Source organism: Erythrobacter sp. Alg231-14 (assembly GCF_900149685.1).
In the GTDB taxonomy this organism is placed as follows: Bacteria; Pseudomonadota; Alphaproteobacteria; order Sphingomonadales; family Sphingomonadaceae; genus Erythrobacter.
The window spans coordinates 2124473-2585845 of record NZ_LT702999.1 but is presented as its reverse complement, the minus strand read 5'-3'; the positions used below and the strand labels follow the sequence as shown (position 1 = coordinate 2585845).

Here is a 461373-nt window from a genome sequence, read left to right as displayed (position 1 = left end):
GTCGACATTGGAGTTTCGCACAGTTTGACAAAATAAGCCGGCGTTCGCGAAATATTCTCAAGTGCAGGGAGGGCGCCATTGATCGATTTGAGCAGAGTTTCCATTGGACCCACGCTCAATTCCCGCGAACTGATGCGGAGCTTCACAAGCCATTCACCCGCTTGATAAAGAGAGACTGCGGTGCTGCGAAACCTTCCGGATGGTTTGATGACGGCGTATTGGCCGCTTTCCACGGTGCCACCATTGGGCACGAAAGAACCAACCTTAATTTCCTCCAAATCGACATCGCCGTAGATATCGCGGGCACCAATCGACATCAGAGCGCGATCAAACCAGATTGCGCTGTTGGGATTGCCGGGACGGTAGATGTAAATAGAAAGAATCGTCTTGGATTCTTCGTCGTAATATTGGGACGCAATATTCGTGTCGCGTTCTTCAAACTGGCTGATCGATTGCCGTTGGAAGCTGTCGATCTGGGCAGGGAACACCATCGGCGTCCAGTCGTGCTGCCAATCCTTGTCGTTGGCTATCTCGATTTCGGGCACTTGCGCGGAAGCGGGCGTTAAAATCGCCACATTTGCCAGCACGCAAAAGATTATCGCGGCGATCCGCGATGGTGTCTTCATTAGGAAATTAGGTGACATTCTACGCCCCGCCCATTGCATGAGAGGGAGCATAGGCCACCCGTTTAACTGTGCAAGTGCTGAGACTTAGGTCGGGTTCCGCCGCGCCATGAACGCGAGCCGTTCGAACATCATCACGTCTTGCTCGTTCTTCAACAACGCACCGTGGAGCGGTGGGATCGCGCTGTTCGGGTTGGAATCTTGAAGAATATCGAGCGGCATGTCTTCGTTCAAAAGCAACTTGAGCCAATCGAGCAACTCGCTGGTCGACGGCTTTTTCTTAAGGCCGGGCACTTCACGCAATTCGTAGAAGATATCCATCGCCTTTTTCACCAAGGTTTTTTGGATACCGGGATAATGCACATCGATGATCGATTGCATCGTGTCACGGTCGGGGAACTTGATGTAGTGGAAAAAACACCGGCGCAGAAAAGCGTCTGGCAATTCTTTTTCATTGTTCGATGTGATCACCACAATCGGGCGTTCTTTCGCCTCGACGCGTTCTTGTGTTTCATACACGTCAAAGCTCATCCGATCGAGCTCTTGCAAAAGATCGTTCGGGAATTCGATATCGGCTTTGTCGATTTCATCGATCAGCAAAACGGGAAGCTTTTCAGAGGTGAACGCCTCCCACAATTTGCCCTTTTTGATGTAGTTGCGGATGTCGTGAACGCGTTCTTCGCCCAATTGGCCATCGCGCAAACGGGCAACCGCATCGTATTCATACAGGCCTTGTTGTGCCTTGGTGGTGGATTTGATGTTCCACTCAATCAAGGGCGCGCCCACCGCTTTGGCGATTTCGTGCGCGAGAACCGTTTTACCTGTTCCCGGCTCACCTTTGACCAACAACGGACGGCGCAGCGTCACGGCGGCGTTAACGGCGACCTTTAGATCTTCGGTCGCGATATAATCGCTTGTGCCTTCAAAACGCTGTTGTTCAGTTGTCTGGTCGCTCATGGGTTTCCCTTCAAAACGTATATTTGATCGTGTCGATACGGTGACAATGCGAGCCTTGCAAGGGGGGAAGAAAAGCGGTGGGCATACCGGCGCCTATCGCGGTAGGTTTAAGATGCGTTCGGCGATCCGTTCCAGATCATCATTGGTCAAACTGGCTTCCGAATTGCTCCAACTCAGGACCAAGGCATGGTCTTGGCCAGCATTATCGGTAACCAACCATGTCAGATTGAGAACGCCCGGCTCTGATCCTCCCTTATACCCTGCATAATCCCACTGTGAGCGCGTGCTCGCTGTCATCGATGGATTGATGCCCATGATTTGGAATGCTGTCTCCTCACCATTTTCACGCATAAATCGGAAAAGACTGGTCAAATCGGCGGCGTTGCCGAACCATTCCACGTCAATCGTGTTGGGACCGCTGGCGAAGGCTGCGCCGATGTCGCCTATGGAAACGGGATTGTCTTCAATCCCTTCAAGAATCTGCAGCCGCAATTCTGCGTCACCTTGAGCATAGGTCTTCAACCGCCCTGCTGGTCCGCCTTTTAACATGAATAATTCGCGCGTGGTCAGAAACGGATCGTTCAGCTCGGGTGCGCTGTGGCCACTGTCGACCATAGCCTGGAAAACGGCGTCGCGACCTAGGATGGCGATCAATTGATCGGTCGCGGTGTTATCGCTGATCGAAATCATGAGGCTGGCCAGCGTGTGAAGCGTGACCGGCGAGCCTTGAGGCCAATCTTGCATCATGCCACTGGGAAAGCTGCTGACGCTCAAATCGACGCGGTCGTCCCAATTGCGTTTCCCCTGTGCCACTTCGCGGGACAAGGCGGCCAAGACGTACAATTTGAATGTCGATCCCAACGCCATTTGTGCATCTGCGTTCACTGCAACCGTGGGTGTCCCTCCATCAAGCGGGCCGAACCATGCACTGACCGTTCCGGGAAGGGCGGCTAGATCAGATTCGATTTTCTCGACTGTGTCATTAATGGGATCAAAGGATTGAAAGATCAGCTCGCTGATCCGGTTGTCGTCGTCTGGATCAATCGCCATTCCACCCCGAGCAATCGCCCGTTCCATCCGAATTGCCAAAGCAGTTCGTGTGTCGCTTACGGGACCGAGGTTGTCGACCGATTGCGCCGCCCCGTATTGGGCCAACCATTGCTGGATCGTCGCGTTCAGCATCGCGGGCGGAACCTGCGCAAGGAAACCATCGGTGAAAACGTCTTGCGGGTCCATCTCGCCATTGAAGATGGCAACAACGTGCTCGGCTCTAATCTCGAGCGCGCTCTGCTCCGTCTCTTCCTTTGCCTCATTCTGTGACGCCTCTTGGGCCAATGCGGGGGCTGGCAATGCAGAAAAAGCAATCAACGCGGCGCCAGAAAGGACGGCAGCAAGGCCCGCCTTACAGACGATATTCTGAGGTGCGATGTTGGATGAGAGTGTCATGCGATTACTCCTGATATGCGGTATCGTTAGGGTAGGGGATGGGATCAGGCCAGCGCGTCGAGCGCCTTGATCTTACGCAGGATCGCGCGAGCGCCCATCCAGTTGACCCCCGCAATCGCGGCAATCATCACGGTCAGAGCCGCAACCGACCACGAAATTCCATCAATGGCACGCGTCCAACCGACGTCTTGTGCGACTTGATAGGTGATCGCGAACAGCAAGAGGTAAAGCCCGGGCACCAAGGGGCCAATATACCAAAGGGGCACCGAACGAAGGGCAATGAATTGACGCTCATACTGTTTGCGCAGATGGGTGACGCAATCGTCCTCTGGCATGCGAGCGAGGGAACTGCCCCGGCGATAAAGTCCCCATAGCAGCACGACGATACCGACAATGACGACCACGCCGGATAGGGCTATCAACCATTCGTCCTTCATCGACGCTGCCACGGTCAACCCGATAAAAAGCAACAGGCCGAGCGCCCCGGATCCATACTCAATTGCATTGCGAATGTGCACATATAGCGAAAACCGATCCGCTTGCGCTTTGCATGTGTCGGGGGCGGCGAACTGCGCCTCCGATGCCAAATTGCGCCACGCGGCGAGGGGACCATTGGGTCCGTCCGATTGTGTCACGATGTTTCTCCTGTTTCAAAGGGCTCTTCAAAATGTCCCGCAATCAGCGATTTGATGCGGTGAACCCGCACACCAACCGCGGTTTTCGAAAGGCCGGTAATGTCTGAAATATTGACGGTGCTTTCCCCTTCGAGCCAAAGCACAATCACCTGTGCATCAAGCGGAGGGAGACGGCGGATCAATTCTGCCACCTGAGCAAGAACCAACGCTTGAGCTGCGTCCTTTTCGGGGTCTTTCATCGCTGGCAAAGTGTCGATGTGTTCCAACGGCACTTTCTTGGGTCCACGCACCGATTTTTCGATGTGATCGGCGGCAACATTGTGAGCGACTCGATAGACCCACGTTTTCAGCGCACAACGCCCGTTAAAGCGCGTCAAACTTGACCAGATCGCGCAGTGTATATCCTGCTCAAGATCGCGTGCTTTTTCTGGGTTGCGTTCAATTGCTTGGGCCAGACGGGCAATAGCGGGCGCAAATTGCTCGCCTGCTTGCCGGTACAATGTCTCTGCGTCTTGGTTCATGCCCCTTTAGTCTTCCAAGGGACGATTTTCTTACAGCCGCGCGAAAGAATTTTTGTTCGTCACGCTAAATTCGCGCCCCAGCGCCAAGGCAGACGAACGCAAGCTGCACCAACAAAACGATGATCGTGGCCACTTTCCACCCCGTTGGCGCTTCGCGCATACCGCGATCCCACGTCCATTGCCCGATGATCCCAGTTGCCAACCCTGCTGCCGCGATCGTAAGCCAACCGCTTTGTCCGGACAAGAGGATGAATATCCCCGCCAACACGCCCATTTGAAGCAGGAATGCCCCTGCAAACCATGCGATGGGGATCGGGCGATAGGCCGCATCGGGCATTTCCCAGTCGGGCAGAGAGCTATCGGGTCGCGAGATGCGACGGTCGCCCGCCATGATGTCTTCTTTGGTTGGGTCGGGATATTGCGAGCTGGTGGGTTCGGTGTCGTGGTCGTCTTGCCCCGGATCAGGCATCGATCATGTCCCGGTCCATTTCGCCCGCGCGGTTTTGGATGAAGTTAAACCGGTGTTCTGGATTGCGCCCCATCAATTGATCGACCAACTCTTTCACACCGGCCCGTTGCTCAAATTCCACCGGCAGGGTGATGCGCACCAATGATCGGGTTTCTGGGTTCATTGTCGTTTCGCGCAGCTGTTGCGGGTTCATTTCGCCCAAGCCTTTGAACCGCCCGACTTCGACCTTTTTCCCCTTAAAGACGGTGGCTTCCAATTCCGCGCGATGCACATCGTCGCGTGCGTACCGGCTCTCTTTGCCCGCAGTTAGGCGGTAAAGTGGCGGCTGTGCCAGATACAGCGCACCGCTTCGCACGACATCGGGCATTTCTTGGAAGAAGAACGTCATCAACAAAGTCGCGATATGCGCACCGTCAACATCGGCATCGGTCATGATGATGATGCGGTCATACCGTAGATCGGTCGCGTCACAATCTTTGCGCGTGCCGCAACCCATCGCCAAAGTCAGATCCGCAATTTCGGAATTGGCGCGAATCTTGTCCGCCGTCGCACTGGCAACGTTTAGGATTTTACCCCGGATCGGGAGAATAGCCTGAGTTTTCCGATCGCGCGCTTGTTTCGCGCTGCCACCCGCGGAATCTCCTTCGACGATGAACAATTCAGTTTCCCGGTCGCCTTCGCCCGAGCAATCGGTCAGTTTTCCGGGCAACCGCAGTTTCTTCGCATTGGTCGCAGTTTTGCGCTTAATCTCACGTTCTTGCTTGCGACGCAGGCGTTCATCCATGCGCTCCATGACTTCGCCCAGCAACGCCTTACCCCGATCCATATTGTCGGTCAGGAAGTGGTCGAAGTGATCGCGCACCGCATTTTCCACCAAACGCGCGGCTTCTGGTGATGTCAGCCGATCTTTCGTTTGAGATTGAAATTGAGGATCGCGAATAAATACAGAAAGCATCACCTCGCCGCCGGTCATAATATCATCGGCCGTGATGTCTTTTGCTTTTTTGGCACCGGTCAAATCACCAAAGGCGCGCAAGGCCTTGGTCAAAGCTCCGCGCAACCCTTGTTCGTGAGTGCCACCATCGGGTGTGGGCACGGTGTTGCAATACCAGCTTGTCGAGCCGTCCGAATACAATGGCCACCCGATCGCCCATTCGACCCGGCCCATGGATTGGCCGTTATCGTCTGGGAAATCTTGATTGCCGGCGAACACTTGCGCGGTGACACATTCGCGCGATCCGATTTGCTCGGCCAAATGATCGGCCAAACCACCGGGGAATTTGAACACAGCTTCTGTGGGCACGTCTTCGCTGGATAGGCTTTCTGCACACTTCCAACGGATTTCCACGCCGGCGAACAAATACGCTTTTGACCGGGCGAGTTTGAACAAGCGGTGCGGTTTAAACTGACGGTCGCCAAAAATTTCCGTGTCTGGGGTAAAACTCACAGTCGTCCCGCGACGGTTCGGCGCCGCGCCGACCACTTCAATTTTGCCTAGGGTCTCGCCTTTAGAGAACTCCTGCGCATAAAGTTGCTTATCGCGCGCCACCTCAACTCGGGTGTGGGATGACAATGCGTTCACCACGCTAACGCCGACACCGTGAAGGCCGCCGCTTGTTGCGTAGGCTTTCCCCGAAAACTTGCCGCCCGAATGGAGCGTCGACAAAATCACCTCTAGGGTCGATTTGCCCGGAAATTTCGGATGTTCATCAACCGGGATGCCGCGGCCATTGTCCGAAATATGCAACCGGTTCGCTTCATCCAGACGCATTTCAATCCGGCTGGCGTGGCCGGCCACCGCCTCATCCATGGCGTTGTCCAGCACTTCGGCGGCAAGATGATGCAGCGCGCGATCATCAGTGCCGCCAATATACATGCCGGGACGACGACGCACCGGTTCGAGTCCTTCGAGGACTTCGATGGAGGAGCTATCGTAATCGCCGCTTGAGGTGGGCGTGTTTTCAAACAGATCATCAGACATAGCCATTGATATGGCGCGCCTGAGGCTCACTCACAAGAAGCGGTGAGAGCGTTTTGCTCCGGTTTCAGTCGTCAAAGCTGGTTGGAGCTGCATCAACCGGTACAAGTTGGTTGCCGCGCACCTCATTAACTTCCAATGCGCGTTCTGCGATCCCATCGCGATTGAACCGAAATGGCCCATCAACACCCAAGAATCCGCCGCGGTCATACAATTGCGGGACGGGGAAGTTTTGACCCACGCGCCAATCGCGGGCGATCCGCAATGTCAGCAAGACGGAATCGTATCCCAATGTGGCGATGCGATACGGTTTGGTTCCGAAACGAGCTTCGTAACTGTCGGCGAAACGGCGGAACCGGCGATCCGATACGGCGGAAAACAGCGCGCCGTTGATCGACGCAGAACGGGTGAGGGCGGCTTCCCCTCTCCACAATTCGGTACCGAGAATGCGAGTGCCTTCTGCGCCGTCACTGCGCAATTCACCCGATGCCTGAACCGCGAGCCGCGCGCCATCGGCGATCAAAACGGTGTCATAACCGCCGCGCGTGCGCAGACGCTGTGCTGCGCCAACGATGGAGGTGTTGCCACGCGCATACCGTTCAAAACCCACAAGGGTCCCACCGTAATCGCGGAGGGAATTTTGGAGCGCATTGTACGAACGCTGCCCATAATCCCCTTCGGGAAGCAGAGCGCCAAAGTTGTTTGAACCGTTGTCACGCGCATACTGAATAGAGCGTCGGATCGATTGTTCGGGAATGTGCCCCATTAAAAAGACATCGGCGCTGGCGACCGTTGCATCGTTGCTGAAAGCGATGGCGGGCACATTGGCCGGACGCGCCGCCGCCTGAACCGCCGGAACATTATCGGCCAACAAAGGGCCCAGGATCAAACGATTGCCATCGGCAATAGCCTGACGCGCGGCAGCCGCCGCACCGCGCGAAGTATCGTATGTTGTTATGCGAAGGTTTTCCGCGTTGGTGTCCAACAAAGCCATTGTCGTCGCATTGGCCAAGGATTGGCCAACTTCGGCAGTGGTGCCTGACATAGGCACCAACAACGCCACACGATGCCGTTCTGCATCGGATGGCAGTGCAGTCGCGCTGGGTTGCGGTGTTGGCGCCGGAGGAGGGGCGGTTGAAACCGTTTCGGTTTTTGGCACCAATTGACACCCACCCAACAACAAGGCGGTGCCTGCAATGGTAAGGTTGCGTCTGTTCAATTTTTCCAGACCTGCGCGCATCCATTTTGCACGAAAAACTGGTTTTGCAGTGAGCTTCATTCTTGCCGACCCCTGATCGCTGCTTCATGTAACGGCGCGTGAACACGCAACGCTCTGAATCAGTCCGTAATAGTAAACCTCTTGAACCGGGTCTTTATATTGTCGCAACGCCTATTGGCAATCTTGGCGATGTAACGATCCGTGCTGTCGACGTGCTGCGCAATTGCGCCGTTATTGCATGCGAAGACACGCGCGTGACCGGCAAACTTTTGAAGGCGATCGACGTTTCGACCAGAATGCGGCGTTACGATGACCATGCATCGAGCGAAACGCGGGATTTTCTGCTGCAAACGGCGCTAAGCGAACCTGTTGCCTTGGTAAGCGATGCAGGGACGCCTTTGGTTTCTGATCCGGGATATCGTTTGGTCCGCGCTGCGCGCGACGCGGGGATCCATGTCACCACAATTCCCGGTGCATGTGCAGTGGTTGCGGGATTGACGTTATCGGGCCTGCCCAATGATCGGTTCTTGTTTGCTGGCTTTCTACCGAACAAGGATAAGGCCCGAAAGGATGTCTTGAATGAATTGGGCGCAATAGAGACGACCTTGGTCTTTTACGAAACCGGTCCTCGTTTGGAACGGTCGCTGCGCGCGATTGGAGAAATGTGGCCGACCCGTGAAATCGCCGTGGCCCGTGAATTGACGAAATTGCACGAGGAATGCCGCGCAGGCACCGCCGATGATTTGGCCCAGCATTACGCGGCGCATCCTCCGAAAGGTGAAATCGTCCTGCTGATCGGCCCACCGACGGATAACGCACCAACCGCCGATCCAGACGATCTGTTGCGCAGCGCACTGCTCGATTCCAGCCCAAGCAAGGCGGCGGGGAAAGTTGCGAAGATGACCGGTTTGGATCGGCAAACTTTGTATTCCCGCGCGATTGAATTGAAGTCGGAGTGACTGAAAAACGCGCAACCGCGGAGCGCAAAGGCCGAGAGGCCGAGGCTCAGGCCGCGCAATGGATGATGCAGCAAGGCTGGCAATTGGTCGCAGAGCGGGTGAAGACCAAAGGGGGCGAGATTGATCTGATCATGCGCAAAGCCGGCATGGTCGCCTTTATCGAAGTGAAATGGCGTAAACGCGCCGCCGACCTTGCCACGGCGATTGATGAACGCCGTTTATCGCGGGTTGCTGCGGCGGTGGAAATGGTCGCGCACGAATATGCAAATGATGGCGAAGATCTAAGAATTGATGTGCTCCTCCTTGCGCCGGGCACTAACCCACGCCACATCGCCAATGCTTGGCAGCCTTAGGAAGAACGAATGACCCGTCAAAACCCCCTGCGCATCGCCGTCCAAATGGATCCGATCGAAGACATCAACATCAAAGGCGACAGCTCATTTGCCTTGATGTTGTCTGCGCAAGAACGCGGATATGAGGTGTTTGAATATCATGTCGAAAGCCTGACGCTGGACGCGGATGATCGGTTGTTCGCGCAAGGGTATCCAGTCAAACTCCAACGGGTCAAAGGCGATCACTTTGAAAAAGAGGACGCTGTTCGTCTTGATCTAGGCAAAGACATCGATGTTATTTTGATGCGTCAGGATCCCCCGTTTCACATGGGTTACATCACCGCAACCCACATGCTTGAGCGGATTAAGGATGAGACATTGGTCGTCAACGACCCGGCCAATGTTCGCAACGCCCCTGAGAAAGTGATGGTGTTGGATTACCGCCAATATATGCCGCCCACATTGGTCACACGCAGCGTCGATGAAGTGCGACGATTTATGGCGACGCATGGCGCGATCGTGGTCAAACCGATCCATGGCAATGGCGGTAAAGCGATCTTTCGCGTGCCCGCAGACGGCGACAATCTGACCGCTTTGTTCGAAGTCTTCAATCAGACATGGCCCGAACCGCATATGGTCCAACCCTTCTTGCCCGAAGTGGCAGAGGGGGACAAACGCATCGTCCTGATCGACGGCGAAGTGGCGGGCGCGATCAACCGCATTCCGGGCGAGGGCGAGTTCCGCAGCAACCTAGCGATGGGCGGTAGCGCAGAACCGACCGGCCTGACGCAGCGCGAGCAAGAAATCTGCGATGCTATGGGGCCCGAACTGAAGCAGCTTGGCCTGACATTTGTGGGTATCGATGTGATCGGCGGCAAATGGCTGACCGAGATCAACGTGACTTCGCCGACGGGAATTGTCGCGATCGATGAATTCAACGGGACGGACACGGCCGGGATGATTTGGGACGCTATTGAGGGGCGATTGAAGATTTAAGTCCGATATTGGGGGTAGCTGTAAAGTTTGTTCTGTCGTATTCTGGGGGTGAAAGCGGTCACTTCTGTGGTTTAACCGCTAGTGGAAGATCACCAAACAAGGTTGCAGCCCCACCAAATTGAGCCCCTTCAATTTCGAGCATCTTGAATTTGGTTTCTACGCCGCCTGGCGCTGAAAAGCCGGTAAGTTTGCCATTCGCACCAACAACACGGTGGCAAGGAACGATGATGGGGATAGGGTTGCGCCCGAGAACCTGTCCCACCCTTTGAGCAAAGAGCTTGTTCCCGATTTGCAGGGCAACATCTCCGTAAGTGAGCGTCTCGCCAACTGGGATCGCGCGCGTGATAGCGTAGACCTTCGCTGTGAACGCATCGACTTCACCAAGGTCGCAGGCGACAAATGACAAATCTACTTTTTCACCGTCAAACAGCGCCGCGATTGATTGAATAGCGCGGTCAATGGCCGGTGGCGGCTTGGCTCTTTCTGCTCCGGTTCGTTTGACAATGCGGGCGGTCGTCGCGGCAGGTGTCTCTTCAGGCAAAGAGGCTGCGACGACTTTATCGCCGCGCCATGCAATGCAACAATCACCGATCGCCGTCGGGAAAAGAGCAAGTTTCACCATATCTCAAAAAGCCCTAATCCAATTCAGCCTGCGGCCCGCGTTCGAGCAATGTCGTCAATACAATGTGGCTTCGAGTATTCGTGACTTCACCAAATTCGCGCATTCGCACCAAGAGCCTATCAAGAGCAGGTGCATCTGTGCATCGGGCCTTGATCAAGAGGCATGAGTCTCCAGCGACGCTGTGAATTTCCTCAACATCAGCATCTTCATGCAGCTTGGCAAAATTCTCTCGGGCTGCCGCGCCCGTGTAGTTTACATGGATAAAAGCCAAAAACGGACGGCCAATCTTAGCGCCATCCAGATCGATGGTGGTTTTCGTAATTACACCTGCGGCTTTCATTTTCTTCACTCGTTCGTGAACTGCCGGCGCTGAAAGGTGCACTATTGCCCCGAGATCAGAATACGATTGCGACGAGTCCTCACCCAGCGCGCTTAACAATTTTCGGTCAGTACCATCGATAATTAGGTCCGGCACCCGTTTCTGCTGAACGATATTCGTATCTTTATCCATATGCCGAAATTCCCTTGTGGCGGAACATTATTCGGCCATATCTATATATAGCAATACGATATTCAGCAACAGGAGAGTTTCGATGGAACTCGGAATCTATCTCATATTCTTTTTCACCACCGCCGTGGTGATCTTTGTTCCGGGGCCTGCTGCAATCGCGATAGCGGCGCAAGGAGCGGGTAATGGCCACAAGCGCGCGGCCTACGGAACTTTGGGCGTAGCGTCTGCCAATGCGGTCTATTTCATTCTCTCCGCGTTGGGCATTGCATCATTGCTGATCGCCTCGACGTTCATTTTTAATGTCATAAAATGGGTGGGCGTCGCCTATCTGGTCTATCTTGGACTGTCGGCCATTTTCAGCAAAACTGGCGGCATTCGATTCCCGACAGGCAAGTTGCAATCCGCCTCCTCGCTATTTGGCAAAGGATTTCTGGTGGAGTTTGCGAACCCAAAGGCGCTGCTATATTTTGCAGCGATACTCCCTCAGTTTCTCGATGCCTCAAGGCCCATCGCTCTCCAAATGCTCCTCATGGGCGGGACCACAGTCGTGCTCGATCTGATCGCATACAGTCTATACGCCTATGCCGGGGACCGGCTGACCAGTGGGCGCGTCAAAGAATGGATTGTCCGGCTGATCAACCGCGTAGCTGGCGGTGCTCTGTTGTTGGCGGGTGCCCGGATGGCGACCGTTTGAGCAGGCATCTGAGCTCACTTAGGAACGCGGACAGAAGGATCTGACATGACCGAGCTATTTCCAGCGATCGAACCGTATGAAACGACGTTTCTGGATGTTGGTGACGGCCATAGGGTGTTTGTTGAACAGGCCGGCAATCCAGACGGCAAGCCCGTCGTCTACCTGCATGGCGGGCCTGGGGCAGGCAATTCAGCCGCTTTGACTGCCAACGCGATTGGCTTTGAGCCCGTTATTGTGGAGCTGGCATCGCCGCCATGCGCACCAAACGCGAATCAGCAATCGCTGCGCTGCGGTGGAAGGCGTGTTCTCGGTAAGCTGGATCGCTCACGAAAGAGAGAAAGCTGGCAAGGTCAGGATAGGCGACGATGAAAGCAACATCCCACTCTTCATCATTCGGTCCGATCAGCATCAGTTGCGGCAATCCCGCGAATGCAACCGATCCGCCAAAGCGCTGGGCAATCGGGCCGGAATGACGCGAATATTCGGCATAGGCCTGTTCACCAGTCCAACCATTTGCCGCGAACTCGCTTCCCTCTTCATACTTCGCCTCGTCATTGAAGCGCAGAAGGTTGAGCATATAGATCGGCTCATCGGTGGGAAGCTGATGCATCTTTGCGTAAGCCTCGGGCGTTGAGTTGACATAGACTTGAGGTGTTCCCCCCTCTCCCATCTCCTCTTCCTGCGCCAATGCGGGCGAAGCGGCGAGCGAGGTCATGGCTAGGGCGATCAAACCGATCAGGGCATTTCGAATATGTTGCATCGGAATTCTCCACTTAAGGGATTAGAATGAGGATCAGAACGCCGCTCAAGCGATCCGGGTAACGACCGAGTAGATAAGGAAGAGGCTGAGCGTGATGCCAGTTAGCCCGCTAAGGACCGCTCCAAGCATTCGGGCGATTAGATATTTACGCGTCCCTTCAATCTTTTCGTGCGAGCCACCGAGCGAGTTGAATGCAAAGGCGTGAGACACGCGCGCTAGCGCAAAAACGACGCCGAATGCCACCACGGTAGGGCCCGTGCCAACCAGCATCTCCGTCAATGCCAGCACCGCGATGAAGATCGCTGCATTCTCCGCGAGATTGCCGTGGCGCCGGATTTTGCGCTCAAGATCGCGATCATCGCCAAAGCCGACGCCTATGCCAGCTTTGCCGCGATAGCTGCCGGTGTTCATCATCAGGCCCTGCTGCAATATGTAGAGGAACGCGCCAACCAGCGCTGCTGTGTAGGGATATGCCATGGAGCCTCTCTTGGTTGCTTGTGCGGCTTGGTTCGACCCAAACTTGCGGGCATCCATGGAGGCGCGTTTATGCGCTGTCACGAGGACAATGCGCACCTACGTGGTGCGTCAGTGCGCCACAGATGCGCAGCTAGAGGTTTTGCTGGCGGATGCCCTGAAAGGCCGGCTCCGCCTCGCGCAGCACTTTCTCTGCAAAATCCATAAAGGCGCGAATACGCGCCGTCCGGCGAAGGTCGCTGTGGGTGAGGAGCCAAATATGGCGCGCCTTGAGCGGCCTTCGCTCCGATGCCCGCACAAGCTCTGGATCAGCATCTCCGATAAAACAGGGCAGCAAAGCAAGGCCAAGGCCCGCACGCGCAGCCGCGCGTTGGACGGCTGGATCGGGGAAATAGCCCCACAGCGGAACCTTCCCAAAGCCTGCCTCTTTTGTACGGTCGATGAACTTGTCCTGCGTTTCCTTCCAAGAGATCCATCGCGCAGCCTCTGGCTCGGCTTCAAAATCATGCGCGTCGAGATAGGCTTGTGAAGCGTAGGCGGCCTCGTAATAGGGGAACAGCCGCTTTCCGACGAGCGATTGCGGCGGATTATTGTCGACCCGCACCGCCACATCCGCCTCATGCCGAGAGATGTCGAGGATTTGCGTTGTCGCCGCGATGCGCACTTCGATACCGGGATGCATCTCTGCAAACTCGGCCAATCGCGGGGCAATAATCAGCTCAGCAACAGGGCCCGCCATGGTCGCGGTCACCGTCCCGCTCAAGTCACGATCTTGGCCGGTTATCAGCCGCTCTGCGACATTTAACCGAACACCGCATTCGCGCACGACTGTCACCAAATCTTCGCCCGCGGCGCTAAGAACATAGCCCTCTGGCTGGCGCAGGAAGAGTTTAGCGCCAATCGCGTATTCGAGGTTGTCTATCCGGCGGCTAATCGTGGAGTGATGCACGCCCAACTCACGCGCCGCGCGTCGGATCGACCCCGCATCTGCGACCACCGCGAAGCTCTTGAGCTCCTCCCAATCCAAATCTTTCGCGCCCAGCATATCCCAATGCACTCCTTCAGGTGGCTAACTCACGCACCAGAATGGTGCATGATATCTGAATGACGTTCTATAAATAGCACGTTATCTCGATCTGTCACCGGTGAAAGGGACGCAGGATTTGATCGACCTTTATACGTGGGCGACCCCGAATGGCCGCAAAATCTCGATAGCGTTGGAAGAGATGGGCCTGCCCTATTCGGTCCATTGCGTTGATATCCGCAATGAAGAGCAGTTTGCCGATAGTTTTCTAAAGATTAGCCCCAACAACAAGATCCCTGCCATCTATGATCCCAGCACTGGCGCCTCCGTTTTTGAGAGCGCGGCGATCCTGATTTATCTGGCAGAAAAGACCGGTCAGTTTCTTCCCACTTCATTGGGTGAACGGACTAGAGTGCTCGAATGGCTAAGCTGGCAGATGGGTGGGCTTGGTCCGATGCTGGGGCAGCTCAACCACTTCGTGAACATTGCCGACGAAAAGGTCCCATATGCGATGCGTCGCTACTTTGATGAGGCCGCGCGGCTGTTCAGAGTTCTGGATCAGCAGATGGAAGACAAACCCTTTGTCGCCGCGGACTATTCGATAGCGGATATGGCGATCTACCCTTGGTCGCTCCCAGCAATTGACCCTGTCAGCGAGCAAACAGACCAGAGGTTTGAAAATGTCGAGCGCTGGCATGCCTCCATGGCCGAGCGTGCGGCGGTGCAGGCAGGAATGCAGGTCCCCACTGCCTGACTGTGCCACCTGTCTCTGCACGGTCGAGCAAGCAGCCGGCCTGATCAAAGTTTCGAACCAGCAAGGGGCTGGCAGATTTCACATTTAAGAAGGAGCGAAAAATGGAACTCACACAGGGACGAACTGTAAAGATCATCGCCTATATGCTTATTGCGCTCGCAGTCTCGCAGCCGATCTACACCGCTTTGTTCCTAGTTGCGCCCGATGTGGACCGCCTGTTCATGTGGCGGTTTGAAGCGGTAATATTCGTTCTGTTAGCAGCGCTTTCCATGTCGGCTGCAATCACGGCCAAGCAGTTTGCTCTGGGCTTCTCTGCAATCGCGCTCGCCGCTTTACTCAAGCTTTTGGCCGTGGGGTTGGGGCTGACTCAGTTCTGGCCGTTTGCGGCAGTTGGAGAAGCAAACGCAGACCTCGCAGAGGTAGCGACTTCGGTCGTGGCGCTGTCCTTTTTCAGCTACAATGCTGGCAACATCCTTTTGGGGCTTGCCGCGGTGGTTCTCGGCACAGCTAAGTCGCGCGCAGGAGGCAGCATTGTTGGCCGTGCGACCACTATCGTTGGCGCTCTCGCGATCCTCGCCAATGCACTGGTGATGATGTTTGGTTTCCAAGGCGCAATCCCGTCTCCCGTCGGAGGGGCAACCGGGGTCTTGGCAAGCGTCCTGATCGGCCTTTGCATGTTCAGCATCAACCCAGAAGAGTAAGCGTCTCGCAAGGAGAAGCGAAAGGAGCCCAGCGCTATGACAGAAGTCAAACTCTATGGTTATGCAACCAGCCCGTATGTGCGCAAAACTGGCTGTTTCCTTTACTATAAGGGGATCGATTTCACACATGTGCCAGTAGATCCGACCAATCCCGACAAGGTAATAGGCTTCACCGGCAAGACGCAGGTTCCGGTGCTTGAGATCGATGGCGAATGGAGGCACGAATCTTCCGCGCACGCGCATTGGCTCGATGAGATGTTTCCAAGCAAGCCGCTTTGCCCCCCAGAGCATCGCGCCAAGATCGAGGAGATAGACGCATGGATCAGCAACAACTTCTTGCTCAGTATCTTTCGTTATCCGATCGATGGACCTGACACGCTCCAGTTCCGGTATCGTGCTTGGCGCTTGGCGGCGCTGCTGAGCGCGCATACGCCGTTACCTGAAGAGGTACGGCATCATTGGCCCGAAGCTCTACGCGAGGCTCCCTTCATTAAGGTCATGGCGCGGCAAATGAACCTTGAAGAGAGCATTCCCGACATGCAGATGCGGATTGGTATAGAGCTGGCGGCGCATATCGGGGAGGGGCCGTATCTCGGCCGGTTGAGCGCGCCGACGATGCTGGATTTCGCGGTTTTCCCACAAGTGGTCTGGGGCTACATGTTCGGCCTCGAAGAGCAGATAACAGCCGCCGCGCATCCTACAATCAAGGCATGGCTGAAGCGGGTGGCAAGCCACTTGCCGCCAAATCCAACTTTGGTGGCCGACAGTATGATGGTCCAATCACTAGAGGGCGGCTTGAAGTAGCTGTGCTGTCCACTCTGACCGCAATAGTCTTTACTGGGATGGGTGGGGACAATAGCAATGTCCGCAAATGGGTCGTAAGCGGACCGACCGCTTTCTTAGGTCAATCGGCTGGGCCCAGACGGTCCGCTCACGGCCCAATTCGAGCCAATGCTGTATGACTGATATTGGGGGTGAAAGCTGACGATTACAGCCTGTCACAAAGATGGACTCGACCAGCCCAAAATTCTGGCTACCTTGCCATGAGTTTAGCCGATTTTTTTTGGGGGGTACGTCTAATGCCAAGGCTTGATATTGGGAATTCGTGGTGATCGCGGCCTCGCGCTTGATCCGGCCCGCAACGCGTCACGTGCGGAGCCGCGTCTTTGACAGTTCGTGCTGGGACGATTTTCCGATGCGCGCTGACGACATCGTCATCTCCACCTACCCGAAATGCGGCACCACCTGGACACAGCGGATCGTGGGCATGATGGTGTTCGGCAGTGCAGCCCCGTTCCCGGTGCAAGACATTTCGCCATGGCCTGATTTTAGGGTGCCGCCGCCCGGTGCTATGCACGAATTGGCTGCCAGCCAAGAGCATCGCCGTTTTCTAAAGTCTCACCTGCCTGTTGATGCTTTGCCCTACTACGAAGGGGTCAAATACATACACGTCGCCCGAGACGGACGCGATGCGGCGATGAGCTTCTTCAATCACAAGGCCAATTACACGCCGGAGGTCAATGAGCGCTTTGTCGAGATAAGCAATGTTGATCCAAAGTTCGGCGACGGCGACAGCTTCGACTTCTCACCCCAAGACGCCGCAGACCACTTCGCTGGATGGGTAGACGGACCCGAAGACGAGCTGGGCGATCCGGGAGCGGGTTATTTCGCGATGGAGAACAGCTTCTGGGCGGCGCGACAGGATCCAAACGTGTTGTTGGTGCACTATAATGACATGAAGGCCGATCTTGACGGCGAGATGCGCAGGCTCGCCAAATTCCTTGATATCAACATCGCCGAGGATCTCTGGCCTGAATTGGTCGAAGCGGCAGGCTTCAAGGCAATGAAAAAAGCCGCTGAGCAATTGATGCCGGAAGCAGGCGGCATTTGGAAAGGTGGAGGCAAAACCTTCATCAACAAGGGCACAAACCGCCGCTGGGAAGGTGTATGCCGCCCCGAAGATCTTGCGCGCTATGACGCCAAAGCAGCAGCTGAATTTAGCCCCTCACTGGCTGCATGGTGTAAGCACGGTCGGCTGATAGCGGGCGACCCGCGTAAAGTGCCAGATTGACGCGACCTTATATGGCACAATGCGGCTAGCCTCTAAGTCCGCAATTAGGGTCGGTAGCCGAATGTCTGCTTTCGGAACCTAATCACCCCTTATTCGCCCTAGGATGAGCCTTGCGATAACTCTCCAGCAAGCTTGCCGCATCCACCTTTGTATAGATCTGCGTCGATCCCAGCGAGGCATGGCCCAGCAATTCCTGCAAACTGCGCAAATCGGCGCCTGCGCCGAGCAAATGCGTGGCGAATGAATGCCGCAATGCGTGCGGCGTTGCTGTATCGGGCAGGCCCAATGCGTGCCTTGCTTTCGCCATCGCTTTTTGCACCATGCCCGGGGACAACGGCCCGCCTTTTATCCCTCTGAAAAGGGCATCATCTGGAGCAAGGGGCCATGGGCAGGATTGTGCGTATTCGGCCACCGCGTCGCGTGTGATCGGCAGGATCGGTACGATGCGCTGTTTCCCGCCTTTACCATTCACCAACAGTGTATTGCTTAGCGGCTCATCGCTTGATCTGATGGCCAAGGCCTCAGCGATCCGTAGGCCGGAACCATACATCAACAACAACACCGCACGATCGCGAGCGCCAACCCAATCCTCGCTCGCCGTGCCATCGATGAGATCCGCTATATTCACGGCATCATCGGGTGTGACGGGGCGGGGCAAACCTTTCTTGATACGGGGCCCCCTTAGTCGCGGCGCAGCGGGATCAGGATCGCCGCTTTGTGCACGGGCAAACGCGATAAACGCTTTCAAAGCCGACAATTCCCGCGCCGCGCTCGTATTGGCAATCCCCTCGGCGCGTCTTTGTGCAAGGTGTGTGCGCAGGTCATGCGCCTCTACGTTAGCAATATCGTTCCATGCACTGGCATTGCGGGCATACGCCAGGCGCTGCGCTGCGGCGACATATGCGCGCACAGTGTGGGGACTGCGCCGACGAGCATCGGTGAGATGCGCCCGCCATTGCGCGATCAGATCCGACGGAGTGCCCGCCGCCATCATGCTTGCACCAAATCGTCCGCGACCAATTCGGCCAAAACGGAATTCAACACGGGTCGTCCGGTTTCGGACACCCCAATGCGGGCTTGGTCTTCCCAAACCATGCCAATGGATTTGAGGTGCACCAATTTATCGCCCTTAATCAAGTCATTGGCCGCAAAACCGAAACGACCTTCGAGGGCTTGCAAATCAACTCCTTCGCGCAGGCGCAATCCCATCAACAAAGATTCCGCCGCTTGTTCTTCAATCGGCAGATGGCTTTGTTCGCAGATACCATGGCGATTATCGTGCACAGCCTTGAGGAAGTTTTCCGGTTTCTTATGGCGGACCGTCGCAAATCCACCGCGTCTCCCATGAGCGCCCGGGCCAATACCGACGTAATCCTGATACCGCCAATAGGTCAGATTGTGACGGCTTTCTTCCCCGATCTTGGAATGATTGCTGGTCTCATATGCCGGTAGGCCCGCCGCCCGTGTCATAGATTGGGTCAATTCGAACAATTCGGCGCTGGCATCGTCATCCAACGGCGCAAATTCGCCGCGCCGCACATCGGTTGCGAACCGTGTCCCCGGTTCAATAGTCAATTGATACAGCGACATGTGCGACGTGCCAAAGGCCAAGGCACGGGCCAATTGCGCCTCCCACTGTTCCGGCGTTTGATCCGGCAGGGCATAAATCAAATCAAAATTGACGCGGGCAAAGTGTTTTTTGGCGACGTTGAGCGCGCGCACCGCTTCATCGGCCCCGTGCAATCGGCCCAGCCATTGCAGAACTTCGTCATCCAACGATTGTATACCTAAAGACACACGATTGATCCCAGCCTCCGCCAATTGCGCGAAATTGGCCGCCTCAACCGATGATGGATTTGCCTCCAACGTGATTTCAATATCGTCGGCAAATCCCCAAAGTCGCGCCGCCTCTTCCAACAATGCGCCAACCACATGCGGCGGCATTAAGGACGGCGTTCCTCCGCCGAAAAAGATGGACGATAATGCTTCACCACCAGCAACCTGCGCCTCTGCGCGCATATCGGCGATCAACGCCGTTTGCCAAGCGTTTGCATCCACCGACGCGCGGACATGCGAATTGAAATCGCAATAGGGGCATTTCTTCGCACAGAAGGGCCAATGGATGTAGAGCGCGCGGGCCAAGGTTTGAATTCAGTCTTTCTTAAAAGCTTGCGTCGCAAACCCTACGCGATGAACATTCGCGCGACAATTCAATCCGGCCTAACCATGATCGGCCCTGTGATTGCCATTGCCGCGATGGGCGTTCCCGTCGCCACAGCTCAAGTTGAGGATGGCGATGCACGGAACGAGCAGATCTGGCTAACGGCTCACAATGTTGAACGCGACGAATTCGGCGTCGCACCGTTGGTTTGGAACGCGCAATTGGCGCGGGAGGCACGGCATTGGGCCAATCAATTGGCGACGGAAAATCGATTGCGCCATGCATCGGTGCAAGAACGCGATGGGCGGGGCGAGAATCTATGGATGGGCACCGCAGGGTATTTTAGCGCCGACCAGATGATTGGGCATTTTGCCGATGAGAAGCAATTTTTTCGACCAGGCCAGTTCCCCTCTGTTTCGACGACCGGAAATTGGGCCGATGTTGGACATTACACCCAAATCGTGTGGGCCGACACGCGTGAGGTCGGATGCGCCAAAGTGCAAAACGCGCGGTTTGATGTGCTGGTGTGTCGGTACTGGCCCGCTGGCAACATCTTGGGCGTTCCAATCGTCCCGGCCCGAAGTCGTTAATCAGCCTCCCATTAAACCCCGAATTGATCCGACACCAATTTGGCAAAGGCATCGGCCCTATGGCTGATGCGATGCTTTTCCGATGGTTCGATCTCGGCAAAAGTCTTTGCGTAACCGTTCGGCACGAAGACGGGATCATAGCCAAAGCCCAATTCTCCGCGCGGAGGCCATGTGAGTGAACCGGGACATTGCCCTTCGAACACAGCGTGGTCGCCATCGGGCCATGCCAAAGCAAGGACACAATGAAATGCAGCGCCGCGTTCAACATCGGGGCCCATTTGTTGCAACGAACCTTCGACTTTGCCCATCGCCATGTACCAATCCCGACCCGGTTCCCCTTCGAACCATTGCCGTTCAGCCCAATCGGCGGTGTAAACACCCGGGCGACCATCCAATGCATCCACGGCCAATCCGCTGTCATCGGCCAATGCGGGCAGGCCAGACGCCTGCGCCGCAGCGCGGGCCTTGATCAAAGCGTTCTCAACGAAGGTTTTGCCCGTTTCCACCGGTTCAGGCAGGCCAAGCGATCCGGCAGAGATGCACTTCATCCCATACGGATCGAGCAGAGCCGAAATCTCTTTCAATTTGCCCGCATTGTGGGTCGCGATGACAAGCGAGCCACCGCCGAGTTTGCGCGTCATTTTCGCCGTTTACCCCTCTTTATGCAGTCGCTTTCGATGAAGGCGCCGGAGAACCCGTGAAATGGCGGGATCAAGCTCAAGCGAACGCGATCCCGCCCGAAATTACTTCACCGCGTCCAATTGCGCAGCAAAGATACCGTCGCAACCGATACGAGCAAGGCGCAGCAATCGCAGCAACCCTTCTTCGTCATAGGTCGCGCCTTCTGCCGTCGCTTGAACCTCGGCAATTTGGCCGCCGGTTAATAGGACGAAGTTGGCATCAGCATCGGCATCGCTGTCTTCGGGATAGTCGAGGTCGAGAACCGGCGTGCCTTTGTAAATGCCGCAGGAAATTGCACCGACTTGCGATGTGATGGGGTCATCCTTGATCGCGCCCGATTCCATCAGTGAGTTCACTGCCAAACGCAAAGCCACCCACGCGCCCGAAATCGACGCCGTTCGTGTTCCGCCATCGGCCTGAATCACGTCGCAATCCAATGTGATTTGACGCTCACCCAGTTTCTTCAGATCGACGACAGCGCGCAATGAGCGCCCGATCAGTCGCTGAATTTCTTGTGTCCGGCCCGATTGCTTGCCGCGTGCGGCTTCGCGGCTGCCACGGGTGTGCGTGGCGCGGGGGAGCATGGAATATTCGCCTGTGACCCAACCTTCGCCTTTGCCGCGCAACCAAGGCGGGATCCGTTCTTCGACGCTGGCGGTGCAAAGCACGCGGGTGTCGCCAAAACTGATCAAGCAGGAACCCTCTGCGTGTTTGGTATAGCCGGTTTCGATCGTGATGGCGCGCATTTCGTCGGGCGCGCGTCCTGATGGGCGCATGGTTGTTGTCCTTTGTGTCGAGTCGATTGTTGCAGCGGGGTTTGGCTGGGAACAGAGTTAGGGGCAAGGCTTGGCTAGTCGCAGTTGATTGCTTATCGCCGGTTTATGACTTCCGTCCCGATTTCCGAATTGACCGAACGTGCACGCGATATTTTTCGTCGGGTCGTCGAGGAGTATATCGACAGCGGACATCCGGTGGGTTCTAAAACACTGGCGGCCGATAGCAGGATCGATTTGTCGCCCGCCTCGATCCGGTCGGTTCTTGCCGATCTGGAACGGTTGGGATTGTTGGCCGCCCCGCACACCAGCGCCGGGCGTTTGCCGACCGATGCCGGCCTTAGGATATTTGTCGATGGTATGATGCGTGTGGCCGAACCCTCACGCGAAGAACGCGCACAGATCGAGGCTCGGCTTTCTGAAAGCGGACCGGTCGAACAGGCGCTGCAACAAACCAGCATGCTGCTTTCTGAATTATCCGGCGCGGCCGGCATGGTGATGGTGCCCGCGAACGAACAGAAACTGTCGCAATTCAGCCTTGTGCCGCTCGACCCATCACGGGCCTTGGCGGTTTTGGTCGGTGAAGACGGCGGCATCGAAAACCGTGTTGTTGATATTGACAGCAGCAGCGCCGGATCTCTCGAAACCGCCAGCAACTACATTTCCGCTCATCTTGCGGGCAGAACATTGGCCCAAGCAACGCAGGCCATGCAGGCGGAGATCAAAGCTGGGCGAACACAATTGGACGATGCCAGTCGCGATTTGGTTACCCGCGGATTGGCCGTGTGGAGCGAGGATGCGGGCAAACGGCCCGTTTTAATCGTGCGAGGCGCGGCCAACCTGCTCGATGAAGCGGCCATGGGAGATATTGAACGGGTGCGATCCTTGCTTGATGATCTCGAAGACAAACAATCGGTCGCCACATTGTTGGAACGCGCGCGCGACGCCAATTCCACGCGCATTTTCATCGGCAGCGAAAACCGCTTGTTCGGCCTTTCGGGATCATCGGTCATCGCCTCACCTTATCGCGATATTGAGGGCAGGGTGGTCGGCGTTTTGGGCGTTATTGGCCCGACACGGTTGAACTATGCGCGCGTGGTCCCCATGATTGACCTGACGGCGCGATCGCTTGGTCGCGCATTGGGTAAGCTCACAGTTTAAGCGGAAAACCAGAACACATGATCGACAATGATAAGTCGCAGGCAGATGCGGCAGCAGAAGAACTAAAAGGTGTGCCCGAGGAATTCCTCGATGATGGCGGCTCTGATGAAGAATGTGAGGCGGCCTCTGATGCGGCGGCCATGGCCGAAGTGATTGAAAATCTGCGGAGCGAAGTCGAAACGGCCAAGCAAGACGTTCTCTACGCCAAAGCGGAACAGCAAAATGTTCGTCGCCGGGCGGAGAAAGACATCGCGGATGCGCGCAATTACGCGACAACCGGCTTCGCTCGTGATATTTTGAGCGTGGCCGACAATTTGTCGCGCGCGATCGAAGCGATCCCGGATAGCCTACGCGAGGATGAAAAGATGAAAGGCCTTGTGATCGGCATTGAGGCTACGCAGCGTGAGCTTGAAAAAGTGTTCAAACAGAACGGCATCGAACGCGTTGCCGCGATGGGTCTACCGCTTGACCCGAACCAGCATCAGGCGATGATGGAAATCCCTTCGACCGATCATGAACCCGGAACCATCGTTCAAGAAATGCAGGCCGGTTGGATGATCAAAGACCGATTGCTGCGTCCGGCCATGGTAGGCGTTTCGAAAAAGCCGGATTGATCAACATATAACCCTGAACGAAAACGATCGCTATCGGCGCTACGATAGCGATCGTTTTGTTTGTCTGACGCGCTTAGATCAACAAACTAAGTCGCCTAGCAAAAAGTTCGCCAAATCCTTACCCGAAATTGAGTATTCTGCGTGCGACACACTTCATGACCGGATCTGTTCGGGCAGTGAAGTTGGCGCACTGATGAATGCTCAAGCGGCAGATCCTCGGCAATGCGTCAAATTGACACCCGTATTGAATCAGTAGCGCCGTTGCGCTTTTGTGTACGGCTATAACGCCGCGCTGAAAATTCTTGGCGAACAACTAGGGGCTTACCCCGCTTTGTTCACCCAAAATTGGGCAGCGGGCTTGCCTCAATATCCGCGATCAATTGCGCGTTCATGGCCGACTTATTGGCTCCAAACGCACCGGGATTGAGCGCTTTCATCTCACCCAAAATTTTTGCCAATAAAGCATCAATGTCTTCCGCTGCGGCGACATGATCGAAATACCCGACCTCACGCGCTTCGTGCGGTGTGAACATTTGCGAAGTGGCGACCGCTTTGCGGCCCGTGGAATTCAACCGCGCCGCGCCCAAGATCATCGGGTAGATCGGCAAAGCCATACCAATCGCACTTTCATTCATGCCGGTGATAAACTCGCCTTCGGTGCCAATCGCGCGGTCAGCGGCCAGCATAAGGAAAGCACCCATTGGATAGGCGTGGCCTTCGCACAATGTCACGACCGGGGCAGGGTGACGCAGGATCGCGAGGATCGCGTCTTTGCCTGCCTGCAGTTGGGCGGTGGCGATATCTGGGCCAGCGGCGAACCCTTTTAGGTCAAACCCGGCAGAGAATATCCCTTTGCGACCGCGGATTACGACCGGCGCAAAATCGCCCGCACATTCCGCCAATTTTGCCACCAATCCATCGAGCTTTTCTTTGTTAAAGGCATTCACCTTTCCATCGTCCAAAGAGAGGATATGCGCGCCGTCGGATTTGGTGTGCGTGATCATTGTGGATTGTCCTATGCTGGATGCGAAATGCGTTGTTTCACTGCGTAAAGCACAGGATTATCCGCGCGATCCATCCTCAATTTCAAGGTTCCGTTACGGCGCGCTGCGGCAGCGATGAAATTTTATCAAAGTTTGACCCTAACGGGTCGCGCCATCAAATCGGACCAGCAGATCATAGACCGCTTTGTCCGCAATCCCGGCGACTTTAATTCCATGTCGCAACCAAAATGCGTGTTTCACGATCTCCGCTTGCTGCTCAATCCCGTAACCGGTGAATGGCAGGCCCGGTTTTATGGCATAATTGTAGCGGCAAAACGGATGCCGGTTGAGCAGCAAATACCATTGCCCGCGTTGTTGCGTTTGCCAAACATGGGTGAGTTCGTGGATCAACAATCCTTGTCTAACCATCGATTGTTCCGAAAAATCGTCGCAATACGCTTCGCCCTTCGGATGAAAATGAACATGACCGCGCGGGGCCATGGTGATCCGCTTGGGTTGAAACGGAAACCACTTTCTTCGGCGCAATTTCACTGCGCCATAATCAATCTCATCTCCAAAAACACTGCGTGCGATTTCGACCTCACCCGGTGTCATATGCCGCTCTCCGCCAACGGGACAGGCATAAACCATTCCCGTTGACGCAAAGGTGTTTTGGGGTTTCATATGTGGTGTTTCCGATGGCGAACCATCGTTCAGCGTTCTTCACCAGCGGCACGAATTTCAGCATCAAATTTGTGCCGCGCTCCGCCAGAAATGTTCAGGGTCACTTCGGCTGTTCCGCCCGCTTCCATGCCTTCGCCCAATTCGAACGCCATGATGTGCAAACCACCGGGTTCAAACGATTTTTCCTCACCCGCAGGCAAAGCAATCGGCCCCGCCTCGGCCATAGTCATTTCGAAATTGTATTCCATCATGGCGTGCACCGCCGCGCTTGATGCGCCTTCGACGGATGCCCCGCTGATGGAGACGCCCCGCTCGCCGTTATAGACCACATCGAAATAGACCGCCGCAGGATTTCCGGCCACCGGTGCGAGCACCAAACGTGCATCCGTAACCTCAAGGCCCGGCACCACGCCTTCGGGCGGTGCTTCCACTGTTTCGGCCTCTCCGCCGCATGCGGCAAGAGCCAAGCTGGCGACCATTGCAAACCCTGTTGTAAACCGTTTCATATCCGCTCCCATCGTCTTTTTCAGCATTTCAAAAATTGTCCCGTCTGTGGAAAGGATGAAAAACTAGGGCAGGGGGCTTCTTGTGCCAAGCGAAACCGCACCTATATCCGCCTCATATTCGAGCCGCCGAACGGTTTCGCCCGAAGGTTAACGCCACAGGGGAAGCGCATGGCGCGGTGTCCAACACATGTCCAATGGATGGGAAAATAATGGGTAAAGTAATCGGTATCGACCTCGGAACGACCAACAGCTGTGTTGCTGTGATGGACGGGGGAAAGCCTAAAGTTATCGAAAATTCCGAAGGCGCACGCACCACGCCCTCGATCGTTGCATTCACAAAAGATAGTGAGCGACTGATCGGGCAACCTGCGAAACGCCAGGCCGTAACCAACCCCGACAACACTCTTTTCGCGATCAAGCGTTTGATCGGTCGCCGGTTCGACGATCCATTGACTAAGAAAGATATGGAAATCGTTCCTTACGACATCGTCAAAGGCAAAAATGGCGATGCGTGGGTCGAAAGCGCCGGTGAACAATATTCACCTTCGCAAATTTCTGCATTCATCCTGCAAAAGATGAAAGAAACCGCCGAAAGCTATTTGGGCGAAACGGTTGAGCAAGCGGTCATCACCGTTCCTGCATACTTTAACGACGCACAACGTCAGGCGACCAAAGACGCCGGCCAAATCGCTGGCCTCGAAGTTTTGCGCATCATCAACGAACCAACCGCCGCTGCTCTCGCATACGGCATGGACAAAGACGACGGTAAGACCATCGCGGTTTATGACCTTGGTGGCGGCACGTTTGACGTGTCGATCCTTGAGATTGGTGACGGCGTATTCGAAGTGAAATCCACCAATGGCGACACGTTTTTGGGCGGTGAAGATTTCGACAACACAATCGTTGAATGGCTTGCCGAACAATTCCAGAAAAAAGAGAACATGGATCTGAAGACGGACAAGCTTGCGCTTCAACGTCTGAAAGAAGCCGCAGAGAAAGCCAAGATTGAACTTTCCAGCTCGGCCACGACCGAAGTGAACTTGCCGTTTATCACGGCGCGCATGGAAGGTGGTTCATCCACTCCTTTGCACTTGGTCGAAACCATCTCTCGTGCAGATCTGGAAAAAATGGTTGGCGCGCTTATCAATCGCACTCTCGAGCCTTGCAAGAAAGCTCTGACCGATGCGGGCGTGAGCAAGAATGAAATCGACGAAGTGATCTTGGTCGGCGGTATGACCCGCATGCCTAAGGTTCGTGAAGTGGTTGAGAAATTCTTCGAAGCCAAGCCGCACACCGGCGTGAACCCTGATGAAGTGGTGGCCATGGGTGCCGCCATTCAGGCCGGCGTTCTTCAGGGCGACGTGAAAGACGTTCTCCTGCTTGACGTCACACCTCTGTCATTGGGCATTGAAACATTGGGCGGTGTCTTCACCCGCATGATCGATCGCAACACGACGATCCCAACGAAAAAGACGCAAACCTACTCAACCGCCGAAGACAATCAGAACGCCGTGACAATCAAAGTCTTCCAAGGCGAACGTGAAATGGCGGCTGATAACAAGCTGTTGGGCAATTTCGACCTTGTCGGTATTCCGCCTGCGCCGCGCGGCGTCCCACAGATCGAAGTGACCTTTGACATCGACGCCAACGGCATTGTGTCGGTTGCGGCGAAAGACAAAGGCACCGGCAAAGAGCAAGTGATCAAAATTCAGGCCTCCGGCGGTTTGAACGATAGCGATATCGATCAAATGGTTCAGGACGCTGAGAAGTTCGCAGAAGAAGACAAGAAGCGCCGCGAAGCAGCCGAAGCGCGCAACCAGGCCGACAGCCTCGTCCATGCCACTGAAAAGCAATTGGAAGAGAACGGTGATAAAGTTGACGCCGATACCAAGACCGCGGTCGAAGAAGCGCTTGCCGCAACGAAGACTGCTCTCGAAGGTGACGACGCAGAAGAGATCAACGCCAAGGCTCAGGAATTGACCCAAGCCGCCATGAAAATGGGCGAACAGATCTACAAGCAAGAGCAAGAATCGGCACCAGAAGGCGGCGACACAGCGGATGCAGCCGGCGAAGATGATGCTGACGAAGAAGTTGTCGACGCCGAATTCTCGGAAGTCGATGGCGACGCCGATGCGGACGCTGACGCCGACAAAAAGGCCTAAGCGATTTAACCCTCTGCCACCCCGTCACGGATGCAAATCCTTCGTGACGGGGAGGTGTGAAAGGTACAACAATGGCCGCCACTCAAACCGATTATTATCAAACACTGTCGGTGTCGCGCGATGCGGACGCCGCAGCGCTTAAAAGTGCCTATCGCAAATTGGCGATGAAGTTTCACCCGGACAGAAATCCGGGCGATGCCGAAGCTGAGGCGAAGTTTAAGGCGTGCAATGAGGCGTATGAATGCCTCAAAGACCCGCAAAAGCGCGCAGCCTATGATCGGTTCGGCCACGAAGCCTTTACCCAAGGGATGAATGGCGGCGGCGGCGGCGGCTTTGGTGGTCGCGGCGGTCAACAGGGCGATTTCGGCGATATTGGCGATATATTCGAAACCATATTCGGCAGCGCATTTGGCGGCGGCGGAATGGGCGGCGGGCGCCAACAACAACGCCGAGGTGCGGATCTGCGTTACGATATGCAGATCAGCCTAGACGAAGCGTTTGACGGCAAATCAACAGAAATTGAAATCGAAGTCTCGCAAAGTTGCGACACGTGCGATGGATCGGGCGCGACACCGGGCACTTCGGAACGCACGTGCAATCTGTGCCACGGCGCAGGCGCGGTTCGCGCGAAACAAGGATTGTTCGTGGTCGAACGCCCATGCCCAACATGTGGCGGGCGCGGTCAAGTGATCGAGGACCCTTGCGGTGAATGTCGCGGTGAGGGGCGTGTCGATCGGGCGCAAACTTTGGCCGTGGACATACCGCCCGGCGTGGACACAGGCACCCGCATTCGTCTTTCGGGCAAGGGCGAAGCAGGTCCACGCGGCGCGACGCCTGGCGATCTGTATATCTTCATCCATGTGAAGGATCACGAATTGTTCGAGCGCGACGGGACCACATTGGCCACGCGCGTTCCAGTGAGCTTCACCACGGCGGCGCTGGGTGGGCGTGTTGATATTCCGGACCTTGATGGCAGCACCAACACGGTCGAAATTCCAACCGGCATCCAATCGGGCAAACAATTGCGCGTTCGTGGAGCGGGTATGCCCGTTCTACAGGGCCGCGGGCGCGGCGACATGGTGGTCGAAATTCAGGTCGAAACACCCACCAAACTTAGCCGCAAACAAAAAGAAATCCTTGAACAATTCCGCGAAACGGAAACGGGCGATGAATGTCCTCAAAGCAAGGGATTTTTTAGCAAATTGAAAGAAGCGTTCGGGACCTAAGCGGCCGGGATCCCGGCGACGGGGCGAGAACGAGCGCTATGCAAAACGTTGAGCGATTTCGCCCCTAAGTTTGTCGATCAATTTTTGTTTGCATCGGCCCGCGCCGCTTTCCTCATCCAGAATGGCGTTGAACGCGGCGTGTTTTGCGCCCCGGATCGCATCGCGTTCCATCCCACCTTCGACCGTTGAAACGACCAGATCGACCATTCGTTCTGCACCGTGCAATCGACCCCATAGATAATCGTTTTCGCGATAGGCACGGCTGAAAAACGCGCCGAAATTGTAGAACTCGATCCCACGCAATGTGGCCTTTGTTCCCCCTTCGCGGATCGACAAGGCATCGTCTGGCGAAATTCTGTCAATCTTCACGGGATGATATTCGCCCAAACTCTCTCGTTGGGTGAGGGGCAGGGTTGCCACATCGTAGAATGGAAAGCCCAAATAGGTCAGCAACATGCGCCGTTTCAAATTCTTAGGCATGGCGTTCAACGCTTCGGCCAACATTTCCTCGGCCTTCAAATCGACCTCTGGCAACATACGTTTTTCGGCAAGGTGATCCAGAAGCGCGCCCGGATTTTCCAACGCACACCGCGCCAATTTGCCGAACGTCTCTGCTTCCTTCCCGGTTAACATCGATGCGTCATCCGCACGGCGATAGAGAGCCAGAATGTCGTAAATTCTCTCCCGCGCGACATCCAAGGCATCGTCGGGGATTTCGGGATCCACTTCCCAATCGCGCGCCAATCGACGCGCCAACAATTGCAGGCGGCGCATGCGAAAGGCGATGTCGTGTTCGCGGAAGAAACGGATCGCTTGCGCGTTTGCGCCGCCGCCCTCTTCGGTGAGCGTTTCCAACCCTCTGGATTCCATCTCATTGCGAAATGCCGCTGCGATGGGGGTGTAATCGGTCAACCGCAATTCGGGTGCAGCGCCAAATGTTAAACGCGCTAGCCGAGCGATGATCGCGCTGTATTTCGTGTGAGCATAAGCCCCAAACGCATAATCGGCCCGTTCGGCGGCGGCCTGTTGCGCACGCTCTCTCCAATTCTCAAGCCGCTTGGGCGTTGGACTGTCCATGAAGAATGTCAGGCCGAACAGCTTTTCAACGGCCCGGTCGATCTCTGGACGCAATCCCATCACGATCCGACGAAGGCGTTGCGCGTCGCTCGATTGCTTTTCAATCCGTTCCAAATCATCGCGGATCGGTTGTTCACGCGGGATAGTCGATAGAGAACCAAAAATAGCACCGAACCATCCGATTTCAGCCGCGTCACCCTCTGGCCGGCCGGCACTTGCATCCGATCGATCGGGACGCGGATCGATGTAGACACACCGGCGGTCCACCTCGCGTTGCGATGACCGGGCCTGCATCGCCTTTAACGCCGCACCAAACGGGGCGTTCACCAACACAGAGCCATCAATCAATGCGGTGCTGCCTTCGGTTCCGTCGCGCATATGAACGGGCATGATGCGCGACAGAAAACTGGCCCGACTGTTCCAATTGCAATCCTGAGCCGCGGCCAGATCGTCAATTTCTTTTAGCGCCAAAGGCGGAAACGCACCGGGAAAGCTTGCGGTGGATCGCGCGGCCAGAACCAATTCCAACGGGTGGGCTAGGTCGTTGCCAGTCTCTCCCGGTGTTGCGGATCGAAAATCGATCGGCATCCTGTGTTCGGTTTCTTGGATGACCGGCGGAGAATTCAACCGCAACATTTCCGCATGCCCCCGAAAATCGGTCGCGGTGACAAGCAGGTCAATCGGGTGCGCTGGTGGCAAAAGCGGCTGTCCAGACGGCGTTTGCGCCATGCGCTCCAACGCTTCAAACAACATAGCGGAAAAACGAGCACCGGAAAATGGCGGGCTGAACCATCGGCCCCGCACAAGTTGGGACACTTTCGCCCGCACTTCATTGCGGGTTTCGGGCGATACGCTTTCGCTGACTGCGTTCCCCGGCCGTCTCAAAAACCAATCGGCAATCGGCTGCGCCCAAATTTTGGCATAGCGCCACATCGGTTGAGCATCCGGGTCGGTCAGCTCGCTAACATCGGCGTTCTCCAACCAGAGATTGGTCAACGGCTCGAGCGATTGGCCCGAATGGATCGCTTGGGCCAAAAACACCGCATTGATCCCGCCGGCGCTAGCACCGGTTAGAATATCGGGAAGCACTCGAAGCTTCAATTGCTTGTCGCGCTCAATCTGGATCAGCAAATCGCGGTAAACCGCAGCGACCCCGGTCAAATCGTCACCATTGCCGCTGTGATAGGCACGGCTGGCGCGGGCTAGGTGCCACACCTCTTTTGTGACGCCGTGCATATACACCGCCAGACTAACGCCGCCGTAACACACAAGAGCAAGGCGAAGTTCTTTCTGCCGCATGCGCCACAAATGGCGGGGTTTGTAGTGAAAGGCAATTGCGAATGCGAATAGAATTTCACGATTGCGTTCTTCAAATGTTCCACCTACAGATCATCGGATGGCGAAGACGAAACGGCGATATGTATGCGCAAATTGTGGCGCGGTTAGCCCGAGATGGCAGGGGCAGTGCGGCGAATGCGGTGAATGGAACACCCTAACCGAAGACGCACCCGCAACGGTCTTCTCCCAAAAACATGATTTATCCAGTGGCGGACGGGGCATCGAATTCATCGCCTTGAACAAGCCGACCGAACTGCCGGTTCGCAAATCAACCGGATTGGCGGAGTTTGATCGCGCCTTGGGCGGAGGTATCGTTCCGGGTTCTGCGGTGTTGATGGGCGGCGATCCGGGTATCGGAAAATCGACCCTTTTGCTGCAAACGGCAGCGACAATTGCGCGCGGCGGCAACGATGTCGTTTATGTCAGCGGCGAAGAAGCCGCCGGTCAGGTGCGCTTGCGGGCAAAAAGGTTGGGCGTGGCCGATGCGCCAATTCGGTTGGCTTCGAACACATCGGTGCGCGATATTTTGACCACTTTGGGTCAGGGCGAGCCGCCAGCTTTGTTGGTGATTGATTCGATCCAAACCATGCATTCCGACACGATAGAGGGCGCCCCAGGGACCGTTAGTCAGGTGCGCGGGTGCGCGTTGGAATTGATCCGATACGCCAAGGCAAGCGGTTGCGCGGTCATGTTGGTCGGGCATGTGACCAAAGATGGCAACATCGCCGGACCGCGTGTGTTGGAACATATGGTCGATGTTGTGATGAGTTTTGAAGGCGAACGAAGCCATCAATATCGGATCCTTCGTGCGCTCAAAAATCGGTTTGGCGCGGTCGACGAAATCGGCGTCTTCTCAATGGAAACCGGCGGGCTTGAAGAGGTATCGAACCCTTCGATGTTGTTTTTGTCGGGACGCGACCATCCGTTGGCCGGGAGTTCGGTCTTCCCTGCATTAGAAGGCACGCGCCCGGTGCTCGTCGAGATTCAGGCGTTGATCGTAAAATTGCAATCGGGCGCGACCCCGCGTCGTGCAGTGGTCGGTTGGGATAACGGTCGCCTTGCGATGTTGTTGGCCGTGTTGGAATCGCGGTGCGGTTTGAATTTCTCTTCTGCCGAAGTGTATTTGAACATTGCCGGCGGATACCGCCTTTCCGATCCCGCAGCCGATTTGGCGGTTGCCGCCGCTTTGGTCTCTGCTCTCGCGGACAAACCACTCCCCGATAAGTCGGCGTGGTTTGGGGAAGTTTCTCTTGCCGGAGAGATACGGCCGGTCGCGCATTCTGATCTTAGACTGCGCGAATCGGCGAAACTGGGCTTCACGCGGGGGTATGGACCATCCAGCTCTCGCGGATCATCGGACGACAAGACCGGCTCATCGACGTTGAATTATTGTTCGGTGAATGGATTGAGCAATCTCGTTGACCAGGTGATGGGTAGCGAATAATTGATCAAACCTATGACGGGTTTTGATATTATCGTTCTGATCATTGTCGCGGTTGCGGCTATTGGTGGGTTTATGCGCGGATTGGTGCAGGAGGTTTTGAGCCTTGCTGCGTGGATCCTTGCGGCATTTTCGGTCTATTATCTCCACGGTACGCTGACCGAGTTTCTGCGTGGCTATTACGATGCCGATCCGGCCACGTCGATCTTGTCATTCGCGATGCTGTTGTTGATCCCCTATGCAGCGATGAAAGTGATCGCGGGCAACGTTGGTGAGGCGTCGCGTGGATCGATCCTTGGCCCGATTGACCGTGTTCTTGGTTTTGGATTTGGCGCGGTCAAGGGCGCGTTGATTGTCGTGTTCGCGTTCTCTGTCCTCGTGTTGGGTTTCGATACGGTATGGGGCTATAAAGGGCGACCCGATTGGATCACACAAGCGCGCACTTACCCAGCAGCGGACGCATTCTCTCGCGAATTGGTGTCGATGATCGCAGAGCGCCGCGCACAGTTGTTGGGCGAAGAAGAGCCAGACCAATAACGATTGTGGCTGATCACAAGGACACAATCGCCCGCCCGGCCAAACTCTACACGCCGCGTCTCTTGGCTTTGTCCGCCGATTTGGCGTTGTTCCCACTGATCCCACCCTACCAATACTCCGCGCAAGCGCGGTCTCGCACATGCGGCAGCGTTTTGGACGTTGGCCTGAACCTCGACGATGACGCCTGCGTGAGCGCCGTTGGATTGCAAGTGACCGCCTGCGCCATTGGCCAAAGTTCCGCCGCGATCATGGCGCATTCCATAAAGGGGCGCGCGGCGTCCTATGTTCCGAACGTCTGTCTCGCAATAGAGGCATGGTTGCGCGGCGATGGCGAATTGCCCGATTGGCCAGGCTTTGACGCATTGGAACCCGCGCGTGCGCATCCCGGTCGCCACGACGCATTGCTGCTTCCATGGCGCGGCGCGGCGAAGGCCCTATCAACAGGGACGGTTTCATCCTGAGCAGCCTGTCGCTAAGGCATGCAATTCAGGATAGGAAAGACCGCAGAGCCGACCGATTAACGGTTGGAAAGCGGGCATGATGAACGGGGACACATGACAAGTTCAACGACAGAAGCGGAAATTTTGGCCGCTCATGAGCCGTCGGCGAAAGAAATTCGCCTTGTGGTGGGCGCGTCCAGCGCGGGGACCATTTTCGAATGGTACGATTTCTTCATCTACGGAACATTGGCGCTAGTTTTGCAAAACGCCTTTTACGATGTCGATGATCCAACCCTTGGATTGTTGTTGGTTTGGTCGACCTTTGCCGTTGGCTTTGCATTCCGTCCTATCGGAGCGGTTTTGTTCGGTTTTCTAGGCGACAAACTGGGGCGCAAATACACCTTCATTGTCACGGTGACATTGATGGGTATTGCGACCGCTGGCGTCGGCCTGATCCCGACGGTGGAGCAACTTAAGGCAAGTTACGGCGAAGAGTATGTCTTCATCGCTCCGATGATCGTGATCTTTTTGCGCGTTCTCCAAGGGCTCGCATTGGGTGGTGAATATGGCGGCGCCGCGATTTACGTCGCCGAACACGCCCCGCCGGAACAACGCGGTTTCTACACCAGCTTTATTCAGGCCAGTGTCGCAGGCGGTTTCGTCCTTTCAATCGTGGTCGTGTTGCTGTGTCGCTGGATCATCCCACAAGAAGAATTCAACGATTGGGGTTGGCGTGTGCCGTTCCTCTTGTCGATCTTGTTGCTCGCCATCTCATTGTGGATGCGTGTCAAATTGTCGGAAAGCCCCGTGTTTAAGGCGATGAAAGAAGCAGGCGAAACGGCCGGCAATCCGTTCATCGAGAGCTTCACCTATCCGGGCAACCCTAAGCGTATCTTTGTCGCTTTGTTCGGTGTGGCAGGGATTTTGACCACGATTTGGTACACCGCCTTCTTCTCAAGCTTGTCCTTCCTAAAAGTGGACATGCGGCTTGATGAATTAACCGTGGAATTGATCTTGTTGGCGGCCGGTCTGATTTCGCTCAGCTTCTACATTATCGTGGGCAAATGGTCCGACCGTATTGGGCGTAAGAAACCGATTATCATTGGTGCCTTGGCCTCATTGGTCCTTTTGTTCCCAATATTCTGGTTCATGGGCAGCTTGGCCAATCCCGGTCTCGCAGAAGCCGCGGAACGCACGCCCGTAGTTGTTTCCGGCGAACAATGCGTCACCGATCCGTTCGCCAAACTGTTCGATCGTGAACAGACCGATTGCGGCAAAATCCTTGGTTCGCTCACCGCTAGCGGCGTGTCGTATACCGTCGAAGCGGCGGATACGTTGGGCGTAACGGTTGGCGGTGAAACCGTGGCAATTGGTGATGATTGGATGGCCGACAACAGCGTCCGGACACTGGGCATTCAGGCCGCTTTGACTGAGGCTGGTTTCGACTTCACTCGCCAAGTACCCCCGATGATCAACATCATTGGCATCGTGCTGGCGTTGTTGATGTTGGGTGTGCTGTCGGCGTTGACCTACGGTTCGGTCGCGGCGCTCTTGTCCGAGATGTTTCCGGCGCGCATCAGGTATTCATCGATGTCGATCCCGTATCACATCGGGGCAGGGTACTTGGGCGGCTTCTTGCCGTTGATTTCCGGAATTATCGTCGCCAGCACGGGTAATGTCTATTCTGGCCTATGGTACACTTGGGGCGTTGTAGCCTTTGGTGTCGTCGTCGCATGGTGGGGCCTTTCGGGTGGACCGCCAAAGGACTTTGAGGACGACGTTGCCTAATCCGGATCAGTCTAAGCCGACGTCTACGCCGGCCTACACATCGCCAGAGCCAACCTTGAGGTTGCGGGTTGATACATCCGCATTGGCCGCCAATTGGCGCGCTCTGGATGAATTGTCTGGGCCGGCTAGGGCTGGCGCGGCGATCAAGGCGGATTGTTACGGATTGGGCGTCGATGCCTGCTTGCCGGTCCTGCGCGATGCGGGTGCCGATCGGTTCTTCGTCGCCCATTGGAGCGAAGTTTCCGGCGCGTTGATGCATGTGCCCGCAGATCAGATTGCTGTTCTGCATGGTCCGGTTCGTGACGATGATGTTGCCTTTGCGTTGGCGACAGGCGTGGTGCCGGTAATCAATTCCCTTGATCAGGCGCGCCGATGGACAATGGCCGGTGGGGGCGCATGCCATTTGATGGTGGACACCGGCATCAACCGATTGGGCGTGTCACCGCAAGAATTAGGCGATCCGACCATTGCAGACCTGTCAGTCAACATCCTGTTGAGCCATTTGGCGAGCGCGGATGAGGACGAGAAGGGCACGAATTTCGCGATGAATGCGCGCCAGCTTGCGGCGTTCAAGGAATGCCTAACGATGGTACCGCACGTGACAGCCAGTTTGGCAAACAGCGCGGGAATTGGGTTGGGCCACGATTACGCGATGGACCTAACCCGTCCCGGCATCGCGCTGTATGGCGGGGTTCCGCGCGATGACATGGGGGCACACCTCCAACAGGTCGGTCATATCGATGCCGCCATCATCCAAACGCGTATGTTATCCGCCGGTGATGCGGTCGGATATAACGGCGAATTTGTCGCGGAAAAACCGATGCGCGTTGGGACCGTGTCACTGGGTTATGCGGACGGATTTTTGAGAAGCCGTGGCCCCGGCGGGGTGGTGATGCGCGATGGAGTCACCTTGCCGCTATTGGGCAAAGTATCGATGGATATGGTCGTTGCGGACCTTTCCAACGCGCCAAACCTGGGTGAAGGGGATTGGGTCAATGTGCCATTCGATCTTCCCCATGTTGCGCAGCAAAGCTCTGTTTCTCAATATGAATTGCTGACGATGATCGGGCGGCGATTGCGCGGCTAATGCAGTTTTAATCGCACTTGCGAACAGGTCTTTGGCGTTTGTGTTGCGCCGCACATTGTGCAGATGCTAAGATACAGAAAAATACAATCGGGATCACCATAATGGCACGCAAGTCGAACGACACTTCCGCCGACATTTCGGCAGACACGACTATCATCAAAAAGTACGCCAATCGGCGGCTCTACAACACGGCCTCGTCCAGCTACATTACGCTCGAAGATTTGGCCAAGATGGTGCGCGATAATGTCGACTTTGTGGTTTTCGATGCGAAATCGGGTGACGACATCACGCATTCGATCCTGACGCAAATCATCATGGACGAAGAAAGCAATGGCGGCCAAATGCTGCCCGTCAGTTTCCTGCGCCAATTGATCGGCATGTACGGCAATTCCATGCAAACGCTTATGCCGTCATACCTCGAAGCGAGCATGACCAATTTTCGCCAGAATCAGGGCAAAATCCGCGAAGCCTTCGAAAAGGGCATGAGCAACAACCCGCTGGCGGCGATCCATGAAACCAACATGGCGATGATGCGCGCCGCCGCCGAAACGTTTATTCCAGGCGCAAGCAATTTGACCGGGGGCAAATCTGCGCCCACCAGATCCGCACCGGCCAAACAGGAAACTCCGGCAAAATCGGACCCTTCGGACGAACTGGCCGCGATGCGCGATCAAATGGCCGCGATGCAAAAGAAGCTGGACGAATTGGGCAAATAAAGCCACGCGATCCGGCAACGAACAACCGCCAATATTGGCACCGGATTAGACAGGAACTTTTGTGGCAAATACCGGCTCAAACATTCGGCACGCGCTCAATGTGAAGCGCGAAGACGATTTCGCCAAATGGTATCAAGAAGTGATCAGCGCGGCCGACCTCGCAGAGGAATCCGGCGTGCGTGGTTGCATGGTGATCAAACCATGGGGCTACGGCATCTGGGAGCGCGTTCAACGATTGATGGATGACCGCATCAAAGCCGCCGGCGTTCAAAACACCTATTTCCCCATCTTCATACCGCTCGCCAATTTTGAACGCGAGGCGGAACATGTCGAAGGTTTCGCCAAAGAAATGGCGGTCGTCACCCATCACCGTTTGATCGCGGGCAAAGATGGCGGTTTGATCCCCGATCCCGAGGCGAAGTTGGAAGAACCCTTGGTGGTTCGCCCGACGTCCGAAACGATCATTGGTGATGCGATGGCGCGGTGGATACAATCGTGGCGCAACCTGCCGTTAAAGATCAACCAATGGAGCAATGTTGTCCGTTGGGAAATGCGCACGCGGATGTTCCTGCGCACCAGTGAGTTCCTTTGGCAAGAAGGGCACACTGCGCACGCAACTAAGGAAGAAGCGTTGGAAGAAACGCATCGCGCCCTGGAAATGTACCGCGCCTGTGTCGAAGAAGATTTGGCCATGCCGGTTATCGCAGGCGAGAAGCCTGAGAATGAGCGTTTTCCCGGCGCCGATGAAACATGGTCTATCGAAGCCATGATGCAGGATGGTAAAGCCTTGCAGGCAGGCACGTCGCATTATCTGGGCACCAATTTCTCAACCGCTGCGGGCATTCAATATCAAGACCGCGAAGGCGTCCAACAACACTGTCACACGACCAGCTGGGGCACGTCGACCCGGTTGATCGGCGGCGTGGTGATGACGCATGGCGATGACGATGGATTGCGCGTGCCACCGCGGATCGCGCCGCATCAAATCATCATCCTTCCCATGCTGCGCGACAAGCCCGAGGATGAGGCGGTTCTTGCCTATTGCGAAGAATTGCAAGCATCGATCCGAGGCACCAACGCTTGCGGGGAAAGCGTACGCATTTTGCTCGACAAAAGCCCTGGCAAAGCCACCGCCAAACGGTGGGATTGGGTGCGCAAAGGAGCTCCGATCATCGTAGAGGTCGGCCCACGCGATATGGAAAACGGCAAAGTCGCCATGTTGCGCCGCGATCAACTGTGGAACGCGGACAATGGAAAACCCGCGATGCAATTCATCAAGCGCGAAGAATTTGCCGACGGTCTTTCGGCGCTGCTCGAAGACATTCAAACGCGCATTTTCAAAGAAGCGCAGGATCGGCGCGATACCAACATCACGCGCGGCGTGACGCAATGGGACGAAGTGACCGAATTCTTCGCAAGCCAAGGAAAATATCCCGGCTGGGTTGAAGTACAATGGTCCAAACCGACCGGTGCGGCGTTGGAGAAAGTCGTCGAGAAATTGAAGGGTGAGAAACTGACCATCCGCAATGTACCCTTGGGTTCCGATGCAAGTGATGGCACATGTATCTTCACCGGCGATCCGGCGGTTGAACGAATTTTGGTGGCGCGCGCCTATTAAAACGCTCGCGGTGTATATCAGAGAGGGACAATTAAGATGATACAATCGATCCGCCATGGTTTGACCCACATCTTCGATGTCTCGGGCCGCGATGCGCGACAGACATTCTGGTTTTACGTCCTGTTCTTGGTTGTCGCCCAATTCATCATCGGGATGGTTGCCGCGATCCCCCTATATGTCTCCGTTTTCACGCAAGCTTTGGAATCGGCATCCGCGGGGGCCGAAAGCGCTGAGGCGATGGAAGCTTTTATGAGCAACATGATCGGGCAAATGCGATTGCAAATGATCATTTCGACCGTCTTGGGAGTTATCATGACGGTGATGTTGATCGCTTCGTTTGTGCGCCGGCTTCACGATGGCGGGTTTAGCGGATGGATCGCTGCTGTGCCGGTGTGCACACAGATATTCAGCCTTGTTTACACCTACACGTTCTTTGACCGCATCGAAGAAGTGATGCGCGAATCAATGGCGACGACACAAAACGCTGCACAGAATGGCGATTTTGACCCCTTTGCTGCCCAGGCGGAGATGGGAGTCATGGGATTGGTCGGATGGATCGGATTGTTGATCATCATCGGGTTCGGGATCCTCAAAACAGAAGACGGACCCAACGCCTATGGTGACGCGCCCACGCGCTTTTGATCGCATCGGATGGGTCCGGTGATCAGACCCCTTGCATAAGGTTTAGACGCAAGGCAGTCATGCGCGCATGATAAAAAGCGCCTCCATACTTGCCGTCCCCGCCATGATAATCATGGCACCGTTTTCACCCACTGCCTTGGCGGATTCGCGTTCATCCGAAGCGAATCCCGGTGATCCGGGTTTGGAAGTGTCCGAAGCGCGAATGCGCGGCGATATGGACACAATCGTGGGATTTGGCACGCGGCACACGCTTTCGACGCAGACAGATCCCAATCGTGGGATCGGCGCGGCGGTCGATTGGGCGTTAGATGAATTTGGCCGGATGAGCGCGGAATGCGGTGGATGCCTGGACGTGCAACCGGTGGGACGGGTTATCGAAGCGGATGGCCGGCGCATCCCAGAACCAACTTTGGTCCGCAACGCTGTGGCAATTCAACGCGGAACCGAACGCCCCAATGAAGTCATCATCGTTCAGGCCCATTATGACAGCCGCGTCACCGATCCATTGAACGAGACGGATGATGCGCCGGGTGCAAATGATGACGGTTCGGGCAGCGTCATGGTGTTGGAGGCTGCGCGAATTCTGTCGCAGCGCGAATATCCATCAACCATCATTTACGCCCTGCTGACGGGTGAGGAACAGGGCCTGTATGGAGCAGGCATCCTTGCCGATTGGGTAGGGGAACAAGGGATGACGGTGAAGGCCGTTCTCAACAACGATATGATCGGCAATTCATGCGGGTCAGATGGATATTGCGAGCCGGATGTTGTTCGCGTTTTTTCCGAAGGGTTGCGCGCCGATTCCACACCCCGCTTGCGCGCTCTGCAACGCCGTTTTGGGGGAGAGAACGACTCTCCGGGGCGCAACCTCTCTCGCTGGCTAGCCAATCTCGCAGCGGAGCATCCCGATGGCATGCAAGTGCGCCAGATTTGGCGGACCGACCGCATGGGCAGAGGCGGGGACCAAATCCCCTTCCTTGATCGTGGATACCCCGCTGTTCGCGTTACCGTGGCGGTCGAGGACTACGATCACCAGCATCAGGACCTGCGCGTTGAAGACGGCGTGACTTACGGCGACACGGTGGATGAGCTGGATTTTGAGTATTTGACGCGGTCGAGCGTTCTGAATGTGCGCGCACTCAACCATCTTGCAATGGCACCCATGCCGCCGAGCGTGACCGCCGATGGGGCTGTTCGGACCGACACAGAGCTACAGTGGAGCTATCCAAAGGGAGCTACGCATTTCCGCTATTATGTTCGCAGGACGGATGAGGCTCATTGGCGCAGCGGCGTAAAACTGACCCCCCTGGATGACACGGCAAAAGAAGGCGGCACGGTTACCATCGCTATTCGCCGCCGCGCGGATGATTGGATTTTTGGCGTAGAGGCTTGCAACGGGGAATATTGCTCACCCGTCTCAACGGCAGTCCCCGGCGGCGCGTTTGAGCCCATTGAGCAGCCCGAGCCCGCTGCGGAGTAATCGCTTCCCACTGTCCGAGCGAACGGGTAGGGCGCGGAGATGGTCAAATACTCCCCCAAATACCCTCAAGGTATGCCCTCGGCAAAACAGGTTCTCCGTTTTATCCAAGAAAGCGACGGCCCCGCAGGCAAACGTGAAATCGCCAAGGCTTTTGGCCTGAAGGGGCAGGAGAAAATCGCTCTTAAACGCCTGCTCAAAGACATGGCGGAAGAGGGACTGATCGATGGTAAGAAGACGGCCTATCATCGGATGGGCGGGGTGCCGAAAGTCACCGTATTGCGCGTTGTCGAAATTGAAGACGGGGAACCCGTCGCCATCCCCGACAACTGGGCACCGGATGCGGAGGGCGAACCACCGCGCTTAATTGTGCGGGAAATGAAGGGCGCAAAGGGTAAATCAAACGGCGCCCGACGCGGCCCCGCTCTCAAACGCGGCGATCGCGTCCTTTCCCGCACGGAAGAACGGGACAGCGGCTGGATCGCGTATCCGATCAAGAAACTGCCCGCTCGCACAGAAGGTTTGATGGGCGTGGTTGAAATCGACGGCAGCGGCAAAGCGTGGCTTGCCCCGGTCGACAAACGCATCCGTCGATCTTCACCGATCAGCGATGTCGGGGAAGCAGAAGAAGGCCAATTGGTCTTTGCAGAGCGCACGGGGCGATCCGAACGGTCCGGCCTCAAAGTCATCGACGTAATCGGTGACCCGCTGGCACCAAAGAGTTTTAGCCTGATCGCAATCGCCAAACACGGCATTCCGCACACCTTCCCACAGGAGGTGAATGCCGAGGCGACCTACGCGGTCGCACTGACATTGTCGGAGGAGAAGCGCGAAGATTTGCGTGATCTACCGATCGTCGCGATCGACCCCGCCGATGCGCGCGATCATGACGATGCCATTTGGGCCGAATCCGATGGCAAGGGCGGTTTCAAGGCTTTGGTCGCGATTGCCGATGTCTCGTTCTATGTGCGCCCTGGTTCGGCATTGGATCGAGAGGCCCGGAAACGCGGCAATTCGGTCTATTTCCCCGATCGCGTCGTTCCCATGCTGCCCGAGGTTCTATCGGCGGATGTATGTTCCTTGCGTGAGAACGAAGATCGCGCGGCTATGGCGTGTCACCTTCATATCAACGCCGATGGTCAAATAACCAAGCATCGTTTCACTCGCGCAATTGTGCGCATCCATCACAACATCCCCTATGAGGATGCACAGGCAGCGGTCGACACCGGTTCGCCTCCTGATTATTTGGCCAACCTATGGGCCGCGTGGGCGTTGCTTGCGGATGCGCGGGCAAAGCGCGATCCGCTTAACCTCGACCTGCCAGAGCGGCGGGTGATGTTGAACGAGGAGGGGCAGATCGCCGAAATCGCTGTGCGCGAACGGTTGGACGCGCATCGCGTGGTCGAAGATTTCATGATTGCCGCCAATGTGGCCGCCGCCAAAGCGTTGGAGTCCAAAACCTCCCCGGTCGTCTATCGGGTGCATGACACGCCGAGCCGGGAGAAATTGATCGCGCTTCGCGAATATATGGGCACGCTGGGCAAGAAATTGTCGATGGGTCAGGTTATCACCCCAAGCCTGTTCAACCGATTGCTTAAAGATGTGACCGAAGAATCTGAGAAAGCTCAGGTTATGGAAGCCGTCCTTCGCACGCAGATGCAGGCGTTTTACGGTCCCGCCAATGGTGGACACTTTGGGCTCGCACTGGGATCGTACGCCCATTTCACTTCGCCGATCCGTCGCTATGCCGATTTGTTGGTCCATCGTGCCTTGGTTGACGCATATGGACTGGAACAACCCAAACCGACCGTCGATTTGCCGGAAAGAACAGGGCTATCCGACAAAGATCGCAGCAGTCTTCAAGAAATCTGCGACGCCATCAGTCAAACCGAACGGCGAGCGATGGAGGCGGAGCGCGATACGATCGATCGCTATGTGGCGGCGTGGCTTTCTGGTCGTGTAGGTCAGGTGTTCGACACCCGGATCACCGGCGTCCAAGGATTTGGCTTCTTCGCCACGATCGAAGGGCTTGGCGGTGATGGATTGGTGCCCATTTCGACGCTGGGCGATGAATATTTCCGCCATGATGAGGCCGCCCAATCGCTGATCGGGGAAAATAGCGGCACCACTTATTCCGCCGGTGACCGCCTCAAATTGAAATTGGCCGAATCCAACGCACTAACAGGGGCGTTGAAATTTGTGCCGGTTGATGCGGATGGCAATGCGATCGAAACACGGGGACAAAGAGGCGATGGCGACAGGCGCGGCGATCATCGCGGCCGCCGCAGTGGTCCGCCCAAGAAAGCGGGGAAATACACGGCCGGAAAACGCGGACGTCCCGGAAATATTAGACATCAAGGCCGGCGCAAAAAATAGGCCGATTATCGAGGTTGGTTAAGCTTTGTGATCGCTGCGTTCTTCATCATATCCATGTGGGATGACGTAGAGGGGGCAGGGTAGAGCGCCGGAATGAACGGCAAAGTGGGTCACCAACGGCCCGGGATTTCCGCCCTTTGCTGCGCCCAATACCAATGCAGCCACTTCGTCGTGGCTGTCCAAAAATTCGCTAACGATCTTTTGGCCGTTGCCAATTTTCACCGATATCGTCGGCATTATACCGCTTTCAGCGAGCAGATTACCCGCGACGCCGTGGGCCAAGACTTCGGCGCGATCGCGCGCTTCCTGTTCGATGGTGGCTTGGACACCGCCAAACGCGCTGAAATTCTGTTGCGCGACCAAAGCCAGCAAATGAACCGCGCCATCGACCTGAACAGCGCGCCTTGCGGCAAATCGCAAAGCCGCTCTTGCTTCGTCGCTTTCATCAATGATGACTAAGAATGTGCGCATGACCGCCCCTTTGTTTCGGCAGGATATCCCGACAAACTGGCAAAATTGCAAGTGGAGCGGTCAAAGATCACGTCAGAAGACTTGCTCCTATCGCGTCACGGGTTAAAGCCACCGAACGCCATTTATTCGAGAATGCCGTAAGGGAGTTTTGCAAGTATCATGGCCATCGAAATCAAGATGCCCGCTTTGTCGCCCACCATGGAAGAGGGCACCCTCGCCAAATGGTTGGTGAATGTTGGCGATTCTGTTCAATCGGGCGACATCATGGCCGAGATCGAAACGGACAAGGCGACCATGGAATTCGAAGCGGTCGACGAGGGCGTTATTGCTGCCATTGTGGTTGGCGAAGGCAGTGAAAACGTTGCCGTCGGCGCGGTCATCGCAATGTTGGCCGAAGAAGGCGAAGATATTGGCGATGTGAGCGCTCCTTCTGCCGATGCAGCTCCTGCACCGACACCCGAGGCAACATCTGCGCCTGTCTCTGCACCTGTGCCGGCGGCGGCTAACGGACCCGCCGCGTCTCCGACTGCGAAACGTTTGGCCGAAGCACACGGTGTTGATTTGAACCAGATTGAAGGCACCGGCCCCAAAGGCAAAATCACCAAAGGCGATGTCGAGGCCGCAATCGACAGCGGCGCTGCCACTGCAACGCCATCCGCTCCGGCTGAGGCTCCCGCTACCGCGCCTGCTGCTGCACCGGTTTCCGGGTCGTCTGGCGGCCGTGTCGTTGCATCCCCGTTGGCGAAACGGATCGCAGCGGCAAAAGGCATCGATCTTTCGGCGGTGACAGGTTCCGGTCCTAACGGCCGGATCGTCAAATCGGATGTAGAGAATTTTGTCCCAACGGCAGCAGCGGCATCCGCTGCATCATCTCCGGCGGCGGCCCCTGCGCAAAGCGCATCCGCACCGGCGGCCCAACCTGCGAACGAATTCGATGCTCCGTTCGAAACGCAAAAATTGAACAATGTCCGCAAAGTCATCGCCCGCCGTTTGACCGAAGCAAAACAAACCGTGCCGCACATCTACCTTACCGTGGATGTTCGTCTCGATCCGCTGCTTGCCCTGCGCAAACAATTGAACGCATCGTTGGAACCCGATGGGGTCAAACTGTCGGTCAACGATTTGATCATCAAAGCGCTTGCCCGCGCGTTGCAGCGTGAACCGCAGTGCAACGTTTCGTTCCAAGGCGACGTGATGCATCAATACACACGCGAAGACGTGTCGGTCGCCGTTGCGGCCCCATCTGGTTTGATTACTCCGATCATCCGCGATGCAGGCCGCAAAGGCTTGGCCGAAATTTCAAAGGAAATGAAAGAGCTCGCCGGGAAGGCACGCGATGGGAAGCTGCAGCCGCATGAATATCAAGGCGGCACTGTATCCCTCTCCAACCTCGGTATGTTTGGCACCAAACAATTCGACGCCGTGATCAACCCGCCACAAGGCATGATCCTAGCCGTGGGCGCAGGGGAACAACGCCCCTATGTCGTAGACGGCGCGTTGGATGTCGCGACCGTGATGAGCGTGACGGGCAGTTTTGATCACCGCGCTATTGATGGTGTGGACGGCGCCAAATTGCTCGACCAATTCCGCAGCTTGATTGAAAACCCAATGGGGCTTGTCGTCTGATTTTTGAAGAGAAGGCTCCCCGTATGAACGTCCGGTTTGCTCCAGCAATCGTCGCCCTTGCGGTGTCTATGGTGACATTGTCATCATGCCAAGAATACCAAAGGGACCGCGTGGAAGACGCTGTCGAAGAGGCGGTTGATGCGAGCGCATCTGACGAAGATATTGTTAGCGCGACACCTACGTCCAAACCCAAATTTGGGGTGGAGGCGCGTCCAGTTCGGATAGGACATGACGGACCTGATTTCGATGCGTGCGGATCCTATGGCACGATCACCGGCCTAAATCCCGACGGCGACAATTTCCTTTCCGTGCGTTCCGCGCCCAGCATCGATGCCGAGGAACTCGATCGGCTGACCACCGGCACAGGCGTTTCCATGTGCGACAGCGCCAACGGATGGATCGGCATTGTCTACGAAGGGTCAGGAACAGCGGGAACGGATTGCGGCGTTGGATCCCCGGTTAGCAACGAGCGCGATTATGATGGCGCCTGTCGATCGGGATGGATCAGCGAGCGTTTCGTTGAATTGGTCGCGGGATAGGCGATTTGACTGATGTTTTAGCAGTGATCGGCAAAGCCAATATCGTCGCCCTATTGGCGGCCGTGGCGGCGTGGCTGCCCATGGGCATTCTGTTTTATTGGTCAAATGGCGGCGTGAATTTCAACCTGTTTCTGATTGCTTTACTTGGGTCTTTTGCTGTCGGTCTGCCGGTCGCGCTTTTGTGCTTTTTCATGGCAGGCAACTACTTGCGTCGCTCACCCAAGACGGTCTTTCTAATGGCGAATTTCGCGGGGATCATGTTGATGCTGACAAGTTACGCCTTTGCTGATTCATTTGGCTTGGTGTTTTTCGGCGGGCCCAGCCTTATCGCGGCCAACGTTTTTGCCGCGCTCGGCTATCTATGGATAATCAAACCTCAGCGGGAAACACCGAATGTCTAAGAGCGAACTCACCATCCGCGCCACCGCGATGCCCACCGACCTTAACCCCTATGGCGGGGTGTTTGGTGGTTGGTTGATGGCGCAAATGGCATTGGGCGCAGGGTCATTGGCTAGCCGGGTGGGCGGTGGCAAAGCGGTCGTGGTGCATGCCACCGATTTCACCTTTCCCGGCGCGATGGCGGTCGGTGATGAGCTCTCGGTCTATGCTCAAGTCACCGCGACCGGGACCACATCTCTGACAATTTTGGCCGAGGGCGTGGGCCGCGAACGAAACGGCGAGCAAACCACAAATGTCTCTCGCGGAACGTTCAAATTTGTGTTGTTGAACGACAATGATCGGCCTCGCCCGGTGGAGCAGGAAAGTGATTGAGCACCGTATCAAACGCCAACCTATCACCACACGTTCAGGGCAAATATCCGGCACGGCGTGGACGCGTCACATTCAAACATTATACACCCGCATAAACGGCATCCTGCCCATTGGCGGTCGTTGCAATTTCCCTCCCCAGGATCGCCCAACATGCGGTCCACGTCACAGCATTGTTACAGGAAACACCCATGGCTAATCCATCATATGACGTCATCGTGCTCGGCTCTGGTCCCGGCGGCTATGTCGCGGCGATCCGCTGCGCACAACTTGGTTTGAAAACCGCGATTGTAGAGCGAGAGAATCTTGGCGGCATCTGCCTCAATTGGGGCTGTATCCCAACAAAGGCACTGCTGCGTTCGGCCGAAATCAAACATTACATGGATCAGGCCGCCAGTTACGGATTGAAAGTCGCCGGAACGATCGAGGCCGATTTGGACGCGATCGTAAAACGCAGCCGCGGTGTGGCGAAACAGCTTAATCAGGGCATCGGGCACCTGATGAAGAAGAACAAAATCACGGTCCATATGGGCGAGGGCACATTGACCGGCCCAACATCTATGACGGTGGCAGGCGCGAAGGGTTCAGAGAATCTAATCGCCAAGCATGTTATTGTGGCCACCGGTGCGCGGGCCCGCGATTTGCCGTTTGCTCCTGCCGATGGCAAACGCATTTGGACATATCGTCATGCTATGGTGCCGCCCGAAATGCCGACCAAATTGTTGGTGATCGGCTCGGGAGCGATCGGGATCGAATTCGCCAGCTTCTACAACGATATGGGCGTTGATGTGACCGTTGTCGAAATGCTCGATCGGGTGGTCCCTGTCGAAGATGTAGACGTGTCCACCTTCCTTCAAAAAAGCCTGACGAAACAAGGCATGACAATCATGACCGGTGCCGGGGTCGAAGGGCTAAAACCACACGCCAACGGTGTTACGGCAACGATCAAAGACAACAAAGGATCGGTTGCCACGACCGAGTTTAGCCACGTTATCAGCGCGATCGGCATTGTCCCCAACACCGAGAATGTCGGCCTTGAACCGTTGGCGGATATGGATCGCGGTTTCATTCAGATCGATCCGTTCTGCCGGACCAAAAGCAAAGGATTGTGGGCCATCGGCGATTGCACCCCCGGCCCATGGTTGGCGCATAAGGCAAGCCACGAAGGCGTCACCTGTGCAGAGGCGATTGCGAAAGAAATGGGCAATGCAGACGCTCATCCGCATCCGCTCAACCGCGATGCCATTCCCGGTTGCACCTATTGTCACCCCCAAATCGCCAGCGTCGGCAAAACCGAAGCGGCCGCGAAAGAGGCCGGATACGATGTAAAAGTCGGCAACTTCCCCTTTATCGGCAACGGCAAAGCGATCGCTTTGGGTGAGGCAGAAGGGTTCATCAAAACGGTGTTTGACGCAAAAACTGGGGAGCTTTTGGGGGCGCACATGATCGGTGCCGAAGTGACCGAGCTGATCCAAGGCTACACCGTCGGCAAAGTGTTGGAGACGACCGAAGCAGAGTTGATGCAGACCGTATTCCCGCACCCGACATTGTCAGAAATGATGCATGAAAGCGTGTTGGATGCTTATGGCCGTGCGATCCACTTTTGATGGCGGATAAACCCAATGACCCGGCAAACCCCTTCCTAACCAAAGAGGAATTGATTGCCCATCTAAAGGGATCGATGTTCCCCAAGGGGAAAGCCTTTGCGCCCTCTTTGGTCATGTGGGGCGATCCGCACGGCGAAGAGGTCGACCTCGATCATCTGGACCATATGGAACCACCCGAAGAGGGTAATGCCTCTGATGGGTAGGGCCCGGACACACCTTCGCGTTGTCCCGCCATTCAAAGGGACCGCGATGCACCCAAAGAAGCGTAATCATGCTGGGTCGATTCGGGGAATTGGGATCGTGGCGGACAGGGTGGGATTCGAACCCACGGTGGGCTTGCACCCACGCTGGTTTTCAAGACCAGTGCATTCAACCGCTCTGCCACCTGTCCGCTTGGCAAAAGCCGTTAGCGTTGCAAAACGCACTTGTCACTAAAAGATAAGGATTGAATGAAAACGAAATGGCAAAAGGCACTCACGATTACGCCGCTGATCCACGAAACGATGTGGTTTTAATCAATGTGAACGGCGATCTGGTGCCGCGCGCTCAAGCGAGCGTTTCGGTTTTCGACAGCGGTTTCATGTTGGGCGATGGCGTGTGGGAAGGATTGCGATTGCACCGCGGGAAAGTCGCCTTTCTCGATGCGCATCTTGACCGGCTCTATGAAGGAGCCAAAGCCATTGCGATGGATATCGGCCTAACGCGTGAACAACTTACTGCACGCCTCGACGATACGATTGACGGCAATTCCATGCGCGATGAAACCGGCGTGCACATGCGGTTGATGGTTACGCGTGGCATTCGATCCACACCTTATCAGGACCCTCGCGTCGTCATCAGCGATGCGACCATCGTGATCATCCCGGAATACAAGGCTCCTTTGCCGTCAACGATCGAAACGGGCATTCGATTGTTCACCGTTCATGTTCGGCGCGGCGATCCGGCAGTTCAGGATCAAAAGCTCAACTCCCATTCTAAACTCAATTGCATCACCGCATGTATTCAGGCGACCCAAGCGGGTGCTGACGAGGCGTTGATGTTGGACCCGCACGGTTTCGTCGCGACGTGCAACTCAACCCATTTCTTCATTGTGCGCAAAGGGGAAGTGTGGACCTCAAGCGGCGATTATTGTCTAGGCGGAATCACGCGATCCAGCGTGATCAAAGTCTGCAAAGAGGCCGGCATTCCTGTTTTTGAAAAGAACTTCTCGCTCACCGATGTTTATGGAGCGGACGAAGCCTTCGTCACCGGAACGTTCGCCGGCGTGGTCCCCGTCACCAACATTGACGGTCGCGATCTAACCGAAGGGCGCGGGCCAATGGTAGCGCGCCTGCAAGGGCTGTATCGCGATTTGATGGATCGGAACTGCGCATGACCATTCGCATCGCCATGTGGTCCGGCCCGCGCAATCTATCGACTGCGATGATGCGCAGTTTTTCCAGTCGGCGTGACACATTCGTGAGCGATGAGCCATTTTATGGCGCTTATCTCAAAACCACCCATGACCCGCAGCCTATGGCCGATGCCATCATCGCCGATATGGATTGCGATTGGAACAGCGTTAAGGTCGCGCAAAATGGGCCGACACCGGGTGGGCGTCCCATTTGGTATCAAAAACACATGCCGCATCATATGGAAGGCCCGGTCGCGATTCTGGATTTTCCCAACACTCGCCACGCTTTCCTGATCCGCGATCCAATCCGCGTCGCGGCAAGCTATGCCAACAAACGCACCGCCATTCGTCCGGATCACCTAGGCATCACACGGCAACGACATTATTTCGAGATGGAGGCTGACCGACTGGGCCAAGTTCCGCCGGTCGTCGACAGCGCAATTATCCTCAGCGACCCGAAAAAGATTTTGACGAAACTGTGCAGCGCGCTTGGCATTGATTGGGATCCCGCCATGCTCTCATGGGAAAAAGGGCAACACGCCCAAGATGGCATTTGGGGATCGCACTGGTATGACGCCGTGAGCGGATCGACGGGATTTGGTAAAGCGCCGGGCGCGTTGCCGAAATTAGACGAAGCCTTTCAGAAAACGGTTGATGCGTGCCGCGACGACTATGAGTTTATGCGCAAACATGCGATTGAGGCGTAAATGTCGTGACCGCCTTTCCCGGGTTGGTCACCTTCAATTCAGATCACCTGTGAGAGCATTGAACCATGCCCCTTAATCGCTTTTGTTCCGTCGCACTTCTCGCACTCGCAACGCTCGGATTGGGCGTCACATTCGCTCCTGTGCCAACACAGGCTCAGGTTGCCGCGCGCGATGGCATCGATTTTGACGCCTATATGGAATTGCTCAAGGCCCGCGCCCGTGCAGAAGGTGTGAGCGAAGCCACGTTGAACCGGATGACTGCCGGCCTCACACCCAACGCCCGCGTCATTCGACTGGATCAGGGACAACCCGGGCGGCCAACCCGGCGCGGCTATCCCGCGATGGCGCCGTACATCCGGACTCATGTCAACTCCGCACGTATCTCTGGTGGGCGCAGCGTCTATCGCGCCAACAGCGCGGAATTGCGCCGTGCAGAACGCGATTACGGCGTCCCGGCCGAAATCATCGTTGCGATCTTTGGCCACGAAACCAGCTATGGTCGCATCCGGGGCAATTTTGACCTCTCGCGCAGCCTCGCCACACTGGCGTGGGAAGGACGACGTCGGGATCTCTTTGCGGGGGAATGGGTCGCGTTGATGAAGGTCGCCGATCGCGGTTTTTCTCGGCAAGAATTGGTGGGGAGCTTTGCCGGGGCGTTTGGCAATCCACAATTCCTCCCCTCGGTCTACTTGCGCCTCGCCACCGATGGTGACGGCGATGGAAGGGCAAACATCTTTAGCAATCGGGCCGATACATTCGCGTCCATCGCCAATTATTTCCGCGACGCGGGATGGCGCACCGGTCAACCATGGGGCGTAAGGGCCGCCGTGCCGCGCGGGTTTGACGTGGACGCGTACCGCACAGAGTTGGTCTCGCCCGTCTGTTCGCGCGTGCATGAACGCCACAGCCAATGGAAAACCGTTGCCGAATGGCGCGCATTGGGCGTCCAACCCCAACGGGCATTGCCCGATGATGCGCTGACATCCCTGTTCCAACCCGATGGTCCGGGCGAACCGGCCTATTTGTTGACGGGCAATTACCGCGTGATCCTAGAATACAATTGTTCGAATTATTACGCGATGAGCGTCGGCCTGCTCGCCGATGAAATCGTGAACTAACGACATCTGTCCTCTCGCATGTTGCGCGCGCTGAGCCTATGCAGATCAGTGTGAAGACGACTGCACCCAAAGATATTATGCGTTCGACGGCGCGCTTGATGGCGCGTTGGGCCTTTGTCGTCTGGTGCGCATTTGGTTCTGTGGCATTGGCCGCACAAAATGGACCAGAACCTCCGTTGGCTGATGAAGTCCCGATTGTCTTACTGGTCGACCTCACCAGTGGTCAGGTGCTTCACGCTCGTAACACCAATAGGCGGTTCGTCCCGGCATCCATCACCAAAGTGATGACGATGTTTCACGCCTTTGAGTTGATCGAAGAAGGCGCGATGGACCCGGCCCAAATGATGGTCATGTCCGATGATGCGTGGCGCGACTGGAATGGCGAAGGATCCACTATGTGGATCAATGCCGGTGATCGGGTTAGCGTCGATGACCTCTTAACCGGGATTGCGAATATTTCGGCAAATGACGGCGCCATCATGTTGGCCGAGGGGCAGTCTGGATCGGTCCAAAACTGGGTTAGCGGCATGAACGATCGCGCCCGCGATCTGATGATGACCAACAGCCATTTTGGAACACCCAATGGCTGGCCTGATGAAGGGGCGACATTCACCACGGCAAATGATCTTGTGACGTTGGCTGGGGCGTTGATCGGCCGACATCCCGAGAAATATCGGCGTTATATGGGGCTCCCCGGTTTTCGCTATAATGGGATCGAACAAAGCAACCGCGATCCAATGATAGGGCGGGTCGATGGCGCCGACGGTATCAAAACGGGTTACACGAACGAATCCGGGTTTGGATATTTGGGCACGGCACAACGCGGCGGTCAACGATTGGTCGTTGTCGTCGCAGGCGCCGATCGCAACATCATCCGCACACGGACCGCCCGCACATTGATAGAATGGGGCTTTGACGCGTTTGATCGAAAACCCCTTTACGGGAGTGGCGAGACGGTTGGGTCCATTCGTGTGCAGAATGGCACTCAACGGACCATCGCGTTGAAAACAGATCGTACGGTGTTCGTGAATGTGCCTGCCCAAAGCGCAACGGCACCGCGCGTTTCGATCGCCTATGATGGGCCTGTGCGCGCGCCCTTTGATGTTGGCGATCAAATTGCCACTTTGGTTATCGAGGTTGACGGAATGGAACCGGCCAACGTGCCTCTGTTGGCATCCGAAACCGTTGAAGAGGCCGGCATATTTTCGCGCATCATAAACGGAATTGCGGGATGGTTTTCATGAACGACCACACGGCAAAAGGGCGCTTCATCGCGTTTGAAGGGGGCGAGGGGACGGGCAAGTCCACGCAAAGCCAACTGCTCGCTGGCGCGCTTAGAACCTTGGGCAAACAGGTCGAAGTCACACGAGAACCCGGTGGGACGAAAGGCGCCGAGGCGATCCGAGAATTGCTGCTGCATCCGCCCGGTGAGGGTTGGAACGCGCAAAGCGAGGCATTGTTGTTTGCCGCCGCGCGCGCCGATCATGTTGCGCGCCGTATCCGCCCTGCCATCGACAACGGTGTGTGGGTGGTATGCGATCGGTTTGTGGATTCGAGCCGCGCCTATCAAGGTGTCGCGGGCGGATTGGGCGACGATGCCATCACCGGATTGCACGCCTTTGGCAGCCATGGCCTACGACCGGATTGCACCCTCTTGCTCGAGGTGGATGAAGATCGATTGGCCCAACGATTGGCCGCGCGCGATGGCGAAGACAGCGACGCCATCGGAGGGCGCAGCATCGATTATCATCGCGCCGTCGCCGCCGGCTTTCGCAGCTTGGCCGAGGCTGATCCCGATGGGTTTCACATTGTCGACGGCACCGGCACGCCCGATGACGTGCATGCTCGCGTTATGAAGCTAATTGGCCCCATGGTTGACCCAGCATGACCATCGAAGCCGATATCAATTGGCCCAATCATGTGGGCGCATGGCGCGAATGGCGCACCGCGATGAACAGCACCCGGATGCATCATGGTTGGATCCTTGCTGGGAAAAGCGGCCTGGGCAAACATGATTTTGCGTTGGATGCCGCGCGTGAATTGGTGGCGGAGGAGGGCATCCCTCAACCCAAAGGCGATCACCCTGACATCATCGTTCTGACCTACGGCGCAAAGAACGATAAAGAAGCGCGCGCCCAAGCCGATGGCAAGAAATTTGAACTCGCCCGCAGCATCCGAGTCGATCAAGTGCGCGCGATGCAAAAACGGCTTAACACGCGACCAACCCTCGGTTCACGGCGCGTGGTGATCGTTGACCCGGCGGACGATATGGAAGTCAGCGCCTCAAACGCTCTGCTCAAAAGTTTGGAAGAGCCACCGCAAGGGACATTTTTCCTTTTGGTCACGCATCGTCCGGCCCGCCTGCTTCCCACGATCCGGTCGCGCTGCCGGATCCTAAGATTTCCGATCCTGACGAGCGGGCAACTCGAAACCATGTTGGAAAGCTCTGGGATTGCCGAGACGGGCGCGGGCACTTTGGCCGCGATACGCGCTGCTGAGGGATCCTACGGTGCGGCTCTGCGATTTGCTGAACAAGAATTGGCTCCAATCGGCGATGTCGTCACCGGCCTTCTAACCGTTGGCGATCCGACGATGGCCGGGCGCGCAGAATTGTCACGGTTGATCGGGCCCCGCGCCGATAGGGCCCGTTTGCAAGCGGTAATGGAGCTATCCCAATCCATCGTCGCTGACCTTGCGCGGACGACGGGCAATGCCGCGCAGCGGGGCGCTTTGATCGAAACGCACGCCGCTTTGGTCACCCTTGCAGCACAGGCACCGAACTACAATTTCGACACCGGATTGCTCACCCTTGAAATCGGCACCTTGCTCATGCGCGCCGCCCCAGCTAGCGACCACGCCCATGGCTGATATTGATAATTCTCCTTTCTACATCACAACCGCGATCAATTACCCCAATGGCCGCCCGCATATCGGGCATGCTTATGAAGGTATTTCTGCCGATGTGATCGCCCGGTTTCAAAAACTGCGCGGGCGCACCGTTCGTTTTCAAACGGGAACCGACGAACACGGGCTAAAAATGGCCCGCAAGGCCGAAGAGCAAGGGCGCACGCCGCGCGATTTGGCCGATGAAATGTCGGGCTATTTCCGTGAAATGGACGAAGCTCTCAACATTGGCTTTGATCGATTCATCCGCACGGTTGAACCCGAACATCACCACGCCAGCCAAGCCATTTGGAAGCGGATGGAGGACGCAGGAGATCTGTATCTGGACCGGTACGAAGGATGGTATTCGATCCGCGATGAGGCGTATTACGACGAAAGCGAACTGAAAGAGGGGCCGGATGGCGCCAAACTTTCACCGCAAGACACGCCGGTCGAATGGACCGTTGAAGAAAGTTGGTTCTTCCGCCTGTCAAAATATCAAGAACCGTTGCTCGACCTGCTCAAAACACCCGGGTTCCTGGAACCAACCAGTCGGCGCAATGAAATGATCGCCTTTGTCGAAGGGGGCCTGCGCGACCTATCGGTTAGCCGAACCAGTTTCGATTGGGGTGTGAAAGTACCGGGCTCTGATAATCATGTGATGTATGTTTGGGTCGATGCCCTGACCAATTATCTCACCGGTCTTGGTTTCCCTGATGAAACAGAGGACATGGCCAATTTTTGGCCAGCGTCTTTGCATTTGATCGGCAAGGACATCGTGCGTTTCCACACGGTCTATTGGCCTGCGTTTTTGATGAGCGCGAAATTGCCCGTCCCAAAGGCGGTTTTTGGCCATGGCTTCCTGCTCAATCGCGGGCAGAAAGAATCCAAATCAGAAGGCAACGTCACCGATCCTTTGGCATTGGCCGAACACTTCGGGGTCGACAATTTGCGTTATTTCTTGATGCGCGAAGTCGCCTTTGGTCAGGACGGTTCCTATTCCGCCGAAGCGATTGTCACCCGGACCAACGCCGAATTGGCAAACAGTTTCGGCAATCTGGCACAGCGCACTTTGTCGATGATCGCCAAAAACATGGATGGCACGCTTGAGGCGTTCGACGGGATTGACGTTGATCTCGCACTGCGAAAAACGGTCAACGATGCTTGTAAAGTCGAATTGCCGAAAGAGTTTGAAAACCTTGCCTTCTCTGTCGGTATCGAAGCTTGGATCCGTGCTGTTTACGCCTGCAATCAATATGTCGATGAACAGGCGCCATGGACTCTTAAAAAGACCGATCCCGAACGGATGAAGGTGGTCCTACAAACGATCTTTATCGTGTTGCGCGACCTAGCCATCGCCATTCAACCGGTCGTGCCCGAGAAAGCGGCCTCGTTGCTGGATGCGCTTGGCATTCCGTCTGACGAACGCACATTTGCGGCTTTGGACGATAGTGATTGGTTCGCGCGTCATGTTGAAAGCGGCTTTACCGTCGACAAACCCACACCCATCTTCCCACGCCTTGAAATGCCAGAGGAAGGTGCCGTCTAATGCTGATCGATAGCCATTGCCATTTGGAATATAAGGGTCTTGTCGAGGATCAACTTGGTGTGTTGTCGCGTGCGCGGGCCGCGGGGGTAGGGGCCTTTCTCAATATATCGACCAAACAATCGGAATGGGAACAGGTCGTGGCCACAGCCACTCGCGAGATCGACGTGTTCGCCAGCGTTGGCATTCACCCTCATGAGGCTGACGGTCATGACGATCTGGGGCAGGGCGTGTTGTACGCGGCAACGGAAAATCCTCGTGTAATTGCCATTGGTGAAACGGGCCTCGACTATTTCTACGAGCATTCTGATCGCGAAACACAGGCCAAGTTGTTCCGCATGCACATCGCCGTCGCGCGTGAAACGGGATTGCCGGTGATCATCCACACCCGCGATGCAGAGGATGATACGTATCAAATTTTGAGTGAGGAAATGGAGAAGGGCGCGTTCCCTGCGTTGATCCATTGCTTCACCGCGTCGGCAGATTTTGGGCGCAAAGTCCTTGACCTTGGCCTAACCATTTCGATTTCGGGCATCGTGACGTTTAAAAACGCAAAAGACCTACAGGCCGCAGCAAAGGACGTTCCCTCGGATCGTTTGTTGGTGGAAACAGACAGCCCATTTCTTGCACCAGTGCCGCATCGCGGACGCCCATGTGAGCCGGCATTTGTCGCCGACACAGCGAGATTTATGGCCGAATTGCGCGGCGTAGAGCCAGATTTGCTGGCCGAACAAACAACTCGCAATTTCACCAAGCTGTTTCCGAAGGCGATGCTGTGAAATTCATCATGCTTGGATCAGGCACTTCGACCGGAGTACCCCGCGTCGGTGGTGAGGATGGGACCGGTGATTGGGGCGATTGCGATCCCAATGAACCGCGCAACCGCAGAAGCCGCGTTTCGATCATCGTTGAGAGCAACGAAGGCAAACGGTTGTTAATCGACACGTCATCGGATTGTCGTGCACAGTTATTAGCAAACAAAATCAAATCGTTGGACGGTGTTTTTTGGACACATGATCACGCCGATCACTGCCACGGAATCGATGATCTGCGGGTGATGCGATACGGGCGAGGAGGCCCTATTCCCTCTTACGCTCACACCGAAACAGTGCGCCGTTTGCGCCAGCGTTTTGGTTATGTTTTCGCCGGGCAAGAAGGGTATCCCACCATTTGTTCGATCGACACGTTGGACCGATTGCGCATGATCGCTGGTTTTGGCGTGGAATGGTGTCAAATGGCGCATGGCCCCGGTGAAACCACGGGATTTCGATTTGAAGCCGATGGCAAGTCAATCGCATATGCAACTGATTTTAGTGCGATTTCGGATGAAATGATCGAGACCTTTGAAGATGTCGATATTTTGGTGAGCGATTGTCTGCGCCGCGATCCGCATCCAACGCACGCGCATTTGGCCATGGCAATAGAATTGGGTGAGCGCGTTGGTGCCAAACGCGTCGTTTTGAGCCATCTGGACAAGAGCATGGATTATCAGACGCTCGTGAACGAAGTGCCGGATTTTGTTACGGTTGGTTATGACGGATTGGAGATGACCGCATGAGCGAAGGTTTAATTCTCTCGATTGTTTTGTTGCTAGGATCGTTGTTCCTGTTCTGCAGCTCTTATGCAGGGTTACGACCAAGCTGGCGTGTGACCGCAAAGCTTGCTGCGATCTGGGTCGGGATTTTCGGCGTTCTTTTCCTCGTTGCGGATCTGTTTGAACTGAGGCTGCCGAACTGACTTAGTGGAATAGCCATTGGACGCTGCCTCATTTATTTAACATAATATATATTATCATCCTTGCTTGCGTGAGACTGGATCGGAGATCACCGCATGTCCAAAACCGCCCCATCACCAATCAACCGCTTGCTTTCAATCATGAAAACACTGCGCGATCCAATCAATGGTTGTGAATGGGATCGCGCACAGAATTTCAAAACCATTGCGCCGTACACGATCGAAGAAGCATACGAAGTATCCGACGCAATCGATCGTATGGATATGGATGAGCTTAAATCGGAACTCGGCGACCTCTTGTTCCAAACGGTCTTTCACGCACAAATGGCGGAAGAAGCCGGTTATTTCAGCTTTGACGATGTCGCGACAACCATCAGCGAAAAGATGGAAACGCGTCATCCCCACATCTTCGGCAATGAAGACGGCGTGATGGATGGCGCGCGCTGGGAAGATTTGAAGGCCAAAGAACGCGAACAAACTGGTTCGACCAGCGCCATGGACGGCGTCGCGCAGGCTTTGCCTGCTTTGATGCGCTCAGAGAAACTTCAAAAACGCGCTGCTCGCGTCGGGTTTGAATGGCACGACATCAAAGGTCCGAAGGAAAAGCTCGAGGAAGAATTGATCGAGTTGGACGAAGCAACCGATGCAGAACGTCTGGTCGAAGCCGGCGATGTCCTATTCGTGGCGGTGAACATCGTTCGCCGGTATGGGATCGACGCTGAACAGGCTCTAAAAGCGTCCAACGCCAAGTTCGAAACGCGTTTCCGCCAAATGGAGGCGTTGGCTGAGGCCGATGGACATGTATTTGGCGCTCTCAATCTGGATGCGCAGGAAGAATATTGGCAGCGCGTCAAAGCACTTGAGAAGTAATCCCAATTTTAAGCTCTAAAGAGTTGAATATTGCCCCAATTCCTTGGGGTTGAGCCGCACCGTTAGCCGGCGCAGTGGGCCCTCATCGCCCTCACCCGCATCCTCATCTTGCAACACGTCTCCATGCGCGTGGAGCCACGCAATACGGCGGCCATCGGTCACCGGAAGCGTGACGCTGACTTCGCTTGCTTTTGCCGTGAGCATTTCCGCGATCTTCGCCGCGAAATCGTCCACGCCTTCCCCTGTCACCGCGGAAACTATAACCGCGTCGTGGCCGCTTGCCGCGTCGCGCAGTTCATCCACTAGCTCTTCACTGATCAAATCGGCCTTATTCCAGATCTCCAAGATCGGAATTTCGCTCGCCCCGCTCTCCCGATCGACCACGTCTAGATCGGCCAAAACGTCCAAAACCTGTTTCTTTTGAGCGGTATGCGCGGGGTTTGCCATGTCGCGAACATGGCAGATGATATCCGCGCCGGTCACTTCTTCCAACGTCGCACGGAACGCGGCGACAAGTTGCGTGGGCAGGTCAGAGATGAAGCCAACCGTGTCGGACAGAATCGCTTTCTCGACCCCCGCCAAACTGATTGCGCGCATGGTCGGATCCAATGTGGCAAAGAGCAAATCCTCCGCCATAACCTCTGCACCCGTCAACCGGTTGAACAAGGTCGATTTGCCCGCATTGGTGTATCCGACAAGGGCGATAACCGGCCAAGGCGCCCTTCCCCGTCGTTCACGATGCAGCGTGCGAGTTTTACGCACTTGCTCCAATTCGCGACGCAATCGGCCCATTCTTTGCCGGATCATGCGGCGATCGGCCTCGATCTGGGTCTCACCCGGACCGCCCAAGAATCCAAAACCGCCCCGTTGGCGTTCAAGGTGCGTCCAGCTGCGCACCAGGCGGCTTTGTTGGTAATCGAGATGCGCCAATTCGACCTGAAGCCGCCCTTCGGCGGTTGCCGCGCGTTCACCGAAGATTTCCAAGATCAATCCGGTGCGGTCGATGACCTTCCGTTTCAATCGATCTTCCAAATTGCGTTGTTGGATCGGGCTCAGCGCCCCATCGACCACAACCAATTCGCATTCATATTGCTCACACCAAGTGGCAATATTTTCGACCTGACCAGATCCGAACAAAGTGTTTGGCTGCATTTGGCGCACGGGAAGGATTGTCGAATGTTCGATCACCACGCCAATCGCAAGAGCCAAACCTTCGGCCTCAGCCAACCTTTCGGCCGCATCAAGATCATAGGATAAGCTTCTGATATCTGGACATAACACAAGGGCCCGCGCACCGCGGGTCACCTCGTCCATCAGGTCATCATCGAAACTCAGTAGTCGGCCCCAAGATCATCATCGTCGCCTTCATCCAAATCTTCACCTTCGTCCGAGAGGTCGACCGGGTTGGCGGGTTGGATGGTGGAAACGGCGTGTTTATACGCCAATTGGACTGCGCCATCGCGTTCCAACAGCATACAGAATAGATCGTAGGCCGCGATGCGCCCCTGAAGCATAACGCCGTTAACCAGGAACATAGTGACCTGAACACCGGCATCGCTCACTTTGCTAAGGAATACATCCTGCAACTGGCGTTGTTTCCGATTGTTGCTCGAATTGCCGAATTGCTCTGCATCCACGGGCCCGCCGGGCATGATCGTAGAGATCGCGTGCTTGTAGACCAATTGCGATTGGCCATCGCGACGCAACAAGATCGAAAAATTGTCAAACCATGTGACAATACCCTGAAGTTTAACGCCTTTTACAAGGAACATCGTCACCGGGGTTTTGTTTTTGCGCAACAGATTTAGAAAGGCGTCTTGCAGATTGCCTTGCCGTGAAACGTTGCCGCCTGAATTTTTATTGGACTCAGCACCGGTCGCACTTTGCGGTGCGGTGGTGCGAGGGCGCGGAGAGAGAGTTCGCCCACTGGACATATTAATGCTCCTTTTTATTGGCGGCCGTCCTTACGGTCCGCAAGGCGTAACATGGCGGCACAGCGCCGCGCCTGCAAGGTAGAGTTTTGAAAAGAACGCAATCTTTGCCTTTAAGGCTTGCGATCTGCTTCCTTACGATCGGCCATGCCCAACAATTTCAATTTGCGGTGCAATGCCGATCTTTCCATCCCAATAAAGGTCGCGGTCTTGGAAATGTTGCCGGAGAAACGACGGATTTGGATTGTGAGGTACTCCCTCTCAAAACTCTCCCGTGCTTCCCGCAGCGGAACTCCCATCATCGCAGACAACCCTTGGCCCGACGCAGCTAGCCGACCACCGGTGATCTCCGCTGGAAGCATGTTCGTTTCAACCACAGTCAATTGATCGCGCGGTGTCATAATGATCGTGCGTTCAACGACGTTGCGCAATTGGCGAACATTGCCCGGCCAATCATACGCTTGAAGCGCGGCCATCGCCTCTTCTGAAATGTTGGGTGGCGGGATCCCTTGATCGTTGGAATAGCGGGTAAAGAAATGTTCAGCCAATGCCGGAATGTCATCGCGCCGATCCGAAAGCGATGGAATCGCGACGGGCACGACATTCAAGCGATAAAACAGGTCTTCGCGGAACCGTTTCTCTTCCATCTCAACCGAGAGATCGCGGGTGGTGGATGAAACAACACGCACATCCACGCCAATCTGACGCGTACCGCCAACCCGCACGAAGCTCTGTTCGGTCAAAACGCGCAGGATACGCGCCTGTGTCGAAAGCGGCATGTCCGCGACTTCATCAAGATACAATGTGCCGCCATCGGCCATTTCCAACAGACCCGGACGCACCTGTTTTCCGTCGGCCTCTTCGCCGAACAGTTCTTGTTCAAAACGTTCGGGTGTGATCCGGGCGGAATTGACCAAAACAAAGGCGTTTTCGGACCGGTTGCTCCACGCGTGAAGCATTCTAGCTGCGACCTCTTTACCCGCTCCCGCAGGACCGGAGATCAGAACGCGGCTGCCGGTGTTGGCCACTCGTTTTAACGTCGCGCGAACGGTATTGATTGCCGCCGAATTTCCGGTGAAGTCGGCACTGCCCCAAGTCGATCCGCGCAATTGGGTGTTTTCGCGGCGCAATCGTTCGGTTTCGGTCGCGCGTTCCACCAACAGCAATAGCCGCTCTGCCTCAAACGGCTTTTCAATAAAGTCCATCGCCCCGCGACTGACCGCAGACACGGCCGTGTCGATGTTACCGTGGCCGGAAAAGATGATCACAGGCACATCGGGTTCGCGAACCTTGATCGCATCGAGGGTTTCTAACCCGTCCATTTCGCTGCCGTGGAGCCAGACATCTAACAAAACGACACTGGGCCTGCGTTCGTCGATCGCGGCCAGCGCGCTGGTGCTGTCGGCGGCGGTACGGCATGCATAGCCTTCATCGCCTAGGACACCAGCGACCAATTCCCGAATGTCGCGTTCATCGTCTACAATCAAAATGTCGAGGGCCATGCGCCTATCCTTGAGGGGGTAGTGTGTTGATGTGTGCAACGGAGTTCGTGCGGCAAGGGCGAAAATGTGACATCACCCCACCCTTTTATTCGCGGGTTCGACACCCGGTGGTTCTGGATTGCGGGCAAATCTTAAGGTGACCAAAGTTCCCCCGCCCTCGCCGCTTGCAAAGTTCATGTCGCCGCCATGTTCATCGACGATCTTGTTAACGATCGCGAGGCCAAGGCCGGTGCCTTTTTCGCGGGTGGTGACGTAAGGTTCAACAATGCGTTCGCGATCTGTTGGCAGGCCGATGCCGTTATCGGAAACCACAATCGCAATTCGCGTGCCGTGGTCTTTCATCGTGACGGTGATGGCACCGGCATAGGTTTCGTCCTCATCCAAAGCGCGCGCTTCCACCGCTTCAACAGCGTTCTTCAGGACATTGGTCATCGCCTGTCCCAATTGATGCCGGTCGCATTGGATTTCACGCTCTGACAGGTCATCCGTGCTCACGCCAAAGCCGATGTTGGGATGCGCAACCTCTTGCAGGAACACGGCCTGACGGACGAGATCGACGGCGTCCTCTGAACGAAAGACAGGTTTGGGTAGGCGTGCAAAGCTCGAAAATTCATCGACCATCTTGCGCAGATCGCCAACTTGGCGAACGATTGTGCTGGTCAATTCGTCAAACAATTCGCCGTCCTCGGCCTCAACTTGTTTGCGATACCGCCGTTTCAAACGCTCGGTGGCCAGTTGGATTGGTGTGAGTGGATTTTTGATCTCATGCGCGATGCGCCGCGCAACGTCTGACCACGCCGCTTGGCGTTGATCGATCAATTGGCGCGTGATGTCTTCGAAGGTGATGACATGCCCACTGCTGCCCGGGGCGACTTTCACGGCCAAGGTTAGCAATTCGCCCCCCTGTGCATGGGTGACGATGGCGCGTTCCGTTCCGTCGCGCACCATTTGGCAAATTTCCGGCGACAAATCGGCAAGGGATTGTCCGGTTAATCCGTCGCCCAACTCATCGCGGGCACCCTCTCCGCCCAGCAAGGATTGCGCGGTGCTGTTCATCAACAAAACGCGGCTGTCATCGTCGACTGAGATGATACCCGCGGTGACCGAACCCAAGACCGCTTCCATAAACGCGCGGCGATCATCGATCTGGCGATTGGCGTTGACGAGGTCGTCGGTCTGTTTTTCCAATTGCGATGTCATGCGATTGAACGCGCGATTGAGCAGCCCAATTTCATCGGCCCCGGTGCGTCCTTCCAATCTCAGCGCAAAATTGCCTTGCCCCACTTTGCGCGCGGCGCCGACCAGATCGGTCAACGGTTCCACCTGACGATCGGCAAATCGCAGAGCGAACCAAACGGCTAGGCCCACCAACAAAAGGCTCATCGCGACCAGCGCAATGTTGAAACGGAATTGCAGCGTCCGCGCGTCTTGGATCAAGGTTTCATACGCATCCGTGATCGCCAGCGCACTTTCCCACCGGTTGAACATGGTCTCTTCGGTTGTGCGCGCGTTGTAGAGATACACGCCGGCCTCGCGATCAATTGGCGCTACAGCCGCGATCCGTTGCGGGCTGACTTCGATCACTACAAAGGCGCCTGCATCAAGCTCTGGCAATGACGCCATACTGAATTCCAATGGGCGATTGTCTTCCATCAGATTGAGGATGGCGGCTGTGCGCAGCGTACCGTCTTCCAACCGCTGCAAGATCGCGCTTTCGGAGATCTGGCGCCCTTGGGTTTGGACAGCGTAAAATTCTGGAAAATCGGGATCGGCGATGGGGGCGCGTTCTAGTATGACCCGCATATCGCTTGCCATGATGATCGTTTCTTCTTCGACCTCACGCTGATTTGCGTCGTAATAACTTTGGGCCAGTTCGTTTGCGTTTTCGATCAAGCCGCTGGATTCACCCGAGAACCAGAAATCTACCCCTGTCTGAAATAGGAATGCGGCAAAACCGGCAACCAACAGAGTCGGAACCGCCGCCACCATGGAAAAGAAAAACACGAGCCGAACGTGAAGCCGTGCAGTGCTACCCGCAGCACGGGCCATCGCCATCCGCCGCCCAATTAGGACCAAAATGGCCATCGCTGGGACCAACAAGGCAACCAAAAGCAGCGACACTTGTATAGTCGGCAGGACGTTGGGATCACTCGTCGCGTCAGAATACGCCATGTAATTGGCGACAACCGCAATCACCAACGCGATCAGGGACAGCGCCTCAAGCCATAGAAAGATGTTGGCTCGGCGCGATGCGACCACAAAACGGCGCCACCATCGCGGCGATTGTTGCGAGGATGTCGATTGTGCGGAGCGAGGCGTGCTAGACGCGGTTTCGCCCGCTCCGTCCGCCACATCATCCATTTCTGCAATCGAACCGTTCATCGTTGCCCAGTTACAACGCTAGTGTTGCATTCATGCAAGTCAAAAGTGACATTTGAGCCGCATATCTGCGTTAAACCGGTCTTGCGAAGCGATCAGGTTCAATTTTCAACTCAGTTATCCGTTTGCGCAACGTGTTCCGATTGATGCCTAGAACCTTTGCGGCCCGCAACTGATTGCCGTTGGTGTCGCCCAAGACATGTTCAATCAAAGGTTTCTCAAACGCCGCAAGCGCGCTGGCATAGACTGTGCCCGATGCGGGCTCTTCCTGTGCCAACCAAATGTTCAACGCGGCGCCAATTCCGGCATCGCCATCGTCGTCTTCATCTGCGGCAAATGGGGTTTCGACCCCCAAAATATCATCCAGACTGTCGGCATCAACCATGTCTTCGCGTGACATCAGCGCAAGGCGATAAATCACATTGCGCAATTCACGGACATTGCCCCGCCAATTGCGAGCTTCCAAGTTTTCAATTGCTGCGCGGGTCAATTGACGACGCGGCAATCCATCTTCTGCGGCTTGAACCAAGAAATGTTGGGCCAGCACGTCGATATCTTCGCGTCGATCGCGGAGAGGCGGCAAAGGAATTGGAACCACATTCAAGCGATAGAACAAATCTTCGCGAAATTTCCCCGCAGTGATCATCGGAGCGAGATCTCGATTGGTGGCCGCTATAATCCGGACATTGACCGCAATCTCTTGTCGCCCACCCACCCGGCGGATGCGCCCTGATTGCAGGGCTCTTAACAACCGTGTTTGGGCCTCTGCGGGCATATCGCCGATTTCATCGAGGAAAAGCGTGCCGCCATTGGCTTGTTCAAATTTACCAATGGCCTGTGAGACCGCGCCGGTAAACGCGCCCTTTTCATGGCCGAACAATTCGCTCTCAACCAAATCCTGCGGAATGGCAGCTGTGTTCACGGCCACGAACGGGCCCGTGCGACGGCTGCCCAATTGGTGGATTGCTTCTGCGACCAACTCTTTGCCAGTTCCGCTTTCACCCGTCACAAGAACGGTGAGGTCATTCCGAAGGACGCGGGTGATCATGCGATACACGCCCTGCATCGCCGGGCTGCGCCCGACCAATGGCATGTTGTCGCCGTCGCTTTGCGGTTGATCTTCTTCCGACAATTCAGAAATGCGGCTGCCGGCGGCCTGACATACAGCTCTAACCAACTCGTCCAAATCGAACGGTTTGGGGAAATATTCGAACGCGTCACTGTCGCTGGCCCGCACCGCCGTGTCGAGTGTGTTTTGTGCCGACAAAACAATCACAGGCATGGTCGGCGCCATTTCGCGCACTTCGGCCAGTGTTGCCAACCCGTCGCCATCTTCGAGCATAACGTCGGTTAGCATCGCATCAAACATCGAGCCGTTTGCACTGGCTTCATCCAGTTTGGCGTCGCGGTCGCTGATCGATGAACAATGGACGATCGCGAACCCTTCATCCTCCAACGCAGCGGTAATCACCGTGGCGATGGCGACGTCGTCTTCCACCAAGAGCAAAGTGCCTGACATAAATCCGCCCTATTCCTGACCCGTTTTTGCCAACGGCAAGTGCAATCGAAAATGTGTCAACCCACGCTTTGCATCGCGTTCATGTCCGATGCTGCCGTTCATATCGCGCACCAATTTGCGAACCAAAGCCAGGCCCAATCCCTGCCCCGATTGTTTGGACGACACAAAGGGTTCAAAAACGCGATCGCGCATCGCCGGATCAACGCCTGGACCATTGTCGCTGACGGTGATCTCAATCGGCAGGCGCACCGCCCGGCCAAGCCGAATGGCACTGAACGCCAACCCGCTTACGAAGCGCGTTTGAACGGTGACTTTTCCCGTCCCGCCATTGCCCGCCGCATCCCGCGCGTTGGAAATAAGGTTGATCAACACCTGCTCCAACGCATCGCGATTGGCCAAAACCGGCGGCAAGGATGGGTCGAATTCTTCGCAAATCTCAATTGAATTCTGACTACCGGCCCGCACGGTTGCGATGGCGGATCGAATGGCCTCATGCGGGTTGCACGGTTCGGCAACTTCTGTGTTTTTGGCGCCCAACAATTGCATACGATCAATCAACCGCGCAATCCGGTCCACCTCATCGGTGATCATACGGGCGAGCTTCTTGTCCTTGAGCGGCAATTTTCGCGCGGCAAGCTGTCCCGCCCCACGGATCGCGGCGAGTGGATTTTTGATTTCATGCGCAAGGATCGATGGCGCGCCATGGGTCGAGGTCAATTCATCCTCGCTGCCTGTTTCTTCATGGCCGACTTGCGACAATGTAACGACGCGCCAACCGGGGAAACTTCCCAATGGCGATACCGTCAGATTGACCCTGCGCTCATTTCCGCTGGCGTTGATTTTGATGTCGCGCGCAACCAAGGCCGAATCCACGACCGCCAATCGCGCCTCAACCCGCGGATCAAGCGGGCCGATCACTTCCACCAAGGGTTTGCCCAGCAAACGTTTTGCGCTGACGCCGATCATATTTTCGGCCGCGTGGTTTGCTTCTGCGATCAAGGTGTTTTGATCGACCAACAAAAGGGCAAAAACAAGCCCGGCGATCTGCGCATCCGCTTGGGGGCGCGAGGGGTCGAAACTGGCAATGTCAGTTCCCAATGCCGGCGTATCGACCGTCATTCTTAGGCCGCTTTCGCTGGCAAGTCGGTGCTGGTGGTCGCGGCCGACTGGCGGCCCAGAAACGGTTCATAAAACCGTTCGATCTCGCCCAACACTTGATCCGGATCGTCTATGCAGTTCGCTTTGTTCCGGAACTCCGCCGATCCGTGCATCCCTTTGGTGTACCAACCGATATGCTTGCGCGCGATCTTGGCACCGACATCACGGCCATAATGTTCCAACATTCCGTTATAATGTTCGACCAGCACGGAATATTGCTCATCGAAGCTTGGCGTTGGGATGCTTTCGCCGGTTCGCCACCAATGCATTACCTGTCCCAACAACCACGGTTTGCCATAGGCGCCGCGTCCGATCATCAATCCATCCGCACCCGATTGTTCCAACGCTTTGGCAGCGTTATCAATCGTGCAAATATCACCGTTCACGATGACGGGGATCGAGACGGCCTCTTTCACCTTCGCGATGAAGGACCAATCCGCTTCACCTTTGTACATTTGGTTGCGGGTGCGGCCATGGACGGTGATCATTTTCACGCCCAAATCTTCGGCAATCCGGGCAAGCTCTGGCGCGTTAAGGCTTTGATGATCCCACCCCATGCGCATTTTTACCGTGACCGGCACATCAACCGCGTTGACGGTGGCTTCCATCAATTTTGTCGCCAAAGGCACTTCGCGCATCAAGGCGGACCCGGCCAATTGGCCCACGACTTTGCGCACCGGGCATCCAAAATTGATGTCGATAATCGCTGCGCCGTTGCCTTCTTGCAATTTCGCAGCCTCGCCCATGCTTTCGGGATCGCACCCGACAAGCTGCATCGAGACGGGTTCTTCGGTTTGATCCCAAGCGGTTTTTTGAATGGATTGCCGTGTTTCGCGGATAGCCGCTTCGCTCGCGACCATCTCCGTAACATTAAGGCCAGAGCCATATCGGCGCACCAATGTCCGAAACGGCATATCGGTCACACCGGTCATCGGCGCAAGCACGACCGGATCGGCGATCGTTTCCGGGCCAATCTGGATTGGCTTAAGCGGTGGAGGGGAAGGAATGTCTGTCATGAGAGGATTTGCCTAAATATTGGGCAGGCGCATAGTGGATTGCGAAAACTCCGTCCAGACTTTAAGCGCTGCGCATGATGGAAGGTCACATCCCCCTCCCCCCATTTGCGGCCCTCGTTGTCGCCGCTGGTAAGGGTTTGCGCGTGGGCGGCGATGTCCCCAAACAATTCCGCTCGTGGCGCGGCCGCTCTTTGTTGGCCCACTCGGTTGAGACATTGTTGTCTGTTGGCGCGAACCCATTAATTGTTGTCATTGGCGCGGACGCGCTTGGCGAAGCCACAATTGCGTTGGAAGGGTTGAGCGGGTTTGCTTTTGCCACGGGCGGCGCGACGCGTCAGGATTCGGTCCGCGCCGGTTTGGAGGCGATGGCCGATGCATCGCCCGACAAGGTGTTGATCCATGACGCGGCGCGGCCCGATCTGCCCGTTGCGGTTATCGAACGCTTGCTCAGCGCCCTGGACACACATTCTGGTGCGATTCCCACGTTGCCGGTCGTCGATAGCCTCGCCATTGCCAGTCCAACGCAAACCATGGCGGGCAAGGCCGAGCGAGAAGCGTTGCGCCGGGTTCAAACCCCTCAAGCGTTTCGGTATCGCGATATTCTGGCGGCGCATCAGTTTTGGGCAGGGCCAACCAATGCAGGCGACGACGCGCAAGTACTGGTTGAAGCGGACAAAGGTTCAGATGCGGCACACGCCACATCCATCGCAGGTTCAGTTGCATTGGTGCAAGGCGATGAACGGCTAAAGAAAGTCACATTTGCAGAGGATTTGATGGAAGCAAACTCAATCCCCCAATTTCGCATCGGCCAAGGGTACGATGTTCACCGGTTGGTGGCGGGTGAGGAATTGTGGCTGTGTGGCATTCAATTGGACTATGACAAAGGTCTTGCCGGGCATTCCGACGCAGACGTCGCGCTGCACGCCATCACGGATGCGGTTTTGGGCGGTGTTGGCGATGGTGACATCGGAACGCATTTCCCGCCCAGCGATCCGCAATGGGCGGGTGCTCGCTCTGGTCAATTCCTTGAACACGCGGTGAAATTGGCGAGTGACGCCGGATATCGCGTCGGCAATATCGACCTAACGATCATCTGCGAAGCGCCCAAAATTGGACCGCACCGGCCGGCAATGCGGGCCGAAGTTGCCCGGCTTTCTGGGGTGCCAGAGAACGCCGTTAGCATTAAAGCAACCACCACTGAAAAGCTGGGATTTACGGGCCGCGGCGAAGGTATCGCTGCGCAGGCCATCGTGGGTCTTCTACGCAAGAGTTAACGCCCACACTTTCGCGCAAGGAGCACGATATGAAACGCATCGCAGTACAAGCAAGCGCCATCGCAATGGGAATGGCCGTGTTGGCCGCTTCACCCGTGTCAGCACAACCGAACGACCTCGATCCCGTCGCGGTGACCGCCGCGGCGCGATACGCATTGCCATCGGCTTTCGAAGGCTACGTAGCCCAATGTTCTGCATCGCTTTCACCGGATGGATACACATTGACCAACGCATCGTCGGTCAGCGCGAAATTCACCGACGGCGCAGACGAATCATGGCCCACCGCCAAGGTTTTGATGATGGAAATCATCCGAGAGGAAGCCGGCGACATGGTGTCGATGTTGGAATTGATGGACGACGACAATCTGCGTCCCTTTGTCGATGGGATGATCGCCGGTCTGGTATCCCAAGAAATCCCAACCGCTGATTGCGGCACGATTGAACGCGCTTTGGAAATTCTAGACCCATTGCCCGCCGATAACGTTGCTGCCTTGTTTGGCTTTGCCATCGAAATGGGATTGGCCGAAGAAGACGATGCTGCCACCCCCGATGAAGCCGAGTAATCGAACATGACCAGATACCTCCTCCCCGATCCTATCTCTGAATTGGCGGCACGCGTTGTCGCCGAAAACATCGAAGCGGGTCGTAAAGTCGTCACAGCGGAAAGCTGCACCGGGGGGTTGGTCGCCGGTGCGATAACTGAGATTGCCGGATCGTCTGCGGTGCTGGATCGCGGTTTTGTGACATATTCCAACGAGGCGAAGATGGATGCGTTGGGCGTGGCCCAAGACATTATCGAAACGTTTGGCGCAGTGTCCATCGCCTGTGTTTGGGCCATGGCGCACGGCGCGTTGGAGCGATCAAACGCGGATGTCGCCGTTGCGGTTAGCGGCGTGGCCGGCCCCGGAGGCGGCACCCAATTGAAGCCGGTGGGCACCGTGGTGTTCGCGCGCGTTACGCGCAATTCCGAAGGGGAGCCGGAAGGCGAATTGAAATTGTTTGACGGCGGCGACGGACCCAATGGCCGCGCCGCAATCCGGCATCAGGCGACGATTTGCGCGCTGGAATTGTTGCTGCCGTAAAGTTCGTGGGCGCGTTTTTCGAACGCCTCCACCATCTTGCGAAAGGCTTTGTCGAAATACTGCCCGGCAAGCGATTGAAACACGCGGTTCTTGAATTGAAAATCGACCGCAAAATCGATCTCGCATGTGGCGTCATCAATCGGGCGAAAGGTCCACACATTGTCCAAATCGGATAAAGGGCCATCAATGTAGTGCACTGCGATTTCGCTCGGCCGCGTTTTGGCGACGCGCGATGTGAAGCTTTCGCGAAGTGATTTGAAACCCACAACCATATCCGCGACCATTTCGCTGTCACTGTCGGACCGAACACGCGTCGCGATCACCCAAGGCAGAAATTGGTTGTAGCGCTTAACATCGGCCACCAAATCAAACATCTGTTCCGCGCTATAAGGCAGCCGCCGGGTTTCGCGAATGCCGACCATTATGTATCGGACGCAATCGATAGACGATCAGGCTTGCGCAGTTTTTCTTCGCGCGCTTTCTTCATCACAGCAAAGTCATCGCCCGCGTGATAGCTTGACCGGGTCAGCGGGCTGGAGGCGACTTGTAAAAAGCCTTTTGCCCGGGCGATCGAACCATAGGCATCGAACCCCTTGGGAGGCACGAATTCTTCGACTTTGGCATGTTTGGGGGTCGGTTGAAGATATTGACCCATCGTGATGAAATCGACCTCTGCACACCGCATGTCATCCATGACTTGGTGCACTTCCAAACGCTGCTCACCCAGACCCAGCATAATGCCCGATTTGGTAAAGATCAGCGGGTTGTGCGCCTTGACCTCTTCCAACAATCTCAGCGACGCATAATAGCGCGCGCCCGGACGGATTGTTGGATAAAGGCGCGGGACTGTCTCCAAATTGTGGTTGAAGACATCGGGACCGGCTTCGCAGATCGCTTCGATCGCGGGCCGCATTTTCCCGCGGAAATCAGGGGTCAGAATTTCGATCGTCGTGTTGGGCGTGTTGCGCCGCAATGCTTTGATGACCTTCACGAATTGTGACGCGCCGCCATCGGGCAAATCGTCGCGATCGACGCTAGTGATCACAATATGGTTGAGGCCCATTTTGGCCGCCGCAATCGCGGTGTTCTCTGGCTCCATCGGATCAACCGCGCGCGGCATCCCCGTTTTCACATTGCAAAACGCACAGGCACGCGTGCACACATCGCCAAGGATCATGACTGTTGCGTGTTTCTTATCCCAACATTCCCCAATATTCGGGCATGCGGCCTCTTCGCACACGGTGTTGAGGTTAAGTTCACGCATCAATTTGCGCGTCTCATTGTACCCTTGGCTAACAGGCGCGCGAACGCGGATCCAATCCGGCTTGCGCTGACGCGGCGGGCGGTTTTCGCCCTCGCCCGATTTTGGCGTGGCTTTGGGAGCGTTGGTGAGATCGTTCATGCGGCATCATTTAGGCCCACCCTGCGTCCGCCGCAAGCGCAGCGAACATCTGATTTGCGTCCGTTGGGAACATAAAGGCCCAATGCGGGGTTGCTAAGATTGCAACTGCAATCCCCTCTCATACATTCAGTTCACAGGACAATCGATGTTCGACACCGCAATTCAGACGTTCTCTTCGCCGGTCGTGCTGTTCTTTGTCCTTGGCTTGTTGGCGGCGTTTGCGCGGTCCGACCTTTCCATTCCAGAACCCATCGCGAAAGCAATGTCGCTGTATTTGATGGCGGCAATTGGGATCAAAGGCGGCGTGGCGGTGTCCAAGTCGGGCATCGATCTAACGGTGATTTCGGCATTGGGTGCAGGCATCGCGGCGGGGTTTATCCTACCCTTGTTCGCCTATGCCGTTTTAAAGGGGTTCGGCCGTTTGGACCGGATCAATTCTGGCGCTGTCGCGGCGCATTATGGTTCGATCAGCGTGGTTACATTCGTCACCGCCGTTGAAATTTTAACCGGTCAAGCACGCGAGCCTGGTGGGTATATGGTCGCGGTCATGGCCGCGATGGAGGCGCCCGCCATCCTCGCTGGTCTATTGTTGGCCCGCGGATTGGGCAGCGCAGGCGGCACACAAACAACCGGCGAGATGTTGCATGAAGTGTTCACCAACTCTTCGATCGTTTTGTTGCTGGGCGCATTTGTAATTGGAATGATTGCCGGCGAAAGCCGGTTTGCCGCCGTAAGCCCCTTTTTCGAAACAGGGTTTAAGGGGGTGTTGTGCCTCTTCCTGCTCGACATGGGGCTGATCGCTGCACGTAGGATGATGGAATCGCGTTCGATCACTTGGCGGCTTTTCGTGATTGCGATCTTCCTTCCGATCGTAAACGGGATGGCGGGCACCGTGTTGGGCGTGGTCGTGGGCCTTGATGCGGGATCGTCCGCAGCGCTTGGCGTGCTGTGCGCCAGCGCCAGTTACATCGCCGTTCCGGCGGCCATGCGTCTTGCCCTACCAGAGGCCGATCCGGGCATTTACCTCACAATGTCTTTAAGCATCACATTCCCGTTTAACGTTCTGATCAACATTGGTCTGATCAGCGCATTTTCCGCTTATCTCACCGGCCACGCAGGAGCGATGCCATGATCGAAACCGTCACCCGCAAACGCATCGAAATCCTAGCTGATAAAGCGTTGGTCAAACGCGTCACTGAAGCGATCGACAAAGCCGAGATCACCGGATGGACCATTGTTCCTGTCACCAGCGGCAAAGGGCGCGACGGACAATGGCGCCAAGAAAGCGTTATGGGCACCGATAAAGTGTTTGTTTTGACGATAGCTGCGGAAGACAGAGCAATGGCGCTTGCCGAACAGCTAGCCCCTATGCTTACCAATCTCGGCTTTATCTTCAACATGTGGGACGTTGAAGTTATCCGGGGAGAGCGATTCTAAACGCCGCATCCGCCCCGAAATAGGGAGACGATTGTGCCAGAATTTGCCGAATTGCTTAAAGGGTATCGCCGTTTCCGCGAAGGCACTTATCCGCGCCAACGCGAACGATTTGAACAAACGATCAACGAAGGTCAGAAACCCAAATTCCTGATCATCGGTTGCAGCGACAGCCGCGTGGACCCGGCGCAAATCTTTGACGTGGATCCCGGCGAGATTTTCGTCGTGCGCAACGTCGCCGCTTTGGTCCCTCCCTTTGAGACAACCCCTGGCTTTCACGGGGTTTCTGCGGCCGTTGAATTCGCGGTCCAGATGTTGGAAGTGAAACAGATCATGGTCATGGGCCATGGGCGCTGCGGCGGCTGTGCAGCCGCGTTGAGCCAAAGTTTCAATTCCAAACCGATGGGCGAAGGCGGCTTCATCGCCAATTGGATCAATCTTTTGTCCGAGGCGCGCGAACCGGTCGCTCATCAACACGGCACATCTGGACGCGAAGCGGAATTGGCCATGGAATTCGCCGCCATCCAATTGAGCCTTTCAAATTTGCGCAGTTTCCCATGGATCGCTGAAAAAGAGAAAGCGGGTACGTTGAAGCTTCGCGGCGCACATTTCTCGATCGGCGAAGGAATGCTGTATTCACTCGATGAAGACAAAGGCGAATTTTTCCCCGAAGATTAAGGCATTCCCGCCGCCCACCCGCGAAACCATGGAGTTCGTATGGCCGACACCGTCCTAAAGAATATCGCTTTGTTGATTGACGCGGACAACACCACACCGGACGGTATCGATCCGGTGCTGACCGTTATGGCGGAATTGGGTCAGGTGAACATCCGCCGCGCCTATGGGAATTTTGCCAAGGCAAATTTGAAGAAGTGGGGCGACCTCACAAACAAATACGGCATTCGCCCACAGCAACAATTCGACGTGTCAAAAGGCAAAAACGCCACCGACATGGCCATGACAATCGACGCCATCGACCTTTTGAATCAGGGTAAGGTTGATGGGTTTGGGATCATGACTTCCGACAGCGATTTCACGCCGCTTGTCACGCGGCTTAGGCAGGATGGGATCGTCGTCTATGGTTTTGGCGAGGCAAAGACGCCCCAAGCGTTCAAATCCGTCTGCACGAGATTTATCGACATTCGCCAATTGATCGCCAACAGTCACGCGGATCGTTCCGGCGATGCGGCCGCCGACGAAGCGATCCGGGCCGATGCGGTTGTCGACAACGATTTGTTGGAGTTAATCACGGCAGCGTATTCCGAAGCCAAACGAGACGAAAAAGGCTTCGCCAAACTCCAACAAGTGGGTCAGATCGCAGGCAATCGATCGAGCTTTGATGTACGCAATTATGGCTTCAAAAGCCTGTCAGAGTTGTTTGCAACGCTCGACAATTTTGTCGTGGAGCGCAGCACAGACAATCAGGTTTATGTAAGGCGATTGCGATGAATCTGGGCCGGCTCTGAACATGAAAAAGGGCCCAAGGATTAAACCTCGGGCCCTTTTCAATTGGGTCGCCTCAGCGACATTTCACATCGTCAATTTACATCGGCAATGGCGCAGGGGCAGGCCTTGCGGCCGCTTCCAATTGGTTTGCATGCGCAATCCAAAGCTTGGCGATAGGCATACGGTTGCCTTGTATCTGGCCAAACGTTGTGCGGGCCGCATCGTATTCACCCATGCTGAGTTGAGCGATACCAAGACGCGTCAACGCCTCAGCGGTGTCGACACCCGGCATACCCAAAGCGCGTTGGTAGAACGTGGCCGCCTTGGCAAACTCACCATAGCTCAAGAATGCGCCACCTGCGGCAACAACGGTCCGCAAACCGGCATCAGCAGCCATCGCGTCTCTTTCAAGCGCAGGCAGATCAGCACGGTCGCTGGCGATGCGTCCATCGGCGATTTCGAGGGATTCGGTGATGAAAAGGTTATCGGCGGAGATAACACCGGACGCCCTGCCCTCACCGATGATGTCGCGCACCTCTTTCGGCAGACGACGCGCATCAGCGGCTTCGACGTAGTAATCGTAATCCGATTCGTCCTGGAGAGCATCGACACGGCGGCTCAACCGGAACAGGTCGAGGATCTCGGTCCGCTCAAACGAATTCAAGTTGCGGGTCACATTGATCGCTTCGCGCCAGTTCTCGGCCGTGGGATAATCGCTCACCCACATCGTCGCGAAGTCATAGACCTCTGGAGAGATTTCGTTCTGATACGAAACAGCAACACCGCGACGGTACCAGTTTTCGGCAACCGGTTGATTGCGCGCCTTGCGGTCGGAGATAATCTGACGAAGGTAGTCAAAGCCTGCCTGATACTCCTCAGTGGTGAAGTAACTTTCCGCCATCGTGATCCTTAGATCGTCAGACGAAATATCGGCGGTGGTGAAATTGTATTGGATCGCGCCCTGCAGATATGTGCGGGCCTTGGCATAGTCGTTTTGACCATTCGCCAACTGATAAGCGATGAAATTGTACCGGCCGGTTTGATCGATAGGGATCTTGCCGCTTGCCAACATGAATTCCATGCCGCGCAATTGCAGCGTAGGATCGGAAGTGGAGATGCCCGCATTGTACATGAGGCCGCCACCAGCGATCTTTTCATCGTTGGTGTTCAATGTGCCAGCCAAGGCATCGATTTGACCGCGCAAAGAGGCCACATCGGCACCCTCAGCCTTAAGAGCTTCGTCCAATGGAACATAGATCGCGCGGAATTCATCGCTGTAGCCGCCGCCATTGTCTTCGCTGGACGAATCACGATCGCGGTCGCGATCACGATTGCGTTGCGCGCTTGCTTCGGCCGGAATAACGGCCGTGGCGACTACGGCGGTGCCGGTTGCCAATGCCATCGCGAGTGCAAGCGACGAAGCTCGGCTTTTCTTAAAAAGAGAAATCATCGGGGAACCTCCTAAATGTCGTGTCGCCATTTGGCGTACTGTTTTCCAATTTGCAATTCGTTCTAACCAATCGGTGCTGAACGAGGATTGAATGGCGCGTATCATCCGTTCACATTCGCGCAATATATGCAAAGCATCGCCTTCGTTTACCCCCTACACAAGCGAAGTTCCCGGCAAGTGTGGAAAAGACGCAAATGCGACAATTTTGTTTCGTTGATTGAGTGGCGCTTACCCCTTCAAACGCCTAGATTGGTCGGAACGAAAAACACCATCATCAACAACAGAAACGGCCGCCCCTTTGAGCGACGACAGCGACATTCTCGACCCCACTCCCCCCGCGCCTGAACCGGCGTCCGGCGGAGAGTACGAACGCATCGACATCGTCGATGAGATGAAGACGAGCTATCTCGATTACGCGATGAGCGTGATCGTCAGTCGCGCTCTTCCCGATGTGCGCGATGGCTTAAAACCGGTTCATCGCCGGATCTTGTTCGCAAGCAAGTTGGGCAATTTCGTCGCCGGTCGTCCTTTCGTGAAAAGCGCTAAGATTGTCGGCGACGTGATGGGCGATTTCCACCCCCACGGCGACAGCGCTATTTACGACGCTCTCGCTCGCTTGACGCAACCGTGGTCGATGCGCGTTCCCTTAATCGATGGTCAGGGTAACTTTGGCTCGATGGATCCCGATCCACCGGCGTCTATGCGTTACACAGAGGCGCGTTTGGCCCGTGTGGCGGACACGTTGTTGGATGATCTTGATAAAGACACCGTCGATTTTGTGGAAAACTATGACGGGCGCAAACAAGAGCCGTCCGTACTCCCGGCGCGTTTCCCCAATCTTTTGGTGAACGGCGCCGGCGGGATCGCCGTGGGCATGGCGACCAATGTACCGCCCCACAATTTGGGCGAAGTGTTGGATGGCTGCCTCGCCTTTATGGAAAACCCGGCGATCACATCCGAAGAATTGATCGAGTACATTCCGGGTCCAGATTTCCCGACAGCACCACTCATACTTGGCACTAGTGGCGCGAAGTCGGCCTACACGACCGGCCGTGGCTCTATCCTAATGCGGTGCCGCCACGAAATCGAAACGCGCCGTGGTGACCGCGAAAGCATCGTTTTCACATCGATTCCCTATCAAGTCGGCAAAGCCGGTTTGGTTGAGAAAATTGCAGATGCGGCCAAAGAGAAACGCATCGAGGGCATCGCGGATATCCGCGACGAAAGTTCTCGCATCGGTGTTCGTGTTGTTATTGATCTTAAGCGCGATGCAACCGCCGAAGTGGTCTTGAACCAGATTTGGCGTCACACACCGGCACAATCATCGTTCCCAGCAAATATGCTGGCGATCCGCGGCGGTCGTCCCGAAACGTTGATGCTGCGCGATTTCATTCAGGCGTTTATCGCATTCCGCGAAGAAGTGATCACGCGTCGCACCAAATTTGAATTGGCCAAAGCGCGCGACCGGGCTCACATTTTGCTCGGCTTGGTGGTGGCCGTTTCCAACCTTGATGAAGTGGTTGCGATCATTCGTGGCGCACCCAATCCGGCGACCGCACGCGAAAGATTGTTGACCAAAGAATGGCCGATTGGCGACATCGCGCAATACATTCGATTGGTCGAAGCGATTGAACCAAGCGCCGATCAAGAAGGCGGGACATATCGCCTTTCAGAGCGGCAGGTTAAAGCGATCCTCGATTTGCGGCTCCATCGCCTAACCGCGTTGGGTCGTGATGAAATCGGTGATGAGCTGGCCGAACTCGCCAGCAAGATCGAAGAATTCCTCGCCATTCTGGGTGACCGGGTGAAACTCTACGCCGTGATGCGCGAAGAACTTGAAGAGATTCGAGCCACTTACGCTACACCGCGTATGTCCGAAATCGCGCCCGCTTGGGACGGTTTGGAAGATGAGGACTTGATTGAGCGCGACGACATGGTCGTCACTGTAACGCTGGACGGCTATATCAAACGGACGCCGCTTTCCACGTTCCGCGCGCAAAATCGGGGCGGTAAAGGCCGGGCCGGCATGTCGACCAAAGATGAGGACGCCATTGCAGAAATGTTCGTCACATCGACGCACAATCCGGTCCTGTTCTTCTCCACCGCGGGCAAGGTCTACAGGCTCAAAGTGTGGAAGCTGCCCGAGGGTGGGCCGGCAACACGCGGTCGTCCGATCGTCAACCTATTGCCGTCTTTGGACGAAGGGGAGACCATTCGCACCGTTCTGCCTCTACCCGAAGACGAATCGGAATGGGGTGCGTTGTCGGTTGTGTTCGCCACTGCCAAAGGCAATGTGCGCCGCAACGCGATGGACGCCTTCACAAACATCCCATCAAACGGCAAATTCGCCATGAAGTTTGATGAAGAAAGCGCCGACAAATTGATCGGCGTTGCGTTGTTGTCCGCAGGCGATGACGTTCTCTTGGCGAGCCGGATGGGCAAAGCGATCCGTTTTGCAGGAGAAGATGTGCGCGAGTTCACCTCCCGCACCTCCACCGGTGTGCGCGGAATGAAATTCAAGGAAGCAGGCGACGAAGTTGTGTCGCTTTCCATCCTAGCCGGCGGATCTGCCACGCCAGAGGAACGCGACGCCTATCTCAAAGTTGCTCCTTGGAAGGCAGATGAGAATGCTCCGGCGCTCTCTGAAGATCACGCCGCCATGGCTCAGGAAGAGCAATTCATCCTGACTGTATGCGCCAATGGCTATGGCAAAGTATCCAGCGCCTATGAATACAGGCGAGCGGGTCGCGGCGGCATGGGGATCACCAATATCGACAACATCGCCCGCAATGGCCCGGTTGTCGCCAGCTTCCCTGTGGAACGCGGTCAGCAATTGATGCTGGTCACCGATCAGGCGAAACTCATCCGGATGGGTCTGGAATCTTTGCGGATTATCGGGCGCAATTCGGCCGGCGTTCGCCTGTTTGACGTTGGCAAGAAAGAAACCATCGTCAGCGCGGTCAAAATTGACGAGACCGAAGAGCCAGAAAACGAAGCCGAAGAGGCCATCGTCGAAGAAATGGTCGAACGGCGCGGCGGCGGCGATACAACGTCGCCCGATACAACGCCGCAATCGGACAAGGACATCGGAGAGGCGCCCCCTGAATGAATGGATTCCAATGGCATTAATCATCGAACCCAGCGGGCAAGCATGCGGCGCATTGGTGAAAGGTTGCGACCTATCGGGCGAACTTGATCCAGCCATGCTGCAGCACATCCGCGCAGCATGGCTTGAACACAAGGTTCTCGCATTTGTTGACTCTGGGATGGATGATGATGCGCTGGAACGGTTCACGGCGGCCATGGGTGGGTTTGGCGAAGACCCATTTTTTGACCCGATTGAAGGGCGCGAGAACATCGCATCCATTGTAAGAGAGGCCGACGAAACATCGCCTCTCTTCGCCGAAAATTGGCATTCGGATTGGAGCTTTCTGCCAAAGCCTCCATCGGGAACGTGTCTTTTGGCCGTCGACATCCCGCCCGTTGGCGGTGACACATTGTTCTGCAACCTAACGGCCGCGTTTGCGGCGTTGCCAGATGCTCGCAAAGCTGAGTTGAGGAAGATCATCGGCGTTCATTCCGCGCGCCGTGGCTATGCCCCCGAAGGGTTGTATGGCGACGATGACGATGGCCGTTCCATGGCAATCCGCCCAAGCGAGGCCGCCCGCGCAACGCAATCGCACCCACTTGTCAAAACTCATCCTGAAACGGGTGACGAAACGCTGTTCTGTTCGGTTAGCTACACCATTGGGATCGACGGCATGACCGAGGCCGACGCTATGGCTTTGATCGCGGAGTTGCATGTCTGGTCCGAACAAGAACAATTCATCTATCGCCATCGTTGGGAACCGGGGATGTTGGTGATGTGGGACAATCGTTGCGTCAATCACAAAGCGACCGGCGGATACGAAGGGCATCGCCGCGAACTGCACCGCACGACCATCGCGGCGTAACGTTTGCGGATACGCTTCAGCGAACGGGATGTTCTCCGCGCAGTGTTTGAACAACGCCGGTCGCGATCATGAATTGTCCGATGTAATACAGCGGCCAGATCAACAGGTCGGGCAAAACGCCAAGATCGACGGTCCCTGCCCTGCTGAAGATGAGAAAGTCGCTGATCACGAACAAGACCGCGCCCATCCCTACCCGGTATCGCGGGAAACGGCTGGTCCACGCTGCGGCGGCCATCGCGGCAAGCACGCTGGCATAGATAGCGATCTCAATCTGACCACCGCTCAATCCATATGAAATAATCGGCACGCCAATCAAAAGCCCGATGGCCAGCAGACGTTGGCTGGGTTCGGTGTGTTCGCGTCGATTGCGCAAATAGAGCGCGATTGCGAATGCATGGGACGCCGCGAACAACGCGCCACCGGCTTGAAAATTGATAACCAGAACCGCATCCGCCAACGCGGAAAGGGCCAATGCGACGATAAGGATCACGCCATCCATGCCGGTGGTTCGACGCCAAGCGTACACTGCAAGAAAGCCGACCCCGGCCCCTTTTAACAACAACAACCAAATCTCTCCGATTGGATTGTTCTGCAACACATAGAAGGCCACCGCGGCGATAACGCTTAAAAGCAACCATGGGCGGTGTTTGATCAGGGCTGGTTTCACTGTCTGGACAATCCCGTTTGGCGGCGGGTCCCCGTTCCAAGCAGGGGTGCGCCGTGTTTGAGGCCTTGCCGTTTGGCTAGCACGCAATTATCGCGCCCACCATGACCAACACCAATCACGATCACGATGTCCACATTATCGGCGGCGGCTTGGCCGGATCAGAGGCCGCGTGGCAATTGGCCCAACGCGGTGTCAAAGTTCGCCTGTCGGAAATGCGCGGATCGGGCGAACAAACCCCGGCGCACCAAACCGATGGACTTGCCGAATTGGTGTGCTCAAATTCGTTCCGCTCAGACGATGACACCAAAAACGCGGTTGGTTTGTTGCATCATGAAATGCGCGCCTTGGACAGCATCGTTATGCGCGCGGGAGAAGTCGCAAGAGTCCCCGCGGGCAGCGCGATGGCCGTGGATCGCGATGTGTTCTCGGCCGAAGTGGAAAAGGCGCTGGATAACCATCCCAATGTGAACGTCGTCCGTGAACGGGTGGATAAGCTCCCGACCAAAGGGCTCACCATTGTCGCCACTGGGCCGTTGACCGCGCAATCATTGGCACAAAGCATTGTTGAGGCGACGGGCGAAGAAAGGTTGGCATTCTTCGATGCCATCGCGCCCATCATCCATCGCGACAGCATCGATATGTCGAAATGTTGGATCCAATCACGCTGGAACAAGCGGACCGAAGCATCCAACGAAGACGGCGACTACATCAACTGTCCGATGACCAAAGAGCAGTACATCGCGTTTCACGCCGGATTGGTCGAAGGTGAGAAATCCGAATTCAAGGAATGGGAAAAGGACACGCCCTATTTCGATGGCTGCATGCCGATCGAAGTGATGGCGGAACGCGGGGTCGAAACGCTGCGTTACGGTCCAATGAAGGGTGTCGGCCTCGACAATCCCTACGACACCAACGAAGAATTTCCCGAAGGGCGCTGGCCCTACGCCGTCGTTCAATTGCGACAGGACAATAAGCTTGGCACGCTATGGAACATGGTCGGTTTTCAAACCAAAATGAAATATGGCGCACAGGTTGAATTGTTTCGCACCATCCCCGGCCTTGAGAACGCCGAATTTGCCCGACTTGGCGGGCTGCACCGCAACACATTCCTGAACTCACCAGAGGTGTTGGACCGTCAATTGCGGTTGAAAGCGGCTCCGCATGTGCGGTTTGCCGGCCAAGTCACCGGCTGCGAAGGCTATGTCGAGAGTTCCGCCATTGGCTTAGTCGCGGGCATGATGACAGCGGCACAATTGGCCGGTGAGGAATGGCATCCCCTCCCCCCATCCACGGCGTTGGGCGCTTTGTTAAGCCACATCACAGGCGATGCCGATGCAACCACGTTCCAACCGATGAATGTGAATTTCGGCCTGTTCCCGCCCTTGCATGACGTGAAAAAGAAGATCCGAAAAGAAGCCTACACCAACCGAGGTAAAGCGGACCTTCAAACGTGGCTGTCGCAAAATGCGGCGGCGGTTCCTGCTTAAGAGAAGCAAGAGCCAGTTCAGCCACCTTTATCCGGACAAGGGGCTAACATCGGCACGCTGGCCGTGATGCGCGTGGGCGCGGCGCACTGGTCGCGAATTCCGTTTGGGTCAGTTCGGCATTGCCGTCCGCATCCATCCCTTCAAATCGTTCGGACGTGCTGATCGCCCATTCTTCAAAGGTCAGCAGATTGTTGCCGTCCGTGTCCAGTGCGCGGAAAGCCTTCGATCGGCTCGACAGCATTTCATTGCGCGTGATGATGCGGTCGCGGTTTCGATCATAACGGAAAAAACGGCGCTCCTCCCGCGACAATTCGCTGGCCTCTGGGGGTGCGGGACCGGTCAAGTCACCCGGATCGACTTCTGGCAATATATCTGGCGCTTCTTCGACCACTTCCTCTTGTTCAGGGGGTGGTGGGGCGTTTGTTTCAACCTGAGCGCGTGCCTGCCACCAAAATACACCGACGCCTGCCAATATCAGACCGACAAACACACCTAGTATTGTTTGACGCATTTCTTTCCTCGCAACCTATTTGAGCAAGGGAATACACGTAATCACTTTCCGATGATAGCGGCTCTTGTTGCGAGTAGTGACGCAGCGCGCCCTTCCATCAATGGTCGCGCGCCGCGATTCAACGCGCGGGCACCCAATGTTCCCAAGACAGCCAAACCGCGCGCAGGCTTTGACAGGCGGGCTCGCAGCGGCCCCTTTGAACGGCCAAGATCAACCATCAATTCGCGCTCTTCATCCAAAGAGACTTTTGAAGCCATATCGGCAAAGGCCCAAACCCATGCGGCCGCTTCCCACGCTGCTGATCCGTGCTGGTCATGGTTTAAGGCGGCCAACAGACCCGCCGACCGCCCATTAACAAACCCCAAGGCATCGTCTTTGCCCATCGGGGCGGGCGCCAGCATATGCTCCCAAGCATCGACCAATCTGATCAACGGACTCTCTCGATCGAGCCAATGCGCGCCAATGCCATCCAAAACCGCGTCATCATGGGGCCGTTCTTCGATCGGTTTGCCCAACATATCGCGCCACCATGCAAGCCGCATCTGACCCAACATCGGTTCGGTTGTCGCGGCGACAATGCGGGATAATCGATGATCTAACTCAAAGAATATCCTTAACGCATCGCGAAATTTTGGCGGGGTGTGAGCCAATGCGATCTGCAATTCGGTGGCTAAGATTTCGTCGGGTTGATTGGGCATAAAGGGCGCTCAAAGGCTTAGAATAGGGCCAATTGTCAAGTTTACGCCCCTACAAAGCGGCAGACAATCTCCGATCACAGGTGCGGTTAAAGCAATGCTCGGTCGGTAATGTCTTGTTTACCACACTGTTTGGCAATCCCCTTACCTACCTTGGGCTATCACCCTGCGATGTAACCGAGAATCCGCGCAATTGTGTGTCGGGTTTGACCTGAGGATGTGCACCCATGGGCCACAGAATGAACGCCGCTTACTCCTTCCTTCGCTTTGTTGCGAAGGACCCTGCTGCAAACACGCTCGCCATTTCTGCGGCGACGCTTGTTCCATTGATGGCCATGGTTGGTGGCGGTGTGGATGCCGGTCGGTATTACATGACCGAAACCCGACTTCAGGCGGCATGCGATGCCGGTGCGCTTGCGGCACGCCGCGCGATGGATGACGACGATTTCTCCAGTGAGCACAAGCAAGTTGGCCTCAACTTTTTTGATCAAAACTATCCCGACGGCACATTCGGGTTGGACGCGCTAAACCGCGATTACACCGCAACAGCCGAGGGCACCGTCAACGGAACCGCATCGGGAACATTGCCGACCAGCATCATGGGCGCGTTTGGTTACAACGAATTTGATCTATCCGTCGATTGCTCTGCAGAGATCAACATTTCGAACACAGACATTATGTTTGTGCTCGACGTCACCGGCTCGATGAGCTGCGATTCCGACGGTTCCAATTGTTCAAACGGACCCAATTCACGCATCAACAGCCTGCGCTCATCGGTTTTGACTTTCTACGACACCGTGGATTCGGCGACGTCGAGCTCGGCCCAAATCCGTTATGGGATCGTGCCCTATTCCAATCAGGTGAATGTCGGCGATTCCCTCGATAGAGCGTGGATGGCGAATAGCCACACTTACCAATCACGCGAAGCAGATTGGGACATTACGGTTACGTACACACCCGAAGGGTACACCTACATCCGAACGGGTGATGGCTACAATTGGGACTATCAAGGTCTCACGGAAACCAACGATTACGGTGTCAGCTATAACGAATGCGTCGATATTGCGTTTGGCCAAGACCGGTCAGAAATCTTTGTTTCTGCCGACCCCGGCGGGTTCACTCAGGTTTCTCAATCCGGAACGGATCCACGCATCACGCAATATACCGGCCCCGTTCGGTATCAACAAATGACGTTCAGCTCGGGAACGTATTACTATTCGAATGAACGCTGTCGTTTGTACTTCGAGGATTACTACTACTACGCCGAGTCCGACATCACCTTGACCGAAGGCCGCACCGAAACTCAGGAATTCTTCTGGGCCTATCGCCCCGTGGAATGGGACCTGACCGGTTTGTACGCAAGCGGCACGATGTCTCAACCAACCGGTTGGGAAGCGGCCAACGAAAATCACACCTGGAACGGTTGCATCGAAGAAGCGATCACCGTCGCCAACACTGTTTGGAACCCGGTCCCATCCGGTGCGAAAGATCTGGATATCGATCTGGTTCCAAGCAACGAAACCGAACGTTGGAAGCCTATGCTGCCGTCGCTCACCTTTATGCGTTACAATGATGGCGAAAATTGGTGGGACAGCAGCGAGTGGGTTCAAGCCGACATCACCGGCTCCACCGAAGACAAAGTGAACGCATCATCCACCTGTCCTAAGGCTGCCCGCAAATTGGCACCGTTCGACAATCGTTCCGATTTGGAAACCTGGGTCTCTGAAGCCGAAGGTTTCAGCGCCGGCGGTAACACCTATCACGACTTTGGCATGATCTGGGGGGCGCGCTTCATCTCGCCCGACGGGATCTTCGCAGACGAGAACACCACCGCACCGAACGGTGACGCAATTTCGCGCCACATCGTGTTTATGACCGATGGTGAATTGGTCACCAACAACCGCCTCTACACCTTGTATGGTATGGAATGGTGGGATCGCCGGGTAACCGCCGATGCCAATTGGACCCAACAACAAGCCAATCACGCAGAACGCTTCCAAGCGGCCTGTCGCGCGGCGCGAAACAAGAACATTTCCGTTTGGGTTGTTGCCTTCGGGACGTCGCTTACACAGAACTTGATCGATTGCGCCACGACTGGTCGCGCCTATTCGGCGAGCGATGCTGATCAGCTCGACAGCGCATTCCGTGAGATCGCCGAGAAGATCGCAGCGCTGAGGTTGACAGCATGATCGGTTCAAACTTTCTCCGAGCTTTCATCAGGGATGAGGAAGGTGCGACGCTTACTGAATTTGCATTCGTCGCACCGATCCTGATCCTAATGGTGATGGGCATCTTTGACATGGCGCACACGCAATACACGTCGGCGTTGGTCAACGGGGCGATGCAAAAGGCCGGCCGCGATCTCACATTGGAGACCGCTGGCAGTCTTGAAGGCACCATCGATGCACGGGTCATCGACAGCGTAAGCGCCGTCGTGCCGGGTACGGCAACCGTGACTTTGGAAAAGCTGTCGCACTTCGATTTTGAAGACATTGGCGAAGCCGAAGAATTCACCGACGCAGGCACCTTTGATGGCATTTGCAACAACGGCGAGGTTTTCGTTGATGCCAATTCCAACGGTCAATGGGATGCCGATCGCGGCGAAGAAGGCATCGGTGGCGCGCGCGACGCGGTTCTTTACACTGCGGTGGTGTCCTACCCTCGCCTTTTCCCGATGTATGGCCTTGCTGGCCTACCTCAGGAAGTTGAATTGCGAGCGTCCACGGTGCTGCGGAACCAACCATACGACCAACAAGATGAAACCGTTACAATCGGGAACTGCGACTAATGTTTAGCAAGACGATCCAATCGGCAAAGGGCGCCCTTTCCAGCCTTAAGGCACTACGTCAGGACAATTCTGCAGTCGCGATGGTGGAATTCGCCTTTAGCGCACCGATTGTTCTGGGCCTTGGCCTCTTGGGCACGGAAACGGCGTATTTCACGATCACTCACATGCAGGTGAGCCAAATCGCCATGCAGGTTGCCGACAACGCCTCACGCGTTGGTGAGAGCGATATTTTGGTGGCGCGCAGAGTCTTTGAAGACGATGTAAACAGCACCTTTGTCGGCGCAGAGAAGTTGGGCGATAGTTACGACATCTTTGAACAAGGTCGTGTCATTCTATCCAGCCTCCAACGCAACAGCGACGGGGGCCAATGGATCGCATGGCAACGTTGTCGCGGTGCGAAAAACTATGCCTCCACTTACGGAACAGAGGGCGATGGTTCCAGCGGAACAAGTTTCCCCGGAATGGGCGAAGCCGCCAACCGTATCACGGCCAGTTCCGGCACAGCTGTGATGTTTGTCGAAGTGTCCTATACTTACGAACCCATCACGCCGTTCGAATTTTATGGTGACACCGATATTCGGTACACAGCCGCGTTCAACGTGCGCGATAGCCGGGATCTGACCCAGCTGTATCAAACAAATCCGATTTCGCCTGTCGCCAGCTGCAACGTGTTTTCCGCCGATCGTCCAACCTGATCGAACGCAACACAGTGACGCTTTAAAAAAAGGGGCGCGGTATTTCCGCGCCCCTTTTTTTGTTATGTGTAACACACCTTTTTCACCGCTTCGACGATGCGCGGTGGGTCAATCAAGGCGAGTTTTTCCAGATTGGCCGCGTATGGAAGTGGCACATCCTCGTTGCACACCCGCAGGACCGGGGCATCAAGGTCGTCAAACCCTTCCTCCATACAAATCGCGATGATTTCGCTCGCAATGGAGCATGTCGGCCAACCCTCTTCAGCGATGACCAATCGGTTGGTTTTCTTCAAACTGTCGAGAACGGCCTGTTTGTCCAATGGACGCAGAGTGCGCAGATCAATGACTTCGGCATCAATCCCTTCGCCCGCGAGAGTTTCCGCCGCTTCGAGCGCCAATCCCACCCCGATTGAATAGGTGACGATGGTCACATCGGCCCCTTCACGCATGATCCGCGCCTTGCCGATTGGCAGAACGTAGTCATCCATGTCGGGCACATCAAAGCTCCGGCCATAGACCAGTTCGTTTTCAAGGAAGACGACCGGATCTTCGGAACGAATGGCCGCTTTCATCAACCCTTTGGCATCGGCCGCATCATACGGTGCAATCACGATCAAACCGGGCACGCTGGCGTACCATGGGCCATAGTTTTGACTGTGCTGTGCGCCGACACGGCTTGCCGCGCCGTTGGGGCCACGGAACACAATCGGGCAGCGCATTTGACCGCCGCTCATATAGTTCGTTTTAGCCGCAGAGTTCACAATGTGATCAATCGCCTGCATGGCGAAATTGAAGGTCATAAACTCCACCACAGGCTTCAACCCGCCCATCGCAGCGCCCGCGCCGATCCCGGCAAAACCGTATTCGGTGATCGGGGTGTCAATAACGCGTTTCGGGCCGAATTCTTCCAACAATCCTTGGGTGACCTTATATGCACCCTGATACTCGGCGACTTCTTCACCCATCACAAAGACTCGGCGATCCGCGCGCATCTCTTCGGCCATCGCATCGCGCAACGCTTCGCGGACTTGGGTGCTGGTGAAGCTTGTTCCAGCAGGGATGCTCGGGTCAGCTGCAGGGGCCGCCGCCGCGACAGGTGCAGGAGCAGGAGCAGGTGCGGCAGGCGCGGCCGGTGCCGGTTCTACAACGGGTGCTGTGCTATCGCCGGCATCTGCGTCGTCGCCCTCACCCGCCATTTCGGCGATCACGGCGCCAACGGCGACATTCTCCGTGCCTTCGGCCACAAGGATTTTAGTCAACACGCCATCGTCGATGGCTTCGAATTCCATCGTGGCTTTGTCCGTTTCAATCTCTGCAATGATATCGCCGGGCTCGATCGTGTCGCCTTCGGCTTTCAACCATTTGGCAAGAGTGCCTTCCTCCATTGTGGGCGAAAGCGCAGGCATTTTCAGTTGAATAGCCATCAGTACTTCTCCACCAGAACTTCAGTGTAGAGCTCAGAAGCATCCGGCTCAGGCGAACTTTCGGAGAAATCGGCGGCTTCGGTCACAACTTTACGGATGCCTTTATCAATCGCTTTAAGGTCGGCCTCATCATGGCCTGCCTCCATTAGGGTTTTCTTCAACCGCTCGATCGGGTCGTAATTTTCACGCTGTTCCTGCACTTCGTCGCGTGTGCGATATTTGGCTGGATCGGACATGGAGTGCCCACGATACCGATAGGTGTTCAGCTCCATCAAAACGGGGCCTTTGCCTTCGCGCACATGTTTAAACGCAACCTCGGCGGCGGCGCGAACTTCTAGGACATTCATCCCATCGACATCGATGCCCGGGATGCGGAACGCCGTGCCGCGCCGGTGGAATCGTGTTTCCGCCGATGAACGCGAACTGGCCGTGCCCATCGCGTATTGATTGTCTTCCACCACGAACACGATTGGCAGGTTCCAAAGAGCAGCCATGTTAAACGTTTCGTAGACTTGGCCCTGATTGGCGGCGCCATCACCGAAATAGGCAAGGCACAAACCGCCGTCTTCATTGTATTGATGAGCCAAAGCGAGGCCACCGCCCAACGCCACCTGGGCGCCGACAATGCCATGGCCGCCATAAAATTTATGTTCGGTGCTGAACATATGCATGGAGCCACCCTTGCCTTTTGAAATGCCGGCTTCGCGCCCGGTCAATTCGGCCATGATGACTTTGGGGTCGATGCCATAGGCCAGCATGTGCCCGTGATCGCGGTAACCGGTGATCACGCTGTCTTTGTCGCTGTCCAATGCAGATTGCAGCCCGATCGCGACCGCCTCTTGTCCAATATACAAGTGACAGAAACCGCCAATTAGGCCGAGACCGTAAAGCTGACCGGCCTTTTCCTCAAAACGACGGATCAAAAGCATCTGCCGATAAAATTCGAGCATTTGATCATCGGACGCGTTGAAGCTTTTCGCGGCGTTAAATTCTTCCTGAAGGGAATGAAGGATGAAATCGGGATCATCCGCCGGTGCCGATGATGTTGCTGCGCTGGACGCGGGTGTCGCGGCCTTGCTGGGCGCGCGTTTCGAGGCGGCACGTTTTGCGGGCGCCTTTCCGGCTGCGGGTTTTTTCGCCAATGTGTGATCCCTTCTCAGATTGTTGGCGTGCATCCGGGGAGGAGGTGCGCACGCGCAAATTCGGGACCGCTATAGGCGCGATTTTACACCTGACGCAACGGAAAGCAGCCCGCGAGGCAAGCAATTACCAAACCGGTTAAAAATGGTGAATCGTCAAACCAAAAGAGCCCTAATTGGGCCTCAATCGTCATCCAAGGTTACGACGATCTCATCCGGGTGGAGCACACCAAGGTCTTCGCGGATAAGTTCGCTAACCAAATCGGGATCGGCGCCGTTGGGGTCGAGCAGTTCCACCCGATTGCGCAACGCGTCGCGTTCTTCGATTAGGATGGCGATCCGCGCTTTGCGTTGTTCCAACACTTCGTCATTCTCGGCCCAGGCCAACAGCCCAGTTGGCCCAGCAATCGCAGCCACAGTCAAGGCAACGAGCAGCACAAGCGCAAGCGCCTGCTTTGTCTGCTCGTTTGCTGTCTTGCGCATTGTGGTGTCCCCTGATCTGTTATCCACAGAATCATAGTTAACCGCCCGCATCAAGGGAAATGCGCCATTATGTGCAAATTAGCTGGGCCATAGCCCGCGGATGCGGCGAAAATGCCGCAAGAATCCAAAAGAGCCGCGAAATTTCTTAATTCGACACTTTCTTGGAACAACCGCCCCGCCCCACCCATTGATCCCACCTAAGGAGGAAATCTTCCCTCATGATTCAAACTTTGATCGAACAACTCAACACAATGGCCGAAAACTTGGTGGCGTCCATTCCAGCAATTGTGATCGCCTTGATCATCATTCTGCTCACCGCTGTCATCGCAAAATCCGCAACCCGAATTAGCAAGAAATTGATCGGCAAGACCGAGTTGCGCCCATCGTTGCGCAACCTCTTGGACACTCTGGTTCGGCTTGGCGTGTGGGTCACCGGCATGATGATCGCGGGGATCGTCGTGTTCCCGAATTTCAGTCCATCCAGCCTCATCGCAGGATTGGGTATCGGCGCGGTGGCGATCGGGTTTGCGTTTCAAGATTTCTTTGAAAATTTCCTCGCTGGCGTGATGATCATGCTGCGCGACAAGATGCAGATCGGCGATGTGATCAAAACAGGCGACATCCACGGTACGATCGAATTCATCAGTTTACGCGAAAGCCATATCCGCGCGTTTTCCGGAGAGCTGCACGTCCTGCCCAATTCGCAATTGTTCAAAGATCCGGTCGAAATCGTCACCGATTTGAAAGAGCGTCGTTATGAGTTGGTGATCGGCGTCGCTTATGACACCGATCTGAACCGGGCGAGCGAGGTTATCCGCGCATCCTTGGAAAGCTGTGATTTGATCAATGCAGAACGTGACATTTACGTGCTTGCTGACGCGTTCAACTCCAGTTCGGTTGATTTCATTGTGCGATGGTGGGCGGCGTCTTCGGGCGCGGCATCCGCGTTAAACCGTGATCAGGCCGTTCGAGCAATCAAACACGGATTGGACGAAGCCGGAATTGAAATCCCCTACCCCCAAGTCACCAACACTTTCAAAGGGCGTCTGCAGTTGGAGCAATCGTCTGCGGAAGATGCAGCGGGGGCATCTTAGGAAATCGGCGATCAGAAAACCGGCGTGTGGCCAATAAGTTTTTCCGTGCTACTGATCTTTCGACCTAAGGAGACAATGCAATGGAAATTCTAAAGGCTGACCTTGCACGCTTTGCTGCCATCCCAGACTATCCGTTTGCCGAAAATTGGACGGATATCGATTTGGGTGACGGGCATACAGGCCGGATGCATTACGTGGATGAAGGGCCCAAGGATGCCCCGCCCGTCCTGCTGTTCCACGGAGAGCCCAGCTGGAGTTTCCTTTATCGCAAGATGATACCGGTTCTGCTCGATGCCGGTTTTCGTTGCCTCGCGCCCGACCTGATCGGATTTGGCAAAAGCGATAAGCCGGACGATATCGGGTTTTACACCTATGACCGTCACATCGATTGGCTATCCCAATGGCGCACCGCCGTTTTGCCACAGCCCGCCGGTCTCTTCTGCCAGGATTGGGGCGGATTGCTCGGCCTAAGAATGGTTGGCGAAAACCCGGATCTTTTCAGCTTTGTCGTCGCCAGCAACACGTTCCTTCCCGAAGGCGGCGGAACCGCATCACCAGCATTCCTCGCATGGCGAGAATTTGCGAAGGCATCGCCAGACTTCAAGATTGGAGGCATTTTGCAAGGAGCGTCCGCAACTGAGCTCTCCGCCGAAGAAGTCGCAGCCTACGATGCGCCTTTCCCCGATGAACCCAGCAAAGCCGGTGCCCGAGCATTCCCACAACTTGTTCCAATCGAGGACGAGAAGCCGGGCGTGGCGGAAAACAAGGCCGCGTGGAAAGCATTGGCGACGTTTGAAAAACCGTTTCTGACTATCGTCGGCGAAGACGATGCCGTCCTCGGCAAGACGACCGCCGTAATGGCAGACCGGGTCGCGGGCGCTGCGGGATTGCCGCATTTCTCTCTCTCAACCTGCGGTCATTTCTGCCAAGAAGATCGTCCGGTTGAATTAGCCCAAGGCGTGATTGATACGGCCAAAAAGGCGGACATTCTCTGACTGAGGCAACCGACCAAGCACCCCCGTCCGTTCTTAGCCGGGGGCAAGAATACGCTTTGACGGTGACGGTCGCGATCGTCACCGCCAACGCGTATTATATTCACCCCATCATCGGCGAAGTCGCGAGCAGTTTTGGCGTGAGCGATGCGCAGATCGGCATTGTCCCGGCACTCAATCAATTTGCGCTTGCGATCGGGATATTGTTGCTGCTTCCGCTGGGAGATCGGTATTCCAACCGCGCATTGTGTATCGCATTTGTGATTGCGCAATGCGTGTTCATGTTGGCGATGGCGATGGCAACAGGTTTCGCCGCCTTCACCATCGCATCGACCGCGTTGGGCTTTGTCACCATTGCCCCATATTTGATCCCGGCATTCGCCTCCAAACGCGTTGCCCCCGAACGATTGGGTCAGGTCACCGCGCTGCTTACCGCTGGTGTGATTTTCGGCATTCTGGTCGCCCGGGTGGGGGCCGGGATTATCGCAGAAAATTACGGATGGCGCAGTGTGTATTGGTGCGCCTTTGCTTTGATGGTGGCGGTCACCGTGCTTTTGCCCATCACCCTTAAGACAGACAGCGGCATCGCGGCGCGCAAATCACCCCAAGGATCGTATTTCGCGCTGTTGCGGTCTGTTTTTGAATTGGCCCGCGCGCATCGGGATATGATGATATCCGCGCTTATTCAGGCGCTCAATTTTGCATCGTTTACCGCTACATGGTTGGCGCTGGCGCTGCATTTGACCAGCGATGAATTGGGCTATGGCGTCGATACGGTTGGCTATCTCGCCGGGATCTCCGCGCTCAGCATATTTTCCACGCCGCGTTTTGGTCGATGGGCCGACGCCATTGGCGCGCGCCGAGCACGCAGCATCGCCGCGATTGTTCAATGCATCGGCATATCTTTGATGTACCCGCTGGGTTGGGATGTTTGGACGGTTCTTGTCCCATTGTTGTTGATCAACATTGTTGGGCCAACGGTGGATGTGACCGGGCGCATGACGTTCTTATCGCTCGATCCGGCCATCCGGACCCGCCTTACCACGACATACATCGTCATCATGTTTATCGGCGGCTCAATCGGCAGCGTCGTTGGCACCGCGATCTATGATTTCGGAGGATGGGGAGCAACCTGCGCCGGTTTGATGGCGATTTCCTTAGGCGTCCTCATCCTATCCGGTTGGGCAGAGCGCAGTTGGAACCGAACGAACGCAGCATAACGGCGATCAATGGATCCGAAACTCAGCGAGCGTAAAAAAAGGGGAAACGTGTCCTCGACAGGATTCGAACCTGTGGCCTCCGGATTAGGAATCCGATGCTCTATCCACCTGAGCTACGAGGACATGCAAGCCGCAATAGCAGCGCAGGCGAACCAATCAATTCAGTTTGTCAGGCGGTGCAACGGGAAATGGCAGTGCGGCGACCTGGACCCCTTCTTCGGCCAGCGACTGCGCCTCTTCTAGGCTTGCTTGGCCGTGGATCGGTTTTTCATCGCTTTCACCATAATGCATGGCGCGCGATTGGGCCGCGAAATCCTTGCCCACCCAAGTGCTTTTTTCCAAAGCTTTTTGTTGAGCCGTGGCGAGAGCTTTGAGGGCTTTCTCCATTTCGGCTGGCATAGGCGTGTTGGAAACGGGTTTCGCATCCGGCGCGGGCACCGACTTTGGAACAGGAGCGATCTCCTGCGCGCCTTGATCGGGTGCAGCCCCTTGATGATCGGGTCGGGTGTTTCCTTTTGCACCCACCGCGGGTGCCATCACCGCTTTGTCCACCGCGGATGAACCGCATTCCGGACAAGTGACCAATCCACGCTCGCATTGGGATTCGTAATCCGATGAGGAACCGAACCACCCCTCGAACCGGTGGTCTTGGTCACATTGAAGGTCAAAAACGATCATGATGCGCTAATTGGCGATTTCGCGCCGATTGGCAAGACTGGGCACTTGGCCCCTCACCTCGGCGATGCGCGCCAAATCAATGTCGCAATATCCGATACCCGGCGTTTCACCGCCCATATCCAGCAGCACGTCGCCCCATGGGTCCACAACCAGTGAATGGCCGTATGTGGTGCGACCATCTGCGTGTTTCCCAACTTGCGCAGCGGCAATCACAAATGCGCTCGCTTCGATGGCGCGGGCGCGCAGCAGGACATGCCAATGCGCTTTGCCGGTTGGAACGGTGAAAGCAGCGGGGATCGAAATCGCATCGCATTCCCGCCTGCCAAGTTCTTCAAATAAAGCGGGAAAGCGCATGTCGTAGCAAATGGCCAAACCAAGCCGCCCGATTGGCGTATCTTCCACCGTGACGACTTCCTCGCCCGCTTGATATGCGCTGCTTTCGCGCCATTTCTCACCGGTCGAAAGCTCGACGTCGAACATATGCATCTTGTCATAGGTGACAGCGGATTGTTGGTCGAAATTATCGCGCGAGAAATAGTAGGCTCGATTGGCATTAAGCGTTTCGGTCACTGGCATGGGCAAGGAGCCAAGCGCGATGTCGATCTTGTGGTTCTCAGCCAGCGAAGCGAGCGATCTGAGCACTTCTTCATAGTATCCGGCACTTAGATGCGCATTCGCGCGTTTCCGATCGCGGTCGAGCAAAGCAGCCATCTCGGGAGTGAACAGTATCTGCGCCCCAGCTTCGGCCGCGTCCTTAACCGCGGAATGGATAACGGCGAGGTTTTCCTTAGGATCAATGCCCGAATTCATCTGAAGAACAGCGATCTTGGGCATTAGAGCGCCTTAGCCTGCCAGCAACGCGTCAAGCTTGCCCGACGCCTCAAGCGCGGCCAGCTCATCCGAACCGCCAACATGGGTGTCGCCAATGAATATCTGGGGCACAGTCCTAGCTTGCGGCGCGCGGGCAACCATCTCGTCACGTTTTGGTCCGCCCATCGAAATGTCGAACTCGTTAAATTCGACCCCCTTTTGCGACAAAAGGCGTTTGGCGCGCACGCAAAATGGGCACGTGAATTTGGTGTAGATATCGATCGTTGGCATTGTCTTGGCGTATCCTCGTAATGACCCAATCGGATCGGCATCGCTGCGCCGATTGAACCTCTTGAAAGCACTTTCACGATCCCTAACTAATGTGTGTCGTCCCGTTCCGCCAGTCTTGGGGAACACATTGGGTTCGATGAATGCGGGCGCTGCGTGAGGCAGGCCCGTGAACAAACACAGATTGCTCAATCAAGAGGATTTGAAATTATGTCACGTCTCGATTTTACACCCTATCGCCGCAGCACCGTTGGTTTTGACCGGCTCTTCGACATGCTCGAAAGCCAAGCGCGCGCCAATTCGGGTGACAATTACCCCCCTTTCAACATTTCTAAGAGCGGTGAAGACAATTATCGTATTGTCTTGGCCGTCGCCGGTTTCCGCCCTCAGGATATCGACATTACGGCGCAAGCGAACCTTTTGACCGTACAGGGCAAAAAACGCGATGACGTCGATGATGGCTCGGAACTGCTCCATGTGGGGATCGCCAATCGTGGATTTGAACGCCGATTTGAATTGGCCGATTACGTCCGCGTCGCAAATGCCGATTTGGCCGACGGTTTGTTGGTGATCGACTTGGTGCGCGAAGTGCCCGATGCGATGAAGCCTAAGAAGATCGCGGTGAACGGTGGAGCCACTCTAACCGCCGTCCCGAGCAGCGAACCAAGCGAGGATGGGAAGCCATCCGACCCGTCGGTCAACGCCGCCTAACCGGTTAGCTCAAAAATTGAATGATAAAGTGGGGGCGGTCCTATTGGACCTGCCCCCGCGACTTTACGTCGCCTCGTCCAGCCCTGACCGTCCGGGTCGCAGAAGACGGTCAAATCTAGCGCGAGTTCGGCTGCAGCACCCACCGCTTAATCACGGCGGCGCGCTGCGCAACTCTATGTCTTTCTTACCCCTCCGTCGGTTTTCACATTCTGGATCCCCCGATCCGCACCTCCGCTATACTGCGTAGGTACCCCTTATGAAAACCTATAGGCTTTGCGCAGCGTAAGCCGCATTTTGGTGCGACGCGCAAGAGGTAATTCACGCGCTTGTACAAACACGTCACATACATTTTGATAAAGCGCGCCATCCGATAGACTACGCAAGTCCGCAATATCGGCGCGTGATGGGTTTGGCGTCAAATGTGCTCGCACCGCATTCAATGCGGAAAACCCAAAAGGTTTACACCAAGCGTGATTGTTCCAACGCCGCGGCGATAAAGCCGGCGAACAAAGGATGGGGATCAAACGGCCGTGACTTCAATTCCGGGTGGAATTGAACACCAACAAACCATGGGTGATCGGGCCGTTCGACAATCTCCGGCAACAATCCATCAGGCGACATGCCGGCAAACACCAAGCCCTGTCCTTCGAGCGCTTCGATATAGGCTGCGTTCACCTCGTAACGATGGCGATGCCGCTCTGAAATCGTTGTAGCGCCGCCATAGATCCGCGACGTGTGGCTGTTGGCCGACAATTTGGCTTCATACGCACCAAGACGCATGGTCCCGCCAAGATCCCCACCCTCTTCGCGTTGTTGGATGCCTTCTTCGCTCATCCATTCGCTGATAATGCCAACCACCGGTTCGCCGGTTTCGCCAAATTCAGTGGAGGATGCCTTGTCAAAGCCGGCTTCTCGCGCACCCTCGACACACGCCATTTGCATGCCCAAGCAAATGCCAAAGAACGGCACATTGCGCGTCCGTGCAAAACGGACACTGGAAATCTTACCTTCGCTGCCGCGTTCACCAAAGCCGCCGGGAACCAGAATGCCGTGCATCGGCTCCAACGCAGAGACAATGTCGCTTTCATTGTCGCCTTCGAAGATTTCGGCGTCGATCCACTTGATGTTGACCTTCACACGGTTTGCCATGCCGCCATGCACCAAAGCTTCGTTGAGGCTTTTATACGCGTCGGGCAGGCCAACATATTTGCCAACAACGCCGATGGTCACTTCGCCTTCGGGGTGGAAGTATCGATCGGTTACATCGGCCCAACCGCTCAGATCGGGTTCCGGTGCGTTGGTGATGCCAAATCCGCGCAAGACTTCTGCGTCGAGACCTTCCTGGTGATATTGCAACGGCACCGAATAAATCGATGGCGCGTCCAGAGCCGGAATGACCGATTCTTTGCGCACGTTACAGAAATTCGCGATTTTCTGACGCTCACCATCCGGGATCGGATGTTCGGCCCGGCACAACAATACATCAGGCTTGATGCCCAAACTGGCCAATTCGCGGACGGAATGCTGCGTAGGCTTTGTCTTCAACTCACCGGCCGCGGCGATGTACGGAACCAAGGTAACGTGCACGCTGAGCGTTTGCATCGGTTCCAAATCGTTCCGCAATTGCCGGATCGCCTCCATAAATGGGAGAGATTCGATGTCGCCGACCGTGCCGCCGATTTCGCAGAGAATGAAATCCAGGTCGTCCTGATCGTCCAATGCGAACTGTTTGATCGCGTCAGTCACATGCGGGATCACCTGAACGGTGGCCCCCAAATAGTCGCCTCGGCGCTCTTTCGCGATGATGTCCCGATAGACGCGGCCTGATGTGATGTTGTCGCTCTGACGTGCGGATACGCCCGTGAAGCGTTCGTAATGGCCCAGATCAAGGTCGGTTTCCGCCCCATCATCGGTCACATAAACCTCTCCGTGCTGATACGGGCTCATCGTGCCCGGATCGACATTGAGATAGGGGTCAAACTTACGAATACGCACCTTGTACCCGCGCGCTTGTAGAAGCGCAGCGAGACTTGCTGCCATGAGACCTTTGCCGAGCGAGGAGACCACGCCGCCGGTTATAAAAATGTACCGCGCCATGGGAGCCGAGCCTTAAGCGTGTGAGGGGATTCGTGGCAAGCGAATTGATCGCTCAAATGCCGAGCAATCCACAAGCATGATTATTTGAAAGCGTGGGCGGCGCATAAAAACGCCCCCAACTCAGGATATTTAGTCGTCGAGCAAATCGTCTTCGGGCGCGGCCGCTTCGGCTTCGCCTTCGGTCGGTTGCGCCAACAGATCGCCGCCAATTGGCACATCCAAGAGATCTTCTTGGACCGGTGCCTCTACTTCGCGGTTTAGATCCGACGTCACGTCAGAAACACTGCCCTCACTAACGGCAAGCGCCGCAAGCGTGATGGAGAGCACAACGAACGCCACGGCGAGCCATTTGGTCGCACGGGTCAAGAAATCTGCCGCACCACGCGCGCCCAAAGCACCAGACGGATTACCGCCAATACCAAGGCCACCGCCTTCGGACCGCTGCATCAATACGACGCCAACGAGTCCCGCAGCCACAATGGTTTGAATAACGGTAAGGATAATGAACAGCGACATGAACTTCTTCTAATCGAATTGCTTAGGTTGCAGCGCATCTAGTGATGCATGCGCCCCGAGGCAAGTGACCGTGGGGTTTGATTGGGAAAAGGGTTACCCTTCTTCCGTTTCCCCAGCGGCCAGTGCAATGCCCATAAAGCTGTCTGCGGTGAGGCTGGCCCCGCCAACCAAGGCGCCGCCAACGTCGGTCACACTCAAAATTTCGCCCGCATTTTCGGGCTTTACGGAACCGCCGTACAAAATGCGGATTTCCGAACCGGCCTCTTCACCAAACAAAGTGATGAGCAGTTTGCGGATTTCGCCGTGCATTTCTGCGATATCATCAGTCGTTGCGGTTTTGCCCGTGCCAATCGCCCAAATGGGTTCGTAAGCAACGGTCAATTTTTCCGCAGCGTCTTCGATTCCTTCGGGCAAGGACGCTTTGAGCTGTTTTTTAACATGCGCCACTGCACGTCCGGCATCGCGCGTCTTTTCCGTTTCACCGCAACACATGATGACGCGCAAACCGGCGTTGAACGCGGCCTGAGCCTTGTCACGCACCAACGCATCATTTTCCCCGTGACCCTGACGCCGTTCGCTGTGGCCCAAAATAACGAATTTCGCACCGGCATCGGCCAACATCGGCGCCGACACTTCGCCGGTGTGCGCCCCACTTTCTTGGTCGTGGCAATCCTGTGCGCCCACAACAATCTGCTCCGCCTCGCGATGGACGGGGTGAATCAAAGTGTATGGCGGCGCGATGGCCACTTCCACTTTCATGTGACGTTGGGCGGCGCGATCAATGGCGCGTGCTTCGGAAAGCATGGCGCGGGTGCCGTGCATTTTCCAATTTCCAACAATGTAAGGCCTAAGCGGCATTATTTAATCCTGAACCAGTGAGGGAGTTGTTCGAGTGTAATCATACGATTCTTTGACCCGATGTAGGGTCATGGGGGGGCGTCCGCTAGCGGAGGTGAATACTTTAGTCAAAAGCTTCGCCAACCTGTTGCCGCGAGGTCGCAGGGTCGATACAGCGCGGGGAAACCGCCGACAGTGCGTCGGTTTGGTCGAATCTGATGGCCCTTACCCCCTTTGCAGCCGTCATATTTGGCCTAAATACACAATCATGCGCCTCAATACGAGAGGCGCATTGTTCGATTTACGAATACGGATACGCAGGAAGAACTTCACCATGATTTCGATGTTTCGCAACTTTTTTCAGTCGAAAATCGGACTGCCGATCTTTCTCATTTTCCTTGTTGTTGTGGTTTTGGCCTTCGCTGCCGGCGACATTAGCGGCTCTTCGACCTTTGGTGGTCTAAGGGGGGATGATAAGGTTGCGACCGTCGGTGATGAGAGCATCTCAGCCAACGAACTAGAAGCCGCGGCGAACAACGCCTTGCGCCGCGCACGCTCCGAAAATCCGCGCCTTACGATGCCGGAATTCGTGGAAGGCGGCGGCCTCGAAGGTGAACTTGACTTGTTCATTGATCGTTATGCGATGGGGCTTTTCGCACAAAGTTACGGCCTGCGGGCCGGTGAAAACCTTGTGAACAGCGAAATTTTGAAGATCGATGCGTTTTTGGATTTCAACGGTGAGTTCGATCAAGCGGCGTATGAACGCGCCTTGCGCGATCAACGGATCACCGATGCCAATCTACGTCGCGACATTGGTGACGGATTGCTCGCGCAACAAATTCTACGCCCCGCATTTGGTGCGCCACAGACTTCCAGAACGGTCGCGCGCCAATACGCTGCGCTGTCGTTGGAACGTCGGATTGGTGAAATTGGTCTTATCCCCAGCGACGCATTCGCGCCGGAAGAAGATCCAACCGACGAACAATTGACCGCCTATTACGAAATCAATCAGAGCGACTTTGTGTTGCCAGAGCGGCGCACCATTCGTTTTACAGGTTTTGGCCCTGGCAATGTAACCGCCGACCTTACCCCGAGATCGGAACAGATTGCCGCACGGTTTGAAACCAACGCCGACGAATACGCAGCATCCGAATTGCGTTCGATCAGCTCTTTCGTGGTTCCAACACAAGAAGCCGCCGATGCATTGGTGGCACGCATTCGTAGCGGCATTTCAATCGAAGCCGCCGCCAATGAAGCGGAATTTCAGGTTTCGGCCAGCGAACTGCGCGATGAAGCAACCACCGCGGTCGAAACAAGCGTTGAGTTGGCCAACAGCATTTTCGCCGCCGACCAAGGCGACGTTGTTGATCCCGCACGTGGCGATTTTGGCTTTGTGATCGCACGGGTCGACAATGTGGAAGTGATCGCCGCGCGCTCCCTTGACCAAGTGAGCGACGAAATTTCTGCTCAATTGTTGGTCGAAGCGCGCGCAAACGCGTTGGAGGAATTGAGCGAACAGATCCAAGATAAGGTGGAATCTGGCACGTCGCTCGCCGATGTGGCCACCGAATTCGAATTGGAAATCAACGTCGTTGAGAATGTGCTTGCCGATGGCCGTCAATTTGGATCGTTTGAACAGGGTATCGCCCCTGCCCTTCGCCCCATCGTTGATACCGCATTCCAAATGGAAGAAGGCCGCCCGCAACTCGCCGAACTGGTTGCTGGAACGCAATTTTTGATCTTTGACGTTGTCGACATCACCCGCAGCGCGGCCCCACCTTTGGACGAAGTGCGCGATGATCTTACGTTTGGCTGGCGTCGTTCCGAAGGGAACAAAATGGCCGAAGAGGCAGCCTCTCGTATCCTTACTGCCGTTCGCGGTGGTGAAACGTTGAGCGATGCCATGCGCGCGGAAAACAGTGATCTGACGCAGATTGAAAACATCAGCCTGCGCCGCAGCGAATTGTTGGCCGATCAAAGTCGCCGCGTTCCCGCCCCGTTGGTCTTGTTGTTCTCCATGGCGGTCGATTCGACCAAATCGCTGGAAGAGGCGAACGATTTGGGTTGGTTCATCGTTGATCTGGATCGCATCGAAGTCGATCCAATCGAGGATGACAGCGGATTGATCGAGAGCGCTCAGGCGGAATTCTCCCGCGTCCTCGTCTCGGAATACAACCAACAATTGATGCGGGCGATCCGATCAGAGGTTGGCGTAGAGCGTAATGAGGAAGCCATAGAGGCGATCCGCCAAACGCTTTCTGGCGAAAACTGAGGCTGAATATGCTGCGGTCAACTTGCTTGATAATTGCGTGACAGAAACGGCCAATCCTCAACCCAACGCTTTGACATCCGGTGCCCCACTCCCATCCGGATTGGAAAACGCCGCCAAGGCGCGCGACGCATTGGCGATGGGCAATCCGACATTGGTATGGCGCAAAATCGTCGCAGACAGCGACACGCCGGTGGGCGCAGCGCGTCGGTTGATAGAACCCGGGCGCGGTGATTTCCTGCTGGAATCGGTGGAAGGCGGCGAAGTGCGTGGGCGATACAGCCTGCTTGGCCTCGACCCCGATTTGGTGTTCCGCGCGAGCGAAGGCGTCGCGGCGATCAATCCGGCCTGGAAGACCGATCGCGAAGCGTTTGAAACCTGTGTCGAGGATGACGGTTCGAACAGCGACGCGATGAAGGAATTGCGCGTGTTGGCCGACAAATGCCGCATCGATGTGCCCAACGCTTTGCCCCCGGCATTGGCGTGTTTGGTGGGGTATTTTGGGTATGAGACCATTGGTCTTGTCGAGAAATTGCCGCGCGCCGCGCCCAGCGAGTTGGCATTGCCCGACATGCTATTTGTGCGCCCGACCGTCATCTTGGTCTTTGATGGCCTATCTGACGAATTGTTCTGCATCGCGCCCATATGGGCGTCCTCCAATCCCAACCTCAGCATTGAACAAGCTGGCGAACGCATTGACGAAACCTTGCGCGCTCTCGCCCACAACCGCCCCGCAGAGCCTCGCGCCAGCGCCGATGCGATCACGCCAGAGCTAACGCCGGTAATGTCGGGCGAGGAATACAAAAGCCTCGCTTTGCGCGCCAAGGACTACATCTTGGCCGGCGACATTTTTCAGGTTGTGCTCGCCCAACGTTTCACCTGTCCGTTCGAATTGCCACCGTTGGAGCTGTATCGGTCCTTGCGCCGGGTCAATCCATCACCGTTCCTCTATTTCCTCGACTTACCCGGTTTTGCCATTGTCGGGTCCAGCCCAGAGATCTTAGTCCGGGTGAGAGACGGCGAAGTGACCATCCGTCCAATCGCCGGGACGCGCCCGCGCGGTGCAAGCAGGGTCGAAGACGACGCGAACGAAGAAAGCCTCTTGGCCGATCCTAAAGAGCGCGCTGAACATTTGATGCTGCTCGATCTTGGTCGAAATGACGTGGGCCGTGTTGCTGCAAAAGGCAGCGTCGAGGTCACCGACAGTTTCACCATCGAACGATACAGCCATGTGATGCACATCGTTAGCAATGTGATCGGCGAATTGGCGGATGATAAAGACGCAATCGATGCGTTGTTCGCAGGCTTTCCCGCCGGAACGGTATCCGGCGCACCCAAAATTCGCGCCTGTGAGATTATCGCGGAATTGGAGCCCGAAACACGCGGCGCCTATGCCGGCGGGGTCGGATATTTCGCCCCCGATGGATCGGTGGATTCATGCATCGTTCTGCGTACCGCCGTCGTCAAAGACGGGACCATGCATGTTCAAGCCGGCGCGGGTATCGTTGCCGACAGCGATCCGGAATATGAACTTGCCGAATGCCGGGCCAAAGCCGGCGCGTTGATTGCCGCCGCCCGCGAAGCGGTTCGCGTGGCAAGCGAACCGACATTTGGCCAATGACCCTAGTTTTTAGATGAGCGTTCCTATGACCCCACACGGCCCTTCACCAACCCGGATTGCATCCTTGGGCGCATTGGCTGCGGCGTTGCTGCTGACCGCATGCGATGCCCGACCCGCGGGTGAGCCTGTGGTAAGAACGGAATTGGGCGAGCCGGTCGAAAGCGTATCATCGCAATCTGATCAAGCGGCCCTCGACGAAGCGGCTGCTGCAGAACTGGCTCTCGCGCAGGGGAACGGCCCTTGCCAATCGGTGACATTCGAAGGGGTCCCCCTCACCCACTGCATCGCAGACCCCGAACAGCATCGCATCCGCGCATCACTGGCCCCGTCCAGCGGCGCAAATTTCGGCACAATCGAAGGGTGGGCCGCTGGTCGCAATGAAAGCGATATCGCCTTCGTCATGAACGGCGGAATGTACGACGATAACCTTAAAGCGATGGGGTATTTCGTGCAGGATTCCGACCGCCTCGTCGAACTCAATCGCGCAGATGGCAGCGGTAATTTCTTTCTAAAGCCAAACGGAGTGTTCTTTGGCAGCAATGACCGTTGGCGCATTTTGGACACCGAAACGTTCCTAAGGACGATCGGCGATCGCCCGCAGTTTGGCACGCAATCGGGGCCTATGTTGGTCATCGGAGGCGACCTGCACCCAGACATCCAAGACAACGGCCCATCAAAAGCCATTCGTAACGGGGTGGGCATCGACGCTTCGGGCAAAGCGCATTTTGTAATCTCGGATGCTCCGCTAAGTTTTGGACAATTGGCGCGGTTTTTCCGTGATGAATTGAACGCGACCAATGCGTTGTTCCTGGACGGGAACATTTCATCGCTTTGGAACCCGGCGACGGGCCGGATGGACAGCCGCCGTGTCGGCCCGTTGTTGGTTGTGGAGACGAAATAATGTCGAACTCGAACATGCTCACCTACGAACGGACGCTCTATCCCGAGATTGAGCCCTATGAGACGGGCATGCTGGACGTGGGTGACGGGCATCAATTGTATTACGAGCGGTGCGGCACGCCGGGGGCGAAGCCTGCGGTTTTCCTGCACGGCGGACCTGGCGGCGGTATGTCTCCGTCGCATCGTCGACAATGGGATCCGGAGCTGTACGACGTTCTGCTTTTTGATCAGCGTGGCTGTGGGCAATCCACGCCGTTCGCCGAGATTGAAAACAACGACACTTGGCGGATTGTGGCCGATATTGAACGGCTTCGCGAAATGTGCGGGCACGATGCGTGGCAAGTGTTCGGCGGAAGCTGGGGCGCGACCCTTGCGCTGGCCTATTCACAAACGCACCCCGACCGCACGACAGAGATCGTCCTGCGCGGTGTCTTCCTAGCCCGGCAGAAAGAGAAAGGCTGGCTCTATCGATTTGGCGCGAGCGAGATCATGGCCGAACAATGGGACCAGTTTGCGGGCCTCATCCCAGAGGGCGAGCGTGATGACCTAGTCAAAGCCTATTACGCGCGCCTGACGAGCGATGATGAAGCGACCCGGCTTGCCGCGGCAAAAGAATGGTCTTTGTGGGAAGGCACGGTCGCGACCTTGCTGCCAAACGAAGATCTCTTGGCCGAATTCGAAGACCCATCCAAGGCGGTCCCGTTCGCGCGGATATGCGCACGCTTCTTCCTCGAAGACTTCTTCCTTGAAGAGGCGCAATTGGTCAAAGACGCGCACAAAATCGCGCATATCCCGACGATCATTGTGCAGGGTCGTCATGACATCTGCACCCCGCCGGGCGCCGCATGGGAGATCAAGAAAGCCATGCCGAAAGCAGAATTGTGGATGGTCCATGATGCCGGGCACAGCGCCAGTGAACCGGGCATTATAGATGGTCTGGTCCGCGCGACGGACAGGTTTGCGAGTAAGATATGAGCGGAGCCGACATTCTCGTCATCGATAATTACGACAGTTTCACGTTCAATCTGGTCCATTATTTGATGGAGTTGGGCGCTGATGTGCGGGTTGAACGCAATGATGCGATCACCGCTGCTGACGCGATTGCAACCGGCGCAAAGGGGATGTTGATTTCCCCCGGCCCCTGCACTCCCAATGAAGCGGGGATTAGCCTCGATCTTGTCGCGGCCTGTGCGGACAGCGAAACGCCCTTGCTCGGCGTGTGTTTGGGCCACCAATCCATCGGTCAACACTTTGGCGGCACGGTTACGCGCGGCGGTTTGATGCATGGCAAAACTTCGCCGGTTACCCACGATGGAACGGGCGTTTTTGCCGGGCTGCCCTCCCCCTACACCGCAACGCGCTATCACAGTTTGGAAGTGGTCGATGTGCCGTCATCTTTGATCGCGAATGCGCATGCCGACACGCCCGGTCTCACCACCGCCAGCGTCATGGGTTTTCGCCACGAAACGCTGCCCATCCATGGGGTGCAATTCCATCCAGAGAGCATCGCGACCGATCACGGGCATGCGTTGCTCGCCAATTTCCTGAAAATTTGCGGCGTCGATGCGCGCCTGCCCGAAAGAGTAACCGCATGAGCGTGCTTCCCGATATTTCCAAACCTCTTACCGAAACGCAGGCCGAAACCGCGTTTGGAACGCTGCTCGATGGCGCGCCTAGCGTCGAAGAAATCGAACAGTTCCTTATCGATCTCTCTGTTCGCGGAGAGACATCGAACGAGATTGCGGGTGCGGCGCGAGCGTTGCGGGCGCGGTTGATCCCGATTGATGCCCCAGAGGGCAGCATCGATGTGTGCGGAACGGGCGGCGATGGTCACCACACGCTCAACGTGTCTACCGCGGTTAGCCTTGTCGTTGCGGCATGCGGCGTTCCTGTGGCCAAGCACGGCAACCGCGCGGCATCATCCAAAGCAGGGGCGGCGGACACGTTGGAGGCGTTGGGCCTCGATATGGATGCGGCAGGTAAGACAGCGGAGAAAACGCTCAACGAATTGGGCATTTGCTTTCTGTTCGCGAAAAACCATCACCCGGCGATGGGGCGTATCCAACCAATCCGAACCAAGATCGGCAAACGAACAATCTTCAATCTGATGGGCCCGCTTTCCAATCCGGCTGGCGTTAAAAGCCAGCTGATCGGGATCGCAAGACCGGCTTATGTGCCGATCTATGCCGGGGCCTTGGCCAAGCTTGGCACGGGGCGTTCTTTAATCATTTCTGGTGATGAAGGACTTGATGAATTGAGCCTAGCGGGCGGCAATGAAGTTGCAATCGTCACAGGCAATACATTCGAAATGCAGCGTTTGCACCCCGATGATGCCGGACTACCGGTGGCACCAATCGAAGCGATACGGGGCGATGATGCCGTGCACAATGCGGCCGCTCTCAATGCATTGTTGATGGGCGCGCCCGGCCCATATCGCGATGCCGTTTTGTTCAACGCGGCCGGCGCGTTGCAAGTGGCCAATAAGGGCAGCGATTGGGCCGACCGCGTTGCTATGGCAGCCGAGTCCATAGACAGTGGGCGAGCAAAGGACCTGCTGCAAAGCTGGATCGCATTGGCGAAATAGGGCGCGACATGAACAAGTTAGAAGAAATATGTTCGCACAAAGTCGGCGAAGTCGACACGCGCAAAGCCGCCACTTCAACGGGCGAATTGCAGGCCCGCGCGAACGAGCAAAGCGATGTGCGCGGATTTGAAAATGCCTTGCGCAGCGCATCAAAGGGCGGATTTGGATTGATCGCCGAAATCAAAAAGGCGAGCCCTTCTAAAGGCCTGATCCGCGCCGATTTCCGCCCCTCCGATCACGCCGCCGCCTATCAAGCAGGGGGTGCTGCGTGTCTCTCCGTCCTAACCGATGCGCCCTATTTCCAAGGGCATGAAGATTTCCTGATCGCAGCGCGCGCGGCCTGCGACCTGCCGGTCTTGCGCAAAGATTTTATGGTCGACCCATGGCAATGCCTCGAAGCGAGAGCGATGGGGGCCGATGCGATCCTAATCATCGTTGCCGCGTTGGAAGACAGCGCGATGAAAGAGATCGAAAGTGCTGCGCGCGATCATTCTATGGATGTTCTGATCGAAGTGCATGATGAGGCAGAGATGGAGCGTGCTTTGACGCATTTGTCGTCGCAATTGATCGGGGTGAACAACCGCAACCTTAAAACGTTTACGACATCGCTCGAAACGACAGAACGATTGGCACCGATGGTCCCCGAAAGCGCGTTGATTGTGGGGGAAAGCGGCATTGCAACGCATGCTGATTGCACCCGATTGTCGCAAAGTGGGGTGAACACCTTCCTTGTCGGAGAAAGCTTGATGCGCGCTGACGATGTTGCCGCCGCCACACGCGCGCTGCTTGGTCAATAGGCCGCTTGGTCAAAAGTCTCATCAAAAGCCACACTGTCCTACTTCGACGCGTCATGGCATGACGGCCCAATGGACATAATGGACCTCAGAATAAGTGGCAGATTTTGCGCCGAAGAGGGCCGGCGGCTTTGTCCCTCCGGACCGTGTAACATGCGGTCCATGTCTCTGGTCAGGTTGATCAGCACTCGTCTTGGAAATGGGCGCTAAGGAATTGAGTATGAACGGTTTAACCCATCTAGGCGAAGACGGTGCGGCGCGCATGGTCGACGTAGGATCCAAGGTCGAAACGCATCGCGTTGCAATCGCCTCGGGGCGGATCACCATGTCGGCCCAATCGCTCATCGCCATTCGCGAAGGTGACGCCCCAAAAGGCGACGTTTTGGGAACCGCCCGCCTTGCCGGGATCATGGCCGCCAAACGCACAGGCGACCTCATCCCCTTGTGTCACCCGCTCGGACTGGAAGCTGTGAATGTCGAATTCGAGTTGGAAGACACCGCCATTCGCGCCACTGCCACCGCATCCTTGACCGGTAAGACCGGGGTGGAAATGGAGGCGATGGTGGCCGTCTCGACTGCTTTGCTCACCATCTATGATATGGCCAAAGCGATCGACAAAGGGATGGTGATCGACGCGGTGCGATTGATCGAAAAGCGTGGGGGCAAATCCGGTACATGGAAAGCAGACGCGCAATGAGCGCATTGCTGACCTTGGAAGAGGCGCAGGCGCGATTGCTCGCCCTCGCCCCGCAACCCGCGCTAACGCGTTCGGGCGTTGCCATCGCACACGGCGCCTTTTTGGCCGAAGACCTTTTGGCCATGCGCACACAACCGGCCGCCGACCTATCGGCGATGGATGGCTACGCCATTTGCGGTGATGGTGCATCCGGCGCCAAAGGCACATGGACATTGGTCGGCGAAAGCCGCGCTGGGTTGCCATTCGACGGCGCATTGAAGGATGGTCAGTGCGTTCGGATATCAACCGGCGCCCATGTCCCACCCAGTGGTATCAGCGTTCTGATCCAAGAAAACGCCCACGTTGATGGCGATACAATCTCCCTCGCCCCCGATGAGCAAGCACCCGAAGACGGTCGACACATCCGCAAAGCCGGGTTCGACTTCACCAAGGGTCAAACGATCTTGGGCAAAGGGACACGAATGGGCCCGGCGCAAATTGCCCTCGCTCTGTCTGCTGGCCACGACACCATCCTGCATCGCGAGAAGCCCTACACCTCTGTCTTAGACAGCGGTTCGGAGCTGACGCAATTCGCGGCAGATTGCCAACCGCATCAGATCCCGGCCAGCAATGGGGCGATGATCGCCGCCATGTTGCAACCCTTCACAGGGCTCGTCGAGAATCTAGGCCCCGTTCCAGACGATATGGATGCACTTGCCGCCGCATTGGACAAGGCTGACGGACACATACTGATCACGTCAGGGGGCGCATCCGTCGGCGATCACGATCTCATGCAGGCCGCATTGAAGGCGTGGGGCGCTGAGATCGATTTTTGGAAAGTCGGGATTAAACCCGGCAAGCCGTTGATGGTCGCGACGCGAGGGAAAGGGGATGAAAGGCAAGTCATACTGGGCTTACCGGGCAATCCTGTTTCCAGCTTTGTCACTGCATTCCTATTCGCTTTGCCTTTGGTGAAAGCGGCCATTGGCGACCCTGAGCCGTTGCCAAAGCCGACCTATGTGAAATCTGCCGAGGCACTGCCCGCGGTGGGAACCCGCAGAGAGTTCCTGCGCGGCGTGTGCGATGGCGCAACCGTCAAACGCGCGGCGTCGCAGGATTCGAGCGCCCTGCTCGCCCTGGCATCATCCAATTGCCTAATAGATCGACCCGCCGGGTCAGATGCGGTCGCGATCGGACAGCTTGTTCCCATCTTTCATCTTGAGAATGGCTGAATTGCGCGGTTTTACGCATTTCACCCGCTTGACTTAACTCCGTAAGTTGCCTAATTGTTCTGTATTCGTTCACCATATCGGTGCGCGATCAATGCTTCGAACGCATCGTTATTCTGGTCTGTGATCGGGCGATGCCTCTGGGGGTGACAGAGTTTGGCACCGGGTCTGTGTAATAAAACAGGCTGTGCGGTGCGCCTTAGGGAGTTTGCTGATGTTAACGGCAAAGCAACACGAATTGATCCGCTTCATTCAAGAGCGGTTGGAAGACACTGGCATCTCGCCAAGTTTCGAAGAAATGAAAGAGGCGCTCGATCTAAAGAGCAAATCGGGCGTTCACCGCTTAATCTCGGCTTTGGAAGAGCGTGGATTTATCCGACGTTTGCCAAACCGTGCCCGCGCTTTGGAAGTGATCAAACAACCCGAAGACGCGACCCCTGCACCACGAGCAAGCCAACCGGTAACGTTGGCGGCAAACGATGCGGTGCCTGCGGCGGTCCGTCCGAAAGTGGCAGCCCCCGAACCGGCGAACGACGTCATTGAAATTCCCCTTCATGGTCGCATCGCGGCCGGTGCTCCGATTGAGGCGTTGGAGGGACAAAGCTCTCTTCCTGTGCCTGCGGCATTGTTGGGACCGGGCGAACATTATGCGCTTGAGGTGTCGGGCGATTCCATGGTCGAAGCCGGTATTTTCGATGGTGACTTTGCGCTTGTTCGTCGCACCGACAATGCACGCGACGGAGAGATCGTCGTTGCGCTTGTTCGCGGCGAGGAAGCCACATTGAAATATCTGCACAAAGACAGCGGCATGGTCCGCCTTGATCCTGCGAATGCGGCTTATGACCCACAGGTCTACGGTGCAGAGGAAGTCCAAGTGCAAGGTAAGCTTGCCGGTCTGTTGCGACGCTACCATTAAGGGTTGGAGTTGAGCCGGGGACGATCGGCGTCACTGCACGTCAATCGTCCCCGCCCAACCACCATCCATGCTCGCCCTGCCCCGTGGCGACCGACGTGATCTCTTGATTGGCGAGGTCGATAGACAATCCGCCGCTTTGTTCCAGCATATTGCGGTCCGCTTTCAACCAACGCGGTGCACACGAATAGGGCAGATATCGATCAGCAACAACGATGTCCGCCCGCTCACACGCAGCGGCTAAAGCGCGTTCTTCCACCAATTCGCGATTGCGCGCGAGTAAGAGCGACCATTGTCGCCCTCCCCGATCCAGCGTGATGACGCAAAATTCGGTTGAACATTGTGCTCCTTCCCAATCCGCCATCGGCAAAGGATCGCTGGTAACACTCGACATTTCGAGCAGATTGTCGCGCGAATAGGATGATCTGCTGTCCCGCAAGGAAAGCAATCGGCGGCTGCCATCTTCATCCGTCATTGTGATACCGACATGGCGTCCTTCGCGTCCGATCAAAACATCTGGAATAGGCGTCATCATCAACATGCCGGTCGCGATCACCGCTGGTACAAAGCCAAGCAATCTTGCCCTTCCATTCCAAAGCGCGAGCCACAATCCGCCCAACACGAATAGGCCGATTGTTACCGTGCTCATTTGCGGCATCAATTTGACCGCACCGGGTTGCGCCGACGTGAAATGTGCAATGCCCAGCAACATGTTGAGTGATGCTTCCACCACCCACCAAAACGGTTTGCCCAACCCAATCAAATCAAACGCCAATGCAACAGCGATAAGAGGCATCGATATGAAGGTAACCAAGGGGATCGCGATGACATTGGCCAAAGCGCCGTAAAGCCCCGCGCGGTGAAAGTGGAACAGCACAACGGGCATCAACGCAATTTCAATCACCAACCCAGTCACGAACAACATAAAGATATTGCGACCGGTGCGATGGAACCACGGCTCCTCGCGCGGGGCGAGGAAGGCTTTCACTGGGCCGCTCGTATGCAAAGCGACAATCGCGAGAACGGCAGAGAAACTCATTTGGAAACTGGGCCCAACGACGCTTTCGGGCCATAACATCAGGACGAAGATCGCCGCGACTGCCACCATGCGCAGAGACAAAGCATCGCGCCCCATGGCCAGAGCGATAAGCACAAGCATTGCGGCCACACAGCTGCGCACGGTCGGCACTTGGGCCCCGGTCAATAGAGTGTATCCAATTCCCGCCAACGCACCCGCAGCGGCGGCCAAGACTGGCAATCGCACCCGCAAAGCAAGGCTGGGAAACAAAGCCAACAATTTGATCGCCACGAAATACACAGCCGCGATAACCGCGCTAACATGAAGCCCGCTAATCGCGAGCAAATGGGTTAGTCCGGCATCCCGCATGGCGTCTTCGTCGGCATCACCAATGGCACCGCGATCGCCGCTGGCAAAGGCGGCAGCGATAGTCCCCGCCCCGCCATCCACGCGGCTGCGAACATGGGATGATAACGCCCGTTGCGCAGCGACCATTCCGCTAGCTTTGGGCGCGGGTTCAACAATCTCAACCGCCCCCATCACGCTGCCGGTGGCCGCTAACCCTTTGAACCATGCTGCACGCGCAAAATCATACGCGCCGGGCAACATCGGGCTGGCGGGAGGCATCAATCGCGCTCGCAATCGCACAACGGCGCCTTCTGCTAGGGCTTCATCGTCGAAAGTCTTGCCAACGCGCTCACCGGCATCAGCCACCGCCTTTTCCAATGTGTCCAGCGGCACATTGACACGGATCTTGCGCCCTTGGCCCGTTTCCGCATCGCGAACGGCCAACGTCAGTCGGATCCGTTCTTGCGCGGGTTGATCATCGCGCTCCAGAATGTAACCCTGAACGCGTTCTATGGTGGGCCTATCCAATGCCTTCGCGCCGACCATTTCGGACCGTATCCAAATGACGCAAATTCCGGCGGCAAATACCAACGAGCACGCAATCAAGGCCTGCCGGACTTGCCCTCGCTCCGCTTTGTCCCGCCAAATGGCGATAGCAAACAGCGCAGCAAGCAAGCTGAGGCCGATTGCTCCCATCCATTGCCAAGGTGTCTTAAGCGCAAACCATGCGAGGATGCCGGCCGCAAAAATCACCGCGAGCCATGGTGCTCGGTCAAAGCCAGCCTGCGATAAAAAACGTTCGACAGCCCCTGCTATTCCTCGCCCTGCGCTGGACAAGCCGTCGACCCTTTGCCACAGGCGCGGGGTAGCCCTTTGGGGTGTGGCCGGATCGTTCTCATGATCAGCATCGGTGCTGTTCGGATCGCCGGCAATAGGAATAATCGGCGTATCAGCCATTGGCCATGTCCCTTTGGACCCAACACCATTGGGCTAGGCCGGGTTCGGTTTGCTAAGTGAATAGGAAATAACAGCTAATGGCAAGCCCACAGGCCAAAACTGCAACCGGAAACGCTGCCGGAACCGTCGTCACCCGCTTTGCGCCGTCACCCACTGGATTTCTGCATATCGGAGGCGCGCGCACCGCGTTGTTCAACTGGCTGTATGCACGCCATCACGGCGGCAGAGCGCTGCTGAGGGTCGAAGACACCGATAAGAAACGGTCCACACAAGACGCTATCGACGCGATCCTGGATGGGCTGGATTGGCTTGGGTTGGATTATGATGACGCGCCGACATTCCAATCGAAACAGGCCGACCGTCATGTCGAAGTCGCCAACAAACTGCTGGCTGCGGGCCATGCCTATAAGTGTTTTGCCACGCCCGAAGAATTAAGCGCGATGCGGGAGCAGCAAAAGGCCAACAAGGAGCCCATGCTGTATGATCGCCGCTGGCGCGATCGCGACCCATCCGAAGCGGCGAACGGTGCACCCTTTACTGTCAGGCTGAAAACGCCGTTGTCGGGTGAGGGAACAATCCACGACGAAGTGCAAGGCACTGTTTCGGTGAAGAATGCCGAACTGGACGATTACATCATTCTGCGCGCCGATGGGACGCCGACATACATGTTGGCGGTTGTGGTCGACGATCACGATATGGGCGTTACGCATGTCGTGCGCGGCGATGATCATCTCAACAACGCCTTTCGCCAATTGCCGATCTATCATGCGATGAACGATATCGAAGGCGACTGGCCCGAACCCACATACGCCCACATCCCCTTGATCCACGGAGCAGACGGAGCAAAACTGTCTAAACGGCACGGCGCGCTTGGCGTGGAAGCGTATCGCGATGACATGGGTATCCTTGCCGACGCATTGTTCAACTATCTGCTGCGACTTGGATGGGGCCACGGGGACCGCGAAGAGATCAACCGCTCCGAAGCGATCGAACTGTTTGACCTATCCGGGGTGGGCAAAAGCCCATCGCGATTTGACCTCAAAAAGCTCGAGAATCTCAACAGCCATTACATCCGCGAAGCCGATGATGCGACGCTCGCCGCCCTCGTGTTACCACGTATAGAGGGGCCGTCGGATATTGGCCTCCTAACGCGAGCGATGCCGGTTCTTAAAACTCGGGCGAAGAATCTCGATGAACTTGCTGATGGTTCGACCTTTTTGTTCGCGCAGCAACCCATGTCGATGACCGAAAAAGCGGCTAAATTCCTCGATGACGATGCCAGAACGCGGCTTAACGCCATATCAAAGGCTCTTGAGGCCGAAAATAACTGGACAATCGACGCTCTCGAAGCCACTACCAAATCGCTTGCCGAAGAACTCGAACTGGGTTTTGGGAAGCTGGCACAGCCAATGCGCGCTGCGCTCACTGGGACAACAACGTCACCGGGAATTTTCGATGTTCTTGTCCTTCTGGGACGGGAAGAATCTCTGGCACGGCTTAACGCACAAGCGGCGTAACAACCGAATTCCAGAAGCACACAATTGGGCAGGAGACACACCTTGGCAGACAAGCAAGCCAAACTCGAAATTGACGGGCAAACACATGAGTTTCCCGTGCTCGAAGGCAGCACCGGCCCCGATGTGGTCGATATTCGCAAGCTTTATGGCGCGACAGGCAAATTCACATTTGACCCTGGCTACAAATCGACGGCGAGCTGTGAAAGCGCGCTGACCTATATTGATGGCAATGAAGGCGTGCTGCTCCATCGCGGTTATCCAATCGGGCAATTGGCCGAACATTCCTCATTCATGGAAACGTCGTACCTGTTGTTGAACGGCGAATTGCCAAGCAGTGATGAGCTTTCTGAATTCAACCACACGATCACGCGACACACAATGCTGCACGATCAATTACGCCAATTTTATCAGGGTTTCCGCCGCGACGCGCACCCTATGGCGATCATGTGCGGTGTTGTGGGCGCTCTTTCGGCGTTTTACCACGACAGCACCGACATTTCTGATCCAGAACATCGCAAGATTAGCTCGCACCGTTTGATCGCAAAAATGCCGACGATTGCGGCGATGGCGTACAAGTATTCCATCGGTCAACCGATGATGCAGCCTGACAATTCGCTCAGCTATACGGGCAATTTCTTGCGCATGACGTTCGGCGTTCCTGCCGAAGAATACGAAGTGCATCCTGCCATTGAAAAGGCGATGGATCGGATCTTTATCCTTCACGCCGACCACGAACAGAACGCCTCGACATCAACGGTGCGTTTGGCCGGTTCGTCGGGTGCCAACCCGTTTGCCTGTATCGCTGCGGGCATCGCCTGTCTTTGGGGTCCGGCGCATGGCGGCGCTAACGAAGCCGCTCTCAACATGCTGCAGGAAATCGGTTCGCCTGACAAAATCCCGCACTACATTGAACGTGCAAAGGATAAGAGCGATCCGTTCCGTCTGATGGGCTTTGGTCACCGCGTTTACAAAAACTACGATCCGCGTGCGACAGTGATGCAGCAAACATTGAAAGAAGTGTTTGAAGCGTTGAAGGTCGACGATCCCGTGTTTGAAACCGCGCTGCGGCTTGAAGAACTCGCGCTCAACGATGACTATTTCAAGGAAAAGAAGCTGTTCCCGAACGTCGACTTCTATTCCGGCATCATTTTGTCGTCGATTGGTTTCCCAACCACCATGTTCACCGCCCTCTTCGCCCTCGCCCGCACCGTGGGTTGGGTCGCACAATGGAACGAAATGATCTCCGATCCAGGTCAGGTTATCGGCCGCCCGCGTCAGCTTTACACCGGCCCGACGCAGCGCGATTACGTTCCTGTCGGAAACCGTTAATTCGAAATTTGATCGACACGATCTAACGCCGAATGCAATAGGGCGATCCTACTTCTGCTGCCGCAGAGTGTTAGGATCGCCCTTTGTGCATTGTGGGTTAGGATAGATGATTGTCGGCATCGCCAATAGGTGTGCCCATAGGGTGCGTAGCGGGATTAGCCTCGCGGCAATGTTAGCCTAAATTCTGCACCGCGCTCATCGTCAACACGGTCCGATTGGACGACTTCAAGATCGCCGTCCATCGCCAGCGCCAATCGTCGCGATATATAAAGGCCTAGGCCAGAACCGCTGTCGTTGCCGCCGTCAGAATCGCGCCCAAGCCGTTCAAATTTATCAAAAATTCGATCCGCCTGATCGGTTGACACTCCTGCCCCTTGATCAATTACGCGCAGATCGACCGGGTCATCACTTTCCGCGCCAACCGCAATGGTCACAACGCTGTTCTGCGGCGAGTAAGCGATCGCATTGCCGATCAAATTGATCAGGATCTGTAAGACGCGCCGGAACTCTGCAATGGCGATGACCGGGGCATCGGGCTTCGTTATGTTCAAAGCAATCCCGCGATCCTGTGCGCGCACCCCCAATATGCCTGCCGCACGCGACGCCGCGTCGCCAAGGTCAACCGCCTCTTGAGCCGTAGTAAAGCCGGGGGCTTCGACAACTTCCAAATCCGCTAGGTCATCCAACATGCCCGAAAGGTGCTGTCCTGCCGCGGCGATGTTTCCGGCATACTCGCTGTATTCTTCGCGCAAGGGCCCCGCCAATCGAGTGCGAATGGTCTCAGCGTTCGCGATGATCCTTGCGATGGGCTGCCTCAAAACCGGTGTGAGAGCGCTGCCAATCAATTGCGATTGCGCCGAACTGTGCTCATCGTGGTCTTCGGATGACTCCGAATTCAGCGGCTCATCGGCCAGCATCAGCAATTCAAACCCACGCGGTGCGGCGCTGGCCGGGCCAAGGGGGATCAATCGCACTCTCCACCGGCGGTCGGACCCATCGAAAGTGCAATAGACCCCATCTAGCAAGCGCCAATGCATTGGTTGATGATGGGCCACGCCGCTCAATTCGACATAGTCGGTCCACACCTTGCACGGTGCCGCCGCAATCGCGTCTTGGAACACGCTCGCATCCGCCGCGCCCGACGTCACAAATTGAACCTGTTGCCGCGCATCCAAACGCGCATTGATTTCGGCCGCAGCGCGATCAATGGCATCAATACGATCGGCAAGATCGCGCGAATTCACTTCCGGTTGGGGGGCGCGTTGCCAGTTCTCGACCAACACCTCACAGCCGCCGCCATGTTCATCGCTAAGCGGATGAACGCGGACAAAGCCGCTGACCATCTCTGTACCGTCATAAGCCGTGAATTCACGCGCGATGCGCAATCCCATCTCGCGCCCTTGCCGCACGAGATCGAGCAATTCGGGCACCGCTAAAGTCCCCGGTATGGAACCGCCACAACTTTCGTGCAGCTCCGCCAACGGCTCATCCGCCGTCAGCAGCCGATCTTGATCGTCGGTCAGGCCCCGTGCGGCCAATAGAGATTGTTGCCGGTTCATCGCGCTGTCTTAGCCTACACCGTGGCCAAAGGCGGGAACATACGACGCATCTCGGCCTGCCAGCAATTCTTGCGCGCGCTCAGGCGCCATTGCGCCAATGCCATGTGGCAACATTTCGCTGGGTTCGATCAATAGGAATTGCCGCTCAATTGCCTCCACCTGCATCCCCGCCGCCCTAAGGCTTAGTGCAAGACGCGCTGCCTGCCTTTCGTGACAGGCTAGTACCGCCAGATCGCGGGGTTGCCGCGTTAGGGTCGCTATCCCAGTTGTGAAAAGAGCCAGACCTGCGTGATCCAAATCCAGCGCCGCAACCGCCCCACCCCGCATGGAAGAGACGAGCCGAGCCAACAGGCCCAAACGCCCTGCGCCTTCGTCATATTGGGACTTCTGCGCCTTCATCGCCGCGGCAATGCACTCTGCTTCTGTCACTCCGACTCCCGCCGAAACGGCTTTCTTGAAACGTTTAATCGTGGTGGCGAATAGGTCGGCAGGCAATTCGCCTATGGGCAATTCCATGCGCCGTTGGCTTTGTGCGAAGCGTGACTGCGCCGCCAGAGTCGTCATCGCCAATTCGGCGATGGCCGCTTGGTCAGACGCGATCAATTCCTGCAAAAGCGGGCTAAGCACCGGATCGACCGATGATCTTTGTTCCAAACGCTCGGTCAAATGGCCTTCCATGGCCAACGCGTAAAGATGGTTGAGCAGGCCCGCGTCTCCGGCCAAGTGATCGGCAATCCGATCGACCGTAGAGTTATCAAGATTCCCGCCCAAAACGGTTGCGGCAACCGCGTCGTATCCGCCAACTATCGGGTCTTCATCGGCCCCTGCAGCGCTTGCTGTAATCAATTGGCGGGCCAAGTCCGTCAACATTCCGCGAAGGCGCGCAACGATAGCATCGCTCACCAATGCATGGCCCGAACTTTCCAGCATATGCGAAATTACAGGCGCAACACCGCTCAACGCGCGATTGCCGCGCGCCAATTCATCCCGCAGGATCGCCTCAACGGCCGGTGTTTCGGTCATATCTCTAGCCACTTCGCCCATGCAATAGCCTTTACAAGAGCTATGGTTAAGCCCCGGTTAGCCGAGCAAATTTAGCCAAAATCGATTGTTCTATCGCCGCAACAGCATTTGGATCAGTGCTAGAACGGCGAACCCGGCAACGGCTTCTGGCAAGTATCCAAGCACCTCTGCCAGCGCGAATCCCGCAAAATGAGTGGTGCGATCCTGCCAGAATGCCGTCATTGGCTTAAGCGAAATCGAAAGATCGGATTGCTCCGATTTGCCCCGGTCTTTCGCTGAAACGCCTGCCAGATACGAAACGCCAATGGCCATGATTGCTATGGAAACCGTAACTACAGGGTTGGTCCCAATACCCATCGCCAAGATAAGCGCCAAGATGGCCAATCCGTCGATCAGGACGGGCAGCCATTGACCGTATCGCTTGGTTTCGTTCTGTCCCCACAAACGATCGCGGAGCCCCGACCAGTCCACACTTAACGCACCCCCAAACGCCGCTAAGGCCACCACTCCAACGCCCGCAGCTCCGTAACCAAGCCCTGTAAGCCCTACCCCTAACGCGGCGAAAAACGTGCCAGTCACTGCAGTGATTTCTGGCCCGTTATCCAGCCACTTGGGCGCGATTCGGCGCGTTAAAAGGGTCGCCACCGCTTTGCCAGGGCTCGTCCACGGCGGTTTTGCCCCGCTGTCATGGATCAAGGCGGCTTCTCTATCGGCTAGAGTGGCGAAATCATCCACCACCATCCAACGCCCCGATGTTAGGCCAGTTTCGGCCATGGGACGGCATTCAACCCGCGCTTGCAATGCCAATCGCAACAACATCGACATCGCGTCGCCATCCGGGGGTAAATCGGCAAGTTGATGCACCTGACCTGCGCGCATCACTGAAATTCCGGCCCAGTGCCGATCCCGATCAATTCTCTCAAAATCCTCTGGGTTGGCCTCCACCAATGCGTGCCCCGCCGGCAACGTCGCAATTCCTTTGCGCAGATTGATCACGATTGGATCATTCGGGTCGGAATTCTCGGAAATGCAAAATTCTTCTGTCACCGCGCGATCGGCGAGCAAGCCATCTGCGAACATGATCAAGAGATCATCGGCCCGAACCAAACTCACCAATTGCAAATTGTTGCGGATTGCGTGGAATTCTCCGCCGTTATCCTCGACCAATTTTTGGAGCGAGAGAAGCGTGTCAGTCGGCGCATCGCAGAAACAGAGGAACCGTTCGCATCCCATCGCCGTCGCAGCATCGATCTGCCACGCCAACACGCTGCGCCCGGCCAACATAGCATCGGCGCGCAATGCGCCCGATGGCATTCGTTTGGTTGCAGCAAGTAATGCGGTGCGCAAGGGCGATGTTCCAATGCAAATTCACAGCCAGAACCGGCCGTGACTGCGTTAGCTACGCCCGCACAGTGCCTCGCATCAAGCGTTGCACAACAGGAAACCCCATGATTTTGCGATGATCAGGTGTGCAAAGACGCCGAAGGCTTGCCAGAAAACCGGGCCAAAACAGTTTCGATTGAACGAATTGCCGCGGGCTCACCCGGTGCCGAATCCAATGCATTGTCCGCAGCGATCAACAATTCCTCTGCGTGAAAGCTCGCGGCCAGCCCTTTCAGGCGCATCGCTGCAACAGTCCAATTGCCATCGCAACGCGACCGTTTCAGCAAATCCAATTGCTTCTCGGCGCTTTCAACAAACGCCACCCGCAACTCTCCCAAAAGCGCCGGATCATCTCCAGCAGCCGCAGCGAGGGTCGCGTCTAAGTCTCCGCTTTCATAAGCCATGACAGACGTCATACGAGCTTGAGAGTTAATGCGGGGTTTATCCTAGACGCGGCTGTGGTATCTATGGCCCATGTCGGGTGGACAACATATCAGGGCCGTAGGGCCAGACGCCGCGCAAAACGCGCAATCCAAAACTCTGGGCGAAGGCGATTTGCCGTCCGATGGCGACGGTCAAGAATTGACCGATGCCATTGAAATGGATGGTGAATTGGACCTTAGCGATTACGATATCGAAGAGGCTTACGAACCTATCGATAGCCGATTTGCATGGGTTGCGCCGACAATCGCGATTGCGTTGATCGCGGGTTGGACCGCTTTGTACGGTTGGGCGATGCGCGATCAATTTATGGCCGCAGCGTCCGCTGAACCCGCGCAATGGACCCGTTGGATCATCGATTGGTCGGTTCCAGTATTGCTAGTCGGCGTGGGCTGGTTGTTGACCCTGCGACATTCCCGCGCAGAGGCGAAACGTTTTGCTGAGACGGCCGCTATGCTGTCGCAAGAGAGCAGTGAGTTGGAGACGCGTCTAACCGTGGTCAATCGAGAATTGAGCCTCGCAAGAGAATTCTTGGGAGCGCAATCGCGTGAACTGGAATCGCTTGGCCGGGTGGCGAGTGAGCGCATTTCAACCCATGCCGGAGAACTCCAAGACCTGATCAAATCAAACAGCGCGCAGGTCGATTCCATCGGCAGTGCGAGCGAAACGGCCTTGGGCAATATGACCCGATTGCGTGATGATTTGCCCGTGATCGCCAACTCCGCACGCGATGTGTCGAACCAAGTGGGCAATGCAGGCCGAACGGCCCAAGATCAGCTTGATAAATTGGTGACTGGCTTCGAACGGCTCAACCAATTCGGCAAAGCGAGCGAGACACAAGTTACTGCATTCGAAACGCGTGTTTCTGAAACCATGGACGGCTTTGAATCGCAGATGAAGCGTGTGGAAGAGACCATCGGCTCACGCCTCGAAACGGTGAAGTTGCAGGCCGGTGAATATCGCTCTGAGGTCGAAGATGCTGAAAGCCGTGCCTTGGCCGCGTTGAACGAACGCATGACCATGCTTCAAACCGAAGCGAAAGCCATTTCGGGTAAGTTGCGAGAGGCAGAAGTCGGCGCAATCAGCCAGTTGGACGCCTCGCGCAAACGGTTCGAAGCAGACATGACCGAAACGGTCGAAATGCTCGATCGTTTGGACAAACAGGCGGTGACCGTCTCACAAGAACGCGTCAAAGAACTGCACGATCAAGCCGAGCGCGTTGATCAGGCGCTTTCCGCAAGGGATCGCAAATTCCACGAAGAAACCGGGCAACGCCAAGAAGAATTCGACACTCGCGAAGCGCAGGCCAGCGAAGTTCTGGCGCAACGAATGGCCGACCTCGATGACGCAATGGCCGAACGACGAGAGGCGCAAACACGCGAAACAGAGAAACTCGTCGCGCATAGCAGCGCGATGGGCGAGCAATTGGACACCTTGCGAACGCTGATCGCTGCAATCACTGCCGAAGGGGAGACAGCGCGTCATGGCCTTGAAACGGGCATTGGCGCATTGGGCGAACAATTGTCGGAAAAACGCGAAGCATTGGGCGAGACCGAGAAGCAGCTCGATGCATTGACAGAATCGGGCATTCGCTTGCTTGAGATCATTCAATCTGGCGCCAAACACAGCCGCGAAGATCTGCCCGAAGCGATCGAAGGCGCCTCAAGCGCGTTGGGCTCGGTCGAGCAACGCGCCGCTGCATTGTCGGGCATGATGTTCGCCACCTCTGGCAAGGCTGGAGAGCTGGGCAATTACTTGGTCGAAACACAAAGCAAAATTGAACAGGCCGACACGTCCATCGACGCGTTGCAAGCCAAGCTTTCGGAGCAATCGGAAGATACCCTGGCCAAACTTCAAGGTTTGCGCGGTGGCTTTGCGCAATTGTCCGAGCAAAGCGACACCTTCGCCGGCTCTTCCCAAGATGCGTTGCGCGAAGCGCTCGGCTCGCTCGAAAATGCCACGAAATCCGCATTTGCAGCGTTGGAAGACGGCGCGCGTGAACGGGTGGGTGGTTTGGCAAACACCATTTCGAAAGACGCCGTCGCGGAATTGGAACGGTCACTGCGCAACGACACCGCGGAAACCGTTGGCAAACTGGAACAAGCCGCCGCCCATGCATCCGGCGTTGGGCGTGAGGCAACAGTTCAGCTTCGTGACCAATTGGCCAAGGTCAACGAATTGACCATCAATTTGGAACAACGGATCGAACGGGCCAAAGAATTGTCGCAAGAGCAAATTGGCAATGATTTTGCGCGCCGGATGGCTCTTATCACCGACAGCTTGAATTCAAATGCGATCGACCTTGCCTCTGCGCTTTCCACCGATGTCACAGACACAGCGTGGGACGCGTATCTCAAAGGGGATCGCGGCATCTTCACGCGCCGCGCGGTTAGCTTGTTGGATAGCGGCGAGGCTAAAGAAATCGCTGAACTGTATCAAACAGACGAGGCGTTCAAAGCCAATGTCAGCCGGTACATCCATGACTTTGAAGCGATGTTGCGGTCGATGTTGTCCACCAGAGACGGCAACGCATTGGGCGTCACCATTTTAGGATCGGACATGGGCAAACTCTACGTGGTGCTTGCCCAGTCAATTGAGCGTTTCCGCCAATAACCGCTTACTGTGATTGTTCTGCGATGGTTGGTCGCTCGGGGAAAATGTTGATGTCATCAACTCCGATCCAACCATATTCGAAGTTCAGAACGAACAATGTCGTCAACACAATTGCGACGATCGTCGCGCGCACCAAAATTCGAGCGGGGCGAAAGTTGACGGGCGCGCTTTCCGCTTGGCCGGGCACTTTCTCAACGCCAGCTTCATCCGCGGTGCGCACGCCAAATGGCAGCATGACAAACGCGGTCATCACCCAAAACAGAAAATAAACCGCCAAGATCGACGTGATCTGCATTACCGATTGGCTCCACCGCTTTGCGCGTTGCCCAATCCGGGCATCACAACGCGAACCTGTGGGCTTTTGCCAGACCAACGGCGCGCAGCGCGACGCGCGGCCAAACGTGCCGCCTCGTGCACGACGGCAGGATCGCTTGCCTGATGCCCTTTCAGTTTGCCGATGGCTTTGAGGATGTCGCTTTGTGCCTCTTCGATGAATTCAGGCATGTCTTCATCCAATGGAAGGCCTAGCACTTCTAGAGCGGGGCTTTCACCGCGCGCCAACACAACGACAATAACGCCCTCACCCGCAATCCGGCGGCGCATTGCAACAGCCTCTCCATCAGCGGGGGAAATAATGTCACCATCGAGCACCAAGCGGCCATGGCGGACTTCAGCGATCTTGCCGGGATCTCCGGGTGCGAGCCGCACGATGTCACCGTTTGATTGAACGATGCTTGTAGGGATGTCGCATTCATGGCCAAGACGGGCTTGTTCGCGCATGTGACGCATTTCACCATGCACAGGCACGAGGATGTCGGGTTTGAGCCAATCGTAGAGCGCGACCAACTCTGGGCGCCCAGGATGGCCGGAAACATGGATCATACTTTGGCGATCGGTCACCATCTCAATACCGCGACGCGACAATTGATTTTGCATCTTCCCGATGGAAATTTCGTTTCCGGGAATTTGTCGCGATGAGAACAATACCACGTCGCCGCTCACCAATTTGAGCGGGTGGTTGTCATCCGCTATCCGCGCCAGCGCCGCACGCGGCTCTCCTTGGCCACCTGTCGCGATAATCATCACTTCTCCACGCGGCAATCCCATCGCAGTGTTGAAATCGACCGGCGTTGGAAAATCTTCGAGGTATCCATTGTCCTGTGCCACTTCGATGATGCGATCCAACGATCGGCCCGCAACACACAATTGGCGGCCATTTTCACGCGCCACCTCGCCCAATGTCTGCAATCGCGCGACATTACTGGCAAAGGTTGTCACCAACACTCGTTTCCCCCTGTGGCGCGCCACCTCCTCCATCAATCCCTTATGGACTGCGCCCTCTGATCCGGATGGATTGGGGTTGAATACATTGGTGGAATCACAAACCAGCGCGTGAACGCCCTCTTCGCCAACCGCCCTCAATTCATCTTCGCTGGTTGGCTCGCCGATGATTGGATCTTCGTCCAATTTCCAATCGCCAGTGTGGAACACCCGGCCATAAGGCGTATCAATCAAGAGCGCGTTGCCTTCGGCAATAGAATGGGCAAGCGGCAAATAGGTGATGGAGAACGGGCCGAGGTCCACCTGCCCTCTTTCGCCATGTTCGCTCTCTTCAATGATGTTGAGCTCTACTTTACCCAACAACCCGGCCTCTTCGAGCTTTCGCGCAACAAGATCGGCTGTAAACGGCGTCGCATAAAGCGGGACGCCCAATTCGCCGGCGAAATACGGAACCGCGCCGATGTGATCCTCATGCGCGTGGGTCAAGACAATGCCGAGCAGATCTTTGGTTCGGTCTTCGATGAATTCCAAATCTGCGAATACCAAGTCAACGCCGGGGTATTCGCCGCCGGAAAACGTCATACCAAGATCCACCATCAACCATTTGCCGTCACAGCCATACAGATTGACGTTCATGCCAATCTCGCCGGACCCTCCCAATGCGAGGAACAGCAATTCGCTTTCTGGTTTGTAGTTCTTTTTCACAAATTCTCTTGTTTTTCAAATAGGATAAGGCCGAATGAAGAGATCATTTCGATGCCTGTTGCGCCAGGAATGCTAGCCCATCGATGGTCAATTCCGCGTCCACTTCATCAAAGATATCGGTCGCGTCGTTGAACAGTATGGCGAGACCGCCGGTTGCGATAACCTTTGCTGGGCGGCCGATCTCCGCCTTCATTTTCGCGACGATACCTTCCATCATCGCGACATAGCCCCAAAACACACCGATCAACATCTGATCTTCGGTATTGCGGCCGATCACGCTGTTGCTTTCGGGAGTGCGTATGGCGATGCGCGGCAGTTTGGCCGTTTTCCCAACCAATGCGTCCAACGACAGATTAATGCCGGGTGCGATCGATCCGCCTTTATAAGTACCGTTGAAATCAATCGCTTCAAATTTGGTTGCTGTCCCAAAATCGACGACGATCAAATCGCCACCATATTTCTTCTGAGCAGCCAAAATATTGAGAGCTCGATCCGCGCCAAGCGAGCTTGGCTGATCAACATCGATTTCAAATTGCCATGCCGCTTTGCCCTCACCCGCTTTCAACGGCGTGAGGTTGAAGTATTTTTGAGCGAGGACGGTGAGGTTGTGGTCCGCCCGGGGAACAACCGAAGCGTAAATGAGGTCAGTGATATCCTCGCGTGCGACCCCTTCTATGGTCAGCAGTTGGAGCAGCCAAACCGCGTATTCATCGCCTGTACGCCGAGGGTCCGTCGCAATCCGCCACCGCGCGCGCGAGGTAAAACCGCCGTCGCCATCGGGTTCGAACAACGCGAACACTACATTGGTGTTTCCGACATCAGCGGCCAGCAACATGGGCGCTCTCCTTAAAAACAGTCCATACCGAAACGGACAGAATCCCAACCGCCACCATCAGCTGATGTCGCCCGCACGTATGGTGCGTTCCGATCCATCGGCCAAAGTTATGCGCAAGGCTCCGTCGGTGTTGTCGAGGCCAAAGAATTCCCCGGTGATAGTGGAGCCATCGGTGTCATGCACAGTAATCGGGGATCCAGTGTAATGCAGCGAATTGAAAACGAACCCTTTGAGGATTGGGATCAAACCATCGGTGCGCCACGCGGCCAAATAACGCGCAAACACACTGGCCAAAATCTCGGCAAATGCTTCCACTGATGGCGCAGTACCGTGATCTTTCAACGAGGCGGTTTTGCGATCCGAAAAGCTGGGTGCGTTGTCCAAATTGACCCCCACACCCACAACGACATTTGTGCCCACCATCTCTAATAAAATGCCCGACACTTTGCCGCCATCTAGCAGCACGTCATTCGGCCATTTCAATTTGGGGCGACAAGCGCCGTCCAGCGCTTCGTCGATGGCCTGACCAACGGCCAACGCCGCCACAAAACTAAGCGATGCCGGTGGTGGATCACCGTCCTGGATAGCCACCGTGGTCGATCCCATGAAGTTTCCAGAGCCATCGTGCCAATCGCGTCCTTGGCGACCTTTGCCGGCCGTTTGCCGACGAGCGACGTGCCAAACACCTTCAGTGGGTTGATCGCCAGAACGCAGCGCTCCGGCCAAATCGGCGTTGGTCGAACCGGTCTCTTCAACCAGTGTGAAGTGTTGAGCCCCGCTCAAACCGCAACGAACAGCGCCGCCGCCGCCTTATCAGTCAAATCAGTGAGCGACCCAGTGAGCAAGTAGCCGAGAGGCGAAACAATCGCCGCCGTCAGGATCAGCAACACCCAATGCGCCGTACCGCTTTTGCCGGTCACGACATCGGCAGCGTCATCAAAGAACATCACTTTGACGAATTTTATGTAATAGAACGCGCCGATAACACTCGCCGCGATGGCAATGGCGGCAAACGCCACAAGCCCGGCATCCACCGTCGCCTTAAAGATCACGAACTTGCTGTAAAAGCCAAGCAATGGTGGGATGCCCGCAAGGCTGAACATTTGGATCAAAAGCGTCCACGCAATAACCGGTCGCGTCACCGCTAGACCACGAATATCGCCAAAGGTTTCGTACAAATCACCGTCTTCGCCGCGCAACATCAACAAAGCGGTAAAGCTGCCCAAGCTCATCACGACATAGATGAAAAGATACACGAGCATCGCGCTCGCCCCTTGCGCGGTTCCCACCGCAAGGCCCAGCAAAATAAAGCCGATATTGTTGATTGAGGAATAGGCCAGCAATCGTTTCAGATTGTCTTGGCCGATCGCCCCAAGCGCGCCGAACACAATCGATGCGAGCGCGGTGAACATGACGATTTGTTGCCATGCATCAACCTGTCCGCCGAACACTTCGAAAACGACGCGCGCGGTCAAAGCAACAGCGGCTACTTTCGGAGCGGTCGAGAAGAACATTGTGACCGGAGTTGGTGCCCCTTCGTACACGTCAGGCGTCCACATATGGAACGGCACCGCAGCGATCTTAAATGCAAGGCCCGACATCACAAAGATCAAGCCAAACAATTGGCCGGTGCCCAAATCACCTTCGAGCCCTGCGCGCACGCTGGCGAAATCGGTGCCGCCGGTGAAGCCATAGAGAAGGCTCATCCCGTAAAGCAGGATACCCGAGGCAAGCGCGCCCAATACAAAGTACTTCAGACCAGCTTCGGCCGATCGCTGATCTTTGCGAAGGATCGATGCCAGCACATAAGACGCAAGGCTGTTCAATTCGAGGCCGAGGTAAAGCGCCATGAAATCATTGGCCGAAACCATGATGCTCATACCAAGAGCGGCAAAGAGGATTAGAACCGGATATTCGGCCCGCATTCCGCGTTCTTCGCCGGCCGCGGGGCCATTGAAGAACGCCGGCGCCACCACCAAACAAGCGATGGCAGCAAGGTAGATCACCGCTTTTGCAAACAGCGCAAATGTATCGACTTTTAACAATCCGCCAAAAGCGAGAGTGTCGGGACCATCCACGCCCGTGTGAAGGGATGGTACAAGAGTAAGGCCAACCACAAAGAACACACACGCAGCCGCGATTGAGATGCCTGTCGCGGCCTTGTCCCCTGCCCAAGCAGCAACCAACAACAGGATCAATCCCGCCGCGGTCAAAGTCAGTTCGGGTGTCACAAGGACAAAACTAGGGATGAAATCCATCAGTGTTCTCCCTCTTGTGAGTGCTCGCCAGCATCGGTGTCGTATTCAATAGCATTGGCCGCCGCCTCACGCGGAGTGCCCGCCGCCAAATCCGCGTCGCTTTGCGGCGCAGAACCGCTGATTTGAGCATCAAGGACCGCGATGTCGGCGCGCATAGGAGCAAGGAAGCTTTCTGGATAAACACCCATCCACATCACCGCCGCCGCGATTGGAACCATCATGGCCCATTCGCGCGGACGAATATCTGACATTGCCGCTGCGTCCTCGTTGACCTGATCGCCAAATGCGACGCGGCGGTAGAGATACAACATGTATGCAGCGCCCAGAATAATCCCTGTGGTGCAAATCAGAGCCACAAGGCTGGAGGTTTGGTATATCCCCGCAAGCGACAGGAATTCGCCGACAAAACCGCTTGTTCCCGGCAAACCAATCGATGCCATTGTGAACAATAGGAAGAACGTCGCGTAATACGGCATGTTGATCGACAAGCCGCCATACCTAGCGATCTCTCGCGTGTGCAGGCGGTCGTAAATCACGCCGACACACAGGAACAATGCCCCGGAAACCAAGCCGTGTGAGAGCATGATCAACATCGCGCCCTCAAGCCCTTGGATGTTGAACGCGAAAAGGCCGACCGTTACAATCGCCATGTGGGCGACGCTGGAATACGCGATCAGTTTCTTCATGTCTTCTTGAACCAACGCCACCAGCGAAGTGTAAATCACCGCCACCATGGAAAGCGCGAACACAAACCATGCAAAATCGGCGCTGGCATCAGGGAACATCGGCAAACTGAACCTGATGAAACCGTAACCACCCAATTTCAGCAAAACACCGGCAAGGATCACAGAACCTGCGGTGGGCGCCTGAACGTGGGCATCGGGAAGCCATGTGTGGAACGGCCACATCGGGACTTTCACTGCAAAGCTGGCGAAGAAAGCAAGCCAGAGCCACGTTTGCGCCCCGGGCGCAAAGTCATATTCCATCAAAGTCGGAATGTCCGACGTACCAGCAGTAGCCGTCATCCAGAACATCGCGATCAGCATCAGAACTGATCCAAACAATGTGTAGAGGAAGAATTTGTAGCTGGCGTAGATGCGGTTATCGCCGCCCCACACACCGATGATGAGATACATCGGGATCAGGCCGGCTTCGAAAAAGATGTAAAACAAGAATAAGTCTTGCGCTGCAAAGGTGCCAATCATCAGCACCTCCATGAACAAAAACGCGCTCATATATTCGCCGACGCGTTTTTGAATTGCTTCCCAACTGGCCAGAATGCAGATCGGCATCAGGAACACGCTGAGCATGATCAGCATCAGCGATATGCCGTCGATCCCCAAAGCGTAGGAAAACCCAGCAAACAGGTCATGTTTCTCCTGAAACTGCCATTGGGCTCCGCCAATTTCGTAATTCACCCACAGCAATACGCCGAGAGCGAATGTGACCAAAGTAGCAGCCAAGGCGATCCCGCGCGCCATCGCGCCCTCGCCCCGATTGCCGACAATCAAACAAAGGATCGCGCCTACGAGAGGCACCAACATCATTGTGGTGAGAATGGGAAATTCCATTGCGCGAGCGCCCCCTAGAGCAGCACGTAAGTGACAGCGGCGATCAGACCCAAAAGCATGATCAAAGCGTAAGTGTAGAGATAGCCCGACTGGATCGATTTGGCCGCGATAGAGCTGCGCTCCACCGCCCAAGCGATACCATTAGGACCAAAGCGGTCGATGGTTCCGATATCACCCAACTTCCAAAACTGGCGTCCAAACCAGAAAGCGGGTTTTACAAAGATCCGATCATACAGCTCATCGAAATACCATTTGTTGAAAACAAATTTGTGGAGCGGGCCGAAGGTGCCAACGAATTTGCCGGGAATGTCAGGTTTAGCAATGTAGGCGACGTATGCCCCGACAAAGCCGATGACCATCACGACCAGCGCCGAATACTTCACCCAATAAGGAACCGCGTGCATCGCGTGCATCAGGTTGTCATTGTAGTAGATCGAACCGGCCCAGAACGCAGCATCATCCAGGAAACTCGGTGCGAAGAATTGCCCAGCAAACACCGCACCCACCGACAGCAGGGCCAGAGGGATCATCATCGTTATCGGGCTTTCGTGCGGATGGTATCCGCCGGTTGTGTCTTCGCCCGCTTCTTCGGGTGTTTTATGAACCGAGTGTTGAATATGCTCACTCTCAATCCATCGCGGTTTGCCCCAGAATGTAAGGAACATCAGCCGCCAGCTGTAAAAGCTGGTCAACAACGCCGCGACCACACCGAGCCAGAACGCCGTTACAGAAATCTCTGTCCCCCGTGCAAAGGCCACCTCAAGCACGGCGTCTTTCGACCAGAAACCAGCAAAACCAACGCCGAGATGATAAACGCCAAGCCCCGTTATCGCCAACGTACCCGCCATCATCGCAGCAAAGGTGAATGGGATTTTCTTACGCAGACCGCCGTAATACCGCATGTCTTGTTCGTGGTGCATCGCATGGATGACAGAGCCCGCGCCAAGGAACAGCAGCGCTTTAAAGAAAGCGTGCGTGAAGAGGTGGAACATCGCGACATTGTACGCGCCGACACCAGCAGCAAAGAACATATAGCCAAGCTGTGAGCAGGTGGAATACGCGATCACGCGTTTGATATCCCACTGGGTCGTACCAATCGTAGCGGCAAAGAAACATGTAGCCGCGCCAATCACCGTGACAATCATCAAGGCCGTGGGAGCCGTTTCAAACATCGGTGACAGACGGCAGAGCATGAACACGCCAGCGGTCACCATGGTTGCTGCGTGGATTAGAGCAGAAACCGGTGTCGGGCCTTCCATCGCATCGGGCAACCAAGTGTGCAGGCCCAGTTGCGCCGATTTACCCATCGCGCCGATGAACAGCAGGATGCAGAGAATATCCATTGTATAGAGGCGCATGCCCAGGAACGTGATCGTTGATCCGCTCATCCCCGGTGCAGCTGCCAGAATTTCGGGAATAGACGTCGTCTGGAACACCACAAAGGTTCCGAAAATGCCCAGCATAAAACCGAGATCGCCGACCCGATTGACCACAAACGCCTTAATCGCAGCGGCTCCAGCGGTCGGTTTCTTAAACCAAAACCCGATCAATAGGTATGATGCGAGACCAACGCCTTCCCAACCAAAGAACATTTGGACGAGATTGTCGGCGGTCACCAACATCAACATCGCAAAGGTAAAAAGCGAGAGGTAGGCGAAGAAGCGCGGCTGATCCGGATCTTCGTCCATGTAGCCCCATGAATAGAGGTGGACGAGCGCCGAAACGCTGTTGATCACCACAAGCATCACCGCCGTCAAGGCATCAACGCGCAACGCCCAGTCAAAGCTCATCGTGCCCGATTGCACCCATTTGAGCACCGGGACGACATGCGCCGTCTCTGACCCGTTGAGGAACCCGATAAAGATCGGCCAGCTAAGCGCCGCGGACAGGAACAGCGCCCCCGTCGTGATCGATTTGGTCATGGTGTTGCCCAGCGCACGGTTGCCCAGACCAGCGATGATCGAGGCAAGCAACGGTGCGAAGACTATGATGAGGATCGGATCCACCGGCTGTTATCCCTTCATCCGGTTGACATCGTCGACGGCGATCGTGCCGCGGCCGCGATAGTAGATGACGAGAATGGCAAGCCCGATGGCCGCCTCTGCCGCAGCAACGGTCAGGACCATCATCGCGAAAATTTGCCCTGTTAGGTCATTCATGAACGCGCTGAACGCGACGAGATTGATGTTCACCGCCAGCAAGATGAGCTCAACCGCCATCAGAATGACGATCACATTCTTGCGGTTCAAGAAAATGCCCAACACGCCCAGCACGAACAAAATCGCGCCAACGACAAGGTAGTGTTCGATGCCGATCACAACTCGACCCCTTTTCCGTAATCCGGATTTTTCAACACCGTCGCGTCTTCGGGACGGCGGGAGATTTGTTTGCCGATATCTTGACGTGCGCGTGCGCCGGCCTTGGGTTCGCGGTGCGTCAGGACAATCGCCCCAATCATCGCCACCAAAAGGATGATTCCGGCGATTTCGAACAAAATGATGTAGGGGCCATAAAGCAGCGCACCGATCGCCTCGATGTTGCTAACCCCTGCACGATCCGCCGCGGCCATCCCATCCGGCGATCCCAATTCCAGCCCGCCGGCATTGTACGCGCCCAGTCCCAAGACGAGTTCTGCCAAAAGAATCAAGGCAACCGCAATTCCCAGCGGAAAGTTCTTGATAAATCCGGCGCGCATGGCGGCAAAATCGATGTCGAGCATCATAACCACGAATAGGAACAAAACCGCGACTGCGCCAACATACACGATGACCAAAAGCATCGCGATAAACTCCGCGCCGACCAACACCATGAGGCCCGCCGCGTTGAAAAACGCAAGGATCAACCACAGCACGCTGTGTACTGGGTTGCGCGACATGATGACCATCACCGCCCCGGCGATGACCAACCCTGCGAACAGGTAGAATGCGAGTGTTTCTATCATAGTCCCTGTTGTCCCGTCGGGGCGCCCTTAACGATAGGGTGCATCGGCTTCAAGATTGGCCGCGATGGCCCGTTCCCATTTGTCACCATTTGCGAGCAATTTTGCTTTGTCATAGAGCAATTCCTCGCGCGTTTCGGTGGCGTATTCAAAGTTTGGTCCCTCAACCACGGCGTCCACTGGACAGGCTTCCTGACAGAAACCGCAATAGATGCATTTGGTCATGTCGATGTCGTAGCGCGTCGTACGGCGGCTGCCGTCATCACGCGGTTCGCTCTCAATCGTGATCGCTTGCGCGGGGCACACGGCCTCGCAGAGTTTGCACGCGATGCAGCGTTCCTCGCCATTGGGATAGCGGCGAAGCGCATGCTCACCGCGAAAACGCGGGGACAGCGGCGATTTCTCAAACGGATAGTTGATCGTCACCTTTGGCTTGAAGAAATACTTCAAGGTTAGCGCATGCGCCTTGAGGAATTCCCAAAGGGTGAACGATTTGAGGAGCTGTTTTGCGGAGGTCATAGCGTCATCCCGCTTCCTGTGAGTTGTAATCGGAAATGTCAGCTTCCCAGCCCAATGTTGCGTGGCAGACGAATGAATGGTTCTGATCGTCTGACACGCGGTTGTAACCGGCCGCAACCACCCAACCTTTCGCCAGCGGCTCGTTGAAATAGACTGTGTATTCCTGTCCGTGGAGACTAATCTGGTCGTATTCTGAGTTTACACGGAGGATCGAGACGCCATCTGGATCAAACCAGTGGCCTTCAAATACGAAACGGTCCGAAGGTGGTGCAATCTCATTGTCGACCTCATCACTCTCAAACATCGTGCGCAGACCGTTCACTCGAAAGCTAAAGGCTTTGTCGAGTGTCTCAGGAATTTGCGACCAATCTTTGCCCGGATCACGCTCACCACCCAAGCAATCGAAGACCGCATCAGTATCGCCAAGTGGCACCATTAGAGCTGCGGTAGCGAATGCTAAAATGCTCATGATGCGTTCCAATCAATTATCGCAAACTGCTCACCGAAATGCCCCGTGGCCATCAGATAACCTGAGATGAGTGCGACAAAGATCAGGCTCATCGGCAGGAACACCTTCCAGCCAAGCCGCATCAATTGGTCATAGCGATACCGCGGGACGGTCGCCCATATCCAGCTGAAGACGAGGAAGAAGCCAAACGTCTTGAGCAGGAACCAAATAAAGCCCGGCACATAATACAGCGGTGCCCATTCGATCGGTGGCAACCACCCTCCAAAGAACAGCAGCGTGCACAGCGAGCACATCAACAAAATGTTCGCATACTCACCCAGCCAGAACAGCGCGAAGCTCATGCTCGAATATTCGGTTTGATACCCGGCGACAAGCTCACTCTCCGCCTCAGTCAGATCGAACGGTGCACGGGCGGTTTCTGCGAGCGCGCAAATGAAAAACACCACGAAGATCGGGAACAGAAGCGGGTTGAAGAAGAACCCATTGACGATCCCAAGCCCGTGCCCTTTTTGGGCGAGCACGATCTCTGTCATGTTGAACGACTTTGACCACAGAACGACGCAGACCAGAATGAAGCCGATGGAGACCTCGTAAGAGATCATCTGTGCCGCCGCGCGCATGGCCGAAAAGAACGGGTATTTGGAGTTAGACGCCCACCCGCTCATCACGACGCCGTAAACGCCCAGTGAGCTGATCGCGAGAATGTAGAGAAGGCCTACATTGATGTCGGCCAAAACAACGCCATCCGCGAACGGGATCACCGCCCACGCCGCCAAAGCGACAGTGAATGTGATGATCGGCGCGAGGAGGAAAATCCCTTTGTTCGCAGCGGTCGGGATGATCGTCTCTTGAAGGAAAACCTTTAGGCCGTCAGCGAAGCTCTGCAGCAAGCCAAACGGGCCAACCACGTTCGGCCCCCGGCGCAACATAATCGCGCCCAGAACTTTGCGATCGACATAGATCACCATCGCCACCGCAAGCATAAGCGGCAGCGCAATGAGCAAAATGCCTGCAATAGTGGCAACGCCCCATGCCCATTCATAAGACATGCCTAAACCTTGGAAGAACTCGGTCATTCCGCAGCCTCCTTCAGCTCATCGCCGTGGATCAGTTCTGCCGAACATTGCTGCATCACCGCGCTTGCACGGGCAATTGGATTGGTGAGGTAGAAATCTTTGATCGGGTAGGCAGAAATAGTGCCTTCACCTTTCGCTTTGCTGTCGGCTTTCGGCAGCGCGCCATAATCGGCCACCGCCTCTTCACCCAATGCAGGCACTTCGACGATCATGGCGCTTTGCAATTCGGCAAAACTGTCGAAACCAACATCAACGCCCAACGCGTCGGCCAAGGCTCGCAAAATCGTCCAATCTTCACGCGCATCACCCGGCGCGAACACAGATTTCTCTGCAAACTGCACGCGCCCTTCGGTGTTGACGTATGTTCCGTCTTTTTCGGCATAGCTTGCTGCCGGAAGAATCACGTCGGCCGCATGCGCGCCCTTATCGCCGTGGTGGCCGATATAGACCTTTAGACTGTCGGCAAACGGTTCGTGGTCCATTTCATCCGCACCGAGGCTGATCACAACCTTAGGTGACTGTGCGGCGATGTCCGCCATGCCGCCCGGTACCGTGAAATCGAGCATCAGCGAACCCATCCGCGCCGCGCTCATATGCAGCACGTTAAATCCGTTCCAACCGTCTTTCACGAGGCCAAATTTGTCGACCAGTTTGAGCGCCGGAGCCAATGCCCCATTTGCCAATGCCGCGCCGCCAAGGATAACCGCAGGGCGTTCAGCCGCCTTCATCGCATCGCCCAATGCTTTGGGAACGCGATTAAGCACCTTTAGATCTTCACCAAGGAATTCAGCGGGATAGGTCGTTTCCCATTCAGGGCCGACGACAAACACCTTCGCGCCAGACTTTACAGCTTTGCGAATACGCGCATTCACCAGTGCCGCTTCCCAGCGGATGTGGCTGCCGATGATCAGGATAGCATCGGCTGTTTCAATCCCAGCGAGCCCTGAGTTGAAATTCACCGCTGCGATGTTCGACACATCGTATGTCATTCCGGTCTGGCGCGCTTCGATTAGCGACGATCCGCAAGCCTTAAGCAGCGTTTTGGCCGCGAACATCGTTTCGCAATCGACCATGTCGCCCGCAACAGCCGCGATGGACGATGTGTCATCGCCAAGGTGCGAAGCGATGGCGTCAAACGCATCGCTCCAGTTCGAAGCCGCGAGCTTGCCGCCTTTGCGAACGAACACTTTATCAAGCCGCCGTTTTGTCAGGCCATCGACCTGATACCGCGCCTTGTCAGAGAGCCATTCCTCATTAACGTCGTCGTTGATGCGCGGGAGCGCCCGCATGACTTCGCGGCCTTTGGAATGCAGCGAAATGTTCGCGCCCACGGCGTCAGAGACGTCGATGCTGAGCGTGCGCTTCAATTCCCATGGCCGCGCTTCGAACGCATAGGGGCGCGACGTCAAAGCGCCCACTGGGCATAAATCGATCACGTTCGCAGACAATTCGTGTGACGCGGCCTGCTCCAAATAGGTCGTGATCTGCATGTCTTCGCCGCGATAAAGCGCGCCGATTTCGTCAACACCCGCGATCTCTTCGGAGAACCGAACGCAGCGTGTGCAGTGAATGCAGCGGGTCATGGTCGTGCTGATCAGCGGGCCCATGTATTTCTCGGTCACGGCGCGTTTGTCTTCGCGCTCATACCGGGAACCACCGCGTCCATAGGCAACGGCTTGATCCTGCAAATCGCACTCTCCGCCTTGATCGCAAATCGGGCAATCAAGCGGGTGGTTAATCAGGAGAAACTCCATCACCCCTTCGCGCGCCTTTTTGACCATAGGCGTGTCGGTGCGGATTTCCTGCCCCTCACCCGCTGGCAAAGCGCACGATGCCTGAGGCTTAGGCGGCCCCGGCTTCACTTCGACCAAGCACATGCGGCAATTGCCGGCGATGGACAGCCGTTCATGATAGCAGAAACGCGGGATCTCTTTGCCCGCCTGCTCGCAAGCCTGCAAAACAGTCGCGCCCTGAGGGACTTCAATTTCTTGGCCGTCTACGGTGACTTTAGGCATCGGTTTCTTCCTTCGCCGGATAGCCAAGTTTTACGGCTGCAAAGGTCGTGGCAGTCAGTGCAGCGAAAGCGAGGGGAGGTATTGCCCAACTGGCAAAGCTCTCTGCTCCAACTGCAAATTCGCCATAGCGATCAACCGCGAGCGCAATCGCAGCCACAGCAGAGCCCGCGCTGATTGAATAGCCAATGGTTTTCTTAGGGGCGTTCTTTGTTCCGTCCCTTCGCACGTCTGCAAGAGGATAGTCCTTTTCCAGAACTTCGATTGTCTGGCCGTCTACGGTGACTTTAGGCATCGCTACCTCCTACGCTCTGGTTGTCGCCGTTATCGGTGATCGTGGTGCGATATAGCGCCTCGGAAATTGCGAGGCGCACGTCTGTTGGAACGATTTCAACGTCTCGCCCTTGCGGAAGGCAAGGTCCAAACTCTGAAACAATTTCCCGGATGAATTGCAGCTCTCCGCGCGACGAAATCTTGGTCTCTTCAACCAAGTTTTGCGCCGTATCGTAGTGCCGCGCGACAAAACAGTCGGCAAAATCATGAATGCTCGCAACACTTTCTGGTTCATCAAAGGTAGGAGAGAATTGACCATCCAAATCTTTGACATGCCGTTCGAAAATCGCTTCAGCCATCGCACCGCGAACATGCGCTCTTACGATCGAGGCTGAAACGAATGTCTGCATGCACGGATTGTTGCTCCGGCCGTTGTTGAACAAATCATCCCACGCCGATCCCTCGGCGCGCGATCCCGGCACCGTGGAAAGAAACGTGACGGCCTCGTCTTTCTTCGAGCTGGAGAGGCAATGGCCCAATTGACGCACCAAATACCAATAATCACGCTCCGAGCCTTCGACGGGCGCGCTGCTGTAGCCCGAAGTACCGGGCGAAAGTTGCGCGTGAACAGGCAGAATTGCCCCGCCCGCCAACACAACAAACAATAAGGCGGCGATGAGGTGCCTCATTCTGCCGCCTCCGCAAATTGTGCATTATGCTCGTGGATCCGGCGCTCCAACTCTGGCCGGAAGTGACGGATCAGGCCTTGCACGGGCCACGCCGCCGCATCGCCCAACGCGCAGATTGTGTGCCCCTCGACCTGCTTCGTCACCTCTTGCAGCATGTCAATTTCTTCGATGGCCGCATCGCCTGTGCGAAGCCGCTCCATCATGCGCCACATCCAACCGGTGCCTTCGCGGCACGGCGTGCACTGGCCGCAAGATTCGTGCTTGTAGAAATAGCTTAATCGGCTGATCGCGCGCACGATATCGGTGGATTTGTCCATCACAATGACCGCCGCCGTGCCAAGACCAGAGCCGAGTTCTTTCAAACCGTCAAAGTCCATTGGGGCATGGCGAATTTGATCGGCAGGAACCAACGGAACAGATGAACCGCCCGGGATCACCGCAAGCAGATTGTCCCATCCGCCACGAATGCCGCCGCAATGCTTTTCGATCAGCTCCTCAAACGGAATGCTCATCGCTTCTTCGACGACGCATGGGTTTTCAACGTGGCCGCTGATTTGGAATAGCTTAGTCCCCGCATTGCCTTCGCGGCCAAAGCTGCTGAACCAAGACGCGCCGCGTCGCAGGATCGTTGGAACCACCGCGATGCTTTCAACATTGTTGACCGTGGTGGGACACCCATAAAGGCCCGCGCCCGCCGGGAATGGCGGCTTCAAACGCGGCTGACCTTTTTTGCCCTCGAGGCTTTCGATCATCGCGGTTTCTTCACCGCAAATATACGCGCCAGCACCCCGGTGCATGAACACGTCAAAATCGTAGCCGGACCCGCTAGCATTCTTTCCGATCAGGCCAGCCTCATAGGCTTCGTCGATGGCCGCCTGGAGCGTTTCAGCTTCGCGGATATATTCACCGCGAACATAGATATACGCCGCTCGTGCACGCATGGCGAAGCCTGCGACCAAAGCGCCTTCGATCAATTTGTGTGGATCATGACGCAGGATCTCGCGATCCTTACAACTGCCCGGTTCGGATTCATCGGCGTTGATGACCAGAAAACTGGGCCGGCCATCTGCCGATGATTTGGGCATGAACGACCATTTGAGACCAGTAGGGAAACCTGCCCCGCCCCGCCCGCGCAGACCCGATGCCTTCATCTCATCGATGATCGCGTCGTTGCCGCGTTCAATCAACGCTTTCGTGCCATCCCAATCGCCGCGCTTTTGCGCCGCCTTTAGACCCCAATCTTGGAAGCCATAGACGTTGGTGAAGATGCGGTCCTTATCAGCCAGCATCAGCTTTCATCTCCATTTTCTAACCGGTCGGCGTCTTTGCTTTTATGTTGCGAGATAAGCGCGGCACCGATCGCCAAAAACGCTGCACCCAAAGCGACATTGACGGTAGGAATAAACACCGCGCCCAACGCGATGAAAGCCATGCCGCCGGTCTTATAATTCATGTCTTTCTCAACCGGCATCATCATCATCCTTCGACTTTGCCAGTTTCAATTGACGCAATGTCAGAACCTGAAACATCAAACCCATTGCCATCAATGCGATGCCCGTGGTCCGATCTCCCGTCGCGGCGAGATACGCGCCGACGCCAAAGCCGACGAGACCGGCGATCATCAAGGCGAGAACGCCGCCGTTCATTGATCATCCTCAGCATTTTTCTTGGTCAAAAAGACCGCGCCCACAATGATCAAAGCCAACCCCGATGGCATAAAAGCTGGCCCCACAGTCACGCCAAGGCTGATCGCCAGGCCAAAGCCTGCGATCAAGAACACAATCCCTAGTGTGCGGTAATCGGTCTTGTCTTCTTCCATCAATACTCACCCCGATAATCGTGGTTCGCATCAACCATCGCTTTAAGCGACGTTACGCCGTCCTTTGGTTCGGATGTGTGGCGACCCGGTTCCTGCGTTCCCGCCTTTGGCGTTTCACCGGCGGCCAACGCATCCAAAACCGCATCAAGGCGGTCTGCGGTCAAATCTTCGTAATTGTCATCGTTGATCTGAACCATCGGCGCGGTAGCGCAATTACCCATGCACTCAACCTCAGTAAGGGTCCAAAGGCCGTCTTCCGAAACTTCGCCCTTGGCCATGCCGCGTTTCTTACACGCGCTGATGATGTCGTCCGAACCGCGCAGCATGCACGGCGTCGTGCCGCATACCTGCACGTGGAATTTTCCGACCGGCTTCATGTTGTACATGAAATAAAAGGTCGCGACTTCGAGCACGCGGATGACCGGCATATCGAGATATTTCGCAATATATTCGATCACCGGCAGCGGCAGCCAGCCTTGTGTGTCTGTCTCTGCACCAACCTGACGCTGACCCAGATCGAGCAGCGCCATCACTGCCGATTTCTGGCGCCCGTCCGGGTACTTGGCGATGTGATAATCCGCCTTAGCCTTGTTTTCCTTCGTCCAAGCGAAGTCACCCCAGCGCGCGCGGAGTTCAGGCGTATCGGGTGCAGGTGTACGGTCAGCCATGTTCAGAATTCTCAGGTTTGTCGTTCGTTGTCGCGGTATGCCCCAGCCAAAGCGCCGCGATCCACCAAATCACCATGCCCCCAATCAGGACGCCAGAAACGAGCCAACCGTTACCTCCATACACTTGAAGAAAACCGCCCTCAGGTGCGAACAAGGCGTAAAAAATCACCGGCCCCGCGATAATTGCAGCAGCGGTCATCAAGAGTAAGGTCTTCCCTCCGCTCACCGGTCACACTCCCCAAACACAACATCAATCGCGCCCAGAATGGCGGTGGCGTCGGGCAGCATGTGCCCTTTGCTCATGAAGTCCATCGCTTGAAGGTGGCTGAACGCGGTCGGACGGATCTTGCAGCGGTATGGTTTGTTGCTGCCGTCGCTGACCAAATACACGCCAAACTCACCCTTGGGGCTTTCGGTGGCGACGTAAACTTCGCCTTCGGGCACGTGGAAGCCTTCGGTGTAGAGCTTAAAGTGGTGGATCAGGCTTTCCATCGACTGCTTCATCTCGCCGCGTTTTGGCGGGGAGACTTTGCCATCGGTGCTCGCGATTGGGCCTTGCGGCATGTCGCGGATGCATTGTTTGATGATCTTCGCGCTTTCGCGCACTTCGGCCAGACGCACCATGAAACGGTCGTAACAATCCGAGTTCGTCCCCACCGGAATATCAAATTCCATGCGGTCGTAGACATCGTAAGGCTGTGATTTGCGCAAATCCCATGGGATGCCAGCGGCGCGGATCATCGGGCCGCTAAAGCCCCATGCAATCGCATCATCGCGGCCAACGACCGCGATATCGACGTTGCGCTGTTTAAAGATGCGGTTGTCGACCACCAGGCTCATCGCATCATCGAACAATTGGAAAAAGCGGTTGTCGAGCCAATCGCCAATATCGACGAGCAGTTTTTCAGGCACATCCTGATGCACGCCGCCGGGGCGGAACCATGCTGAGTGCATGCGCGCGCCCGATGCGCGTTCAAAGAAGTTGAGGCAATCTTCGCGCAGCTCAAACACCCAAAGGTTCGGAGTCATCGCGCCCACATCCATGACGTGCGCACCGATATTGAGCATGTGGTTACAGATGCGGGTCAGCTCTGCGAACAGAACGCGCAAATATTGCGCACGCTCTGGAACTTCGATGTTCAACAGCTTTTCAATCGCGAGCACATATGAGTGCTCCTGACACAGCGGTGAACAGTAATCGAGCCGGTCAAAATATGGGAGAGCCTGAAGATAGGTCTTGCTCTCGATCAGTTTCTCGGTGCCTCGGTGAAGCAATCCGACATGCGGATCAACGCGTTCAATCACTTCGCCGTCCAGCTCCATGATCATCCGCAAAACGCCGTGTGCTGCGGGGTGCTGAGGCCCGAAATTGATCGTGTAATTTGTGATGATATCGCCGTCAGTGGTGGGCGATTCTTCGATTTGGACGCTCATTTGTCGTCCCCTTTCTCATCTTCCGCTTTCTCGTCGCCGGGAAGCACATAATCAGAGCCCTCCCACGGGGAAAGGAAGTCAAATGTGCGCATATCCTGAGGCAGTTCCACCGGCTCATACACAACGCGCTTTTCCTCTTCGGAATAACGCAACTCAGTGTAGCCGGTCATTGGGAAATCCTTGCGGAAAGGGTGCCCTTCAAAACCGTAATCGGTAAGGATGCGGCGCAAATCGGCATTGCCGTCAAAAACGACGCCGTACATGTCGAACACTTCGCGTTCCAACCAACCGGCATTGGGCCACAATGTTGTAATCGTGGGCACCGGCGTCGCTTCGTCGGTCGAACATTTGACCATGATGCGGTGGTTCTTAGTCAGCGAAAGCAACATGTAGACCACTTCGAACCGTTCGGCCCGATCGGGGTAATCCGCGCCCGCAATTTCAACCATCTGTTGATACGCATGGTCATCGCGCAACACGCGCAACACATCCGCAATCGCCTCGCGCTTTACGGTGAGGATGATTTCCCCGTGCTGTTCCTTCGCACCATCCAGCCAATCGTTGAGAGCTTCGCTCAACACATCAACCACGCCAGCATTTGAGGCGAATTTCGGAGCAGAATGCAAAACGGTCATTCCCCAATCTCCAATGAGTTCACAAAATCGCTCATTCTTTGCCTTGCGCTTTCGTCAAGCGGTTCTTCGGCACCGGGGCGCGACATGGCGATTACATAAACAACCGCATCATCGGCCAATTCAACGGCCTGCATCACACCATACGCCGGATCCGGACCACGAGCAGCGCGCAAAGTGCGGCGCCCGTCTACTTCTTCCGAAACAAGGCTCGTGGTGTCGGGGGATGTTTCGATTTCTTCGTAGGCTGCATCGAAATCAGAGACCATCGGACCGACATTGCCGGTCGCTACGCCTTCCGATCCCGCAAAGACAAACATCTGATCGCCATCGATGCACACGGTGCTTTGAAAATCATCGCCACCGGGAGGCCCCGGCATGGTGACCGCACACGGGATCGTTACCGAAACCGTGGAGTCCGCTACGGTGAATTCAACGACCGAAACGTCGGCAGGAACGGCCTCTCCGTCATCATGCGCGTCCAACGCCATCACGGTGCCTGAAGACACAACAAGGGATAGGGCAACTGCAGCGCCTAATGATCGGACAGTCTTGCGAGCAAGCATCATATCACCGCTCAATCGTGCCGCTGCGACGGATTTTGCGTTGAAGCTGCATTACGCCGTACAGCAACGCTTCTGCAGTGGGAGGGCAGCCGGGCACATAGATGTCTACGGGCACAATCCGATCGCAACCGCGAACCACGCTGTAGGAATAATGGTAATAGCCGCCGCCATTGGCGCAGGAACCCATGCTGATCACATATTTGGGATCGGACATCTGATCGTACACTTTGCGCAAAGCGGGCGCCATTTTATTGCAGAGCGTGCCTGCCACAATCATCACGTCCGATTGACGCGGTGACGCGCGCGGAGCGATGCCGAACCGCTCCATGTCGTAACGCGGCATGTTCACGTGGATCATTTCAACCGCGCAACACGCCAGGCCAAATGTCATCCACCAAAGCGATCCGGTGCGCGCCCACTGAAACAAATCTTCGGTGGAAGTGACAAGGAACCCCTTGTCATTCACTTCGGTTTGCATCGCCTTAAAATAATCGGCGTCAGGCGCGCGCATGTCGCCGCCCTTCGCGGTTTCAAGCGCGGAAATATCGGGCAATCCCTGTGGCGGGGTAACTAGAGTGCTCATTCCCAGTCCAAAGCTCCCTTTTTCCATTCGTAGGCAAGGCCAACCGCCAAAATACCCAAGAATGTCATCATACCGATCCAGCCGGCCCAACCTGTTTCACCCAGACTTACAGCCCAAGGGAACAAAAACGCGGCTTCGAGATCGAAGATGATAAAGCTGATGGCGACGAGATAGAAACGCACGTCAAACTGACTGCGTGCATCTTCAAACGCGGGGAAACCGCATTCATATTCTGAGTTCTTTTCCTCATCCGGGTTGTGCGCACCGGTTAGGCGCGACACGCCCATCGGTAAGAACACAAACAATACGGAGAGCCCAAAGGCGATGCCAATGAATAACAGTATCGGCAGATACTGAGAGAGGTCGATCACAGCCATGTCCAAGCGTTGTTAATCCCAAGTGGCCTGCCAATAGGCCGCTCGCTTGCCCGGCGCAAGGGTTCGACTCGGGCAAAGCTGAGCATATCTGTTGCACTAAATCGAATGCTGCTTTGTGCCCGGGGCAATCCGAAGAATCACTAAGGATAATTTGGCGGATTCGCGGGGGAACGGTTTCATATCCTTGGCTTTCTTACCCCCGGTGGCGCCGTCGGTAGGTTTCAATGAACCTTCCGATGCAAACGGTACCACCGGGGTGAGAGCCTATGATAGGATCATTTCATCATCTGAGCAGCCGCTTTTTCGGTGGATTTGCCATACGGCGGCTTAAACCCGCCCAATTTCGCGATGTCGATTTTTGGTTGATGATACACGGCCCGCGCATGGCTGAACTCGCGGAAGCCCTCTATCGCATGATAGCTGCCAATTCCCGACGGCCCGACGCCACCAAATGGCAAATCTTCGATCGAAATGTGGAAGAGCACGTCATTGGTTGTCACACCGCCGGAAATCGTGCGGTTTAAGACGCGCTCTTGCTCGCTCTTGTCATCACCAAAATAGTAAAGGCCAAGTGGGCTGTCGTTCTCGTTGATGTAATCGACCGCCTGATCGACAGCCTTGTAGGTCTTAACCGGCAAAACCGGGCCAAAGATTTCTTCCTGCATCGCCTCCATCTCATCGGTGACGTTCTTTAGGATGGTCAGAGGCATCTTGCGTTGGTTCGCATTGGCGAAGTCTTCGTTGCCGGGATTCACTTCGACCACATCTGCCCCCTTTTCGCGGGCGTCTTCGACAAGCCCTTGGAGCCGCTCGAAGTGACGGTCCGATACGATAGATGCGTAGTCTTCGTTTTCCAACAGGGTCGGGTACATAGCGGCCACACCATTGGAAACGCCGGCAACGGCCTCGTCCTGCTTATCCTCGGGAACATACATGTAGTCGGGGGCAAGGCAGATTTGACCGGCATTCATCATTTTGCCCAACGCAATCCGTTCACCCGCTTTCGCAAAATCGGCGCTGCGCCCCATGACGACTGGCGATTTTCCGCCCAATTCCAATGTAACCGGGACCAAGTTCTTAGCGGCGGCCTCCATAACGCGCCGACCGGTGGCCGTTGAGCCGGTGAAGACCAGATGATCGAACGGCAATGACGAGAATGCAGCGGCAACCTCTGGGCTGCCCGTGATCACGGCGACTTCATCGCGCGTAAAATACTCGTCGACCAATTCCGCCATCAACTGGCTGGTGCGTTCGGTGAACTCGCTTGGTTTAATCATGGCGCGATTGCCTGCCGCCAAAACTTGCATCAACGGGCCGATTGCGAGTTGCACTGGGAAATTCCAAGGTGACAAAATGCCAATGACACCCTTTGGTTCATAGCGAACCTCGGCCTTTGCGCCCAACAATCCCAATGGGAATTGAACCGGACGTTTTTCCGCTTTGGCCCATTTGTCCATATTCTTGAGCGCGTGCTTGCCCGCGCCCACGGTTGCCGCGATGTCGGTCAACATGCTCTGTTCTACCGAACGGCTACCGAAATCTGCACTCATCGCTTTACAAAACGCGTCCGCATGATCTTTGACCATGGCCATGGCGCGTTTGATGCGATCCTTGCGCATGGCCATATCCTCGGGCCGGGACGCAGTGAAAGCGTCACGTTGCAGCTTCAGCAGCTGGTCCAATTCATCCTTACGATCGTCTGTCTTGGCGTTGGCCATCGTGCTCTCTCCCGACTTTTTGGTTTCAATTTGCCATCGTTTGTCGCGCAATCCCCTTCGCGTTGCAAGCCGCCGGTTGTTGACCCGCTTTGAACGGCTCCTTCGCATTGCCAATTTTGGGCGGCGACACTACATCACGCGCACCATTGCACTCTCCCTCAAGAGGAACGATTTAGATGACTCATTTTTCCGCCGCTGACCCCATCGTCATCCTATCCTATGCCCGCACACCGATGGGCGGCATGCAAGGGGCTCTTTCTGATGTTTCGGCAACCGATCTCGGCGCGACGGCTGTGAAAGCGGCTGTGGAACGGTCTGGCGTATCCGGCGACAAATTTGATCGGGGTTACATGGGCTGCGTGCTTCCCGCTGGATTGGGTCAGGCCCCTGCCCGTCAAGCGATGATCAAAGCAGGTTTGCCCAAAACGGTTCAGGCCACCACTGTAAACAAAGTCTGCGGAAGCGGCATGCAAACGGTCATCATGGGTGCCGAAGCGTTGGCCAGCGGCACCATCGACTATGTCGTGGCAGGCGGGATGGAAAGCATGACCAATGCGCCATACCTCCTCAAAAAACACCGGTCGGGCGCACGAATCGGGCACGACACTACATACGATCATATGTTCTTGGACGGGCTCGAAGATGCCTATGAAGAAGGCCGCGCAATGGGCACCTTTGCGCAAGACACCGCCGATGCGTACCAACTGTCACGCGAAGAACAGGACGCCTACTCGATTGAATCTTTGAGCCGTGCAAACGCAGCCATCGAAAGCGGCGCGTTTGCAGATGAAGTTGTGCCGGTTACGTTCAAAACGCGTAAAGGCGACGTGACGGTCGAAACCGATGAACAGCCCGGCAAAGGACGCCCGGACAAAATCCCACAATTGCGCGCAGCGTTTGCCAAAGACGGCACGATCACTGCGGCAACCTCAAGCTCAATCTCTGATGGTGCTGCGGCCGTCGTGTTGACCCGAGCGAGCGTGGCGAATGAAAATGGTCAGTCTCCAATCGCCACGATCACCGCAATGGCCGCCCATGCGCGGGAACCTAAAGATTTCACAGTCGCTCCGGTTGGTGCGATTGAGAAAGTTCTCTCCAACGCCGGATGGACCATTGATGACGTCGATCTTTGGGAAGTGAACGAAGCGTTTGCATGCGTGGCGATGTTCGCGATGCGCGACATTGGCATTCCGCATGACAAGATCAATGTGAATGGAGGCGCCACCGCATTGGGTCACCCAATCGGCGCGTCGGGCACACGCATCATTGTGACATTGATCAACGCGTTGAAACAACAAGGCAAGAAACGCGGCGTTGCCAGCCTTTGCATTGGCGGCGGCGAAGCAACTGCCATCGCGGTTGAGCTGACCTAATTTTTTCGGGGTTAGACTTTAGAAAATCACGGAGAAAATTACGAGGCGGGAACCATGTCTCCCGCCCCCCAAATCCGTTCTTTCAGTATCCAACCCGTGCGGCCACCAACGTCGATTTCGCAATAATCGTCCCTGCACCACATTAGATCGCCAACCACGCCGGGCTCTGCACGCCAACGTACGGCGCTGTTCGGTGCGGCGTCGGCACGCAAAATGACGTTCCCGTCACCAACGATTAAGACACCCAATGACGGGCTGAGCTGGCTCGACGCGATCCACCCTTGGGTGCCCTCGCTGTCTTCGACAAACCGCCACCCATCCAACAAGCGCACCACCTTCACCGGCAAACCTTCGCGTTGATACACCCATTCGATCGGATATTCCGTGCTGGGCCCAACGCGCATGTTCACTTCGTTAAAGCGCAAAGTGGCCCAATACGGTGTCTCGCGTTCTTGGGCCCGGGCCTCTGGCACAAAACTTATTAAAGCGACGCATGCTGCGCAGGCGAAAGACAAGGAAAATATGGCAAATGTTCGGTTAACAGTCATGGGCGCGTGATAGCCATGAGGCGGTTATTTCTTCAAGCCACTAAAACGCATTGAGAGAGCACCTGTGCCAATCCGGGAGAGCCTGCTTGACCGGACCGGGCCAAACCCCTTAGCGCGGTTCACATGGCAGACACGAACCCAGCACCGCAATTCCCGGCAGGCAAACCCAAAGTTGTGGTGACCCGCCACTTAGCACCCAGTGTTGAGACACGGATGAGCGAATTGTACGATGTCTCATTGAACCCCTCCGATGTTCCGATGACTCGCGGCGATTTGATCGCGGCTATGGGCGATTGCGATGTGTTGGTGCCCACGGTGACTGACACAATCGACGCAGAAATGATTGAGCAAGCAGGCGAAAGGCTCCGTCTAATTGCGAATTTTGGCGCGGGTGTAGAACACATTGATCTGGCAGCAGCGGCGCAGAGAAAGATCAAAGTCACCAACACGCCCGGCGTCTTTACCGATGACACCGCCGACATTGCGATGGCAGCCATTATCGGCGTGCCTCGGCGCATTCGCGAAGGAACGGGTTTGGTTCGACGCGGCGAATGGACAGGTTGGGCGCCATCGGGATTGCTCGGACGCAAGCTCGGCGGGAAAGTCTTGGGCATAGTCGGCATGGGCCGCATTGGACAGGCGGTCGCGCACCGCGCTCGGGCGTTTGGTTTGGAGGTCGCCTACACCAATCGCAAACCTCTGCCTCAGGCGGTTGAGAGCATGCTCGGCGCGCGCTTTGTCGACAATGTCGACGCCTTGGTTGGCGAAGCGGATATTCTAACGCTGCATTGCCCGTTAACCGAGGATACTCGCGGATTGATGGACGCCGATCGTATCGCGATGATGAAACGCGGTTCTTGTATCATCAACACCGCACGCGGCGAATTGATCGATCAAGAGGCCTTGATCGCCGCCCTACAAGACGGGCACCTCGTGGGTGCGGGTCTGGACGTCTACCCCGATGAACCCAATGTCGACCGACGGTTGTTGGAGCATCCCAATGTCATGACCCTACCCCATATTGGCAGCGCCACCGTCGAAGGGCGCGAGGCATCTGGTGAGAAAGTCATCGCCAATATTCGGTTCTGGGCCGATGGGCACCGGCCACCGGATCAAGTACTGACGGCGCTGATTGCTTGAAGCCTCTGCTGGCTTCTATTGCGGGCATTACTCTGTTGGGGGCAATGCCTCCATCTGAGGACCCTGAGCCTCCAGGGCGCGGCGTCCTTTGCGGTGCTGTATTTGTATATTTTGCTCAGGTACAAGGCCAGCTGTGCTACCCCAACGACGATCCTGAATTTCAGGCACGATTGTCATCTTGGGCGCAACAGTTTGATGCTTATCTGATCCGCAATCTGCCTGATGGTGAGCAGGGGCTACAAACATTTAAGGCGCATCAAGGCGTTGCGCCGACCACAGATCAAAGAATTTGCACCTTGGACGACGACAGTAAAGTCTACGAGCACATGCGCGATGGTGATCGCGAGATGTGGGAAAGAGGCATGACCAAAGTGCTATCACGTGATGGGCCACCAAGTTTTGGGGACTGTGTCTGACGCGTCGCCGATTCAATCAACTACAATTGATACGCAAACAGCTGATTAAACTCGCCCGGCTCATAGCCGGCAAATGAGCCGCAAGGTTTGAAACCAAATGCACGATAAAGGCCCAGTGCTGCTTCAAAAAGCTCACCCGATCCAGTTTCCAATTTTACTGAACCAAAACCAAACTCACGCGCTCGATCTACCAAATGGGTGAGCATCGCCCTGCCCGCGCCGGTCCCGCGGGCTTCTGGATGCGCGCGCATGGATTTGATTTCGCCAAAGCCTTCGTGCTGTTTTAGCGCTCCGATGGCGAGCAATGTGTCTCCATCCCATGCAGCATAAACGTCGATATCGGGAGACTTCAAGCCGCTCAGATCAAGCACATGGCACGTGCCCGGAGGAGAGAATTTCTCCATTTCCCCGTGATGCAGTTCGAGCAGTGACACAACCTCTGGTTCGGAAAGGTCGGTTGCCTTGATCAGCATCACGAATGCTCCCTCACAAATTCTCGAATTGCGGCATGCCCAACACATGGAAACCGCCATCGACATGGATGATCTCACCCGTGGTGCAGGCCCCAGCATCGCTGCAAAGATACACCGCCGTACCGCCGACCGCTTCTAACGTTGCATTGCTGCGAAGCGGCGCGTTGGTGTCGGCGTGTCTATACGTGCTGCGCGCACCGCCAATTGCGGACATGGCCAGCGTTTTCATCGGTCCGGGACTAATTGTGTTGACGCGGATACCGTCCGGCCCAAGGTCATCGGCAAGATACCGCACCGCCGCCTCTAGCGCCGCTTTGGCAACGCCCATTACATTGTAATTCGGCGTGACGCGGGTCGATCCCATATAGCTCAGCGTAAGCAGTGTGCCGCCATTGTCGACCATCATTGGATGCGCACGGCGCGCCACTTCGATCAGGCTGTAAGCGGAGATATCGAGCGAGTTTTTAAAATTCTCCCGCGAAGTATCCAAAATGCGCCCGGACAATTCGGATTTGTCCGCAAAGGCGATTGCATGAACCACGAAATCCAACGTTTCCCACCGCTCATTCAATGCACCGAATGCCGCATCCAGAGATGCATCGTCGGTAACATCGACATCGAGCAGAAAGTCCGAACCAACACTTTCGGCCAATGGCTCAAGCCGCTTGCCAAATGCTTCACCTTGATAGGTGAATGCCAATTCAGCCCCAGCTTCTGCGCATGCTTTTGCGATGCCCCACGCGATCGAGCGATCGTTGGCCACGCCCATCACAAGCCCGCGTTTTCCGGAAAGCACACCCATATTACGCCACCTCAACTATTGGATGTTTCGCCGCAATCTCACCCGTGAAATTTCGACAACAACATCGACCCGTTGGTTCCGCCAAATCCAAAGGAGTTGGTCATAACCGTGTCGAGACCCGCATTCTCCACCAGGCTTGTGGCGATTTCTTCTGGCTTCAAGGCCGGATCGAGGGTTTCAACATTGATCGATGGGATGATGAAATCGTTGTCCAAAGCCAATAGGCAATAGATCGCTTCTTGCGCACCGGTCGCGCCTTGGCTGTGACCGGTCATAGATTTGGTTGAACTAACCGGCGGCGTTGCGCCCTCACCAAAGACCCGGCGAACGGCTTCGATCTCACCCACATCGCCAACGGGCGTCGATGTGCCGTGCGCGTTGATATAGCTGACCTTGCGATCTTCATTGAGGGTGCGGATAGCACCGCGCATGGCGCGTTCGCCGCCCTCACCCGAAGGAGCAACCATATCGGCGCCATCGGATGTTGCAGCAAAGCCAGTGACCTCGGCGTAGATCTTGGCACCGCGCGCTTGGGCGCGTTCCAAACTTTCCAACACAACAATTGCGCCGCCGCCGCCGATGACAAATCCATCTCGGTCTGCGTCAAACGCGCGCGATGCGCGCTCTGGCGTGTCGTTATATTTGCTCGACATGGCACCCATCGCGTCGAACAAACAGGACAGCGTCCAATCCAATTCTTCGCCGCCGCCGCCGAACATCACATCTTGTAGGCCTAATGCGATTTGCTGTGCCGCCATACCGATGCAATGCAGCGATGTGGAACATGCCGAAGTGATGGAGAAATTCATCCCCTTAATCTGATACGCCGTGGCAAGGTTCGCGCTTACCGTCGACGACATCGTCTTAGGCACTGCGAATGGCCCCACGCGTTTCGTAGCCCCGGTTTTAAGAACCGTCTGATGCGCGGTAAGCATCGCGGATGTCGACGGGCCGCCAGAACCAGCAATCACGCCGGTCATGGGGTTTACGACATCGCTTTCTTCCAATCCGGCATCGGCAATCGCCTGACCCATCGCGATATGGGCATAGGCAGCGCCCGGTCCCATAAATCGCAACGTGCGCTTATCCACGTGCTCCGCAACATCCAGATTCACCGAACCGGCAATCTGTGATCGGAAACCATGTTCGGCCATTGCCTCGTTAAAGGTGATGCCGGATTTGCCTGCCTTCAAAGAGGCCAGAACCTCTGATGTGTTGTTGCCTATTGAGGAGACGATCCCCAGCCCTGTTACAACGACTCGACGCATGTTCCCCCTCACGCCTCTGACAAGGCGACTTTCATATCTTTAACTTGATAAATGATCTCACCGTCGGCCTCTACACGGCCATCGGCCACGCCCATGGTCAATCGTCGTGTTTGAACAGCCTTGGTGAAATCCACGTAATAGGTAAGTTTTTTGCGATCTGGGCGAACCATGCCGGTCAATTTGACCTCTCCAACTCCCAACGCATAGCCGCGCCCCAGCCAACCGCGCCACCCCAGGTTGAACCCAGTCAGCTGCCACAATCCATCAAGGCCAAGACAACCGGGCATGATTGGATTACCGGGGAAATGACAATCAAAGAACCAAAGGTCCGGTTTGATATCAAATTCCGCCACGACATGCCCTTTGCCGCTGGGTCCACCATCGCCGGAAATATCCGTGATCCGATCCATCATGAGCATCGGTGGTTCGGGCAATTGCGCATTGCCCGGGCCGAACAACTCACCCCGCGCGCATTTCAACAGATCATCGCGGTCAAAGCTGGTTGGATAATTGGTCATCCTTGGCGGGTCCCCTGAACTTTTATCAATGTAATTGACGCAGCGCCTAGCATCACGACTTGGCGATAGAAAGGGCGCATGAACGTGTCGTTCATAATTATAGGCAGGCTATTGAAGCGAGGACCGCACCACACGCTCTTTTCATTGGCAAAGGTGGTGCGCGAAACGGCCCAAATCGCCCGATCAAACAGGGCAATTATCCGTTGCTGCAGGTTCCAATATTCTCCGGCTCGGAGCGTTCTTCGCCGCGTTCAAAACGGGCGAAGTAACTTTTGAGATCGGGCCGCTCGACAAATTCAACCAATTTGTATCCGACAGCTTCTAACTCACAAAACAACAAGGCAGGTGGAATACCATGCCTGTTGGTGGGACGATCGACATCCACGACGATGATCTGTCCACCCTCGGCCAAAGCTGGCCACATTCGCCATAGGAACTCGTAAGGTTCCGTCACCTCGTGGTACATATGAACCAAGAAGATGCGATCAAAGCTGTCGACGGGCAATCTTGGATTGTCCGCTTCACCCGATTTGATCGAAATGTTTTCCAACCGTTCGCGTTCAACCCGGCGACCAAGCCGCTCCAGAGCGTCGCGATCGATGTCCTGGGCCAAGACCCGGCCGTCATTGCCAACGCGTTCGGCCAAACGGACGGTGTAATACCCTTCGCCCGCGCCGATATCCGCCACTGTCATACCAGAAGCGATGTTGGCCATATCCATGACTTGCTGCGCTTCACCGCGTTCATCGCGTGCGTCTTCGTTCGAAAATTGGTTCGATACGACCTCTGAAACGGGTCGATCTGGCAATGGGAATTCCATGTCGGTCTCTGGGCTGGCCGGGACAGACAACAAATCATCACACGCCGCCAAGACTGGCATCACGGCAAGCAAAGCAAAGGCATAAAGGCGCATCATGGGATCGGCAAAGCCCGCATACCAGAGATAAACACGTTGAACGCCAGATCACCTTGACGCCACGGCGATTGTCGATTGTCAGTGCGCTCCGTCACCGCAATTGCGGTTTTCCGAAACACTTCATCGAGCGATTGCCGGCGGTCGATTTGTTTTGCGAATTCGATGGCAAAGGGGCTGCCTTTGCCCGGCGTCGGACCGTCTTCTGCAACATTGCCGGGCTCTGTCGAGAAAAAGGCGACGGCGGAAAGTCCGCGCAGATTGCCGAGCTGAGCCAAGCCGCCAGAAGAATAGCTTATGTCGGACAAAGTCACATAGCTTAAGCTGCGGGTGCTGCCTGACACTTCGACGATTTCAATTCTGTCATCGGGTTCGGCATCAAAGTACGGATTGTTCCGACACGCATCGATCACAATTACGGCGCCGCGAGCGCGCATGCTAATCTGGGTGACCAGCGATTCCAGCGGGATGAGGGACTTTCCGTCCGAACTCATCAAGAAATTGTGACCCTCAATCTGAAATCCGTGGCCAGCAAAATAAAACAACCCGATGTCATCTCCAGACAAGGAATTGAGCCACGCATCCAAGCCCGCCTGCCATTCTTCGGCGTCGGGTTCTTCCAAAGTTGAGATTTCCGATGCCGCCGTAGACCGTAAAGCAGACTCGACCAATCGAACATCCGCAAGAGGGTTGGCCAAACGCAGCGCTTCGTTCTCGGCCGCCTCATAATTTGAGCCAACCAACAGCGCTTTCACCTCGGCATGCGCACCGGTCGGCAGCATCAAAGCCGCAAACATGACCAGGAGAAAGGCACGCAAAACCACCATCACAAACGCAATGACAGACCCAAATTTACTCCGTGATTAACGCGAGAATCGCTAAAGCTGAAATCACCAGAGATCGGAAAGAAAACGATCGCCCTGTATCGCATATCAATCGCCAGATTATCGGAGAGGATCAATTGAACACCTACGGCAATATCGGGTCCAACGCTCATCTCGCCGCGGTCTTTACGAATTTCCTCGCGAACTTCTTCGCCGTTCAATCCGATGAACGCGGTCCTGAATTCACTAGAGGGTTGATAGCTGCCCTGAACCATCCCGTTAAAGAACGCGACCGCTTGATCGTTGAACGGCACAAAAGCGGTGACCCCTGCCCGCGCACTAAACGTTTCGAGCGTTCTCTGCGTGACTTGAGCGTTCGGTGTGTTTGCGCCGTCAAGATTGCGCGAGGGAGCTTCTTCGCCAAGCGTCTCGGCAACGAATCGGCGGACTTCATCGGTTTCTTGAATAGCGATCGCACCCGCACCCGAAATATCGAGCCGTTCAAAGCGTGCGCCAGCGGAAACTGCAAAATTCTCGTTCAAACGGCGTTGCCAGGTCAATTCAAGGTCAAGCCGATCGACATCTTCACGCGCCACCGTTTGGATCACCGAAAGCTCATTGAATGCGATATCGGCCACTTCCACTGTGACTTCGCGCGACGACACCAACTCGGTCGTGGTAGACCCTGAACCGTACATGCCAGTGAATGTAAAACGATCACGATCATCGCCGAAATTCACTGTCGCACCGTACATCGCAAAGCCGACTTGATCAGCATTCGTCGCCGAACCGTTGTCGACGGTGGTAACAAGCAGATCGTCAAATCCGGTGGCGTCGCGCAAATCCTGCGTCACTTCGTCATTGATCGTAGTGCGAGCGTCCTGCAATCCTTGAAGATCAGAGGTGCGCAGGTTGGAATTATCGAAATAATAGGCGACACGAGGACCGATTATCACATCGGCATAAGCCGGAGCAGCGCTGCTCACACAAGCGGCGAAAACCGCCGCTCTTGCTAAAGTCCGTGCAGCCGAATTCATTCGACATCTTCCACGTCAACCGCCTCGCCCGTGACCTGCTGCGCCAACGCGGCTGAGATGAAGTCATCGATCTCTCCGTCCAGCACTTTGTCGGGCGAACTGGACGTTTCGCCTGTGCGAAGGTCTTTGACCATTTGGTACGGTTGAAGGACATAGGATCGGATTTGGTGGCCCCAACCAATGTCGCTCTTTTCCTGATATTCGCCGCTTGCCGCCGCTTCGCGTTCGGCCATTTCCCGTTCAAACAATCGCGCTTTGAGCATGTTCATCGCGGTGGCGCGGTTCTTATGCTGGCTCCTATCGTTCTGACTGGCCACAACAATGCCGGTAGGTTGGTGCGTAATCCGCACCGCGCTGTCGGTGGTGTTGACGTGCTGACCACCGGCGCCCGACGCACGATAGGTGTCAATTTTTAGATCGGCCGGATTGATCTCAATATCGATATCATCGTCGATGACGGGATAGACCCACACGCTCGAAAAGCTGGTGTGGCGTTTGGCCGCGCTGTCATATGGGCTGATCCTGACGAGGCGGTGTACGCCGCTTTCCGTCTTTGCGTAGCCGTAAGCGTTTTCACCTTTCAACAACAGCGTCGCAGATTTGATCCCAGCCTGATCGCCGGATTGATACTCAACCGTTTCCACTTTGAAACCGCGCCGTTCGGCCCAACGACCGTACATGCGAAAAAGCATTTCGGCCCAATCTTGGCTTTCGGTCCCGCCAGCACCGGCGTGTATCTCAAGGTATGTGTCGTTGCCGTCGGCTTCGCCAGACAACAATGCCTGAACCTTATCCGCGTCGGCGCGGTTTGCGAGCCGTTCGAGAGTGGAAAGACCATCGTTGATGATGCTCTCTTCGTTCTCCGCTTCTCCCATTTCGATGAACTCTACCGCGTCGGCCATTTCGGAAGAGATATCGTTCACGGTGTTGACCGCATTTTCGAGCGTCTTTTGTTCTCTGCTGACGGCTTGCGCTTCTTTGGGATTATCCCAAAGGGTCGGGTCCTGAACACGCGCGTTGAGTTCATCGAGACGGCGCAATGCACGGTCCCAATCGAGCGATTGACGGACCAAATTGAGGGCAGCCTCAATCCGATCAATATGAGCTAGGGCCTCAGCCCGCATAGCCGTTCCTTACAATAGAATTTCTATAGACACTTTGGTCCACCCGCTTAGCGCGGGGACCGGCATTGTAAAGCTTTGCAGATGAGTTGTCAGAGCGGCTTTGCCGCCGCCTGCCTAGTTGGAAAGCGCTCGCACCGCGGCCAATGTCCGCGCTACATGTTGGCGATAATCACCGTTGGAATATACCGAAGCAATCCGTCCATCTGACGCGATTACATAGGATGTGCGGCTAGACAGACCTGAATTGCCCAGCGCGACATCATACGCTTCGATCAAACGCTCGCTCGCAACGCCAACCGGGAAAGCATCGCGGCATTCTTCGCTGCTAAACCGGCGAAGCGTGGCAATGTCATCGTTGGACATGCCGATCACGCTGGCTCCAGCTTCGCGAAAATCGGGCATGGCTTCGGCAAAGGCATTCGCTTCCAAAGTGCATCCTTGCGTAAACGCTTTGGGATAAAAATAGAGGACGACAGGTCCCTGACGCAGCGCAGACTGAAGCGAAAAACCCAATTCTTCACCAGCCATCGCGGCTTGGGTTGTAAAAATAGGCGCGCGTTCTCCGACCGGCAGTTCAGCATAAGCCGGCGCAGCCGGCAGTGTGGATGCTACGAGGGCGGCGCACATGGCGGCTTTGAAATTATGAAATAGGGTCATGCGCATTTAACTACTCAACCCAGCATCGGTTTCAAGTCGCTTCAAATCCGGCGAGGAACGCGTCGCTAAGGGCGATCAATAGATCCCGCCTTGCTCCTCTACAAAATCGCTCGGCTCACCATTGCTGCTTTCGGCGGGTCCATCAGAACCGCGCCGCGACTCGCGCACCAAAGCAAGGATCTCATCACGTTTTGCGGCGATCTCATCCTGCCGTGTCGAACGCTCTGGCTCGGTGTTGGGTTTGAACGCTTCCCAGATGACGTCCGAGCGCGCATCGTCGCTGGGCCAACCGTCCAAGACACGTTTGCCGGTTCGGCGATCCACCCGAACCATACGTATACCTTCAGGTGCGATCGCAGGAAGATCGGACCAATGATCGCGTGAATTCTCGATCAGATCCTTGATAATCGGCGCGACGATTGTCCCGCCAAACGCATATCCGCCCATATTGCGCGGCGTATCAAACCCGACATAGGCGCCCGCAATCAACCGCTGTGTACCGCCGACAAACCAAACATCTTTTGGACCTGTTGTTGTGCCGGTCTTACCAAACAGCGGCAAATTAAGTCCGTTCAGAACGGTCGCAGTGCCACGAGAAACAACCCCTTCGAGCATGTGCATCGTTTGGAACGCTGTGCGCGCGTCCATCGCTTGCTCACCTTTGATCCCGAAACGCGGCATGGCGCTGCCATCATACTCGGCCATGTTACAACCGTTGCAGGACCGCGTATCAGCCCGCCAAATAACGGCGCCATTGCGGTCTTGGACGTAATCAATAACACTCGGTTCGTTCAATCGGCCATGGTTCGCCATCGCAGAATAGGCCGCAACCATCCGCATAACCGTGGATTCCTCCGCCCCAAGCGAAGTGGCCGCATATGGATCGGGATCTTCCGAAATGCCAAGACCTTCGATGGTCTCAACCACATTATCCATCCCGGCCTGCATGCCGATTTGAACCGTCATAATGTTCTGTGATTGCTCAAGCCCATACCGCATCGGGAATTGACCTGCACGGCCGCCGCGGATGCACTTTTGTCCCAACCGGCGCCCCTGATAATAACAATATCGTGTGTTATCGATCTGAGTGGATGGGGTCATTCCGTTATCAAGACCGGTCGCATAAACAAACGGTTTGATGGTCGAACCCGGTTGACGCATTGCCTGTGTCGCGCGGTTAAAATCGGACAACCGATGATCGAACCCACCCTGCATCGCAAGGACGCGGCCGCTTTGGGCGTTTTGAACAACCATCCCACCTTGCGCCTCTGGAATAGTGCGAACCCTGAATCCTGTTCCTTGCGGAGACACAGCGATTACATCGCCAGCTTTCAAGGCGTTCGGCAAATTGGACAATGGAGCCTCTTCGCCGTCTGAAAAGCCGATCGTGGCCGATGATCCACTGCGTTGCGTTACAACACCGATGCGCCAGTCTTCGTAATTGATTGAGAGATAAGAACTGGCGAGTTGGCCAGACCAATTGCCCTCTTCCAACGGGATCGTTGCGATCGGCCCTGACCATGCGCGTCGGCCATGATAGCGCACCAAACCGCGGCGCAGCGAATCTCTGGCGGCGGCCTGCATTTCCACGTCGAGCGATGTGCGAACCCAGAGGCCGCCCGCATAAACACTGTTCTCGCCATCTTCGGCGGCTTCGCCAAATTCTGCGATCAATTGCCGACGCACCTCTTCGAGGAAATATCCTGCATCCGCGCTGCGGCGACTGCGTTGCCGGGTCAGGCCCAGTGGCTGACCAGAAGCCGAAGCACGCTCTGCTTCGGTGATAAATCCGTTCTCAGCCATTTGCGACAAAACGAAATCGCGCCGGTCCATTGCGGCTTGTTCTTGCCCGGACCGCCCGTACCGTTCGGGCGCTTTTGGAAGGATTGCAAGGAACGCAAATTCATGCAGATCCAAATCGCCGACATCCTTATCAAAATACGCGCGTGCCGCCGCCTGAACCCCGAACGAACGCCGACCTAAGGGGATCTCGTTGAGATACAATTCAAGGATTTCCTCCTTGCTCAAGACGCCTTCGATCCGGCTGGCAAGGATCATTTCTTTCAGCTTGCGCGTGATGGAATATTCATCTCCCAAAAGCAGGATTTTCGCCAATTGCTGTGTGATCGTTGAACCGCCAACCGCGCGTTCGCCCGATCCGTATTTGGTGGCATAGTCAAATACCGCGTTGGCAGTCCCGGTCACATCAACGCCGCCATGGCTAAAGAATGTTTTGTCTTCTGCCGAAAGGTAGGCGTTCACCAGCGGCTCTGGAAAATCTTCAAACTGCAGTTGGACGCGGCGTTCGCGGGCGTAAGAATGCACGATCTCGCCGTCGATGCCACGAACCACTGTCGGGAGGGGGGTCTGATAATCCGCCAAGCTGGAGGCGTCCGGCAAATCTCGCGCCAAAAACGCCCATGCAGCAAACCACAACACCACCAGGCAAATGAGAGCAAATGCCGCCAGCTTAAACAGCCAACTGCCTCGCCACTTTTCACCAAACCAAGCGGCCGCTGCAGCAAGATCGCCGGTAAAACGTTGACGAGCATATTGGCCGAAAGGGACCGTGTCGTTTTCGATGGCTTCGGGGGTTTCAGACATATGGTGAGCGATTTATCGCGGTTCGAAGCAGAATGCCAGTGCCCAAAAGGCCTCAATTGGTAGCGATCGCGACGGCATACCTTGGATCGTCGGCGAACCGATCGGGCTATTGATCCGCACGGCGCGCAAAATAAACCCGGATGGCGCGGGCCAGAACGCTAGCATATTCGGCGCGCCCTTCTTCGGTGGTAAGACGCGAACGATCGCCCTGATTGGTCACAAAGCCACTTTCAAACAGAACGCCAGGAACATCGGGCGCGCGCAATACGGCCAATTCTGCGGATCGCCGCGTTTGGGGATGAAACCGGATCGCGCCTTGCCCCTCACGCTCCAACAAACTTGCAAATTCGGTCGCGTCATCCTGTGTTCGTTGTTGCGACAGTTCCACCAAGATGGCGCTCACTTCGGCGCTCTGGCCTTCGATTGTGATCCCGTTCAACGCGTCTGCAGCGTTCTCTCGTTCTGCAAAACGAGCGGCGGCTTCCGACGATGCTTCGGTCGATAACGTGTAAATACTGGCTCCGGCGACCGCGCTGTTCCCGCCCGCCGAATCCGCATGAATGGACAGGAAAAGGTCCGCTTCCAATTGGCGAGCGATCTCTGGACGTTGTGCCAATGTGACGATTGTGTCGTCATCGCGGGTCAGCGCCACACGAATGCCGCCGCCTTCGAGCAACTCATCCCTCAATGCGAGCGACAGCGCCAAAACGATGTCTTTTTCAAGAACTCGATTGCTGCCATCCCCTCCCCCTATTGATCCGGGATCACGGCCGCCGTGACCGGCATCAATGACGATCAATGGGCGATCTGGATCATCTGGCCCCTCTATAACCGGCAGATTGAGCGGTTCAGCATCCGGAGCGAGCAAAAAACGTAAAACGTAATCACGCCCCCATTCCGGAACCGGGATTGCGACACCGAACGCCATCGCTCCGCCCACGATTAACGCAGGCACGGCCACAATCAGCATTATCAATGTGCGCATACTCATATCAGGAAAACCTTAGGATGTTGCGCAGTATAAGCGCAATAGAGTTGCGGCGCGTAACCCACGGTGCTAGCGACAAAGTTGAAACAGGGGCAGGAGTGACGATACGTCATTTAACCACCCGCCGTTTCACCCACATGGCCCGATTCGCATGATAAAATGCTCAATGTCGGCCACTTTACAGGTTGAAGCAGTGACGAGACGACACTCCTCGCGAAAGTATATCCAGCGCCCAACAGGCGCGGGGAACTGTGCGAGGTACCCTAATAGGAATTGGGCGGACACATTCCGCACGCTCATCACAGCAGACACGAATATTGCTCGCGGTCTTCAGTTACAGGCTCGCGCATACACACAGACAGACCCCGTATTACCTCGGGGTTATTCCACACACATTACACGCCCCTCTCGCCCTTTATCGGTGAGCAGGCAGGGCGTTTGGAGAATATTACATGGCAACGCGCATGCTAATCGATGCGCGCCACTCGGAAGAGACCCGGGTGGCGGTGCTCAAAGGCAACCGAATTGAAGAATTCGACTTTGAATCTGCTGAACACAAACAGATCAAAGGCAACATTTATCTCGCGAAAGTAACCCGCGTAGAACCATCATTGCAGGCGGCATTTGTCGACTTTGGCGGAAATCGCCACGGCTTCCTCGCCTTTAGCGAAATCCATCCGGATTATTATCAAATCCCACAGGATGACCGCGAACGCTTGCTCGCCGAAGAGGCAGAAGCGGCCGAAGAAGAAGCGCGTCTTCGCGCCGAAGAAGAAGAAGACGGCATCACACCCGGCGAAGAATACGACGCCGAGGATGAGAGCGCAGAAGCGTTGGCCGAAGACCTTGCCGAAGATGGCATGGAAGAAATCGACACATCGGAAAAAGACAAAGTCGCAACAATCGAAGACGGCGCATCAGATGATGACGGCGAAGACGATGACGACGACGATGATGACGATTCGGGTGAAGAAACCGAAGAATCATCAGAGGACGGCGAGAGCGAAGAAAAGCCACGTCGTGGTCGCCGCGGTCGTGGCCGTCGTCGCCAAGGTGGCAAGCAAGGCAAAGGCGGCAAAGGTGGCCGCGGCAGCCGCGCCAAAGAAGTCGACGAAGTGCGTGCCAAACGTATGGCTCTGCGTCGCCGGTACAAAATCCAAGACGTGATCCAACGTCGTCAGGTTTTGTTGGTCCAAGTTGTTAAAGAAGAACGCGGCAACAAAGGTGCGGCGCTCACAACATATCTTAGCCTTGCTGGCCGCTACACGGTTCTTATGCCGAACAGCAGCCATGGCGGCGGGATCAGCCGTAAGATCAATTCATCGTCTGATCGCAAGCGTTTGAAGCAAGTCGTTGCCGATCTCACATTGCCGAAAAGCATGGGTCTGATTGTGCGAACCGCAGGCATCACGCGCACCAAGACAGAGATCAAACGCGATTTCGATTATCTTGCCCGACTGTGGGATGAAATTCGTCAAACGACGCTAAAATCCACCGCGCCCAGCTTGGTCCATTCGGACAGCGACCTCATCAAAAGGGCGATCCGCGACATATACAATCGCGAAATCGAAGAAGTGATCGTCGAAGGTGAAGACGGATACAAATCCGCCAAGAGCTTTATGAAGATGCTCATGCCCAGCCATGCGCGCCGGGTAAAAGCCTATTCTGATCCTGTGCCGTTGTTCCAGCGTTACGGCGCCGAAGATCAATTGCGCGCGATGTACGACCCGATGGTTCAATTGAAATCGGGCGGCTATCTGATCATCAATCCAACCGAAGCATTGGTCTCGATCGACATCAACTCCGGCCGTTCAACCAAAGAACACGGGATTGAACAAACAGCGCTGCACACAAACTTAGAAGCCGCGCGTGAGATCGCCCGCCAATTGCGTCTGCGTGATATGGCCGGTTTGGTCGTGATCGATTTCATCGACATGGAATACAATTCCAACACGCGCAAAGTCGAAAAGGCGATGAAAGAAGCGCTGAAAACGGACCGTGCGCGCATTCAAGTTGGCCGGATTTCGGGCTTTGGCCTGATGGAAATGAGCCGCCAGCGTCTGCGCACCGGTGTGCTTGAGGCAACGACACGCGAATGTCCGCATTGCGACGGCTCCGGTCTTGTTCGCACTGCTTCGTCCGCTGGTCTTTCAGCGCTTCGTTTGATCGAAGACGAAGCCGCTAAAGGCAAAGGCACTGTCATCCGCATGGCGGCCAGCACCGAAGCTGCCATCTACTTGCTCAATGAAAAACGCGGCGAGTTGGTGGAAATTGAACAGCGTTACGGCGTCACTGTCGAAGTCTCTCCCGAAGGGGAAGACGAAGGCGCGAAGATGGCCGTGTCGAGCGCAGGCCCTCGCCCAACCGAAGCGCCAAAATTTGAACCCATCGTTGACGATGACGACGATGACGACATTCCCGAAGAGGACTTTGGCTCAGAGGAAGAAGACGAGGACGATCGTCCGAAGAAGAAACGTCGGCGTCGGCGCGGTGGCCGAGGCCGCAACAAAAATCGCCGTGAAGAAGGTGACGCAGCAGAAGGCGAAGCCGGCAATGAGGGCGAAAGCTCCGAAGACCAGGCACAAGGCCATGAAGGCGATGATGCCGACGCGGATGCTGAGGAAAAACCGAAGAAACGCCGCCGTCGTGGTGGTCGCGGACGTCGTCGCAAGGGCGATGATAGCGTAGAGGCAACAGATCAAACTGGCGAAGAAACCTCTGCAGAACCAACGGTATCTGTAGGTGGCGCATCAGCTGAAACCGCATCGGACGACAAAGCCGTAGAAGGCGAGCCGTCGGTTGCAGAGGAAGAAAAGCCTGTAGAAAAGCCCAAACGCAAACGCGCACCGCGAAAGAAGAAAGTCGCCGAGGCGGATGCAGACAAAGCGGATGCAGTGGCAACTGACGCCGCAAAGGACGCCGAGACATCGGACGCTGACGCAGCCGCCGAGGAAAAGCCGGCGGAGAAGCCAAAACGCAAACGCGCACCGCGAAAGAAGAAGGTTGTTGAGCCTGCTTCCGATGCGAGCGTGGAGGCGGAAGCCGCACCCGAACCCGCTGCACCGAAGGCAAAAGCTAAGGCCGCACCAAAGGCCGAGCCAACGGAAACAGCGGAAGACGGTTCTGAAGCAGCCGAAGGCGGATCAAAAAAGCGCGGATGGTGGCAACGCACTTTTGGCGAATGACCAGTAGTTAGCCATTAAAGACGCACACAAAAAGAGCCGGGAAAGATCGCTTTCCCCGGCTCTTTTTCTATCTCGATTCGCAGATTTCTGAGGTTAGACGCCCGGTCGCCTTGCCACGCCCCATTCGTTCCACATCGCAAATTTCGGCGCCTTGGGTAGGTATCCCTGCCCTAATGGCTCCACCTCAAAACCGGCGCCACGAAACGCAGAGCCAATCGGGCGCGTCAAATGGCACCCGCCCGCAAGGCGTTTCCAAACCGGTTCAACACGATCCTGCCATTTGGCAACATCGGCATCGGGCGCCCTGCCATGTTCCAGGAACAGCGCCTGACCACCGGGTCGCAAAATGCGGAGCATTTCCGATAGAACTCGATTTGGTTCCTGAACCGAACACAGTGTGAATGTGCAAACAACCGTATCGAACGAACCCGACGCGAATGGAATTTCTTCACCAACCCCTTCGCGGATATCGGCGGGCCAGCCTTTTTCGCGGGCAGCCTCTCGCGCGTTTTCCAGCAACGCTCCGTGCGGATCAATTCCGGCGTAAGATGTGATCGCGTCGACATTGTAGAATTCATGATTGATGCCGCCGCCACAGCCCAATTCAAAAACATCGCCGCGTGCCAGCGGCACGACGGCAGACCGGCGCTTCATCACCTGACCTGTTCCGCAAGCGCATCGAATTAGACGCGGCATGACATGCGCATCGTACCAAGTTGCAAGACCCATAGCGCTCTCCCCTTCACCGATGGTCGAACAGCACCTTACGCCCGAAATTTAGAAATTACACACCCAAAGACCTATCATTCTCGTTACACCAATTCGGTCGCGAGCGTGTCTTGCACCGCGCGAGAGATAACGGTCATATCCTTGGTTATGTCGATCTCTGTCTGATCAATCGGTTGCTGCGCCCATGTGATGATTTGAGGCATGGATAATCCAACCCGCAAAGTACCGCCCCACCCCTCTGGCGCGGCGACGCATTTGACCGGTTGACCAAGGCGCACCCCAGCCAATGCCAATTCTTTGTGAACGGCCTGCGCCTCATCAAAAGTGGCCAGACCAGGCAGACCGCTGACATCCAATGTAGCCAAGGTGCGCATTTCGATCGGCATGTTCTCTGCAACGCCGCCGGGCACAATTCGGCGCGCACCCAACGGCGCAATCAATGATCGCGTCAATGCACGTTCGAAAGCCGCCAGAATTGCCGCCACTTGACCGATGTCGATCCGTTGGAACCGTTCCAGTTCGAAAACCGCCGCTTCCAATCGCAAGGCGAGGGAAAGGTTCTCAGTATCGGGCAACTCAACCGCACCCGACCAATCCGATGGCCATTCCGCGCGGCGAAAAATCGTTTCAAACCCGCTCGGCAAAGGCTGGGCGGCTTGCATCATTTGACCCGGAACAATCGCCCAACCATTGAACGGCGGCGCACCGATAAATTTGGACCCGGTCATCAACACGATCGCGCCGACGGACAAATATCGCGCGATCGCTTCGCTGGTAATCCGGGCCTGACATGCGTCGATCACAAAGGTAACATCGCCTGCAAAGCGTTCCTGCATCCGTTTGATATCAGCGAGGCCCGGCAGAACCAAACCGGTTTTTGATCCGTGCACTCCATGGACCAAGCAATGTTTTCCTGCACGGCGGGCATGTTCGATTTCTTGCGCCATGTGCATCGTCACCGTGTCGCTGGCGCGCGCTTCGCCCGCACCGCAACGCACTGGGATATCGACCAATGAGATCGGCCCCATTCCCGGCACAGGTGCGGCCGGCTCAACCATGGCGCCCAACGCGGTTTCCGTCGCAAAATACCGACCGATCGCCGAATGCACGCAACCGCTGCCGATTTCATCAGCGCCCAATAAGACGTTGTGGATCCCGTTTGCACCCTTGCCCATCACCGCCGCTAGGGCGACGTATTCCAGATCAGTTCCTGAAGGGGCAAACACGATTTGTGCGCCATCGTCGATTGAAAATGCGGCCCGCAATCGATGCCGCAGCTGCGCCAACCATTCACCGTAATTTCGCCGCGCAGATTGAGCATGTCCCATGATATCCAAGAGATGCGCAAACGCGTCTGACGAAATGTCGCTGACAGTTGATGATGAATAGGCGAGCACGTCACGCGGATAGGGCGCCGACAAGTATTTATTCAGGCCAGTTGCGCCGTCCAACGTGATCCGTCCGTCACCCCCACCCGACAATTGGGTGATGAGACTGTGTTCAGCCGGACCAAAGTTAGAACCTAAAAACGAACGATTGAGGGTGTTTTGAGCGATGATATACGTTCCCGAAAATGGCCCCAAACATCCAAGCCTATAGCGATCCGACTATTCGTGTCGGTACGCTGTGAATCCCACCTTGAATTCGCCTTAGCCAAGCAGCCCTAGCAAGAAAACCGCAAAATGATGTGGCGCGTGCGCTCCCCAACCCCTAAAGCGCCCCACCAACGCATTCGACCAATCGGTCAAAAATGGCGTTCGGGATCGCAATTCAGGCAAAGAAGCGAAAACTCATGGCGCAAACGCTCACTCCGCTGACTATACCGGCTGAGATCAAAGAACGGCTTAAAATACTGTTTTTGGCCAAGAATGCCCTTTGGGAAGGGGACATTCACCCCCAAGACGGCAACCATGCGCGTTATCATCGCGAAATGCGCGAAATTTTCGAAGGGCTCGGCCTGAATCTCACCATTCGCGAAACGCACGACATTCTTTTTGATCCACCGAAAGATGTTGATTTCGTATTCCCGCTTTTGAACCGTGCGGGATTTTTCAATTCCGAAATGCTCGTGCCGCTTTTGTGTGAGCGTGCAGGCATACCGTATTTGGGCGCCAATCCGATCCTACGCGGCCTATCGGATGATAAGCATTTGGCGAAACGCGCCGCCGTGGATGCCAACGTGCCGACCGCACCTTGGGCCATCTATCGCAAGGGTGCCCCGGTCACACAAGACGCATTGCCAAAGGCATCGCGCTATGTCGTAAAACCCAACAATTCATCGGCCAGTTGGGGCGTAGAGGATGCGCATGACTGGGCCGGCGTTCAAGCTGCGGTGAAACGCATCCACGAAGATCCGGCCAATGGCGGTCAAGACGCTATCGTCGAACCGTTTCTTGACGGAAGCGACGTAGAAGTTCCCGTCATTACGATAAACGGCGAACCCAAGATCTTGCCGATGTTGATTTTCCGTCAGGCCGATCCGGCGCATTTGCGCACCTATTACGAGAAACGCGATCTAGTCGATCGCAGCCAGAAATATTCACTCGATCCATTCACCGAGGGGCCCTTGGTTGAACAGATCGAAGAATTGACCCGCAAAGCGTGGGAAGAATATCGCCCATTCGACTACGGCCGCTTTGAATTCCGAGTGAACGAAGAGACGGGCGAAATCACATTTTTGGAGCTCAATCTAAACTGCAACCTGTGGTCACAAAAGGTCTTTGGCCGAGCGGCCGTCATGGCTGGTTGGACACAAGAGCAATTGATTGAGACAATCTTGGCCGAAGGACTGGCACGACACGGTCTGATTTGATCGGCTAGGCCGGTATTTCTTTACCCGCGAAATCGAAGGTTTTGCCGCTATCCTGCGCCTTCAATCCGGTTAGAACCGTCACCATATTTGCCGCAGCTTGGTTAGGCGATGTCAATTGCCCCTCGGGCAGGTTGGATTGAAACGGTTGTGACAAGGCACTGTCCACTGTGCCGGGATGGATCCCAACGATCACGCTCTCTTTATGCGTCCGCCCCATCTCCAAAGCGAAATTCTTTAGCAGCATGTTGAGAGCCGCCTTAGACGCCCGATAGGAATGCCAGCCCCCCAAACCATTGTTTGAAATAGAGCCGACACGCGCGCTGAGCGCAGCGAATACAAAGCGGCGATCCCGCGGTATTAGGGGCAACATATGTTTCGCGATCAAAGCCGGCCCGATTGTGTTGAGCGCGAAAACCTCTGCCATTGTTTCCGATGAGAGACGTTTGTACGTGCGTTCTGGCCCAGTGCCATCGGGCAATGTCAGCACCCCGGTTGCGACAATCACACATTCGGGCGGATCCTGTTTCATAACATTCGCCGCGTCCTGAATGCTCATCTCGTCTTTCAGTTCGAAAGCAAACGGGTGGATTGCGGGTCCATCTGAGCGGCCCTGCCACGATCCGTCGCGCGATCCGGCATAAATCCGATCACAGCCGCGCTTCTTCAACTCACAGCACAATGCCTCTCCTATGGCGCCGCTGCTGCCAAAAACGGCTGCGCTGCGAGGGAAATTGTCCGCTTTTGGATCGGGATGTTCTTGGTTCGTCATCACGGTTACAGCGCAAGAGGACCGACTAAGTTCCCTCCGCCGGGCGTGACGTCCGCCCGATCCAACCTAGAGATTAGCGTGCAAACCGGTCCAAAACGCATGTTCAGCAAGATTTCCCTACTTTTCGAAATCAAGCCCTTGCGCCTTGCACACCGGCCCGCCATTGCCGTTTGTGCAAAGACGCTCTCAAACCTCGCAACATAAGCCACCTTGCCTCCTAGGGCATAGGCGCTAAACAGAGGTTTGGGGCAATTAGGGATCAAGACACAATGGCGACTTTCACCCTTCCAAAGAATTCGACCATCCGTAAGGACGGCAAGGTGCATAAAGCATCGGGCGGTAAGCGGATTAAGTCTTTCAAAGTCTACCGTTATGATCCCGATAGCGGGCAAAACCCGCGCTATGACAAATTCGAACTCGATCTTGATGAATGCGGCCCAATGGTCTTGGACGCGCTGTTTAAAATCAAGAATGAGATTGATCCAACACTGACATTCCGTCGGTCCTGTCGCGAAGGGATCTGCGGGTCATGCTCGATGAACCTGAACGGTAAGAACGGTCTTGCCTGCACCACCGCCATTGAAGACCTCAAAGGCGAAATCCGCATCACTCCCCTACCCCATATGGATGTGATCAAAGATCTGGTGCCAGACTTCACACACTTTTACGCGCAATACGCTTCAATCCGCCCTTGGCTTCAAACGGTTAGCCCGACACCATCGGGCAAAGAGCGTTTGCAAACTCCAGAACAGCGTGAGCAATTGGACGGTCTTTATGAGTGCATTTTGTGCGCTTGCTGTTCGACCAGCTGCCCGTCTTATTGGTGGAATTCGGACAAGTTCCTTGGCCCTGCTATCTTGCTTCAGGCGTATCGTTGGCTTGCCGATAGTCGCGATGAAATGACAGGTGAACGATTGAATGAGTTGGAAGACCCATTCCGTCTCTATCGTTGCCACACAATCATGAACTGCGCGAATGTTTGCCCCAAAGGCTTGTCGCCGGCGAAAGCGATCGCAGAAACCAAAAAGATGATGGCCGAACGCGCCATCTGATTGAGGAATGATCGCGGTTTTGGCGGTCCTGGTTTGATGGCAGAACACCCATTCGAATACCGCACATTGAGCGCGGATGAAGCGGGCGGTGAAGACGACTGGTTCACTTGGAACCTCGTCGACCGCACCCGCTACAACTCCGCTGTGCTTGGCGATATGCAAGTGCGCCGCGAAGGGTCACAATGCCGGCTGCGCATGTTCCCAGAGCGGCGACACACCAATCTGGTTGACAACATTCACGGCGCAACAACGCTTGGCCTAATCGACATAGCCCTATTCGCGACCATGCACACGGTTGGAAACGGCGATGCTGGGCCATCGGTTACAGTGGAATTATCCAGTCAGTTTATCGGCGCTGGTGATCCCAATCGTCCTTTGGATGCCGTAAGTGAGATAGTTAGAGAAACAGGTCGAATGCTGTTCCTGCGTGGGCAATGCGTGCAAGGCGACGACATCGTCGCGAGCTATTCCGGCATTGTGCGCAAGATGCGATCGAGGAACTCAGAAAGTCTCAGCACAAAATGAGCGGCGTGATCGCCCAATACGAAGCTCTTATCGAAGATGGGCAATTGCAACCCGACAAGGCACAGCGAGCAGCCGCAGAACGATTGCAACAACTACAAGACGAGCTCGAAGCACCTCTCCCCAAGAAGACGTTTTTCGAGCGGATCATTGGCACACGGGTTGCTCCTGACGATCCTCGCGGAGTGTATATGTGGGGAGGAGTGGGTCGCGGCAAATCGATGCTGATGGATCTATTTGTTGAAACACTCGCTATCGAAAAAAAGCGGCGGGTCCATTTTCACGCCTTTATGCTCGAAGTAGACGCTTTGGTGGCCGAAGCGCGCAAGGCCCAGCTTCAAGATCCGCTTACGGCGGTGGCCATGCGACTTTCTGAATCAGTGCGCTGTCTCGCTTTTGATGAAATGGTGGTGAACAACACCGCCGATGCCGCGATCATGGGACGGTTCTTCACCACGATGATGGACAGCGGGACGGTGATCGTCACCACATCCAATCGCCCTCCTGGCGATCTCTATAAAGATGGGATCAACCGGTCTCTTTTCATCCCGTTCATCGAGTTGGTTGAACGCGAAATGGACGTGGTTGAGCTGAACGGACAGACCGATTATCGGCTTGATCGGATTGGCGGGATGGCGATGTGGCATGCGCCGTTGGGTGAAGAGGCAACGCAGGAAGTGCGCGAAGCCTTCTTCCGGCTCACCGACTTCGCGCCAGAAGACGCCGCCAACGTGCCCGCTGGCGAATTGGACCTTGGCGGCGGCCGCACGCTATTTGTGCCAAAGGCGCTCAAAGGCGTAGGTGTTTTTAGCTTCAAACGTCTTTGCGGCGAAAATCGCGGCGCGGCGGATTACCTCGCAATTGCACGCGAATTCCACTCCGTGATCATCGTTGGAATTCCATTGATGAGCCCGGAAAGCCGCAATGAAGCGATCCGTTTTACCAAGCTGATCGACGCACTGTACGAAAATCGGGTCAAGCTATTCGCGGCGGCCGCTGCGGTTCCCGAGGATTTGTACCAATCGGGCGACGGATCGTTTGAATTCGAACGCACTGTGAGCCGCTTGAACGAAATGCAAAGCGAGGAGTACTTGGCTCTGGGCCACGGTGCGGACTATTGAGTGCAGTGCGAGCGGTACCACGATGCCAAGTGCCAAGCGACCGTATCAGGGATAGGCATTTAATCAGGCAGCGGCGATGCGCTCTGCTAGTCGCCCTTGGGCGCTGACCAATCGGCTCATCACTTTCAAATCTTGCTCACGCAGTTCCAATGCGGTGTCGGCCCACATTTCCGTAATCCGATTGAGTTCAGCCAATTTCAATTGCCAAACATGTTTGATCGCACGACGTGATCCAACAAGACCCGCATGACGCCGGTCTGATTTCTTGATGAAATCGCGGACAGCATTCACACCATCACCCGGTTCAGCCAGCTGATGAACGATGCCAAGATCATACATCTGTTGCGCCGTAAATGTCTCATTAGAAACAATAATTCGGTCAGCCATCGCGCTACCCAGTTTGCGCGAAAGAAACGCATGCGCGCCCATTCCAGGGAAAAGACCAAACATGATTTCTGGCAGGCCAAATGTCGCCTGCTTCTCTGCGATGATGTAATCAAACGAAAGCAGCGCTTCAAAACCGCCGCCCAATGCGGTGCCTTGAACCATGCCAATCGTCAGCATCGGAATGTCGAGCGTGCGGATGTTCCTATCGAGAATACGACAGCAACGATGACCGTATTCGACCAAAGCCGCGCGGTCACGTTTGCGGATCAAACGTTGAAACAGGTCCAGATCACCGCCAAAGCAGAACACATCCGGTGATCGACTGCCCAGAACCAGATAGCGCAAAGGCACCTTATCGGGGCCAAAAGCGCGTTCGATCAAGTCTTGCCATTGTTCGAAATCATTCAAAAGAGCCGGTGTAAAACTGGGCCGACCCTCTGGATTGATAAATGACCACAAAGTTGCAGAACGGTCTTCGTAAAGAACATCGAGTTCGTTCAATTCGAACAACTCATTTGGAATTGCAGCGTGCATTATGCTTTCGGCGAGCAACTCATCGTTGCTCGTCAATGGAACTGCTTTGCTCGCGCCGCTGTCCATTCTGCATTACTCCAGTGTGACCCAGACACTCTAAACACACCTTTGTGTCAAGAAATATCGCGACCGTTTCGGCCTTGTTGCAACAGACACTAATCTACCGATCGGAAAGCTGGCAATACAAAGTTTTACATTTTTCCGAGAGGAGAGTCTCAAAACGGGCCATTCTCTGACCAGTCTCGTGCAGAAGAACACCCGCTGTGGAAAAGTAAGACTCTTCTGAGCTTTAACCGCTCACGCCCAACCGGGTCAGCGATTTTTCGAGCATCAACAATTGCCAAAGGACCCTCGAATGATCGCTGCGCCCGGAAATGTGGGCGTCCGCTAGACCTGCGAGTTTCTTGGCATCGAACCAATCGGATTGGACCAGAATTGAGCTCGACGCGATCGCCCTCGCCTCTTGGCTAAGCGGTCCACGCAACCAATCCGCTATGGGGGTCACAAAACCTTGTTTCGGGCGATACAGGATGTCCTGTGGCAAATATCGCTCCATGCACTTCTTTAGAAGGAATTTGCCGGTGCTACCCCGAACCCGCATGGATTCCGGCAAACGGGCCGCGAACTCAACCAAACGATGATCCAACAAAGGTTCGCGCGCTTCAAGACTGACGGCCATGCTCGTCCGGTCGACTTTGGTCAGGATATCTCCTGGCATCCAAAAGGTGAGATCGGCATATTGCGCCTTGTCCAACCCACTGCGCGCAGGGGCATTGGCCATGAGCTGGATCAGTTCATCTTCTGCGCGGAACCCATTCAACGCGGACGCAAATCCCGATGAATACAGCCCAGCGCGTGCTTCTGGTGTGGCGACAGATAGGCCGCGCGCATATCCCGCCTCCCCTGTTTCCGAGAGCGCAAGCAAGGTTGATTTGGCCCGAAATGGTCGCGGTGCCCAATCCGCTTTTGGCCAAAGCCGACCTAAGGAGCCAAACAAGGGCTCTCGCAAAGCCGAGGGTAACAAAGAGCGCACGCGTTCTTCATTGTGGTGAAAAACTTGGCGACGATACCCGGCAAAGGCCTCATCCGCGCCATCACCGGATAGGGCAACGGTTACGGTTTCTCGCGCCAATTGGCACACGCGCCAGGTGGGTAAGGCCGATGCGTCGGCGAAAGGTTCATCGAACATCCCGGCCAATTCATCGATCGCGCCAAAATCATCCTGCCCGACTGTGCGGGCTTCGTGCCTTGTGCCAAATTTGTTGGCGATGTCTTGGGCGTAACTGGTTTCATCCAACGAAGCGACATCAAACCCGATAGAACACGTTTGGACGGGTTGTGCGCTTGCTTCGCTCATCAACGCCACCACGCTTGAACTGTCCACGCCGCCTGAAAGGAAAGCGCCCAAGGGTACGTCGGAGACCATGCGCGATTGCACAGCCTCTCGCATCAGATGCACAAGCTCCGCGGACAAATCGGCTTCGCTGCCCGTGGCGCGTTGGGTGAAGTCAATATCCCACCACCGGCGCGGTTGCGGCATCGGCTTGCCTTGTTCGAGCAAGAGGAAATGCCCGGCAGGCAATTTCTCAACGCCCGATAGGATCGAATGGCTATCGGGCAAGTAGCCCCATGTCATATAGGCATCCAACGCCGTCGGATTGACCCGCCTCCGGATCAAAGGATGCGCAAGCAACCCCTTCAATTCAGACGCAAATGCCAATCCACCATCGGAGAGTTTGGACAAGAACATCGGCTTCACGCCAAACCGATCGCGCGCTAGCAACAATTGGCGCTTGTCTACATCGTAAAGCGCAAAGGCGAACATGCCGTGCAGCTTTTCAAGGCAATCGAGGCCCCAACGTTGATAGGCGGCCAAAATCACCTCTGTGTCGCCGCTGGTGCGGAATTGCGCACCGTCTTTCTCCAATTCCCGACGCAATTCGCGGAAATTGTAGATCTCCCCGTTGAACGCGATCACCGCACGGCCATCCACGCTGTGCATGGGTTGTGGCGACCCTTCGAGATCGATGATCGAGAGCCGCCTGTGCCCAAGTCCCACGCCATGATCGGTCCACACCCCCGCCCCATCAGGGCCGCGATGGACAAGCGCGTCGCACATCCGTTCAACCCGTGAAGGATCGACCGGCTTGGGCGTTTCGGCGTGAAAGATTCCTGCGATACCGCACATAATTGATGTGGCGATTAGCCCAATGGACCGGGGGCGACAATCGCTGCGATGATCGCTGCCAAAATCGTAAGGCCGACAAAACCAGCAATCGCAACGATTGGTGCAGACGAACCGCGCTCCAACCGAGGGAGCCATCCAAACGCCGCGACATCTTGAGCCGTCCAACCAGCATCCTCTGGTTCACGTTCAAAGAACTGCCATGCCACCGATAGGATTGCGACAACGACAACAGCGAAGAAAATCCAGCCATAGAAAATATGGTCAAAGCCGGCAGCAAATTCGACACCTTGGCTTTGTGCGATATAGATCGTACCCCATGCGCGGATGCCGTTTGCGATAATTGGGACGACAATCGCCGCGAGCATAAACAGCCCGCGCCGGGTCCAACTTTCAAATCGGGTGAACGCCACCAACACCGCCAAAGTGATCATCGCCACAAGGAATTTGACCCCCGAACAGGCTTCGGCGACGACGAACAGGCCAATCGGTGTGTCGATATAAATACCATCGATCACGGCAGGAATACCGCTCCAAATGGTCAAAGCCACCGCAATATCGGCAGTGATGGATTGAAGTGGAGCGATGAATTCATCGCCAATTGGGATCAAGAACGTAGCAAATGCGATGGGCAACGCCAGAGCCAGCGATGCTCTTGGCCCCAATGCGGTCACAACCACTCCCTGAACCGCGCCGACCGCGCCTGCATGGGCGACAATGTTGATACCGGTAGCTCGACCGACAATCCAAAGCGTCAGCGCGCACCCCACCAAGACCAATCCGGGCCACCATGGGCGCGGCGAAAATTTGGCCAACGCGCCGATCCTAAGAACAACCAACCATCCAACGATGATCGGGACCATTAGTACGTGCGTGTATGTGTCGATGTTCCACCATTGGTGCGCCATTTCCGCCCATTCGCGCGCGGCAATGGTCATCACAGCCACCACCCCAATCAACATCACACCAAGCGAGGTTCGCCATGTCGGCGAAAACCCGACTAAGAGCCGAGAGAATGGCGAAGGGTTCGCTGAGACTTCATGCGGCATCGGACACCTCCGCCTTGTCGTCGCCGATCAACACCTTCAATGGCGCAAGCATCGCGCTCCAATCGTGGTGTTCCAGAACAAATTGCCGCGCTGCATTGCCCATCTTTGCTCCTGCGCCGCTTTCACCCAAAAGATCAACGATGCGTGCGCGCATCGCCGCCACATCGGGGGGACACATCATCCAATGATTAGAGTCTTGGGCGTTGATACCGGTCGCAGCTTCGGGTGTGAGCATGACGGGTTTGGCCATGGCCATCGCCTCCAACACTTTGTTCTGTACACCGCGCGCAATCATCAACGGTGCGACAACGCATGTCGCGGCCGCAATGAACGGACGCACATCGGGCACTTCGCCCCAAATCGTAATGCCGTCATGACCATCAAACGATAACAATTTCCGGGTGGGATTGCGGCCGACAATATGCAGTTCTGCATCGGGGAATTGTGCGCGCATGCCGGGCAAGAATTCTTCGAACGCCCATAAGGCGGCCGCTTCGTTCGGCGAATAATCCATTTGTCCGGTGAAGACGAAATGGGGTCCTGGCCTTGCGGCGATATCGGCGTGTGGTGCGGTTTTGCGCGGATCGAAAAACGCGGCATCAATACCGTTTCCAATGACTTCGACATTGGCCAGCGATGGCGCTCTTAGACGCGACCGAAACAATTCGGCTTCGGCGTCGCTGATCAAGATCGTCGCATCGGCGCGATGTGCAAGCCGTTCTTCTTGCTTTGCGAGCAAATGCCCTTCGCGATTATTGATCCAGACACGTTGACCTGCAGCGGCGTATCCTTCGAATTTTGCGCTATCGACATCGCACAAATCAATCACGACCCGACCAGCAAAATCATCGGGGACATATTGCCCCATTTGCCCAGAGAATATCACGATTGTCGTGACATCGTGTTCAGCGATCGTGGCTCTCACCCAATTCTGCAATGCGGCGCTGTGAAACGCGGTGAGGCTAACCGGTTTGCGGGCCATCACCGCTTCCACACCCGCCAGAACCAGTGGCTTTGTCCGATTCACGATGCAATGGGACGCAGATATCGCGGTTAGATCGCCCTTCCCCGCGCGATCCTCATCACTTTCTGCAAAGCAACCAACATGAACTGGCCCGATATCCGCGATCTTCTTGAGCAGATGGTGCGCGCGGATTTTGTCCCCTCTGTTCGGGGGAAATGGCACACGATGGGCGAGAAAAAGAATATCTCCCATGGTACCCGCCCTTAGGCCAGATTGCGGGCGAGGAACGGCCCGATCGCGTTGGCCAATGGCAAAGGCAACCGTTTCCACGTATCAATTTTGCGGGAATACGCCTCGCTCGTGGGATCAATATCGCGCGGCTTCTCACCCGGCACGGTCCATTCGCAATAGGTTAAGGGTTCCGGGTCGAAACCCCAGTTTTTCTTGAATTTAAAAGGGCCGCTGCCGGTCTTTGATCGACCGAAATCGAACGTCACCATGTCACGCCGCCGGGCGTGCAGCATCAATTCGTAATACATCAATTCATTCGCGCGCTCTCCGCGAGCGGCATGCGTTCCGCCGCCCCAAAACGGCATAACCGCGCCGTTGTGATAGAATGAAAGGACGCTAGCCAATGGTGTCCCGTCGCGCGAAACCGTCAGAATATCGCTGGTCTCAGGAAACGCGTTGAGCATTGCAGAGAACAGAGATTTTGGGAAAACCGGTGTACCCAAATTGCGCACACTTTCGCTGTAGACGGCGTAGTGCGCTGCAAGATCGCTTTTGTCGCGACCGACGCGAACCGTTAGGCCATTTTTCAATCCCTTGCGCACCTCGGCGCGGGCTTTGCGCGGAATGGCCAGTAGCTCGGCTTCATCATCCTGCGCCAATGGGCGGGCAAAATTGCAGTGCTTATCGTCCCATGCGCGCCATCCTTCTGGCGGAACACCTCCGCGCATTTCAAAGCTTGCAAAGCCAAGGCGTTGTGCATGATCCTGGGCGGATTCGGTCAGGACTTTGACCACGCTTGGACAATTTGCCAAAATGCCTCCGCCAACACCAAAACCGCTGGATACCAAGGCATTCCCGAAGAGCATCGACCGAACTTCGGTCAAAGGCAACCAACCGGTGATCGCCCCCATTTGTTCTGCGACCAAACCACTGGCGCGCTGACCGGCTCCTGCCTCGACCGCTTTCAACCACGCGGGCAGGTGAAACAAACTTCCACCCTCATCGCGCACGAACGTCTCTATCCGATCGGTCAACGCCCGGTCAGACAGATCAGCGACAATCACGCGCTGGTTCATGTCAACCGGCGCGTTCAAGCGGCGACTTCTTGACTGGATGTGTGATCCAAGGGCTCGTTTGCGTTGCCGTTCGCGACGCCTTCAACGCGAAACGCCACTGTCCGCTGTGCTTCACGCAGCGCGAGATCATCCATCCGGCCCCAGCGAAACTCTTTAACCAGCCCGCCAAGCTTACCGGCCATTTTATCCAAACCGGTGTAATGACGCAGACGCGACCGCAACGGTGCCCCTGCAACGCGCGGTTGATCCGCGTCAATTTCCCACGGATGGAAATAGAACACTGCTGGGCGTTCCTCCACCCGATTGACCTGACGAATCGCCCATCGGGAAAAGCTGTATGGGAGAACCCGGAAGAAGCCCCCTCCGCCTGCGGCGAGCCGCCGTTTGCCGACCATAGCTGTCGTCACCGGAATTTCGACCAGATCAGAGTTTGCCAGCGGCTTGAACGCGAAACGCGGCGCATCTCTCCACCCATAATGATCGTGCGAGATCGGCGCGACGCTTGAAGAATAGGCGTACCCTTGCTCTGCCAATTCCTCGAACGCCCAAGGCGTTCGATGGTCGATGGAAAAACTGGGTGCGCGATATCCCGTTACACGTTTGCCTGAACAATCTTGGAGAATGTCCTGAGCAAGGCGGATATCATCGCCAAACTCTTTGCGATCGAATGTGAAAACGCGGGCGTGGTCAAACCCATGGCTGGCGATTTCGTGACCTGCATCCGCAATGCGTCGGATCATGGCCGGATGGCGTTTCGCAATCCAGCCCAATGTGAAAAACGTCGCGCTGGCGTCGGCCTGTGCGAACAGATCTAGGATTCGATCGATGTTGCTTTCGACACGTGTGTCGATGCCATCCCAATCGGCGCGGTCGATCACATTTTCAAACGCACCAACCTGAAACCAATCTTCGACGTCAACCGATAGGCCATTTGCGATGCGCTTATCTTCGGCTGCAAAGGAACTTTGCGCGTTCATATCATGCGGCCTCGCGCGAAGGATCTTCCTCAAGCCATTCGATCAACATCGTGAGAACATGGCGGAACGACCGTTCTTGTTCTTCCAAACGTTGCTCAATCCGGCCCAGCGCTTCGTTTAAAGTCGCGTCGTCCCCTGACGGCATCGTCAATTCAACACCTTGAGTGCCGGCCGCCTGAAGCTCGCTGATGGCGGCTTCCAATTCGGCCGTGCGCGCATCGCGTTCGGCCAACAATGCGGCAACTTCGGTCACGGGCACGCTATCAATGTCTTGAATCGCGGCCGGTGCGGCGACTTCTGGTTCAATGCTCAAGGGGCTCGGCTCTGCACGCGATCCGCGTGATTGATCGGCGGTCATTTCTGTCATGACGGCTTCCAACATAGCTGTGCCTACCGCGTCTTGTTCTTCAATCGCGCCCAACAACAACAGACGGTTCATGACCTGGTTCACCCGACGCGGGATGCCATCGGTCGCACCGTACAAAGCTGGCAATAGACCATCTTCGAACAATGGCCGCCCATCCCATCCCACATGGGTCAAACGGTGATGAATGTAATCTTCGACTTCGTCCGCATCCAGCGCTTCCAAATGGTGCGAAGCGATGATCCGTTGGCGCAATTGATCAAGATCAGGGTGATGCGCCAAGGTCCGACGGAACTCCGGCTGACCGAGCAACAGGCTTTGCAACAATGGGTGTGCGCCCAATTGGAAGTTCGACAGCATACGCAGCTCTTCGAGAGCGGTCAGGTCAAGGTTCTGACATTCATCGACTACCAAAAGACAGCGACGGCCCGCGCGCGCTTCGGATTGTAGGAAACCTTCGATCGCGCCCAATGCGCTTGCCTTGTCGCGCCCTTCAACCTCTAGGCCGAATGCTTGAGCCACGACATGGATCAACTCTTCTCCATCCAACGCCGTCGTCACGACTTGCGCGACGGTCAACGCTTCGCGGTCGATCCGTTCCATCAAATGCGCCACCAGCGTCGATTTGCCTGCGCCGACTTCACCGGTGATGACAATGAAGCCCTCACCCTGGTTCAGGCCGTAACCCAGATAGCTCATCGCCTTCTTGTGGCTGGCGCTTTCAAAATAGAATTCGGGATCAGGGGTCAGCTGAAATGGCCGTCCGCTAAAACCGTAATATTGATCGTACATGGCGTTGAAAGCTCCGTGGATCAGAAATCGTAGCGCAGGCCGAGCAGCGCTGTTGCGGTCGCGAAATCTTCTGCTGAAAAATCGCTGTCGAAATAGTCAACCGCCACCGCCGCACGGGCAGAAAGTCGGTCTGTGATAAGGCGGTTATACGCCGCAGAGGCACCAAATGCGGTGAGATCACCGTCGCCTGCACCGGCTTCGAACCAATTGATATAGGCGTTGGTTTGAAGGCTACCGCTGCGCCCAACCTCACGCGTTAGTGCGCCGGTCAGGTAATAGGTTTCATCGGTCAGGCCATTTGCCGCTTCCAATGCGGTTCCGTCGGCTGCGATGAACCTGCGTCGATCATACCCCGCGCCAAATGCGGCGGTTAGACGGCCCATCTGACGTTGATAGCCCGCCGAAACCCCGCGACCACGGAAAGCGGAAGACCGCGCCGAACCGAGCGAGCTTACAAGACCGCTTCCATTCGTGCCGGATACCAATCCGCCAAAATCGCCACTCACGGGATTGCGTGACGCGACGAAGTCGCTCGACAAGGATGCCAGCGAATTGTTCAAAGCACCGCCAACACCCGACACACTGTCATAGACATTGATGGACAGAGAGCTGCGTTGGCTCGGGACGTATGTGAACGTGCCGTAATACGTGGTGGAATCGTAACGCTCACCTACGCTAGCTGCGAGCGAGGTGCGTGAACTTGGTCGCCACATGACGCCCACATCCCACAACAGTCCATCGACATCGAAGGCAACAATACGCGGAGACGCGCTGTCGGTAACCAATCGACCATCATTGCCGATAACCGGATCACCATTGGCATCGCGCAAAGCATCACGGCTCGACACTTCGACGTTTTCATAGCCAACGCCACCCGTAAGAGCGAGCGTCGGGCTAACTGGAACGATGACATCGCCACGCGCATAAACATCCCGAACGCGTTGATCGAGGTTGGAAATATCCTCTTGGAAACCACCCGCTGTGACGGACACGCCAATTGGCAACACGTCGCCTGGGCGGGTGCCGGCACGCACTTGGCCGCTGTAACTGACGCTGTCATCGAAGATATCGACCGGATCACCGTTGGCATCGAATACCGCGTCTTCTGTTTCAAAACGATTGTAACCCACGCGCGCATTGGCGGTTACATCGACAGCGCCGACGCGCGTGGCCACAGTTGGTCCGGCGTAAAGAGCGTATGTCTGGCTGGTGGCATCCGAACTTACCAAAGGATTGGGCGACACCGCGCCACCTCCGTCAAGTCGGGTGCGGCTGGCCAAGGCGCCCGCTTCGAGATTCAGAGCGCCCGGCACAACGGCCAGATAACCGCGTGCGATGCCGCTGATCGTGTCGTTGTCGACCGCGTCGCCATATCCGATGTTGCGTTCGTAGCGGACCGAAACCGATGCTCCGCTGTTGCGGCCTTGTGCGTTCAAATCCACACCAGCGGCGATTTGTGTAAATGTCACAACTTCATCGCCCGGCGTCAATTCGGCCGAGAGAATTTGGCTGACTTCGATATACGGCTGGATAGTCACAGCGCCATCGCCACCGCGCGCACCGGATTCCTGTGCAAATGCGGGATTGGCGGCGAAACCCGCAGCCAAACCGATCAAGAGCGTCCCTTTTGAGATGCGCATGATTATTCCTCCCTTTCGCCATAATCGCCAAAGCGGCGACCAGACGGGCTGAATTGTGCTGCGTTGAGCAGCAATTTGATATCTGGGCATGCCGACAACAATTGGCTCGCATCGTCCAAAGACGCGCGGCTGGTTTCATCGGCGCGAACCACCAGAACCGCCTGCCCCACATGCGCCGCCAATTCGGCAGCGGGCGAAGCGGCAAGAGCCGGTGGCGTGTCAAAAATAATGAACCGGTTGGGTGCTCCACGCGTCAATCGGTCAAGCACTTCGTGAGTCCGGGCGCTGGTCAAGTATTCCGCATCCAGCGCGCTGCTGGTTCCCGCAGACATGATGAACAGCCCATCGATGTCGGTGGGAGACACCAATTCTTCCGGCTTCAATGTCTTATCCGCCAACGCGTCCATCAAACCTGGGCCGGCATCAACGCCCAAACGCCGCGTAATCGATGGGTTGATCATGTCGGCGTCGATCAAGACGACTTCGATGTCGCGCTCGGCCGCCAATGCGATCGCCAAATTGGTGGCGCAATAGGTTTTCCCTTCGCCGGGAAGCGGGGAACAGATCAGAATGCGCCGCGCCAAATCATCGTCGCTAGCGCGGGCATCCGCGAGCAATTCACGTTTCACGATGCGGAATTCTTCCAACAATCCGGTGACGGGATCCTCTGGAACGATCAGATCCGCATCCACCATGTGATCGCGGTCGATCTCCATCATAGGACCGCACAATGTAACTGCGCGAACTGGTTTTGACTGTTGCTCGCCAACGCCGAAGGGCGCCTCGACCGGAGCCGAACTTGGGGCCTGCGTGAACGAGGGTTCTTGCGGTGCTGCCTGAGGTTGGACTTGCGATTGCGGCTCGGTCTGCGGGGCTGGTTCAGCCTTACGCTGCTTCGGCACCGCTCTTTGTGCTGGCAAATTTGTCGGCACCGCTTTCGGGCCGAGATTGTCCAATCCAAACGCCGCATCCGCGCGTTCAAACAGCGAATTGCGCTTTGGAGCACGGTGCGCAGTGTCACGCGAAACTTTGCTTTGTTCAGTCATAGCCGGCCCCTCACGCAATCGTTCCAACGGAGACGATCTCGATCGCCAACAATATGACCAAGACAGCGAACAGACCCGCCGTTGCGCCTGCAAATTGCTTCAACCGCTTGCGACGCAGAGCCTTTGCCGTTTCCGAAACTTTTAAAGAAACCGAACCAATGACAGGCAGCCCCATCGACCGTTCGAGTTTGGCCGGAGTGGCAAAGCTGGAGCGCAATTGGCTCAAACCGTAGGCGACCCCTGCACCCGCTGCGAGACCGGCGAACAAGACACCAATCAACAACAAGGGACGGTTGGGCGCCGCTGGCGATTGTGGGACAATCGGTGGGTCAACCAGGTCGAATTTGTATTGGCTGGTTTCGTCGACCACATCGCCGCGCGTGCGCAGCTTCTCGCGATCTTCGAGCAGTCTTTCATAATTGGTGCGCAGAACATCGTAATCACGGCTGATCCGATTGGCTTCCGCTGCAACCGCCGGTTCCGATGCTTGGCTTGCCATCAAAGATGCAAGCGTGGATTGGATCGCGGCGCGACGGGCTTGAAATGCCTCGACACCGGCCTGACGATCGGCGCGCACAGCGAGCAGCGATGAATAGGCGGGATTGGGTGTTCCGGTGACTTCCCCGGGCCCGGCCGCGGCAACTTGACGCGTAAGGATTTCGACCTGACGCGTTGTCGAAACAACATCGGGATGTTGGTCGGTCAAACCGCGTGCGCGCAATTCGGCAAGCTGGGATTGCGCCTGCAGCAAAGATGCCTGTGGCCCAACCGCGTTTGCTCCACCAACAATGGTTCGCGGTGTCGTTGAAAGCTGACTAGAAATCGCGGCAAGCGCGCTTTGTGCAGCGGCAAGATCAGCGTCAATATCGCGCAATTCGGTGCGCGATTGCTGCACCTTGGTCGACAAAGCCTGTGACCCACCGATCAATTCAGGATATTGAGTTTCGAAGGCCACGCGGCGCTCTTCTGCAGCCTCAAGTTCGAGTTTACGCTCTTCCAATTGATCGTTGAGGTCGGCGATCGCACTGCTTACCTCTGCGCGGCTTCCCGAAATGTGGTCTTCGCGAAAGATATCGAGCAGTTTTTGAACGACATTGCGCGCAAGAACCGCGTTTTGAGCGTCGCTCAAACCGCTCATGCCGACTTCGGCGGTGATGGTGAAAAGATTGTCCCGTTCGCTTTCCACTCGGACATTTTCCGAAAGGCGCGCTATGGCGGCATCCATCTGGCTGCGTTCAGAAATTCCGTCGCCTAATTCGGTCGAGGTGATAACCTTTTCAAGATTGCCAGAGCCCAGCAAGGTTTGGCCAACCTCCGCGATTTCATCGCGGCTGTTGCCGGCAATGCCCAGCTGATCCGACAAGACGTCGTCTGTGTCTACATAGATGCGCGCTTTGGATTCATAGGTGTTGGGGATCAAAGCAACGACCAGCCAACCCAGCAAACACACGCCCCACGCCACCGCAAGCGCCAGCCAACGCCGGTGCCAGACGGAATAGAGCGCTGTGCGCACTTCTTCGAAAATCTCGTTCATTCTGCGCGCGCTTTAGAAGCGACTCTCCGGAATAATGATGGTGTCACCAGGGCGCAGCATCACGTTCGCGCTGCTGTCTCCGCGCTTCAAAAGATCCGAAAGACGCAAACGATATTCGGTTTGTTCGCCGTTCTCGCGGTTGATCCGCAGCAGTTTTGCGCGGTTGCCGGCGGCAAATTCGCCCAAGCCGCCCACTGCGATCATCGCATCAAGCACCGTCATATTGGCGCGATACGGCAATGAAGCCGGCTGTGCCGTGGAACCAACAACCCGGATTTGTTGATCGAAGGTTGAATTGAATTCGTTGACGATCACCGACACGATCGGTTGTTCGATATACTGGACCAACTCGGCACGGATATCATCCTGGAGTTGCGTTGCGGTCTTTCCCACGGCGGCCATATCCCGCACCAGCGGGATCGTGATCCGGCCGTCAGGACGGACTTGAATGTCCTCTGCGCTCAGTTCTGGATTGCGCCAAACGTGGATCGTAACCTTGTCCAGCGGGCCAATAATGTACTCTTCGCTGGGCGCGGTTTGAACGCCGCTATAGCTTGCCGACGGCAGCTCCGTACCGCCTGCTGCGCAAGCGGCCAGAGTGCCCGTGGCAAGGGCGGTTCCCGCAAGGCGAGTGAGTGACAGTGACTTAAACATTGATACGTATCCTTGGGTCAGGTGCTACGGACCAGGATGCGTATCTCAGGGGCGACCTGAACAACCGTGTCCGCGAATGACCCGTTGTTTGTCGCTGATAATGGTGAACATAATGTTAGTAATACTGGGCCAATTGCAGGACTATCCCGTTTCGGGACAGCCTATTCATAAAGGCTAAACCAATATTTCTGCTGCGGGGCCGTGACCCAAAAATGCCGCAGGGGACGCGGACGCTCCGTAGGCACCGGCGCAGAAAACCGCGACGATATCGCCAACCTGTGCCCTAGGCATCAATGCCTGATCCGCCAATCGATCAAGCGGGGTGCAAAGACAGCCAACCACGTTAACCACATCATCGGGTTCGGCATCATACCGCGACGCAATCGCCACCGGATAATTGCGGCGCACCACGGTCCCGAAATTACCCGAAGCGGCCAATTGATGGTGAAGGCCACCATCCGTCACCAGATAGGTCGTTCCATGGCTGACCTTGCGATCAATAACGCGGCAAAGATAGACCCCCGCCTCGCCCACGAGGTACCGCCCCAACTCTAGGCACAGTTCCGTATCTTTCAACGAAGGCGGCAAATCTTCGACATAGCCATGCAAAGCGGCGCCAACGGCGGACAAGTCCAAGGCCGTATCGTTGGGAAAATAGGCAATCCCGAAACCTCCGCCCATGTTCAATTTGGGCAGCACCCGTCCAATATCATCGCCCAACTTAGCAGCCAATTTCAATACATTGCCCTGTGCTTCGATGATGGCGTCTGCGCTTAACGCTTGGCTGCCGGTGAAGATGTGCAAGCCGCGCCAATCGGCTCCTTCATTGATGATAGAACGTGCTAATGCGGGCACTCTTTCGGCATCGACGCCAAACGGTTTTGCGCCCCCGCCCATCTTCATCCCCGATCCTTTGAGTTCGAAATCTGGGTTGACGCGAATGGCGATCCGCGGAGCTTTTCCGATCCTATGACCGATTGCCAATGAACGTTGCGCCTCACCTTCGGATTCGCAATTCAGCGTGACGCCGCATGCAATCGCAGCCTCCAATTCATCATCGCGCTTTCCCGGTCCGGCAAAACTCACGCGTTTTGGATCGATCCCGGCGGCATTGGTCATTGCCAGTTCCCCCGAGGATGCGATGTCAAATCCATCGACCAACGGGTCCATATGGGCAACCATCGCCGCATGAGGGTTCGCTTTGACCGCGTAATTCACACCGATGCGCGACGGCAGCGCCGCTCGCAATTCTGCGACACGACGATCTAGATGCGCTCGCGAATACACAAAAAGCGGCGTTTGTCCGGCCGAAGCGACCAGATCCGACGCCGTGCGAGTCCCAATCGCAAGTTCGCCATCGCGCGTTTCGTATCCATTTGGAATGGGGCCAACGGGTTTGGTTTTCATCACGCGCTTTCTTCGATCAATTCACGGTACAAGGCTGTGCGATCAATCTTGCCGTTTGGGTTTAACGGCATTGCCGCGCGCCAGTGGATCACTTGAGGTTGCATAAAGTTTGGAAGTTCTTTGAGCAACAATTTGGAAAGTTTGGATTGTTCGTCTTCATCGGTGACGCCTCTGACCACCAAATGGACCGCATGACCCAAACGGTCATCGGGAACGCCGATCGCCACCGCCTCTAACACCAGATCGGTCGCTATGGCGGCCTCTTCAATCTCCTGCGGGCTTATCCGGTTCCCGGCGCTTTTGATCATCGCGTCGCGTCGTCCGACGAAATACAGCAATCCATTCTCGGCCCGTTTCACTCTGTCACCCGACCACACGGCCATTCCGCCATATGTCGATGCCGACGGTGCATCCTTAAAACGCTGCGCCGTTCGGTCGGGATCTTGCCAATATCCTTGGGCGACCAACGGCCCACAATGGACCAGTTCGCCTTCTTCATCTGGGCCGGCGATCGCCCCTTCGTCGTTGATCACCAAAATCTCGGCAAATGGAATTGCCATTCCCATGGATGTCGGGTGCTCCGCCACCAACTCGGGATCAAGATAGGTTGATCGAAACGCCTCGGTCAGACCATACATCGGAAAAAGATCCGCTTCCGGGAAAATCTGACCCAGTCCATCGACCAATTCGGTGGTCAGCGCTCCGCCACTATTGGTCAAACGTCGCAAAGGCGCACTCGCCTCTTTGGGCCAGTCCAACTCGGTCAATTGCACCCACAAAGGGGGCACGGCTGCTAAAGTTGTGATCAAGTGCTTCGCGCATGCTTTTGCTACGTCGCGGGGAAACAGGAAATCTAACGGCACGACACTGCCGCCAGCGAACCATGTCGAAAGCAATTGGTTTTGGCCGTAATCAAACGACAACGGCAATACAGCCAAAGTCACATCGTCGCGCGCCATACCCAAATAATTCGCCACGCTAACCGCGCCCAGCCACAAATTGGCGTGGCTTAACATCACGCCCTTGGGTCTTCCGGTGGAACCGCTCGTGTAAAGAATAGCAGTTAGGTCGTCTGGGTCGGCATCCGAGGGGCCATGCGATATTTGCGCCTCATACGCCGATTCCAGCACCTCTTTCTCATCCAAGACCAGACAATCAGCAGGCGTATCCTCCTGATCCAGAGAATCGATGCGCGACCGCGTCCCAACCAACATAACCGCGCCGCTATCCGATAGAATATGCGCGGCTTGAGCCCGTTTTAACAACGGATTGATCGGAACATAGATCAGTCCGGCGCGCGCCGCCGCAAGCGGCATGAGGCACGTTAGTTCCCCCTTTGCCCCCCAACTGGCCACACGTGCACCGCGTTCGGGCACCTCTTGGGCCAACCAACCGGCCAACCAATCGATACGCTGTCTTAACTCATCGTGGTTAAACACACCGTCACGAAGCACCAAGGCCGGTGCATCGCCATATCCTTTTGCGCTCGCCAATTCGACAAGGTGATCGAGCGGGTAAGGCGTTGGATCGGGGCTAACGGGCATATTATTCCTGAATTGTTCCATTTGAACGGACGATTTGAACAAGCGATGGGCATAGAGGCAAGCAATCGGTGATTGAAGCGCGGTATCACGACAGGGTTAACGTCTTGTACGACCTCTTTGCAAAGGGGAATGTTGCGCCGGCGTCATCACCGTTTGACCGCGCGGAGTGGTACACCCTGTTGGCTGAGACGGGCATGACCCCTTTGATCGCGATTGCGGGGGATGATCAAGCGGATGCCGCGCTCGCCCTTACCCACGCCGAAGGACGCATTGCTCCGTTGCGCAATTGGTACAGTTTCACATGGCGCCAACTCGCGCCCGCTGGCCCCGATGGCGACCGATTGTTGACCGGCATTGCGCGTCAGTTGAAGAAGCGTGGGCATCGCGTAACGCTGGAACCGGTGCCGGATGAAGACGGTTCCGCGACCAGGCTAGCCCAAGCATTTGGGAACGCCGGATGGCGGGTCGAAGTGTCGCAATGCGATATCAATCACATCCTGCATGTCGATGGCCAAAGTTTCGCGGAATATTGGGCAGACCGCCCCGGCCCTTTGCGCACCACTTTGAAACGCAAGGCCAAGAAGGTTGAGACACGGATCCTCACTCAATTCGACGCCGATCTTTGGGAAGAATACGAACGGATTTACGCCTCAAGTTGGAAGCCAGAGGAAGATCATCCGGCCATGCTGCGCAAATTCGCCGAATCAGAAGGATTAGCCGGACGATTGCGGTTCGCCATGGCATGGCACGATGGCATTCCCGTCGCGGCCCAATGCTGGACAGTCGAGGACGGCACCGCCTTCATCCATAAGCTAGCATATCTTGAAAGCGCCCGATCGCTTTCGGCCGGTACGACATTGTCAGCGGCGTTGTTTGAACATGTGATCGACATTGACCGCGTGAACATGGTGGATTTTGGAACGGGCGATCAATCGTACAAAGCAGATTGGATGAATGGAGTCCGCCCGCGGTACCGGATCGATTGTTTGGATATGGCGCAAGCGCGCGGATGGACCGATCTGGCGCGGCAAACAGTCAACCGTTTGCGCTATGCCGAAGTCCCCGAACTTGCACCAATCCCGCCACGCCGGTAAGGGCGCCCGTCTAACGGTGCAACACAACGCACCAATCCGTAGCGACCCATAAGAGGGATCAGTTGCTGAAATGAATACAGAGCAGGCCCCAGATTGCACGCCGGTTGGCGAAGCATCGAACTCAGAAACGCCCGAGCAATCGCCTGAGCAGCCTTCTGAGACCGCGTCTGACACCGCGTCGGCAAAAGCCGCGTTGGATAACGAGCTGAAATCAATCATTGCCGACGTGCTAGGCATTGATGCGGAACAAGCCGACGCCTTGACCGATGATAGCGGGCTGTTTGGCCATTTGCCGGAATTGGATTCGATGGCAGTCGCGGGCCTACTGACTGAAATGGAAGATCGTCTCGACATTGTGATCGAAGACGAAGATGTCGATGGCGAAATGCTGGAAACCTACGGCGGATTGCTCGCCTTTGCTGAGGGCAAGCTCAGCGAAGGCTGAGATGCGCAGCGAGCGAGAAGCGCATGATCGCCACTTGGCCAGCGCCGCTCGAAAGCGGAAAGACAAGCGAGGAATTGCTGCTGTCCTTTGATGAAGGACGCGATCGGCGCATTCTCATCCTCCCTGCATTGTTTGATGAAGCGAACAAATTACGCCGGTTTACGGTCCAATTGATGCGCAAATTGGATGCTGCCGGTGTTGATTGCTTTTTACCCGACCTGCCGGGCTGCAATGAAAGTTTGGTGCCGTTGAACCAGCAAACGCTTGAATCATGGCGATTGGCGGCGACGACGGCGGCCGATCGATTCACGGCAAACGCGATCCTTACGATCCGCGCGGGGGCCTTGATCGCTCCTGCGGATCGTCCGACAATCCAATATGCGCCGCAATCAGGTCCAAAATTGCTACGCGGCATGATCCGCGCGAAAATCATTGCCGAGCGGGAAAACGGACGCGCAATTACATCCGATCAATTGTTGGAAGACGGGCGAGAAAACGGGCTTATCCTTGGGGGATGGTCGATCGGTGCCCCAATGGTAAAGGCCATCGAGAGCGCCGAATTGAATGCCACCGCGGCAACCGCCACGATCGAACAAAAGCAAATCGGCGGCGGTGGCCTTTGGCTCAGAGCAGAGCCCGATGAAGACGATGCGCAAGCAACCGCATTGGCCGCAATCATTGCGGATCATGGAACGACGCCATCATGAACCGCCTTCACTTTCAATTCGGCTGCGGCCGCCTGAAGCTGGGCGGTACTTTGGACACAGCACCAGGCAAGACGGGTTTGTTGATTGTCTCAGGTGGCAATGAGGTCCGATCCGGAGCGTTTGCCGGGCAATCACAATTGGCCCATCGCATCGCCGGAGCTGGGTTTCCCACGTTTCGCTTTGATCGACGCGGCATCGGGGACAGCGAGGGTGAAAATCGAGGATTCCGGTCAAGCGAGGGCGACATTCGCGCCGCATTGGAAGCGTTCCGCGCCATGGCTCCGCAAGTTGAACGGATCATTGCGTTTGGCAATTGCGATGCCGCTTCCGCTTTGATGCTGATGCAGGGACAAGGATGCGATGGCTTGGTCCTATCCAACCCTTGGACCATCGAAGAAGACGGTAGCGAAGACCCATCCAGCGAACCTCAGCACACGCCGGACGCCATACGAGCCCGGTATTTTGAGAAGTTGAGAAACCCGCGCGAGATTGCTCGATTGCTGCGCGGCGGGGTTAACTTTGGCAAACTGCTGCGCGGGATAACGTCGTCCTTGCGCCCTGCACCTCCACCTTCGTCTCTGGCGCAAGACATGCGCGAAGGGCTCGATCAATTTTGTGGGGCCGTGACATTCCTCGTCGCTACTGGTGACAGAACGGCGCAATTGTTTGAGGCCACCTGGGACAAGAATGACCCACGCATCCGCCGCTGCGACGGCGCGGGCCATGCCTATGTTGAACAGCCGCATCGCGAATGGTTGGAGAACGCCATTTTAGCCGCCTTGCGCGGGTAATTCACCGCTCAAACACGCTGACCAATTCAACATGCGTGGACCATCGAAACTGCCCCACTGGCCTAAGTTTCGTGAGTTTGTATCCGCCATCGCGCAGCACCGCGCCATCGCGGGCCCAACTTGACGGATTGCAGCTAATATAGACCACGCGCGCAACATCGCTTTGCGCGATCTCGGCGATCTGTGACTTGGCCCCTGCCCTAGGCGGATCGAGCAACACCGCATCAAAGCGGTTGAGCTCCGCCGGTTGCAGCGGGTTTCGGAAGAGATCACGATGCATCGCGTGGACCCGCCCGCCGGTTTGCGCTGCGGCCGATTTGGATGCCAGATGCGCGGCTTGATCCGCCTCTACGGCCAAGACTTTGCGTCCTTCCGGGCCAGAGCGCGCCAAAGCGAAGGCAAATGTACCCAACCCTGAGAACAAATCCGCCACCAACCGCGCATCTCCCAACCATCGCACGGAATCGCGCACCATACGCTCCTCAGCATCCTGCGTTGCCTGTAAGAATGCGCCCGCGGGTATCGCTACCGGTTGCCCGGACAATGTGATAGTCACCGGCTCCGGCTCCCACACGGTTTCGGCACCGTATCCCTGATCGATGGTCATCCGCGCCAATCCGCGATCGCGCGCAAAATCGAGCGCCCCTTCGGTCGGCTCCAGCCCTTCCAATGGAAAGTTGGTCAGTCCCAGATCGACGCCCTGATCACAAAGAGACAGATTGATATCGACATTGCCCTTAGGGCCAAATTTCCCAATGAATGCGCGCAATGGTTTGATGAACTGGGCCAATTCCGGACGCAAAATCGGGCATGCCGCCAAATCGACCAATCGATGCGCGCCCTCTTCTCGAAAGCCAACCACCGCCCCGCCCTTAATCCGCAAGGCATGCAGGGTTGCGCGCCTGCGCGACTGTGGAGGTGAAAGATGTTCATCCAGCAGTTCGCCAATGGCCAAATCTTGCCCATTCGCGGCGTTTACAACACGGCTTTTCACAAATTCGCTCAGCACATCGTCGTCCGCATGCTGCAACTGGCATCCGCCGCATTTACCGAAATGGGGGCATGCAGGATCTATGTGATGCGGCCCGCGATGGATTGATCCATCGGCGCCAACGATATCGCCGGGCACAGAACGCGCAACGTGTTTGCCTTCATCGGTGACGCCATCACCTTTGGCAGCAAGGCGAACGATTGTTGATCCTTGGGTCATATTTGCGACGCCATGGCACTTGAGACGGTTTGTGCCAAATCCAATGCGGTGAAAGCCGGTCCGCATTGACGCGCGGCCTCTCCGTGCAGCCACACCGCCTGAGATGCGGCAACAAATGTATCTACTCCTGTAGCCATCCGACTAACCGCGATACCGGCGAGGACATCACCGGTTCCAGCGACGGAGAGCCAGCTAGACGCGGGCGGCACGACTGCAATCCGCCCATCGGGCGCAGCAATCACGGTGTCAGGACCCTTTGCCAGAATGACCATTCGGCTCACTTTCGCCAAGGCCGCTGCTCTGTCACGACGTGTCTCTGCCAAAACGGCAAAATTTCGGCACAGGGTGTCCAGTTCCCCATCATGAGGAGTGGCCAAGATCGGTAGATCGTCGGGCAGCAGTGATGGCGTCAATGCCACCAGGGCATCGGCATCCAAAACCGTTGGCACGCGCGCCTTGAGGCTTTTTCGCAAGGCGGTGGAGGCTGTCTCTCCCCGTCCAAGACCCGGACCAACCAGAACGGCATCGATACGCGAATCGGAAAGTGCTTTGTCCACCGGTGCCCCATCAGCGACCAAAGCCGGGTTGCGGGCCGGATCGACCACATCCTCAATCAATTTTACATATCCGGCCCCGCTGCGCATCGCAGCCTCCGCCGATAGACGCGCCGCGCCCGGCATTGCGCCGCCAACAATAGCGGCCAACCCTCTGCGATATTTGTGTGCATCAAGCGCGGGCGCTTTGATCGATGGCCTGCCCAACAATTGCGCCGCGTCCTCTACCGTGTCGATGCCAATCGGGATCAATTTGCGTTGCCCCATCAAAGCCCGCCCCGGTAACGACCAATGGGCAAATTTCCACGCGCCCAATGCCAAAGTCACATCGCTGTATGGCAATTTGTCGTTGAGCAATGCGCCCGTATCGCTTTGAATCCCAGACGGGACGTCGATCGCGATGACCGTGTCGTGCCGCGCGGCAAGATCCCGCAACAACAAGGCGTGTTCCCCGCTTAACGGGCGCGACAATCCGCATCCGAACAAGCAATCGACGAGCACGTCGCCCGCTTCCGCGCCGCCCGAGCTAGAAACTGGCCCGCCCCATTTCTTCAATGCGTTTTGGGCAGCGTCGGTTTTTGGTTCGACAGGGGCAATGACTTTGACCGCAAGGCCTATATCGCGCAGGATACGGGCCATAACATAGCCGTCGCCGCCATTGTTGCCCGGCCCGCAAAGCACCGTAATGGATCGACCCGCCGCAATCCGGCGCACCCATTCCGCAGCTTTACCAGCGGCAATTTCCATTAAGGCATCAACACTCATCCCGGCCTTAAACAAAGCGTCTTCGGCACCCCGCATTTGAGCGGTGGTGAGGACTTGTGTGTTATTCATTGGCAGCGGCAGCAATCAGGTTCTTGTCGAGCCGGTACCGGTCAACGCTCAATCCAAATTCCCAAATGTCGCCATCTTCTTGAGCTTGAAAATTCACCGGCTCCGCTCCGTCAGCAACGCCAATCGGTGCGGTGTCGTCATCGGTCAGTGAGAACCGCCGAAACCCGCCATCCGGATGATGAATCACAAATTCGGCAGAGGCCAAACGTTCCAGACTGCACACTTCGGCAAAATCGGAACCGGGACCGATGGCGCATTCAACCACCGGTTGGTCAACTGTCTCCGCATCGCTTCCACAGGCGGCAAGTCCCGCGATCAATGCAACCGCACTAAATATCCGCAAAAACATGGGTTTCCGCCTTCGCTCCGGGATGGGTTAGCGCGCCTTCGCGCGCAGATCCCACCGTTTGTGAATATCGCCACAAGGCTCCCGATTGATAATCGTTTGTACGCGGCTGCCACGCTTCGCGGCGTTTCGTCAACGTGGCCTCATCCACTTCGAGATCGATTGTACCATTTTCGGCGTCGATGCTGATGATGTCGCCATCTTCGACCAAGGCGATAGGGCCGCATTCCGCGGCCTCTGGACCGACATGGCCGATGCAAAACCCACGCGTTGCGCCAGAGAAGCGGCCATCTGTGATCAATGCGACCTTTTCGCCCATCCCTTGCCCATACAACGCAGCGGTTGTGGCCAACATTTCGCGCATACCGGGGCCACCTTTGGGTCCCTCGTACCGGATGATGATCACGCTGCCTTCGGCAATATCGCGCGCTTCCACGGCGGCAAATGTGTCTTCCTCGCACTCAAAAACGCGCGCTGGCCCCGTGAACTTCAATCGCTCCATTCCGGCGACCTTCACAATCGCACCATCGGGAGCGAGCGACCCTTTCAATCCGACGACACCGCCGGTTGGAGTGATCGGGTTTTTGACGTCATAGAACACCTTTTGATCGGGGTTCCACGCAATCTCTTCGATGTTCTCACCCAATGTCTTGCCCGTCACGGTCATGGGTTCAGGGTCAAGGAAACCGCCATCCAAGAGTGTTTTCATAGCCATATAGACACCGCCTGCTTCGTGCATGTCTTTGGCCACATATTTGCCGCCCGGCTTTAAGTCAGCGATGTAAGGTGTTGATTTAAATATCTTTGCCACATCGAAAAGATCGAAATCGATCCCACATTCACTCGCCATAGCAGGCAGATGCAACGCGGCGTTGGTTGATCCACCTGTCGCCGCCACAACGCGGGCAGCGTTTTCAAATGCCGCGCGCGTGCAGATGTCGCGGGGGCGCAGGTTCTTCTCCAATAGGGTCATAACCTGCTCACCAGCAGCACGAGCGATTTCCTCACGTGATGTATAAGGTGCAGGCGCCATATTGCTGTTTGGCAGGGATAAACCAATTGCCTCACCCACGCACGCCATCGTGTTCGCAGTGAATTGGCCGCCGCATGCACCGTGTCCCGGGCAAGCAACCTTTTCCAACGCGATCAATTCCTGCAACGGGCAATTCCCTGCCGCGTGCTGACCCACGGCCTCAAACACGTCGACCACGGTGACGTCTTTGCCATGATGGGTGCCAGGTAGGATGGAACCACCATAGACAAAGATGCTGGGCACATTGAGGCGAAGCATCGCCATCATCATACCGGGCAAGCTTTTGTCGCATCCTGCAAAGCCAACCAGCGCGTCGTAACAGTGACCGCGGACCGACAATTCCACCGAATCTGCGATCACTTCGCGGCTAACCAAGGAGCTTTTCATCCCTTGGTGGCCCATCGCAATCCCATCGGTCACCGTGATCGTGTTGAACCGGCGCGGAGTCCCGCCCCCTGCGATCACGCCTTCGCGGCAGATATTGGCCTGAGGATCGAGGGTCGTGTTGCACGGTGCGCTGTCGTTACCGGCGCTCGCGACGGCCACAAATGGACGTGCGATTTCCTCCTCGGTCATGCCCATTGCGTAGTAATAGGAACGGTGAGGCGCGCGCTCTGGTCCGACGGAGACGTGGCGGCTTGGCATTTTGGATTTGTCGAAAGACATTATATTTCCCGAAACTTAAGGTATACGACACAGGCACTGCCTCTAGTCGAGCGCGAGCGCAACCCTTCCCATGACATCCGCCACAATCGAAGCCCAGCGCAATTGATCCTCGTGGGCTGTGATCAGGTCCTGCCTCACTTCCAGCGCGCAATAATATCGCCCATGAGCCTCGGCGTGGCGATTCATAGTCGCGTTAAGCTGTCGGCCGGAATACGGTTCGTTGTCGCCAACCACCAATCCTAAGTCTTCAAACAGGCGGATGGCGTGCCGTGCGGCGCGATCGTCCTGATTGTACAACAAGGCGACTTCCCACGGTCGCGCTTCGTCGCTGGTTTCGAGTTTTGGGGTAAAACTGTGCAGCGAAATGATCAATTTGGGATCGGCATGATCCAACCATTGGGCCAATCCAGCGTGATAAGGGCGATGAAATCGATCGAGGCGCGCCTCGATATTGATCCCTGCATTGCCGGGGACAAGGTGCCCATCGCTCTCTGGAGGGACGACACCGGGATGAACCTCCTCACGGTGAAGGTCGACCACCAATCGGCTGATTGTCGCTAGATGAGCCGGAATGCTATGCTCTGCGGCCATCGCCTCGGCAACACCCTCCACACCAATATCGATGGCGATGTGTTCGTTCATTAATGCCGGGTCGATGCCAAGATCGATATCATCAGGCACCCGGTTTGAGGCGTGGTCGGAAACGCATACGATGCCGCCGCGTGTTGGTGTCCCGATCTGGCGGTAAGGGAGGCTCATCGCAGCTTTCCTGCTAGCGTCCACCATTCGGGGTGCGCATTGGTCAATTGCGCCGCCGCTGCATCGCGGGCGTCAAGCGTGTCATAGAGCGCAAAGCAGGTTGCGCCTGATCCTGACATACGGGTGAGCCATGCTTGGCCTTTGCCGAGTTGTTCCAGCACCTTGGCGATGGCCGGGATCAGCGTGATCGCTGGCGCTTCGAGGTCGTTGCGCCCCTCAAGTGTGATCTGGCGCGCAGTCCCTTCCGGGAGCGGGCCGTTGTCGATCTGATCCCAAGCCTTGAATACTGGCCCCGTGGCAAGCGGAATGCGCGGGTTTACCAGCAGAACGGGTGTGCCGGTGAGGTCGCTTTCAATCGGCTCCAGCTCAGTGCCAGTGCCCCGCCCGATCACCGTTTCACTGCGCACACAACACGGCACATCGGCGCCAAGCTTTGCCGCGCGAGTTTGCCAGTCATCGGGTAGACCGTGGAGCTGCTCAACCAGCCGGAAAACCGCGCCTGCGTCAGCCGAGCCTCCTCCAAGTCCAGCGGCCACGGGGAGGTCCTTTTCGAGGGTGATTTCCAAACCCTCTGCACGCGGCAGGACGGAAAGTGCCTTGGCCACCAGATTGTCGAACGGGTTATCGATACCAGTCGCAAACTCACCCACGGTGGTCACGCGGTCTTCGTCTGCTGGTGCGGCGCTCAGCGTGTCGCCCGCGTCGACAAAGGCGAACAGCGTCTCAAGCTCGTGATAGCCATCCTCGCGCCGCCTGCGAACATGCAGCGCCAGGTTGATCTTGGCGTATGCGGTTTCGGTTAGAGTCACGACCTTCAATCCCTCACAATCTGGTAGGTCGAAACAACGCCATTTTCGTCGAAGTTGATCACAAGCCATTCAGAGTCGATACTGAAGAACCCTCTTTCTGGCCCAAGAGAATATACGAAGTCGAACTCAGAGAAGTATGAGGTTTCCGTCTCCGGCCCAAGGAGGTAAATCACCTGAGGTTTTGTGAGACCGTTGAGCTGACCCGACCAAAGCAGATGGTCGATCATCTGAACTCGATGACCGCTCCAGTAGTCTGCCGATCTCCAATCGCCGGAATCGAAAAAGCGCACAGGAAGATAGCCTGTGCCAAACGCGTAGCCCAGGATCAGAGTAAGCAGAGCGACAAACGCGAGCGCTTCCCATCCTACCGTTCTTGATTTCACTCCGTTGACAGCTTTCATTTCGGCCTGACTAATGTCCGACTCAACTCACATATTCGGATAGTTAGGCCCACCTGCACCCTCTGGCGTCACCCAGTTGATGTTCTGGTTGGGGTCTTTGATGTCGCAGGTCTTGCAGTGGACGCAGTTTTGCGAGTTGATTTGGAAGCGTGGCTCCTTGCCCTCTTCCTCAATCCACTCATACACGCCCGCCGGGCAATAACGGTTCGACGGTCCGCCAAACACGTCATATTCGCTCGATTTTTGCAGATCGGCATCGCCCAATTGCAAGTGAACCGGTTGGTCCTCTGCGTGGTTGGTGAAGCTGAAGGCGACATTAGTCAGGCGATCAAAGCTGATCACGCCATCGGGCTTGGGATAGTCGATCTTTGGGTAAAGATCCGCACGCCCGGTCATGGTGTAATCGGCGTGATGCTTCATGCTAATCGGAAGGCCGATCTTAAGCGTCCGCATCCACATATCTGCGCCGGCCAGAATAGTGCCGATGTCTTCGCCATATTTGGCAACCGCTGGCTCTGCGTTTTGGACCAGCTTCAATTCCTTTGCGATCCAGCTTGAACGGACCGCTGGCTCGTAACCTTGCAGCTCTGGTTGGCTTTCGTGACCAGCAATTTCGGCGGCGATGGCTTCTGCGCAGAGCATACCGCTCTTCATAGCGGTGTGGCTGCCTTTGATGCGCGGCACGTTTACGAAACCAGCCGCACAGCCGATCAATGCGCCGCCGGGGAAGGCAAGCTTTGGCACAGACTGCCAGCCGCCTTCGTTGATGACACGCGCGCCGTAAGCGACACGGGTGCCGCCTTCGAGATATTCGCGGATCGCCGGGTGCTGTTTCCAGCGTTGGAATTCTTGATAGGGCGAAACCCAAGGATTCTTGTAATCCAGCGCGGTGACAAAGCCGATGGCGACTTGATTGTTCGCTTGGTGATAGAAGAAGCCCCCACCCCAAGTGTCGCTTTCAGAAAGCGGCCAGCCTTGGGTGTGGATGACACGCCCGGGAACGTGCTTCTTGGGATCAATGTCCCATAGCTCTTTGATACCAAGGCCATAGACCTGCGGCTCACAATTGGCCTCTAGGTCGTATTTGGCTTTCATTTGTTTGGTAAGGGATCCGCGCGCGCCTTCAGCAAAGAGGGTGTACTTCGCCTCAATTTCCATACCGGGCTGGTAATCGCCCTTTTGGCTGCCATCTTCGGCGATGCCCATGTCTTGTGTAATGACACCGCGAACGGCGCCTTTATCATCAAACATCACTTCGGATGCAGGGAAGCCCGGGAACACCATCACGCCCATCTCTTCGGCTTTTTCACCAAGCCAACGGGTCATGTTGCCAAGCGATCCGGTGTAACAACCATCATTGCTCATCAATGGCGGCATGATGATGTGTGGGATCGAGGTTTTGCCGTTCTTGCTGAGCGACCAGTGCCAGTTATCCGTCACCGGCGTTTCCGCCATGGGGCAATCCATGTCGCGCCAATCGGGGAACAATTCTGTCAAAGCCTTGGGATCGACCACCGCGCCGGACAGAATGTGAGCGCCGATCTCTGAACCTTTTTCAAGGACAACGACCTCCAGCTCTTCGTTAATTTGCTTCAGCCGGATCGCCGCAGAAAGGCCTGCTGGCCCGCCGCCTACGATCACAACATCACATGGCATTGATTCCCGTTCGCTCATGCGCTTTTCTCACCCTTGGTTTTGTCGCGAAATTCTTCGCAAATTTGTCTAACCCTGCACTTGCTAACTGGGGTTTGGACAGTCAAGACCTGCATTGCATAGGATGACCATACAAAACACGCCTTTTCCCGCCGATCTTTCCGGTGAATTGACCGCGACACTGCAATGGTGGCGCGATGCCGGGGTTGATTGCGATTTTTCCGATGACGCTACGGATTGGCTGAAAGATCCGATTGTCGATGCGGCTCCAACCCCTCAAGATTCCAATTCTTCGCAAACCGTTGCGGCGCAACATGCAGGTCAATCGGCGCCAGAAGCGCCAGATAAAAAATTGGTGGCGCGGACCGATTTTCTTGGGGAAGACCCTCCTCAAGACTTGGACGCTTTTCGGCAATGGTGGTTGGAAACGCCCGGTTTGGACGGAATTGGGCCGCGCGGTAGAATTGCGCCACGGGGGCCGAAAGATGCCGCTTTAATGGTGTTGGTCGTCGATCCTGAAGAAAAGGACACCGACCGATTGTTAAGCGGACCCCAGGGAAAATTGCTGTCTCGCATCATTGCAGCGACCGGAATTGCAGAAGACGACATCTATTTCGCGTCCGCCCTGCCCCGGCACACACCCATGGCGGACACCGATGCGTTGGCCTCCGGGGGGCTGGATGCGGTCACCTTGCACCATATTGGGCTCGCCTCACCGCAAAGGTTGATCGCATTGGGCACGGGTATCTTGCCGTTAATCGGTCAAGATGCAACGAAATCGAATACGTATTTACGCGAAATCAACCAGAATGCGCGAAACGTACCGGTCTTGATGAGCGAGGGACTCGAAAGCCTCATGGCTATGCCTCGTCTTAAAGCCCGATTCTGGCGGAGATGGATTGAATGGTCGAACCATTAGCAATGACGAAGCGCAAGCGGCGCCCCGTGAGGAACGGGGTGTTCACCGCGCTTGGTCTTGTTGCTGCGATGGTTTTGACGCCCTCGGTTGCCGCCCAATCCAACACCTATTCCGGTGATGTCTCAGGAAGCATGGCCGCGCATTACAATCGCAGCGCGCCGCGCAGCGAAACCGTGCCACAGGTTCTATCGGGTGATGAGCAACAACATTATCGCGATGTCTTTGCGGCCATCGACCGCGAAGAATGGGATCGCGTCGAAGCCATGCTGGCGCGGCGCAGAGACAGCGTTCTGCATCAAATTGCCCTTGCCGAGTATTACACACACGCCAACAGCCCACAGGTCAGCGCCGCCGAGATCAACAATTGGTTCAACGCCGGGGTCAGCTTGCCCCAATCTGAGCAATTGGGCAGACTTGGCACACGGCGCGGCATTGAGCAGCTGCCGCTGTTCCCACAAGTGCAAAGCTTTAGCCGCCAACCCGAAGCGTCGAAGCGAATTCGTCCTCGCTCAGTTGTCGATGGGACCCTGCCCGCCAGCGCGCGCGCCGACATGCTGGACGCCATTCGCAACGATGATCCGTCGGGCGCATACGCCATCTTGCAGGAGGTCGACGCCGGCCTAAGCTCCGCCGCCCGCGCCGAATGGCGCCAACGCGTCGCGTGGAGCTTTTACATTGAGAACGATGATCAAAACGCCCTCGCCCTTGCTGAAACAGTGTCTCAGGGATCGGGCGCTTGGGTCGCAGAAGGCGAATGGGTCGCGGGACTGGCAGCATGGCGTCTGGGCTATTGCTCCCTCGCTTCCGAAGCATTTGCCTCCGCAGCACAGCAATCCTCTAACGTCGAATTGACCGCAGCGGCGCATTACTGGGCGCATCGTTCGTTGGTTCGTTGCCGCGAACCCGGTCAGGCGCAAGAGCACCTTTCTGCGGCGGCGCGGTATGACGAAACTTTGTATGGCATGCTCGCCATCGATCAATTGGGCGTAGAACTGCCCGCGACCGCTGCACCGCAACCCTTCAGCGATAGAGATTGGTCCGACATTTCCGATCGCGCCAACGTCCAAATTGCGGCGGCTTTGATCGAGATTGAGCGCCCTGCTTTGGCCGATGAAGTGTTGCGCCACGAAGCCCGCATCGGTCGGGCCCGTGATTACCCCGCCATTGCTCGTTTGGCCCGCGAATTGGGCCTTCCATCGACTCAGTTGTTTATGGCCCATTACGCCCCGCGCGGCATGCAAAGCGACAGCGCCCTTCGTTTTCCGGTGGCCCGCTGGCAACCGACAACCGGGTGGAGCGTCGACCCAGCACTGGCGTTTGCCCATGCCCTACAAGAATCGAACTTTCGCGCAGGAGCCGTAAGTTCGGCCAACGCGCGCGGATTGATGCAGATTACGCCGATCACTGTGCGCCAACACGCGCCCCGGCTTAATATGAGCGCATCCTACGTCAATTTGAACGACCCAGAAGTGAACCTTGCTTTTGGGCAACGCAATCTTGAAATGCTGCGCGACAGCCCTGCGACGCAGGGCCAGTTACCCAAGATCATGGCCGCCTACAATGCCGGACTGTCCCCGGTTAGCCGTTGGAACACCGAAATCCGCGACTTTGGCGATCCGTTGCTTTGGATGGAATCGATCCCCTATTGGGAAACGCGCGGATATGTATCCATCGTCATGCGAAACTACTGGATGTACGAACGTGCCGCCGGTGTATCATCACCCAGTCGTCGCGCTTTGGCCCAAGGACACTGGCCACAATTCCCTCAGATGGCTAATGCAAGCCGGAACGATGGCCGTAGGGCCAGTTTGGGCCAATAGCATTAGGAGCACCCGCAATGGCGATTGATGAGACCAAGACGTTCACACCGATCAACATTGCCGTCCTAACCGTATCCGACACCCGCACCGCAGACGATGACACGTCAGGCGATATCCTCGCAGAGCGCGTGAAAACCGCCGGTCACACCCTTACCCAACGCGCCATCATCCGCGACGATGCCGGTTTGCTTGCCGATCATCTCAACATTTGGATCGAAGACCCAAACATCGACGCCATTGTTAGCACCGGTGGAACCGGCCTAACGGGACGCGATGTCACTCCGGAGGCGTTGTCCCGGATCGACGGCGCGCGTGACATTCCCGGTTTTGGCGAATTGTTCCGCTGGCTCAGCTTTAAGACTATAGGCACCAGCACCATACAATCGCGCGCTTGCGCCGTTGTTGCGCGCGGCACCTATATCTTTGCCCTGCCCGGTTCGAACGGCGCGGTGAAGGACGGGTGGGATGGCATCCTGTTCGAACAGCTCGACAGCCGGAACAGGCCCTGCAATTTCGTTGAGCTTATGCCTCGTTTGCGCGAATCCTAAAACCCAATTGTTTCAGCCACTTAACCGAGACATGGACCGCATGTTACACGGTCCTAGGACCAAAACTTTCACCTCCATTTTTCTTGCCTCCACTTCCCCACTGACATGCGATTTCGCCGGTCTGTAGGAAAGCGAAATCGCGTGACACAACGCCTTTTGTTCTATATTTGTTCACGCAATGAAAACAGCGGAACATCCAGACTTTGAACGCGGCAGAGGCGCGGCTTCGGCGGACGTCCCCACCCGTTTTGGACTGGCAACGCGTCATGCCGATGGCGATTGGCGCGATCATATGCAGGCGCTGGCTCATGAAGACGGCCCGCCGGTCAAACTGCGCACCACTGTGACCGAAGAACACCCCAAAACCATCCTCAGCTTTAATCAGTCGCCCGACATCCCCTTTGACCGCTCAATCAACGCCTACAGGGGGTGCGAGCATGGCTGCGTCTATTGCTTTGCCCGCCCGACTCACGCCTATCACGACTTATCGCCGGGCCTCGATTTTGAAACGCAGCTGTTCGCAAAGCCCAACGCGGCAGAGCTTCTGCGCGAAACCTTGGCAAAGCGGCGATATACGCCCCGCGCGATTGCGATGGGCACCAACACCGATCCGTATCAACCGATAGAGCGCGATTACGGCATCACCCGCGATCTGCTCAAAGTGTGCCTCGACGCGCGGCAGCCCGTCACCATCACAACGAAATCCGATCGCATATTGCGCGACCTTGATGTGTTGGAGGAATTGGCGGCGTGCCAATTGGTGGCGGTGGCGATATCGGTGACCTCTCTCGACCCGATGCTTTCAAACAAGTTGGAGCCACGCTGTGCCGCGCCTGCAAAACGCATGGCAGCGCTGGGCACGCTTGTGGAGGCCGGAGTGCAGACCCATTGCTCCATCTCCCCAATCATCCCTGCGATCACCGATGAATTTATGGAAGAGATCGTCGCGCGCGCGGCCGAACTGGGCGTAACCAGCATGGGCTGGATCCCGCTGCGCCTACCCCACGAAGTCGCGCCCCTGTTCCGCGAGTGGCTGGACGTGCACTACCCCGATCGCGCGGGCAAAGTGATGAGCATCGTGCGCAGCATAAGGAACGGGCGCGACAACGACCCTAATTTCTTCAGCCGCATGAAACCCAGCGGCGTGTGGGCCGATTTGCTGCGCACCCGGTTCCGCGTGGCGTGCAAACGCGCGGGAGTAGGGAAAGCCCGGTTTGAGCTCGATTGTTCGCAATTCCGGCGACCTGAGGTCGGCGGCCAGATGCGGTTGTTGTAAATTTCTAACTTTTAGATGGAGTCGCGGCGGCTACTCGGGTCTTTGGTACGACCAAATCAACATCAATAGCGCGACGATGATAAAGATGGCGAAACCGGAAAGCAGCCACGAGTTCAGATACCATTGATCTCCCCACTCAAACTCCCCTCCCATAATGCGAGCCCAGCCACGGAAATGCTGAGTTGCCCCAACAGAAAGCCCGAAGACGGAAAAGACCACCGATAGGTAGCGAGCACTCCAATGCGCGGGGTTCGGAAGAATGAGCAGTAGGCCGAGCAACCCGATCACGGTTCTTTGAGCGCGACAGAAAGGGCACTGATAAACGATCTCAAACAAATCGACCGCCCAAGTGGCCGCGCAAAGCGCAATCGCAGCCAAGCCAACCCACAAGCGATACCGGAGCAGAAAGTCGGGAAAATCCCCAATCCATGTGCCTAAAGATTGTTTATCGGTCACAGCGTACTTCTCCCCCAAAAGCCCTCGACCGAGGCTACCAACAACCGTCAAAAAGACAAGCGCGTGAGCGCTTCGCCAACTCACAGGTTTAACCTGGCCTTTAGTGGCCTGTCGCCAGAGCCCAGTTGAAACTATTGATTGATCAAATTGCGCAGACTTGCCGGCGTCATGGACGCGCGCCGGTGGTGAATGCCCGATACTCGGCCAATATTCCGCACTTGGATCGGCATCGCCCCTGCGTTAGTTTCTAACCATGAGCAAAGACGTGATCATCGAATTGTCTCAGTCGCCCAGCGAAGCCGATCTGGCGGTGATGAGCGACGGCATCAAATCCTTCAATCAAGAGCATTTGCCCGATGCCGTGGTGTTTGAACCCGACACCCGCTTTGCCGTGTTTGCGCGGAATGCAGCGGGAGAGGTCGTGGGCGGCATTCGCTGCAACGCCTATTGGAATTACTGCCTGCTCGAACTGGTGTGGATTTCCGAAGAAGCGCGGGGAAAGCAGGTGGGCAGCCAGCTAATAGCCACGGTGGAGGACCATTGCAGCGCGCTAGGCTTTGAATACATCCGCACCGAAACCGTCAGCTTTCAGGCAAAGCCGTTTTACGAGAAGCTGGGGTATCGCGTGTATGGAGAGCTGGCGGACTTTCCCAAGGGGCACACGACCTATTGTTTGGTGAAGCGGTTGTGAGTTGAGGCATTTAGTCGCCCGCAATGGCTGGGCATATCCCGCTTGTTCAAACCTGCGAGGCAACGAACTCTATTTTTTCAACCAACGACCTCGCTCAAAAGGTATCTAAATCCGTTCCGTTCGGTCGACCAAGAGAAATCGTAGCTTCCAGTAAGAGAGAATGCGGGGCCATACGGATTCGCTGTTCGATACTCCATCATCTCCCCCGCCTTGTAGGATGAGCCATGTCTAAAATCGAAATCTGAAGTACCTGAAGAATAAGACATTTGTGAATGATAATGATCATGATCCGTCACAACGAGCACAAATGCAAGATCACACATCGACTTACATTCTTCCAGTCGCAGAATATCGGAAAAGACGTCATACCGGTTGTTTGGTTCTCTATGATTCACCTTCTTGAGAAATTTCATTTCTACAGCACAAGTTGTTTCACACCCATCAGCAATTCTGAACCCAAACCAAAGGTCAATCCTTCCAGAACGCTGACCGTGCCACGGCCTCTCCAATTCCACAAACGAGACCTCGTTCTTATCACTCAGAAACAATTCAGCCGCCAACATCACCGCTCGCGAGAGGTGCAGCTGTAAGGTGGCTTCGTTTTCGCAAACAATTCTGCCAGATGCTATTTGATCGACTACGCTATCGACGGCGAGCGCCAAAACCTTCCTTACTTTATCAGCCTTACTCACCCAAACCCGCCCCCAACTTCACCCGGCTCAAATCGCATCAAGCGGCTATCCAGCAGCGCCGCTGTGCGGTTCACCACCGCCAGCTGGTAATCCGCATCCTTTATCATCTCAAAGAACGCGCCTGCATTGGGGTATTGCGCGACAAAGCCGTCGTGCCAGACCTTGTCATCAGGCTCTGGCCCCGTGACCATTGTCTGAAACGCGCCGCGCCAAACGACCTCGCCGCCGACCCGGCTGAAAATTGGGCCTGAGGTTTTGCCATATTCCTCATACGCGCGCTTTCCCGTCCAACCGTTCCCATGATGCTTATGGCCCTCTGGGTACTCCGCAAGGTCACGGTATCTCAGCAGGTTGAGCATATGGATCGGCTCATCGCGAGGCAGATCCTTGAACGCCTGAAAATTGGCGGGCGACGGGTCTATATAGGCTTTGGCCACCCTTACCCCTCCAACGAATAGTCGGAGAACCGGTCGCGCAGGTCTTTCTTCGAAATCTTGCCTGTCGCGGTGTGCGGGATATCGTCCACAAATTCGACCGCGTCGGGCAGCCACCATTTTGCGATCAGTGGCTTGAGATGTTCGATAATGTCATCCGCGGTGACATTGGATCCTTCGTTTTTGATCACGAACAGCACGGGCCGCTCGTCCCATTTGGAGTGGTACATGCCCACGCACGCGGCCTCTGCAACATCGGGGTGACCCACGGCGGCGTTCTCAAGCTCAACCGAGCTGATCCATTCGCCGCCCGATTTGATCACGTCTTTGGTGCGATCGGTCAATTGCAGTGTGCCATCAGGATGGATGATCCCGACGTCGCCGGTGTCGAACCACCCTTCGTTGTTCACCGCGTCTTGATCCGCTTTGAAATAACGTTTGATGATCCACGGCCCGCGAATTTGCAGCGCACCCGACGCCACGCCATCGCGAGGCAATTCGGTTGCCATATCATCCAGGTCCACCGTGCGCAGTTCCACGCCAAAGATGGGACGCCCTTGCATCGCAGTGACATCGACTTTCTCTTCAAACGTTAGTTCGTCCCAATTCCATGTCGGACCGCCTACGGTGCCAATAGGGGATGTTTCGGTCATGCCCCATGCGTGTTGAACGCGGGTGCCGTTCTTCATCAAACGTTCGATCATAAAGCGCGGGCAAGCCGAACCGCCGATGGTTGCAGCTTTGAGTGGCGGAAGGTCCAGCCCTTCTTTGTCGCAATATTGGAAGTGCGCCAGCCACACGGTCGGGACACCGGCGCTATCCGTGACTTTTTCACGCAGCATCAATTCATGCAGGACCGCCGGATCGTTCACCGCAGAGAATACGAATTTGATGCCAGCCATCGCGCCAGCATAGGGAAGCCCCCAGCTGGCAGCGTGAAACATTGGCACCACCGGCAACATGACCGACGATCCGGAAAAGTTGAAAGAGGCCGGTTGAAGACCGGAAATGGCATGCAAAACGGTGGAACGATGCTCGTACTGAACGCCCTTTGGATTGCCTGTCGTGCCGCTTGTGTAACAGATCATGCAAGGGTCACGTTCATCACCCGTCACCCATTCAATATCGCCGTTCTGTTCGCCGATCCAATCTTCGAATGCGGGGGCATGTTCGCCGGAATCATAACAAATGTAATGTTCGACCGTGGTCCAACGGTCTTTCATCTTATCGACGATCGGCTGGAACGCGGCATCGTACAACAACACTCGGTCTTCGGCGTGACCGACGATGTATTCCAATTGATCTTCGAACAGACGCGGGTTCACCGTGTGCAGCACGCCGCCCATCCCGGCGACGCCGTACCAGCTTACCAAGTGACGCGAATGGTTCATGGCGAGGCTGGCGACGCGTTCGCCCGGCTTTATGCCCAACGCCTGAAGAGCCTGAGCCATTTTCAACGCGTCGTTGCGAATGCCCGCCCAATCGGTGCGGGTTTCACTGCCATCGGCCCAACGCGTCACGATCTCACGCGACCCCGCTTCACGGGCGGCGTGGTCGATGACATGCGTGATCCGCATGCTCCAATCCTGCATTGCGCCTAGGGCTTGTGTCACCATGTCCAATAAACTCCCAAATCATACCAATCTTCAGCCAGCTCTTGCGGCTGTCTTGGTCATGACAATGGCGCGGTCAGTTGCCATTGGCAATCGTTTCTGAGGGGCAATTGTGCAAACACAAACGGGGAAACGGATCGTTCCGTCTCCCCGTCATGTGCGTTGTGGTGCAACCAGCGCGATTGCTATCCGGTTTTAGCGGATAAAGTATCCCGCCACGTCATAGGTTGCGCCATTCTTGATCATGATCACCGTTTCGATCGCGATGGGACCGCGATTGGCAAATTTGGTTTGGTATTGCAGCACTTCGTAGTCGCCTTCGGGTGCACCGGGCAACGTCGCCACGCGTTGGACATTCGTCAAACGCCGTTCTTCAACCGCACCCAAGGAGACACGCACCGGTTCAATCGTTTGCGCCCATTCGGCGGCGGTCGCTTGGGATTGAAAGAATTCCCCGGCCGCGTTCCAACTTTCCTGCCAATCGCCGTCGTCAATCGCGGCAACAAACGGCTCGGCAATGGTCAACGATTCAGCGTCATCGACGCCCGTTTGCGCGGTTTGTTCGGTCGGTGATGATGCGTCATCCGACGGTGCGGCGGCCGTTTCGGATTCGCTTCCCCCCGTGGAAATTACGGTCAGGACGGCGACGGCGATAACAATAGACATAATGAACATTCCTCCTGCGAGCCATGTGAACCGGGTTGGTCCTGATCGCTCTTTTGATGTGAGGTCTGCATTGTCCATCGTGGGGACGTCATCGGCGATCCCCAAAGGTTTGTGCACCGGAATTTGGGGTGTGCCACCCTCTGCATCCCGCAAGATTCTTGCGGCCTCTCTGCTGCTCGACACACCCAATTTGCGGCGGGCATTGCGCAGCCGATCGTTGATCGTGTGCACGGACAAGCCCAAAACATTGGCGCTGGATTTGGTGTCGTGACCATCAAGCAAAAGGCGCAGCGCCTCCTTTTCCTTATCCGTCAATGCGTCAGTCACTGCGCCAATCTCTGTGTCATCAAGCAACCAGCTTTAAATTCGCGCGGCCACGCAGCGGTTCAAGCGCGACATTCTCAATCCCTTCGACATCGGAAAGGCGCTCCGCCAATTCCCCGTTCAGGATAAAGTTCGTGCCAAGGCGCATAAACGCCTCTTCGTCTGCACCCAATACCAATCGGATCATCACTTCGCCGGGCGCCGTTTTACCCGTCGCCAATTCCAGTTTGAGATCGGCCAGCGCGTCAACCGATACAATATCCGCCCTTAGGATCATCGGTGTGCTGCCGCTAACCGATGACAATGGCCGTGCGCCCCGCACCGTCAAGCGAGGCGGCTCGCCCGGATTGGGAGAATCCAATTCCACATTCAACAAAACGCATTCACCGCTGTCGGCCCATGACTGAAACTTATCGACCAACGATTCTTCGAAACAGGCCGACGAAAATTGGCCGGATGCATCGGAGAAATCGGCCCGGATAAACTCGGCGCCGCGCTTGGTCCGCCCCTTACTGGCGCTTTCCACCATGGCCGCGATGACCGCGGTGCTGCGCCCGCCGGCCGGCGATCCGGCGTCCATCAAACTTTGATAGGTCCGCGCGCCTTGGGCCGATGCCACTTCGCGATATTGTTGAATCGGATGCGCTGAGAAATAGAACCCGAAATTCTCGCGCTCTTTGGCCATTTGTTCGGGTCGCGACCATGGCTCCGTTGGCTGCAGCCGCAGATCCTCTTGTGGGGCGTTCTCTCCGCCGAATAGGCCCGCTTGACCGCTGGACCTTTCCCGGATCGCTGCGTCGGCCACAGCCAACAACATATCGGCATTGGCGAACAAGGTCGCGCGATTGGGCTCAATCCCATCCAATGCACCCGCGCAAATCAAACCTTCGAGTTGGCGACGGTTCATCGAACCTTGGGGCAACCGTTCGAAAAAGTCCTTTAGACTTTCAAACGGCCCGTTGGCCGCCCTTTCGCCGACAATGGCGTCCATCGCCTTTTCCCCGACATTGCGAATGCCGGCCAATGCGTAACGAACCGCGTATCCATCATCGGTTTGCTGGACGGTGAAACGCGATTCTGACGCGTTGATGTCGGGTGCCAGAACGGTCACGCCGGGATTTTCTTCGTCCCCTGTGGGATAACGCCGCGCATCGTCCACAAAGATGTTGAGTTTTTCCGATTGGTGCAGATCGAAACACATCGATGCGGCGTAAAACTCCTCTGGGTAATGCGCTTTCAACCAACCGGTTTGATAGGCGAGCAAAGCGTAGGCGGCGGCGTGCGATTTGTTGAAACCGTAGCCAGCAAATTTGTCGATCAAATCAAACAATTCGTTGGCTTGCTTCGCCTCAATATCGGAATTCTCCTTGCACCCTTTGACGAAGGTGCCGCGTTGGATGTCCATCTCTGCCTGGACTTTTTTACCCATCGCGCGACGCAGCAAATCGGCATCGCCCAGCGAATATCCCGCCAAAATCTGAGCGGCCTGCATCACCTGTTCTTGATAGACGAAAATCCCATAAGTCTCCGCCAAAATCCCCTCGAGTTTGGGATGCGGATATTCAATGGCGACCTCGCCCGCCTTACGTTTGCCGAACAGCGGAATGTTGTCCATCGGACCGGGGCGATACAGCGACACGAGAGCGATAATGTCGCCAAAATTGGACGGCTTGACCGCCTTCAGCGTGCGACGCATCCCTTCGGATTCCAATTGGAAGACGCCGACCGTGTTACCGGCCTGCATCATGTCGTAAACGGCCATATCGTCGAGCGGCAATTCACCCAGATCGATGGTGATCCCGCGCAATTCCAAAAGGTCCACGGCTTTGCGCAGGACCGAAAGAGTTTTCAGCCCGAGAAAATCGAATTTCACCAGCCCCGACGATTCCACATGCTTCATGTCGAATTGCGTCACCGGCATATCAGAGCGCGGATCGCGATACAGCGGCACCAATTGCGCCAATGGCCGATCGCCGATAACCACACCGGCGGCGTGTGTGGATGAATTGCGCGGCAACCCTTCGAGCTGCATCGCCAGATCAACAAGGCGTTTCACCTCATTGTCGTTGTTGTATTCCTGTTTGAAATCGGCCGCGCCGTTCAACGCGCGCGGCAACGTCCATGGATCGGTCGGATGGTTGGGCACCATTTTGCAAAGCCGATCGACCTGACCGTAACTCATCTGCAAAATGCGGCCGCAATCGCGCAAAACGGCGCGCGCTTTTAGCTTACCAAAGGTGATAATTTGAGCGACGTGATCATTGCCATATTTCTGTTGGACATAGCGGATCACCTCGCCCCGGCGCGTTTCGCAGAAATCGATGTCGAAATCGGGCATCGACACACGTTCCGGGTTTAGGAACCGTTCGAACAGCAACCCCAATTGGATCGGATCAAGGTCGGTGATGGTCAACGCCCAGGCGACAATGGAACCCGCACCAGACCCCCGCCCTGGCCCCACGGGAATGCCCTGATCCTTGGCCCATTTGATAAAATCGGCAACGATCAGGAAATAGCCGGGAAAACCCATATCGACGATGATCTTGATCTCATAATCGAGCCGGTCGAGATATATCTGCCGTTGATCATCGGTCATCTCACCATAGGGTTTGAGCCGTTCTTCAAGACCGCTTCGCGATAGGTCGGCCAACATCTTGGCCTCACCCTCCAAATCGCCGGCAAGGCTAGGTAGGATCGGATCGCGGTAAGGCGGCGCATAGGCGCACCGTTTCGCAATCACCAATGTGTTGGCGGTTGCTTCGGGAATGTCGTCGAACAATTCCTCCATCATGTTGGAGGATTTGACGAAGCTTTGCGCGTTGGACGTGGGGCGGTCGTCGTTTTCGACATAGGTCGAATTGGCGATGCACAACATTGCATCATGCGCTTTGTGCATATGCGGTTCGGCAAAATTCGCTGGGTTCGTCGCGACCATCGGCCAATTGCGGGCATAGGCAAGATCAATCAGAGCGTCTTCGGCTTGCGCCGCGACCCGATCATTGTTGCGCGCCAATTCGACATAAACACGATCGGGAAACAAGGTTTCCAATTGATCCGCCAACGCATTGGCGGCCGGCGTTTGTTCTTCGGCCAATAGCCGCGTCAACGCCCCTTCCCCGGCCCCGGTCAGCGCAATCAATCCATCGGTTCGCCCTGATAGATCGTCCATCTCGACATGGGGTTCCAATTCAAGCGGACGGTCCAAATGCGCCTTTGAAACCAGATGGCACAAATTGTCGTATCCGCTTTCATCTTGCGCGAACAACGGCAGGTAATCGACCGTTTTGCCCTCTGATCCGGCTCTGGCCACACCCAGCAAGGCTCCGATGATCGGCTGGATCCCTTCGCTCTTGCATGCATTGGCGAACATCACCGCGCCGTAAAGGCCGTTGCGATCGCAAACGGCGATGGCGGGAAAGCCCCTCTCTTTCGCCAATTTTGCGATGGCCTTGGGATCAATCGCCCCTTCTAGCATCGAATAAGACGACAAAACGCGCAGAGGTATGAACGGAGCAAAAGCCATGGTTTATAGAGTTACGCCTCAGCGCCCTGCGTTCAAGGGTGCGCGGGCGGCTCTTGGGGAAAAGCTGGGGGCAAGCTAGGCTTACCAAACCGTCGCAATATGGGAGGACGCGATGGGCGACATGATCGAAGTGGAAAACGTCAACGTGCCGGGCACGACCAGCCGCGTGAACCGATCCAAATATTCCGACATGAAATCGGCCTTTGATCGCGCCCTACCGACGGCCCCGTCCGGTATGACTCAATCCGACATCGTCGACGCGGTGAAACCGTTGCTCAACCTGGATTTATTCCCCGGGGGCAAGACAGCGGGTTGGTGGGCAAAAACGGTGCAATTGGATCTTGAAGCGAAAGGGCTGCTGGTCCGTGAACACAGCAAGCCCTTGCGCTGGCATTGGAAACAGCGCCTCTAATCAGAGCAGCTTTTCGATGTCTTTCGCGATGCTTTTCGGGGTGTCTTGCGGACCGTAGCGTTTCACCACCGCGCCATCGCGGTTGATCAGGAATTTGGTGAAGTTCCATTTGACCGAAGTGGAGCCCATCAGGCCCTTTTTCTCAGACTTCATCCAGTCATACAAAGGCGATGCGTCCGGCCCGTTGACGTCGATTTTCTTCATCAAGGGAAACGTCACGCCAAAATTCACTTTGCAAAATTCGGCGATCTCATCGGCGTTGCCGGGTTCCTGCGCGCCAAATTGATTGCAGGGGAAACCTAGGACTTCGAAATCGCTATCCTTGAATTGCTGATACAGCTCTTCGAGACCGTCATATTGCGGGGTAAAGCCGCATTTGCTGGCGGTGTTGACCACCAACAAGACAGTCCCTTGTTTGGTCGATAGGTCGAGGTCTTCGCCGCGGTTGGTCGTGACGGTGAAATCGGCAATAGTGGTCATGGTGTCGCCCGGTCCTTTGGTCGATAAATCAAATCAAAGCTTGTTTGCCATGAAAGACCATGATCCGTCGAGGCCTGACCGAATTGGCGCACGCTACCATCGTCTCGCGATGTGTAGGTCATACGGATCAGCGCGTCTTGCCCCGGACCACCAATATTGTCCCAATATCCGGTCAAAACCATTTTGCCGTCAACAACACCGCCTTCAAAATCGACGCGCGCGCCATCGCCGCCAACCCATGTTTGTTCCCATCGCCCGGTGTTTTGATTGACCATCGACAGACTGATCCCGTCTGGCCCTTCAAACGGTGTCCAATGTTCGCGGATTGAACATCCGGCCGACAATCTTTCGATCCGGCTGGTGGCGACTTGGGTTTCGCTGCCATTGGGGAAGACGTCCCATTCGCCAACCCAAAGATCAAATCCGGCGTGCGCTTCGGTGCCGCACGGTGCCGCCGATGAAGGCGCGGCGGCCGGTTCAGGCGCAGCCACAGCCTGTAGCAACGCAATCGGGTAGATCATCGAAAGCATAATGTGTCTCTCCCATGGCGCGCGTCCCGATTTCACTCATCCCCTTGGCGCGTGATCACCGAGAGGTTACAAACTCAGCGCGCGAGCAGGGTCGAACATAGCCCCAAAGCGGGCGCGAGCTCAAATCTGCAAAGCGGCAATGTCACTCGCCAAGTGGGTTATTCCAACACGCCGTCATGCAACCGCACAACCCGATCCATCCGGGCAGCCAAACGTTCATTGTGTGTCGCGACCAAAGCCGCGCTCCCTTCCCCGCGCACAAGTTCAAGGAATTGACCCAGAACCGCGTCCGAGGTTGCCTCGTCCAGATTGCCGGTTGGCTCATCCGCCAAAACCAATGTTGGGCGGTTGGCCAACGCCCGCGCCACGGCGACGCGCTGTTGCTCACCCCCGGAAAGCTGGCTCGGCCGGTGGGTAAGGCGATGGCCCAATCCAAGGCTTTCCAAAAGGCTTTCGGCGCGCACTTTCGCTTCGCTTTCGGGCGTGCCAGCGACCATTTGCGGCATCACGACATTTTCCGTCGCGTTGAAATCAGGCAGCAGGTGATGGAATTGATAGACAAAACCCAAATGGTCTCGCCGAACGCGGGTGCGTTGATCAGAGGCCATGTTCTCCGCAGCCTCTCCTGCAATCGCTATCGATCCTTCGAACCCGCCTTCGAGAAGGCCGACGGCCTGAAGCATCGTGGATTTGCCCGACCCCGAAGGGCCAAGAAGCGCGACAAGTTCGCCTGGCGCGATATTAAGATTGACCCCGCGCAAAACATCAATGCGTTCGCCGCCCTGCTCAAAGCTGCGCTTAAGGTCACGTAGGGCCACGATCGGCCCGTTGTCGGTTTGCAGATTATTCATAGCGCAGCACCTGAACAGGATCGGTGTTGGACGCCTTTAGCGCCGGATAAAGGGTGGCGAGAAAACTTAGACCAATGCCCAATGCGGTGATTCCGACAATCTCCCAAGGATCCACGCGAACGGGCAATGTCGTCAGGAAACGAACCTGAGGGTCCCAAATCTCCACACCAGTGAGAAAAGCGACGCCTTCGACAATCGGATTGCGGAAATACAATAATACAAAGCCAAGGATCAGCCCGGTGACCGTGCCGATCGTTCCGATGGTTGTACCGGTTGTCACGAAAATCTTGAGCAGATTGCGCCGTGTCGCGCCCATTGTGCGCATAATCGCAATGTCTCTGGTCTTGGCTCTCACCAACATGACCAAGCTCGATAGAATGTTAAATGACGCCACCAACACCATAAAGCTAAGGACAAAGAACATCGCGACGCGTTCCACTTCCAACGCTTCGAATAGGGTTGAGTTGATCGTCTTCCAATCGGCGATGGCAGCCCGGCCCGTCAACGCTCCCTGAACCGGTTCAAGGATACCTTCAACGTTGTCGGGGTCGGTCACGGTCACCTCGATCAAACCAATCTTGTCGTCCAACAACAACAATGTCTGGGCGTCTTCCATCGGCATAATGACAAAGGTTTCGTCAAAGTCATAAAGGCCGATTTCAAAGATCACGCCGACTTCGTAACCCAATTGGCGGATTGATGTGCCGAATGGCGTTGTGCGCCCTTGCGGGTTGATGATCGTGATCGTGTCGCCAACCCGTGCGCCCATATTGGCCGCTAGGCGCGATCCAATTGCGACTTTCCGCGATCCCGGTTGAATGCTGGCGATATCGCCCAACAACACTTTGTCGTTCAAATCCGCGATGTCTTCATCCGTATTGCCCCGCACAAACACCGCATTGGCGCGCCCGTTGAAACTGGCAAGCAAGGGTTGTTCGATCAAAGGCGACGCGTTGATCACGCCTTCGGTTTCGCGAACTTGTTGAAGGACCCCTTCCCAATTATCGAGTTCGCCTCCGTATGCTTGGATAATGGCGTGTCCGTTTAGGCCCGAAAATTTCTCAAGCATTTCGGTGCGGAAACCGCCCATCACGCTCATCACAAGGACCAACATCGCCACAGACAACATGACAACACCGATCGATATGCTTGCGACCAATGCGATGAATGCTTCGCCTTTGCCCGGCCACAAATACCGTTTGGCGATCATTCTTTCAAAGGGAGTAAGCATGCGTGCCCCGGTTCATTGTGGTGCGGTGTTCGGCGTGTGGTCTACGTCTTGCGCTGCGATGGCAAAGCCAGACGACATCACGCCGGTGGCAAAGCAAAGCTGAACGGCGGCTTTAAGCGGACCAATGCAAGTGCACAACCGGCCGACCACGGCGCCTCTGTGGGTTATCCCGGCGGCGATGCAAAGGATCGTGGAAAAAGGTCCACCGATCCGTCTGATCAGCTCTTGTAATTGATCCGTAACATCGTCATTGAGCGCGCTCCAGCTCGGGCAGCACAGCGGACACCAACAACGCGATGGCAAAGACCGATATTCAACGACAGCTTGGCCAAGCATTTGGCAATCTCACGCACCCTTTTCGTGATGAGGATGGGGATAAGCTTCGTGAAGAGTGCGGCGTGTTTGGCGCCATCAACGCCGAAACGGCTGCTGCGGCGACGGCGCTTGGCCTGCACGCATTGCAGCATCGCGGGCAAGAGGCCGTGGGCATCACCAGTTTCGATGGAAAAGATTTTATCTCGCGCAGGGGCCTTGGCCATGTCGCTGAGAATTTCTCATCGGCCGAAGCGATAGCGGAATTGCCGGGCAATATGGCCGCGGGCCATGTGCGCTATTCCACGACAGGCGGTGCCGGCCTGCGCAACGTCCAACCGCTCTACGCAGAATTGGCAAGTGGTGGTTTTGCGATCGCTCATAACGGCAACATTTCCAACGCTCAGGCTTTGCGCAAAGATTTGGTGGGCAAAGGCTCGATCTTCCAATCGACCTCTGACACCGAGGTTATAATCCATTTGGTCGCAACCTCGCGGTATCCGACGGTTGCCGATCGATTGATTGATGCGCTGCGTTTGGTCGAAGGGGCCTACGCCTTGGTCGTGATGACGCCGACGGGCATGATCGCGTGCCGTGATCCATTGGGCATCCGCCCGTTGGTGATGGGTAAAATGGGCGATTCGATCCTGTTTGCCAGCGAAAGCGTGGCGTTTGACGTCGTCGGCGCGGAAATGATCCGCGAAGTTGAACCGGGCGAAATGATCCAGGTCGATTTCGACGGAGAGGTCAAAAGCCTGCATCCATTTGGCAATCAAAGCCCCCGCCCTTGCATCTTTGAACACGTCTATTTCAGTCGTCCCGACAGCTTTTTCGCCGGTCAAAGCGTGTACGGTGCGCGCAAGGCGATTGGCGAACAACTCGCGCTCGAATCGGCGTGCGATGCGGACCTTGTTGTTCCTGTACCCGATAGCGGCGTCCCCGCAGCGATCGGCTACGCGCAGCAATCGGGCCTACCGTTTGAATTGGGCATCATCCGATCGCACTATGTCGGGCGCACCTTTATCCAACCATCTGACAGCGCCCGCCACGCCGGCGTAAAACGCAAACACAACGCCAACCGCGAATTGGTCGCTGGTAAGAAAATTGTCCTGATCGACGATTCGATTGTGCGCGGCACAACCAGCATGAAGATCGTCGAAATGATGCGCGAAGCCGGCGCCGCCGAGGTGCATTTCCGGGTGGCCAGCCCACCGACGGCGCATTCATGCTTTTACGGTGTAGACACGCCCGAACGTTCCAAACTGCTCGCTGCGCGGATGGATTTGGAACCGATGCGTGAATTCATCAAAGCCGACAGCCTCGCCTTTATCTCAATCGATGGCCTGTATCGCGCGGTGGGATCGTCATCGGGCCGCAATTCCGCTTGCCCGCAATTTTGCGATGCTTGTTTCACAGGCGACTACCCCACCCCATTGACCGACAACGCGCGCAAAGATGACAAATCGGATGAACTCCCATTTGATCCCCCCGCGAAAGACACCAATGTTGCTGATCCAAAGGCTGCTTGATTGATGACAGAGACCAAACCGCTTTCCGGCCAAACCGCGCTTGTCACCGGCGCAAGTCGCGGCATCGGCGCGGCGACCGCTCTGGCTTTGGCAGAGGCCGGGGCGCATGTCATTCTGGTCGCTCGCAAAGTGAAAGCGTTGGAAGAGGTTGAGGATCGAATCCATGCGGTTGGCGGATCATCCACGATCGCTCCGATCGATTTGACCGAACAAGACGCCGTTGCCCGTTTGGCAGCCGCGATTGCTGGTCGTTGGGAAGCGTTGGATATTATGGTGATTTCGGCGGCGTTTTTGCCGCAATTGTCGCCGTTGGCCCAAGTCGAAGCGAAACAATTCAATCAAGCGATCATGACCAATGTCGTGGCAACGCATGCATTGCTTGCTGCGTTTGATCCCTTGCTGCGCAGCGCCAAGGCCGGCCGTGTTATCGGCCTGACCAGCAGCGTCGGCGCATCCCCGCGCCCATTCTGGGGCGCCTATGGTTCGACAAAGGCAGCGTTTGACAACTTGCTTGAAACATACGGGGCCGAAGTCGAGAAGTTGAGCCCGCTTCGCGTTGCGATCATCGATCCCGGCGCAACACGCACAGAGATGCGGGCCCGCGCCTATCCCGGTGAAAACCCCGAAAGTGTGAAACCGCCAGAGGCCGTTGCGGCGCGCATCACCGCGCTTTTGCAAGAAGACTTTCCGACCGGGCACCGCGAACGCGTGGATTGATTGGCGGATTGGGATTTCATCCCGATCGCGTTTCCCAAAACTTAACCAAAGTCACGCGGTCACAGGCCGCGCCGGATGCCATTCGCCATTGAATCGCTATTCCGCAGGTTTGTGCGGGGTTGGGATGCAAAAAATTGCACCCCTTACCTCGCCGTTAACCAACCGTTGAAACTCTCCATCAAGGCAAATCCGAGATACAGGCCGGATCGAATGCCCCCATGGTTGGGCACTTATTTTTTGGAGAGAGTTGCAAGGCCATGCCCACCGACAGCGACCGTTACAAAGTTGCAGCACAAGAAGATCGCTGCTCACCGCGCACACGGCTTACCATTCCGGCAACGCTGCGGGCTTCGGGCGGACGCGCGTTTCAAAGCGTCGTTCACGATCTTTCGATCTCTGGCTATTCGGCGGCGTCGATCAATCGCATGCACGAAGGGCAAATGTGCTGGTTGACCCTACCCGGTCTGGAATCACTCCAAGGTCAGGTCGTTTGGTGGGACAATTGCATCGTCGGCTGTGCATTCGAAGAATTGCTCAGCCCAATCGTGCACGACAACATCCTGCAACGATACAGCAACACCGGCGTCTATCGCCCGATGTGATCTGAATGGGTGAAAGACCGCCCGGACGCGGCCTTTCCCCGATCAATCATCAATCAATCGCCGCGATCTTTGCGCCGACCGCACGCCATGCGGCACGGTGATCGTTGCTGGTCGCAGTGGACCAATTGCTGATCACTGTCAGGACCAATTCTTCCTCTGGGATCAAAGTGATCGATTGGCCAAAAATTCCCTGAGCGCCATAGCCGCCGGGATAGGTCCACCATTGGTAGCCATAGCCAAAGCCCGATGTGCCAAAATCGACCAGCGAATCTCCGGCTTCGTCAAACCATCCGGTCGGCACGACATCGCCCCCACCTTCAAGAGCGAACAATCCCATCCGCGTATAGTCGGAAAGGGTCAGCGACAAACAGCACCCGCCAATATTGCCTCCGCGCGGATCGACCATCCAGAACAGACCGCTTTCAAAGCCGGCCGGCTCCACAATCTTTTCCTGAGCGTATTCCGCAAGCGGAAGACCAACGGCGTTTTCAATGACCATACCGATCAGATTGGTTTCGCCGGTTTTGTAGACCCACTTTTCGCCCGGCTCAGCTTCCCGGTCCAATTCGCGCATCTGCGCAACGATGGCATCCGCGCCGTATTCGACGACAAAGCGGTTCATTTGCGCCACGTCGCTGTTCGGATCGGTGTAATCTTCGTTCCAAGCGACGCCGCTTGTCATGGTTGCAATTTGCCGCACACTCACGCCGTCATAAGCCGAACCGACAAGGCCGGGCACATATTGCGTCACCGGATCATCCAGGCTTGCGATGAAACCATCGTTCAACGCCGCGCCCAACAATGTTGATGTGAAGCTTTTCGCGACCGAGAAACTGGTCCAGCGATCGCCCGCTGCCATCCCCAGTCCATAATCTTCAAACCGGACACCGCCATTTTTATAGACCATCACGCCCGCGGCGCCTGTATCCGCCATAGTTTGGCGGATTTCCAGCGCCAACGCCTCTGGCAAGGGTTCCCCCTGCGCCAGCGCGCGTGGAGATGATGAAGCGGGCACTTCATGACCGGCAAACCAGCTTTCCATATCGCGGAACCGGGTCGAACGTTGTTCGGTGTTCCAAAACAAAACCTGAAGTTCGGCTGGGTCCACATCGCTTGGTTGCATCAAAGTAACCGGTTCAAGAGACGCCGGCGCGCTCTCAAGACCTTCGGCGCTGCTGTAACTGCAACCGCTGATCGCCAAAGCGCCCAACGCCGTCATCGCACCCAATTTCAAAGAGGTGATTTTCATAGGTTGGACCTTTCTCGTCTCAATTTGCATTTGGTTTCAACAGCGTAACTTGATGGACATCGATATTGCCCGCGCGAAATCCGCCTTCGCAATAGGATAGGTAGAACCGCCACAACCGGATGAAGCGATCGTCAAACCCTTCGGGCAGCCGTCCTTCTTCAACAGCGCAGTCGAACGCATCATGCCACAATTTCAGCGTCTCAGCGTAATCGAGGCCAAAATCGCGTTGATCCTGCCAATCCAAACCGCGTTCTTGCGCCAACGCCCGAAATTCGCTGGTCTTGATCAACAATCCGCCCGGAAAGACATAGGCTTGGATGAAATCGACCGTGCCGGCATAGGTTTCAAACAGGTCGTCTGCGATGGAGATATATTGGATCGCCGCGCGCCCTCCGGGCTTCAAACTGCGCGCGATGCAGTCCATGAATGTGCCCCAATATTCGCGGCCCAATGCTTCGACCATTTCGACGCTGGCGATGGCATCGAATGTGCCGGTGACATCGCGGTAATCTTGGCGTCGATATTCAATGTCAGGCGATGTTCTTGCCTTTGCCCAAGCGAGCTGTTGTTCCGAAAGGCTGATTGCGGTGACTTTGGCGCCCTTGCCCGAAAGGTGATCGGCCAACGCGCCCCATCCGCACCCGATTTCCAACACAGTGTCGGGATTGCCCAGCCTTTGGGATATGCCTTCCAATTTGCGGTGTTGGGCGGCGGGAAAATCCCCATCGTTCAATTCAAGCGCACTGGAATAGGTCATGGAGCCATCAAGCCATGCGGCGTAAAAATCATTGCCCAGATCGTAATGCGCCGAAATGTTACGCGCCGACCCTGTGCGATTGTTGCGGTTCAACCAATGGCCGATTTGCGCGGCCCATTTGAACGGCCCCGAACTGCGCGCGGTGTCCCCCAATGTGCGGACATTGGCGGAGAACAAAGCGAACAAGATCGCGTGATCGTTCGCCTCCCATTCCCCCGCTTCATACGCTTGGAACCAACCGATCGCGCCGCCGGTGGCCAACCGCAAAAGAGCGCGCCAATCCCTAAGTTCAACCTCTACATCGAATCCTGGCGCACGCCCGCCCAACATTCGGGTCGAACCGTCGGGTAGATGCGCCAACAATGAGCCGGTTTCCAATCCAGCATCAACACGGTCCAACACTTTACGAAAACCGGGCGCAATCAATCGCGATACAACACCCGGCGATGCAGAAAACCGCTCGCCCGTGTTCAACAAACGCGCGCCTCTCGTTCCGTGTTTCATGCCTTGGGCGTTCATGCTTCGCACATAAGCCGCAGGCGCCGCTTGCTGCAAGGGATTAGACCTAGCCGACCCCCGGTTTTGCGGTGCTGCTAACCTTTCATCGCCCGATAGGCCGACAGAGCCCTTTCGCGCGCTTCGCGGTGGCCGATGATTTTCGCTGGGTAGGATTTGGGACGGTGGCTGTATTCATCGGGGTCATGAATATACGGCTCATCAAGACCGGAGAGTTCGGGGACATATTCGCGAATATAGGCGGCACAATCGAACTTCTCCGATTGTGTTAGCGGCGCCATAATCCGCACAAACATGTTGGAATCGACGCCCGTTCCGGCGGTCCATTGCCAATTGGTCGCGTTGGATGCGTAATCGGCATCCACCAACGTATCCCAAAACCATTGTTCGCCGTGCCGCCAATCGATCAAAAGGTGTTTGATCAAAAAACTAGCCGTGATCATGCGCACGCGGTTGTGCATCCAACCGGTCTGCCACAATTGCCGCATCCCGGCATCGACGATGGGGTATCCGGTTTTCCCCCTTTGCCACGCCTTTAGGTCGTGCGCTGCGGCAGGGTCCGTTGCGGGGTCACGCCATTCAAGTTTGTCGAAATCTTCGCGGTAATTGCTGCGCGCATAAAGCGGGAATTGGTTCACCGCGTTCTGGGCGTAATCGCGCCAGATCAACTCGCTTTCGTAAACCTGCCATCCCTTGGTCGATTTGCCCTGAAAGTGGTGCCAGATTTGCACCGGGCTGATCTCTCCAAAGTGCAAATGCGGGGACAGCCGAGAAACTTTGTCTTTGGATGGCAGGTTGCGCGCGTCTTGGTAGTCATCGACGTGGTCGCTCCACCATTCGAGCTGCGTGTGCGCCGCGCCCTCACCCACGTTCCAGAATTCGGCGATGCCACCCGACCAATCGGGCCGCGTGGGCAGCAGGTTCCAATCCTCCAACGCATCGCTTGCCGGTTGGGTATCGGGCGCGGTTTGCGGTTGAGGCTCCGGTGCAAGCGCTCGGGGAGGAAACGCGGCGCGCACGGCGCGACTGAACGGCGTGTAAATCTTGTATTGTCCGCCCGACCCCGTTGTGACAGCCCCCATCGGGAGCAGATAATTGCCATCATAGAGCTGCAAATCGACCGCTCCGCCAAGCGCGCGCTGCGCGTTGCGCCACCACGGCTCGTAATGGCGGTTGGCGTGAATGGACGACGCGCCGGTTTCCTTGGCGACGGTAGTCAATTCCTCGACCGCGTCGCCCCGGCGCAAGATCAAAGGAATGCCGAGCTTGGCCAAAGAGACCCTCAGGCTTTCTAACGAATGATGCAACCACCACCGCGATGCCCCACCATAAGCGTGCGTCTTGGCCCGATCATCATCGAGCACATAGACTGCGATCACTAGGCCGCGCTTTGCCGCAGAGGACAGCGCGGGATTATCGGCCACGCGAAGATCACGTCGCAGCCAGACTATTTGGGTGTCACTCATGTTAAAGACAGTGTTCTATTCAGGAACCAGTTCCACACATTCTAAATCGGGCAGCGCAATAGAGAATCGATCGCGTGCACGCGGGTCATAGAAACGGGCATCGTAAAGGACGACAGAACCGTCTCGGGCGCGCGTCGCAAAGGGGGCGCGCGACCAGAAAAGGAAGGCATCGAGTTGTGAATCAGCTTGGCGAGCTTCCTCCAAGGAGGGGAACTCGCAAAGCAGATCAGGGTCAACCATCGGCCGCCTTTCCGTATATTTGTACGGCAGTTGCCGTGCCTCTGAGGCCATACCCGGCCAATTGCGCCCAACTAAGATCACCTCCCGTTCCCAAAAATAGAACGGAACCGGGTTAGAAATACGCTCCGCCCCCGGTCCATCATAGAGCGTCAACTCCCAAGGCCGGTGGCTAATCGCCCAATTCATCCCGATATACGCCACCATCACCGCGATCCCAATCCATGCAGGCCGCTTCCAATTTCCCCCGCGCTTCTCACGCCTCAGCGAAAACCACGTTGTAAAACCGAGCAAAGCCCACAGCCACACATCGATGATGAAAAGTGTGTCGCCGTAGAACCATTGCGACGAAAAAGGCTCCAGAAACCGGATGCCATAGACGTTGAACCAGTCGAAAAGCGGATGGCTGAGACAGCCGATAAAACTGAGGAGATAGAGCCATTTGAAATCCACCGGCAGGCGTCCCTCGGGCCGCTTTCCGCGCTTTGTCTGCCAGCGGTCATACCCCCAAAGCAGTCCGGCCAGAATCAGCGGCAAGAGCACCCATGCAGGCGGGCCGTGCGTGATGCCCCGGCGAAACCCCAGATGTTCCACCCCTTCGAGCCAAAAGAAACACGCCGCATCCACATCAGGCAGGTTCGCGCCAATAATCAGCGCCGGCATCGCGAGGCCAGTTTTCTTCTTTAGGCCCGCTTGACCCAAGACCGCCCCGACGAGGCTATGCGTGAGATTGTCCATAACCGGCAATCTAATCACACCGCCCAATTAACGCGAGTGGAAATGCCAGCCACATCGCTCTATCGCATTCAAAACACATGTCTGAGAGAGTGATTTTATGACCGATGCACCGTATATCCGCCCCGATATGAAAGCGTTCTTGGATGGGTTGGCCGCTATGGCCGGACCCAGCATCGCGGATATGACACTTGAAGAAGCGCGCGCATCCTATGTCGCGCTGCACGGCATGGCCGATCGTCCCGCACGCGATTTGGCCATCATTCGCGATCTATCCTGCCCCGGTCCAGACGGGGACATTCCTCTGCGCCTTTACGATGCGAAAGAAACACGCGAGCCAGGCCCAGTTATCGCATTCTATCACGGCGGCGGTTTTGTGATTGGCGATTTGGAAACGCACCATGCGCTGTGCACGGAAATTGCCGCTTTGATGGATTTGCCGGTCGTGGCCGTCGATTATCGCTGCGCGCCCGAACACCCCTTCCCCGCCGCGATCGACGATTGCGAAGCGGCCACACGTTGGATTGCTTCATCACCCGGCGCATTGGGCCGCGACTGTACGGGAATCATCACCATCGGTGACAGCGCGGGCGGCACCGCCACCTTGGCCGTGGGACAATTGTTGGCGGACAATGCAGCGGACGCCCCCGTCGTCCTTCAAGTACCGATCTTCCCCCTTGCCAGCGACGCGCTGGGTTCCAACAGCCTTGACCAATTTGCCGATGGCTTTGTGCTGACGAAGGCCGCAATCGAGTTCTTTGATGGCGCCTATCAAGCCGATCGCAACGATCCGCGCGGGTTTCCCATTCATGGCGACCATTCAAAAGCGCCGCCTACCGTTCTTGTTACGGCCAGCCTTGATCCCATACGCGATTCCGGTCGCGACTATGCCAAAGCGCTTGCCAATGCAGGGGCGGATTTCACCTTTCTTGAAATGAAAGGGGTCACGCACAGCTTCACCAATCTGAGGCAGGCTGTGCCGAGCACGCAAGCCGATTTGGAGCGCATGATTGCGACGATGAAATTCAAATTGACCGATGGCGGGAACGCTGCAGCATGAGCGATCTACCCTATCGCCCATGCGCCGGGTTCATGTTGATCAATGCAGACGGCAAAGTCTTTGTAGGTCAGCGCATGGAAAAGCGCGCGCGCGGGAGCTGGCAAATGCCTCAAGGTGGGATCGATCCGGGCGAAGATCCGCGCGTCGCGGCCCTGCGCGAGTTGGAGGAAGAGACCGGCATTGGCTCCGACCTGGTGGAAGTCATTGCGGCGGCTTCAAAACCCATCCGCTATGATCTGCCGCCTGACCTGTTGGGTCGTGTGTGGAAAGGCAAATATCGCGGCCAGGAACAATATTGGTATTTGGGTCGGTTCAACGGCAGCGACGCAGACGTCAATCTAAACGCCCACAATCCGCCCGAATTCGACGCATTCCAATGGGTCGATGCCGATCAACTCACCGAACTGATCGTGCCGTTCAAACGTGACGTCTATGCAGCCATAGTGGCGGAATTTGCCCCGCTGATGTGACCGCCCCGCCTAAAAACGGAAATCAATATGCGGACGGTCATCCTTGGCCTGCGCAGCCTTGAACGAGGGAATTGCTTCGATCCGGTCAAACCACGCCAAAATGTTGGGATGCCCGTCGAAAACCCCTTTGGTCCGGGCGGCCATCATCGCGTAGACCAATGTGATATCGGCCGTGGTCAAAGTATCGCCGCCAAAAAACGGCTTTTCGCCCAAATCCTTTTCCATCAAAGCATAGAGGGCATCGGTGCGTGGATTGACGAAGAGCTTTCGCACTTGACCAAACACCGCTTTCAACAAGGCGCTAATCGGCCATGGTGATCGGGTTTCGAGCAATCCGAGCACCATCGCGACGCTTTGGATCGACATCAATGAACCGGGGCTGGCGTGATACCAGAACAGGTGCCGTGCGCGATCAGGATTGTTCGGCTTCGGGTTCAGCGGGCTTTCAGGATGAGAATCGAGAATGTAGTCGATGATCGCGTTGCTTTCCGCCAACACCACGTCGCCATCGGTGATCACAGGCGCGGTGCCCAGCGGGGACAGGGCCTTGTAATCATCGGGGGCCAAATTGCTGTCTGGATCGCGATTGTAGCTCTTCAATTCATACGGCGCGTCCAACGCCTCAAGCAGCCAAAGAATACGGAAACTTTGCGAATATTCAAGATGATGCAGGGTCAGCATGGTTCACTCCGTCTTTTGACAAGATGGGCAACCAATCATCAAACGGCGTTGCGCCATCAATTGGTTGCGGTTTCACTTTCGGTGGATTCCGCCGCTAGCCGTTCTGGCGGTCCCGCCGCGATGCGCGCCTGAAGCGCCAATGTTTCGGGGCAAGTTTCCCCGCAAAGACTTTCGAGGCGGGCCAGATTGCGCTGCGCTTTTTCCAACGCGCCCTTTTCTACTAAGGCCTCGCCCTCTCCCGAAATTGCGGCCAAAAACCCCGGATCGCGGGCCAAAGCTTCGCGGTAATACCGGATTGCCTTGCCTTGCAATCCATCCTGACGGGCGGCTTCGGCAAGGTTGATGAAAATTGGCGTGTATCCCGGATCAACGACCAAAGCCGCTTCGAATGCGTCGATTGCGGCCTGAACCTCGCCCGCTTCCAACGATGCCTGACCTTGGGCGATCAACATCGCGGCACGCGGCTCAGCCTCGCCCGGATCGGCGCTTCCCACGCTCGCGGCGGTCGCAAAAACCAACGACAAAGCAGCAGCAAAGGGCGCGAAACGCATAAAAAGCTCCTTGAAATCAGCCCGCTGGGAAGTTTGAGGCTCCGCCATAGACTCCGTGGCTAACAGCTCGATTGAAGGATGGCGACAAAAAATCCATCGGTGCCATCGCGCAAAGGTGTTAGGCGGGTGCCTTTGCCGCGCGGCACACCAACCGGAATGGTCGCAGGGATGGCATGCCATCCTGGGTGACGGTTTATGAACTCATCGACGCGATGCGCGCCCTCTTCGTCCAAGACAGAGCATGTCACGAACACCAAGAACCCGCCCGGCTTCACCAATTGCGCACCAGTGTCCATCACGTGATCCTGAAGCTTGGTCAGGCGCTCCAACTCTGTTTTGTCGAGCCGCCATCGCCCCTCTGGATTGCGCCGCCATGTCCCGCTGCCGGAACACGGCGCGTCGACCAGAACGCGATCAGCTTTGCCAAGCCACGGCGACAACGCTTCCAATTCTCTGCCCGGATCAAGCAGAACCGTGTGATCAACCCCGGCCCCTGCGCGCGCGGCGCGCGGCGCCAGATTGCCCAATCGGCGTTTGTCCGTGTCAGCCGCAATCAGGGTGGCAGAATTCTTGAGACGACTTGCCAGAGCGAGGGTTTTGCCCCCGGCACCCGCGCACAGGTCCACAATGACTTCGCCGGATTGCCCGCCGACCGCTTCGCAAACCCATTGGCTGCCGTGATCCTGAATTTCGATGAGCCCTTCGCGGAATGCGGGCCATTGATCAATATTGGTCCCCGATGGGAACCGAAGGGCGCTGGTCGCAGAAAGCGGTTCACCGTCTTCAGGCAATTCGATTGTGTCGCGATGCGCTTTCAAAGCGTTCACGCGAATATCCAACGGTGCACGGTCCAACAATGACCGCGCGGTTTCTGGATCTACACCCGATGCGGTCAATTTCGCGGCGAGCCAATTCACAGCGATCCCGGTTTTCGCAGGCTTTTCATCGTCGCCAATTGCCGGGGGCCCGTGGGTCGAACCATCGAACAAAGGAGCCACTTCTTTGTCGTGCCGCGCCACGGCCAACATAGCGGCACGTCCGCTCGCCGGCCGAGGACCGCACAATCGGATCGCACGATAGACCAATTCGCGAACCGCGCGTCGATCTTTCGAACCGGCGTAACGACGCGCCTTGAAGTATTCGGAGATCAAACGGTCGGCAGGCGCACCTTTGACCTTCGCCGCCTCCAGAATGGCGTCGAGCAATTCGATTGCGGCTTGAACTCGCGCGGATGGGGTCATGATGCGCCTTTACACATTGGAATGGTGCGGAAGACCATTCCCCCACATTGGATCGTCGCGCGATTAACGCGTCGGGTAATTCGGAGCCTCACGCGTGATCGCCACATCGTGAACATGGCTTTCAGAAAGGCCCGCATTGGTAATCCGCACAAATTGCGCACGGCTTTGAAGGTCGGCAATTGTGGCCGACCCTGTGTAACCCATGGCCGCCTTAACACCGCCAACCAATTGGTGGATCACATCAGCGGCAGGGCCTTTGAACGGAACCTGTCCTTCGATCCCTTCGGGAACGAGCTTCAATGCGGATACGTCCTGTTGGAAATACCGATCTGCGCTGCCGCGGGCCATGGCGCCAACGCTGCCCATACCGCGATAGCTTTTGTAGCTGCGTCCTTGGTAAAGGAACACTTCGCCGGGGCTTTCCGCTGTTCCGGCAAGCATCGATCCAACCATCACCGTCGATGCGCCAGCGGCGAGAGCCTTGGCCGCGTCGCCGCTGGTCCGAAGGCCGCCATCTGCAATCACAGGGACGCCGGATTTGGCCGCTTCGGCGGCGCTTTCCATCACGGCGGTTAATTGCGGCACGCCAACGCCGGCGACGACGCGCGTGGTGCAAATAGAACCTGGGCCAATGCCCACTTTCACCGCATCCGCGCCCGCATCGATCAAAGCGCGGGTTGCTTCGGGTGTGGCCACGTTACCGGCTACCACTTGAACAGAGCTTGATGCTTTCTTGGCGCGTTCAACGGCGCGCGACACCTCTTGGTTGTGGCCGTGCGCGGTGTCGATAATGATCACGTCAACTTCGGCGTCGATCAAGGCCTGTGTCCGGGCAAAACCAGCATCGCCCACAGTAGAGGCGGCGGCGACGCGCAAACGCCCCGCAGGGTCTTTCGTGGCATCCGGGTAATTGACCGCTTTTTCGATATCTTTGACCGTGATGAGGCCGATGCAGCGATAGTCATCGTCCACCACCAACAATTTTTCAATCCGGCGCCCGTGCAGCAATCGACGCGCTTCTTCTTGGCCCGTTCCCAACGGCACGGTTGCAAGATTTTCGGTCGTCATCAACTCGCGAACCGGCTGTGCTGGGTTTTCGGCAAAACGGACGTCGCGATTGGTCACGATACCTACCAATTTGCCATCGCGATCGGTGACGGGAATGCCGCTGATGCGGTGTTGTTCCATCAACGCTTGCGCATCGCCCAAAACCGCATCGGGTCCGATCGTAATCGGATTGACGACCATGCCGCTTTCAAAACGTTTGACCGCGCGCACAGCGGCGGATTGTTGTTCCACCGTCAAATTGCGGTGCAACACACCAATACCGCCCAATTGGGCCATCACGATGGCCATATCGGCCTCTGTCACCGTATCCATCGCGGATGAAAGCACCGGAATGTTCAAAGCAATATCACGGGTAAGCTGTGTTTTGGTGTTTGCCATGCTCGGCAATACATTGCTCTCCGCAGGACGGAGCAAAACATCATCAAAGGTGAGACCGAGAGGGATTTCCATGTGCACGGGCTTTCGTGTGGCGTTGCGCTATAAAAGGGCCGCTTATGTGCGGCTCGAATCGTGCACGTCCCTGTAGGACGGGATTGCGCGCGACGCTAGGGTTAGTAGCGAAGCTATCTACGGCCTATTGTTCTGATGCCGGGTATCGCGCGGTGCTGGCAAAGCGTTCGACCAATTCCTGATGCAGCAAAAGATCGTCAATTGCCCCGCCCAATTCGATATTTTCAATCTGGTCTGACGGTCGATGGTAATCGTCCGATAGATACGGACCCAGCACGATTTCTGAGCTGAAAGCGGTGGACAAGAACACCGCTGGAACGCCTTCTTCCAACAACACCCATCCATCTTGCCGGCGCACGAATTGTTCGGCGAAATCGCGATTGCCCAATTCCCGGCCCCCTTGTTCCATCACATCAAGGATGATGGGATCGAGCGGTGTGCGCCCTTCCCCAACAAAGCCGACCGCGCTGCCAGCGGGCGCGACCGCCGCGGTGTCAAAATTGAACGCGGCAACGATCGTGTTGAGTGGGATAGGCGGTTGTTCTGCAAACGCTTTTGCGCCGAGCAACCCGGCTTCCTCGGCGCTGGTCGCCAGCACGTAAACGTCGCGATCATGCGGCCCGCTGGCGTTCAAACGGCGTGTTAGTTCGAGCATGACGGCAATGCCGCTGGCGTTGTCGACCGCGCCGTTGCAAATCAGATCACCGGCATCGGCGGCGCTGCATTCGCCCAAATGATCCCAATGCCCCATCAACAATATGGCGCCCGACCCGGGCACCGATCCGGGTAGCAATCCCAATACATTGGAGCTGGCGATTTCGCGTCGATTGGACATCGCATCGATGGAAACGGTTGGCTCCAATGGACCGGGTGAAAACGCGTCGCCGCGCGATTCCGCGACCAAGGCATCCCAATGGTCCGCGCCATTGGCCGATTGCATGGCGGCATGCGTTACAAACGCAGTGAGGCGTTTTTCTTCCTCGCTGGCAAGGATCATCCGTTCGCGTCCAAACGCGCGGTTGATACCCGCAATCGCGTCTTCGTTTTCAACCACGGTGATGATCGCGGCGGGATTGGCCTGAAACAAACGGGATCGCCGTCTGGGGCTAACGCCGGGCTCTCCCAACATGACGACCACTTTGCCCGCTATCGATTCCGGTTCGATGCTTTCCGCCTCATAACCTACAAAGATCATCTGAGCGTTATCAACCAGCAAGCGGTTTGCCGATGTAAATGCGGCCCCTGATGAACCATCCAACGCGATGGATTGATCACCAATATTCAACGAAACCTGGCTGTCGCTAGGCGCGGTGCTGACCAATTGGACGGGCGCACGCCACGCGCTGCCTGGATCGTTCGTACCCGATGTCAAACCGGCGGCCTGCATCTCTTCGATCAGAAATCCGACCGTTAAATCCTCTCCCAATGTCCCCGGTTCGCGTCCGCCAAACTCATCGCTGGCCAACACGGAAATGTCGCGCATCAAACGGGCTTCGATCATGTCGCGTTCGGCCACCGGTACGGTGGCAATCGGCATCTTTGCACAAGCGCCAAGCGCCATGCAGACCACCGTCAGACAAAGGCCGCGACCGATCGAGGTCATTCCGCTGTCCAACCCCCATCAATGCTCCAATTGGCACCGGTGACATTGCCCGCCTCTTCGCGGCACAAAAACACCGCCAAGGCGCCAATCTCTGCGGGTTGCACGAATTTCTTGGTGGGTTGTTTCGCCAGTAAGACATCGTTGATGACTTCATCGCGGGTTAGGCCACGGGCCTCCATTGTATCGGGGATCTGCCCTTCAATAAGCGGCGTCCAGACATAGCCTGGGCTGATGCAATTGGCGGTCACGCCGGTTTGCGCCAATTCCAGTGCCACAGTTTTCGTAAAGCCCACAATGCCATGCTTGCTGGCATTGTACGCGCTTTTGAATGGAGATGCGGTCAATGAATGCGCCGACGCCGTGTTGATAATGCGTCCCCACCCGGCCTCTTTCATCGCGGAAACTGCAAACCGCGTGGTGTGGAACGCAGCCGTCAAATTGAGAGCGATGATCGCTTCCCATTTATCGGTGGGAAATTCTTCGACCGGGGCAACATGTTGCATCCCGGCATTGTTGATCAGGATATCGATCGGACCGATATCGCCCATCATGGATTCGATCGCAGCCGGATCCAACAAATTGGCCCCGTTGAATGTGGCATCCATCTCTTGCGTCAACGCAGCGATTTCATCGGGATCGCCCAATCCGTTTAGGATGACGTGAGCCCCTTCATTGTGCAAAGCCCGCGCAATCGCGAGCCCGATCCCCGATGTTGAGCCGGTGACCAGCGCCCGTTTGCCTGAAAGGCCCGATGATGCGGGTCGGCCGCTATCGCTGTCGCTCTTGAGCATTCCATTCAACTCCTGCACATTTGGGCACAATTCCAACGGCATCATCCCGCATGTCGCGCGGCGCACACCGTTTCTCTTGCCCCTTGTTTTGCAATGCTGCACTGCGCTGTCCAGCGAATTGCGCAGCACCGCGCTTATGGCTAAGTTGCCGGACAACAACAAAAACCGGGCGCTGAGGGGAAAATTGCATGCGGCTCAATCCATTTGACACGTCCAAGATCAAAGTGCGTTCCAGCAGGAGCGGCGGTGGCCGAGGCATGCGCCGCGCCGGCGGGGCAGGATGCGGAACTTTGGTGATCGCTTTGATCGCGGCGTTGGCATTTGGGATTGATCCGGGGCAAACCATCGCCGTTCTGGGCGGAATTGAACAAACGCAAAGCGCACCGCAATCCTCTGGTGATGATCTGACCGAACAACAGGTCTGTAACATGGGCCCCTATGCGCGCGAAGCGTGTGAGGCGCTGACCAGTTTAAACGAAACGTGGGAGCCAGAATTTGCGCGGGCGGGCATTGCGTTCGAACAACCCACGCTTGACCTCTATCGAGACGGCCGCGTGGCGACCGAAGGATGCGGCAGCGCCAGTTCTGCATCGGGACCGTTTTATTGTCCGGCCGACCTCGGCATCTATATCGACACGAGCTTTTACGAACAGCTTGCGCAAATGTCCGGCACGGGAGGCGATTTTGCCCGCCTGTATGTGATCGCGCATGAATATGGCCACCACATTCAAAACATGACCGGTTTGGCCAGTCAGGTGCGCAGCCTTCAACAACGCAATCCGCAACAATCGAACCAATTGCAGGTCCGCATGGAATTGCAGGCCGATTGTTACGCCGGTGTTTGGGCGGGCAAGAATCGAAGCCGGATCGAGCGCGGCGACATGGAAGAAGGTCTGCGCGCGGCCAGCGCGATCGGCGATGACACATTAATGAGCCGTGCCGGACAGCGCATCAATCCCGAAAATTTCACACACGGAACAAGTAGGCAGCGCATGGACGCGTTGCGCAGAGGATTGGAGAGTGCCGATGACGCAGCGTGCGACACCTATTTCGATTTCCGCTAAAGCCTTCATCACGGGGGCGGCGTTCGCAATGGCCCTGCCCGGTGCGGTCTACGCTCAGGTTATTGACGAAGAGCCCGACGTCGAAGACGTGGCGCGCACGCCACTTGAAGATTTCAACATCGATTCCGACGATATTCCGGAAATCTTAGTTGAAGCGGCGAGCGATCCATACGCATCCGATGGTTTGCGCACCTGCAACGACATCGTCGCTCAGATCGCCGCATTGGACAGCGCGTTGGGTGCAGATTTCGACATAGCGGCGAACGAAAACCACCGGTTAAGCCGGGGGCGTGTTGCGCAAAGCGTCGTTGGCTCCTTCATCCCCTTTCGCGGGATCGTGCGCGAAGTGTCGGGCGCGAATTCCAAACGGCGCGAGGTCAATATGGCGATCACATCCGGGATGGTCAGGCGCGGCTTTCTCAAAGGGTTGGGTCAACAACGCGGATGCGACTATCCCGCGCGTCCACGCGCGGACAGAGGGTCGTTGACCGCCGACGATTGATCACCAATCATCGCAAAAAGCGAAAGCCGGCGAGAAGTTTGGTTCCCGCCGGCTTTCTATTGCCTTGGATATAGCGTGCCGATTTAGCTTTGTGACCGGCTTACATTCGCGTCCCACTCTTCGATTTGTTGGTCCAATTGACGCACGATCCTTTCGCGCATTTGAGCCGACATTTCGTCGCTGCTGGCGATTTGTTCGCGGGCTTCTTTCAACCCTTCGAGAGCATGGGCCATGACCCGCGCCTGACACAGCATAACTGTGCGGGTACCGTCGGCATTCTCGGTTGTGGTGGCGACTTCATCGGTCGAATTGTCGCATGACATCGTCACGATGGTGCGGCCTTCTGCGCCTTCCGCTTCGGCCATGGCTTCTTCGATCAAAGCCGGGACATTTTCCAACGCTTCGTTCGCTTCTTCAAGGCCCATGCGCACTTCGGCCATGATCTCTTCCATCTGCTCTTCGGTCATCACACCGTCGCTGTAAGACATGCGGATCGTTTCAATCCGGCGTTCTGTGCGCTCTTCCAATTCTTTTCGTTCATCATCGGTGATGACGATGACGGATTCTTCGCGGACAACGTCACGGGTTTCGCCGGTGTCGGGATCGACCGTGATGATCGTGGCGCTTTGCACGGTAGGCGCATCGCCGGGTGCCAACGGAGCGACCGGCGGTGCGGGCGGCGTTGGGGGTGCAATGCCAAAGCTTGACGCGGACGGCGCGGATGGCGGCGCAGGCGGCGCCGGTTCAGCGGGCAGTTCGCTGGCGGCGTAACTGATCGAAGCGGTGAGCGGCAAAGCCAGCACGGCCGCGCCCAACATAATGCGTCCGGTCAGGCGGCGCGTGTGCGATGTGTTGTTCATATTCAGGCTCCTCAAACGGTGGATTATCGATTTTTCGCCCAAGACTGGGCACGCCATAGGGGCGGCGATTGCGCAATGCGGCGCGGTGTTTTGACCGGCAGCAAAACTTACAATGAGATCGGCATAGGCGGCGCGTTTGGTCGCCGGTTGCGCGGCCAGAACGCGCGCGTCACAGGCTGCCTCTTGATCGCGGCGCAACGCCAACCATCCGTACCGGCCCAATGGGTTAAACCAATGCAACGCGAACAACGGTTGAACGGCGACATTGATCAACAGGTCACGTCCGCGATGGTGCGCCAATTCGTGTGCCAATGCCAAATCACGCGCGACCCGGTCCGGTTGAGCCAGAAATCCAATCGGCAAGGCAACAACTTTGTCGATCACACCGAATGCCAAAGGCGCGTCTGTTCCCGGCGTTTCGATCAAACGGATCGGCCCATCCCGACCCACTTCGATGGCGTCGGTCAACAGATCGTTCCGCAGACGGAAATAATGGCCGAAGCGGATGTAGAGAAAGATGGCGGCGCCGATCAACCACACCGCAATGCCGATTTGGGTGCCGACATGGATTAGGGTTTCCATATCAACGTTCAGCGAAGGGGTAATCGGAGCGGTCCCATCGGGCGCCGCCGCCTCAACACCCACAGGTCCATCTGTTGTCGCAACTGGATTGGCGGGATTGAGGTTTAGAAACTGCAATTCTTCCAAGGCCGCAGCCGACGGATCAACGCTTTCACCGGCAAATGGCATCGATTGGGATAGCGATTGTGTGGGCCGCATCCATGCCGGCAATTCAATCGGCGGAAGTACAAGGCGGATCGCAGGGATCAACCACAAGGCGTAGGCAAATTGCGGGCCAAACCATCGCGCAACGGGGCGGCGGACCATCAACACTGCGGCGATCAATACCGCCGTCCAAATGAGCGTTTCGAAGAGCCAGCTTGTCATTGCTTCAACTCCTTCAACAACGCCTCAATCTCGGACACGTCATCGTCGCTCAACGCCTCTGTTTGGGCCAGATGCGCCACCAATGATGCAGCCTTTCCTCCGAACAAGCGATCGACCAAGCGGCGCGATTCCCCGCCGACGTAGTCGGATCGAGCGATCAAAGGCGTGTAAAGGAAGCGACGGCCATCGGGGCGCGTTTCAATCGCCTGTTTTTGAACCAGTCTCGACAACAACGTCTTTACCGTCGCCAACGACCAATCGCGTTGTTCGCACACCGCCGCGCACACTTCTGCGGCGGTCAATGTGCCGCCATTCCAAAGCGCCTCCATCACGGCGTGCTCTGCTTCGCTGATGCGTTCTGGTTTATCTGACTGGGTCAAGCCGCTTCTCCATTCGCTTGATTACGTCTGTAGTCATATCGACTACGACTGTAAACATTGCGCTTAGATGAACGGGCTCTTTCCCCGGTTGCTCTTCTGCAAAGACCCGATATCAAAGGACGAATGACATTCCTTGCCCCCCTCCTCCTTCCGCTTAGCATGATGGTTTTGGCGCAGGTTCAAGCCGACGACGAATCGCAAATCGCCAATCCCGAAGAAGCCGCCTCGCAAACACCCATCATTGTCGAAGGAAGCACGAGCGATCCCGAAATCCGTGCGCAAACAGGGTCGCGCATTCCGGGCGAACCGCTGTACCGCGACATCAATGTTGCTACATCAACGGGCATTGCAGGCCTAACACCTGGATCAGGCATCAGCCCGTTCCACGGCGCGAACCCGGTCAACAAGCGCATCACTTCCACCTGTGTCAGCGACAATGACGCGGTTGGCGAACGGGCGTCGTGTTTGTTGATACAAGGTCGCGATGCGGTTGCCGAAGACGATATTGTCGCCGCGACTGACATTTACCGTTTCCTCGTCAGCAACGATGAATTTGGACCCGAAGAACGGCTTGCTGGGGGAACCGAGCTTTACAATCTGGCGGGCGTTATCGGCGATGTCGTCCTGCGCGAAGAGGCGTTGATCCGTTTGATGGAAAGCGGCGTTTTGGAAGAAGCGCAGGAACGCGGTGCGATGCGCACATTGATCGATATGGCCATCGCTCGCAACGCCAACGCGCTGGCGATCGCCCGTCTTCAAGAATTCGTATCCACCGGCGAAGTTCGACCCGAAGATTTTGCAAATCTGGCCATCCTAAGCCGCGATGCAGGCCAATCAGGCGCAAAAGATGCGATGCGGAGCGCGATTGAATTGCAGCGCGATCTGGATCAGCCGGTGGACCAAGGGTGGTTGGATTTTGTACGCGACACGTCAAACATTGGGTCGGAAAACGATCAAAGCGAACCGGCGGAATTCACGACAACGGATGTGATCCTCAACACCGATATAGGGCCCATCACGATCGCGTTGGAAATGGAGCGCGCTCCGATCACCGCCGGCAATTTCCTTCGCTATGTCCAAGAAGGGCGGTTTGACGGCATCGCGTTTTACCGCGCAATGCATGTCGAATGGGGCGATGGTCCCAACGGTCTTATCCAAGGGGGCGCCCAATGGGACCCTGACCGGATTCTGCCCGGCATTCCTCATGAACCGACAACGATCACCGGATTGAGCCACACGCGCGGTGCGTTGTCGATGGCGATGGGCGAGCCCGGAACGGCCAATGGTGATTTTTCGATCATGGTAGGCGACCAAACAGGGTTGGACGCAAAGCCAGAATCCGATGACCCCGTCTGGCAGAATGGATATGCGGTTTTTGGCTACGTTACCGACGGAATGGACGTTGTGATGGCAATCCACGCCGCGCCGCTTGATCCCGATGCGGGCGAAGGGTGGATGAAGGGGCAAATGCTGGCCCAACCGGTTACGATTATCGATGCGCGCGTGGTCGACACCGATCCGCCAACGGCGCAATAATTCGAACCCATGCTATTCGCCGATTGCGGGGCGCCCGACCGGATCGGTCGCCGTTTGCGGCATCCGCGCCTCCAATTGCGGCAACCACGCCGCAACGCCGGAGCCGAATGCGGATTGCGGTAAAGACGCAAGCAACCGACGCTGCGTCTCCCATCCGGCGACCGTTCGATTGGCCGCTCGCGCCACTTCGCTCAACGGTTGCGGTTGGCGCATGGCCCGGTTGATCATCGCATCACCGTAAAACGTCCAATCGTTTTGCGGCTCGCACCCGAATGAATTGCGTTCCGATGCGGCGGCGGTCAGGATTGCTGTGTTTGCACCGGCCAAAGCAGGGACAAACACGCCGGAGAAACACGCGCTGATCACCAAGATCCGCCGTTTGATACCGACTTCATCCAATGCGCTTGCCAATCGCGAAGGGGATAGGATCCCGTAGCCCGTGTCGCCGTAGTGATAGGCCAGTCCCAATTTGTTGCCGTGGCTGGTCGTGTAGAGGACCAGCACATCCTCTTCTGTATCCATTACCTCTGCGATATGCGCCAAACTGATCAGCAAGCTTTCAATTGATCCGCGCGGCAAATCATCACGCGCGCCATCTGGACCCGCTAGTGTCAAAGTGCGGCCGGCCCCATCGTATCGCCGCGACAATACACGGCCCGCCTCGCGCGCTTCGCGGGCAAACACAGGATCGCTATCCAAAGCGATGGTAACGACATAGGCGTCCACTGTGCCGCGCCTTTGCGGTTGCAGTCCGGTTAGCGATCGGTTGAGTCGTCGTTGATCTTCCAACATTTCCTGCACGGGAACACCGCGGCGCAATTGCGGTGACAATGCCAAACTTTCGACGATCTCTTCCCTGCTGCCGCCGGTTCCCAGATTGGGGAACGGTTCTGTGTGTTCAGGCGGCTGGTTTGCCGGTCGCTCAGATTGAGCGGACAACGGCACAACACAAAGCGACAAGGCGGCAATGCCAATAGCGACACGAAAGAGCATGGCGGTACGCTGCCCCTTCGGCGGAGCGCGGTCAAGGGAGTGATGCGATCCCAACGGAATACCGGCAATTGTACAGATCCGGCAATTGTTCGGAATGTCAGATCGCTACAATAAGCGCGGCCGCAACCGCCCTATCTAGGGTCATAGAGCAGTCAAAAGCAGCGTTCTGCTAAAACCGCAATTCGAAAGATCACGCTATGAGCACTCATTCTGCGAGCATTCCCACAATCGGCCTATTCGGGCGGAGAACGTCTGAAAATACGGGCTTAACTACAGGAAAAACCTCACAAGATAGCCGCACGCTTCATCGCAATGCTGGCGGAAATTCTGGCACGCTAGAGGCGGCCTAACCTAGTTTCAGCTCTGAACATCCGGCTCGTTAAGCAATGCGGACCGCGTTGCTTCGGTTAGGAACACGGCAACTATTGCCGCCGGGGTCCCGATAAATGCGGACGTCCAAGCCGAAGTGATCCCCAAAAAGACTATGGCAAGCGCTATGCAGCCAAACGGTATCGTCACAAGGACGCTTTTGACCGGTTGATCTTTGCGCCAAGCGAACAGAGGTGTTGGCAAAGGATTCAGGCCCAATGAAAGCAACGCCCCCACCCCTAGGCAAAGCGCGAACACAATCAGATACATACCGGTGATCCCAGAGATCGGTATTGCCAGAGTGTCCGCGCATGACGGAAACTCATGCCGGTCAAAGTCTATGAAGAGGCTTTGCATCTGAGAAAACCAACTCAGCGCGACAACACCGGTGCCCATGGCGAAAAAGGTCAATCGATTGGGCGGGGATCGCAGCGCGAACCGATCAACCCGTCCAAAAAAATGGACGAGGCCACGCAATGTCGCACCAGCGAAGATAAGGCTTATGCCTGATTGTATCAGCGGATGGCGCAACGTTCGCAATGCGGCCATCTGTTCGTACCAACCGTGAATGGGTCTGCCGGCAACGCAATCGTTGCTAGTCAAAGCACGCCAAGCGTCGATGTCGGTGTAAACCGGGAACGTAAATCCCGCTGCGATGGCAAGGAACCCTCCGGCGATCAGCGCGAAACACGTGATCGCCGGAATAGAGTGCCCAGAAAAGGGTCGGATTAGTAAACCCGCGCTTTTGGTTCGATGTAGCTCGCGTCTTCGGTGAGCGTGTATTCGTGGACCGGACGGTAATCGATTTTCATATCGCCCTTACCGCTGCCACCGGCGCCGCCGCCCCAACCGTCAAACCATGTGACGGTGTGCTTCATCCATTCTTTGTCATTGCGATCGGGGAAATCCTCGTGCGCGTGAGCGCCGCGGCTTTCTTTCCGGTTCGCAGCCGACGCGATGGTGACGTTCGCTTGGCTCATCAAATTGTCGAGTTCCAACGTCTCGATCAAATCGCTGTTCCAGATAAGCGATGTGTCGGTGACTTGGATATCGTCCATGCGCTTGTTCTGTTCGGCGAGGACTTTGACGCCCTCTTCCATAAGCGCGCTGTCGCGGAAAACCGCAGCGTGTTTTTGCATGCCTTTTTGCATATCCGCGCGGATATCGGCGGTCGACGAACCGCCTTTTGCGTAACGGAAATGATCGACGCGGCTCAAAGCAAACTCTTTGCTGTCGCCGGGCAATTCCGGTTGCGCAGCACCGGCAGTGAGGTTGTCTTTCAAATGCAAGCCGGTTGCACGGCCAAACACGACCAAATCGATCAGGGAATTGGATCCCAAACGGTTTGCACCATGGACCGAAACACAGGCCGCTTCGCCAACGGCATACAGGCCCGGCACGACAGTGTCGGGACCGTCTTTGCCGATGGTCACAACCTGACCATGATAATTACACGGAATGCCGCCCATATTGTAATGGACCGTTGGCGTGACCGGCAACGCTTCGCGGGTCAAATCAACGCCAGCAAAGATCTTTCCGCTTTCGGTGATACCCGGCAGGCGTTCCGCCAGAACCTTTGGATCGATGTGATCAAGGTGCAGGTGGATATGGTCCCCATCGGGCCCTTGCCCGCGTCCTTCGCGCATTTCGAGAGCCATCGAACGGCTAACGACGTCGCGCGATGCGAGATCTTTAGCCGAAGGAGCATACCGCTCCATAAAGCGTTCGCCTTCGGAGTTGGTGAGGTACCCACCTTCCCCGCGCGCGCCTTCGGTGATGAGAACACCCGCGCCGTAAATGCCGGTGGGGTGGAATTGAACAAATTCCATATCCTGCAATGGCAAACCAGCGCGCAGAACCATGCCGCCGCCATCGCCGGTGCATGTGTGCGCGGACGTCGCGGTGTAATAGCAACGGCCATAGCCGCCTGTCGCCAAAACAACGCTTTGCGCACGGAAACGGTGGATCGTGCCGTCATCAAGGCACATTGCCATCACGCCGACGCATTGTTGAACGCCGTCAACATCCGCCATAATCAAATCTAGCGCGAAATATTCGATGAAGAAGTCCGCGTCGTATTTCAGGCTTTGTTGATACAACGCGTGAAGCATGGCGTGACCGGTGCGGTCGGCCGCGGCGCATGTGCGCTGTACCGGGGGACCATCGCCCATATTTTGCATATGGCCGCCAAATGGACGTTGATAGATCGTGCCGTCTTCGTTGCGTGAAAACGGAACGCCTGCATGCTCAAGCTCGTAAACCGCCTGTGGCGCTTCGCGGACGAGATATTCGATCGCGTCTTGATCGCCCAACCAATCCGACCCTTTGACGGTGTCGTACATGTGCCAGGTCCAGTGATCGGGCGTGTTGTTGCCCAAACTTGCCGCGATGCCGCCCTGTGCCGCCACAGTGTGCGACCGAGTTGGGAAAACCTTGGAAATGTTGGCGGTGCGCAGGCCTGCTTCGGCCGCGCCCGTGGTTGCGCGCAGACCCGAACCGCCGGCGCCCACAACGACCACGTCATAGATGTGGTCGATAATCTTATAACTGTCTTGAGCTGCTGCCGTAGCCATCAGGCCTGACCTCCGAATACAAGCATAACAATGCTGAACACGCCGAACGCGCCGCCACCAATGGCCGCGATGTTGAGCGCCATGAGCACTCCGAATTTTGTTCCGGCGTCGGGAACGTAATCTTCGATGAGAACGCCAAGACCCATTTTGGCGTGCCAAAACAAGCTGATCACCAACAAGATCATCGCGATCGCCGAAACCGGTGTGGTGAGCCAAGATACGATTGATCCGTAGGAATAATCGCCCAACACCGCGATGCTAACAATCAACCAGCTCATCAAAACGAGGTTTGTGATCGCGCTGAAACGATGCGTCAGCCAATGATGCGCGCCGTGATGAGAAGAACCCAAGCCGCGCACGCGGCCGATGGAAGTGCCGTTACCCATGCTCTTTACTCCCACACGCGGAAAATTACTGCCCAGAAAATTCCGGTCAGGACAATGGCGATAATCGGCGAAGCGATGGACCAAAACTTGTTCGTATCCAGCTCATACCCGGCCCCGATATCGAGAACGAAGTGACGCAGGCCGCTCATCATATGGGTGAAAAACGCCCAAGACAGGCCCACCATCACGACCCAGCCGACAGGCGTGGTCATCAATTCGGTGAAGGTTTCGTAAGCCGCCGGCCCACTGGCCAAGGCGCCTAACCACCAGACGAGAACGCCCAGCCCCACCACAGCCATACCGTCTCCGGTTGCGCGGTGCAGGATTGAAACCAGCATATGCGGACCCCACCGCCATATCTGGAGGTGCGGAGAAAGCGGTCTTTGGCTCATGATTGTCCCATGTGTTTTGATTGCCCCCACGCACACTTAGCGCAATGTCCGCGTGAGGCAAGCTCAGCGCGCTCGACTTCCCTTGCAAATTTTATGATAGTCGCTTGCATGACTTACATTCTTGTCACCGGATCAAGCCGTGGGATCGGCGCTGCTGCACAAAAATTGCTGAGCGAAAGGGGCGTAAACGTAATTGGTCACGGGACCCGCCCGGGCGATCCATCCTGCATCGCAGCCGATTTCACCAACCCATTGGCGGCGCAATTACTTTGGGAAGAAGCGCTTGATCGAAGCGGAGGTGCAATTTCTGCGGTCGTCAACAACGCCGGTTTGTTCAGCCCCAACGCCATCGATTCGTCGGATATTGAATGGCTTGATGGGTGGGAGGACACATTGCGCATCAATTTAACGGCGGCGGCGCAATTAAGCCGGTTCGCTGTGCGCCATTGGAACAATCACGCGCCGGGATCCGATGGAGTGCGCGGCCGATTGGTCCATGTCGCGAGCCGCGCAGCCTATCGCGGCGATTCCCCAGCGCATTGGCATTACGCCGCGGCCAAGGGCGGCATGGTGGCCATGCACAAGACAATTGCGCGCGCCTATGCGAGCCAAGGGATTGTCAGTTTCGCAATCACGCCCGGCTTTACCGACACATCCATGGCGGACGATTATTTAGACAGCCGCGGCGGCGCAGGTCTTTTGGCCGACATCCCGTTGGGCCGAGTCGCAACGCCCGAAGAAATTGCACGCATCATCGCCTTTTGCGCTCTCGATGCACCGGCAAGCATGACGGGCGCCGTCATTGATGCCAATGGAGCAAGTTATGTTCGCTAAACTGCTCCCCTTATCGCTGCTGGCTTCGGCGACCATTGCTCAAACCGCCTGTGCCCCCATCGCCAGCGGGCAAACCGAAAGCGCGCCGGAAAGCGTCGGCGGCGAACGCGACCTTCATTCGAGCGGCATTGTTCAATTCTCCAGTGAATGCGAGAAATGGGATGATTGGAACAAACCCGCAAAGCCATTCCAAATTCACGCAGACACCTATTACGTCGGAACATGCGGGATCGCGGCGATCTTGATAACCGGCGGCTATGCCCCTGTTCTAATAGATACGGGCACAAGGGAGGGTGCCGAGACCGTCTTGGCGAACATCAGAGCGTTGGGCGTCGACCCTGCGCTCATTGAACTGATCCTCCATAGTCATGAACATTTTGATCATGTTGGCGGATTGGCCTTCATGCAATCAGCGACGAGTGCATACGTGGTGGCCTCTGCGCCGGCTGCCGACGTGTTCTTCGGCCAGCAAGACCCTCGTGACCCTCAGTACGGAATGCACGAACCCATGCAGCCTGTGATGACCATCCGTATCGTTGAAAATGGCGAAAAGGTGACTGTCGGAGACATAGAATTGGTCGCGATCGAAACACCGGGCCACACTCCGGGTGCGCTTACGTGGCAATGGGAGAGCTGCGATGACGTAGAGTGCAAAACTATTGTCTACGCCGACAGTCTTTCGCCAGTTAGTCGTGATGATTACAAATTCTCCGAGCATCCTGAATATGTTGCTGAGTATCGTGCCGGGATTGCTCGACTCAAAGCCCTCGATTGCGACATCTTGCTCACCCCCCACCCTTCTCACAGCCGAATGATAGAGCGCGCTGCGACGGGGACGCTTCTCGGCGGGGTGACTTGCGCAGAATACGCCGACGGCAAGAGCCGCGACCTCGACGCTCGCCTTGCGCGTGAAGCGGGATCGGATCAATGAGCGGGCCAAGCTGGAAATTAACCGCCCATGCTCCCAAAATCGTGGTGCAGGCCGCGTTGCTTGCTCATGATGATATCGATGATTGGGACTTTGACCTTGTGATCTCAGGCCGCGAGGTGAGCGAGGATCGCCCTCAGGATTGGGTGTTGGAAGGTTGGTACCCGCGCGAACCGGGGGCAGCACAAAAATCCGCCTTTGCCAATTTGTTTGAAGAGGCGGCCCCGGAAATTGGGGTCGAGCAATTGCCCGACGAAGATTGGTTGGCGCTAAGCCAACAAGGTGTGGAGCCAATTCGCGCCGGGCGGTTCTACGTCCACACGCCGGATTTTGACGCCGACCCAAATGCCATCGATTTCATCATCCCCGCCGCGCAAGCCTTTGGCACGGGACAGCATCGAACGACGGCGGGTTGTTTAGAAATGCTGGGCACCATCAAATCCAGCGGTTTGGTCGCGCGCCGGATCGCCGACATCGGTACAGGCACTGGCTTGTTGGGGTTTGCGGCTATGGCCTTGTGGCCAAGCGCCGAAGTAACCGCATCCGATATTGATGCGGTGTGCGCGCAAGTTGTCGACGATAACGCTGTCTTGAACGATATCCCCATGGGTTCTGGGCGTGGCGAAATGACGATGGTGATCGCGCCGGGCATGGACGATGACCTTTTGCAATTGCGCGGGCCCTATGATCTTTTGATTGCCAACATTCTGGCCGGTCCATTGGTCGAATTGGCGCCCGATTTCGCCGCTTCGGTTCGGCCGGGCGGCAGCGTCCTGCTCGCCGGATTGTTGGCGGGAGATCAAGAAGCCGACGTGCGACGTGCCTACAAACGGGTTGGCTTCCGCATGGCGGGGCATATTCAACGTGGTGATTGGGCAATCTTATGGTTGAGGCGACGCAATGCTCGTTAAGGTAAAGGCTGCGGCGAAATGGAGCGTCATCGGCCTGATTGGCATGGTGTCGTTGTTCTTTCTCGTCGCCTGGATCGGATCATCGATGGGGCGCAACGGCGAATGGACGGAACCCGTCGCCGCCGATGAACGCACAATCGAAATCATGGTCGGCAGCAACGGCATACACACTGAGATTGCGATGCCATTGGTGACACGGGAAAAAGACTGGCGCACGACCTTCTCTATTGAAGACATCCGGGTAGGCACACGCCCCTACACCCATGTTGCGGTTAGCTGGGGTGAACGGGCGTTCTTCCTAGAAACGCCAGAGTGGACCGACCTTACCGTTACCACCGCGGTCAACGCGATGACCGGCGGTGAAGCGGTGTTGCATGTGGCCTATTACGTCCGCCCCGCCGCATCCAATGATTACCGTGTTTTGCGGCTAAGAGAGAGCGAATATCGCGCCTTGGTGCAATCTATCGAGAGCCAATTGGTCGAAGCAGACAATCGCGAAACCATACCCGGATATTCATGGCACGATGTATTTTACAGCGCGCACGGCACGTACCACATTGGCAACACGTGCAATCAATGGACGTCGGACCAATTGGCCGCTGCCGGGGTCAATGTTGGGATCTGGTCGCCATTGCCCGGTGGCGTGATGAAATGGGTGCCGGACGCGCCCTAACCAACGCGAATCAACGCCTCTTCGAGCAGGTTTAACGCGTTGCGGGTGAAGGCCGCCATATTGTCGATCCGATCATCACTATCGGTCTCTACAAGACGGGTGATCTGAAAATCTTGTGGACCCGTAACCGCCGTGATGCTCCTGCCCGATGCCACGCCCAATGGATGTTTGCTCGATCCCGCCGATCCACTTTCCGCAATGCCCCATTGCGCGCCCATTTGATCACGGATCGCGCCCGCTTGAAGGATGGCGTATTCCTCGGTCACGGACCGCATGCCTGCATACGCTTCGCGTGGCAGATTGAACAAAACGTCCCGCGCGCGAAAGGAATAGACGATCCCGCCGCCAACATAGAATTCCAACGCGCCCGGCACCGTCAACAATGCCGCCCCAATCAATCCGCCTGTCGCGCCATCGGCCACAGCGATTTTCTCATCGCGCGCCCGCAACAATTCGGCGATCCTCACGGCCTGAGGGTGAAGTTCATTCAAAAAATCCATCAACCCGCCCCTGCATTGCGCACAATTTCGGCCCAGCCCGCTTCGTCCATCACTTCGACGCCCAGCGATTCTGCCTTTTTCAATTTCGATCCTGCGCCCGGCCCGGCCACCAGAATATCGGTCTTTGCGCTAACCGAACCGGCCGCCTTTGCGCCCAATCGTTCGGCTTGCGCCTTGGCCTCATCCCGGCTCATCGTTTCGAGCTTGCCGGTGAAGACTACGATTTTCCCCGCCACTGGGGATTCGACTATCTCGACTTCGTAAACCGGCGGAGACACTTCGGATAGCAATCCATCCCACACCGCGACATTGTGAGGTTCGTGGAAGAAATCGGCGATCGAATGCGCAACCGCGGTTCCGAATCCATCGGTCACACCGAATATGTCCTTGGCTGCATTGTCCATGCGCGCTTTGAACGGCGATGGTTTTTCATCTTCCGCCTGAGGATTGCTCGTCCGGTATTCATCAAAGGCGAGCGCGGCGTCTCTTAATTTCCCGATCGCGCCCAGAGATTTCATCAAATCCCGCGCGGTCACTTCGCCGATCTGCCGAATGCCAAGCCCGAACAGCAGCCGCGCAGCATCGGGCGATCGTTTGTTTTCCACTGCCGCCAACAGGTTATCGACAGACTTATCCTGCCACCCTTCAAGCGCGAGAATGTCCTCTCTCCGCCCACGCAGTCTGAAAATATCCGCAGGGCTTTCCAGCCAACCTCTTTCAAAGAATTGCGCGATGGTTTTGGACCCGAACCCATCAATATCCAACGCTTTGCGGCTGACGAAATGTTCCAATCGTTGTGTGCGTTGCGCGGGGCATATGAGCCCGCCGGTGCACCGGACATCCACTTCGCCCTCTTCGGCGACCGCTTCGCTGTCGCACTCAGGGCATTTTTCCGGGAATTGAAACGGGTCGCGCTGCGTTTCGCGGGTTAGGTTGTCGACCACTTGCGGGATAACGTCGCCGGCGCGTTGGATCACCACACGATCGCCGGGCCGCACGCCAAGTCGTTCGATCTCGTCCCGATTATGCAGCGTCACATTGGTGACCGTCACCCCGCCGACCAGAACCGGCGACAGCCTGCCCACCGGGGTCAATTTTCCGGTGCGCCCGACCTGAATATCGATGGATTCAAGAGTGGTCTCAGCGCGCTCCGCCGGGAATTTATGCGCCAACGCCCAACGCGGCGCCTTTGCGACAAAGCCTAGCCGTTGTTGGTAATCAAGCCGATCAACTTTGTAGACCACGCCGTCAATTTCATAGGGAAGGTCCGGCCGCTGCCGCCCGATTTCGCCGTAATGCGCGATCATCGCATCGACGCTGTCGGTGACAGTGAGAAAGGGCGACAAGGGAAAGCCCCAGCCCTTAATCATCTGCATCATGTCATGTTGAGTGTCGCAGGGAACGTCGCTTGCCGCCCCCCAGCCATAGGCCCAGAACTTCAGCGGCCGCCGGGCCGTAACACTTGCGTCTTTTTGCCGGAACGAACCGGCGGCGGCGTTGCGCGGATTGGCGAACAATTTTCCGCCCGCTTCTTCCTGCGCCACGTTCAGCGCGGCGAAATCGGCGCGCGACATGTAAACCTCGCCGCGCACTTCAAAGACTTCGGGAACGCCAGCGGGCAATTGTTGCGGAATGTCGGAAATGTGCCGCGCATTGGCGGTCACATCTTCGCCGACCTGCCCATCCCCGCGCGTTGCGGCGCGCACGAGCTTGCCGTTCTCATATCGCAGCGAACAGGACAGACCGTCGATCTTATCCTCCGCTGTGATCGCCACCGGAGAGTCTTCGGGCAGCGACAGAAACCGCCGGATTCGCTGCGTCCATTCCGCCACTTCTTCGCGGTTAAAAGCGTTGTCGAGGCTCATCATGCGCTGCTCATGCGTCACTTTAGACAACGGCGAGGCGGCGATGTCGTGACCGACTTTTTGCGAGGGAGAATCCGGGCGGATCAGATGCGGAAATGCCTCTTCCAATTCGCGATTGCGGCGGACCAGCGCATCGTATTCCTGATCGGTGATCTCAGGGTTGTCTTGCGCGTGATAGAGCTTGTCATGCCGCGCGATTTGCCGCGCGAGGCGCATGAGTTCGTTGGCAGCGTCTGCTTCGGTGGCAGGCATTGAATTAGAGTTGTTCATACGATCCAACGCGTCCGGCGTTCTTTCAATACCCAATCTGCTTCGCGACGTTCCATCTGATAGGTGAAGCCAACACCGAGACTGTCGATTTCGACTTCGCAAAGTTCATCGGTTAGGCATGAATAACTGAGCTGAAGGTTTAGCGCTGGCTCTCCATTCGGATCGGAATAGCCATCAATAAAGACGAACAAACCGCTCCCCTCGAGCCGTTCAAATGTGCAGCGGCTTTTCCTGAAGACCACAAGTTTTCCGCCGAGAAAGTTGCGGTTCAGCCGCCTAAAGTCGATGTGCTCCTCACTCTCCAAACAAACTGAAATAGAGTGGATCAAAGTTCCGTCTTCTTCCTCAAATGGAAGAAACTCTAAGAATGCGAATGCGTCAGCCTCCAAAGCTCGGGCAATCATTCGTTCGGGCACTTCTGGTCCAGGAACCGCATCGATTCGCGAGGAACCATAAACACCCACTCCGATTAACCCAACGATTGCCGAAATTAGAGCAACGGAAGCAAGCTTCATCACTCCACCTCCGACAACCGATCCGCTTCTGTCTCCGCATCAATTGTCACACCCGAGCCATCCAATTCAATCTGGGAGCCGGTCCGTTCTTCGATCAACGCCTCCAGCTGCTCCTCAAATTGGTCGGGCGTAATTGTACCGTCGCTCAATTGCTCGCGAAGTTCGCTGATGCGCGGAATGACTTCGATGACATTCTCTGGTCCAGATATTGATTGATTCAATTCAGACATGATTTCGCGCTGAATATTGTTATCGCTCAGCACCGATGAAACACCAATTCCAAGCAGTATCGGAGCCAGAAGGCCCAAGCCGAAAGATACGAAAAACAATCGCTTAAAACTCATTTCCGTGATGAAGCCGAGCACCGCCATTAGGATGAGAGCAACGACCGTCGTCAATCCAATCGCGGCCAGCAAAACAATCCCAGCAATCGCCAATAGAACACCGCCTAGAACTTCCATTAGATCCCCTCCAACAATCGGTCCGCCTGCGCCCGCGCCTCTGGTGTTACTTCGGCGCCAGACAGCATCCGCGCAATTTCATCTTGACGTCCGATTTGATCGAGCAATACGACGCTCGTCTTTGTCACCGTGCCGCTGGATGCTTTGGCGATCATATAATGCATGGCGCCGCGCGCCGCGACTTGCGGGCTGTGGGTCACGGCCAACAACTGTCCCTCGGCGCTGGCAAGCCGGGCGAGCCGTTCACCGATGGCCGATGCAACCGCCCCGCCCACGCCGCGGTCAATTTCATCAAAGATGATCGTCGCTGCGCCACCTTTTTCTGCCAAGGCGACCTTCAACGCGAGGATAAAGCGGGACAGTTCCCCTCCCGAAGCAATCTTAGCGAGCGGCGCGAAATCGGCGCCGGGATTGGTCGCGATCAGAAATTCGGCCGCATCCATACCATGGGCGCCCCATTTTTCCTCTGGCAGTGTGGTGATCGAAGTCTGGAACCGCGCCGCATCCAATTTCAACGGAGCCAATTCCGCAGCGACCGCTTTATCCAGCACTTTGGCCGCCTTGGCCCGTGCAGCTTGCGCTTTCTCGGCTGTTTTGAGGTAGGCATCGCGCGCATCTCGCGCCGCCGATTCCAGCGTGCCCAATTCCGCGTCACCGCCCTCAATCGCATCGAGTTTTGCGCGCATTTCCACCATCAATTCGGGCAATGCATCAACATCGCAGCGATGCTTTCGCGCCATAGCGCGCAGTTCGAACAAGCGCGTTTCTGCGGCATCCAATGCGGCGGGATCATGCACAAGAGCGCGCGCTGCGCCCTCTAGCTTATCCTCGGCTTCGCCCGCCTCGATCACGGCGCGGTCCAACGCGGCCAACGCCTCGGTCAACATTGGGTGTTCAGGAGCGATACGGTCCAACTTGCGCGCGGCGACGCGCAAGGATGCAAGCGGCGAATCCGACCCTTCCCAAATGTGGCGTAGGTCTTCCAATTCACCGGCGAGCTTTTCGCCCTTTTGCATGTCGGAACGCTGCCCCGCCAATTGCTCTTCTTCGCCGACAGCCGGTTCCAGCGTGGTCAATTCCGCCAGATGCGCGATCAACAGATCTTCATCCAGCTTAGCTTGCTCTTGCGAATGGCGCGCCTCGGCCAATTTCGCCTCTGCGGTGGCCCAGTTCTTCCAACGCCCTTCCAACGCGCCCAGATCAATGTCGGCATAACGATCAAGCAACATCCGATGCCCGCGCGGGTTCACCAAACCGCGATCGTCGTGCTGCCCGTGCAATTCGACCAGAGCCGGCGCCAATTCACGCAACAACGCCACGCTAGCGGGTTGATCGTTGATAAAGGCCTTTGACCCTCCATCCGCCTTAACCTGACGACGGATCAACAAGGGTTCGCCTGGTTCGATATCCATGTCGGCATCGTCCAATGCCTCTGCCACCGAAACTGGTAGAGATGCGAATTCAAAACTGGCTGTTACGCTGGCCTTGGATTCCCCTGCACGGACCAAAGCCGTTTCAGCGCGATCCCCCAACACCAGACCAAGCGCGTCGAGTAGGATTGATTTGCCTGCCCCCGTTTCGCCGGTGAGGACACCCAATCCGCGCACAAAGTCGAGGTCAAGCGCCTCAATCAAGACGATGTTGCGGATGGAAAGACGGGTCAGCATGGCCGTTCAGCACTAACCCAACGTCAGCACCGCGTCACGTCTCAAGATAACTTTGCAAACAACAACGTTGGCGTTGTTTTACGCCTGCCGCAACACCCCGCCCATGATCGGGCGCACGGGTTAGGATGCGGTCACGTCGCCGGCATGATCTTCGACCAATTCAAACGCCTTTTCATACCATTCGGTGCCCGGGTAATTGGCGCCCAGCACGGCAGCGTATTTGACCGCTTCTTCGCGGATGCCCAACGCCAAACTGCTTTCCGTCAAACGGTAGAGAGCTTCGGGCGTATGGCTTGTTGTTTCGTATTCTTCGACAACGTTGCGGAACCGTAATGCCGCGGCCAACCAGCGGCCTGACCGTTGATAATACCGCCCGATTTCCATTTCTTTGCCGGCTAGGTGATCGGAAACCAAGTCGAGTTTCAACCGGGCATCGGCCGCATATTCGGTTTGCGGGAAACGGCGGTTCACTTCACGCAGAGCGATTTGCGCCTGTTCCGTGATCGATTGATCGCGATTCACATCACTTATCTGTTCATAATATGACAGCGCGATCAGGTAATAGGCATAGGGTGCGTCTTTGTTGCCTGGGTGGATCGACAAGAACCGTTGAGAGTTTTGGATCGCTTTGTTGTAATCGCGGGCGATGTAATAGCTGAACGCGCTCATCAACTGGGCGCGGCGTGCCCATGGCGAATATGGGTGTTGGCGTTCAACTTCGTCAAACAGCGCCGCTGCAAGAACCGTGTTGCCCCCATCAAGCCGCCTTTGCGCCTCTGCATAGAGCGATTCGACGTCGCGTGCGACATACGCCACGTCTTTATCGGCCGCGCCGCCTCCACAGGCTGCGAGTGTGGCAAAAGCGGCGCCCATCAAGGTGGCGCGCGTTAGGCGAGTGCGGATCGTCTTTTTCATGACGTTGCGTATAGCCAGCGCGCGCCTGAACGCCAAGTGAAGTTGCACGCTTAATCCCATGGAGTGTTCGCCGCACCGGAGTTCCATCGCAATTCATCTGGGAGTTGAGCCCAAAAAGAGGGGCGCCTCCTCCTTTCGGAAGAAGCGCCCAGCACTTTTCAGTTTTAGACCGAAGCCTAACTTTAGCCAAAGAATTCGATCGGAACCTGTTCGAATTGCTGCGATGCGAATTCGCCGGGGCGTTGTGCAAACATCGCTTCGATGTCGCCGCCAATTGCCTCTGGCTCGCCTTGTCCGCCATCGTTTTTGGTAACGAGTTGGATCGACACTTCGGTGCTGGATTCTTTGTCCGCCGTCGCTGCGTTAGCGCTATCGCCGAACCAGTCACCGAAAGTGCTTTCGTCATATCCATTAGCTGTGAGGTAATCGATCACCTCTTGTTCGCTTTGATAGTTGGCATACCGGATGTTGCCATCTTCATGCATCAGTGCGCGCAGATACGCCGTGCCATCGGTCAGCGCAAAGAACACCTCTTGGATGCCGTCGCTGTCGTAATCATCCGCGCCCAAGACACGGTTGATGTTTTCGATCTCCAAATCGTTCTGGAACCGGCGCTGGCTGTCATTGTCGCTGCCCGCAACAACATCGCCGCTTTCCACCAATGGATCGATATAGATGCCAGCAACACGCGTTTCGCCGGCCCATGAATGGTCATCAAAATAGACCAGACCATCCGGCGCCGTACCAACGGTCGCAAAACGGCCGATCGCTTGGTTCACAACAATCTGATCCAGATCGCCATCGCCGTTCACATCGGCCTCACCAATGCGCAGCCACGAACCATCGCCGCCCAACGCATTGCCATCAAAATCGCGGATCGCGCTCATCGCGTCTTGATACACCGAAGTGTCCGACGTCGCGAAGTTCACCGACACACCTTGGCCGGGAAGCAAACGCATCATCTCATCGTCAAATTGCAGGAACTCAACGCCGGACAGAACATCGGTCCCGTCCGCGCCAACAACCTCAAACACACCCGTTTGCGTCTGTGTGATCGTGTAATCCGCGCGGTTCCCCGAAACGACCGCCGTGTCCACATTGGAACCGCCGTCAATCGTGTCATTGCCTAGGCCGCCGATCAATTGATCCACGTCTGCTCCGCCATCAAGGCTGTCGGCGCCTTCACCACCAAACAATGTATCGGCGCCGCCATTGCCAAACAGAGCATCGTCGCCCGCATCACCAAAAAACCGATTGGCGATGTGATCGCCAATGATTTGATCATTGCCGTCCCCACCGCGCAAATATTCGTGCAGCGGATTGTCAAGAATATCATCCCGGATCGTGCCTAAACCGGTATCCGCCAGCACGGCCAAATCCAGATCACTGATCGTGTAGGCATAGCCGCGATAGAACACGACGCCGTTCATCAATCCCGTGGTCGGATCGTCACTGGTCGCCGGGTTTTCGTTATTGTTGCCATAATGCGCATAATTGCCGCGCGTTTGATCCAAGTCACGGCCCAGCACTTGCGTTACATTGGGCCCTCGGAAGAAATCTTCGCCGTCGATTTCCACCCTGCGCAAATCGTATGGCGTCGCAAAATTACCCTGTTCATTGGTGTCGGTGTTATAATATCCGATAATGCCAAGCGCATGCCCAATTTCGTGCAGGATCACGCTTAGACCGTCTGTGCGGTCCGATGGGATATCGTCGCGCGATCCAGGCGTTGGATCCAGGAAAAGCTCGTTCAGAAGGTAATCCATGCTGAACTGCATGATCACGTCATAGTCGCCGTTGGGAACATCTTGCCCGGTTTGAAGCTCATAAGACGGCGCCCCAACAATCAGGTTCAATCCGTTCGTCTGACCAATATTGGTTCCATTACCCCAACCACCCTGTGCCCGGCCGCTGAATGTATCTTCGAGCAATTCGACACGGACCGCCAAATTGGCATCGCCGGCTAAAACCTCACCCCAAAGCCGAAACGCTTCGTCAGCTACGCCCAACAAAAGGTCGATGACGGCCTGCGAAATGTTTGCAGGATTGAAGATCGTGTAATTGGGAGTGATTGCCACTGTATGCCCCTGTTTCTGAATGTCGCAGGCTAGGGGCGATCACTTCACCGATCAACAGATTAAGCAATGCAATCGCACCGATCAACGTTCTTGCATTGAATCCGATGCTGTCTTCAAAATGGGCTTGGTGAGATAGGCCCACACCGTCGATTTGCCGGTGAGTATCTCTGCCGTCGCGGTCATTCCGGCTTGAAGGTTGATCAAATCGCGACCTTCAACTTGCCTCATCGTGGCAGTGTCCACCTCAAGATTGACGCGATAATAGGTCTCGCTCGACCCGTTCTCGCTTTGCTCGGTCAATGTGTCCGGGCTGATGAAAACCACGTTGCCGGTCGCCGATCCGTAAATCGAATTGTCATAAGCATCAAAATTCACACGCGCCGTTTGGCCGGTTTTGACAAAGGCGATGTCGCGCGGCGGCACCCGCGTTTCGATGATCAACTTTTCGCCAACCGGAACGATCTGCAAAACCTCTTCGCCTGCCCGCACCACGCCACCAATGGTCGAAAATCGGACGTTCTTCACAATGCCATCGGTTGGCGCAGCCAAGGTGGATGCACGCAGACTGTCTTCGGAGCGGGCCAGTTGCTGACGCGATGCGGCCAGTTCTTCTTCGGTCTGCGTGAATTCCGCCTGTAGATCCCGGATGTATTCTGATCGCAAATTCGAAATGCGTCCCCGCGTTTCAACCACCACCCGTTGCATCCGGATGATTTCGGATCGGGCCACATCGCCCGTATCCAACAACGGCATGTTGAGATCCAATTCCTGCTGTTGCAATTCGGCCAGGCTGGAAAGCGTCGCCAATTCCGATTGAAGCGCGGCACGACGGCGTTGAAACAATTGACGTTGGTTCGCGACGAATTCGTCAAAATCATCGAGCGAGCTCGGGAACGTCAAAGGTCGGTCGAACAATTCCGCGTTGATCCGCGCCATCCGACTTTCCAAAGCGGCGACCTTCACCCGGGATTCGCGCACAGCGGCTTCAAGTTGAACCTTATCCAATTCAACCAGCAATTGACCGGCGGTAACCGCTTCTCCTTCGCGCACGGCAATTTGGGTAATCGCGCCGTCTTGTTCGCTTTGTACAATTTGCACCCGGGCGAACGGCACCACCTTACCAGGAGCGCGCGTCACCTGATCCAGCTCGGCCCATTGCGACCACGCGATGAAACCCACCAAAAGCGCGGAGATTGTAATGATGATCAGAGTGGCAGGGCGGAGCAATGTATTCACGGCTTCTTGCCTCTGCCAATTTTGGTGGTGATCATACCGCTGCTTTGCTTGGTTTCTTGCGCTTTGCTCTTTCGCAGTTCAGCAGTTTCGCGGAACCGCTTGATGAAATCCGTCGATGGTTCGCTGCTGATGACTTGTCCGTTTGCCATCACCACCACGCGCGAAAACCTCTCTATCAACGGAAGTTTATGCGTGGCCATAATCAAAATATCATCATCCCGCATGGCCGCTTTTACCGCGTCCAATGCTGATTTTTCGCTGTTCACGTCTAACGCCGCAGTCGGTTCATCGAGAAGCCAAATTCGTGGGCGAGCATGGATCAAACGGTTGATCCCAACCAAGGCCCTCTGCCCACCAGAAAGCCCCGCGCCGCCCTCTTGCATTTGGATATCCAGTCCGCGTTTTTGATCGGAAAACAAGGTTTCCAAACCGGTCGCCTTTGCGGTTGCGATCAAAGCCGCATCGTCAATATGACCCAGCCCCATCGTCAAACTGTCGCGTAAACTGCCCCGCACAAGCCGTGCGTTCTGTGACAAATACCCGATTTGACGGCGGGCGATGTCTTCAGAAATTTGGCCAAGATCGATGCCGTTCACCGCGACCGAACCCGTTTGCGGCGAATACAGCCCAGCAATCAGTTTAAGCAAAGTTGATTTACCCGCGCCAACGCCGCCAATCAACGCGACCCGTTCGCCCGGCTTGATCTGCAATTGCGCAACATCGACCGCCGGTGGCGCATCGTCATAGGCGAATGCCGCCGCTTTGATGGTGATCGGCCCAGACATGCTTTCCGGTCGTAGGCCACCGCTTTCTGATGTCCGCTCTACTGGAAATTGCAGCAATCCATCCAGCGCCTTTAGAGACGAGCGCGCATAGCCCCATTGAACGATTAAGTTCGGCAATTGGGCAATCAACGGCCCATTGATCCGTCCCACAATTATTGAACAGGCCAACAAGCCGCCGGTTGTGATCTGACCTGTTGCCGCAAGGTAAGCACCAAAACCCATGACCGCCACATAGGTCGTTTGCTGAAGGCTAGAAAAAAGCGTCCCTGATACAGCCGATGCGCGTTTCACCGGATCTTCGAAATGGTGAACCTCGCGGATCAGGCGATTCCAACGGCTGATCATTTGCCAGCCGCCCAAATTGGCCTTCACCGTTTCGGATGCGTCGAGCATTTCGACCAAAAGGCCATTTTTTTGATTGCCGGTCACCTGTGATCGTTCAGCGCCTTTGCGAATAACCATCGCCAGTAAGAACGCCAAAAGGAGCGCGATCGGAAGGCTAATAACGGGCACCAGCGCGATGCTGCCGCCGATACCAGCGATGACAAGAATGAAGAAGATCGCAAACGGCAAATCGGCAAACACGAATAGCGAGCTGGCCGACATCACTTGGCGGATTTGTTCTTGACCTTGGATTTGTGCGGCCATTGTCCCGACGCCTTGCGGCCGCGCATCAAGACGTATCGCCTGCGCTCTGGCAAAGAAGAATTCAGACACTTCCTTGTCGATGTTCTGCGCCTCTGCCTCGATCAAGATTGCGCGCAGACTGCGCAGAGTCAGGTCCAGCACCAGTGCGAAAAGCACACCAGCCGTCAGAACAAAGAGCGTTTCAAAACTCGCCAGCGGGATCACCCGGTCATACAATTGCATCGCGTAGAGCGAGGTCGCCAGCGTCAAAATATTGGCAAAGACGGTGGCTATCGCGGCGATGACCAAAACACGGCTGCGCCGTTTGATCGCGCTTGAGAAAACGCCAAACGCGCTCACGCCATCGCGGCGCAATGGGTCGGGGACACTAACCATGAAAAAGGTTTGTTCCTCCGTCCAAACCAATGGTTGTGCGTGTCCCAACAAAGCGAGTTCATCTTCGCCCACCCATTGCAGGGCCACGACCCAACCTTGATCCGGGTCGTGCACCAATAAAGGCAATTCATCTGCGCGTGGCCGGCCGCCAATCTGGGTCGGCGGTTCCCATTCCAATTCGGTCCGAACCGCTTCAAGCGCGGTGGCGTCTTCGGGCAAATACCGGTCGGCCAACGCAGCGCGAATATCGGCATCCCAATGCGGCGGCAAAGTTGTTCGCCGGGCACGCGCATAGCGCTCCAGCGCTTCGAGGATGTCAGAACTCACGCAGCCGCCTACCTTTACAACCCCAATGGTCGCCAACGGCATGACAAGGCAAAAATCCTTGTCGCGCTTGCCGCGGCGTTCACCCGCGCGTCGCTTTCCGCAGCGCGCGCGGTGGTGACTTCTCTAGCGGCATTCAACACATCAAGCCAACTGCGACGCCCGGCGACAAACTGACGACGATAACTCGCGAGCAAATCTCCAGCGGCTTGGCTTGCCTCAGACCCTGCTTCGGCGCGCTGTTGGTTCGATCTTAACGTGATGTATTCGATCCCCAATCGAGTGCGCCCTTCGCGATCCGCCTGCCCCAATTCCGCCACCGCTTGATCGACGCGCGCTTCTGCGCTGTCGGCGGCGGAGAGGCGCGACAGACCATTGCCAGTTTGCGCACGCAATACGATCGCAGCACGGGCGCCGGTTATCTCATTCTGAGATACCTGAAACAAAACCTGAGGGAAAAGGCTACGCCGGGCTGTGCTTGCCTGCGCTTGCGCCACATCGATTTGACTGCGCAGCCGATCGAGTGAGGGCGAGCATGCCATCATTTCCTGCATCGCGATCGGTTGAACCGGAACATTGTCGGCATCTGTAGATGATCCGAACACCGGACGATTAACATCCGCGCCAACAAATTCGCGCAATCGGAGCATCGAATTCTGTCCGATTTCCCGCGCCGTGGTCAATTCCACCTCCAGCTGTGTGAGGCGGGATCGCGCCAAAGTTAGATCGGCAAGAGGTGACACTTCCTGTCGGACGCGACGTTCGATTGACCCGACCAAAATACGGTGCTCTGCCAATCCCGTTTCCAACACTTTGACCCGTTCAAACGCCAGCAGCGCATCGTAATAAGACTGAATCACGGCGAACAAAATGTTGAAGCGCGCCTCACGCAGCGCATTGCGCCCGACATCAACATTGAACCTTGCGGCGTCCACTTGGCTGTTGATTGCGCCACCCGCCCAAAGCGGTTGCTCCAAGGCGACATTCACTGCCAGTCCATCGGTCTCGGCAACGTTCGAACCACCGGTTGCGGCCAACAATTCAGCCGAAAGATTGGGATATCGCTGCCACCGCGCAGTGCGCAAATCGGCTTCCAATGCCGCCAGTTCGGCAAGGCCCGCCAACACGATGGGGCTTTGTTCCAAGGATCGCGCGACCGCCTGCGCCAGCGGTGCCGGGATGGATGCGGGCACCTGTTCAACCGATGCATCGACTAATGCCTCCGTCGCAGGATCTAAGACTGGGCCGTATTGTTCATCCTGAGCAGAAGCCGGCTGCATAGCCACAACGCACGCAAACGCGGCGGCAAAACCGGCGCGCATTTGCGAATATCTGGTTGAAAAACGGGGCATTGCGACGGTTATCGATCCAAACGGTTGGCGCATCCACGCGCGAAGCCGCGGTGAAGGATGAACATTAAGGCAGTCTGTGTGCGCATAGCAAACTTTTCGGCGTGCGGCGCCCCCATGCGATTGACCGGCCCATGGAAACGATAGGCATTGTGAACATCTGACGTTCACATTTGCTTGATTAGCAAAAGGATTAACATCTGCTGTTTGGGGGAAGACGCAATGAAAACTCTGACTCGATTGATCGCCATCTTGGCCCTCACATTGTTGCCGGCGGCCGCCGTGTCGAGCCCCACGAATTCTGCCAACCCATCGGTGCGCGCGCTTATCAACGGGATCGAGAACGGCGCGGAACAGCCGGACATCACTGTATCCGAATTCTCTGTCACAATAGATCAGAACGGCACGATGGCCGAAGTGGAAATCGATGCACTTTTAACCAACCCATCGAACAATCAGGTCGAAGCGCGCGTTGCGATGCAATTGCCCCGTGATGCGGTGTTGACCGGATACAAGCTCGATATTGAAGGGGTGATGATCCCCGGAAGCTTGATCGATCAACCCAAAGCGCAGCAAATTTACGAAGATGAAGTGCGCGGCACCGTTGATCCGGGCCTTGCCGAAATTTCGAGCCGGAACGAATTTTCTACCCGGATTTACCCCATCCTGCCCAACAACAGCAGGCGCATCTCGCTCACATTCGTCACCCCAATTGATACAGCGGAGGGCCTTTCGATTCCGCTTGAGATTGACGGCGATGTGGGATCGTTCCGGTTAAGCGCGACAGCGAACGGCGTCGCCGAAGCGCCCACAATCACCCTTTCCGGATTGGACCCGGTGCAAATGACGCGCGAAGGGCAATCCTATGTCAGCGCGCCCTATGTCTTGGCCGACACCCAATTGTCCGGCTCGCTGCAATTGTCCGGCGTTGATCCAATCAGCGAAGCCGTTGCCTCACGCCATGAAAACGGCGATGTGTTTTTCACCATCAGCGACGATTACACCGCCGTTGATCTTTCCGAGGATCCGCCCGAAAGCGTGCGCGTGTATTGGGATGTGTCGCGATCCCGCGCGGATGCATTGGTCGAAACAGAACGCGCGGTTTTGACGCAATTCCTAAACGACACCGCGCCCAATTCTGTCGAAGTGATCACTTTCTCAAGTGCCACCCCAAAACTGACCCGCTTTACCGGCGCGCAAATCGATGACCTCGATGCGTTCTTGGGCTCACAAATCTATCGCGGTGCGACCAGTTTTGCGAATGTTTCAACCGCCACACGCGGTGACGCCGATCTCTGCATTCTGTTCAGCGATGGTGACGCATCGTTGAACCTATCGGAACGCTTCAACGTCGATTGCCCTTTGATCGCAATCGCGAGCGGGGCCAACGTCAACGCACAACGGCTCAACCTCATTGCCCAGGACAATGGCGGGAAAGCGTTGTTCATGGACGCGCAAAATTCCCAAGATATCCTGTCGCAAATGCGAACCTTGCCAGTGGGGATCGTTTCGATCCGCGATCGCGGGGGCAATCGCTTGCAATATCGCGCTCTGACAGCGGCTAATGGTCGCTGGAGCGTCGTTGGCAAATTGGGCGAATGGGATGAGGTCACCGTACGTCTTTCGGGAACCCGTCGCAATGAACGGCGACGGACCTATCGCATCAACACACGCAACGCCGATGGCCACAACGCCGCCGGTGCATTGTGGGCGTCGCAGGAAGTGAATCGCCTATCGGACAACCCGGTAGACCGCGATGCAATGCGAGTTTTGGCCGAACGATTCCAAGTCGCAAGTCCGACGATGGCGTTTCTGGTGTTGGAACAGCCAGACCAATATTTGGCCGCCGATATCGAACCGCCAAGTGGCTTTGGCGACCAGTGGTTGAAACAGTATCAAACGCAAAAATATGCACGTGAACAAGAGCGCAGCAATGCCCGCGAAGAGCGGCTTTCGTTTGTTGTATCCGAATGGGAAGAAACGAAAGACTGGTGGAACAGAAAATTCGATCAAGACGCTGTAATCCAGCGAGTGCAGCAATCGGATGTCCAATCGCTGCCAGTCGCTGTCAGCGAAGCGGCAACGGACGCTGCTGCCGAAGCTGAACCGCGGTCGCCGCCTTTATTGGCACCGTCTCCTCCGCCGCCACCGCCACCGCCTGGTGAGTATGGCGGATATTATGGCGACGGAGACGAAGACACCATTGTTGTGACCGGCACACGGCGGGCCGTTAGCAATCTGGATGCTGCATCACCAATCGCCGTGGTCGGTGCCGATATCGGATTGCAAGAAGCGCAGGCGGAATCGGGCCTTGTTACGACAGGCAATCGCGCAAACGGCGCAGCGCCGGGCAATGCGTTGCAAGTGGACCTTGCCAATGTCCTCAATGATCGCCCCTATCTTCAAGCCTTGGACGCGGCCAAACCGGAACAATTGTTGGAGGTCTTGTCACAGCAAGAAGAGAAATATGGCAGCGCGCCGGGCTATTACCTCGATGTAGCGGAGTGGTTTCGATTGAAGGGCGATGACGAATTGGCCCGGCAATTGGTGCTGTCGGCGCTCGACCTTCGGACCAGCGATGATGAAACCTTGTTGATCGTAGCCTTTAGGCTCGAACGCGATGGCGACTTCGACACTGCGATTGAGTTGTTGGAAACGTTAAACGCTCGGATCGAATATCGCACCCAACCCAAGCGGATCCTTGCTCTCACCTTGGCTGCGCGGGCGCGGCAATCGGAGGGTGCCCAACGCAAAGATGATCTGGAGCGAGCGTTTGAATTGCTGTCTGAGGTGATCCTTGCCCCTACCGACGGGCGGTATGAGGGGCTTGAAACCGTCGCATTGATGGAAATCAATTCTTTAATCCCATTGATCGAGGCTGCGGGCGGCTCATGGTCTCTTGATCCCCGTCTGATTGCAACGCTCGACACCGATATTCGGGTGGTGGTCGAATGGACCAGCGCGGATGCCGACCTCGATCTCCACATTCTCGAACCATCAAGTGAGAACGTCTTTTACGGGAATCAACGCAGTCAATTGGGCGGGAAATTGTCAAATGACATGACCAGCGGATACGGCCCCGAAGAATATGTGATGCGCAACGCCTTTACCGGCGGCTACGAAATCAGCGTTCACGGGTTTAGCGGCGACCGGATCAATCCCAACGGACCGGGCCGCGCTATGGTTCGTTTAATCCGCAATTTTGCCCGTGCGGATCAATCGGAACAATTGATCGATGCCGAAGTCGGTTTTGACCGTTCAAATCGGGATGAAAACGACCGTACAATCGCGACGATCGAAGTCGAGAATTAGCGTGCCATCACTCGTGACGGAGCGCATCGATCGGGTCGAGCTGTGAGGCGCGGCGGGCGGGGTAATACCCGAACACAATCCCCATGGATGATGCGAAAACAAAGCTCAAAATATTGATCGTGGGGTCGAAAATAAACGGCACATCAATCGCGCCGGCCAACAGGACCGATGCAACAAACGCCAACAAAAGGCCCGCAAGTCCACCAAGCGCGCAGAGCACAACCGCTTCGGTCAAAAACTGCAATCGGACTTCGCGGGCCAAGGCGCCAATGGCCAAACGAATACCAATTTCGCGCGTCCGTTCGGTCACGGAAACAAGCATGATGTTCATAATTCCGATCCCACCGACAAGGAGGCTGATTGAGGCGATTACGCCAACCATGGCGGTCAAGGCGCCGGTGACCGCGCCTAGGGCGTCGTTAACCTGAGCGGTGTCGATGACGTTGAAATCGTTCGCTTCGGCGCCTTGCAGCAAACGCCGCTCTCGCAACAGATCGACAAGCGATTGTTGGATCACTGCGGATGAATAGGATGCATCGTATTTCAAGACGAAATAATCGAGCGAGTCGGTGCCGCGGAACCGGCGTTGGACAGTTTTGATCGGCATAAAGACGACATCGTCTTCATCTGCCCCGCCGCCGCCTTGGCCGCGTTCTTCGAGCACACCAACAACGTTGCACGACACCTCACCCAACCGCATCGTTTCGCCGACAGGGCTTACATCGGGAAGGAAGATCGTCTCGCGCACTTTCGGACCGACCAGGCAGACATTCTTGCCCGCCACTTCTTCGTCGCTTGTGAATGCGCGCCCTTCGGAAAGGGCGATGGATTGCGCCTGAAGAAAAGCACCATCCGCGCCTGTCACTTGCGTGTCCCAATCTTGGCCGTTGTAGAACGCAGTGGCGTTGGATTGAACTGTACCAGCCGCGACCTCGACACCCGCGATCTGTTGTTGAACCGCATCAACATCGTCTTGATAAAATGGCCTACGTGTGCCGCGATCTGTGCGCACTGGGAACACAATGAAATTGCTCGCGCCCAATGAAGAGATCTCTTCTTGAACGGACGCCGTAACGCCATTGCCCAACGTGACCATGGTCACGACCGCCGCAACGCCGATGATGATGCCTAATGTGGTTAGAATTGAACGCAGCAAATGCCGCCGTATCTCACGCAGAGAAAGAAGCAGGGTGGCCCCAAACATCAGACAGCCTCCCCTGCGACGGGTTCTTCGCTCATGGTTCCGCGTTCAATTCGATCAACCAAGCCATCCCGGAAATGCACGATCGTTTTGGCAAAAGCCGCCATTTCTTCTTCGTGCGTGACCATGATGACCGTGATCCCATCGGAATTCAGCTTGCGCAGCAATTCCATGATCTCAACCGATCTTTCGCTATCTAGGTTGCCGGTCGGTTCGTCCGCCAACAACACATTCGGATCAGAAACAAGCGCACGCGCAATCGCAACCCGTTGCTGCTGACCGCCTGACAATTCTGCCGGAGTGTGCGTCGCCCAAGGGGCAAGGCCGACCTGATCAAGCGCGTGCATCGCGGCGGCGCGCCGGACGGATTTCTTCTCCCCCCGGTACAACAAAGGCAATTCAACATTTTCAAGCGCGGTTGTGCGCGACAGCAAGTTGAACCCTTGGAACACAAATCCAAGATAACGACGCCGCAATAGGCTGCGTTGATCGCGGTTCAAACGCTGTACCTCGACCCCGCGAAACTTGAATTTCCCACGCGTGGGTACGTCAAGACAGCCAAGAATGTTCATCGTGGTCGATTTACCCGATCCCGATGGACCCATGATCGCAACGAATTGACCATGATCGATCGTCAGATCGACACCCTTCAAAGCCTGAAACGCAGCCGGTCCGCTGCCAAAGACTTTGGTGATGCCTTCCAATTCGATAAGCGGCTGTTGGCTCATTTCGGCTCTACTGACCTTGCGCTTTCACGCCGGTGACAACGTCCATCCCTGCGGAAAGTTCAGAGGATTCCACCGCGGTCAATCGGCCATCGCTTTGACCGGTGATCACATCGATAGCCTGCAACGACCCGTCTTCTTGGAGCACCTGCACTTGTTGACGAGAGCCCACCCCGATGCCGGCTTCTTGTTCTTGTTGATCAAGGCCGACTCGAACATTCAGCATGCCGCCCTCGCTCTCTTCTTCGCGATCGGGCCTAAACCGCAGTGCGGCGTTGGGGACCAAAAGGACGTTTCCGGTTGATTCCGTTGCGATGGTCGCGGTTGCTGTCATGCCAGGTCGCAAAAGGCCTTCGGGGTTTTGAACGATCAATCGCGCTTCATAGCTGACCACGGATCCGCCCCCAGCAGCCGACGCACCGCCTTGATTTTCGACCGTGTTGCCCGATGCCAAGTCGACGCGTTGAACCTCTGCTGGGAAACGTCTGCCGGGATAGGCATCGACGGTAAAACTGGCGCTTTGCCCGGCATCGACTTGGCCAACATCGGCCTCATCAATTGACACGCGCAGCTGCATTGCCGCCAAATCTTCGGCGATCACAAACAGTGTAACCGTGTTAAAACTGGCAACGACAGTCTGACCAGGCTCAATTTGCCGTGCCAAAACTACACCGGTGACCGGCGCGCGGATAACGGCCCGGCTGCGTGTGGTCAGGTTGGCCCGTAACGTCGCTTGCGCGGCTTCGATGTTGGCCTGGGCGGAGGCGACGGATGCTCTGTCACGGGCAACCGATGCTTCGGCTTGTTCCAATTCAATTTGCGATGGCACCCGGCCACCGGAAAGCTCGCGCACTTCCTTCAAACGATCGAGCTGCGCCGTATCAACCTCTAACGTTGCGCGGGCTTGCAAAAGACTGGCCCGTGCCGCGTTCAGATTGGCGCGTGCTTGGGCGATTTGTTGATCGATGATCTCGGTGTTGATGACCGCAATCACCTGTCCTCGTGTGACCTGATCGTTGACATCAACAAGGACTTGCTCAACCGGGCCGTTCACTTCGGAGCCAACCGTCACTTGATTGGTCGGCCGCAAATTCCCGGTCGCCGTAACGGTGAGATCCAACTCGCCCTCTGTCGTCTCTTCGGTGACATAGGATGTTTGTTCCGGGCCGCCTGAACAGGTGGAAACCAAAAGAAGCAGCAGCGCACCGACTATCACAGCCGGGAGCCAGAACTTCATCGTCCGGCGCCAACTAGGTTGCTGCTTTTCGCCGAGGAATTCGTTGACAGTTTCGGTGCTGTCGCTTGGAATGCTCATTGCCCGTTATTCCCTGTTTCAATTCCGGCATTTTGCGGCGCCCGCCATCCGCCGCCCATCGCCCGCGCTAAGGCAACAAATGACGAAGCCCGCGCCGCTTCCGCCGATACTTGCGCGGTGCGCGCGCTTAACAATTGGCTTTCAACCGAAAGCAGGACCTGAAAATCGATCAGGCCCGCTTGATACTGACTGCGCGCGAGGATCGCTGCACCGCGTGCACCTTCGCTCGCTTCCATCAATGCGGTCACCCGATCATTGCTGGTGGAAAGGCCTACCGATGCGGTCTCCACATCTTCCAACGCTTCCAAGATCGATTGCTGCCACGCCGCAAGCGACCCATCTGCAATGGCCTGAGATGCGTCGATCTGGGCACGTGTCCGCCCACCATCGAACAACAATTGCGTGATCCCAGCAAAGACGTTGCCGGTGATCACATCGAACAATTCATCTATGCCAAATGCGCTTGTCCCTACCGTTCCGGTTAGCCGGACCAACGGGTAAAGTTGCGCCCGTGCCACGCCAACGCGTTCTAGGTCGGCAATCAATTGTGCTTCTGCCGCGCCAACATCGGGCCGCATGCGCAACGTATCGGCGGGCGCCTTCAACGAGACATTGACCGGCGGGGCCGGCACCTCACGAGGTTGTTCCACCAAAGTGGCATAGACGGGTCCGGGTGTTTCACCAATTAAGGTCGAAATCGCGTTTGCGGTGGCCACCAAATCGCCTTCCAACAAAGGAATTGAAGCCGCGGTTTGCGCTCTTTGAGTGCGGGCCTGCTCCACGTCCAAACTGGATACGAGACCGGCTTGCGCACGCCATTGCGCGATGAGCAGGTTGTCGTCTTGATTGGCCAGTGAAGCGCGCGCAATCTCCAGCTGTGCGGCCAATGACCGGGCTGTGATCGTCTGTGTCGCGACGGTTGCGACAATGATCCGCTCCAGATCGGCCGCGTTGTAACCTGCGGCGCGCAATTCTGCGCGAGACGCAGCAATCGAACCACTGATCCGGCCGAACAAATCGGTTTCCCAAGACACATCTCCGTTCAAGACATATTGGAGATCGTCATTCGCAAAATCGCCGAAGTCCTGACGCAAACCGCCGCTGGCATTGGCCGTGGGCAAACGCGCGCTTCGTGCATCGCGCAATCGAGCTTCTGCCGCCTGCAACCGCGCCAAAGACGCAGCGAGATCAAAATTGTTTTGTCGTGCACGCGCAGTGAATTCATCAATCAGCGGGTCGTTCAATAGCAGCCAATAGGATCCCAGCTCGATCGCCACGGCATCATGCGATGCGGCATCATCCGCGATTGACCATCGTTCGGGTACAGGAATCGCTTGTTCGAGAGCGGGCGCATCCATACTTGGCAAAGCGCAACCTGAAAGCGCGGCAAGCGCCAATAAGGGCGCAAAAGTGACAGACCGCGCCGCCCCCCTTTGAACAGTCCCAATTCGCATAGTTTTGATTGCCCACCTCGTATTTCTCTATCCAAGATGACAGGCGCGTGACCGTTAGCAAGACCGAATAACGAAAACCGTCGGTCAAGGTGGGACGTTCGCAGAATGATCGGGGCTATGGGAACAGTTCGGCATGATTGTCTGGCGCGCGCGGCGCGCATTATGTAGCATCGCGCTACGTTGTCGTTCTTCCGTTGTTAAAAGGGGTCATCGCAATGCGATTGCCGAATTCAGATCGCCGCCAATTCATGACCGCAACCGGCAGCGCCTTCGCAGCGCTCTTAGCGAGCGGATGTATGACGCGCGGCGCAGCCTTAACCGGCGGTGGCGCAAACGGGGCTTTTTCCGACTATGGACCGTTGCGCCCTGACCCGGCCGGGATCCTCGATTTGCCAGAGGGGTTTTCCTACCGCGTCCTGTCCAGTTTGGGCGACGCGATGACCGACGGTGGAACGGTTCCAGATAAGGCCGATGGCATGGGCTGCCTTGATTTGGGCAACGGCGAAATTGTGCTGGTCCGAAACCATGAACTCGTGCCGAGCGACGACGCTGGCGGTTCGATTGAAAAAGGGTTTGGCACGCATAACGGTGCGATTGTCCCCGGCGGCACAACCAATATTGTTCTTGATGCCAGCACTTTGGTCGTCAAACGCCAAATGCGCACATTGGGCGGCACAATCCGCAATTGTTCGGGCGGGGTCACTCCATGGGGTACCTGGCTGACATGCGAAGAGGCACCGACCGGACCGGGCCAACGATACGGCGATGGATTGGCCGTGAACCATGGATGGGTGTTCGAAGTGCCCGGATCCGCCAGCGGATTGGTTGAACCCACCCCGCTGCGCGCGATGGGTCGTTTCAATCACGAAGCCGCCTGCGTCGATCCGGCAACCGGCTATGTGTATATGACAGAAGATCGCGATGACGGCGTATTTTACCGATTTGTGCCAAACATGCCGGGCGACTTGGCAAAGGGCGGCACGTTACAGGCGATGGTTGTCGATGGTCTGACGGACACGCGCAATTGGGACGCGGCCACCATGCCAGTGGGGCAGTCTTATAACGTAAGCTGGATCGATCTCGACAATGTAGAGGCCCCGCAAGACGATCTGCGAACGCGCGCAATCGGCAAAGGCGCCGCAATGATCGCTCGCGGAGAAGGGCTGCACATGGGCATCGACGATCTGTTCGCGTGCTCCACCAGCGGCGGCGTAATGAAATTGGGCCAAATCTTCCGGTTTGTTCCCGGGCGCGGTGAAAAACCCGATCAGGTCGAGCTCTTCTTCGAAAGCGAGAGCCCCGACCAATTCAATTTTGGCGACAACCTATGCGTGGCTCCCAGCGGCCATCTGTTGGTGTGCGAAGACCAATACACAGACGTGGTCGACAACCATGTTCGCGGCATCACACCCGATGGCAATCCGTATGAATTCGCCCGCCTGCGCATGCAAACGGAGCCTGCGGGGGGGTGTTTTTCACCCGACGGCAAATGGTTCTTTGTCAACGCCTATGCGCCGACGCGGACTCTTGCGATTACGGGGCCATGGGCGACGTAATTGACGACGCCACAATCGGTTGCGGTTAGATCGGAAACCTCTTAGACCGCCGCCAACGATATATTGTAACATTCAACGCGCAATGGCCCGGCCGGGTACCGTGCGCATCATTGTAGGGTCACCTTATGAAAAACCTCAAACTCTTATCTCTCGGCCTGCTTATTGGCGGTTCAACAATCGCTGCGCCTGCCCTTGCAAAAGAGGGTATGTTCACGCCGGATCAATTGCAGGAAATCAGTGCAGAATTGGAAGAAGCGGGATTGGAAATTGAGCCAGACGCTTTGGCCGATTTGACCGGATTTCCTATGGGCGCGGTCGTATCACTAGGCGGATGTTCGGCCAGCTTTGTGTCCGAGCAAGGCTTAGTTGTTACAAACCATCATTGCGCGCGCGGATCGGTTCAATACAATTCAACCGCCGACAACAACTACCTTGCGGACGGCTTTCTTGCCGATGGCCTTTCGGGCGAATTGCCCGCCGCGCCAGGATCTCGCATTTACGTCACCACTGAAGTGACCGATGTCACCGATCGCATGCGTGCAGGCACAGGTGATCTTGCCGCAACTGAACGGTACGCGGTTATCGAACAACGATCCAAAGACATCACTGCCGAATGCGAAGAAGAAAGCGGCTATCGCTGTCAAGTCGCCAGTTTTTACGGCGGCGCTCAATACAAATTGGTCAAGAGATTGGAAGTTCGTGATGTCCGACTTGTCTACGCACCTGCAGACTCCATTGGTAAATATGGCGGCGACATCGACAATTGGCAGTGGCCTCGTCACACCGGTGATTTTGCGTTTTACCGCGCCTATGTAGCGCCCGATGGATCGGCTGCAGATTATGCCGAAGACAATGTCCCATACGCGCCGGAACACCATCTAAAGGTTAGCGCCGCCGGATTGGATGACGGCGATTTCGTTATGGCCGCAGGCTACCCGGGATCGACCAGCCGATACACATTGATGGCCGAAGTGGAAAACACATTCAATTGGACCTATCCCACATTCGAAAGTCTGTTGAACGATTGGATCGACACCATCGAGGCCGCCGCACCCGAAGGGTCGGACTCCCGCGTAAAATACGAATCGCGGCTTGCCGGTCTCAACAATTTTGAGAAAAACCTGCGCGGCCAAATCGAAGGCGCGCGTCGGGTAGGATTGGTTGAACGGCGCCGCATGCGCGAAAGCGCGCTTTCCGAATGGATCGCGGCCGACCCATCACGCGCAGAATATGGCGAAGCGATTGCCGCGCTGGGCGCTCTGTCCGAAGAAAGCGCGCAAGCCGCGCGCACCAATTTCTGGTTTCGCAATGTTTCCCGGCCCAGCCTTTTTTCAACCGCCCGCCGGTTGTACCGATTGGCTCAAGAAAAAGCGTTGCCCAACGCAGAACGCGAACCGGGTTATCAAGAGCGTGATATGACGTTCTTCCGCCAAGGGATGCAAGCGTTGGACCGTCGGTTCGATCCGGCCGTTGATAAAGCAGAATGGGCGTTGTTCTTGACCGGCTATATTGCGCAACCAACCGACGAACGCGTGGCCGCTTTTGATGCCGCCTTGGGATTGACGGACGAAACGACGGCGGACAAACTTCCTGCTTTGCTGGATAGGTTCTACGCCGACACAACATTAGGAGATGTCGACACTCGATTGGCAATGATGGATGCGACGCCAGACGAGTTGGAGGCCAGCGAAGACCCCTTCATGCAATTGGCGGTGGCCATGTATGATTACGGGCGCGGATTGGAAGCACAAGGCGAAGAGCGCGCAGGCCGGTCTCTTGCATTGCGCCCTGCTTATATGGAAGCGATCACCGCGTGGCAGCGCGAGGATGGCCGTCTGACATATCCAGATGCAAACAGCACATTGCGTGTGACCTTTGGCAGTGTGCTGGGCGGATCTCCGCGCGATGGGATGGCATATCTTCCATTCACCACGCTCGAAGGGATCGCCGATAAAGACACTGGCGAAAATCCCTTCAACTCGCCGCAAACGTTGCTCGACCGCGTCGAGGCCCGCGATTACGGGGATTACGCCTTGGACAGCATAGGCTCGGTCCCTGTGAATTTCCTAACAGACCTTGATAGCACGGGTGGCAACAGTGGATCGGCGACATTGAACGCCCGGGCTGAATTGGTCGGCTTGTTGTTCGATGGCACGTTTGAAAGCGTCAATTCCGATTGGGATTTTGACCCTCGCACAACGCGAACGATTCATGTCGATACGCGGTACATGTTATGGGTGATGGAAAAAGTCGATGGAGCCGATGCATTGATCGCGGAAATGGACATTGTTCGATAAAATTTTTGGGTGAGGATTGATTAAACAGGGCAACCGGCGGTCCGCTGCCATGCAAACTTGAAGTTAAATAAATGTCCTCAATCCTCACCCTTGATCGTCTATGCGTGCGGACGCCCGACCGCCGGCGCTTGTTCGATGATTTGTCCCTGTCTGTAGGGACAGAGCGGATCGGATTGGTTGGGCGCAACGGGTCCGGCAAATCGACATTGTTGAAGGTAATCGCCGGAACACTAAAACCCGCTTCAGGCTCGGTGCTTTGCGCCGGGACTGTAGGCGTTTTGGCGCAAGAATGGTCACCGGATATGGATGTGTCCGCTGCGTTGGGCGTCGCCGAAGACCTCGAAACTCTGCGCCGCATTGCCGCCGGCGATGGATCAACAGACGATTTCGCCAACGCGGATTGGACGTTGGAGCAGAGGATCGCATCGGCGCTTACCGAAACCGGTTTGAGTGAAGATGCGCTGAGCCGGACTATGGGATCGTTTTCCGGCGGAGAACGCACGCGGATCGGCATAGCGCGGCTTTTGATTGAACGGCCCGACTTACTCCTTTTGGATGAGCCGACGAACAATTTGGATCAAACAGGCAGGGACGCAGTCCGTTCCTTGATCGAAAGCTGGCGCGGCGCTGTCATCGTTGCGAGCCATGATCGCGAATTGTTAGTCGCGATGGACAAGATCGTTGAAGTGACACCGATCGGAGTTAGAATCGTCACTGGCGGATGGCAGGAATTCGCGGAACTTCGCGATGCCGAACGCGAACGGGCGCAGGCAGAACTTGAACGATCAGGCCATGCATTACGCCAAGCGGAACAAACCGCGCAGCGCGAAAAAGAAAAACAGCAACGCCGCGACAAAGCCGGTCGCGCCGCGGCAGAAACCGGTTCCCAACCGGCCATATTGTTGGGCAAAAAGGCAGAACGCGCCGAAAACAGCGGTGCATCACAAGGGCGGATTGCAAAACAACGGATCGGATCCGCCAAAGCACAATTGAACGAAGCCCGCACTCAAGTTGAAGTCATCAAGCCAATCACAATTGATCTGCCAAAGACCGGCATCGTATCGGGCACCGATATTTTGACCATAGACGGGGCCGTATTGGATCTTGGCCAACTCCAATTTGGACCTTGGTCTTGTACAATTCGCGGGAGCGAACGGATCGCAATTTGCGGGCACAACGGGTCAGGCAAAACCACATTCCTGAAGATCGCATCGGGATCGCTAAAACCGGATCACGCGACACATTGCCGGGCGACGGAACGCACCGTCATGCTGGATCAACACATCAGCATTCTGGATTCGGCCGCCAGCATCCTCGACAATTTCCGGCGTTTGAACCCGGAATTGAGCCAAGAGGCAGCCTATGCGGCCTGCGCCCATTTCGCATTCCGCAATCGCGACACATTGCAAACCGTCGGCACGCTATCGGGCGGGGAACGTCTCCGCGCCGGACTTGCCTGTACTTTGGCGGGCGCACGGCCGCCGTGGCTGTTGATTTTGGATGAACCGACGAATCATCTCGACATTGAAACAGTCGAGTTGCTCGAAAACGCTTTGGCGACCTTTGATGGGGCATTGATGGTGGTAAGCCACGATCGCCGTTTCTTAGATGCCATCGGCATTCACCGGTTCATCGATATCGGCGCGATCAGCGTTGCAACCGGTAAGAATTCCGATTGATCCATTCTCCATCGGCAAATCGCACGTCTTTGCTGATGACAAAACGATCAGCGGCGATTTCGTAGGTTAAACGGATATCCGCCGGTCGGTTGTCATCACGGCCGGCCCCTTGGGTGACCAAAACGGTGCCGCGCTCTGGATCAGTGAAACGTTGGACGATAGCGTATCCGTTGATTTGGGTCCCATCGCGCGAAACACGCAGGCGATCGTTGGCGTTCTTGTCTTCTTCACCGGGGTAAGCGATCCCATATCGCATTGTGCGGCCTTGGGGTTCGCGGGCGACTAAACGGACCGGAATGGAGGAACGCGTGTCGCTGTTGTAGTTTAGATATTCAAGCGTCCCGCTCCAATCGTCGCCGGCGACGATCGCGAAATCGTCTACTGTAGCGACGCCATTTTCGAACTGCGCAGCGGGATCAACATCGTCCTCCTGAGCCAAGGCCAATGCCATATCCAGCGCCGGATCACGCCCGGCCCGAAAATCCGCGACGGTCATTGAGGCAGCAATGTCCGGCGACAATCCCATCCCAATTTCGAATGACTGAACATTGTTGCGGAACTGAAACACAGGGATTCGCGTGCGAACCCCGCTTTGCGGCAGGGTCAAAGTGAACTGAATGCCTGCGGTGGGACCTTCGGCGCTGCCCCCAGTCGGTTCACCGATCAAAATGGTGCGATCCTGTTGGCTTAGGACGGCCAACAAATTGGTGCTGCCCGATGAATTGGAATTGCTGGTCAAGATGATCAGTCGCCCTTGGAACGCCGCATCCGCCGGTTCCAAAACGGCCGTGTCATCCGCAATACCATCCCGCAAAGTGAACGTGCCATCGTCTTGAGCGATGAAACCGCGAGGATCGGGATTCAAGGCGCGCGCATCCCATGTTGTAAGATGCTCTCTCAATCCGGAAAGATCCAAGGTCGCCACTGACATGGACAATTTGAGCGCCTGGGTCTCTTCGAGCAGATGGCGGGCCAATGCCTGCGCCGCGTCGGTCGACCCCCCGCCATTCTGTCTTAGATCTAGGATCAAGGTGCTCGACCCTTGTTCCGCCAAAGCATTGAAAATCGGTTCAAACACTGCGTTGGGATCGACTGGATTTCGATAGTTCACAAACGTATCGACTTTTAGATAGCCGACATCATCGGTCAGCGTTTCGAAATGCACCGCATCGGCAAAATTCGCCGCTCCCGCTCCTTCCGTCTGGGATGACAATTGGGTCCACGCGTCGAACGCAATCCGCGGGACTTCAATGAGACGCTCTCCCCCTTCCGCATCGCGAACGGCGATGCGGGCGATTTCCGGCGCCTCCCACAACAACATGCCGAAATGATCCACGGCACCGCCCATGAATTCCAGCGATTCCGAAACACCGGCGTTTCGCGACCATTCGGTGTAGCCATCGACAGGGATATATGAGCTAACCGCGGCGACCACATCCTCCAATGAACGGCCATCAATGGCGACAATTTCATCGCCCTGCCTTAACCCAGTCGCGGGGTCCGCCGTACGGATCAATCCGTGCCCTTCGACCAATTGCCATCGAAACGGCAGGTAGAGCGGTTGACCCAATCGCGCCTCACGCATGGCGCGCGGCAATTCCGCCTTAGTGTGATCGCAACGGATATGTGTAAGGACGCGCTCCACCGCCAAATAGAAATCCGCCAAACGCATGCCGCCATCCGTTTGTGCCCGGGCCACGACTCCGGCCCAAGCCGCGTCCATTTCGGCTTCACTGGCATATCGCGTGTAGCCGGGGTGAACGCGTTCATACGCCTCTTGAGCAAGCGCAATGTCCGATTGCACCGCATCGACACTCAACCAACGATCCTGCGGCGCGGATTGCGCAAATACCGGAGTCGCACAAAACGCTGCTGCGGCGCCTAGGATGGAAAGGGTCTGTTTGCTTACGACGGTCGCTGATTGCATTGAATGTCTCCTTGGACACCTCGTTTAGGCCGCAGGGAAAACAGCGCGCCCCAATCCAAGAATTTCATGCGCTTTTTATGATTTGAGACGCTCTATTCCGCATCACATCGGCGTTTGAATTCGCTGGGATTGATGCCGGCATGCATTTTGAACGCTCGATTGAAACTGGCCTTCGATCCAAAGCCGGTCTCCATCGCGATATCGATCATCGATGTGGCGTCGGTGCGGATTAATTCCTTGGCATAATCAACGCGCAATCCGTTTATAAAGCTGCTGAAATTCTGACCCAATCCTTGGTTGATGGCACGCGAAAGATAGGCCTGATTGGTGCCGAAACGGCGCGCCAAAATCTGGAGCGACAATCCAGGCTCCAAATGCCATTTTCGCGCTAAGACTTCGGCCTTCAACCGCTCCCCTTCTTCTGCCCAATCCCGTTCCGGTTTTTCGGGCGGCTCTATTGTATCGACCGGGTCGGGTTTGGTCATTTTGGGGAATGGTCGATCTATGCCGGCCAACGCCTCCAAGCTGATGACGAACACCGCGAAAAGAGCGACGAAATCCCAGATAAAGACTTGGGCGTAGGTGTAGCCGAACCAACGGGCGAGGATAAACTCACATGCCCAAAAGACCGCCACGATGGCCGACAACACGACCAGATGCGTGATCCACCGCGGGCTAAAATGTTCGTCGTTGGAATGATTGTCTTTCAACCACGCGACATAGCCGCGTTGCAGCTTCGCCGCATGAAACAAGCAAGCCGCAGCCAATCCAAAGGCCAGCCCCATGGCAAGCGGGTAGATGTACGGATCCTGCACCGCCTTTGTAAACGCCCATTTCGCCCGGTAATCGCCCAGCATCGTGAACGCCCACAATTGATAAAGCCAATAGACGATGCCCGGCGCGAACAGCCACCATGTCCGGCGTGATTGTCGGCCCAAAATCAATTCCCGCGCGTGCAAAGCAATCGCAGGACCATAGAACAATGCCATTTGTGTCGGCAGGAATGTGAGGCCGGGCCAAATATCGTACGCACCGGCAAACCCAATCACCATCGGGATCGCGGACACGCCGCCGGATAACACGAAAACGACGAACCAAATCACCGCACGCCGTTCGATCCCGCGCCGCATCAACGACACAAGCGCAGCCAAGGTGCACATGATTATCAGCCCCAAAAGGGCCGATCGCCAGTTCATTGCCAATTGATCGAAGCCGTCCATCGTATTCCACTGCTTGTCTAAAAACATCCCGGGGCGCTAGGCCATTCGGCGAATTGAGACGTCTTAATTCACACGATGATAGACTTTGGATGGGAGAAATTTACGAATTGCGACGGTATAAATGCTGCATTGCGCATGGCCGGTGCGCGCGCCAAAGAGTGCGGGAGGCGGCACGCAAAGCGAGCATTCTGATCATTCTCACCAATGTCGCCTATCACCCATCCGCTATCGACGGAGGTCGTATCTATGAAAAGGCCAAGCCTTTGCGGTATTTCGTAAAAGGCAACGCAATGGGCGATCGCCACGATGGCCCTGACGAAGCCAGCCTGTTCGATTTGGAAGCGAAATATGCCGACGTTGTGAGCAAGACGGACATCACCGCGCACCTGCGATCGCTATAGGGTTTTGTGTCAGATACGGTTTTGACCGCGCCCTAAAATTCCAACCCCCACGCAGAATAGCGCGCGCGCAGCGACGGCCGCATGGCCAGGGCAAGGTCCACATCTTCGCGACCATCGCGATCGCCGCTCGCGATCCGGATTATTCCCCTCAACAACCGCGAACCGGAAAAGCTGGGCTCGGCCAGTAAAGCCGCGTTTATGTCCCCCAATGCGGCGTCCATGTCACCCATCCGAAAATGGGCAAGCGCGCGGCTATCCAAGGCCTGAGCGGAATATTCGCTTTTCTCAACGGCCGCGACACAGGTTTCGAGCCGTTCGGCGTTCATTTCGTCCCAGATGCCCGCCTGCCAGCAAATCGCGTTGAGCAATCGTCCATCGCCCGGTCTTTGCGCGGCAAGGCTTTCGAGCAATTCCAACCCTTCGCTGGCCTCCCCCGCCCAACCAAGCGCCATCGCCTCTAAGTTGGTTTCGCCAACGACATCATCCACAATTTGGCGGTATTCGTCCGCCAGTTCCAAACCTTCCTCTGGTCGACCCAACAAAGCGAGCAGGTTGATTTGTGTGCTGTAAGTCGAACCATCGGGTTGAAGGTCTTCGGCCAATCGCCAATCCTCGAGAGCGTTCTCGAGATCACCATTCTCCAAACGCAGCGCCGCTCTCATCAAATAAATCGGGCGCGAAGCTTCGATTTCATAGGCCGCCTCAACATCCTCCAGCGCCCCTGTATGATCAAACACACCGTGACGAAAACGCGCGCGATTTATCAGCGGGCCGGTATCATCATCATCGGCCTCTTCGATGGCCTGCCGATACACTGCCGTGTGCTCTTCCAGCAAAGCGCGATCATCGCCAAAATACTCCCACAATTCGCGGATCTTTGTCGGAGACCTCAAGACCGGGAGAGCCCGATCGAACCGCGCAAGGCTGCGGCGTGCGGCAGAGATTTCATCGGCGTTCAATTCATTCGCAACGCTGCGCATGCTTTGAGACATGGTAAAACGGTTGCCGTTCAACGCCGCGTTCGAATTCAATTCGACCCCGCCAATGATTTCGGTTCTTTCGTTGGATCCATCTACTTCGAATTGCCCAGAACCATCCGGTAGAGTGATGTCCAATTCGCTTAAGTAGTAGACCGGTCCATTCAAGCGGAGCGGAATGTCCCGCCATGCTGCACGCGCCCGATCGGTTGAAAAGCCGACATTCTTCGCCGCCTGAGCGGGTGGCTCCAATTCATATTGTGACCGATCGCGACTCCATCCAGTTGTGACGAGGCCCCGCGCACTGATGATTGCGATCCCGGTTTCCGGATCAAAGGTTACCGACCGATCTACGAGTTGAGGGCCGCGAACCACGTTGGAAATCGAATTGTAGACGGCCTGCCTTGTTACGTCCGCATCATCTTGTTCGGCGACCACGCGCCATTGGGCGGCCAACGGACCACGAAATTCAAGCTCCACATCGATCAAACTTGGGATCCGAATGCCAGCCGATTGATCGACCGAAAGACGCACAATTTGATCGGGGGTCGACGGTGGGCGCAGATCGAGCGGCATTAGATCTGCCCCTTCTTCGCGCAAGGGCAATGCAAAAAAGAAACGCGGCACCGTATCGATGTTGGGCAAGCGTGTTCCGGCAGTGGTGCCATCCAACCAGTAATTTTTCCCGTCAATATCGGCACGCACGATCATGTGATCAAAATTGCCGGGCATCGGCGCCAACGATGGGAGCGCGTCCCCGCCTTGGGTGCGGACGAGAACCAATTCTCCCTCAACGCCCAATTCTTGAAGAATGGCGAGCAACAACAGCGATTTGGCTTTGCAATCACCAAAGCGATTTTCCCAAGTCTCTTGCGGTGATTGAGGTAGATAATTGCCGCCGTTCAAACCGTTCAACAAATAGCTGATCTCGTCTTGGACAAGCTGCAAAGCCAGCGCAGTTCTTTCAAGCGGATCATCGCTTGACCCGGCGATCTCTGCCACGCGGTTCGCCAATTCACCGCCTGGCGCGATCGCGTCAATGGGATCGTAGTGCTGAACCATGCTTTGCGAAACGTCGGACCAACTTTGATAGGTCGTAACCTGCATCAAATCGCCCATCAAATACCGCAACGGCGCATCGGTTGGCATGGGGCTTGGCTCTTCAATGGGTAGCTGAACACTCCACGTGTAGAACCCATCGGCCAATTCCGGTTCGGTAAGACCAGCATCGCCGATCCGCACCCGCGATACGTCCATATCGCTTGGCCAAGACACGCTTACTCGCCCACTTTCCAACGGGAATGGATCGGCAATCAAAGGCGATTGCCACTGCACATTTTCGCGCATGGCCTGATCCGAGAGGGTCGTCGAATAGGACAGACGCAAGATATCCCCCACCCGCGCACCGGGCACGGTCATGGTTGCCGTCAACACCCCGTTGAGCAGCCGTGCCTCCAACCCGCGCTCTCTCCGAATCACCTCAAATTCGGCGCCGCCATCGATCAGATCGATGACCTCCGTGTCGCGGATCAATTCGACCGAATGAACAATCAAATCTCCTTTATCCGGCAACCACGACGCCGAAACAGTTCCAAACCGCGTCAACGCCTCTGGACTGCCGAGAGCGACGGCGGTTGTTTGATGCGTCCACAATTGCCCATCATCGATGCGCGCTTGTTGGTCGATCAAAACCACAGGGGAGTTCGACGATCGTTGCGCCGCATCAATTGTGGTGGGTTCAACCCAATCGGGCGATGATCCGTAGATGACTTGATCGCCAGCAAAAGCAGGGACGGACAAGGCGAACGCACAAAGCGTTGGAACAATAATGATACGCATAAGAATGAGTAGGCGGATCAAATTGATCTTAGCAATAGAAAAACAACAACATACCGGCACACTAATGCGCTGGGATCGGGCCAATATCGATCTTAGTCGTGTTGCATATTCAAAGAACGCATACACCGCCTCTTTGGGCGCAGGCCCTTAACGGCTCTTAGTGCCGTCAGTTGGCAACGCTTCTTCTTACCCTTGCCTTGTAAGGTCGGCTTCAACGAAACCGTGATTGGCCAGGTCACGGCATACGTCACCTTGTCTTGGCCCAAAACGGGTGCGTGACACGGCCCGTGAAACGTCGGATATGGCATCACACAATGGGCAAAGGATCGTCGAATATGAATTACGATGCGACATATCGCGCCAGCGTTGATGACCCCAATGGATTTTGGCTCGATGCCGCCCGCGCGCTTGATTGGGCCAATTTTCCAACGACCGCATTGGAACATGAAGACGCCGCGTGGTTTGCCGGGGGCACGTTGAACATTTGCCACAATGCGATTGATCGACATGTCGATGCAGGTCGCGGCGATGATCCCGCATTGATTTTTGAAAGCCCAGTCACCGGCAATCAAGAAACCTACAGTTTCGCCGACCTTCAATCCGAGGTCGCCCAAACCGCCGGGATGTTGGCCGCGCTTGGCACCGCGCAATCCGATCGTGTCATCATCTATATGCCGATGATCCCTCAAGCGGTTTTTGCGATGCTTGCGTGCGCGCGGATCGGGGCCGTCCATTCGGTCGTGTTCGGCGGCTTTTCTGCAGCAGAGCTCGCCAAACGCATCGATGATTGTGATCCAACGCTGATCCTAACCGCGTCATGTGGGATCGAAGGGGCACGAGTCATCCCATACAAACCAATTGTCGATGATGCGATCACTTTGGCGTGCGGGGAAAGACCAACGGTTGCCCTTTGGCAAAGGCCCCAGCTTACCGCAGACCTGTCCGATGATCGCGATGTCGACTGGAATGAAGCCGTAGCAAAGGCAGAGGCGGTGCCTTGTGTTGATGTCGCTGCGGATCATCCACTCTATATTCTGTACACGTCCGGCACTACCGGAAAGCCGAAGGGCGTTGTGCGCGAAACAGGCGGCTATGCGGTGGCTCTCGCCTGGTCGATGTCCAACATTTACGGGGTGCAACCGGGCGAAACTTACTGGGCGGCGTCCGATATCGGTTGGGTCGTCGGACACAGCTACATCGTTTACGGCCCTTTGTTGAATGGCAATGCGACGGTGTTGTTTGAGGGTAAACCCGTTGGCACTCCGAACGCAGGCATATTCTGGGAGATTGTGTCACGGCACAATGTTTCGGTGCTTTTCACTGCGCCAACCGCCATTCGGGCGATCCGAGCGGCTGACCCGGATGGCGAACTGCTGACAAAGGCCAATCCGCAATCCTTGCGCGCTCTGTTTCTCGCCGGGGAACGCGCCGATCCTGATACTGTCGAATGGGTCGGCGCGCAGCTTGATCGACCGGTCATCGATCATTGGTGGCAAACGGAGCTGGGCTGGCCGGCGTTGGCGACCTGTATCGGCCTTGGCAGCGAGCCGGCCGCGACCGGTGCGGCAGGCTACCCTGTTCCCGGATTCGCCTTTGACGTGGTGGATGATGATGGCGTCAGTGTCGCGTCCCAAGCAACCGGCAATCTGGTGATCGCGAAACCCCTGCCACCGGGTAGTTTTCGGACCCTGTGGCTCAATCAGATCGGGTTTGATGGATATTTCGAAAGTTTCGATGGGCGATACGCGACCGGCGATGCCGGTGTGATGGGCGCCGATGGATCCTATTGTGTAATGGGCAGGACCGATGACATCATCAATGTTGCCGGGCACCGCATTTCGACCGGCCAGATCGAAGAGGTCGTAGCCGGTTGCCAATCGGTCGTAGAATGCGCCGTGATTGGGGGGCGTGATGAGTTAAAGGGCGAAGTGCCGGTGGCATTCTTCGTCGCCGCATCCGATGGATCGGATCAACCCGAGGCAGAGATTATCCAAGCCGTTCGAACCCAAATCAGCCCGATCGCAACCCCGCGTGACGTCGTCGCGCTCAATGCGTTGCCCAAAACACGATCGGGCAAAATCCTGCGCAATTTGCTGCGAGCTATCGTAAATGGCGACACCATAACCATACCACAGACCATCGAAGACCCCATTGTAGTCGAACATGCGCAAACCAAATTTGCGAATCGCGGCGACCTTTGAACCCACACCAAAGATGCCATCAAATCCGATTTTTAGAATATCCGATGACGGAGCGCGGATCGATTTGGTGATTGCAATGTGATGCGGTCTTGGCGATGTTGATGGGGCTTTATGGAAATGCTCCTAATCTTGCTGCTTGGTGGTGCCGTCGCCTATTCGTGGACACGGATCGATAGGCTCGAACGGCAAGTTATCGATCTGTACGAATGGCGATACGGCGGCGATCAGTCCGTCGAAAGCAGCGCGGCCGAACCGGCAGCTGCACCGATTGCGCCCGAACCAGAGAATCCCGTTCTGCAACCAATCGCCGCTAAGAAAATCGTCGAACCATCGGTGCAGTCCGAGGAACTCATCGCACCGAAAGAAGAAGTGGCATCTGAGCCAGCTCCTGATCCAGAGAATACGCACGAGACCGAGCCCGAAGCAGAGCCCGAAGCAGAGCCCGAAGTCATGGGCGAGCCTCTGACCGCACCGCCAACTGGGCCGGCGATCGCAGCATCAACGCCGGATACAGAGCCCCAGGAGGTTGGTCATGACGATGCAACCGAACATCAATCGCACACTGGCTTCTCATTCGATTTCGAAGATATTTTTGGTCGGCGTTTGCCGATTTGGGGCGGCGGTTTCGCCCTTGCGATAGCCGGGATCTTCCTCGTCCGCTTCTCTATCGAAGCAGGCTTGTTAACCCCAACCGTGCGCGTGGCGATGAGCTTTGTCTTCGGCGTTGCTCTCTTGATCGGTGCAGAGACCGCGTTCCGCTTTGAAGGGCGATTGCGGGATCCCCGCGTTCGTCAAGCTTTAGCCGGGGCCGGTTTAGCCACGCTTTATGGGGCCTTTTACCTTGCCGGAACGGGGTATGGTTTGATCGGTTCTGGGCCTGCCTTTGTAGGGTTGGCGGTTGTAACTGCATTGGCGATTGGCCTGTCTTTCCGATTTGGTTTGCCGAGCGCGGTGATCGGACTTGTCGGTGGTTTTGCCGCGCCGATGTTGGTCGATAGCGACAGCGCGAATGTGCCGCTTCTGTCTTTCTATTTGGCGCTGATCACCGGCGGACTTGCTTGGACCGGGAAGGTTCAAGGGCGCAAATGGCTGGGCTATATGGCGTTGACCGCGGGTCTATGTTGGGGCGGGTTGATGATGTTCGCGGGGGTTTCCAACGCTTCCGATTTCGCCGCATTGGGCCTCTATTTGGTGATCCTCGGAACTTTGTTGCCTGCCTTGTTGAATGGCAAAGATGGCCCGGGTTTACCGATCCTTGCGGCCGGTTCCGTCGCCACGTTGCAAGTGGCCGCTTTGGTCAGCTCCGCTGGCTTTGACCCTTTGACATGGGGGCTATATCTTCTGATCGGAGCGGCGCTGTCGGCGTTGGGCTGGCGGCATTTGGCCTTGCGTTTGGGTGCATTTATCGCCGCAGGATTGGGGCTTTGGCTGTTGCTCATCTGGCCCGACCCCAACGCCCAATTCTTCGCCGTAATCGCAGTCAGTTTCCTTGCGATTTTTGTAGGCCTGCCGCTGACCTACCAAGGTTTGGACCGGGCCAATGTGCTCGACTGTGTGCAATTGGCGGTTGTGCCCTTCATCCTTGGCGTTGTTCTCTACGTCCAATTCGGCAGTTGGGGCGCTCTACGCAGTGAGCCCATATTGGCCGCGTGCCTGGCGGGTCTATCTGCATTACCAGTGATCGGTTTTGCCATGATGTGGCGCCGCGATGAAGAATTGGAAACGCGCAAATCGTTGGGATTAATCATCTCTGGCGCGGCTTTAGCCTTTGCCGCCTTGTTGTTGTTGACGCCTGCTTGGATTGCTCCGGTGATGGCCACAATCGTCGCTGCGCCTATTCTGTGGTGCAACTGGCGACGCGAAGTGGTGTCAGTAACCATTGCCGCATGGGCAAGCGCGGCAACCGTGATCATCGCCCTTTTGGTCACCCCCGATTTTGCGAATGAGATCACTCAGATCGGCGATGCTCATGTGGCGATCGATATGGCAAGAGCCGCGCTTCGGTGGGCCGCTGCTGCCTTGCCATTCGTGTGCTTGGCTTTGATCTCTAGGTCCGCTGCTGGCATCGGCGTTGCCGAAGCGTTCGCCGTGGCCTTAATATATGCCGCGATTGCCCAAATCGTGCCCAGTGCTGCGCTCGCATGGATCGCGGCAATCGGCGCGATCGGCTTGTTCATTGGGCAATCTGCGCGGATCTCTGCTTGGACCACAGCGTCGGTCATTGCGGGGCTTTGGGCATTCTTGCCTATGGCGACTTGGGGCACCACCGGTCTCATGGCAGTGTTGGGAGAGCCGTTCCTCTTAGAGGGCGCGATCACCCCAATGGATCTCGCCTTACGGGTACTGCCGATTGGGGCGTGCTTGGCCGTGTTTTACGCCAAAGGGCAAGGTCGCCGCGTGGAGTTCATCTCAAGCATGCTGGCATTCCTGATCATTCTGACGGTCGCCATGGTGCACAGCCTCTACAAGCAAGCATTTAGCATCGCGACGCTTTTCGAATTTGAACATTACGCAATGGGCGAAAGAACGGTGTGGCAAGCCGCTTTGTTGCTGGTCGCCTATGGCGTTTGGCAGGGGTCCATTGCTCAATCGCTGCGCCGTCCGGTGGCATCTGTGATCTTAGCAGCATCCCTCGCGCATTTTGTTTGGTTCACTTTGGTCCTGCACAATCCGCTATTTTCGGTTCAGCACGTTGGCCCGACTCCGGTCGCAAACTGGCTTTCGCTTGCATATGCCGTGGCGCTCGGCGCGCTTTGGCTGGCGCAAATCATATGGGCCGATGCGCATCCTTTGTTCCGTCGCGCTTTGGACGCGGTTCGCATGGCATTGATTGCACTGCTTGGCCTGTCTTTGCTACGCCATGTCTTTGCAGGATCGGTTTTGACGGCAGGCTCAATCAGTCAAACAGAAAGCTTGCTCATATCGTTGTTGGGTATTCTCCTTGCGCTGGGATATTTATGGTGGGGGTCATGGCGCGACCAACGCAGCTGGAGGATCGGGTCTTTGGTTTTGATGCTCGCCGCGGTGGTCAAAGTGTTCTTGATCGACGCAGCCGGGCTCGAAGGTTTGCTTAGAATTGCAAGCTTCATGGCTCTGGGCTTTAGCTTGATTGGCATTGGGTGGGTCTATTCACGGCAACTTTACAACCGGAATGCCGCCCAAAGCTAGCCATCCCTGCATGGAGCTGAAAAGGCGGTTCATAGTGCTCTTCGAAAGCGGGCCAAGAACATCGGTTGCAGGTCTTCTTGAGGGTGGATCTCTATGTTAATCTCTCGCGACAACAGCAGACTGCGCCGACCACGAAACACCGGCTGCACGCATCACATGGGAATTGGGTATGAAAACTAGGGCTGCCGTCGCCTTTGAAGCCAAAAGGCCGCTGGAAATCGTGGAACTCGACCTAGAGGGTCCGCGCCCTGGCGAAGTTTTGGTCGAAATCATGGCAACCGGCATCTGCCATACAGATGCCTACACGTTGGACGGTTTGGATAGCGAAGGGATTTTCCCCAGCGTCCTTGGCCATGAAGGTGCAGGCATTGTGCGTGAGGTCGGCGCGGGTGTGACCAGCGTCGCACCTGATGATCATGTCATCCCGCTATACACCCCAGAATGCCGTCAGTGCAAAATGTGCCTATCGGGCAAAACCAACCTCTGCAGCGCCATTCGCAATACGCAGGGGCAAGGTTTGATGCCGGATGGCACATCCCGGATGAGCTACAAAGGCGAAGCCATTTTTCATTACATGGGATGTTCGACGTTTTCGAATTTCGTTGTCCTTCCCGAAATCGCAGTCGCGAAAATTCGCACCGACGCGCCCTTCAAATCGGCCTGTTACGTGGGATGTGGCGTCACCACCGGTGTGGGCGCGGTGGTCAACACCGCCAAAGTGCAACCGGGCGATACGGTGGTGGTCTTTGGCCTTGGCGGCATCGGTTTGAATGTCATTCAAGGCGCGCGGATGGCCGGCGCAGACCGCATCGTTGGCGTCGATATCAACCCATCGAAACGTGAATGGGGCGAGAAATTCGGCATGACCGATTTTGTGAACCCCAAAGAAACCGTCGACGTCGTCGCCCATTTGGTTGAATTGTTGGATGGCGGGGCGGACTACACGTTCGATTGCACCGGCAACACTGACGTCATGCGTCAGGCGCTGGAATCGTGTCACAAAGGGTGGGGAACCTCGATTATTATCGGCGTTGCCGAAGCGGGCAAGGAAATCGCGACCCGTCCCTTTCAATTGGTAACGGGCCGAAATTGGCGCGGCACCGCATTCGGCGGTGCAAAGGGGCGCACCGATGTTCCCAAGATTGTCGATTGGTACATGAATGGCAAAATCGCGATTGACCCGATGATCACGCACGTTCTCAAACTCGAAGAAATCAACAAAGGATTTGATCTGATGCATTCTGGTGAGAGCATCCGCTCCGTCGTGGTGTTTTGATGGAGGACACTCACCCGAGCGCGATCAATCTGGCGGAAAAGTTCGCTCTGTTTTCCGACCATTGGGCCCCGCGTCTGGCCGCGCGATACAACGGCAATGAAATCCGATTGGCGAAAGTTGAAGGGGAGTTTCACTGGCACCATCACACCGACACCGATGAATTGTTCATAGTAATCGACGGCGAATTGGAGATGGAATTTCGCACTCGCTCTGTTCGGCTTTCGCCCGGTGAAATGATCGTGGTTCCCAAAGGGTTGGAGCATCGCCCCTGCGCGAGAAAAGGCGAAGTGAAATTGTTGATTATGGATGCCGACGGCACGCCCAACACTGGCGATGCGGCAACCGCATTTGAACCGGAGGAGATTTGATCGCATGAATGACCCAAGGTTCCATCCACCGGCGGGCGGTTTGGTCCCGCATATGGGCATCACATTGATCGACGAAGGCGCCGGGTGGTTGGAGGCGAAGATGCCCATCGAACAACATCATCTTCGATCCGGCGCCAATGCATTGCACGCGGCCAGCATGATCGCATTGGCCGATAGCGTGTGCGGCTTTGCCGCAGGTCAAGCCCTGCCCGATGGGGCCAAAGGCTACACCACCATAGAGCTCAAATCGAATTTTCTAGGTTCGGCAAGCGACGGGACATTGATCGGGCGGTCAGAGGCGGACCATCTGGGCCGCACCACCCAAGTTTGGACATCAACGGTCACACATCAAGAAACAAGGCGAAAGCTGGCGCTTTTCCGCTGCACTCAAATGATCCTCTATTGAACCGGGCTATTCGACAGATTCGATCAATCTGTGAACATGCGCGCGCAATTCTTTTGGGTAATCCTGTGCGATCGACGACGCTTCTTGCGGACCGTAAAACCGGGTCATCACCGATTCCGACGCGGCAAAATACTGAATCGCCGACATTAAGAGATAAATCCGCGAGAATTTTTCAGAGAATGAAAGTTGTTCAAACGATTGGATCGCGCCCAGTGCATCGACCATTTCATCGAGGCAGGTTTTGAGAAACCATTCGCTTGGCAGGGCGTCGCGCCTTTGATCATCTAAAAGTTCACGCATCAAAACTTTCGTGTCGAGCGGATTGTCACGCGCGGCAATATAGAGGTTCGCTATCATGCGCTCGAATTGTTCAGCCGGTGTACGGTCCCGATCATTTCGATTGCGAAGCGCCGCAAGCAAACGCACCGAAATACCTTTTAGAACGGCGCTGTAGAGATCTTCTTTGCGCTTAAAATGATACAACAACGCCTGTTTGGTCAATCCAACTTCACCGGCGATCTGCGCAATGCTGGCCCCGTAGAAACCCCGATCGGCAAACTGGCTGTGCGCCGCTGCCAACAGTTTTTCACGCGTGTCATCCTGCGAAGGTTTTGATTTTTCCTGCCCCATCACTGTTCGATACTGCAAAATTTTCCATTGAAAAAGCCAAGCGGCGAAATCCGGCCATCTAATGCACTGTAAATGCGCAACCCAGCGACCTCACCAAAGATCATAGTGTGATCGCCAACCAAGTGGTCTGAGTGCTTCTGACATTCAAAATGGCCCAACGCCCCTGCGACAACAGGTAGGCCTTGCGCGCTCTGCGTAAAATCCAATTCGCGCAATTGCGTGTCGCCGCGCGCGGCATAGCGTGTTGCGAGCTCGGCCTGATCTTGGGCGAGGATGCTAACAGCGAATCGATCGGCACGCGCATAAACATCGAATTGGCTCGACGAGTTTTGAAGGCTCCAACAGACCACCATTGGATCAAGCGAAACAGAAACAAACGAATTCACCGTCATAGCGGCGATCGCATCCTTGCCCGAGTTAACCGACACAACACACACGCCGGTCGCGAACAAACCCATCAGGCGCCGAAACTCGGCGGCCGCATCGGCTTGATCGGGCACAGCGCTGGGCGCTTGTGTGTCGTGAACGTCGCGCAAGGGATACTCCAAAAGATGGACGCAGGAATTGAGCAAGTAACAGGGTCAGTACCCTGAGCGTGTGAGAGGGCCCGTTCGGCCAACCGGATTGAATTGTCAATGAAACGCGCCATCGCCAACTCTATGGCGATTAACGAATTCGGTGTTTATTCGGGTCGCGGCTCTGCCCCTTCCCACGATCCGCCCAACGCCAAATTGAGCGCGACCCATTGTTCAATTCTAGCCCGGCGAATAGTCACCAAATTGCGTTCGGCGGCAAACAACCTTTGTTGGATATTGAGCACGTCGATCAGATCGACTTCACCTTCGGCATATTGCAATTGCGTTAGGGCATAAGCGGTGCCCGATTGTTCGGCAGCGCTTTCAAGGATCAATTCACGCGCGGCCAAAACCTGCACCTGATCCAAATTGTCTTCGGCATCGCGCAAAGCCGACAGTGCTGTGCTGGCATATGTTGCAATAGCCGCGCGTTTGTTGGCATCGGCTTCCGCTTCCTGCGCGCCGCGCAAGCCACCATCGAAAATCGGTTGCAAGACATTGCCCGCGATCGACCAAAGCAGACTTGGCCCGTTCAAAATATTGAACAAGTCCGTTGACGTGCCGCCACCGGACGCAGTCAACGAAACCAGCGGCAATTGCGCGGCTTTCGTTTGGTCCAAATTTGCGAACGCGGCGGCTACGCGTCTTTCCGCGGCCACGACATCGGGCCGTCTTTCCAACAAATCGGACGGAAGGCCTGCAGGCGGCGGCGGCGGCGTTTCCGGCAATCGAGCCGCCAACGCGATTTGATCGGCAGGATATCGGCCCAACAACACTTCGAGCGCCCGACGCGATGAGCGGGCCGCCACTTGCGCCTGAGCCAAATTATCGCGCGCCGATTCAAGATCTGAGCCTGCAATCGCAGTGTCTTGGCGAGAAGCGAAGCCTTCGCGATACCGCACCCGAACGATACGATCGATTTCTGCCAATGCTTCAACAGTGCGGCGGGCCACGCCCACTTGTTCACGCGCTTCGATGGATGAAAAATACGCCGACGCTACCGCCTGAGCTAGGGCGTATTGTGCAAATCGGAAATCCGCTTCGATCGCCTGCGCGCTGGCATAGGCGACGTTGCGCCCGGCTCGAACGCGACCCCATAAGTCCGCTTCCCACTGCGCCTGAGCGGTTAGGGTGTAGACCGGATCGGTGACCGCGAACGGTTGCGGGGAATCGGTCTGATCGACATTGGCCACGCCGCTGACCTGCGGAAAGAAGGCTGAGCGTGCTTGACGCGTTATCGCGCGAGACGCGTCAACGCTTGCCTCAACCGCGCGGATATCCGGATTGTTGGCCTGCGCTTCTAAGACCAATGCGTTGAGCACCGGGTCGCCGACGGCCTCGATCCATCCAACTTGCACGTCGCCCGACGCCGCGCCATCCACCACCCACGTTTCGGGCAATTCGGGGATGCTGGCCGCCGCTGCTTCGGCGATGTCTGCATCCGTGCTGAGCGTGGCGCATCCGCTCAGACAAAGCGCAGCAGCAGCCAAGAGGGCCAAAGGGGGAAAATCGCCAATTCTCATGCCGTCTCCCCCTGTGCCGTTTCTTCCATGCCAATGCGAAACACCGCAGCGTACACAACCGGCACCACAACCAATGTCAGCGCGGTCGCAAAACTAAGACCAAACACCAAGACAACCGCCATGGATTGGAAAAATGCATCGAAAAAGAGCGGAATGACGCCTAACACGGTCGTCCCCGACCCCAGCAATACCGGCCTAACCCGGCTGGCCGCGCTGTCCACCAAGGCGTCATAACGGGGCTTGCCCTCGCGTATTTCCAGATCGATCTGATCCACCAACACGATCGCGTTTTTGATCAACAATCCCGCAAGCGACAAGACCCCTAGGATCGCCATAAATTCAAACGGAACGCCCATCACGATCAATCCGAATACGACTCCAAACAGCGACAGAGGCACAACCGACCAAATGACCAAAGGTTGGCGCAACGCATTGAACAAGAAAATTACCACAAGGATCATCGCGCCGAACCCGAAAGGGATGGCTCCAGCCAATTGGCCATTCGCTTCAGAGCTGCTGCCGGATTCGCCATCCCATACAAGTGAATAACCCGGCGGCAACTCAATCGCTTCGACCAATGGTTCCACGCGAGCCTGTAAATCGCCGGCCAACACACCGGGCGCCGGATCAGCCTGCGCCTTGATCGACCAGACATTGTCGGTGCGGCGCAATCGACTGTCACGCCAAACGGTTGCGATGCCATCGGTGACCTGTTCAATCGGAACAGCCGCGCCCGTCGGCGAAATAACAAGGATCGATCCCATATTAGCGACGCCTTGCCGTTCGTTCTCCGGCGCGCGCGACATTATCGGGATCAAATCGTCATTCTCACGATAGACACCAACCTGTTGCCCCGAATAATTGCGCGCCAAGGCGGCTCCAACATCGGATCGGCTAACCCCGGAAAGCCTGCCTTTCACCTCTGAATAGACCGGTTCAATCGTTGGAACAGGCTGCCGCCAATTGTCTTTGACCGCAATCGCACCGCCATCTTCACGGAAAGCCGCCTGCGCTTGCAATGCGAGGGAGCGCAAAACCTCAGGATTGGGTCCAGAGAATGTGGCCTCGACCTTTGACCCGCCGCCCGGGCCCAAAACAAACCGCCACACCTTTCCCTGCGCTTGGGTGTAATTGTCGTCGATATGCGCTTGGACCTGAGGGATCAGCGTATCGAGCCGACCGTAATCATCCAGTTTGACCAGCAATTGTCCATAGGCCGGGTTCGAGCTCTCGAATTGATAAGTCAACATATAGCGAAGCGTGCCCCGCCCAACGAGAGTGTGGACATGCTCCACCCCTTCCAATGTGGACACATATTCTTGAAGCGCGCGCATATCCGCATCGGTCGCCGCGATATCCGTGCCTTCCGGCATCCAATAATCGACCACCATTTGGGGCGTGGTCGATGCCGGGAAAAAGCCCGGTGTCACAAAGAAGAAGCCGGCGGCCGATGCCGCAAACAAAGCGGCAGCTCCGCCGATTGTCGCATATCGTTTGGCCACAAGTTGCCCGACCAACCGCTTGAAAGCGGACATAGCGCGGCCTTCGGATTGCTCATCAATCGATGCGTCACCCTCTCTGCATTGATCCTCGACCGATTTGAAAAGGATCGAGCATAGAAACGGCGTCAACGTGATCGCGAAAACCCAACTGTACAAAAGCGATATCAAAATCACCCAGAACAGGTCGCCGGTGAATTCCGCAACTTCACCGGGCGCCAATCCAATCGGCGCAAAAGCCAAAATGCCGACGATCGTGCCGCCCAACAATGGCCACATCGAACGTCTCACCACATCGCTGGCGATATCGACGATCTTTCGCCCGCGTTGACACCCGGTAAGGATGCCGTCTGTCACAACAATAGCGTTGTCGACCAACATGCCCAACGCGATGATCAATGCGCCAAGCGAAATCCGGTGCATCGGGATGTCGCCCATATACATCGTGCCCAATGTCGCCGCGATTGTGAGGACAAGGCCAATCCCAATCACAAGACCCGATTTAAAGCCCATGAAGACAAACAACGTGCCGATCACAATCGCCAAAGCGATGATCACATTGACGACAAAGTCGGACACCGATTGATTAACAACTTTGCCCTGATTGTAGAATTCATGGAGGACCATGCCCGACGGTTTTTCCGCCTCCAATTCGATCAATCGCGCAGCGAGCGCGCGCTCAACCGCAACCACATTCGATCCCGAAACCGCTGCGATCCCCATCACCAATGCCGGTTCGCCGTCATAATAGGTTAGAAATTCGGCGGGTTCGCGCAATCCGCGGGACACTTGCGCAATGTCGCGCAATTGCGCGACGCGCCCTTCGCCCGACGTCACCAGCAAGTTTGAGATCGCTTCGACGGAATCGATATCGCCGCTTGGGGAGATCACCAATCGTTGGCCACCAACCTCAACTGTTCCTCCGGCAACCACGGCGTTTTGTGTGGAGAGTTGATCAAAGATCGCATTGACCGTTGTACCCAATGCCGCCGCGTTTTGGCGCGTGATCTCTACATAGATCACCTCATCTTGTTCACCGGCCAAGTTGATCTTGCCGACGCCGGGTACGGCCAGCAATTCTTGACGCAGGGTCTTGGCGTATGTCCGCAGCTCCGCCATCGAATAACCATCGCCGGTCAACACATAATAGATGCCAAACACGTCGCCGAATTCATCGAAAACCTGACTGGTCCCGGCGCCCGGCGGCAATTCGGCGGCGGCATCGCGGACCTTGTTGCGCAATTTGGTCCAAATGATCTGCAATTCTTCGCGCGTTGCGGATTCTTCAAATTTTATCTCAACCGAGATTTCCGAAAAGCCCGATGATGACACCGATCGGATCTCTTTTACCTCGGCCATATCCTGCAGCGCCTCTTCGAGAGGCGCGGACACTTCGCGCGCAACCTCTTCGGGGCTGCCGCCGGGATAGGGCGTGAAGATCTGCGCTTGCCGAATGGTGAATTCCGGGTCTTCGAAACGCGGCATGTTGCTGTACGCCAACCAGCCCGCCAACAAAGACAACAGGATCACCAACCACATCACCAAGCGGTTGCGAATTGAATAGGCCGCGATATCGATCACGTGCCCTGTTCCTCTTGCCAATACCGTTGGTTACCGCGTGCAATCATTCTTGCCATGTGCGCACACGATCCCCGGCCTGAAGATACGCCCCACCGGCAGCAACAATAGTATCGCCAATTTCCAACCCGTCCACCACGACCAAGGTTTCGCCGACGCCATCGGCAAGTTGAACATCGCGCCGTTCCAAAACCCGATCAGTCCCGGTTACGATCCACACATACCGTTGATCCTCTTGCGTCATCACGGCCGCAAGAGGGACGGCCACACCGACTTCTGCTTCGTCGGTCGCAATATCCTCTGTTTCAAAGAACAACGTCGCGGTCATACCCGTCAACACGACGAGTTCATCGGGCGGCTCAAAACCAAAATGCGCCTCGAACGTCTGTGTCGAGCTGTCTGCTTGCCCCACCGCTTCGCGAAAAGTCGCTGAGAAGCGCTGACCGGGGGCCGCGTCCAATTCAACTTCGACGTTGAAATAGCGGGTGCGATTGGAATTCAAAACAAAGCTTGCCGGCACATTCACAACCGCTTCGACGGCGCGGCTTTGCAACACCAAGACCGATTGTTGGGGCGCCACATTTTGGAATTGTTCCACATTGGCCCGGCCAACGCCGCCGCTAAAAGGCGCTCGAAGCACGGTGTCCGATAGGTTCTTTCGCGCCGTGTCGAGCGTCGCCTGAGCCACTTGCAATTGCGCTTCGCGATTTTCTACGACGCTGCGCGAAATGGCGTCTTCTTCGATCAATCTTAAAGCGCGCTGATACTCGCTTTCGGCGTTTGTATACTGCGCCTCTGCTTGCGCCAACGCCGCTTGGAAACTGCGCGAATCCAGACTTGCGATAACATCGCCGCGTTGAAAGCGCGCTCCGTCGATGACGTTCCATTCGGTAATTTGCCCACCAACTTGGAATGCCAAATCGGTGTTGCGAACCGAACGGACCACGGCGGGCAAACTGTTCGACGCTTGGCTTGACGCCCGTTCCAACGTCAAAAGCTTGGCCGGACGTGGCGGAGCCGGACCTTGTTCTTGCGGCGCGATATCGCACGCAGCCAAAGCCAACCCAGCTAGAAACATGGTGGCAAAGCGGGCAACCCGCTTATTCATCAATCCGTCTCGTGGAGAATTCACCGCAATCCCCTGAAGTCAATCAATTTACGCTTTGGATCGTCACACCGTATCCCGTCTACGACGGGTCATTCCTTGACATAGGCGGTCGCGTCCGATTCGGCAAAATTTGTGCATCCCACCCAATAATCGGGCACCGATGTCGCGATTGTACGTTAAGGCAGCAATAGACCGAAACAATGGACCAGGTGCGCCCCTCAAAATGATCAATAGAGTTAGTGAAGCCCTCAAAGACTTCCTGAAACAGGAAAGCGCGGGTGGGATCGTCTTGATCGTTGCCGCAGGATTGGCGTTGATCATCGCCAACACGCCGCTGGCCTCGGTGTATTTTGGAACGCTGGAGACGAAACTGAACGTCTCCTTTGGCGATTTTTCGATCAACAAAGCGCTTTTGCTTTGGATCAATGATGGCCTGATGGCGATATTCTTCTTTCTAATCGGGCTGGAGGTTAAGCGCGAAATCATAAGCGGCCAATTATCCACCATGGACAAAGCGTCTTTGCCATTGGCCGCCGCTGTGGGCGGCATGGCGATACCGGCGCTGATTTATGTGGGATTCAACTACAATTCGCCCGAAAGTATCGGTGGATGGGCCATCCCAGCGGCCACCGATATCGCCTTTGCACTGGGCATTTTGTCCTTGCTTGGTCCGCGTGTTCCGGTTGCGATGAAGGCGTTGTTGTTGGCCATCGCCGTGATTGACGACATCGGCGCGATCACCGTCATCGCTTTGTTTTACACCGGCGAAATCAAAGTGGACATGCTAATCGGTGGTGGTATCTCGCTCGCCTTGCTGTTTGCCTTGGGTCGGATGCGGGTTTCTTCGACGATCCCTTATGTTCTTTTGACTGTGATCATGTGGGTGTTCGTTTTGAAATCGGGCGTTCACGCAACTTTGGCTGGCGTGACCGCCGCGATGATGGTGCCCATGGTGGCCCGCGATGGCTCTCGCATGCTGGAACATATGGAACATGGCCTGCACAGATGGGTCGCTTTTGTCATCATCCCGATATTTGGTTTTGCCAATGCGGGGGTGACATTGATTGGATTGTCGCCTGCCGATTTGTTGCAACCGTTGCCGTTGGGCATTGCGTTGGGTCTGTTGATTGGCAAACAGGTCGGGATCGTTGGGTTCGCTTGGCTGGCTGTGAAATCCGGCCTTGCCCAACTGCCCGAAGGAGTAGGCTGGCGGAAGATCCACGGGCTTTCCATGCTCGCCGCCATCGGTTTCACGATGAGCCTATTTATCGGCAATCTCGCCTTCGATGATCCCGCTCAAGTGGACGCGGTCAAACTGGGCGTGTTGTCGGGATCGCTGGTGGCAGCCATTGCCGGGTTCTTCCTGCTCAAATCGGCCTTGCCCGATAATGCGGAGCAAGACACAAGTACGGGTAAGAATTAGCGGCATCGCAACCCGCATCATCAATCGAGGAACTCAATCCATGCCAACATCCGGGCACCCCGTCACACGCAGCATCCGGGTCAACGGCATTAGCCTCACCTATTACGAATGGCGCGCAAAGCCAGGCAATCAGGAACCGCCAATCGTCTTTGCGCATGCCACCGGATTTCATGGCCGTGTGTTTGATGCGATTGCAGAACAATTCCCGGATCGGCGCGTCCTATCACTTGACCTTAGAGGGCATGGCCGCACAGAGGGCGAGCCCATCGACAATTGGCGAGTTATCTCCGACGATGTGAACGGATTCATTGATCAATTGCGCATCCGCCGTGCAGTGGGTGTCGGCCATTCGATGGGCGCACACACATTGGTTCAATCCGCGTCAGAGCGACCGGACGCTTTCAGCCGTTTGGTTTTGTTTGACCCCGTCATCTTAGCGCCAGAATTCTATCAGCAAGACGCCGCACTGTTCACATCCGACGCTCCGCATCCAGCGATCCGGCGCAAGCGCGACTTTGCCTCTCTCGAAGCCATGATGGAGCGGTTTGGCCCGCGCGATCCGTATTCGATTTTCGACCGGCGTGTCTTTGAAGATTACTGCCGGTTTGGCCTGACCGAACAACCAAATGGCGGATATGTTTTGGCCTGTTCACCAGAAATGGAAGCCAGCGTCTACGGATCTAGCCGCAGCAATATCGGCATCCATGAAGCAGCAACCAAGGTTCACGTGCCTACGATTGTTGTGCGGGCAAAACAAACCGGCATCACCGATTTTAAGGGGTCACCCACATGGCCCAAATTGGCGGCCTTGCTCCCGAACGGGGTGGACCTTGATCGTCCCGACAGGACGCACTTTCACCCGTTCGAAGACCCCATTGATGCGGCTTGCATCATCACAGAAGCGATGGCCCAGTAAGGCGCAATTCAAACCGTGTTGGCGGCGTGCAGTAGATCCGAGAAATCATCGCGGACTTGAGTCAATTCGGCGACAGAGGTGCGCCGCATATTGCGCATGATCGTAGTGGCTAAACCGCCGTAAAATTGCACCATAGCCGCGTGAAGCGGATTGTCCGGCGATACGCTGCGCGCCAGCCATAGGGCGATACCATGCGCGCGCGCCAACGGTTCGGTTGGTGTCCGATCGGGCTCTCGATCCAATACCAACAATCCCTGAGACAGAGCGGAAACGGCCTCTTCCAGACAGATAATTGTCAAGTTCTCGCACGATGACGCCTCAATCCGAGCGTCAAGATCAACCCGGCGATATGCGGCCTCTGCCGCTTTTGAAAACATGCCCATCCTAATTGGACCCGTTCCATGCATCTATCTGCTGTTGCAGGAAGCTTAGCGTGGATTGTGATGTGGAAATCCGCGATTCCGCCGCAACCAGATCGCGCGTCAATCGCGACCGCAGTGTTTCTTGTTGTTCGGCAATACGGGTCAATCGCTCATCGTTGTTTTCAATCAACGCCTCGTAGCGAACCAACGATCCGCCAAGTGAGCCGGGATCGGTGCGAAGCGAATTATCCCGCGCGAGATTGTCCATCGTGGCGAAAACGCCAAATGCCCCCGTTGTAAACATCGCAGCCGCACCATCCGGGCTGGCATCCAAAGTTGCAGTGAGCCGCTCTGTATCCAACTCAAACGTGCCATCACGATTGAGCGATAAGCCCAGATCCCCAAGCGTAGAGGGCTCGCCCTCTTCGACATTCGGCATCACTGTCTCGCTGGTCAAACGGCTGAGATCGCGCTTCAATTCGCGCGTGCCGGGATCGTTGCCCAATGTTCCGCCTAGAGCTGCGCCCTCCGCGTTCAACACCCCGACCAAGTCGTTCAACGCGGCGGTAAAGTCGCTCATCACGCTGGTAATGGCCGAACTGTCATTGGCAAAAGTGACCGTGGTGGGTGACCCGATGTTGGTCGCGCTAAGGTCAAGGACGATGCCTTCGGGCAGTCCTGTGACAGTGTTGCTCGCGCTGTTCATTGGGACGGTGTCGAGTTCAAACAAGGCATCTTGCGCGGTTTGGCGTAACTCACCTGCATCGGTGGCGGGTTGCCAGGAAAGGTAAGACAAATCGCCCGGCGTCGAAGTTGGTACAGCGGCGCTGCTTTCGCCTTCAATGGTGAACCCATTGCTGGCGCCTTGCTGACCTTTGATCACAAGCTGTGCGCCGCCTGATCCGTTGGCGACATAGGCGTCAAGCGCGCCTCCGCTGGCGGAATTGATTTTGCCCGCCAATGTTTCAAGCGTGTCGATATCGCTCACATCAATCTCAAGCGGGGTCTGGCTGGTGTCTTCGGTGAAACCTGCCCCATCGACCGCGCCGAAACGGATGCGAAACGTCCCTTCCCCGACGGTGTCGTCCACGGCGCCAAAATCTTGCGAGACGAGGGTTTGACTGTCGGCAAGTTGGCTGACTTCCAATTCGTAGGTGCCGGTTGGCGTCAGACCGGGAGTGGTGGAAACTTCTGCGATAAAAGGATCACCGATCGTCGCGCGCGGGGCCAGATCGCCGGTGCGGATGCGATCGCCCAACGCGCTGGCCAAATTGGTCAACGAATTGCGCAGGACCGATGCGGCCGAAATCCGCGCCTCCAACGCTTCGTTGCGCGATTGCAGGTTTTCACGCTGGAATGAAAATGACGCATCGGACAGGTCGTTGGCAAGTTGGACAAAGTCCACACCGCTGCCCGCGCCAAATGCGGAAATGATAGAAGAGCCAGGATTTTCCATAGGCCGCAGAACGGCCATTGCGCACAGTGTTTAAGCGGCGCGATCCAGTTTTCCATCCGCGTCAAAACGCAATTCCTCAGGCACGTCGACCGTCGGCTTGTTGGGTTTCTCTCCCCTTTCTAGCGACAGGACAAACGCGACCAGCGACGCAATAGCGATATACAATTCTTCGCGAACCATCTGGTTCGCCCGTGTGGTGAAGTAAATGGCGCGGGCCAATTGCGGATAATGCAGCACGGGCAGGCCTTGTTCGCTTGCCATTTCGCGCATCGCCATCGCCGTTTCGCCGCGCCCTTTGGCCAAGACAATGGGGGCAGGAGCTAGGTTCGGATCATAGGTCATGGCAACGGCAAAATGCATGGGGTTTACCACCAGGAATTGCGCGTCTTTCATCGCCGGCCCGACACTGCCTCTGGCAAGGTCGCGTTGACGTTGGCGCCGGGCCATTTTCATTTCCGGCGACCCTTCGGCTTGTTTGTTCTCGTTCTTCAAATCCTCATGGCTCATCTTCAACCGCTTGTTTTGTTGAAACCGTTGGAGCGGATAATCGATCGCCGCGATGATCAAGAGGCCAACGACCAAAAGCCCGACCAATGTACCCGCGCTGTCCCAAGCAAACGACAATTGCGCCTCTAACGATCCACGTCCCAGACCCAACAATCCCACCAGATTTTTCGACACCCAATACCAAGCGATGGATCCCATCAATCCCAGTTTGAGGATCGATTTCCCCAATTCAATCACCCCTTGGATGCCGAATATACGTTTCAATCCAGATATAGGGTTGATGCGCGACCCTTTGGGTTTGAGGTTTTGCGGCACAAAGCGCCCCTCGCCCAACAACATTTGCGACCCCACGGTGATGGCAATGACCGCCAATCCAATCGCAAAAATCGGCGGCAACAAGGCGCCGGCCGCCTCTGCAAAACGCGTTCCGGGGGTGAATTCGTCCAAGGTGTGAAAATCAAATTGGAAATTGGACCGAGCGACGCCCTTGATGCTGCTTAGAAGCCAGGGGCCAACCATGACCAATGTGAATGTGCCTGTCGCCATTGCGGCTGCGGTTGCGACCTCCTTTGATCGCAGCACGTCGCCCTTTTTCGCCGCATCGCTTTTGCGTTTTGGCGTTGGATCAAACCGCTTTTCCCCGGGGGTTTCCTCGCTCAAATCACACCTGCCACCGGCTCAAGCAACGCGGCCGATTGTTCAAGTGTCGTCGACAACAAGGCGACGAATTGTTCCACCACGATGGGCATTACAATGATTAGCGCCGCAATCCCGGCCAAAACGCCCGCCGGTAGACCAAGCGCGAACAGATTTAGCGCCGGCGCAGAGCGAGAGATGGTGCCGGTCACGACCTGAACCATCAACAAAACCAACACAACCGGAAGCGCGATCGCCGCGGCCGTTGCAAACCCATATCCGGCAAAGACGACCACATCGCGCGCATGAAGATCGCCCACAGCAAAGGAACCAGCGGGCAATATTCGATAGCTTTCGACGACAAGTTCAAACCACAACAAATGCCCGCCAATAGCGTAGAACAACAAGGTCAGGATCAAACCGAAATAGGTACCCAGCGCGCCGGATTGGGCACCGCTTGCCGGATCAATCGACGTGGCAATCGCGAGGCCCATCGTCCCCGCGATCTGTTCCGCAGCGATAAGCGGAACGGCAAAGGCCACCTGAAGAATAAATCCAAGCGCCGCGCCAATCACAACCTCTTGGACGATTGCCAAGACGGCCGCAAAACTCATCATATCGGGCAACGGAGCTAGCGGGATCCAATTCGCCACAAAAACGGCAAAGATCAAAGCCAGCAGGGCCCGCAATTGCGCTGGGACCGCCATACCGCCCACCATGGGGGCCGCCAAAAGCGCCGCACCGCATCGGATGGAAAGGAACAAGATTTGCCACAATTGTTCCTCCAGCCCGCCAAAGCCGAGATCGAGGATGGTCATCGCCGCGCGTCCTCGTCAGACCGAGATCTGGCCAATTTGCGCAAATATCTCGCGCAGAAAATCGCCCAACAACGCCATCATCGTTCCGCCCAAAATCACAAAAACAAGAGCGGTGACGGCCAGTTTGGGGACAAAGGTCAATGTTTGCTCATTCACCGATGTTGCGGCCTGAATAATCCCAACCAACAGTCCCACCGCCAAAGCAGAGCATAGAACCGGCCCAACGATGAGCGCGGTGACCCACAAAGTTTGATCCGCCAATGCCAGCAATTGTGCATCATGTTGCATATCGTGCCCCCTCGATCTTACGCGAAGCTCATGGCGAGGCTGCCCATCAGCAGCGCCCAACCATCGACAAGGACAAACAACAGAAGTTTGAACGGCAGCGAGATAATCGTCGGTGACAGCATCATCATGCCAAGGCTCATCAAGACGCTGGCCACGACCAAATCGATGACAAGGAATGGCAGGAACAGCATGAAGCCGATCTGAAACGCGGTTTCCAATTCGCTGGTCACGAATGATGGCAGGAGAATGGAAAATGGGATCTGCGATGGATCTTCGAATTGATCGACACCGGCAATATCGGCGAACATGATCAGATTGGCTTCGCGCGTTTGCGCCAGCATAAACGCATGGAACGCATCGCCCGCGCTGGCGATGGCGGCATCCGCGCTCATCATTCCGGCGGAATAGGGTTCAATCGCCAAAACGTTCACCGCATCCAATGTCGGCGCCATCACAAATAGGGAAAGAAACAAGGACAATCCGACCAGCACCTGGGTTGGGGGCGATCCTTGCAGGCCCAAAGCTTGACGCAGGATGGAGAGCACAATCAGAATCCGCAGAAAACTGCTCATCATCAACACGATTGCCGGCAAAATCGTGAGCAAGCTCATGACCAGCAAGAGTTGAATGGAGAAACTCAACGGTGCGCCTTCGCCCGCCCCTTGATCGCCCAATGCGCGTTCGATCGCGCTGCCCACGCCAACCGCGTCCGCAGGCGTCGCCATCGCCGGGGCGGCCATTGCAAACATGGTTAACGCGAACGCACCTGTTGCGGCTGTGATAAAGAACGCGCGCATCGTTATGCCTACTCTGAAAGGAGGGTTTGCGTTGGCGCGGCCGCCCGCTCAGGCACTTCTGCGAGGCGGATCAGGCCGCTGCGAGAACACCCCAACAAAATCTCACGATCATGAAATCGCACCACCGCCAATTTTAGGCCAGGTGCAAGCAAGCTCGTTTCGACCAGTTCAAGCGATCTGCCGCCTTTGTGCGCGCCAACAATCCGTTCCTGTAGATACCGTGTCAGCTTAAGACTGCACCAGATCAACAGCCCAAGGAGCGGCAACAGGAGCGCAAGACGAAGGACGTATTCGACCATCATGCCGGCGTGTCCAAACTTTCGGCGCTGGATGCACGCGCGGGAGCGTCTGCGGGTCCGCCCGCTTGGGCGTGCATCCTGCTGGGCGATGCATCCTCATCGCCAACAAGAGAGACGATCCGCAACGCAAACCGGCCATCCTGCGCGACCACTTCGCCGCGCGCCACGACGCGACCATTCGCAGTCACGTCCAGCAATTCATCAGTCAATCGATCCAAGGGCACAACGCTGCCTTCGGCAAGGGACAAGACGTCCTTTAACGGCATATCGGTGCGACCCAATTCCACCGAAAGACGCACGGTGACATCGCCAAAACGATGCATCGCAGGGTTAAAAGCGTTCATGCTGTGTCTCGATCGTTTGGTGCGGCATTCGCCGGAGTGAATGGTTGGTTGATCGCGGATTTGGGCAGCCGCGTGACGCGCAACGCCATGCGGTTTTCAACTGTGCCCAACGTTCCGTGGACGACGGTTTGATCGCCGATGCGCAAAGGCAATTCGCGCTGCATCGCGAGCGGAATTTCGTCTCCGGGCGCGAGCGTGTTGAGCTTGCTCAACGACAAACTGAATTCACCCAAAACCGCTTCCAATGACAAAGGCATCGCCGCAAACGGCCCGGTCGTTCCATCGCTGGGCAAACGGTTGCTGTTGTCGGTTGGTGTGCCGAAATTTGCGCCGGGCAAAAGGTCATCCAATCGATCATTGGCGACCGCCAATATAGCGTTCCATTGTGCGCCGTCGCTCATCCCCATGGTGATCGGGAAAAACGCCACCCGTGCCTCTCCACCGAACGGTTTGAGCCTTGTGATGCTTTCGCTGCGGACCAAAACGTCCCCTTTAACCCGTTGGGTGCCGCCGCTGCTCATCACCACCACTTGGGCGACCAATGAAGCGACCTTTTCGATCAACAAAGAGGCAGATCGAGGCAATTGGGCGGGTGTTTCTTCCGGCGCATGGCCATCACCTCCAAACGAACAATCGGTCAACGCAATCGCGGTCGGATAATCGAGGGAGAGCAGCATGGTTTGATCGCCTTCACCGCATCTCAACAAACTGTTCGCGGCGACGACGCCCACCCTTTCAAAGACAGTCTCACCGGTGACAAATTCTGGTTCGCCCAGCGCCACTTTGAACTTTCCGCCAGAGAACAATTGGCCCAATTCCTGAGACAATTCGGACCCCAAATCTCGACGCCACGCCGTTAGGTTTTCGGCGCGTTCTTCCGGTCGGGGACCGCGCCATGTCAATTCTGCGCAATGTTCTGCAATAGGGCGTGCATTGGCGAACGAATCCGAGAAAGATGGCGACATGTTCATTGGACCAACACCCCCTTGAAATGGACGGCTTCGATCCCGCCAAAACCTTCGTTTTCTTCAAGCACGGCGTTGATCGAAGCAGTCAGCCGTTGGGAAAGTGCGTCTTTGCCTTCGACATCGTAAATGTCGGCCTCTGACGTGGCTGCCAATTGCGCCAGAATGGCCGATCGGATCGCCAGTTCATGGTTCTTAACCCATCCCAACACACGCCCATCACGGCGTGTGGACACGGCAAGGTCCACCTGAATCAACGCCGGTGAATCGGCCAAATTCGATGTGAATGTGTCTTCAAAACTGTAATAGGCGGTGCGGTATTCGCTCCCCCCGTCGCCGTAGACAACAGGTGCCTGATCCTTGCTGTCAGTTGCCATCGCGTAGGGGTCTGTTTCCCCTTTGCGCACAAATTCCGGTAGGTCGGGTCCGCTTTCCCCATCGGCGCCAATAAAGCCCGCGGCAAATGCCCCATAGGCACCGCCTGCGCCCACTGCGAGCAGCAGCACAGCGCCCAGCACCATCTTCATCATGCCTCCCTTGGGCTTTTCCGAAGAGGCTGTGTCGTCAGCCTTTGCCATGCTCAATCAGCTCCTATTCGCGACTTTCACCCTCAAGCGAAAAGACCGGTGTTCCGCGTGTTGCCAAGATCCGCATCCGGCGAAGCCGAAGGGTTTTGGGCGGCGGCGTGTGTGTCGTTGTCACCGCTTTGCTCCAAGTATGGTTTCGACGAACCTTGCTCGGACCCTGTGGAAGACCCGTAGCGACCCTCAAAATACCCGCCCGAACCGTTCGAATGGCCTTGGGATCCGTTCTGAGAGCCGGGGTTTGAGTTGTTGTTTGAAGACGATTGTTGGCCACCATTGTGATCGCCATTGCGACCCGAATTGGTGTGCGCAGAGCTTGTTTCACCCGGCGCGATCACCGTCCGTTCCGCCAGCGCAGTTTGAACGGCGGGGACAAAGCCGGGATCGCGACTGGCCAATGTGGCGCGCAGATCGGCTCCCGCCGTTTCAATTCTCATGCTGACGGCACCGAATTCTTGGTGCCGCATAGTCAATTCTGGTCGCGCCGATCGCCCCGTTTCGCGCGCTTCGGCCAATTGATCTATCGCGGACGCGATGGCTTGCCCCGACCGCGCATCGCCCCGACCATCGCCAGCTGTCTGAGACAGCGATGAAACTGTTGCGGTATTTGCGACGGGTGAATTGGGCGTAATACCGTGCGCAGATGGGGCCGACTGCAAAGAGGTCTGCCCGGATTGTGACGGCCCTTGGGTGTCACTCAGCGCACCGGTCAACCGCACCGGTTCCACGGGATCGGGAAGGCCGCGCACATCCGCAGCAACACGCAGCCCACCAAAACGGTCCAGATCAGGTTCCTGCTGAGCGCGCGCTGTTGTCTCACGCCGCGCTTCGTTCTGTGTCGGCGAGCGATCCAATGTCGCTGATGGGGCGAGATGCCCGGATGGTAGAGGCACACTATTCGGCGTTTTGGGCGCAATATCGCGAGAAACAGGCTTATCCTGACCCTTTACTCTCACTCGATCCGATGACCGCACCGTGCTTTGAATGGTGAGCGGCGGTACCGGGTCCAAACCGGTCGAACCTACCGACGGCGATGTTACACCGACGGTTGGACGGGGCAATGTATGGATCGGGGGCAGAGTCTCGTCTTGAACCATTGCGTCTTTTGGAAGGGTCCGTGACACCTCTCGGCTATCGGGCAAAGACGGCTTTGGCTCAGCCTCCGCTTTGACCAGATGTTTTGGCAAATGGGTTGTATCTCGTTCGGTCACAGTGCCGACACTTCCCGCTGTCCCAACAGCTCCACCATTGTTGGTGCCAGCATCGGAAGCACCGACCAATGGTGTTGTGACGGGCGAAGCGGCCTCTGAAGGCAGTTGAGGCGCAGCGTTGCGGATTGACGCCCGGCCCAACCCTGCGATCGCGGTCGGCACGGGCCGATAGTCCGGGCGTCCATTGACCTGATGTGTTGTGACATCCGTCGATGCGACACCGGCAGGGCTATGAGGCAAAATGCTGCCGCCATCGGGCAATTGCCTGCCAGTTGAAGCGGCAAAATCTTGACCGTTCGTTTTCCGGCGCGACACCGGTTCCTCGGCGAAAAATGGAGGCCCATCGTCAAGTTCGTCCCCCTGACCTCGCACGCCATCACTGTGGCTCACCACAGAAACATTCAGAGGGACCGATGATGGATTGGATGCGAACTGGGCGATCGGATCCAGATCGGCGAACGCTTGCGAAAGGTTGTTTTGCTCGGGCGCAGTCGGCGGTTCTTCCCCGGTCTCGACCGCGCGCGCCTTCGCCGCAATGGTACCTTGTGCGGCCCCCATTTGCGAATTTTCGAGCATTTGAGGAAAAGGCGATGCCAATGCCGATGTGCCCGCCAAAATGTTGGGCGCGATCGCCGATGTCGGCGAGGAAGGAACTGTGGTCATTTCGGGCAATGTTGGAATCACGGAGCGGTCCTTTTGTGCGATGTCGGTCGGCTGTCGCCGGTTGGGTTCGAAGAGTTTTGCAACTTGTGTGCCATCCCGGCCAATTGGTCGGTTTCTCGGCGCAATTGGATCGCCTGCAACGCGGTGCGCGCCTTGTCCTTCTGTTCCTCAAGCCGGCGGGCGCGCGTTTCGGCTTTGGCCAGGCTTTCGACCTGCCATTGGGCCTGTTCTTTGGCGTCCTTCACCGCTTTTCCAGCTTGGTCCGCGACATCGTGCAACTGACGCACAAATCCCGCATTCGCCCGCAGGCTGTATGCGTTGTTGGTTGCGGCGCGTTTGCCGTAATCGTGCAACAAATCTCGGCTCCGCTTCGCCAAGGCGGTGCTGCGGCTTTCCTCTGACACCGCATCGGCGAGGGCCGCCATCGCTTCGCGTTTGGTTACCTTGGCCAGCGCCAATTGCCGCGAAGCCAAACGCAAACGCCGCCGGGTTTTTGGCTCATCCATTGGCCATTTCCCCGCCAGCCATGGCGCTGCAAAGCGCGTTAAGCCCCGTAAGGCTGTCGAACATGGAGACGGCATCGCCGCGGGATTGTTTCAAAAAGTCATCAATGGCGGGACCGTGGCCTATCGCGCGGTCAAGTAATGGATCCGATCCTGCACGATAGGCCCCCATCAAGACCAGATCGCGATTTTCCTCTCGTGCCGAGATCAGCGCGCGAATATCACGGGCCGCCTCTGCCGTGGCTGGATCGACCAAATCATCCATCACCCGACTAAGCGATGCCGGAACATTGATCGCGGGATAGTGCCCGCGCTGCGCCAATTCGCGCGAAAGAACGACATGACCGTCCAAGATTGCCCTTGCTGTGTCGACCACGGGATCAGACGTGTCATCGCCATCGGCCAACACCGTGTAGAGCCCGGTTATCGCTCCGCCGGAATGCGCAGAATTGCCGGCCCTTTCGACCAGTTTGGTAACGGCCGCCAATGCCGATGGCGGATACCCCCGCGCCGCCCCCGGTTCGCCCAGGACAAGCGCCAGTTCGCGCGCTGCGTGGGCCACCCGCGTAAGGCTGTCTAGGACAAGCAGCACACGCTTGCCCATCGATCTGAAATGTTCGGCGATGGCGGTGGCGTATTGCGCCGCGCGCAGTCGCAAATTGGGCGCGTGATCGGCAGGAACCGCGACCACAACCATACGGCCGCGTTGCAATCCAGTCATATGACGCGCGACAAAATCGGATACTTCGCGGGCGCGTTCTCCGATCAACGCCACGACGGTGACATCCGCGACCGCATGACCAGCAACCGTATCGATCAAGACCGATTTGCCAACCCCAGACCCGGCAATCACGCCCAGCCTTTGCCCGACCCCCATTGTGGCCAAGGCGTTAATAGCCCGCACACCGCAATCGAATTTTTCTTGAACGGGCGCACGTTCCAGGGCGCCTTCGCGTTTGCCCGACAAAGGCCATTTTTGCGATAGATCGAGCGGCGGGCCGCCATCGATCGGGTTGCCCAATCCATCCACCGCGCGACCCAAAAGGGCGTTGCCGACCTTCACCGTACCGGGCCGGCCAACGGCGCGCACCTTGGCTTGTGGCCGCAATAGTTGCGTGTCGCCGAGCAACATCATCAAAGAACGGCCCGCGCGAAATCCAATCACTTCAGCCAAAGCATCGTCGCCCGTTTCATTTTCGATTGCGCCCAACGATCCTATCGGAAGCGCCAATCCCGCGACTTCGATCAACCCGCCATCGCAGGCGACGACCCGGCCCGATAGAACGGGCCCCGATGCGACCGGCGCGGAACGAAAACGAGCCAATTCGATCTGCATTTCTGCCAACATCGCGCCTATCCTTTGATTGCTGCCGCGATGGCGCGGCGCCAATCGGATGGATCGTCGCTGATCGCGCCATCGGCGCTTTCAAAGCGCAGTCCGCCGCGCAATACCGTTTCGTCGGGGGTCACGCGCCACGCCTCACGCGTTTGAAGATCGACCAAATCGACATCCGCTGGATTTAGGTGAAGCGCGCAATCTTGCGCTCCGCCCCCCAGCCGTTTGGCTGCATGATCGCATCGTTGCATCAATTGATCTGCGTCGGGCGTATGATGTTCAAACGCCCGTTCGCACAAAGCGGTCACGGTGTCGGCCAAGTCGCTGGCCAAACAATCCATCGCGAATTGATCGAGGTTTTGAAAGTTCAACCGGAGCATGCGCTGCTGTGCCATGGCCGCGTTGTGCTCGCCTTCCAATTGCGCTTTTGCAGCAGCAAAGCCGGCCGCTTCTCCACGGGCAAATGCGTCTTGAATCGGATCGGAAACCGGCGTTGCTTCAGGTGCGTCTGACGATGGTGCAGGCGCGCTATCTACCGCAGAGTTTTCCGATGGTGAGTGCCGGGCGATGGGAAGGCCTTCGACGAAGGTTTCGGGATTGGCCAATGCGTCGATCCAAGAATTTTCGCTGGCATCGGGTGATGGCGGGGACCCTTTCAGAAGCGTCAGCCAATCAGACGAACTCTCCATCATCGCCTCCCATCACAATCTCGCCTTGTTCAGCCAGAGATCGGGCCACTTCGACAATCTTGCGTTTGGCAGCATCGACCTCGCCTCTCGACAGTCGGCCGCGCATTTCGATTTCGTCGCGAATGCCATCTGCGGCGCGGCTCGACATTGCTTTGAAGAACGGAGCACGCTCTGTGTCTTTGAGCCCTTTGAGAGCATCGACCAAAGCTTCGCTGTCGACGTCGCGCAACAAACGCTCCATCGCCTGTGCCTCGAGTTCGAACAACATTTCAAATGTGAACAGCTCTTCTTCGATCCTTTCGGCCAAGGGTCCATCGCGCTGTGCGATGGCCGGCAACACGGTGCCGCGCAGATCGCCTGCCGCCAAATTGATGAGATTGGCCGCCTCGCGCGCGCCGCCCAAAGCCAATGCATTTGCGCCAAAACTGGCCCCGATGCGTTGCGATAAGAGTTTGTCGATCATGTCGACTGCCTGTTGAGACACCGGTCCAATCCGCGCGACCCTTTCGACCACGATGGGTTGGATGTGGTTTGGTAAGGCGGACAGCACTTCGGCAGCTGGCTCTGGGTCCAACATCAACAACAAAGCGGCAATCACCTGAGGGTGTTCATCTTCCACCAGTTTTAGCAGTAAGGCTGGCGCCAACCATCGTGCCATTTCGATGCTGCGCGGTCCCGGATCGGGATCAATGCGCATCATCATGCTTTCCGCTTTTGTCGGGCCAATGGATCGTTCCAACAAACCGCGAACCTGTGCGCCGCGATCTTGTTGTGCCAAAATTTCCCGCGCGCTTTCTCCGACAAAATCATCGAGAGCTTCGGCCATTTCGGCCTGTTCAATATCGCCCAATTGGCACATCGCTGCACCAATTTGCTCAAGTTGATCCGGACCAAGCCGAGAGAGCAGGGCAGCGGCTTCCTCGTCGCTCAACAGCATTAGGAACACAGCAGCCCTGTCGACCCGGTTCAGCAAAGGCGCGGGCACCGCATTCATCGGTTCTTCGATCTCAATTGTATCGAGACTGGTCATATCGCGGCGGCCTTTGACGGTTGGTCACTGGGATTATCGAGCATGCGTTGAAGCGCTTCGACCGCGCGATCGGGCTGTACCGTCGCCAATTGCCGGGCCAATTCGACACGCTGCGATAAATCCACCGGCGACGCATCCTGCGCCAATGCCGGGTTGGATTCCCGCGCCCCTGGGTCCGCAACGAGCAAATCCGTGGCGTTTGGATCAAGATTTTGTTCCGCGAGAGACACGGCAGGCGTTGAGCCGCGCATCCGTTTGATCATCGGACGCACCGCCAAGAACAAGACAAGCAATACGGCAATCAACGCGGTCACATATCGTAAGACGTTGGCGAACCACGGTTGTTCATAGAACGCCATCGGTTCCATTTCCGTGCTTTCAAACGCGCTGACGACAACTTGAATTTGATCGCCGCGCGTTTCGTCTGCGCCAACTGCTGCGCTGACCAAGGATTGTAGCTCTTCTGCGGTCATAGGCGCGGCCGCTTCGAGCGCGCTATCGCTGACCGCGACTGCGACCGACAATTTGACCAAACCACCCGGCCTTGTGTTCGTCACGGCGACTTCGCGGCCCAATTCATAATTGCGTTGGACGGCGCTTTCGCTGTCACTCGGCGGGGCCGATGGATCTTCGGCGGCCTGCGCCGGATCGGGCGCCCCTTCGACCAATTGCGCGTCAGGCGGCGGCGTGTTTGCAGTTACACCGGGAATGCCGCCCGGCCCGCTTCCGGCAAGTCGCGTTGATGTGCGTTCGCTTTCACTGCGGACGGAACCGTCTTGATCGTAACTTTCACGCGCCGACGTGATCTCAGATTGGTCCAGTTCGACCTGAACTTGGCTCGAAAAGTTGCCCTCCCCCAACAGCGGCAAAAGCAAGGAGGTCACTTGCTCGCGCAGTTTTCCTTCGAATTCGCGCTGTAGAACCAAACCGTCCATTACGCCGTCTCTTTCCGAAGACAGCAACCGTCCGTTCTGATCCACCACACGCACGGCATCGGTTGTCATCCCGGGCACCGAGGCAGATACAAGATTGACGATCGCTTCAACCTGAGGCTGGCTCAAAGATCGGCCACCCACCAAACGCACCATAACGCTGGCGCTGGGAGGGTTGTTCTGACGGATGAAGACCGATCGTTCTGCGGTGGCGAGATGCACGCGGACCGATTCAATTCCGTCAATTTCGCGGATGGTCAACATCAACTCGCGCTCTCGCGCAAGCCGCAATCGCTCCCCTTCCAACGTCCGGCTGGACCCCAATGGAATGGCATCGAGCATCTCACTTGCGCCCTCGGGCGCGGCGATTCCCGCATCGCTGGCGACTAACATTCGTGCGCGATACACGTCGCCTTCGGAAACGGTTAGCGCGCCTGTGTTTGGATTGATTGTGTAGCCAATGCCGCCTTGTTCCAACGCTGCGACGACTTTGCCCCGTTCTCCATCGGTCAGGCTGGAATACAAGATCCGCTGAGGCCCTTGTGCGATGCTAAGATAAAGCGCCGCGATAATCGCCAGCACGCCAATCCCGATCAATGCGGGCAAAGCGCGTCGGATCGCGGGTTGCGCGGTAAGTTGGGAGAATTGTCCGCGCCAATCGGCGGCAGCGGGCATGGGAACAGGGGCGCCGTTCACGGCAACCGGTACATTTGCATCCGCCACCTATCAGCTCCCCATCCGCATGATGTCTTGATAGGCCGACAGCAGTTTGTTGCGGACCTGAAGGGTAGCCTCGAACGCCACGCCGGCCTCTTGCCTGGCAAGCATCACTTTCGCGATATCGGTCACTTCGCCGCGCTCATAGGCCGCTTGCATTTCGCCGGATCGGCGCTGCACGCCGCTAACAGTTTGAAGCGCGCCGGTCAGGGCATCGGCAAAACCGCCAGCCGGACCGGTTGCATTGCCGGGGCTTTGCGCGCCCGATGCGGGACTGCCGGTGGCCGCGCGCACATCTTGCAATGCCTGATTGCGGGACATCACATCTTGGCGCAGGGCCATGATTTGATGAACCGAGCTGGTGGAACCGACGCCGCTCATACTTCACCGCCATTCGCGACAGCCGCCATTGGTGTGATTAAAGCCGTATTCGATCCAATCAGACCGGATTTCCGCATCGATGCGAGCCGGTAACGCAATGTTCGCTCCGATATACCAAGGCTGCGCGCAGTCTTTGCCCGATGCCCGCCATTGAGGTTGAGCGCATCAAGGATCGCACGCGCTTCGGATTGAAACGCCACATCGGATAAGGAAGCCGCGTCGCGCCGATCGATAGCGGCGATGGAAGCGGGCAAGGCGGCGATAGTAGCCACAGAATTGTGATCAGGCTGACAACCCGTTTCGACCCCCCGCGCCGGTTGATCAAAGGCAATATGCTCCGATCCGATATGCGCATCTTTGCCTGCCAACAAAATCGCCCGGCGGATCACATTTTCTAACTCGCGGACATTGCCCGGCCATGGATGTGCCTCGAGCAAGGCAAGCGCCTGGCCCGAAATCCAGCACGGCATCCCCGGCTGACACGCGTGACGCAACAACATTCCAAATGCGAGCGGCGCAATGTCCCCCCGCCGATCCCGCAAAGCAGGGAGCGTCATGGGGAACACGTTAAGACGATACAAAAGATCTTCGCGAAAGCGGCCTGCTGCCACCTCCGACGCTAGGGTCCGATTGGTAGCAGCAACAACACGAACATCCACGTGAAGCGGCTTTGTCGCGCCTAGGGGCAACACCTCGCCTTCCTGTAATGTGCGCAGCAGCTTCGCCTGCAGCGATAGCGGCAGTTCCCCAATTTCATCGAGCAGGAGCGTGCCGCCATCCGCGGCTTTGAACAGCCCTTCATGCGCTTCTCCCGCCCCGGTAAACGCGCCCTTGCGATGGCCGAACAACAATCCTTCCAGCATGGCCTCTGGCATGGCGGCGCAATTGACAGCGACAAACGGCCCTTTTGCCCGCGCGCTCATCCGGTGCACAAAACGCGCAATCACTTCTTTGCCCGTGCCGGTGGGCCCTTCGAGGAGGACTGGAATTTCGCTTGCGGCGATCCGTTCCGCCAATGTCAACAAAGCGAGGCTCTCGGTGTCACCGGCAATGGGCCACCCGCCATCGGCGGCGCTGGCGATCAACGCCGATTGCGCCGGCCCCATTGCGTGCGGTGGGTAAGCAAGCGTGACCCGACCATTGGCAAGCCTGGTCAGCGCCGGCCTGTCCGATTGGACAAGGTCAATCGCAAGCAAATCTGCGTGTTGCCGGCCCGGCCGCGTTTCAATCTCTGGGAATTTGCCATGATCGCCCAACACGATTCGTCCGCGCTGCCAACTGTGGGCAAGCAAAGGCAAAGTTGGATCGACCAAGCCGGAATGCACATTGGCCGGAGCGCCGGTTGCGGCTGTTGTTCGCTCCCCAATGGTGGTTTGATTGGGACCGCCCATCGATTGTGCCGTCTCAAATTCTGAATGAAGCGCCCGCATGTTCCACCTGTTTCTATCTGGTGGAAAGGATTTGCCGCCATGCTGGACAAGATTGAGCAAAGGGTTGCCCCCGTATCTGTCCTAAGGGTTGGCCGCATTCTAACGCGCGCGCGTGAGGGACCGGGGTGATTTGTGTGCGATACTAGTGGCGTTTGGCGCCGCGATGATGAGCGCAATGAGGCGGCAATAGCTGGCCGATACAAGCGGCACCGATCGGCAAATTTCGGATCGGTTAGGCTCCTATCACATTGAATATACGTTGTTTTTGAACTTTTCTGATCAATTGCGAAAAATGCCCCCTTAAACTTCCCAGCCAATGGTCGCTCTTATGCTCAGCAGCTGCGGCTCTCGTCGCTCTGTATGACCACTTGCACTTGACCTTCGGGAGTTTCTTCAATGTCCGTAATTAACACCAACACTTCGGCACTGCGCGCTCAAAACGCCAGCATGAAAGCCAACGAAATGCTCGGCGATGCGATGGAGCGCCTTTCGACAGGCAGCCGCATCAACAGCGCATCCGACGACGCCGCCGGCCTTTCAATCGCGACCGGTTTCACCAGCGACATCCGCGCCTTGAACCAAGGTATCCGCAACGCCAATGACGGTATCGCATTGGCCCAAACGGCCGAAGGCGCGTTGGACGAAGTTTCCAACATGCTGCAACGTGTCCGCGAACTTGCGGTCCAATCGCAAAACGGCACTTTGGACGCAACAGACCGCGGCTTCCTCGACACAGAGGTTACCGAACTCGCTTCTCAAATTGACGACATCTTGAGCAACACCGAATTCAACGGCGTGTCGCTCTTCAGCACAACCAGCGGCAGCGATGTCAGCGTTTCCATCCAAATTGACGCCGGTCGCAGTATCGACATCACTAGCACCGCGATCGATGACACCAACCTTGATGCAGCGGGCCTCGATGTCAGTTCAACCACCAACGCGGCCACCGCGATCACAAATGTGGACGCCGGCCTCCAGGCGGTGAACACGGCACGATCGTCCTTGGGTGCGGGTCAAAACCGTCTGGAATCGGCGATCAACAACTTGACCACCACATCGACAAATCTGGCCGATGCCCGATCACGGATCGAAGACACCGATTATTCATCGGAAACGACCGCGCTGGCCAAAGCCCAGATCCTAAGTCAGGCATCGACCGCGATGCTGGCTCAGGCGAACCAATCGCAACAAAGTGTCCTGTCACTGCTGCGGTAAGGAGCCCGCGACAACCGCCCCATATGGGCAAAAAAGAAAGCCCGGAGCGATCACGCTCCGGGCTTTTCTGTTGTAGAGAAACGGACCGTCAATCGACCAGGTCGAGAGCGACTTGATCTTGTTGCTCAATCACTTCGAGGTAATTGCGCAACCGGTTTTCCTCAAGCCGAGCGATCAATGGATTGGCATGATAAGGCAGCAAGAATTGCGCCACAGCTTCTGACCATTCTGCCTTTGCGTCAAACACCACGCCCAGCCCGAATACAGCGGGAACATGGACATAATAAAGCGGTCGTTCGTCGGTGTCCGCTTGGCGTAGGAAATCCTCAACGGCGGTTAAAACACCATTGCGTGGCCCGCCATCATCCAAAGCGACGGCGAATTGCCCCATACCGCGAAACCCGCGCCCTTCGACGACGCCGGCTTCGCCCAATTTCACCCCGTGATCGTAACTGTGAGGGTGACGCCAACCGGCGGGGACTCGATCGGGAGCGTAGTAGAAATCGCGCCGCGCACACGGCCATGACACGTCATGCAAAAAGGCGAGAAGCGGTCGGTCTGCGTCCTTCTGAATCGCATCAATCGCGGCCAGTTCATGGGACACAGTGTAGTAATTGTGATCCCCATCAATGAACCACGCATCCGCAGCGCCACAGGTCTTTAGTGCGTCCAAGCTTGGTTGCGCGATATGGTTCACGCATTCTTCTTCGCTGGCCCAATCCACAAAGCCGGTGGCCGGTTCGGGATCGATGCAATTGAGCGTGCCGCCTTGTTCGCGGGCGCGCAGAGCCAAGACTTTCGACATGCCGCCAAACTCGCTGCCAATCTCGGAAATTTCTGTGACTTTCGCTTCATCGAGACATGGCAAAATTAGGCTCGAAAATTCGGACATAGAATGGATAAGGAGTTCGCTCATGCTGCGGCGCCCTTCATGTTGGAGGAGGGGGAAAGCGGAGGGGTTGAGACGGCCAATTGGCCACCATCCGCATGGGTCGTTTGTACGTGAGTAGCCTGTGCGGGGATGGCGGCCCGCCGGCGCAATGGGCGCATTACAATTTCGATCATAAGTTGATCATCGCCTTCGCGTTGAGCTGGCGGATTGACCAGCACAAATGCCGCCGGATCGGTGCATTCGAGGATGCCGATTGCGTGTTCTTTCACTTTGTCGAACTGCGCCAAAACCTCGCTTGGGCGTGCGTCGTTCAAGTCGCCGCCTATTAATCCGTAGACACGCGAGGCCGTGATGCTGACCAATTCGAACCACTCAAAAGCCGACCCAACTTGTAGGCCAACGGCCCGCATCGCTTCGGTCACCGGCAGGCGCGCGGTGTAATAACCATCATGCGTTGGTTGGGCGTGAATGGTGGTTTGGGTGCTGTCATGATCGCTTACATAGAATGCCGGAATCGGGACGCTCTTTGCCGCCGCATCAGAGTATGAAAGTCCCAGCGCAAAACGCTTCTGGGCGAACAAGGAAAGGCGTGTGTTTATATCTTCGTGCACGATTTCGGCTGGCAGGAACATGCGCGCAGAACCCTTCATATAGAACAACCCCCTGCGACGCAGGCCTTCATGGGCGTGTGCTTCATCGAACAGACCGACCAATCGTTCGCTGCCCAAATTGACATCGTGTTCAAAGCTTTTGAGCACGTTCAATTCATGCGGCATGGGAAGGAACATGAACCGCGTTAGGACGCTGGCGGCCATGTCTCTCAAAGCCCGATCAGAATGGGTCCACATTGTGCGGACAATTGGTGGTGCCGCGGCCGCTTTGGCATAATCGACGGCACCGGATTGAACGCGGTCGCGCACATCGCTTTGCGCGCCTTTGACGCTGCTGGCTTTGCGAATGGGGGTGCCATCATCCGCGAAATCGATCACCGATCCCAATTCGCACGTCGCCAATTGCTCGATCACGGCGACGTTACCGCAAAGTGCCTCCAACAATTCCGCGTCGAAATGCCGATCGTCGATCAAACCCTTTTTATCGAGCCCCGTCGCCGCCATCTCGCGCAACAGGAGATACCGCCCCGCTACATGCACTTTGAACGCTTCGGAAAGGATCGCGTCGATCCGATCTTGGGCCGATCCATTGTAACCCAAATCGACCAACATCAATGTGTCGCCGGGTTGCGGGTTCACCTGGGCTCGGACGTGTTCAATAAGGCGCTCTGCCCGTGCACGCGACCGTCGTCGGGTGACCTTTTCGCGCTGTCCTTTGCGCAATTCATCGCGCAGCCGATGGCTCGCCTCGACCTTTTCCGTTTCGGTTTTTGGATCGCCAACAACACGGGCAATTTCGTCGTCTTGCATCAGCATCTGGCGCGCCAAAGTCATCGGGTTTAGGCCGAACTCTTGGGCGTATTGCGCGATGTAAGCTTTGCGAGTGGACATCGACGCCCCGATGGCGGTGAAACGGCTGATCTCAACCCGGGCAGTGCTGACCGTCGAACCGCCCGCGTCATGGACGATATGCGGCAAATGACCATCGCGCAGCATAAACAACCAATGCACCTTGCCCCCGCGTTCCTGTTCCAATTCGCGCGCTTCGTGGCGCAGCCATTGATCGTAGGCATGGAACACCGGGCCAAGCACGGTGAGGCCCAATGCATGCGCCGCGTCATCCGATTGAGGTTCGTCACGCGACAGCATGGCGCGGTGGGGCATCAAACCACGGGCTTCATCCGCTGCATCGCCTATGATTTGCTGGCACGTTCTTTCAAACCGAAACCGTTGCCGTGCGACCTGTTGAAACTGGGCCAAATGCAGCGCCGGCACGCCCAAAGCGCGCGCACCATCATAATCGGCGGATTTGTTATCGCCGATATGCAGCATTTGATCCGCTCGGCATTTCATCGTCTTGAGCGCTTTGGCCAGAAGCCCTTGTGATTTGGAGATGCCCGCTTCGCTCGATGCGAAAACGCGGTCAATCAATCCGGCAACATCATCACCCGCCGCGCGCCTGATCAATTCCAAAAGCTGATCGGCGTTCAAATAGGTGTCCGACACGATGATGACCTTATGCCCCACCGCTTTTGCCGCAGCCATCAATTCAATGGTGGGTTCAAACCCAAAGCACACGTCGGCTTCAGCAATTAACTCTGCCGTGATCGCAGCATCGCGATCCGTGTCGCATGCGTTTGGCATGGCATGGTCATAGATAGCAGCCAACCCAACTTCACCGCCGCCTCTCAGCGTGTTTTGCACCTTGCGTGCGCGGGTTTCGCCGACGATCCGTTGGCCGGTGGAAACAGAGGGGAGGCCCGCAAACACATCGGTGGGCGCGTAACAATCGCGCCAAAGCAGCGTGTCAAAGCAGTCCAGCGACAGCACCCGCATATTGTGCGGCCCATGCTCTAACGCGTTCGGCAATTCATGCGGCAGGATGATGTTGGTCATTGCTCATATCCCCTTTTCAATGTGTCAGGGATACGAGCTAAGCGGACATGGTTTATGGGGTCGAAGCGGACCCCTGCGCGGTTTCACTTAAGGGATTTCCACTGGCCTGTTGTGTTGGCGCTTCTGTAACAGGATCCGTGGTGCCTGAAACGGCGCCTATGGTATCCTGCGATGCGTTTCCTGCGTCGCTGATGCGGGTTGGTTGCGGGCGTCTGCGTCCTCGTGCACGGGGTTCCTCCAACAACAAAAGCGAAATGCGGCGGTTGCGCGGATCGGCCGGATTATCAACGATAAGAGGCTCTGTTTCGGCGACTCCTTCGATCCGGGCAAATCGGTCGCTGGCGACACCGCTGCGTATCAATTGTTGCCGCGTGGCCTCTGCGCGTCCGGCGGACAATGACCAATTGTTGGCGGTGATCCCATTGCGCCATGGCAGTGAATCGGTGTGACCGCGCAGGATCAACGGCGTGGTTTGGTCTTTGACCGTTTCCCCGATCACTTCCAATATGTCGCGGGCATCCTGAGTTAGGACGGTCGTGCCAAGGGCGAACATCGCGAAATCGGCGTCATCCACTAGATCGATCCGGATCCCTTCGGGCGCGCGCATCACGCGGACCTGACGAGCAAAACGCGACAATTCTCGCTTCGCCGACAAAGCCTCATCGATCTCTTCGCGGATTTCTTTTAGCTTATCCTCGACCGATTTTCCGTCACCGCCTCCTTCGACGGGTCCGCCTTGGGCGTCGCGCGGAATGGTGATCGCCAATGTGCCTGTTTGACCTCCGGCATGGGGGTAATTGTCGACATCCGTTAGCGAAGAACCACCCAAGAACCCGTCCGAACCGGCGCTTTGTTGGCGCGTTTTCACCAATGTCGGAGTGAAGTAATCGGCGATGCCTTTGCGTTGGTTTTCCTCGGTCGCACCCAAAAGCCAAAGCAGCAAAAAGAACGCCATCATCGCCGTCACAAAATCGGCATAGGCAACTTTCCAAGCCCCGCCATGATGGCCATCGCCGCCGGCAATTGTGATTTTTTTGACGATGATGGGTGCCGGAATCTCACCCGCTGCTGCTGCGGCTTCGGCCATGTTACCGGCCCCGCATCGTATCGAGCAAATCGGTCAGTTTTGGGCGATGCGCCGGCGGCAGGCCGGAACGCGCCGCTTCGAGGACCAAGGGTTGCGGATAGCCGTGCAAACTGGCGACAATCACCTGTTTGATCGAGTGCAGGATTTGTTGGTCATGCGCGTTCACCTGTTTCAAACGGCTCGCCATCGGTCCAGCAAAGCCATAGGCCAATAGAACGCCCAAAAACGTCCCAACCAATGCGCCGCCGATCATCTTGCCCAAAATCGCTGGCGGTTGATCGATGGCTCCCATGGTTTTGATGATCCCCAAAACGGCGGCCACAATGCCCAAAGCCGGGAACGCGTCGGCCAATGATTGGATCGCGTGGCTGGGTTCATCCATTTCGTGCATTTGAGTTTTGATGGCATTGTCGATCACATCTTCCACCGCATGTGTGTCGAGCGTGCCCGATGACACCACCAACAAAGTGAGCGGATCGCAAATCAAATTTACGACCACTTCGTCTTTTTGAAGGCGCGGATATTCGCTAAAAATGGCGGAGTTCTCGGGCTCGGTCACGTGGCTTTCCAACGCCACTGCACCGTCCGATCGCAGCACTTTCATCAACTTGCTGGTCAATGCGATGGCATCGATATGGTCATCGTCGGTGTATTTGGGGCCTTTGAAAACCTTGCCCAAGCCCCCGCCCAAAAGCTTTAGTTCATGCATGGAATTGCCGATCAGCGTGGCCCCGATCGCGGCCCCGCCGATCATCATCATCTCCAACGGCAATGCCGAAAGGATGGGCCCCATTGCACCCCCAGCAAGGGTGTAGCCGCCAAAAACCATGACGAGCAAAACAACAATACCGATACCGGCAAACACAGCTTCATTCCTTCCAAAATACGGGCGTTAAAGCGCGTTGAACAACGTCAACGAACTCACGCGGGTGAAGCTGGCCTGGCTCGCTTCGAGCGCCGTCAGCGTTTGTTGCAACCGCACGATTGTATCCGCGATATCGGTGTCGCCAATATCCGAACGTTGTTCCGCCACATCGATGGCGCGGGTTTGTTGATCTTGTTGGATCGATTCCACCCACGCGAGCCGGGTGCCGATAACGGTCTGACTGCGATTGGCGTTGTCGAGCGCGGAATCTATCCCGGAGAGCGCGTCTTGGGCGGCGATGGCCGGATCCATAGCGCCACCGCGCAGAGCAATCGCCAGATCGGTGAGAACCGCGAAATTGCTGCTGGGCGTTCCGTTGTCGTCAAATTCAAACAATTGTTCGCCGGTTACGCCGCGTTCGACACTGGTGCCCGCCGCGATTGGAACGGCGCCGTTTTGATTGTTGCCATTGTATGTGACCACTCCATTCGCATCCCGAAGGAAGGCAGGCGATCCAGCGGTCCCTGCGAATAAAGGCGCACCGGTGATCGATTGTGTGTTGGACCGAGCGAACATTTCCTCTGCCATTTGCTCCAATTCTTCGGCAATCGCAGCCCGTCCATTTTCTCCAACAGGGTCGTTGGCCGCAGCAACGGACAGTTCGCGCGCCCGTTGTAGGATGGATACGATGCCTTCGATCTGATTGGCCGCTTCGGACAAATCCTGTCCCAAACGGGCAGCATTCTCTTCTTCGGTGTCGCCGCGCCGTTCCAGCCGGGTCAGGGCCCGCAGACGTGCCGCGCCAACCGGATCATCGGATCCGCGTTGGATGCGTTCGCCGGTGGCTATTTCGGTTTGAAACCGTTCAACGGACCCACGCAACGCACCCATCTGAACAAGAGAGCGTTCAAAAAATGCGCCGGTCGAATTGCTAACAGAGGTCATTCTTGCGTCTCCCGGTTTTCATCGCAGGCCAAGGATCGTGTCGAACAGGTCGTTGGCGACCTGAATCACGCGGCTGTTCGCTTCGAATGCCTGTTGCAGGCGGATCAGATTGGCCGCCTCTGCATCCAAATCGACACCCGTTTCGCTCAGCAATTCTGCCTCAGCGCTCGAATTGATGATCGCCAAACCTTCGCGGGTCGTTTCCAGGCCCGCAATGCGGCTGGACAAGGCGAGGAGCGATCGGTCGGTTGAAGCAATTGGCCCGTCATCGGCACCAAATGCGGCAATCAGATTGGTCAGATTGGCAGTGTCACGGCTGCCGGCCGGTGAGCCCGCCGGTGCCAAAGCTAAACCAGACCCATCGTTCAATGCCAGCGCGATGTCCCCCGCATTGCTCCCCGAAAACAGGGGTTGCCCGGGAGAGCCATCAATCGCTGCGCCTGCCGCTTGCGCGGTGTTTGCGCGATCAATCACTGCCGCCGCTGCGGCGTCCAATTCGTTTTGTCTTAACGCCAAATCGGAAAGAGCCGCCGCGCGGCCGGCCATAGCTCCACTGGTCGGCGTGAATTGCACACCGCCAATGTCAAAAGTGCTAGAGCCGTCGGCGGCAACCGATGCGGTCACTGTGTTGGCGATGGTACCGGAAACCAAGATGGGGCCGCTTCCGCTCGCCGCAGGCGGGGCCGCCGCTATGCGAACCTCGGCTGCGCCAAAATCGTCGAATTGCACCGAGATACCAAATTCATCGGCAAGGTCGCGCAAGGAGGCATCACGAGCGTCCAACAAGGATGCGCGGCCGGCTGTTCCTTCGCGCGAATTGACCAGGGCCAAATTGATCCGGGTCAATTCCTCAGTCGCGCCGTTCACACTTTCGGCGCCAATCGACAGATCATCTTCGACCAATGCGCGGGCATTGCCCAAAGCAGTGTCGGCAAACTGAAACGTGCTGGTCAATTGCCGCGCCGTTTCCAACGCGCCGGTGCGCAAAGCGGAATCGCTGGGATCGCTTTCGAGCAGAGTGAGAGCGGCCTCAAAATCGACGAGACCTTCGAAAATTCGCGAATTTTCCAACGCCGTTTCGGCATCTCTCAGGCCCGACAATTCCGCCTGTGCGCGGGACAAGTCCGACCCACTGTCGCGCGCCTGTCTTTGGATCAATTCGCTGTTGGCGCGTTGCACGTCTCCGGCGCGTGTGCCGCTGAACGATGTTCTCGATTGGAAATCGATCGTTGCGCTGGCGACAAATTCGCTTTGGCTTGTCGTGCGCCGGACATAATCCGGGTTGGACGCATTCGCGATATTCTGCGCCGTCAGCTCAAGGCTGGCGCGTGCCGCGGCGGCCCCGCTGCGGCCGATAGAGATGAGGCTGGTTGGCATTACTCTGTGCTTTTGCCATCAACAAATTGAGCAAGTTGTTCCTCGATACTCCGGGCAAACCCGAATGCACCCGATACCGATGCAAGATCGGCAAAGTGCTCATCGCGCATCTTTTCGAATTGTTTCAAACCGCCGCCGGTTAGCGGCGCGTCCTGTGCAAAGCTCGATGCACGGGCGCTTTCCAGCATCCGGCGGATCATGATCGCCTCAAACCCTTCGGCTGCCTCGCGCAGATCTTGGCGTGCTTGGCTCAAAGGCGCCTCATTCGCGGAAGACGCAGGTGTAGGGGTGAGCGGACCAATCACAGGACAACCATTTCAGCTTGCAAAGCGCCAGCTTGCTTCAAGCTTTCCAAAATCACGACCAAGTCAGACGCGCCCACACCCAACAAATTAAGGGCGTCGACAATTTCGCTCAGATTGGCAGCACCAGGCATAAGGGCGACCCGGTCATCGCGTTGAATGACGCTGATCTCACTTGATTCTTCGATTGCTGTCACACCGTTTGCAAACGGGGCGGGTTGCACCACCGTGGGCGATTCATCGATCCGGATCACCAGTTTGCCGTGGCTGATCGCGGCCGGCGCGAGACGCACGGCTTGGTTGATGACAACAGTTCCAGTCCGGCTGTTGACGATAACCCGCGCGGCGACTGGAGCCGGCGTCACAGGCAGCATTTCGATCTCTGCCAAAACCGCGGCGCGCGCATCATTGCCAAATGGCAGTGTCAATTCAATGCTAACCCCGTCGGCGATGCTGGCCATACCGGGGAACCGCGAATTGACCGCATCACGCACACGGCTTGCTGTGAGAAAATCGGCCTGATGCAGGTTGAAACGCAGAGTTGCTTCGCGATCAAACCCCGTGGCCACGGCGCGTTCCACCGACGCGCCATCGGCAATCCGGCCCACCGTGGTGATGTTGACCGTCAATTGTGATCCATCGCGCCCGCTAACGCCCAAACCGCCAACCGCGACGTTCCCTTGAGCCATGGCGTAAATCTGCCCATCGGCGCCATAAAGCGGCGCGAGAACCAAAGCTCCGCCGCGCAAAGACCGCGCCTGACCCAAAGTGGATACGGTGATGTCGATCCGTTGGCCCGGCTTTGCAAAAGCGGGCAGTTCGGCGGTGATGATAACGGCGGCGGCGTTGCGCAAATTGGGATTAACACCAGGCGGCAATTGCAAGCCCAACCGGCCTGAAACGCCGCGCATCGCCTCTGTGACATATTCCAGATTGTCATCGCCGGTGCCCTGAAGGCCGACAACGACGCCATAGCCGGTCAATTGGTTGGCCCGAAGCCCTTCGAATTGGCCGACATCGCGAATGCGTTCTGCGGACGCATGGGTCGGAACCCACATGGCAAGCAATGACAAAAGGGCAGCAAGAATAGGAAACCCACGCATCAGAACGGCGACACAGCGTTGAAGAAACGTGAGAGCCAGCCGGGACGGCTCGCTTGCTGCACCGCGCCTTGCCCGGTGTAGATGACGCGCGCATTGGCGACCCGCGAAGATGCCAGCATGTTGTCGCCATCAATATCGATTAATCGAATGCGTCCTGCGAATTGGACCCATTCATCTCCTTGGCTCAATGCCATCTGTTTTTCTCCGACCACTTCGGCGGTCCCATTCGGATAAATGGCCGCAATCGTAACCGCGACCGTTCCCGTTAACTGGCTTTGTTGCGCAGCATTCCCACCACCACTGAACGACCCATTGCCGCTGGCATTAAGGGCGTTGGGGTTGAGAAAATCGAGCGGGCCCGCGGTTGGCGGGATAAGGCCAAAGCTGCCGCTGCGATCGGTGGCGCCGCTCGTGCTTTTGGATGTGCTGGTGCTTTCGACCAGGACAATTGTCACCATGTCGCCCAGTTGCCGGGCGCGGGTTCCCACGACCAAAGCGGAATATCCGGTGTTGGCCTGAAAGATGGCGCCGTTCGTGCCTTGCTCCGCCCCCGGGAACGTGGCCGCAATCGGTGGTGGAGGCGGCGCGGTGAAGCCCATCTCGCGTTGGGCGCCGGAGGTCATGCAACCCGATAGGGCCGTGCCAAGAAGCAAAAGGGCGAAAGGTTTTTTTATCATAGAAGCACTCATCACAGGGTCTGGTTCGCGTTGCGGAGCATTTCGTCCACCGCGCTCACCATTTTTGAATTGATCTCATAGGCACGCTGAGCTTCGATCATTTCGACCAGCTCCTCGACCACGTTGACGTTGGAACTTTCCAGCATCCCTTGCCGGACGCTGCCTCGGCCCAATTGCCCCGCCTGTCCGGCTTCCGCTGCGCCGCTGGCAGCGGTTTCGACCAGAAAGTTATCGCCGATCGCTTGCAGTCCAGCGGGGTTGATGAAACTGGCGATTTGCAATTGACCAACCAAAACCGGCGCCGATTGCCCCGGTTGCACCGCGCTGACCGTGCCATCGGGGGCTACGGCGATGCTCTGTGATCCTGCTGGTATCTGCAGCGGCGGAGTCACGGCGTACCCTTCGGATGTGACCAGATTGCCTTGCGGAGACAGCGTGAAATTGCCCGCGCGTGTGTACCCCGTTTGACCGCCACCGGGCAGTTCAACTTGAAAGAAGCCGGCCCCGTCCAACGCAAGATCCAATGTGTTGCCTGTTTGATTGAGGGTCCCTTGCGAATTGATCCGCGTGGTCCCTTGCACCTGAACACCGGTCCCCAAATTCAAACCCACCGCATAGGCCGTTTGGTTGGTGGATTGTTGGCCCGCAACCCGCTGTTCCTGATACGCCAGAGTGGCAAAATCGGCGCGGTCGCGTTTGAAACCTGTCGTGCCGATATTGGCGAGATTGTTGGCGATGACGCGCATGCGCGCATCTTGAGCCTCCAGCCCGGTTCGGGCGACATGCAGTGCGGATGTGGGCATCGTGTGTTCCTTCGTTTCTATTCTTTGGCCCGCCGTTTGCTCGATCGATCAGCGGTTAGCTCATGCTCATCAAACGGCTGCTTGCTTCGTCCAATTGCCCGGCAGTTTGGATGATCTTCGCGCGCTGTTCGAAGGCGCGTTGGGCATCAATCATTTCGACAAGAGTGGCGGCGGTTTGGACATTGGATTGTTCCAGTGCGCCGGACGAAAGGCGCGCTGTAGGATCACCCGGTAAGACCCCGCCTCCGGGCACCTGAAGGAAACTGTCGATCCCCTTCAAAAGCGCGCTGCCTTCGGGCGACACCAGTTTGATCCTGTCGAGCGGTTGAGCCGCCTCACCCGGTACAGCAGGGTCTGTGGCCAACAATGTGCCGTCATCGGCAATGGCGATACGGAACCCTGCGGGAATGGAGATCGGCGCGCCGCTTTCGCCCAAAACTGGGAGGCCTTCGCCGTTTTCCAATAAGCCCGTTGGCGCGACCCGCAGATCGCCGCGGCGCGAATAGATTTCGCCCCCGCCAGGCGCTTGATATGCAATCAAGGCGTCGCCTTGCACGGCGACATCCAAAGGTCTGCCGGTGGCGTTCACTTCGGCTTTGGTCATGTCCGCCCCGCGCACTTCACCCCTAGCCAAGGCCCGCGCTTGGATCGAACCGTCTTGCAATGTGGTGGGTGTGACTGCGAAAATTTCCCGCCGAAATCCCGGAGTGGAGGCATTGGCTAAGTTGTTGGCCACTGCCCTCTGCCGGTTCATGGCGGCGTCCATTCCGGTCAAAGCTGTGTAGATCAAACGGTCCATTTTCTAGGTCCTAACCCGGTGGATTACCGTTGAAGGTTCAACACGGTCTGTGAGATCGCCGTGGCGGTATCGATGGCTCGGGCGTTGGCCTGAAAGTTACGCTGCGCCGTTAGGAGCGAGACCATTTCCTCGGCCAGATCGACGTTCGACCGTTCCAACGATCCACTTAGGACCTGGCCGAAATTGCCGATGCCCGGTTCACCATATTCGGGCGCGCCGGAATCGGCGGTCGCTTCCCATTTGCTTTGCCCGATCGGACGTAGCCCCCCTGTCGCGGCAAAGGAAGCCAGCGCGATTTTCGCCACCGGTTCGTTGCTGCCGTCGGAATAGGTCGCCCCAACAATTCCGCGCGCGTCGATAGAGATGGTAGACAATGCAGAACCGGCGGCGTTGACCGTCGGCACCACGACATTGTTGGGCACATTCGATGTGGTGTCGCCATTCGCATCAACCGGAAACGCTTGGACAAAATTGCCATTCGCGTCCTGCAATTCACCGGTTGCGATCAATTGGAGGTTGCCGTTGCGGGTAAAGGTGATGTCGCCCGAAATGCCATCCGCGGTCGCAATGAAACCGTCGCCATTGATTGCCACGTCAAGCACGCGGCCTGTCTGTTCCAATTGACCAAGACCAAAATCTTGGGAGATAGACGACACCGTTGCACCGATACCCGGAGTGGTGCGCGGATCTGTGCTGCCCCCGGTTGCCACAAGATCGGAAAACTGCGCGTTGGATTTTTTGAATCCCGCGGTTTCGGCGTTGGCAATGTTGTTTGAAATCACGCGCAGATCGGTCTCTGCATTGCGCATACCGCTTAGTGAGGTGAAAAATGACATAGGAATTTCCTTGGTGTTGCGGACTAAATTCGGGGGAGGCGCGGGTTAAACGAGATCGGCTGTCGCGGGTTCAGAGGTTGTCTGTTGTCCGGCCGTGGCGGCTGCGGCGGCAGCAGCAGCCGCCGCTTCTTGAGCGGCGATCAGAGCATCCAATTTGCTCGCAATGTCATCCAAAGTTGCTTTGGATGCGGTTTCATTCTCCAGCGACGAAAACTGCGCCAATTGCGCCAACATCTGTTCGTTGCTTTGCGGTTCCAACGGGTCCTGATTGGCCAATTGCGCGGTCATCAAACGCAGAAAATCTGCGGAATCGAGCGCAGCTGCAGCGCTTTCTCGACGAATCGTCGATGGCGCGTTCAATTGATCCAGGGCGTCCAGCAATCCCGCAGGGCTGGTGGTCGATGTGGTCGCGGTGATGGTCATGATTTATGCGCTCCTCAGGGTTTCGAGCATTAATTGTTTGGCGGTCTGAAGCGCCTGAACCATGTTTTGGTATTGGCGGGCGCTTTCGTTGATCTCGATCATCTCTGCGCTCTCATCGACGGGCGCTTCCCAAATGTGGCCGGTTCCATCGGCCAAGGGATGGTTGGGATCGTATCGTTTGGTGGGCGCGGTTTCGGAACGGACAAGCCCTTCGCTGCGCATGCCGGAAAGACCAGATGCACGGTCCAATTCTGTTGCGAACACGGCGCGGATCGGGCGGTATGCTTCGGCTTCGCTGGAAGCGACCGACCCGGCATTCGCCAGATTGGACGTGGCCGCATTCATCCGCACCAATTGTGCGGACATTGCGCGTTCACTCATCGAAAACAACGTCATGGGTGCACCATCGGGCATCCTATTCTCCCTTCAATGCGCGGTTGATTGTGTTCACTTTGCCTTGAACAAAACTAAGCGTGGCCGAATAGGCGAGTGCGTTTTCGGCAAAGGCAACCTGCTCACGGCCCAATTCGACCGTGTTCCCGTCAAGCGAGGGCATGGTGGGTCTACGATAGAGCAGATCTGGTTCACCTGGGGGGATCGAGGCGTTCGGTGATCCGATCCCGCTGCGCCCTTGCGCCAATCGCGCATCCAACGCGGCGTTGAAGTCTACGTCGCGCGCCTTGAAACCGGGTGTTGCGGCGTTGGCGATGTTGGAGGCAAGCACCCCCATCCGCTTTGACCGCAATTCCAGAGCGGCGCCGTGTATGCCAAAAATCTGTTCGTTCATGGCCGTTAGGGCTCCTGCGAAACATGATGATGGAACGGCGCAATCCGCGCTCCCATCAATCCTCGCCGGACACATTGCAGCTTGCGTGCCAAACGCTCTCAATCCACGCCCAGCCCCGAAATCGGGCTGGCTTTGCCGTATTTTGCCGATGATTTCCGATCCAAGCGGCAATCGATTGCAGGCCGGCGGCAAAGGACTGCCCACCGCCACTTTCCTCTTAATCCAGCCATCGTGTGACCGTTCTGATCCTGAATGGGCGCGGATGATTCCGGTTTGTTGAACAGGCCAAATCCGCCGCAGAGGAGATTTCAGTGTTGCACGAAGCGGTCGCTTTTTGGGATTTGGGGGCGTTGGTTATCGTTCTTGCCGGGACATTGTTGGCCACCACGGCGCGATGCGGTTGGCGCGATATGGCCGTTGCGATACGATCGATCGCCCGCATCCATGCGCCGGACTTTGATGCCGACGTCAACCGCGCGTCTATGGCTCGCTGCGCACCCGAAATTCGGCAACGCGGGCATTTGTGCGCGCAATCTCCTTTGCCACCCGATCCATCCATGGCCAAATTGATCCAGTCCTATTTGATCAGCGGGTCCATCGAAGAATTCCACGCCACAGCACGGGCGCAACGATCGCAAAGAGAGATCATCCGCGCACAAGGCATGCGAGTGTTTGAATATGCCGGTGAACTGGCCCCGATTTTCGGATTGGTCGGCACATTGTTTGCCATCACCCAAATCAACGACACAACCGGCACCACCACGACGCAGGCGATGATGGCCACGGTCGGCACTGCCGTTCTGTCCTCGCTTTACGGTGTGTTGACGGCGCATCTGTTCTGCGCACCTTTGGCCGCGGCAATCGAACGACGCGGGTCACGCGAAGAAACCGCACGCGCCGGATTGATCGAATGGTTCGAAGCCGAATTGGTCGGCCAACACGCCGTCAACTTGCACAAAGCCACTACCAAAACACCGCTTCCCCGGACCAAAGCGCCGGTGCGGTTGCAAGACGTCGCATGATATCCCGCAATGCATCGAGTTGGCAGCTGATCCTTGCGGATCTTTCGTTGATCCTGTTTCTGCTCACCCTGTCAGCCCTGGCGAATGAATCCAGCGATGGATCAGACGATACTGCCTTGGATTTTGAAGATGATGCCGTTGCGACCCATGCAGAATTCGCATCAAGTCAGGCGTTGTTTCGGGCGACTCCATCCGGGCCAACAATCCAAGAATGGCTCAGCGAACAACCGTTGGACTCGCGAGCCACGCTTACGGTGTTTGCGATCTATGCGCCCGGCGAAGAACAAGCGGTCTGGGAACAAGCGCAAGTGTTCGCAAAGGACGCATCGGACGCCCGGTTTGCAGTGCGGGTGGTTATCGCATCGGGCGATGTGAACGACATCTATGCAAGCCTCGCCTACGATGCACCGACCGAGGAACAGGGCTCCCAGAAAGGTGCCGATCAGGTCGAACGAATGTCCAATGAAGGCGCGTAAAACCGATGTACGGCCAGAGCCCAGCTCAGACCGAGGGTCGCGGAAACTTTACGAAGCTGGAGAGAGGTTTGGTCCGGCGCTTAAACCGCGACGATCGTGTTCCGACCGGCATTCTTGGCTTCGTAAAGCGCCTCGTCCGCGCGGGCCAACGCGTCGCGCGCGTCCTCTACCCCTTGGACTTGTGCAACGCCGCCGGAAAATGTGATTTTTCCGAACGGTTTGCCGGTTTCGCGGTTGATCAATTGCTTCATACCTTGCGCGCGCCGGATGCCATCCAGTTTCTGCATCGCCGCGTCTATTTCAAGACCGTAGAACAGCACCACAAATTCTTCCCCGCCATGGCGCGCGACGAAACACGTATCGCTGGCCATGCCGTTTAATGTGCTGGACATGGCAACCAAGACTCTATCGCCGGCATCGTGGCCGTGTGTGTCGTTGACCGCTTTGAAATGATCGACATCGCAGAACGCCACACACAACGGCTTTCCGCTCAATTGCGCCTGTTGCGACGCGGACGCCAATCGGCGTTCAAATGCGCGGCGATTGGGCAGGCGTGTTAGGTGATCAACATCCGCTTCTGTGCGCGCTTTGGCCAAGCTGGCCCGCAATTGATCGGTTTCCGCTTGGCTGCGCTCCATCGCGGTCTCGACCTGCTCAATGCGTTCCAACATGGTGCGCGATAGGGTGATAACGCGATCCACTTCACCGTGTTCACCCGACGTCTCGCGATTGGCTTCCCCGTCGATATTGGCCGACATGGCTTGGATTTGAGCGTCGATTGCGCCGCGATGTTCGCTGGTCTCGTCTTGCGCCGATTTGGCCGACTGCGCGAAACGCATCATCGAATATTCCATTTTGTCCATCAACCGCTCCAGCTCTTCGACGCGTGCGCCGGTGCCAGGGTCAAGTCGCGCGACCGTGTCGAGCCAGCGTTGATCGATCGGTTCTCCGGAAATTTCCCGTTTCACAAAGGCTTCTGCCAACGCCGCATTTGCCCCGGACAATGCGGTGCCGATGGCGGAAAGGTTGGATCCGGTGACGTTGAGGTCGTGTTTCAGAATGAAATCGCAAATCCGCTCAAGCATCTCCCCTCGGGCCAATTCGGCGCGCGATGGTGGGGTTGTTTCGACCGGTTGAATGTGTGGTGCGTTTTGCATTGTTTTTCCGTTCTTACTGACGACCAATGCGACGCACATTACGGGGCACACACTTACGCTTGGTCTGCGCGCATCCTTGGAAAAACACTTAGCCGGTCCGGATAATCGCGGCCCGATCAATTGGCACGACGTTTGCAGATTGAGTGACGAACACTGCCAATTGGAGACTATTGATGAACTCTCAAACCACAAACGACCGGCTCGAAACACGGCTTTTAGCGATTGCTGCCATCATTGCGTGCCTGCCTTTGTTTGCCGCCGCCGCCTCCGCGCAAAGCACGCCATCCCAAGGGTTCACCGACCCAGCCGAGATTGATCGCGCAGTCACCCAATTTACCGGTGTTACCATTGGCGAAGTCGGCGGCGCGAGGGTGCCAGCGGATCGCCGTTTGCGGTTGGCCGCATGTATGGCGCCGTTGGATGTCGCGTGGCACGGCCGCAACCGATCCACCGTTCAGGTCGCCTGCGCCGGACCGGAAAGCTGGCGAATCTTCATCGCCACGCGCCCGGCCCCACAATCGGCCCAAATCGCCCCAATCGTAAGCCGCGGTGACCCGATCACCGTGGTCGTGCGCGGGCGTGGTTTCACCGTTCAACAATCCGGCGAAGCGTTGGACAACGGCACAATCGGCGATTGGATCGGCGTACGCATCGATCGCGACGCGACCCCTATTCGCGCCCGCATTGAACGCCCCGGCCTCGCGATTATCCCGGCGGGATGACAAAAAATTGATGCGCCCCCTTAATCCGCTGTGCCCATTGCCGTTCAGGTATTCGAATAAAGAATGCGAGACACACCATGCCCTCTATAGAAATTGGAAAATTGCAGGCGATCACAGGCCCTCGAGCGCTGTCCGATACCGATCGCACAGCGGCGCAATCCTCGTCTGCTGCGCGGTCGGATCAAGCCGCCACGTCAGGGGGCGTCACAAACGGCGTCAGCATCGAAATCGGCGCGTCCGTCAACCCATCCAATCCGCCGGTCAATTCTGACCGCGTCAGCGAAATCCGCGAAGCGTTGCGCGATGGGAGTTATCCTCTTGTCCCAGCGAAAATCGCCGACGCGATGATTGCAGCGCAAGTACGGTTAGAGATCGGCGAATGAGTGGCGTTTCACATACAGGCGATCACTCCGCCCAACCCATTATCGGAAACACCGATTCCAGCGGCAACGGCGTAAGCGGCAATTTGCGGCAAGTGATTGCCGTTCTAGAACAAGAGCGGCAAGCGCTTGCCACATTGGATGCCGACGCGCTTTTCGAAGCATCGCACCAGAAACAAACCCTTTGCGAAACATTGCAGCCATTTGGCGCCGATGCGTTGGATCCCCAATCGCGCGATTTGGCCAAGACGGCTCAGGCGTTGAATGACGTCAATCGCAGGGTGCGCAACCTATTGGCGGCCAATGTTTCGGCCCGCCTTGAAGCGCTTGGTTCAACGCAGCACACCTATGTGTCGGTGAACAAGGCCAACCCCTAACCTCCGTATCACTGCGCATGGCGTCTGTTCTGGCACGCCGTTTGCAGTCTTCCTCATTGATGGTTTCCGATCAATTTTGATCGCGAAGCATGGCTGTCAATTTTGGAAGAAAGGCCAGCGCAGTGAGCAATCATCCGATCCCCGCCGCTGGGATCCAATCTGCCTTTGACCGCGCGGCGCGCGCGCATGATGCGTTCCGCGAAGCTTCGGCCCGCAACATTCCCGGTGGCGTCCAGCCAACCATCGCCCGGCAAAACCCACCGCATGACATTCGCGGCCAAGGGATCGAAACTCAACGCCCTGTAACTGTCGAACAAGCCATCGCCAGCGCGGCCCAGCAAAGCACAGTCGATTTTGACTACCTCATCGCGCAAGCGCAGGTGGAATCGGCCATGAACCCAACGGCCCGAGCGAGCACATCCAGCGCAACGGGCCTGTATCAATTCATCGAAAGCACGTGGTTGAACACGATGCAGCGCCATGGGGATCGGTTTGGTCTGGGCAACGTGGCCGCGCAGATCGACACAAATGCAAGCGGCGCTGCTTATGTGGCCGACCCGCAAACCCGCCAATCCATCCTCGCCTTGCGCAACGACCCCCAGATCGCGTCCTTTATGGCGGCAGGATTGGCGGAGGATAACCGCGCGCATCTAACCCCGATCCTTGGGCGACAGCCCGACCACGGCGAACTGTACCTTGCCCATTTTCTCGGTGCTGGCGGGGCTGGACGGTTCTTATCGGAAATGGCGGACAATCCCGATCAATCCGCCGCTGCATTGTTTCGTCGTCCCGCCGCGGCCAATCGCCCGGTATTCTATGAAAACACCGGCACTCCGCGGAGTTTGAGCGGGGTGATGGACTACCTCTCCGGCAAATTGGAAAGCGCCCGCACAAACGCGGCAGACATCGCAACGCCCGAATACGTTGCCGCATCGTTCTCCATCCCCGATTTCGCCGGATCATCCGGCGTTCCGGGCACCGTGGCGCCGGCATCCTACGCCGCCCAAGACGCCGCAATGTTTGCACCGCAGAACCCGCCCACCTTCACGCGCGGCAATCGCCCTTCTTTCGCAACCTCATCCAACGGCCCACTGGCCCCGACCCTTTCGCAGGGGAGCATGTCAGGTGTTTTGAGCAGCATGTTTGGCGACGGTCTGGCCGCTGTCAGTGACCGGTCAAACGGCCAAATCCGTCGGGCCTATAATCAATTGAAAGCGCTTGGTCTTTGAACATTCTCTCTTCTGAAGCCGGATCCACATTCGACCGCCTGCGCGCCGTCCCGGCGGCGATGGTGCTGCCACTTGGCATCTTTGCGCTGTTCGTTTTGTTCGTACTGCCAATTCCGCCATTGTTGCTCGACTTGTTCTTTGTCCTCAACATTGCGATTGCGTTTGCGGTGTTGATGGTGGCGCTGAACGCGCGCAAGCCGCTCGACTTCTCGTCATTCCCCAGCGTCCTTCTGTTCGCGACTTTGCTGCGACTTGCGCTCAATGTGGCATCCACCCGGATCGTGTTGGTGAAAGGGCACGAAGGGGGCAATGCGGCGGGCGATATCATTGCCAGTTTCAGCCAGTTTCTAGTCGGCGGCAATTTCGCAGTTGGGCTGTTCGTGTTCTCCATCTTGTTGATCATCAATATGATCGTGATCACAAAAGGTGCAGGGCGCGTTTCCGAAGTGTCCGCGCGGTTTGTGCTCGACGCATTGCCGGGCAAACAGATGGCGATTGATGCCGATATTGCCGCCGGATTGATCACCGCCGACGAAGCGCGCGATCGCCGCCGCGAAGTCACAGTTGAGGCCGACTTTTATGGGTCCATGGACGGTGCATCGAAATTTGTGAAAGGCGACGCCATCGCCGCGCTCTTGATTTTGGGCGTGAACATCATTGCCGGTTTCGCATTGGGCATGATCAGCCACGGCCTATCCGCCAGTGAGGCGGGCGAACTCTACATCACTTTGGCGGTGGGCGATGCCTTGGTAGCTCAAGTGCCTGCTTTGCTTTTGTCGATTGCAGCGGCCGCCATTGTTACACGTGTTTCCGACACCCGCGATTTGGCAGGGCAAATAGGCGGCCAGTTTTCCGATCCGCGCGGTTGGCTGCCGGTCGCCATGATATTGGCCGCGATTGGCATGGTCCCGGCTATGCCCCAAACCATCTTTCTTCCCGCCGCCGCAATCGCCGGCGCGATCTGGTGGACATTGCGCACCCGTGCGGCCGCGCCAGAAGTTGACGAAACACCGCTCGAAGAGGTGTCGCCAGACCGGATCGACATCGCCGATGTGTCTGATCAAACCTTGGTTACGATAGAGCTTGGTTATGGCCTCGTGCATCTGGTTGATGAAGACAAAGGCGCGCCGCTTTTGACCCGAATTACGGGCATTCGCAAACAATTGTCGCGCGATTTGGGTTTTGTCTTGCCGCAATTCCGCATTCGCGATTCCCTGGATTCCGGGGCCAATGAATATCGCGTCACTATGGGCGGATTGGTCATCGCGCATGGGTCGGCCAAGCCATCCAAATTGTTGGCGATCGACACCGGCGATGTGCGGCCAGGTCATGGTATCATGGGCGACGCGACCCGTGATCCCAGTTTCGATTGCCCGGCACTTTGGATTGATCCCGGCGCCCGCGATCATGCGGTTTCAGAAGGGTTCCTAACCGTTGATCCCAGCACCGTGATCGCCACGCACACCAACCAAGAACTGCTCGCCAAGAGCCATCAAATGTTAGGCCCCGAAGAAGTGCGGACGGTGATTGATGATCTGAAAGATCGGGCACCGGCGCTGCTTGAGGCGATCCATCCCGATCCACTGTCATTAGCCGCCATGACGCGCATTTTCCGGGCTTTGATCGAAGACGGCATCGCGTTGAACCATCCGCAACCGCTCCTCACCAGCCTTGCCCTAGCCCTGCAGAAAACAAAGGATTTTGACGCGATTATCGACATCGTGCGCAGCGACCTTGGCGCGCGATTGGTCGCGCAAATTTGCGAACCGGGCGAACGGTTGCAGGTCGTCACACTGGATGCCTCTCTCGAAGGGGCGATCTTGGGCGGCATGATCGATCCCGCCACTGGGCAACCGATCATAGAACCCGATTGTGCCAGTATGATCGCTGGCGGCATTATTGATTTGATCGATGCGGCCAACGCGCCGATCGCCCTAATCGTGCAACCACCGGCCCGCCGCGCATTGGCAGGATTGCTGCGTCAACGCGCAAGCCGATGTCTTGTTCTATCCATCAATGAATTGCCCGCGACCCAACCGGTCGAAGTCATTGGCGTCATCGGCGCAGAAGAACCCGCGCAATTGGCGGCACCTGGTGGTCTGCCATCCCCAGCCCAAGGAGCCATGGCAGCATGAAGCACGATCACGCCAGTTTCTCCGGTGCCAGAGCCTATATCACCGCATCGCGCGGCGAAGTCGAAGACCGCGTGCGGCGGTTCATGCCAATGGTCCACCGTGCGGCGTGGCATGTTTATGGGATGGGTCACGCCGGATTGGAAGTCGAGGATTTGGTTCAGGCCGGCGTCGTCGCGTTGACCGAATGCGCCCAGCGTCACAACGCCCCGACCGAAGATGGCTTTGCCGCCTACGCCAAGATTCGGGCGCGCGGCGCGATGATTGATGTGTTGCGCCGACAAATGAACGACACACGCACCGCCCGGAAAAAGCGGGCAAGATACAACCAAGCAGTCGAAAACGTTCGAGCACAAACCGGCGCCGATCCCACTCGCGGCGAAATCGCCAAAACGTTGGGCGTCAGCGACAGCGAATTGTTGGACATCGAAGCGTCTGCCATCACGTTGACATCGATCAGCGACGAATATGATGACGCCAACACCGCCTTCGCCAGCGAAGAGCCCGACCCATTTGAAGTGTTGTGCGGACAGGAGGATCGCGACCGGTTGATCGCGGCGATGACCGAGTTGCCCGACCGCCTCAAATTGGTCCTGCAATTGTTCTTCGTCGAAGAACTGAACCTGACGGAAATCGCCGAAGTGTTGGAAGTGAGCGTGCCCCGCGTCCATCAACTCCGTTCAAAAGCCTTAAAAGACCTACGCGGATTGATGGACGCGAGTTAGCCGGAATGGCCCGCAATCAATCGCCGTCGGCGTGAGCATCGGCCGCGTGGGTTGCGGCTTCGGAACCAACCGCCCCTTCGGCTGCGCCGCCGCCTTCCCACCAATAGGCCCGACGTGTTGCATCGCCGGTGGCGACTTCATTCATGGTCAAGGCGTCGTACAAACGCCCGCCCAACATCACATGAACGATGTCATCGGAATTCCGAATATCGACGCTGGGATCCGCGCTTAGAACAACAAGATCGGCCAGTTTGCCAACCTCTAGGCTGCCGATGTCATCGGCCATACCCAAAGATTGCGCCGAAGAGATCGTGCCCGCTTTCAACGCTTCAACAGGGCTCATGCCCCCGCGTGCGAAACTCCAAAGCTCCCAATGCGCATCGACGCCAGCCTGTTGGCCGTGTGCGCCAATCGAAACACGAACGCCGCGTTGCGCCAATTTGCGGGCTTCCCGCGCGGCATTGTCATCGACAAACGCCCATTCCGGCGCGGTCGTGCGGCGTCCGGTTTGCGCCATTAAAAGGCGCCGCGGTGTGTGGATCATCAAAGGGTGGTCGAACACGTCGGTCGCCTGACGCCAATAGGGATCACCCGCAAGACCGCCATAGGTGACGTTCAAAGTTGGCGTGTAGTTCGAATTGGATTGGCTGAAGAATTGTAGGACATCTTCGTAGAAAACGTCGCCAGGCACATTGTGTTCAATCGTCGAATTGCCATCCGCGATGAGGTTCATATCCATCCCGAACAGCGAGCCGCCCTCGGCCACGACCAACATGTCTTCGGCCGCAGCCGCACGCGCAACCATTTGGCGTTGTTCGCGGCGCGGTTGATTGTAGTTTTTGACCGAAATGCCGCCTTGCGCTTTGATCCGTTGGACGTGAGCCAAAGCGTCATCGTAACTGTCGATCCGCGCATACACACTGGGCGCCTTGGCTCCATAAATGATCTCACCTGTGGAGAAGATGCGCGGCGCCAACAGCAGTCCGGCGCGTTGGCGTTCGGCCGCGGCAAAGATTTGGCTCGCATCGTTGGAAGGATCATGAATGGTGGTCACGCCCATCGCCAGATCTTGAACCATCCGCCAGTTTTGTTGCGGGATGAAATCGCCAATCCCCTGTGGCCCGTGGGCGTGTGCATCGACCAGTCCAGGCATGATTGTCCGCCCGCTCGCATCGATCATGGTCGCGCCGTCAGGGATATCGATAGAGCCCGTTGCGCCGATTGCGGCGATCCGATCCCCTTCGATCACGATAACACCGTTGTCGATGACCCCGGCATCTTGATCATCGAGACCCGCCGCCATCGTCAAAATGCGGGCGCCTGTGATCACTGTTGTGCCTTCGGGTCGTGCGGATTGGACCGTCATTGCCATCGAGATACCGGTTTCCGGTGGGGAATACCCATCGTCATCCGTTTCTTCTGCCGGCGGTCCATCGCCAAAGAAATCGGCCACTTGCGCCTGACGCATTTGCGCGCCGATTGACCAATAGACGGTCTCGCCGCCGTTGGCCCAACCGATGTAATCCGCACCGCCTTCGCTGACCTTGGTGATCGGCAAGGCACCGCCGCTTTCGCTAACGGAAACCGCCTGACCGCCGGGCAGAAGCGGCATCGCGAACACTTCGTAATTCTGACGGAACGCAACCGTCATGCCGTCGGGCGCCACGCGGAAATCATTGGCGAGATCGCCTTTGACATGGGTGCGTTGGCGTTCACCGGTGAGATCGGAGGAAACAAGCGCAAGCCCGCCGCCTTCGCGCATGGTCATAAATATCCGTGCATCGTCAGCGCCAAATTGTGGGTTTGATCCCGCGCGGCTAACGCGGATCGCCTCTCCACCAGAAGTGGACAGCATATAGATGCCGGTGTTTTCCGAATAGCTGGGAGAGGTGAGATACCCGCCACTGCGTTTTTCAAACGCGATGTGGCTGCCATCGGGGGAGAATGTGAGGTTAGCGTAATGGCCCGGTTCTTGGGTGATTACGCGCGGGTTCGCACCGGTGCCGTCGGTGACGACAATCTGGCCCAATTCCTCATCGGTCCAACGGACATAGGCGATCTGTGCGCCATCCCGGCTGAATACGGGAAACGCTTCTATGGACCCATCCTGAGCCGTCGTAAGCGGCCGTGGTCCGTCCCGACCTCTGGCCGATTTGGTGTAAAGTCGGCCAAGGCTTTCGAAAACAACCCGGCTGCCATCGGGGGAAAGCTGCGCAAAGCGCGGCATCGACGTTACAAAACTATCCGGCGACACCTCAATGTCAGGGTGCGGAGCATCGGCCACGCCGCGCGTGTCGTCGATCGAAAACGGGATCACCGCCATATTTGATCCGTCGCGGTCAATCCGCCGCAATTTACCCCCGGCCCAGAATACGATTGAGCCGCCATCCGGGGTCCAATCCATGTTGGGATAGACGCCGTAAACCGCCCATGTTTCCTGCAAATCCAGATCGAGCGCGCCGTAAATCATCCGCTCTTGGCCGCTGGCGATGTCCTTCACCCAAAGCTGGCTTTGATCCCGGTCACGCCGCACAAACGCGATCTGCGTCCCGTCGGGTGAAGGTGTCGGCCGCACCGCGCCGCCATACCCGTCCACCGCCGTAGTGACTTCGCCCGTTTCCAGATCGTGCCGCTCAATCGCAAAAATCCCAGTTTGCGAATCTTGCGCGTATATAAAGGTGTTACCGGGCGTGGTGTTGCGCGTGTAATAGATCGCACCGCCATCGGGGGAATAGACCGGCTCTCCCAACTCTTTTTGCTGTTGTTCATTGGGCCGTTCAACGATGGCAACGCCGCCGCCGCCGGACACATGGTACATCCAAATTTCACCCGTCCCGGCCGAACGTCCGGTCGTGAAGTGCTTTTTCGCGATGATGAAACGACCATCCGGCGACCAGCTTGGTTGGTTGAGCAACCGGAAATTTTCATCCGTGACCTGACGCATGTCTGAGCCATCGGTGTTCATCACCCAAATGTTGTCGCCACCGCCGCGATCGGATGTGAATGCGATGCGCGATCCATCGGGAGAAAACCGCGGCTGCACTTCCCAAGCGAGGCCCGACGCGATCCGTGTCGGCGTGCCGCCCGTGATCGGCATAGTGTAAATGTCGCCCAACATTGTGAACGCCAAGGTTTGCCCATCGGGCGACACATCGACATCCATCCATGTGCCTTCATCGGTTTGGATCGGAACTTGTTCGATCGTCGCCCCGCGCGGCGCTTCGACGTCCCACGTTTCGCTATCATCATCCTGTGCGATGGCTGCAAACGGCATTGTGAGCACCGAACCGGCAAGCAAAGTGCCGGTGATTTGAGCGGTGAAACGACGCATGAATTCTCTCCCCTATTTGGAACAGGACACTAGCGGCGCGCAACGATATTGCTAGAGCAACCAGTCAGAAGCCAACCGGGATCGGACAAACAACGTGCTGCGCATCATCACCAACAATTTCGCGATCCTTACGGTTCTCGGTGTGGGTCTCGCCTGGTTTCAACCGGGTCTGTTCACTTGGATGACCAATGGCAGCATCACAATCGGCGGACAGCCGCTGCTTTCCATTGCATTGGGCCTAATCATGTTGGCGATGGGGTTGACGCTGACATTTGAAGATTACCGTCGCTTGACCACTTTACCCAAAGCGTTGGTCGCGGGTGTTGGCCTGCAATTTTTGGTAATGCCTCTGGCGGGCTTTGCGATTGCGTGGGGGATGGACCTAGAACAGGGATTGGCCGTTGGCTTGATCCTTGTCGCCTGTTGCCCCGGCGGCACTGCGTCGAACATCGTGACATATCTTGCGCGCGGCAATGTCGCCTTATCTGTGGCGATGACGATGGTCTCAACGCTCGCTGCGGTGGTTTTGACGCCTCTGTTAACGGGTGAACTTGCGGGGACCTTTGTTGAGATCGACCGTTGGAATTTGCTGCGCAATATGGTCGCGATTGTGTTGGTGCCGGTGGTGCTCGGCACGCTGCTCAATCAATTGTTCCCGCGCGCTGCGGCCCGGGTCAGCGCGATCCTGCCACTCATTGCGATCGTGTTGGTGATCCTGATCGTGGGCGGGATCGTGGGCGGTGCCAAGGCGCAGATTGCGCAGCATGCGGGCACATTGTTGATCGCCACTTTGCTGCTTCATTCTATCGGCTTTGGCCTTGGGTTTTTGCTTGCACGGGTACTGGGGCTGGGCGTGCCGGAACAACGCACCATTTCCATCGAGGTCGGCATGCAGAATTCAGGACTGGGCTCCGGCCTCGCCAAAACCCCCGCCTTTGCCGCGCAGTTTGCAGACATCCAACAAGCCGCTCTAGCCCCCGTGCCAGCAGCGATTTCTGCGGTGTGGCACGTGCTTATCGGGTCGATATTGGCAAGTTGGTGGCGTCGGCGTGGTTAGCCGTACATCCCCCGCTTGGGCCCCAAATATCCAAACAGATACGCACCAACTTTGCGCATCTGAATCTCCTCCGCGCCTTCGGTGATGCGATAGCGGCGGTGGTGGCGATAGATGTGTTCGAACGGTTTGTGCCGCGAATAACCGATGCCCCCATGCACTTGCATGGCGCGATCGGCGGCTTCACAGACCAGCCGGTTCGCCCAGTAATTGCACATCGACACTTTGTCAGAGATCGTATTCGCGATCTCTTTGTGCGGCATATTGTCCATCTGCCAGGCGGTTTTGTAGATCAGCATCCGCAGCATTTCGCATTGCGTCGCCAGCTCAACCAGTGGGAATTGGATCGCTTGGTTCTTGGCCAATTCTTCTCCAAATGGCTTGCGCTGGCGGGCGTATTTCACGCTTTCCTCAACGCAATATGTCGCTGCGCCCAATGAACCTGCGGCTTGGCGAATGCGGTTTTGATGGACGAAGCTTTGCGCCAGAGCGAGGCCTTTGCCCTCTTCACCAAGGATCACGCTTTCCGGCACCCAGACATTGTTGATCGACAACCGCGGGTGATCGGTCGGCATGTTGAAAGTCCACATCCACTCTTCGATTTTGATGCCTTCATTGGGGTTTGGAACGAGGAAACAGGTGATGCCCTGCGCGTCCCCAGCCTTACCGCTCGTCCGCGCAAACAGCGCGCAATGGGTCGCCTTGTGCATCCCGGTGATCCACATTTTCTCGCCGTCGATGCGAAATCCGGCCACACCGTCGCGGGTTTCCTTAACTGCTTTGGTTTCCATATGGGTTGCATCGGATCCATGCGCCCCTTCCGTCAGGCCAAAGGCGGCGCGTTTGGTTCGTTCAAAACCGCCATTGATGAATTCCTGTTTCTGCGCCTCGGTCCCGAATTGTTCGAACATTTCAACAAAGGGGAAATTGCCCACGATGCTGTGTTCGTTTTGCAAATCGTTGTGCAGGCCCAACCCCTTTTGCGCAAAGTGATCGCGGATCACGGCCATCCAAAGGTTTGATCCGTCCTTGCCGCCATATTTCTTGGGCGCAGAAAACCGCCAATGCCCGGCCTTGTCCGCGCGCGATGTGGCCTCTTTTAACAAGGCCTCCCATTCTTCATTCGGCAATCCTTCGCGATCCCAATCGGTGCGCGCGTCTTCGCGGCGGTGATCAAAAAACCGGATGTTGTCGTCTTGCTGTTCAAGCGGCTTGATCTCGGTGTCTATAAAGGCGTCGAGTTCGGCCAGATAATCCTGCAATTCTTGTGAGACTGCGAAGTCCATTCATTTTCTCCAAGCCATTTTTCACCCGCCGCATCAAGCGCAGGGTATTTCGGCACATCGCCGAGCAATTTGTTCAATCCATCCAACCTAAGCTGCGTAAGCAAGCCCGGCGTCTCCAAACTCTTTTCACCGTCGGAAATTTCGTCGGCAAGCTGCAAATCCGAACTGAACGCGAGAATCGAATCATCGCGCGCAATCATTCCCAACGCGTTGCGAGCGACCGCCAGTTGGAAACGGTCATGCCCTTCCATCTTGTCCTTGATGGTCGAAAGCCATTCAGAGATCGCGGTTGCAATTTCACCATTGCTGGCCTCGCCGTCCTCATCATCGAGGATGTCTTCAATCTCCAATGCGGGCCTGCGCTCCTCCGCCGGAGCATCTTCCTCCAACAGCATCAGCAGGTCCAATTCCTGTTCGCTGGTCCGCCGAGAAATCACCACACGTTCCAACATCCGGTCCGCACCGGTGCGCCATTGCTCCGCCATTCTAAGGCAGCCCATCGCCCACCAAACGGTACGATGGATCATCCAATAGCGGAACCGATCGCGGTCAATTTTGACACCGCTTTCGGCTTCGTAGGCGGCAAAATATTCCTCAAGCGAGCCAAGTCCCAAAGCGGGGCGATCGTACCGGGCGAACCGCCACACCGCCATACAGCCAAACGCCAGATCTTCATGCGGGTCGCCGAAATGGGCCAGCTCCCAATCGAGCACGCCGGTCAGCTTGCCGGGTTCTGCCAAAAGATTGCCCATCCTGTAATCGCCGTGGATTAGAACCGGATCGCATGGGTCGGGGCAATTGTCCTCCATCCATTTCAGGCCCAGCGCGATGATCGGGCGATCGCCGCCAGCTTCGTAAAACTGCGATTTAAGATCAGCGATAGCCTCTCTATAATCCATCACTGGTACGGCGCCGGGCAAGTCGGTGCGACCAATAGAATGAGTCCGCGCCAGATCGCGCGCCGCCTCCTTCAACAATCCCGCCGCGTCATCCATCGCCAAAATTTCTTTTGGATTGGGCGTGCCGGGCAATGCGCGCATAACAAATCCGCTGCCGATGTCGTCGTCCGGAGTTAATTCCGCCACAACTTCTGGTGCGGTCACCCCCTTTGCAAACGCGGCGCGGATGATGGCGGCTTCGACGTCGTGGCCAAACGGTCGGCCTTCCATAAATTCAAGGCTGGGCGCGCGGCGCAGAACATAGGCATCGGCCCCGCATGCAAAGCGCCAACTTTCCATAGTGGCCCCGCCCGTTAGGCGTTGCGGCGTTGATGGCGCACCAATGCCAGCGCGCGCGCAAACCCGCTCTAGACCAAGCAATAGTTCATCGGCGGCAATCATACTTCCATCTTCCAACTGTCTCCGTCTCGCACAACGCGCCCGCCGGTTGGCCGCGCAAAATGAGTGCCCAGCATCAAAGCGCCCGATGCGCCCAATTCTTCCAACATGCGCGCACGGGTGGCGGACGATTCGGCGCGGTCATAATCCGCGACAGTGGCCCAATCGGCCCGAGCAATCTGGCATGGGTGATGGAATGCATCGCCCGTGATCAACGCGGCTTCCCCTTGGGAATGCACAGCCACGCTGACATGACCCGGCGTGTGCCCCGTGGTTGGGACCAGCTGAATGCCGGGAATGGGTTCACACGGCGGATCAACCAATTCCGCCAAACCGGCTTGCATCACAGGCTCTACCGATTGTTCATGCACGCGTTTCTGTGTCGCCTGAAAACCAGCCTGATAACGGTCAAATGGACGTTCCAATGTGCTGGGATCAACGGGGTCTTTCTTCGCCTCCGCTTCCCAATGTTCGTATTCCGTCCGTGCAAAAAGATATCGAGCGTTGGGGAAGGTTGGCACCCATTCGCCGTCGATCAATTGCGTGTTGATGCCCACATGATCCAGGTGCAAATGCGTGCACAACACCATGTCCACTGCCGCCGGATCAAACCCAGCATCGGCAAATTTTCGAAGCAGTCCAAAATGTTGGCGATGCCATGCCGGATCGCTGGGCAAATCTTTCTCATCGCCAACGCATGTGTCGACCACGATTATCTTGCCGTCGATTTCAATCACAAAGCATTGGACCAGCGCCAACATCCGTCCATCTGCATCCACGAAATGCGGATGCAACCACGGGATCTGGGCGAGGGCCTCAGGCTTGGCTTTGCTGATCAGGCCATCCATGACCAAATCCTGCTCCACCACCGCTGTGATCGTTGCGTGCCCGATCTGCCACTGCGCAAGCGCATCGCTCATGCGGTCTTCCCCTTTCCCAATTTCGCTGCGAAGAGTGCACCGGAAACCCACCGTGCCGCAAGCGGTGCAATTTGTTAGTCTTGAAAACGGATCTGTGATGAAAAAACGCCATATTGCTCTCGCCGCTCTTGCCTTTGTGGGCGTTGGCGGCGCGACCGCCGCCTATGTTGCGACGCCAACCGTGCACGAAGGTTCTCCCGGAGAAGTGCCCGAATTGGGGCGGCCGGGCGATTTCAAGGTCGGCACACAGGAAATGACCTTTGCTCTGCGTGATCGTGTGACCTTCGGGAAACTGGATATGGCAACGGGCGGAACACAAACCGAAACGCGCGAATTGCAAGTGCGGGTGTATTACCCGGCGAACCCCGCTTCGGGCGCGGCCCCGATTGCGTATTCCCACACGATGGAACCACCGGGCATGGAACCGATCGTGTTCGATTATGAGGGGCGCTCATTCGCCGATGCGACGCCGGTTGATGCCGGTGAATATGCAGACCAATTCCCTCTCGTCGTCATGTCCCATGGCTTTAACGGCTGGAGCACCCAATTCAGCAATCTGGCCGAACATATTGCATCGCGCGGCTATGTGGTCGCGTCGATTGATCATGCCGATATGAAGTTGGAAGGGGCGACCGACTTTCTGCATTCCTTTGCAAAAGTTCTGGCCAGCCGATCACTGGATCAACGTCAGGTACTGGCCCAGATTCTCGACAATGTTGCCGCCGAACAAGACGGACCGTTCGCTTTGGTTGACGCGAAGAATATCGGCATGATCGGGTATTCGATGGGTGGTTACGGTGCCTTGGCCAGCGCCGGTGGCGATTACGATTATGACAGCAGCACGTTCGACGCCGTGCCCGACGACGCCATGGCACCGGTTCGGGCTGCGGCGGATGCGGAAACCGGGATCGATGCCGTCATCGCCTTTGCCCCGTGGGGAGGACAGCCGGACAATCGCGTCTGGTCATCCCAAGGGTTGGCGGGCATCACGGTGCCGGTCTTGCTGGTTTCAGGTGCGGAGGACGATGTTTCCAATTTTGACGAAGGGGTCAGCTGGATCTTTGATCAATTGTCCGCGACCAATCGGCATATGCTGGTCTATCGCAATGCGCGGCACAACATCGTCGGCAACGCTTTGAGTTTCGATGATGGCGCGCCGTTTCGCGCGATCGAATTCATGAATGAGCCGGTGTGGCGACAGGATCGCATCAACGGGATCAATCAACATTTCGTCGCGGCGTTCCTCGATCGGACGTTGAAAGGGGATGAAGCGATGGACGCTTATCTGAATGTCCCAACCGTAGATTCAAACGACGGCACTTGGGACATCGGCTTTGGCGAACAATTGAACGGCACAGTCGCCGGCGATGAAGCACCCAATCATTGGCGCGGCTTTCAACGCCGTTGGGCCTTGGGCTTGGAAATGCGTCGCAAGGCAGTGGGCGAATAACCAAACCCATGCGTAACAAAAAGGGGCCGCCCGGTTCTATCCGAGCGGCCCCTTTTTTGTGCCTAAGCAGAAACCCGTTTGGGTTTATGCGACGACGCTGTCTTTCTTGACGGTGATGACCTGAGGATAGGTGAATTCTTTCAAACCCTCCTTGCCATATTCGGCGCCAAAGCCCGATTGCTTGTGTCCGCCGAACGGAGCGAACGGGGACAGGTGCAGCGCTTCGTTGACCCAGACAGTGCCGGTTTCCAATTTTTCAGCCATCTCAACACCCTTTTCGGTGTCGGCCGTCCACACTGCACCAGCCAAACCGTATTCGGAATTGTTGGCGCGCGCGATGACTTCATCCTCGGTCGAGAATTTCATCAACGGCATAACCGGGCCAAACTGTTCCTCGGCAACGATCCGTGCGTCTTCCGGTGGGTTATCCAGAATGGTTAGCGGCACGAAATATCCCGAACCGGACGGATCTTTGTCACCGCCCAAAAGGAATTTGTAGCCGTTGTCCTTAGCGTCTTCGATCAGTTCAAGAACGCGGTCATATTGTTTCTTGTTCTGGATCGGTCCGACGCCGGTGCCTTGTTGCGCGCCATCACCCACGGTGACGTTTTTCGCGTAGTCGGCGATCGCCTGTGACAATTCATCATAGATGTCTTCGTGGATGTAGACGCGCTTTGCAGCAATGCAGATTTGGCCCGCATTGCTAAAGCTGGCCCAGAACAATTGCTCCGCGACCTTTTTAGGATCGGCGTCCGGCATAACGATCGACGCGTCATTGCCACCAAGTTCGAGCGTGATCCGTTTCAGATCGGCGCTCGCGCCTTCCATGATTTTCTTACCCGTCGCGGTCGAACCGGTGAAGGTGATCTTGTCGATGTCAGGATGCGATGTGATCATCGGGCCCAAATCGTCTTCGCCCGTGATGATGTTGACCACGCCCGCGGGGACTTTGTCAGCAATCAATTCGGCGATCCGCAGCGTTGTGAGCGGTGTAAACGGCGATGGTTTCAGAACGATCGTGCAACCCGACAACATAGCCGGTGCGATTTTCTGAACGGCCATCATTACTGGGAAGTTCCACGGCACGATGCCGCCAACCACACCCACTGGCACGCGGCGCGTGCGGCTAAGACGGGCGTCGCTGTCTTCGTTGATTTCATCGGCCAATTCCAATGTCGATTGCGCTGCGCTCATCCCGGCTGCGCCGAAAATTTCGCCTTTGGCTTGATCGTGCGGCTTGCCCTGTTCGCTGGTCAGCAAACGGTACAATTCATCGGCGTTCTCTTTGATCGCACCAGACATCGCCATGATAGCGGCGCGGCGTTCTTCGATCGGGGTGTTTTTCCATGTTTTGAATGCGGCGCGTGCAGCGGCAACCGCGCTGTCCAATTCGCTTTGTCCGCATGCCGGAACTTGGCCAATCACTTCTTCGTTTGCCGGATTGACCACATCGAGCCATTCGCCGGTGTCGATCATTTCGCCATTGATCAGGTTCTTATATTGAGTGACCATGTTTTTCCTCTCTCGTCCCAAATGGGATTAGCCAAAACTTCATTCATTCCCTTGCATCTAAAGATGGGCCTTCGCGCAGGAGAATCAATCTTGATTTACGGCAGCAGTTTAAGCGCTGCGCCAACAAACTACTCCTATCAATTGCGCAGGATCGATTGCAAAGGGAAAGTCGCGCGGCCACAACAATCTTCGGCGGCAGAAAAGCCAAAACCCGCGGCGCTGCAAAACGTCGCTCAAAAGGAAATTTCGAAAAGATGTCCGATCCGAAACCACATATCGTATTTTACGGTAGCCCCGTATCCCCCTTTGCCCGCAAAGCTGCGGCGGTGTGCATCGAAAAAGACGTGCCCTACGAAATTGAAGCGGTGAACGTTTTTGACCCGCCGCAATGGTTCACCGACATCTCCCCCATGAAACGGATCCCCGTGATGCGCGATCGATCCATCGCCGCAGAAGGCGTCAACGGCACCATCGCCGATTCGTCGGCAATCTGCGCCTACCTCGAACGCAAGTATCCGACGCCGACGCTGTATTGCGAAGACGCCTTTGCCCATGGCCGCGCGCTCTCTTTGGAAGAGTATGCCGACACAATCGTTGCGATGGCCGGCGGGTTGGGCATTTTCCGCCCAATCTTTTTCTCCATCACACAAGGCAAAGAGCCCAATCTGGAAAAAGCGCGCGAAACCTGGGCCGAAACGCTTCCGCCGATCTTTGCGTTCTTGGATGGTCAGTTGGGCAAAAACGACTTCTTCGTCGAAAACACATTATCAATCGCGGACATTTCGGTGACCTGCACGTTAATGCAAATCGCACTGGTGGCGAATATGCCATTGGACGATTACCCCGCATTGGCCGCCCATTATGATCGCATGGTGGCGCGACCATCCATCGCCGATCCGTTCGCCAAAGCCGATCGGTTGGTGCGCAAAGCCTTGCCGGACAGGTTTGACCTGACTTAAAGGCGCGGATCACACACCGCGTATTTGTAAGGAAACACGCAACAGCATGGCCAAAGATTGGTGCATCGGAATTATCGGGGGCTCTGGCCTCTACGATATTGAAGGTATTGAGGATGAGCAGTGGCTCATGATCGATACCCCTTGGGGCGACCCGTCCGATGAAATCCTGTGCGGCCGCATTGGCGATGTTAAAGTGCGGTTTTTGCCGCGTCATGGGCGCGGCCATCCAATCACGCCGACAGATTTGAATACACGGGCCAATATTGATGCCCTCAAACGCGCAGGCTGCACCGATATTCTTGCGATCTCTGCGGTGGGTTCTCTACGCGAAGAATTGCAACCCGGGCGGTTCGTTGCGGTCGAACAATTCATCGACCGGACCGTGCATCGTCCTTCGACGTTTTTCGGCAACGGGTTTGTCGCCCATGTTTCCATGGCCGATCCGGTGTGCCCCCGCCTATCCGAAATGGCGGCAAAGGCGGTGACGGCCTGCAAAGGTAAAGTTGCAACCGGCGCGACGTATTTGGCGATGGAGGGCCCGCAATTCTCCACCCGCGCCGAAAGCCGGATGTACCAAGCATGGGGCGCCGATGTGATCGGAATGACCGCCATGCCAGAGGCAAAGCTCGCCCGCGAAGCTGAGCTGCCCTACGCTTTGCTGGGGATGGTCACCGATTATGATTGCTGGCGGGTCGATGAAAACGGCGTGGGCGATTCCGTCGATGTCGCTCAGGTCGTGGCGCAGATGCAGGAAAACAGCCAACTGGCGCGCGAGGCCGTGGTCAAATTCATCGAGAAATTGCCCAAGACCCGCAAAGCGTCGCCGATCGATACGGCTTTGGACGACGCCGTGATCACCGCTCCCGAAGAACACGATCCGGCGATGATGGCTAAATTGGATGCGGTGGCCGGACGGATATTGGCCGGCGGCTGAGCCAAAAAAAGGGGCCGAGCCTAATGCTCAGCCCCAATTGGCGTGGCCAGCTTTTCCCCGATTAGAATTTGTAGCCAAGCTCCACAGCGATCCGGCGTTGACCGCCCGGTGACAGGAACTTCGACTTCATCAATGTTCGACACCACGCCCAGCAAGGCAAAGGCGCCACGATATTACGGTGTGGCCGTTGATGCGGATGGCGTGATAGATACAGACGCCACGCTAACTTTACGGGCAGAGATGACGGCTTCTCGCGGCGATCTGCCATTATTGACTACGCCCTCCCAATCGGGGATTTGCGAGCGTCATGCGAAGAGGAAACGGGCTTGTCTGCACTGCGTCCGCCCGTTTGGAACACAATCGCAGAGGCAGCCGAATAGGCCGAACGCCGATCACACGAGGAAAGCATCGAATGATGACAGTAACCCGCGCACAGATCACCGAACATGGCGGCCCGGAAATTATCCAATGGGTCGAAGACGACATACCTTCGCCGAGCGCGGGGGAAGTCTTAATCCGGCACACCGCGATAGGGTTCAATTTCATCGATACCTATCATCGAACCGGATTGTACCCGATCGATTTGCCCAGCGGATTAGGGCTTGAGGCAGCGGGTGAAATTGCGGCGATTGGTGACGGCGTAACGCAATACGCCATCGGCGATCGAGTGGCCTATATGGGCCCCGGCTTGGGTGCCTATGCGACCCACCGGATTATGCCTGCGGCGGCTCTATTCGCATTGCCTGATTCAATCAGCGACGAAACAGCGGCGGCCGCGATCTTAAAGGCGGCAACAGTCGAAGGCTTGGTCGAACGATGCGCCAAGGTGCAGGCGGGCGACACCGTCTTGGTGCATGCTGCCGCCGGAGGCGTCGGCTTGATCATGGTGCAATGGCTCAAAGCGATCGGAGCCACCGTCATCGGCACCGTTTCGACACAGGAAAAGGCAGGGTTGGCCCGCAAAGCAGGGTGCGATCATGTGATCCTTGACGGGGAAGAAGACATCGCCGCGAAGGTCCGCGAAATCACTGGCGGTGCGGGTGTCCCATGCGTTTTGGATGGCGTTGGCAAGGACACATTCCATGCCTCCTTGGACAGTCTTTCCCCGCTTGGGCTTTTGGTCAGTTTCGGCAATGCCAGCGGGCCGGTGGATGGCGTCAATTTGGGCATTCTGGCGCAGAAAGGGTCGCTTTTTGTGACGCGGCCCACTCTATTCCATTACTACACCACACCCGAAGAACGAGCCGCCGGGATTGCGCGGGTTTGGGATATGATCAACAGCGGCGCAGTCTCGATCCAGATCGGTCAAACCTATCCCCTTGATCAAGCCGCACAGGCACACCGCGACATCGAAGCGCGCCGTACAACCGGTTCGACCGTCCTTGTGCCCTAAACGGCGCGGATTAATCGTCGCCTGACCATTCGCCAAACAGCGGGCGGAATTCATCGGCACGGATCGATTGCCAAACTCCCATTGAGAAATAGGGGACGGCCTCCAATTTGGCGCGTGCATCCGCTTCGTCCGATCCTTTAATCACCAAAAGCGATCCGACAATTTTGTCGCCTTTGGCAAGCGGGCCTGCGACCACAAAATCTCGGGCGTGCTCTTCAAAATGTTCGAGCAACGCTTCTTGCGAATGTTCACGGAACACCTCGCCGTGTTCACCATCGCGGCAATAAAACGCGAACAGCCTCATTGTTCATCTCCCTTGCCGTTATTCAGTTTGGGTATCGGACCTGGGGCCCATATTTCGCCGGCAAACCGAATGGCCGGGGCAATATGTTTACCCCCTCCATCCGCTTCGACCAATAGGCCGCGTTCGGCAATATGGGGTTCGTCCAACGCTTCGCGAAAATTCAGGACGGGTGAAAAGGCGACGTCTTTATCGACAAACCAATCGACCCATTGATCGCGCGTTTTGGAGGAGAAGGTTGTTCGCAGAAATGCGATCAATTCACTCTGCTCGCCCGCAGGCGCTTCGGCCTGTGGCAACAAATCCATCCGGTTCAGCGCCGTCAGCAAATTGCGGGCGAATTTGATCTCTCTCCCACCCAGCGCGACGTGCTGGCCGTCTTGTGTTTCATAGATTTGATAGAAAGCCGCTCCGCCCAACGATCGTTGCGCGGATGATTGGGGGCTTGGGCCGCCGGCGATCGCGCTGCCCGCGGTGTGGGCGCACCATGGCAGGATGCTATCGAACATCGCACAATCGATATAGGCGCCTTCACCAGACCGATCGCGCCCGACCAAAGCCATCAACACGGCCGATAAAGCCGTCAAACCAGACGCCAGATCCGCGCTGGCCGCGCCGGGAACGACGGGTGCGCCGTCCGGTCCGTCGTTCACCGCAAGAAACCCCGCCAATGCCTGAACCGCCATATCGTGCGCCGGATGGTGGGCCAATTCGCCGTGCTGCCCGAACGCTGAAATCGAGCAATACACAATGTCAGGCTTAATCGATTTCACCGCATCATAGTCAAAGCCAAGCCGCGACATAACACCGGGACGGAAACCTTCGACAAACACATCCGCGCGGGCCACCAATTCTCGCAACGCGGCCTTCCCTTCCTCCGCCTTCAGGTCGAGCGCGACGCTTTTCTTGCCGCGGTTGAGATTGGCGAACCACACGGAATGTTGGTCACCGCCATACGTGTCAAAGGGCGCCTGTTCACGCGCGGGATCGCCCTGCGCGGGTTCCACCTTGATCACATCGGCCCCTTGATCGGCCATCATGACCGTCATCATGGGCCCGGGTAGAAATTGCGAAAGGTCGACGACCGTAATGCCAGAAAGTTTGCCCATTGCGTCTCGATCGCTTCCCTAGTTTGCGGGCCAGCGATCCACCGTGATCACGCCCAACGTCTAAGCGGATTGCGGCGCGGTTTCCATCCAGTCAAGGCGCCGAATGCCTAGGCATCCGATCCTTGTGGGATTTCTTTCGATTCAGATCACAAAGTCGATCGGTTCGGGCAGCTTGCCTCGATGCGTCACCATTCGGCCATGCAGAGTGGTGATCTGACGGCTACCGGTTTTGATGAACAGGAACGGGAAAAGCCCATGCAACACACAGGCGACCCCGCCCGCAATCATGCGCAGCCCAAAACCAGATGCATGGGCGAGATGTTCGCCGTAACTTTCACCCACAGAGGCAGGGTGCTGTGTGAATGCATTGTGCAGCGTCTTGAATGGCATGTTCGATCCCGTTTGATAATGGCCGGTCTATGTATAGCCATCATTGCGTGATGATATTTCCCAAATTTCCTCGCAATTCCCATCATTGCGCGATACTTTCCCACCTATGGATAAAGTAGTAGAATTGGATTCCAAAGACTGGGCGATCCTAAAGGCACTTCAGGCGGACAGTTCTTCGTCGATTCAATCCGTTGCCGATGCGGTCGGATTGTCGGTCAATCCGTGTTGGCGCCGGATCAAGCGAATGGAAGAAAGCGGCGTGATTGCCCGCCGGGTCGCTCTGGTCGATCCGGCGAAAGTGGGCGCGGCCACGTGCGTTTTTGTGACCATACGGACCCGCCGCCACGATGCCGAATGGCTCGGCGCGTTCAACGGCGCGATCGCCGATATCGATGAGATCATGGAATGCCACCGAATGGCAGGCGACATAGATTATATGTTGAAATTGCGCGTGGCGGACATCGGTGGATACGATCGGATCTATCAAAAATTGATCCGCCGCGTGCCCGATCTGGCCGATGTCACCGCCAGTTTTTCTATGGAAGAAATGAAGACGACAACCGCCCTACCCAGACCGCGCTAACCCACTGAGTCAGTGGAGCGCGGGGGCGGACGCTTGGCGTTTTACTCAATAAGCGTCACGGTCACCAAAAGCGCCACGGCAAAAGACGCCAATGTTGCGGCAAACACGGGGACCAATGGTCTCCACCCTGCTTCCAACAAGACGGATAGTTTTGATCGCATCGCCGTTGCGGTCACCGCGAGCAACAACAGGAATTTTGACATTTCCAACCCCCGCTCCGCAACGATAGCCGGTACGGCAATGACGCTGCCTAAGACCACCAAGGCTAAGAATACTGCAATGAACCAAGGGACCGCGATGCGCCGCCAAATCGGCTTGGCGTGCGCCGCGTTACCCTCATCCGATCCACCTGATTGGCCTAGCCACAATGCGACCAAAGCAACCACCGGCGCCAACAACGCGACCCGCGCCAATTTGATGACGGTCGCTTGACCGCCCGCCGCATCGGACACCGCGTATCCACCGCCAATCGCCTGAGCCACATCATGGATCGATGATCCGATTAGGTATCCTGCTTGATTATCGGTGAGGTCCAAAACCCCCGCAATGGGTGGATACACGGTCAGCGCAAAGGCGCTGGCCAACGCAACGCCGACCAAGGTCAGAGTAAAACGGGCCTGATCCAATCGATCGCGACCGACCACCCCGTACAAAGCCAAAGCGGCCGAGGCTCCGCAAATCGCGGTGGCTCCGCCAGCTAAGACGCCAGCGTATCGCCCCTGCCCCGCAACGCGCGCACCCAACAATCCGGCAAAGAACGTGGCCGCCATGATGGCAATCAACCCGGCAAAAGGTGCCCAACCGATCTGAGCAATCTGATCGAGCGACACCTGCAATCCCAAAAGGACAATCCCGATCCGCAAGAAATGCCGGGACACAAAATCCAACCCTTCGCCCACTGCTGGATGATCGGATAGAAAGTGCAGCGCCAATCCCAACAACAACCCCGCCAAAATCGCAGGGAAGCCGTATTGCTGCGCCAACCAAAGCGCCGCGCAGCTCACAATCACGCACACGGCCATGCCCGGCAACAAGGCCGACAGGCTAATCCGCGAAGAGGTGTCGAGCCGCTCCGATTCGTAAAATTCACCAAAAAGATCGCCCGCATAAAACGCAGGATCGTGTTTGCGGATCTTCATGGTGATCGAATTACGCGCAAAGAACGCGCCCGTCGATGGTCGACTTTATCCGTGGCCCAACACAGGCAGAATTGCGTCCGCTTCAACGAATGCGCGCAATAGCGCGTGCATTGAAATCTTCGCCATGGATGCGACTTTTCTTGAAGTCCCCGCAGTCCGGGTTCAAGGGGCAAAAGCCGTACGAATCGCGGCGAATCCGTAGGGGATATTGACGACGTGACAATGACAAGCCTGCCCGACAGCACAAACCACTTTCTCGACCGCGCTGAATTGCGCCGCGCTTATCGCGCGCCAGAGGATACTTGTGTCGCTCAAAGGCTTGAACAGGCGGCCCCCGCCCGCAAGATTGCCGACAACGCCTCCGCTCTGGCTATTGCCCTAATCGAAGGGGCCCGCGCCCATAAGGCGAGCGGTATCGATGCATTCCTCCAACAATACGGCCTCGATACGGACGAAGGCATCGCCTTGATGTGTTTGGCCGAAGCATTGTTAAGGGTTCCCGATGATGAGACCGCCGACGCGTTGATCCGCGACAAAATCGGAGAGATCGATTGGGGTGAACATTTGGGCGAAAGCTCGTCCACCTTCGTCAACGCGGCAACATTCTCATTGATGTTGACCGGCGAAGTATTGGAACAACCCGAGGCCCATCAAACCGGCATGGGCGGCACGTTAAAACGCACCATGAACCGTTTGGGCGAACCGGTGATCCGCAAAGCGACATTGCAGGCGATGCGCATTTTGGGCGGTCAATTTGTGTTCGGTCGGACCATCAACGAAGCGCTAAAACGCGCCAAGCCCGAACGCGCCAAAGGCCTCACACACAGTTTCGACATGCTGGGCGAGGCGGCGATGACATTTGCCGATGCCGAACGGTATCGCGTGTCCTACGACGCCGCAATTGAACGGTTGGCGAAAGAGGCAGTGCCTAAAGAACAAGGCGGCGGCGTTGGCCCATCGCCGGGTATTTCGGTAAAATTGTCCGCGCTGCACCCCAATTACACATTCACCCACGCAGCCCAAGCGCGCGCCGAGATCGTACCGATCGTCAAGGCGCTAGCAATGAAAGCGCGCGACGCGGACATCCACTTTACTATCGACGCAGAAGAGGCCGAACGGCTCGAATTGTCGCTCGACATTATTGAAACATTGGTTGGTGATGACGCCTTGTTCGCCCGCAATGATGGCAGCCGATGGGACGGTTTTGGATTGGCCGTTCAGGCGTATCAGAAACGCGGCGTCCCTTTGTGCGATTGGGTGGCGAAACTGGCCCGCCGGCATGGGCGCAAATTGTTCGTGCGGCTGGTTAAGGGCGCCTATTGGGACACCGAAGTGAAGCTTTCGCAGGTGGGCGGTTTCGACGATTACCCGGTCTTTACCCGCAAGCGAGCAACCGATGTCTCATACCTTGCCTGCGCGGCGCGGTTGTTTGAACATGACGATGTAATCCGTCCCGCCTTTGCGACGCACAACGCCTATACGGTTGCGGTGGTGAAGGAATTGAGCGGCGGTCGTCCGTTCGAATTTCAGCGCCTCCATGGCATGGGCGAAGAAGTGTTTGAGGCGTTGCATGCGATCGAAGGCAACGCCCCCACCCCGGTGCGCATTTACGCGCCGGTTGGCGGGCATAAAGAATTGTTGGCGTATCTCGTTCGCCGATTGCTTGAAAACGGGGCCAACACCAGTTTCGTCAATCGCATGGGCGATGCCGATATCCCGGCCAGCGATTTGGCCGGAGATCCGATCGCTGAATTGGCGGCGCTTGATTCGTACCGCAACCCGGCGATCCTATTGCCCAAGGACATTTTGGGCGTGCGCGAAAACAGCGCCGGGATCGACATCGCCGATCCAATGGTGCTGAAACCGTTGGAAGAGCGGCTTGCATCCCTCACATCGCTGCAATGGCGTGCAGAACCCACATTCCCCGCAAACGAGCCGGGTGAAATTGCGCCGATCACCATGCCGCATGATCTGTCGGTTGATGTGGGCACGCGGCGCGACGCGACCGAGGACGAGGTTGACGAAGCCTTTGCCCGCGCAAGCGCCATTCAACCCGGTTGGGACGCTTTGGGCGGTGAAAAGCGCGCGCTCTTGCTCGAAGAAGCAGCGGACCTATTCGAAGCGCATTCCGATGAATTCCTGTCGCTGTGCCAACGCGAAGCGGGCAAGACATTGTTGGATGCGATCGCGGAATTGCGGGAAGCCGTCGATTTCCTGCGGTTCTACGCAGGCGAAGCGCGTCGGCAATTTGGCGCGCCTATGGTTTTGCCCGGTCCAACAGGCGAAGAAAACACATTGCGCATGCACGGTCGCGGTGTTTTTGCGACCATTTCGCCTTGGAATTTCCCGCTCGCGATCTTTATCGGCATGGCATCGGCCGCGCTTGCTGCCGGCAATTCGGTTATCGCAAAGCCTGCGGAACAAACACCGCTTATCGCCGCGCTTGCTGTGAGATTGTGTCACGAAGCGGGGATCCCACCCGAAGCACTGCAATTGATCCCAGGGGCCGGTGATGTTGGTCAAATGATCACAAGCGACCCGCGATTGGCCGGGGTCGCCTTTACCGGGTCGACCGAAACGGCACGGTTGATCAATCAATCATTGGCCGGGCGCGACGGTCCGATCGCAACGTTGATCGCAGAAACCGGCGGGCAAAACGCGATGATCGTCGACAGTTCCGCTTTGCCAGAACAGGTCGTGCGCGATGTCTTAGCCAGCGCGTTTCAAAGCGCGGGGCAACGCTGTTCGGCCTTGAGGGTTCTGTATCTTCAAGAAGACGTGGCGGACGAAATGTTGACCATGATCCGCGGCGGGTTCGAAGCGCTGCATATCGGGGACCCCGGCGAGCTTTCGACTGATGTTGGCCCCGTGATTGATCCCGACGCACAAGCGGCGTTGGAACGCCACATCGCCCGGCGCGAAGCAAGCGGCCACACCGTTTGGCGGCGCGAAATGCCCGATGACACGCAAAAAGGATGCTTTGTCGCCCCGACGATCATGGAGATCGATTCGATCCTTGATCTAAAACGCGAGAATTTTGGCCCCGTTTTGCATGTAGCCCGGTACAAGGCTGATGAATTGGGCGCGGTGATCGCGGATATCAACGCGACGGGTTACGGCCTGACATTGGGACTCCACAGTCGCATCGAGGCGACCCGCCAATTCGTTCAAGCCCATGCGCGGGTTGGCAATTTCTACGTCAACCGCAATCAAATCGGTGCAATCGTCGAAAGCCAGCCCTTTGGCGGCGAAGGTCTGTCGGGCACCGGTCCCAAGGCGGGCGGCCCGCATTACGTTGCGCGGTTCGCCACCGAACGCGTGACCTGTGTCGACACCACCGCAGCAGGGGGCAATGCCAGCCTGTTGGCCAGCTTGTAACGAAGGATCAAATTGTAAGCATATGTCAGGCGATCGTCTTGCCGCTTGCCAGCCGAATTGTTTGGACGATAAACGTCGCACCATGATCAAAACACTGACCCGCATCGCCACACAAATCATCGCTTTGATCGCGTTTGCATGGGGCGGTGCGGCCATGGCTGAGGTTCAGGTTCACTTTCACAGCTTCAACGGTTCGATCCTATTCGGGCGCTACCCCCACACATTTGTGGTGTTCGAAGGGACGTTGGAGGCCACCGGCGCTCCGGTGAATGAAAATTATGGATTCACCGCAAGATCGGCAACGGCGGCGGCCACCCAAGATTGGGTCAATCACCTCGTAGAAAGCGAGCCAGAGCGCTATGTTCGCAGCACCAATCGTCATTTTTCGGTGACGCTTACCGATGCGCAATATTTCGCCATGATCCGCGAAGTGCGATTGTGGGAAGGCCAGACGGGCAAACGCTACAGCCTCGATGAACGAAACTGCATCCATTTTGTCGGGCGCATGGCTCAATTGGCGGGACTGCGGGTGGAATATCCCGACAATATGCTGCGCCGGCCCAAAAAATGGTTGAACCACATCACCACAATGAACCCGCAATTGGGCGCAGAGGTCATTGATTAATCGATGACGCGGCTTTCCAGGGGGTATGCAAAGACTCATCGGGATAACCCGCGCCGCCACCTTGCTCGGTAAGCGCGCTTCCGAGATCAAGGCTCATGGCGATTCTTTCAGACAAGTGGATCCGTGAACAGGCGCAAACCAAAGGGATGATTGAACCCTTTGTCGAAGCGCAGCGTCGCGAAGGGGTAATCTCCTACGGTCTCAGCTCCTATGGCTACGACGCGCGCGTCGCGCCGGAGTTCAAAATCTTCACCAATGTCGACAGCTCTGTCGTCGATCCCAAAGAGTTCGATCCTAAGAACTTCGTCGATCGCGAAACAGAATGCTGCACCATTCCGCCCAATTCCTTTGCCCTTGCGCGGACGGTCGAATATTTCCGCGTGCCAGAGGACGTTTTGGTCATCTGCCTTGGCAAAAGCACCTATGCCCGGTGCGGCATCATTGTGAATGTCACCCCGCTGGAACCCGGCTGGGAAGGCCACGTCACATTGGAATTTTCCAACACCACGCCGCTGCCAGCAAAAATCTACGCCAATGAAGGCGCGTGTCAGTTCCTGTTCCTAAAAGGCAACGAACGGTGCGAGACGAGCTATGCCGACCGTGCGGGCAAATATATGGGTCAGCGCGGCGTAACCCTGCCGCGACTTTAGGATGAGTGCCGCCAAGTTTCCATTTTGGCGTGTGGTTCCGGGCAATCGTGCAGGGACATACATCTTACCCGTCATGCCGCCGGCAACGGTTGGTCCCGAAGGCGCGCCCCATGTGATGGGCGGTGTTGCGTTGGCGGCCGCGATCGATGCCTTGGAACTTGAAAGCGAATTGCCGGTTTTGTGGGCAAACATTCAATTTCTCAGCCCGACACAACATGCCGAAGAATTGACGATCGCGTGCGAGCAATGCGGCGGCGGGCAATCCGTTGGCCAATGGATGGTAGACATCCACGTCAATTCGCGTCCCACGCACCGGATTAGCGCCGCATTGGGCGCCCGTGAGCCCAGTGAGCGTAAGGTCTTTCCGGTCATGCCTGATGTGCCTGGCCCGGATGAATGCGATCCCAAACCCATTCAACGCTTTGGCGCCGTCGGCAGCCTCTACGATCAGGTTGAAATGCGCATCGCTCGCTCCGACCCTGACAACGGCATCGAAGCTGTGTGGTCGCGAAACACATCGGGTTTTGCCAACGACGCAGGCTGGCTGGCGCTGGTGTCAGACTTTTTCTTGGGCGCGCACCCAAACACTTGGGGCGGATCCAGCCTGGATGCCACATTCCGGTTTGTGCAACCATCGGAGCCGGGGTGGGTCTTGTCCGTCACCGAAATGGCCGCCTTTGATCGCGGCGTGGCCCATGGAAGCGGACGCCATTTTGCCCAAGACGGCAGTTTGCTGGCGATCTCCAGCCAGACCGGCGTTTTGCCACGAACGCCTATCTTTGAATGATTCGTGCGGTTTAGGCCCCGCGATCTTTTGACTCTCATCCGTTGCGACCCCATGACCTTTGATCAAAGGAGAACCATCAATGGCTGACACTGAATTCGATATCATCGTCTATGGCGCAACGGGGTACACTGGCCGCCTCGTCGCGGAATTTTTGAACAACCATTACGGTTCGGCCGGTGCGCCCAAGATCGATGGTGCGCCCAACTGGGCGATGGCCGGTCGCAGCCAAGAAAAGTTGGAAATGGTGCGCGATGAAATCGGTGCCCCTGCCAACACGCCATTGGTCGTGGCCAATGCCGATGACGCCGCCGACCTCGAAGCGATGTGCGCGCGCACGAAAGTCGTGCTAACCACAGTTGGCCCGTATCAATTGTATGGCGATGCCATGGTAGCGGCCTGCGTTAAAACTGGCACCGATTACGCCGATTTATGCGGTGAACCGGCATGGATGGCTGAGAAAATTGCAGAACATCACGAGGCCGCCAAGGCATCAGGCGCGCGAATTTGTTTTTCAAGCGGGTTTGATTCGATCCCATTCGATTTGGGCGTCTTGATGACTCAAAAAGCGGCCAAAGATCGTTTCGGGGCACCGTCTTCAAAGATTCGTGGCCGCGTCCGCGCGATGGCCGGAACGTTTTCCGGCGGCACCGCGGCCAGCCTTGGCGCGACGATGAAAGCGGCGGCGAAAAACCCCAGCATCATCAACGTGCTTCGCGACAGTTTCGCTCTTGCCCCCGGTTTCGATGGACCGAGCCAGCCGACCGGCATGGTGCCTATGTATGAAAAGGATTTGGACAAATGGGCCGCGCCCTTTGTCATGGCCCCGATCAACACGAAAAACGTGCACCGCACCAACTTTCTTTTGGATCACGCCTACGGCAAGGATTTCCAATACGATGAAATGATGCTGACAAGTCCCGGCGAAGCGGGCAAGAAAATGGCAGAAGCGGCATCTGAAATGATGAAAAACCCGTTTGGCGCAAAGCCGCCTAAGCCCGGCGAAGGCCCAAGCAAGGAAGAGCGTGAGAACGGTTTCTACGATGTTTTGTTCGTGGCCGATGGCCTGAGTGGAGAGACGCTGCACTTTGGCGTGAAAGGCAAGTACGATCCGGGATACGGTTCAACCAGCCGAATGCTAACCGAAACGGGCATGGCGTTGCTCGCTTCTGATGCGCCGGGCGGCGTGGGCACACCGGGATCGTTCTTGGGCGAAGCCTTGGTCGATCGCCTTCAAGAGCACGCAGAAATTCAATTTGCGGTCGAAAATTAACCCAACCGTATGACGAATGGAAAAGGGGCGCCGCCGGTCGATACCGGCGGCGCCCCTTTCTCTTGTCGTTAGCGTGTATTGCCGCGCGATCAGAAGCTTACGCGTACACTCGCGCGGATGTTGCGTCCCGACAATGGCAGGAACTCTTTGGTAAAGCTTGAATGGCGGCGACCGGTTGTGTCGAACAGGTTCTCGCCAGCCAATTGGAGGACAACGTTCTGGTTGTTCTCCAACGGACGCCACGAAACGTAGAGGTTCACAAAGGTGAAGGAATCGGTGGTCGTTTCAAATTCGGCGACGTCATCTTGTTCACCAAACCATTGGACTTCACCGCGAATGTTGAACGCATCGATATCCGCATCCAGCGCACCCAACAAGGTTACCGGCGGGATCCGTGGGACGTTGCTGCCATCGCTAAGATCGGCCGACACATAAGATGCGCGCAGATCGGTCGAGAGGCTGAAATCGTCATTTTCGACAATCGGCATCTCAAGAGCGGCTTCGAAGCCGAAAAAGTCTGCGTCATCCTGAAGGAAGACGAAAACTGGCAAATCGTCTTCTTCGTCATCGGTTGGCGACAGGAAGATGTAATCGTCAAACGATTGGTAGAACACGGCAACGTTGAACGCGATGTCGCCGACATTGGCGCGAATGAACGTTTCCAGACCCCACGCGCTTTCTGTGCTGAGGTTGGGATCGCCAATTTCAAATGTCTGTGTCGCGATGTGCGGGCCGTTTGCGAACAATTCTTCGCCCGCAGGTGCACGCTCAGAACGCGACAGAGTGGCGCCAAAACGGGCACCGCCTTCGCTTACGATGATCGCAGAAAGAGCGCCTGAGAAAAGGTTAAAGTCGCGTTCGAGCCCCAAAGGAGCCGATTCAATGTCGACCATCTCGTACCGCGCTGCGGCTTCGATTTGGACACCGTCGAGATCAAATTCCTGCGCGGTGAAGATCGCCAATTGCGTGGTGTCGTTTGGCGCGACAAACGCTTCTTCACCGACAGCTTGGAAATCGCGCGATGTGAATTGCGCGCCAATGACGCCGCCACCGCTTTGGATCAATTCGGCGCGCGCTTCGACGGTTTCGGTGTCGAAAACGGTGCCGACTTCGGTGCCTTCAAATTCTGTGTGAGTGTAGTCGGAATATCCACCGCGCACTTTCAAACGCGAAAAGAAACCTTCGCCCAATGCGATGTCACCGCGGAAATCAACGCGAAGCTGTTCAAGGCCGATTGAGACGGTTTCTTCGCCCTCTTCCTCTTCTTCTTCCTCGCCGCCCTCTTCTTCGCCGTGATGGTGGCCGCCTTCAGGGTTGCCGACCAAGCCATAGCTTGTGTCGTAATAGCCAACCGATGCGCCAAAGGTTGAATCGCCAATGATGACGCCAATTCCGCCATTCACGGTCCATGTTTCGGCTGCACTGTTGGGAACAAAGCCGCGTTGGCCGGCTGCTTCGCGCAGCTCTTCGGCTTCTTCCAATTCGCCTTCTTCTTCTTCCTCAGCTGCATCGCCAAGCAAGTCGGCCCGCAAATCATCGGTCAGTTGAAATCCGGGAATTTCCAAATCGTCGGTTTCGCGGAACGAGCCATCAAGGTGCAGGACGAACATGTCGTTCAAAGCGGCGTCAATCGACGCGCCGCCGCTGCGCAGGTTGCTGGCCGTGTCAAACGCGGTCAAAGCATCGATGTGAATGCCGTTTTCGGGCACTGCGATGGGAATGCGGCGATCAATCACATTGACCACACCGCCAATGGCCTGACTGCCGAACAAAAGCGCCGCAGGGCCGCGCAGCACTTCGATCCGTTCAACCGTCAAAGGGTCAATCGTCGTGGCATGGTCGGCCGAGGTGTTGGCGACATCGGCTGTGCCCAAACCGTCAATAAGAACGCGAACCCGCTCACCATCTTGGCCGCGCAGGATCGGGCGCGATGCCCCTGGGCTAAAGCTTGAGGCGGAAACGCCGGGCGTCTTGGAAAGAACTTCACCCAATTGGCCGTTCAGATTGCGTTGAATCTCATCAAGTTCGAGGACGTCTTGACCGGCGATGAAGTCGAGCTCTTCGAGCGCGTCTGCTGCAACGATGATGTCGCCGCGATAATGTGGGTCGTTTTCACGGGCTTCATCGCGCGCGGCGCGGCGATCGGACTGCCCCTCATCGGCTGCATCCGATGCGGAGGTGTTGTCGGCATCATTGGCAAGGGTGGGGCTGGCGACAAACGCGCAGGATAAAGCAGTGGCAACGGCGAGACGAGAGGTAAGCGTTTTCATTGTGACCCCATGGGAATGTGCTATAATGTAATAACGTATCATCGAATTAGCCGCAGAATCGCAATCCGCAACCCCAAAGAACGATTTCTCGATGAAACTGACATGGCGACCGACAATCATCGTGACAGTGCGGCAAAAATGCCACGCAAACTGTCAGGCGAATGAGCCGCCCACAGCACGCAATGATGATGTCGATGTGAAGAAAATGGAGCGGGCGAGGCGATTCGAACGCCCGACCCCAACCTTGGCAAGGTTGTGCTCTACCCCTGAGCTACGCCCGCTCACTGACGTCTCACACAGATTGCTGTAAACAGCGCCTCTGTGCCGGGGAGGGCGCGCAAGTAACAGGGGCTTTCAAAGCCTGCAAGCGTAAAATTCATGTCATTTCACCTGCAATGGCCATTGCCCGGGTAGCCAGCGCGCTATGCAAGGTTCACAAGGCGAAAAAACGCCCCACATAAAGGGCCAAATTTTATGCCATACGGCACAAACAGACAGATAAATTGAAGGAGCGAATCCCTTGGCCAGCATGGGTCTCAACATCGAAGAGCAAAAAGCGGTAGAAAAATTTCGCGCACAGGTGGTTGATCCATCGCAAACGAAATTGGTCATTCTCGATTTCTGGGCGGAATGGTGCGGGCCGTGCAAATCATTGGCGCCGACATTGGAAAAGATCGCCGCCGAATACGCCGACAAAGGGGTGATTCTGGCCAAGATCAACGTTGATGAAGAAAAATTCATCGCCGGTCAGTTCCAAGTCAAATCGATTCCCACTGTCTATGCGATGTTCCAAGGTCAGCCGGTCGCCGATCTCACCAGCGCCCGCACCGAATCGCAGCTTAAAGAAGTGCTCGATCAATTGTTGTCTCAATTGCCCGTGCAACCCGGCGCCGTTGGCGACGGCGTACCGCAAGGGCCTTCAGCAGAAGAAATCGCTCAATTCGTGACGATGGGCGAAGCAGCGTTGAAAGAAGGCGACCCCCAACGGGCCGCGGGAATCTTTGCGCAAGTCACCGAATTCGCCACCGACAACGCGCCCGCTCATGCCGGATTGGTCCGCGCCCTGATCGCGATGGATCAAGTTGACGAAGCGAAACAAGTCATGAGCGCGATCGACGCCGATCCCAAATTGGCCAGTGATCCCGCAATTGCCGCAGCCAAAAGCGCGATCGAGCTTGCCGGAACGCAAGTGGACGACAGCGAATTGGCCGGCCTGCGCGATGCAGCAAAAGCTGCGCCCGAAGATATGGATGCGCAAATGGCCTTTGCAGAGGCCGCCTTTGCCGCCGGAGAGCGCGACGATGCGGTCGACACATTGCTGGATATGGTCGCCGCTGACCGGGAATGGAACGACAGCGCTGCCCGTGCCAAACTGCTGCAGATTTTTGAATCCATCGGGCTGGAAGATGAATGGGTGGTCGCCACTCGCCGTCGCCTGTCCAAGGTTTTGTTCGGATAAGCCACTCACTCATGCCAACCCGCCTTTCCATCTTTCCGCTTTCGGGCGCTGTCCTGTTTCCGGGGCTGCAATTGCCTCTGCATATCTTTGAGCCGCGGTATCGGGCGCTTGTAGGAGACGCGTTGGTCCGGGATCGCAAGATCGCGATGATCCAACCGCAACGCCCCGAAGATGGTTCTCCGCTCTATTCGATCGGATGTGTCGGCCGGATCGGAGAGATCGAGGCGATGGATGATGGCCGCTACAACCTTATCCTCGAAGGGCAATCGCGGTTCAAAGTGATCAGAGAGCTCGATGCGGCGACGTCGTTCCGCCAAGTCGAAGGCGAATTGATCGATGATGACCGCGAAGAAACTCTGAGCCATGCACAGCGGGGCGGGTTCGAACGCGAAGCGCGGGAGTTTGCGGACGCGCAGGGGTACAGCGTGGATTGGAGTTCGGTCGAACGATTGGACGATCAATCCCTGATCAACGGCGTGTCGCAAATCGCGCCATTCGATGGCGCCTCCAAACAAGCTTTGTTGGAAGCATCATCCCTATCGGCGCGGTGCGAATTGCTGGTTCAGCTTATGCAGTTCTTTGGCCGCGGCGATGGCAGCGAAGAAATCATGACCTTTCAATGATCCCGGCATTGCGGCGCGATCCGTTTGCGGATTCGCAGCGCCCTCGCCCGGATTGCCGGCTTAGGTGAGTGTGCCGTTAGCCGTTTGAGCAATGGCGAAAGAACCGCGCAAACCATCGATAACATATTGCGCGGCCAATGCGGCCAACAACACGCCCAATAGACGGGTGATCACGGCTTCGACACGGTCGCCCAAAAGCCGGATCAACGGCCCGGCCGCGACCAACGCAGCGGCGGTGATCGCCAACACAGCGATCAAGGCAGCAAATACTTCGATCGTTTCGGCGGTCGTGTTTGCTTCGTTCATCAACAGCATGATCGCCGCAATCGCACCCGGCCCGGCCAACATCGGCATCGCCATCGGGAAAACGGACACGTCTTCGACTTCGGGATCGGCGTTGACCTTATCCGCGCGTTCTTCGCGGCGCTGTGTCCGCTTTTCAAAGACCATTTCAAATGCGATCCAGAACAGCATCAAGCCGCCAGCGATGCGAAAACTATCCAGCTCAATATGCAACGCGCCCAGCAAAGTTTCGCCAAAGAACGCAAAGACCAGCAGGATCGCGGCCGCAATCGCGGTGGCGCGCAACGCCATGATTCGCGCCTGTGCCGTGGTCGCGTCTTTTGTCAGCCCCGCGTAAATCGGCGCGCAACCGGGCGGATCGATCACAACGAACAACGTCACAAAGGCAGAAATGAACAGTTCAGGCAGCATGGGCACTCATCACACAAAGGGTTGCGGCCCCATCATCACCCTTCTGACAAAAATTCAAGGGGGCGATGCGAGGCTTTCTTCAATGGCCGTCACCCATTGGCCTTCGTAATAGTAATCGGCCGTGACGTATTTGCTGCCGTCGCTGCGGTGTTCCCAGCGCCAGCGCAAGGTGCCATCGGAGGACAATTGCGCGGCGGTTGCCCCGTCTTCGCCAATCGGTATGGGTGGTGGTGGCGGCACAGTGTCGCCTCGGCGAGGACAGGTTGCGACAAGCCCTTGGATCGCGTCGATAGCGGTCACAACGATATCGCCGTCTTCGCTTTGCTCTTCGCGGCGCGGTGGTTGCGGATCATCGCGCCCGGCCACGTCGTAAGTCCATTTGTAGCTGTTGTCGCTTTGACGGACCCAGGTGGTCACGTAGTTGCCGACGAACCCTTCGGCATCGACAAAGCGCCCCTGACTCATAGCAAGCGCCCCGTCACAGCTCATGACGACCGCGCGCGGCTCCCACTGATTGGAAATGTCGCTGTTCTGCAGTGCGCTGGCAATGCCGGCGAAGACCACCGGCCCGTTTCGACCGTGCAAAACAGCGCCCGGCGCGGCGTAATCGACGGCGGCCACAAATTGACCGCGCTCGCCTGCCTCACGCGCATAAGCGACTTCAGTTGCGACAATAACGCTGGGTTGGGCGGCGCCCGGCGCGTTGCTTAACGCCCGCGCGATTACCGCGTTTGACGGGCCCCGTGGCCCGCCCGAACACGCAGCAAGAGCGATGAGAGAGCCTGCGACAATCAAGTTTTTGACAGTGGGATTCATCTCAGGCTCCTATTGATCGGAGCACCGTGTGACGATTGGCAAATTTACGCAAGCTGACTGTCAATGGATCGCAGATTAAAGGCCCTTAGGCGCGTCCAGCCCAGCGTTTCGATGCGCAGCGACCACCGTGTTGCGAAGCAAAACGGCGATCGTCATCGGTCCAACTCCGCCCGGAACCGGCGTGATCGCCGCCGCGATTTCGCTGGCCTCGTCATAGGCAACATCGCCTACCAACTTGCCTTTTTCCTTACCCGGTTCCGGTGGCAATCTGTTGATGCCGACGTCGATAACCGTGGCGCCATCTTTCAACCAATCTTTGCCGATCATATGCGGGCGACCGACCGCCGCAACGACGATGTCGGCCCGTTTCACAACCGATGGAAGGTCTTTGGTGCGGCTGTGAGCGATAGTGACGGTTGCGTTCGCATCCAACAGCAATTGCGCCATGGGTTTGCCAACGATGTTGGATCGCCCGACAACAACCGCCTCTAACCCGGAAAGGTCGCCCAAACGATCTGTCAAAAGCATCATGCAGCCCAATGGTGTGCACGGGACAAAGCCCGACTGCCCGACGCTCAATCGTCCAGCGTTGATAATGTGGAATCCATCGACATCTTTGTCGGGATTGATCGAAGCGATGATCGACTGTTCATCCAGATGATCGGGCAGCGGCAATTGCACCAATATTCCATCAACTGCATCGTCATTGTTCAATTGATCGATCAACGACAACAACGCTTCTTCGCCTGTGTCATCAGGCAAGCGATGTTCGAAACTGTTCATATTCGCGGCAAGGGTCGCCTTGCCTTTGCTGCCGACATACACTTGGCTGGCAGGATCATCGCCGACCAAGACAACCGCGAGACCGGGCTTACGCCCTGCGTCTTGCGCAAAAGTGAGCGCGGTTGCGCCAACCCGTTCGCGCAGCTTGGCCGCGAAGGCTTTCCCGTCAATCCGTGTGGCGGTCATGATGTTTTGGTACCTTGTTCAGATGCGTTTCAAACGCTTCTAACGACCGCCATCAAAATTTGTAGACCGATGATCAAAACCAAGGGGGAGAAGTCGATCGCGCCGGTGTTTGGCAGGATGCTGCGGACCGGGCGCAATATGGGTTCCAACAATGCGTTGATCGAATTGTAGACCTGCGCAGCGAATTGGTTCGATTGGTTGATCACGTTGAACGCGAACAACAATCCGATCACAAATTGAATGATGATCAGCATCACAAACGCGTTGAGAATAATTCCGAGTACTTCGACGAGGAGTGGCATGGTTTTTTCCGTGTACCTTATGTTCTGCGCGCATCCCGTAATGCCCGCCAAGTGGATCTATAAGTGCGTCCCTTTAACGGCGTATTACCCTACTAATACGCCTGACGCTAGTGTCTTTGCAAAATGTCGGCCCATCGGCCTTGATCGGATCGCCTACGCCTTGACCAGAGTACCGGCACCGCGCGCCGTGAAGAATTCCAGCAACATCGCATGGCCAACACGTCCATCGAGGACAACCGCCGCTTCGCAACCGGATTCAACCGCCGATACGCATGTTTCCAATTTGGGCACCATGCCGCCTTTGATCACGCCATCGTCGCGCAATTTGGCGATGTCTTTGGGGGTTAGGTCGGTCAACAATTCGCCGTTCCCGTCCAACACGCCGGCCACATCGGTCAACAGGAACAAACGCGCCGCGCCCAATGCTGCGGCAATCGCGCCCGCCATAGTATCGGCGTTGATGTTGTAGGTTTCCCCATCATCGCCCGGCGCGATCGGGGCGATAACCGGGATCATGCCTGCGGCAACAGCGGTGTCGATGACACTGGTGTCGACCTTTGCGGGCTCACCCACAAAACCCAAATCCACGACACTTTCGATCAAGCTTTCGGGATCGCGGGTTGTCCGCGTCACTTTGCGCGCGGTGACCAATCCGCCATCTTTGCCGGATACGCCCAACGCTTTGCCGCCGGCATTGGAAAGCCAGCCGACCAATTCTTTGTTGATCGCGCCCGACAAAACCATCTCTGCAATCTTCGCGGTCGCCTCATCGGTGACCCGCAAACCATCAACAAATGTGCTTTCGACGCCCAATCTGCTCAACATTTCGCCGATTTGTGGTCCGCCGCCATGGACCACAACCGGGTTGATACCGACGGCTTTCAACAAAACGATGTCTTCGGCAAAATCACGCGCGGCCTGTTTGTTGCCCATCGCATGGCCGCCATATTTCACCACAAAGGTGCGCCCGGCATATCGCTGGAAATACGGCAATGCCTCGATCAGCACCTCGGCTTTTGAAAGGTCGAGCGCGCGCGCATCAGAATTGGAAGAATCGGATTGTGTTGTCATGGTCTGCTTTACCGTTGGGCGTTGGTGTCCGCCCATAATGGATGAACAGCGCGCCACCTAGCGCCTTCACAGCTTAAGGGGAAGCAGGGGCAGGCCGAGGCATTTTTGCGAAATTTGCACTTGGCAACGTAACCAAATGCTGTTTCGGTGCGAACCGCCCGATGAAAGGCGCGTTCTTTATGCGCCGTTCGGATCAACCTGGATGGAGGAATTCACTATGAACACCCGTTTTAAAGGCTCAATCGCTCTTGCCGCCGCTGCTGGCTTGGCCGCTGCATGTTCCGGCGGTGCCGATGCACCAGCTGAAGCCGCTGATACAGGTGCCGAAGGCGCCGAAACAACGGCAGCCGCCGACGAAGGCGCGAAAGAAAAATGCTACGGCGTTTCGCTTGCTGGCGAAAATGACTGCGCCGCTGGCGAAGGCACAAGCTGCTCGGGTACAAGCGTTGTCGATTATCAAGGCAATGCCTGGCAATATGTCGACGCTGGCACTTGCGTAGACACCGAAACGCCAACCGGCACAGGTTCGCTTGAGCCAATCGAAGCCTAATTCGATTGTGATGATGCGCGGGTAATTCGCAGCGTCATCAACGACGATACAAAGAGCCGCTCGGGATAGGATCTCGGGCGGCTCTTTTTGTGGAGCTTATTCCAACGTGCTGTTAGACTTTGCGCCATGGCCCGCCTGCACAAACGATCCCGCCCCGCCAATCGCCGGTCCCGCAAACGATCGCGCAGCCGGTTTGCCGATTGGTGGGTGATTTGGCGGATGCCGATCCTGCTTTTGATTGTGATGGCGGTTTGGTGGTTTGGGTTTAGGCCTGACCCCGAGGATCGCGATTGGGTCAACATCGATCAACCCTTTGCCCTTTGCGGCGAACGAAGCGCCGGCAGCGCGCGCGAATTGGGTTGTGTGGTGGACGGTGACACGGTTGTCATCGGATTTGGCCAAAACCGCCGGCGCATTCGATTAACCGGTTTCGACACGCCAGAGATGGATGGATCATGCCCGGCGGAGACCGCTTTGGCGGATCGTGCGCGAGTTCACCTGCGCCAATGGCTAAACGCCGGGGCGTTTGAATGGACCGGCGGTGTTGATCCTCCGCGCGATCAATACGGCCGCGAATTGCGCGAAGTGCGGCGCAGGATTGACGATTCATCGCGCGAATATCTTGCCGATACGATGATCTATGCGGGCCTCGCATCGGACAATGGATGGGGGCGATCGGGCGAAGATTGGTGCCCCTAAACACACGCCGACCCAAACGCTCACAAATCGAGGGGGCTTGCTCAAACGCACGCGACGCCTAATGTGGCAGCGATTTTTACAATCAGTCATGCAAAAAGGGGATACGCCATGACCACACCAAGCACCCAAAATAACGGGTTTGACCTAAACCAACCCACCATCATTTCGCTGCTCTATCTCGCGGGCTTTTTGACCGGTGGATTGACCTCGCTAGTCGGCATTGTGCTGGCACATGTGTGGCAAGGCGACAATCAAGATGAATGGGCGGCGTCGCACTTTTCCTATCTCATCCGGACATTCTGGATCAGCCTCGTCGGCTTCGTCATTGCGTTTGTATTGATGTTTCTTTTGATCGGGTTTCTTTTGTTCCCGCTCCTTGCCATCTGGGTTGGCGTTCGCAGCGTGATGAGCCTGATCAAGGCCCAAAAACAAGAGCCTATGCCGGATCCGGCAACGCTTCTTATCTAAAGGCGTCCGGCGGCTGAATAGTCGCACCAGTATCGATCGTGCCGATCTCGTCTGTTGCCACAGCGGGATCGGCACGATGTCGTTTGGCCCCGTAAGCAGCCGCGGCAAAGCATTGCGCGACAAACAGGATTACGAACGCTACACCTGTGTCATGACCATTTTGACCATGACGACACCGCGCCCGATCATCCTTGCATCGATTGCGCCCACTCTATTCCTGACCGGTTGCGAAGAACCCACGGCCGTGGCGCCTGATCCGGCGCCGCAATCCGAATTTTTCGCCGCGCTCTCAACCCATTGTGGCAAGGCCTATTCCGGCTCTTTGGTCAGCGCGGATGAGGTCGATGCCGATTTCATCGATGCCGAATTGGTGATGTATGTCAGCGAATGCAGCGAAGATCGCATCGCGGTTCCGTTTCATGTGAAATTGGATGGGCAAGAATGGGACCGTTCGCGCACATGGTTGATCACTCGCACCGAAGATGGATTGCGCCTTAAACACGATCACCGCCACGAAGACGGCGAAGATGACGCAGTCACCATGTATGGCGGCGACACGGCGGATGCTGGGTCGGCGGGTGCGCAAAGCTTCCCCGTCGATCAGTTCAGCATCGACATGTTCGAGCGCGAAGGACTAACCGCGTCGGTCACCAATGTTTGGACGGTCGAGGTGGATCCGGCGGGAACCGAAGATGCGCGCTACGTCTATCAACTCAAACGCACGGTCGTAGGCGGCGCGCCAGAGGAGCGATTGTTCCGAGTGGAATTTGACTTGAACCAAGAAGTCGAAGCACCACCAGCGGCGTGGGGTTGGGAATAGACAAAAAGAAGGAACAGACCCATGACCTACGGAGGCAATGATCAGCCACCCGCATCGCCATACTCACCTGCGGGCGGAGCGAACAAGGGCCTAACCTTTCAACGCCCAGCGATCGTAGCGATATTGTTCTTGGTCAATATTTTGGTCGGGTTTTCGGTCTTTGTCGGTTTGGTGCTGGCCTATATTTGGCGCGGCGAAGCCGACACGGAAGAATGGGAAAAGACCCATTACACCTATCTCATCAAGACATTCTGGATTGGATTTGTAGCCAGCGTGATGGGGATGTTCCTTTGGTTCAGCAGCTTTTTCACCATGGTGGCAATGAGTGGCGATCCTTCTCCTCCAGGCCTTGCCCTTTTCTCCTTGTTCTTTGGGATGATGTTTGGCTGGCTCGTTTTAGCAGGGTGGTTCTGCACCCGGTGCATCTTGTCTCTGGTCAAGGCGGGCAACCGCCAGCCCATGCCAAAGCCAACGACTTGGTGGTTTTGAAGCGGCCTACCAGAAATAGACAAGCGCAGCGAGACAAGCGCAAAGCTGGATCATCGCGATCATATGCAGGTGTTTGCTAAACGGTTTTTTGCGCGTTTTGTGCCGGAACAGCGCGCGACCGGCATAGGCGCCGATAATCCCGCCAAAAAAGGCGAGCTGCAATAAAGTGGCCTCTGAAACGCGGCGTTTCCCATTTTCTGCAAACGCTTTGTCGATGCCAAATGCGGCAAAGGCTGCATAATTGATGGCGCAAAGGAACACCAATGCAATCGCAGGATCGGTGAGCAATCGGATTGTATTCATGGTCGATTATCCTGATGCTCTGTCGTGCCGGGCCGCATCGATTACGGAATACATTACCGCACGATTTTACAGTTCGCTGAATTGAGCGTACCCCATATTCCAACGGGACGTCAGCGATGGGATGAGCGCAAGAGCGTATCGCTGGACTGCAGAGAATGAGAAACGGTGTCGAGCTATTGCTCACGCTGTCTCCCGAACGCTGACGTTACCCCGTCCAAATCAATTGTGGTCGCAAAGTCACTTTGTTTTGGGGGAACCTTACTATGAAATTCTATTCAGCAATTGCCGCGTCGACCGCCTTGTTGATGGCGACAACCGCGCATGGCGAAGCGCACGAAGAATCCACCGAATCCGATGGGCCAAGCGTGTACACGATGAATGCCACGTTTGAGACAACCATGATGGTTGGCGGCGTTGGCGGAGAGGGCGATCAAGTCTTCGCCGCGGCTTGGGCAGAGAACATCACCATCTCCTCTCCTGCAGGATCCAACGAAATCACCGCACAGTGCGCGGGCATGGATCAACCAGCCAACTCGCTTTTCGATCGCCATTTCACATGCACGATGGAAGATGGCGGCGGCCAATCGGGTGCGGTCCTTTATGGCTGCAACGTGGAAAATGATGCGGCCAATGAAATGAGCTGCGTCGGATATTTCCAGGGCAAAGAAGGCGCGATTGCAGGCAAAGTGCACCTGATGACAGCCTATTACTGGTTTATGGCCGACGGCACCGGAAAAATGGAAGGCTCTGGCCACGCCCTTCGGTAACGGCATAAAAAAGGGCGGCAGCGCTTATCAACGCTGCCGCCCTCTTTATGCATTCCCGCCCGGATAAAGCGGGCTTAAAATGAGTGGATCACTCCGCCGCTTGGACTTCGCCAAACATGTCCGGGCCGCTCTCTTCGGTTTCGTCTTCGTTCACGGCTTTCGCCTTTTGGCGTTTGTCGAAGCTGGACCAGACATTGTTCCAATCGCCCGTCGTCGCGCCTTTTGAATATTCGGTCGCGCGGGTTTCGAAGAAGTTGGCGTGCTCCACACCGTTCAACAATGGCGTGAGCCATGGCAGCGGGTGATCTTCGATCATGTAGACCGGTTGCAGGCCAAGTTGCTTCAAACGCCAATCGGCGATGTAGCGGATGTAGCGTTTGATCTCTGTCGCGGTCATCCCGTTCACCGGACCCATTTCAAACGCAAGGTCGATAAAGCTGTCTTCGAGACGCACCGTCTTTTGACAGACGTCGATAATGTCCTCCTTCACCGCCTTGGTCAGGCAGTCACGCTCTTCGCAGAACGTGTGGAACATTTTGATGATGCCTTCGCAGTGGAGCGATTCGTCGCGGACCGACCACGATACGATTTGGCCCATGCCCTTCATCTTGTTGAAGCGCGGGAAGTTCATCAACATTGCGAACGACGCGAACAATTGAAGCCCTTCGGTGAAACCGCCAAACATGGCGAGCGTGCGGGCAATGTCTTCGTCGGTGTCGACGGTGAATTGCTGCATGTAATCGTGCTTGTCCTTCATTTCCTCATAATCGAGGAACGCGCTGTATTCGCTTTCGGGCATGCCAATCGTGTCGAGCAGGTGGGAATAGGCCGCGATATGCACAGTCTCCATATTGGAGAACGCGGTCAGCATCATTTTCACTTCGGTCGGTTTGAACACACGGCCATATTTGTCGTGGTAACAATCCTGCACTTCGACGTCGGCTTGCGTGAAGAAACGGAAGATTTGGGTGAGCAGGTTGCGCTCATGCTCGGTGATTTTTTGCGCCCAATCGCGGCAATCTTCACCAAGCGGCACTTCCTCTGGCATCCAGTGGATTTGTTGTTGGCGTTTCCAGAAGTCGTAAGCCCAAGGATATTCGAACGGCTTGTAGGTCTTACGGGCTTCGAGCAACGACATGTTGTGCATCCTGATTTCGTGTTGGTGGACCCTTATAGGGAAACAGAGTCACGAACCCTAGACAAGAAGGGATGATTCGGCGGGGATAAACCGTGCTAATTCTGAGTCGAACCGATTAAGTCGGAGCGATCCCAGCTGCAATTGTGACCATCGGGTCCGCCCTGGCCCGGCCCCATCCCAGTGACGATCGCATTATTGTACCATAAACTTGCAAAATGCGCATCGCACTTACCGCAAATTAAGCACACGCTCTTATTCAGCCCTTGATGGGAATCATGGAACCCCTTTCGCCCACTGGATACGCCAGTGGAGACCCAATCGACCTCGCCACAGCCGAGGAACGATTGGCGCTACCCGAAGGAATCGATAGCGATCTGGTCGAACAAATCGATCAAGACGGATTGCCTTTGCGGCAATGGCCGGCGGCGGTCGCCGAATTGTACCATGCGACCGTCACCAGTCGTTTGTATCAAGAAGGCCACTTTCTCTTCCTTCTTGGCCTGCTGACGTGCCTCGCCACGATCGTGGTCGACGTTTTGATCAATCCGGCGATGGTGCCCGAAGGCGTGGCGCTGCGGGTGTTGGCGGTGGCTCCGTTGACGTTGCTTGGCCTTATGGCTGGCACACGGGGTTGGACCAATTTGCTCGCCTTTTGCGTGGGCGCATCGCCCATCGCGTTTATCGCGGTGGTCGTGCACCTTGCCGTCCACCTGCCACCGGACCTTTCGCCACGCTATATCAACGCAACGATATTGATCGTCGGTTTGGCCAACGTCATGCTGCCCTATTCGCTGCGCGGTTTGATCATATTCGATTTGTCCGCGTTGGTGGTGGCGATGTTGATGTTGGTCCTAGGCGGGGTGGATTTTGCGACTCAACATTTGGATACAATTGCCCTCTTCACTCTGGTTGCAGGGGCAACAATTCCGGTGGCGTCGCAGTTTGAAAGCCTGCGCCAAAGCAATTTCCTGCTGACATTGCGCGCGCAATGCGCCGGGCGCGAACTGTTAGAAGCCAACGCTGCGCTTCACACCCTTTCGGAGACCGATCCATTGACCGGAATCTCAAATCGACGGAGCTTCGAACGACAATTTGAGACGGACATTGTCGCCCCTGGGTTCAATGGGCGGATCGATGACCGGATTGCTTTGATGATGATTGATCTCGATCACTTCAAATCCTTCAACGATGCGCACGGCCATCAGGCAGGCGATTCGTGTCTGAAATTGGTAGCTAAGGCTCTGGTCGATATTTTCGACGAAGCGGGCGGCGTTGTGGCTCGATATGGCGGCGAAGAATTTGTCGCCGCTTTGCGTGTGCGCGATTCGAAGGAGATCGTCGCGGTCGCCGAAGACGTCCGCCGCTCGATTGCCACCGTCCTCACCCCCGTCAGCGAAAGCGACCGATCGTTGATAACGGCGTCGATCGGCGTGGGTGTGGCCCCGGCATCGGCGATGCTGCCTCGCGAAGAATTGATCGAAATGGCCGACGCCGCTTTGTACAGCGGTAAGGATGCGGGTCGAAACCGGGTCGAAGTTGTCGAAGCAGAGCCCGCTTTCGGTCGAGGCGGCTAAACCACGATCCCTAAAAGAGCCGCAGCTCTATCAATCCAAAGAAACCGGTCTCGCACAAAGGCATATCGAATGCCGCATTGGGCATCAGTTTATGCGCGCCTTTTGGCGGCTTTGACCAAACCTTTGGAACGCTTGAATTGGGATTTTTGGGTGACCAGCGCAATGGCTCGGCCGGGTGCAGGTGTTGTCAGATAACCCGGCGCATCGGCAATGTGGACGCGGCGCGTTTGAATTCATCGCGCGCAGCAGACCATTGTTCCGATGACAGCAATTTAAAGACGCGTTCGGGCAAGGGTTTTAGAAACTCCATCCCAACACGATCGCCTTGGCGCCATACGACTTCGGCGTCATGCGGGCCGGTCTCTGCGATCAAGACTTTGATGAAACTGCCCAATTCCAAACCGTGGCGCGGATCGTCGACTCGGCATCCACCCAATGAAAGGTCATCGATCTTAATATCCCACTGGAGCCCGCGCGCGGTTTTGCACGAACCAGTTGCACGAGAAGGCACACGATCAGATTGGCGAGCTTGCATAGTGTATATTGATGTAAGCCAATTTGGTTAAAGAAATGCTCCGCAAAGCGGTGGGCTTTGCGGAGCAGTATCTTGGTATCAACCAAAGGCTGAAATCGAGTTTTACTTGCGGCCTATTACTGACAACTGAGGCATTCCTCATAATCGGTCTGTTCCGCGTTCGCAGACAGTTCGATTTTCAGCTTCTCATCGGTGTTGTCCGCTTCGACGCCGCCAGCAAAGCCAGCGCGTTGAACCGATTTCGACCGGAGATAATAGAGCGACTTGATGCCTTTCTCCCACGCTTGGAAGTGCAGCATCATCAGATCCCATTTGTCGACATCCGCCGGGATGAACAGGTTCAGCGATTGCGCCTGATCGATGTAGGGCGAACGGTCCGCTGCGAAATCAAGCAACCAACGTTGATCGATTTCAAAGCTGGTTTTGAAGCTCGCCTTTTCTTCATCGCTGAGGAAATCGAGATGTTGAACGCTGCCACCCTTTTCGAGGATCGAGTTCCAAACATTGGTCGAATTCTTCGATTTTTTGTCGAAGATTTTTTCCAGATAAGGGTTCTTCACGATGAAGCTGCCCGATAGCGTTTTGTGCGTATAAATGTTCGCCGGGATCGGTTCGATACACGCAGACGTGCCGCCGCAAATGATCGAAATCGACGCGGTTGGCGCAATCGCCATCTTACAACTGAACCGCTCCATCGCGCCCATATCGGCGGCATCGGGGCACGGCCCACGTTCCTGTGCGAGCAACATCGACGCTTCGGATGCTTTGGCCTGAATGTGCTTGAACATTTTCAGGTTCAACGCTTTCGCCATCGCGCTTTCAAAGCCCAACCCTTTGGATTGCAGGAATGAGTGGAAGCCCATCACGCCCAATCCGACCGAGCGTTCCCGCTCTGCCGAATATTTCGCGCGCGCCATTTCGTCAGGCGCACGATCAATATAATCCTGAAGGACATTGTCGAGGAAACGCATCACGTCCTCGATAAATTGCTTATCGCCGTTCCACTCATCCCACTTTTCTAGGTTTAGCGAGGACAAGCAGCACACAGCTGTGCGGTCATTGCCAAGGTGATCAATGCCGGTCGGCAATGTGATTTCGCTGCACAGGTTTGAGGTTGAAACCTTCAATCCCAATTCGCGGTGATGTTTTGGCATCATCCGGTTCACGGTGTCGTTGAACACAATATAGGGTTCACCGGTGGCAAGCCGCGTCTCGACCAATTTTTGGAAGAGCGAACGCGCATCGACACTGCCGCGCACTTCGCCAGTCTTGGGCGATTTCAGCTCAAATTCGGCGCCATCGCGAACCGCTTCCATGAAATCATCGGTCAACAATACGCCGTGATGCAAGTTCAACGCTTTGCGGTTGAAGTCACCCGACGGTTTGCGGATTTCGAGGAACTCTTCGATCTCTGGGTGCGACACATCCAAATAACACGCGGCCGAACCGCGACGCAGCGATCCTTGCGAAATGGCCAATGTCAGCGAATCCATTACACGCACAAACGGAATGATGCCGCTGGTCTTGCCATTCAAGCCAACAGGTTCGCCAATACCGCGAACATTGCCCCAATAGGTGCCAATGCCGCCGCCTTTTGACGCCAACCAGACATTCTCGTTCCAGGTATCAACAATGCCATTCAAACTGTCAGAGACAGAATTGAGATAGCAGCTGATCGGGAGACCGCGCGATGTGCCGCCATTCGAAAGGACCGGCGTCGCTGGCATAAACCAAAGGCGCGAGATGTAATCATAGATGCGTTGGGCGTGATCTTGATCGTCGGAATAAGCGTCGGCAACGCGAGCAAACAAATCCTGATAGGATTCACCTGGCAGGAGGTAGCGATCCTCGAGCGTTTCCTTACCAAATTCGGTGAGGTTGGCATCGCGCGACGCGTCGGTTTCGATCGTGAAACGACGATCGTTCACTTTCTTGCTGTCGGGTGCCGCTTGTTCTTTCGCAGCCGCTGTCATGGCATTGCCCAGCGCCTCTGCGCCTTTGGTCGCGATAAGTTGTTCGCTCCCCATGTCAGACTTTTCCATCGCTACGGCCTTCTCGTTTGAGGTTGAGACCTCCCCAGTGTCGGAGCCAGTCCCAGAATCGCTCAACACTTCATCACTCGCTTTGAATTCCATTGTCGCCCCGTTTGCCTTCTTTGCATCGTGGTCTGCTTCGCGAATCGTGTTTCTCGTTTCTCTATAGCTGAAAAACGTCAGTGTTCCGATTCTGTTCCGCATCCCTATATCGACAGATTATCACCCGATTTTGCCCAAAAGGCCTACGAGTTTGCCCGCCGATGCTTCCTCAACTCGGTGTTTGCCGCCCAATTCTTCGGTGAATCCTCCCCCGATCATGCCACGCAGTTCACGTTGGAGCACGGGGTCGATTACAACGATTTGGGGGTTCATCCCGAACCTAACCACTAGATCATGAATCACCTGTCGAATCCGGTCAACGGGTGATTAACCCTATTTCTGCTGAAATTGCCGGTGTGTTAGTCGACTGCACCACCGCGACGCGTGGTCAAAGCTTGAGTCGTCACCTGCGCAAGCCCCAAAGTGAATCTGTGAAGAAAAATTTGGTGATTGAATCATGTGAATCAATCTGAGAATCTTTTGTCTCATTTGCCGCAATTATGTTGCGCGCGTGATCGGATGGGAGGATCGGGCGATGTTCAAAACCGTTGTGGAAGCAGCGTTAAGCAAAGCGATCCACTTTGCCGATCGCCATGAACGGCGAATCGCCTTGGCCGGAGCCATTTGGTTTGTGATCTCAATCGCAGCTTGGATGCCACAAATACCAATTCCGAAAGTGCCCTATGTCACCGATCGCGATTCGTGGATTGCATCCGCGGTGTGGAACACAGCGTGGTGGGCTATCTTACATCCAATGTTGGACCGGCGACGCACAGAAATGCGCGCCGCCCAACCCGACAACGATCTGTCATCGCAAAGCGATGCGTTGGACTAAGCGGCGACCGGTGCGGTCGCGCGAGCGGCCTTCGCATGCAAGGTGATTTCATCGGCAAGCCGATTGACCAAATCAACCGGTAGATCATGCCCCCAACCCGGAATCGTAACCAATTTCGCGCCAGGAATGTGTTCCGCCGTCGCCTTGCCCGCATCCAACTTAACCAGAGGGTCCGCTTCGCCGTGCAACACCAAAGTCGGCGTTGTGATCCGGGTTAACCGGGCGGTGCGATCACCGTCGTCGATGATCGCTGCAAGCTGTCGCGGAAGGCCGGCGGGATAGACGCTGCGCTGAACCCCGCTCAACACACGCGCCCGCAACGCTTCGGGGTCGGGGCGATATCCGGGGCTGCCAATGTGATGCGCAATTTCGATGCCGCGCTCCACCAAGCTGTCCTCATCCATTGAATTGAGGGGCGCGATCAAAACCTCCATCGCGGCCTTATCGGCCTGTGGCAGTTTAGGATTGCCGGTGGTCGACATGATAGATGTCAGCGACAGCAATTTGTCCGCATGGTTCACGGCCATCAATTGCGCGATCATGCCGCCCATCGATGCGCCAACGACATGCGCCTGACCAATGCCCAATACCTCAATCAACGCCGCCGCATCGTCGGCCATATCGCGCAAGGAATAGGGAACCTTAGCCGGCCAGCCGATCCGTTTCCGGATCACTTGCCATGCCAATCCCGGCGCACGTGCGCCTTCCAATTTCTCTGAAAGTCCGATGTCTCGATTGTCGAACCGAATGACACGATACCCTTTTGCCACCAAGGCATCGACAAAATCCTGGGGCCACATGGTCATTTGAGCGCCAAGGCCCATAACCAATACGATCACTTCGTGTTCTGGGTTGCCATGATCGTCGTAAAACAGCGACATTCCGTTCGCATTGATATGCGGCATTGATAGCTCCTCACTCGCCCTCTTTGCGGGGCTTGAATTTCCCGATCGCGACAAAAGCCGGTTTAGGACAGCAGATCAAGCGTTTCGCCAAACACATCACAGATTATCGCATCATAGCCATTGCACACCGGCAATTCCAAACCTTGGAAAAACCCGACAGATGCGAAAATACCTCTATAAATCAATAGCTTGATAAACCCCCTTCAACCACCCTGTTGGACAAACCAAATTCCGCGATTGAAGAAGACGACAATGCTATCCCTGCACTACAGACACCGCTTTGTGGACCAATCGGATCGGCATGTTGTTGAACGCGATTTCGCCTAATGTTGGCAGGGGATGATGGCTTGGCGTTGATTCGCCGCGCCGTGGGTCAAGATTGCGGACGCCAATCGGGGCCGCCAATGGGAAAATCGCGCGCCTCTAGTTGATCGAGCACGCCATCTTGCTCGGCTAGGACGCGTAAGGGCACAACCGCCAATGTGACGCCATCCGCATTCGCCGCGTCGGCGATCATCGACACCCATTGCCCGCGAATTTCCTCGCCCAGATCGGGGTCCGCCCACGGCCAACATGTGCCCAGCGCAACCTCCAACGGATTGTCCATCACAGCGGGCACATCGAACCTGCGCCAATCGTTGCCGCGCGCCTCTATGATGGCCTGCCCTTGTTCGGTGGCACTCATCGCCGCCTCTAGGCACGGAATGTGGCTGGCGGGATCGGCATCGGCGAGATTGTCGAGCAAATCCTCGCCACGAAACCGCTCTGGCCGATCAATCGGCACATCGGCGCGGTCCGCCGCTTTGCGCACCACATCGGTGGCGTCTTTGGTCGTGTCATCATCGAAATCGAGCCGCCGCGCGAGCAGATCGAACCCCGTCATCAAAAAGCTGCGCCGATCATAATCGATATCATATTCAGCTTCGAGTGCGGCGAGCCGCGCGCGCTGATCCGCGTTCAGATAATCGGCGGCGACACGGCCATCGGGCAATTTGGTAAAGCGCCCACCGCGAAAGATCAGGCGAAAGACATCGCCAGGCGAAAATTTGGGCCGCGCGCGCAGGATCACCTGCTGCGCCTCTGCGGTGGCTTCCTCCAACCGATCCGGCTGCCACGGCGTGCTTTCCGGCACAGCGGCAATTTCCCCGACAAGGATGATGGTGCCGGTGGGAGTCTCAATCGTCCACATCGGCGCGCCAGACCGCTGAGCCGTGACGACGATTTGGTTTTGGGTGGGGGTGGTATCGGATTGAGCAGCCGCTGGGGACGCGAAAATCAGTACTGCTATTGCGGCACGTGAAAAAGACATAGTCATTCGATGGTGCGTAGCGGGGGTAGTATTACATCCAGCTGTACGGGTTACTCTCTAGGTTGGTCGCAAAGATCATGGCGGTAACCTCGGGTCGAAATAGGAAACCCGCCCCATTTTTCCTCAAACAATTGTTTGAATTCAGCACGAAATTTGTCGTCGCCATTGGTCGTCGCAGTACCCACAATAAGCATTGCGTGACCTGGTTCCCATTTGCCCGGGTGATTGACCGAAATCTTGGGTCCTAAGAATCTGCTGGCGGCGACATCAACCCCCATGTCCCGGTCCGTGAGGTTATGTCGTTCGAGAAACGCAATCACATCATCTTCGATAAGGTGCCGCTGATCAAAATCCTCCAAACAGACGGCAGCACTATAATCTGGACCTCCGCCTGAACAACCTTCCAATAGGAGAAGGCTGATGAGCATCGGATATTTCAAGGCACCAACACCGTATCGCGCACCGACGTCTTCAGCTCCGGATAGTCGAGCGTGTAATGCAGCCCCCGGCTTTCCTTGCGAACCAAGGCTGAGGTCACAATCAGCTCGGCTGCTTGCAACAGATTGCGCAGTTCGATTAGGTCGGTGGTCACGACGAAGCTGCCGTAATATTCCTCCACCTCTTGTCTGAGCAGAGCAATGCGGTTTTGGGCGCGTTCCAGCCGCTTGGTCGTGCGCACGATACCGACATAATTCCACATGAACCGGCGAATCTCGGTCCAGTTTTGTTTGATCACAACTTGCTCGTCAGAGTCCGACACGCGGCTTTCATCCCATGGCAAGATCGCCGGCGGGTCTTCCAATTCGTCCCATCGAGCCAAGATGTCTTCCGCCGCCGCTTCGCCGTAAACAAAGCATTCGAGCAAGCTGTTGGACGCCAGCCGGTTCGCGCCGTGCAGGCCGCTTTCGGTGCATTCTCCCGCGGCCCACAGCCCGGGCAGATCGGTGCGCGCTTTCAAATCCACGATCACGCCGCCGCATGTGTAATGCTGTGCGGGCACGACCGGGATCGGGCCGGTCGTCATATCAATGCCAAGGCCGCTCAATTTCTCATAGATCGTGGGGAAATGTTCGCGCACGAATTCGGGCGGTTTGTGGCTGATGTCTAGGTGCACGTAGTCTAGGCCGAAGCGCTTGATCTGATCATCAATTGCGCGCGCGACGACATCGCGCGGGGCCAGCTCCATCCGCTCCGCATCGTAATCCGCCATGAACCGGTGACCGGTTTCTGGGTGAAGCAAGTGCCCACCTTCGCCGCGCACGGCCTCTGTTACGAGGAAGTTTTTGACTTCCAGATTGTAAAGGCATGTCGGGTGGAACTGCATCATCTCCATGTTGGAGGCGCGCGCGCCCGCTCTCCATGCCATGGCGATCCCATCGCCCGTCGCGCCGCGCGGGGCGGTTGAGAATTGGTAGACACGGCCCGCGCCGCCCGCAGCAAGGATAGTGGCGCGCGCAGTGTGGCGTTCAACCCGGCCGGTTTCTTCATTCAAGGCATAAACTCCCCACACGCGCCCGGCGGCAGAGAATTTTTCGCGGTGGCGATCGGTGATGAGGTCAATCGCGGTGCGCGCCCCGAGCATGGTGATGTTGGGGCTGGCCTCGGCGGCTTTTAGCAAAGCTTCTTGCACAGCCCAGCCGGTTGCATCGTCGACATGAACGATCCGGCGGTGCGAATGCCCCCCTTCGCGAGTTAGGTGCAGCGCGTCTTCATCGCGGTTGAACGGGACGCCCAATTCGCACAGGCGATCAATGCTGGCCGGAGCCCTTTCAATCACAAATTCAACGGATTCTCGATCGTTCAAGCCTGCGCCTGCGACCATCGTGTCGCGCACATGGTTCTCAAACGTGTCGCCAGCGTCCAAAACGGCCGCGATGCCGCCCTGTGCCCAAGCGGTTGATCCGCCGGTCAGCGTCCCTTTCGCCAAGACAAGAACGCGTTTCGATGTCGCCAATTCCAACGCCGCCGTTAGGCCCGCAGCGCCCGAACCGATAATTATAACGTCGTAGGGGGCGTCCGTTACGCCGGGCGTATCGTCGTGATAGTTTGATGGTTTTCCCATCCCATAGGCAATGGCGCGGGCGGGATCGCATGGCAAGGGCGCGCTGAAATCCGAAGCTCAATTGATGTCGCGTTGGATGCGGCGGGGCATGTCGAGGAAACGCAAAGATGGTTAAATTTAGCTTATCCATTCCCCTTAGGTTCTGAGAATGAAAGCTGATCTAATTTTCAATTCTCAAACGGAACGCTCCTCACCGCGCCGGCCAGATTGGCGGCACAATGACCGGCGTTGACCGGGTGCCAATGCTAAACCTTTGATTGTGGGAAATTGCCTGTATGTCTTTGATCTCTCCCATCTCTTGTCTTGTTGGGCGACACGAACCGCAAAGGCGCCGTGTCGAATGGGATGGTTTTAGCTATATCGGCCATTGCCGGCATTGCGGTAAGGACATCGAACGTATTTCTCACCGCAATTGGAAAGAGCGGCTCTCACAAGCATCGTGATAGAGCCTACAGAGACCGCCGTCTGCTAAGGGGCGTAGCAATCCAAATCCATTGCGACGCTCACAGGGCCGGAATACTCTTCACCAATCGCGGTAAGGTTGTCGTCAATTCGGCTGAGCGACCGATCCATATTATGCGTTAGAACCACACGCCCCGGTGCCAGTGCCCCTGCGAGCGTCCCGATTTCCGCCGGCGTGCGGTGCAGACCGCGCGGCTGGCCGGCTTCGCCATTGATGACGTGGTGCGCCAGTAGAATATCCGGCTTTGACCCGCGCAACGCCTCTTCGAAAGCGAACGAGCGCCCGCTTTGATCGCCGGTTATCACAACCGTTTTCCCGCCAATCGAAATTTCATACCCCAATGCCGGGACAAAGGCGTGATCCACCGGCAAAGCGATCACAGAATAGTCATTGGACACATCCAGCCCGGTCGGTTCAGCGGTCCCTTCGCGTGTTTCGATATCGCGCACGCTCAATTGCGGCTTGTTCTCTGTGCCGTCGCCATATCCACCATTATAGGCGAAAGCGCCCGCATCCTTGTCCAACAACCGCGCGACAAATTCGCTTGTACTGGGAAAGCGCGGTGCGCCGGTTGGCCCGGCAACGATCAAGGGTTCACTGCGCCCCTCGAAGCCGCCCGAATTTAAGACATCGATTACATCGCCGGCATGATCGGCGTGAACGTGGGTCAAAAGGATCGCGTCGAGCGTGGCCAATTTTCCGCCCGCTTGCGCGTACCTTAGAAAGCTGCCCGAACCGGCATCAATCAACAATCGTGGTTCACCATCGATCCAAAGCAAATAGGACGTGGCCGCGCGCGCTTCGCCGTTAGTCCCTGTCGGCATTTCGGCAATGGGTCCCCCGCTGCCAAGCACTTGGATGGCGGCCCCTTCGGTCGGGCAATTGGCGGGCTGTTCCGCACGCGGAAATGTTGATGACGCGGCGGCGTCTTCGGGCCCGTTTTCGGATGTGTTGGCGAAAAAGCATCCGGTTAGGGACAATGCGCCCAGCGACGCGACAACCAAACGACCGATCAACATCCGCATACGCCTTCCTAATTCTGCGCGCTGGTCAATTGCACAAAGACATCTTCGAGGTCCGCCTCCCGCGTGGTGACATCCTCGATCGTCAGACCCTGTTCCTGCAATATCGCCAAGACTTGGCCCGCATTCATCTGGTCTTTGTCATATGTAACTTCGACACCGCGTTCGCCGGTTTGTTCAACCTTTGCAAAAGCATCGTGCGTCGGTGCCGCGTTCAGATCATCGGACAATGTCACCGCGACGATTTTCTCGCGCGCCATGTTGACCAGATCGCGGGTCGGCTTGTTCGCGATTAATTCGCCATGATTGATGATGGCGATGCGATCGCACAATTCTTCGGCTTCTTCGAGGTAATGCGTGGTCAAAACGACCGTCACCCCTTCGCGGTTCAATTCGGTGACCAATTCCCACAATTGCCGGCGCAATTCGACATCAACGCCCGCGGTGGGTTCATCAAGAACAAGGATCGGTGGCGAATGGACCATCGCTTTGGCGACCAGCAATCGCCGCTTCATCCCACCGGACAAAGTGCGAGCATAGGCATTGCGTTTGTCGGCTAACCGCACCGCCGCAAGCAATTCTTCGCTGCGCCGCAACGCCGCCGGTATGCCGTAAAACCCGCCTTGGTTTTCCAACACTTCGAAGGGGGTGAAAAACGGGTCAAACACGATCTCTTGCGGAACGATACCAATCGCGCGGCTGGCGTTGCGGCGTTGCGCGTCAATGTCGAAACCCCAAATCTCGGCAGAGCCGCTGGTTTTGTTCACCAACCCAGCCAGCACGTTGATCAACGTGGATTTTCCCGCCCCGTTTGGGCCCAACAGGCCAAAGATCGACCCTTCGGGCACATCAAAGCTAACCCCGTTTAGCGCGAGTTTGCCTTGAGCGTCTTCGCCCTTCGCCCCTTTGGGTGCGGCATAGCGTTTGACGATGTTGTCGATGCGGATTGCAGGTGGGTTCATGCCCTTTGCCTTAAAGATGGGGCGCGATCACGCAAGGTGCGAGTGCGATGAATTGCATACGTCTAGCCCATGGATAGGTGCGATTCGGCGATTGAAAAGTGCATCAGGCACGATTACTGCGCTGATCTATGAACACCGCAACGCCAGAAACCGTAACCGTCGACAAACGCCGCGTCAGCTGTGACGGAGCGAGCGCCATTCGCGGCGGCTCCGATTACCGTCCTGCCGCACTTGGCCATCCGCGTGTCTATCTGGAAATTGATGAACGCGGCTTTGTTGATTGTGGCTATTGCGATCGGCGCTTCGTCCTAAAAGGCGGCCCCGCCGACATAGCGTAACACTCTGGTGCGAACCTCGAACGATACCTTCGATCAGGCATGCTCGGCAATCGCATTAATCAAAGGCGCCCGATCAAGCCTTGATCTTTGGCGCGTGCCAATGGTTTCGCCGAGGTAAGCGCGGCATCAAATCATTGTTAACATATGCGCGGTAATACCAATTTTCGTATGGAATATCGCCTTACCCCTTTGACCGTGTGGTTTAAGCACACAGCCGTGTTGATAGCAGGATTGACGCTGGCCATGGTGTCCGGTGCCGCCGCCGCGCAAGAGGCGACGGAAGATTCCGACGCGCAGGCGTTTCTTGTCACTCCGCTCAGCTTTGTGAAACAGTTTGACCTCGATTACGGCACGATCATTCCTGGAAACACCCCCGGCACCGTTACGATGGATTCCGCTGGCACTGTCACGACGACCGGCGGCGTGCTCCAAGTTGATGGCACGCAAACCCCGGCTTTGTTCTGGGGATTTGGGGCGTTTCTCCAAACGGTTTTGATCAACTCTGATTCCAACACCTATGTCCTTACCCGCGAAGGTGGGACCGAAACGATGTTGATGGATCAGGTTCTGATCGGCAGCCAACCTCCGATCATTATCAACACCAATCCGCGTCGGTTCCGGATCGTCAATCCTGACGGATACTTCTCCTTCACGATTGCAGGCCGCCTCCAAGTCGGCGCCAACCTGCCGCCGGGGACATATGCCGGCGAATTCACCATTCAACTCGAATATGAGTGACTACAATCGGCTTAAGCCGGTTGCCATCACACCTATAATTCGTTGAACGCTCATCCAGCGTTCAGCATTGTAAGGTATTGTCGCACTCCTAATCCAGAGGAGAGCCCGATGACAAAACCCCTCACATCCCCGATTCGCAACCGCGCATACACGACCGCCAAATTGACTATGGCTGGCGGTGTTGCCGCTTTGGCCTTTGTCGCGGCGCAACCCGCCGTGGCCGACGATCACAGCGGCGCCGATGAAACCGCCGAGATGACCGAAGGCGAAGCGCGCCTTGCCGATATGCTCGAAGGGCGAGTGGCGGGCGAACCTCAAAATTGCATTCGTGTCCGTCCGAATTACCGACTGACCACGATTGACGACACGGCCTATGTCTATGGCCGCGGTCGGACAATCTACGTGCAACGCACAAGCCGCCCCGAAGATATCGATGATGGCGATGCGTTGGTTTCGCGCCGTTTCAGCGGCACGCAACTGTGCCGCCAGGATGTCGTCAATACGATTGATCCGGTTCTCGGGTTCTTCACCGGTGCTGTCTTTTTCGAAGAATTCGTCCCCTACACCAGAGTGGATGAAGAAGACGCAGGCTGACGTCGCACAAACACAAACAAACGCGTTTGAAAGGGCGGCCCAACGCGGGTCGCCCTTTTTCGTGGGGACCTCTACCGCTTATACTAAAGCTCCAGAGGTTTGCGCTTTTCCAGATGGCTTTCAGCGGTGGAAAGGGTGCGCAGCGCGCCGACCGAAGCCCGAGCCGATCCGCTAACCGATCCGACGTCGCCCATCACCTCTCCCTCGTTGGATCGCTGAAGAGCTGCGATCGAGCTGCGATAATGGTTGAGCAGATCGGCCGAATTGCTTCTCGCGACCACCATGCAATCTTCGATCCGATCTCTCGCATCCGGACCGGTCCAAACGTTGTCGGTTTGTAAGATATGCTGCGCCTGTGCGCGCACTTTGTTGACCGACGGAATGTCCATAAAGACTTGGCGGCGGCGGCCATAGATTGGGTTGAACCCTCGCGGCGGAGTGGGTTTGAAGAATGGTTGTATAGAGGCGTTCTGCCGGACAACCTTTGGCGATGGTTTGTTGGGTTTGTGTTTGGCAACGGCCTTTGGATTGACCTTGGGCGCAGCCGGTATCGGTGTGACTGCATCATGGTCATCACCCGGGCTTTCGCGATGGATCCGGTCCTGCTCGGCGCGCGCCGCCCCGTTTAGGTTCCCCAAAACCCATCCAGCAAAGCACGATGCCACAACGATCATTGCCCACACTTCAGGATCAACCATCGTATCCATACAAACAACTCCAAAATCAGGCCGTCAAACGGCGCGGCATGACGCAACACAATGCTGCGATCCCTCAACAAGAATCGAACGAGCCGGGCGCGATTCTCCGAAGAAGGATTGAGTGTTATCGAAGTTGCGGAAGCGCCAAAACTCGGGTCGCTACCTACTTTTGCGTTAAGCATGGGGACAAGTTGGATCGGGATCAAAACCCGCCAAAATGGAGCCGTCCAAACACAGCGGGGCGGGCGCCCTATTGGATCGCCCGCGCCGCAATGGTGATGGATAATTGACGCCTTCTAAAGCCGCCAACCGTCCGATAGTTTAGTTCGAAAGGGCGTTCATCCGAGCCAGAATAGCGTCCGCGTCTGACATGATGCCATCGATCAATTCCTTACAGGTAGGAATGTCGTTGATGAGGCCTGCGACCATGCCACAGCTCCATGCACCTTCGTCCATGGCGCCTTCCATCATGATCTTGGGATAGACCCCGGCCACTTCGGGCAGGATATCTTGGATCGTGATTGCATCGCCCAACTCTTTTTCTTTTTCGAGCAGACGATCAACCGCCTCATTGGCAAGAACGCGTTCGGTGTTGCGCAACGGGCGCATGACAAGCCGCGTGTCCAGCTCGCTCGCAGCGACAATCGCCTTCTTCACATTCTCATGAACGGGCGCTTCTTGTGTCGCGATAAAGCGGGTGCCCATGTTCATCCCTTGAGCGCCCATGGCGAGGCTGGCGATAAGCGAGCGCCCATCAGCCATGCCGCCGCTGGAAACGAATGGAATTTCCAATTCGTCGGCTGCGCGCGGCAACAGAATGAAGTTGGGAATGTCGTCTTCACCCGGGTGGCCGCCGCATTCGAAACCATCCACGCTCACCGCATCGCAACCGATCGCTTGCGCTTTCAAAGAGTGGCGCACGCTGGTGCATTTGTGGATCACTTTGATCCCGGCATCCTTAAGCGGGCCAATCAATTCAACCGGATTGCGTCCGGCGGTCTCAACCGCTTTTACGCCGCCATCGATCACGGCTTTTACCAATCCGGGATAATCCGGCGGGGTAAGAGTCGGCAGGATGGTCAGGTTCACGCCAAACGGTTTGTCCGTCATATCGTGACAGCGTGCGATTTCATTGGCGAGCTTTTCAGGTGTGCCCTGAGTTAGACCAGTGATGATCCCCAAACCGCCCGCATTAGAAACAGCCGCCGCCATTTCAGCAAAACCGACATAGTGCATGCCGCCTTGGATGATAGGATGTTCAATGCCGAACATTTCGGTGATGGCGGTTTTCATACTGGTATCCTCTCGTCGTGTTTGAATTTGCACTGGAGACAAGCCGAATATAGGCTGCGGCGCAAGCGTGCTTTTTGATGGTTTGGTTTATCGCGATGGCTCAAACCCAAAGAAGACGCCCACGCCGTAACGTCAGGGGATTTTGATGGAAAAGCCAATCACGCCGCTTAATCAGCCGAACCCGCCCGGCGCGCCCGAACTTTACTACGCCAGCTTGGTTGCCAACCTGCTAGTTTACGGAGCCGGGGCACTGATTTTTTCGGTCATTGCCTATTTCGGCGCGCATACCGGCAGTTGGCTGGCCGTGGTAAAAACCTTGGGCATGTTCGCAACAATCGGCATGGTCATTGCGGCGGTCGTCGGCTTTCTGATCGTCGCCCCCATGGGCACCGCATACGGCCTCGCAATGTTGAAGCTATCGCGGCCGGCATGGTGGCAGGGCCCCGTCACAGGGGCCTTGGTGGCTCTCTCATTGGAGGCTTTTGTGATTTTCGTTGTGTCGCAAGAGGCGTTGGAAGCCGAAATGGGCAATGTTGTGACACTGTCTATACCCGTCGCCTTGGCGATGATCGCGGGAGCGTTTGTTCAACGCAAACTTCTGCATTGGCCGACCACCGCGTGAAACCCATCAAAGCCTAAGATTTCGGCTTAAGCAACTTGTCCGGTCTGATCCGTCGCGCTTCGCTAAACATTGAATAGGTCTTGTTCACATAGTTCGACACATCGACGATGCTGTTGAGATATTTGTCGAGCTCTTCGGTCATCTCTTGTTCGACCAGCCGCACATGCGCGCCGGGATTTTCCGTTTCAAAGCGGACATAAAACCAAGGATCGCCGCGTTTCAGAACGAGCGGTTGATTGATGTCATGCCATTCAAAACCCCAACTTAGCGGGCGCGGCCAAATATGGATCGGGAAACGTCCGCCCATCTGAACACCGGGACGCGGGGTTGGGAAATAATCGAGATACGGCGCGGTTTGAACGACGTAGCACGGTTGATCGGCGACAAAGACATACGGCGCTGTGATCTGAATAATCGGCCGTTCGGGATGCCGCCATTCGCTGGGCGGGTGCATGACGAGCATATTGGCGCGACCTTGCGCGCGCATGGCCGATTGTTCACCGTCCGCATCCAGCAATTGCAATTGACCATCCGCTTTCCGGCCAAAGGATAGTTTTAGATCAATCGGGCACGGGATAACGAAATGCCGACGGTCAAAATCAATCGCAGCGGGACAGACCTGAACCGATTTGGCCGAAGTCGGTTTGGGGTCTCTGCGGGTAAACGGCTTGGGCGGCGACCAGATCGCGTCGCCCCCTTGGGGAAATCGCACTGTCCAACCGACCGTTAGGCTGCGCGATTTGCCTTGCGCTTCGGCTTCGCGTTGTTCGGCGTCTTCGGCGAATTGATCTTCCCAGCTCATTGGTTTTCCTGTGTTTGCGTTTTTTCGCCTGATAGCGAACCCGTCATGCCGCCATCCGCCCGGTTTCGCAATCTTGGCGGGCCGGGCATTGTTCGCAGGCGGCTTTTCGCGGGCGACAATGGGTTTGACCCAACTTTTTCAGCAAAAGGTGATGTTCGTCCATATCGGCGGCAGACCATTCCTCCGGCACAATCGGCATCAGCGTGTCATAGGTTCGCGCCGTGTCCGCTTTCGCGGCGACAATACCCATTCGTTGCATGATGCGACGGTGGTGGCCGTCAATGACCATGGCGCGGCGTTCGAAACTGCTTGCGTTCATTACCCCGGCTGAGTTTTTGCGCGCCACACCGGGCAGCCGCTCCAACCAAACCATCGCCTCGTCGGTGGGCAGACTGGACAGATGTCGCAGATCAACCGCGCCGCGTTCTTCGATGATTGCGGTCAAACAATCGCGCAGTCGCTTCGCCGCAACAGTCGGAAATGTCTGGCGCGAGAGCGCGCGCTCCAAGTCGGTGACGGGCACAGCGGCTACCGCTTCCCATGTTGCGAATTCTGAGATTAAACCATCGGTCGAAGCGTTGGATGCGGCGGTTTTTGTCTGCGCACCGATCACCCCGTGAACCAAAACCCACACCGGATCCCGGCGTTTTTCCGGCGGGCGGATGATGCGATCGAAACGGGCGATCATCGCGCCTTGCAATCGGCGCAGAATATCGGTCCGCGGATCAGATCCCAGATCGAGCTGCACGATCATACCTTAGCCGCATGGCCCAAACAGCAAGAGAGAGCGTAATCGTCGGCGCCCAAATCCATTTGAATTCAGAGATCAACGTTTCCAGCCCTCGCATCGACAAAAACCCGCGTCCAATCGGAGACACACGCACAGGCGTTTCGGGCGCAAAAATGCGCGAGTTGTCGAACGGCCAAAACAAGGCTGCGCCCAGACCGCCATCGGTCAACGTGTCGAGCAAACCATGGCTCGCCATTGCAAAGGTGAGAAATGCAAACGCCCACGCGCTGCGTGCTTCTTTCCAAACCATCGCCATTGCCCCGGCGCATATTGCGGCGAAGACAAGGGAGTGCGTCGCGCCGCGATGCCCCCACGTATCGGCGTAATCAATGCCAAGCCGGAACGCGACGACATCAGCATCAGGCAGGACCGCGAAAACCGCACCGGCTATCGCGAGCTTTGGTGATATCCGCGTCGGCCCAACGGCCACCGCAATGGCCAACGGGACGACGGCATGGGTAAAGATCGTAGGCAAGTGACGCTTAGCGTTCGAATGCCAAAGCGAAGGATACCGGAACAACCGGCGTGATCGATGGCAATCCGGCCAATTCTTGAAGTTGAGCCAAGCCATCGGTCAATTCAAAACGGCCTGCATCCAAAATGATGGGCGCGTTGGACACCGCAAGCACCCGATCGGCGCCCACGCGTGTTACCGTGACTTCACTTTGAAACGGGGCTTCGACGCCTTTGATCGAAACGGTTCCGTCCACAGTCTGGTCGACGCTGTCGCCGACACCGAGCGTTTCAAAAGCTGCCGGATCGATCTGTGCGGTGACGGTAGCAGTGGGATTGTCGGCCACGACAAATAGAACTTCGCGCATCCGCTCATCGCGAATATCCACGCCGGTGCTGACAGAGGATAGGTCAATTTCAATCGTGGCGGCGCCGTTTTGGGCAACGCTGCCGGTGACGGTTTCGAATGAATTGGTTTCGGCAATGTCGCCCGATTTGATGGTGACATATGACAATTCAGAACCATCGCTGTCGACGGTCCAAATATCGGTTGTTAGCGCGGGTGGTTCCACCGGACCTGCAGAGCATGCAGCTAGGGACACAATCGCGGCGCTTGCGGCGATGGCTGGGAACAATTTCATGGCGGACCTCTCAAAAACGGGTGATCGGGATGACGCTATCACAACGCGCAATGCGTGCAATGTTCCCGTCATCTTGAATACGGGGCCTGTTCTGCCATCCAATCGCTGCGATGCCTCTGAATCGCAGTTGCGTCGCCGCTTGCGGTCATCGCAGCGAAGCCAACATCGCGAATAGGATCATACGCGACGAGCGATTTGTAGGCTCCGTTGCTGCCCGTTTGCCAGCTGATCAATCGTGCATCTGTTTCGCTTCGCGCGATGAAACGGCCCCCCAATGCATAGGCTTCATCCGGGGTCGCGATATCGGTCAACGCGGCAAGGCTATTGGCGCTTAGCCCACCATTATGGGCAAACCGGGCAAGCGCGATGAGATCCGTCGGCGTCGTGGCCAATCCGCCAGCGCAGGTTAGAAAGGCCGGTATTGGACGTCCCGGCGATGCAGGAGGTTCGGCCTCCGGGCCAATGGCCCCAATAAAGATGTGACTTTGTCCCATTCCTGCAGGGCGCAGCACCAATGTCTCTAGAATGTCGGCGATGTCATCGCCCGTGACCTTTTCCAGGACAGCCTGAACAACGATCCAATTGACTAAATCGTAGGACCATTGATCACCCGGAGCATTGGCCAACTCGCCACTCGCGTATTGCATCGTTGCGGTCATGGCATCGGGCGTTTGCATCACTGCCTGCGGATCATCGCCAAAGGCGGGGAGCAATCCGTCGGCGATACCGCTTCGGCTTTGCAGCACTTGGCGCAATGTGACGTCGGCGATCGGCGTGTCGCCAGTTTCAGGTAGGATATCACCCAACCGCGCATCGATCGCCAATGCGCCGCGATCCACCATTCTCAGCACCGCAAGAGTGCAGGCAAATTTTCCAATTGAGCCCGCCTCATACAGCGCGCCGGAGCGGTCATCGCCATCAATACCGGGGGCAATTTGCCCTTCGTCAGACAATTCGGCGTAGGAATACGCGGCCGATTGTGATGCAGATATTGTGCATAAGCTTGCCGTAAGTGCAGCGATGGCCGTGATTTTCATAGGATCTTTATCCAATCGTTCGTTGATGCAAGGCTTTGACTCTGCGTAACGCGTTGGATTCAGATATCCGCATTGCGATTGATCAAGGGCACCGAGCGTTCGACCAGCGGATCATTCCCATTCGATGGTGCCGGGCGGCTTGCTTGTGAAATCGTAGACCACCCGATTGATGCCTTGCACTTCGTTGACGATACGGGTCGCCACTTGCGTTAGAAAGCTTGCGTCGAATGGATAGACGTCGGCGGTCATTCCGTCCGTGCTGGTTACGGCGCGCAATCCGCACACACTATCATAGGTGCGGTGATCGCCCATGACGCCCACGGTTTTCACCGGCAGCAAGACGGCAAATGCCTGCCAGATAGCATCGTACAATCCGGCATTGCGGATCTCTTCGAGATAGATCGCATCGGCTTTGCGCAAAATGTCACAGCGTTCTTTGGTCACTTCGCCCGGAATGCGAATGGCAAGTCCCGGCCCGGGGAATGGATGCCGGCCAACGAACACTTCGGGCAGACCCAATTCGCGACCCAATTCGCGCACTTCGTCCTTGAACAATTCACGCAGCGGTTCGACCAATTGCATATTCATGCGTTCGGGCAGGCCGCCGACATTGTGGTGGCTTTTGATCGTAACGCTCGGCCCGCCGGTAAAGCTGACACTTTCAATGACGTCAGGGTACAAGGTGCCTTGGGCTAGGAAATCCGCGCCGCCGACCTTTTTCGCTTCGGCTTCGAACAGGTCGATAAAGGCGCCGCCGATAAATTTGCGCTTTTTCTCTGGGTCGGTGACCCCTTCGAGGCCGCCCATGAATTGCGCCTCTGCATCCACGGCGACCAATGGGATGTTGTAGTGATCGCGGAAGAGCGAGACGACCTGCTCTGTTTCATTAAGTCGCATCAGCCCGTGATCGACATAAACGCATGTCAATTGATCGCCGATCGCTTCGTGGATCAAAACCGCCGCAACCGCGCTGTCAACGCCGCCCGACAAACCGCAAATCACGCGGCCCGATCCGACCTGGGCGCGGATTTCGTCGATTTTGGTTTTGCGGAATTCGGCCATTGTCCAATCGCCGGTCAAGCCGCAAACATGGCGCACGAAATTGGCCAGGAGCTTGCCGCCGTCGGGCGTATGGACGACCTCTGGATGGAACTGTGTTCCGTAAAATTTGCGCTCTTCGTCGGCGATCACCGCAAATGGTGCACCGTCGCTGGTCGCTACAATTTCGAAACCGTCGGCAAATTCGGTCACTTTGTCGCCGTGGCTCATCCACACTTGGTGACGCTCGCCCTCTTTCCAAAGACCATCGAACAAGGCGCATGGTTTGGTCACGGTCAAATAGGCGCGACCAAATTCGCCCCCTTCGCCCGTTTCGTGGCCCGGCCGAACCTCGCCACCCAATTGTTGGCTCATCACCTGTTGTCCATAACAAATGCCAAGGATGGGTACGCCTGCTTCAAACAAGCTTTGCGGCGCGCGGGGCGAACCATCGTCGGGCACGCTGGCGGGCGAACCGGATAGGATGATCCCTTTGGGCTTCATCCGGCGGAACGCTTCTTCGGCCATGGTGAACGGCGCGATTTCTGAATAGACGCCTGCTTCGCGCACACGGCGCGCGATCAGCTGCGTAACCTGACTGCCGAAATCGACAATCAGGATCGAGTCGGGGAGATGATTGGCTTCCATTTGGTCGCGTTACGTCAGCGCGCGGCGCGCTGTCCAGCATACCGTAACGTCATCCCACAATGTATCGACAGATGTTGCGATGCAACAAAGGAGCGTGCGCTGAAAAAGTGCATTTTTTTGCGCATCTTGGGGAACCAGTTGGCCGTATCTCGCATTAGCACAATTGAATTGTGCGCTGCACCAACGGTGTGGACACATACAGAAGGCCGGCAAACGGTCCGAAAACCTCTCCTACACCCTCCCTTCGATTGGACTATTCTATGCGTAAAACACTCACTGCCGCGGCAATTGCCTTGGCCCTCATCGTACCAACAACCGCCGCATCCGCCTCAAACGCGCAAACTGTCACCGTCCGCGTCGACGTTGGCAATTTTGACCTTTCCAGCAGCGAGGGCCGTGAAGCAGCCGAAGCGCACGTCAATGCAAAATTGGTTGAGGCGTGCACCGTCGAAACACGGTTGCGTTACAATTTCGGACGCAATGTCGTGGACCAGAAATGCCTGGCGGATGCCCGCTCCGCCGCGCGAGCCCAGGTCGAGCGCGTAGCCGCCAACGATGCCCGTGCAAGCGGCGCAATCGCAGCGAATTGAGCCGCGGCACATCGTGGATCGTGCCGATTACAAAGAGGCCGCCTGAGAAATCGGGCGGCCTCTTTTCATGGTGTTTGGCCGGGGATCAGTCGAATACAACACCGCCTCTACCGCCATTTCTGCGCATTTAGACAAGCCTTTGTTCGATAGTATGCACCTAATTAGGTGCAAAAAATGCAACAAAATTGCGAATTTTCTCATTTGAGTTTCATGCAACCGAACACTAATTCGACGATGCAACGCGCAGTCAGGCACCCTCTCCCCGCCTGAACGCGGAGCACCGGCGGGCTTTGAGCGATTACGCTCTCTCCTGCCAGTCTGCTTGACGGTAACCTGCATATGCAGGGTTTGGCAGCCGAACGAAGGGATTTCCGACGGGTCAAGGCGACTTCCAGCGCCGCGACATTTCGATCGGCAAACTGCTTCTCTTGCCTTTTGGGCTGCGGCTGCTTTGGTTGTTGGTGCAATACTCGATGCGCCCCGCCCACCTCCCCTCTCGGGCGATGGGGCTTGGCATCGGGACATTGCCCAAAACACAACCAATCACCGATCAAGACAGCGAGCGAGACGCGGCCACCCAATTCCCCTCCCCCCCGAATGGTGGCCGCGCCTCCACCCGCATCTTTCTGATCGGTCATTTGCAACGCGCGAAAATTGGCTTAAGCCCTTGTCCAACAGGGGAGAATAAACGTGCACACAGCCATCAAAACCGCCTTCATCGCATCGCTCATGATCGGCGGAGCAAGCGGGGCGTCCGCGCAATCCCTCAACCCTTCACTTAATCCGGGCGAAAGCGAGACGCGGATCCTTGCGGCGATCACGGTGCCGTTGGGTCATGCGCGCGATAGAGCCAGCACCGCACCGCGCGTTGAGCTAATTTCGCGGTCGCGAGCAACCGATGGTGTGCTGCCCGTGGTTGCTCGCGATGAACAACGCCGCTGGCAAGAACGCCGGATTGGCTTCACCCTCGATGGCAGCGATCAGTTGATGATCAACGGACGCGCCATGCAATGGGATGATGGCGAAAACCGCGACGGTATTAGCACGCTTGGTGCGGTGGGAATTGGGTTGGGCCTTTTGACGGCCCTATCCATCGCCGTAATCACGGACTCGAAAGATGCGCTCACTGACTTGGTGGAGCCGGACTGAACGGCCATTATTCGGCCCGTCGCACGGCTTCTTTTCGCAGATCGGTTTTGAGCAATTTGCCAATGTGGCTGCGCGGCATTTCATCGATCGTGTGAAGCGCCGATAGGCGTTGGGTCTTGCCCAATCGCGCGTTCACCGCCGCCATGATGCTGTCTGTATCGCGGGCACCGTCGCGCAACACTACAAAGCCCACCGGAGTTTCACCCCAGCGCGACGAATCTATGCCAACAACAGCAGCCTCTGCCACATCGCCTTCACGCCCCAATTCGCCCTCCAGATCGCTGGGATAGATGTTAAAACCGCCTGAGATGATCATATCTTTGGCCCGACCGACAAGCTCGACAAAGCCTTGTTCGTCGACGCGGCCAATATCACCCATGCGCATCCACACATCGCCGGTCTCCGGGTCGGTCCATTGCGCCTCTGCGGTTTTATCAGGGCGGTTTTTATAGCCCGACATCATCGTTTGGGACCGCCCAACCAAATTGCCCGGCGTACCGGGGCTCACTTCGCGATCCTCGTCGTCCAACACCTTCATTTCGCTGCCCGGGGCGGGGCGGCCGACCGTGTGCAGTTTGTCTGGGAATTCATGCGCGGCGAGAAGGCACACCACCCCGCCTTCGGTCATCGAATAAATCTCTACCAACCCGCCCGGCATGCGGCGCAAAACTTCTGCCTTCAATTTGGCCACGAACGGGGCCGATGTGCAATATTTCATCGCCAAAGACGATAGGTCATGATCATCAAAACCGGCGTGGTCCATCAACCTTTGATATTGGACAGGCACCAACATTGTAACGGTCGTCCGGTCGCCAGCGGCATGATCCAGCCACCGGGCGCAATCAAATTTGCCCATGACGCGAACGGTGCCGCCGGCCAACAAAGCCGCCAGAAAAGCGACCATCGTCGTGTTGGAATAGAGCGGCGTAGAGGCCAGAGATCTGACCTCCAATCCCGCTTGAAGATATGACAACGCCGTGGCGCCGAATTGCCGCCAACGCATTTGGTGCGAATGGACGATCCCTTTCGGAATACCGGTCGTACCGCTGGAATAAATGATGTTGAACGGGTCACTGGGCTGTGGATCGAAATCGGGCGCATGCGATCCCGACGGCGCCATCCATGTACCGATGCTCTCCAAAGGCACACGGATTAGGTCCGCCATAAAATCGAAATCCAATTCGGCGGACTTTCTCGCGTCGATGAACAGGTGGATTGCGCCCGAATCCGCCGCCATGCCCGCCAATTGTTCGGGCGAAGCGCTGGTTGTGAGGGGCGCCGCCACTCCGCCTGCCCGCATCGCCGCGAGGAACACCAAAGCATAGGGAATGGAACTGGTGCCTAAGATAGCCACCGATTGCCCGCGCTTTAGACCTGTTTCGATCATGCGGGCGGCCAACCGCTCAACCTGATCGACCAATTCGGCCCATGTGAGTTGACCATCATCGTCGATCAAGGCCACCGCATCTGGTTGAAAGGCCGCCCAATCACGCAATATCGAAGGATACGATCCAAATGGTTGGGCGAGTTTGCCGCTCATGATGTCGGCGATGTTCTGATCAGTCATACTCGCAACCCTAACCGCGCGATTTTTTGCAGCAAGTGCGAATGGGCGCCGCGGCGCATCCCACTTCGTGCCAATTTCTTTACGCTTCTGGTCGAAAAGCGGAACGGTGACACAAATGGGAAGAGAAATGATGCGCGCACAATCCATGATGATCGGCCGGACTATGATGGCGGGGTTGTTGATTTCATCGGCGTTCACCGCCCCGGTGCTTGGTGCGAACACAGGCGCATACACCGATACGAATGGACAAGAATCGCCAAGCGGCGGTTCGATCGAAATTCCGCTCGAAGCGCAAACCCAGGGAGAGCCATCGTCGGGTCGCACACCGCCGACATTGCCGCCGCCATCGGGAAAACCTGCTTTCGTCCCAGCCGATCGGGCACAGCTATCGCCTCCGGCATCAGAGAACTCGTCGAGCGAGGGTCCGCCAGCAATCTTGGTCATCCTCGCACACCCAGATGACGAGATCACGATGGCGCCCGCTTTGTCGCGTATCGCGCGACATGGGGGAGAAGTGACCGTGGTGTTCGCGACCAGCGGGGATGCCGGACCCGGCGTAAGCGACATGGATCCAGGGCAGGAGCTTGCGCAATTGCGAGAGAACGAAGCGCGCTGCGCCGCCTTTGCCCTCGGCCTGCCAGAGCCGCTGTTTTGGCAATTGGGCGACGGCGCCCTTTCCACCATGGCCCGCGCACCCGATAGCGCGGCCAAGGCGTTGGCCGAACGCGTGGCCCGGATCGTGGACGAGGTTGAACCCGACACGATTATGACGTGGGGCCCCGATGGCGGATACGGACACGCCGATCACCGCATGGTCAGCGCAATCGTGACCGAAATTGTGCAGAAATTGGACCTTGATCGGCCAAGCCTATTGTATACGGCATTTCCCGACGACGGACAATCTGGCCCGCCCGGATTTGAAAATTGGACCACGATTCACCGGTCGCTCATCACGGATCGGATCCGCTATGAGGAAACCGATCTTAACGCCACACGCAGCGCGATTGATTGTTATGAAAGCCAATTTGGTGGTCAAGCCAGAGCTGCATTGCCGGATATTTTGCACCAACAACTGTGGCAAGGAACGGTCTATTTTCGATTGGCCTTTGTGACCCCGCACTGAACATAGCGGGCCGCTTTCTTCACATAGTATTTGAGGCGGTGGAAAAGCCCGCCACTATCGACCAGAAAGGTTGGGTTTAGGGCGCACAACGCCTATATAAAGGGGATGGACGATAACATTCCCGACGATAATCAAACCCCGCCTGAAAACACAAAACTTCAGGGCGAATATGGCGCCGATTCCATCAAGGTTCTCAAGGGCCTAGATGCGGTTCGCAAACGGCCCGGTATGTATATTGGCGACACCGATGACGGGTCCGGCCTGCATCACATGGTGTTCGAAGTGTCGGACAACGCGATTGATGAAGCGTTGGCCGGGCATTGCGATCTCGTTTTGATCGAATTGAACCCCGATGGCAGCGTGTCAGTCGAAGACAATGGGCGCGGCATTCCGGTCGGCATGCACAAGGAAGAGGGCGTTTCCGCAGCGGAAGTCATCATGACTCAATTGCATGCGGGCGGTAAGTTTGAAAACACCTCTGATGACAACGCCTATAAGGTGTCGGGCGGCCTTCATGGTGTCGGCGTTTCAGTTGTGAACGCTTTGTCCGAATGGCTGGAATTGATGATCTGGCGCGACGGCAAAGAACATTGGATGCGGTTTGAACACGGCGATGCCGTGAACAGCCTTGAGATAAAAGGTGACGCGCCCAAGGTCGAACAGAACCCTGACGATAACGGCTTCAAAAAAGGCACGCGCGTCACGTTTCAAGCGTCTTCCGAAACGTTCAAAAACGTGCTGGAATTTGATTTTGACAAGCTTGAGCATCGCTATCGCGAACTTGCTTTCCTCAATTCGGGCGTGCGCATCCTATTGCGTGACAAACGTCACGAAGAAGTTCTTGAGCATGATCTCTATTACGAGGGCGGCATCGCGGCCTTCGTCAAATATCTTGACCGCAATAAAGACGCTTTGATCCCTGAACCGATTTCGGTTTCGGCGGAGAAAGATGGGATCGCGATTGATGTCGCATTGGAATGGAACGATTCTTACTATGAGAACGTCCTGACTTTCACCAACAACATCCCCCAACGCGACGGCGGGACACACCTTGCCGCATTCCGGGCCGCCTTGACGCGCACTTTGAACAATTACGCGGATCGCTCGGGCCTTTTGAAGAAAGAGAAGGTCTCTCTTTCGGGCGAGGACATGCGCGAAGGGCTGACCGCGATTGTCAGTGTCAAATTGCCCGATCCCAAATTCTCATCGCAAACCAAAGACAAATTGGTGTCTTCAGAAGTGCGCCAACCGCTTGAGGCGTTGATGGGCGAGAAAATGAACGATTGGCTGGAGGAAAATCCAGCAGACGCAAAGTCTATTATTCAGAAAATCATCGATGCCGCCGCCGCGCGTGAGGCTGCAAAGCGCGCCCGCGAAATGAGCCGTAAGGGCGCCATGAGCATCGCTTCGCTGCCAGGCAAGCTGTCCGATTGTCGCGAACGCGATGCGACTAAAGCGGAATTGTTCCTAGTCGAGGGTGATTCCGCGGGTGGGTCCGCAAAAGGGGGCCGCGACAGTCAGTATCAGGCGATCCTGCCGCTCAAAGGTAAGATCCTGAACGTGGAGCGCGCGCGATTCGATCGGATCATCTCTTCGAAAGAGGTAGGCACACTGATCCAAGCGATGGGCACCGGTGTTCGCGATGAATTCGATATCGAGAAATTACGGTATCACAAGATCGTGATCATGACCGACGCTGATGTCGATGGCGCGCACATCCGCACGCTTTTGCTGACATTCTTCCATCGCCAATTGCCAGAGATCGTAAAAGCCGGTCATTTGTTCATCGCGCAACCGCCTTTGTTCAAAGTGGCCAAGGGTCGCAGCGAGGTTTACCTAAAAGATCAAGGCGCATTGGACCGTTATCTGGTCGATGCCGGCCTTCAAGGGCGCATTCTCGAAACGGCCAGCGGCGCACGCTCTGGCGACGATCTGCGGTCATTGGTGGATCAGGCGTTGCGGCTTAAGAACCTCATGGCCTTTGTGCCGCGCCGTTATGACCCCGCGATCATTGAACAAATGTCTTTGTCGGGTGCGTTGGATCCGCAATTGAGCAATCGCGACGCAGCGTTGAACGCGGCCGCTGAACGGCTGCAGGCCAGCGATGCGGATGCGAAATGGAGCGTGACCGTCCTAGAAAGCGGCACCGTCCAATTCTCACGCGTGTGGCGCGGTGTGACCGACGTGCACGAAATCGATGCGCGTTTCCTCACCAGCACCGAAGCGCACAAATTGCACAGTCTCGCGACGCCGCAAGCCGATGCCTATGCCGGCGCGGTGCGTATGGTGAAAGCAAGCGGTGCATCGGACGAAGAAGCCACCACCGAGACCGAAGACGGCGCGGAAACGCCTGTCGCAGTGAGCGGCGAAGATTCCATCGCACGGCCAAGCCAATTGCTCGATGCGGTATTGGCCGCCGGGCGCAAAGGGTTGGCCGTTAGCCGCTACAAAGGCTTGGGCGAGATGAATCCAGAACAATTGTGGGAAACCACTCTCGATCCGGAAAACCGCATCTTGCTTCAGGTGAAGGTCGAGGACGCCGATGTTACGGATGAGATTTTCACCCGTCTGATGGGCGATGTTGTCGAACCGCGGCGTGAATTCATCCAAGATAACGCTTTGAATGTTGCCAATCTCGACGTGTGATAAGCCCGTGTGGGAATGGTTAGGCCGCTAGCCACTTGATGTTTCACCGGCAAAGCCCGACATCATAGGCTATGTCTACTCAAGAACCCAACGACACCACGGCACTCGAACATTGGAGCTTCTTGATCCTGCTGGCGGCGGTTTCGCTGTTGCTTGTTTGGGTTGCGTGGCCATTCGCGGCGCCGCTTTTGTGGTCAGCTTTGGCCGCAATCATGTTTCAGCCGCTCTACAAATGGGCGCTTAGAAAGACGCGCGGACGGCGCAACTTTGCCGCATCACTGGCTCTGTTGGTAATATTCGTTGCCGTCCTGCTGCCCGCTTTGTGGGTTGGATCGGTGGTCGCGGGCGAGACGTTGGGCCTCGTCAACGACCTGCGTGAAAATCCGATCGATCTTGCCGCATGGTTCGACAACACTTTTTCCATGCTTCCCGCCAGCGTTCAGATGTTGATAGAAGACAATGGTTGGACTGATGTCTCTGTCCTTCAGGATCAATTGCAAAGCGTCCTTGGCGAAAGCGCCGGGATGATCGCGCAACAGGCCGTATCCATCGGCAGCGGCGCACTAGGATTCTTCCTTAGCTTTGGCTTGGGCCTCTATGTCCTGTTCTTCCTATTGCGGGACGGTTCGCGCATCGGGGAAACCATTCTTCACTCCGCCCCCATTCAACGCGACATCGCCGACCGATTAGCTGAACGCTTTCTCGGTATTGTTCGCGCCGTGATCAAAGGATCCGGCGTCGTCGGATTGGTTCAAGGCACTTTGGGTGCAATCACCATGATGATTGCGGGGGTTCCCTCGGCGCTTTTGCTGGGTGTGTTGATGGCCATTTTGGCGTTGATACCGGCAGTTGGCACCGCCCTAGTCTGGGCGCCCATTGGCATATGGCTGCTGATCACGGGCGAAGTTTGGCAGGGCGTGTTTGTCCTCGGCTCAGGCTTCATCATCATTTCTTCGGCAGACAATGTCCTACGACCGATATTGGTGGGACGAGACACCGGCATTCCCGATTGGATCATTTTGGTCACAACCTTAGGCGGGCTTTCGATCGCGGGTTTCGCGGGGATCGTCCTTGGTCCGCTGGTCGCTGGATTGTTCTTGGCCAGCTGGTCAATTCTACAGGAACAGCGCGCCGAAGATGAAGAGGCAGCGAAACGCTACCGAACCCGTGTGAACGTTGATGGCAAAGCGCCGCCGACTGATGCCGCGTTTGACGATGACGGATCGGCAGAAACTGCAACCGAACCGGCAAAGGCATAAATCGATGCAATCCATGGTTCAACGCGGCAGCAAAACCGAACAGGTCGGCCGATTGTTGTTGGCGTTGTTCGTCGTGATCACACTGCCTTATCTGCCATTCGGCGCCTATCTGACTTACCCGTTCACAATCCTAACGACGTGGTTTCATGAAATGGGCCATGGATTGGCGGCCATGATGGTCGGTCAAGAATTTATCCAGTTGGTCATTTACGCCAACGGCTCTGGCTTTGCCCAATTCTCGGTCGACGCGGATATGTCTCGCTTCTCTCTGGCCTTCATCTCTGCGGGCGGATTGCTTGCACCCACCGCAGTCGGCTGCGCACTCATCATGGCCAGCGCGCATCCCAAATTGTGGCGGTCCGCCCTCTGGTTCACCGCCGGTGCTATCTTTGCCTCCGTCATTTTGTATGTCCGATCCCCGATTGGATATTCTGTGCTGCCAATGGTTGGCGTCTTGCTAAGCCTAGTGGCTTGGAAGGGATCGGACGGAATAACCCGATTTGTGCTGCAATTCCTTGGTGTGCTCGGCGCGATTAGCATGCGCAGCCACTTCGATTACTTGTTTGTCGAAGGGTTCATGCGGGATGGCCAGATGATGCTCTCGGACACCGGCCAGATTGAAGCAGCGCTGCTTTTGCCGCATTGGTTCTGGGCCGTTGTGATTTTGGCCATTGCCGCATGCATGGTGGTGGCCAGTTTCAAATACGCTTTGTCCGATAAACGGCGTTTGGCTGGGCGTTCAACACCAGGCAAAGCGTTTGGTGGCAAGCGTCCCGCCAATGTGCTTCAATTCAAACGTCGGCCTGACGATTAAGTCGCTTGGGTCAATTATGTGGCGATGCGGAGTGTGTTGACGCCGGTCGCCGCCTCGCCGGTTTCCGCCGATAGGCCGATAAAAACCGTGTCCACAATTCTGGCCAGTTTCTCTTCCGTCAAGCGCTCACCTAGATGCAGCAAGGCATCGGGGAGAGTGTAATTGGATACCATCTGGTTGATCAAAGACAGCGTCTCATCAATCTCCAACCCGCCAAAATATCCATCCGCCTGCGCCTGAACGATCACCTCGCACAGATAATGGTCGGCCAAATCAACATAGGACCGAACGCGTTCGAAATTGGCCGCCCCCATTTCACAAATCATGGTGAAAAATTCAGGGTCGTCGCGAAACCGATCGCGCGAAATCGCAAAGCGTTGCCGGAAAAACTCGTACATTTTCCGATTGGGAGGGAGGTCATTTTTTAATACCTCTTCCATCACTTGCATATGCGGGGCCAGCCACACCTGTGCGATCGCATCGAATAGGTCGTCGTAATCTTCAAAGATCTGTTCAAACCGGCCGCGCGACAATCCGCTTTCCGCCAAAGCAGCAGCGTAGGTGACCTCCGCACCGCGCTCTTTCACTAGATCGAGCACCATGCCCGCGATGCGTTTTCGCTCCGCCTGCCGCGATTCTTTGGTGATGGCCATATTGGTGCGCTCCTGATCTCGGCCCTAAATAGGGTCGCGACCGGACAGCTTAAAGATAAGAATTATAAAAATATTGCGCCGGTAGTTCGTGAGCGTTTCAAACGTCGTTGCGCCCTTCGATAATCGCCCGTGCTTGGGCCTCTAGGGCTTTGTAACGGTCGAGATCGGGGATTTTTGAAAGGAACCATTCGGCAATTTTGAGCAAGTCTTCGCCGTAATTACCGGTCGGCATCATCGGCGGGCTGAATCCGATCGTACTCCTTTCATTGTCGGCATAGGCGAGAACGATTGGTACACCGGCGGCTTTGGCAATGTTGTAAAAGCCAGATTTCCATTTGCCGTCCGAATTGCGGGTGCCTTCGCATGCAATGACAAGGTTCAATTCGTCGCGCGCATCAAATTCGTCTCTAAGCTGCTCAATCGTGCCACCCTTTTTGCTTCGGTCGACGGCGATACCGCCCATGTCGAGCATGAAATTGCGCATGATGCCTTGAAACAGGGTGTGCTTGCCCATGAAATTGGGTTGTACATTTTCTTCGTGCGTGGCCCCGGCGAAGAACACAAAGTCCCAGTTCGACGTATGCGGCGCACCGGCAATGATGCATTTTTTGACGCCAACAGGAAATCGTTCCTTAATCTTCCAGCCCCGCCATTTGTATAGGAAAAGGATGATCCGATTGACGATGCGCGACAGCAAGCTGACGTTGCGGGTTTCGTTGTGTTGCAAAGCGTTCTCTCTCCCAAAATCGCGCTTCCCGATTGGTAGGGCCTATCAGGTACGAAAGCAAAGGTGAGAAGGATTTCAGTGGCAAAGCCCACAAGGCCAGTCATGTTGAACTTGTTTCACAATCCAATGCGGATGCGGGGCTCAAAGCGACGAAAAAAGGGATGAGGCAAAATGTCTTGCCGTTCCGGTAGAGCCAATCGATCAATTGCTCAACCGGCCAAGAATTCGAAACGGCAATGCGGTCTCCATTTTCGAATTCCAAAATCGTGCTCACATCCTAAACACGCCGAAGCTGGGCCGCTCTGCAATCGGGGCCTCGAGCGTTGCTGCAAAGGCCAGCCCCAGCACATCGCGCGTCTGAACCGGGTCGATCACGCCGTCATCCCAAAGCCGCGCGGTGGCATAGTATGGGTTGCCTTCGTCCTCATATTTCTGGCGGATCGGCGCTTTGAATTCCTCGGCTTCTTCATCGGTCCATTTGTCCGCGTCACGGTGCACGGTTGCCAGAACGCTGGCTGCTTGTTCGCCGCCCATAACCGAAATCCGCGCATTGGGCCATGTGAACAGGAAGCGCGGGGAATACGCCCGGCCAGCCATGCCGTAATTGCCTGCGCCAAAGCTGCCGCCGATCACCACGGTTATCTTGGGCACGCTGGCGGTGGCAACCGCAGTGACCAGTTTCGCGCCATGTTTGGCGATACCTTCAGCTTCGTATTTGCCGCCGACCATAAAGCCGCTGATATTCTGCAGGAACAATAGCGGGATGCGCCGCTGGCAAGCGAGTTCTATGAAATGCGCGCCCTTTTGTGCCGACTCCGAAAATAGCACGCCGTTGTTCGCCAAAATCGCGACCGGCATGCCCCAGATATGCGCAAAACCGCACACCAGTGTTGATCCGTAATGCGCTTTGAACTCATGAAACTCACTGCCATCGACCAGCCGCGCGATCACCTCTTTTACATCATAGGGCGCGCGCACATCGTCGGGTATGATGGAATAGAGGTCCTCGGCGTCGAATTTCGGCGGGCGCGGATCTTTCAGCGCAACGTCCTTTGCCGCGGCCGTGTTCGCGCCCAACTGGCTCACGATATCGCGCACGATGGTCAGCGCGTGTTCGTCATTCTCTGCCAAGTGATCGACCACGCCCGATTTCTTGGCGTGCAAATCGCCGCCGCCAAGGTCTTCTGCAGTGATTTCTTCGCCCGTCGCGGCCTTCACCAATGGCGGTCCGGCAAGGAAGATTGTCCCTTGGTTGCGAACAATCACGGTCTCATCCGACATAGCAGGCACATAAGCGCCGCCCGCCGTGCAGCTGCCCATGACGCAGGCGATTTGCGGGATGCCGAGTGCGGACATATTCGCTTGGTTAAAGAAGATGCGGCCAAAGTGATCGCGGTCGGGGAACACTTCCGCCTGATGCGGGAGGTTCGCGCCGCCGCTGTCCACCAAATAGATGCACGGCAAGCGGTTTTCCTGAGCGATTTCTTGCGCACGCAGGTGTTTCTTCACCGTCATTGGATAATATGTGCCGCCTTTAACGGTGGCGTCGTTGCACACGATCATCACCTGACGGCCCGACACGCGCCCGATCCCGCAGATGATGGAGGCGGCGTTGATGTCACCTTCGTACATGCCATTGGCGGCAAGTTGGCCAATTTCGAGAAATGGCGAGCCGGGATCGAGGAGGCGCTCAACCCGCTCGCGCGGAAGCAGCTTGCCACGCGAAACGTGTCGCTCTCGCGACCGCTCTGGACCGCCGAGAGCCGTCTGCGCGACAGTCGATCGTAGATCGGCGGCGAGCGTCTTGTTGTGAGCAAAGCTGGCTTTGGCGGCCGGGCTTTCACGGTCAAGTTTGGTGGTGAGAACAGGTGCGGTCATTCGCCGTCATTCCAAATTAGAGTGAAAAAGAGGCCGATCAGGGAGACAACAAAGCCGAGCCCAATGATCGCTGTCAAAAATCCGAGATCGAAATTGCCGGAATTGGCGGATGCCGGATCGAAGACTTTCCCGAAAAAGCTGCCATACATCATGCCGGCGCAAACGCCCCAACCCGCGACAAAAACACCCCAGCGGCGGCGTGTTGGATTTGCCATCAATATAGCACCGACCAACAACAAACCGCCCGCAAAGAAATCGTCGAGCACGAACATGATTGGCCTTCCGACACCCCAGCTGCGGATCAATTCACCAATCATCAAAGACAGAGCAAGACCGATCCCAATCGCGCGCAAAACCGCAAGTGGCACGGCCGGTTTCACGCTCACCCCTCCAGCCCCTTCACAATCATCGATTCTGCGGTGCTGCCCGCATCACGATATTTGCCGATCTCTTTGTATTCCGGTGAAAGCAGCCATGCGAACAATTTGGGCTTATCAGGAAACTCAATTAGGACCGACCGGGTCGCGTTCCATTCTCCGCCGATCACTTGCGGCTCTTCGTCAACGCTCAACATTTTCCCTTCGAATTTTTCGAAGATGTCCATGAAGCGCTCTTCGTATTTGTCGTATTGCGCGCGGTCGTGAATGGTCATTCGAGAAATCATATAGACGGGCATTACAACGCCTCCCCTGCGAGAATAAGCAGCCCGATCAAAGACAACAGAAAGCCGCCAGGATGTTTGGCTTTCATCATGAAGAGATTGGCAAAGCCGAGCGCGACCCAAAGCCCGCCGGTCGCCCAGACCAACATTTGTGGCACATTAGGCAGCACGATAGTCAACGCGGTCAGCAGGAAAAAGCCCGATGCCGAATGCCAGCCAAACCGCGTTATGCCTTGGGTCATAGGCTCCTGAATAAACGGATCGTCCACCGCCAGCGTCGGGGCGATCAATTTCTTCTCGCCCATCACGGAATGGAAGATTGTGGCGAACACGATCAATCCCGCCGCGATAATGTGAAGCACGCTCACCCAGCCGCTCCGATCAATTCGCGCCCTATCAACATGCGGCGGATCTCATTCGTACCCGCCCCGATGTCGAGCAACTTGGCGTCGCGCATATACCGTTCAACCGGCCAATCCAGCGTGTAGCCCGCCCCGCCCAGCGCCTGAACACTTTCGGCCGCGACCTTAAACGCATTCTCGCTCGACAAGAGGATAACGCCCGCTGCGTCAAACCGCGTTGTCTCGCCCGCATCGCATGCTTTGGCGACGGCATAGGTGTAAGCACGGGCCGATTGCAGTGCGACATACATGTCGGCGACTTTGGCTTGCATCAATTGGAAGCTACCAATGGGCTTACCGAACTGCTTGCGCTCGCGCAGATACGGGATGACCGTGTCCAAACACGCCTGCATAATACCCAGCTGCAAGCCGGCCAGCACGACCCGTTCATAGTCAAGACCACTCATCAAAACACCGACGCCGCCGTTCAAAGGGCCCATGATGCGGTCTTCGGGAATATGGCAATCATCAAACACCAATTCCGCCGTGGGAGAGCCCTTCATCCCGACCTTTTCGATCTTCTGGCCAATCGAAAACCCTGCATCATCTTTTTCGATCAAGAACGCGGTGATCCCGCGGCTGCCGGCGTGGCCGTCGGTCTTGGCATAGACGACCAGTGTGTCGGCTTCGGGTGCGTTGGTGATCCAAAATTTCGTGCCATTCAGAACATATCCGCCCTGAACCGCCTCCGCCTTAAGCTTCATTGAAACCACATCAGAACCGGCGGAAACCTCGCTCATCGCGAGTGAGCCGACATGGTCACCATTGATCAAGCCGGGCAGGTATTTCGCCTTTTGATCGTCATTGCCCCATCGGCGGATTTGATTGATGCACAAATTGGAATGGGCGCCGTAAGACAAGCCCAAGGATGCGCTGGCGCGGCTGACTTCTTCGACCGCGATGACGTGTTCCAAATATCCAAGGCCCAAGCCGCCATCCGCCTCATCGACCGTGATACCATGCAGGCCCAGCTCGCCCATTTGACGCCACAATTCGGCGCGAGGGAAATAATCCTCGCGGTCGATCCGGTCGGCCAACGGCATAATCTGCTCATCCGAAAAGCGGCCCACGCTTTCACGGATCATCGCGGCACTTTCGCCAAGTTGGAAATCAAAATCGGGGGTAGCGCGCATGGCAATCACTCTTCCGTTTGTGCGAACCCGCGCAACAAATGCGCATGTTCGTAATGTTTCATTACCAGCCTTTAGCAACACGGAAGGATAAGGCCAACGCCGCGAAAGCCGTCTTTTGTTCGGTGGCCCGTTCGGTTGGTTTGACCTAACTCGGCGTTACTGTATGGCACATTCAACGTCTCTGGAGCGCGATGCAAGGAGCGATCTGCTGAGTTTTAGTGAGCCTGAATCCAAGCCAATCGGCAATGCCGCTTCGCCCAATTCCTTAAGCGAAGATAAGCGCTTAACCGTGCTCGCCAGCTTCGATGCCGAAGCGTTGGCAGGAGACGAAGAACTCGCTCGCCTCACTCGATTTGCGGCGCAATTGTGCGGCGGAGGAAGCCCCACCGTTAGCGCTTCGGTCAGCTTGGTCGAGGCCGAGCGACAACGTTTTATCGTCGGTTCCGGCATGACGAAAAAACAAACCCCGCGCTCAACCAGCCTTTGTTCGCATGCAATGCTAGGGCGCGACCTTTTCGAAGTGTTGGACGCATCCAAAGACGACACCTTTGCCAATTTCGAACTCGTTCGCGGCGATGCACATTTGCGATACTATGTCGGCGCGCCGTTGATTTCAGGAGAGGGTGCATCCTTGGGCGCCCTATGCGTTACCGATACCGTGCCACGGACCACGCCGCTCAACGATCTGCAACGCGAAGGTCTGTCCGTGTTGGCCGAATCCGTGATGCGCAGGCTAAATGCGCATCGCGAAGCCAACACCGCAGGGGCCGAGCTCAAAGAAAGCGCGCAACGGCTGCAATTCATGCTGGACAGCGTGCCCGACATTGCATGGTCGGCCGCACACGGCCCACAATTCGACTATTTCAACGCCCGGTTCACCGAAGTTACCGGATTGCCTGCACGCGAAAGCGTGGATGATTGGCGCGAGGTCATCCACCCTGAGGATTTCGAAGCCTCGCTCGTCAAGTTTCAAACCGCGATGTCCACAGCGAGCTTTTTCGAAGACGAATGGCGTTTACGCCAAACCGATGGAACCTATCGCTGGGTGATATCGCGCGCGGTTCCATCAACCGACGATCCCGAAACGGCGCGCTGGTTTGGGACATTGACCGATATTCACGATCGGTATCGCATTTCACAAGAACGTGAATTGCTGGCCGGGGAATTGGCGCATCGGATCAAAAATGTTTTCTCCGTCATCACCGGCCTTGTCTCTTTGCATGCGCGCGGGGACGCGACCCTTGAACCGTTTGCCCGAACGTTGGCCGACAACATTCAGGCCTTGTCGCGGGCTCAGAGTTTCGCCCTACAAGTGGATGCCGAAACGGATGGCGAATTGAAGGACCTTTTGGGGGTCTTGATGGCTCCCTACGGCGTGCCCGGCGAAAGCGCGGTGAGCATCACCGGCGATAGCGTCCAAACCGGCGCCCGTGCGGCGACACCACTGGCTTTAGTGTTTCATGAATTGGCGACCAATTCGGCAAAATACGGAGCGTTGAGTGTCGCCGAGGGGAACGTCGCAATCACCGTGAGTCATTCCGACGGTACCGTTCAAATCGGTTGGACAGAGACCGGCGGACCGCATGCGCAAGAGCCACTAGATACCGGGTTCGGATCACGTTTGGTCAAAATGTCGATTGAACATCAATTGGGTGGGACAATAACCCGCGATTGGCAGACCGGCGGATTGAACGCGATCATCACGGTGCCGGGCGCTCGGCTCGAATTGTAAGAGCATCCCTTAGGCCAAGGCCCTTGGCGCGACGGAGTTTGGCTTCTAGGTTGGATCGCGAGGGGCCAATCCAATCACATCAAAACCATCCGATACCGACGCGTCGCAAACATCAGCGATCCTGACCTTTGACAATGCAGAACGTCGGTACGGCGATGTTGTGGCCGTTGGCGGGGTGTCATGCACGATAGATAAAGGCAGCTTTGTCGCCTTGGTCGGATCGTCGGGATCGGGCAAATCAACCTTGCTCAAAATGGTCAACACGCTCGTCACGCCTACTGGGGGCCGCGTTCTTTTTGGCGCGGACGATGTGACCGGATTAAAACAATCACAATTGCGCCGCCGGGTTGGTTATGTGTTTCAAGGGATCGGATTGTTCCCGCATTTCACCGTCGGCGAAAACATCGCCATAGGACCGCGCCTGACCGGGGAGAAACTGCCCAAAGATCGGATCGCAGAATTGCTAGATCTGGTCGAACTTGAACCGGAAATGGCCGATCGGATGCCGGATGAATTGTCCGGCGGACAACGTCAAAGGGTGGGCGTCGCCCGGGCATTGGCAGGCGACCCCGAACTGTTGATCATGGACGAACCTTTCGGCGCGTTGGACCCGATCACGCGCGATGCCTTGGGCAAAAAGGTGCGTGAGCTGCACGACACTTTGGGCCTAACCACGATCATGGTGACGCACGACATGGCAGAGGCTTTGTTGCTTGCCGATCGCGTTTTGGTGATGTCCTTTGGCGACTTGGTTGCTGATCATACTCCGCGCGAATTGCTTTCGGGCGACGGTGGAGAGATTGCTCAAAGCCTCGTCTCTGTACCCCGACAACAGGCCGAGAGATTGGCCGCGATGGAGAAATTGACTCCAGCCATCGCGTCACAAGGTGGAACGGCATGAACGAAATTTTTGTTATCCTGTTGGGCCTTGGCGACAAATTCGCGGCGCATATCGTGCTCGCAGCCAGCGCGATCGCATTGGGCATTCTTGTGGCGCTGCCCTTGGCGGTTTGGGCCAGCCGTTCGGCCAACGTCTCTCGCATTGCATTGGGCTTTGCCAGTTTGGTGCAAACCATCCCGGCATTGGCGCTCTTGGCGTTGTTTTTCCCGATCCTATTGTCGTTGCGGAGCGTTTTCGGCGAAGATTTGCCGACGCTTGGATTTTTGCCCGCTCTGCTGGCGCTGGCACTCTACGCTTTGTTACCGATCCTGAGAAACGCGGTCACTGCGCAATCCAATCTTGATCCCGGCGTCTTGGAAGCCGCCGACGGAGTGGGGATGACCAGTTGGCAAAAATTGACCATGGTCGAAGCCCCTTTGTCCGCACCGTTCATTATGGCCGGCATCCGCACCGCCAGCGTTTGGACCATTGGCGCTGCAACGCTTTCAACCACGATCGGTCAACCCAGTTTGGGCGACCCGATCTTTGCCGGATTGCAGACGCAAAACTGGGCCCTGGTTGTTGCCGGCTGTATAGCCAGCGCGGGGCTTGCTTTGGTCGCGGATGCTCTGCTTGGATTGGTTGAACGCGGTTTTGCCAATCGCAAACGCTGGCAATCCGGTCTGGGGATGGCGGCGGTTGCCGTCGGGGTGATCGCCGCGCTGGTGTATCAATCGGACGGCGATGATGACGACGCAATCGTGATCGCATCAAAGCAATTTTCGGAACAATACATCCTTGCCCAATTGATCGGGTCGCAATTGGAAAAGGCCGGGTATTCAGTTGAATATCGGGACGGTCTGGGTTCCGCTGTCGTGCACAGCGCAGTTGCATCCTCCAGCATCGACATTTCGGTCGATTACACCGGGACGATCTGGACCAATGAGTTGGAACGCACGGACAATCCCGGCCGCGAAGAAATGTACGACACCATCGTCAAATGGGAACAAGAAACGACCGGTGTGCGGGTCTTGGGGCGGTTGGGATTTGAGAATGCCTATGCGTTCGCCATGCGCGGCGACCGTGCGGCAGAATTGGGCGTGACCTCTTTGGAAGAATTGGTGCCGTTCGGGCCAGGTTTGACCGTCGGCGGCGATCCCGAATTTTTCGAGAGGCCCGAATGGATTGCGGTGCGCGATGCCTATGGTATGCGCTTTGGCGAAACCCGCAATTTCTCACCAACCTTTATGTACAACGCTCTGAAATCTGGCGAAGCCGACGTGATCAGCGCGTATACATCGGACGGTCGCATCGCTGCGGACAGGTTGGTCGTGTTGGAAGATCCACGCGGCGCTTTACCCAGCTATGATGCGATGGTGATGATGTCGCCGCGAGTCGCAAATGACGAAGGGGTGGCGCGCGCGCTCCAACCGTTGATCGGTGCGATCAGCGTCGAAGCCATGCGAGAAGCCAACTTTGCCGTCGACCGCGAAGGCGAAGGCAAACTTAACCCCAAGGAAGCAGCGCGGGAGCTCGCCGAAACAATTGGGATCGATTGAGGGTTACGCCCAATTTAGCGGGCGCGGCGCCACGTTTGCGCCTGACAGAATGGGCCGATGCATCCACGCACTTCAAGCGTATTGGGCCCGGTACGGCGGATCACCGAACGATACGTTTTGCCCGTATTGGGATCATAAATCCGCCCGCGCCACAAATCGTCATCTTCGCGGAATTCGGTCAGTATGGGCAAGCCTAGCAAGCGTCGATTTTTCAAGCTGTCATCGGGATTGTAGATATCGCGCTGATCCTGGCCATCGGGCGGCGTGATAAGGAAACGGGCAATCGTGCCGCAGGTGGTGTTGCCGCACGGTTTGATTTCAACAACCGCATCGCGATCTTCGGTGATCCAACGACCAGAAATTGCGTCCGCAGCGACAGCCGGTGTCGCGGTTATCATGAACGCCGCCAACGCGGTAAAAAAGCCCAAAACTATCCGCGCGAACATCTGAAATCTCCTGAAACTCTATCCTCTATACGATAGAATCGGGCCATTGGTTACAGGCAACGGCGATTGACGGCACAACCAGGGGGTCAATCGAAACCAACACCATTTGGCCACCGTCGGCCACACACGCCCAACACTTTGAACAGCAATCCCATCTGGCCATCTTCAACCAAGCGATCATATTGCCGCTTCAACTTGTCCACCTCGGCTGGGTTTTTGCGCTGGAGCGCTTCGTACCGCGTATCGATACCCATCTGTCTAAGCCAATCGCCCTGCATTTGGACGCCCATCACATCGGCACCATGGCTTACGGCGACATCTTTGAGCAGTTCAAAATCGACATGTGCCGTCAAATCCGCCTCACCGGGATGGGCCAAGGGATCGACCTTTTCATGCGCACGGATCGCCTGAAGTGTGGACCCGGCGCGCAATTCGAACGACCCATAATCAATGATCAACGCGGCGCCGCCCTGGTCTTTCAAACGCTGAGCGATTTCGCCCATCACAGCGCTGGCGGCGGCGCTGGTTTCGATCATGGTGCCTTGGGATGCGCTTTTCCAACTTTTCGGGACGATTGTGTCCATTGGTTTGTCACCGGCCACAAAGGCCAATTCATCACCGTCAAGCCCGATCATCCGTTCGTGCCAGCCATTGGCCGATCGCACGAGTTGATGGATCGGCAATGCATCGAAGAACTCATTCCCGACGATCAGCAACGGTGCATCGGTCGGCAAAGTCGAAAGATCATCGTGATGGACCGCATCGGGAAACGCTTCGCATTGGATTTTTCGCAGGGCCCGCGATGTTTCGACAAAGTGGATTTGCGGATCAAATTCATATCTCGCGGCGGTGCGCAATGCGTCGCTGGCCAATGTACCGCGTCCAGGGCCAAGTTCGACATAATGGATCCGTTTGCGCGCACCCATCCGAACCCATAGATCGGCAAACCAAAGACCGATAAGCTCACCAAACATCTGGCTAACTTCGGGCGCGGTGATGAAATCGCCTTCCTCTCCCAAGGGATCCCGACTGGTGTAATAACGCGCGTTGCTCTCTGCCATATAGTGGGCGAGACTGATCGGGCCGGTTTCGCGGATAAGCCGACGGAACGTTTTGCCAAGATCTTTGGCTTTCCCGATGGCGTCTTTTAGAGCGTCGGCTTCTTGTTCTGCTTGTTGCGCTAATTCCAGCTCTGCTTTTTCTTCCGCTTCGGCCTGCTCCGCTTTCTTGGCGGCTTCCGCCGCAGCAGCGGCCAACGCAGCGGCTTTTTCTTTGGCTTCTTTCGCCTTTTTCTGTTCGGCCTTTTGGGCGGCCGCTTTTGCCTTGGCCTCGGCTTTGGCTTTCGCCTCTGCCTCAGCTTTTTCCTCCGCCAACGCTTTGGCTTCAGCCGCGGCTTTGGCTTCGGCTGCTTCTTTGGCCTTTTTCTCGGCGGCTTTGGCCGCGGCTAAGGCTTCTTTCTTCGCCTTTTCTTCTGCAGCTTTCTTGGCTTCCGCTTCTGCGCGCGCTTTCGCCTCTGCCTCCTTCTTGGCCTTGGCTTCTGCTGCATTGCGGGCCTTTTCCTCGGCCAGTTTCTTTGCCGCTTCTTCTTTGGCTTTTTCTTCCGCCTCGCGTTTCGCGTTTGCTTCGGCCTCTTTCTTAGCCTTGGCTTCGGCTGCTTTCTTGGCCTTCGCTGCCGCTTCGGCCGCAATCCGCGCCTCTTCTATGGCTTTCGCTTTGGCGGCGGCTTCCGCTGCGGCTTTGGCTTCGGCAGCTGCTTTCGCCTTTGCGCGTGTCTCGGCGGCCTTGCGGGCCTCAGCCTCTTCGCGGGCGCGTTCCTCGGCTTCCGCTTTGGCCAATGCTTTCGCTTCGGCCTCGGCCTTTGCTTTGGCCGCAGCTTGGGCGGCAAGACGGGCCCTTTCTTCGGCCTTTGCTTTCTTTTCGGCTTCGGCTTCGGCTTTTGCATCCGCCTCTGCTTTGGCGCGCGCGTCGGCTTCAGCCTGTGCTTTTGCTTCTGCGAGTGCCTTGGCCTCGGCTGCAGCTTTGGCTTTTGCAGCCTCCTCTAAAGTCTTCGCGGCTTCTTGGGCGGCGGCCTTCTCGACAGCCTTTTTCTGGGATCGCGCTTTGCTGTTCGACGTTTCGCGCGGCAACACGTCGTCATCCGGGACCGTGGATCTGGTCCCGTCGCCGTCGATCAATGTTAAAACCGTGCAGCGCGCAGGGCGCAGCGTGATTGTGCCTAGGCCGGGGCTGTTGTCCCCGTCCCCACGGGTTTCCTCGTCACGGCGTAAATCGTGACAATCAATCCAGTCAAGATCAGCGGTATTGATAGCCATTGTCCCATCGAAAGTCCGGTTTCCGTCACCAGGCTTTTCAGTTGTGCATCAGGTTCGCGGAAAAATTCGTTAACAAATCGTGCGATCCCCATGCCAAGCGTGAAAATCCCAACCAGAAGACCGGGGCGATAGCGCGCCTTGGTCTTCCAGAAAAGCACGAGCAGGATCACCAACAGCAACAATCCTTCTAGGCTTGCTTGATACAGCTGGCTTGGATGGCGCACGACATCGCCGGCGCGGCCATCAGGGAAAATCATCCCCCACGGCACATCGGTTGCACGGCCCCACAACTCACCGTTGTTAAAGTTTGCAAGTCGGCCAAGCAACATGCCCATCGGCACATTCACCGCGATAAAGTCACACAGCCTTAGGAACGACAGCTTTCCGCGCACCGCCACCCAGCCGATTGCCGCCAAAACGCCTAATACGCCGCCATGGAATGACATTCCGCCATCCCACATGCGGAGCAATTTCCAACTGACGAAACCATCGCCGGAGAAATCGGTGAACGCGCTGGGGATGCCTGTGTCGCCGCCGGTGTAGAATGCAGCATAGCCAAGGCGCCCGCCCAAAATAACGCCCAATGTGCAGTAGAAGAAAAGGTCATCCGCATGCCGTTGTGCCATGGGCGCACCGGGTGTTTTGATCATCTTACTCAGATGCCAATAGGCGAACATCACCCCGATCAAATAGGCGAGTGAATAATATCTCAGCTGGAAGCTGCCGATCTCAAAAAGATAAGGGCTGAGGCCAAGATCGGACCAATAAATTGGGTCCGCTAGGTTGCCGCTTGCAGCAAGTAGTGACAGCACGAGTTGAACCTCTTAGTAAACATAGCGAACTTGAAAGCGTGTATCGCCCGGCGTCGCCTTCATTCGTGCTATTGGCACAGCGACGACCTCGGGGGAACCCTCGCTGAAGTTCAAAGATTTTCGACACGTCGCGCCCCGTAGGCGGCGAAAGTGATAACAAAGCCGCAAACAAAGCGGCGACTTGAAGGAGAAAGAACCGCATGCCCAGTCAGTTGGACAGTGCGCTTGAAGCGATCATGGTCGAAATGACCAAAGAAGGTCAGCCATTTCATACAACGCCCATCGAAATCGGCGGCGTCGAAATGCCAGCATTCACGGTCGCTCCTCCTACCCTTGCGCATTATTTCGCGCATTTCTGTAACGAACACAAAGACGTGCCTTTTGTCGTCGACGGCGATATCCGCATGACATTTGGCGAAACCTATGCCGCCGCAATGTGCGTGGCAGAGGGGCTTGTGACCAAGCATGGCATGCAGAAAGGCGACCGTGTTGGGATCGCCGCGCGCAATTCCACCAACTGGATGATCGCCTATATGGGCATCGCAATGGCCGGCGGTTGTGTCACATTGCTCAACGGTTTTTGGTCCGGCGATGAACTCGCATACGGTATTCGCCTTGCTGAATGTTCGATCGTGTTGGCCGATGCCGGCCGCGCCAAACGCCTTGAAGGAACAGAGCATTCCGCCAAACTGGTGATGATTGAGCACAACGCGCCATCTGAAGGGTTGGCCGAAACATGGGCCGTGCCCGCCGATCAAGCGAGCAGCGTCGCCATGCAAATGCTGGGTCAGCTAACCGCCGACGATCTGGCGACCATCCTGTACACATCCGGATCCACCGGTCAGTCGAAAGGCGCCTATTCCGATCATCGCGGCGTTGTTGCCGGCGTGATGAATTACGTCGCGCAAAGCGCGATGGCCAAAGTGTTGTTGGAAAGCAAAGGCGAAGACGTCAGCGCGCAACCTTGTGCCTTGGTCGCTGTGCCGTTGTTCCACGTTACTGGCGAAATCCCGTTGTTCCTTCAATCCTATGCCATCGCGCGCAAATTGGTCTTAATGCCCAAATGGGATGGGCGTGAGGCGTTGCGCTTGATGGATCAGGAAAAGGTCACCTATTTTGTTGGCGTGCCTCTCATGAGTTATGAAATGGCCACTCACCCAGATCGCGATCAATTCGATCTATCGGCCTGCAAAAGCTTCGCCGCAGGTGGTGCACCGCGCCCCGTCGAACATGTGACCAAAATCAAAGAAGCGTTCCCGGGCGGCTTCCCTCTCTTGGGATACGGTCTTACCGAAACCAACGCGGTTGGGTGCGGCAATTTCAATGAAAATTACCTCGCCAAGCCGGGATCGACCGGCAAGGCGTCCTTGCCTTTGGTTGACCTCGCGATTCTAGACGATGACGGCAACCCGGTCGCGCAAGGCGGCGTTGGCGAAGTGTGCATTCGAACCGTCGCCAATTTCCGCGGCTATTGGAACAATGAGGAGGCCACAAACAAAGCCTTCACCGACAACCAATATTTCCGCACGGGCGATTTGGGCTATCTCGACGAAGATGACTATCTCTTCATCGTCGATCGCAAGAAAGACATCATCATTCGCGGCGGTGAGAACATCACCTGTATCGAGGTCGAAGACGCGATTTACGCGAATGACGATATTGCGGAATGTTCGGTATTTGGCCTCCCGGATGAACGCATGGGCGAAGTGCCCGCCGCAATTTTCCGTGTCAAAGATGGTCGCGATGCGATGACCGGTCCGCAATTGCGCGAATTCCTGTTGTCGCGGATTGCTCCGTTTAAGGTTCCTCTCGAAGAACATATCTGGGTGACCAATGAGGTGCTGCCGCGCCTTGGCACGCAGAAAATCGACAAGAAGAGCCTGCGCGAACATTACACCAAGTTGATCGAAGCCTAAGGCGTCTGCGCCTTAGCTTGCGAAACATATTGATAAGGAGAGGGACGCGATGACTGACTGGAGCCAGCCCAGTCGGCGCGTCCCTCGTCAACGTGCGATATTCAACCGTCGCGCTGTGATGGGCGTGATCGGCGAATTGGTCGACGCGCAAGAAAGCGCAACCGGCGACGATGTCCGGCCGCGCATACTAAAAACGCTCCAAGAGGCTGTCGATCAAGGCCGCGCTGAACTGGAACAGCGGCTTAAAGACAAGCCATCGGCCGGCCACGAAATCACGCTGGGCTATGCATTCCTAACCGACCAATTGATCCGCGTGATCCACGATCACGTCACCACCAATGTCTTTCCCGCGGGCAATCGCACCACCGCAGAGCGACTCGCCGTGTTGGCCGTTGGCGGGTATGGGCGGGCCGAGATGGCCCCGCATTCCGATGTGGACATCGCCTTTATCACGCCGATGAAACGATCGCCGTGGTGCGAACAAGTGATCGAGGCGATGCTCTATCTCATTTGGGATCTGGGCCTGAAAGTCGGTCATTCCAGCCGCACAATCGCCGATACAATGCGGATGGCGAAAGAAGATCTCACCATCAGAACTGCCCTGTTGGAAGGGCGGATCGTTTGGGGCGATCACGATGTCTATGATGAATTGCGTCAGAAATTCTGGGCCGAAGTTGTGCGCGGGAACGAACGCAAATTCCTCACCGAAAAATTGGAAGAGCGCAATCAACGGCACACGCGGATGGGCAACAGCCGCTATGTCGTCGAACCGAACGTGAAAGAGGGCAAAGGCGGTTTGCGCGATCTGCAAACGCTCTATTGGATCGGCAAATTCATGCATCGCGCCGACACCGCCGCCCAGTTGGTGGAAATGGGCCTATTCACACCGGCTGAATACCGCAGTTTCCGCCGTGCAGAAGGGTTCTTATTGGCGGTACGGTCGCACATGCACGTGATCACCAACCGCGCCGAAGACCGCCTCACATTCGATCTGCAGCGCCAAGTGGCAGAACGTATGAATTTCGCCGACCGACCCGGTAAAAGCGCGGTTGAACGGTTCATGCAATACTATTTTATGCAGGCGAAACGCGTTGGCAGCCTGACCGGTGTGTTTCTGTCGCATCTGGACGATGAGTTTGCGAAGAAACGCGCACGCAGTGGCTTTTTCGCCGGCTGGTCTGCCAAACCGCGCACGCTAAAAGGCTATGTCGTAACGGGCGGCCGTATCAAGGCGCCCCGCGACCGATGGTTTGCCGATGATCCGGTCCGGTTGATTGAACTGTTCCAATTGGCCGAAGCCGAAGGGCTTGAAATTCACCCGGAAACCATGCGTCAGGCCGGTCGTGATACCAAATTGATCGACAAATCAATCCGCCATGACCCGCGCGCCAACGCCTTGTTTTTGGATCTTTTGGGCGGTCGCAACGACCCCGAAACCGCGTTGAGATGGATGAACGAAGCCGGCGTTTTTGGCCGCTTTGTTCCCGATTTTGGGCGGGTGAACGCGCAAATGCAGTTCGACATGTATCATCACTACACCGTTGATGAACACACGATCCGGGCGATCGGACTGCTCAGCCAGATTGAGCGCGGCCTATTGGAAGATGACCATCCGCGCGGCACCAAACAGGTCCACCGCATCGCGTCACGTCGCGCCTTGTATGTCGCGGTCTTGCTGCACGACATTGCCAAAGGGCGCGGTGGCGATCATTCGGTCTTGGGCGCCGATGTCGCAAAACGTTTGTGTCCCCGTTTTGGTTTGAACGAAAAAGAGACGGCTCTGGTCCAATGGTTGGTGTTGCAGCATCTCTTGATGAGCTCGACCGCGCAAAAACGCGACCTGACCGATCCCAAGACGATTGAGGACTTTGTTGCCGAGGTGAAGACCGTTGATCGGCTGCGCAATCTGGCGATCTTAACCGCGGTTGATATTCGCGCGGTAGGCCCGGGGACGTGGAACAGTTGGAAAGGCCAATTGCTCGGCGAACTCTATGACGCGGCGCAGGAACGCTTACGGCTGGGCCACAAACGCAAAGGTCGCAGCGCACAGGTCAACGCGAAAAAGAGCGTGGTGTCCGAAACGTTGGCGGAAAATGGTGCGTTGGTCGACGATATCGGCGGATTGTTGGGCGATGCGTATTGGATTGCGGAACCGGTCGACATCATCGCCAAGAACCTCATACAATACCAAGAAGCCCGGCGGATTGAAGAAGACCTTTCGATCCATTGCGAAGTGGACGAAGAACGCGGCGCAACCCTTGTCAGCGTCATCGCTGCCGATCACCCCGGACTGTTTTACAGGATTGCGGGCGGAATCCATCTTGCTGGGGCCAACATCATTGATGCCCGCATTCACACGGCAATGAATGGTTATGCGATTGACAATTTCCTGGTTCAGGATCTGCACGATCAACCCTTGCGCGAAGAGAGCCAGATCGTTCGCCTGAAACAGGGTATTAAGGACGCGCTCCTCGCCAATGTTGAATTGGTGCCGAAATTGGCCGCCCGACCGTTGTCCCATTCGCGCGCGAAAGCGTTCGAAGTCGCGCCCAGTGTCAATTTCGACAATTCCGCGTCGAACCATTTCACCGTCATCGAAGTCACCGCGCGCGATCGGCCTGCACTCTTGAACCGGTTGGCGCACGCTTTGTACAAAGCAAACCTGATCGTTCAATCCGCGCATATCACCGCCTATGGCGAAACGGCGGGCGACACTTTCTATGTCACCGACCTGATGGGGAGCAAGGTAACGACGCCAACGCGCTTGGCCGAGATTGAGGCGGATCTCCTTGCCGCAGCCAGCGACAAGCGCCAGCGCGAACACGAGGAAGCCTAAGCGACAAGCGCCAGCATTCACCATGCCGCGCGTCGATCTGCATTGCCTGTTCGACCACCAATTCGCAGAATAGGTTGCATTCGTGTGACTCAAATGCAATGGGCCTCTTCCCCTACGTCAGGAGAGACTAAACCTATGAATATCCCCGCTCCCTCGCGGCAGTTTGCAGCCGTACTTTTGTGTTCATGCGCCCTCACCCCGTTTGCCGCTCACGCACAAGACACCGCAACCAACGAAACCCCCGCCCAAGAAGAGCGCACCAGCACGCTCGACACCATTGGCAACATCGTTGTCACCGGCACCAAAACCCAAAACCCCGAAGATGTGCAAGACGTACCGTTGGCCGTCACCGCTTTTAACGCTGACACATTGGAAGCGTTGAAAGTTCGCGACGTTCAAGGCCTGACATTCTCTGCACCGAACGTATCACTCGACCAAATCGGCACCAGCCGAGGCCAGGCGAACTTCTCTATTCGCGGGCTTGGCATCAACTCTTCGATCCCTTCGATCGATCCAACCGTCGGCGTGTTTGTCGATGGCGTCTATTTGGGCACCAATGGCGGGGTCGTTTTCGACCTTTTCGATCTCGATAGCGTTGAAATCCTGCGCGGTCCGCAAGGCGTGTTGTTCGGTCGCAACGTGACCGGCGGCGCGGTGTTGATCAACACCGGCAACCCAACCGAAGAATTTCGCGGCAAATTCCGCGCTGCGGTTGATGGTCCGGTTGATGGCGGGCGCGGCGGTGCAAACTACACTGCAAGCGGCGTGATCTCTGGCCCGATCATCGAAGACACTTTGTTGTTCAAAGTCGGCGCCTACTACAACAACGACGAAGGGTATTTCCAAAACTCCTTCGACGGTTCGAACCACGGTGCGGCAGAAACCTACATCATTCGCGGCGCTCTTGAGGCGCGTCTCGGCGATCTGACCTTGACCGGTAAGATCGACTATTTCGACAGTGAAGGCGACGGCCCAGCGGCGCAAAACCGCGGCGCTTTTGAACGCGACACGTTCGATTTTGCGATCGACAATCGCGGCAGCTACACCAACGAGACAATCAACGCATCGTTGACAGCAGAATGGGACATTGGCCCAGGCACGTTGACCAACATCTTTGGTTATCGCGATTATCAAGCAACCACCGATGCCGATATCGATGCGACCGCTTTGTTCCTGTTCCACTCCAGCACGGAAACTGAACAGGATCAGATTTCGAACGAAATCCGTTACGCGGTTTCAACCGACAATTTCGACCTAACGGTTGGTGGGTTCTATTTTGATCAATCGATCGCCTACACTGAAATTCGCGAAATTCCGGTTTCGACGCCGCTCACATTCTTTGGCGGTGGTCAGCAGGATCACGAAGTGCTCGGCGTATTTGCCAGTGGCCAATACTACCTCACCGATAGCCTTTCGGTTATCGGCGGTATCCGTTGGAGCCAAGAAACCAAGGATGCGGCCGTCACTTATGTCCGTCCGCGTGCGGCCTGTTCGGTTGTTGATGGCACTTGCCCAACCACCGGCGTGAACTCGTTCATCCCAACCGAGAATAATGGCTTCACCGACAGCGTTCGTTTCCGCAATGTCTCGCCAAAGTTGGGCCTGCAATACGAATTCAATGACAGCCAGGTCTACGCGCATTGGACCCGTGGTTTCCGTTCGGGCGGCTACAACTTCCGCATCACCAACGCGAACGCATTCGAAGCAATCGCAACGGCACCGGGCGGTTCCTTCTCGTTCGGTGAAGAGCAAGTCGACAATTACGAAATTGGCGGCAAGTTCGAAACAGCGGATGGGTCGCTCACGCTGAACGTCGCTGGTTACATCACCACGATCGACGACATGCAGCGCGAAGTGAACCAGTCGGACCCAGTTTCGGGTGTGGCTCAATCGATCTTTAACACTGCCAACGCAACGATCACCGGTGTCGAAGCAGAGGCGCGCATGCGTCTTTCAGACAGCTTGATCGTGACCGCCAATATCGGCCTTATCGATGCCGAATATGACGAGATTCTCTTCGACATTTCCGGCGACGGCGTGATTGATCAAACGGATCTTGATCTGCGTTTGCCGCGTGTGCCCGAAGTGACCTTTGGCTTTGGCTTCATCCACGAATTGTTCATCGGTGACAGCGAAATTCTGACCCGCGTGAACTACCAGTATCGTGATGAATTCGCCTACACCGACAACAATCTCGGCTTTGTTCAGGACATCTCAAACCTCGAAGCGAACATCACATGGGTTACGCCAATGGATGGTCTTTCGTTCTCGATCTATGGCCGCAACCTGTTTGACGAAGTGCAAGTTGGTGGCGACACACAGATCCCGTTTGGTGGCGCGCTTTCAAACGGCGTGAACCAACCATTTGGCGCAGCGCCAGCAGCGGGGACATTCTCGCCGCTGTCGAAAGGCCGCCAAGTGGGTGTAGAGGCTCTGTTTGAATTCTAACGAAGAATTGGCACCTGCACCGATCTCGGCGCGGGTACCAAATTTCACATAGAGAAGGGGCGCTTCGCATATCGAGGCGCCCCTTTTTTTAGCCGGTTTGGACGATCAGTCGTTGGTTGAGGGACCTATTCCCGCATCAACAACAAAACCGCGGCCCGCACATCATCAAAACCAACGAAACACCATTCAATCCGGGCATCACTAACCGGATTCCATAGCCCTTCCAATCTGTTGGAGAGGACGGTTTTGGGGCCCTCAAACAAACCCACAAAATCTCGGGCACACGCGGCCGCGCCGTGATCACCCAACCATTCTTGCTGTGGGAACTCCATGTCAGCCCTTAACGCATCTGCGATCACGCCCAGTGCGGATCGGGTATCGTCCGGGCCGCCAAAGGCATCCAACATTTCCCAATTGAATCCTATCGGCTTCAATCCCTTGGCTTGCATGATCGCGTCGGCGATATCGCAATGTGTGCCGGTCGTTTGGGGGGTGATTGCCTCATCGAACACAATCTGCGCGCGGTCTTCCAAGGGCCGTTGCCATTCTGCCCAGAATGTGTCGCCGCTCACCCGCGTTCGCCGAACAAGGCCGTGCCCACGCGAATATGCGTTGCGCCCAATTGCACCGCAGTCTCGTAATCGCCGCTCATCCCCATGCTCAAACCGCTAAGGCCATTGTCCGCCGCCAATTTCGCAAGAAAAGCAAAGAATGGCGCGGGTTCTGTTCCCGATGGGGGCAAACACATCAACCCAGCGATGGGAATATCGGCACCGCGCACTTGTTCGATAAATTCGGGCAATTGCGCAATCGCGCAGCCGCCTTTCTGATCTTCATCGCCAATGTTGACCTGGATGAAACACGGGACTTTGCGGCCCGCTTTGTCCATCGCTTTGACCAATGCCTTCAATAGGCTCACCCGGTCCAAAGCGTGAATGACATCGAACAATTCGACAGCCTCGTCGGCTTTGTTCGATTGCAATTGACCGATCAAATGCAATTCTGTGTCTGGGTACATGTCGCGCAGCGCCGGCCATTTGCCTTGCGCTTCTTGAACGCGATTTTCGCCAAACACACGGTGACCGGCCTTTAACAAAGGTTCAATTCGTTCGGCCGGATGCGTTTTGCTGACCGCGATCAGTGTGACATCCGAAGGCTTACGCCGCGCGGGTTTGCACATGCGCGCGACATTGGCTTGAACGGTTTCGAGACGATTGGCTGCACTTTCCATATCGGCGCGCTATAAACGCCCTGTGAGACAGTTAAAGCCCTTCCAAACATCTTTGGCCAACCTTCCCCTATCCCGTCATTGGTTGATCTCTGATGCGCGCAACGATGCCGCGCTGCCCGATGCGCTACGCCGATTGCCGCGGGGTAGCGGGTTTATCTATCGGCATTATCACCTTGATGGGCCGGAACGGTGGACGCGGTTTCGCGATCTTCGCCGGGTGGCGCGCGCGCACGGGCACACGATTATCCTCGCCGACAGCGCATTGACCGCACGGGAATGGGGCGCCGATGGCATCTATGGCAGCGCCCGATCGCTATGCCCACAACGCGCCGACATGCTTCATTTGGCAACCGTCCACAACGCCCATGAGATCGGCCTTGCAAACACAATGGGGGCGGATGCGATCTTGCTGTCGCCGGTATTTGCCACCCGGTCTCACCCTGGAACATTGTCTGGTCGCGCGGTGTTGGGGCCGGTGCGGTTTCGATTGTTGGCGCAACGAGCGCGCGTGCCCGTGATCGCGTTGGGCGGGATGACCGGGCAGCGCGCTCGGGCCCTAAATTGGCCGCGCTGGGCCGCCATTGATGGGTTGAGTGGGTGAGTAAAATCAATCCGGACAACTCCAAACCTTTAACCGAAGCCGTGTTGTATCGGCGCGCTTGTGAATGGGTGACGCGCGATCAATCCGCATCGATTGCCGCACTGCAATTGCATTTTCGTATTGGATATCGGCTCGCCTCGCGATTGCTGAATCGGATGATCGACAATGGCGTATTATCGGTTCCTCACAGTCACCTTCACTAGGAAACAATTTGACCCCGCCCGCCCGAGGATTCATGGTGTGTTCCGATCTAGGAGCTCCGAATGGCGACCCGCGCTATGACCAACAGAAATTCCCCAGCAGATTGGCGCATCGGTTTGCGTCGCAGCATGCGCCGCGTTGCCCAAATGACCGGCGCAGGCGTGTTGATTGGCGTGATGACGTTCCTCGCCTTATCCCTGGCCAGCTACACCCAGACCGACCCCAGCCCGTCCACCGCGGCGGCGGCAACAGGGATCAGCAATTGGATGGGCAGTTGGGGCGCGTGGGCGGCCGATAGAGTGCTGTTCGCGTTTGGTTTGCCAAGCGTCCTATTGCTCCCATTGCTGTACATTTCGGCGCGAAAGTTGTGGCGCGCGGTTGAGTTGGACAGCGGCGAAGGCGGAGATGTTTACGAAGGGGAGACCACCCGTTGGTGGCTGCCCACCGGCATGTTGTTGATCGCCATTGTCTTGCTCAGCACGGTTTTATCGCTGGGGTTTGATGGATCCAGTGGAACGTTGCCTGCGCAATTGGGTGGGGTTTCGGGATTGTTGGGCGCGGGGGGAATCGAAGCAGTGGCCAATCGCTTTGGCGGCGGCGAAGCCGCGGCCGCCTCGGGTTGGATTATCCTTGCTGCGGCGCTTGCGTGTCTCGCCGGAGGTACCGCTCTTTTAACGCGCGTCTTTGCGATTGATTGGCGTGTTTTGTTGACCTTGCCCAACTTCATCAGAGAAAGCCGGATCGGAGGGGCATTCCTTTCACGCTTGCCGTTTGGCCGTTCAGGCGATCCGCAGCTGACCTTCATCCAAGATGACAGCATCGACCCGCCGACCACCAAAACAGAGGCCAAAGGCGGGCGCAAATCCAAATCAGTCGTCGAGCCTGCGGCGGAACCCACTCCGCGCCGCGCTCCTGAAATTAGCGATCCTACCGCCCCGCCAAAACGCGCAGAGCCGGCCAAGAAGAACCAACGCGACATGTTCGCGACGTTTGAATTGCCAAGCCTTGATCTTTTGGCAGACCCACCAGAGGACACCGGGCCTAAGCTTGATAAACTCGCATTGGAACGCAACGCCCGCTTGCTTGAAAATGTGCTCGACGATTTTAATGTGAAGGGCGAGATTACCGCCGTTCGCACCGGGCCAGTCGTCACCATGTACGAATTGGAACCTGCGCCCGGTATCAAAGCGAGCCGCGTTGTTGGATTGGCCGAGGATATCGCCCGCAACATGTCCGCGATTAGCGCGCGCGTATCGCCGATCCCCGGTAAGACAGTTATGGGTATCGAATTGCCAAACACCGATCGCCAAATGGTGATGCTGCGCGAGCTCGCCGCGTGCGCTGCCTTTGCCGAGGCTAAGGGCAATTTGCCGATCATTTTGGGCAAGGACATTGCCGGTGAACCTATTATCGCGGATCTTGCCGCGATGCCGCACCTATTGGTTGCGGGCACAACCGGGTCGGGCAAGTCGGTCGGATTGAATTGTATCATCCTATCGCTGCTTTATCACTTTACCCCTGCCGAATGCCGGATGATCCTAATCGATCCCAAAGTGCTCGAACTCGCCAGTTATGACGACATTCCGCACCTTCTATCGCCGGTCGTCACCGAACCACACAAATCGGTGCGGGCGTTGAAATGGGCGGTTGAGGAAATGGAACGCCGCTATCGCATGATGAGCAGCGTGAATTCTCGCAACATCAACAGTTTTAACGACAAAGTCAGCGCGGCTATCGCCAAAGGCAAACCGTTGGGTCGCCGGGTTCAAACGGGTTTTGATCCCGACAGCGGCGAACAATTGTACGAAGAAGAACAGCTCGATTATGAGCCGTTGCCGCAGATCGTTCTGATTGTGGATGAGCTGGCCGACTTGATGGTCACAGTAGGCAAAGAAATCGAAGTTCTGATCCAGCGCCTTTCGCAAAAATCGCGCGCGGCCGGCATCCATTTGATCATGGCGACACAACGGCCATCGGTTGATGTCATCACCGGCGTGATCAAGGCAAACCTGCCCACTCGGATCAGTTTCAAGGTCACCAGCCGGATCGACAGCCGCACCATCTTGGGCGAACAAGGCGCCGAACAACTGCTCGGCAAAGGGGACATGCTTTACAAGCCGAACACCGGCGCAACCGTCCGGGTTCATGGGCCGTTTGTTAGCGATGATGAAGTTGAGGCCGTGGCCGATTTCTGGCGGGCCCAAGGGAAACCCGAATATGTCGATGCCGTCACCGAAGAACCCGAAGATGGCGGCGGACTGAATTTCGAAGACGACCTAACCGCTTCTGATAATCCCGATGAACGCAAATATCGCCAAGCGTGTCAGATCGTGATCGAAAACCAAAAGGCATCTGGATCCTGGCTCCAGCGGCAAATGGGCGTCGGCTACAACACCGCCGCCAAATGGATTGAACGGATGGAGAGCGAAGGATTGGTCGGCCCGGCAAACCATGTTGGCCGACGCGAAATCTTCCGTGATCAAGATGGCAATCCGATCTAAATTTCGGCCCATTCAAACAGTGATTTGAAGGCTTTCTCTTGCACTTGGGCTGAAATGTTTCGGCATGACCGAACTGCGCAGCCTACTATTCGGGTGAGACTAAGATGCCCGTTATGTGAGTTAACATCGGCGTATTATCGTGCAAAATTCTCATCTCGTCTCCATTAATCAATTGATTTATCGTACTTTTGCAAACTTCGATCGCACGAACATTTAAGATCATCGTAATGGGTTTGCGGTAAACGGGCCCAATGCAGCGTGTGCGCTTTTTGACCCTGGTGACCTTTGCCGTGTCACTCATGGCCCTGTGGCTTGTGCCACAGGCGGCCCATGCACAGGCGCATGCCGATCACAGTTTTGTACCGCAATGCCACCTCGCAAGCGGAACCGATGTTACCCTTTCGCAATTGGCAGGCGCGGGATCGTTGGACGGTTCTGGTCCTACGCAATGGATTTGTGATGGCACTGACTGGCGCGCGAATGAACCAGTCGCATGGCTGCGCTTCGACCGCTCTGCATGGGAAGAATTGGCCGCAACCAAAACTCTAGAGCCCCGCAATTCAAGCGCATCGGATCAAAGTGATTTTCCGCATTATTTCTTTTCGCGCATAGCTCGGTTCGAATCGATCACATTCGCGGCGGTCGATGTCGACGGCAAAATGCGCACAGCGCGTTACGCCGAAGTCGAAGGGCAGCCCTTTGCCGCCGGGCCCGTTTTTCAACTGAAATTGCCTCAAATCACTGCGAAAACCGAAGCGCTGATCGTGCAGATCAACAATCCGCATTCGGTTCCGCTTTTGACCGAAGCGCGTCTTTCTGAATTTTCAGAGGACGCCGGCTGGTCGCAATTTGAAATGATGTTGTTGGCGTTGGTGATTGGTATGCTGATCCTGCCGCTGTTCTTCGATATCAGCTTCTTCATTGTGCTGCGCGAGCGGTTTGTCGCGGTGCATGCCGTGATGGTCGCATCGATGATCGCCTATGTCCTGTTCGCTGGGGGGCTGATTTCGGTAGCTGTCATCTTACCGCTTCAGGTGATCGCAATTGCTGGGCCGTTGTTCTGGGCCATCGGGTGCGGGATTTCTGCACTATTCCTTGCCGATTTCTTGGAAGACGGCACGCAATCGGAATTCATGCACAATGTGACATTGGGAACCGGGCTTTGGACGATCTGCGTGCCGGGATTCTTTGCCTTCCAATTTCACTGGACCCAACCGGTTGATGACCGTGCCTATTTCGTGACTTTTATCCCAGCGATTGTCGTCATCACCGCTTCCATTGCGGAAGGCGTTTGGCGGGGTAGCCGATCGGCGCGCTTTATCGCCGTGGCTTGGACACCGATCATGCTCGCGTCATTGGAGCGAATGGCGCGTGGTTTGGGTTGGTATGTTGGACCATCCAACCTCGATCAAATGCTCTACATCGCCACCGGCATTGAAGTTGTTGTGATCAGCTTGGCTATCGCGGATCGCTTCCTCGCCTTGCGTAGGGAGCGCGACGCCGCCCGCACCGAAGCTAGGATGCTAGAAAAACTGTCGGAGCGTGATCCGTTGACCGGCCTCACAAACCGACGCGCATTGGAAACTCGCTTTGATGAATTGCGGGAGGAGGGTTTTGACACTTTCGCCGTGATCGACCTCGATAAGTTTAAGCTCGTCAATGACCGGTTCGGCCACCAAACAGGGGATAAGGCCCTGATCGCGGCGGCATCGGCGTTACGAGGGACCACCGACCGCGACACGATCGCGGCGCGTCTGGGCGGGGAGGAATTCATCGTCATGCTGCGCGGCAAACGCAGTGTGGAGCGCGCCGAAGCCTTGCGCCAATCGATCCCGGTGCGGATCGCAAGCGAGGTCGAAGGATTGGATCGCCCGATCACCGCGAGCATGGGCGTCATCGCTTTGCCGCGATCGATGGACAGCTGGATGAGCTTTGACGAATTGTACGCCCGCGCGGATAAGCTGCTCTACGATGCGAAAGCGGCAGGCCGCAATCGGACCTCGTTTGAACGCGTAACCGTTTTCCACGAAGCACCCTTGAGCCGAACCGACCCTAAATTGGCAAGCGAAGCCGGAGCGTAATCCTGCGTTCTAATCCGCCGCTGACGGTTGGAACGGGGCCAGCACTTCCGGCCTAACCCGTGCCAATCTTCCGGTTTCCCGATCAAGCATCGCCCAAGTGGTGCGAGCCGACACAAGCACTTTGCCTGCCTCGCCGGTAAACTCAGCCACGCGCATCGACTTTGCTCCCTTTGCCGGGTCAGGGATATAGGTCGTGCCCAGCGCGCTTTCGCCGGCCGCGATATTGCCGCGGTAATCAATCTCATGACGGATCACGACCCAGAAGTATAGCTCTTGGTGCGCAGGAGCCGCGACCGCTTCCCAATGCGCGGTGGCGAGATCTTGGATCCATTGCACCCAGACCGAATTGTTCACATGACCAAGCTCGTCAATATGGGCAGGCTCGGCCGTAAACGTGCGGGTAAAACCGTTCTTCACAGGCAATTGCCTTTTGAGCATTGATAGAAAAGTATGGCCCAGAAATAGGCGGGCCATGCGAAGAGGGGCAGCGTTGTCATCATCCACCAGAGGCGAAATTTCAAAACCCCAAATACCGCTAGCATGGTCCCCAAAATAGCTACCGGCCCCGCAAGAACGAAAGCCATCTCATCGCCGACAATCCACATCAGGGCGACTGCTACTGCGCTTAAGCAGACGACAAAACTGGTTGCTATGCGAGCATTCACTCGGCATGCTCACTCATCCCCATTTGCCACAGGATAAAGGCAAACTCCTCCGCCGTTTCGCGCAAGGAATTCCATCGGCCCGATTGTCCCCCGTGCCCGGCACCCATATTGGTCTTCATCACCAACACATTGTCGTCGGTTTTCATATCGCGCAGAAGTGCCACCCATTTGGCCGGCTCCCAATAGGTAACGCGTGGGTCGTTGAGGCCCGCCGTAACCATCATCGGTGGGTAATCCTGCGCGCTGACTTGGTCGTATGGGGAATAGGAGAGGATGTAGGCGAACGCCTCTTTGCTCTCGATCGGGTTGCCCCATTCTTGCCATTCACCCGGCGTCAGCGGCAATTCCGCGTTCAACATGGTGTTGAGCACATCGACAAACGGCACATGGCTTACGATTGCGCCATATTGCGATGGGTCTTGATTGACGATCGCGCCCATCAATTCCCCGCCAGCCGAACCGCCGCTGGCCGTGACCATGCCTTCTGCGGTGAAACCCTGCGCGATCAAACCGCGCCCGGCGTCAACGAAATCGTTGAACGTGTTGGTCCGCTCAAACATCTTGCCCTGGAGATACCAGCGACGACCCAAATCATCACCGCCGCGAATATGCGCAATGGCATAGGCAAAGCCGCGATCAACCAACGAAAGCCGCGTGGTAGAAAAGCCAGGCGGGACGGCATAGCCATAGGCGCCATAAGCGTAGAGGTGCAGCGGCCCCGGCCCTTCGATCCCTTGTGCGGCCAAAATCTCAGCACGGTCTTTGCGCATCACCACGCTGACCGGCACCATCGTGCCATCGCGCGCTTCGATCTCCACCCGCTGTGTTTCGTACAGCGATGCGTCATAGCCGCTGGGGATTTCTTGTTGCTTCAACAATTCCAGCGAAGCCGCAGCTACATCATAATCATAGACCGAGTCGGGCGTGACCATGCTTTCATACGAAAGTCTCAGCACGGTTTGATCATATTCCGGGTTGTTTGACAGACCCGCATCATAGCTCGCCTCTGGAAAGGCAATAGGCTGAGCGGAGAGGGGCGCGTCATATTGGCGGATCTGAACCTGATCGAGGCCGTTCAAACGCCCTTCGGTGACGAAGAACCCTTCGAACAATTCAAAATCGGTGAGATAGAATTCATCCGATCCCGCAATCACGGTTTCCCATGATCCCGGCGTTTCCAGAGACGCTTTGGCGAGGCGAAAATTGATGTGATCGTCATTGGTCCAGACGAACATATCGCCCTCGCGAATATCCACGCTGTATTCCACGCCTGTTTGACGCGGTTTGATCAAAGTCAGCGGGGCGGTCGGATCATCGGCAGAAACAAAGCGCACTTCGCTGGTTTCATTGTCGCCGGTCGCGATGATCAAATAATCTTCCTGAGCCGAAAGTCCCGCGCCCACGCCAAAGCTTTCATCGTCCTCTTTATACAGGACCACATCTTCAGAGACCGGTGTGCCAATCACATGGAGTTTTGCTTCCAATGTGCGCCAATTCTCGCTCGACGGGCCGTAAACCAACGCCGTATCATTCGCGACCCATGTTAAGCTACTGCGGAGGTTGGGGATTTCATCGGCAAGCAACTCGCCTGTCTCGAAATCCATGATCCGCGCGGTGTAACGCTCTGCTCCGCTGGTGTCGGTGGAATAGGCCATGAGCCGGCCATTCTGGCTTATTGATAAGGCACCAAGGCGGAAATATTCGTGGCCTTCTGCCAACACATTTTCGTCCAGAATCAAAGTGGCTTCTGCGCCCTCATCCAGCCCTTTGCGATAATGTTTGCGATATTGCGCGCCCTCTTCAAACTCGAACCAATACAGATACTCACCCATCCGTTGAGGTACGGTGGAATCGTCTTCTTTGATCCGTCCGCGCATTTCGGTGAACAACGCCTCAGTCAGAGCGCCCTGCGGCTCCATCTGCGCCTCGAAATAGGCATTCTCGGCGCGGACATAATCCAGCACGTCTTCGTCATCGATCTCGGGATAGGATTTGTCGTACAGCCATTCGTAGGGATCAGAGATGGTGATCCCGTGATGAGTGTACGTGTGTTCGCGCTTTTCAGCGATTGGCGGGGAAACGGTGGGAGGTGTTGCTGTCACGCTGGTTGTGTCCTCATGAGTGTCGGCGGAAACTGCGCTGGTCATAAGCGCCACAAAAGCGCCCGCACATGTAAGAAGAGTGAGTCTAGAATTCGACATGCCGGGTGGTTCCTTTGCGAGGGCAAGCTCCGCTGGAAAGCGGCGGCCAATCGGCCTATATGGTCAGTTATTAGAGACTCATAGTCATGCGGCAAGCTCCGCATCGAAACTAACCGGGAAATGACCAAATGTTGATGCAAACCCACGAAGCCCGTTTGAAAGCGTTGCGCGAAGAATTGAAGCGGCGCGATCTCAATGGGTTTGTGATCCCGATCTCCGACGAACATATGAGCGAATATGTCGGCGAATACGCGCAAAGGTTGAGCTGGCTAACCGGATTTGGTGGATCGGCTGGTTTTGCAGCAGTCACATTGGATCGTGCGGCGATTTTCGTTGATGGTCGCTACACGGTTCAAGTGCGCGACCAGGTAAACGAAAACCTCTTTGAATATCGCAGCATCCCCGGTGACAGCCTTGGCGATTGGCTAAAAGACGTCAGCGAAGAAGGAGCAAAGATTGCGTATGACCCATGGCTCCACACATGGAACTGGGTCGCGGCTTTAGAAAAGGCGGTTGAACCGTCAGGTATCGCGATGGTCCCGGCCGAAAACAACCCGATTGACGCCGTCTGGTCCGATCAACCTGCACCGTCTGACGCCCAAGCGATTGTGCATACCGAAGACCTGGCCGGGCGTTCATCGGCGGAGAAACGCGCCGATGTTGCCGATTGGTTGAGCGAGGAAGGGCTCGACGCTGTCGTAGTCCCGGCCCTCGATTCTATTGCGTGGCTGTTGAACATTCGCGGCGGCGATGTTGCGCACACGCCGGTCGCACTATCCTATGTCATCGCCCACAAGGATGGCCGCGCTGAATTGTTCATCGCGCCGGAAAAGGTCACGCCGGAGCTGACCAAGCATTTGGGCAATGCAATTACCGTACGAGCGCGCGATGAGTTTCAAGGTGCGTTGGGTGAACTGTCTGGCAAACACGTCAGCATCGATCCCGATTTTGGAGTGGTCGGTATTGCTCAGGCATTGCGGGCTGGGGGTGCCAATTTCACCTTCCGCCAAGATCCCACCATCCTTGCCAAAGCGGTCAAGAACCCAGCCGAAGTGGCGGGCCACCGCGATGCTCAGGCTCGAGATGGGGCAGCCGTGTCGCGTTTCTTGCGCTGGCTTGAAGTGACTGCACCGGCTGGCGAAATCGACGAATTGACCGCCGCTGCAAAGCTAGAGGGATTCCGCCGCGAACATGGCGATTTGCGCGACACCAGTTTCGACACGATCTCTGCCGCCGCGGGCCATGCCGCCTTGCCGCATTACCGGGTCGATGAAGACAGCAACATCACCATTCCACCCGGATCGATCTATCTAGTCGATTCCGGTGGCCAATATCCAGCGGGCACGACCGACATCACCCGCACCGTATGGATCGATACGCCCGATGGCAGTAAACCCACCACCGAAATGCGCGATCGCTTCACGCGCGTGTTAAAAGGGCACATTCAAATCGATCGCGTCGTGTTCCCCCAAGGGACCAATGGCGGTCAAATCGACGCGCTTGCGCGACAATATTTGTGGGAAGCCGGGGTGGATTACGCGCACGGGACCGGCCACGGCGTCGGCAGTTTCCTGGGCGTGCACGAGGGACCGCAACGGATCGCCAAACCAAGCGGCGGGCAAGCTGGCACAGGCCAAGAATTGCTGGCCGGCATGATCTGTTCGAACGAGCCGGGCTATTACAAGCCCGACGCCTTTGGCATTCGGATCGAAAATCTCGTTCTGACAATTGAGAAGGACATTGGGGGTGCAGAGGGTCGCTATTTGGGCTTTGAACCGCTCACCTTTGTGCCGATTGATCGTCGTCTTATCGACAAAAGTCTGCTGACAGAAAGCGAGATAGCGTGGCTCAATGCGTATCACGAAAAGGTACGCGCGCTGATCGCGCCACAGCTTTCTGGTGATGATCTAGCTTGGGTGGAGCGGGAAACCGCTGCGCTTTAGGGACGATTGCGCCGCGATTGATGTTCTAGTAATGTTCTCATTCTTCGAGTCGCATTTCGCGATCTCGACACAGACAGCACGAGGGGAGAATCGATATGATCGGCTATGTGACTTTGGGCACCAATGATTTGCCGCGCGCGGCGGCGTTTTACGATGCCATCGCCAAACATTTCGGCGTGGGCCGTATGATGGAATTTGAAACCTTTATCGCATGGGGCGAAATGGGCGGGGCGGCGGGTGTCGCTGCAACAAAGCCTTTTGATGAACAACCCGCCAGCGTCGGCAACGGAACGATGGTTGCCCTTCAGGTGGATAGCCCAGACAAAGTCCAAGCGATCTATGACACCGCAATCGCCCAGGGCGGCAGCGACGAAGGCGCACCCGGTCCGCGCGGCGATGATGGTTTTTACGCTGGGTATTTTCGCGATCCCGACGGCAACAAATTGAACGTCTTTTGCATGGTTCAACCGGCACAATGACGGCGCAAAAACTTGCCGATGCGTTCATCCATTTGGGGTTGGGGGCGACCGCTGTCCCCCAACCACCATTTTCAGGGATGGAATGGTACGCGGGATACGGCGCACGCCACGGCTCAGACGGCGCCGAAGGGCGATTGGTATCTCAACACACCTTCACCGAAGGGTGGGACAGTTGGGAAATGCATCCCAACGGTTCAGAAGTCGTGATCTGCACTGAGGGCGCGATGGTCCTTACCCAAGAAACCCCCGACGGCACCCGATCGCAAACACGATTGGTTGCAGGGGAATATGCGATCAATGATCCGGGGGTATGGCACATCGCCGATGTCGAAACACACGCAACCGCGATCTTCATCACAGCCGGCGAGGGCACCCAACACCGGCCACGCTAATACCGGGTAAGCACCTGTTTTCTTGCGCGGTGATGAACCGCCAAGCGACAAAATGTCGCTTGGATGAACGGGCCGGTGCGCCTGATACAAAGCGCGACACAAAGAGCGCATTTCGGGATAATTCTGCGACACTCACCCCCTAGAACGGCAATTGTGAGTTGCGGTGAGGCCCGCCATTGGCGCCCTCCCCTGACGCAGCGGTTTGCAAATTTGGCGCGCTTTGGCCCCATCGCTTGCCTGTTGACCGCCGTAGCCATGGCCGCGCCTTTATGGCGCAGCCGAGCGGTGTCTTGCCGCAACTCATCAATATTGAGAACAGATGGATAGGACCCCTTATGCGTAAACTTACACTCACTCTTTCGGCCGCGGCTCTTGCTCTTGGCATTGGCGGCGCAGGTATCGCCGTTGCGAAACATCATGGCGGCGGCTTTGCCGGTTCGGATACCAATGGCGATGGCGTTGTATCGCTTGAAGAAGCTAAGACGAAAGCCGCCGAGCGCTTCGAAAGAATGGACGCCAATGCGGACGGCCAAATCTCCACCGAAGACCGCAGTGCCCGCCGGGCGCAACGCTTTGCCGAAACGGACACCGACGGAAATGGCGAAGTCACCCCAGAGGAAATGAACGCCGCTCGCGAAGCCCGCCAAGCTGAACGCGCCGAACGCCGTAGCGAACGCCAAGCGGCGATGTTTGAACGCGCCGACACCGACGGCAGTGGTGGCCTATCAGAAGCCGAGATGATGGCAGCACGTGAAGCACGCGCAGAGCGTCGCGGACAACGTGGTGAGCGCGGAGAGATGCGGCGCGGACAACGCGGCGCCGAGCGTGGACAACGCCGCGGCGGCGATCGGAACCGCGGCATGCGCATGCTCCGCCAAGCCGACACCAATCAAGATCGCGTGGTAACACAAGCGGAATTTGACGCTGCAATCGAGGCGCGCTTTGCACGGATCGATGCCGATGGTTCCGGCACAATCACAGCCGAGGAGCGCGAAGCAGCGCGCGATGCAAGGCGTGCAGAACGTCAGGAACGGCGCGGACAAAACCGTCCCGAACGCGGTCAGCAATAATCATCGGTCGAACGACCGATATCTCTCCCGCGGTGTGATGGGATTAGAAAATTGGGAAGGCACGACTCAGCCGCTCCTCCATTCCCACACGCCGCATAAACTCTGGCCCGGACGCTCCCGATGGGTTGCGAACCGGGCCAGTTCCTTTCATGGCGACATTATGAGCACATCGAATGGATAACTCAGCCCCAACCCAGATCCTATTGGTCGATGACGAACCAACCTTGCGCGAGCCATTGGCCGAATATCTGACGGGCCAAGGGTTTGTTGTGACTCAAAGCGAAAGCGCCGCATCCGCCCGATCGGCTCTCAATGAAATGACGCCCGATATCGTCCTGCTCGACATCATGATGCCGGGCGAAGATGGCCTTTCACTGTGCCGTCACTTGGTAGAAACACGCCAACTGCCGGTCATATTTCTCACCGCGCGCGGCGAACCAACCGATCGAATTGTCGGGCTTGAATTGGGCGCAGATGATTACATTGTTAAGCCGTTCGAACCGCGTGAACTTGTGGCCCGGATCCGCACTGTCTTGCGCCGAGTGTCACGCGGCGCTCAACCGCAATCCGCCACGCAAGATTGGCATTACGATTTTGAAGGATGGCTGCTGGATCCGTTGAAACGCAGATTGACCGATCCAGAGGGTGTCATCATTCCGATTTCAACCGCAGAATTCCGATTGCTGCGTGCCTTCTTGGATAGCCCTAGGGCCGTTCTTGACCGGGATCGTTTGCTCGACCTGGTTCAGGGCCGCACCGCCCATTTGTTCGATCGAGCGGTCGACAATCAGATCAGCCGCCTGCGCCGCAAGATCGAAGCCGACACCCGCAACCCGCAATTCATTCAAACCGTTCGCGGCGGCGGGTATCGGTTTGCCGCAACAGTAAAGCGCGTCGCGCCTGCGCCGGGCGACGGCCGATAAATGATCAAACGCCTGCTCCCCTCCAGCCTTCTGGGCCAAGTCATGATCAGTGTCGCGCTGGCATTGATGGTCGCGCAGGTGGTTTCCTTTGTGCTGTTGTACCGAGCGGGTGAGGAAAGACGTGAAGCGGCAATCATCACGCAGGCTGCCTTTCAGATTATCAATGGGGGCGAACGCGAAGAGCGACGCGCCGACGCGGCGAGACAGCGTGAACAAGCAATCCGAGATCGAGGCCAACGACGCGGCCAAGGCCGCAGACGCGATGAACGCAGGGCCGAAAGGCGCAACCAAAGAAACGGCGACGAGATAGGAGCCAATCAACCGGCGCTCGGCGCTCTGCCGCGTCCGCTCCGCTATATCGTAACGCCCGACAATCCCATCGGTGCCACCGAAGCTTTGCAAGCCGATGCCCGCACACAAAGATTGCAGGAGCTATTGGCCGGCGAAGGCATAGAGCCGCGCGCCGTGACCTTTGCCATCCGCCGCGCAGGTGATGACCCACAATTGATCCAATTTGCCGAGAACCGGCCCCGGTTTCGCCTGCGCACCGAATGGAAAGCCCGCCGGTTGTACGTTGCCGCGATCCAGCGTGAGCCGGGTGGGTCATGGGAAACATCGCGCGTCATCGAACCACGCGCACCGCGCGCGGCCTTTGGCGTTTTGTTGTTCCAAACGCTGGTCATGTTTGGGTTCTTGATCGTCATCTTGTTTCTCGTCTTGCGTCGCATCACGCGCCCACTTGCCGCATTAACGGAAAGGGTCAGCGATTTTTCGCGGCAACCCGATCGCGTCGTTCGGTTGGAGGAAAGCGGCCCCGCGGACACACGGCGATTGATCGCTGCGCACAACGCGATGGAAACGCGCATCGCGTCGATGTTGGATGAAAAAGACGTGATGTTGGGCGCGATTGGCCACGATCTCAAAACCCCATTGGCCGCATTGCGGGTGCGGATTGAGAGCGTCACTGACGATGCACAACGCACGAAAATGGCGGCCAGCATCGAAGACATCACCGCGACACTGGATGATATTTTGGCTTTGGCCCGAATTGGTCACGCGATCCGGCCTGATGACGGCGTGGTGATGGAACCGGTCGACATGCAGGCCCTTGCCATGAGCGTGGTCGAAGAATTTGAGGATTTGGGCGAACCCGTGACTGCATCAGATCCAACCGAGGAACGGATCGTCGCACGGGTCCAAGAAACTTGGGCAAAGCGTGCGTTGCGCAATCTCGTCTCCAACGCAGTGCGATACGGCGATGAGGCCCGCATAAGCGTTTTTGAAGACAATGGTCACGCCGTATTGCGCATCGACGATAAAGGCCCCGGCATTCCACCAGAGCGTCTATCTGACATGATGCAGCCGTTCACGCGCGGCGAAGCATCACGCAATCGCGCAACCGGTGGCGCCGGATTGGGCCTCGCCCTAGCGCGCGCCATCGCTCAACAACATGGCGGCGCATTGGTTCTCAGCAACTTAGACGTAGGGCTTAGAGCGGAGCTCCGACTGCCGCTCTAATTGGCAAGTGCGAAAGCGCCAATCACCGCATTAGGCCGCCGATCAAATTGCGCACAAACCTACCAGCGATCGGCCCCGCCAGATCAGTCGCAATTGACCCGGCCGCCGATGTGATGCCCGATTTCACCGGGTTGGAACGTGATTTCTTACCCAACACAGCGGCGGCGGCAGCTCCGGCCATTCCGCCAGCGGCCACTTTCGTTCCGCGCGAAATCGCCTTTTCCCACATAGATTTCGTCTTGCGCGGGCGCTTGCGCACTTCTTCTTCGCCTTTTTCTTCCACTTCCTGAGCGGTGTCAGCGGCATCTTGGGATTTGGCGAGCAGCACTTCTTCCGCGCTTTCCCGATCAACGGCCTCGTCATATTTGCCTTCAAACGGGCTCACCGATTGGATGATCGCTCGTTCCTTTTTCGTCAGCGGGCCTAGGCGCGAACGCGGAGGTTTGATCAATGTCCGTTGAACAATTGTTGGCGCGCCTTCTTCGTCCAACGTGGACACCAGCGCCTCACCAACTTTCAATTCGGTGATAACCTCTTCTGTGTCCATGTCTTCGTTGATACGGAACGTTTCGGCGGCCGCCTTGATCGCACGTTGATCGCGTTTCGTGAACGCGCGCAATGCGTGTTGAACCCGGTTCCCCAATTGGCCTGCGACTTCTTCGGGAATGTCAATTGGGTTTTGCGTCACGAAGAACACACCCACGCCTTTTGACCGGATAAGGCGCACCACCTGCTCGATTTTTTGCTGCAACGCCTTGGGCGCGTCATCAAACAGCAGGTGTGCTTCGTCGAAGAAAAACACGAGGCTCGGCTTTTCCGGGTCGCCCACTTCGGGGAGGCTTTCAAACAGCTCCGCCAACAGCCACAAAAGGAACGTCGCGTACAATTTGGGGCTGCGCATCAAAGTGTCGGCGGCCAAGACATTGACGTAACCGCGCCCTTGCTCATCAACTTTAAGGAAATCGTCGATTTCCAAGGCTGGTTCACCAAAGAAATGATCGGCGCCTTGGGCTTCGAAGCTCAACAATTGGCGTTGGATCGCGCCAACCGATTGCTTTGAGACGTTTCCGTAAACACCCGACAACTCCTTAGAGTTTTCGTAGGCCCATTGCAGCATTGATTGCAGATCGCCGAAATCCAGCAACAACAAACCGTTTTCATCGGCATGCTTGAACACAATCTGCAACACGCCTTCCTGCGTGTCGTTAAGATCAAGAAGGCGCGCCAACAAAAGCGGGCCCATTTCGCTGATCGTGGTGCGGATTGGGTGCCCTTGTTCGCCGAACAAATCCCAGAAAACGACGGGATTATCGGAATAGGCGTAATCATCCATGCCCAATTCTTGGGCGCGCCCTTCCAATTTATCGGCGTGCTTGAACTTGGGAGACCCGGGCATCGCAATACCAGACAAATCGCCTTTCACATCGGCGACAAACACCGGCACGCCGTTGGCGGAAAAGCTCTCGGCCAATCCTTGCAACGTCACGGTTTTACCCGTCCCGGTTGCACCAGCAATCAAACCGTGGCGGTTGGCGCGGCTCAACGCCAAGCTTTGGTTTTCGCCATTCCCGCCAAGACCCAGAAAAATATCGCTCATTATGGTGCTCGTGTCCCTGCTGTATTTATGCTTTTACGGTGTGCAGAGCCGAGGCGGAGCGGTCAAGCTCTCGACTTGAAGCCGGAATGGGCTAAGGCGACATTTATGGGTCAGACTGCTCCATCGCTACCATTCGTTTTGCTGGACGACGCGCGCGATCACAGCGCCGGTGAAGGCGCCGTGCACGCGGATGGGGCCGCTGATGCGCTGTATTACGAAGCGCCCATCGAAGTCTTTGTCGCGCATCGCGCAAACGATGTGGCGGAAACATTGGCGGCGGCGGATGCTGCGCGGGCGGCAAAAGGCGGCGAATTGGCAGGCTACATCGCCTATGAAGCAGGTCTTGCGTTGGAACCGAAATTGGAAAATTTGGCCGATATTCGCAGTGGCGCGAACGGCCCACTGGTCTGGCTTGGCCTGTTTGATGCCCCAACGCGCATTGCTGCGCGAGATGTTCCCGGTTGGCTATCCGCGCGCGGTGACGGCACAGCCAATATCGGCCCATTGACCGGGCAATTGTCACCCGGCGGCTACGAAGCCGCTTTTGCAACCTTGCAAGAGGCCATTCACGCGGGCGATATTTATCAAGCCAACCTCACCTACCCATTAGCCGGATCGTATCAGGGCGACGAAATCGCGCTTTATAGGGCGCTGCGCACATCGGCGAGCGCAGGCTATGGCGGTATGGTCTTTGACGGGACGCATTGGCTTTTGAGCTTTTCGCCTGAGTTGTTTGTCGCGCTTGATGACGGTGCGGCAAAGGTGAAACCGATGAAGGGGACGCGCCCGCGCAGCGCAGATCCCGCCACCGATGCGGCCTTGGCGCAAGACTTGGCCAACAGCGTCAAAGACAAAGCCGAAAATTTGATGATCGTTGATCTGATGCGCAACGATCTGTCGCGGGTCGCGGAACCAGGCAGCGTCCAAGTTGATGCGCCGTTCGCAATCGAAAGCTATCCAACCGTGCACCAAATGGTGTCCAGCGTCCGGGCGAAATTGACGCCAGACAAGGGCGCCATGGATTTGATCAGGGCCATGTTCCCATGCGGTTCGATCACGGGCGCGCCCAAGATTAGGGCGATGGAGTTGATCCAACAGGTTGAGCGCGATGCTCGTGGGCCATATTGCGGGGCGATCGGCCGGATCAGCGCCGATGGCACCGCAGCATTCAACGTGGCCATCCGGACATTACGCCTTACCCCCATCGAGAATGGACAAGGCAATGCAATATTGGGCGTGGGCTCAGCCATTGTTGCCGATAGCGACCCGCAAGACGAACGCCGCGAATGTGAGGTCAAGGCTGGCTTTATCCGGCGATCTTCTCCCGATCATGTCGCCCCGGCTTTTGACTTGATCGAAACGATGGCGTTCGATCCCGAAATCGGCATCGGGATGCTTGAACTGCATTTGGCGCGAATCAAAAAGAGCGCCGCCCAATTGGGCTTTCAATTCGACCGGCACGCCACGCGCAATCAGATCCAAGCGCTGTGTTTTGAGCTTGAGGCGCCGGCGAAACTGCGCCTTCTTCTCGCGCGCGGTGGCGCAACCGCTTTGGAAACAGGGCCGCTGCCCGAATCCATGCCCGACCCCATGCCCGAAACCCCGCCCGGACAATCCGATGGCGCAGCCACGTCACCAACACAGGTTGCCGCGCTTCCCAACCCATTGGATCCATCCGATTGGCGATTGGCCCATAAGACATCGGATCGTGGTTTTTATGAAGATGCGTTGAAAGCAGCGAAATCCTTGGGCGCGGCGGAGGCGATCTTGGTTCGACACGATGGGTTGGTCACCGAAGGCAGTTTCACCAACATTTTTGTTGAGCGCGATGGTGTTTTGCTCACCCCGCCCGCATCCCTAGGTTTGTTACCGGGAGTGTTGCGCGAATTCTTGATCGAGAAAGGTCAGGCCCGCGAGGCGGAATTGACACTCGATGATCTTTCCAACGGCTTTCAGCTCGGCAATGCCGTGCGCGGGCTCTTTTCAGCGACCCTGATATGATTGCGCAGCGCCTTACCGCCGATGCGCAGATGCCCGGGCACAAAGGACATATTGCATGAACATTCCCATCCTGTTTGAAGACGGCGAAGCGTTGGTCATCAACAAACCCGCCGGTCTACCGGTCGACCGGCCCAAACGCGGTGGGCCCGCTTTGTTTGATCATATCGAACAACTAAAGCTCGGCTTTCAACGACCTCCTGTCGCAGTTCACCGCCTTGATACCGACACCAGCGGTTGCCTTTTGATGGCCCGCAATCCCAAGGCCTTGAAACGGTTCAACAAGGCATTTGAAGATCGTCTTGTCGGCAAAACTTACCTCGCGATCATTGATTTTGAGCCGACCGAGCAATCGGGCACTATCGCGCTGTCTTTATCCAAGATTAGCTCGGCGGAAAAAGGATGGCGGATGATTGCCGCCAAGAAGGGCAAGCCGGCAGTTTCCCACTGGGAAGTGTTGCAAGTGATCGGCGATCAAGACGGCGGCAAGAAACGATCGCTCATCCGGTTCCGTCCGGAAACCGGGCGCACACACCAATTGCGGGTCCACGCATTGCAAGGGTTGGGCGCACCGTTGCTGGGTGATCCCGTCTATGGCCCTGTTCGAGGTCAGAACAAAGGCGCACCGCGCACAATGTTGCATGCAGAAGCGATCGCTATCGGGAGGGAGGGCAAACCGACCATCACTGCCTATGCCCCGTTTCCCGAAGACTTCGTGCGCGCTGGGTTGACCGCTCCAGAGCCACCGGCTCCGCCCGAACGCACCCCAGCGACTGACTCCACGGCGGAGAATGATGGATAACGATCTGCTCGATCGCGCGCACGCGCTGGCACAAGAGAGTTTTCTTGCCGGGTCTGGTCCGGGTGGGCAGAACGCCAACAAAGTCGCGACCGAAGTTCAATTGCGGGTCAACATATACGCTTTGCGCCTGCCGCCTCCGGTGTTTGTGCGGCTGCGCGACCTGGCCGGGTCCAAATTGACGGCGGCGGGCGATCTTTTGATCACTGCGCGGCAACACCGAACACAAGAATCGAATCGCCAAGCCGCCCGCGCGAAGCTGGAAGAGATGCTGGAAGCGGCTCATCGCCAACCCAAGAGGCGCGCAAAAACGCGCGTAAACCGGGTTGGTAAGACCCAGCGGCTAAAGTCCAAGAAAGCGCGTGGCGAAGTGAAGGCAAAGCGCGGGAAGGTCAGTCGGTCGGATTGGTGAGCGTCAATCTGCCTTTCAAGGCGGTATTGAAGCTTGACTTTTGTCCACGGATCACTCAATTGCGCGCCCTGAAACGGCGATGCTGAGGCGTCGCCTGTATTTTTTTAGCCTCTCGAGTGATTCGCGAGGCATCACCGGATCTTAGGAAACCGTCATGGCGAAGCCCGCAACCGTCAAGATCAAGCTCGTCTCGACCGAGGGCACGGGCTTTTACTACACGACCAAGAAAAACCCGCGCAACATCACAGAGAAGATGGTGTTCCGTAAGTACGACCCGGTCGCCAGAAAGCACGTCGAATTCAAAGAAGCCAAGATCAAGTAAGATCTCTCCCGGGGCCAATTTTTTGGCCCGGCCGGCTCTATTCGCAGCTTAATTCATCGACAGTTCAACGCTTGCCGCGTAATCCGCCGAGCATGAACATGATCACAAAACTTCGCCGCTCTGGCCGCCATGTTTCTATGGCAATGGCCGCTTTCGGCACGATTGCGCTTGGCTTGACCCTTCCCTCGGGTTCGCAAGACGCTTCGGGCGATGCAATGCCAGCCTTTGCGCCATCAGGCATCGCATGGGTCCCATCCGCTCATGCACAAAGCCCATCTTCCGATTTGACCCGCGCGGTTTCTGCGTTGCGCGGGATAGCGACGATGCGCGCCAGTTTCACGCAAACAGATCGCGCCGGCAATCGCGTTGCTGGCACTATGACATTGAAACGTCCCGGGAAAATTCGTTTTGACTACGGCCAAGACGCCGATCTTCTGGTCGTTTCGAACGGGCGATCATTGTACCTGATCGACTACGAAGTGAACCAGGTTGAACGTTGGCCCATCAGCAATTCGCCGCTGGGCGCTTTGTTGGATCCGGATCGCGATGTGCGGCAATTTGGCACTTTGTTGTCCAACGAGGGATCACCAATCGTCAGCGTAGACGTGCGCGATCCGAACCGCCCAGAATTTGGCCGCATCATTATGAACTTCGCCCGCAGCCCAAATGCGCCGGATGGACTGCAATTGATGAATTGGGTCGCCGTTGATGCGCAAAACTATCGCACGACGGTGCGGCTCTCGAATCATCGGTACGGGGTTGCCGTGCCTGACAGCACATTTCGATTCCGTGATCCGCGCCGCTCATCTCGTCGACCAAGGTGAACGCTTCACCCCTGTTTAGTTGTAAGAATGCGACAAAACTAGGGGTGCGTTCATACAGGTGAAAGCCGATTGCAGCTAATCATTCTCAACAAGGCGGATGGATCGAAGGGTTTCCCCCCTGTTGCCCTCGATTCGGTAGATCCACCTTGCACAACAAGCGTGACGAACGCTCAAATGGAACCCCTGCGCCATCGCCCCCGGCGTAGGGGTTTTTTGTGCTCTGCTGCACGAACCGACGCGCCACCCAAAGCGACTGTGAATTCAGCGTCCGAAACGCGGAACAGCGGTTTGATCAATCCCAGCCAAATGCCTTGCGAATAATGTCGTAAATTACATTCTGCTCGATCACGCCGCGGGCTTCTTCGGCACCGGGACCTTGCGCATAAAGGGCAACGTCTTCGCCCGCATGTGTTTCGGAATAGAGCGGCACGGTCGATTGTTGCCGCGCCTCCACCCCGGTATCGGGCGTGGGTCGCTCTGCCTCTCCCGCAATAGAGCCCGGACCATTTGCATAGCCAAGCGTGGTGTAAGGCCGCCCATCATTGGCGGGTGTGGGTTCTTCGGTGTTGCTTATATCGCCGGATGGGGGGACCACCAATCCCAAGATATCGTTGCCGCGGCGGGGGTATCCGGCAATGGTGAAGACGTGGCTATGATCGGCCGTCACCATAATCAATGTTTCGGACGGATCGGTGTTGTCGATCGCATATTGGATCGCGCGCGCGAATTCCACCGTATCTTCTAGGGCAAGGCCCGCTTGTCCGGCATGGTGGCCATGATCGATCCGCCCGGCTTCAACCATGAGATAAAACCCGTCCGGGTCGGATGATAGGCGCGCGATCGCCTGCTGCGTCATATCGGTCAAAGTGGGCTCTGTTGAACCCTCTTCCCGTTGGGCGGTGAAGGTCATGTGGCTTGGCGTGAAGAGGCCCAGAACCGGGGCATCCATTGGCGCCGCATTCAATTCTGCGTTGTTCGTGACATATGTGCCGCCAGTGCGCCGGACCCAATCGGCAGGAAGGTTTGCATCGCCCTGTTCGCGGCGACCGCCCAGTTCCCTTCCGAAAAACGGTGCTACGCCCCCGCCAAGAGCCACATCCCAATCTGCGGCGACCAATTGTGCGGCGATATCGCTGCAACCCAAAGCGGCTTCCTCATCGGGGATAGCGGCGCTGTCTTCCCAATTGCGATCGGCGCTGCGCGCGTACACACTGGCAGGGGTGGCGTGCGTGATACGCGCGGTCGATACAATGCCCAACGCCAGTCCGCGCTCCTTCACCTCTTCGCCCAACAAAGGCAGCGGGTTGGCCAGAGCATCGGCACAAGAACCACGCGTGGCAGCCGCCCCGACACCCAACATCCCGATATTGGTTTTTGACCCTGAATGCATTGCGGTAGCGGTTCCGGCGCTGTCGGGGACCTGCGCATTAACATTGTAGGTTTTCACCAGCGCAACATTGTCAAAATTCTCAAACGGCAGGACATATTCTTCCCCCGTCTGGCCCTGTTTTTGGCCGGCATAAATGCGCGCCGCGGTGATCGTTGAAATGCCCATCCCGTCGCCTATGAATAGGATGACGTTTTGCGCACGCGGCCCGTCGGTGGTGCCCAAATAAGGGTTATCAACTTGGGATGGTCGATCGCCGTAATAATTGACGGTCGAAGAACAACCCGCCAGCCACAAGGCGGCGGTGGCAATGGACGTTGCGGCGATACGCTTGGCTGTCATGGTGTCTCTTTCAAAAAGATATTTAGGCTTCGCTATCGCGATCGCATGGTCAGAGCCAGAATTTCAGACAAGTGAGAGGTGGAAAGTTTGATCACTTCGCCCTAAATCAGCCCGCATGATCTCTGTAGCCACATGGAATATCAATTCGGTCCGCTTGCGCCTGCCGATTGTCGAAAAATACCTGACCGAACATGCACCTGACATTTTGTGCCTGCAGGAAATCAAATGCGAGGAAAGCAAGTTTCCGGCCGAAGCGTTTGCCGAAATGGGGTATGAACATCAGGCCGTGCATGGTCAAAAAGGGTATCACGGTGTCGCCACCATTAGCCGCATCCCGATCCAAGAAGTGTCGCGCCATGATTGGCAGGCCAACGGCGAAGCGCGCCATGTCGGCGTGCAAGTGTTGGGCAAAGATATGTTCGTCGACAATGTCTATGTTCCTGCGGGCGGCGATGTGCCCGACCGCGAGGTGAACGCGAAATTTGGCCAAAAGATCGATTTTCTAGGCCGAATGACCGAATGGGCGGACACGTTGGACAAACAAACGTTGATCGTGGGGGATTTCAACATTGCCCCATTGGAAAGCGACGTTTGGAGCCACAAACAATTGTTGAAAGTTGTAAGCCACACACCGTTGGAAGTGGAGATATTGCAGCGGTTTAAGGACGCCCATGATTGGGTCGATATTGGCCGCGAACACATCCAAGATCCTGAACGTTATTTTAGCTGGTGGTCGTATCGCTCGCCCGATTGGCGAAAGAATGATCGTGGACGGCGGCTGGATCATATGTGGGCCAGCAAACAGCTCGCCGCTAAGTCGGTGCGGCACGACCTGCTCGAAGATGCGCGAAGCTGGGAAAAGCCATCCGATCACATCCCCCTTATCACTGAGTTCGATATTTGAACGGAATTTCACCCTCTAGACGGGCTGCGCAAGCGGTCGACGCGCTGCGCCATGGATGGCCTTTGTCCTTTCAAGGCGGACCAACATTGCTTCCCGTGGAAACGGCGATTGCAAGCGATGCGACCGCGCCCAAAATGTTGATCTCTGCGGCGCGGGCCGCAACGCTTAAATTGGCGAACCAACGCGACGCCGCTTTACCGTCCGATATCCCTCAGGCACCGGTCTTGATCCGCGGTGGCGAACCATTTGATATGCGGGCCGCTGTGCCGATTGCGGATCCCGCTTTGGATCTGAACAACCCGTTGAAAGGGCCCTTTCGCGCCGAACCGATTGCATGGGAAGAGACCGCCCATGCTGCGATGGAATTTGCTCGGATTGCGGGCATCATGCCTGCATTCTTGGCCGATCCACTCAACGCGGGCGAAGCGCATGAAGTCGCCGCCTCGGACCTTTCCCAGTACACTGATGCCGGCGCTCTTCGGATTGTCACCCGCGCGCGATTGCCGGTCACCGCCAGCGAGGATGCGGAGATCATCGCATTTCGGTCCACTGCCGACACGCGCGAACATGTGGCGTTGATCATTGGGGATCAATGCGGCGACAAACCGCCATTGGTCCGGGTCCATTCCGAATGCCTAACCGGCGACATTTTGGGCAGCCTCAAATGCGATTGCGGCCCACAATTGAACGCCGCGTTGCACGCTATGGCAGAGCACGCCCGTACGACGGGCGGTTGGGGCGCGCTCTTATACCTTCGACAGGAAGGACGCGGGATTGGCCTGATCAACAAATTGCGAGCCTACCGGCTTCAGGATCAAGGGTTCGACACGGTCGATGCGAACCAACGATTGGGCCTGCCCGACGAAGCGCGCGATTTCCCTGTGGCGGCGCGAATGCTCGATTTGTTGCGAGCCAACACAATCCGATTGATGACCAACAATCCGGCAAAGGTCGACGCTTTGACCACGGCCGGCATTACTGTGAGTGAACGTGTGCAACATCAGTTGCCCGACAATCCTCACAACGAACATTATTTGGCCACCAAGCGCGATCGATCGGGGCATCTGCTAACATGAGCGGCCCCGAAATCCCTGTGACCCTTCGCCCCGAAGCAGTGGGCGACGAAGCGACGATCCATGCGTTGACGGAGGCGGCCTTTGCTCCAATGCCGTTCAGCGATGGCGACGAACAACACGTGATTGACCGGCTGCGTGATGACGGAGATCTCACATTCTCTTTGGTGGCCGAGGATGGCAAACGGATCGTCGGTCATATCGCGATCAGCCCGGTAACAATAACCGACGGGGCACGCGGTTGGTACGGATTGGGCCCAGTCGCTGTATGGCCTGAATTGCACCATCGCGGCATAGGCGGCACGTTAATCCGGCGCGCCATCGCAGATATGCGTCAGGCCGGGGCCAAAGGAATCATTCTGCTCGGCAGCAATGTCTACTACCCGCGCTTTGGTTTCGAACATCACCCACAGCTCAAATATCCTGGCCCACCGGCCGAGTTCTTTCAGGCGTTGTTGTTAGAAGGCGAATTGCCAAGCGGCGTGGTTTCCTACGCGCCGGGCTTTGACCCGAGCGAAGCTTAAAGAAGAAGCTTGGGTCTGCACGCTGCGCAACAGGCAATTCTGGGTCCAACCAAACCAAGACAAATCCGCTTGATGCAAGCAGGTGACGAACCTCAACCTTAGCGGTTCAAGTTACCGCCGCTCGTAATCGATCAGACCACTCGCCAAAGAATTGCCGGACATTGCCACGCGCGACCCTGTCCAATCTGCAAGGAAAACGCTCGACCGCTGCAATCCCGGAACAAAACGCGCTTCGTTACCCGTGACGACCAATCCATCAGAGGAATGCAGCACGGTTTCTGCACCCAAGGCGATGAACGCGGAATAGTTTTCTTTATCGCGCCCTTGGATGAACCAATTGCTGACGATCGATCCCTGACTACCGGCGGGAAGGTCGATCATGTAATTCGTGCCGCTGCCTGCGGCGTCGTCAAAACTGTTGTCTTGGATCACCACGTTGGCGCTGCGCGCTTTAACATAGTGACCGCCGCGACCTCGTTCAAAGCGGCTTTCGCGGACGGTCAATTCCCCGTAATTGCCGATATACAGCGAATGCGCACAGCCAGCGGAGTTCTCACACGTGCCAAGCCCGCTAAAAGTCGAGCGCATAATGTAAATCCGGCCGGAAGGGTCGTTGCCGGTCAAAATGCCCTGTTGGCTGTTGAGGAACGTGGAATAGGCAACGTTAAGCGCCCCTTTCTCCAACCGGATCCCCGCCCCATTGCCATCCGGAACAGCAATGTTGGCAAAGGTGATCCCGCGCACTTCGGCACCCAGCCCGCGCAGAACCAAAGCCGCCTTGCCTTCGCATGCGGTGCGATCAAACGTAACCGTCCCGTATTCACGCGCGGCGTAAATCACGACGCCCGCCGTTTGGACGGCGCATTGGCGGTATGTGCCCGGCGCAATTGCGATGGTGCCGCGGCGATCGCCAATGGCCGTAACCGCGCCTTGAAGGTTGCCGTAACTGCGCCCGGTTTCCTCAACAACGAATGGCCCGCCTTGCGCACTCCCCTGCGCCTGTGCCGAGCTCATCGGAATGATAGCCATTGCCAATGCAAGAATGAAGGCGAGGAAAACCCAATCAAGGGAATTGGCCAGACGCAAGGCGATATTCGATGCGAATTCGCGGGCGATGGTTGAGCGAGCTTTTGCAGGAAGTTGTACCATGCCCAACTGCTTAACCCAATTCGCGCAGCCGTTGGGCGGTACTATCAAGGCTGTGCCGTTTCGATCCATCAATTCGCGCTTGGCTTAACCCATCTCGCCCAGCTACACCCCATCAAACACGAAGTCAGGGTGAGGAGTCCGCATGATACGATTTGCGAAATTGGCGGTTTTGGGCGGCGCGGCGATCTCCGCCGCAGCGTGCAGCAACAGCGATGATGCCTCCACCGAAGCGATGCCGGAAACGGTCGAAGTCGCAGCGGATGAGGCGCTGGCCAGCGTGGTCGAAGAACCGATTGAGGATGAGAACGCCGCTGGGCCACGGTCGGCTGAAAGCGATGGTTCAGAAGGCCCCGCTCAAGAGGCTGCGGAATAGATCATGATCAAACCATCCGATGCGGTCCCGCCTATATTCTTATTGACCTGCGTTTTTGCGCTGTCGGCTTGCAACCCATCGAGCGGCGGCGCGCCGGGCGCGGTTAGCGAGGGCGAAGCGGCGGCCTTGGAAGAGGCTGCGGAAATGTTGGACGAACGCCAATTGCCCGAGGGGGCGTTGCCACCCATTGATGCAACCGATCCATCCACAGCCGAATCTGGTCAAGATGCGACCGAAGAAGGTTCCGCAGAAAGAGACGCCGAATGAACATGGAAAGCACCCCATCACAGGGCCGCAACACCGGCATGGACGATGAAACCTTCGAACAATTCGCGGAACAGTTGGAACGATACGTTCAAACCCGTTTGATCCCAGCCGAATCGGAAGTGGTCGAAAACGATGCCATCCCGCCCGCGATTATCGACGAAATGCGCGATATGGGCCTCTTTGGTTTATCGGTGCCCGAAGAATATGGCGGCGCCGGATTGAACATGACGCAATATGCGCGTGTGGTGAACACGATGAGCAACGCCGCGCCGGCCTATCGCTCCATTTTCTCCATCAATGTCGGCATGTTCGCCAGCGCATTGAAAAACGGCGCAACCGAAGAACAGCGCGCCGAATGGTATCCCAAATTGGCCGAAGGCAAGATCGCATGTTTCGGGCTAACCGAGCCGGGCTCCGGAAGCGACAGTGCCGCCATGGCGACTACTGCCGTACCTGATCCCAGTGGCAATGGATGGATTATCAACGGGACAAAGCGTTACATCACCAATGCGCCGCATGCCGACGTCGCGTTGATCATGGCACGGACCGACAAAGAGGCTTTGCCCAAAAATGCCCATGTCAGCGCTTTTTTGGTGCCAATGAATACGCCCGGCGTTTCAACCGGGTCGCCGGATAAGAAAATGGGTCAGTCCGGTTCGCACATTTCGGACATCATGTTGGATGACGTAAAGGTCCCCGGCGAAGCGTTACTAGGCGGCGAAACCGGCAAAGGGTTCCGGTTTGCGATGCAAAGCCTGGACAATGGTCGGATTTCAGTCGGCGCAGCGGCCACTGGATACGCACGACGCGCTCTGAATTCCGCAATCCAATACGCCAACGAACGCAAGGCATTCGGCGAACCCATCGCCAATTTTCAATTGATCCAAGCGATGTTGGCCGACAGCGAGATCGAAATCTACGCCGCCGAAGCGATGATGAAGGACGTCACCGATCGCGCAGATCGCGGGGAGAACATCCTCGTCAAAGCGGCCGCGTTTAAAGTTTTTGCCTCTGAAATGTGCGGGCGCGTCGTTGATCGCGTCGTTCAGGTCTATGGCGGTGCGGGTTACCTTGCGGAATACGATGCAGAGCGGTTCTATCGCGATGCCCGCATCTACCGCATCTACGAAGGCACAACGCAGATCCTGCAGCTCCAAATCGCAAAGCACATGCTGCGCGAATGGGAAAAGACGCACGGTTGATCCCGCCGCGATCCTTGTCAGTTATTAAGGACACCACCTTTGTATCAGCTACTCAATGACCTCTCGATCGTCGAGGTTTCCAGTTTCGTCGCGTCACCGACAGCGGGGCTGTATTGCGCGCAAATGGGCGCGGAAGTCATCCGCGTGGATCACAAAGCGGGCGGCCTCGACTACGATCGCTATATGCTGACCAAAGAAGGTCGTTCGCTGTCATGGGAGAATTTGAACCGCGCCAAGAAATCGGTCGCGCTTGATTTGCGCAGCGGCGAAGGGCGCGAATTGTGCGTCGCCTTGGCAGCAAACACAGGTCAGTGCATCACGAACCTGCCGGAAAAGAGCTTTCTGTCGCACGCCGCAATGAAAGTCGCTCAACCCGATGGCGCTCCCGATATGACATCGGTGCGGATCATGGGGTGGCACGATGGACGACAAGCGATGGATTTCACCGTCAACGCGGCCAGCGGTTATCCGTTGATGACCGGGCCGGAGGAATGGGATTTGCAAACTGCACCGCCGGTCAATCAAGTCCTGCCTGCATGGGATTTCATCACGGGTGCCTATTGCGCTTTTGCTCTGTTGGCCGCGTTGCGCCATCGCGACGGTGGCGGCGCAGGAAGCGAAGTGCGCGTGCCATTGGGCGATGTGGCGATTGGAACCACCGCCAATGCCGGACTAATGGCCGAAATGCTTTATCGCGGATCGGACCGAGAGCGGCTGGGTAATGCAATCTGGGGCGCGTTTGGTCGCGATTTCCGCAGCAAAGACGGCGTGCGCTTTATGGTCGCGGCCCTTACATCAAAACAATGGCACGGCCTTGTCGAAGCGTTCGACGTTGCCGAGCCAATTGGCGAATTAGAAGCCAACGTAGGCGTCAAATTTTCAGACGGTGATGATCCGCGTTTCAAACATCGTCACGCTTTGTTCGACATTTTCCAGAATGTTGCCAGCGGTCTCGATTACAAGACGCTGGAGGCCCGCATGGGCGCCAAAGGGTGCACTTTTGAGAAATACCGCACTGCGCATGAGGCCGCGAACGATCCAGCATTGGTTGGCGGCAATCCTATGTTTGGCCCTTCGCCGGCAAACCCATCAGGCTTTGAATACCCGGCGGCGCGTTCTTTTGCGAACATACCAGAACAAACACCGGCCGATCCGGCACCAGCCCCATATCTGGGCCAACATTCTGAGGAAGTTTTGGCAGAGCGTTTGGGACTGTCGAGCGGTGCCATTGGCAAATTGGTGGATGCCGGGACCCTGGCCCTCTCTGATAAGGACCGATAATGACTAGAAGAGCAGCAATTGTTTCGCCCTTGCGCACTCCCGTGGGCAAATTCCTTGGTGGGCTTTCCAGCCTTAACGCCGGAGAGTTGGGCGCCATCATCTTAAAAGCGTTGGTGGAACGGTCGGGGATTGATCCCGAAAGAGTCGATGATGTGGTCTTTTCGCAAGGCTACGGCAACGCAGAAGCGCCCGCGATCGGTCACTGGTCGTGGCTGGCAGCTGGCCTTCCGCTCGAAGTGCCGGGATACCAATTGGATCGCCGCTGCGGATCTGGCCTTCAGGCTGTGGCGAACGCCGCGATGATGGTGGAAACCGGGATGGCCGATGTGGTCGTGGCGGGCGGTTGCGAAAGCATGTCAAACGTCGAACATTACACAACACAAGGGCGTGGCGGCGCGCGTATGGGTGACATCACTTTGCACGATCGTTTGTCGCGCGGGCGATTAATGAGCCAACCGATCGAACGATTTGGCGTGATCACCGGCATGATCGAAACCGCCGAAAATCTCGCAAAAGATTATGACATTAGCCGCGAGGATGCCGACGCCTACGCTGTGCGTTCACACGGCAACGCCGCCGCCGCATGGGATGCTGGCAAATTTGATGCGCAATTGGTGCCCGTTGACGTTCCACAGCGGCGCGGCGATCCGGTGACCTTTGCCCAAGACGAAGGTTTCCGCGCCGATGCATCGATGGAGACATTGGGCAAATTGCGCGCGCTTGATCTGAAACGTGATCCCGATGCCATCGTCACCGCCGGCAATGCCAGCCAGCAAAACGATGCGGGCGCAGCCTGCCTTGTGGTGGCCGAAGACAAATTGGATGAACTAGGCCTCACGCCAAGCCTTTGGTTTGGTGGCTGGGCAGCAGCCGGATGCGATCCATCGCGTATGGGTATCGGCCCTGTCCCTGCGGTCGAGCGATTGTTTGAACGACGCGGATATTCATGGGACGATATCGATCTGGTCGAATTGAACGAAGCGTTCGCTCCCCAAGTCCTCGCCGTTTTGAAAGGTTGGGGATGGAGCGGCGACGACAGCCGCCGCGACATTTTGAACGTCAATGGATCGGGCATTTCTTTGGGCCACCCAATTGGCGCAACCGGAGGCAGAATTCTGGCCGACATGGCCCACGAAATGCACCGGCGCGAGGTCCGCTATGGGTTGGAAACAATGTGCATCGGCGGCGGACAAGGCATCGCGGCGGTGTTTGAACGGGCGGTTTAGTGACCGATTTCTCCGCATGGATTGGGCGCGAAGTGCGCGCATCGGATCGATTGGACGAAAGCTTCGCCCAACGCTGGCTTTCGACATTTGACCTAGCGACGCCCGACCAAGCGATCATGCCTCAAGGGGTGCACTTTGCCCTTTGCACACCCGACGCGGCTACCGGCGCGTTGGGCGATGATGGTCACCCGGCGCGCGACACCTCCGACGACAGCTTCCTTCCCCCATTCCCGATGCCGCGCCGAATGTGGGCGTCAAGCACGATAGAATTTTGCGCACCTATCGCCATTGGGTCTCAGATTGAGCGGACGAGCACGGTCGCATCGATCAAAGAAAAGGAAGGCAGCACGGGGACGCTTGCGTTTGTGAATGTGGATCACGAAACGATCGCCAATGGCTACCTTTCCGTGCGGGAAACGCAGACACTGGTTTATCGCGACGCGGCGGAGAAAGATGCACCGTTCAGCCCGCCTGCGCCCAGTGATGGTCGATTTGACCCGGCACAATGGGATGCAACCCGCACACTGCGACCGTCGCCGGCTTTGTTGTTTCGTTATTCCGCTCTCACATTCAACACCCATCGCATCCATTACGATGCGCCCTATGCACGCGATGTAGAACGGTATCGTGGGTTGGTCGTTCACGGCCCCCTAACCGCAAGCGCGTTGTTGCAATTGACCGCGCGTGAATTGGGTGGGAACCGAGTGCGCCGATTTGAATTTCGGGGCGTCTCACCGGCAATCGCAGACGAGGAATTGCACCTTGCAATGCGCGCGACTGACGGGGGCTATGAATTGGGGGCCTTCGCTTCCGACGGCAGGCAAATCACGAAAGCGAACGCGTCAGTCTAAAGGGTAATCCTTTATTGGCTTCATCACGGAATAGCTTTCTTTGCGCATATCATCGTCCATATCGGGAAACTCGATCTTCGGCGGTTCAACATGCGTATCTGGCAGCCGGTCAAGCAAATCGCGGATCAAGGTGAGACGTCCGCGTTTCTGATCGTTGAAATCGACCAAGGTCCACGGCGCGTGGTCACAGTGGGTCGCCTTCAACATCGCTTCACGTGCTTCGGTATAGGCGTCGTATTTCTCTCGCGCGGCCAGATCTACCGGCGACAATTTCCAACGCTTCAACGGATCATCCAACCGTTCGCGCAGACGCTCTTCCTGATTGTCCTGATCTGTCGTCAGCCAATATTTGAACAGCATAATTCCATCATCGGTGAGCAGCTTTTCAAACACCGGTACTTGTTCCAAGAACCGATCGACTTGCGGTTGGTTGGCATAGCCCATCACTTGTTCAACCCCGGCCCGATTGTACCATGATCGATCGAACAGGATGATTTCACCCGCACTGGGTAAGTGTTGAATGTAACGTTGAAAATACCATTGCGTCTGCTCGTCCTCGCTCGGCTTGGACAAGGCAACGGTGCGGCATTGGCGTGGATTCAGCTTGTCCCGGACTGCGCGAATTGCGCCGCCCTTTCCTGCCGTGTCACGCCCTTCGAACAATACCACGACGCGCGCGCCGGTGGTCCGCGCCCAACGCGCCATCCCGACCAATTCTTCGGTCATCGGCTCCAAAGCCTTACGGTAATCTTTGCCTTTGATGGCCATGGCCTTGTCCTTCCTTCACAATGATTGTGGTTTCGCGCCCAAGGTAGTATCACATGATACGACATGACCGCTCTCGATACAGACGAAACCGACTTTACCCGTTTGCCAGACCTGCCCGCAGATGTCTTCACTGCGCCGCTCGTCAAACCCGCGCATCTTGGGGATGATTGGCTGGAACCTGCGCAAACCGCCTATGGAGCGGACGATGACGCAATCTGGGACGATCTGTTCGCGCGTCAAATGGACATCCTACCGGGCCGCGCGGCGAGCGCCTTTATCGCCGGTCTTGATAAGCTGGATCTGTCGCGCGGGGGCGTTCCTGAATTTGCGCGCCTTACCGAAGAGTTGGACAAATTAACCGGGTGGAGCGTGGTGCCGGTGCCCATGTTGATCCCCGATCACGTGTTTTTCTGGCATTTGGCCAACCGCCGTTTCCCCGCTGGCAATTTCATCCGCACTCGCGAAACATTCGACTATATTCAGGAACCCGACGTCTTCCACGATGTGTTCGGCCATGTGCCGATGCTGACCGATCCGGTCTATGCCGACTATATGCAGGAATATGGCCGCGCCGGGTGGAAGGCCATGCGCTACAACCGGCTTAAAGCCTTGGGCGCACTGTATTGGTACACGGTGGAATTCGGCCTGATCGAAGAGGCCGACGGCATTCGCGCATACGGTGCTGGGATCTTGTCCGGCCCAACAGAGGCGCAATTTGCTGTCGAAGCGAAAAGCCCCAATCGGATCATGCTGAATGTCGATCGGGTGATGCGAACGGATTACGTCATCAGCGATCTTCAACCGACCTATTTCGTGATCGAAAGTTTTGATGATTTGTACCGCCAAACGGTCGAGCGCGACTTTGACCGGCTGTACCGCAATCTCGCACCCAGCTTCACGTACGCGAATTCTGCGATCATTGATGTCGATAATGTCGTGAACCGCGGGACACAGGAATACCACCTGCGCGGGGGCAGAGGTTCAAGCGCCGATCCCGTTTGATTAACCCGTCCATTCGACTTGCGAACGCGGCCGTCGAAGAGCAATTTTAGATGTCTGCGCCGTCCGTTTTGCGCGCAGCAATAGCGTGATACGCAATCAAGGCTGCTATCGCCGCAAGGCATGCGGATCCGAGTGCAATCAAGGACAATCCACCCAGCACCGTGCCCGAATTTAGGAACAATCCCACTGCGATGCTGGCCACCAGCGCAGTGGCGATTTGCCACATTATGTCACCGACCGCTTCGGTGCGCGCGATGATTGAGGCAAACCAGCCCGCAGTCACGCCAACAGTGATCAACAACAGCAACGCCATCAGATTTCTAAAGCCTTTTGTTCATGCTCTACATTCCACCAATGAACGGCGGGGCGCAAAGGTTCCCCAGCGCGCGCAATGACCACGCGGATCAGAAGAAATACAGCAACGCACAACCCATCGCGACCCGGTAGAGGACGAACACCATCATGGATGCGCGTTTGAGGAAATTCATTAAGAACGCCATGGTCGCGAACGCCGCAACAAATGTCATTGCGCCAGTAATGACCGCTTCGAGCAACAACGAACTGTCCGCTTCCAATAAGTCTGGAATGATCAAAACGCCCGCACCGGCCACCGCCGGGATCGACAATAGGAAAGAGAACCGCGCCGCTTCGAACCGGCCGTAACCCAACAATCGGGCCGCGGTCATTGTGACGCCCGAACGGCTTGTGCCGGGAACCAAGGCCAAGGCCTGTGCCATGCCGACCAAAAGGCCATCACGCCACGTCATCTGTTCGAAGGTTTTTTCTTCTTTACCGAAGTAGTCGGCCAGACCCAACAGGATGCCATAGACAATCAAATTGGTCGCGATCAGATCGGTAAACCGGATGGAGGCAAGAAGGTCTTCTTCGATAATGGGAATGCCAAAGGTGCTTTCAACAAAGCCATTGAGGAAGCCCAGTTTGATCGCAAAACCGAAAATCACCGCCGGGATTGTGCCCAACACAATCCACCAGAACAATTTACGCTCGGCCGGGGCTTTGCCGATGCCGACGCTGGCGAAACCACCGCGTGCGAGGCCCATCACATCTTTAAAAAAGTAGACGATGATGGCCAAGAGCGAGCCGACATGGACCGCAATATCGATCATCGGTCCTTGATCTTCGAACCCGGTGAAGACCGAAATCAAGATCAGATGCCCCGATGAAGATATGGGCAAAAACTCGGTGATTCCTTGGACCACCGCGATGATGAGCATTTGTAGAAAAGTCATGGCCCGCGTTCCTTGTAGGAAGCGCGGGCCATGTCAATCTCGGTTACCAAATTCTGACGCGTTCTTCCGGCGGCAAGTACAAGGCGTGATCTTCTGTCACTTCAAACGCATCATACCACGCATCAAGATGACGGACCGCGTTGTTCAAGCGGAACTCGCCAGGAGGGTGGTTCGCAGTCATCACCCGGTTGCGTAGGCTCGCCTCACGTTCCATTCCGCGCCAGATTTGTGCAAAGCCAAGGAAGAAACGTTGGTCGCCGCTCAGACCATCGATAACTGGCGCCTCTTCGCCGTTCAGCGAAAGGCGATACGCACGATACGCCATCTGCAATCCGACTACATCGCCCAATGTTTCACCCATGGATTGTCCACCCCTTAGGCAAACAGGGCCTTCAGGACTGTCAACGGGGCAATAAGCTTCGATAAAGCCGGCCATTTGATCAGTGAATTGAACAAAGCCGGCGCGGTCTTGGTCCTGCCACCAATTGCGCAATGTGCCGGTCGCATCGAATTGCGAACCCTGATCGTCGTAACCATGGCCGATCTCGTGGCCGATCACCGCGCCGATCCCGCCATAATTCACCGCCGGATCTGCATCTGCGTTGAAAAATGGTGGTTGTAGAATGGCTGCAGGGAAGACGATCCGATTGGTCAAAGGCGAGTAATAGGCGTTCACCGTTTGTGGGAACATGCCCCATTCGCTTGGATCAACTTGCGTACCCAACCGCGCGCGCGAATCCGCATCATCCCAGCGCGCCGTTGCCATCCTGTTGGCCAGCGGATCGTCAGCAGAGATTTCCAAACCTTCGTAGGTTTTGAATTCACCAGGATAGCCGATCATCGGAACAAAGCCGTTCAGTTTTGCGCGCGCTTCGGCAATGGTTTCAGGCGTCATCCATTCATTGTTGTCGAGCGCGGTGTTCATCGACCGTGTCAGATTCGCCACCAGCTCGTCCATGCGGGCTTTGCTGGTTTCGGGGAAGTATTCGTCAACATACAGCGCGCCGAGTTGTTCACCGATGGACCCCTCAACCGCTCCAATAGCGCGTTTCCAGCGTTCTTGCTGTTCTTCCCGGCCGCTGATGGTTTTGCCGTAAAAGTCGAAATTGGCCTTATCCAGATCGCTGGAAAGAACCGCAGCGTTTCCAGAAAGGAAGCGCGTGGCCATGTAGGCTTTGATCGTTGCAAGCGGCGTTTGCGTCAGTAATTCCATCATAGCCGGCAAACCGCCGCCAATCATTTCGAGCTGTTCTGGGGTCAATCCCATGCTCTCAATTTCTTCATCGGTGGGCGGCAATTGCCGCGCAAGAAAGCGCGATTGGCCATCCAGTTGCGATGATTCAAGCAGCGCCGCAATTGGGAAATCACCCGCCATCGCGGTCAATTCTTCCGGCGTTAGCTCATTGTATGTCAATTGTGGCATCCGCAGAACCGGGCGCGCCCATTCCAGCACAGCTACCTTGCTTTCAAAGGCATAGACTGCGGCCGCAGCACCGGCAGGATCGGCATATCCTGCCGCGCCGAGCATGGTTTTGAGATATTCGATATATTTCGCGCGAATTTCCAAATTGCTTTCGGAATCGACCAAATAGTAATCGCGATCGGGCAGACCCATACCGTCAAAGCCGATGCCGACGGCGTAATCGGTTGGGTTGCGTGCATCAATCGTCACACCCGCACCTACAAGTGATGGGTAACCCGGTGTTCCGAACAAGCGGACCAACGCTTCCAAATCGGCGGCACCGTAAATAGCGTTCAAATAAGGTTGCGCCGGGGCGAGGCCGCTGGCGTCAATTGCTTCGACATTCAGATACGCGTTGTAAGCATCCACGATGCGGCGCGCTTGTGTGCCCGGCTCTGGGTTTGATGCAACCAGCGTTTGGACCAAAGAACGGACATCTTGCGTTGCCCCTTCGCGCAGCATGTCGAACGCGCCAAACCGTTGGCGGTCAGCTGGGATTTCATTGGCAGCGATCCATTTTCCGTTGACGTAGGCGTTGAAATCATCGCCAGGAGCAACCGTGTTGTCGATCAAATCGGTGCCGACGCCCCACGTGCCAAAATCCATCGTGGGAGAGCCTTGCTCCAATTCCGCTTCGAGATCGTCATGCGCCTCCAACTTTTCGATGGATTCGCCTGGAATGCCGATGCTTTCATCGGCGTGTTGGTCGTTGGCTAAACTGGTGGTGGTCAACGCCAGCGCGGCGGTACCGGCCAGCAGGATTTTGGTTGTGCGGATCATATCAGCGTGTCCCTGTTGGTAATTCACTTATGTCGTGATGGTGGTTTAGCGCGGGACAATTGGCAAGGGTGCCGCTGGTCGCACAGGCATGACGCTTTATCGAAAAATGCGGCTCCAATCGGCTCACAAACCCGGCGGAAAACGGGTTTGTGGCGGACGGTCAACGCCTGACCGGCGAGATTACGCGGCCTCGTTCGATGCAAACTGCAGAGACGCAAGGCGCGCATAAAGTCCACCGGCTGCGGTCAATTCTGTGTGTGTCCCTTGCTCGGCAATCTCGCCTTCATCCAACACAACGATCCGATCCGCTTTGCGCACCGTCGCCAGCCGATGGGCGATAACGATCGTGGTTCGATCTTGCATCAACCCATCAAGAGCGTGTTGGACCAATTGCTCGCTTTCAGCGTCCAGCGCGCTGGTTGCCTCATCCAACAGCAAGATCGGGGCATCGCGCAGCAAAGCACGAGCGATTGCCACACGTTGTCGTTGACCGCCGGACAATTGCGTGCCTCCTTCGCCCAAATACGTGTCGAGCCCATCCGGCAAATCGCGCAAGAAGCTTTCAGCGTTCGCCGCCCGGGCCGCGTCCCAAATGTCTTCGTCAGTTGCGTCCCACATGCCGTATCGCAAATTGTCGCGGGCATCCGCGCTAAACAAAACCCCGTCTTGCGGGACCAAGGCCAATCGCGCGCGCAGGTCAGCCGGGTCCGCTTTCGTCAAAGGCACACCGTCAATACGGATGGTGCCCACTTGCGGATCGTAAAAACGTTCGACCAATTGGAACAACGTGGATTTACCAGCACCCGAAGGGCCCACAATCGCAACCGTTTCACCGGGCTCAATCTCAAGGCTGAAATTCTTCAATGCCGGTGTTTCGGGCCGCGCAGGATATCGGAACGTCACATTGCGAAACGATAGACTGCCCCGGGGTGGATCGGGCAAAAGCTCGGGCCGCGCAGGAGCAGCAATGGCGGGCTTTGCTTCCAACAATTCGGCCAACCGACTGGCCGCACCGGCGCCGCGCAACAAATCGCCATAGACCTCTGTCAAAGACCCCATGGCCCCGGCGACCAATCCGCCAGTCAACACAAACGCCGCTATCGTGCCGCCTGTGATAGCTCCTTCGGAAACCGCCAGCGCGCCGCGCCACATCACCATCGTGATGCCGCCAAAGATCAGCAAGATCACGATAGACGTCATCGCCGCGCGCAAAATGATCCGTTTGCGCGCTGTCTCAAACGTGCGTTCAACCACATCGCCAAAACGCCCCGCCTCACGGGTTTCCTGACCAAAGCTCTGAACGATCTTCATCGCCGACAAAACTTCGCTCACATAGGCACCGACATCGGCAACGCGATCCTGGCTGGAGCGGGATACGGCGCGAATTTTCCGACCAAAGAATACGATGGGCAGAATCACCAGAGGGATTCCAATCAAGAGCCCTAATGTAAGGGTCGGCGCGAGATACAGCAGCAAAGCGATCCCACCAATCCCCGTCAACGTGTTGCGCAAAGCGACCGACACCGTCGTGCCCACCACCGTTTCGATGATGGCCGTGTCCGATGTCATCCGGCTGGAGATTTCTTTGGGGCTGTTCTCTTCGTAAAAGCTGGGCGACATGCGCAGAAGGTTTTCCTGAACCCTAAGCCGTATATCGGCGACCACGCGTTCCCCGATCCAACTGACGAAGTAAAAGCGGGCGGCGGTGCCGAAGCCCAGAATGACCACGATCATCAAGAGATATTGAAACGCATGTCCGATTTCTTCCGGGCCAGCAATGCCGCCGAATGCATCGTCGATGATGACCTTAAACCGCCATGGAATGGCCAACGTAGCCGCCGCCGTAACCACCAATGACAACAAGGCAAAGCCGATCTGAGAGGGGTATTTGCCCGCTTCACGATAGACCATACGCAACGGCGCGAGCGAACGCTGACGCTTTTCCGTGCTCTCAGAAGCAGCCGTGTTCTCCACGTCTCGTTCCGACCCGGCCGCGTCCGCGCCGTCCATTTCTTCGACCTGTGTGATTTCGGTGGTGTCCCCGTCCATATCTGAGGTGATCTAGCGATGCCGGGCCGAAATTTCACCTGCAAAAAGCATACTCTTTTCAACTCAAGCCCAAGCCGCGCAAAATTGTGCATTGCACAATCGCCCACAAAGGCCCATTTAGTAATGGATAAGGTTACACCGCGTGAGGGGTCGCGCGCCGCATCTAGGACGGGCCAAACATGCTTTACCATGCTTATGAAATTCAGCGCAGCTGGATGAATTCCGTCAGCTCCATCGCTTCCATCAGCGCATCGATTATGACCAACCCAGCCAATCCATTTGGCAAGATGGGCATGATGCCGATCGCTGCAAACGCGCTCGACGTGTTGGCCCACGCAACCGCCGATTATGCAAAACCTGCTTTTGGCATCACCGAAGTGAACGTGGATGGCACGCTTCATTCTGTGATCGAAGCGACCGTGGTCAATCGCCCCTTTGGCGATCTTAAGCGCTTTCGCCTTGATGGAATAGCGGACGACCGTCCCAAAATGCTAATCGTTGCCCCCATGAGCGGACATTACGCCACCTTGCTGCGCGGCACGGTGGAACGGATGCTTCAAAAATTCGAAGTTTACATCACCGATTGGGCCGACGCTGCGACGGTGCCTGTTCACGAAGGAAACTTCGACCTCGACGATTACATCGACTATTTGATGGAATTCCTTGAATACATCGAAGGAGTTCAACCCGGACAGCGCCCGCA

435 protein-coding genes, 3 tRNA genes and 1 pseudogene (2 of these 439 only partly in view) are annotated in these 461373 nt (G+C 56.5%); 184 read left to right on the top strand and 255 right to left on the bottom strand.

Annotated elements, in window-relative coordinates:
- The 8 genes from BQ8290_RS12380 to BQ8290_RS12345 form a co-directional block, all read right to left on the bottom strand.
- Positions 1–644: the 5' portion of a hypothetical protein gene (locus BQ8290_RS12380; protein ID WP_337661383.1), read on the bottom strand. It extends 520 nt beyond the left edge of the window; the window shows 644 of its 1164 coding nt (coding positions 1–644); the start codon lies at positions 642–644; its stop codon lies off the left edge, out of view.
- Positions 645–710: 66 nt separating this feature from the next.
- Positions 711–1580, bottom strand: coding sequence for an AAA family ATPase (locus tag BQ8290_RS12375; RefSeq protein ID WP_108790759.1), 870 nt, complete (start codon positions 1578–1580; stop codon positions 711–713).
- A 93-nt stretch (positions 1581–1673) separates the two neighbouring features.
- A complete protein-coding gene (locus BQ8290_RS12370; RefSeq protein ID WP_108790757.1) occupies positions 1674–3026 on the bottom strand; it encodes a serine hydrolase in 1353 nt (450 codons plus the stop codon).
- A gap of 44 nt (positions 3027–3070) precedes the next feature.
- The gene (locus BQ8290_RS12365) at positions 3071–3661 is read right to left on the bottom strand and encodes a hypothetical protein (RefSeq protein WP_108790755.1); all 591 of its coding nucleotides are present in this window, start codon (positions 3659–3661) and stop codon (positions 3071–3073) included.
- Complete coding sequence (locus BQ8290_RS12360; RefSeq protein ID WP_108790753.1) at positions 3658–4182, bottom strand: sigma-70 family RNA polymerase sigma factor; 525 nt, start codon at positions 4180–4182, stop codon at positions 3658–3660. The genes BQ8290_RS12365 and BQ8290_RS12360 overlap by 4 nt, the downstream gene beginning before the upstream one ends.
- A gap of 64 nt (positions 4183–4246) precedes the next feature.
- The gene (locus BQ8290_RS12355; RefSeq protein WP_108790751.1) at positions 4247–4651 is read right to left on the bottom strand and encodes a hypothetical protein; all 405 of its coding nucleotides are present in this window, start codon (positions 4649–4651) and stop codon (positions 4247–4249) included.
- Positions 4644–6632, bottom strand: a complete 1989-nt coding sequence (gene parE, locus BQ8290_RS12350) for a DNA topoisomerase IV subunit B (RefSeq protein WP_108790749.1) — start codon at positions 6630–6632, stop codon at positions 4644–4646. Before parE ends, BQ8290_RS12355 begins: the two co-directional genes overlap by 8 nt.
- A gap of 64 nt (positions 6633–6696) precedes the next feature.
- A complete protein-coding gene (locus tag BQ8290_RS12345; protein ID WP_337661382.1) occupies positions 6697–7908 on the bottom strand; it encodes a penicillin-binding protein activator in 1212 nt (403 codons plus the stop codon).
- Positions 7909–7946: 38 nt separating this feature from the next.
- Between BQ8290_RS12345 and rsmI the strand changes: the two genes are divergently transcribed.
- Genes rsmI through gshB form a run of 3 tightly spaced genes read left to right on the top strand, consistent with a single transcriptional unit; the run spans position 7947 to position 10135 of the window.
- Positions 7947–8807, top strand: coding sequence for a 16S rRNA (cytidine(1402)-2'-O)-methyltransferase (rsmI, locus tag BQ8290_RS12340; protein ID WP_108790745.1), 861 nt, complete (start codon positions 7947–7949; stop codon positions 8805–8807).
- Positions 8804–9160, top strand: coding sequence for a YraN family protein (locus BQ8290_RS12335; RefSeq protein ID WP_108790742.1), 357 nt, complete (start codon positions 8804–8806; stop codon positions 9158–9160). The genes rsmI and BQ8290_RS12335 overlap by 4 nt, the downstream gene beginning before the upstream one ends.
- Positions 9161–9169: 9 nt before the next feature.
- Complete coding sequence (gene gshB / locus BQ8290_RS12330) at positions 9170–10135, top strand: glutathione synthase (RefSeq protein ID WP_108790740.1); 966 nt, start codon at positions 9170–9172, stop codon at positions 10133–10135.
- 58 nt (positions 10136–10193) lie between these two features.
- On the opposite strand, the gene BQ8290_RS12325 is transcribed toward gshB, so the two are convergent.
- Together BQ8290_RS12325 and BQ8290_RS12320 are read right to left on the bottom strand one after the other, a co-directional pair.
- Entirely contained in the window at positions 10194–10757 is a 564-nt protein-coding gene (locus BQ8290_RS12325; RefSeq protein ID WP_108790738.1) for a methylated-DNA--[protein]-cysteine S-methyltransferase, read from the bottom strand.
- Positions 10758–10770: 13 nt separating this feature from the next.
- A complete protein-coding gene (locus BQ8290_RS12320; RefSeq protein WP_108790736.1) occupies positions 10771–11268 on the bottom strand; it encodes an AsnC family transcriptional regulator in 498 nt (165 codons plus the stop codon).
- Between the two features lie 82 nt (positions 11269–11350).
- Between BQ8290_RS12320 and BQ8290_RS12315 the strand changes: the two genes are divergently transcribed.
- Entirely contained in the window at positions 11351–11962 is a 612-nt protein-coding gene (locus BQ8290_RS12315) for a LysE family transporter (protein ID WP_108790734.1), read from the top strand.
- A 229-nt stretch (positions 11963–12191) separates the two neighbouring features.
- Here the strand turns inward: BQ8290_RS12315 and BQ8290_RS12305 are convergent, their stop codons facing one another.
- The 3 genes from BQ8290_RS12305 to BQ8290_RS12295 all read right to left on the bottom strand — a co-directional run bounded on the left by BQ8290_RS12305 (position 12192) and on the right by BQ8290_RS12295 (position 14241).
- Entirely contained in the window at positions 12192–12722 is a 531-nt protein-coding gene (locus BQ8290_RS12305; RefSeq protein WP_337661381.1) for a DUF1330 domain-containing protein, read from the bottom strand.
- Between the two features lie 45 nt (positions 12723–12767).
- A complete protein-coding gene (locus tag BQ8290_RS12300) occupies positions 12768–13199 on the bottom strand; it encodes an MAPEG family protein (RefSeq protein WP_337661380.1) in 432 nt (143 codons plus the stop codon).
- 130 nt (positions 13200–13329) lie between these two features.
- Positions 13330–14241 carry a LysR substrate-binding domain-containing protein gene (locus BQ8290_RS12295; protein WP_108790730.1) on the bottom strand — a complete coding sequence of 304 codons (912 nt, stop codon included), beginning with the start codon at positions 14239–14241 and terminating at the stop codon, positions 13330–13332.
- 118 nt (positions 14242–14359) lie between these two features.
- Between BQ8290_RS12295 and BQ8290_RS12290 the strand changes: the two genes are divergently transcribed.
- The 4 genes from BQ8290_RS12290 (at position 14360) to BQ8290_RS12275 (ending at position 17746) form a co-directional block, all read left to right on the top strand.
- The gene (locus tag BQ8290_RS12290; RefSeq protein WP_108792373.1) at positions 14360–14974 is read left to right on the top strand and encodes a glutathione S-transferase N-terminal domain-containing protein; all 615 of its coding nucleotides are present in this window, start codon (positions 14360–14362) and stop codon (positions 14972–14974) included.
- 101 nt (positions 14975–15075) lie between these two features.
- Complete coding sequence (locus tag BQ8290_RS12285) at positions 15076–15675, top strand: thiamine biosynthesis protein ThiC (RefSeq protein ID WP_108790728.1); 600 nt, start codon at positions 15076–15078, stop codon at positions 15673–15675.
- Positions 15676–15711: 36 nt separating this feature from the next.
- Entirely contained in the window at positions 15712–16479 is a 768-nt protein-coding gene (locus tag BQ8290_RS12280; protein ID WP_108790726.1) for a glutathione S-transferase N-terminal domain-containing protein, read from the top strand.
- Between the two features lie 391 nt (positions 16480–16870).
- A complete protein-coding gene (locus BQ8290_RS12275) occupies positions 16871–17746 on the top strand; it encodes a sulfotransferase domain-containing protein (RefSeq protein ID WP_337661379.1) in 876 nt (291 codons plus the stop codon).
- 82 nt (positions 17747–17828) lie between these two features.
- Here the strand turns inward: BQ8290_RS12275 and BQ8290_RS12270 are convergent, their stop codons facing one another.
- Entirely contained in the window at positions 17829–18740 is a 912-nt protein-coding gene (locus BQ8290_RS12270; RefSeq protein ID WP_337661378.1) for a tyrosine recombinase XerC, read from the bottom strand.
- Complete coding sequence (gene hemW, locus BQ8290_RS12265; protein ID WP_337661377.1) at positions 18737–19888, bottom strand: radical SAM family heme chaperone HemW; 1152 nt, start codon at positions 19886–19888, stop codon at positions 18737–18739. Before hemW ends, BQ8290_RS12270 begins: the two co-directional genes overlap by 4 nt.
- Between hemW and BQ8290_RS12260 the strand changes: the two genes are divergently transcribed.
- Positions 19865–20497 (top strand): CAP domain-containing protein, encoded by a 633-nt coding sequence (locus BQ8290_RS12260; protein ID WP_337661376.1) that lies wholly within the window; start codon positions 19865–19867, stop codon positions 20495–20497. The two genes, hemW and BQ8290_RS12260, sit on opposite strands and share 24 nt — an antisense overlap.
- Before the next feature lie 11 nt (positions 20498–20508).
- Here BQ8290_RS12260 and rdgB read toward each other — a convergent pair whose 3' ends face one another.
- The gene (rdgB, locus tag BQ8290_RS12255) at positions 20509–21138 is read right to left on the bottom strand and encodes an RdgB/HAM1 family non-canonical purine NTP pyrophosphatase (protein ID WP_108790720.1); all 630 of its coding nucleotides are present in this window, start codon (positions 21136–21138) and stop codon (positions 20509–20511) included.
- A 102-nt stretch (positions 21139–21240) separates the two neighbouring features.
- Complete coding sequence (gene rph, locus BQ8290_RS12250) at positions 21241–21954, bottom strand: ribonuclease PH (protein ID WP_108790718.1); 714 nt, start codon at positions 21952–21954, stop codon at positions 21241–21243.
- Positions 21955–22059: 105 nt separating this feature from the next.
- Between rph and hrcA the strand changes: the two genes are divergently transcribed.
- Positions 22060–23112 (top strand): heat-inducible transcriptional repressor HrcA, encoded by a 1053-nt coding sequence (hrcA, locus tag BQ8290_RS12245; protein WP_108790716.1) that lies wholly within the window; start codon positions 22060–22062, stop codon positions 23110–23112.
- Positions 23113–23129: 17 nt separating this feature from the next.
- Positions 23130–23726: a nucleotide exchange factor GrpE gene (grpE, locus tag BQ8290_RS12240; protein ID WP_108790714.1), complete on the top strand. Its 597-nt coding sequence runs from the start codon at positions 23130–23132 to the stop codon at positions 23724–23726.
- Between the two features lie 335 nt (positions 23727–24061).
- On the opposite strand, the gene BQ8290_RS12235 is transcribed toward grpE, so the two are convergent.
- The 3 genes from BQ8290_RS12235 to BQ8290_RS12225 form a co-directional block, all read right to left on the bottom strand.
- Positions 24062–24730 (bottom strand): crotonase/enoyl-CoA hydratase family protein, encoded by a 669-nt coding sequence (locus tag BQ8290_RS12235; protein WP_108790712.1) that lies wholly within the window; start codon positions 24728–24730, stop codon positions 24062–24064.
- 138 nt (positions 24731–24868) lie between these two features.
- Positions 24869–25393 carry a vgr related protein gene (locus BQ8290_RS12230; protein WP_337661375.1) on the bottom strand — a complete coding sequence of 175 codons (525 nt, stop codon included), beginning with the start codon at positions 25391–25393 and terminating at the stop codon, positions 24869–24871.
- Positions 25394–25422: 29 nt separating this feature from the next.
- Positions 25423–25899, bottom strand: coding sequence for a copper chaperone PCu(A)C (locus BQ8290_RS12225; RefSeq protein ID WP_108792367.1), 477 nt, complete (start codon positions 25897–25899; stop codon positions 25423–25425).
- 209 nt (positions 25900–26108) lie between these two features.
- On the opposite strand from BQ8290_RS12225, the gene dnaK reads away from it, so the two are divergent.
- Positions 26109–28061 carry a molecular chaperone DnaK gene (gene dnaK, locus BQ8290_RS12220; RefSeq protein WP_108790708.1) on the top strand — a complete coding sequence of 651 codons (1953 nt, stop codon included), beginning with the start codon at positions 26109–26111 and terminating at the stop codon, positions 28059–28061.
- Between the two features lie 71 nt (positions 28062–28132).
- The gene (dnaJ, locus tag BQ8290_RS12215; RefSeq protein ID WP_108790706.1) at positions 28133–29287 is read left to right on the top strand and encodes a molecular chaperone DnaJ; all 1155 of its coding nucleotides are present in this window, start codon (positions 28133–28135) and stop codon (positions 29285–29287) included.
- A 36-nt stretch (positions 29288–29323) separates the two neighbouring features.
- Here dnaJ and BQ8290_RS12210 read toward each other — a convergent pair whose 3' ends face one another.
- Positions 29324–31663, bottom strand: a complete 2340-nt coding sequence (locus BQ8290_RS12210; RefSeq protein ID WP_108790704.1) for a patatin-like protein — start codon at positions 31661–31663, stop codon at positions 29324–29326.
- A gap of 97 nt (positions 31664–31760) precedes the next feature.
- On the opposite strand from BQ8290_RS12210, the gene radA reads away from it, so the two are divergent.
- The 10 genes from radA (at position 31761) to rnr (ending at position 43824) form a co-directional block, all read left to right on the top strand.
- Complete coding sequence (gene radA / locus BQ8290_RS12205) at positions 31761–33146, top strand: DNA repair protein RadA (protein ID WP_108790702.1); 1386 nt, start codon at positions 31761–31763, stop codon at positions 33144–33146.
- A gap of 12 nt (positions 33147–33158) precedes the next feature.
- A complete protein-coding gene (locus tag BQ8290_RS12200; RefSeq protein ID WP_108790700.1) occupies positions 33159–33680 on the top strand; it encodes a CvpA family protein in 522 nt (173 codons plus the stop codon).
- 5 nt (positions 33681–33685) lie between these two features.
- Positions 33686–34141 carry an iron-sulfur cluster assembly scaffold protein gene (locus tag BQ8290_RS12195; protein WP_337661374.1) on the top strand — a complete coding sequence of 152 codons (456 nt, stop codon included), beginning with the start codon at positions 33686–33688 and terminating at the stop codon, positions 34139–34141.
- 93 nt (positions 34142–34234) lie between these two features.
- The gene (locus BQ8290_RS12190; protein ID WP_108790698.1) at positions 34235–35908 is read left to right on the top strand and encodes an MFS transporter; all 1674 of its coding nucleotides are present in this window, start codon (positions 34235–34237) and stop codon (positions 35906–35908) included.
- A 61-nt stretch (positions 35909–35969) separates the two neighbouring features.
- On the top strand, positions 35970–36995 hold the full coding sequence (gene alr, locus BQ8290_RS12185; protein WP_337661373.1) for an alanine racemase: 1026 nt from the start codon (positions 35970–35972) through the stop codon (positions 36993–36995).
- A 101-nt stretch (positions 36996–37096) separates the two neighbouring features.
- Positions 37097–37711 carry a polyhydroxyalkanoate synthesis repressor PhaR gene (gene phaR, locus BQ8290_RS12180; protein WP_108790694.1) on the top strand — a complete coding sequence of 205 codons (615 nt, stop codon included), beginning with the start codon at positions 37097–37099 and terminating at the stop codon, positions 37709–37711.
- 61 nt (positions 37712–37772) lie between these two features.
- Positions 37773–39329, top strand: coding sequence for a proline--tRNA ligase (gene proS, locus BQ8290_RS12175; RefSeq protein ID WP_337661372.1), 1557 nt, complete (start codon positions 37773–37775; stop codon positions 39327–39329).
- Positions 39330–39365: 36 nt separating this feature from the next.
- Positions 39366–39971, top strand: a complete 606-nt coding sequence (locus tag BQ8290_RS12170; RefSeq protein WP_108790692.1) for a DUF805 domain-containing protein — start codon at positions 39366–39368, stop codon at positions 39969–39971.
- A gap of 67 nt (positions 39972–40038) precedes the next feature.
- Positions 40039–41451: a M28 family peptidase gene (locus BQ8290_RS12165; protein WP_108790690.1), complete on the top strand. Its 1413-nt coding sequence runs from the start codon at positions 40039–40041 to the stop codon at positions 41449–41451.
- A gap of 39 nt (positions 41452–41490) precedes the next feature.
- Positions 41491–43824 (top strand): ribonuclease R, encoded by a 2334-nt coding sequence (rnr, locus tag BQ8290_RS12160; protein WP_108790688.1) that lies wholly within the window; start codon positions 41491–41493, stop codon positions 43822–43824.
- Positions 43825–43842: 18 nt separating this feature from the next.
- Here rnr and BQ8290_RS12155 read toward each other — a convergent pair whose 3' ends face one another.
- Positions 43843–44295 carry a universal stress protein gene (locus BQ8290_RS12155; protein ID WP_108790686.1) on the bottom strand — a complete coding sequence of 151 codons (453 nt, stop codon included), beginning with the start codon at positions 44293–44295 and terminating at the stop codon, positions 43843–43845.
- Between the two features lie 159 nt (positions 44296–44454).
- On the opposite strand from BQ8290_RS12155, the gene BQ8290_RS12150 reads away from it, so the two are divergent.
- From BQ8290_RS12150 to BQ8290_RS12125, 6 genes are all read left to right on the top strand, one after another.
- A complete protein-coding gene (locus BQ8290_RS12150) occupies positions 44455–45921 on the top strand; it encodes a 2-oxo acid dehydrogenase subunit E2 (protein ID WP_108790684.1) in 1467 nt (488 codons plus the stop codon).
- Between the two features lie 23 nt (positions 45922–45944).
- On the top strand, positions 45945–46460 hold the full coding sequence (locus BQ8290_RS12145) for a hypothetical protein (RefSeq protein ID WP_108790682.1): 516 nt from the start codon (positions 45945–45947) through the stop codon (positions 46458–46460).
- Positions 46461–46465: 5 nt separating this feature from the next.
- Positions 46466–46861: a hypothetical protein gene (locus tag BQ8290_RS12140; RefSeq protein ID WP_337661371.1), complete on the top strand. Its 396-nt coding sequence runs from the start codon at positions 46466–46468 to the stop codon at positions 46859–46861.
- Positions 46854–47231, top strand: a complete 378-nt coding sequence (locus tag BQ8290_RS12135) for a hotdog domain-containing protein (protein ID WP_108790678.1) — start codon at positions 46854–46856, stop codon at positions 47229–47231. Before BQ8290_RS12140 ends, BQ8290_RS12135 begins: the two co-directional genes overlap by 8 nt.
- Before the next feature lie 188 nt (positions 47232–47419).
- The gene (gene lpdA / locus BQ8290_RS12130) at positions 47420–48835 is read left to right on the top strand and encodes a dihydrolipoyl dehydrogenase (protein ID WP_108790676.1); all 1416 of its coding nucleotides are present in this window, start codon (positions 47420–47422) and stop codon (positions 48833–48835) included.
- Positions 48835–49038, top strand: a complete 204-nt coding sequence (locus BQ8290_RS12125) for a hypothetical protein (protein WP_108790674.1) — start codon at positions 48835–48837, stop codon at positions 49036–49038. The genes lpdA and BQ8290_RS12125 overlap by 1 nt, the downstream gene beginning before the upstream one ends.
- Positions 49039–49136: 98 nt before the next feature.
- On the opposite strand, the gene BQ8290_RS12120 is transcribed toward BQ8290_RS12125, so the two are convergent.
- Positions 49137–49226: transfer RNA gene (locus tag BQ8290_RS12120), tRNA-Ser, on the bottom strand.
- A gap of 69 nt (positions 49227–49295) precedes the next feature.
- Between BQ8290_RS12120 and BQ8290_RS12115 the strand changes: the two genes are divergently transcribed.
- From BQ8290_RS12115 to mazG, 11 genes are all read left to right on the top strand, one after another.
- Complete coding sequence (locus BQ8290_RS12115; RefSeq protein ID WP_108790672.1) at positions 49296–50210, top strand: aminotransferase class IV; 915 nt, start codon at positions 49296–49298, stop codon at positions 50208–50210.
- Positions 50207–50935 (top strand): sulfotransferase family protein, encoded by a 729-nt coding sequence (locus BQ8290_RS12110; protein WP_108790670.1) that lies wholly within the window; start codon positions 50207–50209, stop codon positions 50933–50935. The genes BQ8290_RS12115 and BQ8290_RS12110 overlap by 4 nt, the downstream gene beginning before the upstream one ends.
- Before the next feature lie 65 nt (positions 50936–51000).
- Positions 51001–52053 (top strand): lytic murein transglycosylase, encoded by a 1053-nt coding sequence (locus tag BQ8290_RS12105; RefSeq protein WP_108790668.1) that lies wholly within the window; start codon positions 51001–51003, stop codon positions 52051–52053.
- A gap of 50 nt (positions 52054–52103) precedes the next feature.
- Entirely contained in the window at positions 52104–53297 is a 1194-nt protein-coding gene (locus tag BQ8290_RS12100; RefSeq protein ID WP_337661370.1) for a D-alanyl-D-alanine carboxypeptidase family protein, read from the top strand.
- Positions 53294–53941, top strand: a complete 648-nt coding sequence (tmk, locus tag BQ8290_RS12095) for a dTMP kinase (protein ID WP_108790665.1) — start codon at positions 53294–53296, stop codon at positions 53939–53941. The genes BQ8290_RS12100 and tmk overlap by 4 nt, the downstream gene beginning before the upstream one ends.
- A complete protein-coding gene (locus BQ8290_RS12090; RefSeq protein ID WP_108790663.1) occupies positions 53938–54921 on the top strand; it encodes a DNA polymerase III subunit delta' in 984 nt (327 codons plus the stop codon). The genes tmk and BQ8290_RS12090 overlap by 4 nt, the downstream gene beginning before the upstream one ends.
- Positions 54914–56485 carry a methionine--tRNA ligase gene (gene metG, locus BQ8290_RS12085; RefSeq protein WP_108790661.1) on the top strand — a complete coding sequence of 524 codons (1572 nt, stop codon included), beginning with the start codon at positions 54914–54916 and terminating at the stop codon, positions 56483–56485. Before BQ8290_RS12090 ends, metG begins: the two co-directional genes overlap by 8 nt.
- A complete protein-coding gene (locus BQ8290_RS12080; RefSeq protein ID WP_108790659.1) occupies positions 56485–57261 on the top strand; it encodes a TatD family hydrolase in 777 nt (258 codons plus the stop codon). Before metG ends, BQ8290_RS12080 begins: the two co-directional genes overlap by 1 nt.
- Complete coding sequence (locus tag BQ8290_RS12075; protein WP_108790657.1) at positions 57258–58040, top strand: MBL fold metallo-hydrolase; 783 nt, start codon at positions 57258–57260, stop codon at positions 58038–58040. Before BQ8290_RS12080 ends, BQ8290_RS12075 begins: the two co-directional genes overlap by 4 nt.
- Positions 58037–58219, top strand: a complete 183-nt coding sequence (locus BQ8290_RS12070) for a hypothetical protein (protein ID WP_108790655.1) — start codon at positions 58037–58039, stop codon at positions 58217–58219. Before BQ8290_RS12075 ends, BQ8290_RS12070 begins: the two co-directional genes overlap by 4 nt.
- Positions 58220–58312: 93 nt before the next feature.
- Positions 58313–59086, top strand: a complete 774-nt coding sequence (mazG, locus tag BQ8290_RS12065; RefSeq protein WP_108790653.1) for a nucleoside triphosphate pyrophosphohydrolase — start codon at positions 58313–58315, stop codon at positions 59084–59086.
- A gap of 15 nt (positions 59087–59101) precedes the next feature.
- On the opposite strand, the gene hflX is transcribed toward mazG, so the two are convergent.
- The 7 genes from hflX to dusB all read right to left on the bottom strand — a co-directional run bounded on the left by hflX (position 59102) and on the right by dusB (position 68591).
- Positions 59102–60400: a GTPase HflX gene (gene hflX, locus BQ8290_RS12060; protein WP_108790651.1), complete on the bottom strand. Its 1299-nt coding sequence runs from the start codon at positions 60398–60400 to the stop codon at positions 59102–59104.
- A gap of 17 nt (positions 60401–60417) precedes the next feature.
- The gene (hfq, locus tag BQ8290_RS12055; RefSeq protein WP_108790649.1) at positions 60418–61020 is read right to left on the bottom strand and encodes an RNA chaperone Hfq; all 603 of its coding nucleotides are present in this window, start codon (positions 61018–61020) and stop codon (positions 60418–60420) included.
- 110 nt (positions 61021–61130) lie between these two features.
- Positions 61131–62519 (bottom strand): nitrogen assimilation response regulator NtrX, encoded by a 1389-nt coding sequence (gene ntrX / locus BQ8290_RS12050; RefSeq protein ID WP_108790647.1) that lies wholly within the window; start codon positions 62517–62519, stop codon positions 61131–61133.
- Positions 62520–62591: 72 nt separating this feature from the next.
- Positions 62592–64901, bottom strand: a complete 2310-nt coding sequence (locus BQ8290_RS12045; RefSeq protein WP_108790645.1) for an ATP-binding protein — start codon at positions 64899–64901, stop codon at positions 62592–62594.
- Positions 64902–64971: 70 nt separating this feature from the next.
- Positions 64972–66417 (bottom strand): sigma 54-interacting transcriptional regulator, encoded by a 1446-nt coding sequence (locus BQ8290_RS12040; protein ID WP_108790643.1) that lies wholly within the window; start codon positions 66415–66417, stop codon positions 64972–64974.
- 9 nt (positions 66418–66426) lie between these two features.
- A complete protein-coding gene (locus tag BQ8290_RS12035; RefSeq protein ID WP_108790641.1) occupies positions 66427–67536 on the bottom strand; it encodes an ATP-binding protein in 1110 nt (369 codons plus the stop codon).
- Positions 67537–67538: 2 nt separating this feature from the next.
- Positions 67539–68591, bottom strand: coding sequence for a tRNA dihydrouridine synthase DusB (dusB, locus tag BQ8290_RS12030; RefSeq protein ID WP_108790639.1), 1053 nt, complete (start codon positions 68589–68591; stop codon positions 67539–67541).
- Positions 68592–68668: 77 nt separating this feature from the next.
- Between dusB and BQ8290_RS12025 the strand changes: the two genes are divergently transcribed.
- Genes BQ8290_RS12025 through BQ8290_RS12015 form a run of 3 tightly spaced genes read left to right on the top strand, consistent with a single transcriptional unit; the run spans position 68669 to position 70947 of the window.
- Positions 68669–69865 (top strand): bifunctional 2-C-methyl-D-erythritol 4-phosphate cytidylyltransferase/2-C-methyl-D-erythritol 2,4-cyclodiphosphate synthase, encoded by a 1197-nt coding sequence (locus tag BQ8290_RS12025; RefSeq protein WP_108790637.1) that lies wholly within the window; start codon positions 68669–68671, stop codon positions 69863–69865.
- Positions 69866–69894: 29 nt separating this feature from the next.
- On the top strand, positions 69895–70428 hold the full coding sequence (locus BQ8290_RS12020; protein WP_108790635.1) for a hypothetical protein: 534 nt from the start codon (positions 69895–69897) through the stop codon (positions 70426–70428).
- Positions 70429–70434: 6 nt separating this feature from the next.
- Positions 70435–70947: a nicotinamide-nucleotide amidohydrolase family protein gene (locus tag BQ8290_RS12015; protein WP_108790633.1), complete on the top strand. Its 513-nt coding sequence runs from the start codon at positions 70435–70437 to the stop codon at positions 70945–70947.
- Here BQ8290_RS12015 and BQ8290_RS12010 read toward each other — a convergent pair.
- On the bottom strand, positions 70908–71369 hold the full coding sequence (locus BQ8290_RS12010; RefSeq protein WP_108790631.1) for an SRPBCC family protein: 462 nt from the start codon (positions 71367–71369) through the stop codon (positions 70908–70910). The two genes, BQ8290_RS12015 and BQ8290_RS12010, sit on opposite strands and share 40 nt — an antisense overlap.
- Complete coding sequence (gene lipA, locus BQ8290_RS12005) at positions 71369–72349, bottom strand: lipoyl synthase (RefSeq protein ID WP_108790629.1); 981 nt, start codon at positions 72347–72349, stop codon at positions 71369–71371. The genes BQ8290_RS12010 and lipA overlap by 1 nt, the downstream gene beginning before the upstream one ends.
- A 145-nt stretch (positions 72350–72494) precedes the next feature.
- Here lipA and BQ8290_RS12000 point away from each other — a divergent pair, with 145 nt between their 5' ends.
- The 4 genes from BQ8290_RS12000 to BQ8290_RS11985 are packed head-to-tail and all read left to right on the top strand — an operon-like array spanning position 72495 to position 75232.
- Positions 72495–73481 carry a sodium-dependent bicarbonate transport family permease gene (locus tag BQ8290_RS12000; RefSeq protein ID WP_108790627.1) on the top strand — a complete coding sequence of 329 codons (987 nt, stop codon included), beginning with the start codon at positions 72495–72497 and terminating at the stop codon, positions 73479–73481.
- On the top strand, positions 73478–73786 hold the full coding sequence (locus tag BQ8290_RS11995; RefSeq protein ID WP_108790625.1) for a P-II family nitrogen regulator: 309 nt from the start codon (positions 73478–73480) through the stop codon (positions 73784–73786). The genes BQ8290_RS12000 and BQ8290_RS11995 overlap by 4 nt, the downstream gene beginning before the upstream one ends.
- A 33-nt stretch (positions 73787–73819) precedes the next feature.
- Positions 73820–74461 (top strand): carbonic anhydrase, encoded by a 642-nt coding sequence (locus BQ8290_RS11990; RefSeq protein ID WP_108790623.1) that lies wholly within the window; start codon positions 73820–73822, stop codon positions 74459–74461.
- Between the two features lie 39 nt (positions 74462–74500).
- Positions 74501–75232, top strand: a complete 732-nt coding sequence (locus tag BQ8290_RS11985; protein ID WP_108790621.1) for an NYN domain-containing protein — start codon at positions 74501–74503, stop codon at positions 75230–75232.
- A 94-nt stretch (positions 75233–75326) separates the two neighbouring features.
- Here the strand turns inward: BQ8290_RS11985 and BQ8290_RS11980 are convergent, their stop codons facing one another.
- Entirely contained in the window at positions 75327–76679 is a 1353-nt protein-coding gene (locus tag BQ8290_RS11980) for a hypothetical protein (protein WP_337661369.1), read from the bottom strand.
- Between the two features lie 298 nt (positions 76680–76977).
- Between BQ8290_RS11980 and gyrA the strand changes: the two genes are divergently transcribed.
- Entirely contained in the window at positions 76978–79788 is a 2811-nt protein-coding gene (gyrA, locus tag BQ8290_RS11975) for a DNA gyrase subunit A (RefSeq protein WP_108792361.1), read from the top strand.
- Between the two features lie 10 nt (positions 79789–79798).
- A complete protein-coding gene (locus tag BQ8290_RS11970) occupies positions 79799–80632 on the top strand; it encodes a TauD/TfdA family dioxygenase (protein ID WP_108790617.1) in 834 nt (277 codons plus the stop codon).
- 16 nt (positions 80633–80648) lie between these two features.
- Here the strand turns inward: BQ8290_RS11970 and BQ8290_RS11965 are convergent, their stop codons facing one another.
- A complete protein-coding gene (locus BQ8290_RS11965) occupies positions 80649–81299 on the bottom strand; it encodes a lysoplasmalogenase family protein (RefSeq protein ID WP_108790615.1) in 651 nt (216 codons plus the stop codon).
- Between the two features lie 101 nt (positions 81300–81400).
- On the opposite strand from BQ8290_RS11965, the gene trmFO reads away from it, so the two are divergent.
- Positions 81401–82786 carry a methylenetetrahydrofolate--tRNA-(uracil(54)-C(5))-methyltransferase (FADH(2)-oxidizing) TrmFO gene (trmFO, locus tag BQ8290_RS11960; protein ID WP_108790613.1) on the top strand — a complete coding sequence of 462 codons (1386 nt, stop codon included), beginning with the start codon at positions 81401–81403 and terminating at the stop codon, positions 82784–82786.
- Positions 82787–82829: 43 nt separating this feature from the next.
- Here trmFO and BQ8290_RS11955 read toward each other — a convergent pair whose 3' ends face one another.
- Both BQ8290_RS11955 and BQ8290_RS11950 read right to left on the bottom strand, forming a co-directional pair.
- Positions 82830–83297: a hypothetical protein gene (locus BQ8290_RS11955; RefSeq protein WP_108790611.1), complete on the bottom strand. Its 468-nt coding sequence runs from the start codon at positions 83295–83297 to the stop codon at positions 82830–82832.
- Between the two features lie 41 nt (positions 83298–83338).
- Complete coding sequence (locus tag BQ8290_RS11950; RefSeq protein WP_108790609.1) at positions 83339–83995, bottom strand: hypothetical protein; 657 nt, start codon at positions 83993–83995, stop codon at positions 83339–83341.
- A 236-nt stretch (positions 83996–84231) separates the two neighbouring features.
- Between BQ8290_RS11950 and BQ8290_RS11945 the strand changes: the two genes are divergently transcribed.
- The 3 genes from BQ8290_RS11945 to BQ8290_RS11935 are packed head-to-tail and all read left to right on the top strand — an operon-like array spanning position 84232 to position 87475.
- Positions 84232–86181 carry a Tad domain-containing protein gene (locus tag BQ8290_RS11945; protein ID WP_337661368.1) on the top strand — a complete coding sequence of 650 codons (1950 nt, stop codon included), beginning with the start codon at positions 84232–84234 and terminating at the stop codon, positions 86179–86181.
- Positions 86178–86780 carry a TadE/TadG family type IV pilus assembly protein gene (locus BQ8290_RS11940; protein ID WP_108790605.1) on the top strand — a complete coding sequence of 201 codons (603 nt, stop codon included), beginning with the start codon at positions 86178–86180 and terminating at the stop codon, positions 86778–86780. The genes BQ8290_RS11945 and BQ8290_RS11940 overlap by 4 nt, the downstream gene beginning before the upstream one ends.
- Complete coding sequence (locus BQ8290_RS11935; protein WP_108790603.1) at positions 86780–87475, top strand: hypothetical protein; 696 nt, start codon at positions 86780–86782, stop codon at positions 87473–87475. The genes BQ8290_RS11940 and BQ8290_RS11935 overlap by 1 nt, the downstream gene beginning before the upstream one ends.
- A gap of 62 nt (positions 87476–87537) precedes the next feature.
- Here BQ8290_RS11935 and BQ8290_RS11930 read toward each other — a convergent pair whose 3' ends face one another.
- The 3 genes from BQ8290_RS11930 to BQ8290_RS11920 form a co-directional block, all read right to left on the bottom strand.
- Complete coding sequence (locus tag BQ8290_RS11930; RefSeq protein WP_108790601.1) at positions 87538–88899, bottom strand: pyruvate dehydrogenase complex E1 component subunit beta; 1362 nt, start codon at positions 88897–88899, stop codon at positions 87538–87540.
- Positions 88899–90041 (bottom strand): pyruvate dehydrogenase (acetyl-transferring) E1 component subunit alpha, encoded by a 1143-nt coding sequence (gene pdhA, locus BQ8290_RS11925; RefSeq protein ID WP_337661367.1) that lies wholly within the window; start codon positions 90039–90041, stop codon positions 88899–88901. Before pdhA ends, BQ8290_RS11930 begins: the two co-directional genes overlap by 1 nt.
- Positions 90042–90221: 180 nt before the next feature.
- Entirely contained in the window at positions 90222–90521 is a 300-nt protein-coding gene (locus BQ8290_RS11920) for an FtsB family cell division protein (protein ID WP_108792359.1), read from the bottom strand.
- Positions 90522–90739: 218 nt separating this feature from the next.
- Here BQ8290_RS11920 and BQ8290_RS11915 point away from each other — a divergent pair, with 218 nt between their 5' ends.
- The 3 genes from BQ8290_RS11915 to BQ8290_RS11905 all read left to right on the top strand — a co-directional run bounded on the left by BQ8290_RS11915 (position 90740) and on the right by BQ8290_RS11905 (position 93827).
- On the top strand, positions 90740–91615 hold the full coding sequence (locus BQ8290_RS11915) for a mechanosensitive ion channel domain-containing protein (RefSeq protein WP_108790597.1): 876 nt from the start codon (positions 90740–90742) through the stop codon (positions 91613–91615).
- Positions 91616–91695: 80 nt separating this feature from the next.
- Positions 91696–92610, top strand: a complete 915-nt coding sequence (locus BQ8290_RS11910; protein ID WP_108790595.1) for a haloalkane dehalogenase — start codon at positions 91696–91698, stop codon at positions 92608–92610.
- A gap of 62 nt (positions 92611–92672) precedes the next feature.
- Positions 92673–93827, top strand: a complete 1155-nt coding sequence (locus BQ8290_RS11905) for an MFS transporter (RefSeq protein ID WP_108790593.1) — start codon at positions 92673–92675, stop codon at positions 93825–93827.
- A gap of 49 nt (positions 93828–93876) precedes the next feature.
- On the opposite strand, the gene BQ8290_RS11900 is transcribed toward BQ8290_RS11905, so the two are convergent.
- From BQ8290_RS11900 to grxC, 4 genes are all read right to left on the bottom strand, one after another.
- A tRNA-Arg gene (locus BQ8290_RS11900) sits at positions 93877–93950 on the bottom strand.
- 33 nt (positions 93951–93983) lie between these two features.
- A complete protein-coding gene (locus BQ8290_RS11895) occupies positions 93984–94505 on the bottom strand; it encodes a DUF1178 family protein (RefSeq protein ID WP_108790591.1) in 522 nt (173 codons plus the stop codon).
- Between the two features lie 6 nt (positions 94506–94511).
- Positions 94512–95339 carry a nitrilase-related carbon-nitrogen hydrolase gene (locus tag BQ8290_RS11890; RefSeq protein ID WP_108790589.1) on the bottom strand — a complete coding sequence of 276 codons (828 nt, stop codon included), beginning with the start codon at positions 95337–95339 and terminating at the stop codon, positions 94512–94514.
- A 9-nt stretch (positions 95340–95348) separates the two neighbouring features.
- Complete coding sequence (grxC, locus tag BQ8290_RS11885; RefSeq protein WP_108790587.1) at positions 95349–95606, bottom strand: glutaredoxin 3; 258 nt, start codon at positions 95604–95606, stop codon at positions 95349–95351.
- Between the two features lie 207 nt (positions 95607–95813).
- Here grxC and BQ8290_RS11880 point away from each other — a divergent pair, with 207 nt between their 5' ends.
- The gene (locus BQ8290_RS11880; RefSeq protein ID WP_108790585.1) at positions 95814–96314 is read left to right on the top strand and encodes an Hsp20 family protein; all 501 of its coding nucleotides are present in this window, start codon (positions 95814–95816) and stop codon (positions 96312–96314) included.
- 459 nt (positions 96315–96773) lie between these two features.
- On the opposite strand, the gene BQ8290_RS11875 is transcribed toward BQ8290_RS11880, so the two are convergent.
- The 3 genes from BQ8290_RS11875 to tpiA form a co-directional block, all read right to left on the bottom strand.
- Positions 96774–98411 (bottom strand): CTP synthase, encoded by a 1638-nt coding sequence (locus tag BQ8290_RS11875; RefSeq protein ID WP_108790583.1) that lies wholly within the window; start codon positions 98409–98411, stop codon positions 96774–96776.
- A 129-nt stretch (positions 98412–98540) separates the two neighbouring features.
- Entirely contained in the window at positions 98541–98927 is a 387-nt protein-coding gene (gene secG, locus BQ8290_RS11870; RefSeq protein WP_337661366.1) for a preprotein translocase subunit SecG, read from the bottom strand.
- A gap of 93 nt (positions 98928–99020) precedes the next feature.
- A complete protein-coding gene (gene tpiA, locus BQ8290_RS11865) occupies positions 99021–99785 on the bottom strand; it encodes a triose-phosphate isomerase (protein WP_108790582.1) in 765 nt (254 codons plus the stop codon).
- Positions 99786–100098: 313 nt separating this feature from the next.
- Here tpiA and BQ8290_RS11860 point away from each other — a divergent pair, with 313 nt between their 5' ends.
- The 10 genes from BQ8290_RS11860 (at position 100099) to lexA (ending at position 110753) form a co-directional block, all read left to right on the top strand.
- Positions 100099–102036, top strand: a complete 1938-nt coding sequence (locus BQ8290_RS11860; protein ID WP_108790580.1) for a SurA N-terminal domain-containing protein — start codon at positions 100099–100101, stop codon at positions 102034–102036.
- A 136-nt stretch (positions 102037–102172) separates the two neighbouring features.
- Positions 102173–103654 (top strand): anthranilate synthase component I, encoded by a 1482-nt coding sequence (gene trpE, locus BQ8290_RS11855; protein ID WP_108792355.1) that lies wholly within the window; start codon positions 102173–102175, stop codon positions 103652–103654.
- Between the two features lie 25 nt (positions 103655–103679).
- Positions 103680–104555 carry a phosphodiester glycosidase family protein gene (locus BQ8290_RS11850; RefSeq protein WP_108790579.1) on the top strand — a complete coding sequence of 292 codons (876 nt, stop codon included), beginning with the start codon at positions 103680–103682 and terminating at the stop codon, positions 104553–104555.
- The gene (pip, locus tag BQ8290_RS11845) at positions 104555–105529 is read left to right on the top strand and encodes a prolyl aminopeptidase (RefSeq protein WP_337661365.1); all 975 of its coding nucleotides are present in this window, start codon (positions 104555–104557) and stop codon (positions 105527–105529) included. Before BQ8290_RS11850 ends, pip begins: the two co-directional genes overlap by 1 nt.
- On the top strand, positions 105526–106149 hold the full coding sequence (locus tag BQ8290_RS11840; RefSeq protein ID WP_108790578.1) for a glutamine amidotransferase-related protein: 624 nt from the start codon (positions 105526–105528) through the stop codon (positions 106147–106149). The genes pip and BQ8290_RS11840 overlap by 4 nt, the downstream gene beginning before the upstream one ends.
- Positions 106146–107138, top strand: coding sequence for an anthranilate phosphoribosyltransferase (trpD, locus tag BQ8290_RS11835; RefSeq protein WP_108790577.1), 993 nt, complete (start codon positions 106146–106148; stop codon positions 107136–107138). The genes BQ8290_RS11840 and trpD overlap by 4 nt, the downstream gene beginning before the upstream one ends.
- A gap of 8 nt (positions 107139–107146) precedes the next feature.
- Complete coding sequence (gene trpC / locus BQ8290_RS11830; RefSeq protein WP_108790576.1) at positions 107147–107935, top strand: indole-3-glycerol phosphate synthase TrpC; 789 nt, start codon at positions 107147–107149, stop codon at positions 107933–107935.
- A gap of 217 nt (positions 107936–108152) precedes the next feature.
- Entirely contained in the window at positions 108153–108629 is a 477-nt protein-coding gene (gene moaC / locus BQ8290_RS11825; RefSeq protein ID WP_108790574.1) for a cyclic pyranopterin monophosphate synthase MoaC, read from the top strand.
- Complete coding sequence (locus BQ8290_RS11820) at positions 108626–109840, top strand: molybdopterin-binding protein (RefSeq protein WP_108790573.1); 1215 nt, start codon at positions 108626–108628, stop codon at positions 109838–109840. Before moaC ends, BQ8290_RS11820 begins: the two co-directional genes overlap by 4 nt.
- A gap of 211 nt (positions 109841–110051) precedes the next feature.
- Positions 110052–110753 (top strand): transcriptional repressor LexA, encoded by a 702-nt coding sequence (gene lexA, locus BQ8290_RS11815; protein WP_108790572.1) that lies wholly within the window; start codon positions 110052–110054, stop codon positions 110751–110753.
- Between the two features lie 40 nt (positions 110754–110793).
- Here lexA and BQ8290_RS11810 read toward each other — a convergent pair whose 3' ends face one another.
- Entirely contained in the window at positions 110794–113073 is a 2280-nt protein-coding gene (locus BQ8290_RS11810) for a ComEC/Rec2 family competence protein (RefSeq protein ID WP_108790571.1), read from the bottom strand.
- 77 nt (positions 113074–113150) lie between these two features.
- Between BQ8290_RS11810 and gltX the strand changes: the two genes are divergently transcribed.
- Both gltX and BQ8290_RS11800 read left to right on the top strand, forming a co-directional pair.
- On the top strand, positions 113151–114590 hold the full coding sequence (gene gltX / locus BQ8290_RS11805; RefSeq protein WP_108790570.1) for a glutamate--tRNA ligase: 1440 nt from the start codon (positions 113151–113153) through the stop codon (positions 114588–114590).
- Between the two features lie 42 nt (positions 114591–114632).
- Positions 114633–115919, top strand: coding sequence for a citrate synthase (locus BQ8290_RS11800; RefSeq protein WP_108790560.1), 1287 nt, complete (start codon positions 114633–114635; stop codon positions 115917–115919).
- A gap of 155 nt (positions 115920–116074) precedes the next feature.
- On the opposite strand, the gene BQ8290_RS11795 is transcribed toward BQ8290_RS11800, so the two are convergent.
- From BQ8290_RS11795 to BQ8290_RS11780, 4 genes are all read right to left on the bottom strand, one after another.
- Positions 116075–117478, bottom strand: coding sequence for an ATP-binding protein (locus tag BQ8290_RS11795; RefSeq protein ID WP_108790557.1), 1404 nt, complete (start codon positions 117476–117478; stop codon positions 116075–116077).
- Positions 117479–117487: 9 nt separating this feature from the next.
- Positions 117488–118501, bottom strand: a complete 1014-nt coding sequence (locus tag BQ8290_RS11790; protein WP_108790554.1) for a hypothetical protein — start codon at positions 118499–118501, stop codon at positions 117488–117490.
- Positions 118502–118591: 90 nt separating this feature from the next.
- Complete coding sequence (locus BQ8290_RS11785) at positions 118592–119848, bottom strand: hypothetical protein (RefSeq protein WP_337661364.1); 1257 nt, start codon at positions 119846–119848, stop codon at positions 118592–118594.
- Between the two features lie 116 nt (positions 119849–119964).
- Complete coding sequence (locus tag BQ8290_RS11780; protein WP_108790548.1) at positions 119965–120288, bottom strand: Hpt domain-containing protein; 324 nt, start codon at positions 120286–120288, stop codon at positions 119965–119967.
- Between the two features lie 70 nt (positions 120289–120358).
- Between BQ8290_RS11780 and BQ8290_RS11775 the strand changes: the two genes are divergently transcribed.
- Positions 120359–122938, top strand: a complete 2580-nt coding sequence (locus BQ8290_RS11775; RefSeq protein ID WP_108790539.1) for an ATPase — start codon at positions 120359–120361, stop codon at positions 122936–122938.
- Between the two features lie 4 nt (positions 122939–122942).
- On the opposite strand, the gene BQ8290_RS11770 is transcribed toward BQ8290_RS11775, so the two are convergent.
- The 27 genes and pseudogenes from BQ8290_RS11770 to BQ8290_RS11645 all read right to left on the bottom strand — a co-directional run bounded on the left by BQ8290_RS11770 (position 122943) and on the right by BQ8290_RS11645 (position 145361).
- On the bottom strand, positions 122943–123233 hold the full coding sequence (locus BQ8290_RS11770) for a DUF1467 family protein (protein WP_108790536.1): 291 nt from the start codon (positions 123231–123233) through the stop codon (positions 122943–122945).
- Positions 123233–124924, bottom strand: coding sequence for a ribonuclease J (locus BQ8290_RS11765; RefSeq protein WP_337661363.1), 1692 nt, complete (start codon positions 124922–124924; stop codon positions 123233–123235). Before BQ8290_RS11765 ends, BQ8290_RS11770 begins: the two co-directional genes overlap by 1 nt.
- Positions 124925–124967: 43 nt before the next feature.
- Positions 124968–125759 (bottom strand): type III pantothenate kinase, encoded by a 792-nt coding sequence (locus tag BQ8290_RS11760; RefSeq protein ID WP_108790532.1) that lies wholly within the window; start codon positions 125757–125759, stop codon positions 124968–124970.
- 57 nt (positions 125760–125816) lie between these two features.
- Complete coding sequence (locus BQ8290_RS11755) at positions 125817–126542, bottom strand: biotin--[acetyl-CoA-carboxylase] ligase (protein ID WP_337661362.1); 726 nt, start codon at positions 126540–126542, stop codon at positions 125817–125819.
- On the bottom strand, positions 126539–128017 hold the full coding sequence (gene nuoN, locus BQ8290_RS11750; RefSeq protein WP_108790530.1) for an NADH-quinone oxidoreductase subunit NuoN: 1479 nt from the start codon (positions 128015–128017) through the stop codon (positions 126539–126541). Before nuoN ends, BQ8290_RS11755 begins: the two co-directional genes overlap by 4 nt.
- Positions 128017–129588 carry an NADH-quinone oxidoreductase subunit M gene (locus BQ8290_RS11745; protein ID WP_108790527.1) on the bottom strand — a complete coding sequence of 524 codons (1572 nt, stop codon included), beginning with the start codon at positions 129586–129588 and terminating at the stop codon, positions 128017–128019. The genes nuoN and BQ8290_RS11745 overlap by 1 nt, the downstream gene beginning before the upstream one ends.
- 14 nt (positions 129589–129602) lie before the next feature.
- A complete protein-coding gene (gene nuoL, locus BQ8290_RS11740) occupies positions 129603–131594 on the bottom strand; it encodes an NADH-quinone oxidoreductase subunit L (RefSeq protein ID WP_108790524.1) in 1992 nt (663 codons plus the stop codon).
- Between the two features lie 6 nt (positions 131595–131600).
- A complete protein-coding gene (gene nuoK / locus BQ8290_RS11735; protein ID WP_108790522.1) occupies positions 131601–131906 on the bottom strand; it encodes an NADH-quinone oxidoreductase subunit NuoK in 306 nt (101 codons plus the stop codon).
- Positions 131903–132529, bottom strand: a complete 627-nt coding sequence (locus BQ8290_RS11730; RefSeq protein WP_108790519.1) for an NADH-quinone oxidoreductase subunit J — start codon at positions 132527–132529, stop codon at positions 131903–131905. The genes nuoK and BQ8290_RS11730 overlap by 4 nt, the downstream gene beginning before the upstream one ends.
- A gap of 27 nt (positions 132530–132556) precedes the next feature.
- The gene (nuoI, locus tag BQ8290_RS11725) at positions 132557–133045 is read right to left on the bottom strand and encodes an NADH-quinone oxidoreductase subunit NuoI (protein ID WP_108790516.1); all 489 of its coding nucleotides are present in this window, start codon (positions 133043–133045) and stop codon (positions 132557–132559) included.
- Between the two features lie 4 nt (positions 133046–133049).
- Positions 133050–133514: a hypothetical protein gene (locus BQ8290_RS11720; RefSeq protein WP_108790513.1), complete on the bottom strand. Its 465-nt coding sequence runs from the start codon at positions 133512–133514 to the stop codon at positions 133050–133052.
- Positions 133511–134590 (bottom strand): NADH-quinone oxidoreductase subunit NuoH, encoded by a 1080-nt coding sequence (gene nuoH / locus BQ8290_RS11715; RefSeq protein WP_108790510.1) that lies wholly within the window; start codon positions 134588–134590, stop codon positions 133511–133513. The genes BQ8290_RS11720 and nuoH overlap by 4 nt, the downstream gene beginning before the upstream one ends.
- Complete coding sequence (nuoG, locus tag BQ8290_RS11710) at positions 134587–136605, bottom strand: NADH-quinone oxidoreductase subunit NuoG (protein WP_108790508.1); 2019 nt, start codon at positions 136603–136605, stop codon at positions 134587–134589. The genes nuoH and nuoG overlap by 4 nt, the downstream gene beginning before the upstream one ends.
- Positions 136598–136897, bottom strand: a complete 300-nt coding sequence (locus BQ8290_RS11705; RefSeq protein ID WP_108790505.1) for a hypothetical protein — start codon at positions 136895–136897, stop codon at positions 136598–136600. Before BQ8290_RS11705 ends, nuoG begins: the two co-directional genes overlap by 8 nt.
- On the bottom strand, positions 136890–137564 hold the full coding sequence (locus BQ8290_RS11700; protein ID WP_108790502.1) for a hypothetical protein: 675 nt from the start codon (positions 137562–137564) through the stop codon (positions 136890–136892). Before BQ8290_RS11700 ends, BQ8290_RS11705 begins: the two co-directional genes overlap by 8 nt.
- Complete coding sequence (gene nuoF / locus BQ8290_RS11695) at positions 137561–138853, bottom strand: NADH-quinone oxidoreductase subunit NuoF (RefSeq protein ID WP_108790499.1); 1293 nt, start codon at positions 138851–138853, stop codon at positions 137561–137563. The genes BQ8290_RS11700 and nuoF overlap by 4 nt, the downstream gene beginning before the upstream one ends.
- On the bottom strand, positions 138853–139017 hold the full coding sequence (locus tag BQ8290_RS11690; RefSeq protein WP_337661361.1) for a hypothetical protein: 165 nt from the start codon (positions 139015–139017) through the stop codon (positions 138853–138855). The genes nuoF and BQ8290_RS11690 overlap by 1 nt, the downstream gene beginning before the upstream one ends.
- Before the next feature lie 7 nt (positions 139018–139024).
- Positions 139025–139210, bottom strand: a complete 186-nt coding sequence (locus BQ8290_RS11685) for a hypothetical protein (RefSeq protein ID WP_108790494.1) — start codon at positions 139208–139210, stop codon at positions 139025–139027.
- A complete protein-coding gene (locus BQ8290_RS15205) occupies positions 139207–139383 on the bottom strand; it encodes a hypothetical protein (RefSeq protein ID WP_337661360.1) in 177 nt (58 codons plus the stop codon). Before BQ8290_RS15205 ends, BQ8290_RS11685 begins: the two co-directional genes overlap by 4 nt.
- Entirely contained in the window at positions 139383–140051 is a 669-nt protein-coding gene (locus BQ8290_RS11680) for an NADH-quinone oxidoreductase subunit NuoE (protein ID WP_108790491.1), read from the bottom strand. Before BQ8290_RS11680 ends, BQ8290_RS15205 begins: the two co-directional genes overlap by 1 nt.
- Positions 140044–140250 carry a hypothetical protein gene (locus tag BQ8290_RS11675; RefSeq protein WP_337661359.1) on the bottom strand — a complete coding sequence of 69 codons (207 nt, stop codon included), beginning with the start codon at positions 140248–140250 and terminating at the stop codon, positions 140044–140046. The genes BQ8290_RS11680 and BQ8290_RS11675 overlap by 8 nt, the downstream gene beginning before the upstream one ends.
- 23 nt (positions 140251–140273) lie before the next feature.
- Positions 140274–141485 carry an NADH-quinone oxidoreductase subunit D gene (locus BQ8290_RS11670; protein WP_108790485.1) on the bottom strand — a complete coding sequence of 404 codons (1212 nt, stop codon included), beginning with the start codon at positions 141483–141485 and terminating at the stop codon, positions 140274–140276.
- Positions 141486–141499: 14 nt separating this feature from the next.
- Positions 141500–142120 (bottom strand): annotated as a pseudogene (locus BQ8290_RS11665) (NADH-quinone oxidoreductase subunit C); the annotation flags it as partial.
- Positions 142117–142686, bottom strand: a complete 570-nt coding sequence (locus BQ8290_RS11660; RefSeq protein ID WP_108790479.1) for a hypothetical protein — start codon at positions 142684–142686, stop codon at positions 142117–142119. The gene BQ8290_RS11660 and the pseudogene BQ8290_RS11665, both read right to left, overlap by 4 nt.
- A gap of 1 nt (position 142687) precedes the next feature.
- Positions 142688–143194, bottom strand: coding sequence for a NuoB/complex I 20 kDa subunit family protein (locus BQ8290_RS11655; protein WP_337661510.1), 507 nt, complete (start codon positions 143192–143194; stop codon positions 142688–142690).
- A gap of 68 nt (positions 143195–143262) precedes the next feature.
- Positions 143263–143637, bottom strand: coding sequence for an NADH-quinone oxidoreductase subunit A (locus BQ8290_RS11650; RefSeq protein ID WP_108792347.1), 375 nt, complete (start codon positions 143635–143637; stop codon positions 143263–143265).
- A gap of 281 nt (positions 143638–143918) precedes the next feature.
- The gene (locus BQ8290_RS11645; RefSeq protein ID WP_108790473.1) at positions 143919–145361 is read right to left on the bottom strand and encodes an aldehyde dehydrogenase family protein; all 1443 of its coding nucleotides are present in this window, start codon (positions 145359–145361) and stop codon (positions 143919–143921) included.
- Between the two features lie 176 nt (positions 145362–145537).
- On the opposite strand from BQ8290_RS11645, the gene BQ8290_RS11640 reads away from it, so the two are divergent.
- Positions 145538–146734: an acetyl-CoA C-acyltransferase gene (locus BQ8290_RS11640; RefSeq protein WP_108790470.1), complete on the top strand. Its 1197-nt coding sequence runs from the start codon at positions 145538–145540 to the stop codon at positions 146732–146734.
- 38 nt (positions 146735–146772) lie between these two features.
- Here the strand turns inward: BQ8290_RS11640 and BQ8290_RS11635 are convergent, their stop codons facing one another.
- On the bottom strand, positions 146773–147138 hold the full coding sequence (locus BQ8290_RS11635) for an SH3 domain-containing protein (RefSeq protein WP_337661358.1): 366 nt from the start codon (positions 147136–147138) through the stop codon (positions 146773–146775).
- A 267-nt stretch (positions 147139–147405) separates the two neighbouring features.
- On the opposite strand from BQ8290_RS11635, the gene BQ8290_RS11630 reads away from it, so the two are divergent.
- Together BQ8290_RS11630 and BQ8290_RS11625 are read left to right on the top strand one after the other, a co-directional pair.
- Positions 147406–148422 carry an NAD(P)-dependent oxidoreductase gene (locus tag BQ8290_RS11630; protein ID WP_108790464.1) on the top strand — a complete coding sequence of 339 codons (1017 nt, stop codon included), beginning with the start codon at positions 147406–147408 and terminating at the stop codon, positions 148420–148422.
- Positions 148419–148838, top strand: coding sequence for a hypothetical protein (locus tag BQ8290_RS11625; RefSeq protein ID WP_337661357.1), 420 nt, complete (start codon positions 148419–148421; stop codon positions 148836–148838). The genes BQ8290_RS11630 and BQ8290_RS11625 overlap by 4 nt, the downstream gene beginning before the upstream one ends.
- Before the next feature lie 20 nt (positions 148839–148858).
- Here BQ8290_RS11625 and BQ8290_RS11620 read toward each other — a convergent pair whose 3' ends face one another.
- From BQ8290_RS11620 to BQ8290_RS11570, 11 genes are all read right to left on the bottom strand, one after another.
- A complete protein-coding gene (locus BQ8290_RS11620) occupies positions 148859–149311 on the bottom strand; it encodes a GNAT family N-acetyltransferase (protein WP_108790458.1) in 453 nt (150 codons plus the stop codon).
- Positions 149312–149324: 13 nt separating this feature from the next.
- The gene (locus BQ8290_RS11615; RefSeq protein ID WP_108790455.1) at positions 149325–150113 is read right to left on the bottom strand and encodes an SDR family oxidoreductase; all 789 of its coding nucleotides are present in this window, start codon (positions 150111–150113) and stop codon (positions 149325–149327) included.
- Between the two features lie 38 nt (positions 150114–150151).
- The gene (locus BQ8290_RS11610; protein WP_108790452.1) at positions 150152–151381 is read right to left on the bottom strand and encodes a beta-ketoacyl synthase N-terminal-like domain-containing protein; all 1230 of its coding nucleotides are present in this window, start codon (positions 151379–151381) and stop codon (positions 150152–150154) included.
- An 8-nt stretch (positions 151382–151389) separates the two neighbouring features.
- On the bottom strand, positions 151390–151899 hold the full coding sequence (fabA, locus tag BQ8290_RS11605) for a bifunctional 3-hydroxydecanoyl-ACP dehydratase/trans-2-decenoyl-ACP isomerase (RefSeq protein ID WP_108790449.1): 510 nt from the start codon (positions 151897–151899) through the stop codon (positions 151390–151392).
- A 196-nt stretch (positions 151900–152095) separates the two neighbouring features.
- A complete protein-coding gene (locus tag BQ8290_RS11600; protein ID WP_108790446.1) occupies positions 152096–152815 on the bottom strand; it encodes a class I SAM-dependent methyltransferase in 720 nt (239 codons plus the stop codon).
- Positions 152812–153639: a caspase family protein gene (locus BQ8290_RS11595; protein WP_108790443.1), complete on the bottom strand. Its 828-nt coding sequence runs from the start codon at positions 153637–153639 to the stop codon at positions 152812–152814. Before BQ8290_RS11595 ends, BQ8290_RS11600 begins: the two co-directional genes overlap by 4 nt.
- Complete coding sequence (locus tag BQ8290_RS11590; protein WP_337661356.1) at positions 153639–154673, bottom strand: hypothetical protein; 1035 nt, start codon at positions 154671–154673, stop codon at positions 153639–153641. The genes BQ8290_RS11595 and BQ8290_RS11590 overlap by 1 nt, the downstream gene beginning before the upstream one ends.
- On the bottom strand, positions 154670–155797 hold the full coding sequence (gene prfB, locus BQ8290_RS11585) for a peptide chain release factor 2 (RefSeq protein WP_108790437.1): 1128 nt from the start codon (positions 155795–155797) through the stop codon (positions 154670–154672). The genes BQ8290_RS11590 and prfB overlap by 4 nt, the downstream gene beginning before the upstream one ends.
- 114 nt (positions 155798–155911) lie before the next feature.
- Positions 155912–156454: a peroxiredoxin gene (locus tag BQ8290_RS11580; RefSeq protein WP_443112322.1), complete on the bottom strand. Its 543-nt coding sequence runs from the start codon at positions 156452–156454 to the stop codon at positions 155912–155914.
- A 75-nt stretch (positions 156455–156529) separates the two neighbouring features.
- Positions 156530–159058, bottom strand: coding sequence for a transglycosylase domain-containing protein (locus BQ8290_RS11575; protein ID WP_108790432.1), 2529 nt, complete (start codon positions 159056–159058; stop codon positions 156530–156532).
- A 106-nt stretch (positions 159059–159164) separates the two neighbouring features.
- Positions 159165–160049, bottom strand: a complete 885-nt coding sequence (locus BQ8290_RS11570; protein WP_108790429.1) for an N-acetylmuramoyl-L-alanine amidase — start codon at positions 160047–160049, stop codon at positions 159165–159167.
- 449 nt (positions 160050–160498) lie between these two features.
- Here BQ8290_RS11570 and BQ8290_RS11565 point away from each other — a divergent pair, with 449 nt between their 5' ends.
- On the top strand, positions 160499–163231 hold the full coding sequence (locus BQ8290_RS11565) for an Rne/Rng family ribonuclease (RefSeq protein ID WP_108790426.1): 2733 nt from the start codon (positions 160499–160501) through the stop codon (positions 163229–163231).
- Positions 163232–163324: 93 nt separating this feature from the next.
- On the opposite strand, the gene BQ8290_RS11560 is transcribed toward BQ8290_RS11565, so the two are convergent.
- Together BQ8290_RS11560 and BQ8290_RS11555 are read right to left on the bottom strand one after the other, a co-directional pair.
- Positions 163325–163960, bottom strand: a complete 636-nt coding sequence (locus BQ8290_RS11560) for a class I SAM-dependent methyltransferase (protein WP_337661355.1) — start codon at positions 163958–163960, stop codon at positions 163325–163327.
- 83 nt (positions 163961–164043) lie between these two features.
- Positions 164044–165543, bottom strand: coding sequence for a hypothetical protein (locus tag BQ8290_RS11555; protein ID WP_337661354.1), 1500 nt, complete (start codon positions 165541–165543; stop codon positions 164044–164046).
- Between the two features lie 209 nt (positions 165544–165752).
- On the opposite strand from BQ8290_RS11555, the gene BQ8290_RS11550 reads away from it, so the two are divergent.
- Positions 165753–166772 carry a phosphoribosylglycinamide synthetase gene (locus BQ8290_RS11550; RefSeq protein WP_108792343.1) on the top strand — a complete coding sequence of 340 codons (1020 nt, stop codon included), beginning with the start codon at positions 165753–165755 and terminating at the stop codon, positions 166770–166772.
- A 4-nt stretch (positions 166773–166776) separates the two neighbouring features.
- Here BQ8290_RS11550 and BQ8290_RS11545 read toward each other — a convergent pair whose 3' ends face one another.
- Positions 166777–167541, bottom strand: a complete 765-nt coding sequence (locus tag BQ8290_RS11545) for an SDR family NAD(P)-dependent oxidoreductase (RefSeq protein ID WP_108790421.1) — start codon at positions 167539–167541, stop codon at positions 166777–166779.
- A gap of 269 nt (positions 167542–167810) precedes the next feature.
- On the opposite strand from BQ8290_RS11545, the gene BQ8290_RS11540 reads away from it, so the two are divergent.
- Genes BQ8290_RS11540 through zapE form a run of 3 tightly spaced genes read left to right on the top strand, consistent with a single transcriptional unit; the run spans position 167811 to position 170236 of the window.
- Positions 167811–168593, top strand: coding sequence for a succinate dehydrogenase iron-sulfur subunit (locus BQ8290_RS11540; protein ID WP_108790418.1), 783 nt, complete (start codon positions 167811–167813; stop codon positions 168591–168593).
- Between the two features lie 36 nt (positions 168594–168629).
- Positions 168630–169118: a hotdog domain-containing protein gene (locus BQ8290_RS11535; protein ID WP_108790415.1), complete on the top strand. Its 489-nt coding sequence runs from the start codon at positions 168630–168632 to the stop codon at positions 169116–169118.
- Positions 169115–170236, top strand: a complete 1122-nt coding sequence (zapE, locus tag BQ8290_RS11530; protein WP_108790412.1) for a cell division protein ZapE — start codon at positions 169115–169117, stop codon at positions 170234–170236. Before BQ8290_RS11535 ends, zapE begins: the two co-directional genes overlap by 4 nt.
- A 63-nt stretch (positions 170237–170299) precedes the next feature.
- Here the strand turns inward: zapE and BQ8290_RS11525 are convergent, their stop codons facing one another.
- The 13 genes from BQ8290_RS11525 to BQ8290_RS11465 all read right to left on the bottom strand — a co-directional run bounded on the left by BQ8290_RS11525 (position 170300) and on the right by BQ8290_RS11465 (position 186620).
- The gene (locus BQ8290_RS11525) at positions 170300–171193 is read right to left on the bottom strand and encodes a crotonase/enoyl-CoA hydratase family protein (RefSeq protein WP_337661353.1); all 894 of its coding nucleotides are present in this window, start codon (positions 171191–171193) and stop codon (positions 170300–170302) included.
- Between the two features lie 253 nt (positions 171194–171446).
- The gene (locus tag BQ8290_RS11520) at positions 171447–173345 is read right to left on the bottom strand and encodes an XrtA/PEP-CTERM system amidotransferase (protein WP_108790406.1); all 1899 of its coding nucleotides are present in this window, start codon (positions 173343–173345) and stop codon (positions 171447–171449) included.
- Positions 173346–173359: 14 nt separating this feature from the next.
- Positions 173360–174391 carry an exosortase A gene (gene xrtA / locus BQ8290_RS11515; RefSeq protein ID WP_108790403.1) on the bottom strand — a complete coding sequence of 344 codons (1032 nt, stop codon included), beginning with the start codon at positions 174389–174391 and terminating at the stop codon, positions 173360–173362.
- Positions 174381–175607 (bottom strand): TIGR03087 family PEP-CTERM/XrtA system glycosyltransferase, encoded by a 1227-nt coding sequence (locus tag BQ8290_RS11510; RefSeq protein ID WP_108790400.1) that lies wholly within the window; start codon positions 175605–175607, stop codon positions 174381–174383. Before BQ8290_RS11510 ends, xrtA begins: the two co-directional genes overlap by 11 nt.
- An 11-nt stretch (positions 175608–175618) precedes the next feature.
- A complete protein-coding gene (locus BQ8290_RS11505) occupies positions 175619–176662 on the bottom strand; it encodes a FemAB family XrtA/PEP-CTERM system-associated protein (protein ID WP_108792341.1) in 1044 nt (347 codons plus the stop codon).
- 14 nt (positions 176663–176676) lie between these two features.
- Positions 176677–177639 (bottom strand): XrtA system polysaccharide deacetylase, encoded by a 963-nt coding sequence (locus BQ8290_RS11500; protein WP_108790397.1) that lies wholly within the window; start codon positions 177637–177639, stop codon positions 176677–176679.
- 1 nt (position 177640) lies between these two features.
- Positions 177641–178795 carry an XrtA/PEP-CTERM system-associated ATPase gene (locus BQ8290_RS11495; protein WP_108790394.1) on the bottom strand — a complete coding sequence of 385 codons (1155 nt, stop codon included), beginning with the start codon at positions 178793–178795 and terminating at the stop codon, positions 177641–177643.
- A 20-nt stretch (positions 178796–178815) separates the two neighbouring features.
- Entirely contained in the window at positions 178816–180435 is a 1620-nt protein-coding gene (locus BQ8290_RS11490) for a preprotein translocase subunit YajC (protein WP_337661352.1), read from the bottom strand.
- Between the two features lie 2 nt (positions 180436–180437).
- Complete coding sequence (locus BQ8290_RS11485; RefSeq protein WP_108790391.1) at positions 180438–181481, bottom strand: P-loop NTPase; 1044 nt, start codon at positions 181479–181481, stop codon at positions 180438–180440.
- A gap of 10 nt (positions 181482–181491) precedes the next feature.
- A complete protein-coding gene (locus tag BQ8290_RS11480; RefSeq protein WP_108790388.1) occupies positions 181492–183015 on the bottom strand; it encodes an XrtA system polysaccharide chain length determinant in 1524 nt (507 codons plus the stop codon).
- Between the two features lie 12 nt (positions 183016–183027).
- Positions 183028–183669 carry an XrtA/PEP-CTERM system exopolysaccharide export protein gene (locus BQ8290_RS11475; RefSeq protein WP_108790385.1) on the bottom strand — a complete coding sequence of 214 codons (642 nt, stop codon included), beginning with the start codon at positions 183667–183669 and terminating at the stop codon, positions 183028–183030.
- 174 nt (positions 183670–183843) lie between these two features.
- On the bottom strand, positions 183844–185076 hold the full coding sequence (locus BQ8290_RS11470) for a pyridoxal-dependent decarboxylase, exosortase A system-associated (RefSeq protein WP_108790383.1): 1233 nt from the start codon (positions 185074–185076) through the stop codon (positions 183844–183846).
- Positions 185076–186620 (bottom strand): acyl-CoA ligase (AMP-forming), exosortase A system-associated, encoded by a 1545-nt coding sequence (locus BQ8290_RS11465; RefSeq protein ID WP_108790380.1) that lies wholly within the window; start codon positions 186618–186620, stop codon positions 185076–185078. The genes BQ8290_RS11470 and BQ8290_RS11465 overlap by 1 nt, the downstream gene beginning before the upstream one ends.
- A 68-nt stretch (positions 186621–186688) precedes the next feature.
- Here BQ8290_RS11465 and BQ8290_RS11460 point away from each other — a divergent pair, with 68 nt between their 5' ends.
- From BQ8290_RS11460 to BQ8290_RS11445, 4 genes are all read left to right on the top strand, one after another.
- Positions 186689–187714 (top strand): GNAT family N-acetyltransferase, encoded by a 1026-nt coding sequence (locus tag BQ8290_RS11460; RefSeq protein WP_108790377.1) that lies wholly within the window; start codon positions 186689–186691, stop codon positions 187712–187714.
- A gap of 193 nt (positions 187715–187907) precedes the next feature.
- Complete coding sequence (locus BQ8290_RS11455; RefSeq protein WP_337661507.1) at positions 187908–188159, top strand: acyl carrier protein; 252 nt, start codon at positions 187908–187910, stop codon at positions 188157–188159.
- Positions 188160–188182: 23 nt separating this feature from the next.
- Positions 188183–188866 carry a hypothetical protein gene (locus BQ8290_RS11450; RefSeq protein WP_108790371.1) on the top strand — a complete coding sequence of 228 codons (684 nt, stop codon included), beginning with the start codon at positions 188183–188185 and terminating at the stop codon, positions 188864–188866.
- Positions 188863–189657 (top strand): hydrolase 1, exosortase A system-associated, encoded by a 795-nt coding sequence (locus BQ8290_RS11445; protein WP_108790369.1) that lies wholly within the window; start codon positions 188863–188865, stop codon positions 189655–189657. Before BQ8290_RS11450 ends, BQ8290_RS11445 begins: the two co-directional genes overlap by 4 nt.
- Before the next feature lies 1 nt (position 189658).
- On the opposite strand, the gene BQ8290_RS11440 is transcribed toward BQ8290_RS11445, so the two are convergent.
- Genes BQ8290_RS11440 through BQ8290_RS11410 form a run of 8 tightly spaced genes read right to left on the bottom strand, consistent with a single transcriptional unit; the run spans position 189659 to position 197943 of the window.
- Complete coding sequence (locus BQ8290_RS11440; protein ID WP_108790366.1) at positions 189659–190867, bottom strand: methyltransferase; 1209 nt, start codon at positions 190865–190867, stop codon at positions 189659–189661.
- Entirely contained in the window at positions 190864–192255 is a 1392-nt protein-coding gene (locus tag BQ8290_RS11435) for an NAD(P)H-hydrate dehydratase (protein WP_108790363.1), read from the bottom strand. The genes BQ8290_RS11440 and BQ8290_RS11435 overlap by 4 nt, the downstream gene beginning before the upstream one ends.
- Positions 192248–192604 carry a hypothetical protein gene (locus BQ8290_RS11430; RefSeq protein ID WP_108790361.1) on the bottom strand — a complete coding sequence of 119 codons (357 nt, stop codon included), beginning with the start codon at positions 192602–192604 and terminating at the stop codon, positions 192248–192250. The genes BQ8290_RS11435 and BQ8290_RS11430 overlap by 8 nt, the downstream gene beginning before the upstream one ends.
- Positions 192585–194300 carry a dihydroxy-acid dehydratase gene (ilvD, locus tag BQ8290_RS11425; RefSeq protein ID WP_108790358.1) on the bottom strand — a complete coding sequence of 572 codons (1716 nt, stop codon included), beginning with the start codon at positions 194298–194300 and terminating at the stop codon, positions 192585–192587. The genes BQ8290_RS11430 and ilvD overlap by 20 nt, the downstream gene beginning before the upstream one ends.
- Before the next feature lie 42 nt (positions 194301–194342).
- Positions 194343–195059: an N-formylglutamate amidohydrolase gene (locus BQ8290_RS11420; RefSeq protein ID WP_108790357.1), complete on the bottom strand. Its 717-nt coding sequence runs from the start codon at positions 195057–195059 to the stop codon at positions 194343–194345.
- Positions 195056–195868, bottom strand: coding sequence for a 4-(cytidine 5'-diphospho)-2-C-methyl-D-erythritol kinase (locus tag BQ8290_RS11415; RefSeq protein WP_337661351.1), 813 nt, complete (start codon positions 195866–195868; stop codon positions 195056–195058). Before BQ8290_RS11415 ends, BQ8290_RS11420 begins: the two co-directional genes overlap by 4 nt.
- A 5-nt stretch (positions 195869–195873) precedes the next feature.
- Positions 195874–196269, bottom strand: coding sequence for a hypothetical protein (locus BQ8290_RS15200; RefSeq protein ID WP_337661350.1), 396 nt, complete (start codon positions 196267–196269; stop codon positions 195874–195876).
- Positions 196270–196296: 27 nt separating this feature from the next.
- The gene (locus tag BQ8290_RS11410; protein ID WP_108790351.1) at positions 196297–197943 is read right to left on the bottom strand and encodes a 4Fe-4S dicluster domain-containing protein; all 1647 of its coding nucleotides are present in this window, start codon (positions 197941–197943) and stop codon (positions 196297–196299) included.
- A gap of 103 nt (positions 197944–198046) precedes the next feature.
- On the opposite strand from BQ8290_RS11410, the gene BQ8290_RS11405 reads away from it, so the two are divergent.
- The 4 genes from BQ8290_RS11405 to BQ8290_RS11390 all read left to right on the top strand — a co-directional run bounded on the left by BQ8290_RS11405 (position 198047) and on the right by BQ8290_RS11390 (position 202485).
- Positions 198047–198841, top strand: coding sequence for a hypothetical protein (locus BQ8290_RS11405; protein WP_108790349.1), 795 nt, complete (start codon positions 198047–198049; stop codon positions 198839–198841).
- Positions 198842–198843: 2 nt separating this feature from the next.
- Positions 198844–200661, top strand: a complete 1818-nt coding sequence (locus BQ8290_RS11400; RefSeq protein ID WP_337661349.1) for a lytic transglycosylase domain-containing protein — start codon at positions 198844–198846, stop codon at positions 200659–200661.
- Positions 200662–200678: 17 nt separating this feature from the next.
- Complete coding sequence (gene moaB, locus BQ8290_RS11395) at positions 200679–201209, top strand: molybdenum cofactor biosynthesis protein B (RefSeq protein WP_108790346.1); 531 nt, start codon at positions 200679–200681, stop codon at positions 201207–201209.
- A 178-nt stretch (positions 201210–201387) separates the two neighbouring features.
- On the top strand, positions 201388–202485 hold the full coding sequence (locus tag BQ8290_RS11390; protein WP_108790343.1) for a PA0069 family radical SAM protein: 1098 nt from the start codon (positions 201388–201390) through the stop codon (positions 202483–202485).
- A 30-nt stretch (positions 202486–202515) separates the two neighbouring features.
- Here BQ8290_RS11390 and BQ8290_RS11385 read toward each other — a convergent pair whose 3' ends face one another.
- Complete coding sequence (locus BQ8290_RS11385) at positions 202516–202941, bottom strand: hypothetical protein (protein WP_337661348.1); 426 nt, start codon at positions 202939–202941, stop codon at positions 202516–202518.
- A gap of 253 nt (positions 202942–203194) precedes the next feature.
- Here BQ8290_RS11385 and BQ8290_RS11380 point away from each other — a divergent pair, with 253 nt between their 5' ends.
- A complete protein-coding gene (locus BQ8290_RS11380; protein ID WP_337661347.1) occupies positions 203195–203632 on the top strand; it encodes a GNAT family N-acetyltransferase in 438 nt (145 codons plus the stop codon).
- 77 nt (positions 203633–203709) lie between these two features.
- Here BQ8290_RS11380 and BQ8290_RS11375 read toward each other — a convergent pair whose 3' ends face one another.
- The 5 genes from BQ8290_RS11375 to dnaE form a co-directional block, all read right to left on the bottom strand.
- Positions 203710–204324 (bottom strand): hypothetical protein, encoded by a 615-nt coding sequence (locus tag BQ8290_RS11375; protein WP_108790340.1) that lies wholly within the window; start codon positions 204322–204324, stop codon positions 203710–203712.
- Positions 204321–204761, bottom strand: a complete 441-nt coding sequence (locus BQ8290_RS11370; RefSeq protein WP_108790337.1) for a DUF1330 domain-containing protein — start codon at positions 204759–204761, stop codon at positions 204321–204323. The genes BQ8290_RS11375 and BQ8290_RS11370 overlap by 4 nt, the downstream gene beginning before the upstream one ends.
- 2 nt (positions 204762–204763) lie before the next feature.
- Positions 204764–206374: a long-chain fatty acid--CoA ligase gene (locus BQ8290_RS11365; RefSeq protein ID WP_337661346.1), complete on the bottom strand. Its 1611-nt coding sequence runs from the start codon at positions 206372–206374 to the stop codon at positions 204764–204766.
- Between the two features lie 192 nt (positions 206375–206566).
- Positions 206567–207364 carry a DUF4019 domain-containing protein gene (locus BQ8290_RS11360; RefSeq protein ID WP_337661345.1) on the bottom strand — a complete coding sequence of 266 codons (798 nt, stop codon included), beginning with the start codon at positions 207362–207364 and terminating at the stop codon, positions 206567–206569.
- A 19-nt stretch (positions 207365–207383) separates the two neighbouring features.
- On the bottom strand, positions 207384–210884 hold the full coding sequence (gene dnaE / locus BQ8290_RS11355; RefSeq protein WP_108790331.1) for a DNA polymerase III subunit alpha: 3501 nt from the start codon (positions 210882–210884) through the stop codon (positions 207384–207386).
- Between the two features lie 112 nt (positions 210885–210996).
- Here dnaE and BQ8290_RS11350 point away from each other — a divergent pair, with 112 nt between their 5' ends.
- A complete protein-coding gene (locus tag BQ8290_RS11350) occupies positions 210997–211296 on the top strand; it encodes a DUF6958 family protein (RefSeq protein WP_108790329.1) in 300 nt (99 codons plus the stop codon).
- Here the strand turns inward: BQ8290_RS11350 and BQ8290_RS11345 are convergent, their stop codons facing one another.
- The 4 genes from BQ8290_RS11345 to BQ8290_RS11330 all read right to left on the bottom strand — a co-directional run bounded on the left by BQ8290_RS11345 (position 211297) and on the right by BQ8290_RS11330 (position 214388).
- Complete coding sequence (locus BQ8290_RS11345; protein WP_108790326.1) at positions 211297–211776, bottom strand: glutathione peroxidase; 480 nt, start codon at positions 211774–211776, stop codon at positions 211297–211299.
- Entirely contained in the window at positions 211773–212306 is a 534-nt protein-coding gene (locus BQ8290_RS11340; RefSeq protein WP_108790323.1) for a hypothetical protein, read from the bottom strand. The genes BQ8290_RS11345 and BQ8290_RS11340 overlap by 4 nt, the downstream gene beginning before the upstream one ends.
- A 158-nt stretch (positions 212307–212464) precedes the next feature.
- The gene (locus BQ8290_RS11335) at positions 212465–213157 is read right to left on the bottom strand and encodes an ATP-binding cassette domain-containing protein (RefSeq protein ID WP_108790320.1); all 693 of its coding nucleotides are present in this window, start codon (positions 213155–213157) and stop codon (positions 212465–212467) included.
- Positions 213150–214388: a lipoprotein-releasing ABC transporter permease subunit gene (locus BQ8290_RS11330; protein WP_108790317.1), complete on the bottom strand. Its 1239-nt coding sequence runs from the start codon at positions 214386–214388 to the stop codon at positions 213150–213152. Before BQ8290_RS11330 ends, BQ8290_RS11335 begins: the two co-directional genes overlap by 8 nt.
- Positions 214389–214684: 296 nt before the next feature.
- On the opposite strand from BQ8290_RS11330, the gene purF reads away from it, so the two are divergent.
- From purF to BQ8290_RS11310, 3 genes are all read left to right on the top strand, one after another.
- Complete coding sequence (gene purF, locus BQ8290_RS11320) at positions 214685–216229, top strand: amidophosphoribosyltransferase (protein ID WP_108790311.1); 1545 nt, start codon at positions 214685–214687, stop codon at positions 216227–216229.
- A gap of 3 nt (positions 216230–216232) precedes the next feature.
- Positions 216233–216946, top strand: a complete 714-nt coding sequence (locus tag BQ8290_RS11315; RefSeq protein ID WP_108790308.1) for an SDR family NAD(P)-dependent oxidoreductase — start codon at positions 216233–216235, stop codon at positions 216944–216946.
- Positions 216947–217203: 257 nt separating this feature from the next.
- Positions 217204–217548: a PilZ domain-containing protein gene (locus tag BQ8290_RS11310; protein WP_108790305.1), complete on the top strand. Its 345-nt coding sequence runs from the start codon at positions 217204–217206 to the stop codon at positions 217546–217548.
- 49 nt (positions 217549–217597) lie between these two features.
- Here the strand turns inward: BQ8290_RS11310 and BQ8290_RS11305 are convergent, their stop codons facing one another.
- The 4 genes from BQ8290_RS11305 to BQ8290_RS11290 form a co-directional block, all read right to left on the bottom strand.
- A complete protein-coding gene (locus tag BQ8290_RS11305) occupies positions 217598–218797 on the bottom strand; it encodes a serine hydrolase (protein ID WP_108790303.1) in 1200 nt (399 codons plus the stop codon).
- A 19-nt stretch (positions 218798–218816) separates the two neighbouring features.
- The gene (locus BQ8290_RS11300) at positions 218817–220058 is read right to left on the bottom strand and encodes a cyclopropane-fatty-acyl-phospholipid synthase family protein (protein WP_337661344.1); all 1242 of its coding nucleotides are present in this window, start codon (positions 220056–220058) and stop codon (positions 218817–218819) included.
- A gap of 89 nt (positions 220059–220147) precedes the next feature.
- Positions 220148–221536 (bottom strand): FAD-binding domain-containing protein, encoded by a 1389-nt coding sequence (locus BQ8290_RS11295; protein WP_108790297.1) that lies wholly within the window; start codon positions 221534–221536, stop codon positions 220148–220150.
- Positions 221537–221551: 15 nt separating this feature from the next.
- Positions 221552–222511 carry a metal-dependent hydrolase gene (locus BQ8290_RS11290; RefSeq protein ID WP_108790295.1) on the bottom strand — a complete coding sequence of 320 codons (960 nt, stop codon included), beginning with the start codon at positions 222509–222511 and terminating at the stop codon, positions 221552–221554.
- Between the two features lie 97 nt (positions 222512–222608).
- Here BQ8290_RS11290 and BQ8290_RS11285 point away from each other — a divergent pair, with 97 nt between their 5' ends.
- Both BQ8290_RS11285 and BQ8290_RS11280 read left to right on the top strand, forming a co-directional pair.
- Complete coding sequence (locus BQ8290_RS11285; protein ID WP_337661343.1) at positions 222609–223568, top strand: alpha/beta hydrolase; 960 nt, start codon at positions 222609–222611, stop codon at positions 223566–223568.
- The gene (locus BQ8290_RS11280) at positions 223565–224038 is read left to right on the top strand and encodes an RNA pyrophosphohydrolase (protein ID WP_108790293.1); all 474 of its coding nucleotides are present in this window, start codon (positions 223565–223567) and stop codon (positions 224036–224038) included. The genes BQ8290_RS11285 and BQ8290_RS11280 overlap by 4 nt, the downstream gene beginning before the upstream one ends.
- A 9-nt stretch (positions 224039–224047) precedes the next feature.
- Here the strand turns inward: BQ8290_RS11280 and BQ8290_RS11275 are convergent, their stop codons facing one another.
- The 6 genes from BQ8290_RS11275 to BQ8290_RS11250 all read right to left on the bottom strand — a co-directional run bounded on the left by BQ8290_RS11275 (position 224048) and on the right by BQ8290_RS11250 (position 230423).
- Positions 224048–224719 (bottom strand): glutathione S-transferase N-terminal domain-containing protein, encoded by a 672-nt coding sequence (locus tag BQ8290_RS11275; protein WP_108790290.1) that lies wholly within the window; start codon positions 224717–224719, stop codon positions 224048–224050.
- Between the two features lie 56 nt (positions 224720–224775).
- Positions 224776–225270, bottom strand: a complete 495-nt coding sequence (locus BQ8290_RS11270) for a hypothetical protein (RefSeq protein WP_337661342.1) — start codon at positions 225268–225270, stop codon at positions 224776–224778.
- 59 nt (positions 225271–225329) lie between these two features.
- Complete coding sequence (locus BQ8290_RS11265) at positions 225330–226511, bottom strand: RsmB/NOP family class I SAM-dependent RNA methyltransferase (RefSeq protein ID WP_108790284.1); 1182 nt, start codon at positions 226509–226511, stop codon at positions 225330–225332.
- A 63-nt stretch (positions 226512–226574) separates the two neighbouring features.
- Positions 226575–228029 (bottom strand): IMP dehydrogenase, encoded by a 1455-nt coding sequence (gene guaB / locus BQ8290_RS11260; RefSeq protein WP_108790281.1) that lies wholly within the window; start codon positions 228027–228029, stop codon positions 226575–226577.
- Between the two features lie 124 nt (positions 228030–228153).
- Positions 228154–229632, bottom strand: a complete 1479-nt coding sequence (locus tag BQ8290_RS11255; RefSeq protein WP_108790279.1) for a M20/M25/M40 family metallo-hydrolase — start codon at positions 229630–229632, stop codon at positions 228154–228156.
- Positions 229629–230423, bottom strand: a complete 795-nt coding sequence (locus tag BQ8290_RS11250) for a 3-hydroxybutyrate dehydrogenase (RefSeq protein ID WP_108790276.1) — start codon at positions 230421–230423, stop codon at positions 229629–229631. The genes BQ8290_RS11255 and BQ8290_RS11250 overlap by 4 nt, the downstream gene beginning before the upstream one ends.
- A 188-nt stretch (positions 230424–230611) precedes the next feature.
- Between BQ8290_RS11250 and ypfJ the strand changes: the two genes are divergently transcribed.
- Both ypfJ and BQ8290_RS11235 read left to right on the top strand, forming a co-directional pair.
- Positions 230612–231487: a KPN_02809 family neutral zinc metallopeptidase gene (ypfJ, locus tag BQ8290_RS11240; RefSeq protein ID WP_108790270.1), complete on the top strand. Its 876-nt coding sequence runs from the start codon at positions 230612–230614 to the stop codon at positions 231485–231487.
- On the top strand, positions 231450–231989 hold the full coding sequence (locus BQ8290_RS11235; RefSeq protein WP_337661341.1) for a hypothetical protein: 540 nt from the start codon (positions 231450–231452) through the stop codon (positions 231987–231989). Before ypfJ ends, BQ8290_RS11235 begins: the two co-directional genes overlap by 38 nt.
- An 83-nt stretch (positions 231990–232072) precedes the next feature.
- On the opposite strand, the gene BQ8290_RS15195 is transcribed toward BQ8290_RS11235, so the two are convergent.
- Together BQ8290_RS15195 and BQ8290_RS11225 are read right to left on the bottom strand one after the other, a co-directional pair.
- Complete coding sequence (locus BQ8290_RS15195; RefSeq protein ID WP_337661340.1) at positions 232073–233797, bottom strand: M56 family metallopeptidase; 1725 nt, start codon at positions 233795–233797, stop codon at positions 232073–232075.
- On the bottom strand, positions 233794–234177 hold the full coding sequence (locus BQ8290_RS11225) for a BlaI/MecI/CopY family transcriptional regulator (RefSeq protein WP_108790265.1): 384 nt from the start codon (positions 234175–234177) through the stop codon (positions 233794–233796). Before BQ8290_RS11225 ends, BQ8290_RS15195 begins: the two co-directional genes overlap by 4 nt.
- Positions 234178–234300: 123 nt before the next feature.
- Here BQ8290_RS11225 and BQ8290_RS15190 point away from each other — a divergent pair, with 123 nt between their 5' ends.
- Positions 234301–235713, top strand: coding sequence for a peptidylprolyl isomerase (locus BQ8290_RS15190; protein ID WP_337661339.1), 1413 nt, complete (start codon positions 234301–234303; stop codon positions 235711–235713).
- Between the two features lie 12 nt (positions 235714–235725).
- Here the strand turns inward: BQ8290_RS15190 and BQ8290_RS11215 are convergent, their stop codons facing one another.
- From BQ8290_RS11215 to sdhC, 5 genes are all read right to left on the bottom strand, one after another.
- Positions 235726–236706 (bottom strand): C13 family peptidase, encoded by a 981-nt coding sequence (locus tag BQ8290_RS11215; RefSeq protein ID WP_108790262.1) that lies wholly within the window; start codon positions 236704–236706, stop codon positions 235726–235728.
- A 357-nt stretch (positions 236707–237063) separates the two neighbouring features.
- On the bottom strand, positions 237064–237678 hold the full coding sequence (locus tag BQ8290_RS11210) for a hypothetical protein (protein WP_337661338.1): 615 nt from the start codon (positions 237676–237678) through the stop codon (positions 237064–237066).
- Positions 237679–237803: 125 nt separating this feature from the next.
- Positions 237804–239648: a succinate dehydrogenase flavoprotein subunit gene (gene sdhA, locus BQ8290_RS11205; RefSeq protein WP_108790256.1), complete on the bottom strand. Its 1845-nt coding sequence runs from the start codon at positions 239646–239648 to the stop codon at positions 237804–237806.
- Positions 239648–240034, bottom strand: a complete 387-nt coding sequence (sdhD, locus tag BQ8290_RS11200; protein ID WP_108790253.1) for a succinate dehydrogenase, hydrophobic membrane anchor protein — start codon at positions 240032–240034, stop codon at positions 239648–239650. Before sdhD ends, sdhA begins: the two co-directional genes overlap by 1 nt.
- A 5-nt stretch (positions 240035–240039) precedes the next feature.
- Positions 240040–240426 carry a succinate dehydrogenase, cytochrome b556 subunit gene (sdhC, locus tag BQ8290_RS11195; RefSeq protein WP_108790249.1) on the bottom strand — a complete coding sequence of 129 codons (387 nt, stop codon included), beginning with the start codon at positions 240424–240426 and terminating at the stop codon, positions 240040–240042.
- A 108-nt stretch (positions 240427–240534) separates the two neighbouring features.
- Between sdhC and BQ8290_RS11190 the strand changes: the two genes are divergently transcribed.
- From BQ8290_RS11190 to BQ8290_RS11175, 4 genes are read left to right on the top strand one after another with little or no spacing between them, the layout of a single operon-like run.
- Positions 240535–241260 (top strand): SDR family oxidoreductase, encoded by a 726-nt coding sequence (locus BQ8290_RS11190; protein ID WP_108790246.1) that lies wholly within the window; start codon positions 240535–240537, stop codon positions 241258–241260.
- Positions 241250–242191 (top strand): subclass B3 metallo-beta-lactamase, encoded by a 942-nt coding sequence (gene bla, locus BQ8290_RS11185; protein WP_108790243.1) that lies wholly within the window; start codon positions 241250–241252, stop codon positions 242189–242191. Before BQ8290_RS11190 ends, bla begins: the two co-directional genes overlap by 11 nt.
- Positions 242188–243099, top strand: a complete 912-nt coding sequence (locus tag BQ8290_RS11180) for a 50S ribosomal protein L11 methyltransferase (protein ID WP_108790240.1) — start codon at positions 242188–242190, stop codon at positions 243097–243099. Before bla ends, BQ8290_RS11180 begins: the two co-directional genes overlap by 4 nt.
- Entirely contained in the window at positions 243089–243772 is a 684-nt protein-coding gene (locus BQ8290_RS11175; protein WP_108790237.1) for a TIGR02117 family protein, read from the top strand. Before BQ8290_RS11180 ends, BQ8290_RS11175 begins: the two co-directional genes overlap by 11 nt.
- On the opposite strand, the gene BQ8290_RS11170 is transcribed toward BQ8290_RS11175, so the two are convergent.
- From BQ8290_RS11170 to BQ8290_RS11125, 10 genes are all read right to left on the bottom strand, one after another.
- On the bottom strand, positions 243769–244272 hold the full coding sequence (locus BQ8290_RS11170; protein WP_108790234.1) for a CinA family protein: 504 nt from the start codon (positions 244270–244272) through the stop codon (positions 243769–243771). The two genes, BQ8290_RS11175 and BQ8290_RS11170, sit on opposite strands and share 4 nt — an antisense overlap.
- Entirely contained in the window at positions 244272–246389 is a 2118-nt protein-coding gene (ligA, locus tag BQ8290_RS11165) for an NAD-dependent DNA ligase LigA (RefSeq protein WP_337661337.1), read from the bottom strand. The genes BQ8290_RS11170 and ligA overlap by 1 nt, the downstream gene beginning before the upstream one ends.
- 14 nt (positions 246390–246403) lie before the next feature.
- Positions 246404–246922, bottom strand: a complete 519-nt coding sequence (locus BQ8290_RS11160) for a hypothetical protein (RefSeq protein ID WP_108790228.1) — start codon at positions 246920–246922, stop codon at positions 246404–246406.
- The gene (locus tag BQ8290_RS11155) at positions 246922–247383 is read right to left on the bottom strand and encodes a hypothetical protein (protein WP_108790226.1); all 462 of its coding nucleotides are present in this window, start codon (positions 247381–247383) and stop codon (positions 246922–246924) included. The genes BQ8290_RS11160 and BQ8290_RS11155 overlap by 1 nt, the downstream gene beginning before the upstream one ends.
- A complete protein-coding gene (recN, locus tag BQ8290_RS11150; protein WP_108790223.1) occupies positions 247383–249050 on the bottom strand; it encodes a DNA repair protein RecN in 1668 nt (555 codons plus the stop codon). Before recN ends, BQ8290_RS11155 begins: the two co-directional genes overlap by 1 nt.
- A gap of 120 nt (positions 249051–249170) precedes the next feature.
- Entirely contained in the window at positions 249171–249965 is a 795-nt protein-coding gene (locus BQ8290_RS11145) for an outer membrane protein assembly factor BamD (protein ID WP_108792325.1), read from the bottom strand.
- Positions 249966–250147: 182 nt separating this feature from the next.
- Positions 250148–252043, bottom strand: a complete 1896-nt coding sequence (locus BQ8290_RS11140; protein WP_108790220.1) for a hypothetical protein — start codon at positions 252041–252043, stop codon at positions 250148–250150.
- A gap of 81 nt (positions 252044–252124) precedes the next feature.
- On the bottom strand, positions 252125–253279 hold the full coding sequence (locus tag BQ8290_RS11135; protein ID WP_108790217.1) for an HlyD family efflux transporter periplasmic adaptor subunit: 1155 nt from the start codon (positions 253277–253279) through the stop codon (positions 252125–252127).
- Complete coding sequence (locus tag BQ8290_RS11130) at positions 253276–255414, bottom strand: ATP-binding cassette domain-containing protein (RefSeq protein WP_337661336.1); 2139 nt, start codon at positions 255412–255414, stop codon at positions 253276–253278. Before BQ8290_RS11130 ends, BQ8290_RS11135 begins: the two co-directional genes overlap by 4 nt.
- Positions 255415–255428: 14 nt before the next feature.
- Entirely contained in the window at positions 255429–256763 is a 1335-nt protein-coding gene (locus BQ8290_RS11125; protein WP_337661335.1) for a TolC family protein, read from the bottom strand.
- A gap of 219 nt (positions 256764–256982) precedes the next feature.
- Here BQ8290_RS11125 and BQ8290_RS11120 point away from each other — a divergent pair, with 219 nt between their 5' ends.
- Positions 256983–260072: a VIT domain-containing protein gene (locus tag BQ8290_RS11120; protein ID WP_108790210.1), complete on the top strand. Its 3090-nt coding sequence runs from the start codon at positions 256983–256985 to the stop codon at positions 260070–260072.
- Between the two features lie 7 nt (positions 260073–260079).
- Here BQ8290_RS11120 and BQ8290_RS11115 read toward each other — a convergent pair whose 3' ends face one another.
- Genes BQ8290_RS11115 through BQ8290_RS11100 form a run of 4 tightly spaced genes read right to left on the bottom strand, consistent with a single transcriptional unit; the run spans position 260080 to position 264767 of the window.
- Entirely contained in the window at positions 260080–261276 is a 1197-nt protein-coding gene (locus tag BQ8290_RS11115) for an ABC transporter permease (protein WP_108790207.1), read from the bottom strand.
- Positions 261276–262001: an ATP-binding cassette domain-containing protein gene (locus tag BQ8290_RS11110; protein ID WP_108790204.1), complete on the bottom strand. Its 726-nt coding sequence runs from the start codon at positions 261999–262001 to the stop codon at positions 261276–261278. Before BQ8290_RS11110 ends, BQ8290_RS11115 begins: the two co-directional genes overlap by 1 nt.
- A 7-nt stretch (positions 262002–262008) precedes the next feature.
- Positions 262009–263313 carry an efflux RND transporter periplasmic adaptor subunit gene (locus BQ8290_RS11105; protein WP_108790202.1) on the bottom strand — a complete coding sequence of 435 codons (1305 nt, stop codon included), beginning with the start codon at positions 263311–263313 and terminating at the stop codon, positions 262009–262011.
- On the bottom strand, positions 263310–264767 hold the full coding sequence (locus tag BQ8290_RS11100; RefSeq protein ID WP_108790199.1) for an efflux transporter outer membrane subunit: 1458 nt from the start codon (positions 264765–264767) through the stop codon (positions 263310–263312). The genes BQ8290_RS11105 and BQ8290_RS11100 overlap by 4 nt, the downstream gene beginning before the upstream one ends.
- 215 nt (positions 264768–264982) lie before the next feature.
- Here BQ8290_RS11100 and BQ8290_RS11095 point away from each other — a divergent pair, with 215 nt between their 5' ends.
- From BQ8290_RS11095 to BQ8290_RS11085, 3 genes are all read left to right on the top strand, one after another.
- On the top strand, positions 264983–266323 hold the full coding sequence (locus tag BQ8290_RS11095) for an alkaline phosphatase PhoX (RefSeq protein WP_108792323.1): 1341 nt from the start codon (positions 264983–264985) through the stop codon (positions 266321–266323).
- Positions 266324–266448: 125 nt separating this feature from the next.
- Positions 266449–268620 carry a S46 family peptidase gene (locus tag BQ8290_RS11090; protein WP_108790196.1) on the top strand — a complete coding sequence of 724 codons (2172 nt, stop codon included), beginning with the start codon at positions 266449–266451 and terminating at the stop codon, positions 268618–268620.
- A 71-nt stretch (positions 268621–268691) separates the two neighbouring features.
- Positions 268692–270299, top strand: a complete 1608-nt coding sequence (locus BQ8290_RS11085; protein WP_108790193.1) for an ATP-binding cassette domain-containing protein — start codon at positions 268692–268694, stop codon at positions 270297–270299.
- Here BQ8290_RS11085 and BQ8290_RS11080 read toward each other — a convergent pair.
- Together BQ8290_RS11080 and BQ8290_RS11075 are read right to left on the bottom strand one after the other, a co-directional pair.
- On the bottom strand, positions 270268–272226 hold the full coding sequence (locus BQ8290_RS11080; RefSeq protein ID WP_108790190.1) for a S41 family peptidase: 1959 nt from the start codon (positions 272224–272226) through the stop codon (positions 270268–270270). The genes BQ8290_RS11085 and BQ8290_RS11080 overlap by 32 nt on opposite strands.
- A gap of 92 nt (positions 272227–272318) precedes the next feature.
- Positions 272319–273446, bottom strand: coding sequence for a helix-turn-helix domain-containing protein (locus tag BQ8290_RS11075; protein WP_337661334.1), 1128 nt, complete (start codon positions 273444–273446; stop codon positions 272319–272321).
- A gap of 89 nt (positions 273447–273535) precedes the next feature.
- On the opposite strand from BQ8290_RS11075, the gene BQ8290_RS11070 reads away from it, so the two are divergent.
- On the top strand, positions 273536–273847 hold the full coding sequence (locus tag BQ8290_RS11070; protein WP_108790184.1) for a hypothetical protein: 312 nt from the start codon (positions 273536–273538) through the stop codon (positions 273845–273847).
- A 32-nt stretch (positions 273848–273879) separates the two neighbouring features.
- On the opposite strand, the gene BQ8290_RS11065 is transcribed toward BQ8290_RS11070, so the two are convergent.
- The gene (locus BQ8290_RS11065) at positions 273880–276663 is read right to left on the bottom strand and encodes a DUF3857 domain-containing protein (RefSeq protein ID WP_108790181.1); all 2784 of its coding nucleotides are present in this window, start codon (positions 276661–276663) and stop codon (positions 273880–273882) included.
- A gap of 335 nt (positions 276664–276998) precedes the next feature.
- On the opposite strand from BQ8290_RS11065, the gene BQ8290_RS11060 reads away from it, so the two are divergent.
- The 5 genes from BQ8290_RS11060 to BQ8290_RS11040 all read left to right on the top strand — a co-directional run bounded on the left by BQ8290_RS11060 (position 276999) and on the right by BQ8290_RS11040 (position 284082).
- Positions 276999–278864 (top strand): AMP-binding protein, encoded by a 1866-nt coding sequence (locus BQ8290_RS11060; RefSeq protein ID WP_337661333.1) that lies wholly within the window; start codon positions 276999–277001, stop codon positions 278862–278864.
- Positions 278865–278975: 111 nt separating this feature from the next.
- The gene (locus BQ8290_RS11055; RefSeq protein ID WP_108790175.1) at positions 278976–282032 is read left to right on the top strand and encodes a DUF2339 domain-containing protein; all 3057 of its coding nucleotides are present in this window, start codon (positions 278976–278978) and stop codon (positions 282030–282032) included.
- Positions 282033–282201: 169 nt separating this feature from the next.
- A complete protein-coding gene (locus BQ8290_RS11050; protein WP_108790172.1) occupies positions 282202–283308 on the top strand; it encodes an S-(hydroxymethyl)glutathione dehydrogenase/class III alcohol dehydrogenase in 1107 nt (368 codons plus the stop codon).
- Entirely contained in the window at positions 283308–283676 is a 369-nt protein-coding gene (locus tag BQ8290_RS11045; RefSeq protein ID WP_108790170.1) for a cupin domain-containing protein, read from the top strand. The genes BQ8290_RS11050 and BQ8290_RS11045 overlap by 1 nt, the downstream gene beginning before the upstream one ends.
- A 4-nt stretch (positions 283677–283680) precedes the next feature.
- On the top strand, positions 283681–284082 hold the full coding sequence (locus tag BQ8290_RS11040; protein ID WP_337661332.1) for a PaaI family thioesterase: 402 nt from the start codon (positions 283681–283683) through the stop codon (positions 284080–284082).
- A 6-nt stretch (positions 284083–284088) separates the two neighbouring features.
- Here the strand turns inward: BQ8290_RS11040 and BQ8290_RS11035 are convergent, their stop codons facing one another.
- The 5 genes from BQ8290_RS11035 to BQ8290_RS11015 form a co-directional block, all read right to left on the bottom strand.
- Entirely contained in the window at positions 284089–284712 is a 624-nt protein-coding gene (locus tag BQ8290_RS11035; protein WP_108790164.1) for a TetR family transcriptional regulator, read from the bottom strand.
- Positions 284712–285248: a flavin reductase gene (locus BQ8290_RS11030; RefSeq protein WP_108790161.1), complete on the bottom strand. Its 537-nt coding sequence runs from the start codon at positions 285246–285248 to the stop codon at positions 284712–284714. Before BQ8290_RS11030 ends, BQ8290_RS11035 begins: the two co-directional genes overlap by 1 nt.
- 146 nt (positions 285249–285394) lie before the next feature.
- A complete protein-coding gene (locus BQ8290_RS11025; RefSeq protein WP_108790158.1) occupies positions 285395–286810 on the bottom strand; it encodes an efflux transporter outer membrane subunit in 1416 nt (471 codons plus the stop codon).
- On the bottom strand, positions 286807–289890 hold the full coding sequence (locus tag BQ8290_RS11020) for an efflux RND transporter permease subunit (RefSeq protein ID WP_337661331.1): 3084 nt from the start codon (positions 289888–289890) through the stop codon (positions 286807–286809). The genes BQ8290_RS11025 and BQ8290_RS11020 overlap by 4 nt, the downstream gene beginning before the upstream one ends.
- A 43-nt stretch (positions 289891–289933) precedes the next feature.
- Positions 289934–290995: an efflux RND transporter periplasmic adaptor subunit gene (locus BQ8290_RS11015; protein WP_108790156.1), complete on the bottom strand. Its 1062-nt coding sequence runs from the start codon at positions 290993–290995 to the stop codon at positions 289934–289936.
- A gap of 223 nt (positions 290996–291218) precedes the next feature.
- On the opposite strand from BQ8290_RS11015, the gene nhaA reads away from it, so the two are divergent.
- Entirely contained in the window at positions 291219–292418 is a 1200-nt protein-coding gene (gene nhaA / locus BQ8290_RS11010; protein ID WP_108792319.1) for a Na+/H+ antiporter NhaA, read from the top strand.
- Between the two features lie 40 nt (positions 292419–292458).
- Positions 292459–293334 carry an alpha/beta fold hydrolase gene (locus BQ8290_RS11005; protein ID WP_108790153.1) on the top strand — a complete coding sequence of 292 codons (876 nt, stop codon included), beginning with the start codon at positions 292459–292461 and terminating at the stop codon, positions 293332–293334.
- Between the two features lie 8 nt (positions 293335–293342).
- Here BQ8290_RS11005 and BQ8290_RS11000 read toward each other — a convergent pair whose 3' ends face one another.
- From BQ8290_RS11000 to BQ8290_RS10915, 18 genes are read right to left on the bottom strand one after another with little or no spacing between them, the layout of a single operon-like run.
- Positions 293343–293717, bottom strand: a complete 375-nt coding sequence (locus BQ8290_RS11000; RefSeq protein WP_108790150.1) for a hypothetical protein — start codon at positions 293715–293717, stop codon at positions 293343–293345.
- A 1-nt stretch (position 293718) separates the two neighbouring features.
- On the bottom strand, positions 293719–295170 hold the full coding sequence (gene fliD / locus BQ8290_RS10995) for a flagellar filament capping protein FliD (protein WP_108790148.1): 1452 nt from the start codon (positions 295168–295170) through the stop codon (positions 293719–293721).
- Between the two features lie 12 nt (positions 295171–295182).
- The gene (locus BQ8290_RS10990) at positions 295183–296319 is read right to left on the bottom strand and encodes an EscU/YscU/HrcU family type III secretion system export apparatus switch protein (RefSeq protein WP_108790145.1); all 1137 of its coding nucleotides are present in this window, start codon (positions 296317–296319) and stop codon (positions 295183–295185) included.
- Positions 296316–297113, bottom strand: a complete 798-nt coding sequence (locus tag BQ8290_RS10985) for a flagellar biosynthetic protein FliR (RefSeq protein ID WP_108790142.1) — start codon at positions 297111–297113, stop codon at positions 296316–296318. Before BQ8290_RS10985 ends, BQ8290_RS10990 begins: the two co-directional genes overlap by 4 nt.
- A gap of 15 nt (positions 297114–297128) precedes the next feature.
- Entirely contained in the window at positions 297129–297401 is a 273-nt protein-coding gene (locus tag BQ8290_RS10980) for a flagellar biosynthetic protein FliQ (RefSeq protein ID WP_108790140.1), read from the bottom strand.
- A gap of 17 nt (positions 297402–297418) precedes the next feature.
- The gene (gene fliP, locus BQ8290_RS10975) at positions 297419–298198 is read right to left on the bottom strand and encodes a flagellar type III secretion system pore protein FliP (RefSeq protein WP_443112321.1); all 780 of its coding nucleotides are present in this window, start codon (positions 298196–298198) and stop codon (positions 297419–297421) included.
- Between the two features lie 8 nt (positions 298199–298206).
- A complete protein-coding gene (locus BQ8290_RS10970) occupies positions 298207–298500 on the bottom strand; it encodes a flagellar biosynthetic protein FliO (RefSeq protein ID WP_108790137.1) in 294 nt (97 codons plus the stop codon).
- Complete coding sequence (gene fliN / locus BQ8290_RS10965; protein ID WP_108790134.1) at positions 298497–298841, bottom strand: flagellar motor switch protein FliN; 345 nt, start codon at positions 298839–298841, stop codon at positions 298497–298499. The genes BQ8290_RS10970 and fliN overlap by 4 nt, the downstream gene beginning before the upstream one ends.
- A complete protein-coding gene (locus BQ8290_RS10960) occupies positions 298838–299812 on the bottom strand; it encodes a FliM/FliN family flagellar motor switch protein (RefSeq protein WP_108790131.1) in 975 nt (324 codons plus the stop codon). The genes fliN and BQ8290_RS10960 overlap by 4 nt, the downstream gene beginning before the upstream one ends.
- Positions 299809–300384, bottom strand: a complete 576-nt coding sequence (locus tag BQ8290_RS10955; RefSeq protein WP_108790128.1) for a flagellar basal body-associated FliL family protein — start codon at positions 300382–300384, stop codon at positions 299809–299811. Before BQ8290_RS10955 ends, BQ8290_RS10960 begins: the two co-directional genes overlap by 4 nt.
- Before the next feature lie 32 nt (positions 300385–300416).
- Positions 300417–302264 carry a hypothetical protein gene (locus BQ8290_RS10950; RefSeq protein WP_337661330.1) on the bottom strand — a complete coding sequence of 616 codons (1848 nt, stop codon included), beginning with the start codon at positions 302262–302264 and terminating at the stop codon, positions 300417–300419.
- A gap of 17 nt (positions 302265–302281) precedes the next feature.
- Positions 302282–302770: a hypothetical protein gene (locus BQ8290_RS10945; RefSeq protein WP_108790123.1), complete on the bottom strand. Its 489-nt coding sequence runs from the start codon at positions 302768–302770 to the stop codon at positions 302282–302284.
- Positions 302763–304115: a FliI/YscN family ATPase gene (locus BQ8290_RS10940; protein WP_108790120.1), complete on the bottom strand. Its 1353-nt coding sequence runs from the start codon at positions 304113–304115 to the stop codon at positions 302763–302765. Before BQ8290_RS10940 ends, BQ8290_RS10945 begins: the two co-directional genes overlap by 8 nt.
- Before the next feature lie 5 nt (positions 304116–304120).
- Positions 304121–304795, bottom strand: coding sequence for a FliH/SctL family protein (locus tag BQ8290_RS10935; protein ID WP_108790117.1), 675 nt, complete (start codon positions 304793–304795; stop codon positions 304121–304123).
- The gene (locus BQ8290_RS10930; RefSeq protein WP_108790114.1) at positions 304776–305822 is read right to left on the bottom strand and encodes a FliG C-terminal domain-containing protein; all 1047 of its coding nucleotides are present in this window, start codon (positions 305820–305822) and stop codon (positions 304776–304778) included. The genes BQ8290_RS10935 and BQ8290_RS10930 overlap by 20 nt, the downstream gene beginning before the upstream one ends.
- Entirely contained in the window at positions 305819–307477 is a 1659-nt protein-coding gene (fliF, locus tag BQ8290_RS10925; protein WP_337661329.1) for a flagellar basal-body MS-ring/collar protein FliF, read from the bottom strand. Before fliF ends, BQ8290_RS10930 begins: the two co-directional genes overlap by 4 nt.
- A 3-nt stretch (positions 307478–307480) precedes the next feature.
- On the bottom strand, positions 307481–307852 hold the full coding sequence (gene fliE, locus BQ8290_RS10920) for a flagellar hook-basal body complex protein FliE (protein ID WP_108790110.1): 372 nt from the start codon (positions 307850–307852) through the stop codon (positions 307481–307483).
- The gene (locus BQ8290_RS10915) at positions 307849–309282 is read right to left on the bottom strand and encodes a sigma-54 interaction domain-containing protein (RefSeq protein ID WP_337661328.1); all 1434 of its coding nucleotides are present in this window, start codon (positions 309280–309282) and stop codon (positions 307849–307851) included. Before BQ8290_RS10915 ends, fliE begins: the two co-directional genes overlap by 4 nt.
- A 396-nt stretch (positions 309283–309678) precedes the next feature.
- Between BQ8290_RS10915 and BQ8290_RS10910 the strand changes: the two genes are divergently transcribed.
- Positions 309679–310497 (top strand): flagellin N-terminal helical domain-containing protein, encoded by an 819-nt coding sequence (locus BQ8290_RS10910; protein ID WP_108790107.1) that lies wholly within the window; start codon positions 309679–309681, stop codon positions 310495–310497.
- Positions 310498–310585: 88 nt separating this feature from the next.
- Here BQ8290_RS10910 and BQ8290_RS10905 read toward each other — a convergent pair whose 3' ends face one another.
- Genes BQ8290_RS10905 through flgB form a run of 15 tightly spaced genes read right to left on the bottom strand, consistent with a single transcriptional unit; the run spans position 310586 to position 323900 of the window.
- A complete protein-coding gene (locus BQ8290_RS10905) occupies positions 310586–311413 on the bottom strand; it encodes a class I SAM-dependent methyltransferase (RefSeq protein WP_108790104.1) in 828 nt (275 codons plus the stop codon).
- Positions 311410–313896, bottom strand: a complete 2487-nt coding sequence (locus BQ8290_RS10900; protein ID WP_108790101.1) for a hydrolase — start codon at positions 313894–313896, stop codon at positions 311410–311412. The genes BQ8290_RS10905 and BQ8290_RS10900 overlap by 4 nt, the downstream gene beginning before the upstream one ends.
- Positions 313897–313948: 52 nt before the next feature.
- Positions 313949–314983 (bottom strand): flagellar motor protein MotB, encoded by a 1035-nt coding sequence (locus tag BQ8290_RS10895; RefSeq protein ID WP_108790098.1) that lies wholly within the window; start codon positions 314981–314983, stop codon positions 313949–313951.
- A 1-nt stretch (position 314984) separates the two neighbouring features.
- Entirely contained in the window at positions 314985–315848 is an 864-nt protein-coding gene (motA, locus tag BQ8290_RS10890) for a flagellar motor stator protein MotA (RefSeq protein ID WP_108790095.1), read from the bottom strand.
- Between the two features lie 27 nt (positions 315849–315875).
- Positions 315876–316793: a flagellin N-terminal helical domain-containing protein gene (locus BQ8290_RS10885; RefSeq protein WP_108790093.1), complete on the bottom strand. Its 918-nt coding sequence runs from the start codon at positions 316791–316793 to the stop codon at positions 315876–315878.
- A gap of 18 nt (positions 316794–316811) precedes the next feature.
- Positions 316812–318170, bottom strand: a complete 1359-nt coding sequence (flgK, locus tag BQ8290_RS10880; RefSeq protein ID WP_108790090.1) for a flagellar hook-associated protein FlgK — start codon at positions 318168–318170, stop codon at positions 316812–316814.
- Positions 318170–318424 (bottom strand): flagellar biosynthesis protein FlgJ, encoded by a 255-nt coding sequence (locus tag BQ8290_RS10875; protein ID WP_337661327.1) that lies wholly within the window; start codon positions 318422–318424, stop codon positions 318170–318172. The genes flgK and BQ8290_RS10875 overlap by 1 nt, the downstream gene beginning before the upstream one ends.
- Positions 318425–318471: 47 nt before the next feature.
- Positions 318472–319575 (bottom strand): flagellar basal body P-ring protein FlgI, encoded by a 1104-nt coding sequence (locus BQ8290_RS10870; RefSeq protein ID WP_108790085.1) that lies wholly within the window; start codon positions 319573–319575, stop codon positions 318472–318474.
- On the bottom strand, positions 319575–320252 hold the full coding sequence (locus tag BQ8290_RS10865; RefSeq protein WP_108792311.1) for a flagellar basal body L-ring protein FlgH: 678 nt from the start codon (positions 320250–320252) through the stop codon (positions 319575–319577). Before BQ8290_RS10865 ends, BQ8290_RS10870 begins: the two co-directional genes overlap by 1 nt.
- 11 nt (positions 320253–320263) lie before the next feature.
- Positions 320264–321055, bottom strand: coding sequence for a flagellar basal-body rod protein FlgG (flgG, locus tag BQ8290_RS10860; RefSeq protein ID WP_108790082.1), 792 nt, complete (start codon positions 321053–321055; stop codon positions 320264–320266).
- 55 nt (positions 321056–321110) lie between these two features.
- A complete protein-coding gene (locus BQ8290_RS10855) occupies positions 321111–321854 on the bottom strand; it encodes a flagellar basal body rod protein FlgF (protein ID WP_108790079.1) in 744 nt (247 codons plus the stop codon).
- Positions 321855–321877: 23 nt separating this feature from the next.
- Positions 321878–322690, bottom strand: coding sequence for a flagellar hook-basal body complex protein (locus BQ8290_RS10850; protein WP_108790077.1), 813 nt, complete (start codon positions 322688–322690; stop codon positions 321878–321880).
- Between the two features lie 45 nt (positions 322691–322735).
- Positions 322736–323113: a flagellar hook capping FlgD N-terminal domain-containing protein gene (locus BQ8290_RS10845; protein ID WP_108790075.1), complete on the bottom strand. Its 378-nt coding sequence runs from the start codon at positions 323111–323113 to the stop codon at positions 322736–322738.
- A gap of 3 nt (positions 323114–323116) precedes the next feature.
- Complete coding sequence (gene flgC / locus BQ8290_RS10840) at positions 323117–323527, bottom strand: flagellar basal body rod protein FlgC (RefSeq protein WP_108790073.1); 411 nt, start codon at positions 323525–323527, stop codon at positions 323117–323119.
- Position 323528: 1 nt separating this feature from the next.
- On the bottom strand, positions 323529–323900 hold the full coding sequence (gene flgB, locus BQ8290_RS10835) for a flagellar basal body rod protein FlgB (RefSeq protein ID WP_108790071.1): 372 nt from the start codon (positions 323898–323900) through the stop codon (positions 323529–323531).
- A 311-nt stretch (positions 323901–324211) separates the two neighbouring features.
- On the opposite strand from flgB, the gene BQ8290_RS10825 reads away from it, so the two are divergent.
- Both BQ8290_RS10825 and BQ8290_RS10820 read left to right on the top strand, forming a co-directional pair.
- A complete protein-coding gene (locus BQ8290_RS10825) occupies positions 324212–324922 on the top strand; it encodes a MotA/TolQ/ExbB proton channel family protein (RefSeq protein ID WP_108790067.1) in 711 nt (236 codons plus the stop codon).
- On the top strand, positions 324919–325398 hold the full coding sequence (locus tag BQ8290_RS10820; RefSeq protein ID WP_108790065.1) for a hypothetical protein: 480 nt from the start codon (positions 324919–324921) through the stop codon (positions 325396–325398). The genes BQ8290_RS10825 and BQ8290_RS10820 overlap by 4 nt, the downstream gene beginning before the upstream one ends.
- A gap of 80 nt (positions 325399–325478) precedes the next feature.
- Here the strand turns inward: BQ8290_RS10820 and BQ8290_RS10815 are convergent, their stop codons facing one another.
- Positions 325479–326555, bottom strand: coding sequence for a GGDEF domain-containing protein (locus tag BQ8290_RS10815; protein WP_337661326.1), 1077 nt, complete (start codon positions 326553–326555; stop codon positions 325479–325481).
- 173 nt (positions 326556–326728) lie between these two features.
- Between BQ8290_RS10815 and BQ8290_RS10810 the strand changes: the two genes are divergently transcribed.
- From BQ8290_RS10810 to BQ8290_RS10785, 6 genes are all read left to right on the top strand, one after another.
- Positions 326729–327277, top strand: a complete 549-nt coding sequence (locus BQ8290_RS10810; RefSeq protein WP_108790061.1) for a flagella basal body P-ring formation protein FlgA — start codon at positions 326729–326731, stop codon at positions 327275–327277.
- Between the two features lie 77 nt (positions 327278–327354).
- The gene (locus BQ8290_RS10805) at positions 327355–327660 is read left to right on the top strand and encodes a flagellar biosynthesis anti-sigma factor FlgM (protein ID WP_108790059.1); all 306 of its coding nucleotides are present in this window, start codon (positions 327355–327357) and stop codon (positions 327658–327660) included.
- Positions 327657–328034 (top strand): flagellar protein FlgN, encoded by a 378-nt coding sequence (locus BQ8290_RS10800; protein WP_337661325.1) that lies wholly within the window; start codon positions 327657–327659, stop codon positions 328032–328034. The genes BQ8290_RS10805 and BQ8290_RS10800 overlap by 4 nt, the downstream gene beginning before the upstream one ends.
- 122 nt (positions 328035–328156) lie before the next feature.
- A complete protein-coding gene (locus BQ8290_RS10795; protein ID WP_337661324.1) occupies positions 328157–329263 on the top strand; it encodes a transglycosylase SLT domain-containing protein in 1107 nt (368 codons plus the stop codon).
- 59 nt (positions 329264–329322) lie between these two features.
- Positions 329323–331398: an FHIPEP family type III secretion protein gene (locus BQ8290_RS10790; protein ID WP_108792307.1), complete on the top strand. Its 2076-nt coding sequence runs from the start codon at positions 329323–329325 to the stop codon at positions 331396–331398.
- Positions 331395–332120 (top strand): sigma-70 family RNA polymerase sigma factor, encoded by a 726-nt coding sequence (locus BQ8290_RS10785; RefSeq protein WP_108790055.1) that lies wholly within the window; start codon positions 331395–331397, stop codon positions 332118–332120. Before BQ8290_RS10790 ends, BQ8290_RS10785 begins: the two co-directional genes overlap by 4 nt.
- A 16-nt stretch (positions 332121–332136) precedes the next feature.
- Here BQ8290_RS10785 and BQ8290_RS10780 read toward each other — a convergent pair whose 3' ends face one another.
- Positions 332137–335451 (bottom strand): amidohydrolase family protein, encoded by a 3315-nt coding sequence (locus BQ8290_RS10780; protein ID WP_108790053.1) that lies wholly within the window; start codon positions 335449–335451, stop codon positions 332137–332139.
- A gap of 94 nt (positions 335452–335545) precedes the next feature.
- On the opposite strand from BQ8290_RS10780, the gene BQ8290_RS10775 reads away from it, so the two are divergent.
- On the top strand, positions 335546–336508 hold the full coding sequence (locus BQ8290_RS10775) for a bile acid:sodium symporter (protein ID WP_108790051.1): 963 nt from the start codon (positions 335546–335548) through the stop codon (positions 336506–336508).
- Here BQ8290_RS10775 and BQ8290_RS10770 read toward each other — a convergent pair.
- From BQ8290_RS10770 to BQ8290_RS10760, 3 genes are read right to left on the bottom strand one after another with little or no spacing between them, the layout of a single operon-like run.
- Positions 336505–337791 carry an acyl-CoA dehydrogenase family protein gene (locus BQ8290_RS10770; protein ID WP_108790049.1) on the bottom strand — a complete coding sequence of 429 codons (1287 nt, stop codon included), beginning with the start codon at positions 337789–337791 and terminating at the stop codon, positions 336505–336507. The genes BQ8290_RS10775 and BQ8290_RS10770 overlap by 4 nt on opposite strands.
- The gene (locus BQ8290_RS10765) at positions 337731–339131 is read right to left on the bottom strand and encodes a phosphotransferase (RefSeq protein WP_108790047.1); all 1401 of its coding nucleotides are present in this window, start codon (positions 339129–339131) and stop codon (positions 337731–337733) included. The genes BQ8290_RS10770 and BQ8290_RS10765 overlap by 61 nt, the downstream gene beginning before the upstream one ends.
- A complete protein-coding gene (locus BQ8290_RS10760) occupies positions 339128–340048 on the bottom strand; it encodes an MBL fold metallo-hydrolase (RefSeq protein WP_108792305.1) in 921 nt (306 codons plus the stop codon). Before BQ8290_RS10760 ends, BQ8290_RS10765 begins: the two co-directional genes overlap by 4 nt.
- A gap of 97 nt (positions 340049–340145) precedes the next feature.
- Between BQ8290_RS10760 and BQ8290_RS10755 the strand changes: the two genes are divergently transcribed.
- Positions 340146–341498, top strand: coding sequence for an alpha/beta hydrolase family protein (locus BQ8290_RS10755; protein ID WP_337661323.1), 1353 nt, complete (start codon positions 340146–340148; stop codon positions 341496–341498).
- 84 nt (positions 341499–341582) lie between these two features.
- Here BQ8290_RS10755 and BQ8290_RS10750 read toward each other — a convergent pair whose 3' ends face one another.
- The gene (locus tag BQ8290_RS10750) at positions 341583–343010 is read right to left on the bottom strand and encodes an aldehyde dehydrogenase family protein (RefSeq protein ID WP_108790043.1); all 1428 of its coding nucleotides are present in this window, start codon (positions 343008–343010) and stop codon (positions 341583–341585) included.
- 254 nt (positions 343011–343264) lie between these two features.
- Between BQ8290_RS10750 and BQ8290_RS10745 the strand changes: the two genes are divergently transcribed.
- From BQ8290_RS10745 to BQ8290_RS10735, 3 genes are all read left to right on the top strand, one after another.
- Complete coding sequence (locus BQ8290_RS10745) at positions 343265–343969, top strand: glutathione S-transferase N-terminal domain-containing protein (protein WP_108792303.1); 705 nt, start codon at positions 343265–343267, stop codon at positions 343967–343969.
- A gap of 46 nt (positions 343970–344015) precedes the next feature.
- Positions 344016–344903 carry an S-methyl-5'-thioadenosine phosphorylase gene (gene mtnP / locus BQ8290_RS10740; RefSeq protein WP_108790041.1) on the top strand — a complete coding sequence of 296 codons (888 nt, stop codon included), beginning with the start codon at positions 344016–344018 and terminating at the stop codon, positions 344901–344903.
- Between the two features lie 415 nt (positions 344904–345318).
- A complete protein-coding gene (locus tag BQ8290_RS10735; RefSeq protein WP_108792301.1) occupies positions 345319–346296 on the top strand; it encodes an NADPH:quinone reductase in 978 nt (325 codons plus the stop codon).
- A 10-nt stretch (positions 346297–346306) separates the two neighbouring features.
- Here BQ8290_RS10735 and BQ8290_RS10730 read toward each other — a convergent pair whose 3' ends face one another.
- From BQ8290_RS10730 to BQ8290_RS10720, 3 genes are all read right to left on the bottom strand, one after another.
- Positions 346307–346600 carry a hypothetical protein gene (locus BQ8290_RS10730; RefSeq protein ID WP_108790039.1) on the bottom strand — a complete coding sequence of 98 codons (294 nt, stop codon included), beginning with the start codon at positions 346598–346600 and terminating at the stop codon, positions 346307–346309.
- Positions 346597–347706, bottom strand: coding sequence for a CoA transferase (locus tag BQ8290_RS10725; protein WP_108790037.1), 1110 nt, complete (start codon positions 347704–347706; stop codon positions 346597–346599). Before BQ8290_RS10725 ends, BQ8290_RS10730 begins: the two co-directional genes overlap by 4 nt.
- A gap of 141 nt (positions 347707–347847) precedes the next feature.
- Positions 347848–348096: a DUF6356 family protein gene (locus tag BQ8290_RS10720; RefSeq protein WP_108790035.1), complete on the bottom strand. Its 249-nt coding sequence runs from the start codon at positions 348094–348096 to the stop codon at positions 347848–347850.
- A gap of 106 nt (positions 348097–348202) precedes the next feature.
- Between BQ8290_RS10720 and BQ8290_RS10715 the strand changes: the two genes are divergently transcribed.
- The gene (locus BQ8290_RS10715) at positions 348203–348679 is read left to right on the top strand and encodes an Lrp/AsnC family transcriptional regulator (RefSeq protein WP_337661322.1); all 477 of its coding nucleotides are present in this window, start codon (positions 348203–348205) and stop codon (positions 348677–348679) included.
- 41 nt (positions 348680–348720) lie between these two features.
- On the opposite strand, the gene BQ8290_RS10710 is transcribed toward BQ8290_RS10715, so the two are convergent.
- A complete protein-coding gene (locus tag BQ8290_RS10710; RefSeq protein ID WP_108790033.1) occupies positions 348721–349818 on the bottom strand; it encodes a putative sulfate exporter family transporter in 1098 nt (365 codons plus the stop codon).
- A 222-nt stretch (positions 349819–350040) separates the two neighbouring features.
- On the opposite strand from BQ8290_RS10710, the gene putA reads away from it, so the two are divergent.
- The 5 genes from putA (at position 350041) to BQ8290_RS10680 (ending at position 356528) form a co-directional block, all read left to right on the top strand.
- Complete coding sequence (putA, locus tag BQ8290_RS10700; protein ID WP_108790029.1) at positions 350041–353196, top strand: bifunctional proline dehydrogenase/L-glutamate gamma-semialdehyde dehydrogenase PutA; 3156 nt, start codon at positions 350041–350043, stop codon at positions 353194–353196.
- Between the two features lie 82 nt (positions 353197–353278).
- The gene (locus BQ8290_RS10695; RefSeq protein WP_108792297.1) at positions 353279–353821 is read left to right on the top strand and encodes a hypothetical protein; all 543 of its coding nucleotides are present in this window, start codon (positions 353279–353281) and stop codon (positions 353819–353821) included.
- A gap of 95 nt (positions 353822–353916) precedes the next feature.
- Positions 353917–354471 (top strand): dCTP deaminase, encoded by a 555-nt coding sequence (gene dcd / locus BQ8290_RS10690; RefSeq protein ID WP_108790027.1) that lies wholly within the window; start codon positions 353917–353919, stop codon positions 354469–354471.
- 1 nt (position 354472) lies between these two features.
- Positions 354473–355258: a thioesterase family protein gene (locus tag BQ8290_RS10685; protein WP_108790025.1), complete on the top strand. Its 786-nt coding sequence runs from the start codon at positions 354473–354475 to the stop codon at positions 355256–355258.
- Between the two features lie 79 nt (positions 355259–355337).
- Positions 355338–356528 (top strand): saccharopine dehydrogenase NADP-binding domain-containing protein, encoded by a 1191-nt coding sequence (locus BQ8290_RS10680; protein WP_108790023.1) that lies wholly within the window; start codon positions 355338–355340, stop codon positions 356526–356528.
- An 89-nt stretch (positions 356529–356617) separates the two neighbouring features.
- Here the strand turns inward: BQ8290_RS10680 and BQ8290_RS10675 are convergent, their stop codons facing one another.
- A complete protein-coding gene (locus BQ8290_RS10675) occupies positions 356618–358798 on the bottom strand; it encodes a TonB-dependent receptor domain-containing protein (protein WP_108792295.1) in 2181 nt (726 codons plus the stop codon).
- A gap of 206 nt (positions 358799–359004) precedes the next feature.
- A tRNA-Gly gene (locus tag BQ8290_RS10670) sits at positions 359005–359079 on the bottom strand.
- A gap of 248 nt (positions 359080–359327) precedes the next feature.
- Here BQ8290_RS10670 and BQ8290_RS10665 point away from each other — a divergent pair.
- On the top strand, positions 359328–360257 hold the full coding sequence (locus BQ8290_RS10665; RefSeq protein ID WP_108790021.1) for a tetratricopeptide repeat protein: 930 nt from the start codon (positions 359328–359330) through the stop codon (positions 360255–360257).
- An 11-nt stretch (positions 360258–360268) separates the two neighbouring features.
- On the top strand, positions 360269–360880 hold the full coding sequence (locus tag BQ8290_RS10660; protein WP_108790019.1) for an LON peptidase substrate-binding domain-containing protein: 612 nt from the start codon (positions 360269–360271) through the stop codon (positions 360878–360880).
- Between the two features lie 60 nt (positions 360881–360940).
- Here BQ8290_RS10660 and BQ8290_RS10655 read toward each other — a convergent pair whose 3' ends face one another.
- From BQ8290_RS10655 to argB, 5 genes are all read right to left on the bottom strand, one after another.
- A complete protein-coding gene (locus BQ8290_RS10655; protein WP_443112320.1) occupies positions 360941–361594 on the bottom strand; it encodes a MarC family protein in 654 nt (217 codons plus the stop codon).
- A 54-nt stretch (positions 361595–361648) separates the two neighbouring features.
- Entirely contained in the window at positions 361649–362410 is a 762-nt protein-coding gene (locus BQ8290_RS10650; RefSeq protein WP_108790017.1) for a hypothetical protein, read from the bottom strand.
- 75 nt (positions 362411–362485) lie between these two features.
- On the bottom strand, positions 362486–363379 hold the full coding sequence (folD, locus tag BQ8290_RS10645; RefSeq protein WP_108790015.1) for a bifunctional methylenetetrahydrofolate dehydrogenase/methenyltetrahydrofolate cyclohydrolase FolD: 894 nt from the start codon (positions 363377–363379) through the stop codon (positions 362486–362488).
- 29 nt (positions 363380–363408) lie between these two features.
- A complete protein-coding gene (locus BQ8290_RS10640; RefSeq protein ID WP_108790013.1) occupies positions 363409–363681 on the bottom strand; it encodes a YggT family protein in 273 nt (90 codons plus the stop codon).
- Positions 363682–363834: 153 nt separating this feature from the next.
- Entirely contained in the window at positions 363835–364752 is a 918-nt protein-coding gene (gene argB, locus BQ8290_RS10635; protein WP_108790011.1) for an acetylglutamate kinase, read from the bottom strand.
- 217 nt (positions 364753–364969) lie between these two features.
- On the opposite strand from argB, the gene BQ8290_RS10630 reads away from it, so the two are divergent.
- The 5 genes from BQ8290_RS10630 (at position 364970) to BQ8290_RS10610 (ending at position 367778) form a co-directional block, all read left to right on the top strand.
- The gene (locus BQ8290_RS10630; RefSeq protein WP_108792291.1) at positions 364970–365302 is read left to right on the top strand and encodes a BufA1 family periplasmic bufferin-type metallophore; all 333 of its coding nucleotides are present in this window, start codon (positions 364970–364972) and stop codon (positions 365300–365302) included.
- Positions 365303–365428: 126 nt separating this feature from the next.
- Complete coding sequence (locus tag BQ8290_RS10625; protein WP_108790009.1) at positions 365429–366001, top strand: hypothetical protein; 573 nt, start codon at positions 365429–365431, stop codon at positions 365999–366001.
- A 108-nt stretch (positions 366002–366109) separates the two neighbouring features.
- Positions 366110–366469: a DUF4870 domain-containing protein gene (locus BQ8290_RS10620; protein ID WP_108790007.1), complete on the top strand. Its 360-nt coding sequence runs from the start codon at positions 366110–366112 to the stop codon at positions 366467–366469.
- Between the two features lie 76 nt (positions 366470–366545).
- Entirely contained in the window at positions 366546–367289 is a 744-nt protein-coding gene (locus BQ8290_RS10615) for a hypothetical protein (RefSeq protein ID WP_337661321.1), read from the top strand.
- A gap of 21 nt (positions 367290–367310) precedes the next feature.
- Positions 367311–367778, top strand: coding sequence for a DUF4870 family protein (locus BQ8290_RS10610; RefSeq protein WP_337661320.1), 468 nt, complete (start codon positions 367311–367313; stop codon positions 367776–367778).
- 6 nt (positions 367779–367784) lie between these two features.
- Here BQ8290_RS10610 and BQ8290_RS10605 read toward each other — a convergent pair whose 3' ends face one another.
- On the bottom strand, positions 367785–368081 hold the full coding sequence (locus BQ8290_RS10605) for a DUF1294 domain-containing protein (protein ID WP_108790005.1): 297 nt from the start codon (positions 368079–368081) through the stop codon (positions 367785–367787).
- 263 nt (positions 368082–368344) lie between these two features.
- On the opposite strand from BQ8290_RS10605, the gene BQ8290_RS10600 reads away from it, so the two are divergent.
- Positions 368345–368848: a hypothetical protein gene (locus BQ8290_RS10600; RefSeq protein WP_108790003.1), complete on the top strand. Its 504-nt coding sequence runs from the start codon at positions 368345–368347 to the stop codon at positions 368846–368848.
- 88 nt (positions 368849–368936) lie between these two features.
- Here BQ8290_RS10600 and BQ8290_RS10595 read toward each other — a convergent pair whose 3' ends face one another.
- A complete protein-coding gene (locus BQ8290_RS10595; protein WP_108792287.1) occupies positions 368937–369986 on the bottom strand; it encodes a ribonucleotide-diphosphate reductase subunit beta in 1050 nt (349 codons plus the stop codon).
- A 275-nt stretch (positions 369987–370261) separates the two neighbouring features.
- Between BQ8290_RS10595 and BQ8290_RS10590 the strand changes: the two genes are divergently transcribed.
- Positions 370262–371560 (top strand): GGDEF domain-containing protein, encoded by a 1299-nt coding sequence (locus tag BQ8290_RS10590; RefSeq protein WP_337661319.1) that lies wholly within the window; start codon positions 370262–370264, stop codon positions 371558–371560.
- Positions 371561–371747: 187 nt separating this feature from the next.
- Here BQ8290_RS10590 and BQ8290_RS10585 read toward each other — a convergent pair whose 3' ends face one another.
- From BQ8290_RS10585 to BQ8290_RS15185, 3 genes are all read right to left on the bottom strand, one after another.
- The gene (locus tag BQ8290_RS10585) at positions 371748–372095 is read right to left on the bottom strand and encodes a PilZ domain-containing protein (RefSeq protein WP_108789999.1); all 348 of its coding nucleotides are present in this window, start codon (positions 372093–372095) and stop codon (positions 371748–371750) included.
- 116 nt (positions 372096–372211) lie between these two features.
- Positions 372212–374230 (bottom strand): ribonucleoside-diphosphate reductase subunit alpha, encoded by a 2019-nt coding sequence (locus tag BQ8290_RS10580; protein WP_108792285.1) that lies wholly within the window; start codon positions 374228–374230, stop codon positions 372212–372214.
- Positions 374231–374350: 120 nt separating this feature from the next.
- Positions 374351–374503 (bottom strand): hypothetical protein, encoded by a 153-nt coding sequence (locus BQ8290_RS15185; protein WP_337661318.1) that lies wholly within the window; start codon positions 374501–374503, stop codon positions 374351–374353.
- Between the two features lie 262 nt (positions 374504–374765).
- Between BQ8290_RS15185 and BQ8290_RS10575 the strand changes: the two genes are divergently transcribed.
- Positions 374766–375065 carry a hypothetical protein gene (locus tag BQ8290_RS10575; RefSeq protein WP_337661317.1) on the top strand — a complete coding sequence of 100 codons (300 nt, stop codon included), beginning with the start codon at positions 374766–374768 and terminating at the stop codon, positions 375063–375065.
- Here BQ8290_RS10575 and BQ8290_RS10570 read toward each other — a convergent pair.
- From BQ8290_RS10570 to BQ8290_RS10545, 6 genes are all read right to left on the bottom strand, one after another.
- Positions 375062–375970: an alpha/beta fold hydrolase gene (locus BQ8290_RS10570; RefSeq protein ID WP_108789995.1), complete on the bottom strand. Its 909-nt coding sequence runs from the start codon at positions 375968–375970 to the stop codon at positions 375062–375064. The two genes, BQ8290_RS10575 and BQ8290_RS10570, sit on opposite strands and share 4 nt — an antisense overlap.
- A 373-nt stretch (positions 375971–376343) precedes the next feature.
- On the bottom strand, positions 376344–377279 hold the full coding sequence (locus tag BQ8290_RS10565) for a TraB/GumN family protein (RefSeq protein WP_337661316.1): 936 nt from the start codon (positions 377277–377279) through the stop codon (positions 376344–376346).
- A gap of 50 nt (positions 377280–377329) precedes the next feature.
- Positions 377330–377719 carry a hypothetical protein gene (locus tag BQ8290_RS10560; RefSeq protein ID WP_337661315.1) on the bottom strand — a complete coding sequence of 130 codons (390 nt, stop codon included), beginning with the start codon at positions 377717–377719 and terminating at the stop codon, positions 377330–377332.
- Positions 377716–379341: an L-aspartate oxidase gene (nadB, locus tag BQ8290_RS10555; RefSeq protein WP_108789989.1), complete on the bottom strand. Its 1626-nt coding sequence runs from the start codon at positions 379339–379341 to the stop codon at positions 377716–377718. Before nadB ends, BQ8290_RS10560 begins: the two co-directional genes overlap by 4 nt.
- A gap of 468 nt (positions 379342–379809) precedes the next feature.
- Positions 379810–380829, bottom strand: a complete 1020-nt coding sequence (locus BQ8290_RS10550; RefSeq protein WP_108789987.1) for an MBL fold metallo-hydrolase — start codon at positions 380827–380829, stop codon at positions 379810–379812.
- 8 nt (positions 380830–380837) lie between these two features.
- The gene (locus BQ8290_RS10545; protein ID WP_108789985.1) at positions 380838–381788 is read right to left on the bottom strand and encodes an ATP-binding cassette domain-containing protein; all 951 of its coding nucleotides are present in this window, start codon (positions 381786–381788) and stop codon (positions 380838–380840) included.
- Between the two features lie 128 nt (positions 381789–381916).
- Here BQ8290_RS10545 and BQ8290_RS10540 point away from each other — a divergent pair, with 128 nt between their 5' ends.
- From BQ8290_RS10540 to BQ8290_RS10530, 3 genes are all read left to right on the top strand, one after another.
- Positions 381917–382126: a zinc-finger domain-containing protein gene (locus BQ8290_RS10540; RefSeq protein WP_108789983.1), complete on the top strand. Its 210-nt coding sequence runs from the start codon at positions 381917–381919 to the stop codon at positions 382124–382126.
- A 144-nt stretch (positions 382127–382270) separates the two neighbouring features.
- Positions 382271–382864 (top strand): DUF4402 domain-containing protein, encoded by a 594-nt coding sequence (locus BQ8290_RS10535; protein ID WP_108789981.1) that lies wholly within the window; start codon positions 382271–382273, stop codon positions 382862–382864.
- A gap of 108 nt (positions 382865–382972) precedes the next feature.
- Complete coding sequence (locus BQ8290_RS10530; RefSeq protein ID WP_108789979.1) at positions 382973–383458, top strand: hypothetical protein; 486 nt, start codon at positions 382973–382975, stop codon at positions 383456–383458.
- A gap of 83 nt (positions 383459–383541) precedes the next feature.
- Here the strand turns inward: BQ8290_RS10530 and BQ8290_RS10525 are convergent, their stop codons facing one another.
- Positions 383542–384165: a hypothetical protein gene (locus BQ8290_RS10525; RefSeq protein ID WP_108789977.1), complete on the bottom strand. Its 624-nt coding sequence runs from the start codon at positions 384163–384165 to the stop codon at positions 383542–383544.
- Between the two features lie 312 nt (positions 384166–384477).
- Positions 384478–385482 carry an NAD(P)H-dependent flavin oxidoreductase gene (locus tag BQ8290_RS10515; protein WP_337661314.1) on the bottom strand — a complete coding sequence of 335 codons (1005 nt, stop codon included), beginning with the start codon at positions 385480–385482 and terminating at the stop codon, positions 384478–384480.
- 112 nt (positions 385483–385594) lie between these two features.
- On the opposite strand from BQ8290_RS10515, the gene BQ8290_RS10510 reads away from it, so the two are divergent.
- Positions 385595–386071, top strand: a complete 477-nt coding sequence (locus tag BQ8290_RS10510) for a hypothetical protein (protein ID WP_108789971.1) — start codon at positions 385595–385597, stop codon at positions 386069–386071.
- Between the two features lie 13 nt (positions 386072–386084).
- On the opposite strand, the gene BQ8290_RS10505 is transcribed toward BQ8290_RS10510, so the two are convergent.
- The 6 genes from BQ8290_RS10505 to guaA form a co-directional block, all read right to left on the bottom strand.
- Complete coding sequence (locus tag BQ8290_RS10505; RefSeq protein ID WP_108789969.1) at positions 386085–386873, bottom strand: hypothetical protein; 789 nt, start codon at positions 386871–386873, stop codon at positions 386085–386087.
- A gap of 43 nt (positions 386874–386916) precedes the next feature.
- Entirely contained in the window at positions 386917–387627 is a 711-nt protein-coding gene (locus tag BQ8290_RS10500; RefSeq protein ID WP_337661313.1) for an endonuclease III domain-containing protein, read from the bottom strand.
- Positions 387599–388138, bottom strand: coding sequence for a metal-dependent hydrolase (locus tag BQ8290_RS10495; protein ID WP_337661312.1), 540 nt, complete (start codon positions 388136–388138; stop codon positions 387599–387601). Before BQ8290_RS10495 ends, BQ8290_RS10500 begins: the two co-directional genes overlap by 29 nt.
- 7 nt (positions 388139–388145) lie before the next feature.
- The gene (locus tag BQ8290_RS10490) at positions 388146–388757 is read right to left on the bottom strand and encodes a YceI family protein (protein ID WP_108792281.1); all 612 of its coding nucleotides are present in this window, start codon (positions 388755–388757) and stop codon (positions 388146–388148) included.
- 68 nt (positions 388758–388825) lie between these two features.
- A complete protein-coding gene (locus BQ8290_RS10485) occupies positions 388826–389794 on the bottom strand; it encodes a serine hydrolase (protein ID WP_108789965.1) in 969 nt (322 codons plus the stop codon).
- Between the two features lie 111 nt (positions 389795–389905).
- Entirely contained in the window at positions 389906–391480 is a 1575-nt protein-coding gene (guaA, locus tag BQ8290_RS10480) for a glutamine-hydrolyzing GMP synthase (protein WP_108789963.1), read from the bottom strand.
- A gap of 260 nt (positions 391481–391740) precedes the next feature.
- Here guaA and BQ8290_RS10475 point away from each other — a divergent pair, with 260 nt between their 5' ends.
- Positions 391741–392070, top strand: coding sequence for a UrcA family protein (locus BQ8290_RS10475; RefSeq protein WP_108789962.1), 330 nt, complete (start codon positions 391741–391743; stop codon positions 392068–392070).
- 690 nt (positions 392071–392760) lie between these two features.
- A complete protein-coding gene (locus BQ8290_RS10465) occupies positions 392761–393219 on the top strand; it encodes a hypothetical protein (RefSeq protein ID WP_108789958.1) in 459 nt (152 codons plus the stop codon).
- 7 nt (positions 393220–393226) lie between these two features.
- Here BQ8290_RS10465 and BQ8290_RS10460 read toward each other — a convergent pair whose 3' ends face one another.
- Positions 393227–394786 (bottom strand): class I adenylate-forming enzyme family protein, encoded by a 1560-nt coding sequence (locus tag BQ8290_RS10460; RefSeq protein ID WP_337661311.1) that lies wholly within the window; start codon positions 394784–394786, stop codon positions 393227–393229.
- Between the two features lie 127 nt (positions 394787–394913).
- Between BQ8290_RS10460 and BQ8290_RS10455 the strand changes: the two genes are divergently transcribed.
- From BQ8290_RS10455 to BQ8290_RS10440, 4 genes are all read left to right on the top strand, one after another.
- Positions 394914–395909 carry a PIG-L family deacetylase gene (locus tag BQ8290_RS10455; protein ID WP_337661310.1) on the top strand — a complete coding sequence of 332 codons (996 nt, stop codon included), beginning with the start codon at positions 394914–394916 and terminating at the stop codon, positions 395907–395909.
- A gap of 105 nt (positions 395910–396014) precedes the next feature.
- Positions 396015–398555, top strand: a complete 2541-nt coding sequence (gene gyrB, locus BQ8290_RS10450; RefSeq protein WP_108789952.1) for a DNA topoisomerase (ATP-hydrolyzing) subunit B — start codon at positions 396015–396017, stop codon at positions 398553–398555.
- 71 nt (positions 398556–398626) lie between these two features.
- Positions 398627–399814, top strand: coding sequence for an AI-2E family transporter (locus BQ8290_RS10445; protein WP_108789950.1), 1188 nt, complete (start codon positions 398627–398629; stop codon positions 399812–399814).
- A 4-nt stretch (positions 399815–399818) separates the two neighbouring features.
- A complete protein-coding gene (locus BQ8290_RS10440; RefSeq protein WP_108789948.1) occupies positions 399819–400628 on the top strand; it encodes a M50 family metallopeptidase in 810 nt (269 codons plus the stop codon).
- Between the two features lie 14 nt (positions 400629–400642).
- On the opposite strand, the gene BQ8290_RS10435 is transcribed toward BQ8290_RS10440, so the two are convergent.
- The 7 genes from BQ8290_RS10435 to BQ8290_RS10405 form a co-directional block, all read right to left on the bottom strand.
- On the bottom strand, positions 400643–401281 hold the full coding sequence (locus BQ8290_RS10435; RefSeq protein WP_108789946.1) for a TetR/AcrR family transcriptional regulator: 639 nt from the start codon (positions 401279–401281) through the stop codon (positions 400643–400645).
- 97 nt (positions 401282–401378) lie between these two features.
- A complete protein-coding gene (locus BQ8290_RS10430; RefSeq protein WP_108789944.1) occupies positions 401379–402008 on the bottom strand; it encodes a 1-acyl-sn-glycerol-3-phosphate acyltransferase in 630 nt (209 codons plus the stop codon).
- A gap of 270 nt (positions 402009–402278) precedes the next feature.
- A complete protein-coding gene (locus tag BQ8290_RS10425; protein WP_108789942.1) occupies positions 402279–403886 on the bottom strand; it encodes a carboxyl transferase domain-containing protein in 1608 nt (535 codons plus the stop codon).
- Positions 403883–404272: a hypothetical protein gene (locus tag BQ8290_RS10420; protein ID WP_108789940.1), complete on the bottom strand. Its 390-nt coding sequence runs from the start codon at positions 404270–404272 to the stop codon at positions 403883–403885. The genes BQ8290_RS10425 and BQ8290_RS10420 overlap by 4 nt, the downstream gene beginning before the upstream one ends.
- A complete protein-coding gene (locus BQ8290_RS10415) occupies positions 404269–404550 on the bottom strand; it encodes a DUF1330 domain-containing protein (RefSeq protein ID WP_337661503.1) in 282 nt (93 codons plus the stop codon). The genes BQ8290_RS10420 and BQ8290_RS10415 overlap by 4 nt, the downstream gene beginning before the upstream one ends.
- A gap of 11 nt (positions 404551–404561) precedes the next feature.
- Positions 404562–404915, bottom strand: coding sequence for a hypothetical protein (locus BQ8290_RS10410; protein WP_108789936.1), 354 nt, complete (start codon positions 404913–404915; stop codon positions 404562–404564).
- Positions 404912–406081, bottom strand: a complete 1170-nt coding sequence (locus tag BQ8290_RS10405) for an acyl-CoA dehydrogenase family protein (RefSeq protein ID WP_108792279.1) — start codon at positions 406079–406081, stop codon at positions 404912–404914. Before BQ8290_RS10405 ends, BQ8290_RS10410 begins: the two co-directional genes overlap by 4 nt.
- A 163-nt stretch (positions 406082–406244) precedes the next feature.
- Between BQ8290_RS10405 and BQ8290_RS10400 the strand changes: the two genes are divergently transcribed.
- From BQ8290_RS10400 to BQ8290_RS10390, 3 genes are all read left to right on the top strand, one after another.
- A complete protein-coding gene (locus tag BQ8290_RS10400; protein WP_108789934.1) occupies positions 406245–407813 on the top strand; it encodes a PAS domain-containing protein in 1569 nt (522 codons plus the stop codon).
- Positions 407814–407973: 160 nt separating this feature from the next.
- A complete protein-coding gene (locus BQ8290_RS10395; RefSeq protein WP_337661309.1) occupies positions 407974–408714 on the top strand; it encodes an ATP-binding cassette domain-containing protein in 741 nt (246 codons plus the stop codon).
- Positions 408711–410252, top strand: coding sequence for a glycine betaine ABC transporter substrate-binding protein (locus tag BQ8290_RS10390; RefSeq protein WP_108789930.1), 1542 nt, complete (start codon positions 408711–408713; stop codon positions 410250–410252). The genes BQ8290_RS10395 and BQ8290_RS10390 overlap by 4 nt, the downstream gene beginning before the upstream one ends.
- A gap of 14 nt (positions 410253–410266) precedes the next feature.
- Here the strand turns inward: BQ8290_RS10390 and BQ8290_RS10385 are convergent, their stop codons facing one another.
- From BQ8290_RS10385 to lgt, 3 genes are all read right to left on the bottom strand, one after another.
- Positions 410267–410698: a DUF2147 domain-containing protein gene (locus BQ8290_RS10385; protein ID WP_108789928.1), complete on the bottom strand. Its 432-nt coding sequence runs from the start codon at positions 410696–410698 to the stop codon at positions 410267–410269.
- A gap of 86 nt (positions 410699–410784) precedes the next feature.
- Positions 410785–413010, bottom strand: a complete 2226-nt coding sequence (locus tag BQ8290_RS15180) for a class I SAM-dependent methyltransferase (RefSeq protein WP_337661308.1) — start codon at positions 413008–413010, stop codon at positions 410785–410787.
- Positions 412914–413822, bottom strand: coding sequence for a prolipoprotein diacylglyceryl transferase (gene lgt, locus BQ8290_RS10375; RefSeq protein ID WP_108789926.1), 909 nt, complete (start codon positions 413820–413822; stop codon positions 412914–412916). Before lgt ends, BQ8290_RS15180 begins: the two co-directional genes overlap by 97 nt.
- A gap of 200 nt (positions 413823–414022) precedes the next feature.
- On the opposite strand from lgt, the gene BQ8290_RS10370 reads away from it, so the two are divergent.
- The 3 genes from BQ8290_RS10370 to BQ8290_RS10360 all read left to right on the top strand — a co-directional run bounded on the left by BQ8290_RS10370 (position 414023) and on the right by BQ8290_RS10360 (position 421022).
- A complete protein-coding gene (locus BQ8290_RS10370; protein WP_108789924.1) occupies positions 414023–415738 on the top strand; it encodes an AMP-binding protein in 1716 nt (571 codons plus the stop codon).
- Between the two features lie 49 nt (positions 415739–415787).
- Positions 415788–418574, top strand: a complete 2787-nt coding sequence (locus tag BQ8290_RS10365) for a [protein-PII] uridylyltransferase (RefSeq protein ID WP_108789922.1) — start codon at positions 415788–415790, stop codon at positions 418572–418574.
- A 135-nt stretch (positions 418575–418709) separates the two neighbouring features.
- Entirely contained in the window at positions 418710–421022 is a 2313-nt protein-coding gene (locus BQ8290_RS10360; RefSeq protein ID WP_108789920.1) for a TonB-dependent receptor domain-containing protein, read from the top strand.
- Positions 421023–421147: 125 nt separating this feature from the next.
- Here the strand turns inward: BQ8290_RS10360 and BQ8290_RS10355 are convergent, their stop codons facing one another.
- The gene (locus tag BQ8290_RS10355; protein ID WP_108789918.1) at positions 421148–421594 is read right to left on the bottom strand and encodes a hypothetical protein; all 447 of its coding nucleotides are present in this window, start codon (positions 421592–421594) and stop codon (positions 421148–421150) included.
- On the bottom strand, positions 421591–422253 hold the full coding sequence (locus BQ8290_RS10350) for a YggS family pyridoxal phosphate-dependent enzyme (protein WP_108789916.1): 663 nt from the start codon (positions 422251–422253) through the stop codon (positions 421591–421593). Before BQ8290_RS10350 ends, BQ8290_RS10355 begins: the two co-directional genes overlap by 4 nt.
- Positions 422254–422305: 52 nt before the next feature.
- Here BQ8290_RS10350 and BQ8290_RS10345 point away from each other — a divergent pair, with 52 nt between their 5' ends.
- The 4 genes from BQ8290_RS10345 (at position 422306) to BQ8290_RS10330 (ending at position 427637) form a co-directional block, all read left to right on the top strand.
- Positions 422306–422854 (top strand): thiamine phosphate synthase, encoded by a 549-nt coding sequence (locus BQ8290_RS10345; protein WP_108789914.1) that lies wholly within the window; start codon positions 422306–422308, stop codon positions 422852–422854.
- The gene (locus tag BQ8290_RS15280; protein ID WP_108789912.1) at positions 422851–423057 is read left to right on the top strand and encodes a DNA translocase FtsK; all 207 of its coding nucleotides are present in this window, start codon (positions 422851–422853) and stop codon (positions 423055–423057) included. The genes BQ8290_RS10345 and BQ8290_RS15280 overlap by 4 nt, the downstream gene beginning before the upstream one ends.
- Before the next feature lie 60 nt (positions 423058–423117).
- Positions 423118–425556: a DNA translocase FtsK 4TM domain-containing protein gene (locus BQ8290_RS10335; RefSeq protein WP_108789910.1), complete on the top strand. Its 2439-nt coding sequence runs from the start codon at positions 423118–423120 to the stop codon at positions 425554–425556.
- 299 nt (positions 425557–425855) lie between these two features.
- A complete protein-coding gene (locus BQ8290_RS10330) occupies positions 425856–427637 on the top strand; it encodes a diguanylate cyclase (protein WP_108792275.1) in 1782 nt (593 codons plus the stop codon).
- A gap of 9 nt (positions 427638–427646) precedes the next feature.
- Here the strand turns inward: BQ8290_RS10330 and BQ8290_RS10325 are convergent, their stop codons facing one another.
- Both BQ8290_RS10325 and BQ8290_RS10315 read right to left on the bottom strand, forming a co-directional pair.
- Complete coding sequence (locus BQ8290_RS10325; RefSeq protein ID WP_337661307.1) at positions 427647–428054, bottom strand: acyl-CoA thioesterase; 408 nt, start codon at positions 428052–428054, stop codon at positions 427647–427649.
- Positions 428055–428298: 244 nt separating this feature from the next.
- Entirely contained in the window at positions 428299–430503 is a 2205-nt protein-coding gene (locus tag BQ8290_RS10315; protein WP_108789904.1) for a S9 family peptidase, read from the bottom strand.
- A gap of 128 nt (positions 430504–430631) precedes the next feature.
- Here BQ8290_RS10315 and BQ8290_RS10310 point away from each other — a divergent pair, with 128 nt between their 5' ends.
- The 6 genes from BQ8290_RS10310 (at position 430632) to BQ8290_RS10285 (ending at position 436828) form a co-directional block, all read left to right on the top strand.
- A complete protein-coding gene (locus BQ8290_RS10310; RefSeq protein WP_108789902.1) occupies positions 430632–432446 on the top strand; it encodes a M24 family metallopeptidase in 1815 nt (604 codons plus the stop codon).
- A gap of 95 nt (positions 432447–432541) precedes the next feature.
- Complete coding sequence (locus BQ8290_RS10305; RefSeq protein WP_108789899.1) at positions 432542–432925, top strand: VOC family protein; 384 nt, start codon at positions 432542–432544, stop codon at positions 432923–432925.
- Positions 432922–433317, top strand: coding sequence for a cupin (locus tag BQ8290_RS10300; protein ID WP_108789897.1), 396 nt, complete (start codon positions 432922–432924; stop codon positions 433315–433317). The genes BQ8290_RS10305 and BQ8290_RS10300 overlap by 4 nt, the downstream gene beginning before the upstream one ends.
- A gap of 335 nt (positions 433318–433652) precedes the next feature.
- Positions 433653–434387 carry a hypothetical protein gene (locus tag BQ8290_RS10295; RefSeq protein ID WP_108792273.1) on the top strand — a complete coding sequence of 245 codons (735 nt, stop codon included), beginning with the start codon at positions 433653–433655 and terminating at the stop codon, positions 434385–434387.
- Positions 434388–434560: 173 nt separating this feature from the next.
- The gene (locus tag BQ8290_RS10290) at positions 434561–435310 is read left to right on the top strand and encodes a response regulator (RefSeq protein WP_108789895.1); all 750 of its coding nucleotides are present in this window, start codon (positions 434561–434563) and stop codon (positions 435308–435310) included.
- Complete coding sequence (locus BQ8290_RS10285; RefSeq protein WP_108789893.1) at positions 435311–436828, top strand: ATP-binding protein; 1518 nt, start codon at positions 435311–435313, stop codon at positions 436826–436828.
- A 22-nt stretch (positions 436829–436850) separates the two neighbouring features.
- Here BQ8290_RS10285 and BQ8290_RS10280 read toward each other — a convergent pair whose 3' ends face one another.
- Positions 436851–438425: a helicase HerA-like domain-containing protein gene (locus tag BQ8290_RS10280; protein ID WP_108789891.1), complete on the bottom strand. Its 1575-nt coding sequence runs from the start codon at positions 438423–438425 to the stop codon at positions 436851–436853.
- Between the two features lie 105 nt (positions 438426–438530).
- Here BQ8290_RS10280 and pabB point away from each other — a divergent pair, with 105 nt between their 5' ends.
- The 5 genes from pabB (at position 438531) to BQ8290_RS10255 (ending at position 442780) form a co-directional block, all read left to right on the top strand.
- The gene (gene pabB / locus BQ8290_RS10275) at positions 438531–440426 is read left to right on the top strand and encodes an aminodeoxychorismate synthase component I (protein ID WP_108789889.1); all 1896 of its coding nucleotides are present in this window, start codon (positions 438531–438533) and stop codon (positions 440424–440426) included.
- A 55-nt stretch (positions 440427–440481) separates the two neighbouring features.
- Positions 440482–441225 carry a pseudouridine synthase gene (locus BQ8290_RS10270; protein ID WP_108789887.1) on the top strand — a complete coding sequence of 248 codons (744 nt, stop codon included), beginning with the start codon at positions 440482–440484 and terminating at the stop codon, positions 441223–441225.
- Positions 441218–441634, top strand: coding sequence for an alternative ribosome rescue aminoacyl-tRNA hydrolase ArfB (arfB, locus tag BQ8290_RS10265; protein ID WP_108789885.1), 417 nt, complete (start codon positions 441218–441220; stop codon positions 441632–441634). The genes BQ8290_RS10270 and arfB overlap by 8 nt, the downstream gene beginning before the upstream one ends.
- Before the next feature lie 154 nt (positions 441635–441788).
- Positions 441789–441956: a 50S ribosomal protein L33 gene (gene rpmG, locus BQ8290_RS10260; RefSeq protein ID WP_108789883.1), complete on the top strand. Its 168-nt coding sequence runs from the start codon at positions 441789–441791 to the stop codon at positions 441954–441956.
- A gap of 98 nt (positions 441957–442054) precedes the next feature.
- Complete coding sequence (locus BQ8290_RS10255) at positions 442055–442780, top strand: LolA family protein (RefSeq protein ID WP_443112319.1); 726 nt, start codon at positions 442055–442057, stop codon at positions 442778–442780.
- 292 nt (positions 442781–443072) lie between these two features.
- Here the strand turns inward: BQ8290_RS10255 and BQ8290_RS10250 are convergent, their stop codons facing one another.
- The gene (locus tag BQ8290_RS10250) at positions 443073–444509 is read right to left on the bottom strand and encodes an alkaline phosphatase (protein ID WP_108789879.1); all 1437 of its coding nucleotides are present in this window, start codon (positions 444507–444509) and stop codon (positions 443073–443075) included.
- 115 nt (positions 444510–444624) lie between these two features.
- On the opposite strand from BQ8290_RS10250, the gene xth reads away from it, so the two are divergent.
- Genes xth through BQ8290_RS10235 form a run of 3 tightly spaced genes read left to right on the top strand, consistent with a single transcriptional unit; the run spans position 444625 to position 447010 of the window.
- Complete coding sequence (gene xth, locus BQ8290_RS10245) at positions 444625–445413, top strand: exodeoxyribonuclease III (RefSeq protein ID WP_108789877.1); 789 nt, start codon at positions 444625–444627, stop codon at positions 445411–445413.
- The gene (ribA, locus tag BQ8290_RS10240; RefSeq protein ID WP_443112318.1) at positions 445410–446489 is read left to right on the top strand and encodes a GTP cyclohydrolase II; all 1080 of its coding nucleotides are present in this window, start codon (positions 445410–445412) and stop codon (positions 446487–446489) included. Before xth ends, ribA begins: the two co-directional genes overlap by 4 nt.
- Positions 446486–447010, top strand: coding sequence for a GNAT family N-acetyltransferase (locus tag BQ8290_RS10235; RefSeq protein WP_108789875.1), 525 nt, complete (start codon positions 446486–446488; stop codon positions 447008–447010). The genes ribA and BQ8290_RS10235 overlap by 4 nt, the downstream gene beginning before the upstream one ends.
- A gap of 111 nt (positions 447011–447121) precedes the next feature.
- On the opposite strand, the gene BQ8290_RS10230 is transcribed toward BQ8290_RS10235, so the two are convergent.
- Entirely contained in the window at positions 447122–448039 is a 918-nt protein-coding gene (locus BQ8290_RS10230) for a right-handed parallel beta-helix repeat-containing protein (RefSeq protein WP_443112339.1), read from the bottom strand.
- 262 nt (positions 448040–448301) lie between these two features.
- Between BQ8290_RS10230 and BQ8290_RS10225 the strand changes: the two genes are divergently transcribed.
- From BQ8290_RS10225 to BQ8290_RS10200, 6 genes are read left to right on the top strand one after another with little or no spacing between them, the layout of a single operon-like run.
- Positions 448302–448532 (top strand): hypothetical protein, encoded by a 231-nt coding sequence (locus tag BQ8290_RS10225; protein WP_108789871.1) that lies wholly within the window; start codon positions 448302–448304, stop codon positions 448530–448532.
- Between the two features lie 3 nt (positions 448533–448535).
- On the top strand, positions 448536–448799 hold the full coding sequence (locus tag BQ8290_RS10220) for a hypothetical protein (protein ID WP_108789869.1): 264 nt from the start codon (positions 448536–448538) through the stop codon (positions 448797–448799).
- The gene (locus tag BQ8290_RS10215; protein WP_337661305.1) at positions 448796–450001 is read left to right on the top strand and encodes an acyl-CoA dehydrogenase family protein; all 1206 of its coding nucleotides are present in this window, start codon (positions 448796–448798) and stop codon (positions 449999–450001) included. Before BQ8290_RS10220 ends, BQ8290_RS10215 begins: the two co-directional genes overlap by 4 nt.
- 39 nt (positions 450002–450040) lie before the next feature.
- Positions 450041–451282 (top strand): CoA transferase, encoded by a 1242-nt coding sequence (locus BQ8290_RS10210; RefSeq protein ID WP_108789867.1) that lies wholly within the window; start codon positions 450041–450043, stop codon positions 451280–451282.
- Positions 451282–452508 (top strand): acetyl-CoA C-acetyltransferase, encoded by a 1227-nt coding sequence (locus BQ8290_RS10205; RefSeq protein WP_337661304.1) that lies wholly within the window; start codon positions 451282–451284, stop codon positions 452506–452508. Before BQ8290_RS10210 ends, BQ8290_RS10205 begins: the two co-directional genes overlap by 1 nt.
- Positions 452508–453359: an FAS1-like dehydratase domain-containing protein gene (locus BQ8290_RS10200; RefSeq protein WP_108789863.1), complete on the top strand. Its 852-nt coding sequence runs from the start codon at positions 452508–452510 to the stop codon at positions 453357–453359. The genes BQ8290_RS10205 and BQ8290_RS10200 overlap by 1 nt, the downstream gene beginning before the upstream one ends.
- Here the strand turns inward: BQ8290_RS10200 and ppk2 are convergent.
- Positions 453351–454127 (bottom strand): polyphosphate kinase 2, encoded by a 777-nt coding sequence (gene ppk2, locus BQ8290_RS10195; RefSeq protein ID WP_108789861.1) that lies wholly within the window; start codon positions 454125–454127, stop codon positions 453351–453353. The genes BQ8290_RS10200 and ppk2 overlap by 9 nt on opposite strands.
- 63 nt (positions 454128–454190) lie before the next feature.
- On the opposite strand from ppk2, the gene phhA reads away from it, so the two are divergent.
- Positions 454191–455129: a phenylalanine 4-monooxygenase gene (gene phhA / locus BQ8290_RS10190; RefSeq protein ID WP_108789860.1), complete on the top strand. Its 939-nt coding sequence runs from the start codon at positions 454191–454193 to the stop codon at positions 455127–455129.
- 46 nt (positions 455130–455175) lie between these two features.
- Here phhA and BQ8290_RS10185 read toward each other — a convergent pair whose 3' ends face one another.
- The 4 genes from BQ8290_RS10185 to BQ8290_RS10170 all read right to left on the bottom strand — a co-directional run bounded on the left by BQ8290_RS10185 (position 455176) and on the right by BQ8290_RS10170 (position 460631).
- Positions 455176–455442 carry a hypothetical protein gene (locus BQ8290_RS10185; RefSeq protein ID WP_108789858.1) on the bottom strand — a complete coding sequence of 89 codons (267 nt, stop codon included), beginning with the start codon at positions 455440–455442 and terminating at the stop codon, positions 455176–455178.
- A 91-nt stretch (positions 455443–455533) separates the two neighbouring features.
- Positions 455534–456379 carry an undecaprenyl-diphosphate phosphatase gene (locus BQ8290_RS10180; RefSeq protein ID WP_108789856.1) on the bottom strand — a complete coding sequence of 282 codons (846 nt, stop codon included), beginning with the start codon at positions 456377–456379 and terminating at the stop codon, positions 455534–455536.
- Positions 456380–456422: 43 nt separating this feature from the next.
- Positions 456423–458621, bottom strand: coding sequence for a M13-type metalloendopeptidase (locus BQ8290_RS10175; protein ID WP_108789854.1), 2199 nt, complete (start codon positions 458619–458621; stop codon positions 456423–456425).
- Positions 458622–458801: 180 nt separating this feature from the next.
- Positions 458802–460631 carry an ABC transporter transmembrane domain-containing protein gene (locus BQ8290_RS10170; RefSeq protein WP_108792267.1) on the bottom strand — a complete coding sequence of 610 codons (1830 nt, stop codon included), beginning with the start codon at positions 460629–460631 and terminating at the stop codon, positions 458802–458804.
- Positions 460632–460849: 218 nt separating this feature from the next.
- On the opposite strand from BQ8290_RS10170, the gene BQ8290_RS10165 reads away from it, so the two are divergent.
- Positions 460850–461373: the 5' end (the start) of a polyhydroxyalkanoate depolymerase gene (locus BQ8290_RS10165; RefSeq protein ID WP_108789851.1), read on the top strand. It continues 712 nt past the right edge of the window; 524 of the gene's 1236 nt are visible here — the first part of the coding sequence; its start codon is at positions 460850–460852; the stop codon falls past the right edge of the window.

Bases quoted from the DNA above. Each gene is read 5' to 3' on its own strand.
- BQ8290_RS10490 (WP_108792281.1), bottom strand. From the start codon at position 388,757: ATGAAATTGTTCCCAGCCATCGCCGCAAGCGCCGCGATTGTGTCCCTA.
- BQ8290_RS11270 (WP_337661342.1), bottom strand. From the start codon at position 225,270: ATGCGTTTCGCGCCCTTTGCTGCTGCTTTGTCGTTGGTTTTTGCGACC.
- hfq (WP_108790649.1), bottom strand. From the start codon at position 61,020: ATGTCCAGTGGGCGAACTCTCTCTCCGCGCCCTCGCACCACCGCACCG.
- BQ8290_RS12210 (WP_108790704.1), bottom strand. From the start codon at position 31,663: ATGCGGCAGAAAGAACTTCGCCTTGCTCTTGTGTGTTACGGCGGCGTT.
- BQ8290_RS11175 (WP_108790237.1), top strand. From the start codon at position 243,089: ATGCTCGTTAAGGTAAAGGCTGCGGCGAAATGGAGCGTCATCGGCCTG.
- BQ8290_RS11775 (WP_108790539.1), top strand. From the start codon at position 120,359: ATGTCGGGTGGACAACATATCAGGGCCGTAGGGCCAGACGCCGCGCAA.
- BQ8290_RS11675 (WP_337661359.1), bottom strand. From the start codon at position 140,250: ATGACCGCTGCTGCAATTATCGCGGGGCCGGTGATTTTTTACGCCTTG.
- BQ8290_RS12300 (WP_337661380.1), bottom strand. From the start codon at position 13,199: ATGGCATATCCCTACACAGCAGCGCTGGTTGGCGCGTTCCTCTACATA.
- ligA (WP_337661337.1), bottom strand. From the start codon at position 246,389: ATGCCTGCCACCGAAGCAGACGCTGCCAACGAACTCATGCGCCTCGCG.
- BQ8290_RS11840 (WP_108790578.1), top strand. From the start codon at position 105,526: ATGAGCGGAGCCGACATTCTCGTCATCGATAATTACGACAGTTTCACG.
- BQ8290_RS11170 (WP_108790234.1), bottom strand. From the start codon at position 244,272: ATGGATTTTTTGAATGAACTTCACCCTCAGGCCGTGAGGATCGCCGAA.
- BQ8290_RS11720 (WP_108790513.1), bottom strand. From the start codon at position 133,514: ATGAGCATTTTAGCATTCGCTACCGCAGCTCTAATGGTGCCACTTGGC.
- BQ8290_RS10530 (WP_108789979.1), top strand. From the start codon at position 382,973: ATGACAAAACCCCTCACATCCCCGATTCGCAACCGCGCATACACGACC.
- pip (WP_337661365.1), top strand. From the start codon at position 104,555: ATGTCGAACTCGAACATGCTCACCTACGAACGGACGCTCTATCCCGAG.
- BQ8290_RS10760 (WP_108792305.1), bottom strand. From the start codon at position 340,048: ATGAGCGATGCGCTTGCGCAGTGGCAGATCGGGCACGCAACGATCACA.
- BQ8290_RS10665 (WP_108790021.1), top strand. From the start codon at position 359,328: ATGGGTCTCAACATCGAAGAGCAAAAAGCGGTAGAAAAATTTCGCGCA.
- BQ8290_RS11950 (WP_108790609.1), bottom strand. From the start codon at position 83,995: ATGCCCAATCAACCCGACGAAATCTTAGCCACCGAATTGCAGATCGCA.
- BQ8290_RS10960 (WP_108790131.1), bottom strand. From the start codon at position 299,812: ATGAACATGTCGCCATCTTTCTCGGATTCGTTCGCCAATGCACGCCCT.
- BQ8290_RS10285 (WP_108789893.1), top strand. From the start codon at position 435,311: ATGATCAAACGCCTGCTCCCCTCCAGCCTTCTGGGCCAAGTCATGATC.
- BQ8290_RS11310 (WP_108790305.1), top strand. From the start codon at position 217,204: ATGCCCACCGACAGCGACCGTTACAAAGTTGCAGCACAAGAAGATCGC.
- BQ8290_RS11880 (WP_108790585.1), top strand. From the start codon at position 95,814: ATGTCACGTCTCGATTTTACACCCTATCGCCGCAGCACCGTTGGTTTT.
- BQ8290_RS10820 (WP_108790065.1), top strand. From the start codon at position 324,919: ATGATATCCCGCAATGCATCGAGTTGGCAGCTGATCCTTGCGGATCTT.
- BQ8290_RS10655 (WP_443112320.1), bottom strand. From the start codon at position 361,594: ATGCTGCCTGAACTGTTCATTTCTGCCTTTGTGACGTTGTTCGTTGTG.
- BQ8290_RS11490 (WP_337661352.1), bottom strand. From the start codon at position 180,435: ATGCGCATCTCAAAAGGGACGCTCTTGATCGGTTTGGCTGCGGGTTTC.
- BQ8290_RS11565 (WP_108790426.1), top strand. From the start codon at position 160,499: ATGGCAACGCGCATGCTAATCGATGCGCGCCACTCGGAAGAGACCCGG.
- BQ8290_RS12355 (WP_108790751.1), bottom strand. From the start codon at position 4,651: ATGCCTGATCCGGGGCAAGACGACCACGACACCGAACCCACCAGCTCG.
- BQ8290_RS11315 (WP_108790308.1), top strand. From the start codon at position 216,233: ATGACAGAGACCAAACCGCTTTCCGGCCAAACCGCGCTTGTCACCGGC.
- BQ8290_RS11820 (WP_108790573.1), top strand. From the start codon at position 108,626: ATGAGCGCATTGCTGACCTTGGAAGAGGCGCAGGCGCGATTGCTCGCC.
- dnaJ (WP_108790706.1), top strand. From the start codon at position 28,133: ATGGCCGCCACTCAAACCGATTATTATCAAACACTGTCGGTGTCGCGC.
- BQ8290_RS15195 (WP_337661340.1), bottom strand. From the start codon at position 233,797: ATGACAAGCTGGCTCTTCGAAACGCTCATTTGGACGGCGGTATTGATC.
- BQ8290_RS10405 (WP_108792279.1), bottom strand. From the start codon at position 406,081: ATGCGCGCTACCCCCGATTTTGATTTCCAACTTGGCGAAAGTGCCGCG.
- grxC (WP_108790587.1), bottom strand. From the start codon at position 95,606: ATGCCAACGATCGATATCTACACCAAATTCACGTGCCCATTTTGCGTG.
- guaB (WP_108790281.1), bottom strand. From the start codon at position 228,029: ATGGAAATCCCTCTCGGTCTCACCTTTGATGATGTTTTGCTCCGTCCT.
- BQ8290_RS11050 (WP_108790172.1), top strand. From the start codon at position 282,202: ATGAAAACTAGGGCTGCCGTCGCCTTTGAAGCCAAAAGGCCGCTGGAA.
- BQ8290_RS11505 (WP_108792341.1), bottom strand. From the start codon at position 176,662: ATGAACCAGCGCGTGATTGTCGCTGATCTGTCTGACCGGGCGTTGACC.
- BQ8290_RS11180 (WP_108790240.1), top strand. From the start codon at position 242,188: ATGAGCGGGCCAAGCTGGAAATTAACCGCCCATGCTCCCAAAATCGTG.
- dusB (WP_108790639.1), bottom strand. From the start codon at position 68,591: ATGACAGACATTCCTTCCCCTCCACCGCTTAAGCCAATCCAGATTGGC.
- BQ8290_RS15190 (WP_337661339.1), top strand. From the start codon at position 234,301: ATGACATTCCTTGCCCCCCTCCTCCTTCCGCTTAGCATGATGGTTTTG.
- BQ8290_RS10425 (WP_108789942.1), bottom strand. From the start codon at position 403,886: ATGACCGCACCTGTTCTCACCACCAAACTTGACCGTGAAAGCCCGGCC.
- BQ8290_RS10460 (WP_337661311.1), bottom strand. From the start codon at position 394,786: ATGACTGATCAGAACATCGCCGACATCATGAGCGGCAAACTCGCCCAA.
- BQ8290_RS10850 (WP_108790077.1), bottom strand. From the start codon at position 322,690: ATGTCATTTTTCACCTCACTAAGCGGTATGCGCAATGCAGAGACCGAT.
- BQ8290_RS11640 (WP_108790470.1), top strand. From the start codon at position 145,538: ATGACTCATTTTTCCGCCGCTGACCCCATCGTCATCCTATCCTATGCC.
- BQ8290_RS10540 (WP_108789983.1), top strand. From the start codon at position 381,917: ATGAACACCGCAACGCCAGAAACCGTAACCGTCGACAAACGCCGCGTC.
- BQ8290_RS10870 (WP_108790085.1), bottom strand. From the start codon at position 319,575: ATGCGTGGGTTTCCTATTCTTGCTGCCCTTTTGTCATTGCTTGCCATG.
- BQ8290_RS10535 (WP_108789981.1), top strand. From the start codon at position 382,271: ATGCGCGGTAATACCAATTTTCGTATGGAATATCGCCTTACCCCTTTG.
- BQ8290_RS10250 (WP_108789879.1), bottom strand. From the start codon at position 444,509: ATGACAGCCAAGCGTATCGCCGCAACGTCCATTGCCACCGCCGCCTTG.
- BQ8290_RS12200 (WP_108790700.1), top strand. From the start codon at position 33,159: ATGACGGGTTTTGATATTATCGTTCTGATCATTGTCGCGGTTGCGGCT.
- BQ8290_RS12280 (WP_108790726.1), top strand. From the start codon at position 15,712: ATGACAGAAGTCAAACTCTATGGTTATGCAACCAGCCCGTATGTGCGC.
- BQ8290_RS10300 (WP_108789897.1), top strand. From the start codon at position 432,922: ATGACGGCGCAAAAACTTGCCGATGCGTTCATCCATTTGGGGTTGGGG.
- BQ8290_RS10440 (WP_108789948.1), top strand. From the start codon at position 399,819: ATGCAATCCATGGTTCAACGCGGCAGCAAAACCGAACAGGTCGGCCGA.
- BQ8290_RS11875 (WP_108790583.1), bottom strand. From the start codon at position 98,411: ATGGCGCGGTACATTTTTATAACCGGCGGCGTGGTCTCCTCGCTCGGC.
- nhaA (WP_108792319.1), top strand. From the start codon at position 291,219: ATGATCAATAGAGTTAGTGAAGCCCTCAAAGACTTCCTGAAACAGGAA.
- BQ8290_RS11970 (WP_108790617.1), top strand. From the start codon at position 79,799: ATGGCATTAATCATCGAACCCAGCGGGCAAGCATGCGGCGCATTGGTG.
- grpE (WP_108790714.1), top strand. From the start codon at position 23,130: ATGATCGACAATGATAAGTCGCAGGCAGATGCGGCAGCAGAAGAACTA.
- BQ8290_RS11860 (WP_108790580.1), top strand. From the start codon at position 100,099: ATGATTTCGATGTTTCGCAACTTTTTTCAGTCGAAAATCGGACTGCCG.
- dcd (WP_108790027.1), top strand. From the start codon at position 353,917: ATGGCGATTCTTTCAGACAAGTGGATCCGTGAACAGGCGCAAACCAAA.
- BQ8290_RS11915 (WP_108790597.1), top strand. From the start codon at position 90,740: ATGATTCAAACTTTGATCGAACAACTCAACACAATGGCCGAAAACTTG.
- BQ8290_RS11465 (WP_108790380.1), bottom strand. From the start codon at position 186,620: ATGCCCGTTAGCCCCGATCCAACGCCTTACCCGCTCGATCACCTTGTC.
- BQ8290_RS10390 (WP_108789930.1), top strand. From the start codon at position 408,711: ATGAACGAAATTTTTGTTATCCTGTTGGGCCTTGGCGACAAATTCGCG.
- BQ8290_RS11265 (WP_108790284.1), bottom strand. From the start codon at position 226,511: ATGACCCCATCCGCGCGAGTTCAAGCCGCAATCGAATTGCTCGACGCC.
- BQ8290_RS10660 (WP_108790019.1), top strand. From the start codon at position 360,269: ATGCCAACCCGCCTTTCCATCTTTCCGCTTTCGGGCGCTGTCCTGTTT.
- BQ8290_RS10955 (WP_108790128.1), bottom strand. From the start codon at position 300,384: ATGGCAAAGGCTGACGACACAGCCTCTTCGGAAAAGCCCAAGGGAGGC.
- BQ8290_RS11745 (WP_108790527.1), bottom strand. From the start codon at position 129,588: ATGGAATTTCCCATTCTCACCACAATGATGTTGGTGCCTCTCGTAGGC.
- BQ8290_RS15200 (WP_337661350.1), bottom strand. From the start codon at position 196,269: ATGAAAGCTGTCAACGGAGTGAAATCAAGAACGGTAGGATGGGAAGCG.
- BQ8290_RS10305 (WP_108789899.1), top strand. From the start codon at position 432,542: ATGATCGGCTATGTGACTTTGGGCACCAATGATTTGCCGCGCGCGGCG.
- nuoG (WP_108790508.1), bottom strand. From the start codon at position 136,605: ATGCCTAAAGTCACCGTAGACGGCCAAGAAATTGAAGTCCCTCAGGGC.
- BQ8290_RS10600 (WP_108790003.1), top strand. From the start codon at position 368,345: ATGAAATTCTATTCAGCAATTGCCGCGTCGACCGCCTTGTTGATGGCG.
- BQ8290_RS11440 (WP_108790366.1), bottom strand. From the start codon at position 190,867: ATGACCCAAGGATCAACAATCGTTCGCCTTGCTGCCAAAGGTGATGGC.
- BQ8290_RS10950 (WP_337661330.1), bottom strand. From the start codon at position 302,264: ATGACCACAGTTCCTTCCTCGCCGACATCGGCGATCGCGCCCAACATT.
- BQ8290_RS11305 (WP_108790303.1), bottom strand. From the start codon at position 218,797: ATGAAAATCACCTCTTTGAAATTGGGTGCGATGACGGCGTTGGGCGCT.
- BQ8290_RS11445 (WP_108790369.1), top strand. From the start codon at position 188,863: ATGAACCGCCTTCACTTTCAATTCGGCTGCGGCCGCCTGAAGCTGGGC.
- BQ8290_RS11380 (WP_337661347.1), top strand. From the start codon at position 203,195: ATGAGCAAAGACGTGATCATCGAATTGTCTCAGTCGCCCAGCGAAGCC.
- BQ8290_RS11630 (WP_108790464.1), top strand. From the start codon at position 147,406: ATGGCAGACACGAACCCAGCACCGCAATTCCCGGCAGGCAAACCCAAA.
- BQ8290_RS12110 (WP_108790670.1), top strand. From the start codon at position 50,207: ATGACCATTCGCATCGCCATGTGGTCCGGCCCGCGCAATCTATCGACT.
- BQ8290_RS11255 (WP_108790279.1), bottom strand. From the start codon at position 229,632: ATGACCTCGATCGGTCGCGGCCTTTGTCTGACGGTGGTCTGCATGGCG.
- BQ8290_RS11610 (WP_108790452.1), bottom strand. From the start codon at position 151,381: ATGCGTCGAGTCGTTGTAACAGGGCTGGGGATCGTCTCCTCAATAGGC.
- BQ8290_RS11795 (WP_108790557.1), bottom strand. From the start codon at position 117,478: ATGAACCGGCAACAATCTCTATTGGCCGCACGGGGCCTGACCGACGAT.
- BQ8290_RS12370 (WP_108790757.1), bottom strand. From the start codon at position 3,026: ATGACACTCTCATCCAACATCGCACCTCAGAATATCGTCTGTAAGGCG.
- BQ8290_RS12230 (WP_337661375.1), bottom strand. From the start codon at position 25,393: ATGAAACCCCAAAACACCTTTGCGTCAACGGGAATGGTTTATGCCTGT.
- BQ8290_RS10280 (WP_108789891.1), bottom strand. From the start codon at position 438,425: ATGAGCGATATTTTTCTGGGTCTTGGCGGGAATGGCGAAAACCAAAGC.
- trpE (WP_108792355.1), top strand. From the start codon at position 102,173: ATGGGCAATCCGACATTGGTATGGCGCAAAATCGTCGCAGACAGCGAC.
- radA (WP_108790702.1), top strand. From the start codon at position 31,761: ATGGCGAAGACGAAACGGCGATATGTATGCGCAAATTGTGGCGCGGTT.
- BQ8290_RS11300 (WP_337661344.1), bottom strand. From the start codon at position 220,058: ATGAAACACGGAACGAGAGGCGCGCGTTTGTTGAACACGGGCGAGCGG.
- moaC (WP_108790574.1), top strand. From the start codon at position 108,153: ATGAACGGTTTAACCCATCTAGGCGAAGACGGTGCGGCGCGCATGGTC.
- rnr (WP_108790688.1), top strand. From the start codon at position 41,491: ATGGTCAAATACTCCCCCAAATACCCTCAAGGTATGCCCTCGGCAAAA.
- BQ8290_RS11730 (WP_108790519.1), bottom strand. From the start codon at position 132,529: ATGATAGAAACACTCGCATTCTACCTGTTCGCAGGGTTGGTCATCGCC.
- BQ8290_RS11235 (WP_337661341.1), top strand. From the start codon at position 231,450: ATGACGCAGCGTGCGACACCTATTTCGATTTCCGCTAAAGCCTTCATC.
- BQ8290_RS10605 (WP_108790005.1), bottom strand. From the start codon at position 368,081: ATGAATACAATCCGATTGCTCACCGATCCTGCGATTGCATTGGTGTTC.
- BQ8290_RS11280 (WP_108790293.1), top strand. From the start codon at position 223,565: ATGAGCGATCTACCCTATCGCCCATGCGCCGGGTTCATGTTGATCAAT.
- guaA (WP_108789963.1), bottom strand. From the start codon at position 391,480: ATGGAAGCCAATCATCTCCCCGACTCGATCCTGATTGTCGATTTCGGC.
- BQ8290_RS12320 (WP_108790736.1), bottom strand. From the start codon at position 11,268: ATGGATAAAGATACGAATATCGTTCAGCAGAAACGGGTGCCGGACCTA.
- BQ8290_RS11660 (WP_108790479.1), bottom strand. From the start codon at position 142,686: ATGATGCTTGCTCGCAAGACTGTCCGATCATTAGGCGCTGCAGTTGCC.
- BQ8290_RS11655 (WP_337661510.1), bottom strand. From the start codon at position 143,194: ATGCGCGCGCCTGACGCCGATTATTTTAAGGCGATGCAAACCGAAGTG.
- BQ8290_RS11615 (WP_108790455.1), bottom strand. From the start codon at position 150,113: ATGGGTGTGCTTTCCGGAAAACGCGGGCTTGTGATGGGCGTGGCCAAC.
- BQ8290_RS12360 (WP_108790753.1), bottom strand. From the start codon at position 4,182: ATGAACCAAGACGCAGAGACATTGTACCGGCAAGCAGGCGAGCAATTT.
- ppk2 (WP_108789861.1), bottom strand. From the start codon at position 454,127: ATGGCCATCAAAGGCAAAGATTACCGTAAGGCTTTGGAGCCGATGACC.
- BQ8290_RS10935 (WP_108790117.1), bottom strand. From the start codon at position 304,795: ATGATGGAGAGTTCGTCTGATTGGCTGACGCTTCTGAAAGGGTCCCCG.
- BQ8290_RS12225 (WP_108792367.1), bottom strand. From the start codon at position 25,899: ATGAAACGGTTTACAACAGGGTTTGCAATGGTCGCCAGCTTGGCTCTT.
- BQ8290_RS10650 (WP_108790017.1), bottom strand. From the start codon at position 362,410: ATGAATCCCACTGTCAAAAACTTGATTGTCGCAGGCTCTCTCATCGCT.
- BQ8290_RS10905 (WP_108790104.1), bottom strand. From the start codon at position 311,413: ATGAGCGAACTCCTTATCCATTCTATGTCCGAATTTTCGAGCCTAATT.
- BQ8290_RS12235 (WP_108790712.1), bottom strand. From the start codon at position 24,730: ATGATCACGCACACCAAATCCGACGGCGCGCATATCCTCTCTTTGGAC.
- phhA (WP_108789860.1), top strand. From the start codon at position 454,191: ATGACCGCTCTCGATACAGACGAAACCGACTTTACCCGTTTGCCAGAC.
- BQ8290_RS11035 (WP_108790164.1), bottom strand. From the start codon at position 284,712: ATGGGGCAGGAAAAATCAAAACCTTCGCAGGATGACACGCGTGAAAAA.
- BQ8290_RS11450 (WP_108790371.1), top strand. From the start codon at position 188,183: ATGATCGCCACTTGGCCAGCGCCGCTCGAAAGCGGAAAGACAAGCGAG.
- BQ8290_RS10745 (WP_108792303.1), top strand. From the start codon at position 343,265: ATGTCCGATCCGAAACCACATATCGTATTTTACGGTAGCCCCGTATCC.
- BQ8290_RS10255 (WP_443112319.1), top strand. From the start codon at position 442,055: ATGATCACAAAACTTCGCCGCTCTGGCCGCCATGTTTCTATGGCAATG.
- BQ8290_RS11000 (WP_108790150.1), bottom strand. From the start codon at position 293,717: ATGGGCATGTTTTCAAAAGCGGCAGAGGCCGCATATCGCCGGGTTGAT.
- BQ8290_RS10865 (WP_108792311.1), bottom strand. From the start codon at position 320,252: ATGATAAAAAAACCTTTCGCCCTTTTGCTTCTTGGCACGGCCCTATCG.
- BQ8290_RS10780 (WP_108790053.1), bottom strand. From the start codon at position 335,451: ATGCGTCGTTTCACCGCTCAAATCACCGGCACTTTGCTTGCCGGTTCG.
- lpdA (WP_108790676.1), top strand. From the start codon at position 47,420: ATGGCTAATCCATCATATGACGTCATCGTGCTCGGCTCTGGTCCCGGC.
- BQ8290_RS11945 (WP_337661368.1), top strand. From the start codon at position 84,232: ATGAACGCCGCTTACTCCTTCCTTCGCTTTGTTGCGAAGGACCCTGCT.
- fliE (WP_108790110.1), bottom strand. From the start codon at position 307,852: ATGAGCGGCGTCGGTTCCACCAGCTCGGTTCATCAAATCATGGCCCTG.
- gyrB (WP_108789952.1), top strand. From the start codon at position 396,015: ATGGACGATAACATTCCCGACGATAATCAAACCCCGCCTGAAAACACA.
- BQ8290_RS11040 (WP_337661332.1), top strand. From the start codon at position 283,681: ATGAATGACCCAAGGTTCCATCCACCGGCGGGCGGTTTGGTCCCGCAT.
- BQ8290_RS11410 (WP_108790351.1), bottom strand. From the start codon at position 197,943: ATGAGCGAACGGGAATCAATGCCATGTGATGTTGTGATCGTAGGCGGC.
- BQ8290_RS11435 (WP_108790363.1), bottom strand. From the start codon at position 192,255: ATGAATAACACACAAGTCCTCACCACCGCTCAAATGCGGGGTGCCGAA.
- folD (WP_108790015.1), bottom strand. From the start codon at position 363,379: ATGACCGCCACACGGATTGACGGGAAAGCCTTCGCGGCCAAGCTGCGC.
- BQ8290_RS11500 (WP_108790397.1), bottom strand. From the start codon at position 177,639: ATGAACGCGCAAAGTTCCTTTGCAGCCGAAGATAAGCGCATCGCAAAT.
- BQ8290_RS12325 (WP_108790738.1), bottom strand. From the start codon at position 10,757: ATGGTGAAACTTGCTCTTTTCCCGACGGCGATCGGTGATTGTTGCATT.
- BQ8290_RS10805 (WP_108790059.1), top strand. From the start codon at position 327,355: ATGCCCTCTATAGAAATTGGAAAATTGCAGGCGATCACAGGCCCTCGA.
- xth (WP_108789877.1), top strand. From the start codon at position 444,625: ATGATCTCTGTAGCCACATGGAATATCAATTCGGTCCGCTTGCGCCTG.
- BQ8290_RS10930 (WP_108790114.1), bottom strand. From the start codon at position 305,822: ATGACCAGTCTCGATACAATTGAGATCGAAGAACCGATGAATGCGGTG.
- BQ8290_RS11910 (WP_108790595.1), top strand. From the start codon at position 91,696: ATGGAAATTCTAAAGGCTGACCTTGCACGCTTTGCTGCCATCCCAGAC.
- BQ8290_RS10415 (WP_337661503.1), bottom strand. From the start codon at position 404,550: ATGATTTCTCGAATGACCATTCACGACCGCGCGCAATACGACAAATAC.
- BQ8290_RS12285 (WP_108790728.1), top strand. From the start codon at position 15,076: ATGGAACTCACACAGGGACGAACTGTAAAGATCATCGCCTATATGCTT.
- xrtA (WP_108790403.1), bottom strand. From the start codon at position 174,391: ATGCCGCATGAAGTCTCAGCGAACCCTTCGCCATTCTCTCGGCTCTTA.
- BQ8290_RS11635 (WP_337661358.1), bottom strand. From the start codon at position 147,138: ATGCGCGTTGGGCCCAGCACGGAATATCCGATCGAATGGGTGTATCAA.
- BQ8290_RS10980 (WP_108790140.1), bottom strand. From the start codon at position 297,401: ATGCAACATGATGCACAATTGCTGGCATTGGCGGATCAAACTTTGTGG.
- BQ8290_RS10800 (WP_337661325.1), top strand. From the start codon at position 327,657: ATGAGTGGCGTTTCACATACAGGCGATCACTCCGCCCAACCCATTATC.
- BQ8290_RS12000 (WP_108790627.1), top strand. From the start codon at position 72,495: ATGTTCGACACCGCAATTCAGACGTTCTCTTCGCCGGTCGTGCTGTTC.
- BQ8290_RS11085 (WP_108790193.1), top strand. From the start codon at position 268,692: ATGTCCTCAATCCTCACCCTTGATCGTCTATGCGTGCGGACGCCCGAC.
- BQ8290_RS12270 (WP_337661378.1), bottom strand. From the start codon at position 18,740: ATGATGGCGGCGGGCACTCCGTCGGATCTGATCGCGCAATGGCGGGCG.
- BQ8290_RS10585 (WP_108789999.1), bottom strand. From the start codon at position 372,095: ATGCAAGCTCGCCAATCTGATCGTGTGCCTTCTCGTGCAACTGGTTCG.
- BQ8290_RS11935 (WP_108790603.1), top strand. From the start codon at position 86,780: ATGTTTAGCAAGACGATCCAATCGGCAAAGGGCGCCCTTTCCAGCCTT.
- fliN (WP_108790134.1), bottom strand. From the start codon at position 298,841: ATGAACGCTTTTAACCCTGCGATGCATCGTTTTGGCGATGTCACCGTG.
- BQ8290_RS10640 (WP_108790013.1), bottom strand. From the start codon at position 363,681: ATGCCACTCCTCGTCGAAGTACTCGGAATTATTCTCAACGCGTTTGTG.
- BQ8290_RS10310 (WP_108789902.1), top strand. From the start codon at position 430,632: ATGTTGATGCAAACCCACGAAGCCCGTTTGAAAGCGTTGCGCGAAGAA.
- BQ8290_RS12375 (WP_108790759.1), bottom strand. From the start codon at position 1,580: ATGAGCGACCAGACAACTGAACAACAGCGTTTTGAAGGCACAAGCGAT.
- BQ8290_RS11060 (WP_337661333.1), top strand. From the start codon at position 276,999: ATGAATTACGATGCGACATATCGCGCCAGCGTTGATGACCCCAATGGA.
- BQ8290_RS11105 (WP_108790202.1), bottom strand. From the start codon at position 263,313: ATGAGCATTCCAAGCGACAGCACCGAAACTGTCAACGAATTCCTCGGC.
- BQ8290_RS10230 (WP_443112339.1), bottom strand. From the start codon at position 448,039: ATGGCTATCATTCCGATGAGCTCGGCACAGGCGCAGGGGAGTGCGCAA.
- BQ8290_RS11485 (WP_108790391.1), bottom strand. From the start codon at position 181,481: ATGACTGAACAAAGCAAAGTTTCGCGTGACACTGCGCACCGTGCTCCA.
- BQ8290_RS10315 (WP_108789904.1), bottom strand. From the start codon at position 430,503: ATGTCGAATTCTAGACTCACTCTTCTTACATGTGCGGGCGCTTTTGTG.
- BQ8290_RS10290 (WP_108789895.1), top strand. From the start codon at position 434,561: ATGGATAACTCAGCCCCAACCCAGATCCTATTGGTCGATGACGAACCA.
- BQ8290_RS12170 (WP_108790692.1), top strand. From the start codon at position 39,366: ATGATACAATCGATCCGCCATGGTTTGACCCACATCTTCGATGTCTCG.
- BQ8290_RS12025 (WP_108790637.1), top strand. From the start codon at position 68,669: ATGGAAGGTCACATCCCCCTCCCCCCATTTGCGGCCCTCGTTGTCGCC.
- BQ8290_RS11350 (WP_108790329.1), top strand. From the start codon at position 210,997: ATGGGCGACATGATCGAAGTGGAAAACGTCAACGTGCCGGGCACGACC.
- BQ8290_RS11595 (WP_108790443.1), bottom strand. From the start codon at position 153,639: ATGGTGGTTTTGCGTGCCTTTCTCCTGGTCATGTTTGCGGCTTTGATG.
- BQ8290_RS11115 (WP_108790207.1), bottom strand. From the start codon at position 261,276: ATGTTTGGGGCCACCCTGCTTCTTTCTCTGCGTGAGATACGGCGGCAT.
- ilvD (WP_108790358.1), bottom strand. From the start codon at position 194,300: ATGTCTTTCGACAAATCCAAAATGCCAAGCCGCCACGTCTCCGTCGGA.
- BQ8290_RS10970 (WP_108790137.1), bottom strand. From the start codon at position 298,500: ATGATGGTCGAATACGTCCTTCGTCTTGCGCTCCTGTTGCCGCTCCTT.
- BQ8290_RS12010 (WP_108790631.1), bottom strand. From the start codon at position 71,369: ATGGTCGGCATTCGCGAAACCCGGCGGCTGCCTTATAGCGCGGAACAG.
- BQ8290_RS11405 (WP_108790349.1), top strand. From the start codon at position 198,047: ATGACCATACAAAACACGCCTTTTCCCGCCGATCTTTCCGGTGAATTG.
- BQ8290_RS11120 (WP_108790210.1), top strand. From the start codon at position 256,983: ATGAAAACTCTGACTCGATTGATCGCCATCTTGGCCCTCACATTGTTG.
- BQ8290_RS11400 (WP_337661349.1), top strand. From the start codon at position 198,844: ATGACGAAGCGCAAGCGGCGCCCCGTGAGGAACGGGGTGTTCACCGCG.
- BQ8290_RS10225 (WP_108789871.1), top strand. From the start codon at position 448,302: ATGATACGATTTGCGAAATTGGCGGTTTTGGGCGGCGCGGCGATCTCC.
- fabA (WP_108790449.1), bottom strand. From the start codon at position 151,899: ATGACCAATTATCCAACCAGCTTTGACCGCGATGATCTGTTGAAATGC.
- rph (WP_108790718.1), bottom strand. From the start codon at position 21,954: ATGCGCCCATCAGGACGCGCGCCCGACGAAATGCGCGCCATCACGATC.
- BQ8290_RS15185 (WP_337661318.1), bottom strand. From the start codon at position 374,503: ATGAACCCCCAAATCGTTGTAATCGACCCCGTGCTCCAACGTGAACTG.
- BQ8290_RS12145 (WP_108790682.1), top strand. From the start codon at position 45,945: ATGAACGTCCGGTTTGCTCCAGCAATCGTCGCCCTTGCGGTGTCTATG.
- BQ8290_RS10595 (WP_108792287.1), bottom strand. From the start codon at position 369,986: ATGTCGTTGCTCGAAGCCCGTAAGACCTACAAGCCGTTCGAATATCCT.
- BQ8290_RS11090 (WP_108790196.1), top strand. From the start codon at position 266,449: ATGAAAAACCTCAAACTCTTATCTCTCGGCCTGCTTATTGGCGGTTCA.
- BQ8290_RS12260 (WP_337661376.1), top strand. From the start codon at position 19,865: ATGGATGTAGAGCGCGCGGGCCAAGGTTTGAATTCAGTCTTTCTTAAA.
- flgB (WP_108790071.1), bottom strand. From the start codon at position 323,900: ATGAACGAACAGATTTTTGGCATACACGGCGCCGCTCTGGAATTGCGG.
- BQ8290_RS10575 (WP_337661317.1), top strand. From the start codon at position 374,766: ATGTTCAAAACCGTTGTGGAAGCAGCGTTAAGCAAAGCGATCCACTTT.
- BQ8290_RS12165 (WP_108790690.1), top strand. From the start codon at position 40,039: ATGATAAAAAGCGCCTCCATACTTGCCGTCCCCGCCATGATAATCATG.
- hrcA (WP_108790716.1), top strand. From the start codon at position 22,060: ATGACTTCCGTCCCGATTTCCGAATTGACCGAACGTGCACGCGATATT.
- BQ8290_RS10790 (WP_108792307.1), top strand. From the start codon at position 329,323: ATGGTGCTGCCACTTGGCATCTTTGCGCTGTTCGTTTTGTTCGTACTG.
- BQ8290_RS10755 (WP_337661323.1), top strand. From the start codon at position 340,146: ATGAAAAAACGCCATATTGCTCTCGCCGCTCTTGCCTTTGTGGGCGTT.
- BQ8290_RS11110 (WP_108790204.1), bottom strand. From the start codon at position 262,001: ATGAGCCAACAGCCGCTTATCGAATTGGAAGGCATCACCAAAGTCTTT.
- BQ8290_RS10940 (WP_108790120.1), bottom strand. From the start codon at position 304,115: ATGTTGGCAGAAATGCAGATCGAATTGGCTCGTTTTCGTTCCGCGCCG.
- BQ8290_RS11250 (WP_108790276.1), bottom strand. From the start codon at position 230,423: ATGCTCAAGAGCGACAGCGATAGCGGCCGACCCGCATCATCGGGCCTT.
- nuoI (WP_108790516.1), bottom strand. From the start codon at position 133,045: ATGACCTCCGCAAAACAGCTCCTCAAATCGTTCACCCTTTGGGAATTC.
- fliD (WP_108790148.1), bottom strand. From the start codon at position 295,170: ATGGCCGTTCTGCGGCCTATGGAAAATCCTGGCTCTTCTATCATTTCC.
- BQ8290_RS10370 (WP_108789924.1), top strand. From the start codon at position 414,023: ATGCCCAGTCAGTTGGACAGTGCGCTTGAAGCGATCATGGTCGAAATG.
- BQ8290_RS11275 (WP_108790290.1), bottom strand. From the start codon at position 224,719: ATGCTGACCCTGCATCATCTTGAATATTCGCAAAGTTTCCGTATTCTT.
- BQ8290_RS10620 (WP_108790007.1), top strand. From the start codon at position 366,110: ATGACCACACCAAGCACCCAAAATAACGGGTTTGACCTAAACCAACCC.
- trpC (WP_108790576.1), top strand. From the start codon at position 107,147: ATGAACAAGTTAGAAGAAATATGTTCGCACAAAGTCGGCGAAGTCGAC.
- BQ8290_RS10675 (WP_108792295.1), bottom strand. From the start codon at position 358,798: ATGAAAACGCTTACCTCTCGTCTCGCCGTTGCCACTGCTTTATCCTGC.
- BQ8290_RS12135 (WP_108790678.1), top strand. From the start codon at position 46,854: ATGTCTAAGAGCGAACTCACCATCCGCGCCACCGCGATGCCCACCGAC.
- BQ8290_RS11475 (WP_108790385.1), bottom strand. From the start codon at position 183,669: ATGTTTAAGTCACTGTCACTCACTCGCCTTGCGGGAACCGCCCTTGCC.
- BQ8290_RS11365 (WP_337661346.1), bottom strand. From the start codon at position 206,374: ATGGTGACACAAGCCCTAGGCGCAATGCAGGATTGGAGCATGCGGATC.
- BQ8290_RS10525 (WP_108789977.1), bottom strand. From the start codon at position 384,165: ATGGATACGATGGTTGATCCTGAAGTGTGGGCAATGATCGTTGTGGCA.
- moaB (WP_108790346.1), top strand. From the start codon at position 200,679: ATGGCGATTGATGAGACCAAGACGTTCACACCGATCAACATTGCCGTC.
- BQ8290_RS11145 (WP_108792325.1), bottom strand. From the start codon at position 249,965: ATGAAAAAGACGATCCGCACTCGCCTAACGCGCGCCACCTTGATGGGC.
- BQ8290_RS10170 (WP_108792267.1), bottom strand. From the start codon at position 460,631: ATGGACGGCGCGGACGCGGCCGGGTCGGAACGAGACGTGGAGAACACG.
- BQ8290_RS11985 (WP_108790621.1), top strand. From the start codon at position 74,501: ATGGCCGACACCGTCCTAAAGAATATCGCTTTGTTGATTGACGCGGAC.
- BQ8290_RS11065 (WP_108790181.1), bottom strand. From the start codon at position 276,663: ATGCGTATCATTATTGTTCCAACGCTTTGTGCGTTCGCCTTGTCCGTC.
- BQ8290_RS11850 (WP_108790579.1), top strand. From the start codon at position 103,680: ATGACCCCACACGGCCCTTCACCAACCCGGATTGCATCCTTGGGCGCA.
- sdhC (WP_108790249.1), bottom strand. From the start codon at position 240,426: ATGAGCCAAAGACCGCTTTCTCCGCACCTCCAGATATGGCGGTGGGGT.
- BQ8290_RS10205 (WP_337661304.1), top strand. From the start codon at position 451,282: ATGACTAGAAGAGCAGCAATTGTTTCGCCCTTGCGCACTCCCGTGGGC.
- BQ8290_RS10270 (WP_108789887.1), top strand. From the start codon at position 440,482: ATGAACATTCCCATCCTGTTTGAAGACGGCGAAGCGTTGGTCATCAAC.
- BQ8290_RS10400 (WP_108789934.1), top strand. From the start codon at position 406,245: ATGGCACATTCAACGTCTCTGGAGCGCGATGCAAGGAGCGATCTGCTG.
- hflX (WP_108790651.1), bottom strand. From the start codon at position 60,400: ATGGACGAGGTGACCCGCGGTGCGCGGGCCCTTGTGTTATGTCCAGAT.
- pabB (WP_108789889.1), top strand. From the start codon at position 438,531: ATGGGTCAGACTGCTCCATCGCTACCATTCGTTTTGCTGGACGACGCG.
- BQ8290_RS11075 (WP_337661334.1), bottom strand. From the start codon at position 273,446: ATGGACGGCTTCGATCAATTGGCAATGAACTGGCGATCGGCCCTTTTG.
- trmFO (WP_108790613.1), top strand. From the start codon at position 81,401: ATGACCAACACCAATCACGATCACGATGTCCACATTATCGGCGGCGGC.
- BQ8290_RS10220 (WP_108789869.1), top strand. From the start codon at position 448,536: ATGATCAAACCATCCGATGCGGTCCCGCCTATATTCTTATTGACCTGC.
- BQ8290_RS11690 (WP_337661361.1), bottom strand. From the start codon at position 139,017: ATGAATTATAAGACCGGCGGCATGGCTTTCATCGCGTTGGGCGCGGTG.
- BQ8290_RS11890 (WP_108790589.1), bottom strand. From the start codon at position 95,339: ATGCCCAAGATCGCTGTTCTTCAGATGAATTCGGGCATTGATCCTAAG.
- BQ8290_RS10590 (WP_337661319.1), top strand. From the start codon at position 370,262: ATGGAACCCCTTTCGCCCACTGGATACGCCAGTGGAGACCCAATCGAC.
- BQ8290_RS10765 (WP_108790047.1), bottom strand. From the start codon at position 339,131: ATGATTGCCGCCGATGAACTATTGCTTGGTCTAGAGCGGGTTTGCGCG.
- BQ8290_RS11330 (WP_108790317.1), bottom strand. From the start codon at position 214,388: ATGCTTACTCCCTTTGAAAGAATGATCGCCAAACGGTATTTGTGGCCG.
- BQ8290_RS10630 (WP_108792291.1), top strand. From the start codon at position 364,970: ATGAACACCCGTTTTAAAGGCTCAATCGCTCTTGCCGCCGCTGCTGGC.
- argB (WP_108790011.1), bottom strand. From the start codon at position 364,752: ATGACAACACAATCCGATTCTTCCAATTCTGATGCGCGCGCGCTCGAC.
- BQ8290_RS11070 (WP_108790184.1), top strand. From the start codon at position 273,536: ATGGGAGAAATTTACGAATTGCGACGGTATAAATGCTGCATTGCGCAT.
- sdhA (WP_108790256.1), bottom strand. From the start codon at position 239,648: ATGGCTACGGCAGCAGCTCAAGACAGTTATAAGATTATCGACCACATC.
- BQ8290_RS12020 (WP_108790635.1), top strand. From the start codon at position 69,895: ATGAAACGCATCGCAGTACAAGCAAGCGCCATCGCAATGGGAATGGCC.
- BQ8290_RS11285 (WP_337661343.1), top strand. From the start codon at position 222,609: ATGACCGATGCACCGTATATCCGCCCCGATATGAAAGCGTTCTTGGAT.
- BQ8290_RS10175 (WP_108789854.1), bottom strand. From the start codon at position 458,621: ATGATCCGCACAACCAAAATCCTGCTGGCCGGTACCGCCGCGCTGGCG.
- ntrX (WP_108790647.1), bottom strand. From the start codon at position 62,519: ATGGCCCTCGACATTTTGATTGTAGACGATGAACGCGACATTCGGGAA.
- BQ8290_RS12315 (WP_108790734.1), top strand. From the start codon at position 11,351: ATGGAACTCGGAATCTATCTCATATTCTTTTTCACCACCGCCGTGGTG.
- BQ8290_RS11955 (WP_108790611.1), bottom strand. From the start codon at position 83,297: ATGCGTCAAACAATACTAGGTGTGTTTGTCGGTCTGATATTGGCAGGC.
- BQ8290_RS11080 (WP_108790190.1), bottom strand. From the start codon at position 272,226: ATGCAATCAGCGACCGTCGTAAGCAAACAGACCCTTTCCATCCTAGGC.
- BQ8290_RS10845 (WP_108790075.1), bottom strand. From the start codon at position 323,113: ATGACCATCACCGCGACCACATCGACCACCAGCCCTGCGGGATTGCTG.
- BQ8290_RS11685 (WP_108790494.1), bottom strand. From the start codon at position 139,210: ATGAACGGCGGCGTTCTCGCCTTGATGATCGCCGGTCTCGTCGGCTTT.
- BQ8290_RS11790 (WP_108790554.1), bottom strand. From the start codon at position 118,501: ATGACCGAAACACCGGCCGTTGAGGCGATCCTGCGGGATGAATTGGCG.
- BQ8290_RS12190 (WP_108790698.1), top strand. From the start codon at position 34,235: ATGACAAGTTCAACGACAGAAGCGGAAATTTTGGCCGCTCATGAGCCG.
- BQ8290_RS11980 (WP_337661369.1), bottom strand. From the start codon at position 76,679: ATGATTTCTCTTTTTAAGAAAAGCCGAGCTTCGTCGCTTGCACTCGCG.
- flgG (WP_108790082.1), bottom strand. From the start codon at position 321,055: ATGCCCACATCCGCACTGCATGTCGCCCGAACCGGGCTGGAGGCTCAA.
- BQ8290_RS10910 (WP_108790107.1), top strand. From the start codon at position 309,679: ATGTCCGTAATTAACACCAACACTTCGGCACTGCGCGCTCAAAACGCC.
- BQ8290_RS11055 (WP_108790175.1), top strand. From the start codon at position 278,976: ATGGAAATGCTCCTAATCTTGCTGCTTGGTGGTGCCGTCGCCTATTCG.
- BQ8290_RS12045 (WP_108790645.1), bottom strand. From the start codon at position 64,901: ATGAACGGTTCGATTGCAGAAATGGATGATGTGGCGGACGGAGCGGGC.
- BQ8290_RS10500 (WP_337661313.1), bottom strand. From the start codon at position 387,627: ATGATCGTGCAGCTCGATCTGGGATCTGATCCGCGGACCGATATTCTG.
- BQ8290_RS10435 (WP_108789946.1), bottom strand. From the start codon at position 401,281: ATGGCCATCACCAAAGAATCGCGGCAGGCGGAGCGAAAACGCATCGCG.
- BQ8290_RS11550 (WP_108792343.1), top strand. From the start codon at position 165,753: ATGGCGCAAACGCTCACTCCGCTGACTATACCGGCTGAGATCAAAGAA.
- BQ8290_RS12090 (WP_108790663.1), top strand. From the start codon at position 53,938: ATGACCATCGAAGCCGATATCAATTGGCCCAATCATGTGGGCGCATGG.
- tpiA (WP_108790582.1), bottom strand. From the start codon at position 99,785: ATGCCGCTTAGGCCTTACATTGTTGGAAATTGGAAAATGCACGGCACC.
- BQ8290_RS11545 (WP_108790421.1), bottom strand. From the start codon at position 167,541: ATGACGAACCAAGAACATCCCGATCCAAAAGCGGACAATTTCCCTCGC.
- BQ8290_RS10215 (WP_337661305.1), top strand. From the start codon at position 448,796: ATGAACATGGAAAGCACCCCATCACAGGGCCGCAACACCGGCATGGAC.
- BQ8290_RS11680 (WP_108790491.1), bottom strand. From the start codon at position 140,051: ATGGCTGACCGTACACCTGCACCCGATACGCCTGAACTCCGCGCGCGC.
- BQ8290_RS11705 (WP_108790505.1), bottom strand. From the start codon at position 136,897: ATGCCTAAAGTCACCGTAGACGGCCAGACAATCGAAGTTCTGGAAAAG.
- BQ8290_RS10680 (WP_108790023.1), top strand. From the start codon at position 355,338: ATGGCTGACACTGAATTCGATATCATCGTCTATGGCGCAACGGGGTAC.
- BQ8290_RS11045 (WP_108790170.1), top strand. From the start codon at position 283,308: ATGGAGGACACTCACCCGAGCGCGATCAATCTGGCGGAAAAGTTCGCT.
- BQ8290_RS11620 (WP_108790458.1), bottom strand. From the start codon at position 149,311: ATGCTGATCAAGGCAACCGACCTTTCCGAACCAGAGGTTGTGTCACTG.
- tmk (WP_108790665.1), top strand. From the start codon at position 53,294: ATGAACGACCACACGGCAAAAGGGCGCTTCATCGCGTTTGAAGGGGGC.
- BQ8290_RS10685 (WP_108790025.1), top strand. From the start codon at position 354,473: ATGAGTGCCGCCAAGTTTCCATTTTGGCGTGTGGTTCCGGGCAATCGT.
- BQ8290_RS11025 (WP_108790158.1), bottom strand. From the start codon at position 286,810: ATGAGAATTGGCGATTTTCCCCCTTTGGCCCTCTTGGCTGCTGCTGCG.
- BQ8290_RS10565 (WP_337661316.1), bottom strand. From the start codon at position 377,279: ATGTCTTTTTCACGTGCCGCAATAGCAGTACTGATTTTCGCGTCCCCA.
- BQ8290_RS10710 (WP_108790033.1), bottom strand. From the start codon at position 349,818: ATGAAGATCCGCAAACACGATCCTGCGTTTTATGCGGGCGATCTTTTT.
- BQ8290_RS11920 (WP_108792359.1), bottom strand. From the start codon at position 90,521: ATGCGCAAGACAGCAAACGAGCAGACAAAGCAGGCGCTTGCGCTTGTG.
- secG (WP_337661366.1), bottom strand. From the start codon at position 98,927: ATGTCGCTGTTCATTATCCTTACCGTTATTCAAACCATTGTGGCTGCG.
- BQ8290_RS10180 (WP_108789856.1), bottom strand. From the start codon at position 456,379: ATGACTTTTCTACAAATGCTCATCATCGCGGTGGTCCAAGGAATCACC.
- BQ8290_RS10855 (WP_108790079.1), bottom strand. From the start codon at position 321,854: ATGGACCGTTTGATCTACACAGCTTTGACCGGAATGGACGCCGCCATG.
- BQ8290_RS10580 (WP_108792285.1), bottom strand. From the start codon at position 374,230: ATGGAATTCAAAGCGAGTGATGAAGTGTTGAGCGATTCTGGGACTGGC.
- BQ8290_RS10185 (WP_108789858.1), bottom strand. From the start codon at position 455,442: ATGGCGTTGCTGTTGTTGATCACTGTTGGCGTGACTGCGGGCTGGTTT.
- prfB (WP_108790437.1), bottom strand. From the start codon at position 155,797: ATGCGGGCTGAGGCCCTAGCTCATATTGATCGGATTGAGGCTGCCCTC.
- mazG (WP_108790653.1), top strand. From the start codon at position 58,313: ATGTCCAAAACCGCCCCATCACCAATCAACCGCTTGCTTTCAATCATG.
- BQ8290_RS10815 (WP_337661326.1), bottom strand. From the start codon at position 326,555: ATGCAAAACGCACCACACATTCAACCGGTCGAAACAACCCCACCATCG.
- ypfJ (WP_108790270.1), top strand. From the start codon at position 230,612: ATGCGGCTCAATCCATTTGACACGTCCAAGATCAAAGTGCGTTCCAGC.
- zapE (WP_108790412.1), top strand. From the start codon at position 169,115: ATGAGCGGCGTGATCGCCCAATACGAAGCTCTTATCGAAGATGGGCAA.
- BQ8290_RS12115 (WP_108790672.1), top strand. From the start codon at position 49,296: ATGGCAAAAGGCACTCACGATTACGCCGCTGATCCACGAAACGATGTG.
- BQ8290_RS15205 (WP_337661360.1), bottom strand. From the start codon at position 139,383: ATGGAAGAAGACAAGACCGATTACCGCACACTAGGGATTGTGTTCTTG.
- nuoF (WP_108790499.1), bottom strand. From the start codon at position 138,853: ATGCTGGCTGATAAGGACCGCATCTTCACCAACGTCTATGGCTTCCAA.
- BQ8290_RS11015 (WP_108790156.1), bottom strand. From the start codon at position 290,995: ATGAATAAGCGGGTTGCCCGCTTTGCCACCATGTTTCTAGCTGGGTTG.
- BQ8290_RS12150 (WP_108790684.1), top strand. From the start codon at position 44,455: ATGGCCATCGAAATCAAGATGCCCGCTTTGTCGCCCACCATGGAAGAG.
- BQ8290_RS10810 (WP_108790061.1), top strand. From the start codon at position 326,729: ATGAACTCTCAAACCACAAACGACCGGCTCGAAACACGGCTTTTAGCG.
- BQ8290_RS11590 (WP_337661356.1), bottom strand. From the start codon at position 154,673: ATGAATTCGGCTGCACGGACTTTAGCAAGAGCGGCGGTTTTCGCCGCT.
- BQ8290_RS11335 (WP_108790320.1), bottom strand. From the start codon at position 213,157: ATGAATAATCTGCAAACCGACAACGGGCCGATCGTGGCCCTACGTGAC.
- BQ8290_RS11100 (WP_108790199.1), bottom strand. From the start codon at position 264,767: ATGCGAATTGGGACTGTTCAAAGGGGGGCGGCGCGGTCTGTCACTTTT.
- BQ8290_RS12035 (WP_108790641.1), bottom strand. From the start codon at position 67,536: ATGACGGTCGATACGCCGGCATTGGGAACTGACATTGCCAGTTTCGAC.
- BQ8290_RS12070 (WP_108790655.1), top strand. From the start codon at position 58,037: ATGAGCGAAGGTTTAATTCTCTCGATTGTTTTGTTGCTAGGATCGTTG.
- gshB (WP_108790740.1), top strand. From the start codon at position 9,170: ATGACCCGTCAAAACCCCCTGCGCATCGCCGTCCAAATGGATCCGATC.
- BQ8290_RS10350 (WP_108789916.1), bottom strand. From the start codon at position 422,253: ATGGAAAGTGCAGCCAATCGTCTCGAAACCGTTCAAGCCAATGTCGCG.
- BQ8290_RS12155 (WP_108790686.1), bottom strand. From the start codon at position 44,295: ATGCGCACATTCTTAGTCATCATTGATGAAAGCGACGAAGCAAGAGCG.
- BQ8290_RS12080 (WP_108790659.1), top strand. From the start codon at position 56,485: ATGCTGATCGATAGCCATTGCCATTTGGAATATAAGGGTCTTGTCGAG.
- BQ8290_RS11495 (WP_108790394.1), bottom strand. From the start codon at position 178,795: ATGTACGATCAATATTACGGTTTTAGCGGACGGCCATTTCAGCTGACC.
- BQ8290_RS12040 (WP_108790643.1), bottom strand. From the start codon at position 66,417: ATGTCAGGCACTTTGCTCTTGGTGGAAGACGACGTCGCCATCGCCACG.
- BQ8290_RS10720 (WP_108790035.1), bottom strand. From the start codon at position 348,096: ATGCCATTCAAGACGCTGCACAATGCATTCACACAGCACCCTGCCTCT.
- BQ8290_RS11600 (WP_108790446.1), bottom strand. From the start codon at position 152,815: ATGATGCGCCTTTATGCCTTTGCTTTGCTTGCCGTGATGCCAGTCTTG.
- lexA (WP_108790572.1), top strand. From the start codon at position 110,052: ATGTTAACGGCAAAGCAACACGAATTGATCCGCTTCATTCAAGAGCGG.
- BQ8290_RS10900 (WP_108790101.1), bottom strand. From the start codon at position 313,896: ATGACCAACATCATCCTGCCGCATGAATTGCCGAACGCGTTAGAGCAT.
- BQ8290_RS11930 (WP_108790601.1), bottom strand. From the start codon at position 88,899: ATGGCTATTCAACTGAAAATGCCTGCGCTTTCGCCCACAATGGAGGAA.
- trpD (WP_108790577.1), top strand. From the start codon at position 106,146: ATGAGCGTGCTTCCCGATATTTCCAAACCTCTTACCGAAACGCAGGCC.
- BQ8290_RS12275 (WP_337661379.1), top strand. From the start codon at position 16,871: ATGCGCGCTGACGACATCGTCATCTCCACCTACCCGAAATGCGGCACC.
- BQ8290_RS11700 (WP_108790502.1), bottom strand. From the start codon at position 137,564: ATGAGGCACCTCATCGCCGCCTTATTGTTTGTTGTGTTGGCGGGCGGG.
- BQ8290_RS10730 (WP_108790039.1), bottom strand. From the start codon at position 346,600: ATGAGGCTGTTCGCGTTTTATTGCCGCGATGGTGAACACGGCGAGGTG.
- BQ8290_RS11390 (WP_108790343.1), top strand. From the start codon at position 201,388: ATGAAAACAGCGGAACATCCAGACTTTGAACGCGGCAGAGGCGCGGCT.
- BQ8290_RS10505 (WP_108789969.1), bottom strand. From the start codon at position 386,873: ATGAGCTGGGAAGATCAATTCGCCGAAGACGCCGAACAACGCGAAGCC.
- BQ8290_RS11940 (WP_108790605.1), top strand. From the start codon at position 86,178: ATGATCGGTTCAAACTTTCTCCGAGCTTTCATCAGGGATGAGGAAGGT.
- BQ8290_RS11430 (WP_108790361.1), bottom strand. From the start codon at position 192,604: ATGTTTTTGCGGATATTTAGTGCGGTTGCATTGATCGCGGGACTTGCC.
- BQ8290_RS11995 (WP_108790625.1), top strand. From the start codon at position 73,478: ATGATCGAAACCGTCACCCGCAAACGCATCGAAATCCTAGCTGATAAA.
- BQ8290_RS10625 (WP_108790009.1), top strand. From the start codon at position 365,429: ATGGCCCGCCTGCACAAACGATCCCGCCCCGCCAATCGCCGGTCCCGC.
- BQ8290_RS11125 (WP_337661335.1), bottom strand. From the start codon at position 256,763: ATGCCCCGTTTTTCAACCAGATATTCGCAAATGCGCGCCGGTTTTGCC.
- BQ8290_RS11540 (WP_108790418.1), top strand. From the start codon at position 167,811: ATGGCGACTTTCACCCTTCCAAAGAATTCGACCATCCGTAAGGACGGC.
- BQ8290_RS12105 (WP_108790668.1), top strand. From the start codon at position 51,001: ATGCCCCTTAATCGCTTTTGTTCCGTCGCACTTCTCGCACTCGCAACG.
- purF (WP_108790311.1), top strand. From the start codon at position 214,685: ATGGCAAAGACCGATATTCAACGACAGCTTGGCCAAGCATTTGGCAAT.
- BQ8290_RS11575 (WP_108790432.1), bottom strand. From the start codon at position 159,058: ATGTCTGAAACCCCCGAAGCCATCGAAAACGACACGGTCCCTTTCGGC.
- BQ8290_RS15180 (WP_337661308.1), bottom strand. From the start codon at position 413,010: ATGGCTATCAATACCGCTGATCTTGACTGGATTGATTGTCACGATTTA.
- BQ8290_RS10360 (WP_108789920.1), top strand. From the start codon at position 418,710: ATGAATATCCCCGCTCCCTCGCGGCAGTTTGCAGCCGTACTTTTGTGT.
- BQ8290_RS10510 (WP_108789971.1), top strand. From the start codon at position 385,595: ATGGAAAAGCCAATCACGCCGCTTAATCAGCCGAACCCGCCCGGCGCG.
- BQ8290_RS10610 (WP_337661320.1), top strand. From the start codon at position 367,311: ATGACCTACGGAGGCAATGATCAGCCACCCGCATCGCCATACTCACCT.
- arfB (WP_108789885.1), top strand. From the start codon at position 441,218: ATGGATAACGATCTGCTCGATCGCGCGCACGCGCTGGCACAAGAGAGT.
- BQ8290_RS12305 (WP_337661381.1), bottom strand. From the start codon at position 12,722: ATGCAACATATTCGAAATGCCCTGATCGGTTTGATCGCCCTAGCCATG.
- dnaK (WP_108790708.1), top strand. From the start codon at position 26,109: ATGGGTAAAGTAATCGGTATCGACCTCGGAACGACCAACAGCTGTGTT.
- sdhD (WP_108790253.1), bottom strand. From the start codon at position 240,034: ATGGGTAACGGCACTTCCATCGGCCGCGTGCGCGGCTTGGGTTCTTCT.
- BQ8290_RS11780 (WP_108790548.1), bottom strand. From the start codon at position 120,288: ATGGCTTATGAAAGCGGAGACTTAGACGCGACCCTCGCTGCGGCTGCT.
- BQ8290_RS10785 (WP_108790055.1), top strand. From the start codon at position 331,395: ATGAAGCACGATCACGCCAGTTTCTCCGGTGCCAGAGCCTATATCACC.
- BQ8290_RS11295 (WP_108790297.1), bottom strand. From the start codon at position 221,536: ATGAGTGACACCCAAATAGTCTGGCTGCGACGTGATCTTCGCGTGGCC.
- BQ8290_RS12345 (WP_337661382.1), bottom strand. From the start codon at position 7,908: ATGAAGCTCACTGCAAAACCAGTTTTTCGTGCAAAATGGATGCGCGCA.
- flgC (WP_108790073.1), bottom strand. From the start codon at position 323,527: ATGCCCGATGGTGCACCCATGACGTTGTTTTCGATGAGTGAACGCGCA.
- BQ8290_RS10895 (WP_108790098.1), bottom strand. From the start codon at position 314,983: ATGGCCGAAGCCGCAGCAGCAGCGGGTGAGATTCCGGCACCCATCATC.
- lipA (WP_108790629.1), bottom strand. From the start codon at position 72,349: ATGAACGATCTCACCAACGCTCCCAAAGCCACGCCAAAATCGGGCGAG.
- BQ8290_RS12125 (WP_108790674.1), top strand. From the start codon at position 48,835: ATGGCGGATAAACCCAATGACCCGGCAAACCCCTTCCTAACCAAAGAG.
- recN (WP_108790223.1), bottom strand. From the start codon at position 249,050: ATGCTGACCCGTCTTTCCATCCGCAACATCGTCTTGATTGAGGCGCTT.
- BQ8290_RS10295 (WP_108792273.1), top strand. From the start codon at position 433,653: ATGCGTAAACTTACACTCACTCTTTCGGCCGCGGCTCTTGCTCTTGGC.
- BQ8290_RS10330 (WP_108792275.1), top strand. From the start codon at position 425,856: ATGGCCCTGTGGCTTGTGCCACAGGCGGCCCATGCACAGGCGCATGCC.
- BQ8290_RS10335 (WP_108789910.1), top strand. From the start codon at position 423,118: ATGGCGACCCGCGCTATGACCAACAGAAATTCCCCAGCAGATTGGCGC.
- BQ8290_RS10945 (WP_108790123.1), bottom strand. From the start codon at position 302,770: ATGGATGAGCCAAAAACCCGGCGGCGTTTGCGTTTGGCTTCGCGGCAA.
- BQ8290_RS10915 (WP_337661328.1), bottom strand. From the start codon at position 309,282: ATGCGGGCGCTTCATTCAGAATTTGAGACGGCACAATCGATGGGCGGT.
- BQ8290_RS10570 (WP_108789995.1), bottom strand. From the start codon at position 375,970: ATGCCGCATATCAATGCGAACGGAATGTCGCTGTTTTACGACGATCAT.
- fliP (WP_443112321.1), bottom strand. From the start codon at position 298,198: ATGCGCGCGTTCTTTATCACAGCCGCAACAGGTGCGTTCGCGTTAACC.
- metG (WP_108790661.1), top strand. From the start codon at position 54,914: ATGGCTGATATTGATAATTCTCCTTTCTACATCACAACCGCGATCAAT.
- BQ8290_RS10715 (WP_337661322.1), top strand. From the start codon at position 348,203: ATGGATAAAGTAGTAGAATTGGATTCCAAAGACTGGGCGATCCTAAAG.
- gltX (WP_108790570.1), top strand. From the start codon at position 113,151: ATGGCAAGCCCACAGGCCAAAACTGCAACCGGAAACGCTGCCGGAACC.
- BQ8290_RS11580 (WP_443112322.1), bottom strand. From the start codon at position 156,454: ATGACCCTATTTCATAATTTCAAAGCCGCCATGTGCGCCGCCCTCGTA.
- phaR (WP_108790694.1), top strand. From the start codon at position 37,097: ATGGCACGCAAGTCGAACGACACTTCCGCCGACATTTCGGCAGACACG.
- BQ8290_RS10475 (WP_108789962.1), top strand. From the start codon at position 391,741: ATGCGTAAAACACTCACTGCCGCGGCAATTGCCTTGGCCCTCATCGTA.
- nadB (WP_108789989.1), bottom strand. From the start codon at position 379,341: ATGGGAAAACCATCAAACTATCACGACGATACGCCCGGCGTAACGGAC.
- BQ8290_RS11895 (WP_108790591.1), bottom strand. From the start codon at position 94,505: ATGATCGTTTTTGACCTTCAATGTGACCAAGACCACCGGTTCGAGGGG.
- BQ8290_RS11155 (WP_108790226.1), bottom strand. From the start codon at position 247,383: ATGGAAGTTCTAGGCGGTGTTCTATTGGCGATTGCTGGGATTGTTTTG.
- BQ8290_RS11570 (WP_108790429.1), bottom strand. From the start codon at position 160,049: ATGAGTATGCGCACATTGATAATGCTGATTGTGGCCGTGCCTGCGTTA.
- BQ8290_RS10545 (WP_108789985.1), bottom strand. From the start codon at position 381,788: ATGAACCCACCTGCAATCCGCATCGACAACATCGTCAAACGCTATGCC.
- BQ8290_RS10615 (WP_337661321.1), top strand. From the start codon at position 366,546: ATGTCGTTTGGCCCCGTAAGCAGCCGCGGCAAAGCATTGCGCGACAAA.
- BQ8290_RS11480 (WP_108790388.1), bottom strand. From the start codon at position 183,015: ATGAACGAGATTTTCGAAGAAGTGCGCACAGCGCTCTATTCCGTCTGG.
- rdgB (WP_108790720.1), bottom strand. From the start codon at position 21,138: ATGACGCGCAAACTCGGCGGTGGCTCGCTTGTCATCGCGACCCACAAT.
- bla (WP_108790243.1), top strand. From the start codon at position 241,250: ATGTTCGCTAAACTGCTCCCCTTATCGCTGCTGGCTTCGGCGACCATT.
- BQ8290_RS10985 (WP_108790142.1), bottom strand. From the start codon at position 297,113: ATGACCATCCTCGATCTCGGCTTTGGCGGGCTGGAGGAACAATTGTGG.
- BQ8290_RS10235 (WP_108789875.1), top strand. From the start codon at position 446,486: ATGAGCGGCCCCGAAATCCCTGTGACCCTTCGCCCCGAAGCAGTGGGC.
- BQ8290_RS10445 (WP_108789950.1), top strand. From the start codon at position 398,627: ATGTCTACTCAAGAACCCAACGACACCACGGCACTCGAACATTGGAGC.
- BQ8290_RS11095 (WP_108792323.1), top strand. From the start codon at position 264,983: ATGCGATTGCCGAATTCAGATCGCCGCCAATTCATGACCGCAACCGGC.
- BQ8290_RS11470 (WP_108790383.1), bottom strand. From the start codon at position 185,076: ATGAAAACCAAACCCGTTGGCCCCATTCCAAATGGATACGAAACGCGC.
- BQ8290_RS11290 (WP_108790295.1), bottom strand. From the start codon at position 222,511: ATGGACAATCTCACGCATAGCCTCGTCGGGGCGGTCTTGGGTCAAGCG.
- BQ8290_RS11340 (WP_108790323.1), bottom strand. From the start codon at position 212,306: ATGCTTTCGATGATCTACCCGATTGCGTTGCTACAGGCTGTGGCTGCG.
- BQ8290_RS12015 (WP_108790633.1), top strand. From the start codon at position 70,435: ATGACCAGATACCTCCTCCCCGATCCTATCTCTGAATTGGCGGCACGC.
- BQ8290_RS11670 (WP_108790485.1), bottom strand. From the start codon at position 141,485: ATGAGCGTCCAAATCGAAGAATCGCCCACCACTGACGGCGATATCATC.
- BQ8290_RS11005 (WP_108790153.1), top strand. From the start codon at position 292,459: ATGCCAACATCCGGGCACCCCGTCACACGCAGCATCCGGGTCAACGGC.
- BQ8290_RS11810 (WP_108790571.1), bottom strand. From the start codon at position 113,073: ATGGCTGATACGCCGATTATTCCTATTGCCGGCGATCCGAACAGCACC.
- BQ8290_RS11215 (WP_108790262.1), bottom strand. From the start codon at position 236,706: ATGCTCTTTCGTGTCGCTATTGGCATTGCCGCCTTGTCGCTTTGTGTT.
- BQ8290_RS10365 (WP_108789922.1), top strand. From the start codon at position 415,788: ATGACTGACTGGAGCCAGCCCAGTCGGCGCGTCCCTCGTCAACGTGCG.
- BQ8290_RS11510 (WP_108790400.1), bottom strand. From the start codon at position 175,607: ATGGGAGATATTCTTTTTCTCGCCCATCGTGTGCCATTTCCCCCGAAC.
- BQ8290_RS11770 (WP_108790536.1), bottom strand. From the start codon at position 123,233: ATGCAGATCACGTCGATCTTGGCGGTTTATTTTCTGTTTTGGGTGATG.
- BQ8290_RS10695 (WP_108792297.1), top strand. From the start codon at position 353,279: ATGATCAAAACACTGACCCGCATCGCCACACAAATCATCGCTTTGATC.
- nuoN (WP_108790530.1), bottom strand. From the start codon at position 128,017: ATGGATTTCATCCCTAGTTTTGTCCTTGTGACACCCGAACTGACTTTG.
- BQ8290_RS11645 (WP_108790473.1), bottom strand. From the start codon at position 145,361: ATGGCCAACGCCAAGACAGACGATCGTAAGGATGAATTGGACCAGCTG.
- BQ8290_RS10885 (WP_108790093.1), bottom strand. From the start codon at position 316,793: ATGACCTCTGTTAGCAATTCGACCGGCGCATTTTTTGAACGCTCTCTT.
- BQ8290_RS11535 (WP_108790415.1), top strand. From the start codon at position 168,630: ATGGCAGAACACCCATTCGAATACCGCACATTGAGCGCGGATGAAGCG.
- BQ8290_RS10770 (WP_108790049.1), bottom strand. From the start codon at position 337,791: ATGGACTTCGCAGTCTCACAAGAATTGCAGGATTATCTGGCCGAACTC.
- BQ8290_RS11560 (WP_337661355.1), bottom strand. From the start codon at position 163,960: ATGGGTCTTGCAACTTGGTACGATGCGCATGTCATGCCGCGTCTAATT.
- BQ8290_RS11345 (WP_108790326.1), bottom strand. From the start codon at position 211,776: ATGACCACTATTGCCGATTTCACCGTCACGACCAACCGCGGCGAAGAC.
- BQ8290_RS10750 (WP_108790043.1), bottom strand. From the start codon at position 343,010: ATGGTCACTCAATATAAGAACCTGATCAATGGCGAAATGATCGACACC.
- parE (WP_108790749.1), bottom strand. From the start codon at position 6,632: ATGTCTGATGATCTGTTTGAAAACACGCCCACCTCAAGCGGCGATTAC.
- BQ8290_RS10455 (WP_337661310.1), top strand. From the start codon at position 394,914: ATGATGCGCGCACAATCCATGATGATCGGCCGGACTATGATGGCGGGG.
- flgK (WP_108790090.1), bottom strand. From the start codon at position 318,170: ATGCCAACCAGCCTCATCTCTATCGGCCGCAGCGGGGCCGCCGCGGCA.
- BQ8290_RS11190 (WP_108790246.1), top strand. From the start codon at position 240,535: ATGACTTACATTCTTGTCACCGGATCAAGCCGTGGGATCGGCGCTGCT.
- BQ8290_RS10485 (WP_108789965.1), bottom strand. From the start codon at position 389,794: ATGAAAATCACGGCCATCGCTGCACTTACGGCAAGCTTATGCACAATA.
- BQ8290_RS11760 (WP_108790532.1), bottom strand. From the start codon at position 125,759: ATGTTGCTGGCCGCTGATGTCGGAAACACCAATGTAGTGTTCGCGTTG.
- putA (WP_108790029.1), top strand. From the start codon at position 350,041: ATGACAAGCCTGCCCGACAGCACAAACCACTTTCTCGACCGCGCTGAA.
- BQ8290_RS10725 (WP_108790037.1), bottom strand. From the start codon at position 347,706: ATGGGCAAACTTTCTGGCATTACGGTCGTCGACCTTTCGCAATTTCTA.
- BQ8290_RS10550 (WP_108789987.1), bottom strand. From the start codon at position 380,829: ATGCGGATGTTGATCGGTCGTTTGGTTGTCGCGTCGCTGGGCGCATTG.
- BQ8290_RS11520 (WP_108790406.1), bottom strand. From the start codon at position 173,345: ATGTGCGGTATCGCAGGAATCTTTCACGCCGAAACGCCCAAGCCGGTC.
- BQ8290_RS11420 (WP_108790357.1), bottom strand. From the start codon at position 195,059: ATGAGCCTCCCTTACCGCCAGATCGGGACACCAACACGCGGCGGCATC.
- dnaE (WP_108790331.1), bottom strand. From the start codon at position 210,884: ATGGCTTTTGCTCCGTTCATACCTCTGCGCGTTTTGTCGTCTTATTCG.
- BQ8290_RS10735 (WP_108792301.1), top strand. From the start codon at position 345,319: ATGACAGTAACCCGCGCACAGATCACCGAACATGGCGGCCCGGAAATT.
- nuoH (WP_108790510.1), bottom strand. From the start codon at position 134,590: ATGACCGAGTTCTTCCAAGGTTTAGGCATGTCTTATGAATGGGCATGG.
- rpmG (WP_108789883.1), top strand. From the start codon at position 441,789: ATGGCGAAGCCCGCAACCGTCAAGATCAAGCTCGTCTCGACCGAGGGC.
- mtnP (WP_108790041.1), top strand. From the start codon at position 344,016: ATGGCCAAAGATTGGTGCATCGGAATTATCGGGGGCTCTGGCCTCTAC.
- BQ8290_RS12295 (WP_108790730.1), bottom strand. From the start codon at position 14,241: ATGCTGGGCGCGAAAGATTTGGATTGGGAGGAGCTCAAGAGCTTCGCG.
- BQ8290_RS10385 (WP_108789928.1), bottom strand. From the start codon at position 410,698: ATGTTCGCGCGGATAGTTTTGGGCTTTTTTACCGCGTTGGCGGCGTTC.
- BQ8290_RS11160 (WP_108790228.1), bottom strand. From the start codon at position 246,922: ATGAAGCTTGCTTCCGTTGCTCTAATTTCGGCAATCGTTGGGTTAATC.